Annotated in this window: 292 protein-coding genes and 3 tRNA genes (1 of these 295 only partly in view); 156 read left to right on the top strand and 139 right to left on the bottom strand. The window is 60.8% G+C overall.

Going from position 1 to position 329,102, the window contains the following annotated elements; genetic code table 11:
- Positions 1-131: 131 nt before the first annotated feature.
- The 32 genes from HYPGJ_RS08230 (at position 132) to HYPGJ_RS08075 (ending at position 32,991) form a co-directional block, all read left to right on the top strand.
- Positions 132-2,165: a phage portal protein gene (locus HYPGJ_RS08230; RefSeq protein WP_046846656.1), complete on the top strand. Its 2,034-nt coding sequence runs from the start codon at positions 132-134 to the stop codon at positions 2,163-2,165.
- Positions 2,166-2,168: 3 nt separating this feature from the next.
- The gene (locus tag HYPGJ_RS08225) at positions 2,169-2,588 is read left to right on the top strand and encodes a hypothetical protein (protein ID WP_046846655.1); all 420 of its coding nucleotides are present in this window, start codon (positions 2,169-2,171) and stop codon (positions 2,586-2,588) included.
- Positions 2,589-2,719: 131 nt separating this feature from the next.
- On the top strand, positions 2,720-3,166 hold the full coding sequence (locus HYPGJ_RS08220; protein ID WP_143440505.1) for a hypothetical protein: 447 nt from the start codon (positions 2,720-2,722) through the stop codon (positions 3,164-3,166).
- Between the two features lie 106 nt (positions 3,167-3,272).
- Positions 3,273-3,977, top strand: coding sequence for an HK97 family phage prohead protease (locus HYPGJ_RS08215; RefSeq protein ID WP_052750834.1), 705 nt, complete (start codon positions 3,273-3,275; stop codon positions 3,975-3,977).
- A gap of 140 nt (positions 3,978-4,117) precedes the next feature.
- Positions 4,118-5,359 carry a phage major capsid protein gene (locus tag HYPGJ_RS08210; protein ID WP_046846653.1) on the top strand — a complete coding sequence of 414 codons (1,242 nt, stop codon included), beginning with the start codon at positions 4,118-4,120 and terminating at the stop codon, positions 5,357-5,359.
- A 374-nt stretch (positions 5,360-5,733) separates the two neighbouring features.
- Positions 5,734-6,309: a head-tail connector protein gene (locus tag HYPGJ_RS08205; protein ID WP_046846652.1), complete on the top strand. Its 576-nt coding sequence runs from the start codon at positions 5,734-5,736 to the stop codon at positions 6,307-6,309.
- Positions 6,306-6,638, top strand: a complete 333-nt coding sequence (locus tag HYPGJ_RS08200) for a phage head closure protein (protein ID WP_046846651.1) — start codon at positions 6,306-6,308, stop codon at positions 6,636-6,638. The genes HYPGJ_RS08205 and HYPGJ_RS08200 overlap by 4 nt, the downstream gene beginning before the upstream one ends.
- 166 nt (positions 6,639-6,804) lie before the next feature.
- Positions 6,805-7,218, top strand: a complete 414-nt coding sequence (locus HYPGJ_RS08190) for a DUF3168 domain-containing protein (RefSeq protein WP_046846817.1) — start codon at positions 6,805-6,807, stop codon at positions 7,216-7,218.
- Between the two features lie 220 nt (positions 7,219-7,438).
- On the top strand, positions 7,439-7,852 hold the full coding sequence (locus HYPGJ_RS08185) for a phage major tail protein, TP901-1 family (RefSeq protein WP_046846649.1): 414 nt from the start codon (positions 7,439-7,441) through the stop codon (positions 7,850-7,852).
- 160 nt (positions 7,853-8,012) lie between these two features.
- Positions 8,013-8,393 carry a gene transfer agent family protein gene (locus HYPGJ_RS08180; protein ID WP_046846648.1) on the top strand — a complete coding sequence of 127 codons (381 nt, stop codon included), beginning with the start codon at positions 8,013-8,015 and terminating at the stop codon, positions 8,391-8,393.
- Positions 8,393-8,566: a phage tail assembly chaperone gene (locus HYPGJ_RS18745; protein ID WP_083984063.1), complete on the top strand. Its 174-nt coding sequence runs from the start codon at positions 8,393-8,395 to the stop codon at positions 8,564-8,566. The genes HYPGJ_RS08180 and HYPGJ_RS18745 overlap by 1 nt, the downstream gene beginning before the upstream one ends.
- A gap of 4 nt (positions 8,567-8,570) precedes the next feature.
- Positions 8,571-9,164: a phage tail tape measure protein gene (locus HYPGJ_RS08175; protein WP_046846647.1), complete on the top strand. Its 594-nt coding sequence runs from the start codon at positions 8,571-8,573 to the stop codon at positions 9,162-9,164.
- A gap of 12 nt (positions 9,165-9,176) precedes the next feature.
- The gene (locus HYPGJ_RS08170) at positions 9,177-9,815 is read left to right on the top strand and encodes a DUF2460 domain-containing protein (RefSeq protein ID WP_046846646.1); all 639 of its coding nucleotides are present in this window, start codon (positions 9,177-9,179) and stop codon (positions 9,813-9,815) included.
- Positions 9,812-10,672, top strand: coding sequence for a DUF2163 domain-containing protein (locus HYPGJ_RS08165; protein ID WP_046846645.1), 861 nt, complete (start codon positions 9,812-9,814; stop codon positions 10,670-10,672). The genes HYPGJ_RS08170 and HYPGJ_RS08165 overlap by 4 nt, the downstream gene beginning before the upstream one ends.
- Before the next feature lie 3 nt (positions 10,673-10,675).
- Entirely contained in the window at positions 10,676-11,125 is a 450-nt protein-coding gene (locus tag HYPGJ_RS08160) for an NlpC/P60 family protein (RefSeq protein ID WP_046846644.1), read from the top strand.
- 3 nt (positions 11,126-11,128) lie between these two features.
- Entirely contained in the window at positions 11,129-15,076 is a 3,948-nt protein-coding gene (locus HYPGJ_RS08155) for a glycoside hydrolase/phage tail family protein (protein ID WP_046846643.1), read from the top strand.
- A 387-nt stretch (positions 15,077-15,463) separates the two neighbouring features.
- Complete coding sequence (locus HYPGJ_RS08150; RefSeq protein WP_046846642.1) at positions 15,464-16,777, top strand: TIGR02594 family protein; 1,314 nt, start codon at positions 15,464-15,466, stop codon at positions 16,775-16,777.
- 94 nt (positions 16,778-16,871) lie between these two features.
- Complete coding sequence (locus tag HYPGJ_RS08145; protein ID WP_046846641.1) at positions 16,872-17,162, top strand: hypothetical protein; 291 nt, start codon at positions 16,872-16,874, stop codon at positions 17,160-17,162.
- 81 nt (positions 17,163-17,243) lie between these two features.
- The gene (locus HYPGJ_RS08140; RefSeq protein WP_013215155.1) at positions 17,244-17,915 is read left to right on the top strand and encodes a response regulator transcription factor; all 672 of its coding nucleotides are present in this window, start codon (positions 17,244-17,246) and stop codon (positions 17,913-17,915) included.
- Positions 17,905-19,287 (top strand): sensor histidine kinase, encoded by a 1,383-nt coding sequence (locus HYPGJ_RS08135; RefSeq protein WP_046846640.1) that lies wholly within the window; start codon positions 17,905-17,907, stop codon positions 19,285-19,287. Before HYPGJ_RS08140 ends, HYPGJ_RS08135 begins: the two co-directional genes overlap by 11 nt.
- Positions 19,288-19,487: 200 nt before the next feature.
- Positions 19,488-19,964 carry an RT0821/Lpp0805 family surface protein gene (locus HYPGJ_RS08130; protein WP_046846639.1) on the top strand — a complete coding sequence of 159 codons (477 nt, stop codon included), beginning with the start codon at positions 19,488-19,490 and terminating at the stop codon, positions 19,962-19,964.
- Positions 19,965-20,110: 146 nt separating this feature from the next.
- Positions 20,111-21,298: a c-type cytochrome biogenesis protein CcmI gene (gene ccmI, locus HYPGJ_RS08125; protein WP_046846638.1), complete on the top strand. Its 1,188-nt coding sequence runs from the start codon at positions 20,111-20,113 to the stop codon at positions 21,296-21,298.
- A 23-nt stretch (positions 21,299-21,321) separates the two neighbouring features.
- A complete protein-coding gene (gene ccmE / locus HYPGJ_RS08120) occupies positions 21,322-21,789 on the top strand; it encodes a cytochrome c maturation protein CcmE (RefSeq protein ID WP_046846637.1) in 468 nt (155 codons plus the stop codon).
- A 12-nt stretch (positions 21,790-21,801) separates the two neighbouring features.
- The gene (locus HYPGJ_RS08115) at positions 21,802-23,784 is read left to right on the top strand and encodes a heme lyase CcmF/NrfE family subunit (protein WP_046846636.1); all 1,983 of its coding nucleotides are present in this window, start codon (positions 21,802-21,804) and stop codon (positions 23,782-23,784) included.
- Positions 23,785-23,790: 6 nt separating this feature from the next.
- The gene (locus tag HYPGJ_RS08110) at positions 23,791-24,261 is read left to right on the top strand and encodes a cytochrome c-type biogenesis protein (RefSeq protein ID WP_046846635.1); all 471 of its coding nucleotides are present in this window, start codon (positions 23,791-23,793) and stop codon (positions 24,259-24,261) included.
- Positions 24,262-24,424: 163 nt separating this feature from the next.
- Positions 24,425-26,017 carry a Do family serine endopeptidase gene (locus HYPGJ_RS08105; protein WP_046846634.1) on the top strand — a complete coding sequence of 531 codons (1,593 nt, stop codon included), beginning with the start codon at positions 24,425-24,427 and terminating at the stop codon, positions 26,015-26,017.
- 118 nt (positions 26,018-26,135) lie between these two features.
- Positions 26,136-26,816 carry a response regulator transcription factor gene (locus tag HYPGJ_RS08100; RefSeq protein ID WP_046846633.1) on the top strand — a complete coding sequence of 227 codons (681 nt, stop codon included), beginning with the start codon at positions 26,136-26,138 and terminating at the stop codon, positions 26,814-26,816.
- Positions 26,800-28,263, top strand: coding sequence for an ATP-binding protein (locus tag HYPGJ_RS08095; RefSeq protein WP_046846632.1), 1,464 nt, complete (start codon positions 26,800-26,802; stop codon positions 28,261-28,263). The genes HYPGJ_RS08100 and HYPGJ_RS08095 overlap by 17 nt, the downstream gene beginning before the upstream one ends.
- 4 nt (positions 28,264-28,267) lie before the next feature.
- Positions 28,268-31,222 (top strand): bifunctional [glutamine synthetase] adenylyltransferase/[glutamine synthetase]-adenylyl-L-tyrosine phosphorylase, encoded by a 2,955-nt coding sequence (locus HYPGJ_RS08090; RefSeq protein ID WP_244466041.1) that lies wholly within the window; start codon positions 28,268-28,270, stop codon positions 31,220-31,222.
- Positions 31,223-31,345: 123 nt separating this feature from the next.
- Entirely contained in the window at positions 31,346-31,978 is a 633-nt protein-coding gene (locus HYPGJ_RS08085) for a sigma-70 family RNA polymerase sigma factor (protein ID WP_046846631.1), read from the top strand.
- A 21-nt stretch (positions 31,979-31,999) separates the two neighbouring features.
- Positions 32,000-32,476, top strand: a complete 477-nt coding sequence (locus HYPGJ_RS08080) for a hypothetical protein (RefSeq protein WP_046846630.1) — start codon at positions 32,000-32,002, stop codon at positions 32,474-32,476.
- On the top strand, positions 32,473-32,991 hold the full coding sequence (locus HYPGJ_RS08075; RefSeq protein ID WP_046846629.1) for a periplasmic heavy metal sensor: 519 nt from the start codon (positions 32,473-32,475) through the stop codon (positions 32,989-32,991). The genes HYPGJ_RS08080 and HYPGJ_RS08075 overlap by 4 nt, the downstream gene beginning before the upstream one ends.
- Positions 32,992-33,039: 48 nt before the next feature.
- Here HYPGJ_RS08075 and HYPGJ_RS08070 read toward each other — a convergent pair whose 3' ends face one another.
- From HYPGJ_RS08070 to HYPGJ_RS08030, 9 genes are all read right to left on the bottom strand, one after another.
- Positions 33,040-34,017 (bottom strand): HAMP domain-containing sensor histidine kinase, encoded by a 978-nt coding sequence (locus tag HYPGJ_RS08070; protein WP_244466040.1) that lies wholly within the window; start codon positions 34,015-34,017, stop codon positions 33,040-33,042.
- A gap of 233 nt (positions 34,018-34,250) precedes the next feature.
- Positions 34,251-36,908, bottom strand: coding sequence for an aminopeptidase N (gene pepN, locus HYPGJ_RS08065; RefSeq protein WP_046846628.1), 2,658 nt, complete (start codon positions 36,906-36,908; stop codon positions 34,251-34,253).
- 94 nt (positions 36,909-37,002) lie between these two features.
- Positions 37,003-38,181, bottom strand: coding sequence for a carboxynorspermidine decarboxylase (gene nspC / locus HYPGJ_RS08060; RefSeq protein ID WP_244466039.1), 1,179 nt, complete (start codon positions 38,179-38,181; stop codon positions 37,003-37,005).
- A gap of 21 nt (positions 38,182-38,202) precedes the next feature.
- The gene (locus HYPGJ_RS08055; protein ID WP_046846626.1) at positions 38,203-38,640 is read right to left on the bottom strand and encodes a hypothetical protein; all 438 of its coding nucleotides are present in this window, start codon (positions 38,638-38,640) and stop codon (positions 38,203-38,205) included.
- Positions 38,640-39,854 carry a saccharopine dehydrogenase family protein gene (locus HYPGJ_RS08050; protein ID WP_046846625.1) on the bottom strand — a complete coding sequence of 405 codons (1,215 nt, stop codon included), beginning with the start codon at positions 39,852-39,854 and terminating at the stop codon, positions 38,640-38,642. Before HYPGJ_RS08050 ends, HYPGJ_RS08055 begins: the two co-directional genes overlap by 1 nt.
- 174 nt (positions 39,855-40,028) lie before the next feature.
- Entirely contained in the window at positions 40,029-40,463 is a 435-nt protein-coding gene (locus HYPGJ_RS08045; RefSeq protein ID WP_244466038.1) for a cytochrome c, read from the bottom strand.
- 94 nt (positions 40,464-40,557) lie between these two features.
- Complete coding sequence (gene soxC, locus HYPGJ_RS08040) at positions 40,558-41,856, bottom strand: sulfite dehydrogenase (protein ID WP_046846623.1); 1,299 nt, start codon at positions 41,854-41,856, stop codon at positions 40,558-40,560.
- A gap of 18 nt (positions 41,857-41,874) precedes the next feature.
- Positions 41,875-42,690 carry a quinoprotein dehydrogenase-associated SoxYZ-like carrier gene (locus HYPGJ_RS08035; protein WP_046846622.1) on the bottom strand — a complete coding sequence of 272 codons (816 nt, stop codon included), beginning with the start codon at positions 42,688-42,690 and terminating at the stop codon, positions 41,875-41,877.
- Positions 42,691-42,879: 189 nt separating this feature from the next.
- The gene (locus tag HYPGJ_RS08030) at positions 42,880-43,527 is read right to left on the bottom strand and encodes a TetR/AcrR family transcriptional regulator (protein ID WP_052750833.1); all 648 of its coding nucleotides are present in this window, start codon (positions 43,525-43,527) and stop codon (positions 42,880-42,882) included.
- A 185-nt stretch (positions 43,528-43,712) separates the two neighbouring features.
- Between HYPGJ_RS08030 and HYPGJ_RS08025 the strand changes: the two genes are divergently transcribed.
- From HYPGJ_RS08025 to HYPGJ_RS08015, 3 genes are all read left to right on the top strand, one after another.
- Positions 43,713-44,948 carry an efflux RND transporter periplasmic adaptor subunit gene (locus HYPGJ_RS08025; RefSeq protein WP_244466037.1) on the top strand — a complete coding sequence of 412 codons (1,236 nt, stop codon included), beginning with the start codon at positions 43,713-43,715 and terminating at the stop codon, positions 44,946-44,948.
- A 13-nt stretch (positions 44,949-44,961) separates the two neighbouring features.
- The gene (locus HYPGJ_RS08020; RefSeq protein WP_046846620.1) at positions 44,962-48,126 is read left to right on the top strand and encodes a multidrug efflux RND transporter permease subunit; all 3,165 of its coding nucleotides are present in this window, start codon (positions 44,962-44,964) and stop codon (positions 48,124-48,126) included.
- 123 nt (positions 48,127-48,249) lie between these two features.
- A complete protein-coding gene (locus HYPGJ_RS08015; RefSeq protein WP_046846619.1) occupies positions 48,250-50,706 on the top strand; it encodes a tetratricopeptide repeat protein in 2,457 nt (818 codons plus the stop codon).
- Positions 50,707-50,709: 3 nt separating this feature from the next.
- Here the strand turns inward: HYPGJ_RS08015 and HYPGJ_RS08010 are convergent, their stop codons facing one another.
- The 3 genes from HYPGJ_RS08010 to HYPGJ_RS08000 form a co-directional block, all read right to left on the bottom strand.
- Positions 50,710-51,831: an extensin family protein gene (locus tag HYPGJ_RS08010; protein WP_244466050.1), complete on the bottom strand. Its 1,122-nt coding sequence runs from the start codon at positions 51,829-51,831 to the stop codon at positions 50,710-50,712.
- A gap of 194 nt (positions 51,832-52,025) precedes the next feature.
- Entirely contained in the window at positions 52,026-53,006 is a 981-nt protein-coding gene (locus tag HYPGJ_RS08005) for a helix-turn-helix domain-containing protein (RefSeq protein ID WP_046846618.1), read from the bottom strand.
- A gap of 163 nt (positions 53,007-53,169) precedes the next feature.
- Entirely contained in the window at positions 53,170-53,610 is a 441-nt protein-coding gene (locus tag HYPGJ_RS08000; RefSeq protein ID WP_046846617.1) for a MarR family transcriptional regulator, read from the bottom strand.
- Between the two features lie 454 nt (positions 53,611-54,064).
- Here HYPGJ_RS08000 and HYPGJ_RS07995 point away from each other — a divergent pair, with 454 nt between their 5' ends.
- Positions 54,065-55,996: a hypothetical protein gene (locus HYPGJ_RS07995; RefSeq protein ID WP_046846616.1), complete on the top strand. Its 1,932-nt coding sequence runs from the start codon at positions 54,065-54,067 to the stop codon at positions 55,994-55,996.
- Positions 55,997-56,030: 34 nt separating this feature from the next.
- Here HYPGJ_RS07995 and HYPGJ_RS07990 read toward each other — a convergent pair whose 3' ends face one another.
- The 4 genes from HYPGJ_RS07990 to HYPGJ_RS07970 form a co-directional block, all read right to left on the bottom strand.
- Complete coding sequence (locus tag HYPGJ_RS07990) at positions 56,031-56,333, bottom strand: hypothetical protein (RefSeq protein WP_046846812.1); 303 nt, start codon at positions 56,331-56,333, stop codon at positions 56,031-56,033.
- A 658-nt stretch (positions 56,334-56,991) separates the two neighbouring features.
- Positions 56,992-58,131, bottom strand: coding sequence for an NAD(P)/FAD-dependent oxidoreductase (locus tag HYPGJ_RS07980; RefSeq protein ID WP_046846614.1), 1,140 nt, complete (start codon positions 58,129-58,131; stop codon positions 56,992-56,994).
- 136 nt (positions 58,132-58,267) lie between these two features.
- Positions 58,268-58,342: transfer RNA gene (locus tag HYPGJ_RS07975), tRNA-Asn, on the bottom strand.
- A gap of 224 nt (positions 58,343-58,566) precedes the next feature.
- Positions 58,567-58,640 (bottom strand) — tRNA-Cys (locus HYPGJ_RS07970).
- Positions 58,641-58,884: 244 nt separating this feature from the next.
- Between HYPGJ_RS07970 and HYPGJ_RS07965 the strand changes: the two genes are divergently transcribed.
- The 5 genes from HYPGJ_RS07965 to HYPGJ_RS07945 all read left to right on the top strand — a co-directional run bounded on the left by HYPGJ_RS07965 (position 58,885) and on the right by HYPGJ_RS07945 (position 67,106).
- A complete protein-coding gene (locus HYPGJ_RS07965) occupies positions 58,885-59,541 on the top strand; it encodes a protein-L-isoaspartate O-methyltransferase (protein ID WP_046846613.1) in 657 nt (218 codons plus the stop codon).
- Between the two features lie 302 nt (positions 59,542-59,843).
- A complete protein-coding gene (locus HYPGJ_RS07960) occupies positions 59,844-61,319 on the top strand; it encodes a TolC family outer membrane protein (RefSeq protein ID WP_052750832.1) in 1,476 nt (491 codons plus the stop codon).
- 285 nt (positions 61,320-61,604) lie between these two features.
- Positions 61,605-63,101, top strand: coding sequence for a DUF2497 domain-containing protein (locus HYPGJ_RS07955; protein ID WP_046846612.1), 1,497 nt, complete (start codon positions 61,605-61,607; stop codon positions 63,099-63,101).
- Positions 63,102-63,517: 416 nt separating this feature from the next.
- Positions 63,518-64,099: a DUF2497 domain-containing protein gene (locus HYPGJ_RS07950; RefSeq protein ID WP_244466036.1), complete on the top strand. Its 582-nt coding sequence runs from the start codon at positions 63,518-63,520 to the stop codon at positions 64,097-64,099.
- A 121-nt stretch (positions 64,100-64,220) separates the two neighbouring features.
- A complete protein-coding gene (locus HYPGJ_RS07945) occupies positions 64,221-67,106 on the top strand; it encodes a valine--tRNA ligase (protein WP_046846610.1) in 2,886 nt (961 codons plus the stop codon).
- A gap of 4 nt (positions 67,107-67,110) precedes the next feature.
- On the opposite strand, the gene HYPGJ_RS07940 is transcribed toward HYPGJ_RS07945, so the two are convergent.
- Positions 67,111-67,812: a DUF2939 domain-containing protein gene (locus HYPGJ_RS07940; protein WP_046846609.1), complete on the bottom strand. Its 702-nt coding sequence runs from the start codon at positions 67,810-67,812 to the stop codon at positions 67,111-67,113.
- A gap of 1 nt (position 67,813) precedes the next feature.
- Entirely contained in the window at positions 67,814-68,950 is a 1,137-nt protein-coding gene (locus HYPGJ_RS07935) for a M48 family metallopeptidase (protein ID WP_046846608.1), read from the bottom strand.
- A gap of 418 nt (positions 68,951-69,368) precedes the next feature.
- Between HYPGJ_RS07935 and ilvD the strand changes: the two genes are divergently transcribed.
- Together ilvD and HYPGJ_RS07925 are read left to right on the top strand one after the other, a co-directional pair.
- Positions 69,369-71,093 (top strand): dihydroxy-acid dehydratase, encoded by a 1,725-nt coding sequence (gene ilvD / locus HYPGJ_RS07930; protein WP_046846607.1) that lies wholly within the window; start codon positions 69,369-69,371, stop codon positions 71,091-71,093.
- Positions 71,080-72,192 carry a sel1 repeat family protein gene (locus tag HYPGJ_RS07925; RefSeq protein ID WP_046846606.1) on the top strand — a complete coding sequence of 371 codons (1,113 nt, stop codon included), beginning with the start codon at positions 71,080-71,082 and terminating at the stop codon, positions 72,190-72,192. Before ilvD ends, HYPGJ_RS07925 begins: the two co-directional genes overlap by 14 nt.
- A 6-nt stretch (positions 72,193-72,198) precedes the next feature.
- Here the strand turns inward: HYPGJ_RS07925 and xth are convergent, their stop codons facing one another.
- Both xth and erpA read right to left on the bottom strand, forming a co-directional pair.
- Positions 72,199-72,981, bottom strand: coding sequence for an exodeoxyribonuclease III (gene xth, locus HYPGJ_RS07920; RefSeq protein ID WP_046846605.1), 783 nt, complete (start codon positions 72,979-72,981; stop codon positions 72,199-72,201).
- A gap of 48 nt (positions 72,982-73,029) precedes the next feature.
- Positions 73,030-73,353, bottom strand: a complete 324-nt coding sequence (gene erpA / locus HYPGJ_RS07915; protein ID WP_046846604.1) for an iron-sulfur cluster insertion protein ErpA — start codon at positions 73,351-73,353, stop codon at positions 73,030-73,032.
- Between the two features lie 116 nt (positions 73,354-73,469).
- On the opposite strand from erpA, the gene HYPGJ_RS07910 reads away from it, so the two are divergent.
- The 12 genes from HYPGJ_RS07910 (at position 73,470) to HYPGJ_RS07855 (ending at position 86,147) form a co-directional block, all read left to right on the top strand.
- Positions 73,470-74,699: a deoxyguanosinetriphosphate triphosphohydrolase gene (locus HYPGJ_RS07910; RefSeq protein WP_083984062.1), complete on the top strand. Its 1,230-nt coding sequence runs from the start codon at positions 73,470-73,472 to the stop codon at positions 74,697-74,699.
- 90 nt (positions 74,700-74,789) lie between these two features.
- Complete coding sequence (gene argS, locus HYPGJ_RS07905) at positions 74,790-76,550, top strand: arginine--tRNA ligase (protein ID WP_046846603.1); 1,761 nt, start codon at positions 74,790-74,792, stop codon at positions 76,548-76,550.
- Positions 76,551-76,610: 60 nt separating this feature from the next.
- On the top strand, positions 76,611-78,281 hold the full coding sequence (locus HYPGJ_RS07900) for an SPOR domain-containing protein (protein ID WP_046846602.1): 1,671 nt from the start codon (positions 76,611-76,613) through the stop codon (positions 78,279-78,281).
- A 206-nt stretch (positions 78,282-78,487) separates the two neighbouring features.
- The gene (locus tag HYPGJ_RS07895; RefSeq protein ID WP_046846601.1) at positions 78,488-79,339 is read left to right on the top strand and encodes a ScpA family protein; all 852 of its coding nucleotides are present in this window, start codon (positions 78,488-78,490) and stop codon (positions 79,337-79,339) included.
- A gap of 39 nt (positions 79,340-79,378) precedes the next feature.
- Complete coding sequence (scpB, locus tag HYPGJ_RS07890; RefSeq protein ID WP_046846600.1) at positions 79,379-80,230, top strand: SMC-Scp complex subunit ScpB; 852 nt, start codon at positions 79,379-79,381, stop codon at positions 80,228-80,230.
- Positions 80,231-80,398: 168 nt separating this feature from the next.
- On the top strand, positions 80,399-80,608 hold the full coding sequence (locus HYPGJ_RS07885; RefSeq protein ID WP_046846599.1) for a twin-arginine translocase TatA/TatE family subunit: 210 nt from the start codon (positions 80,399-80,401) through the stop codon (positions 80,606-80,608).
- A 48-nt stretch (positions 80,609-80,656) separates the two neighbouring features.
- Complete coding sequence (gene tatB, locus HYPGJ_RS07880) at positions 80,657-81,037, top strand: Sec-independent protein translocase protein TatB (RefSeq protein WP_046846598.1); 381 nt, start codon at positions 80,657-80,659, stop codon at positions 81,035-81,037.
- 3 nt (positions 81,038-81,040) lie between these two features.
- Positions 81,041-81,871 carry a twin-arginine translocase subunit TatC gene (gene tatC / locus HYPGJ_RS07875; protein WP_200185683.1) on the top strand — a complete coding sequence of 277 codons (831 nt, stop codon included), beginning with the start codon at positions 81,041-81,043 and terminating at the stop codon, positions 81,869-81,871.
- Between the two features lie 88 nt (positions 81,872-81,959).
- Positions 81,960-83,246 carry a serine--tRNA ligase gene (gene serS, locus HYPGJ_RS07870; protein WP_046846597.1) on the top strand — a complete coding sequence of 429 codons (1,287 nt, stop codon included), beginning with the start codon at positions 81,960-81,962 and terminating at the stop codon, positions 83,244-83,246.
- Positions 83,246-83,497, top strand: coding sequence for a hypothetical protein (locus HYPGJ_RS07865; RefSeq protein ID WP_046846596.1), 252 nt, complete (start codon positions 83,246-83,248; stop codon positions 83,495-83,497). Before serS ends, HYPGJ_RS07865 begins: the two co-directional genes overlap by 1 nt.
- A 1-nt stretch (position 83,498) precedes the next feature.
- Entirely contained in the window at positions 83,499-84,263 is a 765-nt protein-coding gene (gene surE, locus HYPGJ_RS07860) for a 5'/3'-nucleotidase SurE (RefSeq protein WP_046846595.1), read from the top strand.
- Between the two features lie 282 nt (positions 84,264-84,545).
- The gene (locus HYPGJ_RS07855; protein ID WP_046846594.1) at positions 84,546-86,147 is read left to right on the top strand and encodes a LysM peptidoglycan-binding domain-containing M23 family metallopeptidase; all 1,602 of its coding nucleotides are present in this window, start codon (positions 84,546-84,548) and stop codon (positions 86,145-86,147) included.
- A 165-nt stretch (positions 86,148-86,312) separates the two neighbouring features.
- On the opposite strand, the gene HYPGJ_RS07850 is transcribed toward HYPGJ_RS07855, so the two are convergent.
- The gene (locus HYPGJ_RS07850) at positions 86,313-87,176 is read right to left on the bottom strand and encodes an ATP-binding protein (RefSeq protein ID WP_046846593.1); all 864 of its coding nucleotides are present in this window, start codon (positions 87,174-87,176) and stop codon (positions 86,313-86,315) included.
- Between the two features lie 206 nt (positions 87,177-87,382).
- On the opposite strand from HYPGJ_RS07850, the gene yajC reads away from it, so the two are divergent.
- The 6 genes from yajC (at position 87,383) to HYPGJ_RS07820 (ending at position 94,199) form a co-directional block, all read left to right on the top strand.
- Positions 87,383-87,718, top strand: coding sequence for a preprotein translocase subunit YajC (yajC, locus tag HYPGJ_RS07845; protein ID WP_046846592.1), 336 nt, complete (start codon positions 87,383-87,385; stop codon positions 87,716-87,718).
- An 87-nt stretch (positions 87,719-87,805) separates the two neighbouring features.
- Positions 87,806-89,428, top strand: coding sequence for a protein translocase subunit SecD (gene secD / locus HYPGJ_RS07840; protein WP_046846591.1), 1,623 nt, complete (start codon positions 87,806-87,808; stop codon positions 89,426-89,428).
- A gap of 12 nt (positions 89,429-89,440) precedes the next feature.
- Positions 89,441-90,415 (top strand): protein translocase subunit SecF, encoded by a 975-nt coding sequence (gene secF, locus HYPGJ_RS07835; RefSeq protein WP_046846590.1) that lies wholly within the window; start codon positions 89,441-89,443, stop codon positions 90,413-90,415.
- A 27-nt stretch (positions 90,416-90,442) separates the two neighbouring features.
- Positions 90,443-90,817, top strand: a complete 375-nt coding sequence (locus HYPGJ_RS07830; protein WP_046846589.1) for an Mth938-like domain-containing protein — start codon at positions 90,443-90,445, stop codon at positions 90,815-90,817.
- A 22-nt stretch (positions 90,818-90,839) separates the two neighbouring features.
- Positions 90,840-91,670, top strand: coding sequence for a squalene/phytoene synthase family protein (locus tag HYPGJ_RS07825; protein WP_046846588.1), 831 nt, complete (start codon positions 90,840-90,842; stop codon positions 91,668-91,670).
- Between the two features lie 33 nt (positions 91,671-91,703).
- Positions 91,704-94,199 (top strand): hypothetical protein, encoded by a 2,496-nt coding sequence (locus HYPGJ_RS07820; protein WP_046846587.1) that lies wholly within the window; start codon positions 91,704-91,706, stop codon positions 94,197-94,199.
- Here the strand turns inward: HYPGJ_RS07820 and trmFO are convergent.
- Positions 94,196-95,629: a methylenetetrahydrofolate--tRNA-(uracil(54)-C(5))-methyltransferase (FADH(2)-oxidizing) TrmFO gene (gene trmFO, locus HYPGJ_RS07815; RefSeq protein ID WP_046846586.1), complete on the bottom strand. Its 1,434-nt coding sequence runs from the start codon at positions 95,627-95,629 to the stop codon at positions 94,196-94,198. The two genes, HYPGJ_RS07820 and trmFO, sit on opposite strands and share 4 nt — an antisense overlap.
- Before the next feature lie 152 nt (positions 95,630-95,781).
- Between trmFO and HYPGJ_RS07810 the strand changes: the two genes are divergently transcribed.
- On the top strand, positions 95,782-96,408 hold the full coding sequence (locus tag HYPGJ_RS07810; RefSeq protein WP_244466035.1) for a hypothetical protein: 627 nt from the start codon (positions 95,782-95,784) through the stop codon (positions 96,406-96,408).
- Positions 96,409-96,420: 12 nt separating this feature from the next.
- Here HYPGJ_RS07810 and HYPGJ_RS07805 read toward each other — a convergent pair whose 3' ends face one another.
- A complete protein-coding gene (locus tag HYPGJ_RS07805) occupies positions 96,421-97,791 on the bottom strand; it encodes an Nramp family divalent metal transporter (protein ID WP_046846584.1) in 1,371 nt (456 codons plus the stop codon).
- 348 nt (positions 97,792-98,139) lie between these two features.
- On the opposite strand from HYPGJ_RS07805, the gene HYPGJ_RS07800 reads away from it, so the two are divergent.
- From HYPGJ_RS07800 to HYPGJ_RS07785, 4 genes are all read left to right on the top strand, one after another.
- Positions 98,140-99,237 (top strand): DUF2157 domain-containing protein, encoded by a 1,098-nt coding sequence (locus tag HYPGJ_RS07800; RefSeq protein ID WP_046846583.1) that lies wholly within the window; start codon positions 98,140-98,142, stop codon positions 99,235-99,237.
- Entirely contained in the window at positions 99,234-99,818 is a 585-nt protein-coding gene (locus HYPGJ_RS07795) for a GDYXXLXY domain-containing protein (RefSeq protein WP_046846582.1), read from the top strand. The genes HYPGJ_RS07800 and HYPGJ_RS07795 overlap by 4 nt, the downstream gene beginning before the upstream one ends.
- A 63-nt stretch (positions 99,819-99,881) precedes the next feature.
- The gene (locus HYPGJ_RS07790) at positions 99,882-100,229 is read left to right on the top strand and encodes a RidA family protein (protein WP_013215309.1); all 348 of its coding nucleotides are present in this window, start codon (positions 99,882-99,884) and stop codon (positions 100,227-100,229) included.
- 189 nt (positions 100,230-100,418) lie between these two features.
- A complete protein-coding gene (locus HYPGJ_RS07785; RefSeq protein ID WP_046846581.1) occupies positions 100,419-100,769 on the top strand; it encodes a hypothetical protein in 351 nt (116 codons plus the stop codon).
- Positions 100,770-100,838: 69 nt separating this feature from the next.
- Here HYPGJ_RS07785 and HYPGJ_RS07780 read toward each other — a convergent pair whose 3' ends face one another.
- On the bottom strand, positions 100,839-101,720 hold the full coding sequence (locus tag HYPGJ_RS07780) for a DUF937 domain-containing protein (protein WP_046846808.1): 882 nt from the start codon (positions 101,718-101,720) through the stop codon (positions 100,839-100,841).
- A gap of 261 nt (positions 101,721-101,981) precedes the next feature.
- Here HYPGJ_RS07780 and HYPGJ_RS07775 point away from each other — a divergent pair, with 261 nt between their 5' ends.
- A complete protein-coding gene (locus tag HYPGJ_RS07775; RefSeq protein WP_083984061.1) occupies positions 101,982-102,419 on the top strand; it encodes a VrrB protein in 438 nt (145 codons plus the stop codon).
- A gap of 248 nt (positions 102,420-102,667) precedes the next feature.
- The gene (locus tag HYPGJ_RS07770; RefSeq protein ID WP_046846579.1) at positions 102,668-104,824 is read left to right on the top strand and encodes a sodium-translocating pyrophosphatase; all 2,157 of its coding nucleotides are present in this window, start codon (positions 102,668-102,670) and stop codon (positions 104,822-104,824) included.
- Between the two features lie 91 nt (positions 104,825-104,915).
- Here HYPGJ_RS07770 and HYPGJ_RS07765 read toward each other — a convergent pair whose 3' ends face one another.
- Positions 104,916-105,170 (bottom strand): hypothetical protein, encoded by a 255-nt coding sequence (locus HYPGJ_RS07765; RefSeq protein WP_083984060.1) that lies wholly within the window; start codon positions 105,168-105,170, stop codon positions 104,916-104,918.
- Positions 105,171-105,294: 124 nt separating this feature from the next.
- Positions 105,295-105,783 carry an outer membrane protein assembly factor BamE gene (bamE, locus tag HYPGJ_RS07760; RefSeq protein WP_046846578.1) on the bottom strand — a complete coding sequence of 163 codons (489 nt, stop codon included), beginning with the start codon at positions 105,781-105,783 and terminating at the stop codon, positions 105,295-105,297.
- Between bamE and HYPGJ_RS07755 the strand changes: the two genes are divergently transcribed.
- The 7 genes from HYPGJ_RS07755 to HYPGJ_RS07725 all read left to right on the top strand — a co-directional run bounded on the left by HYPGJ_RS07755 (position 105,772) and on the right by HYPGJ_RS07725 (position 111,051).
- The gene (locus HYPGJ_RS07755; protein ID WP_244466034.1) at positions 105,772-106,491 is read left to right on the top strand and encodes a ubiquinol-cytochrome C chaperone family protein; all 720 of its coding nucleotides are present in this window, start codon (positions 105,772-105,774) and stop codon (positions 106,489-106,491) included. The two genes, bamE and HYPGJ_RS07755, sit on opposite strands and share 12 nt — an antisense overlap.
- Entirely contained in the window at positions 106,488-107,009 is a 522-nt protein-coding gene (locus HYPGJ_RS07750; RefSeq protein WP_046846576.1) for a YceD family protein, read from the top strand. Before HYPGJ_RS07755 ends, HYPGJ_RS07750 begins: the two co-directional genes overlap by 4 nt.
- A gap of 152 nt (positions 107,010-107,161) precedes the next feature.
- Positions 107,162-108,250, top strand: a complete 1,089-nt coding sequence (plsX, locus tag HYPGJ_RS07745; protein ID WP_046846575.1) for a phosphate acyltransferase PlsX — start codon at positions 107,162-107,164, stop codon at positions 108,248-108,250.
- A 2-nt stretch (positions 108,251-108,252) separates the two neighbouring features.
- Entirely contained in the window at positions 108,253-109,233 is a 981-nt protein-coding gene (locus HYPGJ_RS07740) for a beta-ketoacyl-ACP synthase III (RefSeq protein WP_046846574.1), read from the top strand.
- 133 nt (positions 109,234-109,366) lie between these two features.
- Complete coding sequence (locus HYPGJ_RS07735) at positions 109,367-109,672, top strand: integration host factor subunit alpha (RefSeq protein ID WP_013215320.1); 306 nt, start codon at positions 109,367-109,369, stop codon at positions 109,670-109,672.
- A gap of 82 nt (positions 109,673-109,754) precedes the next feature.
- On the top strand, positions 109,755-110,303 hold the full coding sequence (locus HYPGJ_RS07730; RefSeq protein ID WP_046846573.1) for a MerR family transcriptional regulator: 549 nt from the start codon (positions 109,755-109,757) through the stop codon (positions 110,301-110,303).
- 37 nt (positions 110,304-110,340) lie between these two features.
- Positions 110,341-111,051 carry a 4'-phosphopantetheinyl transferase superfamily protein gene (locus HYPGJ_RS07725; protein WP_046846572.1) on the top strand — a complete coding sequence of 237 codons (711 nt, stop codon included), beginning with the start codon at positions 110,341-110,343 and terminating at the stop codon, positions 111,049-111,051.
- Between the two features lie 41 nt (positions 111,052-111,092).
- On the opposite strand, the gene HYPGJ_RS07720 is transcribed toward HYPGJ_RS07725, so the two are convergent.
- Together HYPGJ_RS07720 and HYPGJ_RS07715 are read right to left on the bottom strand one after the other, a co-directional pair.
- Positions 111,093-112,385, bottom strand: coding sequence for a hypothetical protein (locus tag HYPGJ_RS07720; protein ID WP_046846571.1), 1,293 nt, complete (start codon positions 112,383-112,385; stop codon positions 111,093-111,095).
- A gap of 12 nt (positions 112,386-112,397) precedes the next feature.
- Entirely contained in the window at positions 112,398-113,750 is a 1,353-nt protein-coding gene (locus tag HYPGJ_RS07715) for an amino acid permease (RefSeq protein WP_046846570.1), read from the bottom strand.
- A 363-nt stretch (positions 113,751-114,113) separates the two neighbouring features.
- Here HYPGJ_RS07715 and HYPGJ_RS07710 point away from each other — a divergent pair, with 363 nt between their 5' ends.
- Together HYPGJ_RS07710 and HYPGJ_RS07705 are read left to right on the top strand one after the other, a co-directional pair.
- Positions 114,114-115,085, top strand: coding sequence for an alpha/beta hydrolase (locus HYPGJ_RS07710; protein WP_244466033.1), 972 nt, complete (start codon positions 114,114-114,116; stop codon positions 115,083-115,085).
- Positions 115,086-115,246: 161 nt separating this feature from the next.
- A tRNA-Pro gene (locus HYPGJ_RS07705) sits at positions 115,247-115,324 on the top strand.
- A gap of 299 nt (positions 115,325-115,623) precedes the next feature.
- On the opposite strand, the gene gcvH is transcribed toward HYPGJ_RS07705, so the two are convergent.
- The 5 genes from gcvH to HYPGJ_RS07680 form a co-directional block, all read right to left on the bottom strand.
- Complete coding sequence (gene gcvH, locus HYPGJ_RS07700) at positions 115,624-116,025, bottom strand: glycine cleavage system protein GcvH (protein WP_046846568.1); 402 nt, start codon at positions 116,023-116,025, stop codon at positions 115,624-115,626.
- Entirely contained in the window at positions 116,006-117,415 is a 1,410-nt protein-coding gene (gene lpdA, locus HYPGJ_RS07695) for a dihydrolipoyl dehydrogenase (protein ID WP_052750831.1), read from the bottom strand. The genes gcvH and lpdA overlap by 20 nt, the downstream gene beginning before the upstream one ends.
- Before the next feature lie 2 nt (positions 117,416-117,417).
- A complete protein-coding gene (locus tag HYPGJ_RS07690; protein ID WP_046846567.1) occupies positions 117,418-117,957 on the bottom strand; it encodes an OsmC family protein in 540 nt (179 codons plus the stop codon).
- A 100-nt stretch (positions 117,958-118,057) separates the two neighbouring features.
- Positions 118,058-118,714 carry a response regulator gene (locus tag HYPGJ_RS07685; protein ID WP_046846566.1) on the bottom strand — a complete coding sequence of 219 codons (657 nt, stop codon included), beginning with the start codon at positions 118,712-118,714 and terminating at the stop codon, positions 118,058-118,060.
- Positions 118,704-119,972, bottom strand: a complete 1,269-nt coding sequence (locus HYPGJ_RS07680) for an ATP-binding protein (RefSeq protein ID WP_052750830.1) — start codon at positions 119,970-119,972, stop codon at positions 118,704-118,706. Before HYPGJ_RS07680 ends, HYPGJ_RS07685 begins: the two co-directional genes overlap by 11 nt.
- A 461-nt stretch (positions 119,973-120,433) precedes the next feature.
- Between HYPGJ_RS07680 and HYPGJ_RS07675 the strand changes: the two genes are divergently transcribed.
- Positions 120,434-121,672, top strand: a complete 1,239-nt coding sequence (locus HYPGJ_RS07675) for an MFS transporter (RefSeq protein ID WP_101536120.1) — start codon at positions 120,434-120,436, stop codon at positions 121,670-121,672.
- Positions 121,673-121,823: 151 nt separating this feature from the next.
- Here HYPGJ_RS07675 and HYPGJ_RS07670 read toward each other — a convergent pair whose 3' ends face one another.
- Positions 121,824-123,650, bottom strand: a complete 1,827-nt coding sequence (locus HYPGJ_RS07670) for a methanol/ethanol family PQQ-dependent dehydrogenase (protein WP_046846565.1) — start codon at positions 123,648-123,650, stop codon at positions 121,824-121,826.
- Between the two features lie 338 nt (positions 123,651-123,988).
- On the opposite strand from HYPGJ_RS07670, the gene HYPGJ_RS07665 reads away from it, so the two are divergent.
- The 4 genes from HYPGJ_RS07665 (at position 123,989) to HYPGJ_RS07650 (ending at position 126,345) form a co-directional block, all read left to right on the top strand.
- Complete coding sequence (locus HYPGJ_RS07665; RefSeq protein WP_046846564.1) at positions 123,989-124,309, top strand: hypothetical protein; 321 nt, start codon at positions 123,989-123,991, stop codon at positions 124,307-124,309.
- A 167-nt stretch (positions 124,310-124,476) separates the two neighbouring features.
- Positions 124,477-125,094, top strand: a complete 618-nt coding sequence (locus HYPGJ_RS07660; RefSeq protein WP_046846563.1) for a response regulator transcription factor — start codon at positions 124,477-124,479, stop codon at positions 125,092-125,094.
- 272 nt (positions 125,095-125,366) lie between these two features.
- Positions 125,367-125,774 carry a calcium-binding protein gene (locus tag HYPGJ_RS07655; RefSeq protein WP_046846562.1) on the top strand — a complete coding sequence of 136 codons (408 nt, stop codon included), beginning with the start codon at positions 125,367-125,369 and terminating at the stop codon, positions 125,772-125,774.
- A gap of 187 nt (positions 125,775-125,961) precedes the next feature.
- Complete coding sequence (locus tag HYPGJ_RS07650) at positions 125,962-126,345, top strand: hypothetical protein (RefSeq protein ID WP_046846561.1); 384 nt, start codon at positions 125,962-125,964, stop codon at positions 126,343-126,345.
- Positions 126,346-126,364: 19 nt separating this feature from the next.
- Here HYPGJ_RS07650 and HYPGJ_RS07645 read toward each other — a convergent pair whose 3' ends face one another.
- The 14 genes from HYPGJ_RS07645 to HYPGJ_RS07580 all read right to left on the bottom strand — a co-directional run bounded on the left by HYPGJ_RS07645 (position 126,365) and on the right by HYPGJ_RS07580 (position 138,893).
- On the bottom strand, positions 126,365-126,700 hold the full coding sequence (locus HYPGJ_RS07645) for a hypothetical protein (protein ID WP_046846560.1): 336 nt from the start codon (positions 126,698-126,700) through the stop codon (positions 126,365-126,367).
- A 21-nt stretch (positions 126,701-126,721) separates the two neighbouring features.
- Positions 126,722-127,696 (bottom strand): TraB/GumN family protein, encoded by a 975-nt coding sequence (locus HYPGJ_RS07640; protein WP_159108290.1) that lies wholly within the window; start codon positions 127,694-127,696, stop codon positions 126,722-126,724.
- Between the two features lie 31 nt (positions 127,697-127,727).
- Positions 127,728-128,684: a YncE family protein gene (locus HYPGJ_RS07635; RefSeq protein ID WP_046846558.1), complete on the bottom strand. Its 957-nt coding sequence runs from the start codon at positions 128,682-128,684 to the stop codon at positions 127,728-127,730.
- A complete protein-coding gene (locus tag HYPGJ_RS07630) occupies positions 128,681-129,223 on the bottom strand; it encodes an SRPBCC family protein (protein WP_046846557.1) in 543 nt (180 codons plus the stop codon). The genes HYPGJ_RS07635 and HYPGJ_RS07630 overlap by 4 nt, the downstream gene beginning before the upstream one ends.
- Positions 129,224-129,226: 3 nt before the next feature.
- Positions 129,227-130,231: a vWA domain-containing protein gene (locus tag HYPGJ_RS07625; RefSeq protein ID WP_046846556.1), complete on the bottom strand. Its 1,005-nt coding sequence runs from the start codon at positions 130,229-130,231 to the stop codon at positions 129,227-129,229.
- Positions 130,228-130,806: a hypothetical protein gene (locus tag HYPGJ_RS07620; protein ID WP_046846555.1), complete on the bottom strand. Its 579-nt coding sequence runs from the start codon at positions 130,804-130,806 to the stop codon at positions 130,228-130,230. The genes HYPGJ_RS07625 and HYPGJ_RS07620 overlap by 4 nt, the downstream gene beginning before the upstream one ends.
- Positions 130,796-131,800, bottom strand: a complete 1,005-nt coding sequence (locus tag HYPGJ_RS07615; RefSeq protein ID WP_046846554.1) for a vWA domain-containing protein — start codon at positions 131,798-131,800, stop codon at positions 130,796-130,798. Before HYPGJ_RS07615 ends, HYPGJ_RS07620 begins: the two co-directional genes overlap by 11 nt.
- Entirely contained in the window at positions 131,797-132,777 is a 981-nt protein-coding gene (locus HYPGJ_RS07610; RefSeq protein WP_046846553.1) for a hypothetical protein, read from the bottom strand. The genes HYPGJ_RS07615 and HYPGJ_RS07610 overlap by 4 nt, the downstream gene beginning before the upstream one ends.
- Complete coding sequence (locus HYPGJ_RS07605; protein ID WP_046846552.1) at positions 132,777-133,634, bottom strand: DUF58 domain-containing protein; 858 nt, start codon at positions 133,632-133,634, stop codon at positions 132,777-132,779. The genes HYPGJ_RS07610 and HYPGJ_RS07605 overlap by 1 nt, the downstream gene beginning before the upstream one ends.
- Positions 133,631-134,689: a MoxR family ATPase gene (locus tag HYPGJ_RS07600; protein WP_046846803.1), complete on the bottom strand. Its 1,059-nt coding sequence runs from the start codon at positions 134,687-134,689 to the stop codon at positions 133,631-133,633. Before HYPGJ_RS07600 ends, HYPGJ_RS07605 begins: the two co-directional genes overlap by 4 nt.
- A gap of 154 nt (positions 134,690-134,843) precedes the next feature.
- The gene (locus HYPGJ_RS07595) at positions 134,844-135,149 is read right to left on the bottom strand and encodes a methanol dehydrogenase [cytochrome c] subunit (protein ID WP_046846802.1); all 306 of its coding nucleotides are present in this window, start codon (positions 135,147-135,149) and stop codon (positions 134,844-134,846) included.
- 101 nt (positions 135,150-135,250) lie between these two features.
- A complete protein-coding gene (gene moxG / locus HYPGJ_RS07590) occupies positions 135,251-135,805 on the bottom strand; it encodes a cytochrome c(L), periplasmic (RefSeq protein WP_244466049.1) in 555 nt (184 codons plus the stop codon).
- A gap of 85 nt (positions 135,806-135,890) precedes the next feature.
- Positions 135,891-136,802: a methanol oxidation system protein MoxJ gene (gene moxJ, locus HYPGJ_RS07585; RefSeq protein WP_052750843.1), complete on the bottom strand. Its 912-nt coding sequence runs from the start codon at positions 136,800-136,802 to the stop codon at positions 135,891-135,893.
- Between the two features lie 231 nt (positions 136,803-137,033).
- Complete coding sequence (locus HYPGJ_RS07580; protein WP_348270897.1) at positions 137,034-138,893, bottom strand: methanol/ethanol family PQQ-dependent dehydrogenase; 1,860 nt, start codon at positions 138,891-138,893, stop codon at positions 137,034-137,036.
- A gap of 512 nt (positions 138,894-139,405) precedes the next feature.
- On the opposite strand from HYPGJ_RS07580, the gene HYPGJ_RS07575 reads away from it, so the two are divergent.
- The 4 genes from HYPGJ_RS07575 to HYPGJ_RS07560 all read left to right on the top strand — a co-directional run bounded on the left by HYPGJ_RS07575 (position 139,406) and on the right by HYPGJ_RS07560 (position 142,684).
- Complete coding sequence (locus tag HYPGJ_RS07575; RefSeq protein WP_046846799.1) at positions 139,406-139,804, top strand: hypothetical protein; 399 nt, start codon at positions 139,406-139,408, stop codon at positions 139,802-139,804.
- A gap of 4 nt (positions 139,805-139,808) precedes the next feature.
- Positions 139,809-141,281, top strand: coding sequence for an ATP-binding protein (locus tag HYPGJ_RS07570; RefSeq protein ID WP_046846550.1), 1,473 nt, complete (start codon positions 139,809-139,811; stop codon positions 141,279-141,281).
- Positions 141,278-141,928, top strand: coding sequence for a response regulator transcription factor (locus tag HYPGJ_RS07565; RefSeq protein ID WP_013215353.1), 651 nt, complete (start codon positions 141,278-141,280; stop codon positions 141,926-141,928). Before HYPGJ_RS07570 ends, HYPGJ_RS07565 begins: the two co-directional genes overlap by 4 nt.
- A 108-nt stretch (positions 141,929-142,036) precedes the next feature.
- Positions 142,037-142,684 (top strand): hypothetical protein, encoded by a 648-nt coding sequence (locus tag HYPGJ_RS07560; RefSeq protein ID WP_046846798.1) that lies wholly within the window; start codon positions 142,037-142,039, stop codon positions 142,682-142,684.
- A gap of 57 nt (positions 142,685-142,741) precedes the next feature.
- Here HYPGJ_RS07560 and HYPGJ_RS07555 read toward each other — a convergent pair whose 3' ends face one another.
- Positions 142,742-143,191 carry a DUF3617 family protein gene (locus HYPGJ_RS07555; RefSeq protein ID WP_046846549.1) on the bottom strand — a complete coding sequence of 150 codons (450 nt, stop codon included), beginning with the start codon at positions 143,189-143,191 and terminating at the stop codon, positions 142,742-142,744.
- A 246-nt stretch (positions 143,192-143,437) separates the two neighbouring features.
- Here HYPGJ_RS07555 and HYPGJ_RS07550 point away from each other — a divergent pair, with 246 nt between their 5' ends.
- The 5 genes from HYPGJ_RS07550 to HYPGJ_RS07530 all read left to right on the top strand — a co-directional run bounded on the left by HYPGJ_RS07550 (position 143,438) and on the right by HYPGJ_RS07530 (position 149,130).
- On the top strand, positions 143,438-143,740 hold the full coding sequence (locus HYPGJ_RS07550; RefSeq protein ID WP_046846548.1) for a hypothetical protein: 303 nt from the start codon (positions 143,438-143,440) through the stop codon (positions 143,738-143,740).
- 288 nt (positions 143,741-144,028) lie between these two features.
- Positions 144,029-144,949: an AraC family transcriptional regulator gene (locus HYPGJ_RS18400; protein WP_052750828.1), complete on the top strand. Its 921-nt coding sequence runs from the start codon at positions 144,029-144,031 to the stop codon at positions 144,947-144,949.
- Positions 144,950-145,286: 337 nt separating this feature from the next.
- Positions 145,287-147,764, top strand: a complete 2,478-nt coding sequence (locus HYPGJ_RS07540; RefSeq protein WP_159108289.1) for a TonB-dependent siderophore receptor — start codon at positions 145,287-145,289, stop codon at positions 147,762-147,764.
- Positions 147,765-147,775: 11 nt separating this feature from the next.
- Positions 147,776-148,924 (top strand): PepSY domain-containing protein, encoded by a 1,149-nt coding sequence (locus HYPGJ_RS07535; protein ID WP_046846547.1) that lies wholly within the window; start codon positions 147,776-147,778, stop codon positions 148,922-148,924.
- Positions 148,921-149,130 carry a hypothetical protein gene (locus HYPGJ_RS07530; RefSeq protein WP_046846546.1) on the top strand — a complete coding sequence of 70 codons (210 nt, stop codon included), beginning with the start codon at positions 148,921-148,923 and terminating at the stop codon, positions 149,128-149,130. Before HYPGJ_RS07535 ends, HYPGJ_RS07530 begins: the two co-directional genes overlap by 4 nt.
- Here HYPGJ_RS07530 and HYPGJ_RS07525 read toward each other — a convergent pair.
- Genes HYPGJ_RS07525 through HYPGJ_RS19190 form a run of 3 tightly spaced genes read right to left on the bottom strand, consistent with a single transcriptional unit; the run spans position 149,127 to position 152,237 of the window.
- Positions 149,127-149,876, bottom strand: a complete 750-nt coding sequence (locus HYPGJ_RS07525) for a class I SAM-dependent methyltransferase (RefSeq protein ID WP_046846545.1) — start codon at positions 149,874-149,876, stop codon at positions 149,127-149,129. The two genes, HYPGJ_RS07530 and HYPGJ_RS07525, sit on opposite strands and share 4 nt — an antisense overlap.
- Complete coding sequence (locus tag HYPGJ_RS07520; protein WP_052750826.1) at positions 149,860-151,167, bottom strand: NAD(P)-binding domain-containing protein; 1,308 nt, start codon at positions 151,165-151,167, stop codon at positions 149,860-149,862. The genes HYPGJ_RS07525 and HYPGJ_RS07520 overlap by 17 nt, the downstream gene beginning before the upstream one ends.
- Positions 151,164-152,237 carry a hypothetical protein gene (locus tag HYPGJ_RS19190; RefSeq protein ID WP_159108288.1) on the bottom strand — a complete coding sequence of 358 codons (1,074 nt, stop codon included), beginning with the start codon at positions 152,235-152,237 and terminating at the stop codon, positions 151,164-151,166. The genes HYPGJ_RS07520 and HYPGJ_RS19190 overlap by 4 nt, the downstream gene beginning before the upstream one ends.
- 341 nt (positions 152,238-152,578) lie before the next feature.
- Between HYPGJ_RS19190 and HYPGJ_RS19090 the strand changes: the two genes are divergently transcribed.
- From HYPGJ_RS19090 to HYPGJ_RS18395, 3 genes are all read left to right on the top strand, one after another.
- Complete coding sequence (locus HYPGJ_RS19090) at positions 152,579-152,818, top strand: hypothetical protein (protein WP_143440503.1); 240 nt, start codon at positions 152,579-152,581, stop codon at positions 152,816-152,818.
- Positions 152,819-153,104: 286 nt separating this feature from the next.
- Positions 153,105-153,791, top strand: a complete 687-nt coding sequence (locus HYPGJ_RS07510) for an alpha/beta hydrolase (protein ID WP_159108287.1) — start codon at positions 153,105-153,107, stop codon at positions 153,789-153,791.
- Positions 153,788-154,744: an alpha/beta fold hydrolase gene (locus HYPGJ_RS18395; RefSeq protein WP_052750825.1), complete on the top strand. Its 957-nt coding sequence runs from the start codon at positions 153,788-153,790 to the stop codon at positions 154,742-154,744. The genes HYPGJ_RS07510 and HYPGJ_RS18395 overlap by 4 nt, the downstream gene beginning before the upstream one ends.
- Positions 154,745-154,755: 11 nt before the next feature.
- Here HYPGJ_RS18395 and HYPGJ_RS07500 read toward each other — a convergent pair whose 3' ends face one another.
- The 4 genes from HYPGJ_RS07500 to HYPGJ_RS07485 form a co-directional block, all read right to left on the bottom strand.
- Positions 154,756-155,658 carry a cupin-like domain-containing protein gene (locus HYPGJ_RS07500; RefSeq protein ID WP_046846542.1) on the bottom strand — a complete coding sequence of 301 codons (903 nt, stop codon included), beginning with the start codon at positions 155,656-155,658 and terminating at the stop codon, positions 154,756-154,758.
- A gap of 147 nt (positions 155,659-155,805) precedes the next feature.
- Complete coding sequence (locus tag HYPGJ_RS07495) at positions 155,806-162,156, bottom strand: non-ribosomal peptide synthetase (RefSeq protein WP_159108286.1); 6,351 nt, start codon at positions 162,154-162,156, stop codon at positions 155,806-155,808.
- A 4-nt stretch (positions 162,157-162,160) separates the two neighbouring features.
- Positions 162,161-167,059, bottom strand: coding sequence for a type I polyketide synthase (locus tag HYPGJ_RS07490; protein ID WP_046846541.1), 4,899 nt, complete (start codon positions 167,057-167,059; stop codon positions 162,161-162,163).
- A gap of 2 nt (positions 167,060-167,061) precedes the next feature.
- A complete protein-coding gene (locus tag HYPGJ_RS07485; RefSeq protein WP_083984053.1) occupies positions 167,062-173,409 on the bottom strand; it encodes a non-ribosomal peptide synthetase in 6,348 nt (2,115 codons plus the stop codon).
- A 220-nt stretch (positions 173,410-173,629) separates the two neighbouring features.
- Here HYPGJ_RS07485 and HYPGJ_RS19085 point away from each other — a divergent pair, with 220 nt between their 5' ends.
- Together HYPGJ_RS19085 and HYPGJ_RS07470 are read left to right on the top strand one after the other, a co-directional pair.
- Positions 173,630-174,514, top strand: a complete 885-nt coding sequence (locus HYPGJ_RS19085; protein WP_143440502.1) for a hypothetical protein — start codon at positions 173,630-173,632, stop codon at positions 174,512-174,514.
- Entirely contained in the window at positions 174,511-175,260 is a 750-nt protein-coding gene (locus HYPGJ_RS07470) for a 4'-phosphopantetheinyl transferase superfamily protein (RefSeq protein WP_046846538.1), read from the top strand. Before HYPGJ_RS19085 ends, HYPGJ_RS07470 begins: the two co-directional genes overlap by 4 nt.
- Before the next feature lie 27 nt (positions 175,261-175,287).
- Here the strand turns inward: HYPGJ_RS07470 and HYPGJ_RS07465 are convergent, their stop codons facing one another.
- Positions 175,288-176,799: a lipopolysaccharide biosynthesis protein gene (locus HYPGJ_RS07465; protein ID WP_046846791.1), complete on the bottom strand. Its 1,512-nt coding sequence runs from the start codon at positions 176,797-176,799 to the stop codon at positions 175,288-175,290.
- A 511-nt stretch (positions 176,800-177,310) separates the two neighbouring features.
- Between HYPGJ_RS07465 and HYPGJ_RS07460 the strand changes: the two genes are divergently transcribed.
- The gene (locus HYPGJ_RS07460) at positions 177,311-178,321 is read left to right on the top strand and encodes a glycosyltransferase family A protein (protein WP_046846537.1); all 1,011 of its coding nucleotides are present in this window, start codon (positions 177,311-177,313) and stop codon (positions 178,319-178,321) included.
- A complete protein-coding gene (locus HYPGJ_RS07455) occupies positions 178,290-179,072 on the top strand; it encodes a WecB/TagA/CpsF family glycosyltransferase (RefSeq protein WP_046846536.1) in 783 nt (260 codons plus the stop codon). Before HYPGJ_RS07460 ends, HYPGJ_RS07455 begins: the two co-directional genes overlap by 32 nt.
- 29 nt (positions 179,073-179,101) lie before the next feature.
- On the opposite strand, the gene HYPGJ_RS07450 is transcribed toward HYPGJ_RS07455, so the two are convergent.
- Entirely contained in the window at positions 179,102-180,007 is a 906-nt protein-coding gene (locus tag HYPGJ_RS07450; protein ID WP_052750821.1) for a DUF6492 family protein, read from the bottom strand.
- A gap of 244 nt (positions 180,008-180,251) precedes the next feature.
- Here HYPGJ_RS07450 and HYPGJ_RS07445 point away from each other — a divergent pair, with 244 nt between their 5' ends.
- Positions 180,252-182,081 (top strand): hypothetical protein, encoded by a 1,830-nt coding sequence (locus HYPGJ_RS07445; RefSeq protein ID WP_143440501.1) that lies wholly within the window; start codon positions 180,252-180,254, stop codon positions 182,079-182,081.
- 54 nt (positions 182,082-182,135) lie between these two features.
- Here HYPGJ_RS07445 and HYPGJ_RS07440 read toward each other — a convergent pair whose 3' ends face one another.
- The 3 genes from HYPGJ_RS07440 to HYPGJ_RS07430 form a co-directional block, all read right to left on the bottom strand.
- Entirely contained in the window at positions 182,136-183,518 is a 1,383-nt protein-coding gene (locus HYPGJ_RS07440) for an O-antigen ligase family protein (RefSeq protein ID WP_052750820.1), read from the bottom strand.
- Between the two features lie 138 nt (positions 183,519-183,656).
- Complete coding sequence (locus HYPGJ_RS07435; protein ID WP_046846533.1) at positions 183,657-184,802, bottom strand: acyltransferase; 1,146 nt, start codon at positions 184,800-184,802, stop codon at positions 183,657-183,659.
- Positions 184,803-184,833: 31 nt separating this feature from the next.
- Complete coding sequence (locus tag HYPGJ_RS07430) at positions 184,834-186,078, bottom strand: glycosyltransferase family 4 protein (RefSeq protein ID WP_046846532.1); 1,245 nt, start codon at positions 186,076-186,078, stop codon at positions 184,834-184,836.
- 467 nt (positions 186,079-186,545) lie between these two features.
- Here HYPGJ_RS07430 and HYPGJ_RS07425 point away from each other — a divergent pair, with 467 nt between their 5' ends.
- The 3 genes from HYPGJ_RS07425 (at position 186,546) to asnB (ending at position 192,395) form a co-directional block, all read left to right on the top strand.
- Complete coding sequence (locus HYPGJ_RS07425; protein WP_159108285.1) at positions 186,546-188,570, top strand: AAA family ATPase; 2,025 nt, start codon at positions 186,546-186,548, stop codon at positions 188,568-188,570.
- A 362-nt stretch (positions 188,571-188,932) separates the two neighbouring features.
- Positions 188,933-190,162 carry a polysaccharide biosynthesis/export family protein gene (locus HYPGJ_RS07420; RefSeq protein WP_052750818.1) on the top strand — a complete coding sequence of 410 codons (1,230 nt, stop codon included), beginning with the start codon at positions 188,933-188,935 and terminating at the stop codon, positions 190,160-190,162.
- A 292-nt stretch (positions 190,163-190,454) separates the two neighbouring features.
- Positions 190,455-192,395 carry an asparagine synthase (glutamine-hydrolyzing) gene (gene asnB / locus HYPGJ_RS07415; protein WP_046846531.1) on the top strand — a complete coding sequence of 647 codons (1,941 nt, stop codon included), beginning with the start codon at positions 190,455-190,457 and terminating at the stop codon, positions 192,393-192,395.
- A 96-nt stretch (positions 192,396-192,491) separates the two neighbouring features.
- On the opposite strand, the gene HYPGJ_RS07410 is transcribed toward asnB, so the two are convergent.
- From HYPGJ_RS07410 to HYPGJ_RS07390, 5 genes are all read right to left on the bottom strand, one after another.
- Complete coding sequence (locus HYPGJ_RS07410; RefSeq protein WP_046846530.1) at positions 192,492-193,940, bottom strand: undecaprenyl-phosphate glucose phosphotransferase; 1,449 nt, start codon at positions 193,938-193,940, stop codon at positions 192,492-192,494.
- A 322-nt stretch (positions 193,941-194,262) separates the two neighbouring features.
- Entirely contained in the window at positions 194,263-195,078 is an 816-nt protein-coding gene (otsB, locus tag HYPGJ_RS07405) for a trehalose-phosphatase (protein WP_046846529.1), read from the bottom strand.
- Between the two features lie 11 nt (positions 195,079-195,089).
- On the bottom strand, positions 195,090-196,190 hold the full coding sequence (locus HYPGJ_RS07400) for a carbohydrate kinase family protein (protein ID WP_046846528.1): 1,101 nt from the start codon (positions 196,188-196,190) through the stop codon (positions 195,090-195,092).
- A complete protein-coding gene (locus HYPGJ_RS07395) occupies positions 196,187-196,993 on the bottom strand; it encodes an ROK family protein (protein WP_046846527.1) in 807 nt (268 codons plus the stop codon). Before HYPGJ_RS07395 ends, HYPGJ_RS07400 begins: the two co-directional genes overlap by 4 nt.
- Complete coding sequence (locus HYPGJ_RS07390) at positions 196,993-198,453, bottom strand: trehalose-6-phosphate synthase (protein ID WP_046846526.1); 1,461 nt, start codon at positions 198,451-198,453, stop codon at positions 196,993-196,995. The genes HYPGJ_RS07395 and HYPGJ_RS07390 overlap by 1 nt, the downstream gene beginning before the upstream one ends.
- Positions 198,454-198,783: 330 nt before the next feature.
- Here HYPGJ_RS07390 and HYPGJ_RS07385 point away from each other — a divergent pair, with 330 nt between their 5' ends.
- The gene (locus tag HYPGJ_RS07385; protein ID WP_200185701.1) at positions 198,784-199,848 is read left to right on the top strand and encodes an HWE histidine kinase domain-containing protein; all 1,065 of its coding nucleotides are present in this window, start codon (positions 198,784-198,786) and stop codon (positions 199,846-199,848) included.
- Here the strand turns inward: HYPGJ_RS07385 and HYPGJ_RS07380 are convergent, their stop codons facing one another.
- From HYPGJ_RS07380 to HYPGJ_RS07360, 5 genes are all read right to left on the bottom strand, one after another.
- Positions 199,849-201,729 carry a glycoside hydrolase family 15 protein gene (locus tag HYPGJ_RS07380; protein ID WP_046846524.1) on the bottom strand — a complete coding sequence of 627 codons (1,881 nt, stop codon included), beginning with the start codon at positions 201,727-201,729 and terminating at the stop codon, positions 199,849-199,851.
- Positions 201,730-201,854: 125 nt separating this feature from the next.
- A complete protein-coding gene (locus HYPGJ_RS07375; RefSeq protein WP_046846523.1) occupies positions 201,855-203,780 on the bottom strand; it encodes a response regulator in 1,926 nt (641 codons plus the stop codon).
- A 13-nt stretch (positions 203,781-203,793) separates the two neighbouring features.
- A complete protein-coding gene (locus HYPGJ_RS07370) occupies positions 203,794-209,487 on the bottom strand; it encodes a HAMP domain-containing protein (protein WP_046846522.1) in 5,694 nt (1,897 codons plus the stop codon).
- A 185-nt stretch (positions 209,488-209,672) separates the two neighbouring features.
- Complete coding sequence (locus HYPGJ_RS07365) at positions 209,673-210,230, bottom strand: sigma-70 family RNA polymerase sigma factor (protein WP_046846521.1); 558 nt, start codon at positions 210,228-210,230, stop codon at positions 209,673-209,675.
- Positions 210,227-210,430: a NepR family anti-sigma factor gene (locus tag HYPGJ_RS07360; protein ID WP_052750841.1), complete on the bottom strand. Its 204-nt coding sequence runs from the start codon at positions 210,428-210,430 to the stop codon at positions 210,227-210,229. Before HYPGJ_RS07360 ends, HYPGJ_RS07365 begins: the two co-directional genes overlap by 4 nt.
- Before the next feature lie 252 nt (positions 210,431-210,682).
- Between HYPGJ_RS07360 and HYPGJ_RS07355 the strand changes: the two genes are divergently transcribed.
- The gene (locus tag HYPGJ_RS07355; RefSeq protein WP_046846520.1) at positions 210,683-211,486 is read left to right on the top strand and encodes a response regulator; all 804 of its coding nucleotides are present in this window, start codon (positions 210,683-210,685) and stop codon (positions 211,484-211,486) included.
- Positions 211,487-211,521: 35 nt separating this feature from the next.
- On the opposite strand, the gene HYPGJ_RS07350 is transcribed toward HYPGJ_RS07355, so the two are convergent.
- Together HYPGJ_RS07350 and HYPGJ_RS07345 are read right to left on the bottom strand one after the other, a co-directional pair.
- The gene (locus HYPGJ_RS07350; RefSeq protein ID WP_046846519.1) at positions 211,522-213,717 is read right to left on the bottom strand and encodes an amylo-alpha-1,6-glucosidase; all 2,196 of its coding nucleotides are present in this window, start codon (positions 213,715-213,717) and stop codon (positions 211,522-211,524) included.
- 69 nt (positions 213,718-213,786) lie between these two features.
- Positions 213,787-214,881 carry a glycosyltransferase family 4 protein gene (locus HYPGJ_RS07345; RefSeq protein WP_046846786.1) on the bottom strand — a complete coding sequence of 365 codons (1,095 nt, stop codon included), beginning with the start codon at positions 214,879-214,881 and terminating at the stop codon, positions 213,787-213,789.
- Between the two features lie 350 nt (positions 214,882-215,231).
- Here HYPGJ_RS07345 and HYPGJ_RS07340 point away from each other — a divergent pair, with 350 nt between their 5' ends.
- Positions 215,232-216,248 carry a dienelactone hydrolase family protein gene (locus HYPGJ_RS07340; RefSeq protein WP_046846785.1) on the top strand — a complete coding sequence of 339 codons (1,017 nt, stop codon included), beginning with the start codon at positions 215,232-215,234 and terminating at the stop codon, positions 216,246-216,248.
- A gap of 21 nt (positions 216,249-216,269) precedes the next feature.
- Here HYPGJ_RS07340 and HYPGJ_RS07335 read toward each other — a convergent pair whose 3' ends face one another.
- The 3 genes from HYPGJ_RS07335 to HYPGJ_RS07325 form a co-directional block, all read right to left on the bottom strand.
- Entirely contained in the window at positions 216,270-216,587 is a 318-nt protein-coding gene (locus HYPGJ_RS07335; RefSeq protein WP_052750817.1) for a hypothetical protein, read from the bottom strand.
- A gap of 4 nt (positions 216,588-216,591) precedes the next feature.
- A complete protein-coding gene (locus HYPGJ_RS07330) occupies positions 216,592-217,128 on the bottom strand; it encodes a superoxide dismutase family protein (protein ID WP_046846518.1) in 537 nt (178 codons plus the stop codon).
- 252 nt (positions 217,129-217,380) lie between these two features.
- On the bottom strand, positions 217,381-218,031 hold the full coding sequence (locus HYPGJ_RS07325; protein ID WP_083984051.1) for a UdgX family uracil-DNA binding protein: 651 nt from the start codon (positions 218,029-218,031) through the stop codon (positions 217,381-217,383).
- 196 nt (positions 218,032-218,227) lie between these two features.
- Between HYPGJ_RS07325 and HYPGJ_RS07320 the strand changes: the two genes are divergently transcribed.
- Entirely contained in the window at positions 218,228-218,752 is a 525-nt protein-coding gene (locus HYPGJ_RS07320; protein ID WP_046846517.1) for an SRPBCC family protein, read from the top strand.
- Between the two features lie 79 nt (positions 218,753-218,831).
- On the opposite strand, the gene HYPGJ_RS07315 is transcribed toward HYPGJ_RS07320, so the two are convergent.
- The 6 genes from HYPGJ_RS07315 to HYPGJ_RS07290 form a co-directional block, all read right to left on the bottom strand.
- Positions 218,832-219,449, bottom strand: coding sequence for a response regulator transcription factor (locus tag HYPGJ_RS07315; protein WP_046846516.1), 618 nt, complete (start codon positions 219,447-219,449; stop codon positions 218,832-218,834).
- Entirely contained in the window at positions 219,446-220,810 is a 1,365-nt protein-coding gene (locus tag HYPGJ_RS07310; protein WP_046846515.1) for a histidine kinase, read from the bottom strand. The genes HYPGJ_RS07315 and HYPGJ_RS07310 overlap by 4 nt, the downstream gene beginning before the upstream one ends.
- Positions 220,811-220,994: 184 nt before the next feature.
- Positions 220,995-222,431 carry an O-antigen ligase family protein gene (locus HYPGJ_RS07305; RefSeq protein ID WP_046846514.1) on the bottom strand — a complete coding sequence of 479 codons (1,437 nt, stop codon included), beginning with the start codon at positions 222,429-222,431 and terminating at the stop codon, positions 220,995-220,997.
- 50 nt (positions 222,432-222,481) lie between these two features.
- On the bottom strand, positions 222,482-224,008 hold the full coding sequence (locus tag HYPGJ_RS07300; protein ID WP_046846513.1) for an undecaprenyl-phosphate glucose phosphotransferase: 1,527 nt from the start codon (positions 224,006-224,008) through the stop codon (positions 222,482-222,484).
- A gap of 73 nt (positions 224,009-224,081) precedes the next feature.
- Complete coding sequence (locus HYPGJ_RS07295) at positions 224,082-225,236, bottom strand: glycosyltransferase family 4 protein (protein ID WP_046846512.1); 1,155 nt, start codon at positions 225,234-225,236, stop codon at positions 224,082-224,084.
- A 54-nt stretch (positions 225,237-225,290) separates the two neighbouring features.
- Entirely contained in the window at positions 225,291-225,965 is a 675-nt protein-coding gene (locus tag HYPGJ_RS07290) for a polysaccharide biosynthesis/export family protein (RefSeq protein WP_046846782.1), read from the bottom strand.
- A 153-nt stretch (positions 225,966-226,118) separates the two neighbouring features.
- On the opposite strand from HYPGJ_RS07290, the gene HYPGJ_RS07285 reads away from it, so the two are divergent.
- The gene (locus HYPGJ_RS07285; RefSeq protein ID WP_244466047.1) at positions 226,119-228,374 is read left to right on the top strand and encodes an exopolysaccharide transport family protein; all 2,256 of its coding nucleotides are present in this window, start codon (positions 226,119-226,121) and stop codon (positions 228,372-228,374) included.
- Between the two features lie 30 nt (positions 228,375-228,404).
- Positions 228,405-229,529, top strand: a complete 1,125-nt coding sequence (locus tag HYPGJ_RS07280) for a polysaccharide deacetylase family protein (RefSeq protein WP_046846510.1) — start codon at positions 228,405-228,407, stop codon at positions 229,527-229,529.
- Here the strand turns inward: HYPGJ_RS07280 and HYPGJ_RS07275 are convergent.
- The gene (locus HYPGJ_RS07275; RefSeq protein ID WP_013215411.1) at positions 229,498-229,707 is read right to left on the bottom strand and encodes a DUF2842 domain-containing protein; all 210 of its coding nucleotides are present in this window, start codon (positions 229,705-229,707) and stop codon (positions 229,498-229,500) included. The genes HYPGJ_RS07280 and HYPGJ_RS07275 overlap by 32 nt on opposite strands.
- A gap of 117 nt (positions 229,708-229,824) precedes the next feature.
- Between HYPGJ_RS07275 and HYPGJ_RS07270 the strand changes: the two genes are divergently transcribed.
- The gene (locus tag HYPGJ_RS07270) at positions 229,825-230,910 is read left to right on the top strand and encodes a COX15/CtaA family protein (protein WP_046846509.1); all 1,086 of its coding nucleotides are present in this window, start codon (positions 229,825-229,827) and stop codon (positions 230,908-230,910) included.
- A gap of 44 nt (positions 230,911-230,954) precedes the next feature.
- Here HYPGJ_RS07270 and argC read toward each other — a convergent pair whose 3' ends face one another.
- From argC to rplM, 4 genes are all read right to left on the bottom strand, one after another.
- The gene (gene argC / locus HYPGJ_RS07265) at positions 230,955-231,905 is read right to left on the bottom strand and encodes an N-acetyl-gamma-glutamyl-phosphate reductase (RefSeq protein ID WP_046846508.1); all 951 of its coding nucleotides are present in this window, start codon (positions 231,903-231,905) and stop codon (positions 230,955-230,957) included.
- 1 nt (position 231,906) lies between these two features.
- Positions 231,907-232,662 carry a TerC family protein gene (locus HYPGJ_RS07260; RefSeq protein WP_046846507.1) on the bottom strand — a complete coding sequence of 252 codons (756 nt, stop codon included), beginning with the start codon at positions 232,660-232,662 and terminating at the stop codon, positions 231,907-231,909.
- A gap of 167 nt (positions 232,663-232,829) precedes the next feature.
- The gene (gene rpsI, locus HYPGJ_RS07255; RefSeq protein ID WP_046846506.1) at positions 232,830-233,309 is read right to left on the bottom strand and encodes a 30S ribosomal protein S9; all 480 of its coding nucleotides are present in this window, start codon (positions 233,307-233,309) and stop codon (positions 232,830-232,832) included.
- Positions 233,310-233,313: 4 nt separating this feature from the next.
- Positions 233,314-233,775 (bottom strand): 50S ribosomal protein L13, encoded by a 462-nt coding sequence (gene rplM / locus HYPGJ_RS07250; RefSeq protein WP_013215416.1) that lies wholly within the window; start codon positions 233,773-233,775, stop codon positions 233,314-233,316.
- Positions 233,776-234,061: 286 nt separating this feature from the next.
- Here rplM and HYPGJ_RS19080 point away from each other — a divergent pair, with 286 nt between their 5' ends.
- The gene (locus HYPGJ_RS19080; protein WP_143440499.1) at positions 234,062-234,355 is read left to right on the top strand and encodes a hypothetical protein; all 294 of its coding nucleotides are present in this window, start codon (positions 234,062-234,064) and stop codon (positions 234,353-234,355) included.
- Between the two features lie 118 nt (positions 234,356-234,473).
- Here HYPGJ_RS19080 and queD read toward each other — a convergent pair whose 3' ends face one another.
- On the bottom strand, positions 234,474-234,863 hold the full coding sequence (queD, locus tag HYPGJ_RS07245) for a 6-carboxytetrahydropterin synthase QueD (protein ID WP_052750840.1): 390 nt from the start codon (positions 234,861-234,863) through the stop codon (positions 234,474-234,476).
- Positions 234,864-235,251: 388 nt separating this feature from the next.
- On the opposite strand from queD, the gene HYPGJ_RS07240 reads away from it, so the two are divergent.
- The 7 genes from HYPGJ_RS07240 to cimA all read left to right on the top strand — a co-directional run bounded on the left by HYPGJ_RS07240 (position 235,252) and on the right by cimA (position 240,712).
- On the top strand, positions 235,252-235,842 hold the full coding sequence (locus tag HYPGJ_RS07240; RefSeq protein ID WP_046846505.1) for a hypothetical protein: 591 nt from the start codon (positions 235,252-235,254) through the stop codon (positions 235,840-235,842).
- A gap of 53 nt (positions 235,843-235,895) precedes the next feature.
- Positions 235,896-236,711 (top strand): enoyl-CoA hydratase, encoded by an 816-nt coding sequence (locus HYPGJ_RS07235; RefSeq protein WP_046846504.1) that lies wholly within the window; start codon positions 235,896-235,898, stop codon positions 236,709-236,711.
- Positions 236,704-237,147: a VOC family protein gene (locus HYPGJ_RS07230; protein ID WP_046846503.1), complete on the top strand. Its 444-nt coding sequence runs from the start codon at positions 236,704-236,706 to the stop codon at positions 237,145-237,147. Before HYPGJ_RS07235 ends, HYPGJ_RS07230 begins: the two co-directional genes overlap by 8 nt.
- Positions 237,144-237,581: a CoA-binding protein gene (locus tag HYPGJ_RS07225; RefSeq protein ID WP_046846502.1), complete on the top strand. Its 438-nt coding sequence runs from the start codon at positions 237,144-237,146 to the stop codon at positions 237,579-237,581. Before HYPGJ_RS07230 ends, HYPGJ_RS07225 begins: the two co-directional genes overlap by 4 nt.
- A 202-nt stretch (positions 237,582-237,783) precedes the next feature.
- Positions 237,784-238,425, top strand: a complete 642-nt coding sequence (locus HYPGJ_RS07220; RefSeq protein ID WP_013215422.1) for a GTP cyclohydrolase II — start codon at positions 237,784-237,786, stop codon at positions 238,423-238,425.
- Between the two features lie 155 nt (positions 238,426-238,580).
- Positions 238,581-239,096, top strand: coding sequence for a GNAT family N-acetyltransferase (locus HYPGJ_RS07215; protein ID WP_046846501.1), 516 nt, complete (start codon positions 238,581-238,583; stop codon positions 239,094-239,096).
- Entirely contained in the window at positions 239,093-240,712 is a 1,620-nt protein-coding gene (cimA, locus tag HYPGJ_RS07210; RefSeq protein ID WP_046846500.1) for a citramalate synthase, read from the top strand. Before HYPGJ_RS07215 ends, cimA begins: the two co-directional genes overlap by 4 nt.
- A gap of 21 nt (positions 240,713-240,733) precedes the next feature.
- Here cimA and HYPGJ_RS07205 read toward each other — a convergent pair whose 3' ends face one another.
- The 3 genes from HYPGJ_RS07205 to HYPGJ_RS07195 all read right to left on the bottom strand — a co-directional run bounded on the left by HYPGJ_RS07205 (position 240,734) and on the right by HYPGJ_RS07195 (position 241,878).
- On the bottom strand, positions 240,734-240,973 hold the full coding sequence (locus HYPGJ_RS07205; protein ID WP_013215425.1) for a hypothetical protein: 240 nt from the start codon (positions 240,971-240,973) through the stop codon (positions 240,734-240,736).
- An 85-nt stretch (positions 240,974-241,058) separates the two neighbouring features.
- Complete coding sequence (gene soxZ, locus HYPGJ_RS07200) at positions 241,059-241,382, bottom strand: thiosulfate oxidation carrier complex protein SoxZ (RefSeq protein ID WP_046846780.1); 324 nt, start codon at positions 241,380-241,382, stop codon at positions 241,059-241,061.
- A gap of 10 nt (positions 241,383-241,392) precedes the next feature.
- Positions 241,393-241,878 (bottom strand): thiosulfate oxidation carrier protein SoxY, encoded by a 486-nt coding sequence (locus HYPGJ_RS07195; RefSeq protein WP_046846499.1) that lies wholly within the window; start codon positions 241,876-241,878, stop codon positions 241,393-241,395.
- 157 nt (positions 241,879-242,035) lie between these two features.
- On the opposite strand from HYPGJ_RS07195, the gene HYPGJ_RS07190 reads away from it, so the two are divergent.
- The 5 genes from HYPGJ_RS07190 (at position 242,036) to HYPGJ_RS07170 (ending at position 250,875) form a co-directional block, all read left to right on the top strand.
- Positions 242,036-243,349: an NAD(P)/FAD-dependent oxidoreductase gene (locus tag HYPGJ_RS07190; protein WP_046846498.1), complete on the top strand. Its 1,314-nt coding sequence runs from the start codon at positions 242,036-242,038 to the stop codon at positions 243,347-243,349.
- Positions 243,350-243,604: 255 nt separating this feature from the next.
- Complete coding sequence (locus HYPGJ_RS07185) at positions 243,605-246,106, top strand: acyl-CoA dehydrogenase (protein ID WP_046846497.1); 2,502 nt, start codon at positions 243,605-243,607, stop codon at positions 246,104-246,106.
- Between the two features lie 8 nt (positions 246,107-246,114).
- Entirely contained in the window at positions 246,115-248,130 is a 2,016-nt protein-coding gene (locus HYPGJ_RS07180) for a 3-hydroxyacyl-CoA dehydrogenase NAD-binding domain-containing protein (protein WP_046846496.1), read from the top strand.
- Between the two features lie 53 nt (positions 248,131-248,183).
- Entirely contained in the window at positions 248,184-249,488 is a 1,305-nt protein-coding gene (locus HYPGJ_RS07175; RefSeq protein WP_046846779.1) for an acetyl-CoA C-acetyltransferase, read from the top strand.
- Between the two features lie 79 nt (positions 249,489-249,567).
- Positions 249,568-250,875, top strand: coding sequence for a cyclopropane-fatty-acyl-phospholipid synthase family protein (locus tag HYPGJ_RS07170; RefSeq protein ID WP_046846495.1), 1,308 nt, complete (start codon positions 249,568-249,570; stop codon positions 250,873-250,875).
- A 28-nt stretch (positions 250,876-250,903) separates the two neighbouring features.
- On the opposite strand, the gene HYPGJ_RS07165 is transcribed toward HYPGJ_RS07170, so the two are convergent.
- On the bottom strand, positions 250,904-252,685 hold the full coding sequence (locus tag HYPGJ_RS07165; protein WP_052750816.1) for a glucan ABC transporter ATP-binding protein/ permease: 1,782 nt from the start codon (positions 252,683-252,685) through the stop codon (positions 250,904-250,906).
- A 214-nt stretch (positions 252,686-252,899) separates the two neighbouring features.
- On the opposite strand from HYPGJ_RS07165, the gene HYPGJ_RS07160 reads away from it, so the two are divergent.
- Positions 252,900-253,505 (top strand): cytochrome b, encoded by a 606-nt coding sequence (locus HYPGJ_RS07160; RefSeq protein WP_046846494.1) that lies wholly within the window; start codon positions 252,900-252,902, stop codon positions 253,503-253,505.
- Positions 253,506-253,522: 17 nt separating this feature from the next.
- Here HYPGJ_RS07160 and HYPGJ_RS07155 read toward each other — a convergent pair whose 3' ends face one another.
- From HYPGJ_RS07155 to HYPGJ_RS07140, 4 genes are read right to left on the bottom strand one after another with little or no spacing between them, the layout of a single operon-like run.
- Positions 253,523-254,359 carry a class I SAM-dependent methyltransferase gene (locus HYPGJ_RS07155; RefSeq protein WP_046846493.1) on the bottom strand — a complete coding sequence of 279 codons (837 nt, stop codon included), beginning with the start codon at positions 254,357-254,359 and terminating at the stop codon, positions 253,523-253,525.
- Positions 254,356-255,402, bottom strand: coding sequence for a glycosyltransferase family 4 protein (locus tag HYPGJ_RS07150; RefSeq protein ID WP_046846492.1), 1,047 nt, complete (start codon positions 255,400-255,402; stop codon positions 254,356-254,358). The genes HYPGJ_RS07155 and HYPGJ_RS07150 overlap by 4 nt, the downstream gene beginning before the upstream one ends.
- The gene (locus tag HYPGJ_RS07145; RefSeq protein ID WP_046846491.1) at positions 255,395-255,799 is read right to left on the bottom strand and encodes a 6-carboxytetrahydropterin synthase; all 405 of its coding nucleotides are present in this window, start codon (positions 255,797-255,799) and stop codon (positions 255,395-255,397) included. The genes HYPGJ_RS07150 and HYPGJ_RS07145 overlap by 8 nt, the downstream gene beginning before the upstream one ends.
- 24 nt (positions 255,800-255,823) lie before the next feature.
- Positions 255,824-256,849 carry a zinc-binding alcohol dehydrogenase gene (locus HYPGJ_RS07140; protein ID WP_046846490.1) on the bottom strand — a complete coding sequence of 342 codons (1,026 nt, stop codon included), beginning with the start codon at positions 256,847-256,849 and terminating at the stop codon, positions 255,824-255,826.
- A 20-nt stretch (positions 256,850-256,869) separates the two neighbouring features.
- On the opposite strand from HYPGJ_RS07140, the gene mdoH reads away from it, so the two are divergent.
- Genes mdoH through HYPGJ_RS07125 form a run of 3 tightly spaced genes read left to right on the top strand, consistent with a single transcriptional unit; the run spans position 256,870 to position 260,474 of the window.
- Positions 256,870-258,681 (top strand): glucans biosynthesis glucosyltransferase MdoH, encoded by a 1,812-nt coding sequence (mdoH, locus tag HYPGJ_RS07135; RefSeq protein ID WP_083984049.1) that lies wholly within the window; start codon positions 256,870-256,872, stop codon positions 258,679-258,681.
- A 3-nt stretch (positions 258,682-258,684) separates the two neighbouring features.
- A complete protein-coding gene (locus HYPGJ_RS07130; protein ID WP_046846489.1) occupies positions 258,685-259,434 on the top strand; it encodes an FkbM family methyltransferase in 750 nt (249 codons plus the stop codon).
- 32 nt (positions 259,435-259,466) lie between these two features.
- Positions 259,467-260,474 carry a hypothetical protein gene (locus tag HYPGJ_RS07125; protein WP_046846488.1) on the top strand — a complete coding sequence of 336 codons (1,008 nt, stop codon included), beginning with the start codon at positions 259,467-259,469 and terminating at the stop codon, positions 260,472-260,474.
- Between the two features lie 28 nt (positions 260,475-260,502).
- Here the strand turns inward: HYPGJ_RS07125 and HYPGJ_RS07120 are convergent, their stop codons facing one another.
- Complete coding sequence (locus HYPGJ_RS07120) at positions 260,503-261,390, bottom strand: TIGR01459 family HAD-type hydrolase (protein ID WP_046846776.1); 888 nt, start codon at positions 261,388-261,390, stop codon at positions 260,503-260,505.
- A 359-nt stretch (positions 261,391-261,749) separates the two neighbouring features.
- On the opposite strand from HYPGJ_RS07120, the gene HYPGJ_RS07115 reads away from it, so the two are divergent.
- A complete protein-coding gene (locus HYPGJ_RS07115) occupies positions 261,750-262,127 on the top strand; it encodes a hypothetical protein (protein ID WP_046846487.1) in 378 nt (125 codons plus the stop codon).
- Between the two features lie 87 nt (positions 262,128-262,214).
- Here the strand turns inward: HYPGJ_RS07115 and HYPGJ_RS07110 are convergent, their stop codons facing one another.
- Positions 262,215-262,631 (bottom strand): dihydrofolate reductase, encoded by a 417-nt coding sequence (locus HYPGJ_RS07110; protein ID WP_046846486.1) that lies wholly within the window; start codon positions 262,629-262,631, stop codon positions 262,215-262,217.
- Positions 262,632-262,895: 264 nt separating this feature from the next.
- Between HYPGJ_RS07110 and HYPGJ_RS07105 the strand changes: the two genes are divergently transcribed.
- Positions 262,896-263,426 (top strand): c-type cytochrome, methanol metabolism-related, encoded by a 531-nt coding sequence (locus HYPGJ_RS07105; RefSeq protein ID WP_046846485.1) that lies wholly within the window; start codon positions 262,896-262,898, stop codon positions 263,424-263,426.
- 22 nt (positions 263,427-263,448) lie between these two features.
- Here the strand turns inward: HYPGJ_RS07105 and HYPGJ_RS07100 are convergent, their stop codons facing one another.
- From HYPGJ_RS07100 to HYPGJ_RS07075, 6 genes are all read right to left on the bottom strand, one after another.
- Positions 263,449-264,873 (bottom strand): coniferyl aldehyde dehydrogenase, encoded by a 1,425-nt coding sequence (locus tag HYPGJ_RS07100; protein ID WP_046846484.1) that lies wholly within the window; start codon positions 264,871-264,873, stop codon positions 263,449-263,451.
- 313 nt (positions 264,874-265,186) lie between these two features.
- Positions 265,187-266,425: a response regulator gene (locus HYPGJ_RS07095; protein WP_046846483.1), complete on the bottom strand. Its 1,239-nt coding sequence runs from the start codon at positions 266,423-266,425 to the stop codon at positions 265,187-265,189.
- Positions 266,406-268,979, bottom strand: a complete 2,574-nt coding sequence (locus HYPGJ_RS07090; RefSeq protein ID WP_244466031.1) for an ATP-binding protein — start codon at positions 268,977-268,979, stop codon at positions 266,406-266,408. The genes HYPGJ_RS07095 and HYPGJ_RS07090 overlap by 20 nt, the downstream gene beginning before the upstream one ends.
- 76 nt (positions 268,980-269,055) lie before the next feature.
- Positions 269,056-270,453, bottom strand: a complete 1,398-nt coding sequence (locus HYPGJ_RS07085) for a class I SAM-dependent methyltransferase (RefSeq protein WP_046846481.1) — start codon at positions 270,451-270,453, stop codon at positions 269,056-269,058.
- A 108-nt stretch (positions 270,454-270,561) separates the two neighbouring features.
- The gene (locus HYPGJ_RS07080) at positions 270,562-271,713 is read right to left on the bottom strand and encodes a response regulator (RefSeq protein WP_046846480.1); all 1,152 of its coding nucleotides are present in this window, start codon (positions 271,711-271,713) and stop codon (positions 270,562-270,564) included.
- A 209-nt stretch (positions 271,714-271,922) separates the two neighbouring features.
- Positions 271,923-273,323, bottom strand: coding sequence for a glutamine synthetase family protein (locus HYPGJ_RS07075; protein ID WP_046846479.1), 1,401 nt, complete (start codon positions 273,321-273,323; stop codon positions 271,923-271,925).
- Between the two features lie 477 nt (positions 273,324-273,800).
- Between HYPGJ_RS07075 and HYPGJ_RS07070 the strand changes: the two genes are divergently transcribed.
- From HYPGJ_RS07070 to HYPGJ_RS07050, 5 genes are all read left to right on the top strand, one after another.
- The gene (locus tag HYPGJ_RS07070) at positions 273,801-274,913 is read left to right on the top strand and encodes a polyamine ABC transporter substrate-binding protein (RefSeq protein ID WP_046846478.1); all 1,113 of its coding nucleotides are present in this window, start codon (positions 273,801-273,803) and stop codon (positions 274,911-274,913) included.
- A gap of 97 nt (positions 274,914-275,010) precedes the next feature.
- Positions 275,011-276,207 carry an ABC transporter ATP-binding protein gene (locus HYPGJ_RS07065; RefSeq protein ID WP_046846775.1) on the top strand — a complete coding sequence of 399 codons (1,197 nt, stop codon included), beginning with the start codon at positions 275,011-275,013 and terminating at the stop codon, positions 276,205-276,207.
- A gap of 9 nt (positions 276,208-276,216) precedes the next feature.
- Entirely contained in the window at positions 276,217-277,122 is a 906-nt protein-coding gene (locus tag HYPGJ_RS07060) for an ABC transporter permease subunit (protein ID WP_046846477.1), read from the top strand.
- A complete protein-coding gene (locus HYPGJ_RS07055) occupies positions 277,119-277,943 on the top strand; it encodes an ABC transporter permease subunit (RefSeq protein WP_046846476.1) in 825 nt (274 codons plus the stop codon). Before HYPGJ_RS07060 ends, HYPGJ_RS07055 begins: the two co-directional genes overlap by 4 nt.
- A gap of 55 nt (positions 277,944-277,998) precedes the next feature.
- Positions 277,999-279,285 carry an FAD-binding oxidoreductase gene (locus tag HYPGJ_RS07050; RefSeq protein ID WP_046846475.1) on the top strand — a complete coding sequence of 429 codons (1,287 nt, stop codon included), beginning with the start codon at positions 277,999-278,001 and terminating at the stop codon, positions 279,283-279,285.
- 92 nt (positions 279,286-279,377) lie between these two features.
- Here the strand turns inward: HYPGJ_RS07050 and HYPGJ_RS07045 are convergent, their stop codons facing one another.
- The 4 genes from HYPGJ_RS07045 to HYPGJ_RS07030 form a co-directional block, all read right to left on the bottom strand.
- Positions 279,378-280,019 (bottom strand): NrsF family protein, encoded by a 642-nt coding sequence (locus HYPGJ_RS07045; RefSeq protein ID WP_046846474.1) that lies wholly within the window; start codon positions 280,017-280,019, stop codon positions 279,378-279,380.
- Positions 280,016-280,573 (bottom strand): sigma-70 family RNA polymerase sigma factor, encoded by a 558-nt coding sequence (locus tag HYPGJ_RS07040; protein WP_083984048.1) that lies wholly within the window; start codon positions 280,571-280,573, stop codon positions 280,016-280,018. The genes HYPGJ_RS07045 and HYPGJ_RS07040 overlap by 4 nt, the downstream gene beginning before the upstream one ends.
- A 132-nt stretch (positions 280,574-280,705) precedes the next feature.
- A complete protein-coding gene (locus HYPGJ_RS07035) occupies positions 280,706-281,092 on the bottom strand; it encodes a DUF3307 domain-containing protein (protein ID WP_046846473.1) in 387 nt (128 codons plus the stop codon).
- 220 nt (positions 281,093-281,312) lie between these two features.
- Positions 281,313-283,445 (bottom strand): molybdopterin oxidoreductase family protein, encoded by a 2,133-nt coding sequence (locus HYPGJ_RS07030; RefSeq protein WP_046846472.1) that lies wholly within the window; start codon positions 283,443-283,445, stop codon positions 281,313-281,315.
- Positions 283,446-283,673: 228 nt separating this feature from the next.
- Between HYPGJ_RS07030 and HYPGJ_RS07025 the strand changes: the two genes are divergently transcribed.
- The gene (locus HYPGJ_RS07025; protein WP_070104059.1) at positions 283,674-284,045 is read left to right on the top strand and encodes a hypothetical protein; all 372 of its coding nucleotides are present in this window, start codon (positions 283,674-283,676) and stop codon (positions 284,043-284,045) included.
- A 71-nt stretch (positions 284,046-284,116) separates the two neighbouring features.
- Here the strand turns inward: HYPGJ_RS07025 and HYPGJ_RS07020 are convergent, their stop codons facing one another.
- The 3 genes from HYPGJ_RS07020 to epmA all read right to left on the bottom strand — a co-directional run bounded on the left by HYPGJ_RS07020 (position 284,117) and on the right by epmA (position 286,860).
- Positions 284,117-285,187: a lysine-2,3-aminomutase-like protein gene (locus tag HYPGJ_RS07020; RefSeq protein ID WP_046846471.1), complete on the bottom strand. Its 1,071-nt coding sequence runs from the start codon at positions 285,185-285,187 to the stop codon at positions 284,117-284,119.
- Positions 285,184-285,669: a GFA family protein gene (locus HYPGJ_RS07015; protein ID WP_046846470.1), complete on the bottom strand. Its 486-nt coding sequence runs from the start codon at positions 285,667-285,669 to the stop codon at positions 285,184-285,186. The genes HYPGJ_RS07020 and HYPGJ_RS07015 overlap by 4 nt, the downstream gene beginning before the upstream one ends.
- A gap of 141 nt (positions 285,670-285,810) precedes the next feature.
- Positions 285,811-286,860 carry an EF-P lysine aminoacylase EpmA gene (epmA, locus tag HYPGJ_RS07010; RefSeq protein ID WP_046846469.1) on the bottom strand — a complete coding sequence of 350 codons (1,050 nt, stop codon included), beginning with the start codon at positions 286,858-286,860 and terminating at the stop codon, positions 285,811-285,813.
- A gap of 154 nt (positions 286,861-287,014) precedes the next feature.
- Here epmA and efp point away from each other — a divergent pair, with 154 nt between their 5' ends.
- Positions 287,015-287,584 carry an elongation factor P gene (gene efp, locus HYPGJ_RS07005; protein ID WP_046846468.1) on the top strand — a complete coding sequence of 190 codons (570 nt, stop codon included), beginning with the start codon at positions 287,015-287,017 and terminating at the stop codon, positions 287,582-287,584.
- Positions 287,585-287,634: 50 nt separating this feature from the next.
- Here the strand turns inward: efp and glp are convergent, their stop codons facing one another.
- The 6 genes from glp to HYPGJ_RS06975 all read right to left on the bottom strand — a co-directional run bounded on the left by glp (position 287,635) and on the right by HYPGJ_RS06975 (position 292,449).
- Entirely contained in the window at positions 287,635-288,846 is a 1,212-nt protein-coding gene (gene glp / locus HYPGJ_RS07000) for a gephyrin-like molybdotransferase Glp (RefSeq protein ID WP_046846467.1), read from the bottom strand.
- A gap of 4 nt (positions 288,847-288,850) precedes the next feature.
- The gene (moaC, locus tag HYPGJ_RS06995; RefSeq protein ID WP_046846466.1) at positions 288,851-289,345 is read right to left on the bottom strand and encodes a cyclic pyranopterin monophosphate synthase MoaC; all 495 of its coding nucleotides are present in this window, start codon (positions 289,343-289,345) and stop codon (positions 288,851-288,853) included.
- Positions 289,342-290,145 (bottom strand): indole-3-glycerol phosphate synthase TrpC, encoded by an 804-nt coding sequence (gene trpC, locus HYPGJ_RS06990; RefSeq protein WP_046846465.1) that lies wholly within the window; start codon positions 290,143-290,145, stop codon positions 289,342-289,344. The genes moaC and trpC overlap by 4 nt, the downstream gene beginning before the upstream one ends.
- 3 nt (positions 290,146-290,148) lie before the next feature.
- Complete coding sequence (trpD, locus tag HYPGJ_RS06985) at positions 290,149-291,213, bottom strand: anthranilate phosphoribosyltransferase (RefSeq protein ID WP_046846464.1); 1,065 nt, start codon at positions 291,211-291,213, stop codon at positions 290,149-290,151.
- Positions 291,210-291,806, bottom strand: a complete 597-nt coding sequence (locus HYPGJ_RS06980) for an aminodeoxychorismate/anthranilate synthase component II (protein WP_046846463.1) — start codon at positions 291,804-291,806, stop codon at positions 291,210-291,212. The genes trpD and HYPGJ_RS06980 overlap by 4 nt, the downstream gene beginning before the upstream one ends.
- A gap of 124 nt (positions 291,807-291,930) precedes the next feature.
- Positions 291,931-292,449, bottom strand: coding sequence for a histidine phosphatase family protein (locus tag HYPGJ_RS06975; protein ID WP_046846462.1), 519 nt, complete (start codon positions 292,447-292,449; stop codon positions 291,931-291,933).
- Positions 292,450-292,560: 111 nt separating this feature from the next.
- On the opposite strand from HYPGJ_RS06975, the gene HYPGJ_RS06970 reads away from it, so the two are divergent.
- Positions 292,561-292,962, top strand: a complete 402-nt coding sequence (locus HYPGJ_RS06970) for a hypothetical protein (protein ID WP_046846461.1) — start codon at positions 292,561-292,563, stop codon at positions 292,960-292,962.
- Positions 292,963-292,987: 25 nt separating this feature from the next.
- Here HYPGJ_RS06970 and trpE read toward each other — a convergent pair whose 3' ends face one another.
- Both trpE and HYPGJ_RS06960 read right to left on the bottom strand, forming a co-directional pair.
- Positions 292,988-294,595, bottom strand: a complete 1,608-nt coding sequence (gene trpE / locus HYPGJ_RS06965; RefSeq protein WP_046846772.1) for an anthranilate synthase component I — start codon at positions 294,593-294,595, stop codon at positions 292,988-292,990.
- A gap of 14 nt (positions 294,596-294,609) precedes the next feature.
- Positions 294,610-296,496: a peptidylprolyl isomerase gene (locus HYPGJ_RS06960; protein ID WP_046846460.1), complete on the bottom strand. Its 1,887-nt coding sequence runs from the start codon at positions 296,494-296,496 to the stop codon at positions 294,610-294,612.
- A gap of 214 nt (positions 296,497-296,710) precedes the next feature.
- Here HYPGJ_RS06960 and tpiA point away from each other — a divergent pair, with 214 nt between their 5' ends.
- The 5 genes from tpiA (at position 296,711) to HYPGJ_RS06935 (ending at position 301,064) form a co-directional block, all read left to right on the top strand.
- A complete protein-coding gene (gene tpiA, locus HYPGJ_RS06955; RefSeq protein WP_046846459.1) occupies positions 296,711-297,487 on the top strand; it encodes a triose-phosphate isomerase in 777 nt (258 codons plus the stop codon).
- A complete protein-coding gene (locus HYPGJ_RS06950) occupies positions 297,487-298,134 on the top strand; it encodes a hypothetical protein (protein ID WP_046846771.1) in 648 nt (215 codons plus the stop codon). The genes tpiA and HYPGJ_RS06950 overlap by 1 nt, the downstream gene beginning before the upstream one ends.
- 109 nt (positions 298,135-298,243) lie before the next feature.
- Complete coding sequence (secG, locus tag HYPGJ_RS06945; protein ID WP_046846458.1) at positions 298,244-298,621, top strand: preprotein translocase subunit SecG; 378 nt, start codon at positions 298,244-298,246, stop codon at positions 298,619-298,621.
- 112 nt (positions 298,622-298,733) lie between these two features.
- On the top strand, positions 298,734-299,324 hold the full coding sequence (locus HYPGJ_RS06940; protein ID WP_046846457.1) for a hypothetical protein: 591 nt from the start codon (positions 298,734-298,736) through the stop codon (positions 299,322-299,324).
- A gap of 111 nt (positions 299,325-299,435) precedes the next feature.
- Complete coding sequence (locus HYPGJ_RS06935) at positions 299,436-301,064, top strand: CTP synthase (RefSeq protein ID WP_046846456.1); 1,629 nt, start codon at positions 299,436-299,438, stop codon at positions 301,062-301,064.
- Positions 301,065-301,177: 113 nt separating this feature from the next.
- On the opposite strand, the gene HYPGJ_RS06930 is transcribed toward HYPGJ_RS06935, so the two are convergent.
- Positions 301,178-301,435 (bottom strand): hypothetical protein, encoded by a 258-nt coding sequence (locus HYPGJ_RS06930; RefSeq protein WP_046846455.1) that lies wholly within the window; start codon positions 301,433-301,435, stop codon positions 301,178-301,180.
- Between the two features lie 331 nt (positions 301,436-301,766).
- On the opposite strand from HYPGJ_RS06930, the gene pqqA reads away from it, so the two are divergent.
- Complete coding sequence (pqqA, locus tag HYPGJ_RS06925) at positions 301,767-301,856, top strand: pyrroloquinoline quinone precursor peptide PqqA (RefSeq protein ID WP_015597947.1); 90 nt, start codon at positions 301,767-301,769, stop codon at positions 301,854-301,856.
- Positions 301,857-301,973: 117 nt separating this feature from the next.
- Positions 301,974-302,837: a 3-deoxy-8-phosphooctulonate synthase gene (gene kdsA / locus HYPGJ_RS06920; RefSeq protein ID WP_046846454.1), complete on the top strand. Its 864-nt coding sequence runs from the start codon at positions 301,974-301,976 to the stop codon at positions 302,835-302,837.
- Positions 302,838-303,008: 171 nt separating this feature from the next.
- Here kdsA and HYPGJ_RS06915 read toward each other — a convergent pair whose 3' ends face one another.
- From HYPGJ_RS06915 to HYPGJ_RS06890, 6 genes are all read right to left on the bottom strand, one after another.
- On the bottom strand, positions 303,009-303,251 hold the full coding sequence (locus tag HYPGJ_RS06915) for a hypothetical protein (RefSeq protein WP_046846453.1): 243 nt from the start codon (positions 303,249-303,251) through the stop codon (positions 303,009-303,011).
- 308 nt (positions 303,252-303,559) lie between these two features.
- Positions 303,560-304,240 (bottom strand): hypothetical protein, encoded by a 681-nt coding sequence (locus HYPGJ_RS06910; RefSeq protein ID WP_046846770.1) that lies wholly within the window; start codon positions 304,238-304,240, stop codon positions 303,560-303,562.
- An 11-nt stretch (positions 304,241-304,251) separates the two neighbouring features.
- Positions 304,252-305,262 carry an ABC transporter permease gene (locus HYPGJ_RS06905; RefSeq protein ID WP_046846452.1) on the bottom strand — a complete coding sequence of 337 codons (1,011 nt, stop codon included), beginning with the start codon at positions 305,260-305,262 and terminating at the stop codon, positions 304,252-304,254.
- On the bottom strand, positions 305,262-306,059 hold the full coding sequence (locus HYPGJ_RS06900; protein WP_046846451.1) for an ABC transporter ATP-binding protein: 798 nt from the start codon (positions 306,057-306,059) through the stop codon (positions 305,262-305,264). The genes HYPGJ_RS06905 and HYPGJ_RS06900 overlap by 1 nt, the downstream gene beginning before the upstream one ends.
- A 30-nt stretch (positions 306,060-306,089) precedes the next feature.
- Positions 306,090-307,073, bottom strand: coding sequence for a PQQ-dependent catabolism-associated beta-propeller protein (locus HYPGJ_RS06895; RefSeq protein WP_052750814.1), 984 nt, complete (start codon positions 307,071-307,073; stop codon positions 306,090-306,092).
- 68 nt (positions 307,074-307,141) lie between these two features.
- A complete protein-coding gene (locus HYPGJ_RS06890; RefSeq protein ID WP_046846450.1) occupies positions 307,142-308,398 on the bottom strand; it encodes an ABC transporter substrate-binding protein in 1,257 nt (418 codons plus the stop codon).
- A 363-nt stretch (positions 308,399-308,761) separates the two neighbouring features.
- On the opposite strand from HYPGJ_RS06890, the gene HYPGJ_RS06885 reads away from it, so the two are divergent.
- The 10 genes from HYPGJ_RS06885 to HYPGJ_RS06840 all read left to right on the top strand — a co-directional run bounded on the left by HYPGJ_RS06885 (position 308,762) and on the right by HYPGJ_RS06840 (position 315,761).
- A complete protein-coding gene (locus HYPGJ_RS06885) occupies positions 308,762-309,268 on the top strand; it encodes a DUF3280 domain-containing protein (RefSeq protein WP_046846449.1) in 507 nt (168 codons plus the stop codon).
- On the top strand, positions 309,265-310,245 hold the full coding sequence (locus tag HYPGJ_RS06880) for an ABC transporter substrate-binding protein (RefSeq protein ID WP_046846448.1): 981 nt from the start codon (positions 309,265-309,267) through the stop codon (positions 310,243-310,245). Before HYPGJ_RS06885 ends, HYPGJ_RS06880 begins: the two co-directional genes overlap by 4 nt.
- Positions 310,208-311,017: an ABC transporter permease gene (locus HYPGJ_RS06875; protein ID WP_046846447.1), complete on the top strand. Its 810-nt coding sequence runs from the start codon at positions 310,208-310,210 to the stop codon at positions 311,015-311,017. The genes HYPGJ_RS06880 and HYPGJ_RS06875 overlap by 38 nt, the downstream gene beginning before the upstream one ends.
- Positions 311,005-311,745 carry an ATP-binding cassette domain-containing protein gene (locus HYPGJ_RS06870; RefSeq protein ID WP_046846446.1) on the top strand — a complete coding sequence of 247 codons (741 nt, stop codon included), beginning with the start codon at positions 311,005-311,007 and terminating at the stop codon, positions 311,743-311,745. Before HYPGJ_RS06875 ends, HYPGJ_RS06870 begins: the two co-directional genes overlap by 13 nt.
- A 40-nt stretch (positions 311,746-311,785) precedes the next feature.
- The gene (locus HYPGJ_RS06865; RefSeq protein WP_046846445.1) at positions 311,786-312,523 is read left to right on the top strand and encodes a (5-formylfuran-3-yl)methyl phosphate synthase; all 738 of its coding nucleotides are present in this window, start codon (positions 311,786-311,788) and stop codon (positions 312,521-312,523) included.
- Positions 312,520-312,981: a dihydroneopterin aldolase gene (locus HYPGJ_RS06860; protein ID WP_013215494.1), complete on the top strand. Its 462-nt coding sequence runs from the start codon at positions 312,520-312,522 to the stop codon at positions 312,979-312,981. The genes HYPGJ_RS06865 and HYPGJ_RS06860 overlap by 4 nt, the downstream gene beginning before the upstream one ends.
- Positions 312,974-313,588: a uridylate kinase gene (locus HYPGJ_RS06855; RefSeq protein WP_046846444.1), complete on the top strand. Its 615-nt coding sequence runs from the start codon at positions 312,974-312,976 to the stop codon at positions 313,586-313,588. Before HYPGJ_RS06860 ends, HYPGJ_RS06855 begins: the two co-directional genes overlap by 8 nt.
- Positions 313,588-314,175: a DUF447 domain-containing protein gene (locus tag HYPGJ_RS06850; protein ID WP_046846443.1), complete on the top strand. Its 588-nt coding sequence runs from the start codon at positions 313,588-313,590 to the stop codon at positions 314,173-314,175. Before HYPGJ_RS06855 ends, HYPGJ_RS06850 begins: the two co-directional genes overlap by 1 nt.
- Positions 314,172-315,353 (top strand): SAM-dependent methyltransferase, encoded by a 1,182-nt coding sequence (locus tag HYPGJ_RS06845; protein WP_046846442.1) that lies wholly within the window; start codon positions 314,172-314,174, stop codon positions 315,351-315,353. Before HYPGJ_RS06850 ends, HYPGJ_RS06845 begins: the two co-directional genes overlap by 4 nt.
- A 126-nt stretch (positions 315,354-315,479) precedes the next feature.
- Complete coding sequence (locus HYPGJ_RS06840) at positions 315,480-315,761, top strand: PepSY domain-containing protein (protein WP_046846441.1); 282 nt, start codon at positions 315,480-315,482, stop codon at positions 315,759-315,761.
- A gap of 57 nt (positions 315,762-315,818) precedes the next feature.
- Here the strand turns inward: HYPGJ_RS06840 and HYPGJ_RS06835 are convergent, their stop codons facing one another.
- Positions 315,819-316,832, bottom strand: a complete 1,014-nt coding sequence (locus tag HYPGJ_RS06835) for a hydantoinase/oxoprolinase family protein (protein WP_046846440.1) — start codon at positions 316,830-316,832, stop codon at positions 315,819-315,821.
- Positions 316,833-316,890: 58 nt separating this feature from the next.
- Between HYPGJ_RS06835 and HYPGJ_RS06830 the strand changes: the two genes are divergently transcribed.
- Complete coding sequence (locus HYPGJ_RS06830; protein ID WP_046846439.1) at positions 316,891-317,598, top strand: HisA/HisF-related TIM barrel protein; 708 nt, start codon at positions 316,891-316,893, stop codon at positions 317,596-317,598.
- 181 nt (positions 317,599-317,779) lie between these two features.
- On the opposite strand, the gene fae is transcribed toward HYPGJ_RS06830, so the two are convergent.
- The 7 genes from fae to HYPGJ_RS06795 form a co-directional block, all read right to left on the bottom strand.
- Positions 317,780-318,292 (bottom strand): formaldehyde-activating enzyme, encoded by a 513-nt coding sequence (gene fae / locus HYPGJ_RS06825; RefSeq protein ID WP_013215501.1) that lies wholly within the window; start codon positions 318,290-318,292, stop codon positions 317,780-317,782.
- Positions 318,293-318,522: 230 nt separating this feature from the next.
- Positions 318,523-319,383: a triphosphoribosyl-dephospho-CoA synthase gene (locus tag HYPGJ_RS06820; RefSeq protein ID WP_046846438.1), complete on the bottom strand. Its 861-nt coding sequence runs from the start codon at positions 319,381-319,383 to the stop codon at positions 318,523-318,525.
- Positions 319,380-320,363 carry a RimK family alpha-L-glutamate ligase gene (locus HYPGJ_RS06815; protein ID WP_046846437.1) on the bottom strand — a complete coding sequence of 328 codons (984 nt, stop codon included), beginning with the start codon at positions 320,361-320,363 and terminating at the stop codon, positions 319,380-319,382. Before HYPGJ_RS06815 ends, HYPGJ_RS06820 begins: the two co-directional genes overlap by 4 nt.
- The gene (gene mch / locus HYPGJ_RS06810; protein WP_046846436.1) at positions 320,347-321,312 is read right to left on the bottom strand and encodes a methenyltetrahydromethanopterin cyclohydrolase; all 966 of its coding nucleotides are present in this window, start codon (positions 321,310-321,312) and stop codon (positions 320,347-320,349) included. The genes HYPGJ_RS06815 and mch overlap by 17 nt, the downstream gene beginning before the upstream one ends.
- 28 nt (positions 321,313-321,340) lie before the next feature.
- Entirely contained in the window at positions 321,341-322,465 is a 1,125-nt protein-coding gene (locus HYPGJ_RS06805) for an ATP-grasp domain-containing protein (RefSeq protein ID WP_046846435.1), read from the bottom strand.
- 4 nt (positions 322,466-322,469) lie between these two features.
- Positions 322,470-323,372: an NAD(P)-dependent methylenetetrahydromethanopterin dehydrogenase gene (locus HYPGJ_RS06800; RefSeq protein WP_046846768.1), complete on the bottom strand. Its 903-nt coding sequence runs from the start codon at positions 323,370-323,372 to the stop codon at positions 322,470-322,472.
- 28 nt (positions 323,373-323,400) lie between these two features.
- Positions 323,401-324,369, bottom strand: coding sequence for a beta-ribofuranosylaminobenzene 5'-phosphate synthase family protein (locus tag HYPGJ_RS06795; protein ID WP_046846767.1), 969 nt, complete (start codon positions 324,367-324,369; stop codon positions 323,401-323,403).
- A gap of 116 nt (positions 324,370-324,485) precedes the next feature.
- Between HYPGJ_RS06795 and HYPGJ_RS06790 the strand changes: the two genes are divergently transcribed.
- The gene (locus tag HYPGJ_RS06790; protein WP_013215508.1) at positions 324,486-324,863 is read left to right on the top strand and encodes a 4a-hydroxytetrahydrobiopterin dehydratase; all 378 of its coding nucleotides are present in this window, start codon (positions 324,486-324,488) and stop codon (positions 324,861-324,863) included.
- Between the two features lie 57 nt (positions 324,864-324,920).
- Positions 324,921-325,406, top strand: coding sequence for a 2-amino-4-hydroxy-6-hydroxymethyldihydropteridine diphosphokinase (gene folK / locus HYPGJ_RS06785; protein ID WP_348270894.1), 486 nt, complete (start codon positions 324,921-324,923; stop codon positions 325,404-325,406).
- A gap of 114 nt (positions 325,407-325,520) precedes the next feature.
- Here the strand turns inward: folK and HYPGJ_RS06780 are convergent, their stop codons facing one another.
- The 5 genes from HYPGJ_RS06780 to pqqB all read right to left on the bottom strand — a co-directional run.
- The gene (locus HYPGJ_RS06780; RefSeq protein WP_046846766.1) at positions 325,521-325,877 is read right to left on the bottom strand and encodes a cytochrome c family protein; all 357 of its coding nucleotides are present in this window, start codon (positions 325,875-325,877) and stop codon (positions 325,521-325,523) included.
- A 152-nt stretch (positions 325,878-326,029) separates the two neighbouring features.
- The gene (gene pqqE, locus HYPGJ_RS06775) at positions 326,030-327,190 is read right to left on the bottom strand and encodes a pyrroloquinoline quinone biosynthesis protein PqqE (protein ID WP_046846765.1); all 1,161 of its coding nucleotides are present in this window, start codon (positions 327,188-327,190) and stop codon (positions 326,030-326,032) included.
- Positions 327,191-327,219: 29 nt separating this feature from the next.
- Positions 327,220-327,522 (bottom strand): pyrroloquinoline quinone biosynthesis peptide chaperone PqqD, encoded by a 303-nt coding sequence (gene pqqD, locus HYPGJ_RS06770; RefSeq protein WP_046846433.1) that lies wholly within the window; start codon positions 327,520-327,522, stop codon positions 327,220-327,222.
- Between the two features lie 12 nt (positions 327,523-327,534).
- Complete coding sequence (pqqC, locus tag HYPGJ_RS06765) at positions 327,535-328,254, bottom strand: pyrroloquinoline-quinone synthase PqqC (protein WP_101536117.1); 720 nt, start codon at positions 328,252-328,254, stop codon at positions 327,535-327,537.
- A 53-nt stretch (positions 328,255-328,307) separates the two neighbouring features.
- On the bottom strand, positions 328,308-329,102 hold the 3' portion of the coding sequence (pqqB, locus tag HYPGJ_RS06760; RefSeq protein WP_046846764.1) for a pyrroloquinoline quinone biosynthesis protein PqqB. Its footprint extends 138 nt past the window's final position; the window shows 795 of its 933 coding nt (coding positions 139-933); its start codon lies off the right edge, out of view; its stop codon occupies positions 328,308-328,310.

The raw sequence follows: 329,102 nt of genomic DNA, 5'->3' as shown, positions 1-329,102 counted from the left end.
GGGGGAGCGGCGAACCCCGGTAGCCCCCCCCCCCCGACCCCTCCCCGCAAGGGGGAGGGGAAGCCGTTCGTGAGTTTTCGAAGCGAGTCCGACGACGACATCTGCGGATCGGAATTTCAAAAGGACAATGCATGTCGATTTTTTCGGAGGCGCTGACGCGCTGGCTGCCGATGCATCTGCGCGCGCCAGGCAACATGGGCGGTGCGACTGGCGCTTTCGGCCGGCTCCGCGAAGCGGCGTCGGAAGGTGGCACGAAAAGTTCAGATACGTTTCGAGGTGCGGCTGCGCCTTCCGGCCGGCTCCCCGGAGGGGAGTCGGAAGGCGCAAACATAAGAGAAGCAAAAGCCACCGCGACGGGTCCGCTCATTGCCTATCACAATCTCGGCGAGCCGGTGTGGGCGCCGCGCGACTACTCCGCCTTCGCACGCGAAGGCTTCATGCAGAATGCCATCGTCTATCGCTGCGTGCGCATGATAGCGGAGGCCGCCGCCTCGATCCCCTTGCTTCTCTACGAGGGCACGACGGAGATCGAGGATCATCCGCTGATCGGGCTGCTCCGGCGGCCGAGCCTCGATCACACCGGCACCGATTTCCTGGAAGCCTGGTACGGCTTCCTGCTGGTCTCGGGCAACGCCTACGTCGAAGCCGTTGCTCTCGATGGAGAGCTGCGCGAGCTGCACATCCTGCGCCCCGACCGCATGAAGGTGATCCCGGGCGTCGACGGCTGGCCAGAGGGTTACGAATACTCCGTCAGCGGACGGTCTGTGCGTTTCGCCGACGATGTTGTCGAGGGCGTGCGCCCGATCCTGCACTTGAAGCTCTTTCATCCCGTCAATGATCACTACGGCATGAGCCCGATCGAGGCGGCGGCAACCGCGATCGATATTCACAACACGGCAGCGGGCTGGAACAAGGCGCTGCTCGACAACTCCGCGCGGCCGTCCGGCGCTCTCGTTTATGCCGCGTCGAACGGTCAGATGACGGACGATCAGTTCACGCGCCTGAAAAGCGAGCTTGAAACGAACTTCCAGGGCGCGCGCGCCGCCGGACGTCCATTGCTGCTCGAAGGCGGTCTCGACTGGAAGCCGTTGTCGCTGTCGCCGAAGGACATGGACTTCATCGAGGCGAAGAACGCCGCCGCGCGCGAGATCGCGCTGGCGATCGGTGTGCCACCGATGCTGCTCGGCATTCCGGGCGACAATACGTACTCGAACTATCAGGAGGCACAGCGCGCCTTTTGGCGCCAAACGGTTCTGCCACTGGTGAACCGCACGGCTCGGGCGCTGGCGAACTGGCTGGCGCCTGGGTTTGAGAGACACTCGGCGTTCGGAGCCAGGGATGAGTCTTTGTTTGTGCCTCGCGACTCCGCTTCGCGGAGCCGACCGCGAGGCACGGGCTTGTTTCTAGAGTTGAGGCCAGATCTCGACCAGATCGAAGCGCTGGCCCCCGAACGCGACGCGCTGTGGAAACGTCTCGAAGCCGTATCGTTCCTCACTACCGACGAGAAACGGGCTGCGGCGGGATATGATGCGCAGGGCGGCAGCGCGGGCGGATTAAAGGACAACCCGTATCACGACGAGATTGGTCGCTTCACAAACGCAGACGGCGCCACAGCATCAAACGACGCCCAAACGCGTGTGGCACAGGCGCGTCGACCTTCGTCGACTGTCAGAATTGGCGGACAACAGGTTGAAGCGACGCCGGCTGAGATCATGCGTTTGTCGAACGCGACCAGTGCAGCGAACGCTTCAACGGCACGTGTACGAGAAATAGACCCGAACTGGCGCCCGTCGCCGCAGGTCTATGAAACGGTCGAAGGCGCAATATCAGCCCGCGAAGCCGAAGCGCGTCAGGCCGAGGCGCGGTTTCAGGAACTTCGCAGAGATGCGATACCTAATACAAGCGCTGGCTGGGGTGTAAATAGACTGACCAAAGAACTGTATGATCGAGGATTTCGATTGGTTGGGCCGACACGGGCACCCGGTTTGCAATACAGAAATCCTGAAACAGAAGAGCGCGTGCGTATTATGGAGAGCCCCTCTTACAGATACAGGACCGACTCAGATCAAAAACATAATAATGATTTCTATTACCGATATCGAGCAGGTCCGGGAAAAACTGAAGGCAGTCACATCACCATTCCCAATAAACCGCAGAAAGACTGAACTATGATCGACAGTGAAGAGATGAAAAAAAGAATACTCTCGGTTCTTGAGGAAGCTGGCAACGATGATGCCAATCCTTTGCTCAATACCGTAATAGATCCGACAGGCGATCCGCTAGAGCCGGAGATCTTTGAAATGTCTCTGCGCGAACTCTTTTCAGAGGGATTGATCGAGATGGGGATGGTGAGTATTCCGCGCGGTAGAGAAGCACTCACGAGCGAAGAAGGTTTGACCGAAATCGGGAAGTTATCCGCACACTATAAGTTCGATGCCCGCGAAGGCATTTGGTTGGATTCGAGATACGGCGGACCACCCTATAGTCAAATTCCGCAGCCTGAAGTGGTTCTGACGGATGCAGGAACAAAAAAAAGTTTTGAGATCGTGAACCAGTTTGGCAACGACTGGTGGCGACCAAAGCTCTAAGCCCTCGGCTCAGAATGCGACGCGCTGTGGAAACGCCACTCTTTTGATTGCGCCGAGCGACTCTCCTCCGTCGAGCCGGCCGCTCGGCGCGTAAAGAGCCGCGAGCTTCGTCACCACCGACGAGAAAATGAATGAATTTCAGTACCCGGATCAATCGCTTTCGCATCGCGATCCTTAGAATGATGTCAAGCGAACCGCTGCATCGAGATACGGGCAAGACTCTGAGCGAGGTGATCGCTCAGCATCCCATCGAACTCGCCTACGACGCACACGCCCTGATGCATATCGTTCCGGTGGGTCGGGTTTGTTTCGGCCTCAAAGGCGATGCTCTCACCGATTACGTTCGCCGCTCTGTCCGCGCGATGCTCGAATCTGGCGGCGTCCCTGTCACGCACGTTGCGGGCAATGGCTATGATTATACCTATGAGCCGAAATACGGATCGACGATCGACGAGATCACTGAGGGCGTCGTCAAGGAGTGGCTTGCGCTTCCCGATGATCCGCTTGTGCTCGCCGGTGAGGGTGCATGGTTCGCAAGGCCCGATCCCAAGTTTCCGAAATGGGTAAAGACGGACTAGCTCAACCAAATCGAAGCGCTGGCTCCCGAACGCGACGCGCTGGGAAAATCTAGGTCGCCAGTTAGGCGAAACTCATAACTTCAGTTCGCAAACCGACGGAGCGCACATGCACGCGACCGAACACTTTCTGCTGCCCGCTTCGCTGGCGAAACGCAGCCGCGCCTTGCCGTTCGAGGCGAAGTCGCTCGACGACGGCGTGTTCGAGGGCTACGCGAGCCTCTTCAATCGCGAGGATCTCGGGCACGACGTCATTGCGCCGGGTGCGTTTCGCGAAAGTCTCGCGAGCCGCGGTGCCGCGCGCATCAAGATGCTGTTTCAGCACGATCCTGCCGAGCCAATCGGCGTCTGGGATGAAATCCGCGAGGATACGCGCGGTCTCTACGTACGCGGACGATTGATGACTGCTGTCGCGAAAGCGCGGGAGGTCTTGGCGCTCATGCGCGCCGGTGCGCTCGACGGGCTGTCGATCGGTTTCAAGACGGTCAAGGCACGGCGCGATGCGGCGAGTGGCGTGCGGCGTCTGGAAAAGATCGATCTTTGGGAAATATCCGTCGTCACGTTTCCGATGCTGCCTGGCGCGCGCGTGCAAAGCGTAAAGACGCGGCCGTTTGCGACGGCGGCTCCGACGATGAGAGACTTCGAGCGTTGGCTTACGCGTGATGCTGGGCTGACGCGAACGGAAGCGCAGGCGGTTCTCCGCTCGGGCTTTCATGGACTGAAGGCCCTGCGGGATGCGCGCCGCTCAGTCGACGACGATGCCATGCTCGCTTCGCGGTTTCGCGAAGCCGCGCGGCTGATGCAGGTGACTTAACTCTCGCTCCCCGCATGTGGGGACGGCGGTCGGAAGAGGACAGCAACACGTGAACGTGCCGCTGCCCCTCACCCTGACCCTCTCCCCATTCAAGTGCAGCGAATGGGGAGAGGGGATTTCAAACTCACACAGGATATCACATGACCGATACGACTTCCCTCGAAACGAAGGGGGCGGGCGGGGAAACCGCGCGCGCCTTCGAAGAATTCCTCGAAGCCTTCGAAGCCTTCAAGGAATCCAACGATCAACGTCTCGCAGAGATCGAGCAGCGCGGCGCGTCCGATGCGCTCGTCGCCGAGAAGCTTGCGCGGATCGAGGAGACGCTCGACACGACGAAGCGCGTCGCCGACAACCTGGCGCTGAAGTCGGCACGTCCGCATCTGGCCGGAAGCCGCGCAACGCCGGCATCCGAACTTGCGCACAAAGCTGCGTTCGACGGCTACGTTCGCCGCGGCGACGCTTCACGCATCGCGCGGATTGAGGAGAAGGCGCTGTCGGCGGGTTCCGCGCCCGACGGTGGTTATCTCGTCCCGGCCGAAACGGAAGCTGCCGTCAATCGCGCGTTGAAAGCGATCTCGCCGATGCGCGCGATCTCCGGGCTGCGTCAGGTCTCGGGCTCTGTTTACAACCGGCCGTTCGCAACAACCGGCGTCGGCACTGGCTGGGTCGCGGAAACCGCCTCACGCACGCAAACTACGACGCCGACGCTTGCCAACCTGCAGTTCCCGACGATGGAGCTTTATGCGATGCCCGCCGCATCGCAGTCTCTGCTCGACGACACGATCGTCAACATCGACGAGTGGCTGGCGGAAGAAGTGCGCATCGCCTTCGCCGAGCAGGAAGGCACGGCTTTCGTCACGGGCGACGGCACGAACAAGCCGAAAGGCTTCCTCGCCTACGACACCGTCGCCAACGCATCGTGGGTGTGGGGCAAGCTCGGGTTTGTCGCGACGGGCGCAGCGGGGGCGTTCCCTGCGGTTGCTCCGGGCGACAAGCTGCTCGATCTCATCTACGCGACGAAGGCGCCGTATCGCGCCAACGGCACATTCGTCATGAGCCGTTCGACGGTTGCGGCGGTGCGCAAGCTGAAAGACGGCGACGGCAATTATCTCTGGCAGCCGGCGAACGCTCCTGGCGAATGGCCGTCGCTGATGGGCTATCCCGTCGCCGAAAGCGAGGACATGCCCGCCATCGATAGCAATTCGCTGTCGATCGCGTTCGGTGATTTCTCGCGCGGTTATCTGATCGTCGATCGCGCCGGCATTCGCGTGCTACGCGATCCCTACAGCGCCAAGCCGTACGTGCTCTTCTATACGACGAAGCGTGTCGGCGGCGGCGTGCAGGACTTCGACGCGATCAAGCTCCTGAAGTTCGCAGAGTAAGCGTCGCTCGTCATCCTCGGCCGAGCGCATGCGACGGCCGGAGATCCAGCGCAGGACATGTCGAAGACGCAATATCCTGCCTTCGGCGCTTCTCATGCTGGATCCCCGAACGTCCTCGCAGGCTCAGCCGTTCAAGGATGACGTCCATCCCAATTCCTCGCGGGTTCCCTCCCGCCTGCGCGGAATGTGTGCGGGGTCATCGCAAAACGGTGATCCCGCATTTTTGTTTGCACTCGGCGACGCGCGTTCCGCGATCCCCGCCTTCGCGGGGAGGCCGCCGAGTGCGTTTGCTGTTGCTCTGTTCGTGCAACAAGCCCGCCTGACGGCTGGCTCCGCGCAGCGGAGTCGTCAGGCGCAATCAACAAGGAAATGCAATGTCTCTCGTGATGACGAGCCCGCCGGCGGTTGAACCGGTGACGGTTGCTGACGCCAAGGCGCACATGCGCATCGATACCGATGCCGAAGACATCCTGATCGGCAGCCTCGTTCTGACGTCGCGGCTGCACATCGAGACGGCGCTGTCGCTGGCGCTCATCACGCAGTCATGGAAATTCACGCTCGATCGCTGGCCGAAGTCGCGCGAGATCGAGCTGCCACTGGCGCCGTTGCGCTCCGTCGGAGGCGTTCGCGTCATCGACGCGTCCGGGAATGCGACGACCGTTTCGGATCAGAGCTATCTCGTCGATCTCGCATCGCGGCCGCCGCGTCTCATCTGGAACAACAGCGTGCCGCCGCTGCCGGGAGGTGCCGTGAAGGGCATCGAGATCGATTTGACGGCGGGGTTTGGCGATAGCGCGGCGAGCGTTCCTGCGCCGCTGAAGCACGCCATTCTGATGCTGACCGCGCACTGGTACGAGCACCGCGATCCGCGTGAGATCGGGCAGGACGGTGCGCGCATTCCGGATGCCGTCAGCGACCTCATCACTCCGTTTCGGACGATCCGGTTATGAAAGCGCCAGTCAGAGCCGGTGATCTCCGGCATCGCATCGTCATCGAACGGCCGGAGCGGACGAGCGATGGCGCCGGGGGCTCGACGACGGAATGGACGTCCGTCACGGAAGTCTGGGCCGCGATCTGGTCGCGGAGCGCGGACGAAAATTTCACACTCGATCGCGTCGCGGGAACGGCGACGCACGACGTCTGGATTCGCCATCGCGCCGACGTCCGGCCCGAGATGCGCATCCGCCTCGGTGTTCGCATCTTCGACATTCTCGGTGTGATCGATGTCGAGGATCGGGGAGCGTGGTTGAAGTGTCCGGTAGAGGAGCGTGACTTATGAAAATGAGCGTCAGTATCGGTGGAATCGGGACGTCGGCGGCGCGCATGCGGGCCTTGGCGCTTGTGCGCGATCCGATCGCCAAGCGCGAGACGCAAGCTCAAGGCGAAAGGCGCGCAAGCTCCGGCAGTCAAAACGACGATCAGCATCAACACACGCGAGGCAAATGATGTCGAGTGCAGGCTTTGCGCTTCAGAAGGCGATCTTCGAGAAGCTCACGAGTGACGCGCCGACGCTAGCGGCGCTCGGCGGTCCGCGCGTTTACGATGACGCGCCGGCGCGCACGGAGTTTCCATTCGTGACGTTTGGGCAATCGTCCGAGCGCGATTGGTCCACGGGAAGCGATGAAGGTTACGAACATCTGGTGACGTTGCATGTCTGGTCGCGGGCGCGTGGCAGGCGCGAAGCAGAACAAGTGATCGCGGCTGCGCGGGCGGCATTGCACGATCAGGACCTGTCGCTTTCGGGGCATCGGCTGATCAATTTGCGACATGAGTTTTCGGAAGCTCGCCGCGACAGCGACGGCGAAACATTTCACGGCATCGCACGCTTTCGCGCCGTGACGGAAGTTGAGGCGGCGTAAGAAATATTGCGTCTTCGACAAGTCTTGCGCTGGATCCCCGAACGCACTCGCAAGCTCGTTGCGTTCGAGGATGACGGAAATTCGATCACCAAGCCCGTACCCGGCGAGCGGCTCGCGGAGCGCGAGTCTCGGCTTGGCACCTCAGTATCACCAAAGCCCGTGTCCGGTGTGCGGCTCGCGGAGCGGAGTCGCCGGACACAAAACAAAAGAGTCCCCCAACATGGCAGCACAAAAAGGCAAGGACCTTCTTCTGAAGGTCGATACAACCGGCGCAGGCGTTTACGTGACGGTCGCCGGGCTTCGCGCGCGCAGTCTTTCGATCAGCGCAGAGACGGTTGAAATCACCAACACCGAAAGCGCGGGGCAGTGGCGTGAGCTTCTGACCGGCGCGGGCGTGAAGTCGGCGCGGATTACCGGCTCGGGTGTGTTCAAGGACGGCGCGTCCGATGCGACGATCCGCGATTACGCATTCAACGGTACGATCCGCGACTGGCAGATCATCATTCCGGATTTCGGAACGATCCAGGGTGCGTTTCAGATCACGGCGCTGGAATTCAGCGGGCGTCACGATGCTGAAGTGACGTTCGACATTTCGCTCGAAAGCGCGGGCGCGCTGACGTTCGCGGCGGCGTAGCGTCCTCGTCATCCTCGAATGCAACGAGCTTGCTAGTGCGTTCGGGGATCCAGCACAAAACTTGTCGAAGATGCAGTATCGAGCCTTCGGCATTTTTTCGCTGGATCCCCGGCTTTCGGTGGCGCTCGGCCGAGCTGACGAATGAAATGGAAGAACGACCATGGCCAATAGACATCGCGGTGAGATCGAGGCGCGACTGGATGGTGCGGCCGTCAAGCTCGTGCTGACGCTCGGTGCGCTTGCGGAACTCGAAGACGCGTTCGGTCAGAGCGATATGCTCGCGCTCGCGGCGCGCTTTGAGACGGGTCGTCTCTCGGCGCGCGATTGTGTGCGTGTCATCGCGGCGGGGCTCAGAGGCGCGGGACACAGCGCGAGCGATGCCGATGTCGCGGCGATGAAGTGCGAGGGCGGCGCGGCAGGTTACGTCGACATCGTCGCGCGTCTGCTGACAGCGACGTTCGGCGGCGGAGACGCCGAGGTGCAAAGCAAAGCAGCGGAGGCGAGCGGGGAAGCGCGCGACCCTTTCGTTGGGACCTCGTGATGGAAACGGGACTGGGTATGCTCGGACTTGCACCTGCCGTCTTCTGGTCCCTGACGCCACGCGAACTGCAGGCCATCCTGCGCGGCAAATTCGGAGTTTCGAGCGAAGGTGCAGCGCCGACGCGCGTGCAGCTCGATGCCTTGATGCGGCAATACCCAGACAGGGAGGCATGAAACGATGCCGTTGACCGACGAGCAACAGCTCGAGACGTGGAACGTCAAAATTATCGCCGATACGAGCGAGCTTGAGACGAGCCTGGCGACGACGAGCCGCCTTGGACAGCAATTCTCAAGCCGGCTTGCGTCGGCGTTTGGCGATATTGCCATCAAAGGCAAGAACGTCGGCGATGTCTTCAAGTCGCTGGCGCTGAACATTTCCAATCTCGCATTGAAGGCGGCGTTACAGCCGCTGACGACAGGGCTTGCCTCGATGTTTCAGGGCGTGGTCAGCGGTGCGATGCCGTTTGCGAAAGGCGGCGTCATTCAGAATGGCACGCCGGTTCCGTTTGCGAGCGGCGGCGTCATCGCGAGCCCAATCACATTTCCGCTTGCAGGTGGCGCCTCGGGTCTCGCCGGAGAAAAAGGTCCGGAAGCGATCATGCCGCTGACGCGCGGCCCGGATGGACGTCTTGGCATCGCCTCATCGGGCGGCGGCGGTCAGAACATCACGATCAATATTTCAACGCCGGACGCGGCGAGCTTCAACCGCTCGCAGACGCAGATTGCGGCGATGATTGCACGCGCCGCCGCGAATGGTCAGCGCAACCTCTAGAGAAGTGATCTCATGTCGTTTCATGACGTCAGATTTCCGACGGCGATCTCGCGCAATGCGCAGGGCGGGCCGGAACGGCGCACGGATGTCGTCGTGCTAGGCTCCGGATATGAAGAGCGCAATAGCCGATGGGCCGACAGCCGTCGCAGCTATAATGCGGGCTACGGCGTCAAGTCGCTCGACGATCTGCATCAGATCATCGCGTTCTTCGAGGAGCGGCGCGGCCGGCTGCACGCGTTTCGCTGGCGCGATCCGATGGATTGGAAATCGTGCGCGCCGAATGGGAGTGTGTCGGCGCTCGATCAGGGGCTCGGCGACGGCGACGGAACGAAGACTGCGTTTCAGCTGTGCAAAACGTATGGAACTGCGTTTGCGCCCTGGGCACGCGATATCAAAAAGCCGGTTGCGAATATGGTGCGCATCGCCGTCGCTGGTGTCGAGCGTGTGAGCGGGACCGATTTCGCAGTCGATCCATCCACCGGCGTCGTGACGTTTCTCGCAGGACACATCCCGGGTGCGGGACAAAGCGTGACGGCGGGATTCGAATTCGATGTGCCTGTGCGTTTCGATACCGACAAGCTGGAAATCAATCTCTCCGGGTTCACGTCGGGCGCCATTCCGAACATTCCGATCGTGGAGGTGCGTCTATGAAAGCGCTTTCTCCGGAGTTCACTGCGCACCTCGCGTCGGGAGCGACTACGCTCTGCTGGTGCTGGCGCATCGCGCGCCGCGACGGCGTCGTGATGGGGTTCACCGATCACGACAAGACGTTGACGTTCGACGGCACGACCTATGAGGCAGCGAGCGGCTTCACCGCAAGCGACATCAAGGATGGCCTTGGCCTCGCCGTCGACAACCTGGAAGTCTCCGGTGCGCTGTCGTCGGCGACGTTGACGGACGCCGATCTCGCGGCGGGGCGCTATGACGATGCGCGCGTCGAAATCCATCGCGTCAACTGGAGCGACACGAGTCAGCGCGTGCTGATGCGGTCGGGCAGCATCGGCGAAGTCCGTCGCAGCGGGACGAGCTTTGCGGCGGAGCTGCGCGGTCTTGCTCATTACCTACAGCAGCCGAAGGGCCGGCTTTTGCAGCTGACGTGCGACGCCGATCTCGGGGACGCACGCTGCAAGGTCGATCTCTCGTCGCCCGTCTATCGCGGAACGGGAACTGTTGTTTCGGCGACATCAGCACGGCGCTTCACAGTGTCTGGGCTCGGGAGTTTCGCAAGCGGCTTTTTCGCGCGCGGGCTTTTGACGTTTACATCGGGCGCGTCGGACGGATTGAAGTTCGAAGTCAAATCGCATGCGAAGCTCGCAGGCGCCGACGCCATCGAATTGTGGACGGACGCCGAGGGCATCCCGGCTGTGAGCGATCACTTTAGCGTCACCGCCGGATGCGATAAGCGCGTCGAGACGTGCAAAGCGCGCTTTGCGAACGTGATCAATTTTCGTGGCTTTCCGTCGATGCCGGGCAACAAATTCCTGACGCAGGTCGGACGCCGGAGCTGATCGATGCAACCAAGAGCGACGCGCGCAGGCATCGTCGAAGCGGCGCGCCTGTGGATCGGCACCCCTTATCATCATCAGGCGAGCGTTCGTGGTGTCGGAACGGATTGCCTCGGCCTCGTGCGCGGTGTCTGGCGCGATGTCTATGGGTCGGATGCGGAAATGCCGCCCGCCTACAGTCGCGATTGGGCGGAAGCGGGCGGCGAGGAAACGATGCTTGCCGCCGCGTCGCGGCATCTCGAAAGAATTGAACCGTCGGAACTCGCGCCGGGCGATGTCGTCGTGTTTCGGCTGCGTGCAGGCGTCGTTGCGAAGCATGCGGCGATCGTCGCCAGCGCTTTGACGATGATCCACGCGATGGAAGGCGCGCCGGTCTGCGAGGTGTCGTTCTCGCACTGGTGGCGACGGCGCGTGGCCGGCGCGTTCCGGTTTCCAGATTTGAACGAAGGATGTTGAGATATGGCGACGCTTGCCCTGGCCGCTGTCGGAGCTGCGGTCGGCAGCAGCGTGCTTCCCGCTGGCGTGGGCTTCCTCGGCGTGGCGCTGTCCGGCGCGACGATTGGATCGCAGGTCGGCGCGTTCGCGGGAGCTTATGTCGATGCAGCCTTGTTCGGAGCTTCCGGACAGGGCCGCGCCGTCGAAGGCCCGCGCCTCAGCGATCTTCGCGTTACGGCGTCGACAGAGGGTTCGCCGCTGCCGCGCATTTATGGACGCGCGCGTGTCGGCGGCCAGATCATCTGGGCGAGCGATCTCGAAGAGGAGATCGTCAAGACGACAGAGTCGGCGGGCAGCGGCAAAGGCGGCACGGGCGGCGGGGCAACCCTGACGCAATATCGCTATTATGCGAATTTCGCGGTGGCGCTCGGTGAGGGCGTCGTGACGCGCATCGGGCGCATCTGGGCCGACGAGCAGGAACTCGATCTGTCACGCACATCATTTCGTTTGCACACCGGCACAGAGACGCAAGAGCCGGACAGTCTCATCGCTGCGCGTGACGGAACTGCGAACGCGCCAGCGTATCGCGGTGTCGCCTACATTGTCTTTGAGCGTTTGCCACTTGCGGAATTCGGCAATCGCGTGCCGCAGCTTTCGTTCGAAGTGTTCCGCAGCATTTCGAGCGCGGAGAAGGAAGTTCGCGGAGTCGTGATGATTCCGGGCTCCGGCGAGTTCGTCTACGCCACGGAGCCGGTGCACCAGACGTTCGACGACGGCATCTCGCAATCGGAAAACGTCCACCAGTTGATTGGTCCGACCGACTGGCAGGTTGCGGTCGATCAGCTCGAAGCATCGTTGCCCAACGCAAAGTCCGTGTCGCTGATCGTCAGCTGGTTCGGGACCGATTTGCGCGCTGGAAGCTGCACGGTCGAGCCCGGCGTCGAGACGCGGCATAAAAAGACATCGCCGCTGAACTGGTCTGTCGCGGGGCGAAACCGAAACAACGCACATCTGATCAGCTCGCGCGGCGGCAATGCAGCCTATGGCGGTACGCCCTCCGATCAAACCGTGATTGCGGCTATCGCTGATCTCAAGGCGCGCGGACTGAGCGTGACGCTTACTCCGTTTATTCTGATGGACGTTGCGGAGGGCAATACGCTCGCCAATCCTTACGGCGGCAGCAGTCAGCCCGTTTATCCCTGGCGTGGACGCATCACATGTCATCCGGCGCCTGGCGTTTCAGGCACGCCGGACAAGACCGCAACAGCTGCGAGTCAGATCGCGTCGTTTGTCGGGACGGCATCGCGCTCGGACTTCTCGGTGTCGGAGAGCACAGTTCATTACTCAGGACCGGACGAGTGGTCGTATCGGCGCATGGTTCTGCACCAAGCGTATCTCGCGAAAGCTGCGGGTGGCGTCGACGCGTTCGTCATCGGGACGGAGCTGCGCGGCCTGACGCACGTGCGCTCGAGCGCGAACGCTTATCCGTTCGTCAGCGCGCTGATCGCGCTCGCTGCCGACGTCAAGGCGATCCTCGGCGAAGCGACGAAGGTTCTTTATGCCGCCGACTGGTCGGAATACTTCGGGCATCAGCCGGGCGACGGAACGGGCGACGTCTATTTCCATCTCGATCCGTTGTGGGCGTCGACGAATATCGATGCGATCGGCGTCGACGTCTATTGGCCGCTCGCCGATTGGCGCGACGGACGCGATCATCTCGATGCCATCGCAGGCGCGACGTCAATTTATGATGGCGCGTACTTGCGATCGAATGTGGCGGGCGGAGAGGGCTTCGACTGGTATTATGCGTCGGCAGCCGACCGCGACGCGCAGGTTCGTACGCCGATCACCGATGGCGCGGGGAGGCCTTGGGTGTTCCGTTACAAGGACATCCGCTCCTGGTGGAGCAATGCGCACTACAATCGTCCGGGCGGCGTCGAAAGTGCGACGGCGACGGCGTGGGTGCCGCAGTCGAAGCCGTTCTGGTTCATGGAGGTCGGCTGTCCGGCCGTCGATAAGGGTGCGAACCAGCCGAACGTGTTCGTCGATCCGAAAAGCTCGGAGTCGACGCTGCCCTATTATTCGCGCGGCATTCGCGACGACTTCATGCAGACGCGTTTTCTCGAAGCCCTGCGCGACGCATTCGACTGGACCAAGAATGGTTATATTCCGGACCTCAATCCGGTGTCGGAACTCACCGGCGCGCGCATGGTCGATCTCAGCCGCATGCATGTCTATTGCTGGGACGCGCGGCCGTATCCTGCGTTTCCCTATGCGACGACGTATTGGGGCGACGGTGGAAACTGGATGCTCGGCCATTGGCTCAATGGACGGCTGGGCAGCGCGTCGCTCAGCGACCTCGTCGCGCAAATTATGAAGGACAATGACTTCGCGGATTTCGATGCGTCAGGTTTGACAGGAACGGTGCCGGGCTACGTGCTCGACGATACGATGTCGGTGCGCGATGCGTTGCAGCCGCTGAGCCTTGCGTATTTTTTCGACAGCATCGAAAGCGGAGGCAAAATCGTCTTTCGCCATCGCGGGCGCGCGTCGCCCGAGATGACGCTGACGGCGGACGGACTTGTCGAAGAGAGGGCGGGCGATCCCCTTTACGAAGTGACGCGCGCTCAGGAAACCGATCTGCCTGCGAGCGCGAAAGTGCGATACATTTCGAGCGCCGACGTTTATCAGCAAGCGGTCGCGGAGGCGCGACGGCTGACGGGCGCCAGCGGGCGTGTCGCCGAAGCGGATATGCCGATCGTTCTTGACGATGGCCTTGCGGGATCGCTCGTCGAGAGCTGGCTTTACGAGACGTGGGCGGCACGCGAACGCGCGTCGTTTAGTCTGCCGCCTTCGACGCTTGCGCTCGAACCGGGCGATGTCGTTTCCCTCGATATCGCCGGGCGCAATCGCTTGTTGCGCCTCACTGATGTCACGGAGCGCGGCGTTCGCGAGATCGCGGCGCTCAGCATCGACCCTGACGTATACGATCAGATCGACGTGCCATCGCGGACAGCGACCGAACCAGCGCCCGTGCAAGTTGGAGCGCCGGCCGTCATGCTGATGGATTTGCCGTCGTGGACAATGTCCGCCGATGCGCAGTCCGGGTTCGTGGCGGCGATGCAAAAGCCGTGGCCGGGCAGCGTCGCGCTTTACGTCTCGCCGCAGACGACCGCGTATCAGTTGCGCGCGCTCGCGAGTGCGCCGGCGACTTTGGGGGCGACGCTCGATCCGCTGTTCAGTGGTCCGGAAGGGCTAATCGACAATCGGGCACGGGTGCGTGTGCGATTGCCATACGGCACGCTCGCGTCGGCGGATCTGTTGGCGACGCTCGCAGGAGCCAACCTCGCGGCTGTGCGGAACGAGGCGGGCGATTGGGAGATCATCCAGTTTCTCGATGCAACGCTCGTTGATGCGCAGACTTATGAACTAAGCCGGTTGTTGCGCGGGCAGTTCGGCACCGAGGGTGCGATGAGCGATGTGCTCGCTGTGGGTGCGCCATTCGTTCTGCTCGATGGCGCCGTGAGCCGCGTTCCGCTGCAGGACAGCGATTTCAAGCTGGCGCTCAACTGGCGGTATGGTCCTGGTAATCGCGACATCGGAGACGCATCCTACGCGACGTCGTCGTTCGCGTATCAAGGACTTGGCCGACGGCCGTTGTCGCCTGCGCACATCAAGGGCGTGCGTGGGTCCGGCGATCTCAACATCTCGTGGATACGCCGTACGCGGACGGGTGGCGACAACTGGGAGCTTCCCGAGGTGCCGCTCGGAGAAGACGGCGAAACGTATGAGGTCGATATTCTCGACGGCGAGACGGTCAAGCGCACGATCTCCGTGGCGGTGGCGAATGCCGTCTACACAAGCGCCGAACAGATCGCCGACTTCGGCAGCTTGCAGCCGGCAGTTTCGGTGAGGGTCTATCAGACGAACATGCTGTTCGGTCGCGGGGCTCCGCGTGCGGCGGTGGTGTGACGTTGTCGCGACGTTATCGCGATTGATCGTAGAGATCCGCCTGGCTCTTCACCCCACCCCCGACCCCTCCCCGTCAAGGGGAGGGGAGAAGTGAAGCAATGTCGTTGCGTCTCAATCTGGCTCTCTCCCTGTCGAAGGAAGGGAGGCGTGAGGCACATTCGTTGCTCTGTTCATCTCCGCCCTTGCAAGGAGAAGAGTACACGCAATCTGCGCGCTTAATTCCCCTCCTCCTTGCGGGGAGGGGTTGGAGTGGCGGTGATGGATTGAGCGTGATGCAGAGGCGATGACGCAATATTCGCGGGGCTAGCACGATCGCGCTTCGCCCTGGTCTCCAACACGTTGAGCGTGCGCTCAAACTTTCCGGCAACATTGTCTCAGAGGCAAAACATGGATCAGCCGCCGTGGCTTCAAGCCGCGTGGGCCGAATTCGGCGTGCGCGAAATTCCAGGCAAGGAGGATGCGCCCGAAATCCTGCGCTATTTCCGGGATGCTGGTGATACGAACGTTGAAACGGAAGCGACGCCGTGGTGCGCCGCATTTCTCGGCGCCATGCTGAAGCGTGCCGGTTATGCGGGGACGGGATCGCTGCTCGCACGGTCGTATCTCGATTGGGGCGACCGGCTCGATGATGCGCGCTTCGGTGCGGTTGCTGTGCTGTCGCGCGGCGACGATCCGAACGCCGGTCACGTCGGATTCCTGCTCAGTGATACGAACGGCAAGCTCTATCTGCTCGGCGGCAATCAGGGCGATGCGGTGACGGTCGCGAGCTTCGACAAGGCGCGGCTTCTTGGGCTTCGATGGCCGAAAGAAAACGTCGAGTCCGCGAGCAAGGGCGACGACGCGATCTTTTCGAGAGCGCTCGCGCACGTGATCGAGATGGAGGGCGGATTTTCGAATGATCCCTATGATCCTGGAGGGCCGACCAATCGCGGGATCACGCTCGAGGTCTATGCGAAATTCAGGAAAGAAACCGTCGACGACGGAACGCGGGCGCGCCTGATCGCGGAGCTGAAGCGCATCCCCGACGCGACCGTCACCGCAATTTACCGGCAACGGTACTTTGATCCGGCGTCGTGTCCGGTTTTCACCGCGCCGCTGGCACTGATGCATTTCGATGCCGCGGTGAACCACGGTGTCGGCGCCGCGATCCGGATGCTGCAAGGCGTCGCCGGCGTCACGGTCGATGGTGAAATCGGTCCCGAGACGCTGGCGGCGATCGGCGCCAAAAGCCTCGCCGATCTGCTCGACGATTATGCCGAGACACGGCGCACACGCTACCGCGCGCTCCCGCATTTCTGGCGCTTCGGGCGCGGCTGGCTGAAGCGGGTCGACGCAACGCTGGCGCTGGCGCGCACGTGTGCGGCGGCCGATGCCACGAACCGGGGGCTGCTCGAGCCCCACCAAATCGGAAAAGGAGAAAGCAAGATGGGTGAAAAGTCCAAGACAGGAATTTCAAGCGGCGACGACAGCAAATGGTGGCTGAGCTCGAAGACGATGTGGGGTACGCTGATTACTGCGGCCGCGACCGTCATTCCGGTTCTCGGTCCGGCCGTCGGTATTGTTCTACCGGCGGATCTGATCACGAGCTTCGGCGATCAGGTGATGACCGCCGCCCAGGCGCTCGCGGGGCTCTTCGGGACGGCGTTGGCCATTTACGGACGCCTCAAGGCCGACACGCCGCTCGCCCTGCGGAAAAATTAACGGTACGGGCCGTCACGTCGTCGCGGTTCATGACGTTCATGGACCGTTCAACGAGATACCTTTAAATGCGGTCGAACGTCGGGAAGACATGCGTATGACCGGATTTATGGGTGCAGTGGCGGTGACGGCTGCGGCGGCGATGGCGCTGCCCGGCGGCGTGCGCGCGGAAGACTGCCTGACCGACTGGGGCATGGCCGGGCAGATCGTCCGACGGGAAAATCTCATAACCGTCCAGGAAGTCTCGCAGTCGCTCGCCGCCGACGGGATCGGCGAACTGGTAAAAACCACGCTGTGCCGCTCCCCCGACGGATATTTCTATCGCATTGTCGTCCGCGGACCGACGGGACAACTCCGAACCACCATCATCACTGCGAAAGTCCGGTGAAGAGTAGCGGTTGCCGGGGTAGCGAATTTGCTCCAACACCCCTACAACTTGCGGATTCGGGATTGAGGGGAGTGGATCAGCGTGCGCGCGCTCGTCGTTGAGGATGATAAGGATCTCAATCGCCAGCTGGCGGCGGCGCTCGCGGATGCGGGATTTGCCGTCGATACCGCGGCCGATGGGGAAGAAGGCTACTTTCTCGGCGATACCGAACCCTACGATGTCGTGATTTTGGATATCGGCCTGCCGAAGATCGACGGCATTTCAATTCTCGAACAATGGCGCCGCAGCGACCGCAAAATGCCGGTCATCCTGCTGACCGCCCGCGATCGCTGGAGCGACAAGGTCACCGGCATGGATGCGGGGGCCGACGACTACCTCGCCAAGCCCTTCCATATGGAAGAACTGCTCGCGCGCGTCCGGGCGCAGATCCGGCGCGCCTCGGGCCACGTCAAATCCGAAATCGAATGCGGGCCGATCCGTCTCGATACCAAGTCGGCGCGGGTGACGTGCGATGGTCTTCCCGTCAAGTTGACGTCGCACGAATTCCGCCTTCTCGCTTATCTGATGCATCACAACGGCCGCGTCGTCTCGCGGACGGAACTGGTCGAGCATCTTTACGACCAGGACTTCGACCGGGATTCGAACACCATCGAGGTCTTCATCGGCCGCTTGCGAAAAAAAATCCCGGGCGACGTCATTCAGACCGTCCGTGGTCTCGGCTATCGCATGAGCCAAGGACCCGATGAGGCTTAACTCGCTCGCGTTGCGGCTGTTCGCGACCTCGGCGGCCTGGACGCTGCTGGCGCTGCCTCTTGCGGGTTACATCATCTATTCGCTGTATCGCGATGACGTGCAGCTGAGCTTCGACGCGCAGCTGAGGAAACTGCTGACGCAGATCACCGTCGACAGCATGGGCACGAGCGGCGATGTTCCCGTCATTCCTCCGAACCTTTACGAGCCGCTGTTCGAGGTGACGCAGTCCGGCTGGTACTGGCAGATCCGTCCGATCGACGGCGCGCCAGGGCGGACGCTGGTTTCTCCCTCGCTCGCGACCGCCGTGCTTCCCTCTCCCTATGAGCGCAGATTCCCGACCGACACGTCCGGCACGCGCTGGATGAATGTTCCGGGGCCGACGAACTCCACTATCCGCATTCTCGAATTCATCGATTCTCCGGGGCATGACCCTGAGAATACGAAATACTCGATCATTGTCGCGGGCCCTCTCGATTGGTTCGAAGCGACGGTGAAGAAATTCCGCACCCGTCTGACGAGCGCGCTGGCGCTGGTCGGCATCGGGCTTCTGGCGGCGACGGTGTTTCAGGTTCGCTTCGGGCTTTTGCCGTTGCGCCGTATCGAGCGTGGCCTGGCGAGCATCCGGTCCGGCGAGGTTGAACGTCTCGAGGGTCAGCTTCCGGCCGAGATCGAACCGCTGCAGACCGAACTCAACGCGCTCATCGATTCCAATCAGGACATCATTGAACGTGCCCGCACTCAGGTCGGCAATCTGGCACACGCGCTGAAGACGCCGCTTGCGGTGATCACAAACGAGGCGCGCGATGATCGCTCGAAGCTTGGCGATAAAGTCGCCGAGCAGGCGCAATTGATGCGCGATCAGATCAGCCATTATCTCGACCGGGCACGGATGGCTGCGCGGGCAGGCGCCATCGGCCGTGTTACGCCGGTCGACGCCACGGTCGAGCCGCTGGTGCGCGCGATCGAACGTATTCACGGCGAAAAAGGCATCGCGATTTCCTTCTCCGTGCAGCCCGGCGCGCAGTTCCAGGGTGAGAAGCAGGATCTCGAGGAGATGCTCGGCAATCTGCTCGATAATGCCTGCAAGTGGGGCAAAGCCCACGCCTATCTGGCGGCGACCGTCGATGCTCCGGCGAGTGCGCCTCGGCGGAAGCGGCTCAGAATCACGATCGAGGATGACGGACCCGGTCTTTCGGCCGAACAACGCGCCAAGATCGGCAAGCGCGGCCTGCGCCTCGATGAGACCAAGCCCGGCTCGGGACTCGGACTGTCGATCGTCAGCGATCTTGCCACTTCATACCGGGGGAGCCTGGCGTTGGACGCCTCCGAGCATGGGGGCCTCAAAGCCGTTCTCGAGCTTCCGGCGGCCTAAAAGGCAGTTGTTCCGCTATTTGTGCTCGGTTTGTGTGTTGCCGGGCGGCATCATCGACAAGTGTCGTTTGTTCGCCCGAATTGTGGTGGATTTCTGCCTTGTCGCGCGCACAATATCGGTCTAGCCAACATAAGGGACACGCGCCGGATCGGGTCGCCCCATCGGGCATGGCGCGAGGGAAAACGGGAACGAGGTTCGCCATGCGCGTCGTGCGCTTTTCGATTCCGCTGATGGCGGTCGCCATGCTGGCCGGGTGCAGCAATGGCCAGGGCGGCATAGATAATCAGAATACGGGGCTCGTTCTCGGCAGCGTCGCCGGGGGGCTCGTCGGCAATCAGTTCGGCAAGGGTAGCGGTAACGTCGCCGCGACCGTTGCTGGCGCCGTCGTCGGCGGTATCGTCGGCAGCCAGATCGGCAAGAATCTCGACGAACGCGACCGGCGTCTTGCCGAGGAAGCGGAATTTGATGCGCTCGAGCGCGGACAGTCTGGCGTTTCGCGCCAGTGGCGTGATCCCGACACCGGCCATTACGGCGAGGTCGTTCCGAGCCGTCCGTACAAGCGCGGTGTCGCCGACTGCCGCGACTACACGCATACCGTTTATGTCGACGGACGGCCGCAACAGATGCGCGGCACGGCCTGCCGGAGTCAGGATGGGACGTGGCAGGGCGTTGGCTGATGACGCCGCGTGCGCTGCAGAAGTGCGCTGTGGCCACCATCGGGGTTAAGTCAAATCCGCGACAGAAGCGCTGAAACGGGCAGTGCTGGCTTGCCTGCCCGCCGCCGCGATCCTATTCCGTTTCTAAAGTCGAGGAACGCGCGGCGATGGTTTTCTGGATCCTAGTGGCCTGTCTTGTGGCGGTGGTGACTCTTGTCATCACGCGACCGCTGCTCAGAGCTTCGCCGAAAACGGTCGAGGACCCGGACGCCGTCACGGCTGCCGCCGATATTGCGGTCTACAAGGATCAGCTCAAGGAAGTCGCAGCCGATGAGGCAAGCGGCACTCTCGCATCGGAAGAAGCGGAAAGTGCCCGTTCCGAAATCGCGCGGCGCCTGCTTCGCTCGACCGCTGATAAGGACCGGGCGGATACGACTGAGCTTCCGAAGCGGGCGAGCTTTGCGGCCTACGCGTCGATCCTGACGTCAATTGCGCTGCCGATCGTCAGCCTCGGGCTTTATCTCGCCTACGGAGCGCCGGGAATGCCGGGCGATCCGCTGAGCACGCGTCTTGCGCAACGAGAGAACTCCAACAATCCGAACGATCTCGTCGCCAAGGTCGAGGAGCGGCTTCGCGCGCACCCCGAGGACGGTACGGGCTGGGGCGTGATCGCGCCGGTCTATTACGCGATGGGTCGCTATGCCGACGCGGCGAACGCCTACGCCAACGCAATCCGCATCGTCGGCGAATCCCCGGACCGGCTGCAAGGTTTCGCGAACGCGAGAATTCGGCTCGAGAACGGCGTCATTCCGGAAGACGCGCGCAAGACGCTCGAACGTCTGCTGGTGATTGCTCCTGAGAGAAAAGAACCTCGTATCTGGCTGGCGCTCGCAAAGGAGCAGGACGGCAAGCTGGCGGAAGCTGCCGCCGACTATCGCAAGCTGATCGAGGAGGCGCCGACGGATGCGCCCTGGCGGCAAATGCTTGAAGCGCGTCTCGCCAATCTGACGCCCGCGGACGGCAAGCCGCCTTCGGTGCTCGTGCTGCCGAAGAAAGACGCGGGCGACACGTCGCTGCCGCGGCCTCCGGAGGGATCGCCGTCGGCGATCATGTCGATGACACCAGAGCAGCGCCAAGCCTTCATCACGCAAATGGTCGATGGGCTGGCGGCGCGCCTCAAAACCGACGGTACGGACGCGACAGGATGGCTGAAGCTCATTCGCGCCTATCAGGTTCTCGGTCGACAGGACGATGCGGTGAAGGCTCTGTCGGATGCGCGAGCCAATCTCAAAAACGACCAGGTCGGTTTGGCGCGCGTCGATGATCTTGCGCGCGAACTCGGGCTCGGAGGCTGAAGCCCGATGGAAGCGGATATCGAATGACACGGAAACAAAAGCGCGGCGTTCTGATCGGTGGCGGCGTCGCGACGCTCGCGGTCGCGCTGATCCTCGTGCTGTTTGCGCTGAAGGATAGCGTCGTCTTCTTTCATACGCCGAGTGACATCGCCGAAAAAGGCGTACCCAGCGGCCAGCGTATCAGGCTCGGCGGTCTCGTTGAGAACGGTTCGGTCGTGCGCGAGGGAACGACGATCAAATTCAAGGTGACAGACACCTTGAAGGAAATTCCCGTGACATTCACCGGCGTTCTGCCCGATCTGTTCCGGGAAGGACAAGGCGTCGTCGCTGAGGGCGTGCTCGATGGCCACGGTGACTTCAAGGCCGACAGCGTGCTCGCCAAGCACGACGAGAATTACATGCCGCGAGACGTTGCGAAGGCCCTGGAAGAAAGGGGCGTGAAACTTGGTTCCGGCGCGCATCCCTCGGGTGCCAAAACCGAGACGCCTTAAGGAGGCCATGCCATGATCATCGAATTCGGACACTTCGCATTGATCTTGGCGCTGCTCGTCGCCGTGGTCCAGGTCGTTCTGCCGATGGCCGGCGCGTCTCTCAAGGACGAGCGCATGATGCGCGTCGCCGAGCCTGCTGCCGTTTCGCAGTTCATTCTGCTTGCGATCGCGTTCGTCGCATTGATGCACGCTTATGTGACGTCGGACTTCTCGGTCGCGAACGTCGCGGAGAACTCGCATTCGACGAAGCCACTGCTCTACAAGTTGGCTGGCGTCTGGGGCAATCACGAAGGCTCGATGCTGTTGTGGGTGCTGATCCTGGCCCTGTTCGGCGCTGCCGTCGCGCTGTTCGGCACGAACCTTCCGCCGAGTTTGCGCGCACGCGTTCTTTCTGTGCAGGCATCGATCGCCGTTGCGTTTCTGCTGTTCTCGATCCTGACGTCGAACCCGTTTCTGCGTCTCGTTCCGGCGCCATCCGACGGGCGCGGATTGAATCCGATCCTGCAAGACCCCGCGTTGGCGTTTCATCCGCCGTTTCTCTACACCGGCTACGTCGGCTTCTCGATCGCGTTTTCGTTTGCCATTGCCGCGCTGATCGAAGGACGCATCGACGCCGCCTGGGCGCGCTGGGTCAGGCCGTGGACGCTCGCCGCGTGGATGTTTCTGACGATCGGCATTTCGATGGGGTCGTGGTGGGCGTACTACGAACTCGGTTGGGGCGGCTGGTGGTTCTGGGACCCGGTCGAGAACGCGTCCTTCATGCCCTGGCTCGCCGGAACCGCGCTGCTGCATTCCGCGCTCGTGATGGAAAAGCGTGAAGCACTGAAAGTATGGACGGTGCTGCTCGCGATCCTGACGTTCTCGCTGTCGCTGATGGGGACGTTCATCGTGCGCTCCGGCGTGCTGACGTCGGTGCATTCGTTCGCGGTCGATCCGGCGCGCGGCGTGTTCATCCTCGCCATCCTGATTTTCTTCACCGGCGGAGGGCTCGCCTTGTTTGCGCTGCGTGCGAGCGAGATGCAGACCGGCGGCGTCTTCCAGCCGATCAGTCGCGAGGGTAGCCTCGTTCTGAACAACCTGCTCCTTGTCACCGCGACCGCGACTGTTCTCGTCGGCACGCTTTACCCGATGGCGCTCGAAGGTCTGACGGGTGAGAAAATCTCGGTCGGTCCGCCGTTCTTCAATTCGACGTTCGGGCCGCTGATGATCCCGCTGCTGCTGGCGCTTCCGTTCGGTCCGATGCTTGCGTGGAAGCGCGGCGATCTCGCAGGCGTCATGCAGCGTCTGGCTTTCGCCGTGCTGGCCGCGATCGTCGTTATTGTCGCCACCTATGCAGTGGGCCATCGTGGCCCGTGGCTGGCGCCGTTCGGCATCGGTCTCGGCGTTTATGTGATGATGGGAGCGCTCGCGGAATGGGCGAGCCGCATCAAGCTTGCTCAGGCTCCGGTTTCGGAAAGTTTCCGACGCGCTCGTAACCTCCCGCGCTCCGCCTACGGAACGCTGCTTGCGCATTTCGGCGTCGGCATGCTTGTCGTCGGCATTATCGCGACGAGCGCCTATCGCGAAGAACACATCCTCGTCATGAAGCCCGGCCAGACACTCTCAGTGGCGGGCTATGACGTGACGTTCGCAGGCTTTGAAAGCGGACGTGGGCCGAACTATCGCGAAGACTTCGCCGACTTCGATGTCACGCGCAGCGGCACATCGATCGGACGTTTGCGTCCGTCGAAGCGGCTCTACGATGCGCCGCCGCAGCCGACGACGGAAGCCGGCATCCACGCGTCCTGGCGCGGCGACCTCTATCTCGTCATCGGCGATTCACAGCCGGATGGAGGCTATGCGGTGCGCGCGTACTTCAATCCGCTGGTACGCTTCATCTGGCTCGGCACGCTGATTATGTTCCTCGGCGGCGGCATTTCGCTTTCCGACCGGCGGCTGCGGATCGGCGTTCCGGCGGGTCGCGGACGGCGAGCGATCGCCGTTCCTGCGGAGTAACGCGCGATGCGGCGGCTATTTGCGATTGCGATTTTTGTGATGGCGATAATCGCCAACGCTGCGGGCGTGCTGGCCGTTCAGCCCGGTGAAATGCTCTCCGATCCCGCATTGGAAAAGCGTGCGCGAACGATTTCGTCCGAGTTGCGCTGCCTTGTCTGCCAGAATGAATCGATCGATGACAGCGATGCTCCGCTCGCAGCGGATTTGCGTCGTCTCGTGCGCGAACGCCTCGTAGCTCACGACAGCGATGCGCAAGTCATCGATTACGTCGTCGCTCGCTACGGCGAATTCGTGCTGTTGCGGCCGCGCTTTCAGTTATCGACGCTGCTGCTCTGGTTGACGCCCATTCTGGTGTTCATCGCGGGGCTGACGTTGGCGGCGCGGGCCGCGGCGAGACCGAAGGCTGCTCCAAGTGCCGCGCTTTCGGAAGACGAGAAAGCCAAGCTCTCGAAAATCCTTTCCGGCGATCAGAGCTAGCGCGCGCGATCCTTTCGCGCTGTCGACGCTCGCAGCGGGCGGCGTCTTCGCCCGGATGCAGATTACGAACTGTTAACGTGACTGACATCCTGCGGTAATCCCGGCTCCATTACCTGTCATCGGCAAGCCTACAAGGGCCGATTTCAGTTTGGAGATCCAAGGGATGATGTTCCCCAATCGCGCGCCAAAGATTGCTACCTCTCGTATTACGAAAATTGCTCCGTCTTTCGTGGCGCTCGCCGCCGTCGCGACGGCGGGATTTGGCTATTTCATTCCGTCCTACACGGTCCGGGCCGACACCAATGCCGCCCAAACGATCGAAACGCCGATGGGCCGCGCTCCGCTTTCCTTCGCGGATCTCGTCGAGCGCGTGAAGCCGGCGGTCGTGTCGGTGTCGGTCGTCAATGACGGCGGCGCCTCGAAATTGGCCGAGAACAAGAAGAACGATAAATTCGACAAGCGAGGCGGCGGCAACTTCAACATGCCAGACCTTCCTCCAGATCATCCGCTGCACGATTTCTTCAAGAATCTGCCGAAGGATTTCGGTCAGCAGGAAGAGCGTCCGAAGATCGTTCAAGGCCAGGGGTCGGGATTCGTCATCTCGCCCGACGGCTATGTTGTTACGAATAATCACGTGATCGATGGCGCGACGAAGATTGTCATTACCTTCGATAACGATGACACGAAGTATGAAGCGAAGCTCGTCGGAGCCGATCAGCGGACCGACGTTGCGCTGCTCAAAATCGACAGCACAAAGACGTTTCCGGCTGTGAAGTTCTCGACCAAGGCGCCGCGCGTCGGCGATTGGGCACTGGCGGTCGGCAATCCCTTCGGTCTTGGCGGTACGGTGACGGCCGGTATCGTGTCAGCACTGGCGCGCGATATCGGATCGGGACCGTATGACTACATGCAGATCGACGCTGCCGTGAACCGCGGCAACTCGGGCGGTCCGACCTTCAACCTCGATGGCGACGTGATCGGCGTCAATACGGCGATCTTCTCTCCGTCGGGCGGCAACGTCGGCATCGCGTTCGACATTCCTGCCAAGACGGTGTCTGAGGTCGTGACGCAGCTCAAGGCGACCGGAACGGTCAAGCGCGGCTGGCTCGGCGTCAAGATTCAGAATGTCGACGAAGATACGGCTGCGAGCCTTGGCTTGAACGAGGCGCACGGCGCGCTGGTCAGCGAAGTCACTGCGAACGGCCCGGCCGCGGCTGCCGGTATCAAGACGCAGGACGCGATCCTGCAGGTCAACGATGCCAAGGTCGCCGATAGCCGTGATCTGGCACGCAAGATCGCGGAGCTGTCTCCGGACTCGCCCGTCAACATCAAGGTCTGGCGCAACAACGCCGAGAAGGTGATCAACGTCAAACTCGGACTCTTCCCGAAGAACGCTGAAGCTTTGATGGGTGGCGACAACGACCAGAACGACAACAACAGCAACAAGGAAGACAGCAAGCCTTCGCAGACGGAACTGAGCCAGCTTGGCGTGACGCTGATGCCGGCGCGCTCCGGTTCGAACCAGGAGGGTGTTGTCATCGCCGAGGTCGATCCGTCATCGGACGCCGCCGAGAAGGGGCTCAAGGCCGGTGATGTGATCCTCGAGGTCTCCGGCGAAACCGTTAAGACGCCTGACGACGTGTCGGCCGGGGTGAAGAAAGCCCAGGGCCTGCAGCGCAAAGCCGTGCTTCTGCACATCAAATCGTCAGATCAGAAACGGTTTGTGGCCGTTCAGCTGTCCACCAAGAAGGGCTGAGGTTAACGCCATGGCAAGCTCGGGCAGCCCCGTCAACCACACGACGGGGCTGCCTCGACGTTTGGACGCCGGCCAGCTAAACAGTAGTTCGATAGACGGCCAGGATCAGAAAAACGCCATGCGCGTGCTCGTAATCGAAGACGACAGGGAAACGGCGCAGTTCCTTCAGAAGTCTTTGAAAGAGAATGGGCACACAGCCGATCTCGCCGGCGACGGCGAAGCCGGGCTGGCGCTTGCGACGGACGGCGCTTACGACGTGCTGATCGTCGATCGCATGCTGCCGCTTCTCGACGGGCTTTCGGTCATCAAGTCTCTGCGCGCCGAGGGCAACCGCACGCCGGTTCTCATTCTTTCAGCGCTTGGCGAAGTCGACGATCGCGTCAAAGGTCTGCGCGCTGGCGGCGATGATTATCTAACGAAGCCCTACGCCTATTCCGAATTGCTGGCGCGCGTTGAGGCGCTTGGACGGCGCACGGCGCCGGAAGAGCAGCAGACGCGCATTTCCGTCGGCGATCTTGTGCTCGATAGGCTGTCCCATCGCGTGACGCGTAGCGGCGAGCACATTCTTCTGCAGCCGCGCGAATATCGCCTGCTCGAATATCTGATGCAGCACGCGGGGCAGGTCGTGACGCGCACGATGCTGCTCGAGCATGTCTGGGACTATCACTTCGATCCGCAAACGAACGTCATCGACGTGCATGTCTCGCGGCTGCGCGCCAAGATCGACAAGAATTTCGACAAGCCGCTGCTGCACACGGTTCGGGGCGCAGGATATACGATCCGTGACGGCCCTGCTTGAACGCGTCGCGAAGGCGGCATCGACAACGGCATTCGGATTGAGCGCGGCGGCGGTGGCCTTCTTTCTTCTCGCCGCGGCCTTCGTCGTCGGATTCCTGTTCTGGCAGACCAATAATCTTCTGACCAATCAAGTCCTCGGCGTGCTGACGGCCGAAGCCCGGATCATGGCGTCGGAGATGAAAGCCGGTGGCCGACCGAAGCTTGCCGAGACGGTCAGCGCGATGTCACGACTGCAGGGCGCCGGGCTTTATTATCTCTCCGACGAGAACGGCGTGAAGATCGCGGGCAACCTGAACCGCATACCGCCAGAACTGGTCGAAAACGCACGCGGCGGCGTGTTCAATTATCAGCCGGCAGCTGAAACGGGCAATGCGCACGCGCATCTCGCTGTCGCCATTCCGGTCGAACTTGGCCCTGAAGTCCGCCTGATTGTCGGGCGCGATATCGAAGATCAGCGCGCCTTCGCGGATTCGATCCGCGTGGCGTTTCTGCTCGGTTTCGGCATTCTGTCGGTTGCGGGTCTGATCGGCGGATTGGCCGTCAGCCGTCTCATTCTCAACCGCATGGACGCGATTACGGCGACAAGCCGGTCGATCATCGACGGCGATCTCACGCGTCGTATTCCGACGAGCGGCGGAAACGGCGAACTCGATAAGCTGGCCGGAAACCTCAACGAGATGCTCGACCGCATCGAAGGCTTGATGAGCGGGCTGCGTGAAGTTTCCGACAACATCGCGCACGATCTCAAGACGCCGATCAATCGTCTTCGCAACTCGGCAGAGGCGGCGTTGCGCGATCCGCGTGGTGCGGAAGCTTACCGCGAAGGGCTGGAACGCACGATCGAGAAATCGGACGAGCTGATTAAAACGTTCAACGCGCTGCTTCTGATCGCGCGCCTGGAGGCGGGGCCGCTCGAGGACAGCGTCGAGACGTTCGATCTCGGGCGCTTCGTCGAGGACGTGACGGAACTCTACATGCCGGCGGCCGAGGAGGCGGGCTTCGCGTTATCGATCGAAGCCGAGAAGGACGTCTGCGTTCGCGCCAACCGTCAGCTGATCGGGCAGGCGGTGGCCAATCTGATCGACAATGCGATCAAATATTCGCGTGCCGGCGAACCGGGCAGCGCCATCACAGTTCGCGCCTACCGGCAGAACGGCCGGCCGGCGTTTTCGGTTGGGGATCATGGTCCCGGCATCGCGGCTGAGGACCGGGAACGGGCGCTCAAGCGGTTCGTGCGTCTCGAGGCCAGCCGCACGCAGCCGGGAACGGGTCTCGGCCTCAGCCTCGTCGCGGCGGTGGCGCGGTTGCATCATGGAGAAGTTCGGCTCGAGGACAACCATCCTGGCCTCAAGGTCGTGGTGCTGTTGTCCGGGAAATGCTTGACGTCAGTTTTGCCCGGCGGCGTCAGCACGCCTAGTGACGTGGCGGCCGGTGTTGCGGCACAATAAGCGCATGGATCAGCCCATCGAATCGAGCCTCGCCTCCCGCATCGTCGAAGCCCCGGTTTCCGCGCCTGATGGGCGGGGAGCGGAACGTCTGAGCTCGCTCGTGACGGAGGCGGAGGCCAATGCGCCCGCGCTCGCCGCGGTGCTTCGCGATCCGAAGGTCGCTGACTTGCTGCGCGGTACGTTCGATGGCTCGCTATTTTTGACGATGCTGGCGACGTTCGATCTGGAACGGCTCGGCCGCGTGCTGACACAGGCGCCTGAGGATCACTTCGCGGCGATGACGCGAGACCTCGCTCAGACCATGAGCGCGGTGCCAGACATGGCGGCAGCAAAAAAGGTTCTGCGGAAATACAAAACCGAAGTCGCGGTGCTGACGGCGCTTGCCGATCTCGGCGGCGTCTGGCCGGTGATGACGGTCACGCGTGTTTTGTCGGAATGCGCCGACGCAGCCGTCGCGGCCGCGGTTCGTTTCCTGTTTCGCAAGGCGACCGAGCAAGGCGTGTGGCAGCCGCCCGATGCTACCGCCCCCGAGCAGGGGTCCGGTTACTTCGTCCTCGCGATGGGCAAGCTCGGAGCCTTCGAACTCAACTATTCGAGCGATATCGATCTGATCGTTTTCTTCGACCGCGAGAAATCGCGTCTTGCAGGCTCCGGCGACCTGCAATCGTTTTTCGTTCGCCTGACGCGCGACCTCGTCGTGTTGCTCGATGAGCGGACGCCGGACGGCTACGTGTTTCGCACCGACCTTCGCCTGCGGCCCGATGCTGGGGCAACGCAGGTTGCGCTTTCGACGGCGGCCGCGCACGGTTATTACGAGACGGTTGGCCAGAACTGGGAACGCGCCGCGATGATCAAGGCGCGGCCGATAGGCGGCGACATCGACGCGGGCAACGATTTCCTCAGTGAGTTGTCGCCGTTCATCTGGCGCAAATATCTCGACTTCGCATCGATCTCCGACATCCATGCCATGAAGCGTCAGATTCATGCGTATCGCGAGATCGGTGGGATCACTGTTCCGGGGCAAAATCTGAAGCTTGGACGCGGCGGCATCCGCGAGATCGAATTCTTTGTCCAGACGCAGCAATTGATCGCGGGTGGTCGGCAACCGGATTTGCGCGTACGTGCGACGCTCGACGCGCTTGCGGCACTCGAGGAGCGGCGATGGGTGAAGGCGGGCTGCCGAGCCGAACTCGACGAAGCTTACCGCTATCTGCGCCGTCTCGAACATCGCGTGCAGATGGTTGCCGACGAGCAGACTCACGAGTTACCCGCGAACCCCGCGACGCTTGAGGCGTTCGCGCATTTCGCGGGGTATTCCGGCACGAACGAGCTGGCGACCGAGCTGACGGCAAATCTCGAAACGGTGGAACGGCACTATTCCGAACTGTTCGAGGATGCTCCGGCCTTGACCGGAGAAAGCTCGAACATGGTCTTCAGCGGTGCCGAAGACGACCCGCAGACGGCTGCTGAATTGAAGCGCCTTGGCTATTCGCAGCCTGCCCAAGTCCTCGCCATCGTTCGCGGATGGCATCACGGCCGGACCCCGTCGGTCAGGTCGCCGCGTGCCCGCGAGCGTCTGACGGAGGTCCAGCCGCTGCTGATCGCGGCTCTCGCCGATACGGTCGATCCCGATGCCGCGATCGCGAGCTTCGATCGTTTCCTGTCGGAATTGCCGGGCGGCGTGCAGTTCTTTTCGCTGCTCAAGGCGCAGCCGGGTTTGATCCGGCTTTTCGCGGACATCATGGGATCGGCGCCGCGTCTCGCGCATATCCTGTCGAAGCGGCGGCGTCTGCTCGATGCCGTGCTCGATCCGCATGTCCTCGGTAGCCGCCTGGATGAGGACGCGATCGACGAACTGCTGATCCGGTCGTTCGCGACGGCACGCGAGACAAGCACCGGCGATCCGATGCAGGAGGTGCTCGACACCGCACGTATCATCGGCAGCGAACAGAAGTTTCTTATCGGCGTCAGGGCGCTGACGGGAAGCATTTCGGCGGCGGGAGCAGGGCTCGCGTATGCCATCGTTGCGGAACGTCTGATCGCCGGGCTGCTGCGCGAAGTCAGCCGCCAGATGGAGGTCGAATACGGACGTGTGCCCGGCGGCTCCGCGGTCGTGATCGCGATGGGCAAGCTTGGCGGGCGCGAGATGACGGCGTCGTCCGATGTCGATCTCATTCTCGTTTACGATTTCGAGCGTGGCGCGGAACAGTCCGACGGGCCGCGTCCGCTCGCGCCGCAGCATTACTACACGCGACTGACGCAACGGCTGATCACGGCGCTCACCGCGCACACGGCGGAGGGTGCGCTCTATGACGTCGACATGCGTCTCCGGCCGTCGGGCCAGAAGGGTCCCGTCGCGACGCAGCTTTCGAGCTTTGCGAGCTATCAGGCGAATGAGGCGTGGACCTGGGAACACATGGCGCTGACGCGGGCGCGCGTGATCGCCGGTTCGCCGGAATTGTCAGCACGCGTTGAAACGGAAATCCGCAATGTCCTGACGGCGCCGCGCGATCGGGTGCGCATTGCGGGCGATATCCGCGACATGCGGAGCCGGATCGAAGCTGAAAAAGCGACAAGCGACATCTGGGACTTGAAACAGGTGCGCGGCGGGCTCGTCGATCTGGAGTTCATCGTCCAGCATCTGCAACTTGTGTTCGCCGCCAAGCATCCGCGCATTCTCGATCAGACGACGCTGGTGGCGCTGGATGTGGCGGCCTCCGAAGGTTTGATCCCGGTCGAGGAGCATCGCCGGCTGTCGGCGGCCGGGCAGCTTTTACACGATTTGACGCAAATTCTGCGCCTCACGCTCGAGGGGCCGTTTCATCCTGCTTCGGCTCCGAAAGGCTTGAAATCCCTGCTTGTACGGGCCGGCGAGGCCCAGTCTTTCGACGACTTGGAACGTAAGCTGAAAGACGCTCTCGCAGAGATCCGCGGTGCTTTCGACCGTCTGATCGTCTGACCGCCGCGGCAGCGACGGATCGTGCCGCCTATGGCGTTCCTATCATCGAATGATGCAAACTGGCGCCGAACCTTAACCTTGTGCGCCGAGCGGCAGTCGAAAGCCAGGTAGGCAGCGAAAAGCATGTCGAGGGGATACGTGGCGGCGATCAAGACCGACGGCAGCCCAGCCCGTCCGCGACCTGCGGGCGAAACCCGAAACGACGAGGCTGTCCTTGTCGCCGGGGCCGGTCAGGGCGACAGCCAAGCGTTCGGTGTGCTGATGGAAAGGCACCTCGGAACGATGGTGTCGGTGGCACGGCGGATGCTTCGCGACGATGCCGAAGCCGAAGATGTTGCGCAGGAGGCGTTCTTGCGGCTTTGGCGTTCGGGCGCGACGTTGGAGATCGGGCCGGCAGGAATTAGGCCGTGGCTGCGCCGTGTCGTTTCGAATTTGTGCCTCGACCGCGTTCGCGGGCAGGGGCGCGTGAAGGTGGTGGATGAATTGCCGGAGGTGCCGGAGCCGGCCAAGCAATTGGCCGCTCTCGAAAGTCAGGACGTTCAGCATCGCGTCGGCGACGCCATGCAGAAGCTTCCCGAGCGGCAACGTCTGGCGCTGACGCTCTTTCACTTCGAAGGGCTCAGCCAGATCGAGATTGGAAATATCCTCGGCGTTTCGGATGAGGCGGTGGAGTCGCTGCTGAGCCGGGCACGCAGGCAATTGAAGGCGGATTTGAAATCGGATTGGGAATCGCTGCGCAATGACAGCGAGCCCTGATATGCGGGAGACGGTGAGACAATGACACGGAACCTGAAGCCTGCAGGGCTTGATGGACTGGAGGCGGCGCTCGACACGTACGGCGCTGATCGCACGCGTTGGCCTGCGCCTCTCCGGCACGAATTGTCGGCCCTGATCGCCGACAGCAGCGAGGCACGAAAGATGCTTCGCGATGCGGAGCTTTTCGACACGCTCCTGGATCGCGCGCCGCAGTATGATGCCTCGCGTCTCGACGGTCTCAAGGAGCGGATTGCTTCGGCTGCGGCGCATCAGCCGCGCCTTGTCGTCACCCAGCCTCAGGCGTCGACGCCGCGGCCGGTTCCGCACCATCGTCAGGGTTGGGCCGTGACGGCGCTGGCGGCGTCACTTGTTCTTGGAGTTCTGGCGGGACAGTCGAGCGTCGTCAGTTCCCTTCTTGGGACGAATTCAGCGTACGCGTCACGTCAGGTCGCCCAAACCGATGATGCAGAGTTCTTGCTCGACGAGGATATGCTGTGACGGTCGACGGAAATCCGAGTGCTTCCAGACGTTCGCGTCTGCTCTATCCCGCGCTGATTGTCTCGCTGGCGCTGAATCTGCTTTTCATTGGTGGAATGGCTGCGGCGGCCTGGCATTTCAACAAGCGTCACGCGCGCGGCGAATTCGGCCTGCTGGCTTTTGCGCGGCAGTTGCCGCCGGAGCACCAGGACGCTTTCCGTAAGCAGGTTCTGGAAGCTCGCGCCTCACTCAAGGACGAGCGCGAAGCGGTTCGCAGCGCCTGGCTTGATGTCAATGCCATGCTGACCAGCGAGCCCTTCGACAAGGAAAAGCTGAAGACTGCGTTGGCGAAGCTCAGGGAGACTGAAGGTCAATTCAGAGCCGGCCTAAACAACTCGTTCGCAGAGATTGCCGAGAGCGTCACGCCCGAAGAACGCAAGCTCCTGCAGGCATGGCGCGATAAGCGCAAGCCCAACTTTCTCAGGCGCGGCGATATCGAACCTCACAAGGCCGATGGCGACATAAAATCTGACTGAAACCGCACACTTAAAAGCGGCCGCCGTCTCGAAGAGCTTGCCTGCGGTTCAGGCGCGTCCCGAGAACAGGTCATTCTGGGTCGCTGCAATGAATTGCACGGACCAAGAGCGAACACCTTCAGGTGTGTTGCTGATCCGAAGCTCGGCATTCGAGAGCTCGCACAGCGTCCGTGCGAGGATCATGGGGAAGTCGTCGTCGATTGCGGCGCTGGTGCATTCCTGACCAGACAATTTGATTGAGAGTTCGGCGGTGTCGTTCGAGGTTCGCACATCGATGCGGACGACCGCGCCCGAGCAGGCATTGCGCGACGCTTGAGCCAAAAGGTTAATTAGCATCTGCCGAACAGCCTGAGCGTCGCCGATGACAGCGAGGTCGGCATCGACATCACAATCGATCGTGATGGCGCGAGCTTCGAGATCGCAGGCGGCAAACGCGCAGGCCTCATCGACGATGAATTTGAGCTGGCAGGACTGCGGCGTTCCCTTGCGAGAGGGGGCCGTCAGCAGGGCCGTAATGGCTAGGGCGTCTTCCGCCGATTTCAACAGTACGCGGCCGCTGGCATGGATGTCGCGAGCATAGTCGCCGTAGGCGCTCGATCCGAGGGGGCCGAAGACTTCCTTCGACATCAGTTCGGAAAAGCCGAGAACCGCATTCAAGGGGGTGCGAAGTTCGTGGCTCATGTGAGCGGTCAGTTTCGCCCAGGCAGCGCGGTCGAGGCCTGCATTTGACTGAGGCTCGGCAAGGAGTTCGGTGAATCGGGCAGCTTCGGGTTTGTGGGCGGCTTTGATCTGGCCCGTCGAGGCGTCCGACGTCTCTCCGGAGCACAGGATGAGTGCACCCGCCAGCCCCGCGCCAGCTACGAGCAGTATTGTTCCCAGCGATTGCGAATCAATGTTCAGGACAGCAATGCCGATCGCCGTCAGCAGAGCGGATACCATCAGCAGCGGGGTGCGCCGGATATCGCGGCGGCTTGCCTGTAGCAGGGCCCGGGGCAGCGCGTGCGCGCGCGTCCGGTCTGCGGTCAAGCTGGCAAAGTTCCCCCGTTGAGGAACGGACCAAGTCCGCGCCATCTTCCAATTCCCCTGCCGAATTTTGTAAGTGCCCCAATCCTGGCCGGAACCGAATCGGTCCCGCGTGCCATTGATTCGACAATCACCGATTTGCGACTCACCTGTCGAGGGAGAAAAAATCGGCAGAGAATCAAATCTCGAAAGCGTGGCATTGAGCAAAATCATGACGCCATGTTTGGCGTCGCGAGTTAGTCCTCAAGCATGCGGGAGACGATCTCGCGGCAGTCACGCGAGAGGTGCGTGGCGTCTGCAACTCGCTTCAAGGCGGCTTTTGCCCGGTTTTTGCGTTTCGGCTCGAGCGAGCGGTAGCTTCGGAATGCCCCGAGCATGCGCGATGCGACCTGCGGATTGAGGGCGTCGATCGCTAAAACTTTCTCGGCGAGGAAATCGTATCCCGCGCCGTCGGCCCTGTTGAATTGCAACGGATTGCCCATCGCGAATGCGCCAATCAATGCTCTGACCTTGTTCGGGGTCGTGATCTTGAAGAGGGGATGCGCGCAAAGGGCTTTGACGTCATCCAGTGTTTCGGCGCGGGGCGACTGCGCCTGCGCTGAGAACCACGTGTCGATCACGAGATGATCGTCTTTCCAGCGCTCGAAGAAGTGCTGAATGACGCTCTCGCGCGCCGGCGCGTCCACCCCGGCGATGAGGACCAGAGCGTGCGCCGCGTCCGTCATGTTCGAGGATTTGCGATAGTGCGTTTCGAGGCGAGCGTAATCTTCGTCCGTTCCGCGCATCGTCATCAGCGACAGTGCTGCGTTCCTCAGTGCACGCCGTCCAGCACTTTTGGCGTCGGGTGAAAATTTTCGACCGTTCGAGGTGCGGGCATAAACGTCGTCCAGCGTGTCGGCGAGCTTTTCGGCAACCGCGCCGCTGAAGGCGCGATGCGCTTCGAAGATCGCGGCGTGATCGACGCGGGCGGCCTTCTCGCGCGATACGTCGGAAACGGAGGGGAGTTTCAGAAGCTCGGCCTTGTAGGCGTCGTCGAGGTCAGGATTGCGAAGTGCGTGCTCCAGCGCTGCGGCGAACTTTGCTGCCTTGGAGGCGACAAGCGGCTTTGGCCGTTTTGCGTCGAGCAAGGTCAGGATGCTCCGCGAGGCGTACTTGTTGCTCGCCTGCCAGCGATTGAAGAGGTCGCTGTCGTGATGCATCGTGAAGGCGAGATCGTCGTCCGAGAGCGCGATCGTGACATTGACCGGCGCCGAGAAATTCCTGAGCAGCGAAGGAACGGGGCGCGAGGTGACGTTGCCAAAACGAAACTTTGTCGTGCGGTCGGTGACGGCGAGAACGCCTGGACGGATTTCCTCACCCTCTTCGACGGTGAAATCCATTTCGTTGCCGTTTTCGCCGAGGAGGGCGATTGCCAGCGGCACGAACTGCGGCTGCTTCTTGGCCTTGCCGTGTGAGGGCTTCAGCGTCTGATGCACAGTGAGCTCGGCGGCTTTCTTGCGGCGGTCGAACGTCAGATCGCAGACAAGTTCGGGCGTGCCGCTTTGCGTGTACCAGCGCATGAATTGTGAAAAGTCGAGATCGCTCACGTCGGCGAAGCACGCGACGAAATCTTCGATGGTGACGGCCTGTCCGTCGTGGCGCTCGAAATAGAGATCCATCCCGGCGCGGAATTTTTCGCGCCCGAGGATCGTCTCGATCATGCGCACGACTTCGGCGCCTTTTTCGTAGACGGTCGCCGTATAGAAATTGTTGATCTCGATGTAGGTGTCCGGTCGCACGGGATGCGAGAGCGGGCCTTGATCCTCAGGGAATTGCAGGGCGCGCAGTTGGCGAACGTCGGTGATGCGCTGAACTGTGCGGCTGCGGCTTTCGGCGGAAAATTCCTGATCGCGATAGACGGTCAGACCTTCCTTGAGACAGAGCTGGAACCAGTCGCGGCACGTGATGCGGTTGCCGGTCCAGTTGTGAAAATACTCGTGCGCGACGACGCTTTCGATCGATTCGTAAGTCGTGTCCGTTGCCGTTTCCGCGGACGCGAGGATCAGGCGGTCGTTGAAGATGTTGAGGCCTTTGTTCTCCATCGCGCCCATGTTGAAATCGGACACGGCGACGATGTTGAAGACGTCGAGATCGTATTCGCGGCCGAAGCGGGTTTCGTCCCACCGCATCGAGCGCTTGAGAGAATCCATCGCCCAATGCGCGCGCGCTTCCTTGCCATGCTCAACGTAGATGCCGAGATCGACCTTGCGGCCCGACTTGGTCGTAAAGGTCGAATCCAGCAGCGCGAGATCGCCGCCGACGATTGCGAACAGGTAAGACGGCTTCGGATGCGGATCGTGCCAAACGGCGTAGTGACGCTTGCGGCCAGGCAGCGTGCCACGCGCGACCGGATTGCCGTTGGCGAGCAGAATTGGCGCGGTTGCGATGTCAGCTTCGAGGCGCACGGTGTAGCGCGCGAGAACATCCGGCCGGTCGAGGAAATAGGTGATGCGGCGGAAGCCCTGCGCTTCGCATTGCGAGCAATAGACGCCGCGCGACAGATAGATTCCCTGGAGCGCCGTGTTTTTCTCGGGATTTACGATCGTCGTCACTTCAAGCGTAAACGGCTCTTTTGGCGGCGACGCGATCGTCAGGCCGGTGTCGTCGATCGCGTAGGCGGGGCGACGCAGCTTCTTGCCGTTGAGCGAAATGCTTTCGAGATGCAGCAATTCGCCGTCGAGTCTCAGCGGCGCTTTAGCGGCGTTTTTCGACTGCGGATTGCGGCGGATCGACAGTTTCGAGACGACGCGCGTTTTTGTCGGATCGAGCGCGATGTCGAGGTTGACGGTATCGATCAGGTATTCGGGCGCGCGGTAATCAGCGAGAAGAACTGGCTTAGGATGTTCTGATTTCATGTGCGCCCCGGCGCCGGCAATTGCTTCGGATTGGGTTCGCCGGACGATCAAGGCGACAATAACTAATCGTCCGGCGAATGGCTATCCCGCGAACTCAGCCGAGGCGGCGACGGAATTCATCGTAGCCGAATGCGCGGAGTACGGTGCACGTGTTATCTTCGTTCAAGACCGCGAGGTCCGGCAAAGGCACGCCGTTGAACGTGTTATTCTTGACGAAGGAATATTGCATCATGTCGGTGAAGACGAGCCGGTCGCCCGGCTTCAGCGGCCGGTCGAAGGAATATTCGCCGATGATGTCTCCGGTCATGCAGGTTTTGCCGCCGAGAATATAGGAGTGCGGTTTTTCGCCGGGTGCACCGGCGCCGACGATCGAGGGTGTGTAGGGGACTTCGAGCACGTCCGGCATATGCGTTGACGCCGAAGCGTCGAGGATCGCGATGTCTTTCTCGTTGTGATGAAGATCGAGGACGGTCGCGACCAGATAGCCCGCATCGACGACGTGACCCGCGCCGGGCTCAAGAATGACCTCGACATTGAACTCGCGCCGGAATGCCTTGATCGCCGCGATCAGTTTCTGGATGTCGTATCCCGGCTTGTTGATGAAATGGCCGCCGCCGAAGTTCACCGCATCGACACGGCGGATATAGTCCGGAAATGCGCGTGCGACGTGTTCGATGAGGCCGACCGATCCGGCGTCGCCGGATTCGCAGAGCGAATGCGCGTGAAGGATACCGACGTGCTCCCAGTGTACGCGGTCGAGCATCTCGTGCGTCGCGCCGAAGCGCGAGTAGGGTGCGCACGGATCGTAAAGCGCGCCGCCGAGCGTGGCGTTGGAGTAGCCGGGATTGATGCGGAGGCCGACGCTGACGTTCGGATGCGCTTTCAAAGTCGCGAGATTTTTTTCGATCTGCTCCGGCGAGTTGAAATAGATGTGCTGCGCCAGCTTTGTCAGACGTTCGACTTCGCCCGGTGCATAGGCCGGCGAATAGACGTGCACTTCCTTGCCGAATTCCTCGTGGCCGAGGCGGGCTTCGTACTCGCCGCTGGCCGTCGTGCCGTCGAGCACTTCGCGCATCACGGGGAAGGCTGCGGGGAGCGCGAAGGCCTTCGTCGCGAGCAAAATCTTGCAACCGGCTTCGCGCTTGATCTCAGCCGCGCGCGCGAGGTTGCGCTTGAGCGCCGCCATGTCGAGCACGTACGACGGCGTTGCGATGCTCTGCACCCAATCCGACGACTGCACCAGAAGCTCTGAGGTCTCTGCCAATCCTGCCACCAATTCGAGTTCGAACTCGCGCTAATTCGTAACGCGAACGGGGCCGGCGGTCGTGCCGGGCCATTTGTAGACGAACGTCAGATACGCGAGCGCCAGATAGATCGCGCCAAACGCCAATGCACCGAGCCCTGCCGACGCTTCGTAAAGGCTCAAGCCGTATAGCCAGGGCGGTCGGACATCTCCGAAATTGTCGATGTCCGTCGCCCGCGCCGCCAACTTCGCCCAGGCGTGATCGGTGCCGATCAGGAGACCGTTCAAGCCTGCCGTCACGGCGCCCATGAAGGCCAAGCCGCACGACAGCAGCGCGAACGCGAGAAGCCGAAGGAACAGCGGCGCTTCGCGCAGAAACAGCCAGAGCCCGGCGATGTAAGCCGAAATCATTCCGAAGCTAACGGACACGACCGAGATGACGAGCCCGGTCACGTCGTTGCGAACGCTGAGAATGTCGGCTTCGCTCATCAGGTCTCGACGGCAAAGAGCTTCTTCTGATCGTGTTTCTCGATCTCTTCCACGTGCCACGGCAGGCCCTGCTTGCCAAGCTCTTCCAGGAACGGCACGGGCGGCAACTGCTCGACGTTGAACACGCCTTTACCCTTCCATTCCTTGCGGAACATCATGATGGCGCCGACGACGGGCGGCACGCCGGTGGTGTAGGACACGGCCTGCGCGCCGACTTCCTTGTTGGTCTCGGCGTGGTCGCAGACGTTCCAGATCATGTAGCGCTTTTTCTTGCCCTTCTTTTCGCCTTTCAGCACGACACCGATCGACGTTTTGCCGGTGTAGTTCTCGGCAAGCGACGACGGCTCCGGCAGGAGCGATTTCAGGAATTCCATCGGAATGACGGGGTTGCCCTTGTACATGACGGGATCGATGCGCGTCATGCCGACGTTCTCGAGCACTTCGAGGTGCTTGATGTAGTTGTCGGAGAACGTCATCCAGAAGCGGATCTGCTCCAGGCCCTTGATGTTCTCGACGAGGCTTTCCTCTTCCTCGTGATAGATCAGGTAAGACTTGACCGGCCCGACTTCCGGATAGTCGATCATTGTCGAAATCGACAGCGGGTCGATCTCGATCCATTCGCCGTTCTTCCAGTATTTGCCGCGCTGGGTCACTTCGCGGAGATTGATCTCCGGATTGAAATTGGTCGCGAAGGCCTTGCCGTGGCTGCCGGCGTTGCAGTCGATGATGTCGATGGTGTGAATCTCGTCGAAGAGCTTTTCCTGCGCATAGGCGCAGAAGATGTTCGTGACGCCGGGATCGAAACCGCAGCCGAGAACGGCCATCAGGCCCTTGGCCTTGAACTTATCGTGGTAAGGCCACTGATATTTGTACGTGAATTTCGCCTCTTCGCGCGGCTCGTAGTTCGCCGTGTCCATGTAGTTGACGCCGGCTTCGAGGCAGGCGTCCATGATCGGCAGATCCTGGTAGGGAAGCGCCATGTTGATCACGAGGTCGGGCTTGACCTTGTTGAGAAGCTCCACCGTCTCCGCGACGTTGTCGGCATCGACCTGCGAGATATCGATCGGCGAGACGCACTCGGCCTTGACCTTCTTGCAGCTTTCGATGCGGCGCGAGGCAAGATGGATCTTCTTGAAAACGTCGCGGTTCATCGCGCATTTTTTCGCAACGACCGAACCCGCCGCGCCAGCCCCGATGATGAGTACGTTGTCCACTCGCCCGCTCCTGTTTTGATCCGCCGCCTGGGCGGCATCGCTGGGGGCCGGAAATAGGGCACGTCGGCGGGTATTTCAATACTAATTCAAAGACGTTAGCCGATTGGGCGAGAGCTGCGGGAGCGTTCCGGCGCGGCGGGCGCCGATTATGACAGTGCAAATGCTTTCGGCGGCTCACTTCTTGGCGTCGATGGGGACGAAACCATTGCGGTTCGGCATCTCAACCTTCGGTAAAGAGAGTGCGTCCATTTCATCGCTTTCTGAGATGATCTTATTGGCCGCGAGAAGATAAGCCGTCAGCGCATACAGTTCATCGGACGACAGAGAGCCCGGGGCCGAAGGCGGCATAGCGCGCCGGACAAAATCGAAGATCGTCGTTGCGTAGGGCCAGTACGATCCGATGGCCTTGTTCGGGTGACCGGCGGTCGGCGGCGTCGGGCCGCTGACGAGGTCTTCCGCCGTTGCGCCTTGACCTTGGTCGCCGTGACAGCTTGCACATTTCTGTAGGTAGAGAACTCGGCCCTCTTTCGCCGTGCCGTGGCCGGGAGGCAAACCGCGGCCGTCCGGAAAGACCGTGATGTCCCATTTGGCAACGTCAGCCTTCGACATCGGCGTTCCGAGTTGTGGCGCTTGCGCGCGACTTTGAGCCTGCGCGTCAGTCGCTATGACCACGCATGCAAGACACATGAAGAGCTTTGTGAGGCTAGGCGTAGACATGGCTGACTGCCCCGTCCTCGTCGACGGCCCAGCTTACGATGGCATTGTAGTGGAAATAGCCGTTGCGCCCGCGTTCCTTGATAAGAACGTCGCGTTCGGGCTGCACGTAGCCGGTTTCATCGGTTGCCCTGCTCTTGAGAATTGCGGGCTGCCCGCTCCAATGCCAAGGCATGCGGAAGCGCGTGAAGCAGCGTGTCATCACCGGCTCATCGAGAAGGGCTTCCGCCCATGACTTACCGGCGTCCGCCGAGACTTCGACTTTGACGATCTTGCCACGTCCGCTCCATGCGAGGCCGCGAATCTGATAGACGTCCGGACCTTCCAGGGTTTGGCCGTGCGACGGCGATGTGATCAGCGATTTCGCGTCCATCACGAATGTGAACATTCGCGCGATGCCTGAGGGAAGCAACTCGGTGTACTTCGCTGTTTCGTTGCGTGTCATGGAGGGCTGGTCGGTGACGTGTAATCGCCGAAGCCATTTGACATTCGTGATGCCCTCCCAGCCCGGCACGATCAGACGGACAGGATAGCCATTTTCTGGCCGCAGACGCTCGCCGTTTTGATAGAGCCCGACGATGGCATCATCCATGAGTTTCGATAGCGGCAGGCTGACGTTTAAAAGATTGGCATCGGCGCCCTCTGCGATGACCCAGGATGCGCCTTCATCGACGCCCGCTTCGTCAAGGAGAATGGACAGCGGTACGCCCGTCCATTCCGAGCACGAGACGAGACCATGAAACGATCCGACGGGGCGCTGTATCGGTTCCTCATGCCAGCCGGCGTTGCTGTTGCCGCCGCATTCGATGAACAAAAACTGCGACCGCATCGGATAACGGAGAAGGTTTTCGATCGTGAACATAAGTTCCCGACGGACGCGGCCGTGGATCACGAGGCGGTGCTGCTTCGGGTCGATATCAGGCACGCCGTTATGGTGGCGCTCGAAATGCAATCCGCTCGGCGTGACGATGCCTTCGAGATCTTCGAGAGGCGTCCAAGAGACGCCATCGCCAGCGGGTTCGCGATTGCCTCCGATGTTGCGCACGACGTATTTTTCGTATTTCGACGGCGTGCCGTAGCTGGTGAACGGGCCACCTGTTCGGTGTAGCCAAGCCGGATCGGCCAAGTCCTCAGCATGCGCCGGTTTCGCGGCGTCTCCTCGCGCGGGTTCGGCGGTCGCCGCCGCGGCGACCGCAAAGAGTGCGCCGCGCTTAAGCAAAAGGCGGCGGTCTAAAAGACCACCGCCTGCAATTGGTGTCAGATCACTGTCTGAAAATTTACCGGTCATGGACCGTGGGCGCGACAGTTACGATTGGCTCGGTGTGGACTTGCCGTTGAAGGCCATGCCCTCGGAATCTTCCGCGTGCACGCTCATCACGTCGGTCGGATTGCCCTGATACGAAAACCGGAAGTGCGGATTCTCGCTGATCGAAATTCCGCCCGTCATCGTGAAGACGAGTTTGTCGCCGGTGCGAACCTCGATCTTGTCGACAAAATGCGCCGGCGTGTAGAGGCCCGTCACCTGATCCATTTGCAATCCGGAATTGTTGGGATGCCGGATCATGACCTCGGCTTCCTGGACGGCTGCCGCTTCAGGATCTTTGAAGGCCGTTCGGATCTTCATCTTGCCCATCGATTTCGCGGCTTCCTCGGCATCTTTCGAAGCCGGCGCCGAGCAGCCGCCCGAGGCCTTCACAAAGCTCGATGTCATGTAGAGCTTGCCGTCGGCCGTCTCGGCGATGGCGCGCACATCGGAATATTGATCGATACGGACGCGTGTCGCGAGAACCCGTTCGCCGGTCCCGGCTGCATCGCCGTAGTTGAATGTTGCGACGATGGGCGAAGGATTCTTGTCGATGACCAACGTCAGCGATTTGACGTCCTTCGCGAACTCGGCAGGGAGGCGGATGGTGATCGGCACCGTCGAGGCGTCTTCGGCGCGATAAGGCGTCTCGAGCTTCACTTTTCCGGCGCCGTCCAGGAGATCGCGGCTGCCGAAGGTGGCGCTTTTAATTCCGTCCCAAATGGCTGTGTCGTCGGCAGCGCGCGAGTTCGGCGCTGCAAACGCCAGCGCCATGCCAAGCAGTGCCAATGTTGCCGACCGGATCGCTATGCTGCGCATGCTACCTCTTTGTCCAGGATAGAGATCGCCAAGCAAACGGTCCTTGGCGTTTGCCAAATCTTCCCAATTCTACACCAGCATGTTGTGCAAGTCATCCGCTACGCAAGATGCGCGCGGCCTCACTGCAATATATAGGTGGTTGCTATACTCGTTCAAAATCAACGGGTTGTGGAATTGCGGCAGGTTTTCTCACGCAATCGTCGGGCTTCGGCGAACTTTTGAGGCCGAAAGGCGAGGCGCTGCCGCCAACAAATTGCGCAGCATCCGGACGAGGCGCGAGGCTGGACCTTTCTTGCCGCACTGAATGTTGATGCGTGCGCCCTCGAACAGTAGAAACACTTCGTCGGCGAGAAGCTCGGGTTCGCGGTAGCGCGCCGACTTGAACAACTTCACCAGATTGGCGCGCTTACGGCTCTTGTAAGCCTCGATTACGGCCCGTGCGGGATGCTCGGCGTCGAGCTCGACGGCCGCATTGGCGATGGCGCAGCCGCGTTCGAGCTTATTGGTCAGGACATCCTCGACGTAATCGACCCAGGCATCAAGGCACTTTTCCGGGTTCCCGGAGTTCTCGGAAATAATGCGCTCCCAGACTTCGTCGCCTTCGTCTGCGAGCCGTTTGATATAGGCGACGATCAAATCGTCCTTTGATTTGAAATGCCTATAGAGCGTCATTTTATTGGTAAGAGCGGTCTCGGCGATGGCATCGACCCCAACGGGGTGGAGGCCGTACCGGTAAAAAAGGTCGCGCGCCGCAACCATGATCCGCTCTCGGGGCGGCAGTTCCGCGAGCTCCGGAGAGCCGTCCATGCGCAATCTGTTGATCTGCAGTGTGTTCATGGCCCCTTGACGAGGATGTTACCGGTCGGTACCTACGCGTTACCGATCGGTAACAAGTATCACGACTCGCAGTTCCTTGTCATTTGCTTCTTTGGCAACGCAGCCCTTGGCCTGCGAGAGTTCACTCCATGCGGCGATAGGTATGGGGCGCCGTCAACGAAAAAAACGCATCTGGCGCTCCGGCAATGATGCAGCCACCGGCAAAGTTAGACAGACGGAGATTCAAGCTGTTTACGAGATCCGCCATCATCGCAACGTCGACGCTGCTGGTCGCCTTCGGTCTGTCCGGATGTGGCGAGGAGAAGTCGAATGCGCAGACGGCCGCCGCTCCCCCCGCGCCCGTCGTGACAGTTGCCAAGCCCGTGAAAAAGCTCGTTTCGGATTACGACGAGTATGTCGGCCGTTTCATTGCTGTCGATTTCGTCGAGGTTCGTGCGCGTGTCTCAGGCTATCTCGATAAAATTCATTTCACCGACGGCCAGATGGTGAAAGCGGGCGATCCGCTGTTCACGATCGATCGCCGCCCATTCCAGGCTGCGCTCGATCAGTCGAAAGCCGCGGTTTCGCAGGCGCAGGCGAACCTTGCCTTCGCGCAAGCCGATTTAAAGCGCGGCGAAAGTCTCGTGCGCGGCACGACGATCACGCAACAGACCTTGGATCAACGCGTGCAAACGATGCGCGTCGCGGAAGCCAACGTGACGGCGCAGGAGGCGGCAACGCGCCAGGCGCAGCTCGATCTCGATTTCACCGAGCTTGCCGCTCCGATTTCGGGGCGCATCGGCGATCGCCGCGTTTCGACGGGCAATCTCGTCAGCGGAGGCTCCGCGGGTACGACGACGCTTCTTGCGACGATCGTTTCCGTCGATCCGATCCGGTTCGAATTCACGATGGATGAGCAGTCCTATCTCCGTTACTTGCGCGCGGCGTCGGGAGCGCAGGCGAACTCCATTGATCGCGGCATGACCCTGCCCGTGTCGCTGAAGCTCATCGACGAGCAGGATTTCAAGCACAACGGCAAGATTGATTTCGTGGACAACGTCATCGACCGAGCGTCGGGGACAATCCGTGGGCGCGCCGTGTTCGCGAACGCCGATGGCAAGCTGACGCCCGGAATGTTCGGCCGCATCCGGCTTTCGGCATCTCCGCCGGCCGAGGCTCTGCTCGTGCCTGATACCGCGATCGGCACCGAACAGGTACGCAAGTATGTTCTCGCTGTCGGCAAGGACGATGTCGCGACGCCGAAGTACGTGACGCTCGGTCCGGTCGTCGATGGCCTCAGGGTCATCACCGCAGGCCTTGCGGCGGATGACACCGTCATCGTCAATGGCCTGATGCGTGTGCGTCCGGGCGTCAAGGTCGCTCCTCAACAGGCGACAGCCGAAGCAGCGACGGCGAAGGACCAGTCGGTCCGCACCAACTGAACAGGCAGACCGAATGCGCATCTCGCATTTCTTCATCGACCGGCCGATCTTTGCGGCCGTCGTCTCGATCGTGATCATGATCCTCGGCGCGGTTTCCGTGACGCGGCTGCCGATCGCGCAGTATCCCGATATCGCGCCGCCCGTCGTGAACGTCACCGGCCAGTATCCGGGTGCCAGCGCCGAGGTGGTGGCCGCGACGGTCGCGACGCCGCTCGAACAGCAGATCAACGGCGTCGAGCGCATGCTGTTCATTTCGTCGAACTCGACGAACGACGGACGCTTCTCGATCTCCATCACGTTCGATATTGGCACCAACCTCGATATTGCGCAGGTTCAGGTTCAGAACCGCGTGGCGATCGCGCAGCCGCGCCTTCCGGCCGACGTCCGCAACATCGGCGTCACGGTGGCGAAGGCATCGCCGGACCTGATGATGGTCGTGCATCTGCTATCGCCGGATAATTCGCGCGACACGCTGTTCATTTCGAACTACGCCAACGTCAATCTCGTCGACACCCTGAGCCGTATTCAAGGCATTGGTTCGATCACGGTGTTCGGCGGCCGCGACTACTCGATGCGCGTGTGGCTCGATCCGGACCGCCTGCAATCTCTGGCGATGACGGCCGGCGACGTCGTGACGGCGTTGCAAGGGCAGAACGTGCAGGTTGCGGCAGGCATCCTCAATCAGCCGCCGATGAAAGATCCGGGCGCGTTTCAAATCACGGTCCAGACGCTTGGTCGTCTCGCCGATCCGAAACAGTTCGGCGAGATCATCGTCAAGCGAAGTGGGGATGCGGTCGTCAGGCTGAAGGATGTCGCGCGAACCGAGCTTGCCGGTCTCGACTACGGCGTGAACTCCTACCTTGATAAAACCGCTGCCGTCGGCCTCGGCATCTTCCAGCTGCCGGGTTCGAACGCCATCGATACGGCGCAGAAGATCAAGGATACGATGGAGGAAATTTCGAAGAATTTCCCGCCGGGTATCAAGTACGACATCATCTACAATCCGACCGATTACATTCAGCAGTCGGTCAACGCGGTCGTTGAAACGATTCTGGAGGCGATCGTTCTGGTCGTCCTTGTCGTCGTTCTTTTCCTGCAGACATGGCGTGCCGCGATCATTCCGATTGTCGCCATTCCCGTGTCGCTCGTCGGCACGTTCTTCATCATGGCGATGTTCGGCTTCTCGCTGAACAACCTGTCCCTGTTCGGTCTGGTGCTCGCAATCGGCATCGTGGTCGACGACGCGATCGTCGTGGTCGAGAACGTCGAGCGTAATATCGCGAACGGATTGAGTCCGCGCGAGGCGTCCTATCGCACGATGGAGGAGGTCGGCACCGCCCTGATCGCCATCGCGCTCGTGCTGACGGCGGTGTTCGTGCCGTCGGCGTTCATCACGGGTATTTCAGGCCAGTTCTATCGTCAGTTCGCGCTGACGATCGCAGGCGCGACGGTCATCTCGCTGATCGTTTCACTGACGCTGTCGCCAGCGCTGTGCGCGCTGTTGCTGAAACCTCATACCGAGACGCATCGCTCCAGTCTGATCATGTGGCCGGTGCATGCGTTCTTCCGATTGTTCAACTGGAGCTTCGACAAGCTTTCGTCGGGCTATAGCTGGTTCGTCGGCAAGATCGTCCGCTTCGCGGTCATCATGCTGGTCGTATATGTCGGCTTGATCGCATTCGGATTGAACGAGTTCCGCAAAACGCCGATCGGGTTCATTCCAGACCAGGACGGCGGTTATCTGATCACTGTCGTGCAATTGCCACCGGCGGCAGCTCTTGATCGGACGGACGCCGTCAACAGGCGCATCGTCGATCTTGCGCTGACGGTGCCGGGCGTCGCCCATGCTGTCAGCATCGTCGGCTTCTCCGGCGCCACGCGTGTCAACGCTTCGAACGCCGGCGCCGTGTTCATCGTGCTGAAGCCATTCGAAGAACGCTCGCGCGATCCGGCGCAGTCAGCAAAGGGCATTCAAAGCGCGCTGCTGGCAAAGTTCTCGGCGATCCAGGAAGGCATGGTTCTCGTCGTCTCGCCGCCGCCGGTTCGCGGTCTCGGCAGTGCGGGCGGTTTCCGCATGATGGTCGAAAACCGTTCCGGCGCATCGTCCAGCGTGCTGCAGGATGCGGTCAACGCGATGATGGGTAAAGCGGCGCAGACGCCGGGCGTGATGCAGGTGTTCTCGCTCTTCGAAACGGCGACGCCGCAGCTTTATCTCGACATCGACCGCGTCAAGGCAGAAATGCTCGGGATCAATATTCCCGACGTGTTTGCGGCGCTGCAGTCGTATCTCGGCTCGATCTACGTCAATGACTTCAACATCATCGGCCGGACGTACCGCGTGACCGCACAGGCGGACAGCGCCTTTCGTCTGACGAGCAAGGATGCGCTTAACATCAGGGTCAGGAACGCCAACGGCGATGCCGTTCCGCTCGGTTCGTTCACGACCATCAGCGATGTCTCCGGCCCGTCACGCGTTCCGCGATACAACCTGTATCCGGCAGCCGAACTCGATGGTTCGGCGGCGCCCGGATTTTCCCAGGGGCAAGCGATCGACATCATGCAGAAGCTTGCGGCCGAAACGCTGCCTCCTGGCTTCAGCTATGAATGGACGGATCTGGCGTTCCAGCAAATTCGCGCCGGCAACACGGCGGTGTTTGCATTCGCGCTGGGTGTTGCATTCGTCTTCCTGGTTCTTGCGGCGCAGTTCGAAAGCCTGACGCTGCCGCTCGCCGTCATTCTGATCGTTCCGATGAGTCTCATCGCGTCTATCACGGGTGTCATCCTGCGCGGCATGGACAACAACATCCTGACGCAGGTCGGCTTCATCGTGCTCATAGGCCTCGCCGCGAAGAATGCGATTCTGATCGTCGAATTCGCGGAGCAACTCGAGGCGCAAGGACGAGACCGGTTCGCGGCCGCAACCGAAGCCGCGCGCCTCAGAATGCGGCCGATTCTCATGACGTCGCTGGCGTTCATTCTCGGCGTCGTGCCGCTGGTTTGGGCGGTCGGTGCGGGTGCCGAGCTTCGTCAGGCGCTCGGAACGGCGGTGTTCTCGGGCATGATCGGCGTCACGGTGTTCGGTTTGATCTTTACGCCCGTGTTCTACGTGGTCTGCCGCTGGCTCGCGGGTCTCGGCCGGCGCCGGCGGGCCGAGCCTGAACTGCACCCCGCAGAATAGTGAAGTCTCCGGCGGTGCGTTCGCCGGAGTTTGTTCACCGCCTTAGGCTCGCAAGCTCCGTGCACGCTGGCGGAGTCATGTCTGGTCCTCGATTGTGCCGAAACGGCTATCATCGAGTGAGCCATGAATCGCAAAGAGCGACGGCGTGCGCAGGCGACGGTCGGCGTAGCGCCTCATCAGATCGATCCCGCGATCGCCGCAGATTATCGCGAGGCGGTGAACTATCTGCAGGCGGGCGAATGGCTAAAATCGGAAACGGCGCACCGGCGCGTTTTGGCGAAAGCGCCGGGCCATCCGCCGACGCTGCATCACCTCGGTCTGATTGCATTCAAGTGCAACGACGGCGCGCGTGCGGTCGACTATATTCGCCAAAGCCTCGCGTCCGATCCGAATTATCATCAGGCGTGGCTGAACCTCGCGATCATTCTTGCCGATCTCAAACGCTCGCAGGAGGCCATAGAAGCCTGCAAGCAGTGCGTCGGCCTGCAGCCTGAAAATTCGGCCGCCTTCGAAGTTCTCGGCAACCTGCTGCGAGTCGCCGAGAGCAACGCGGAGGCGATCGACGCCTATCTGACGTCGCTTCGCTTGAAGCCGGAGCAGCCGCGCGTGCTGGCGCGACTGGCTGAAATGATGCTGCAAAGCGGCAAGTGTTCAGAGGCTTTGACGTATTGCCGGCGGGCGCTCGTGATCGATCCTTCGCTCGACGAGTTGCGGCGGCTGGAGCAGCGGATACTCGCGGCTTCAGGGTCGATCAGCGAAATCGAAGCGGCGCTTTCGGAGCAGACAAAAAGTCCTGAAGAGGTCGCCCAAACCTTAAACGAGCTCGGCGACTATCTGCGGACGCAATGGCGATACGAGGAAGCCATCGACGTCTACAGCCGCGCCGCGCTCACGGACGCGAATTCGGCGGATGCGCTGCTCAACATGGCGCTCGCCTTCACGAGCCTCGGGCGCAAGGAGGAAGCGCTTGCGAGCTATCAGGCGGGCCTCGCGATCGATCCCGATCGTGCCGAAGCTTACGCCAGCGTCGGCAATCTGCTTCGCGGCATGGGTATGGCGGACGGCGCGATCCAAGCCTACGAAAAGGCGATCGAACTCAATTCGACGCTCGCACTCGCGCATTACAATCTTGCGGTGACGCTCAAGGAGCGCGAGCGCCACGACGAGGCACTTGCTGCATTTTCCAGATCCGTCGAGCATGCGCCGGACTCGGTCGCGAACCGCTTCGAGCGGATGAATCTGCGCCGCGTTCTGTGCGACTGGGAGGGGCTCGATCGCGAGGAAGCGGATTGCCTCGATCAGTTCCGGCAGCGCAAGGAACTCGTCGCCCCGTTCCAGTTGATCTCGATTCCATCGACGCGCGCCGATCAGTTGCAAGCGGGACGAAAAAACGCCGCGACGCTGTCAGCTCCGGTCGCGCTGCGCTTCACGCAGCATCGCAACGGCCTCGGAACCGGGCAGCGCATTCGCGTCGGGTTTCTGTCGGCCGACTTTTTCAATCATGCGACGGCGATGCTGCTGGTCGAGGTTCTGGAGAACATCGACCGCAGTCGCTTCGAGCTTTTCGGATACTGCTTCAGTCCGGACGATGGCAGCGACCTGCGCCGTCGCGTCGTGGCCGCGTTCGATCACTATGTGCCGATCGGCAATATGACCGATCGCAATGCGGCGCGCGCAATCCACGACGACGGCATCGATATCCTCGTCGATCTCAAAGGCTATACGCGCGATGGTCGGCCGGAAATTCTCAGCTATCGGCCAGCCCCCATTCAGGTGAACTATCTCGGCTATCCGGGCTCGATGGGCATGGACGGCATCGACTACATCGTGGCCGATCCGATCGTCGCGCCGATGGCGCATCAGGGAGATTATTCCGAGCGCATCGTTCATTTGCCGGATTGCTATCAGCCGAACGATCGCAAGCGAACGATTTCAGAGATGCCCGTGACGCGGGCCGATGCCGGTTTGCCCAGCGACGCCTTTGTCTTCTGTTCGTTCAACAACAGCTACAAGCTGAACGCGGCGATGTTCGACGTCTGGATGTCGCTATTGCGGAACGTTGACGGCTCCGTGCTTTGGCTTCTCGTCCCGACCGTCACATGCCGTGAAAATCTTCGGCGCGAGGCGGCTCAGCGCGGTGTCGATCCGGACCGGCTGGTGTTCGCAAGCCGCAAGCCGATTGCGGAGCATCTCGCGCGGCATCGTCTCGCGGATCTCTTTCTCGACGCGCTTCCCTGCAACGCGCACACGACCGCGAGCGACGCACTTTGGGCCGGCCTGCCGGTTATTACCGCGATGGGCGAGACGTTCTCCGGGCGCGTTGCAGCGAGCCTGCTGACGGCGGTGGGATTGCCGGAGCTCGTCACGAAAAACCTCGAGGACTATGCCGAGCTTGCACTCGCATTGGCGCGAGATAAATCCAAGCTCGCTGCTCTCAGTGCGAAACTTGCAAGGCAGCGGGAAGCCGCGCCGTTGTTCGACAGCATGCGCTACACGAAGAACTTCGAGCGGGCGCTTTCCATGATGTGCGACATCGCACGCGCCGGCGAGCCACCGCGCGCGTTCGCCGTTGCAGGCTGACGGCTAATGGCAGATCGAACGGTACTTCCGTTCTTTCATGTCGAGATGGAAGTGATCGTGGTGCGCGGCGTTGGCGTCGGGGCCTAGAACGGTTCCGAATATCTCGCACGCTTCGTTGTGGGCCACGTGCAGGAATTCGGACGTCGGGTCTTTTTCCGGCTTTTTGGTTTCGTCCGGTTTGGTCTTCGACTTCTCAGTTTCGTCGGTTGCGCCAACCTTCGATGATGCAATCCGAACCGCGACGACGGTCACCGTTTTCGCGCGCCCACCGTGAGCGCCTGCTGGCTTCTTGGCGTCCGCGACCGTTTCCTCCTTCGGCGCGGCCCAAGATTTCGAAATCCGGATGACTTTTCCGTTCTCGAGCACAAAGCCCGAGATATCGATCGCGTTCATATACGCGTGCTCGCTGATGGGTGCGCGTGCCAGCCCATAGCGATTGCGACATGAATACGAACCAGCCAGAACGCGTGCGATGGGCGAGCCGAAGCTTTTCTTGGCAGCGGGCTGCAGCTTATCGGTAATCCACGTGTTGAGCGCTGCGATCATCGGACAGCGGAGCGTCGCCGGTGGTTGGAACTTTACCTTGCTCGCGCCAAGGCTCTGAAGCTCACGCGGCGCCGGCGCTCCGCAGGCGCCTTCATGCGCAGGCGGAAGCGGCTCGGTGACGATCGTCGTCTTATCGAGCAATCGCTCACACTCGGATTTGGCGTCCGCGATTTCGGTTTCGGTCCACTCGGGAACTTTTTGGAGAGCGGGTGGAAGGGGAGCGGCGACTTTGGGATCCGTTGCCGGGGAGGATGGCGCCGCCGGATCCGCTGCCGCTTCCTTTGCTCCGGAGGCAGCACCGGCGTTGGGTTCGTGGGCATCCGGGGCGAGCGGATGCGTCCGAACGATTTCGATCGAGGGCACGGTCGGGCCGCGCTCGGTCAGGTAGGCATGCAACACGGCGAGCAGAACCAGCCCAATGAAAACGGCGCGCGACAGGTTGATCGAAGCGCGAACGAAAAAGCGCACCGCTCTGGCGATCGCCAGAGTCCGCAGGGCCTCGGCGCGCGCCTGCAGCACCTTTGCGCGCGCTTGCAGCGCCCGTGCGCGGATCAGAACTTCGTGCCGGGCGCTCACCATAAGCTCCAACAAAAATCTGGCGGGCATCGCGCCAGCATCGCATATCCTGGTTACGTTTCGATTAGGGCGAGAGGTGGCCGCTCAAGCGATTTCGCCAGCGCGGAGCATATGATGCGGGTGCTGATGAAACGACGACGGGCGGCCGCTGGTTCCGGTGCGGGAGTGGTCCGGCGTATGTGCAAGATAAAGAGTTGTTAAACTCTTGCGCCTGGTTTCTGCGCCTGCGCTCGGTAAGTCCTGGGAGTGAGACCCGTCGTGCTTTTGAAAAGCCGGCCGAAATGCGAGACGTCTCCGAATCCCCACGAGTAAGCAATGTCGCTGATTTGTCGATGCGCCTGAGCCGGGTCGGCTAGCGCATCCTGGCATTTTTCAAGTCTGCGGGTGAACAGCAGACGTTGCAGAGATGTTTCCTCGGCTTCGAGCAGCTGGTTGGCGTAGCGCACCGAAATGCCCGCATCGGCGGCGAGTTCCTCGCACGTCACGTTCGGGTTGGTGAGATTGGCGTCGACGACGGCCTTGAGCCGTAGAAGCGAGATCAGTCGTCCAGACGAGCGCGCGGTCGAGCCGCCGTCGCCTTCGGCGAGCGCCAAGGCGACGAGATCTGTCAGCTGATACGAAATCTGTTTCTGGGCCGTGTCACTGAGCAGCGCCAACTGCACCGGAAGCAACTGGATGAAGTTTGAGACCAGAGCGCCGGCGCCGCTCGCCCCGTCGATGCGCCGTGTGGTGAGTTGTCCGATGCGGCCGAGGCGGGCTTCGCAATTGCGCCGTTCGATTTCGAGCATGAATTTTTTGCACCCTGTCGAACACTCGAAGGTGCTGGCGGCGGCGTTATCGACGAGGGTCAGATCGCCCGCCTTCAGAACCACGTCGCGGCCGTTCTGGCTGATCCTCGTGGATCCGGAAATCTGCGCACAGATGAAGACGGAGTTCTTCGACTGCGCTAGCTGGCGGGAGGTGCGCCAGGTGCTCAGACCGTTGTTGCTGGCGATTGTGAGAAACGCTCCGGCGAACGGCAAGGCCGTGATCTCGCCCTCGAACGTGGAGAGATCACGCGGCCTGCATTCAAACGGAACCATGGCCTTGCAGGCCGCCTCATGCCAGTAGTCGAAGCGGTCTCGCGGGTGGACGGAGGCGGTCGATACGAGGGCCGTCTCAGAGGCGCGGCGCTTCACGATATCACCGGGAGATTGGATGCAATGTGGGCGGGCTCGACATAGGATCACCGTGCGGATAATGCGCGGAATGATAATTTCTATGCTGAGCCGGTCAAATGCAAACTCGGGATATCTGTTGGTATTTTATGTCTTAAAGCGCACATTAAGACCCGGAGTATAATCAGGTCGTTTGCGATCCGAGAATGCTTTTAAGAGTCGATACGAATTGAGCTGCTTCCGCCGAAGAAACTCCAGACAGCAGTTTTTTCTCGATGCGCAAGTATAGGCGATCAGCACCGGCAACGGCTTTAATGCCGCGTTTCGTCAACCTCACGCAATACGCGCGGCCGTCGACCGGCGAGCGGCGGCGTTCCAAAAGCCCCTTGCGGATCAGCCTGCTGACGATGCCGGCAACCGTCGAACGGTCGATGCCGGTGATGGCGACGAGATCGGTCTGACTAAGGTCATCCTCGCGCGAAATCGCGGTCATGATCGCCAACTGCCTGAGCGTCAGGTCGCTGTCGCCTGTTTCGTCAGAGTAAAGTTGGGTCGCGCACTGATCGACGCGACGGAGCAGATGCAAAATTGATCGCTGAAAGTGTGCCGAATTGTTTTGACTCATGTCTCGTCTCCCAGCCCTGGTGGGCATTCATCAGTATGCAAACACTTGTCGAGAAAGCACGAGCCGGCGCGCCAAGTCTCGATTACCGGGGCTATGAAAATAGAACCAAGCGGAGATGGCTTGTTCTGCATCGACGCGAAGTTTGCGCGATCGCTGTGGGGCTAACATGCGGCGCAGGTCCAGCCTGCGGCAACTCAGACAATTTCGTGGGTTCGCATGGTTGGCTGGGATTTGAGCTCCTCGTAGCGTAAGGCCGCGGTTTTAGGGCCACATCCGGCGACCATTCGAGCCCTCAGTCGGTCGTCTGTAATGCCAGGACCGGCTTAGTTGCGGCATCATCTCGCCACCGCCCGGCATCATGATACGCCGCAGGGGATAAGGCCGGTTCGCGCCGCTCATTCAACTAGAAGGTTGGCGATCGCGGGGTGAGAACGGTGCGCGCAACGAGGGGATTATGGCGACCATCATTACAGTGCACGGTACGTTTGCGAAGCCGACGGAGGCGAATGCCGATGGCGGCCCGCAGCTGGACCTCCAATGGTGGGAATCGCACAGCACGTTTGAGAAGGATCTCAATCAACTCGTAGAGGGACGCGACGGCAAGCTCGACGTGAAGCCGTTCGTCTGGTCAGGGGATAACAGCGAGGTCGAGCGCCGCGAGGCTGGTGCGAAGCTCGCGAGGATGATGCAGGATCTCGAGGTACGCAGCGAGCCGTACTGCGTCATCGGCCATAGCCACGGCGGCTCGGTTGTTTCCGCGGCTTTGTTGGAATGCGCGGCGCGCAAGCGATCGCTCCCCAACATGAAACGCTGGATCACCGTCGGCACGCCCTTCATCAACCTGCGGAAAGAACTGTGGCTGCTGACGCGCCTGAGCCTCGTTCGCAAGGTTATATTCGTCGCGTCTATGATGCTCCTGCTGATGCTGCTCATTTATCAAGCGGCAACGATCCTGACCGGCGATCGCCTGTTGTTCGGTAGCCTGTTTCCGCGCGTTCAGTATTGGACGATCGCATTCATGAGCATCCCCGCATTCCTGATTTATTTTCTTTTCAAATATCTCGACGTTCGCTCCATGCTCGATCATCGCCGCCGGGTGACGAAGCGGGCGCGGAACAGTTTCGGTGATCGGTGGCGGGCTTTGGCGCACCCGGAGGATGAAGCCATCCAGGGTCTGGCATTGCTGCCGGATGCACGGCTATCGTTTTTCGACCGATCGTTCGCCGTTTCGACGATCACGCTGACGTCCGTCATCGCGCTGCCGCTGATCTATCTCGCGGTCCTGTTCTCGCCTCCGACGATCGTTGGGCTATCGAACTGGCTCTACACGCATGTTTACGAGGTGAACCTCACGCCCGAGGCCGAAGCGGATATGAAGGCGCTTCGCGAAGAGATGCGCGCCATTCGCCGAAACCGCGAGACCGAAGCGGCCACTCCGGCTTCTGCGGCGGCGCCGAGCGAGCGAACGCAGCAGGAGCGGTCCGCGCTTTGGAAGCAGTTCCGCGAAAAGCGGGCCGCGCTAGAAGCCAAGTATCCCAATTTCTCCGAGATCGAGCGCGCCATGCGGTTTCGCCAGCGCTTTCTCGAGACCAAGGACGGGCAGCCGTGCGAAGGCGGCATCATCTGCGGTGGCGGCCACGACTTGACCTACAACAGCGGACTCCTGCTGCATCTCGTGACGGATGAGCTTTCGTGGTTCCTAGGGGCGAACAACGCGCGCCGCATGAGCAGTCAACGATGGATCTGGTCGCTGGCGGTCCCCATGGTCGTGACGCCGCTGATCTTCGGCATCATCGCGCTCGTGCTGATGGCGACGATCCAAGCGCTGGCGTCGGTGATCAGCGGGGTGTCGAGCAAATTCCTGAACAGCATCACGAACGCGGAGGTGAAGCGCGCCGGGTTCGGCAACGACACCGAAGGCGAGGTCGTGTCGGGCGCTGCCGACCGTCCAGCGTGGCTCGATCGGTCTCAACCGCGTCTGCCCGCTCCTGTCGCCGATCTCGTAACCGACTACAGCAACATGGCCGCAAGCCTTTCGATCGCGAAATTCCGGCAGGCGATAGGTCAGATCCGGTTCGCCGTTCCGCCGCATAGCGCAGACACAGCGATCAGCACGTATTTCACCTGGAAGGAACTGGTGCACGCCTCGTATTTCGATGTGCCGGAATTCCGCAAGCTCGTGGCGCAGGCCGTCAGCCGCGCCGATGGATTTGCTCCGAGCGAACGCTTCCTGGCGGATCCGGATTTCGCGCGCACCGAGCAATGGCTGACGGCAATCGAGCAGTCGCCCGGAACGACAGAAGTGCCAAGTGACAAGGAACCGACAGCCAAGGACGCCAAGGCCGTCGCGGCGGTGGTGACTTCGACGGTGAAAGCAGCGCCGTGATTGCACCGCAGCCGGCCGGGGAGGGGGGCGCTCTCTACTTCGGCTGCGTGCTCTTGGGATCGGATTGAACGGATGGCTGCACAGTCGGATTCGGGAGCGCTGGCGACATCCTGTCGGGTGTCACGCCGTCGCCTGCGGAGCCGCCGATATCGCGATGATGGGCATTGCCGCGGTCGATCGGAACGACGGGCTTCTGCGAGTAAGCTTTCTTGGCTTTCTGTTCGAGCCTGAGACTTTCAGGGACATCGTCGGCAGCCGCCGGAAACGAAAGACCGGCGGTTGAGAGAGTGAGAACTGTAAGGATCAGGCTTGCCGAATTGCCAGAGTGTGATGCCATCGTCGCCTCCGAGTGAACCTTCGGCGCGCCGCCCAAAGCGTTCACATGGTGAGATTCAGTAATTGGCCGGCGTTCGTCAGCAAGCAAACAACGTTCTCAATATTAATAATGGCTGATCAACGCTTATCGCACTTTCCGGATTGATTCAGTTAAATGCTTTTTGCGTGCTTTGTGAAAGCAACCATAGCATTTCTGCGGATTGTCTGAACACCGCAATTCGTCGATCAATTCGAGATTGAGCCGGTCTGAGAAATATGCCGTTTTGAAGGTCGACGGTAATCTTGGTCCAGAGAGGTTGGATCGCTGGCGGACCGGGATGCTTAACGTCTCTCTTCGCGCTATGGGAGACAACCGACCAGCAAACAAAAAGCTGTTCAGTTGAAAAAACACGGTTGCGCACCAAGGAACCTCGAATTGCTCGAAGAGTTGCGCTTCGGTTAGCAGAGGATATTTCCAATGAAAAAAGCAATCATGTCTCTCATCGCATTGAGCTTCGCATTCGGAATCCCGCTGTCAATGATGTCTGCATCTCCGGCTAGCGCATGCTGGTGGAAAGACCGGCGCGGCGAGCCGTAGGATCGCAGCGTTTCCTCAGGGACCCTCGGATTCCGATCCGAGGGTCTTTTCGCAAACATCAGAATTCCAATCGATTTTTGCTTTAATTCGCGTCGAGCAGCGCCTTGCAATATTTTGCAATGGCGAGGCTGGACGTCAGGCCGGGGCTTTCGATGCCGTAAAGCGCGACGAGACGCGGGATGCCGTGCTCCGCTGACGCGTGTATTGCAAAATCCATCCCATCTGCGCTTCCGCTCGCGATCTTTGGGCGAATGCCGGTATAGCCGGGGCTGAGTGCAGCGTCGGGAAGTCCGGGCCAATAGCGGCGGATGGAGCGTTCAAAATCCGCTTGCCGCGTGCCGTGCCGATCGTCGAACCGATAATCGATGCTTTCGATCCAATCCACATCCGGCCCGAAGCGCACGTTACCTTCAAGGTCGAGCGTGAGATGCGTGCCGAGCCCGCCCTCGACCGGTACGGGATAAATCAAATGCTGAAATTCTGATTTGCCGCGATAAGTGAAATAGTGGCCTCGGGCGAATTGGAGTGCCGGCGGGAGATATCGCATTTCGCGTGGCAACACGGGGCCGAGTTTGGCCATTCCAAGACCAGCCGCCGCAATCAGGTTTCGAACCGTAATTTTCGCTGGCGCTCCGCTGCTCACCATATCGATTTCGAAAAGTCCGTCCGCACGGCGAATGACATTCTGAACGTCCGTTTGCAGGACGATAGCGCCGCCGAGGTTTTCGATGTCGTTTGCAAGGGCCTGCATCAGGCCGTGGCTGTCGACGATCCCGGTCGAAGGCGACAACAGAGCTTTGACGCTGCTGATCGCGGGTTCGAGTTTCTGCACGTCGCTCGCGCCGCCCAGCCACTGGAGATCATCGACGCCGCTGGCTTTCGCGCGCTGCGCGATTACGTCGAGAGCTGCGGTTTCCGCTTCCGACGTCGCAACAACGAGTTTCCCGACGCGCCGGGCAGCGACGCCGTGTTCACTGGCGTAAGCGTAGAGCAGGCTCTTGCCTTCAACGCACAGCCGCGCCTTCAGCGATCCCGGCGGGTAATAGATCCCGGCGTGAATCACTTCGCTCGATCGCGAACTGGTTTCCTGTCCGATGGCGGCGTGGCGTTCCAGCACGTAGGTCTGCTGTCCCGCGTTCGCGCATTCTGCTGCGATTGCGAGCCCGATCACGCCTGCGCCGATGACAACTGTTTCGATGTCGGGGGTGGCGGATGTGCCCATGCACGGACCAGAGCGAAAAACGACGGCGTCGTGCAGCCATCTTAAGCCATCAGACGCCGATTATTGAGCGAAACTGCGCGAGGTCATGCGCAAACTCAGCCTGATGCGAATTTGGGAATGTTCCGGCATTGCATCATGGCTCCGCGGGTAGGATTCGAACCTACGACCATCCGATTAACAGTCGGACGCTCTACCACTGAGCTACCGCGGAATGCCGTGCAAAATGCCGGAGAGCGCTCCGCATAGCAGAACGTTTCGTCTCTGGCGAGGCCCTTTATTCTCTTTCTTCACGCGCCCGGGCAGAAGCGCACGACGTGATCGCATTTCAGTGCCGATGCGGCAACTGCGACCACCCGTCCCAGCAGTGATTCCGGCGCGCAATTGCACCGGATTTCCGCACGGGTGGGTCTGGGCAGGATGTGTTTTTTGGAAGATTGGAGGCCACGCCCGGAATTGAACCGGGGTACGCGGATTTGCAGTCCGCTGCGTCACCACTCCGCCACGTGGCCTCAACGCTCAGTCAGCGGCGAGCCGCCTTCGTCGTTTTGCGGAAATCAAGTCGATTTACCGAAGCGAACGGCCGTCTAACATAGAGCGGCGACACCTTACAAGTCGTAACGGCATTTGCCTATCCATGCGACGGCTTTCCAGTCGCGCCGCGCGCTTTGCTCGCGTATAGAACAGGTCTCGAATTCGCGGCCTTCGTTTCGGCGTCAGCCGGGTAACAACAGGCTCTCTTAGCTGGGGACGGCAATGGCAGACATCGCTTTACAACGCAAAAACATGGTTGAGAGCCAAATTCGCCCGAGCGACGTGACGGATCGGCGCGTGACGGCCGCGATGAGCGCGATTCCCCGCGAGGCGTTCGTGCCCTCGAGCCTGGCGAAACTTGCCTATAGCGATGAAGCGCTCCACGTGGGGCCTGATGCTGTGATGTTGCCGCCGACCGTTCTCGCGAGGCTCGTGCAACTCGCCGATATCGATCCCGCCGACTCGGTCCTCGTTATCGGCGGATATGCCGGATACGCGGCGGCAATCGTCGCGCAGATTGCGAAATCCGTCGTCGCGTTGCTGCCAGATAGAGAGACTGCAACGTCTGTCACGGATGCTTGCCGCAGCGTTTCCGTCGACAACGTCACGGCGGTCGCCGGCGCACTGTCGGAAGGGTGGAAAGCTCAGTCACCCTATGACGTCATTATCGTCGAGGGCGGCGTCGAAGCAATTCCCGATGCAGTCAAAGCACAGCTGTCAGACGGCGGCCGTCTCGTTGCGATCGAAGTCGAGCGCGGGCTCGGCCATGCGTTTCTGCTGCAGAAGACGGGCGAATTTTTCGTTCGCCGCGACGCGTTTCAGACGGCTGCGCCGCTGCTGACGGGCTTTGAATCCGCGAAGCCTGCTTTCGTTTTCTAAATCCGGTCTGCTCTCATTCGCTGACGTGTTGAACGCGACGGTTCCATCGCCGCGCCGGCGTTTTTGCGTCCTGCTTTCTAAACTCGAAGTTCGCGCGGAGAGTGTGTTTCGCGCCACGCTCGGCACGAAAATATTAATAAATGCTAGACGGATAGACGTGGCGACCCAAGTTATCCGGTACGTTGTTGCGCGAACGCTTCGCCTTAGTGAAAGCCACTCGAAGCGAATCGGGTAAATGACGTTTCTGCATTTCTGATGGGGAGCGTTCGCTAGTTCGGGGCCGCGAACGCCAGAATGGGTTCATGCAATTGTCGATGATAGCGCAAGCTCAACCGTCACGACTGCGCGCGCGGCTTAGGTCACGCTGCGCGATCTCGGCTCTGCTGGCTCTGGCCGGGGTTTTCGCGATCCCAACATCGGGATCGGCCGAGACGCTCGTCGATGCTCTCTCAGCCGCATATCAATACAGCCCGACGCTCGATGCGGAACGCGCCCGGCAGAGAGCGCGCGACGAAGACATTGCGCGTGCGAATTCCGGCTATCGTCCCGATATCAATCTTTCCGCCAGCGTCGGCCGCCAGGGAACGTGGGCCAAGTCTCCGCTAGGCAATACCAACAACGTGTCGTCTCCGCGCGGTTACGGCGTTGATCTGGTTCAACCCGTCTTTACGGGCTTTCAAGTCACCAATGCCGTGAATGCGGCGGAGGCGACGGACCGGGCCGGGCGTGAAACGCTGCGCAATACGGAACAGCAGGTTCTGCTGGATGCCGTCACGGCCTACGGCGACGTCGTGCGCGATCAGGCGATCGTCAAGCTCAACGAGAACAACTTGAAGTTCCTCGACGCCGAACTGAAGGCGACGCAGGATCGCTTCAACGTCGGCGAAGTGACGAAGACCGACGTTGCGCAGGCTCAGGCCCGGCGTGCAGCGGGGCAGTCGGATCTCGATCAGGCGCGCGCAAACCTGAAGTCCAGTCGCGCCATCTTCGAGCAGGTCGTCGGACATCCGCCGTCGAATTTGATTGAACCCAATCCGAATACGAAGCTCGTTCCTCGCAGCGTCACCGACGCCATCGCGATCGGGACCAAAGAAAATCCACAGGTCGTCCAGGCGCTCTACTCGGAGCAGGCTGGCCGGTTCAGCGTCGATCAGATTCGCGGCGAACTGCTTCCGCAGGCGCAGCTTGAAGCCAACTGGACGGACAGCTTCGACAGTTCGGAACTCATCGACCGGGGCAGCACGGCCTCCGTCGTCGGCCGTGTCAACGTTCCGATCTATCCGGCGGGCGGCGAAGTTTACGCGCGGCTACGGCAGGCCAAGCATACGCACATTTCGCTTTTGCAGCAGATCGAGGAAGCACGCTCGCTGACGCAGTCGCAGGTCGTTCAAGCGTGGGCGCAGCTGCAAGGCTTTAAAGCCCAGTCGGAATCCGATCGCGCGTCCATCACGGCGAACACGACGGCTCTCGAAGGCGTCAAAGAAGAAGAGCGCGTCGGGCAGCGGACATTGCTCGACGTTTTGAACGCGCAACAGGAACTGTTGCAGTCCCAGGTCAATCTCGAGACGACGAAGCGCAACATTCTCGTGGCGTCGTATACGCTGGTGTCATCCATCGGCCGTCTCAGCGTGTCCGAGGTCGGCGCTGCGACCGAAGTTTATCACCCCGAAGTGCACTACGAAGAAGTGCGCCGGAAATGGTGGGGCATCGACATCACGCATGACGATGGCCGTCGTGAGCACATCGACGTCGGCGAGGACGGCAAGCCACTGAAGTAGGCTTGCGCGATCGCGGACCCTCCATGCTCGTCGGCTGGCGGCCTCTGGGCAGCGCAATTTGGCTCGTTTTGGGACGTTTCGCAGCGATTGTGTGCGGTCGCTGCCTTGAGAGTGCCGCGCTCCGGGGATAACTAATACCGGGATCGTTGCCGGGCGCTGCGCAACCTGCCACCATATTTGTCATCGGAGCAGATTATCCGATCGGTATGAGGGCCGGAACTTCGCTAAATCCGTGAAAGTTCACGGTCTCTCAGCCTGGCGTCGCCGTCGCGAGAAGGTACGAGTATGTCGAGATTTGAGCCCAACGTCGAACCGAGCATGGAGGAGATCCTTGCTTCGATCCGCAAGATCATCGCGGAAGACACGTCGGGTTCGAGGACCGTGCCGCCTCCGGCGCCATCGCGCGCACCACAATCGCCTGTCCGTCCCAACGCAGGCGTGAGGCCCGCGGCGCCGCAACAGCGCGGGTTCATGTCGCGCGAAGCTTTCATGAAATCTTCGTCTCCGGCGGATGAGCCGGGCGAACAGCGCTTTTTCACGCCAGTAACGCCGCCGCAAGATCCGGTCACGCCTGAATCCGCTTCGAAGTCGGCGAGCGGGGGCAGCGCTGCGAAAGCGGCGCCTGCACCAGTTCCGGCAGCCGTGAAGGTCGAACCTAAATCCGTTGAGCCGCAGGCTGCCGTCGCGATCAAATCTTCTGAGCCCGAGAAGACGCAAGCTCCGTCGATCAAGCCGGAGACGGAAAAGCCTGCCGACGCATCGATTGCGGCAGAGGTCCAGGCGATCGTCGAGGCCGAGCACAAATCGGCGACGGTCGAAACTTCATCGGAAGCACAGCTGATCGATGCGCAACTCGTCGAGCTCCTCGGCGAGGATCTCAAAGCGTTGCGCGAGGCTGACGAACGTCAGGATTGGAAGAATACGCCGACGCTCGACGCTGCCGCGAGGGTGGCGCCTGGTCCGGCAGTCGCGCCGCCAAAGCCCGCGGAGCCTGCAACCAAAGTCAATGGTGCGGCAGCGAGCATCGTTTCGCCGCCAGCTGCTGCACGTGTCGAGACGCCGGAAACGCCTGCCGTCGCCGATCCTTTCGCGTTCGATCTCGGTCCATCGCCCTTCCTGCCGCGTGCGCTGAACGAGAAACCGGCAGAGCAGCAAATTTCGATTGATCCGCCGCAGGCGCCTCTGCGCGCTAGCGTGCCGCAGCAACCTGACTCCCGGCCATCGCCCGCTGCACAAGGTTGGCCGAAAGCCAATGGCTCGCCCGTTGTGCAGGAAACGGCGCGTCCAGCGGCAGCACCGACACCCACATCGGCGCCGAGAATGGCGGAGCCTCAGCCAGCGCCCGCTGCTGCACGTCCGCAGACCTTCGCCGTGCCGAGCGTTTCGGCGACGCTTGGGCCGCATCGTACGCTCGAGCCGCTGTCAGACTCGTTCAAGCCTGCCGCTCCGGCGCACAGCAAGCCTGCAGAGCCGGACGCGGATCCGTTTCCGTTCCGCGCTCTTCCAAGAAGCGTTGAGACGCCAGCCGAACCGGCACGCCCGCCGCTCGACAACAGACTGCAGCCGGCGCATGTGCCGCCGCTGTCGGCCCTGCCGCCGCTCGACGTCGAAGCCGAGCCGGTCATCGGCGGCGATCGTACGATGGAAGACGCGGTCGCAGACCTTTTGCGCCCGCTGCTCAAGACGTGGCTTGCCGAAAATATGCCAAAGATCGTGGAGCGCGCACTTCGTCGTGAAATGACCGAGCGACTGTTGCCAGGGCACAAGAACAGCCGCGACTAACGATCTGAATTTCAATGCAGAGCATGAGCAAAAGCGGAGGTATCTCCGCTTTTTTTGTATCTGCAGCAAATTTTCCTTGATCGTGACTTCCGCCACACGGTTGCCGCGAGTGGGCCTTAGCAATTTGTCTCAGGCGGGCGACGCCAAGTCACCAGTTGGTGATGCGGTCCGCTCGTGACGTCACTGGGGGGCTGAGCTGCGATCGGAGTGCGCGGCGCTTTCTTTCCAGACAGGACGAACCGGAGGGGCAACGGGGTGCCGACGCGGTTCTGCGAATTCGTATTCGTACGCAGAGAGGAAGCGTCATGAACATGATGAATGGAGCAAGAAACGACGTCGAAGACATACTTGCATCGATCCGCACGAGTATCGCCGATCGATCGCCAGGGTTCGACGCAGACAGGCGGGAGGCGCGCGTGACGACACTAAGAGGTCGCGGAAATATTGCCGACGAGGCATTGGAATTCGAGTTGCCGGCTATTTTCAAGGCTCCGGCGCAACCTCAGGCCGAGCGGCCGAATTTGCTGGGTCGCCTCAGTGAAGCTCTCGGCACGAACGCGCAGCATGCGCAGGAAAGCGAGTGGGGCCGCCGCACTGCGCGGACTGTCATCCCCTTCGAGCCGATCCACGGGCGCATGATCGAGCCGCCGCCGCCGGTCGCGCTCGACACCGTCAAAGAACCGGCACAGGCCGCCACCCAGTCCGCACCGCAGAACGAAGACGTCAAGCGCATCATGCCGTCGTTTTTTGACACGCGTATGAGCCGCATGACGTTCACGGCGCCTACGCCGCAGCCTGAACCGGAGCCCGCTCCTCAGCCAGCGCAGAGGGCCTACGTGCCCGAACCGCCCCGGCTTCCCGATGGCGGCAATTTCGCCAACGGCGGCGTCGAGGATGCGGCAGCGCAGCTTCTGCGGCCGATCCTGCGTCAGTGGCTGACCGAGAATATGCCTAAAATTGTCGAAAAGGCGCTGCGGGACGAAACCGGCAAGCGCTGATTGCAACGCGCCGGAATCCGGCACCTGCATGCGTCGAAGAGGGTGGCAAGGTTGACAGCGTACGAATGTCAGCCTTACCACCGGTGTCGAACAACCGCGGTTGGAAACGACACCCTCTCAGATGCTTGAAAAAACGTTCCGCCCGGCCGAAATCGAGCCGCGCATCAATTCCGAATGGGACAAGTCCGAAGCGTTCAAGGCCGGTCGCGCCGTTACAGGCGGAAAGAACGCGTCCTACTCCATCGTCATCCCGCCGCCGAATGTCACCGGCTCGCTCCATATGGGGCACGCGCTCAACAATACGCTGCAGGACATCCTCGTGCGTTTCGAGCGCATGCGGGGCCGCGATGTGCTCTGGCAGCCCGGCACCGATCATGCCGGCATCGCGACGCAGATGGTCGTCGAGCGTCAGCTTGCAGCCGATAAGCAGCCGTCGCGGCGGGAGCTTGGACGCGAAGAATTCCTGAAGCGCGTCTGGGCGTGGAAAGAGGAATCCGGCGGCACCATCATCAATCAGCTGAAACGCCTCGGCGCGTCATGCGACTGGTCGCGCGAACGCTTCACGATGGACGAGGGGCTGTCGAAGGCGGTCGTGAAGGTCTTCGTGCAGCTCTACAACGAGGGACTGATCTACAAGGACAAGCGTCTCGTCAATTGGGACCCGAAGTTTCAGACCGCGATCTCGGATCTGGAAGTCGTGCAGGTCGAGGCGCGCGGAAAATTCTCGTGGTCGAAGGACGGTGGCGAGCCGTTCGATGCGGCGGCGCTCGGCAAGGTGCTCGCGAAAGATCCGAGCGGGCACATGTATCATTTCCGCTATCCGCTCGCATCGAAGGTCGCTGGCTACGACAAGGATTACATCGTCGTCGCGACGACGCGGCCGGAGACGATGCTCGGCGATACGGGCGTTGCGGTGCATCCCGACGACGAGCGTTACGCGGCGCTGATCAAGGCTGGCGCGACAGTGAAGATGCCGCTTGTCGGGCGCGAGATTCCGATCGTTGCGGATGAATACTCCGATCCCGAGAAGGGAACGGGTGCGGTGAAGATCACGCCTGCGCACGACTTCAACGACTTCGATGTCGGCAAGCGGCACAATCTCGCGCAGATCAACGTGCTCGATGCGTATGGCAAGCTGGTCGACGACGTGCCGGAGGCCTATCGCGGGCTCGATCGCTTCGAGGCGCGGCTGCGCGTCGTCGCCGATATCGATGCGCTGGGCCTGCTCGAAAAGATCGAGCCGACGACGCACACGGTCCCGCACGGCGATCGATCGAATGTCGTCGTCGAACCGTGGCTGACGGATCAGTGGTACGTCAACGCCGCCGAGCTTGCGAAGCCCGCGATGGCGGCGGTCGAGAATGGCAAGACGGTTTTCGTTCCGAAGAACTGGGAGAAGACCTACTTCGAGTGGATGCGGAACATCCAGCCTTGGTGCATCTCGCGTCAGCTGTGGTGGGGCCACCAGATCCCGGCGTGGTATGGGCCGGACGGCAAGTACTTCGTTGCGGCGACGGAAGACGAAGCTCAGGCGCTGGCGCAGGCGTATTACGCGTCTTCTCCCTCTCCCCGCGGGCGGGGAGAGGGTTGGGGTGAGGGGCAGCCTTCATCGTCAGAACAAGCAGCCGCCCCTCACCCTAGCCCTCTCCCCGTTGAAGGAACGGGGAGAGGGGAGCGCATCGCCTTGAAGCGCGACGAGGACGTGCTCGACACCTGGTTCTCATCGGCTTTGTGGCCGTTCTCGACGCTGGGCTGGCCGGACGAGACGCCGGAGCTTGGCCGCTATTATCCGACGAGCGTGCTCGTCACCGGCTTCGACATCATCTTCTTCTGGGTCGCCCGCATGATGATGATGGGCCTGCACTTCATGGACGAAGTGCCGTTCAAGGACGTCTACATCCATGCCCTCGTGCGCGACGAGAAGGGGCAGAAGATGTCGAAGTCGAAGGGCAACGTCATGGACCCGCTCGTCCTGATTGACGAGTTCGGAGCCGACGCGCTGCGCTTCACGCTCGCGGCGATGGCGGCGCAGGGGCGCGACATCAAGCTCGCGAAATCGCGTGTTGAAGGCTATCGCAATTTCGCGACCAAGCTCTGGAACGCCTCGCGCTTCGCGGAAATGAACGAGTGCGTGCGCCAGCGCAATTTCGATCCGAAGTCGGCGACGCAGATATTCAACAAATGGATCATCGGCGAGGCCGAACTGACCGCGAAGGCCGTTACCGAAGCGCTCGAAGGTTATAAATTCAACGAAGCGGCCGCTGCGATCTATGAATTCGTGTGGGGCGAGTTCTGCGATTGGTATCTCGAGCTGATCAAGCCGCTGCTTGCGGGCGATGACGAGGACGCGAAATCCGAGACGCGCGCCGTGACGGCGTGGACGCTCGATCAGATCCTCAAGATGCTGCATCCGTTCATGCCGTTCATCACGGAAGAGCTTTGGGCGCACATGGTCGAGCACGGCGTCAAGCGTGACGATCTTCTGGTGCTCAGCGAGTGGCCGAACCTTGACGGTCTTGTCGAGCGCGACGCCGTCGATGAGGTGAACTGGGTCGTGTCGCTGATTTCGGAAGTGCGCTCGGTGCGTACCGAAATGAGCGTTCCGGCCGGAGCGAAAGTGCCGCTCGTCATCGTCGGCGCCAGCGACGCCATGCGCGAGCGCGTCCATCGCAACGACGAAACGCTGAAGCGGCTGGCGCGTCTCGACGGTATCGACTTCGCCGATATCGCGCCCAAAGGCGCAGCGCTGATCGTTGCAGGCGAGACGACGGCGGCATTGCCGCTCGCAGGCATCATCGACATGGCTGCTGAGAAGCGGCGTCTTGCGAAGGAGATCGACAAGGCGGACGGCGACCTCAAGAAGATGGATGCGAAGCTTTCTAACCCGCAGTTCATGGAGCGGGCGAAGGAAGAAGCCATTGAGGAAGCGAAAGAACGCAAGGCCGAGCTCGAAGCCGAGATCAAGCGGTTCTCGGCGGCGCTAAAACGGCTGGAGGATGTCGGCTGACCTATTAAAGCGCGCCGGCGAAGTTTTGCATCGTGGTCGACGCCGGTTTCAGAAATTCGACGCGCAGTTCTGCGAGCTTCCAGCCGACGCGCGTCAGTTCCAGCTTGCCGAGATAGATCCGCGTTTCGTCGTTCTTGTCCGCCATGTCGATTTCGAAGGTCGTGAAGCCGGTAAACTCGGCGCGCTTCACGCGTGCCCAGGCGCGCGAAACCCGCTCAAGGATCGGGAGCGCGTTCGTGCCGTCATCGCCTGAGACGTAATCGCGATACGTCTTCTGCACCGTGAAGAGCTGCGGCAGGCCTTCGGGCGTTACGTAGGAGTCCACGAGGCTGTCGATGGCGCCCCGGCCCCAATAGGCTTTCGCTCGCTGCCAGAGGCTCGGATTGGTGGGCTCGGTCTGCTCGGCATTCGGCAAGTCGAGCGCGATGCGCGCGATCGAGGGCTTCAGCGTTTCGCGCACGCTCGGCCATTCGATCGCGGTCGTCAGATACGCGGAATTGCCGTTGCGCACGGCTTCGCGAATGTTCCACGCCGTGAGGAACGGCGCGCCGATGTAGCCAACGGCGGCGAGGGCAAACATCCCGACGGCAATCCAGAGCGGCTTTTTCATCGTGGACGGTGGCAACCCTGTGCGGTTCAACTGGCAATCCGCGAATTTACATCCAAATCCGACGATCTTCGGGCCGAGCACAACCGTTGGCCGCATATCAACCGTTATTGTCGGGCTTCGGAGGTTCGATCGTCGTTTTGCAGATCGACTGCAACTCTTGCCAAGACTGTGCATCGAGCGCGGGCGTTGCGGGATAGTCGGGCTGCTGGCGGACGAGCTTCGCGCGCTCGGCGGCTGGAGGATGCGTCCGCAGCCAGTTGAGCGATCCACCGTTCGAGCCGGAGTTGTCCGCCTCCATTTTGGTGACGCGCATGAAAAAATTTCCGAGCCCTTTCGGAGCGATGCCTGCGCCTTTCAGCAGATGCAGAGCGTCGAGATCGGCTTCGCGCTCGGCGCCACGCGAATAGCCGAGCTGCGCCAGCATCAGACCCGCGTTGGCGAGACCGCCGCCGCCGAGCATAATTTCAACGGCCGCCGCGAGACCGACGCTGCGAATGATACCGGTTTCGGGGTGCATTTCGATGCCGTGGCCCATTTCGTGGGCCAGGACGCCCGCGACCTCGTCAGGGCTTTCGGCTTTGTCGATCAAGCCTTTGGTCAGAACGATTTGCCCGCCGGGTACGGCGAATGCGTTCATCAGCGGCCAGTCGTAGACGCGGACGTTGAAGGAGACGCCTTCTGGCGCGGCCTTGGAGAGCCGCTCGGACAATTTCGCAAGCGCCGCGACGCCATTTGCGTCGGCGCATTGCTTGTGGCCTTGCGTCATCGACTCGCGCGCCGAGTCGCCGAGGCGTTGACGCCAGTTATCGGGCAGCGCCGTCGCAAATGATCTGAGCGGACTCCATCCGGCGGCGAAGCTCGCAGCGACCGCCAAGGCGACGAGGGCGGCGACGAGCAGCCCCCATTTCCAATTGCGCCAGCGCGCCGCGCGGGCAGTCAAATGTGGAGCGTGCGATGCCAGATCAGCGGCGAATCGGCCTCCTTGCACGAACAGCGATGCGCCGGGAGCGTCCGGGGACGACAGCAGCACGTCGATCGCATTGGCGCGGACCGGCTCCAGCGTTCGCAGTCTGTCGTAACGCCAAACCTGCGACGGATGGCCGGGTCCGAGATCGATCTCGACGCCGCTGAGCCCGAGCGTCGCCACGCCATCCACAGGGGAGGTCGCCCGCCCGCCAATGAAGCGGCAATAGTACCGGACGGGATCGATATGGGTCGTGTCGGTCAGGGACATGGAGAATTCCGGCATTGAACATGGTCGTGAAAGGCGCGCCGCACCGGCCGTCATCTAAGCATGCGAAAGCCGGAAATGAATGTCTCCGGAGGGACAAAGTCGGGCCGCGGTGATGTCGTACTCGTCGCCTATCCAATCGGTACGCTGACGATGAGGAAGACCCGAACGGCTTCCTGTGCGAGTGAGGCGAAAGACGTCCCTTTACCATGAACGGGGACATGCCACCCAAATGTTGCTTAACAGCAACTCGTTTGCGGTGCAGCGCCACTTTCGAGCCACAAAGCGCGCGCAGGTGCAGAAGCGAGGCCGACGCTTTGGAATAATTCTCATGCAGGTGAGAGCGATTCCTATTCGAGCGTGACGGCCGGCATCCCTGGAACGGAACTCGAGGCAAGTCAGGGGGCCGAAGAGGAAAGTAATGGACGCCAAGACGTTCGATAAGTCGAAGTTGCCCAGCCGCCATGTCACGGAAGGCCCGTCGCGCGCGCCGCATCGCTCCTACTATTACGCGATGGGACTGGAAGAGGCCGACATCAAGCGTCCGTTCGTCGGCGTCGTCTCCTGCTGGAATGAAGCTGCGCCCTGCAACATTTCGCTGATGCGCCAGGCGCAGTCGGCCAAAGCGGGCGTCACGGAAGCTGGCGGTACGCCGCGCGAGTTCTGCACGATCACCGTCACCGATGGCATCGCAATGGGCCATCAGGGCATGAAGTCGAGCCTCGTGTCGCGCGAGGTCATCGCCGATTCGATCGAGCTCACGATGCGCGGGCATTGCTATGATGCGCTCGTCGGCATCGCGGGCTGCGACAAGAGCTTGCCCGGCATCATGATGTCGATGCTGAGGCTCAACGTTCCGAGCGTCTTCATGTACGGCGGCTCGATCCTGCCGGGAAAATTCAAAGGCCGCGACGTCACCGTCGTCGACGTGTTCGAAGGCGTCGGCATGCATTCGGCGGGCAAAATGTCGGCTGCGGAATTGCATGAACTGGAATGCGTCGCGTGTCCGTCGGCGGGCTCGTGCGGTGGACAGTTCACGGCGAACACGATGGCGTGTGTGTCCGAGGCGATCGGGCTTGCGCTGCCAGGATCGGCTGGCGCGCCGGCACCCTATGAAAGCCGCGACGCGTACGCGACCGAAAGCGGGAAGGCCGTCATGCGCCTGATCGCCGATGGCATTCGTCCGCGCGATATCTGCACGAAAAAAGCGTTCGAGAATGCCGCTGTCGTTATCGCCGCGACGGGCGGCTCGACCAATGGCGCGCTGCATCTTCCGGCGATGGCGCACGAGGTCGGGATCGATTTCGATCTTTTCGATGTCGCCGAGATTTTCCGCAGGACGCCGTACATCGCCGACCTGAAGCCCGGTGGTCAGTACGTTGCGAAAGACGTCTACGATATCGGCGGCGTGCCGCAGATCCTGAAAGCGCTGCTCGAAGGCGGCGTTTTGCACGGCGACTGTCTAACTGTGACTGGAAAGACGCTCGCGCAGAATCTCGAAAGCGTGAAATTCAACCGCGATCAGAAAGTCGTATTTCCGGTCTCCAATCCGATCTCGCCAACGGGCGGCGTGGTTGGGCTCAAGGGCTCGCTCGCACCCGATGGCGCGATCGTGAAGGTTGCCGGGCTGAAGACACATCAGTTCCGCGGACCCGCACGCTGCTTCGATTGCGAGGAAGATGCGTTCCAGGCCGTCGAAGACCGCAACTACAAGGACGGCGAGGTGATCGTCATCCGTTACGAGGGGCCGAAGGGCGGCCCGGGCATGCGCGAGATGTTGTCGACGACCGCGGCGCTTTACGGCCAGGGCTCCGGAGACAAGGTCGCGCTGATCACCGACGGACGTTTCTCGGGCGCGACGCGTGGGCTTTGCATCGGCCACGTCGGTCCTGAAGCAGCGGTCGGCGGACCGATCGGACTTCTGAAGGATGGCGACATTATCGTCATCGATACCGAACTCGGCACGCTCGATGTCGAGGTGAGTTCAGAGGAGTTGGAACGGCGGCGCAAGACGTGGAAGGCGCCGGCGAACATGTATCAGTCAGGGGCACTGAGAAAATTTGCAGACCAAGTGGGACCGGCCAGGTATGGCGCCGTAACCCATGCGGGAGGAAAGGCGGAAGTGCACTGCTATGCGGATATCTAAGCTTTCCATTGCGGGTAGTGTTGCAATTTTTTGCACGATGGTCGGTTCGGCGTTTGCAGCCGGCGTGACGTTTCGATCGCCTGACGATGCGATGAAGCAGGGCATCTCGGCGTTCAATGGCGGATATTACGAGCTGGCGCTTCCGGCGTTCGAAGCATTGGAAGCGTCAAAGCCGCAGATCGCGCGCTATTACGAGGCGCGCATCTACGGCGACAACGAAGGCGCTTATACCGATCACGGCAAGGCCTACAAAATTTATGCGCAGCTCGCCGAAGAGCTGAAGGACGTCGATCCCGACGACGAGGAACTCGCGCCGATCGCTGCGAAGGCGTTGACGGCGGTGTCGATGTATCTTCGCGACGGAATTACCGACCAAGGTATCCGTCCGGACGTTGCCGCCGCCGACCAGGCGCTGCAGCGCGCGGCCCTGACATTCAACGATGAAGATGCGCAGTTCGAACTTGCGAAGGTTTTCCTTCGCGGCGAAGGGCCGGAGATGGCCGGCTCCGAAGATCCGTCGAGCAAGATCGAGAATGGCCGTCACTGGCTGTCGCGGCTGTCCCGCTCCGGGCATCCTGGCGCGCAAGCCTTTCTTGCCGACCTCCTCTGGCGCGGCAAGTTCGTGCAGAAGGATCAGGCGGCTGCGCTCAATCTGATCGACGTCGCGGTTTCGAATGCGTCGCCGACGGAGCGTGTCTGGATCGAGGACATCTATCAGAAGATTTTCTGCAACGCGGGCGAAGGCGTTCGTTTGCAGGCGACGGGTAGGGTCGCCGACTGGCACAAGCGTTACGGGCGCAGTCCGCAAGTTCGCGACAATCGGGACGGCCTTGACAGCTTGCCAGCAGAGCCCGTCCGGACATGTGCAAACGGTGAACTCGTACATCCCATGATGGCGACGGATGCTCCGCCTGCGGTTTCAGCGCAGCTGCCAGCGGCAAGCCCGGCAGTCCGGCCGAGCCATCAGGTCACGATCGGAATCGGGATCAGCGCGCCTGGTTTTGCGCCAGCTTCAGGCGTCGGCGGGCCGCCTGTTTCGACAGGATCGTCGGGCGGGTTCGCTCCGGCCGGCGCTTCGTCGCCAGGCGGCGACCGCTAGGCTCGGCTAACCCGCGAGCTTGACCCAAACGGGCACGTGATCGGACGGCTTTTCCTGCGCGCGTGTCGCGCGATCGATGCCTGACGCCACGAGCAGATCGGCGGCCTGGCTCGAGAGTAGGATGTGGTCGATGCGGATGCCGTCGTCCTTCTGGAAGGCGCCGGCCTGATAGTCCCAGAACGTGTAGACTCCGGGACCCGGATGGCAGGCGCGCGTTGCGTCCGTGAAGCCTTCGTTCACCAACGTGCGCCATGCGGCGCGGCTTTCCGGCTGGAACAGCGCGTCGTTGACCCACGCCGCCGGACGCTTGGCGTCGACGGGTTCCGGAATGACGTTGAAGTCGCCTGCGAGGACGAGCGGCATTTCATCATGCAGCAGTTGCTTTGCCCGGAGCCGCATGCGCGCCATCCAGGCCAGCTTGTAGGAGAACTTCTCGGTTCCGATCGGATTGCCGTTCGGCAGATAAAGCGAGACCACGCGGACCATGCGATCGCCGAGCGGAACGGACGCCTCGATCCAGCGCGCGTGCTGATCGGCATCATCGCCCGGAAGGCCGCGCACCACGTCTTCGAGCGGCGACTTCGAGAGAATGGCGACGCCGTTGAAACCCTTCTGGCCGTTGGTCGCGACGTTGTAGCCGATGTCCTGAAACGCCGACGTCGGAAACCCATCGTCGACGGATTTGATCTCCTGGAAGCAGATGACGTCCGGAGACTGCTGGCGCAGGTACGTCAGCGCCGACTCGAGGCGGGCCTTGACGCCGTTGATATTCCACGTGGCGAGGATCATGGCTCACCATGTGCCATCGCACCGCGCATAAATCAATTTGAGATCGGTTCAGACGGAGAAGCTGGTACCGCAGCCGCAGGATGCGGTCGCAACCGGGTTCTTGATCTTGAAGGCGGCACCGATCAGATCGTCGACGAAATCGATCTCGGCGCCTTCCATATACTGCAGCGAGACCGGATCGATGACAACGACAGCGCCAGCCCGTTCGATGACGAAATCGTCGGCGGCGCGCGTGTTGGTCAGATCGAATTTGTACTGGAACCCGGAGCAGCCGCCACCCTCGACGGAAACACGCAGAACGGGCGATCCCGGTTCGCTGCCTGCGATCTCGGAAATTCGTGTTGCGGCTTGTTCGGTTACGGTGACGGTCATCGGTTTCTGGGCTTTTTCCTGATCTGCACCACGAAACTGGGGAGCCTGGCTGGCGCCCCCGGCTCCAAATAGATAGGAAGGCGCGTGAACATATCAAATATCAAGTGCGGCCGCCGATGCCAACCAGGTTAAAGCCCGGTGCCGACCTCGCAGATTACGGCCAGAATCTGCGACCAGGTGAGCGCGCACCGGCCAATTATGCCGCTAGCGCCGTGCCGTCGCGCGGGCGGCTCGCGGCCGAGCCGGACTGTACAACCCGCAGTCCGTTTCAGCGTGACCGCGATCGCGTGCTGCATTCCTCGGCGTTCCGGCGGCTGGCGTACAAAACGCAGGTCTTCCTGCCGCACGAGGGTGATCATTACCGCACGCGCCTGACGCATACGCTGGAAGTGGCGCAGATCGCACGAACGATGGCGCGGCAGCTGAGGCTTGACGAGGATCTCGCGGAGACGATCGCGCTGGCGCACGATCTTGGACACTCGCCGTTCGGTCATGCGGGCGAACGTGCGCTCGACACCGCCATGACGGATTTCGGCGGCTTCGATCACAACGCGCAGTCGGTTCGCGTCGTCACCAAGCTCGAGCGCAAGTACCTGGCCTTCGACGGGCTCAATCTGACCTGGGAGACGCTCGAAGGGCTGGTGAAGCACAACGGGCCGGTCAAGGGTTCGCGGTCGGCGGTCGCGAAAGTCGTGCGCCAGTTCGACGATTGGCGGCCTCTCGATCTCGACAAGTGGGCGTCGGCGGAAGCGCAGGTCGCGAGCCTTGCCGATGACATCGCGTACCTCTCGCACGACGTCGACGACGGATTACGTGCCGGGTTGATCTCGCTCGGCGCTTTGGCCGAGACGCCGCTTGCCGGTGGCATGGCGCGGGAAGTCATGTCGCTCGGAAAGACGGTCGAGACCAGTCGGGTGATCTACGAAATCACGCGCCGGATGATCACGGTGATGGTCGGTGATGTGATCGACGAAAGCCGCCGCAGACTTGCAGCACTCGCGCCGTCGTCGGCGGACGATATCCGCCATGCGGGCAAGGCGACAGTGGCGTTCTCCGAGGAGATGTTCGCAGACCTCTCTCAACTCCGGAAGTTTCTGTTCAAGTCCGTCTACCACCATCGCAAGGTGCTCGACGTGATGGAACGCGCCGAGCAGATCGTGCGCGATCTGTTTGCCCGCTATAACGCCGATCCCGCGGCGCTCCCGGAGGACTGGCGCGACGCCGCGTTAAGCCTCGATGCCAACGGCCGGGCGCGGCTGGCGTGCGACTTCCTTGCTGGGCAGACGGACCGTTACGCCATCGCCGAATACCGCCGATTGTTTGACGCCACGGCGGAACTGCGATAGGCGCGAGCTTTAATTGGTGCTGGCGACATTCCTTCGTCGTGCCGGCCACCAGCGCTCCGTGGTTTCCGCGGCGTTTTCTCAAGGACTCTTATGAACGTTTTTTCCGAAGTTGAAGCACGGGTCAGAGCTGCGCTCGAGGCGCTGAAGACCGAAGGCGTTCTGCCGTCCGACCTCGCGCTGCCGGAGTTCGATGCCGAGCCGCCGCGCGATGCGAGTCACGGCGACATCGCGGTCAACGCCGCCCTCGTCCTCGCCAAGGCGGCGAAGAAGAAGCCGCGCGATATCGCCGACGCATTGAAAGCGAAGCTCGAAGCGCACGGCGACATCCAGAAGATCGAGGTCGCGGGACCGGGCTTTCTCAACATCACGTTCAAGCCGGAAGTCTGGCACGGTCTCGTGCGTGACATTCTCAGCGAAGGCGGCCGATACGGGGCGGGCTCATCGCGCGGCGACGGCAAGCTCAACGTCGAATACGTGTCGGCCAATCCGACAGGTCCGATGCACGTCGGTCATTGCCGTGGCGCGGTGTTCGGCGATGCGCTCGCCAATCTGCTCGTGTTCGCAGGCTACGATGTCACGCGCGAATATTACATCAACGATGCGGGCGGGCAGGTGAACGTGCTCGCGCGTTCGGCGTTCCTCCGCTACCGCGAGGCGCTGGGCGAAGACATCGGCGCGATCCCTGAAGGGCTCTATCCCGGCGACTATCTGAAGCCGGTCGGCGAAGCGCTTGCCAAAGAGCACGGGCCGTCGCTCATCAACATGCCGGAAGAGCGCTGGCTGCCGATCGTCCGTTCCGTCGCGATCGACAAGATGATGGCGATGATCAAGGACGATCTCGCCGCACTCAACATCCGGCACGATGTCTTCTTCTCGGAAGCCTCGCTGCAGGCGGACGGCAAGGATCAGATCAAGGCGGCGATCGCGGAGCTCGAAAAGAAGGGGCTCATCTACGAAGGCAAGCTCGAAAAGCCGAAGGGGCACGATGACGACGAGTGGGAAGACCGCGTTCAGACTCTCTTCAAATCGACGGACTTCGGGGACGACGAAGATCGCGCTTTGAAGAAGTCGGACGGCAGCTACACGTATTTCGCGGGCGACGTCGCCTATCACTACGACAAGTTGAGCCGCGGCTTCCGTCACCTGATCAACGTCTTCGGAGCCGATCACGTCGGCTACATACCGCGCATCAAGGCGGTCGTCGCCGCACTTTCCGATAAGACGGCTGACCTCGATGTGAAGGTCGTGCAACTCGTCAGGCTCTTCAAAGCGGGTGAGCCCTATAAGATGTCGAAGCGCGCCGGGACATTCGTTACGTTGCGCGACGTCGTGGATGAAGTCGGCCGCGATCCGGTCCGCTACATGATGCTTTACCGGAAGAACCAGGAAACGCTCGATTTCGATTTCGCGAAGGTGACCGAGCAGTCGAAGGACAATCCTGTCTTCTACGTGCAATACGCGCATGCGAGATCGGCAAGCGTACTGCGAAACGCCGTCGAACAGATCACGGGGCTCGATGTATCCGTCGACGCGTTGCGGCGCGCCGACCTGTCGCTGCTGACCGACGCTGGTGAAATCGATCTCATCAAGCGGTTGGCGAGCTTCCCGCGATTGATCGAGGGTGCGTCGTCGGCGCACGAGCCGCATCGGATCGCGTTCTATCTCTACGATCTTGCGAGTGCGCTACATTCGCAGTGGACGCGCGGCAACGATTCGCCACATTTGAGATTTATCCAATCAAATGACGGGGTTGCGACTTCCGCGCGTCTCGCGCTGATTGCCGCCACAAAGACGGTGATAAAATCGGGACTGGATGTCCTTGGCGTCGAGGCGCCCGATGCGATGCGCTAAAGTCTCGAATCGACGATTTGGTGCAGCACGACTCTGCGCCCGATATTGAGGGGTTTCGCGATGTCCTCGCAGAATTCGTTCCAGCGGCCGGCCGGGGGAAGGCCAGCTGCAAATCCTGCCGATCAGGACCGTCTGCGCCAGCCTTCCTGGGTCAATCCTCAAGCTCAATCCGGTTATCCACAGCAGCAGGGCAGCGCGTGGCCGCCGCAGCAGCAGCCGTCGCCACATGATGCCTATGGTCAGCATTCGGGCTTCGGTCAGCCGCAAGCGCCACAGCAGACCGCCGATTACGGCCAGTGGGGCGCGTTGCAGCCGGGCTATCAGAGCGGGCAGAGCCATCAGCCAAGCCCCGCCGCAGCTGATCCGTATGCGCCGCAATTCGAGCCCTACGTCGCCCCCGGCAGCACGCCCTACGGACAGAGCGGTTACGATCAGCAGCCGAACGCGCCGCAATGGCCGGGCCGGGCAGGCGGGGCTTCCGATCCCCGCGGCTTCGACGCGGGGGGCTACGGCAACGCCGGGTACGCGCCGTCGCAAGGCGGTCATGGGGCGGGCTTTGCCGATCCATATCGCCAGGACCATGAGCTGAGCGCCGCCGACTGGGCGGGTCAGCCGAGCGAATTCGATCACGATGCGTATGCGCAGCAGGGCCACGGCAACAACCTCGGCTTTGCGACGGCCGAAGGCGGCGAACTCGATCAGGCCTATGGCGAAGACGACGGCGAGTACGAGGATGAGCCCGCGCCGCGCAGCCGGCGGCCGATGATGGTCATGATGGCGCTGGCGGGCGCAATTCTTATCGGCGGTGGCATGGCGTACGGCTACAAAAAGCTCGGGTCGTCTGGGCCGCAGGGTGAGCCGCCGATCATCAAGAGCGAAGATTTTCCGTCCAAGACCAAGCCTGCGGATGCAGGGGGCAAAACCTTCCCCTATTCGGATACCAAGATTATGGGCAGGCTTGGCGACGGTACATCGTCCGAGCCGGCCGATGCAGCACCGGATCAGTCGCCACCGCCGTCCGATACCGCGCAGTCAGCGCCTGCCGATGAGTCCGCTGCAGGCGGCCCGCGCAAGGTTTCGACGCTGGTCGTCGGGCGGGACGGATCGATTCAATCGCCGCCGCCCGAGGAGCCTGTGCAGCAGGGGGCGTCCGTGCCCGGCACGGCCCTCGTCGACGTCTTTGGGCAGAACGGACACGGCGCGCCGGATCATATCCGCGACGAACCGCAAGCCCGTCCCGCGACGCCGGTCAGCGGCGACGACACGCCGGCTCCGATGAAAAAGGTCGCTGTGACGCCGGTCAAAATCAACGGCGCCTCGGCTTCCAAATCGCCGACCGGCAGCATCGACGGTTCGGCGACACCGGCGCCGCCTAAAAAGCTGAAAAAGGTCGCCAAGGCCGAAACGGCCACCACCTCGGATGCCTATTCCGAAACAGCTGCCCCGGTGACTTCGTCCGGAGGAGGCACGGGATTTGTCGCGGTGCTCGCGTCCGTGCCGCATTCGGCGTCGAGCCGCATCGATGCCTTGAAGCGCTTCGCCGACATGCAGCAGAAGTATTCGACGGCGCTGGCCGGGAAGACGCCTGACATCGCGACGGCCAATCTCGGCGCCAAGGGCAACTTCGATCGTCTGGTCGTCGGGCCGCCCGGTTCGCGGCAGGAAGCCAGCAATGTTTGCGCGCAACTGAAAGCGCAAGGCTATTCGAGCTGCTGGGTCACGTCGTACTGAGCCGCCGGATCGGCCGACTGAAGCTCCGGGCTTTGGCTGAGCCGCGCGTGTGTTCCGCGGCGAGGCGCGCGGGCCATAGTCGGCGCTGCAACCTTTGTCAGGTATGAGCGTACGCCGGTGCAAGGGCTTGCCCCTGTCTGAATCAGTGTAATGTCGGCCGGCAGGTCCCTGACAGGGCGCCGCATCGGGACCAAATCCAGACGCAGATGATCGAATCGATAGGACAAGCCGAGACGGGCGCTGAGGCCGCTGGTTCGCAAGACTGGGAGAGCCCAGGCTTGGACAGCATGCCGGCCGCTGGCGAGGCATTTCTCGTCGATATCGAGGGCTTCGAAGGGCCGCTCGATCTTCTGCTGGCGCTTGCGCGAACGCAGAAGGTCGACCTCGCCAAAATTTCCATTCTGGCGCTGGTCGAGCAGTATCTCGCATTCATCGCTGAAGCGCAGCAGCTGAAGCTCGAGATCGCGGCCGATTATCTCGTCATGGCGGCTTGGCTTGCGTTTCTGAAATCGCGCCTGCTGCTGCCCAAGAACAAGGAAGATCCCCATACGACGTCGGCGGAGGAGATGGCGCAGCGCCTCTCGTTCCGGCTGATGCGGCTCAACGCGATGCGCGATCAGGCGGCGACGCTGCTGACCCGGCATCGGCTGGAGCGTGACGTGTTCGCGCGCGGGCGGCCGGAGCGCATCCAGGTCACGCGCGACACGACCTATACCGCAACGATCTACGATCTTTTGAAGGCTTACTCCGAGCAGCGAAAGCGGACGATCAAGGTCGTTCACGTCGTCAAGGCGCGGCGCGTCTGGTCGATCAAGGAAGCACGGTTCAGGCTTGAACGCCTCGTTGGCGCGACCGCCGGGGACTGGGCGCAGCTGGACATGTTCCTGGACCAGTTTCTCCCGCGCAACGAGGAGGAGCGCACGGCGCTGGCAAGCTCCTTCGGCGCGACGCTCGAAATGGCGCGAGAAGGGTTAATCGAGCTTCGGCAGGACGAGCCGTTCGCCCCGATTTATATGCGCAAACGTGAAGCAGGGGCGGAGTGGGAAAAGATCGGCTAGCGCTGCCGGAAACGCCGTTATAAGGGGGCTAGAAAATCCATGGTTCCGCCGAGACTGAGTGTCGTGTCGGACAATAGCCGCGGGATTGATGTGATGTCGGCAAACGATGATGCCGATAATGCGCATGAACGAACCGTCCCTGACGCGCTGAGCGATCCGGAGGCCGCCGTCGATCGCCTTTCGAAAGCCGCCCGGCGTGAAAAACTTCGCCGTCTGGAAGCGCTGCTCTTTGCGTCCACCGAACCGGTCGACGCAAAATCGCTGATGCGCTGTCTCGATGCTGGCGACGACGTCAACGCGCTGCTCAAGGAATTGCAGGACGACTACAAGGATCGCGGTGTAGCGCTGGTTCGCGTCGCCGGGCGCTGGCAGTTTCGGACAGCGGACGATCTGTCCTATCTGCTCGAGCGGCAGCAGAAAGAAGAGCGCAAGCTGTCGAAGGCAGCGCTCGAAACGCTGGCGATCATCGCCTATCACCAGCCGGTGACGCGCGCCGAGATCGAGGAAATCCGCGGGGTTTCGACGTCGCCCGGCACGCTCGACGTGCTGATGGAGACGGCATGGATTCGCCCGCGCGGCCGCCGTCGCGCGCCCGGGCGTCCGCTGACCTATGGCACGACGGAGACGTTCCTCGTGCATTTCGGGCTCGACACGATCAAGGATCTGCCGGGCCTCGCCGATCTCAAGGCCGCCGGGCTGCTGGACGCCAATCTGCCTCCGAACTTCACGATGCCGGCGCCGACCGATGTCGCAACGCTAATGCCGGATGAATTGCCCCTCTCCGACGACGGAGACGAGGACGCCGAGGAAGAGCAGGCGTCGCTGCCGCTCGATGAGGACGGCGGGGAGGATGAGGATCGCGCCGAGCCGCCGGACAGCGAGGCCGGCTAGGCGCAATTTGGCGCAACCGCCGCGCTCGTCCGCTATAACCTTGTAAACATAGGGGCTACACACTTAAGTGATGTCATCGTAAGACATTGGCCAGACTTTAGGCTATAGTTGGCACTGTCCGCGAGAAAGTGCTTAACTGCGAGCGGCAACCGCCGCCGAGAGGTTACAATGGGTTTTAGTGCACAACACCTGCTGCTGTTCCTGGTCATCGCTTTGCTGCTGTTCGGTCGCGGCAAGATTTCGGAGCTGATGGGCGATGTCGCAAAGGGCATCAAAAGCTTCAAGAAGGGTATGGCCGAAGACGATGAGCCTGCGCGCCCCGCGCCGCGCACGATCGAGAACGAGGCATCCAATCCCGATCGAACGAAGGTCAGCTAAAAGAGCTTCGTGCGGCGCGTTCACGGCTGATGCCGACAAGGTCATCTCATGTTTGACATCAGCTGGAGCGAGCTTCTGATCCTCGGCGTTGTGACGCTGGTTTTTGTCGGCCCGAAAGAACTGCCGACATTGATGCGCACGCTCGGCAAGTACGCAGGCGTCGTTCGCCGCCACGCGAACGAGTTCAAGTTGCAGTTCGACGCCGCGATGCGCGAAGCCGAACTCGAAGCGGTGCGCGAAGAAGTCAACAAAATGCAGGCCTCGATCAATAGCGAGGTGATGCGCGCGACGGAGCACGTCGACGATGCGAGCAAGCTCGCCCGCGTCGAGGCGCCGTCGACGACAAACACGATGGCGCCGGAAACGTCATCCGATACATCGGCGACGCTGGCGCCGCCGATGCCGGCTCCGCCGCGCGGGGAGACCTGAGCGATGCTGGAACGCTTGCCGCCCTCGACGCCGCCGGGTGATGAGCCGTCGCGCGACGGACAGGATGAGATCGATGCCAGCAAGGCGCCGCTGCTCGATCATCTGATCGAACTCAGGCAACGGTTGATCTGGGCGCTGGCCGCATTCGTCGTGATGTTCTTCGGCTGCTTCGCGGTCGCGGGCCATATCTACAACGTGCTTGTCTGGCCGTACATGTGGGCGTCGGGCGATGATCACGTAAAGCTCATCGCGACGCACTTCCTCGAACAGATCATGACGCAAGTGAAGCTCGCCATGTTCGGCGCGGCGTTCCTCGCGTTTCCCGTCATCGCGACGCAGATCTACAAGTTTGTGGCGCCGGGGCTTTATCGCAACGAGCGCCGGGCATTTTTGCCGTACCTGATCGCGACGCCCGTTCTGTTCGTCATCGGCGCGATGGTCGTCTATTTCATCGCGATGCCGGTGCTGATCCGTTTTTCGATCGGATTGACGCAACACAGCGGCGCGGGTGTTCCGACCATCGAGCTGTTGCCGAAGGTTTCGGAATATCTGTCGTTGATCATGACGCTGATCTTCGGCTTCGGCATCGTGTTCCAGCTGCCCGTCATTCTGACACTGCTGGCGCGGACCGGATTCATCACCTCGGCGACGCTGAAAAACGGACGGCGCTATGCGATCGTCGCCATCTTCGCGGCGGCAGCGCTGCTGACGCCGCCGGATGCGCTCAGCATGGTGATCATGGCGCTGCCGACGGTTGCATTGTACGAGCTTTCGATCCTGGCGGTGCGCTTCGTCGAGAAGAAGCATGCCGATCCCGGCGATCCGACGGAGTGATAATCATCGCTCCGGCGCGGCGGCTGGACCGCTTCGCTGGCATCGTATACGACGGCCTTTGACACAGACATCGTGACGAGGCCCGACCGTGTTCGACATCAAGTGGATCAGAGACAACGCTGACGCCTTCGACGCGAGCTTGCAGCGGCGCGGGCTGGCGCCGCAGGCCGCGGCATTGGTGGCGCTCGACGACAAGCGCCGCGCGACGCTGACGGCGCTGCAGGACGCGCAGTCGCGGCGGAATGCGGCCTCGAAAGAGATTGGCAAGGCCAAGGGTGCGAAGGACGAGGCGACGGCAGCGCGGTTGATGGCCGAGGTCGCGGACCTCAAGGACACGATTGCGAAAGGCGAGGACGACGAGCGCAAGCTCGACGCTGAGATCAAAGCTGCTCTCGATGTCATTCCGAACCTGCCGCGTGCGGATGTTCCGGACGGGGCTGACGAAACCGGCAACGTCGAAGTGCGCAGGGTCGGGACGCCCGTGCGGCTCGATTTCGCGCCGAAACAGCATTTCGAGATCGGCGAAGCGCTGGGCTTGATGGACTTCGAGGCGGCGCAGAAGATTTCCGGTGCGCGGTTCGTGGTTCTGAAGGGCGCGCTCGCTCGCCTCGAACGCGCGCTCGCGAGTTTCATGCTCGATCTGCACACGAGCGAATTCGGCTACACGGAAGTCAATCCGCCGATCCTGGTCAAGGATCAGGCCGCGTATGGCACGGCGCAATTGCCGAAGTTCGCGGAAGATCTGTTCAAGACGACGAACGATTTCTGGCTACTTCCGACGGCGGAAATTTCGCTGACGAACCTCGTGCGCGAACAGATCATCGATGAAGCGCAACTGCCGATGCGCGTGACGGCGTGGACGCCATGCTTCCGTTCGGAAGCGGGGGCTGCGGGCAAGGATACGCGCGGCATGATCCGCCAGCACCAATTTTCGAAGGTCGAACTCGTCTCGATCACCACGCCTGACGCGGCGCTCGATGAACACGAGCGCATGACGGCCTGCGCGGAGGAAGTTCTGAAGCGTCTCGGTCTGCCGTTCCGCACGATCGTGCTCTGCACCGGCGACATGGGATTTGCCTCGCAGAAAACCTACGATATCGAGGTCTGGCTTCCGGGACAGAATGCCTATCGCGAAATTTCGTCATGCTCCGTGTGCGGTGATTTCCAGGCGCGGCGCATGGATGCGCGCTTTCGTCCGAAAGACGGCGGTAAGCCGGTCTATGTGCATACGCTGAACGGATCGGGTCTCGCTGTCGGGCGCACGCTGATCGCCGTGCTCGAGAATTATCAACAGGCGGACGGCACCGTCATAATTCCCGATGCGCTGAAGCCGTACATGGGTGGCCTGACAAAGATAACCGCAGCGAAGACCTGATGAGCGAACTCGCAACCTTCGACGTCGTCGTGATCGCGCCAGATTTCGAAGACGAGGAGGTGCGGGGCAAGCGCGGCTATCTCATCGGCGAGGTGACGCCGACGGGGTTGGCTGTTTTCGTCTATGATCTTGAGCGCGTCTGGTGCCTGCATCCGAACGACGTGCGAAAAACGGGCGAGCGGGACATCGAAGCGGAGAGTTATCGCGGACCCGTGATCCGCGTGAACAGTCGAGGCGAGATCGTCGGTTAGCATGCGCATTCTGATCACCAACGATGACGGCATCCACGCCAAGGGGCTCGAAATCCTGAAGGCGATCGCCCTCGGCATTTCGCCGGATGTGTGGACGATCGCGCCAGAGACGAACCAGTCTGGAACCGCGCATTCGATGACGCTGCATACGCCGCTGCGTTTGCGCACCATCGACGAGCGGACGCATGCCGTCACCGGAACGCCGACCGATTGCGTGATCATGGCGGTTCGCCACATCCTCAAGGATCAACCGCCTGAGCTTATTCTGTCCGGCGTCAATCACGGTTCGAACCTCGCTGAGGATGTGACGTATTCGGGAACGGTCGCTGCTGCGATGGAAGGCGCGCTACTCGGCATTCATTCGATTGCGCTGTCGCAGATGATGGGGTTCGAGGACGGCGAGCGTCGCGCCATCTGGGATACGTCGCTCGCGCACGCGCCACAGGTCATCAAGAAGCTGCTTGCGCAAACGTGGAATCCGAATGTGCTGATGAACGTCAACTTTCCGGACACGGCGCCGGAAAACGTCACGGGCATTGCGGTGACCTCACAAGGCGTTCGCGATCAGGCGCTGCTGAATATCGACAGCCGTTCCGATCCGTGGGGGACGCCGTATTTTTGGTTCGGTTTCGAACGGCGCTTGTCGACGCTGGTAGCGGGAACCGATCTTGCTGCGATCGCTGAAAATAAAATTTCGATCACGCCGTTGAGTGTCGATCTGACCGACCGCGACGCGGCCGAGGTTCTTGCCGCGCGGCTCGGCTAGCGCCGCTCGATACAACTCGCATCCGAAAAGTCGCCGGAAAGCCGAAATCTATTCGCGAATAAAGCGCAATTCTCACCTAATGGAATAACCATAGGGCGTCGTTTCATGCGGCGCTTTTCGCTGATCGACTTCCACTATTCATTCCATGCTGAACGTGCGAGGGGCTCGCAAATCAGCATGAACGCATCGCTACTTCTGGATTTGGGGCAAATCTGGCTGGAAGCGTTTACCGCTCGTTAACCTGTTAAAGGTTAATGGATGGTGCGAGTAGAGGTGCGTACCATGATTAATTGTTTTGGCGTTAGCCACGGCGGGCGTTTCAGCCTCAAGTCCGCAGCGGCCGTATCGACCGTCATTGCCGGTCTCGCAATCGGGGGCTGCAGCGCAGACGTGACGCGCTTCGACAGTGCGTCTTTCAATCTTAACGATCCTCCCGACGCTCGTCCCATCCCATCGCAGTCGATCAGAACGAGTTCGCTCAGCGACAGCACCGCGGTCGGGCAACCGCCACGCGGGCCTTATGGAGCAGGGGCGTCGTCGGTTCAGGTCGCGGCGTTGCCAGACGCTGGTCCGAGCTATCAGCCTGCTCCGTCCTATTCGCCGCCGGCGTACAATCCGCCTCCGGCCTATTCGGCTCCGGCGAAATCCTATGAGCCGAAGCCGTTCGGGCGAGCGCGTTCTGACTCCACGCCGAGCGCGCGACCCGCGATGCAGGCGGCGCTCAGCGGCAATGAAATCATCGTGCAGCCGGGGGACACGCTCTATTCGATCTCGCGCGCGCATCATGTCTCGCTCGCCGAGCTGATGTCGGCCAACTCGCTGAGCAATCCGAATGTCCATCCGGGGCAGAAGCTCATTCTGCCGGGTGCTAGCGGAGCGCGTGCGTCGCGTAGCAGCGTTGCCGCTGCGAAGGCGGTTGAATCGGCGCGTCCGGCACCGGCTCCGCTGGCTGAGCCGCCGCACGACGTCGCCGCCAACTATAATTCGACGTACACGGTGAAGGCGGGCGAGTCGCTCTACGGCATTGCACGCGCGCACAACGTGAAGTTCGCGGAACTGCAGCAGGTCAACGGTATCACCGATCCGCGTCGCGTGAAGCCGGGTGTCGTGCTGAAGGTGCCGGGCCGATCAGGCGCTGACGTGCCTGCGTCGCAGCCGGCTCCCGCTGCTCCGGCAAGCGTCGCCGACAATGCTCCGGCGGCGATCGTTCCGCCGCTGGCCGCGACCGAGAAAGGGTCGGATGTTCCTGCCTACGGGCAGTCGCTTTCGACACGTCCGACGATCATCAACAGCGAACGTCGCGTCGCAGCTCTGACCGATGCGGGCAAGGCAACCGATGCGGCTCCGACAGCAGCCGCCGCTCCGGCGCCTTCGATTGCGTCGTCAGAACCTCCGGCCAGCGCGCCGCCTGCTGCTGAGGTAGCTCCGGCGAAGGCCGAGGCGCCGAAGGTCGAGCAGAAGGTTGCACTGGCGGCTCCGGCTGCAGCATCGGCCGTTGCCGACAGCGTCAAGCTGCGATGGCCGACGACGGGCCGCGTCATTGCCGGATTCGGTGGACGTCCCGACGGCACGCACAACGACGGCATCAATCTCGCCGTGCCGCTCGGAACAGAAGTTCATGCTGCCGAGTCGGGCGTCGTCGCGTACTCCGGCAACGAACTCAAAGGCTACGGCAATCTTGTGCTGCTTCGTCACGACAACGGTTGGGTGACGGCCTACGCCCACAACGACGAGTTGCTCGTGAAGCGCGGCGACAAGGTGAAACGCGGTCAGGTCATTTCCAAAGCGGGCAAGACAGGGTCCGTCGATCAGCCGCAGGTGCATTTCGAACTACGTCAAGGATCGAGGCCGGTGGATCCGACACCCTATCTCGAGAAACTCTGACGTTACGATCTAGCGTGGGGACTAAGCGCTGGCACTGAGGGAAACGAGGAGGCCGGATCATCTGATCCGGCTTCTTTTTTATTGGCACTTGGCGACTCCGCTTCGCGCAGCCGGCCGCCAAGTGCATTGGATGGGGGCTCGGCCGCCGAGCGCGGAGCCGTAAAATCAGATTTTGTCGGTTGGGGTTTGGAGACGGCCGGCGAGGTCCTGGACGTATTGCCAGGCAACGCGGCCAGAGCGTGCGCCGCGCGTCGTCGACCATTCGAGCGCGTCGCGCTCGAGTTCCTTGTCGTCGATCTTCAGTTTGAAATGCGTGACGTAGGTTTTGACCATCGTCAGATAGTCATCCTGGCTGGCGTTATGAAAACCGAGCCAGAGGCCGAAGCGGTCCGACAGCGAAACCTTTTCCTCCGTCGCTTCGCCGGGATTGATCGCCGTTGCGCGCTCATTGTCGATCATGTCGCGAGGCATCAGATGCCGGCGGTTCGACGTCGCGTAGAAAAGCACATTCTTCGGCCGGCCCTCGATGCCGCCCTCGAGAACGGCCTTCAAGGATTTGTAACTCGTATCGTCGTGGTCGAACGAAAGGTCGTCGCAGAAGACGATGAAGCGAAAAGGCGCGGCTTTGAGAAACGACAGGCACCGTGGCAGCGAGTCGATGTCCTCACGCTGAATCTCGATCAGTTTGAGTTTGCCGTAGCGGCCCAACGCGTCGGCGTGTGCGGCTTTGACGAGGCTCGATTTGCCCATGCCCCGCGCGCCCCAGAGCAGCGCGTTGTTGGCGGATAGCCCGGCGGCGAACCGGCGGGTGTTGTCGAGCAGGATGCCAGCCGTGTGATCGATCCCCTTGAGAAGGGCGAGCGGCACGCGGTTGACCTCCGGAACCGGCTCGAAGCGGCCGGGCTCGGCGTGCCAGACAAACGCGTCGGCCGCTTCGAAATCGGGAGTTTCTGCGGCTGGCGGCCCGAGACGTTCCAACGCAACGGCGATCCGTTCAAGCAGTGGCCTTATTGCGTCAGTGTCGCTCATCTCAAATCCAGCAGTTATCTATTGGAAACAGCTTGTTTAATCGCTACATCCGCAGATGCCAACGCCAAACGATGGCGCCGCTCTGTGGTTGCAAATAGGATAGCGAACACTATAGTCCGCCCGAATTTGATTGAGCGCTCCCCTGAGCCCGACGGGCCCGGGGCAGGGGTGTTTTTCCAATCTCATCCAGAGGAATCTACCAGCAGATGTTTACGACACCCGCGTACGCTCAAGCCGCTGCAAGCCCCATGGAGCCCTTCGGTGGTCTTCTGATCCCGATGATCCTGATGCTTGGCATCTTTTACTTTTTCCTGATCCGTCCGCAGTCGCAACGAGCCAAGGAACTGCGCGAGCGCGTGAATGCCGTCCGCCGGGGCGACACGGTCGTCACGTCGGGTGGAATGCTCGGCAAGGTGCTGAAAGTCTCCGACTCGAGCGACGAAATCGAGGTTGAGCTCGCTGAAAACCTCCGGGTGCGGGTCGTGAAGGGTACGCTGCTCGAAGTGCGCTCCAAGGGCGAACCTGTCAAAGACGCAACGTGATTTAAGCACCGATTGCGTGTGACTATAGCGTGCGGTCTTCGCACCAAGTTGCCTTGCCCGCATTTTTGAAGATTTGAGATCCTTGCCATGCTGCACTTCACTCGCTGGAAAATCATAGCCACTCTGCTGACCTGCCTTGCCGGTCTGCTCGTGGCGCTGCCGAATTTCTTCTCGAAGGAAACCGTGCAGTCATGGCCGTCCTTCATGCCAAAACAGCAGTTGACGCTCGGTCTCGACCTGCAGGGCGGCGCGCATCTTCTGCTCGCCATGGACCAGGACGAAATCAAAAAGGACTGGATCAACAACCTGCGCGATGAAGCTCGCAAGGAGCTTCGTGACGCGAAGATCGGCTTCACGGGCATCGGCACTCAGGGCTTGACGCAGCTCGTCGTCAAACTTGCGAAGCCGGAGGAACAAGCAGCCGCGCTCAAGGCTCTCAACAAGGTCAGGCAGCCGATCGGCAATGCTCTGCTCGGAGCGGGTGCTTACGACGTTGAGGTGTCGTCGGGAACAGAGCCGGGAACGATCGTCATCAAGGAAAGCGATCAGGGCCTTCGGCAGCGCGTCGCGAATGCGGCGTCGGCATCGATCGAAACGATCAACCGGCGCGTCAACAATCTCGGAACCTCGGAATCGACGATCGTGCGTCAAGGCGCCGACCGCATCCTCATTCAGTTTCCGGGTCTGAAAGACACCACCGATCTCAAGAAGCTCATCGGCGAAACGGCAAAGCTCACCTTCCATGAGGTGCACCCGTCCATGTCCGGCGAGGAAGCCAAAATGACGAAGGTGCCGACGGGCTTCAAGATCTATCCGGGCGACAAGGGCGAGGGCAGCGGCGAGTATCTGCTGCGCGAGCAGCCCGTCGTGCAGGGCGCCGACCTCGCCGATGCGCAGCCGGGCTTCGACAGCCGCAACGGCGAGCCGGTCATCAACTTCCGCTTCAACCAGATCGGCGCACGCAAGTTCGCCAACTTCACCAAAGATCACGTCGGTCGTCCGTTCGCGATCGTTCTCGACGACAAGGTGCTGTCCGCGCCGGTCATTCGCGAGCCCATCCTTGGCGGCTCGGGCCAGATCTCGGGCAGCTTCACGGTCGAAGGCACGAATACGCTCGCCGTTCAGTTGCGCTCCGGTTCGCTGCCGACGAAACTTACGATCGTCGAAGAACGGACAGTCGGTCCCTCGCTTGGTGCAGACTCGATCTCGGCCGGTAAGCTTGCCGGCGTCGTCGGCGGCATCGCGGTCGTTATCCTGACGATCCTCTACTACGGCACGTTCGGCATTTTTGCCTGCGTCGGTCTACTTGTTCACTTGATCCTTACAGTGGCGTTGATGACGATGATCGGAGCGGTGCTGACGCTGCCGGGTATTGCCGGTCTGGTGCTCGGCGTCGCCATGGCCGTCGACGCCAACGTTCTCATCTACGAACGTATTCGCGAAGAATTGCGGCTCGGAAAAATGCCGGTTTCGGCGATCGATGCCGGGTTCCAACGCGCGTACGTGACGATTCTCGACAGTCAGCTGACGACGCTCGCTTGCGCGATCATCATGTTCTGGCTCGGCTCGGGCCCGATCCGCGGTTTCGCCGTGACGCTGACGATCGGCATTCTGACCTCGATTTTCGCATCCGTGACCGTCGTCCGGCTGCTGATCTCGTACTGGCTCAAGGCCCAGCCCAAGGGCCGTGCGATCTACGTTCCCGTCTAGGAGACCTGCGCAGTGCTTATGAGATTGATACCGGTCTTCAAGGGATTCGACTTCTTCCCCCATGACCTGAACTTGCCGTTCATGAAGTTCAAAGGGCCGGCGCTGGCGCTCTCCATCATCGCGATGCTCGTGTCGATCGGGCTGATCGGCGTCAAGGGCCTGAACTATGGCGTCGACTTCAAAGGCGGTTCGCTGATCGAGCTCAAGACGAAGAGCGGCAACGCCGACATCAGCGCATTGCGCGAGAAGCTGAACGGCATCGGCGTCGGCAACGTCCAGATTCAGGAATTCGGCAGTCCCGACGACGTGCTCGTTCGTCTCGAGGAGCAGCCCGGCGGAGAAGCGGCGCAGCAGGCGGCCTTGAAGAAAGTCGTCGATGCCACGTCGGATACCTACGTCGAGCGCCGTGTCGAGGTCGTTGGGCCAGCGGTGTCGAGCGAACTGCGCATGACGGGTTTCATCGCCGTCGCAGCCGGTATTCTGGCGATCGTCGCCTACGTTTGGTTTCGGTTCGAATGGCAATTTGCACTTGGCGCCGTGCTGGCGCTATCGCACGACGTCATCGTGACGGTGGGTATTTTTGCGCTGTTTCAGTTCGAATTCGACCTGTCGACGGTGGCGGCACTGCTTACTATTCTCGGCTATTCCGTGAACGATACCGTCGTCGTGTCGGACCGCATCCGCGAGAACCTGCGCAAGTTCAAGAAAATGGAGCTGAACCAGCTCCTGAACCTGTCGATCAACGAAACGCTGTCTCGCACCATCCTGACCGGCATGACCGCACTTGCTGTGCTTATTTCGCTCTATGTCTTCGGCGGCGAGGTGATCCGAAACTTCAATCTCGCGATGCTGCTGGGCGTCGTGATCGGCACCTACTCCTCGATTTTCATCGCGGCGCCGCTACTCGGCTACCTCGGTGTCAAGCGGGACTGGAGCGACATGGCAGCGAAAGCCGTCGCTGCGTCGAAAACAAAAGCCAAGGCCTGAGGCCGCGACGGGAGCGGTACTGCTCCGATGGAAACAGGTCCACGATATCCGTATGAGACCGCCGTTACCGCTTATGGTAACGGCGGCTTTCGTTTTGCGGACATGAGCCATCGCGGTTCGATCTTGTGCCTGCCGAACGGCATTTTCGCCTGGAACGCGACGGCAGCGGCCGAATTTCGTGTCGCCGATTTTGACTTCGTCCTGAGTTCGCTGGAGCCGCCGATTACGGTCCTGCTCGGCACCGGTGTCGAACAGGTGTGGCCGGCGGCGGAAATTTACGAGGCGTTCGCGAAAGCCAATATCGGGCTCGAACCGATGTCGACGGGCGCCGCCGCTCGGACCTACAACATTCTGGTCGCGGAAAAGCGGCGCATCGCGGCGGCGTTGCTGGCGGTGCCCTAACTCTGAGGTTCAGGAGCTGCCTGTGCGCGAGCCCCGAGAAGCGACCGTCAACGCCGATGCCGTCCGCGCGAGCGCGCGCCTCAACGCCCCGGATCGCTATTACGCGGCGCTGTTTGCTCCGGCGAGCGTCCGGGATGATCTGATTGCGCTGGCGGCGTTCGACGGCGAAATCGCGCGCATCGGTCAGATCGTCAGTGATGCGGCGCTCGGCGAAATCCGCGTGGCGTGGTGGCGCGATGCGCTGCTCGGCAGCGGCGACACGTCCAATCTTTCCGGCAATCCCATTCTCGATCAGTTCGCCGACGTCATGCGGCGCCACGATCTTTCGCTCCCGGCGCTCGATGCCTATTTGGAAGCGCATATGGCGGCGCTTTTCGCCGATCCGCCCGCTGACGATGCGGCGTTGGACGAAGGCTTTCGCGTCATCGATGGAACGCCGCTCGCGTTCGCGCTGCAGATCCTGCACGGCCCGGCCGACGACGCAGGCCCTTTGATCAACGCGGCCAGTCGTGCCAGCGGACTGACGCGCGTCGCTCGCACGTTGCCGAATGCCCTTGCGGCTGGGCGGACACCGCTTCCGGAGGCGCGCATTCCAGTCCCGCCGGACACCGATTGGCGGCCGCAAATCGCATGGCTGGCCCGCGAAGCGCGGTCATCCCTGGCGTTAGTTCAAAGCGATCTCAAGGACAAAACCCGGGCTTTTACGACGGCGCTTTTGCCCCTTGCCCTCATCGAGCCCTATTTTCGCGCTTTGCAGAAGCCTGGATACGATCCGAGCCGTGACATCGTGGATATCGCACCGCTCGCTCGTTTGTGGCGCATTGCACGCGCGCATTGGACCGGAACGCTCTGAGGCGTTCGACTGACGACCAAGCGAAGGGGGCAGATGATTTCTCGCCGGCAAACAGCACCGCGCCGCGTCGTGGTCACGTCGCTTTTGTTTATCGCCCTCGTAGGCTTTGCCGCTGTCGCGGCTCCTCGGCGTGCGGAGGCGACGGCCTCGATTGCCTGGCGCGTCGAAAACCCGTTTCGCTTTTTCACCGATCCGCGCGACACGGAAGTTCACCGGCAGGTTTATCGCGCGCTCGGACCTGACCAGCGTGCGACGCCTGTGCTCTCCGGAGAGCGAGCGCTGCAAAGCACCGATGCCGACGGCTGGGCATCGTCGATGTACCGCAAGACATGCTGGAACAATAATCGCTTCAAGTGCGACACCTACGAAGACTACATCAATCCGACGAGCCATGCGGTCGTCTTTCGCGTCGAAGGCATTGAAGACGCTAAGATGTTGTCGTGCACATGGCTGACCGCACCGCGCGGATCGGAAAAGCCACGCGGTGACGCGCTCACGCAATCTTGCAGCGAACCGGCGCGCTTCGTCGTTCCCTATCCGAAAGGCGCGGTCGTCACGCTCGAGATCGGCGGGCTCGAGGTGGCGAAAGCCGATGTCCGCGTGCGCGATATTCTGGTCGCGGGGATGGGCGATAGTTTTGCGTCCGGCGAAGGCAATCCCGATCTTGCCGTCAGGTTCTCACGCGAGCGCGCGGCCGATTATTCGACCGTCGGCTTTTATAGCGGTTTGACGGGGTATCCGGCGCGTGTCGGCCCCTGGCGCGATCTCGGCGATAAGCAGTTCATCAAGGCGAACGCGCGCTGGCTCGATCAGGCGTGTCATCGCTCGCTCTATTCCGAGCAATTGCGGACCGCGTTGCAATTATCTCTCGAAGACCCGCATCGCGCGGTGACGTTCGTCGGCGTGTCGTGCGCGGGCGCGGAAGTCACCGACGGCTTATTCCTGCGCTACAAAGGCAACGAGTGGGTGCCGGACCCGCCGAGGTATTCGCAGATTTCTGCGCTTGCGGAAGCTCAGTGCGGCGCGAACGCGACGCAACAGGCCGACGTGCCGGAGGCCTATCACATCAACGGGCAGGTGCCGGAGCTTAAGGATCTTATTCTCCGCAAGTGCCCGCAGGAATCGGCGCGCAAGATCGATCTTGCGCTGGTGTCGATCGGCGGCAACGATATTGGCTTCTCGCGTTTGCTGGCGAATGCGGTGCTGTCCAATCAATCGATCCTGCGCGAGCTTGGCGGCTGGCTTGGCGAGGTGCACGGCGAGGCCGAAGCGTCGGCGCAGCTCAAACATCTCGGCGCGCGTTACAAAGCTCTCAATCGTGCGCTGCACAACATTCTCTATCTGCCATGGGATCAAAGCGATCGTATTCTGCTCGTCGCATATCCGGGCATGGCGCTCGCAGGCGACGGCAGCGAGACCTGCGGAAGCGGCAATGCGGGCATGGAATCCGTTCCGGATTTTCAACTCGATGCAGTGAAGCTGAGGTTGGGAACGTGGTTCGCGGATAAGCTGCATCGCCAGATGCGCGACAGCGCTTACGAGTTCGGATGGACGTTCGTCGAGACGCACCGGCGTGCGTTCATAGGCCGTGGCATCTGCGCGGGACTGAGCGTTTCGGGCGTCAGTCAGGTCGACGATCTTCGCCTGCCGCGCAAGATCGACGGCGTGTGGACGCCTTACAATCCCGGCGACTACCTTCCGTATGCCTCTCGTCAACGCTGGTTTCGGACCCCGAACGACGCGTTCATGACGGCGAACTTTCATGTCGCCGCCGGCATGCTGACAAAAGTTTTGAAGATCGAGCCATTCGCGCCGTTCCAGTTGCTGCTCGCGACGACATATTCTGGCGCGTTCCATCCGACCGCGGAAGGTCAGGCGGCGATTGCCGACGCGGTCGTCGCAAAAGCGCGCGCGGTGCTCGCGAAGTACGGCGAAGGGCCGGACGCCGATGCGTCTTATCTTTCATCGATCAAGCCCGACGAGGCGCTGCCGGCTGCGGTCGACGAGCCGGGGCGCGAAATTCCGGACGTCAAGGCGGTGATCACGACGCCCGCGGCGGGTGCTCCGGCATTTGTCGTCGAACCGGAAACCAAAGGGGTGAAAGCTGTCGTTTCGGGACCTGACGACGTGCAGGTTGGCGTCATGCCTCAGACAGCACAGCCGCAGCCGGGCGTGCTGCCACCTGTGACGGGAGCCGCCACGACCGCGCCTTTGCCGGCGGCCGGAGCTGCAGGCGGTGCCAACGTCGTTGGCAGCGAGCCCCTTGCGCCGCCGGTTGGTGTTGCCGCGCCGAACAACACGACACAGCCGGAAACGGGATTGGACGAGGCGAAAGAATTGCTCGCGCCGCCAAAGATCGACGTGCCGTTACCGGTTGCGGGATCGGAAGCTCCGGCACCGGATACGAAGGCTCCGGCGACAGATGCGGCCACCGCGCCCGCACCGACGGCAAGCGGTGATGCGTCGACAGGCGCGTTGCCCGAAACGGCGATCCGTCCGTTCGCACCCGCCTCCGGATCGCCGAACTAGACGGACTGATCGGCGCTTTGCGTGGCGGTTTCGTCGAGCCAGCGCGTGAGGTCGGCGATTGCGCGGCGTGACATCGCGCGCTTTTTCTCGCGACCACGTTCCGGGCCTTTGAGGCGCGCGCCGTTCTGATCGTGCGTCGGCGCCTGCGCGAGATCGGGCAGTAGTCCGTAATTGATATTCATCGGCTGGAACGAGCGCGCCGACGACCGCTCATCGTCGTCGCTGACGAGATGCCCGCCGGTGATGTGGTCGAGTAGCGCACCGAGGGCCGTTGTCGCCGGTGGCGCATCCGTTTCACGGCCAAGCGCCTGCGCAGCGGCGAAACGACCGGCAAGCAAACCCATCGCGGCGCTTTCGACGTAGCCTTCGACGCCGGTGATCTGGCCTGCGAAACGCAAACGCGGGTTTACCTTCAGGCGCAGCGAGCGGTCGAGCAGCTTGGGCGAATTGAGATACGTGTTGCGATGCAGGCCGCCGAGGCGTGCGAACTCGGCGTTCTGCAATCCGGGGATCGTGCGGAATACGCGCACTTGCTCGGCGTGTTTCAGCTTCGTCTGGAAGCCGACCATGTTCCAAAGCGTTGCGAGTGCGTTGTCCTGGCGAAGCTGCACGACGGCATAGGGCCAGCGACCGGTGCGCGGATCGTCGAGGCCGACGGGCTTCATCGGCCCATAGCGTAGCGTGTCGCGTCCGCGCTCGGCCATCACTTCGACCGGCAGGCAGCCGTCGAAGTAGGGTGTCGAGGCTTCCCAGTCCTTGAAGGACGTCTTTTCGCCCGCGAGCAGAGCGTCGATGAAGGCTTCGTACTCAGGCTTCGTCATCGGGCAATTGAGATAGTCCGCTCCGGTGCCTCCGGGTCCCGCCTTGTCGTAGCGCGATTGGAACCATGCGATCGACGTGTCGATGCTGTCGCGATGAATGACCGGCGCGATGGCGTCGAAAAAGGCGAGCGAGTCTTCGCCCGTCAGTGTTGCGATCGCTGAGCTGAGCGCGGGTGAGGTCAACGGACCTGTCGCGATGATGACGCTCGCCCAATCGTCTGGAGGCAGTCCGTCGATTTCGCCACGCACGATCGTCACGAGCGGGTTTTCGGAAAGGCGTGCGGTGACTTCGGCGGAGAAGGCGTCGCGGTCAACGGCGAGGGCGCCGCCTGCCGGTAGTTTGTGCTTGTCGCCCGCGGCCAAGATCAGCGACTCGGCGCGGCGCATTTCCTCGTGCAGCAGACCGACGGCATTGTTCTCCCAATCGTCCGAACGGAACGAGTTCGAGCAGACAAGCTCAGCGAAGCCATCCGTCTTGTGCGCGTCGGTTCCGCGTTCTGGCCGCATCTCGTGCAGCACAACAGGAACGCCCGCGCGCGCGATCTGGTGCGCGGCTTCCGATCCGGCGAGGCCGGCGCCGACGACGTGAATGGCAACGGGGTTGGTCATATGCACAGGACTTCCACAGCTTACGAATCGCTCCGCTGCGTGGCGGTTTGAGGCGAATCGTTCGAATGCTAAGCGAGATCGGAAAGGGGTGGCCAAGCGCTCCCCTACCGGTACTTAAGCGGGGCGGCATGGGCTTGCAACGGGTTCTCTGTATGGTGTCGCTCGCAGCAGCGCTCGGCGCGTGCACGCACGAGCGAAACGGGCCGGTCAGCGATCATTACGCGGATTTCCAGGTCGACGCGCCGAACAAGAATACGGTGTCGGTCTGCCACGCCTATACCTGCAAGATGCGGACGAAGTTCAGATTTACCGACGCCGACATCGACGAACTCCGGGCGATCTTCAAGAAGGTCAAAAAGAGTGACACGGCCGCCGAAGAGCGTCGCGCCGTTGCCTATGCGGTCGGCTGGATGGAAACGCGCGTCGGCAAGGTGATCGGCACGGACAAGGATCGTCCGGGCATGGACTTCGAAGCCTCAGGAGATCCGACGCAGACGGACTGCGTCGATGAGTCGACCAACACGACGAGCTACATGCTCGTCATGCAGAACAACGGTCTGCTGAAGTATCATACCGTCGGAACGCCGTTCTCGAAGGACCAGCTTTGGAAGGGCGTCGCGGGCTGGACGCATTGGACGGCGGTGTTGAAGGAAACGTCGAACAGCCAGCGCTGGGCCGTCGACAGCTGGATCTATGCGAACGGCGAAAACCCGGCCGTCGTCGAGGTCGACAAGTGGTACATCAAGGATCTCGACAGTCTGCCGGTTGCTGCGAAGTAAAACCGGACGAACTCAGGCGCCTGCCACGAAGTCATAGACCAGCTTGGCGTTGAGCGCGATGATCAGCACCGCGATCAGCACGGCGATTGCCGTTAGCCAGCGCGGAGAGACGAGCGCTCCCATTTTCGTCCGGCTCGCCGTGAACTGAACCAGCGGAACGATCGCGAAGGGAAGCTGCAGGCTGAGGACCACCTGAGACAGGATCAGGAGCTTGCCGGTTTCGGCTTCGCCGTAAAGCAACGTCACGCCTGCTGCCGGAACCAACGCCACCATGCGCGTCACGAGGCGGCGCACCCACGGCGCCATCCGGATTTGCAGGAAGCCTTCCATCACGGCTTGACCCGCCAGCGTCGCCGTTACCGTGGAATTCAAGCCGCAGCAAAGAAGTGCGACGCCGAAGAGCGTCGGCGCGATGGCCGAGCCGAGCAGCGGATGCAGGAGCGATTGCGCTTGTCCGAGTTCGGCAACGTCGGTCTGGCCTGTCTTGTAGAATGTCGCGGCTGCGAGGATGAGGATCGAGGCGTTGATGATAAGTGCGAGCGAAAGCGCGATCGTGGAATCCCACGTCGCGAACTTCAGCGCCTCGCGCTTTTCTTCCGTCGTATCGCCATAGGCGCGCGTCTGCACGATGGCTGAGTGCAGGTAGAGATTGTGCGGCATGACCGTCGCGCCGAGAATGCCGAGCGCCAGGTAAAGCATGTCAGGATTGCGGATGATGTCGGTCGTCGGCGCGAAGCCGCGGATGACGGCGCCCCATTCCGGGTCGGCGAGCGCGATCTGAACGGCGAAGCAGATCGTGATGACGCCGAGCATCGTCACGATGAAGGCTTCGAGATAGCGGAAGCCGAGACGCTGCAACAGCAGCACGACGAACACGTCGAGTGCGGTGATCAGCACGCCGATTTCAAGCGGCAGTCCGAAGAGCAGGTTGAGACCGATCGCGGTGCCGATGACTTCGGCGACGTCCGTCGCGATGATCGCGGTTTCCGCGAACAGCCAGAGCGGTAATGACGTCCAGCGCGGATAGCCGTCACGGCACGCCTGGGCGAGGTCGCGGCCTGAACCGATCGCGAGGCGCGCGCAAAGCGCCTGCAGGATGATGGCCATGATGTTGGACAGCAGCGCAACGAACAGCAGCGTGTATCCGAATTTCGATCCACCCGCGATCGATGTCGCCCAGTTGCCCGGGTCCATGTACCCGACGGCGACCATGTAGCCGGGGCCGAGAAATGCAGCGAAACGGCGCCAGGGCGTTCCTTTGCGGGCGACGGCGACCGTGCCGTGGACGTCGGCGAGCGAACGGTCGGCAAGCTCTCTGCGCCAGTCGGCGTTCCACGATGCCGGCGTTTTTGGCGCCGCCGAAGCTTCAGATTTCACGTCCATCGTGGAGGAAGTCCATTTCGCAAATGACAATCATTTGCAACTGAGATTGCCGGAACCGTCGTCGTCCGTCAAGCGGACGCGACAATGCAGCAGAGGAGAAGGGGACATTTTGGCGTGGCCGCGCCGCGCCGTGCGAGCTAGCGGAATTTGGAGGTATCGGCCGTCAGCGTCAGGAATTCGCCGGAAGTCCGTGCCAGGACGGACTGGCCAAATCGCATTTGTCATGGCTTCATTTATGAAGGCTTCATCGCTTCTCGCCTTGACTGTTCAGGGTCGCCCTCGGGATCGATCGCCATGCTTGCGCTCGGGTGACGGGCTAAATGATGTGTACGCTGGATAAGGTTCGACATGTGGGCTCCTTATAAGAAGCGCCTGGAACGTGATCTCGACCGTTGGCAAGCCAATGGTTGGGTGACGCGCGACGGTCACGCGGCAATCCTCTCCGACATTGCAAGCCGTGGCCCGACGGTCAGCCTGGCATCGGCGCTCGCCATCCTCGCCAGCGTCCTGTTCGGATTTGCGGCGATATCGTTCGTGGCGGCGAACTGGGAAGAGGTGCCGCGTCTCGGTCGGCTCGCCTTGCTGTTGGCATCGATCTGGGCAGGCTACGGCATGGCCGGGTGGCTGGCATCGCGCGGACACGCGGCGCTTGCCGACGCAGCGATCCTGTTCGCATTGGGGATGTTCGGCGCGAGCATCATGCTGATCAGCCAGATGTATCACGTCGACGGTAATCCGACGGACGCGGTTTTGATGTGGTGGCTTGCAGCTTTGTTTGCAGGCGTCCTGTTGCGCTCCAATCCGGCCTTGGCTTTGGCGATGATCCTCGTCTGTGTCTGGTCAGGCATGAAAGTCTCGCAGAGCAACGCGGTGCATTGGCCGTTCCTCATCGGCTGGGCGGCTGTCACGGCGGCATTTCTCTGGCAGCGCTGGTTCCCCGGTCTGCACCTTTCGGCGCTGGCGTTGACGATTTTCATCATTTCGCTCGGATATCTGCTCGGACATGGGCACGAGCACATGGCTGTCGCCATCATCGGATTGCTCGCCGCGGCGGCGGCGATCGGTGTCGAAAAGGCCTTGCCGCATTTTGATCACGTCGCGGCGCCGGTCCTTGCGTATGCCATGGTCATCGCGTTCGCGGGACTCTATGCGCTGCAGTTTTTCGAACGCACGTCGCTTGGCACGCTCATCGCCTTGGCAGCGCTGACATTGGTGCTGTTGCTTGGCGCGATCAGCTACGGACTGGCGACGGGAAATCGCGGCGTGCTCTGGCTCGGCTACATCGGATTTTCGCTCGAGGTGCTCTCGGTCTACGGGAAAACCGTCGGCACCATTCTCAACACCTCGCTGTTTTTCCTCGTGGCGGCGTTGCTCGTCGCGGCGCTGGCTTACATGGCGCTCAAGATCGCGCAGCGCGGGCCTAGCCGAACGGAGGCTGCGGCATGAATAGTGCGTCTCGCTATTTCTGGCCGTTGCTGATCTTCGTTGCGCTCGTGCAGACGGCGGCGCTGTTCAAGATCGTCTATGACAAGGATAGCCTGCTCAAGTCGGGCCGGGAGATCACGTTGCCGGTCAAGCCCGTCGATCCGCGGGATATCTTCCGCGGCGATTACGTGACGCTCGGCTACGACATTTCGAGCTTGAACGCGTCGCAGGTGCCGGCCGGAAGTTTCGATAAATTCGCCATTGGTGCGCCGGCGTATGTAACGGTTGCCCCGGACCCGGCAGGCGGCTGGGCCGTCTCGTCCGTCTCGCCTGAGTTCCCGAAGAACGTGTCGCCGGCCGATGTCGTCTTGAAGGCCCGTGTCGATCGCATGTGGCGCGGGCAGTCGGGGTCGGATGGCGTTCTCAGCCTGCGGTATGGCATCGAGACTTACTTTGTGCCGGAGGGAACCGGCCGGGTGCTCGAAAGCAAGGTCCGGGAGCATAAGATCGATGCCATTCTGGCCGTTGGCGCGGACGGAAGCGCGGCGCTGAAAGGCCTCGTTGTCGATGGTGAGCGGCACGTCGACCCGCCCTTGCTTTAGCACTTCTGGCACGCCGCTCCGGCTGCTATGAGCCCCTGAAATTCGATATCAGGGAGAACGAACGTGACAGTCCAACGCTACGAATCTTCAGCGGTTTATTCCAAGGTGACCGAGGCGAACGGCTTCGTCTTCACGGCGGGTGTCATCCCGACCGACCTGTCGCGTGACGTGGAAGGTCAGACCGCTGAAGTTCTGACGGAGATCGACCGGCTTCTGGCGCTCGCAGGCACGGACAAGTCGAAAATCGTCCAGGCAACGGTCTGGCTCAACGACATTCGCAATCGCGACGGCATGAACAAAGCCTGGGGCGCATGGCTCGGCGGCAAGGACGCACCGGCGCGCGCTTGCGTCGAAGCCAAGGTCATCGACCCGCGCATGCTGGTCGAGATCTCGGTCGTCGCCGTCAAATAAAGCGAGCATCCGAACGTCTGATTGCTTTTCAGCCGCCGGGTCGAAAAACCCGGCGGTCGTCTGTGCCCCGATTGCCGCGTCGGAATATTTTTCTCGACTGGATTTGACGAGAACCCTTCGAGCCGACTCTTGAATCTGCAAGAAGTCGCCCCGGGGTTTCTCATAGTCATTTTCGGGGGGTTCGGACAAATGACCAAGACGGGATGTTTTAAACGCGGACTGATCGCCGCTGCGCTGGTTTCTCTTTCCGCGCCGGTGATGGCGCAAGAGGTGGCCGACATTCACGAACAGCGGCGCGAACGGGGCGTCGTCTGCTTCACGGATCACTATCACTACGGGTCGAGTTCGGGCCTTTCGAGCAAGAAGGCCGCGCAAGCCGCCGCGATCAAGTCCTGGGCTGATTTCGTCAATTTTGAATACGGCGGCGCATGGACGAGCTGGGCGCGTTCCGGCAGCAAGAGCATCAAGTGCGATCACGGAGGTCCCGGCGGTGCGTGGAGCTGCGACGTGAACGCGCGTCCTTGCCGCGGCGGACGTTGAGCGCCTACGTCTCCGACTGAAATAGCCTAGGAAGAGCCGGTGCTTTTTGCGCGCGGCTCTTCATTGTTTTTATCGCCCGGTGAAAATGCGCGACAGGAACCGGCGCGCCAGCGATGCGAGCCAGCGGATGAGGAAAAGCTGGATCATCGTTCCGATGACGCCGCGGTTCGATCCGAGAACTTTGCCGAATATCGAGCGGATGATGTCCTCGAGCGATCCGCCGCCGCCGGGAACCTGTTGGCCGCCGCGCCGGATGATGTCGGGCAGCCTCTGGTAGGGATCGTCGTTGTCGTCGGGCTGCGGATAGGAGCGGCCCGATCGGCGGCCGAGACCCGGAATGTTGTCCCCCGGTATAGGCAGCGGCTGTCCGGCATCGATCGGAGCACCCGATGGCCGCCCGGGCGATGATTGCCCAGTACCCGACGACCAGTCGCTTGCCGAACCCGATTGAGGCGGCGCGTCTCCGGGCAGGCCGAGCGGGCTGCCGCCAAATCCTGAAAGCCCGGGAATGCCGCTGACGGCTTTCTGGAGCGCGGGCTGCGATTGTCGTTGCAACTCCGCAACCAGCAAGTTCGCGACGGCAGGCAGCAACTTTTCGACCGTTCCTGTATCGAGGTTAGAACTCGATGCCGTGCGCGCCGCGATTTTGCGGCTGACATGTTTGCTCCCGATGAGCACGTCGAGGATGTGGTTGCCGTTTTCGACAGCGTCGGGCGAGGCGAGCGTCTGCGGTTCGGACAAGGCAGTCCCGGCGGCCGGGTTCGTCACCAGCGCTGCAACGTCTGCGACGCCGGCCCTGTTAAGCATGCGCCGTTGGATGCGCGCCTGCAGTTCGTCGGTCAGTGTGTGAACCGCCTGATCGGCCTTGTCGTCATCAACGCCAAAAGTCTTCGCAACTTGTTCGATAAGACGCTGGCCATCTGCACTGTCCAAGGTCGCGGCAATTGTCATTGAAACCTCCCGCTTGCCGATCGCATGCAAGCGATGCCTAGCATGCGCACTCGTCTCTGACAGCTATGGTCTATCGCGTGATAAGTCCGGCTGCTCTTTCGACCTTCTGCATTCATTAGAGGTTCATACATTCAGGCATTTACTTTGCCGCAATAAGAGGCGGCAATCCGCATCAGCGTCGTGCAACTACGCCTGCATCTGAACGTTAGCGTTCCGTGAGTTGAGCGTCCGTAAGACCGGATGCCTATAGTGGAGATTGTCATGCGCAAACTCGTTTTATCGATGTCCGTTCTTTGCGGACTTCTCTTCGTGGGGACGATGCCTGTTCCCGCGCGCGCGGCGGCCGGTCTGACTCCGTCGCACATCGGTGAATCTTCAAACGTCGCTACGAAGACCGGTTGGCGCCATCGTGGCTGGGGTCATCGCGGCTGGGGTCATCGACATTGGGGCCATCGCCGGTGGGGCTATCGCCGCGGCTGGCGGTTTGGCTTCGGCTGGCCCTATTACGGATACGGCTTCTATTCGCCCCGCTATTATTATTATGGCGACGGATACTATCCTTATCGCGGCTACGGTTGGCGGCACCGCCACTGGCGCCATTATGGCTGGCGCGGCCATCGCGGATGGCGCCATCATCGCGGATGGGGACATCGCGGCTGGGGTCACCATCGCGGATGGGGCGGGCGCCATCGGCGCTAAAGCCTGAGAGTTTCCTCAGGATCACGTTTTAATTAGACGACTTCGAGCGGTTCGCACGGGAATTCCGGTGCGGACCGCTTTTTTCGTGCGAAATGGCTAGAGTGCCCGAGTTGCAACGCAGCAGCACTTTTGGCATGGTCCGCGCGACTTTCAGCAGGCGAGTCTGCCTGGGGAGCGAAGGTGGGTCCGCCATCCCGGCAAGGCCCGCTAGCACAAGCAAAAAGAAGCGGGGCTAAAAGGACCACTCCATGATCAACATACTTTGGGGGATCATCGCCTGCGGCGCGCTGGCGATCCTTTATGCGTTCATAACCTCGAACGCTGTGATGAGTGCAGATCAGGGCAACGCGCGGATGCAGGAAATTGCGTCTGCCGTCCGCGAGGGCGCCCAGGCTTATCTCAGCCGCCAGTATCGCACGATCGCGATCGTCGGCGTCATCATCTTCATTCTCGCGTGGCTGCTTCTCGGACCGCTGCAGGCGTTCGGCTTCCTGATCGGCGCGGTGCTGTCGGGGCTCGCAGGCTTCATCGGCATGAACGTGTCGGTGCGCGCGAACCTCAGGACCGCTCAGGCGGCGACCGTTTCGCTCGCGAAAGGCCTCGACATCGCATTCAAGTCGGGCGCCATCACGGGCATGCTGGTCGCGGGTTTGGCGCTTCTCGGCGTCGCCGGTTATTACATGTTCCTGACGGTGGGCCTCGGCAAAGAAGCCGGCAGCCGTGACGTCGTCGACGCGCTCGTCGCGCTGGGCTTCGGCGCATCGCTGATCTCGATCTTCGCGCGTCTCGGCGGCGGCATCTTCACGAAGGGCGCCGACGTTGGCGGCGACCTCGTCGGCAAGGTCGAAGCCGGCATTCCGGAAGACGATCCGCGCAACCCGGCGACGATTGCCGATAACGTTGGTGACAACGTCGGCGACTGTGCGGGCATGGCGGCCGACTTGTTCGAAACCTACGCCGTGACGGTCGTTGCGACGATGGTGTTGGCGGCGATCTTCTTTGCCGGTCAGCCGAACCTTAGTGTGCTGATGCTCTATCCGCTGGCGATTTGTGCAGCGTGCATCGTGACCTCGATCGTCGGCACGTACTTCGTGCGCCTCGGCGCCAACGGCTCGATCATGGGCGCGCTTTATCGCGGCGTCATTGCCTCGGGCGTCCTCTCGATCGCCGGCCTTTGGGCTGCGACGCAGTACGTTCTCGGCGGTTTCGGCGATGTCGGTACGGCTGCGGGGCAGTCGATCACCGGCTGGAACCTGTTCCTTTGCGGTCTCGTCGGTCTGGCGCTGACCGGTCTGATCGTCTGGATCACCGAGTACTACACGGGTATCGGCTATCGTCCGGTGAAATCGATCAGCCAGGCGTCGGTGACGGGACACGGCACCAACGTCATTCAGGGTCTTGCGGTATCGCTTGAAGCCTGCGCACTGCCGACGCTCGCCATCGTCGCCGGCATCATCACGACGTACCAGCTCGGCGGCCTGTTCGGCACGGCGATCGCGACGACGACGATGCTCGGCCTCGCCGGCATGATCGTGGCGCTCGACGCGTTCGGTCCGGTGACCGACAACGCTGGCGGCATCGCCGAAATGGCCGGCCTTCCGAAGGAAGTCCGCCGTTCGACGGACGCGCTCGACGCCGTCGGCAACACCACCAAGGCGGTGACGAAGGGCTACGCGATCGGTTCGGCCGGTCTCGGCGCGCTCGTTCTCTTCGCGGCGTACAACTACGACCTGCATCACTTCATCGAGGAAGCGAACAAGACCGGAGCGACGGGGTATCAGTTCTTCAAGGACGTTCAGGTGAACTTCGGCCTTGAGAACCCCTACGTCGTTGCGGGTCTGCTGCTCGGCGGCCTTATCCCGTTCCTGTTCGGCGGCCTCGCAATGACGGCCGTCGGACGCGCGGGCGGCGCCATCGTGCTCGAGGTTCGCCGTCAGTTCAAAGCCAAGCCCGGCATCATGAAGGGAACCGAAAAGCCCGACTATGCTGCCGCGGTCGACCTGCTGACGCGCGCCGCGATCAAGGAAATGATCATTCCGTCGCTGCTGCCGGTTCTGTCGCCGATCGTTCTGTTCGTCGTCGTCAACGCCATCGCCGGTAAGGGCGCGGCATTCTCGGCCGTCGGCGCGATGCTGCTCGGCGTCATCGTCACCGGCATCTTCGTCGCCATCTCGATGACCTCGGGCGGCGGCGCATGGGACAACGCCAAGAAGAGCTTTGAAGACGGTTTCGTCGACGTTGACGGCGTCAAGCACGTCAAGGGCTCGGAAGCGCACAAGGCGTCGGTCACGGGCGACACCGTCGGCGATCCCTACAAGGATACGGCTGGTCCGGCGGTCAACCCGGCGATCAAGATCACCAACATCGTTGCGCTGCTGTTGCTCGCTGTGCTCGCGCACTGGTAAGCGACACTCACGCTTTAAACGAAAAGGCTCCGGTTCGTCCGGAGCCTTTTTTTGTTTGGTCGAGCGTCTGGGGCGGAGACGTGTGCTGCGCTTAGCCGACGAGGTTCGGATCCTCGCTGTCGTGCTCATGTCCAATGGCGGTGAGCAGCCGCTTATCGAGGCGATCGGGCCGCAGGATCACCTTCTGGAAGTGAACGTCCTTGACGGCCGTGCGCGGTACGACGAATTCGCCGGCATTTTCGATATAGATGACGATGGATGTGTCGTTGACTTCCCGGACGGCACCGATGCCTTCCTGGCCGTCGCCGAGGAACGCCATAAAGCCTTCTTCGATATTTTCGGTCATCACGCTACCTGCTCATTGAAGCGAGCGAAGCATAGACCGGGATGGCGAAAATTTCGCCCGCCAATTTCGAGGCAACATCCAGCGCGCGCAGCAACCAATTCAGGCGGACGCTGCGCCGAACGCGTTAACCTCCGAATGCGCTGCCGGCGCCGAAGAGCTGCTGCTTTCCGAGGTTGCGGAAGAGCTGGTTCAGGACAGTTTCGTCGCGGCCGCCAGGGGCCGGGGTCTTGCGGCTCACGAAGTCGAAGACTTTGCCGTCCTTCAGGCCGTAGTTGGCGACGTGATCGACCGTGCCGCCTTTGGTGAAATACACGGCAACCACCTGACGGCTTTGCTCAGTCGGCAGGAAGAACGATTGCTGCGTGTCGGTGCTGGAGATGTAATAGAACGCGCGGCCGTCGCCGATGACGGCGGTCGTTGCGGGCGTTCCAAGCGCGGCGCGCACCTGGTCCTGGCTCATGCCGGCCTGGACGGCCTGAAGGTCCGTGTCCTTGAACACCTGACCATGCTTGGTGACCGTTCCGCCGCAGCCTGCGAGCGCCAGAAGAGAGGTAAGGGCGAGCAGACGGCAACCTGCCGCCACTAAACCCGTGGTCTTGTCATGCTGTCGCATTCGACCCTTCATCCCCTCAGAATCGCTTCGCTCTCCGACGCGCTGTGTTTAGAGTGCGCATCAGAAGCGGGCAACGCGAGCCATACGCGCTGCCGCGCACGATCCCCAGACATTTCCCTCGGCTCCCAGGCGGATCAAGGAACCTTACAAGCTATGTTGCACTGGTTCAGGCGACGCGCGGAAGTTCAACGCACAGCAGAAAAGCTTTATGGCAGTGTCGTGGCCGCTGCCCGGAACCCGGGGTTTTATCGGGGTATGGGCGTTCCCGACACACCGGAGGGGCGGTTCGAACTGGTTGCACTGCACCTGTTTCTGATGCTCGAGGGGCTCAAGGGGCAGAACGCCGCCGATCCGGAACTGGCGCAGCGCACAATCGAGGCGTTCGTGACCGACATGGACGACTGCATGCGCGAAATGGGCGTCGGCGACATGGTTGTCGGAAAAAAGGTGAAGCGCGCCGCAGCGGCGTTCTACGAGCGCGCCTCGATCTATCGCGCGGCCCTTGCAGGGCAAGGGTCGGAACTCGAAGCCGGTATTGTGCAGTATGTTTTTGAGGGCGATGGCGCGGCTCGCGATGGGGCGGCCCGGCTCGGACACTACGCGCGTGCCGCGGCAGAGCTTTCGTCGAAAACGCCCTTCGACAAGCTGGTTGCCGACGGAAGCTTTGCGCGGCTGCTGAAGGCCAACGGCGCGGAGGAGGTGTCGTGAGCGAACAACTGAGCGACTGGACCCACAACGTCACAGATATTCCGGCGGGCGGGCTTGATCGCGAACGCGACGCCAGCGAGAGCGAACGCGCGGCCATTGCGGAAGCGCTCAAGCTGATGAAGCTCGATCGTCTGACGACGCGCTATCGCATCAAGCTTCAGGGTGACGGAAGCTACCGCCTGGCGGGTAAGGTCATTGCCGCCGTGGAGCAGGCCTGCGTCGTGACGCTCAATCCCGTGGCCGACGACATCGACGCGGCATTCGACGTCGAATTTCGGCACGAGGTCGATGATCCAGATGAAGACGAGGAGGCGAGCGTACTCGCAGGCCCGGACGTCGAAATTCTCGAACGCGGTGTTATTCCGGTCGGCCGGATCGTTTTCGAGACGGTTTCTGCCTCGCTCGACCCTTATCCACGGAGCGAGGGCGCCGAGTTCGATTGGCAGGACCCGCGTCAGGCCGATCCAAAAGAAACAAGCCCGTTCGCGGCTCTGTCGCAGTTGAAAGACAAAAAATAGCCCGCCTGCGGCAACCGTGCATGAGGCGCGATTTCGCCTTGTTCGCGGGCTTCAAAAGATTATGGTCTCGACGAATTTCGGGGTTAGAACAGGTTTAAGATCGAGTCCGGCGGAATGTTGCGCCGAACGCGGGTCTTGGCCGGTCGGCGAGCATGGCGAGCCAGAAGACAATCGCAATCGACGCAATGGGCGGCGACCACGGACCTGAGGTCCTGGTTCCTGGAGCCGCGCTTTCGCTCGAGCGGCAACCGGCGCTGGGTTTCATTTTTTTCGGCGATAAGGCGCGCATCGATCAGACGCTGGCGCAGCATCCGGCGCTCGCGGCGCGCTCGCGCGTCGTTCATACCGATCACGTCATCTCGATGGATGAGAAGCCGAGCCAAGCACTCCGGCGCGGCAAGGGTTCGAGCATGTGGCTCAGCCTCGAGGCGGTGAAGTCTGGCGAAGCCGACGCTGCCGTCTCGGCTGGAAACACCGGCGCGCTGATGGCAATCTCGAAGCTCGTTCTCCGGCCCATCGCTGGTATCGAGCGTCCGGCGATCGCCGCGCTGTGGCCGACGATCAAATCGGAAAGCATCGTCCTCGATGTCGGCGCCAACATCGGAGCGACGGCGGATCAGCTCACCGTCTATGCGCTGATGGGCGCGGCGATGGCGCGTGCCGTATTTCACGTCGAGCGACCCTCGGTCGGGCTGATGAATGTCGGAACCGAGGAGATGAAGGGCAACGAGGACGTGAAGGCGGCGCACGCGCTGCTCAAGTCCGTCGATGCGCTGCCGCTGGACTACAAGGGTTTCGTCGAAGGCGATCAGATCGGGCAGGGCGCGGTCGATGTCGTCGTCGTCGAAGGCTTTGCCGGCAACATCGCGCTCAAGACCGCGGAAGGCACGGCACGCCAGATCGGCACGTATCTTAAGGCGGCGATGACCAGTTCGTTGATGAGCAAGCTCGGAGCGCTTTTCGCGCAGGGCGGCTTCCGCGTCCTGAAGCAGAAAATGGACCCCCGACGGGTTAACGGCGGCACGTTTCTGGGCCTTAACGGTATCGCGGTTAAAAGCCATGGCGGGACCGACGCCTTCGGATTCGCGAGCGCCGTTGATCTTGCGTACGAAATGGCGGATTCGGGTTTGATCGCGCGGCTGACGGCTGATATCGACGGTTTTCATCATCGGTTGTCGGCGGCCAGTGGCGGCGGTGTTCCGCCCGAGCGTTCCGCCGGCAGCGCGCTCGGAAAGGTCTAGGCGTGGTTGCTGTTCTTCGTTCGGTCATTCGCGGCGTCGGCGCGCATTTGCCCAAGCGTATCGTCTCGAACGAAGATCTGTCGAAGATCGTCGACACGAGCGACGCGTGGATCCGAGAGCGATCGGGCATCGTCAATCGGCACATTGCGGACGAGACTGAAAAGACGTCTGACCTTGGCGCAGCGGCGGCGAAGCAGGCGCTGGTGCGTGCCGGTATCGATCCGATCGACATCGATCTGATCGTCTGCGCGACGGCGACGCCTGACCGTACGTTTCCGGCGACAGCGGTTCGCATCCAGTCGATGCTCGGTGTCACGAAAGGCGCAGCGTTCGACGTGCAGGCCGTCTGCTCTGGGTTCGTCTACGGGCTTACGATCGCGGACAACTTCCTCAAGACGGGGCAATCGAAACGGGCGCTCGTCATCGGCGCGGAGACGTTTTCGCGTATTCTCGACTGGTCGGACCGTTCGACGTGCGTGCTGTTCGGCGACGGCGCCGGTGCGGTCGTTCTCGAAGCTCAGCCGCAGCATGGTACGCGGAACGATCGCGGTATCCTCGCTACGCGGCTGCGATCGGACGGCCGTTACGAAGACCTGCTCTACGTGGATGGCGGCGCCGGTTCGACGAAAACGGTCGGGCATCTGCGGATGAACGGGCGCGAGGTTTTCCGGCACGCCATTCAGAAGATCTCCGGCGTGATTGAGGAAACCCTGGTCGAGACCGGGTACGCGGCGGACGAGATCGATCTCTTCATTCCGCATCAGGCGAACAAGCGCATTCTCGACGGCATTGCGAAAAAGCTCGGCGTCGCGCCCGAGAAGATCGTCATGACGCTGCACAAGCATGGCAACACCTCGGCGGCGTCAATTCCGCTCGCTCTCAATGAGGCGTTCGAGGCTCATCGCGTCAAGGAAGGCAGCCTCATTTTGATGGAGGCCATGGGCGGTGGCTTCACCTGGGGCGCGGTTCTGGCGCGCTGGTAGCGGCGGTTGCGGTGCCTCTCAGGAAAAATTTCCCGTCCGCAACTTTTTACCTGCTTCTTCAACGCATTACGTTGACCCCGCGACCAACTGCCGCTACCATGATCGGTCTCGGCGTTGATGGGAGAATAAAAAAATGGTCGGCAAGACATTGACGAGGGCGGACCTCGCTGAAGCGGTGGTCTCAAAAGTCGGGTTGCCGCGTAACGAAAGCCAGGACCTGGTGGAGCGCGTGCTCGAGGAAATCTCGGGCAGTCTTGCGGACGGCGACCCCGTCAAGCTCTCGTCGTTCGGCTCGTTCGGCATCCGGCAGAAGGGTGAGCGCGTCGGGCGCAATCCGAAGACCGGCGAAGAAGTCCCGATCACACCGCGCAGGGTTCTGGTGTTTCGGCCTTCCAACATCATGAAGGACCGCATCAACAAAGGCCACGTGAAGGGCTAGCACCGCTTCGGCGTGAACGCGGGTCATGTAGGGCGGGCAACGCTCTCCGACGGATTCTGGAAATTGGAAAGGCAGTTGAGCGATGAACAAATCGGCGGAAGCGTTTCGCACGATCGGAGAAGTCGCTGACGAGCTTGAAATCCCAAAGCACGTGCTGCGCTTTTGGGAAGGCCGTTTTCCGCAAATCAGGCCGATGAAGCGCGGCGGCGGCCGTCGCTATTATCGCCCGGAGGACATGGAGCTTCTGCGCGGCATCCGCACGTTGCTGCACGCCGAGGGCTATACCATTCGCGGCGTCCAGAAGATTTTGCGCGAGCATGGCGTCGATCAGGTGAAGGCGGCCGCGCGCCGTTCCGTCCCAACACAAAGCGCCGCGGACGGGGCATCTCCGCCGCCGACACGCAAGCGCGGGCGCAAACCGATCGTCGCGCCTGCGGCGCGCGTTTCTGCTCCAACGGCTGCATCCGCCGCGCCGGAACTGAAATCTGCGAGCTGCACCATGAACGTGCACGTTCTTGCGGCGGTCCGTGAGCTCCAGATTGCGCGTGCGATCCTGCTCGGACAGCCTGTTCCGCAATCGTCGGCGAGCCGCGCCGAGGATGCGAAGAAGGTCCGCGCGAGTCGGACCTGAGCATGACTGCCGTGCTCAGCCGAGGTGAGCGGCCTGCATGAGCTTGCGCGATCTTGACGTCGTTTTTGTCGATCTCGATGCATCGCGAGCGCTTCTCGAACATGAAGAAGCGAGCACGCCTCGGCTTTCGTCGTCCGATCGCCTTCGCGTTGATCGGCTTTCAGGCGATCCCGTAAGGCAGGCTCGCTGGCGTGCGTCTCGGATTGCAACGCGCATCGTGCTCGAACGTTGGGCCGGTCGGGGCGTGCGCGGTGCGGAGTTCGAAATCGCTACGGGCGGACGTCCGTCTCTCGGGTATGGCCTGCCGCATTTCAACGTCTCGCATGCGGCGGGCGTCGCTCTCATCGCGGTTTGCCGGTCGTTATCGGTCGGTGTCGACATTGAATGTCCGCGCACTCTTTCGATGTCTTCGGAGCGGCGGCGGCGCATCGTAACCGCGGCGGCTGATCTCGCCGCCATCGGAGCGCTCAATCCTGAAAGCGATGTTGACGTGCTGAGGGCATGGGTGCGCCTGGAAGCGATTGCCAAGGCGCGCGGGTCTGGGATCGGTGTTCTGTTGACGGAAGAAGGCGTGATTGGTGGCGCTGAGCGATCTGCGGGCGAAACTGAAAAGCCGTCGCTGGCTTCGGCGGCGCTCGATGTGGGGCCGCCATATATCGCGGCCATCGCGGCGGACACGCTTCCTTCCGCGATCAGCGTTCGATGCTTTCCTGAGCGCGCGGAAGCCTTAGAAGACTTCCTGCACTAGCAAGGGCGAAACGTCGTTGCGCGGTCTCGCACGCGCAACGATCAGGGCTTGTATCCGAAGATCGTATAGGGGTTATAGACGCGCGCCTGTTCCTTGTTGCGGGCGGAATAGCGGACGCGCCGCCGCGGCGGTGTATCGGCCTTGGATTCCCGGATCGCGGGTTTCGCTTCGACGCGGCTTTTGCGCTGAGCGGGCTCGGCGACGGGCTTCTCGGGCGGCAGCACCATCGCGGTGACGGTGCTGTCCTTGACGGCATGCAGCAGGTTCGACTCCATCGGACGCCAGCGATAGCCGAGCCCGAAATCGATCGGTGTCGCGCGACCCTTTCCGAACACGTCATTCAACTGCGCCTGGCGTTGACCGGCGAACAGCGGGATCGGACCGACGTAGCGGCCGTAGGGCTGCAGACGCCACCCCTGCGCGAAGAAGCGGATCGGGATGCCGGAGTCATCCTCCAGGATTGCATCGCTGTGCTTCAGCAAATAATCGCGCACGGTCGAAAACTTGTCTTCGTGCATCAGATACGACGCGCTTTTGATGAAGCTGTCGCCGTGGCTGAACGTGTCGCAGAACTTCATGAAGCCGCTGGCTTCGATGCCGCCGTTCGAAAGGTCGGTGCTGAAGTAATACAGCGTGCGTTTCTTGCCGGTGTTGTCGGAGAAGATGATCTTGGCGGCCTTGGCGGTCGCGTTGGCAATCTTCTCGTCCTCCGGGTGGAGCGTGCCGTCGGCCTGAAGGTCGAACAGCGAGACGTCGTAGATCGTCTTTCCCGAGCGCGCCAGGAACGTCATCAGTACCGGCAGCGTGCCCGTCAACCGGCCGTGACTGAAATCGACGCGCATCGATTTGGTTCGGAAGAAGCTGTAGCTCAACACCGAATTGAGCGAGCCGCGCAGCTCGCGCAAAGCGCCGGGAAGCTCCGCATGCGAGAACTTGCCGAGATCGGGAACGGGACCCGGCGGTTCAAGTCCGGCCATGATGTAGGTGTCGGCCGACGGGAAGAACGCGTCGGCATACAGGAAGTCGGGACCGCTGAAGAAGTAGAACAAGACCGGCTGAGGGTTGGTCAGGTTCTTCGAGACGAACGAGCGGATCTTGCTCAGCTGCCGCTTTTCGAGGCCGCTCCAGGAGTCGTCGAAGCTCTTGGCGTGCTGCTTCCAGAAAGCGTCTCCGGTATATTTCGCGATCGGCGAAAGCGCGGATGGCGGCATGCCCGCGAGGAACCGCGCGGTGTCGTCGGGACTCGTGCTTGCAGCGAACGAAACATTCGCCGTCGACGTCAGTGCAACGATGCAAGCGCCGATGATGGAAGCGAGAAACCGCATTCTTGCCATGAGGTGATCCAATTAGATCCGAGCCGTAAGCGGGCGTGACTGGGACAGTGCGTAAACTCCCAGGCCCGCCAACATGATGGCGAAACCGGCGAGAGACTGTAACGGCCGCTCGGCGATAAGGTGATACATCATAAAACCTGTGACACCGAGGAAGATGAACGGCGTCAAAGGGTAGCCCCAGGTTCGATAAGGCCGCGTCAAGCCGGGCTCTTTCGCTCTCAGCACAATGACGCCGAGCACGGCGAGGAACGAGCACAGCGTCAGACTGAACTGAATGACGTCGAGCACGGCCTCGAAGCTCTGCGTCATGAGCAAGATGGTAACGATCGCAACCTGCACTAGCAGGGCAGTCGTCGGAACGCCGTCGCGCGATGTCTGCGATAGCGGAGCGAGCAGCGGATGATCGATGCCCATCGTCATCGTCACGCGCGGTCCGATCCAGGTCATGGCGCTGATCGAGGAAATCAGCCCGATGCAGATGAGCGCGCCGACGATGCGGCCGCCGACGTCGCCGAAGATGTGCTTGCCCGCGATCAGGCCGATGTCGAGCTGACCGGCCATTGCTTCGATCGGGGTCGTGTAGAGGAACACCGCATTCAGGGCGACGTACAACGCGACGACAATGAGTGTCGCAGCGATGATGGCGCGCGGAAGGCTGGTGGCCGGATCGCGAATTTCTCCGGCGATATAGGTCGCGGCGTTCCAGCCGGAATAGGCGTACATGACAAACACGAGGCTGACCGCGAACGGCGCGCTGGTCATGTAGCTCATGTCGCTCGCCGAAGGCGCGAATGAGATCGGCTGCGGCTCGCCGAACGCCAATCCGGCGATGATCAGTCCCACGATCAGGGCGGCTTTGATCAGGGTTGAGATGTTCTGAAAGTTCGCCGAGTGCTTGACGCCGCTCAGGTGCACGAACGTGATCAGCCACGCGACGGCGAGGCCGAGAAGCAGCGGTGACGTGCCCGGGACAACACCCTTGAAATAGACGCCGAATGCCATTGCGGCGAGCGCGATGGGTGCGGAAAACCCGACCGTCGCGGAAATCCAGCCGGCGAGGAAACCGATGGCAGGATGATAGATCCGGGTGAGGAAATTGTATTCGCCGCCGGAGCGCGGGAACGCAGCCGAAAGCTCGGCATAAGACAGGGCGCCGCAAAGCGCCGCGGCGCCGCCGACGATCCACAGCATCAGCACCGAGAATGCCGACGGAATGTCCTTGACCTGAAAACCGAGGCTCGTGAACACGCCGATGCCGATCATATCGGCGACGGCGAGAGCAACGGCAGTCATGGTCGAAACGGTTCGGATATTGAGAGCGGGTGCCTTGGAAGACGGTGCGCTCGTGCTGGCGGAGCTGGTCATCAGTAAGGCTTTGCCCTAGCAAATTCGGCGACAGTATTGAGTCGCACTAATTCCAACAACGGGCGGCGAGACATGTTCAATTCGCGTTGCCAAAATACACCTGACGCGCCGTTGCAGGCATATTTCCGAGTTCTTGCCCGCAGGCAACTGGAGTTCATGCGTCCTCTTAACTCACGATATGGACAATTTTGGACTTTAACGTCGTGAAAACAGTGTCGGCCGCCAACTGACTATTGTCGGCCAAGGTAAATGGGATTCTAATCTTGGCGCGGCGTACACAGGGACGCGTATGTCGGCAAAATCGCATTTGAAAGCATGAACCACGGGCGACGGGGCTTCCTCGCGGCGGCATTTGGCACGGGGGTGGCGTTAACCGTTGGCAGCGCAGGCGCATTTGCCGCTCGCAAGACCAACGGCCATCGCCAGATCACGCCCTCAAAAACGCAGGTGCGGTCGCGCAGCGCGCCGCTGGCGACGGCGCGAACGGCGCTGGTTCCGTTCGATACGGCGCCGTTTCCCTATCATGGCACGATGCCTGGATCGAACGCGCCGTTTCTGAACGTCACGGAAGGCAGCCGCAAAGGCCACCGCACCGGCAGCGGGCGTGTCTACTGGGAAGATGAGACGTACAACGATAATCGCGTTCTGCTTCACATCCCGAAGGGTTTCGACATCCGCCGTCCGGCGCTGATGATGGTCTTCTTTCACGGCCACGGCGCGACGTTGGAACGTGATGTGCTCGATCGCCAGAAGGTTCCGGCTCAGATTTCCGCCTCGAACGCCAATGTCGTGCTCGTTGCGCCTCAGCTTGCGATCGACGCGCGGGATTCGAGCGCCGGAAAATTCTGGCAACCGGGCGCGTTCGGTCGTTTTGTCGGAGAAGCCGGACAGCAGTTGGCGCGTCTTTTCGGCGAAAAGCGTGCGCTCCGGACCTTCGCCAGCATGCCGATCGTGCTCGTTGCGTATAGCGGCGGATACGTCGCGGCGGCGTCTGCGATCGAGCAGGGCGGCTTGAAGAAGCGCGTTCGCGGCGTGGTGCTGCTCGACTCTCTTTATGGCGATCTCGACAAGTTCGCGCATTGGATCGAGGCTGATCCGTCGGCATTTTTCGTCAGCGTCTATCTCGGATCGACGCGGAACCAGAATGCGCAGCTCGAGGGCATTCTCGCCGCGCACGATGTCGACGTCAGTCCCGAACTCAGCACGCGGCTTGCGACCGGAGGGGTGACGGTCGCCCCTGGTGGGGCGGGGCGTCACCGCGATCTCGTTACCCATGCCTGGGTGGATTATCCAATTATCGACATTCTGAAGCGGCTGCCCGAATACCGGCGTTAAGCTGGTTCGAGCGCGGCAAGACTGAAGGCGTCGACTTGCGCCGGTCCACGCGTGGCAACGCGCCTTGACGGGCGGGAAGCGTTCCTTTACCCAACGCGGACGACCGCGCCGGTGGCCGTGGGCCCGAAGCGGGCTTCCTGACATCGCCGGAACGTCTGGGACGGAGCGTAGCGCAGCCTGGTTAGCGCACCAGTCTGGGGGACTGGGGGTCGGAGGTTCAAATCCTCTCGCTCCGACCAATATTTTCAGAGACTTAACAGTCATCAGCGGCTTGTGACGAGTCCTATAGGATAGGCGCGTAAAGCGCGTTCTGTGGTCCGCCATTCAAGAACATCAAAGCTGATTGTTTTTTTGCGCCACGCAGATTGGGCGCCGGGTGGTGTTTGCGAACTCGACGAGCGCACGTGTGTGTGGTGGGGCATCCAACGATCGAAAGAATGAGCGCGACACAGCGAATTTTCTCCGCTTTGCCGCCATTCTACAGAAGCGCCCGCGTGCGATGAGGCGCGCGGACGGGTCGATCAGCAATCGCGAGCGGTCACCTGGCTTTTGCGCCGAGCATCTGCATGTAGGCGTCAGCGGTTAGAAGTGGTGAAAGATCCGCGTTTTCATCGACACGGATCCGGACAAGCCAACCGGCGCCGTAACAGTCGTCGTTCAACAGGTTGGCCTGTCCTTTGAGACTGCCGTTGACGTCCACAACGACGCCAGACACGGGAGCCAAAAGTTCCGACACGACTTTGAACGACTCGACCGTTCCGAACGGAATGTCCGCCTCGATGCTCGTTCCGGTCTGAGGAAGATCAACGTACATGATCTTGCCAAGCTGTTTCTGTGCAAAGTCCGATAAGCCGACATGGGCTTCGCCGGGTTCGCTGCAGCGTCTCACCCAAAGGTGACAGGGATGGAAGCCAATCTCATCAGATAAGCTGGAGGGCATTTGCGCTCCTTTGGCGGTTCATGGGCTTGTGGGTTGCCTGCCCGATGGCGTCCTCGACAGCTTCAAGGATGCCTTCGGAGATCGTCGGATGCGCGTGGACGGTGCGAAACAGTTCGTTCGCCTTACCGTTACGCTGGATCACCAGCGCGCCCTCATGCACGATCTCCGAAGCATGCGGACCGATGACGTGAAGGCCTATCAGCTCTCCAGAGTGCTTATCGACGACCACCTTTGCCATGCCCGAGATCTCGTCCAAGGCATGAGCCCGTCCGAGGCCGCGCAAATCGAACTTTCCAATTTCGACAGAGAGACCGTCGCCGACGGCTCCGTGCTCCGTCCTGCCGACCCAACCGATTTCCGGGTTCGTGAATACGGCGACAGGAATTGCCCCGTCATCCAGCAAGGAAAACTCGCGGCGTAGCATGTGATCGATGGCGAGCTTGGCCTGCGCCGATGCCGCGTGGGCCAAGCCGGATCGGCCGTTCACGTCGCCCGCGGCGTAGATGTGCGGCACGTTCGTGCGCAGCACGTCATCGACGCAGATTTCGCGCCACTCGTTGGTTCGAATGCCCGCTGCCTCTAGCCCAATGCCGGCAGTATTGGCGCATCGTCCCACAGCCACGAGCGCCCGCTCGGCAGCGCCTACGATTTTATCGTCAGCATATGCGCTGACGCCTTCTGACGTATGTGTAAGCGATTGGATACGGCAGTTCAGCTGAACCTTGATGCCCCGCTTGCGCATCTCCCGTTGCAGCACAGACGAGATGTCCTTGTCGGCATGTGACATCAGACGTGGTCCGCTCGCCAGCACCGTGACATCCACGCCAAGACTGTCGAGAACGAAGGCAAACTCGCAGGCGATGATGCCGGAACCCACGATCAACATCGAGCGCGGCAGGTTTTCCCAGGCGAGCAGATCGTCGGACGTGCCGATCGTTGCGCCATCGATATTGAACTGGGGATCAGCCTGCGGAGTCGAGCCGGTGCAGATCAGAATATGGTCGGCGCGCAGGACCTGATCATTGACGCGAACGCAATGCGCATCGACAAACTCGCCATATCCGCGAAGCAGCGTCACCTCGCGGTCTTCCATCAATCGTTCAATGCCCTGTCCGAGCATCTCGATGATCGATGCCGAACGGCGATTGATCGCGGCCCAATCCCCCGCGACGGAACCCGAGAATTGCAGGCCGAAAGACTCGGCCCGTTTAATCTTTTCGAGAAGACCGCAGCTCTCCACCAAAACTTTCGTCGGAACACATCCTTGGTTGAGGCATGTTCCTCCGAGCGGTTTGGGATCGACCAGAGTGACGCGCGCACCATGCGCTGCGGCGTGGGAAGCGGCGACGTAACCTGCCGGCCCGCCGCCAAGAACAATGATATGGCTCATGCTTAGGCGGTTGCCTCGAGCGCCATCGCCTGGCCGTTGATAACGACGTTACCGGCGACCTCGACGGGAGTCTGAAGCGTGTTGAGCACGGGGCAATGCGCCTCGACGATCTGTGCGAGCTTCTGCAGATCTTCCCGGCTCGCGCTGCTCCGGATTTCCGTTTCGAACATGATCTTCTGGAATCCAGCCGGAACGCCTTCGTCCATGCCGAACAGTCCGCGAAGATCGAGGTATCCGCGCAAATTGCATTTGACGCTTTCAAGTTCGATCCCCAGCACCGACGCGTAAGCCCGGTACACGATCTCCTGGCACGTTCCGAGCGCGACGAGGACGAGTTCGACTGGGTTCGGACCACGATCGCTGCCACCGAGGTCGGCGGGCTCGTCAATGCTCATTGCAGGAAAATCGCGGACTGTACCGGTGCAGTGCATGCCCTCGCCGAGTTGCGTCGAGGCGCGAAAAACGACCTTCGCGGCGGCCGGGTTCTGCTTGACGTTGTCGATCGCTGCGAGAAGCGTTTGCTTGATGTTGTCCTGCGACATGAGCGTTTCTCCCGTGTTTGATATTGTTATGCGCGCAGGCTACGCGCCGGGAGAAGCGCTCCACAATTGGGTGCATCACTGCAATTCTTAGGGATTTTCCCTAACCGGCCGTCGAGGGGGATCGAGCGCTTTTCTGATCCGGAAAAGGCTTCGGCCCTACAAGCACGTTGAGCTTTTGCACCAGATCTACAACGCAATGCGCCGACATCTTGCCCATGACGTTAGCGCGATGAGCCTCAACGGTTTTGCAACTCAGCTCCAACTCGGCAGCTATTAGCTTGTTGGACATTCCACCGAATATGAGCCACGCCACCTCTCGTTCGCGGCACGTCAGCCTGTTGAAGTTCGCATCGACCTCCGAGCGCGAGATTTCGGCTTTATACAGTCCGCGTGCGCGCGCCATTGCCTCTTCAGTTCTGTCGAGCAGCGCCTGATTGTTGAATGGCTTTTGCAGAAAATCGATTGCGCCGTGCCGCATCGCTGTTACCGCCATCGGCACGTCACCGTGACCCGTGACGACAATGGTCGAAAGCGGGGGCTGCCTGCGTTCGAGTTCAAGCAGAAGCTGCAGACCGCTCATGCCCGGCATTCGCACATCGAGGATGAGACATCCCACGCGATCTCCGTAGCCAACGATGAAGTCGTTGGCCGATTGGAATCCGCAGACGCGATAGCCTACCGAGGTGAGAAGGTATTCGAGAGATTCTCGAGCCGCCCGGTCATCATCGACAACAAAGACCCACTCGCTAGTCCGCATTTTCCACTCTCTTCCGAGCGGGAAGCTCGATGATAAACGTTAAGCCGGGGTTCGGCGCATTCGTCTTGACGAGTAGTTGCCCGCCGTGCGCTTCGATAATCGATTTCGATATCGGCAGCCCCATTCCCATTCCCTTCGGCTTTGTGGTGAAAAATGCTTCGAACATTTTTTCAGTATCGATTGCAGGTGCGATGGGACCGCAATCATTGAACGAGACGCGCACCAATCCTGGCTGAGAATATTCCGACGATATTGTCACGGTCCGACCGCGGCCGTTTTCGTCCGTGGCCATGGCCTCAATGGCGTTGCGCACGATGTTGAGTATGACCTGCTCTATCTGGATGGCTTCGCCCATGACCGGTGGGATGGACACCACGCCGCGCGTGCAGAGCTTAACTCCGTGCGCTTGAGCCTCCGGCGCAACAATCCGGATAGCGTCCGAAAGGACTGTGCTGATATCGAGCTGGCGAAACGTGACGTTGCCTTTGGAAAGGAAGCGGCGGACACTCGCGATGATGTCGCCAGCTCTCTCAGCTTGGCTGCACACGTGCTCCATAGCTCTTTTGAGCTCGGCGGACTTGGACCCATTTTCGAGCCGGTAGAGGCAGCCTCGCGAATAGTTGGCAATGGCGGCTAACGGCTGATTGAGTTCGTGTGCGAGCGCTGTCGCCATCTGCCCCATGGAATTGAGGCGCGAAGCGACCGACAGTTCGCGATAGTGCAGGCGCATCTCATCTTCGTAGCGCTTGAGTTCGCTGATATCGCGCGTGATGCCAAGCAGCGCTGTCACTGCGCCATCCTGATCGCGAAGTGGCGCAGCGTGCGTTTCGAGCCAACGCAGAGCCCCCTTCAAGGACAGAATTTTGAACTCCAGCTTGACGCTTTCGCCATTGAATACGCGTTTCGTCATCGCCTCGTAGGCTTCATGGTATTCGGCCGCGACGACGCGGTAGACCGACGTTCCGACGATGTCGTCTGCGTTGTCCGCGTCGACCAGAGAGAGGCCGGCCGGATTCATCTCCAGAATGACGCCGTCGAGAGATTGGATTTTCACGCATTCGGGTTCGGTGGCGATGATCTGGCAAAGCCGTTGCTCTCGATCGGCGAGCCGTTCTTCTGCGGCCAAGCGATTGAACGTTTCCGTTTGGAGCCCGAAACGGGCGCGCCTCAAAGAGGCATACATGCGCGCACTGTAGGCCGATATTGCCACCAGCATCGCGACAAGAGACAGAAGCCCATACTCTATAGGCTGCAGCATTGGACAATGTCCCTCGAGCAAGGTCGATGATTGCCTGGGGCGCTCATAAAATATCGAGCGAATAGTCTATGGGCAGCCCAACGTCGAGGCCATCCACGCCGAGGCTGTCAGTTCATATATTTTGTTTTTAGATAGGTGCATTCGCGTTGTCTATTGATGGCTATCGAGGCCGCGTCCCGATGGACTCCTGGCTTGATTGCAAGGTTGTTCGAGACCATCGTAACGACGATGTTGGAGTTCTCGAAGTCCGCAGGCGCCTGCTTGCCGCTCGCTATCAGAATTGTTTTCAAGCGACTTGCGGCCACCAACCGATGAAGTTCGCTTCTTTGCGTGTTTGATGATTCGGGTCTGCTGATGCCGATCGCGTTTGCTTCGCGTTATCCGTGTCGTTCGAACACCAGACGCTGGCAGTCGAAATAATCAGACGTCATCCGATGATCCCTGCAGATCGAGTTCAGACGATGTCCACCGTTAGCCTGGGCCTGAAACAGAATTGGCGGCAATTCTCCCTGCTGGTTTTGATCAATGCCTTTGTTGGCGGCATGGTCGGCATCGAGCGGACCGTCGTGCCGTTGATCGGTGCCGAGGATTTCCGTATCGAGTCCGCGACGCTCATCACCTCATTCATCGTCAGCTTTGGTCTGGTCAAAGCGTTCGCCAATCTTGTATCCGGCCAGCTGGCTGACCGTTGGGGTCGTAAGCATGTCCTGGTGACCGGTTGGCTGATCGGGCTGCCCGTTCCGTTCATGATTATCGGTGCGCCGAACTGGGAATGGATTATCGCGGCGAACGTTCTGCTCGGATTAAGCCAGGGCTTCGCCTGGTCGATGACCGTTATCATGAAGATCGACCTTGTCGGCCCTAAAAGCCGCGGGCTCGCAGTCGGACTGAACGAGTTCGCTGGCTATTTTGCCGTTGGCGCGACGGCTTTTCTGACGGGCTATCTCGCGAGCCAATACGGACTGCGACCCGTACCGATTTATCTCGGCGTTTTTTACGCCGTTGCAGGCACCTTACTTTCGATTCTGATCGTTCGTGACACGCGCCATCACGTCGAGCTTGAGGCGAAAGGTGCCGCTAAAGATGCGTCTCCACTTTCCTTCCGAGACGTATTTCTGCTGACATCGTTCAAGGATCGCAATCTGTTCGCGGCCAGCCAGGCAGGACTCGTCAACAACCTCAACGACGGAATGAGTTGGGGCATCTTCCCGTTATTCTTTGCCGGGCTCGGACTTGGCGTGGAGCGGATCGGCATCATCAAGGCGATCTATCCGATGGTCTGGGGTATCACCCAGGTCGTGACCGGCCCATTGAGCGACCGATGGGGCAGAAAGGGATTGATCGTCGGAGGGATGTGGGTTCAAGCGGGCGGGCTAATTTTGACGGCCGTCAGCAGCGCGTTCAGCGGCTGGATGATCGCAAGTGTTCTTCTCGGGCTCGGCACCGCGATGGTCTATCCGAGCTTGATCGCCGCCGTCTCCGACGCGGCGCATCCTTCCTGGCGTGCGCGATCTCTCAGCGTCTATCGATTTTGGCGTGATCTCGGTTACGCAATCGGCGCGCTCTCGGCTGGCCTCATCGCAGATCGCTTTGGGTTTGCTTCCGCCATCTACACTATAGGCGCTCTGACATTCGTATCAGGTTGTGTCGTTGCCGCTGTGATGACCGACGATAAACGACGAATGGCTAAGCGGCCTTAAACACGCGAGCCTGCGATAGCGCTGATCGTGTTTTTCTCGTCGCTGCGTGGAGCCGGATGTGTTCTCTCCTCTGCCGCAAATGAAAATGGCCGGCATGAGCGTGATCATGCCGGCCAAGTACTCGGAGCCTGAGACTTCTATGGAGGAAGCGCTATGGCAACGAGAAGACGGTGAGCGAACCGCCCAGGTTGGTGTACTGCCTGAGGCCAGCGTAGCCGCCGACAGCGCCGAGGCCGTCGTTCGGATTCGTCAAGCCAGCAGCAAGACCGATACCGGCCCAGCCACCAACGCCTGAGAACACGGCGACGTACTGTTTGCCGCCATGCGTGTACGTCATCGCATTGCCGATGATGCCCGACGGCGTCTTGAACTTGAACAGCTCCTTGCCATCCTTCTGATCGACGGCTTTGAAGTAGCCCTCGAGCGTGCCGTAGAAGGCAATGCCACCAGCTGTCGTCAACGCGCCTGACCAGACCGAGAACTGCTCCGGCTTCGACCAGACGATCTTGCCCTTCACGCCATCCCAGGCAATGAAGTTACCCATGCCGCCGTGGCTGTCGGGCGCCGGATACATCGACAAGGTTGCGCCGACGTAGGGCTGACCAGCCGTATACGAAACCTTGAAGGGTTCGTAGTCCATGCACACGTGGTTCGTCGGGACATAGAACAAGCCGGTCAGCTTCGAGAACGAAGCCGGCTGCTGGTCCTTGGAGCCGAGAGCCGCAGGGCAGATGCCCTTGTGGTTCACGTCGGTGCCCTTGCCATCCGCGAACGTGGAGTACTTGGCGACGCGGATCGGACGTCCATAGTTCTTGCTGGACTTGTCCATGTCGACGCCGGTGGCCCAGTTCACTTTCGGATCGAACTTTTCGGCGACGAGAAGTTCGCCCGTCGCGCGATCCCAGGTGTAGCCGAAGCCGTTACGGTCAAAGTGCGTGACCGTCTTGCGCTTCGTGCCGCCGAAGTCGAGTTCGGCCAGGATCGGCTCGTTGACGCCGTCATAGTCCCACTCGTCGAACGGCGTCATCTGGTACGCCCACTTGGCGATACCGGTGTCGGCATCGCGAGCAAACATCGTCATCGAGTAGAGCTGATCGATCGGCTTGCCGTCCGGTCCCGCGCGCTGAGCAGGGTTCCAGGTCGAGGGGTTGCCGGTGCCGTAGTACATGAGGTTCAAGTCCGGATCGAAGGCCATGTAGCCCCAGGTCGAACCGCCGCCGATCTTCCACTGATCGCCATTCCAGGTCTTCAAGGACGAGTCCTTGCCGACCGGCTTGCCGAGCACCATGGTCTTCTCGGGGTCGACGAGCACATCGGAGTCGGGACCCATGGAATAAGCACGCCATACGCGCTTGCCACTGTTGATGTCGTAAGCGGTCATCGAACAGCGGACGCCGAATTCGGCGCCGGAGATGCCAACCACAATTTTGTCTTTGATGACCATCGGCGCTTGCGTGCCGGTCTCGCCTCTCTTCGGGTCGCCGTTGACGACCTTCCAGAGTTCCTTGCCGGTCTTCGCGTCGAGAGCGACGAGCGAAGTGTCAGCCTGGTGCAGGAAGATCTTGCCGTCGGCATAAGCGAGGCCGCGGTTGACCGTATCGCAGCACATCACCGGAATAACAGCGGGATCCTGCTTCGGCTCGTACTTCCAGATGATCTTCTGTTCGTCGGCGAGGTTCAGAGCGAACACGATGTTCGGGAACGCCGAATGAAGCCACATGGTGTCGCCGATAACCAGCGGGCCGCCTTCATGGCCGCGCAGGACGCCGGTCGAAAACGTCCAAGCCACTTTGAGCTGGCCGACGTTTTCGGTCGTGATCTGGTCGAGTGTCGAGTAACGCGTACCGGCATAGTCGCCGGACTGGATTGCCCAGTTGTTCGGATCGCTGGTCAACTTGACCACGGATTCGTTGGCCCAACTCGGCCCTGAAAACGCGGCCGTCGCCAGTAATCCCAGTGTAAATGCACTTTTGCGCATTGCGCTTCCTCCAAAGATTGCCACGCGTAAAGTGTTCAGAGCGCCGCTTACCTCAGCATTCAATTCGGCGGGATTTATTCCCGTCTTGGTCCCGAATGCCGGAGGCTTCACCACTTTCCACGGGTGAAAAAGTGGCAATTCTCATGAACACGTCCACTAACTCACTCATGGGTGAGTTTGGCAATACAGCTGGCGGTAATTGCGGCCGCATTTATTGGAAAATATGCAAATAGGAAAATATCTAATTATATGCGGGAATATTTTCCGATTATGTATCGGTATTTTCCTGATTGATTTTGGTCTAATATATTATCGCGTGAGGAATTCGAAGGAATTGCATGCGGCCCGCTCCTCTCAAGATTGCTGTCGCATCGACGTTGCTGTTGGTGCCGATGCTGATTGCTAATGCATCGACTGGGATGGCCAACACACAGGCTCCGCGATGGGAGGTGGGAAGCATCTGCCAGACGGCGAAATCCGTGACGGCGTGTACGCGGAGAGAGGCGTTGAGCCGGGCGACTGTGCTTGATCGATGGCTTGCGACGCCAGATGGAGACCGGCAGTTCTGCCTCGAGGAACTGAAGACGAAAGACGTCGAAAGCTACTGGAGTTTGCTCGACTGTCTGGGGAACCGCGCGATCGCGAACGACGCAAGTTAGTCCATATTTATGTGCGCGTGATTATCTCGTCTTTGTTGGCGCAATCGGTCAACTCCCGTTGCGAGCTTCAGTGTCGGGAAAAATTCTCAGAATAATCAGCGTTGATATTCGAAGATGCGCCGCTAGAACATGCTTGAATTCCGGAAGTTAATCTCAATGGACACCGTGTGAAGCTACTCGTCGTCGAGGACCATCCGATCGTCATCTCAGGATGCAGGGCTCTATTCACTGAGGATGCGGGCGTCACGATGATCGAGGCGCGCACGGCTGCGGCGGCGCGTCTGGCCTTGAAGGATGACGCGCCGGATGTTTCGGTCATCGATATCAATTTGCCCGATGGGTCTGGCCTCGAGCTCACGCGCGAGTTCATTGCTCACGATCCAGAAGCCAAGATTGTCGTCTTCTCTATGAGCGACACGCCGATGCTCGCTATTCAGGCGGTCGAGTGCGGCGCCAAGAGTTATGTCAGCAAAAACGGAAGTCCCAGCGATTTGAAGGACGCTGTTTTCGCCGTGGCGCGCGGCGAAATCTGGATCTCGGATGATCTTATCCAGGAGATGGCGCTGCTGCGCGCGAAAGCCTTCGGAGCGACGACGTTCCTGAGCGAGCGCGAGCATCAGGTCCTGAGAATGTTGGCGCGCGGCCGCAGCATGGCGGAAATCGCCAACGATATCTCAGTGTCATACAAAACCGTTGCGGCCGACTGCGCCATGCTGAGAACGAAGCTCGGCGCGCGAACCTCGTCCGAGCTAATCCGCATCGCCGTCGAGTTGAAACTCGTTTAAGAAGACTCTTATCGGCCGTAAGATCAGATACAACTCTGTGCGGCTTCGCTAGCCTAGATGCAACAGCATCCGGCGTCCAGGCGACGCTGCGGACAATTTCCCTCATGTCAATGGGATAATTTCCCGATTACATCGGGAAATTATCACCTTACTTCGGGAATTCATCCTCATATACCGTGCAATTCGCCTATCGCGCCGGGAATTAATTCTGGCACGGCAGGACGAGAGGCACGGATTGCGGCTGCGCAATCGATAGATCGGAGTTCACACGGATGAAGCTCAAATTGTTAGGCTTGGCCGCTTTGCTGCTGGTTCCGGGATTGGCCACGTCGGCTCATCTCGATAAGGCGATGGCGGCATCGGCATCGTTGACGGCGCTCGATCCGGACAACGACGGCACCGTGGATCTTCAGGAAGCCAAAGCAGCGGCCGCCAAGCTGTTCACGAAGCTTGATCCCGATAACGACGGCACGCTCGATGCAAAAGAGCTGTCGGGCCGTGTGGACGAAGCGGAGCTGAAGGCGGCTGACCCGGACAACGACGGCACGCTGGATCAGAAAGAATACGAAGCCATTGTCGAAGCGCGCTTCAAGGCGGCCAATCCGGACGACGACGGCACGCTCGACGAAAAAGAGCTTTCGACCGATGCCGGGAAAGCATTCCTGCTTCTCGTGGAATAATTTCTCATTACTGCGCTGCCGGGTGGCTTGGCGGATACAACAGCCACGCGTTCGTCTGGTTGCCCGGCAGTGCAGTGATTGATGTTTGCCGAATCTCTCTGCAGCTTTTCAAGAAACGCAGACATCGACGGCGAGGAACTCTCAGGAAGCAGCTCGAATTGATCCCAACCCACTTCGGAGGTTATCCGTGCAACGGTCAGCATCTCCTCTTTTTCTGGGTACTGCTCTGGCGGTCATCGCCGGTTGGTCAATATCAGCTTTCTCCGACGCTCCGACACGCGTGAAGGGCTATTTCTGCGGCGCCAAAAGCGAGCAGGTCGCCTACATGCAGCGCCTTGCTGCCGGCGACAGCGAAGAAATCGCAGCCAACACCGTGAACAAATCTGCGGGCAAGCAGACCTGCGCGTATTTTCTTCCCGCCGACGCGATCCCGGTCAAAGATCAGGTCGTCATGAGCGGGGGTCTGGTGTTCAAGGTGCAAAGCTTCGTCTTCCTGCCCGAAAAGGTCGAGCGCTGGACCGGGACGTATTTCGGTTCGATGCACTCGAAATCGAAGTACGGCGACATCTGACGATTGTTTCGCCGCGCCATCACAAGTCTTGTTTCGGACCGTGTTGAGGCAGAACGCCCTCCGGCAGACACGGCTTGCCGATGGCGATGCACTTGAACGTGTTTCGCGGCCCAGCGTGACAATTGACGGCCTTATCCTTGGAGCTCTCCCAGAACTCATAGCCGCGGCCGAGTGCGCCCGCGCGTGACGACCACCAGACGGTCGCGGCTTTTTTGGCCTCATCCTCCGTTGCGGCGGATGCTTCGCCGCTTTCGACTTGTGAGCCGCAGAACCGGCCCTCTGCTGCTGCGGGCATGCTTGCGGCAAGCGTCGCGCACATGAGAACTGCATATCTTACGTCGATGATCTTCAGCATGGGTCGCTCCTGATTGGGTTGTCATTCAATCGCCGTCACGGCGAAGCCGCGCTCGCGCAGCAAAGCGACGAGCCCGCGGGGGCCGAGGTGATGCATCGCGCCAACGGCGATGAAGAGGCTGCCTTGATCGAGCAGCGGCAATGCGCGCTCGAGCATCCGCTCGTTGCGTTTGCTGACAAGCTCCTCGCGCAACGATGCGAGCGTCGCATCGTCCAGACCGGCGTTCGGCGCCAGTTCCCGGGTGAGAGTCCAAGCCGCGTCCATGCGCCGGAAGCGATACAACTCCGACATCGTCTGCGTGACGTCATCGACACGAGGATGAAGCTCGATGCTCGCCTTCAACCAAGTCGCCTGCAAATCGGATGGGATAGATGCGAGCGAACTATATTGCTCGAACGTCGTCTCCAGGCCGACGATGCGCGTGCCGAACGCCTGCGCTCTTTCGATGACGAGCGTATCGATCGGCTTCATGCCGAGGTCCTGTAGCTGTCGCTGACAACGCGAGTCGGCCAGGAACATCGTGACGGCCCAAGGCTTCAAGCCCAACGCCAGCTGCGGCGGATAACCGGCGTCGGCAAGAACTTTTTCGACGACCGCCATTTCATCGTCGGCGAGAATGCGTTGCAGTTCGCGATCGCGCGAAACCATCAACGGCTGCGCTTGCGCCATCGCGTTGGTCAGTGAGGACCGCGACGTCTCGGCGGCTTCAACGGCGACGACCTTCGAGGAGTCGATCGCAGCAAGGGTGGCTTGCGACAGACTCTGCAGGTTCTTATCGATGACATGAACCGTTCCGAACAAGAACGATGCCGGTGCCCCGCCTTTGTCGATCCGCCAAAGAACGGCTTCGCTGTTGGCAACGCGGCTTGCGTCATTGAGAATCTTTTCGAGCTTGCCTCTATCGCGATGGTCGATTTCGTACAGCACGCTCGTCGGCACGCATGGCGTCTCGTCGGCGCCTTTCGATGTCGCTGAGAAGCCAACGTTCGTTGCCATCGCCAACATCAGAATCCACCCGCAGCGGTGTCTAGCGCGGCGAAAAGGCGAGTACGACGCGCGGTCCGTCTGGCGTCTTGATGCGCTTGATCTCCGTGTTGGTTGCGAGATCGATGACCGAAACGGTCGCAGAAAACCAGTTTGCGACATAGGCTTTATTCCCATCCTGGATGGCTGCCAGTCCTTCGGGGTAGCGTCCGACTTTGATTTCGGCGCGTAGTTGCCGCGTGCTTGCGTCGAAAACGGAAACGCTTCCGCTTGCCTGGTTCGCGACGAGAAGCTGCGAACCGCTTTTGGTGACGGCGAGGCCATAAGGCATTTTGCGCGTCTCGGATGAGGAGACGACGGCAAGCGAGGATGTGTCGATGATCGAAAGCGTCGCCGACTGTGCGTTGGCGACGATCAACTTTGTCTGGTCCGACGTCAGCGTCAGCGCAAACGGAGCATGGCCAACGCCGATTTCCTTGATCACATCCTGCTTGCGCATGTCGATGACGGAAATGGAATCGGCTTCGCGGTTCGCAACGAAGAGGCGTGAGCCGTCCTCGGAAATCACCAGATGTGCCGGCGATCGGCCCGTCGGAATGGACTTCGAAATTGCCCCTGACAGCGGATCAACGACGGCGATGCGATCCTTGCTCCAGTCTCCGACGTAGAGCTTGCCGCTGTGATCGATGCCGATGCCGAACGGCTGACCGCCGATATCCAACGTGCGAACCACGTCGTGTGTCTTCAAATCGGCGACGACGATCTTGCCGGTTTCGGGCTGGGTGACGAATGCGTCGCCGGACATCGCATCGATTGCGAATGACGCGGGTTTCCCCGAGAGTTCGATGCGAGCGGAAATCTCATCGACCTGAGTATCGATGACGGCAAGGACGCCTGCATCTTGGCAGAGGACGTACACCGCCTGCTGCGCTTCGGCAGAGTTTGCCGAAGCCGCAGCCAGTGTCAGCGCCAGCACTAGGCCAACGACGCGGGCGATCACTTGCCCTTGCCTTCCGCCTTCGCTTTGATCGCGGCGAGGCCCGCCTGGAAAAAGTCGGTTGTCGCCTTGGTTGCGGCTTCGTCGTTTTTGTCCTCGGGTGGTTCATTCGTCGTGTCGGCACGATAGAAACGCGACGTCCACTCGACCTCGCTGCCGCCGTCCGCAGGACGGACCGAGATCTGATCCGAATAGAAGCTCACCGGAAACGCGTCGACGTTCTCCTTCAGAAGGCGATATTCGATCGACATCTCTTTCTCGTTGTAGGAGTCGAGACTTTCGACGAGGTCGCCACCGCTCTTGAGCGTCAGCGTGCGCGTCGCGCCTTCCTTGTTGCCGCCTTCTGCGGTGACTTTCGCGAGACCAGGGTGCCAATCGCCGATTGCGGCGAATTCCTTGATTACGTCCCACACGGCTGCGGGCGGAGCCGCGACGGAGATCTTTTCGTCGGCCTTCTGTGGTGTCGGTCCGTGCGCACTGGCGGCGCTGAGGCTTGCCGCAAGGACGAAAAGCGAAGCAACGAGAGGTGGAACGAAATTCATGCGTTAAGCTCCAGATTTTGAGGAAAGCAGGCGCGCCAGACGGGCACGATTTGTTAGCCGGGGATCGCCGATGAGCGAGAGCGCGTAGAGAAGGATCAGCGAGAGAAGCGCGAGGGAGGCCGGGATGTACGCCATATTCATCGATGTCGGCACAACGCGCTTTTTTGCCGAAGCCATCAGTTCATTCGCGAGGCCGCCGGATTTCTGAAGCTCGACGTATGTCAGCCCGGTTTTATCGGCGAGATCCGTCAGGTGCGCGGTTTTTACCGACGAAAGATGTTCCTCGCCGGATTCTGGCGGCGCGCCGAACGGAGCATTGCGGGGATTGTAGCCTTCGCGCGTTTCGGCTCCGGGCGGCGCGGCGCCGATGCGGTTGTCTTGCGGAACGTCACTCGGTCCATAAACGCCTGATTGGCGGCCTTCATCGTCGAACTTCGGGATAGGGACTTTCTCCGTGCCACCGACCCCGACGACCAGCCCTTTGACATCGCCGATCTTGCCTTCGAACGGCGGCGTGCCCGTGAACGGCAGTGGCGGCGCTTCCTGTCCATCCGTTAGAAAAATGATATCGGCTTTGAGGCTCGAGGCGATGTCGATCGCGGAATAGAGCCCCTTCGCGATATAGCTATCGCCCTGCCAGGCCATGCGCCAGTCGAGTTCCGACAGTGCGTCTTCCAGACCGTCATAGTTGTTGCAGATCTCGACGGGATTGAAGAGCAGGAACGAAATGCGCTCGGTGAAAACACCGAGGCCCAAACGCGATTGGCAGGGCACGCTTTGAACGAGATCGACCAGCGCGTTACGGGCCGCTTGCAGTCGCGACGCGGAACCCGGTGGGCTCCCCATGTCGCGCGTGTTCATGCTGCCGGTGATGTCGACGACTGCGACCGCATCGACCACGTTCTGGTTGCGGACGACCTGAAATCCGACGAGCGCCGCGATCGTCAACGCCAGTCCTGCGATCAGGAGAAACATGCGGCGATCCCAGGGTATACCGAATGCCGTCATGGCAAGCCTTTCGGAACACCCGGCAGGTCGGTCCACACCTTCTTAGGCGTTGCCTGCTCATCGTCCGGAAGATTTTCCGCCTGCGGGAGATCGCGAACGATGCGCATCGCGATGTCGAGGTTGAATTTCGTGTTCCAGTCGTTCGGATCGAGTTTGAGTGCCAGTCGGTATTCGGATTTCGCGACGTTGATCAAAGCCGCGGCATGATCGAGGTCGCCTTTGCGCACAAACTCCGAACCTCGGCGTGTGCGCTCGTTGGCGATGTTATAAAGCGCGCGGGCACGCACGTGCGGATCGATGTTCGCTTCGCTGCTGCTGAGTAACGCTTGCGCATCCTCGATGCGATCGTGCGTGATCAGCTGATTGACGCGCGCGAGAATGAGTTCCGACGGCGAGTGTTTCGGATCAACGGAGGTGTCCTTATTTGCGGTAAGCGCGGAGATCGTACTGTTTGCGCTTCGTGTCTGCCAAAGCTGCACGGACGTTGCAGCCGTAAAAAGCAGTGCCAGCATGGCGATCATCCAAAGGATCGGTCCGCGCCAGGGCGATAAGAATTTTACCAAGCTAAGCGGCATGAGCGTCCCCCCGCTTCGGCGTTACCGATCGTTCGAAAAATTTCGCGGCGAGCAGCACACCCATGCCAAGTGCAGCGAGGCTGTAGGCCCATCGCGAAAGATCGTATTGAGGAACGCGTTCGCTGTAGACGATGGGCGTCTGCTCGAGTTTGCCGATCTCGGTAATTGCGGCTTTCACGGCTTCAGGGCTTTCAGCCTCGAAGGCGCGATAGGGAACATGCAGCCCCTGCAGGAACATGTTCAGATGGCGTTCGGGCAGAACCTGCGGGATGTCGTCGACGCCGGGCGGCGGCGGCTCAAAAATTCCGTTGGTGCCTTGCGTGCGAAGATAGAGCCAGTAGAGATGGACCGGTTGGCGCGCGAATTCAGCGCGTAGCGATTCCTGAACGCGCCGCGCGATCACGGCGGCTCCATCCGATACGAGTACGATCGCGCGCGACGCCTGTGAAACGTCTTCCTGCGTCATGTCGAGCGCCATCGCAAGGCCGCGGCCGACGTCGGTGAAGGCGAGTCCAGGCCGGTCGATGGCGTCGATCGCTCCGAGAATGAGATTTTTGTGATCGGTGATCGGCAGCACATGAATGGGCGATGTCGAGAACGCGGCGACTCCAAAGCGGTCATGGGCACGCTCGGTCACGAAGTCTTTGAGCAAGCGTTTTGCGGCTGCGGATTTCGATTCTTGCCCGCCGCTCGGCGGTCGTCCCGCGAACGTGTCGTCCATGCTCGAGGAGCGATCGATCAGCAGAACGATATGCGCGCCTTGGCCAAAGCGATCGATCGTCCGTTCGCGAAGCGAAAGCCCTGCGATGCCGAGAATGAGTCCGAGCATCGCCAGCGCACCGGCCAGACGGAGCGCGAGCGCAATGACTTGCGACGTCCGGTCGGCCTCAAAGCCGCTGAGCGACGGGTAGCCTTCCTGGCGTTGCGCGCTGAGCAAAAGCGGCAGGATCGCCAGCGGCAACAAATAGAGCGCCATGGGATTGGTGAAGATCATGCGGCTGCCTTCTCTTCACGTGCAAGATCGGCAGCCAGCTTTCGAACGTCTTCGATGGGAAACTTGCTTTCCGCGGATTGCTTGTTTCCGGAAAAGAAGAAGATGCGCGAGCTTTCGAAGAACTTATGCAACGACTCCTTGAGCGTTGAAAAGCGCTGGCGCTGGCTGAGGAAGGTCGAAAGATCCTCGGCGAACAAGCGCCGGCCATAGGATTCGTCGAACGCGCGATGCAGCGCGATCAATGAATCTCTGTAGCGACTATCGCTTCCTTCTGCGGTTCGCAGCTCTCGAATCCGGCGATCGGCCATTGTGAACGGCCGTCCCTGCCGTTTCGCGAATGGGCCTTTGGCGTAGTGCCAGAGCAGCAGAAGCGCCGAGATTGCCAGGGCAGCAAGTCCAAGTCCGAGGAGCGTCGTCTGTCGCGATGTGCTGATGGCGTGAGCCTTGGCATCGGGCGCCATGATGTCGGCAAGCTCAACCGATTTCCCCGACATGAAATCGCTGACGGCATACTCCCTGAGTGGTGACATGACGATTTGAAACGCGGGGATCGAGGCGACATCTTGGGATGAGGGAATTTCCGTACCCGGTGCGGTGTCCGAAGTTTGCGCGGCAGGAACTGTTCCTGGATTCCGGAATTTGAGCGGATACGCCGGAATTTTGACTTTGACGGCTTCGATCGGCGCATAGAACGTCTGATACTTCAGCGTGATGTCGTGGATCTTGCGCCCTTGTGTTTCGCGGACCTTGTGATCGACGTTGATCAGCTCGAGCCAATAGGTGAGTGGCCCCGGTCGCGGAAGTCCGGCCGTCAGAAGCTCGGTATCACCTGTCGTTACAACCTCGATCCGGCGCTCGAACGTATCGCCGATGAAATAACCGAATGCGCGGGGCTCATAAATATTCACCGCCTCGACGGCCGCTTTGCACGGCGCGACGCCGATGATTAGAAATGCAAGGATCAGCCAGGCGCGCATCAAACGCTTCCGTATAGAAGAAATGACGTGAGCCGCATCCAGTCGATGCGATCGCGGATCGTGAACATTTCGCGCGCTGTCGTATCGAAGACTTGGCGCGTGCGCGCGCGTTGCTCTTGGCGGGCGGCTTGCCAGCGTGCTTTGAGTGACGGCCGCATGGCGACCAGCCTTCGTGAACCTGTTTCCAGGTCGCGAAGATTGAGAAGGCCCCAGTCGGGCAGCTCATCCAGCTGCATGCTGTCGTCGATTTCGACCGGCACGACATCGTGGAAGGCGAGCGCTTCTCCGGCGCGGCGCGCATCTTCTGTCGACCACAGGAAATCCGAAACGAGAAACACGAGTCTTCGAGTTCCGGAGACCGCCGTCGCGGCTTCCAGCACACCGGAGACGCCAGGTTTTTCCGGAGTGAACGCTCGCAGTTTCTCGATGGCTTGCGAGTGGGCAGCGCGCGAGAGCGTTCTCTGCAGGCGCAAATCGTCTCGCAATGTGCTGTCGAACGGAAGGAGCGAGAACGTATCGCCGGCGCGCTCGGCGCAAACGGCGAGCGCTTGCGCCAGGTCTGCCGCGAGCGAAATCTTATTGCAGCGGCCCTCGAATGCCATCGATGTCGAAACGTCGACAAGCACGGCGACATCGATCGCGCTCGGCTGCTCGAAGCGGCGCACGAGAAGGCGTTCGAAGGGATCGTTCAGTGAAGCGCGGATTGCGATTCGCCTCGGATCGGGAAGAGAGAGCAGGGGTACAATATCGCGGAAGCGTCCGCCTCCGCCGTACAAATGACTCCGATGCGCGCCGGCGCGAATGCCGCTCGTTCGCCACGGAATGCTGTAGGCGACATCTCGGAGCTCGTCACTCACGGCGCGGGCACCTTCGCAAAGACGTCGCTGATCAATGCGCGGACGAGTTCTTCGCGCCGCAGCTCATAAACAGGTGCAAGGAAGATGCGGTGCGCCATGCATTCGTAGAAGATGTCACGAATATCTTCCGGAACGACCATGTCGCGGCCGGTCAACCATGCTGACACGCGTGCGGCGCGGATCAGGTAGCTCATGCCGCGAGGGCTCGCGCCGCCCGCGACCAGCTTGCCGACGTCGACGCCCGCAACGTTCAGGCCGGCGCTTGCGGGATTGCGAACCGCATTCCAGAGATCGAGCGTATAGCGTTCGAGCGCGGGGCTGACGGTGATGCTGGACTGAATGACTTTTGCCAGCGCATTGAGCTGCCGATAATCGACGACGCCTTCCTTCAAATTCCCGATCAGCGCGTCGACGTCGTGGAAGCGAGTTTCGAACAGAAGTTGACGGCGTGACTTTTCATCTGGCGGCGTGGCGATGGCAACTTCCATCAGGAAGCGATCGCGCGCGGCTGCGGGAAGCTCGAAGGTCTCTTCGCGTTCGATGCGGTTTCGGTCGGCGAACACCAGAAGATGCGGGAACGAATGTTCGGTGTTGAAAGCCGTAATGCTGCGTTCGGCCATCAAGCGCAGGAGCAGGGAGTGGACTTGCGGACGAGCGCGGTTGATTTCGTTGAAGAAGAAGACCGAAAGATCGCTGCCGTGACGAAGTACCGGGCCGGGCTCGACGCGCGGTTTTCCTTCTTCGTTCAGAAACGTGTAGTAGATCATGTCCGAAGGCATGAGATCGATCGTGCCTTCGACGCGTTCGTAAGCGCCGCCAAGCGTCCGGGCGACGGCTCTGAGCAAGGTGGTTTTGCCGACGCCGACGTCGCCTTCGAGCAGGACGTGGCCGCGCGCGAAGATGGCGATGACCATGAGGCGTATTGCGCGGTCTTGTCCGACCACCGCTTTTGCAACCTCGCTTTCAAGCTCGAGCGCGTGTTGACGCCAGTCCGCGAGGTCCATGCTTTTCAAGGCGGTTTGTTCCTGTTCCAAGCCCGCGATCGCGCCATTCATCGCAGAAATTTCCATGCAGTATGTGTCGGCGAACGCATCCGTTCGTCGCCGAATAAAAAAATGGGGTGCTGCATCTGCAGCACCCCAATGACCTCGGAAGAGGAAGTCTTGTCTTAGCGTGGCAAGATCCCGAGGGTCTTTATGGGGTGCGCGTCTACTGAATCTTCTTTACGTCGTAGACCCACTTGCCCGTTTTCTTGAAGTGCTCTGCGCGCTTCGCGTTGCGTGCTTCTTCGCCCTTGCGAGACTCAACCTGCTTGTTGAGTTCCTTGGGGTCGTGCTTCGGGTCGTATTTCGAACCCGCGATTTTCTCCGGGAAGCCCGGCTTCGGTTCCCAGCAGTTGCCGGGAGCTTTGCAGTGGGTGCCATCGTATGCCAGCGCAGCCGGTGCGGTCGCACCAACGAGACCGGCGGCCATGATCACTGCACCTGCCAAGATCGGGAGTGAACTCTTCTTCATCGGCTTTCCTCCATCTTCTACTTTGCTCAGGCGGCTTCGCCGCCCTTGTTGTTCCGTACCCAGCATGGATCCGCCCGTTTTCAATCGGGACGGCGGCCAGACTAGTTTCCGGAAATCTTGCACTGCGCCTTTTCGGCAGCGGCTTTGCCAGTGGCTTCCCAGGCTTTGATGTCGAAGGGCTTGAAGTTCTTCTTCTGCTCGTCGTTCAGCCATTCCGCATCCGCGACATCGTCTTTTTGGATGTGACGAATCCAGGCGATGAGCTTCAGCATGTTGTCGAGTTCGAGATCCTGGCCGTGCGGACCCATCATGCCGTTGGCACCACCGAAGATCGTTTCGAAGATGCCTTTGTCGGTTTGATTTTTCGGGTACGTCCAATAGGAGTCGTTGAGCCCCGGTCCGACTTTGCCTTCGCCGATGTGACCGTGGCAGCCCGAGCAGGACTCGAGATAGATTTCCTCGCCTTTCGGCAGGCAGCCCGCGACTTCAACGTAGGGGTCGACGCCCGTCTGCATGAACTGCTTGACCGCAGGCGTGTCGCGCCCTTCTTTCGGAGCCTGACCTTCCACGTCGAGCGTTTCGCCGGTCACCGTATTCCGGAAAACTTCCTGTGCGCCGGCGTTTGTACCGAGCCCTGCCAACGCACAGAAAGTCAGGCCCGCTGCCGCCACTGTGAATTTCAACCTTGATTTCAGTCCCACTTGTCCACTTTCCTCGATATTACCGGCGCTTGCCGGACGTTTATTTATTGGATGCCGGCTGAACGAGAGGGATCCCCTCGTCCTTCAGAACATCTTCGATTTTCGATTGCACCTTGGGCAGCGCTTCATCGATTGCTGAGAGCAATGCTTTGTCGTCCTTGCGAACGGCAAACGATTGGTCGAAATGGAATGGAACCTTCATGCCGTCCGAGCGCACGTTGTTGTCGGGGATGACAATCAGCTTCAGCGCATCGTTTGCCTTCACGTAGCGCGCGACTTCCGGAGCAAACGCCACCGCGAGCCCAGCGGTCTCGTTCGCGACCTCACCGACCATGCGATCGGGCGGAATGCGCGTGTAGGCGTTTCTGCGATCTTTGAAGTTCGTCAGCGACGATGCGTAGTTGATGTTGTCGTTATACAGATCTTCTTTTTCCATCATGACCGACGCAGGCGTGCTCGGCACGAAGCCGATCTTGCCGGCCTTCGCCAGATCCGGGCTATCCCAGTTCTCGATCTTCAATGGCGAGTCTTTGCGCACGATGAAAACGTAAGGCGCGCGATAATAGGGTTTCGACGTCAGGACGCGTTCGTCACCGGCATCGGTTCCGACGACCAGGTCACAGAGCTTTTTGTCGAGCTGATCGCGAACTGCGTAGATCGCTGGTTTCGCCGACCACACGAATTCCGCCTTGCGGCCGATTCCCTCGGCGATGATCTTCGCGATTTTATTTTCGAAGCCGTTTTCGTCCTTCGTGGAATACGGCGCTTCGTTTGCAGCTGCGCATACGCGAAGGACGGAGCCGTCGACGGCTGTTTTCGTCGTCGCGTCTTGAGCAAAGGACGGAGTGATCGACATCCAAGCGAGGACGGAAAGTCCGGCGGCGGCGAGCAACGGTCTGGAAACCTTGCCGATGGTGCTATGGCTTCGATCCGTACGGATACTAAGCGGCATGCGCAAAAAGACCTTTCGAATGCTGGTCAGAGTCATCTGACGGCTTGTGATTTTGAGATCCGAAGTCGCCAGTCTCCGGGGCAATCGCGTTGCAAGGAACTCGCGGGACGGCTCGCCATGTAGTGAAGCGGAAATGGCTGCCGCCGCGCGGCCCAGCATCCTCGCAGACGCTAAGCTTGTGAGAGAGGATCGCGGCACCGCTCGATGCCGAGCCGCGATCCATGGCTTTCATCAGCCCTTCTCGTACTCGCCGACGTTGACGTCGTCGTAGGGGTTCTTGCCATCAAGCGAGAACACCTCGAGGCTGCCGCCCATCTGCGTGTAGTTCTGCAGGTTCTTGAATGCGCCAACCGCGCCCAGACCTGCGGTCGGGTCCTGAAGGTCGAACACCAGACCAACGCCCGGCCAACCGCCAACGCCCGACATCACAGCGATGTACTGGACGCCCTTGTGCTCGTACGTCATCGGGTAACCGATCACGCCCGACGGAAGCTTATGCTTCCAGACCAGCTGTCCGGTATCCGAGTTGCGAGCCTTGAGGAAGCCATCGAGCGTTCCGTAGAACACCAGATTGCCTGCGGTCGCGAGCGTGCCGCCCCAGACCGAGAAGCGCTCCATGTGCTGCCACTTGTACTCGTTGGTGATCGCGTTGTAGGCCTTGATCTGACCAAGACCGAGGTAGTTCTGACGATCGCCTTTCGGGCCCGGGTACATCCACAGCGTCGCGCCGACGAAGAACTGGCCGGCACGGTAGGGAAGCATGAATGGCTCCCAGTCCATGCAGATGTGGTTGATGCCCATGAAGAACAGCTGCTTCTGGGGATCGTAGGAGTCGTGACCCTGGTTGTGGTACCCCATGGCCGACGGGCAGATGTCCGTGCCCTTGTGGTCCATACGGGTGCCGTATTCCGGATCGCGAACCGGGAGACCGGTCTTGAGGTCAACCGTCTTGAACACGTTGACGGTATCGTCAAGCTTGTCGGCCGAGATCAGGTCACCGTTTTCACGATCGAGCGTGTAGACGATGCCGTTACGATCGGGATGCGTCAGAAGCTTGCGCTTCTTGCCGGTCTTGTCGGTCTGCTCGGAAAGCATGATGACGTTGACGCCAGCGAAATCCCACTCGTCGTGCGGGGTCTTCTGGTAGCCGAACTTCATCTTGCCGGTGTCGGCGTCGCGAGCCGTGATCGTCATGGTCCACTTGTTGTCGCCAGGACGCATCGTCTCGTTCCACGGAGCCGGGTTGCCGGACCCGTAATAGATCAGGTTGGCAGCCGGATCGTAGGCGTACCAGCCCCAGTTCGTGCCGCCGCCGATCTTCCACGCGTCGCCTTCCCAGGTCGCGGTGCCGAGGCCCTTTTGACCATAGTGCGGGTTGGCGCTGTTGAAGTCGTCAGCAAGACCGATTTCGGCATCGGGACCGGTCGCGTAGTAACGCCAAGCCTGCTCGCCCGTGCGGACGTTGTAGGCTGTCACGTGGCCACGAACGCCGAGTTCGGCGCCTGACGAACCGACGATCGCGAGATCGTGAACGACATAGGGCGCCTGCGTGAGCGTCTGACCGACCTTGATGTCGCCGTTCTCAACCTTCCAGAACTCTTCGCCCGTCTTGGCGTTCAACGCGACGAGATGGCCGTCGAGCTGCGTCTTGATGATCAGCGAAGGTGTCTTGTCATCACCCGGCCAGTAAGCCAAACCGCGGTTCACGAGGTCGCAGCAAGCAACCGAGCGTGCAGCCGGATCCTGCTTCGGGCTGTGCTGCCACAGGATGTGGCCGGGATCGTTGAGATCGAGTGCGAAGGTCTTGTTCGGGAACGAGCTGTGAACGTACATCACGTCGCCGATGACGAGCGGTGCGCCTTCGTGTCCATGCAGCTCGCCGGTCGAGAACGACCAGGCGTGCTTCAGCTGCTTGACGTTGTCGACGTTGATCTGCGTGCTCGTGCTGTAGTTGTTCGAATCGTAGTTTTTGCCCGGCATTACCCAGTTTTCATTGCTGTTCGACAGCTCGATGAGCTTGTCGTTCGCAAGCGCGCTGGTGGCCGCGCCCATCTGCACGGCGGCAGCTAACGCCATGCAGGACGCCGACATCAGCATCGATGTGCTAGCAAGTCTTTTCATGCCAATTTATCCTCGCGTTTCCAATCCCAGCTATTGTTCTGGACGACGAGCGCGTGGCGACAGACGGGAACCCGACGCCACAACATCCGTCCTTTAGTCCGAGGGAAATCTGGGTAATTCCTCCGCCCATCTCTCCGCTCTTCGTAGGCGTACCGCGCGCTCGGATTACTGGTTCTCCGATGACTTCGCGTTCAGCACGGGCGGAACCGTAACAACGTAACTAGCGGGGGTCTTCAGTGTGATCGGCAAATAGCGCCGGGAAGAATCGGCAAAGAACGCTGCAGACGTTGTCCTGGAAGTCTGGCGTTCTCTCTGGCATAGGTCGGGCACAAACGCAGATTGCATCGTGCGGTCTGCGCATCTCACAACTCGCGAGAGCAATGAAATTTCGAACATTCTGGCTGATGGGCGCGTGCGCCCTGCTTTTTGCGGGATGTGATGATAGCAACTCAATAAATCAGCATACGGATCAACGCTCAGGGTTGACGCAATCGCAAGCACAGCCGGGCTGGCTTGATGCGACCTCAGACATTGATCCAGCCGGATGGCTGATCTCGCGCGAGGCGAGCCGGGGCAAGACCGTCAAGGCGGAGGAGGCCGACATCATCAAGGCGTCGATCGCGAACGCAGCCAAGATATTCAAAGAAGATCCGCGCATGATCGCGAACAGGGCCGTTCAGCTCGAGGTGATGCTCGATCCGACCGATGACCGCGAGACAGCGGTCTGGTTGGTCGAGGTGCTGGCGGACGTCGTGCGCGAGCCGGGTAGGGTCGAGGGATTTGGCGCAATCGGCCAACAATACTTCAATTTGCGCAAAGCGGGATTAAACGAGCGTGATGCGCTCGATGATCTCTCGCGGCGCTACAGATCGCGCGGCTAGTTTGATGCTGGACGCTTTGTTTCGGAAAGTTTCGGGGTTTGCCTGGTTCGGACGTTCGATCCGTCACCAGGTTTTGCTTGCAATCTCGTTGATGCTTCTGCTCGCCACCATCGCTGCCGGCACGATTGCTGTCGTCAATGGCCGTAACGCGGTCAACGTCGAGATCAAGGCGTCGATAGATTTCGCAGAGGGCCTGTTGCGCGAGCTGGTTCGGCGCATTGCTGCGGAAAACCAGCTTTCGAACCTCGATTACCTCGTGTCGCGCGAAGTCGACCATATGCGCCATGCGCGCATCTATGTTCAGGACGGAGGCACGCCACCAAAGCTTTTGCGCTCGTCCTCCTCAGACGATGATGGTCCGTCGCCGTTAAGCGAAACGCCCGATTGGTTTGAGAGCCTGATGATGCCGGCGGGCGGCGAGGATCATACACGCGTCATCCGCGTGCCGAATGGCGACCGTCAGATCATTCTCAAAGGCGATCCGGATGATGAAATCGCCGAGAAGTGGCAGCAGCTCTCATCGCTCGCGATCGTTGCTTCGATCTCGATGCTGTTACTCGTCGGAGCTTTCTATTTCGTGCTCGGATGGATACTGACGCCGTTGCAAGCGCTGGCGCGTGGCCTCGTAGCTTTGGAAGCCGGCGAGAACGCGCGGCGTCTCGAAATTCCGCGTGTCGTCGAGATCGCCGACATTTCGCGCAAGTTCAACTCGCTCGCGGCATCGCTCGATCAGACGCGGGCGGAAAATGGCGAGCTATACAAGCAAATCCAATCCGTTCAGGAAGATGAACGGCGCGAAATCGCGCGCGAGCTTCACGACGAAGCAGGCCCCTGCTTGTTCGGCATCACGGCGAGCGCCGAGTCGATCAACAGAATATCGGCAAAGCTCGATGACGAGTCGGCGCGCAGAATCACGACGCGAACGGACGAAATCCTGTCGATCGCCGATCGTCTGAAAGCCATGAATCGTGCGCTGCTCAAAAGATTGCATCCGGTTTCTATCGGCAAGGTGCCGCTACCAGCGTTGATCAAGGATCTCATCAACGATTTCGATCGTCGCCACACGGACGTCCGCATCATTTCGGAGATCGGTCCGTTTGCTCGTGCTTACGCTGAGAAAATCGAGCTGACCGTTTACCGGGCGACGCAAGAGGCTCTGACGAACGCCGTCCGGCACGCGCAGGCCGACAACATTCTCATCGAACTGCGGGAAGAAACGTCTCGCCGCGGAACGAGGGAGCAGGAGCCCGGCATCCTGATCTGCTTGCGGGTGAGCGATGACGGCGTCGGTTTCAAACCTGGCGCCGCTGCCGGTTTTGGTCTCTCGGCCATGCGCGAACGTGTGCTTTCCGCGGGCGGCACGCTTGCCGTCGAAGCGCGAGATCCCCGCGGCACGTCGATCTCTATCAAAATTCCAGCGCAGCCGAGCGACGCCAGCCGCCTGCAGGTACGCGAAGCTTCACGGATGACATCATGACAAAAATTCTTGTGATCGACGACCATCCTGTTGTGCTGCAGGGATGCCGCCGCGTCCTCGAGGATGCCGGCATCGAAAACATCACGCTGGCATCGAACCTGATCGATGGCTTCCGTGCCTATCGGAACGACAAGCCCGACGTCATCATTATCGATCTTGCGATCAAGAAGGGCGTTCTCGTCGGTCTCACATTCATCCGGCGATTGCGTGTGCATGACAAGCATACGCCTATCCTGGTGCTGACGATGCATGAAGATCCGATGATCGCCAGCCAGTCGCTGCGCCTCGGTGCAAACGGCTATATTTTAAAGGACACATCGTCCGTCGATATCGTGAAGGCGCTGCAGGCCGTGCGCCAGGGCAGGCCGTTTCTCAGCCACACGGTCGCATCGGCGATCGCACTGATGGAAACCAAGGGCCGTAGCAATCCGCTGAGCGGCATGACGTTACGCGAGCTCCAAACCTTGGAGCTGATCGCGCAGGGCAAGCAATATGCGGCGATCGCCGAGGAACTGCACGTCAGCTACAAGACCATCGCCAACACATGCTCGCAGATCAAGGCGAAGCTCGGTGTGAAATCCCTTCCGGAGCTCATGCGCATCGCCATCGATCATCTGCCGGAAATGGCAGGACAGCGGACGAAGTGACGGCCGCTGTCGTTGCCGGGAACTATTTCCATCGAAGTATGCCGTGACTTGGAAATCGGTTTCGCGCGATCCATGTGCATCCTTCAGATCCAACCGGTGCGGAGCCCCATGCGTATCATTTTCGCTATCTTTCTGACTTGCCTGTCCGGTTCGGCGTTTGCGGATGTCAGCTGCAAGGACCAAGTCGATGCAGCGTTCGCCAAGCTTCGCGAGGCAGGCAAATTCCGGCTGGAAACGACGATCAAGAACAAGGATGGCACCCTGAAGATGCAGGCGGACTATGTGCTGCCGGATCGCATGCACCAGACGGTGACGCTGGGCGGCGAGGGTGCTGCGATGGAAATGATCGTCGTCGGCAAAAAAGCCTGGTCGAACCAGGGCGGTGGTTGGGCGGAGTTGCCGGAGGCGTTTGCCCAAACGGTGGCCAACCAGATCAAGGATACGGTTGCCGACTCTCCGAAAGTTTCGACCGAGTACAAATGCGTCGGCGATAAGGAGTTCGAGGGCAAAACCTATGCGCTTTATCAGGGCGTTCTGGCGATGCCGTTGCCTGCCGATGCCAAGTCCAAAGGTCCACGCGTTACAGCGCTTAGCGCGCCCAATCTGCAAAACGTCTACGTCGACAAGGTGACAGGGCTGCCAGCGCGCAACATCGTGACGCCGGTCACTGAGCCCGAAAGCCGCGTGTTCGACGGCACTTTCACGATCGTCAAGGATCTGAGCATCGAGCCGCCGAAAGTGGTTCTGCCCAACTAACATCGGCTCGCTACAGCACGGCGCACTCCGGCGTTTGCAAGCGCCGGAGGCGTCAGTTCAGGGTTTGGTCGCGGCGGATTTGTCCGCTTCGCAGGTCTCGCCGAGATATTTTCCATCGACGATCACGCCAAGGTGCGAAACGCCAGCCTGCGGCGGATCGAATGTTATTTTTGTAACGGCTCGATACCAAGTATTGAAATCGCCGGTCAGCAATGTGCTGATCTTTTGCCGGCTATTTCCCGCCGAGCACGTGACATTTACGAATGTTTCATTCGCGATTGTCTTGACGTCGACAGGACCGCAATTTTTTGAATTATCGCCGAGAACGACATTATCGGTCGCGGCGATACACGACCTGATGGTTGTCATTCCAATCGAATCCGAAACCGATGTGAGCTGCCATTGTCCCGATTTTCTTGCCGGAACGTCGGCTGCCAACGTATGTCCGGACGTGCTGAGCAACGCCGCGCCGCATATGTAAATCGTGGAAACTATACGATAGGTCATGGCGCGCTTTCCTGCTTCTGTTCGTAATCGAACACATCAGGCTTGATTAGATAAAATCGTCAAATCATTTATCCGTAATGCGTTGAAGCGCGGAGAAAGTTCGGCGTATTGCCAATTCTCCAGCATCATATTGCTAAACGTGCCATTGCGAAAAATACGAAACAAGGCGCCGCTAGTGGTGTTGCCGCGGGATGGGCTTCGCGCTCGACCGAACGGGACGCAATAAATAATATAGGGAGAAGACGCATGACGAGAGCCATATTCGCGACTGCTGCAATTCTTCTGTTTTCCGGCGCGGCTTATGCTGACGATTGGGCCAGTAAGTTCAAGCAGCTCGACACGGACGGCAACGGGTCGATCAGCCGAACCGAGTGGGAAGCCAACGTTGCGACCCTGAAGCTCGATCCGGCACCGACGTTCACCGCGATGGATCAGGACGTGAATAACAGCGTCGATGCTGACGAATGGGCCGAAGCCGAGAAGATGGCCAAAGCATTTCCCGTAGCCTGCAAGTCGTCGAAGGAATCTTGGTGCCCGAAGCAGTACTGATCTGCTCCTGATGAAGTCCGAAACCCGGTTGCCTCCGGGTTTCGGTCCTAGTGCGCGAGGTTTGTCAGCTCTGTAGATTAGAAGTTTTTTAAAATTAGCCTGAGGCGATCAAAGACCGTCAACGATTGCCTCAGCTTATCAAGCCGTTGTCATAACGGCGTTCTTTTCTCGTCCCGCTAAGTATACTATTTTTGTATTATTTAGCGGAGCTACGATCTCGTGCGCGAATACCAGACTCACGACGGAGACATCTCAGTCTCGGAGATGGCCAGATTGACTGCGAAGTGCATGTCAGTCTCGCGCATAACTGCGAACTCGATCGATGCAGGACAGGTAGACGCGTCTGCGGTGACCGGCCAGGTCGTTCTCAGCATGGTTCAGCCCGGCCTGATTGCTGCCGCTCATCGCTTGAGGGTCAATTACGATAGCAAGGTCGAGTACGAGATCGAGTCCGCGCTAGGGTGCGGAATTCTGATTTCCGGAGATCCTCCCGTCTTCGATATCGAAGGGCATGGACAAGTTCGCCATGAGCTCGGGCGCGCCGTCATCGCGGGCAACGGCAAGCCCGTAAAGGCCTTCACCCACTACAAGGCAAACCAGCACAATGTGATGTCCGGCTTCTATCTGAAGCGGGACTTCTTCGACCGCTTCGGGCCGGATGTGACCGACGATGGTCTGGCGGCGTTGCGCGGGTTGTTGAACGTGGACTATCAGGCCGTCGTTCTTCCCAAGTCCCGCCGGATGGTCGAGATCGCGAAGCGCAGTCTCGCCCATCCCTATTGCGGCGAACTTGCTGAACTCTTTCTCGAGACCAACACGCTCGCCTTCGTCCTCGAAGCGGCATCGATGCTCAAAGAGGCGAACAGGATCGCGAATACGCTCGGCCGAAAAAACTATGATCGAGTGGTGCAGGCGCGTGAGATCATAGATGCCAACCTCGCATCGCCGCCGAAGTCGCTCGATCTCGCCATGCAGGTTGGGCTCAACCTGACGACCTTGCAGGCGCACTTCAAAACTGCGTACGGGACATCCATCTTCGGCTACATCCGCCGCGAACGTCTGGAGTTGTCGCGCGCGATGCTAAGGGACACGGACCTACCTGTCGCAAAAGTCGGCTATCAGGTCGGCTTTTCGAGCCCCGCGGCGTTCACAGCGGCCTATCGCCGTCACTTCGGCGAGCCGCCCACGCGCAAGTTTCCCCGCCGATGAGGCGTTGCATTCCGCGATAGTATTTCGTTGAGCGAGAATAGCCGCCTGTCTGGCGGAGCATTCGCCATCCCAGCTAAAAGATTACTAATTTAGTAAGGATTTGCGGAGGGCACCGAAGGACTACGAGATCGGTGATGAGCGGGCATTGCGGAGAGGTCTCAGGAAACCTGCTTCGCGCCCGATTCTGACGCATCCGGAATTCGGACTGATCGCATGCCGTGCGCGGTCGGGCGTAACGCTTGCGCGTGGAAGGGCACTCGGGCGCGCTCGTGATCAATGCACTTTGTACGGTTCGGAAAATTTCTCCGGGGGGAGAAAGAGTATGTTGGAGGGGAAATTGACTCGTTCGGTAATTGCTTCCGAGGTTGGTACGCGGCGCTCGGTGCGAGCCGGTCATGTCTGGACGCTTGCATTCTTGTTCATGATGACGACGGCGGCCGGTCTGCACCCTGCTGTCGCGCAGGAGCCCGGGACGCCGGCACCGCCAGCTGCCGCGCAATCATCCCCGGAGCAAGCTGCGCCAGCGGCCAATGAGGACGCGACGAGTCCCGGCTCGGCAGCGTTGCCCGAAGTCGTGGTAACAACGGCGCCCAAGTCGAAGACGGTGTCGAAGGCCAAGAAGACGACGAAGCGTGCGGGCACCGCTCAGGCAAGTGCGCCGCAGCCTGCGCCACCCCCTGTCGAAATTACTGAGCAGATCGGCAGTGCGGCTGGAACCGCGACCGAAACGGCGACGGGGCCTGTCGATGGCATCGTCGCGACCAGAACCGCGACCGGCATCAAGACCGACACGCCTTTGATCGAGGTGCCGCGCACGGTCAACGTGGTGACGAAAGATCAGATCGAGCAGCAGAGTGCGCAGACAATCGGTCAGGCGCTCCGCTATACGCCCGGCATCATGCTCGACAAATATACGGCCAGCGGCCTCTTCGACGTGTTCGTCGTTCGCGGGTTCGAAGCGCCGATCTATCTCGACGGCCTGATCTTGCCGAACGAACAGACCCTGACGTTCGCGAAGCCGTTCGTCGATCCGTACATGCTCGAGCGCATCGAAGTGCTCAAGGGTCCGGCCTCGGCGCTCTATGGGCAGGCGCCTCCCGGGGGCTTGATCGACATGGTCAGCAAGCGTCCGACGGAGGAGGCGCAGAACGAGGTCTTCTTCACGTTCGGCAATCACGATTGGGTGCAGGGTGGGTTCGACTTCAGCGGTCCCGTCGACAAGAACGGCAAGCTCTCATATCGCCTCGTCGGAATGGGCAATACCACCGATCTGCAGATGGATTTTACCGATCGGCAGCGCTTCTTCATCGCGCCGAGCCTGACCTATCGGCCCGATACCAGCACCACCCTCACGCTACTTGGAAGCTTCGCAACGACCAACGGGTACGGTCCGCAGCAATATGTGCCGCTGGAGCTGACGAAAAAATCAGCGCCATTCGGGCGTATTCCATACAGCCGTTATCTCGGCGATCCCGACAACGACCATTCGCGTCTCGACGAATATTGGTTCGGCTACGCCTTCGAGCATCGTTTCGACAGCGCCTTGACGTTCCGTCAGAACGTTCGCTTCAGCAGCGTCGATGCGGAGGTGACAGCCGTTCGGACGGAAGGTTTGGCAAGAGATATTAGCGGGCAGATCATCGATTACCGCACTGTCAATCGCACGAACAATTACGTCGCCGGGTATACGAACGACATCGTTCTCGATAACCAGCTCGAGGCGCGCTTCTTCACGGGTGCGCTCGCGCATAAGGCGCTGGTCGGTCTTGATTACCAGTACGGTCAGGGCGCTTCGGACTATCGGTTCGGATCTGCGCCGCCGATCGATGCCTACAACCCAAATTACAATCTGCCTGTTCCGCCTGTGAGTGCGCTGCTGCGTTATCTCGACACGCGCAACCAGCATGATCAGATCGGGGTGTATGCTCAGGATCAGATCAAGCTCGATGGCTGGAATTTCACGTTCGGCGGACGCCACGATTGGGCGCATACCGAGACGAACGGCACGCAATTCAACTTCAACACGTTCGCATATGATCCAGTGAATGTGGCGATCGACGATCAGGCGTGGACCGGTTTTGCGGGTCTGTCGTACGTCTTTGCCAACGGCTTTGCACCCTATGTCAGCTATTCGACATCGTTCATGCCAGCCAGCGGTCTGACGCTGAAAGATGGTTACGGCAATGTACTGAAGCCGACGACGGGCGAAGGCGTCGAGGCGGGCGTCAAATATCAGCCGCTGGGAACGCAAACGATGCTGTCGGCGGCGGTATTCGATCTGAAGCAGCAGAACGTCGCCACGCCAAACGCTTCGAATCCGCCGATCACGATCCAAGCGGGTGAAGTCGAAGTCGCTGGTGTGGAACTCGAGGCTAGGTCGAAGGTCACGGAGAACCTCGATATCATCGCCGCGTACAGTCACTATTTCAAAGCTGAGATCACGGCCGATGCCAATCCGGCGAACATAGGCAACGTCTTTCCGAGCGTTGCGCGCGACAACGCTTCGCTCTGGGCGAAATACACATGGCATGAAGGCCGGATCGCGGGCTTCGGACTTGGCGGCGGCGTTCGATATACCGGCCCGCAGTATGCCGACTCGCGCAACGTCTGGAAGGTGCCGGGCTATACCCTGTTCGATCTCGCAGCGAGCTACGACCTCGGCTATCTGTCGCCGAAATACGAAGGCGCATCGCTGCAACTGAATGTCGCCAATCTGTTCAACACGTACTACGTTGCAACGTGCGTCACGAGCGACGCTTATTGCGGACTTGGCGCGGAGCGCACCATTCTCGCGACGTTGCGCTACAAATGGTGAGCTGAGTTCGGATGACGAATAGTTCTTTGCGCAAATGGGCGTGGGTGCACAAATGGTCGAGCCTCGTCTCGACCATTTTCCTGCTCATGCTTTGCATCACCGGGCTGCCGCTGATCTTCCATCACGAGATCGACGATCTGCTGCACGACTCGGCACATCCGGCCGAGGTCGCGCCGGGCACGCAGCCGGTCAGTCTCGACCAGGTTCTGCAAAACGTGCACGAGCGCTATCCTGGCAAGGTCGTTCAGTTTCTGTCGTGGGATGATGAAAATCCCGGCGTCCTGTTTTTGTCGATCAATGACAGCGTCAGTGCTGATCCGATGACAAACCAGTTCGCGCGTTTTGACGCGAACACGGGCAGCTTTCTGGACGAGCCGGATTTCAATGGCCGGTTCACGATGATCATGTACCGGCTGCATACGGATATGTATGCGGGCCTGTCCGGAAAGCTCTTTCTCGGATTGATGGGCCTCTTCTTTGTTGCGGCGATCGTCTCGGGAATCGTGATCTACGGCCCGTTCATGCGAAAGCTGAAATTTGGCGCGATACGTGTCAGCCGCACGCGCCCTGTTCGCTGGCTCGACTGGCATAATTTTCTCGGGATCGTCGTTATCGCCTGGACGCTCGTCGTCGGCGCGACTGGAGTTGTGAACACTTGGGCCGATCTCGTTGTGAAGGTGTGGCAGTTCACGCAGCTCTCCGAAATGCTCGGGCCGGGCAGGGACCGTCCGGTTCCGACGAAGCTCGCATCCGTGGAAGACGCCATGCAGCTGGCGCGAAGCAAGTTGCCCGATATGGAGCCGCAAACCGTCGCCTTTCCCGGCACGATTTTCGCTGGCCCTGCGCACTACGTCATCTTTTTCAAAGGCAACACGCCGTTGACGTCGCGCTTGCTGAAGCCGGTCGTCATCGATGGAGAAACCGGCGCTTTTACGGATATGCAGGACATGCCGTGGTTCGTGACCACGCTGCTGATTTCGAAGCCGCTGCATTTCGGCGACTACGGCGGGATGACGTTGAAGGTGATCTGGGCGATCCTCGACGTGATCACGATCATCATTCTCATCACGGGGCTCTATCTCTGGATTGCCCGCAGGCGCTTGCCTGCTGAGCAACCGCCGGAGCTGGCGTTGCCATCGGTTGAGCGGTCGCACGCATGAGCCCGCCGATGCTGAGAAAGCCGATCTGGCAGAGAACCTACATTCTTCCGACGGTTGTCGCGGTGGTGAGCGGCGTGGGCTTGATCTTCGCACTGCTGGGCGACGGCATCTGGGATGCGTTGTCCTGGTTAGCGGTCGGTCTGCCGGTCGCGATTGCGGCGTGGGTTTGGTGGCAAGCAACGTCTGTCCGCGGTAAGGCGCGTTAGCCGTTTGCGAGGACAATAAAGTGGAATGGGGCGTATGAGTCCCAAAAGCGCGGCGTCAATCCTTCGGCGCGTCTGGTGATGACGTGCGAGCCGGTGAAAATATCGGCGGCGGCTCGTATCGTATCGGGGAAGCTGCCGATCAGGATGATGGTCACGGCACGCTCTTGATCGGCCGCTTCGGTTACGCGGCGGGCGACCTCGGGCCATAGATCCATCGCGAACGGGTTGTTGAAGAAGAGAAGCAGGTTCCCATCGGGAAAGGTGCACTTCGTGGCGCATTCATTGAGAATGGCGCACGGCGATCGCTCTGGAACAGGGCTTTTATAGCGCGCCACGTTTTCGCGAGCGACGTCGCATGCGAAGCTCGCAAAGTCGACCCCAATGCAGGATTTGAATCCAAGTTCGGAGGCGAGCATGACGGTGCGGCCCTTGCCGCAGCCGATATCCATGTAGCTGTAGTCGTTGCGCTGCGCTGGGAAATATCGCGAGAGATAGGAAAAGACGCTCGGCGGGGTCGATACGATGTCGTAGCCGGACCCAGCGTGATTTCCGACGACCGCGACACGGGAGGCGTTGATGGCCACGCGTCCGCCCGTGTCAACGCCGTGCTGCTGGTCCCATTTGTGAGTGAGATGTTCCGCTACGCGATCGGCTAACCGGCGTTTGAGCGTTCTCGCGGCTGCGATGGCGTCGAATGCGGCGGATCGCGTTTTCGAACCGCGCTGCAATTCAGGTGAGCCGTTCATCGATCTTCACATCCATTGGATCTGCGCGTTGTTGGCGAACCCTGTCGTCAAGACGCGGGATGGAGGCTTGTTCTTGTAACGGTTGAACTGATCTGCGTTTTGGAACGCGGCGGGCGAGATGCCGGGAGAGCGATTTTGCTGTGAAGCCGGCGCCCGCCACGAAGCGTGTGATCGGCCCGAAGCTCATTTCGGACATGGGGCCGATGAAATAGAGACCGCCAACGGACGACTCAAAGTTGATGGACAACTTGGGGGCCTGCTCGATCAGCGTCATTGTTCTCAGAATATCGCCGGACAGGAAGGAGAGGCGGCTCACGTCTTTTTCGTAACCCGTGCCCCATATGATGGCGTCAAAATCCTGTTCGCGCTCGGGCTGATCTTGTTGGCGAATTGTGAGGCTGAGGCCGTGCTCAAGAGTGCGCGCGCCGGTGATCGAACTCGCGACGTGCATCGGAACGACGCCGACGACGCGATCCTTGATCCACCAGGGTGCAGACGGGGGAACGAACGCGCGCAGCAATCTGAGACGCCGAGCTTCGGACAGCAAGTACGGCAGTTGCGGGAAATGCCCGATCAGAAATGGCACCTTGCCGTTTCCGATGGGCGATGACGGCTGCAGGATGCGTTCGCGAAGACTGCGATAGCGCGGCGTCCGATCGTAAATCAGAACATTCGGCTCGCGGATGAATACTTCGGGGAATCCGCCCGCTTCGTGGACCAGTGCGCCCGCTTCGATGGCGGAAGCGCCGCCGCCGACAATCGCGACACGTTTGCCTCGATATTCGGAATAATCGGAGAGATGGAACGTATGCTTCGAAATTTCTTGAGGCAGTTTGTGAAAGTCGGCCGGGATTGCGTCCAGATAGGACAATCCGGTTGCGACGATCACATGCGGCGCGGAGAGTTCGGAGCCGTCATCGAGCGTGATGTGAAAGCCGCGATCCATCTGGGCAATGGCGGTTACTTTCGTTGCCTCGACGTTCGGCACGAAATGCGACTGGATCCAGAGCCCATAGTTGGCGAACGACTCCATCGAGCATGGCTCGTAGTCCTCTAGTCCGCGCTCTCTGCACCATCGGGAAAATGCTACGGGCGTCTTCGGCACCGAAATGTTGGTGCTCGATGCCGGGGATTTGAGATTGATGCCCGTGGGCAAGTCGCGCCAGAAGCCCATCGGGATGCCGAAGATGCGAAAATTCACGCCGCGAGCACGCAGATGCGCAGCGAGGGAAAGCCCGTAGGGGCCGGCTCCGATGATCACGACATCCGGGTTGGGCGCCGAAATGCTCATTTCGTTAGGCAGTCTCTGAAGAACGCTCGTGGGCGACGAAGAATAGAGAAGATTTGCTGCGTGGAATCGATGGCGTAGGGAATGAGATCGTTTTGATCGAACGCGGCTTCTACGATGTTTTTCGAGGACTGCCGCCATGCAGTCCAGCGTCCGGATTCCTCGGGCGACATCGATCCCAAGCCACGACGAAAGCGCGTGATGAGCTGAAATTGGAAGCTGTTGCAAAACGCATAGTTCTGGCCTTTCTCGCGCTTCTCGAAGGCGGCGATCAAGTCATCGACTTTTTCGTCCTGCCCGGTCGCCGCGGCGTAAACCAATCCGGGAATGTCGAGGCCCCGCGCAATTTCCAGGCCAACCTGATTATAGAAGCGGGCGTTGAAATCGATCAGCAGCTTTTTATCGCCAGCCTGAATGAACTCGCATTCAAAAGCACCATAATAGCCAATCCGTTCGCATAGCTCCATGACTTTGCCGGCGAGCGCGGTATCGACGGGGGCTTCCTCGAAGCAAAGGCCGATCCCGAGATTGTGCGGGCGCTGCATCGACTTGACGGCCGCAAGTACGGCGGTTTTCGTTCCGGAGCGGTCGCGAAATCCGGATAGGCTGTAAACGCTGTTGACGGCTTCGGGGTAGAAAGCCTGAAACATCGGAAACATGATTTCCGGATGCGATTTCGCGAAGCTCGGATCGCCCGGTCCGACTGCTGCCATGCGGTCGAACTGCTGCATCAGTGCATCCGGACCGGGCTTTAGAACGGTGCCTTTCACCAAGTTGCGCGCGGCGAGTTGGCATCGCGGCTTGATGATCAGGCGTTCCGAGATCGCGTTGGCGATTTCCTGCGCATTGGCGCGCGAGGTGGGAAGCCAAGTCGGCGGTGTGTCGATGCCGGTAGCCTGAGCGTGGCGCAGCAGCTGACCCTTGTCGAGCACGCACATCATGGTCTCGAGGTCAGGCTGATATAATAAAAAGAGCTTCTCCAGATCCTGACGGCATTTTGCGAGTGCGTAAGAAACGGCGTCGCTCGTCGCATAGAGGACGCTACCGGCGAATGGCTTGCCGGCATCGAGCAACCACCGTGCAAATCGCGTGGTCTCCTCGAACGGAGGCGATCGCAAATGAGAGATGCAATAGCGAGAATAAGATCCGGCCGAGAGCGGGGAAGGATCGATCGATATTACTGGGATGCCGGCGCGGCCGAGAGAGCGGATCGCTGCCAATGTGCCGTAGTAACCTGCGTTGCAGAGCAGGATGCTCGGTTGCGCTCGTTCAGCGCCCTTATGATCGCCAAAATCCACTAATGCACTGTTTGAAATAAAAAACTGCCCCGCGCCCCAATCTGGAGCACCGTCTTTTATTCACACCCCGCTACTGTCGCGAGTCAAAAGTTATTACTTAATCGCGAATACTTAATATGGCCTATGACAAGCCCGTCCTGCTTGCCGAAGTTTTTGAGCAACTTGGGGCGCTGGCGCTCGATTGCTGGCGGGGGACGCACGGCGCGATCCTGCCTTGTCACTGCGATCGGGGAAGCGTGCGGAAACCGACAATTCGAGGCGTGTTCCGCGCGCGTTTTATGGTGTCAGTATTTCCGGGTCATCCGGCGCCAAAACCTTTTCTCGGCGGTAGAAAAGGATTTCTAGAGACAATTTAGGTTTACATGGATTTTCGGATCGCGACGGCCAAGGTTGACTTGAAACGCGATAGCGTAAAGGCTCATATTTCTTGAGTATGCGAGCGTGTGAAAATAGAGACTTTGGTCGATACAACGCAAAACCGGCTGGTTTACATCGGGTTTGCACGTCACGTTTTCGCATCGCAACGGAAACTCGCCAGCTGGCGGTTGTTCGGTGGTGCTCGGACGCGCCGGTAGAAAGTTTTGGGGTGATGGCTACTCGCTGGGAGAAAATGAACGCCGGACAGTCGAGGGAATGCACGGCATGACGGCATTTCATTTCGGAAGTCGTCGCCGCCGCCTTTTTGGATACTATGAACCGGCACTGGACGAGACTGGCAAAGCGCGTAGCGTTTTGCTCTGCTACCCATTGGGGAACGAGCAGGTCTTCGCCTATCGAACCATGCGGCAGCTAGCGGCACGCTTGGCATCGGGCGGCCATCACGTCTTGCGATTTGATTACTTCGCGACCGGAGACTCTTATGGTGAATCCGGCGAAGGCGATCTCGCAGGTTGGTGCGAGGATATCGAAACGGCCATCGACGAGATCAAGGAGATCAGCGGGGCCGCTACGGTGAACCTCGCGGGGCTGAGGCTTGGCGCAAATCTTGCGGCTCGCGTTGCCGTCAACCGCCGGAAAGACATTAACAAACTCATTCTTTGGGAGCCGCTCGAGGCTGGTGAGATTGCGTCGGCTGGAATTCCGGCTGCATCGAGCGAGCCAACTTCAAAACTCGCCGAGGATTTCGGGAAGGAAGCCATCGCCGGCAAAGCGCAATCGCTGCCGGCCAAAACGATGGTGCTGCTCACGGAGCAATCTCGCGCGCCGTTGGATTTCGGCGCCTTAACCGTCCAGAACGTACCCGACATGTCCGCTTGGGACGAGGAACGTTTGAATTCAGGATCCATCCCGGTCGAAGCGGTTCAACGCATAGTAGATTGGTTACAATGACACGAGGATTTAGCGAACTTGCCGTGCAGTTCGGCCCCTCGGCATCGCTGGTGGGAATTCTATCGCGGCCTCTCCCCGAGTTCGAGGTGCGGCGCACGGCCGTCGTGATCCTCAATACGGGCATCGCGCATCGGATCGGGCATCATCGCATGTACGTGACGATGGCGCGCGATCTGGCGAAGCTCGGACATCTGGTTTTCCGGTTTGATTTTTCCGGCATCGGCGACAGCGCGGGTCGAGATGACAGCCTCAGTCCGACAGATGCGCACCAGGCGGACTTGGCGGATGCACTCGACTGGCTGACCGAGAATTGCGATGTCCAAGATGTCGTGTTGATCGGTCTGTGCGCGGGCGCGGAGATTGCGCTGAGGTACGGTTATAAAGATCAGCGCGTGCTCGGCATGGTGCTGCTCGATCCGACCGTTCCTCCGACGCCTCGTTTCTACGCGCAATATATTGCGCGGCGGTTGGTCAGCCTGCGCAGCTGGTTGTCATTCGCGAGCGGGCGTGGCCGCATCTGGCAAGAGCTGAGCACACGCGCGAAACGGGCGGTTGGTGCGGAGGCGCGGCCGGCACCCGGCACGATGGATGACAAGGTTCGTAATGAGCTCGAGCACCTTTATGGGCAGGCGCTCGACCGCGACTTGAAGCTTCTGATCGTTCTCACGGCCGGAACGCTGGATGGCCGCCAGAACTATCGCGAGCAGCTTTTCGATGCCTTGCCGAATGTTCCGCTGCGCGGGCGAGCGCAGGTCGAATACTACAAGGACGCAGATCACACGTTTACGTCGCCGGTTGCGCGGGAGCGGCTGCAAGACCTTGTTTATGGGTGGGTCGGCGGATTTCAGGATTCCGATCGCGCCGCGGGGCCGGCCGACGATTCAATCGAGAATTCCGAAGAGCGGTCCAGGATGACGGTGTCGCCGACGCGCGAGAGTGCCGCCGGCGACTGAAGGTAACTCGCCTATATGGGCGGGAGCATGGACAGCCAGTTGCCCACGAACATGAGATAGCCGTTCAAAGCCCACGGAAGAAATTTCCGGCCTGGCATATTGTAACGGCAGAAATCGCGCCGGAAATTGCTCCAGTTCGCGGCATTGGCCCCGTTGATCGAAACGGTGATCGAGGGCGAAAGAATGCGCGCGGTATGCCACCAGCCGGACGGCATGAAAAGCGTTTCGCCGGGATGAAGCTTGAAGCGGATGCCCTTGGCGTTGCGGAATTCCGGAAAGCGCGCGGGATCATATTTGTCGACGTCGTTGACGTCCGAAAGGTTCGGCTGACCGTTGCCGCCGTTTCGTACATATAAATATTTGCCCTGATCGGGCGCGAAGCCGATGTATTCCTTCACGCCCTGAATCTGCATCAGGAAGGCATGCGTGTGCAGGCCGTCGTAGTGCATGACGGGAAATTTTGCGCCTTGCCCGCCGATGTAGAGTTCCTTGTAAGTCAGATACGGAGCGCGCACCGTTATCAGCGGATGGTCGAGCCAGTTCGGCTCCGTGCACGCAGGCATCGGCTCGATATCGTCCTGCAGCTCTTTCGGCAAATTCTTGACTGGATAGTTGTGCAGGTACGGTGCGGGTGACTGAGGCGAGGACGTGCGAACTTCGGCGATGAGTTCCGCCATCGACAGGCGGCGACCTTCAATTTCGAGGGGCATATCGCCATACTGGTTCTGGAAATAGTCGAACGTCCATTTGTCTCGCGCGGCCCAGTGGTCCAAACCGCCGGTGATGATGACGGGCTTCAGCGGCAGGACGTAATCGCGCTGATAGCGCTCGGGGCTGAGCTCAGACCATTCCATGCGGTCGATCTTGTCGGAGAACATGGGAGTGTCTGAAATATCTTCGACAGGAAAATCCATTCCCACCACCTGTAAACGGAGTTCAGATATGTGAATTTGAAGCGCGACGTGTGCGGACGTTCGTAAAGCATGACGTCATTTTTCGGGACACTATTCTCCTGCCAGAGAATTGGCAATTTTTAGCTTGTTTGCATTAATTCCGGCGCCTCAAGTGCTTCCGTCACGCTGTTGCGATCGAGCGACCGCGGCTTCCGCCTGGGCCGCTATCTGGCGCAGAGACTGGAAGAACAGGCTCCGGGGGTCCATGCGCCAGCCGATTTTCTTCTGCAGCGCGACTGCCACTTTGATCGCCAGCAGCGAATGACCGCCAAGATTGAAGAAGTTCTCTCCGGCGTTGATCTTCTCGATCCGCAATTCATCGCGCCAGATGCTCGCGAGCAGCTTCTCCATTTCGGTGGAGGGCGGTTCGCTGACGACCGTATCGCTTCTTGCCGACCGGAACGTATTCGGCAAAGCACGGCGATCGACCTTGCCGTTCGCGGTCAGGGGAAGCGCCTGCAGGGTGATGAAGAAAGACGGGATCATGTAATCCGGCAGCACGCTGCGCAGATACCGGCGGATCTCGCTCGCCGTCAGATCATCGCCTTTGACGCCGACGAAATAGGCGACGAGCTTCTTGTCGCCGGGGACGTCTTCGCGCGCGACGACGACAGCGTCGGCGACGCCGGGGCATGATTTGAGCGCGGCTTCGATTTCGCCAAGCTCGATGCGGAAGCCACGGACCTTCACCTGATTGTCGATGCGTCCGAGATGCTGCAAACGCCCGTCAGGCAGCCAGCGGCCGAGATCGCCCGTGCGATAGAGCCTTGCACCGGGATGATCGGTGAAGTGATCGCGCACGAAGCGTTCGGCGGTCATTTCCGGCCGGTTCCGATAGCCGAGTGCAACACCATCGCCACCGATCCAGATTTCACCGGGAACGCCAGCAGAGACGGCTTGGCCTGCGCGGTCGACGATATACATTTGCGTATTGGAGATCGGGCGGCCGATGGAGAGAAGGTCGTCGCCGGGCTCGATCTTTTCAACGCTCGACCAGATCGTCGTTTCGGTCGGACCATAAAGATTCCAGAGTTCCTTGACCCGCGGCAGCAGCACTTTGGCAAGGTCGGCCGTCAGTGCTTCGCCGCCGCTGAACGCGCGCAGACGATCGTTGCCCTGCCATTCCTCGTCGATCAGCATGCGCCACGTGGCGGGCGTTGCCTGCAACGTCGTGACCTTGCTGGCGGCCAGCAATTCCAAAAGCTTGGCGCCATCGACGGCCGTTTCGCGCGGCACGAGTTCGATCCGCGCGCCTACGAGCAAGGGAAGGTACAGTTCGAGCGCCGCGATATCGAACGAGATTGTGGTGATCGCGGCAAAGACGTCGCTATCCGATAAGCCCGGTTTTAGGCGCATTGCGGAGAGCAAATTCACGAGTGCGCGGTGATGAACCACGACGCCTTTCGGCCGTCCGGTCGAACCTGACGTGTAGATGAGGTAGGCGGGATCGTCGGGCGCCGGCGCGACTGCGAGGTTGTCGCGCGAGACTCCATCCAGAGACAGATGGTCAAGATCGAGGATGCTGACGCCATCCAGCTTGTCGAGCGCTGCCGCTGCTTCGCCGGCGGTCAGCAACACCGCCGCGCCGCTATCCTGCACCATGTAGGTCAAGCGCTCGGCCGGGAAGCCCGGATCGAGTGGAAGATACGCCGCGCCGGATTTTTGAATCGCGAGCAGCGAAACCAACAGCTCGAGTGAACGGTCGAGGCACACTCCGACGACCATGCCGCTTTTGGCGCCGTGCTGCAGCAACACGTTGGCGAGCTGGTTCGCTCTGGCGTTCAGTTCATTATAGGTCAGATCCTCGCCGCTGAAAGAAACCGCGATCGCGTCGGGATTTTTCTGAACTTGATCCTCGAACAGCCGAGTGAAGGGCGTTTCGGAAGGATAGCTCGCAGACGTGAGGTTCCAGCTGCGGATCTTGTCCGTCTCTTCCGCTGCCAGCAGCGGAATGTCGTCGATGCAGACGTCGAGGTCCGTCAGCAAGCTGTCGAGAACGCGCTGATACTGCCCGACAAAACGGGCGATCGTGCTCTCGTCGAACAGCTCGCTGTCGTATTCGGCCTTCAGCGAGTTCGACAGGATGCTGTCGATGGTCAGGCCGATCTCGAATTGTGCGGCTTCGAGATCGATCGCATGGTCCTTGCAATCCAGGCCGTCCAACTGAATGCGGCGCGTCGCGGGCGCATTCAACAGATTGAACATGACCTGCGCGAGCGGCGGACGGCTGTTGTCCCGGGCGCCGGGCAATTCTTTCGCCAATTGCTCGAAGGGTGCATCCTGATGCGCGTAGGCATCGAGCGCCACGGCTTCGATGCGTCGTAGAACTTCGCGCAGAGTCGGTCGGCCCTCGAGATCGATCCGGAGAACCAGCGTATTGATGAAGGTTCCGACAAGCGTTTCCGTGGCGGTATGTGTGCGGTTGGCGATCGGCACGGCAATCGTAAAGTCGGATTGGCCCGTCACGCGATGCAGGAGCACGGCATAGGCGGCGAGCAGCGTCATGAACAGCGTGTAGCCTTCGCGGCGGCCGAGTTGCTCGAGCTGGTCGCGCAGATTTTCAGAGAACGGCTGTTCGTAGATTTTTCCTTGGTAGCCGAAGATGTCGGGACGCGGCTTATCCGTTGGAAGCTCGATAGGTTCGATGCCGTCAAGCTTCTTACGCCAGTAAGCGAGCTGCGGTTCGGCGTTCGTATCGAGCCAGTTTCGCTGCCATTGCGCGTAGTCGCTATAGGTCGTTGTCTGCGGCTTGAGGCCGGCAGGTCGTCCCGCGCGGATGTTGTTGTAGGCGGTTGCGAGTTCGCCAGAAAGCAGCCCCAACGACCAGTTGTCGATCGCGATATGGTGGGCCGTCAGCAGCAGCAGGTGACTTTCGTTGCCAAGCCGGAACAGGACGGAGCGCAGCATGACGTCGCGTGCGAGATCGAAATATCTCCCAGCGTGGTCGGTGGCTTGGCGGAGCGCTTCCTTCAAGGCATCCCGGCCGAGGTGGCTCAAATCGATGATTTCGAGCGGCTGTTTGCTCCACGGGTGCACCACCTGCAACGGGCGCGAGCCGTCGAGATGATAGGTCGTCCGCAGCGTTTCGTGGCGCGTGCGCATGGCGTCGATGGCCTGCTCAATCGCCTCGATGTCGAGCGGTCCGCTCAGTTCCAGAGCGACCGGAATGTTATAAGCTTTGCTCTCGGGAGCCAGCTCATGCGTGAGCCACATGCGCTCTTGCGCGACTGACATCGGCGCGGGCTTGTTCGAGTTCCGGGGCGTGATCGCGGGCAACGGCTGAAGCCCTTTCTGTTCGCGCACGACGTCGTCGATGCGGGATGCGAGTGCCTGCACGGTGCGATGCTGAAACAGCTGGGCGACGGGAAGCTCGATCGCGAATGCGTCGCGAATGCGAGAGGCAACCTGCGTCGCGAGCAAGGAGTGTCCGCCGAGTCTGAAGAAGTCGGCAGTGCAGTCGATCGCCTCGCGCCGCAGAACCTTTTGCCAGATGGCGGCGACCGTTGCTTCGGTCTCGGTGGCGGCGGACGTAATTGCGTTCTCAGAGATTGTAGTAGTCGCCTCGGGCGCAGGCAGAGCCTTGCGGTCGAGCTTGCCGTTGGCGTTCAGTGGAAGTTCGTTGAGAACGATAATGTGAGCCGGCACCATGTAAGCAGGCAGGCGTGCCGATAGAGATGCAAACAGTCTGTCGACAAGAGTGGCGTCGGTGCCGCTCGCGACGACGTAGCCGACAAGCCGCTTGTCGCCGGGCACGTCTTCGCGCGCGACGACGACGGTGTCGGTGACGCCAGCGCATGCCTTGAGGGCCGCTTCGATTTCGCCAAGCTCAATTCGGAAGCCGCGAACCTTGACCTGATTGTCGATGCGGCCGAGGTATTCGATATTGCCGTCTGCGCGGAACCGCGCGAGGTCGCCGGTCCGATAGAGACGTGCCCCGGCGTCATGCCGGAACGGATCGACCGTAAAACGTTCAGCGGTCATCTGCGGTTGATGGAGATAGCCACGCGCGACGCCCGCGCCGCCGACATAAATCTCGCCGGGGATACCGAGGGGAACGGGGTTGGCGAAGCGGTCAAGAATGTACGCGCGGCCGTTTGCGATCGGGCGGCCGATCGTTGCCGGTTCGCCGGGTTGACGTAGCGTATACGTCGAATACGTCGTGTCTTCGGTGGGCCCGTACAGATCATAGACGCGCTTCACGGTGCCGGTCGCATAGAGGCTGTCCACCAGGCTCGTCGGCAGGGGTTCGCCTGCGAGATTGACGGTCTCGACGCTCGCGGGAATGCCGCCGATCCGCACCAACTCGGCGCCGGCCGACGGGACGGTGTTCAACAAGGTGACTTCATTGCGTGCTGGCAATTGTGCCAACGCCAATGCGTTCTCCGCGAGGATGATGCGGCCGCCACTCGCCAGAGGAAAGAAGATCTCGAAGATCGACAAGTCGAAGCAGACAGACGTAGCGGCCAAGACGCCGGTGATCTGGCGCTGGTCGTAAATGCTGCGCGCCCACGCGATCAGCGCGGCGGCGTTGCGATGCTCGACGGCGACGCCCTTAGGCTTTCCGGTCGATCCGGATGTGTAGAGGACGTAAGCGAGATCGTTCGCTTGCACGTCGACGTTTAATCTGGCGTCATTCTGAGCGGCGATGGCCGCAGCGTCGGTGTCGATAAGAACGCGAACTTTGTCGTAGGCGGGGAACAGGCGATCGAGCGAAGACACCGTAATGAGGATGTTGGCCTTAGCTTCGCTCAGCATGACGCCGATGCGATCGGCAGGATATGCCGGGTCGAGCGGCACGTAGCATGCGCCGGTCTTCATGACTGCGAGCAGCGTCGCAATCAGATCGGCGTTGCGTGGCAGGCAGACGCCGATGATTTCGCCGGGCTTGGCTCCCTGGCTCTGCAAGTAATGCGCGAGCTTGTTGGCGCGCTGATCGAGGTCGCGATAGGTCAGGCGAACGTCGTCGGCAATGATTGCTTCGGCGTCCGGCGTGAGGTCAACCTGCTGCTCGAACAGGCGATGGACGACTTGGGTCGACGGCAATGGCACGTCGGCTCCGGTACCGACATCGAAAATGCGCCGGCGCTCGTCGTCGCCCAAGATGTCGAGGGCCGCGAGCGACGTTTCGGGATCGCGCGTCAGGGCGCTGAGCAGCGTGTGGAAATGCTCGAGCCAACGGCGAACGGTGTCGGCCTCGAGAATATCGCTGTTATATTCGCATTCGACTGTGAGTTCAGTGCCGTTGTCGACGACGTTGACGTTGAGATCGAATGTCACGAAACGTTTCGGCGTTTCTAAGCGATCGAGCGTCAGATCGCCGAATTCGAACGGCGCGCCGATCCGGTCGATGTTGAAGACGACGGAAACCAGCGTCGGCCGGCTGGGGTCGCGCTCGATGTTCAGCTTCGGCAGCAGGCTGCTGAACGTGACGTCCGGATGTTGTTGTCCGGCGAGGAACGTTCCACGCACGGATTTCAGGAAGTCGCCGAACGTCGCGGCCGGATCGACGTGACAACGTAGCGGCATCGTCGCGACGCAATGGGCGACGAGGTGACTGTTGTCGAGTTCCGACTGTCCGGCGAGCGGGATGCCGAGCACGATGTCGTCCTGCCCCGACAGACGGAACATCAGCACTTCGAAGGCCGCGAGGAGCGTATGAAACAGCGTCGCGCCGCGGCCGGCGCCAACGGTCTTGATGCGCTTGTAGAGATCGGCGTCGACGCGGATGTCCTGGCGCGCACCGCTGCGAGATCTGAGAGCCGGGCGTTGGTGATCGTTCGGCAAGTCGAGGTTCGGCAGTTCTCCCGTGAGCTGTGCGAGCCAATACTCTTCGTCGGCGGTATCGGTGCTCTTATCGACGAGGTCTTGGACGTAAGTCTCGTAGCTCATCGGATCGGTGAGCTGCGGCTCCAGTCCGAAGCAATCGGCCTCGTAGCTTTTGGCGAGGTCGGAGAAAAGAACGGACGACGACCATCCGTCGCAAACGATGTGATGCACGGTCACGACGAGGCGATGAACGTCTGCGGAAAAGCGGAGCACTTTTGCCCGCAGCAGTGGATCGGTCGCGAGATTGAACGCTTCGGTCGCTTCGCGATCGATGATGCGCTCGAACGCAGCTTGCTGCTGCGCTGGGTCAATCGCGCTCAGATCCTCGAAAATTATGGTAACGGCGCGAGACGGGAGTATGCGCTGTTTATCTCCGGATTTGTCGAAGCTCGTCCGTAGAGCGGCGTGGCGCGCAATGACCTGGTCGAGCGCGCTTTGCATCGATGCCAGCGAGAGCGGACCGCGAAGATGCAGGACGAAGCACTGATTGTAAGCGCAGCTGGCATCGTCTCCCATCTGCGATTCAACCCACACTTCCCGCTGCTGCGGCGTAACGGGAAGTGTGGACTGCGGCTCACGATTGGCGGAAACGGACTCAACCGGCACAACATGGAACTCCTTGCGCTCACGCATTGCGTCAGCCTCGAACTTTCTGGGGCGAAGCATTTGCAGCGTACGGCAAATCCGAACCGGCGTGGGGGCGCGGGTCCTGGGCCGGCTCCTTGCTGCCGATCGTCGGGATGTCTCCGAGGCCCGGCAGGAAGCCAGCTTTCTGCATGTCTTCGATCGAACGCCGGAATGCATTCGCGATTACGTCGAGATCGGCGTCGGTATGCGCCAGTGTCAAAAAGCCCGGACGTTCCCACGCGTGGACGCCGTGGTGGCGCATGTAGGCAAAGAGCAGCGACGCGAGCGGCGCATCGGGCGGAAGCTCAAACACAAACCAGGATGCAAAGTGCTGGAGGCTGATCGGCGCGTGCAGCTCTTTCGCGATGGCGCTGAGGCGTTTGACGAACTGCGTGGTGCGCAGATTCAATGCGCGCTGCAACTCAGGACCGTCGTTGCGGATGCGCTGTAGAACGGCGCGCGCTGCGGCGAGAGCGAGCGGATGGCGGACGAACGTTCCGGCAAAGAACGTGACGCCGACTTCCGGCACCGAGTCGTCTCCGAAATGCCATTCGCCGCCGTCGAGCGCATCAAGAAAGCGCGCGTCCCCTGCGATGATTCCGATCGGCAGGCCGCCACCGACGACTTTGCCGTATGTCGCCATATCCGCCTTTACGCCGAATACGGATTGCATGCCTTTGGGGTGCACGCGGAAGCCGGTCACGACCTCATCGAACACCAGCGCGGTGCCCGATTTAGCAGTGATCTCGCGAACCTCGTGCAGGAATTGGCGCGGCTGAAGGTTCGGCCTGCGGCTCTGAATGGGCTCAACGAGAACAGCGGCGAGTTCGTCGGCGCGCGCTCTTAAAATTTCGAGAGCCGAGTCCTGTCCGTATTCGAGCACGATGATGTTGTCAGTCATCGCTTCGGGAATGCCCGGTGCGATCGGCTGGGCGCCCGCAACTCCATTGCGCGTACGGGGCCGCGCGAGCACTTCGTCGAAGATGCCGTGATACGCGCCCGCGAACATCGCGATCTTGTCGCGCCCGGTGACCGTGCGTGCGGTTCGGATTGCAGCCGTGACGGCCTCAGAGCCGGTGTTGCAGAACGCGGCGCGCTCCATACCGACGGCTTCGCAGAAGAGCTGCGCGACCTCGCCTGCAATCGGAGACTGCGGGCCGATCTCGATGCCTGCATCGAGCTGGGCTTTGATGGCCGTGCGAATGAATTCCGGATTGTGGCCGAAGAATATGGAGCCAAACCCATTGACGAGGTCGACGTATTCGTTGCCATCGACGTCCCACAGGCGAGCGCCTTGCGAGCGCTCAGTCGCGATCGGATAGACAAGCTCTTTCCACTGCGGGCGGAAGCCGGCATTCGAACGCGGGTCGGAGAGCTGCTTGCGATTTTTCTCGGCAAGCTGCTTCGACTTTTCGGTGCGGCGGCAATAGAGTTCGATGAAGGAGTCGAGGTTGTGCTGGCGCTCGGCGCTGAGCGTGCTCTTGCCGGTCGTCGGCGGGCGATACGGTCCGAACGCTTGCGTCGGCTGTCGCGTCTCGGCGGACTGCGCAGCGGCGGGAGCGGGTGCCGGAGCTGGTGCCACAGGGGCTGGTGTTGTGGTGACGATCGATGCAGCGGACGCAGCATGTTGAACTGGTGCCGCAGCGGGTGGGGCGCCGAATTCCTGCAGTGCGAGGCGTTGCAGAAGATCGAACTGCCCCGCCATGATCTGAGCGTTCTGGCTGAGCAGGTGAAGAAGTGTCGAGCGATCCGTAGCCGGGAGCGTTTGTCCAATGAATTGCGGAGCCGCAGAATGGAAGACAGGCGTAGACGCAATCTGCATTGCTGGAGGTGGTGGCGTTGCCGCAGCGGGTGCCGCGGATGCGACCGGCTGCGGCGCGATCCGCCCGGCGAGCGAAGCGATGGTGGCGCTGTCGTTCAGAAGCTCGCGGAAATGTATTTTGAGCCCGAATTTCTTATTCAACGCGCCAGCCGCTTGAGTGAGCGCAAGGGAGTCGAGACCGAGTTCGACGAGCGAGACGTTCGGGTCAAGGCTGTCAGGCTCCAGTCCCGACAGATCCGCGAACAACTGGCGAAGGCTCGCGATTTGCGGCCCTGAACTCGACATGGGATTGCTCCACTCAGAAAGGGATGTTGCGGATTGGTTGACCGGTTGCACGTTTGCCGGAGCTTGCGCGATGACCGGCGCGCATGCGGGCTGAAGTGAAATGGGGGTGGGAACCGGCCGTGGATCGTGCACGGGGGCGTCGATCCAGAATCTGGTTTGTTCGAATGCGTATGTCGGCAGTGAGATGCGCCTGCCACCGCGGCCTGCGTTGAATGCGGTCCAATCGACACCGCTGCCCGCGCACCAAAGATCGCCGAGCGTCTGAAGTGTGTGATCCAGTTTGTCTTCAGTTTCGCGATCGGCAGACAGCGAAGTGACGACCGGCGCACCCGACGCGCGCGGACCTTGCTGACGCGCCAATGACGCGAGCGTGCGGCCTGGTCCGACTTCAAGCAGCACCTGCGCGCTATCGTACAAGTGTCGGATGCCTTCGGAGAAGCGGACCGGCTGGCGCATCTGGCGCGCCCAGTAAGCCGGATCGATCCCGTCTTCGTCCGAGATCGGTGCGCCGGTGAGGCAGGAGATCCAGGCTTGCGTTGGCGTTTTCGGTTTTGCTTCGCGGACGAGTTGCTGGAAAGGCTCGACGATTGAATCCATCACAGCTGAATGGAACGCGTGCGATGTTTCGAGCGCGCGATATGCGATGGCGTTCGCGGACAACTCGCGTTCGAACTGGCTGATGGCGTCGTGCGTGCCGCTGACGACGACGGTTCCCGGAGCGTTGTAGGCAGCGACGGAAACGCCTTCTGCGATCAGCGTCGCGATCCGCGCGGGCTGAACTTTCACGGCAAGCATCGCGCCCGTCGGAAGGGCCTGCATGAGCGCGGCGCGTTTTGCGACCAGCCGCAATGCAGCGTCGCGATCGAACGTGCCAGCAATGGTCGCCGCCACGTATTCGCCGAGGCTGTGGCCAATCAAAGCCGTCGGCTTGACACCCCACGACATCCACAAGCGAGCAAGCGCATGCTCGATCACGAACAGAGCCGGTTGCGTGAAACGCGTCTGCTTCAGATCGGCTGCAGCAGCGTCGGCGTTGCTCGGTGCGGGATAGATGAGGTCTCTCAGATCCCGGCCCAAGATCGGGGCAAGCACGTCGCAGGATTCGTCGACCTCGCGACGGAATAGCGGCTCCTGATCGTAGAGGCTACGCGCCATGTTGATGTGCTGAGCGCCCTGTCCGGGGAACAGGAAAGCGACGCCACCGAAATTTCGCGCGGTCCGCGGCGCGTGCTGAGCGTCGGCGGATGCAGCGGATAGGACTTTGCGCGCGTCATCGGAATCGCGGCAGACGAATGCCTGGCGATGGTCGAAGGGGCGACGGCCGGTCTGCAGCGTGACGGCGACATCAGCCAAGTCGAGACCGGTTTCCGTTTCGAGGTGGGCTGCGAGGCGTCGGCGTTGCTCGTCAAGTCCTGCGGCCGTGCGATGCGAAAGCACGAGAAGCTGGCTGGAACGCGCCGTTCCGCTCGCCGGGTTCGCAGGCGCTTCTTCGAGCACGACATGAGCATTCGTGCCGCCGACACCGAACGAACTCACACCGGCGCGGAGAGGGCGGCCGTCGAATTCCCAGGGACGCACTGTCGTGTTCACGAAGAATGGAGAGTTTTCGAGATCGAGCTTGGGATTGGGCGTCTTGAAATTCAATGTGGGCGGCAGAACGCGATGGTGCATCGCCAATGCCGTCTTGATAAGACCGGCCACGCCCGCCGCGGCGTCGAGATGTCCGATGTTGGTTTTCAGCGAACCGATGGGGCAACTACCTTTGCGAACGTCGCCGCCGGCCCGGAACGCCTGCGTCAGGCCCGCGATTTCGATCGGATCGCCGAGGCTCGTGCCGGTGCCGTGCGCTTCGATGTAGGAAATCGTTTCCGGGTCGATGCCCGCGAGCGCCTGCGCCGTCGCGATGACTTGCGTGTGACCTTCGACGCTCGGCGCCGTGAAGCTGACTTTGGCGCTGCCGTCGTTGTTCAACGCCGCGCCTTTGATGACGGCATAGATGCGGTCGTTGGCTTCCAGGGCGTCGGAGAGGCGGCGCAGTGCCACAAGGCCGAGGCCGTTGCTGAAAACGGTGCCGCTTGCGTTAGCATCGAAGGCACGGCAATGGCCGTCGGAAGATGTGATCGCGCCTTCCTGCGAGAGATAGCCACGCTTTTGCGGCAACGCGACCGTGACGCCGCCCGCGAGAGCCATATCGCATTGCCACGTCTGCAAGCTCTGCACGGCGGTCGCGACGGCGACGAGGGACGTGGAGCAGGCGGTGACGATGTTGAGCGCCGGGCCTTTGAGGTCGAGCTTATAGGCGACGCGTGTGGTGAGATAATCCTTCTCGTTGCCCATCATCGTGGTGAGCCAGCCCACGAGATCGGTCACGTCCTTACGGTCGATGAGATTGCGCAGGAAGTAGGTGTTGTTGCTGGAGCCTGCGAAGAGCCCGATCGATCCGGCGAAGGCGCGCGGATCGTAGCCAGCGTCTTCGAGGACTTCCCACGACGCTTCGAGGAACAGGCGTTGTTGCGGATCGAGAACTTCCGCCTCGCGCGGCGTAATGCCGAAGAAGCCCGCGTCGAATTTGTCGACATCGGCAAGGATTCCGCGTGCCGGGACATAAGCCGGGTCCAAACGCGCCGCCATCTCATCAGGATCGGCGGGTTCGAGTTCGTTGGGGCTGAAGTGGCTGATCGTTTCGCGGCCTGCGATCAGGTTCTGCCAAAGCTCGCGAGGCGAGCGCGCGCCCGGAAAACGGCCTGCCAGTCCGATGATGGCAATCCCGTCGTTTGAATCATAATTCTGCGCATAGGACATCGTCAGCCCAGCTTCGTTCTAGAACGCTGTTTTGCGAGGGCAGCGCGCTGCTTCATGGCGCGGTCTGCGGCCTCACCTGCCGGCTGGGAAGCAAATGCAGTGCCATCTCCGCCATCAAGGCTGATAGCCAGCGCCCGGATGGTTGGATGAGCCAGAAGCTTGACGATCTGCACGCGCACGCCGAAGGCTTCTTCTATGAGCTTATGCATGCGCAACAATAAGAGAGATTGGCCGCCGGCGTCGAAGAAATTATCGTCAATGCCGACGTCGGAGCGGCCGAGGAGCTTGCTCCAGATTTCCGCGAGGCGCCGCTCTGTCGAAGTATTGGCGGCTGCGGATGAGGACGTCCTGCCCCTTTGCACAATGGCTGCGCGAGCTGCGGCGGCCTTTCCGCGCCTCTCCGCCGGCAGCCGTCCCATGACATCGGCGAGCGTGGTTTCGGGTCCGCTCGCCGCGAGTGCGGCGAACACGACGGGCAAATCCTTCGCGATGGCGTTAACCGTTTCGCGATCGAGGCGGGTGTTATGCGAGATGAGCCGAAGGATCAGCTCGTCGCCCGGGCTCGCGGCAATCGTCAGAGCATAATTTGTCGCTTCCGGTGTCTGGACGGGGAGCAACTTGGCGTCGCGGCCGAGCTGGCCGATGGCCGCATCGACCTGGTAGTTTTGGAACACGATCAAGCTGTCGAACAGGCGGTTGTTCCAAGATACGTCACTGACGCCCTGAATGGCGTCGAGCGGCGTATACTGATGTTGATTAAGGTCGAGCTGCTGTTTCTGCAGTCGGCCGAGCCAGGCGTGCAGAGCCGTGTCGGCAGGCAATGCAACCCGAACCGGCACGTTCGTGACGCAGGGGCCGATCAGCGTTTCGATGCCCTCGATATGATCCGGACGCCCGGAGAGCGTCGCGCCGAAGACGACATCGCGCGCGTCCGCATAGTGCGAGAGCAGCAGGGCCCAAGCAGCCTGCACAAGGGTGCTCGGCGTGCTTTCCGTCGCGAGCGCCAGAGCGCGCAAGTCCTTGGTCAAGTCGTGCGATACGCGAACGATGATTTCATCGGGCTGCGAAGCTGGCGCGCCCGGCGGTTGCGCCGATGGGCTGGAAAGCGCCAAAGGTGTCGGCTGCGAAATGCCTGCGAGCGCGTTGCGCCAGTAGTCATGCGAACCGGCGGGGTCTTGCTGCGATGTCCATTTCACATATTGGACGAATCCGACCGGGCTTTGCAGCGCCGCAGGCCGCTGGTCCTGCAATGCCGCATAGATCTCCGTGATTTCGCGGAAGAGAAGCGGCCAGGACCAGCCATCGATATAGAGATGGTGCGTGGTCCAAACGAGCTGCCATTCGGTGTCGGCGGTGCGCAGCAATGCGATGCGCATCAGCGGCGGGCGAGCGTGGTCGAACGGCGTTTGTGCGTCTTTTGACAGTGTTTGCTGAAGTGCGTTCTGGCGATCGGCGGAACTGAGGTGACGCCAGTCTTCTTCGCGCCAGGGAAGCGTCGCCTCGGGCAGCACGACCTGGATCGGTTCGCCGTTGGGCAAAGTCGCGAATGCCGACCGCAGGATCGGATGTCGCGCAATGGCTTGTCCGAAGGCCTGACGCAGCAATGCAGGCTCAAGGCCGCCTTCGATCCGGAATTGCCACTGCTCGAGCCCGACCGAAGAACCGGCCTGCTCCATGACATGGAAGAGGCGCTGCATCGGAGTCAGCGGATAGGCATCGCCGAAGCCCGGATAGTTGCCCCAGAGTTCGTCGACTTGATCTTGTGTCAGGCTCAGAAGGGGAAAGTCCGACGGCGTGCGTCCGGCGTTCTGCGGCTCGCGGCAATGGCGAATGATGGCCTTGAGTTGCGCTATGAAATCGGACGCCAACTGCTCGACGGTTGCGCGCGCGATCTGGCTTTCGCCGAAGATCCATTCAACGTTTAGTTTTCCGGACCGGATTTGCGCCAAGACTTCCAGCGCATGCGTGCGTTTGTTCTGAGACGCATGCCAGGGGCCTGCGGATTCAGGAGCGAAGGCGAACAGTGAGGAGTCGCGCGTCACCTGATCGAACTGCCCAAGGTAATTGAACAGAATCTGCGGGCGCTGGGCGCTCGCGAGCTTCTCGCGCACGGTCGCGTCTTCAGCGCTGTAGCGCAGCAGACCATACGAGAGGCCGCGATCTGGGATGGCCCGCGTCTGCTCCTTGATCGCCTTCAGTGTCGGCCCGACCGAGGCATCGGCATTCAGGTCCAGACGCAACGGAAAGAGCGACGTGAACCAGCCGATGCTGCGCGACAGGTCGAGGCCCGCGCCGATGTCCTCGCGGCCGTGGCCCTCCATTTCGATCAGGAACGACGTGCCGCCACTGGTCTGCCGGAGCGCCGAGGCGAGAGCGGTCAGCAGAGCGTCGTTGATCTGTGTTCGGTACGCAGTCGGAACGTCTTGCAGGAGGGCTGTTGTCTCTGCGGGATCAAGCTCGACGGTCAACGAGGTGGCTTCGGCTTCGAGGCTTGCGCCATGCGAGACGACGGGCAATGCCGCGGTGGGCGCGTCCAGCATGCGCAGCCAAGTTGGTGCGGTCGCAGTGACCTGTGGATCGCGCGCATAGGCGGCGAGGCGAGCGGCGTGGGCCTGGAATGAGCTGCTATGGGGAGGGAGGTTTACAGGCCGCCCTTGCGCGAGTGCGCTGTACGCTGCTTCGAGATCTTCCAACAAAATGCGCCAGGAAACGCCGTCGATAGCAAGGTGATGTGCCACGAGCATCAGGCGGCCGGGCTGGTTCTTGCCTAGGACGAAATGCGCGGCGCGTATCAGCGGGCCTTGCGCGATGTCGAGTTTAGCCTGCTCGGTGGCGGAGATGCTTTCGATGTGCGCGCGCTGCGCTTCAACGTCGATGGCCGACAGGTCGTGGCTGATGACGTCGACCTGCGGTGCGCCGTCAGCGAGCCGCGCCGACCAGCTTGCTCCGTCGTTAGCAAAACGCAGACGGAATGCATCGTGATGATCGCAGACCGCGGCTAGCGCTCGCGCGAGGAGAGCGTGATCGAGATCATGCGGCACCTCGAAGACGAATGCCTGGTTCCAGTAATCGGGGGTCGTGAAATTCTGTTCGAAGAACCAGTTTTGGATCGGGGTCAATGAAACGGTGCCCGTGGGCCGTGCCGCAGGCGCGATGTCGCGATGCTCGCGGCTGTCGATGCAGCGGGCCAACGCGGCGACGGTCGGATGCTCGAACAGATCGCGGGTCGTAAAGTTTGTGATGCCAGCCTGACGGCATTTCGCGACGACCTGGATGCTGAGAATTGAATCGCCGCCGAGTGCGAAGAAGTTATCGTCCGCGCCGACGCGTTCGATGCGAAGAACGGCAGCCCAGGCATCTGCGATCTTGCGCTCGGTTTCGGATCGCGGTTCGACGAAGCTCCGCTGATTGTTGTTCTGGCTCTGATCGTCTGCCTGAGGCGCAGGGAGTTTGCCGCGGTCGAGCTTACCGTTGGCGTTGAGCGGCAGCACCGGCACTTTGATGAAGTGCGCCGGGATCATGTACGGAGGCAACGTTTCAGTGAGCGCGTTGCGCAGCGCGAGCGCGTCGAGCGGGCTCGAATCCTTGCCGATGATGTAGGCGGCCAATCTCTTGTCGCCGGGCGTATCTTCGCGCGCGATGACGGCAGCGTCCGCAACGCCGGGGCATTGCTTCAGCCCGGCTTCGATTTCTCCGAGCTCGATGCGGAAGCCGCGTATTTTGACCTGCAAGTCGATGCGCCCGAGGAATTCCAGGTCACCGTCTGGAAGTCTGCGTGCGAGATCGCCGGACCTATAGAGTTTCGTTGCGTGCAACGGATCGAACGGGTCGGTCACGAAGCGCTGGGCGGTCAGTTCGGGGCGGTTGAGATATCCGTCCGCGACGCCCGGGCCGCCGACCCAGATTTCTCCGGGCACGCCGACGGGCACCGGTTGGCCGCGTTCGTCCAGCAGGAGAATGTAAAGATCGGGAATGGGTTCGCCGATGACGCTGCCGGTGCCGGCGTCGATGTCCGCGCGCGTTATGATGCGATAGGTGACATGCACGGTCGTCTCGGTGATGCCGTACATGTTGATCAGGCGCGGCTTCTGATCTCCGTAGCGCTCGACCCACGGTTTGAGCGATTGCAGTTCGAGCGCTTCGCCCGCGAAGATGATTTCGCGCAGCGCAAACTTTGCCGGTGCGTCGGTGAGGTCAGCCTGTATGAGCTGGCGGAATGCGGACGGCGTCTGGCAGAGGATTGTCACCTGCTCTTTCACGAGCAGGTCGCGATAAGCGACGGGATCGCGGCTCACCCAATACGGCACGACGACAATGCTGCCGCCGTGGAGCAGCGCGCCCCACAGTTCCCAGACCGAGACATCGAATGCGTAGGAATGGAAGAGCGTCCAGCGGTCTTTTTCGTTGAAGCCGTACCAGTGGGTCGTCGCACTGAAGAGCCGCGCGACGTTGGCGTGCGTTACAAGCACGCCTTTGGGTTTGCCCGTCGAGCCTGACGTATAGATGACGTATGCGAGATCGTCGGGAGTCGATACGCTCTCGGGATCGGTTTCGGGAAAACCGTTTCCTGCGGTGGCAATGTCGAGGCATTCGGCGTCGAGCTGCAAGGAGTCCGAGACCGTGCTGCTTGCGAGCACGAGGCGGGCATTCGCATCCTCGACGATGAAGGCGAGCCGATCCTTCGGATAATCCGGATCGATCGGCACATAGGCGGCGCCGGCCTTTATGATCGCAAGAATTCCGATCGCGATGTCGGCGTTGCGTTCGACGGCGAGACCGACGAAATCGTTTCGCTTTACCCCCTTCTGCCGGAGCGCGTGCGCGAGCTGATTGGCTTTGGCGTTGAGTTCGCGATAGCTCAACGTCAGATCGCCCGCGACCACGGCTTCCGCATCGGGGGTCAGCCGGACGCGAGCTTCGAACAGGCTTTGCAGGATCGAGACGGCATAGCCGGAACGGCTCACCGGGTCGTTGGCCAAAAGCGCTGCTCGCTCGCCGGCGGGCAGCATCTGCAATCCGTTCAAGTTCGTGGCGTGATCCTGGCCGGCAAGTCTATCTGCGATGCCGGTCAGGAGTTCTTCGAGATAGCGAAGCACGCGCTGCGCGACGTCGTCTTCGAAGCGGTCGCGTGCGTACTCGATGCGCAGCAGAAGGCGCTCCCCGCCGTAGGCGATGAGCGCGAGCGGGAAATTCGTCTGGCCGACGTATTGGAACGAGCGCTGTTGCCAGGCGCCGCCAAGTGCCTTCAACTGCGCATCGAGCGGCATGTGTTCGTAAACGACGAGAGTTTCGAACAGCGGGCGGCCGCGTTCGATGTCGCTCCAGCCTTGAACCCTGACAAGCGGAGTGTGTTCATGCGCCCGCGTGGCAATGCTCTGATCGCGGATCGCGCGCAGCCAGTCTCCGAGGTCTGCGGCGCCATTGACGTTGACGCGCACGGGAAGCGTGTTGATCAGAATGCCGACGATGTCATTAGCGCCTGGAACGCCCGACTTCCGGCAAGCGCGCGTTGCGCCGAAAACAACATCGCGTTCGTTGCTCAGGCGGCTGAGTAAAATCGCCCACGCGCCCTGGAGGAGCGTGTTCATCGTCACGTTTGCGGCAGACGCGGCTTGCCTCAGATTCTTCGTTGCTTCGGGAGACAAACGGCTTTCGACATTGCCGAATGCTTCGCCGCTATCGTTCCGTGGGGCGGTGCCGCCTCGCTCGACCCAGATTTTCAGCGGGGCGCTAAATCCGGCAAGAAGGTCTTTCCAGTACCGTTCGGCGCCCTGATCTTTCTGATCTTTCCGGTCTTTCAGCCATTCGACGTGCTGGCGAAATTCAGGCAGAGCCGCCAGCGCCACTTCTGAAGCTTGCCGCGTATCGGCGACGTCGAAAACATCGCGCAATACGATCGGGAATGAGCGCCCGTCGAGAATGATGTGATGAAACGTCCAAACCATCATGAGTTCGGACGCCGTCCGGATGAACGTCAGCCGCATGAGCGGTGCCTGGCTGAGATCGAAGCCTTGCCGGCGATCGTCAGCGAGGAAGCGTTCCAAACGGTTATTCAATTCCTCAGGAGCAGAGGCGCGCCAATCGAAATGCGAAACCGGCAATTCGGGCGATTTATGAACCCGCTGCATCGGCTCGGGACAATCGAGCCATCGGAATGACGTGCGCAAAACGGGATGGCGTCGTAACGCAAATCGCCAGCCTTCGATAAGGCTTTCAACATCGGTGTCTTTGTCGAGTCTGGCGACAATCTGCTCGATATCGATGCCGCTATCCGGGCGGGTTATCGCATGCAGCAGCATGCCCGCCTGAATGGGGGAAATGCCATAGGCGTCACTGGACTGTTGTAACATTTCGCAATCGCTTGCCGCAAAACGCAAATTTGGCGGCAGCCTCCCTCGTAAACTTGGAGTACTTTAATACGCCTATTTAGGATACGTATTGCTCACTAGTGATTTTAGTAAAAATTTGTGATGTTTCTACGGCCGTGGGCTGATTATCTGTATCAGGTGTAAACGAATGCCGAAACTAAGGGTTGGGGACTTGGTTGTTGTCCGCTCAGCGGATGAAATCTTGCGTACGCTCGATGACAATGGCGCGCTGGATGGCCTTCCTTTTATGCCGGAAATGGTGAGTTGGTGCGGTCAGGCTTTTCGCGTTCAGCGGCAGGTTCATAAAACCTGTGTCGATGGCCATGCGCTGCGGGTTTTTCCGTCGAACGACGTCGTGGTTCTGAGTGGTCCGCGCTGCGATGGCAGCGGGCACGACGGATGTAAACATGGATGCAGAATATATTGGAAGGAGAGTTGGCTTCGGCCAGCCGGCGAGAAAGAGCAAGTCGCGGCCGATCCTAAACTCGATGAATTGCGTGCTCGCCTGAAGATAAAGACGGATGAAACTCATTATTTCTGCCAATCAACGGAATTGTACAAATCGACCCGCGAAGCGACGATCAAAGGAAACTTCAAAAGACTGCGCATCGCGGCGAGTGAGATATTGAGCGGCGATCTTCGCGCGTTTCAGGCTGCGCGCCTGTTCGCGACCTTCTATTGGCAAAAACTGCTGCGGTTTTCAGGCTGTGACGATCGCCTGCGGGGCAATCAGAAGCCAACACCCAAACAATCGTTGAATCTTCAACCCGGCGAAATCGTGCGGGTGAAATCGCAGGCTGAGATCGTCGGCACGCTCGATTACAAAATGTCGAACCGGGGGCTCTCGCTTTGCCACGAGATGATGAGATGCTGTGGACGCGAAGCTGGCGTTAGGGCTCGTGTCGACAGAATGATCAATGAACAAACGGGCGTGATGCGGGAAATCTCAGACACCGTCACGCTCAGCAGTATGATAGGCTGCGGCGGGCTCGGAGAAGAGTGTCTGTGCTACGACGAGCCCGGGGATTGCCCTCGCGGCGAACTGATGTATTGGCGGGAAATCTGGCTTGAACGCGTGAACAAGTGATCGAGAGCATTCGGCATCCGGCTGCGCGCCTCGCGATCGAGGCTGATGATCTCGACGTGTTTGCGGTGAACCTCGATGCGCCGGAGGACGTGCGCGCGAGGTTATGGTCGCATCTTTCGTCGGAAGAACGCCAGAACGCCGAAACGTTTGTCTTTCCCGAGCACCAGCAGCGCTATGTCGTGGGCCGCGGCATGTTGCGAGAGCTACTTGCACCGCGGCTCGGCATTCCGCCGGGTGGAATTGAATTCATTGGGAACGCGTATGGGAAACCAAGGCTTGCCGACGTTCATCGCGCGCCGGAGTTGAATTTCAACGTCTCTCATTCTGGCTCTCTGGCTCTCTATGCCTTCTGCCGCGATCGCGACGTTGGTGTCGATGTCGAGTTGATGCGCGAGATCGAAGACGCGGATGATTTGGCGGAACGCTTCTTTTCGCCAGCCGAGGCGGCAGCGTTGGCGGCATTGCCAGTAGATCAGAAATCGCTGGCGTTTCTCGCTTGCTGGACGCGAAAAGAGGCTTTCATCAAGGCCATTGGGCTTGGGCTCAGCTGTCCGCTTGATGCGTTCGACGTCAGCCTGGAACCCGATGCGCCGGCGCGCCTTCTGCGGATCGATCCCAGCATTGACAGCGTTTCAAGCTGGTCGATGCAAGGCTTTCGCCCACGTGACGGTTACATCGCGGCGGTGGCACATCGCCCGCGCGAGCGGGTCCGGCAGGATCGTCTTGCGGCGTCAAGCGCGGACTAGGGCGCGTACTGAATTCAGTCGCTGCGCTCAGGAATTTCGCGACAGCCGCATGCTGTAATCGCTGATGACAGACAGCGCGAGCGTCAGCGGTTTCGTTACGCGGAAGAGGACAACCGCGATCAGGAAGTAGATGGCGGCGCACAGCAATCCTGAGAGTACGAGCCTTACGATCTCGTTGAAATCGTGGAAGACGTAATGTCGGGCCAGTAGTCCCAACGCGATGGCGGCCAATCCGGCGACGATTTGCGGCGCGACGGCTTTGACGACGTCCGTCGTCGTAATTCCGACCGGGCGGCCCGCGTAGGCCAGTCCCGGAATAAAGAGCAGATAGACGATAATCGTGCCTGTGATCGCGGTGCCGATGACGCCGAAGGGAAGCCCGGCGAACACTGCCGCGATTTGGCAAACGGAACTGAAGAGGCCCCATTTCATCCAGCGTTCGGAGCGTCCCGTCGAGACGTGCAGCCATCCGAGAGTTCGTTCGAACGTTTGCGCGATGCCGCGCACGGCGAAGATGCAAAGGATCGTACCGGCGGGCGCCCACCGTTCGCCGAGAAGGATGACGATGAAGTCGGTGCCGGTGACGGCAAGCAACGCGAAAATCAACGCCGTCACGAAGCTGAGCGTCGATAGCGCGGTCGTCCAGGACTGGCGGAATTCGTGTAGACTGTTGCGGAGCTTGCTCAAGCTCGAGACAGCGATCGGATGCAGGGGATCGGCGAGCAGGCCGAGGACGTTGCCGTAGAACAGCAGCGCGTTTTGATAGTATCCGAGTGCGGAGGCACCATAGAAATAGCCGAGGGCAATTCGGTCGGCGGATTTCGCAAGATTGTCCGTCACGATAAAGCCGGTGACGCCCATTCCGAACCGGAGCGATTTTTTGACTTCCGGCGAATAGCGCGGCCGCATCGGCAACCAGCGGCAGCTGACCCATACGCCGATTGCCGTGACGCATATGGCGCAGACGGTTTTTGTGAGCAGCGCCCAGTAGCCCCAGCCCGTGAGTGCCATCGCGATGCTCAGCACGCTACTGATGACGTTGGCGCAAATATCGATGGCTGCGAGACTTCTGAACTGCATCGCTCTGCGCAGCAGCGCGGAATGCTGGATCGTCAAGCCCGAGGCGATGAACGTGATCGACGTGAAAATGGCGATGCCGGTGAGTTCCGGCTCGCGGTAGAAGGTGGCCAGCGGTCCGCTCAGAGCAATGAGAATGCAGGCCAGCAGCACGCCCATCGTCAGGTTGATCCAGAACAGCGAGCTGATTTCGGCTCGCGAAATGCTCGTCTTCTGGCTCGATGACTCTGACGTTCCAAGGTCGATCAGCATCGGGCCGAAGCTGGTCAGCGAAAATATGATCGCGGCAAGTCCGAAATCGTGCGGGGTGAGGAGGCGCGCCAGGATGATGATCGAAACGACCTGAGACATGAGGCCGACGCCGCGCGCTGCCACGACGATGATGCCGCTGTGAAGCGACGCACGGCCGAGCCCCGCGTTGGGCACGTTTTCCTGGAAGTACTTATCTGTTCGATTGCTCAAAATAATCTTCGCCACTTGCTGGACTGGGCCGTCAAAGTCATGCGCCGCGCCACTGTTCGCATGGGTGGCGATATCTGATTTCAAATAATTTTTGCTTGCCGTAGCATTGTGACATCCGCTTCGCGCCTGCAACGCTCATTGATAAGGGATGCTTAACCGATGCGGCTTCGGGCCATATCGAGGCCAGAGATTGACGATGTGTTGTTCGCTGTTCCGAGTTGACGGTTCGATAAGCTGCGTCAAACGGACTTCATACCTGCAGCGAAAAGGTCGTTCTTACTTGCAACTCGTAATATGGTGGTGACGTCTTGATGCGATCATCGTTTGGAAATTCGTAGAATGGCCCGGACGCATTGAAATGATGCTGCGTCCAACCGAGACTGCTGACGTTTACGATAACGGTCAACTCCTCTTTCCGTGGGATCACGCGCTGATATTGAACGGGAATCCGTTTTGTCCGTCTCGCGGTTGATCGAACGGAATCCAATTTTTAGGGCATGTGTTTGTCGCCATGACTGCTTCGCGCCGGTACCTTCTGGTTTCACCCTGCCGTGACGAGGCGGCGTATCTGCGTCGCACGCTCGACAGTGTCGCGGCGCAAACGGTGCCGCCGGCGCTTTGGATCGTCGTCGACGACGGCTCGACGGATGAAACGCCGGCGATCCTCGCGGAATATGCCCAACGTCTGCCGTACTTGCGCATCGTTCGCCGTGGCGATCGCGGGCGCCGCCGGGTTGGACCGGGCGTCATCGATGCGTTCTATGCCGGCCTGGATACGGTGCAGATCGAAGACTTCGACTACCTCTGCAAGCTCGATATGGATCTCGACTTGCCGGCTCGATATTTCGAACTTCTCATGAAGCGGATGGAGAGCAATCCGCGCATCGGAACGACTTCTGGAAAGCCTTGGTACACGGACCCGCAGAGCGGCGCGCTCGTACCGGAAATCTGCGGCGATGAAATGTCGGTCGGTATGACCAAGTTCTATCGCACCGCTTGCTTCAAGGAAATCGGCGGCTTCGTCCGGCAAGTGATGTGGGACGGTATCGATTGCCATCGGGCGCGCATGCTCGGCTGGATCGCGGAGAGCGTCGATACGGAGGATATTCGTTTCATTCATCTCCGGCCGATGGGATCGAGCGAGAACGGCATCTGGACCGGACGGCTTCGGCACGGTTTTGGTCAGTATTTCATGGGTACGTCGCCGCTCTATTACATGGCGGTCGCGGTTTACAGGCTGCCGGTTTATCCGCGCCTGACGGGCAGCGTTGCGATGCTGTGGGGCTATCTCAGAAGCTGGCTCAAAGGCCTGCCGCGTTACGATGATACGGAATTTCGTCGTTTTCTGCGCACCTACCAGCATAACTGTCTGCGCAAGGGCAAGCGGGCGGCAACGGCCGAACTCAATGACGAGCAGGCGCACATCTGGAATGCAAGTCATCCGGTGAGCGTCGCGGCCGTTTCCGGCCCGGCGTTGTCGAAAGCAAATCATGGCGGGTTCGCAGATGGCAGCGTTCGGTAGAGTGCGGTTTCTCAGCATCGATTTCGACGCGGCCAGCACCGAGAGTGCGGCCGATGACATTCTCGCCGCCGGCAAGCTTCCGTTCCGATATGTCGTGACGCCGAACGTGCATCACGTGGTCAAGCTCCACGAGACGGGTGGCGATGGATTTGTCCGGTACGCCGACGCGTGGAAAGTTTATTGCGATAGCCGCGTCCTGAGCCAGTTGGCTCGTGCGTGCGGGTTGAATTTGCCGGTCGTTACCGGCAGCGACCTGACGGCGGTGCTTGTTCAGCGTGCGTCCGATCTCAATCTCAAAGTCGCGATCGTTGGGCCGAGCGCTGAAGATTGCGCCATTCTTGCCCGGCGCTATCCGGGTCTTGATATTTCTTCGTACACGCCGCCGATGGGTTTTATTAACTCGGAAGCCGAGATCAAGAAATGCATTGATTTTGTCGTGAGCCATCCGGCCGCTCTGACGTTTCTCGCGGTCGGGATGCCACAGCAGGAAATTCTGGCGCAGCGCATCGCCGAGCAGGGAGAGGCGCGTGGCGTTGGCCTGTGCATCGGAGCTTCGATTGATTTCCTGACTTTAAAGCAGCAGCGCGCGCCGCTGTGGGTTCAGCGTTTTGGCCTCGAATGGATGCATCGTCTTCTCTCTGATCCGAAGCGTCTGGCGCGGCGCTATCTGATCGAATGCCCGAGAATCTTTCCGCTGATCATCGCGCATGTTCGCGATACGAGATCGCGGGGCCGATCGCCGGCAGCTTAACGCCGCCGCGTCTTACAGAAGCGATTGTTTCAAGCGTCTTTCGCCGGTGCCGTCACGGCGGACTTCTGCGCGTGCGCCGATCGCAAGGCTGCGAAGGCAGCTTCGCGGACTTCCTTCGACGTCCGCGATTTGGACTGAATGAATGCGGCGATGTCGGTTGGGCGAACATCGCGGACGAGTGCTGCGATGGTGTCCAGGTTCAGCGGCGTGCTTGCCCAGCAAGGCAGGCACAACGCATCATCCGAGGCGAATGAGTTTGCCGGCGGTCCGCATACGTTGTCGGCGAAGACGCCGTAAAGAACGCATTCTGAGAAATCGAGGCGGCCAGCAAGCGCCGTATACCAGGGCTTTCCGGTCACGCTCTCGATCCGCTCAAACATCTGTCGGGCGACGATAGGATTCCACGCCAACGGCGATGAGATGTAGTCGGGAAACGGCGGCTCTTCAGGCGGCAGGCCGAGCAGAGTGTGTGCCACGCGATGCCAAATAATCTGCCGCGGCAGGCGCTCGTCGATCTGGTCCAGCTTGCGGAAGAAGCGTACGGCGCCGTCGCGCACGAATGTGTCGGCGTCGAAGGGGCGGATGAATTCGACGTCCGAGTCCGCCGTCACGACGGCGTCGCAATCGGAATTGGCGACGGCGGCCAGTTTGACGATCTGTTGCTGGATCCAACCGCGCACGGGAGGATATGGCTTGCTGAGATTGACCGTGATGTTGCTGAAAGGAACGTGGACGAAATTTGATGGCAGGAATTCTGCGTCGCAGCGTATACGTGTGCGCGGACCAGCGAGCCGGCTGAATAATTTGAGATCGGATTGCGGAACGATGATGTGGTGTTCGACCGTCGCAGGTGAATTTTCCAGCACTGAACGGTTCAGGGCTGCGCACAGCTCATAATCAGGCGAGAAACTTTTCGTGATCACGGCAATGCGCATAATGCCTCCCAATAATCCGCACATTTCGCATGCTAACAGGCCCGAGCAACGAATATTTTATGATAGTCTTAACTACCTATCGGGCCGTGCAGTTCATGCCAAAATATCAATCTGCCCCACTATGTTAATGATAGTGAATTGCGTTGTATTCGTGCGGTTTCTCGCCTTCTTTCGCGCTCTGTTGTGCGTTGGACATCGTTCGTCTCCCGCCATCGCGAGCATGCTCTTAGCGAGCGCGATCGTGATGGGGAATACCTTTAATGTCGCTGCCCAAAATATCAGCTCCGGCACGTCGAAAGACCTGCAGTCGAGGGTCAGCGAAAGCGAGGCTGCGGACATAATTCCGGCGGATCGGAGGACGACTTGGACTCCGGGTCTCAACGCCGTCGGCGGTATTCCCATTCGGACGGTCGTTTACCGGACGCTCGCACCTCGAGGCGGAACAGGCGACGACACGGCAGCGATCCAGCATGCTCTCGACACTTGTCCGGCCGGGCAGGTAGTGAAGCTTAGCCCCGGGACGTTCCGGATTGAGGGGCAGGGGCTGCGTTTCAGGTCGCCGGACTGCACGTTGCGAGGTTCGGGCACCGGCGCGCTCGGCACCGGGGAGGGCGGAACCCGCCTCATCAAAGCCGACCGCGACAGCAATGTGAATTTTGCCGTGCTTTACGTCGGCAATAGCGCCTCGCATTTCTCGTCGTCCATCAATCTCGCGGCGGATGCGGTCAAGGGCACCAACTCGGTCGTGCTGGCGAGCGCTCCGAGGGTCGTCGCGGGCGAGATTGTCTTGATCGACGAGGTGACGGATGACGATCCGCGGGTGTGGTGGGGTCCGGAACACGATTCACCTGGCGGAGGATCGCGGCGGTGGTTTTCCCGTCAGGACCGGTCCTTGACGCAAATGATGGAGGTGACGGCTGTCGACGGAAACACGGTTACGTTCTCGACGCCGTTCCACATCACGTTCAAGGCCGCGTACGCCGCGCAGATGTCACGCTATCAGGAGCCCGTTCTGCATCGCGTGGGCGTCGAGGATCTTTACGTTTACGGCGGCATGGGCGGCGACGGTCACGGCAATATTTCGGTCAACCTATGCGCCTATTGCTGGGTCAAAGGCGTTGAATCGCACTGGTCCGTCGGCTCGTCGATCGGCTTTTACGGCACGTTTCGCAGCGTGCTCAGGGATTCCTACGTTCATGAAACGCCAGATCCCAATCCCGGCGGCGCGGGATATCTCGTGGCGCTCAATTCCGGCGCATCCGACAATCTCATCGAGAACAACGTCATGTGGAGCGGCAATAAGGATATTGTCGTGCGGGCCACGGGCGGCGGCAACGTCATTGCGTACAACTACATGGATGACGCGTACGGCGGCGGATATCCGAACATGCCGGAAGCCGGTTTGAACGCGGGTCATTACACGACGCCGCATATGGAATTGCTCGAAGGCAATTACAGCCACAATTACAAAGGCGACAGCTTCTGGGGCAATTCGATTTACATCACCGTGTTTCGTAATCATCTTTCCGGGCTTCGCGCGGCGCGGCCGCCGCTGAACGCGTACAAGGTGAATGATTATCCCTACATGGATTTTGGCGCGCGCGCCGCCGTCGATATCCAAGCCCATAGCGACAACACGAATTTGGTCGGTAACGTGCTGGGTTTCAGCGGGCAGCAGCTCTTGAGCTATCGAAGCCCGAGCTATTCCGATTCCCAAAAATCCTGGTCCTACGAAGAACTCTCCGGTTTCACGGATGGGATTGTCAACATGTGGCGCATCGGCTCGCAGCAGGCAGGCGGATGGACTTGGGAACCGAAGACTTATGAAACGCAGCTTCGGGATGGCAATTGGGATTGGGTGACGCGATCGCAGCGGTGGCATGGCATTGGCGGCGCCGTAGGGTCCGGCACGCCGAGGCCGATCCCCAACTCGCTTTACCTGACGGCAAAGCCGGATTTTTTTGGGTCCAATCCGTGGCCGTGGGTCGATCCCGCAACGGGCGCTGTTACTGCGCTTCCGGCCAAGGCCTGCCTCGAGCAAGGCAAAATGCCGACGTGCATGATGGGCAAATGATAGGCCGCCAGCCGATCAGCTACCAGCAGGCGTCGCTATTTGGCGATGTCGATCTCAGGACGCTTGCGTATCCGGTTCGGGCTGGTAGGCCGCCGTAACGAGCGGCCCCTTCGCAGTTTGCCGGCGCGCACGCGGGCGTACGTTTTGCCGGTAATCCGGCACGTATCGCGCTGTGACGGCGGTCGCAAGCAGGAATGTCATCCAGAGCGTATCCTGTCCGTGCATCCACACGGTCTCGAGGAAGTTCTGCAGGATGACGAAGAAGGCAAGCGCCAACAATAAGAGCGCGAGCCGTGCGTTTCGTTTCGCGACATGACCGATTGCGTGCAGCGTCGTCATGATGAAGGCCACGAGCAGCAGCAGGCCCGGATAGCCGAGATCGAGCTGCGTATCCAGATAGCCGTTGTGGCCAGAAGGCATGCCCCTGATCCAGCCGGGCGCTTCGGTGAGGCTCGGCCCATCGGAACCGACCAGCCAAAACGACTGGTAGCCCCAGCCGAGAATTGGCCGTTTGGAAATTTCGTAGTTCACGAAATCCCAGATGAACATACGGCCGGAAAGATCGTAGTTGCCGTAGACGTACCACGATATGCGATTGATGATGTTTCCCATCACCGCTGCCAGGACGGCGTATGTGATCGGGATCGGCAGGATCGTGATGGCGGGTGATGTTCCAAGCCTGCGGCCGATGAACAACGTCGCCCCGGCCATGATGGGGGCGATTATGGCCATGCCGAGTGAGCCTTTCGATTTGCTCACGATCATGAGGAAAACGGCTGCAGCGATGATGACGAGTGCCAGCGCGCGCCGCCAGCCCCGAAACAGCAGTTCGTAAAGCGACAGCAAAAAGGCGATGGCCGCGCATTGGCCGAGTTCACCCTTGAACGAAAAATATCCGGGGTAGCCGATGACCTCGATGCCGTGCCAGCCTTGAACGGAGATCGGAGACTGCATGAAGACAATCGGGATGTTCAGGACGACGGCCGCCGCGAAGCAGAAATAAACGCCGCGCATCACATCTGTGCCGGGACGCGCAATCAACGTCGGAAGGACGATACAGCTTACGATCATCGCCTGAAGCACGAAGCGCGTGAGCGTGAACTCCGGCTTGAACGCCCAAAGGATGCTCAAGCCCGCGAAGCCAAGGTAGGCGAATAGACAAATGATGTTCGCCGGCAGGCGTCTCAGACGCGAGAAATTGCGCGCGACCAGAAACAGTGTGATGAGAGTCAGGAGCGGCCAGACGATCTTGTTCTCCGGGCGCGGCGTCATGAGTATTTCGACCGCTGCTGCCGGTGCAACGCTGATTTCGGAGGACGTTGTGAGCGAGAAATTTAGTAAAGGCGCGAGGATCAAGATGTAGGCAAACGCTGCCATCGGCACGAGCATGCACACGTCAAATGCGGGCGGTGGGAGCTTCTCGGACGTAGCGCGCATTGGGCGCCTTGCGACTCTTGACATAGACGAACTCGATCGAACCCGATGCGGTTGGCTCCTCATTCCCAGGTACTCCGTCCGCCTGCCGCCGTACACCATGCGGTCAAATCTTGATTACTGAGCTTAATGCGCGGTTGCTCAGAAGTATCTTTTGAGATCGAGAAATCTTTTTTCGAAGAGATGATAGCTCGGCACCGCGATGAGCAGAGACAAGCCGACACCGATCAGCATGCGAGCCGCCATCGCCAGCCAAAGGCTTCCGCTCCAGGCTGTGAGCTGGTCGTTAAGATGCGTCTCCATGAAATACCACGTTAAAATGCCATGGTAGACGTAGAGACCGTAGCTGTACTTGCCAAAAAAGCCGAGATACGGCCCCTGCAGGATGTACGACACAGCGTTGGACGCGGGTTTGAGCGCCAGCAAAATCAGCGCGCCGAAGAATAGGGCGATGAACGTGCCGCGAACTTGATGGAGAACGTCTTCGGCCAATCCGGTGAACGAGGCGAACGCCATCACAGCAAAGAGCGCCGCGCCCGAAGCAAGTACGGCGTAATTCGAATTCGCCATCCAGCGCGGCCACACGCCCGGTTCGCGCAGCCGAAGCGCAATGAAAGCGCCGACGCAGAGGGCGTCGATGCGGCAGGGCGTCAGGACCGAGATCGACGTTTCGTTAATATCGGCAAGGGCCAATGCGATACGCAAGGCGAGGGCGAATACGATCACACCAATGCATATCTTTTTCAGCGTCGGGGCTGGGAAATAGAACACGACCAGCGGCCAGACGAGATAAAAATGTTCCTCGATCGCAAGCGACCAGAAATGCGCGACGTAATTGAGCGAGTCCCAGGTGCCGGTCCAGGCGATGAAGAAATTGGATGTATAGGTCCAAAGCCAGATCTGATGTGAGCGTGCGGTTTCAAGCAGCGGTGACGGCTTGACCAAAAGCGGCAGTATCAGGAACAGGGCGATCAGGACGGCGTAATAGAGCGGAAAAATTCTCAGCGTGCGTCGCGCATAGAAGTTGCGGAAGTACCTCGGTTTGTTTTTGGACCCGAGCAGAATGCCGGTGATCAGGAAGCCCGAGAGCACGAAGAACAGGTCGACTCCCATCCAGCCGTGGACGGCGGCCTTCACGAAAAACTTCTGCAATGGCGTTTCCGCGACCGCGCCGCCAATGAAGTGGACGGTCATCACCAGAAGAATGGCCAAGCCGCGAATGCCGTCCAGCCCAGGCAGATGGCCACGCAGGTATTGGTCTGCCGCCGAGGCGGGAAGGGTGGTCATCCGGTTGTGCCGCCGTAGGAATGAGTCAGCATCAGGCGCGTGCTTCAAGGATTTGATGATAAAATTTCTCGAGGGAGTCCGCGGCTCCGCCCCAAGAGTATTTCTCGACCGCGAGTTGCCGGGCCGCGTGTCCGATCGCGGACGCCCGATCCGGATTTTTCAGCAACTGAATGACGGCATCGGCGAACGCTTGCGGCTCGTCGGCGATGAGAAGATCGCGGCCAGGTTCGGCCTTGATGCCTTCGGCGCCCAAGGTGGTCGAGACGATCGCTTTTCCCAACGCCATGCCTTCGACGATTTTGAGCCGGGTTCCGCCGCCGAGGCGCAGCGGCACGACCAGCGCTGCGGCTGATGCGAGGTGCGGGCGAAGATCCGGCACAAATCCGGTCAATTCGATACGCGGACCGGCCAGTTCCTTGACCGAAGGATGCGGATTGCTGCCGATGATCTTGAACTTGGCGTCGGGGCAAGCCTCGGCGATGCGAGGCCAGATATCGCGTACAAAATGGATCACGCCGTCGATGTTCGGGACATAGGACATGTGGCCGAAGAAGACGATCGTCTTTCCGTCGGACGGCGGGTCGGAAGGCCGGGGCTGATAGAAGTCGACGTCGGCTGCGTTCGGAATGACGGTCGTGCGGATGCCGGGCACTTGCTGGTGCAGGCGGTCCTCATCGTCGGTGCTGCAAAGATAGACGCCGTCGGCGCCGCCGTAGGTTGCCAGCTCTTCCCGGCGCAGCTTGCGCCAGTTCACACCGGCATAGAAACGGCGCAGCAGACTGCTGCCGGACCGGGCATACTGACGGATCAGCTCGTAGTCGATGTTGTGTGAATCGACCACGACCGCAGGCAGCTTTTCTCCAGGCGGGGCCTGTCGGAAGTTGCAACGTCCCAGAAATGAAAACTCTAAATTTACAATGTCGAACCGATTGGATTGCAAAACCCGATCGAGTGCCTGTTGCATCGCCGGCACCGTGACTTGCTGGCGTTCGAAGCTTTGCGGCGAGGCCAGCGAGCGCAATTGGAGCAAACGTTTGCTCATGCCGTCTTTGCCGTTGGGATTGGGGATCAGAACGACTTCTCGACAATACGCCTGCATGGCTGCGCGGCATTCGTCGGCGTCGAATTCGGCGTCGGCGAGCGACACCGCTGTCAGGTCATGACGGCGGCTCAATTGCGTCATCAGGCCGTTAATGCGGGCTTGGGCGCCGAAACGCGGCGGGCTCGCGGGCATGTGGGACACGTAAAGGATGTTCAGGCGTCGGGGGGCGATCATTCGGACCGTCAGATTCCAGCAGTCGGTGGCGGCATTGGTGGATGGGGTCCAGCTTCAACAGGTTGCCCACGTCGCGATCTTACGGCCGCGACTATCGAGCGAATAATCCATGAGGGGGCAGGTGGGCGACATGTATTCAAAATTATCCATTAATCCCGAGTACTTCGATCATACCCTTCTGCGTGTCGTCATAAGCATGGCATGCATTCTGCACCTAATCGGCTGGGTGCCGTCTTGATATCCAAAATGGTGCTCGGCCGACGACGGACTACGGCTGCCCGCCAGAGGTCTTACGCCGGCCAAGGTGCCATGTTATTGTGAAAGCAATAACAATTAGCGACAGTAGAAATTCCGAGAATTGCAGTATTTCCTAAGAGTGGGTGCGGAATAAAATGGTTGCCATGTCTGAAAATTTTGCAATTCCAGCGGATGATGTTTATCAGTCTACTAACAAAAACAAACTGGGAATGGCCGATATTCCCTGGGTTTTGCGGCGGGGATGGGTATTTCCGGCGCTCGGTGCTTTGCTCGGCCTGACGCTCGCTGGCGCATTTCTTATGACCGTCCCCGCGGTCTACAAGAGCAGCGCTCGAATTCTGATGGACCGCAGCGTTAATCGGTACCTGCAAACCAACAAGATTTCTGAATCTCCCGTGCTCGATGACGCCGACATCGCGGGACAGATCTATGTGCTATCGTCGGACAGTGTCGTCGTTCCGGTGGTCCGAGAACTCAAATTGGATCAAGATCCGGAATTCGTCGGCCGTCCGGGAGAGCCCGGCAAATTCGGTATCAAGCAATTCATCAAGACCGTACGCAATTCGGTTCTTAGCCTGCAGGCTGAGTTTGCGGGATTGGAAGGGTCGCAAATCGATTTGCGTCTCGGCGCCGGAAAGCCGGCCCTGCAACTCGATCCCAGCGTCATCAAGGAACGAACTGCGGTCGACATGCTCCTGCAGCAGTTGAGCGTCTACCGCGAGGATGCGCCGAACGTCATCAATATCGGGTTCTCGTCGCAGGACCCGGTGAAGGCTGCGAATATCGCCAACGCAATCGCGGACAAATACATCTCGACGATCGAAAATCGCAAGCGCAGCTCGAGCAAGATGATCAGTCAGCTGCTCGAGGAGCGGCTGCTGGAACTGAAGCGGCAGAGCGATGATGCCGACCGCGCACTGCAAGATTTCATTTCGGCGCACAACCTCGTTGGAATTACGGTCGGCCGCGTCGTGCAGACTCCGCAGGATGATACCGCGGCGCCGTCGCTGATGCCGTCCTCGACGCCCAACGATCTGATCCTGAAACTGCGCTCGCAGTATGTGGATCTTGAGACGAAGGCCAACGAGCTAGAGCGCCAGCTCGGGCCCTCGCATCTGGCGGTCGTCAAGCTCCGCAACCAGATGGCGGAGATCAAGCGCGCGATGAAGAATGAAGATCAGCGCAACGGTTTGACCGACGCCGATCAGGCCAAGCTTCGCGATCTCGAAAGCTCGGCGGCGACCTTGCACAACCTCTACAACGCGGCGCTACGCAAATCGAACGAGGTCAACCAGATCCAGCCGGACATGGAAGAAGCGCACATCATCTCGCGCGCTTCGCCGCCGCTGTCGAAGAGCTACAAGAAGCCGATGCTGCTGCTTGGCGGCGGCTTGATGTTCGGGCTGCTTTCCGGAGCGGCGCTGGCCCTTGGACGCGAATGGCTCGCGTCAGTGTTCCGCACGCCATCGCAAGTGCGTCAGGCGACGGGTCTCTATTGCGCGGTTCTGCCGAAGGTGGAGCCTGCGCCGGGCCGGAAGGGTATCGAGGATTACGTTCTCGACGCACCGTACACGCGCTTTACCGAAAGCATACGAAACGTGCAGGCGCTGCTGAAATCGGATCAGCGCCGAGCCGGGACCAAAGTCGTCGGCGTGATATCGGCCACGTCCAATGAAGGCAAGACGACGGTGGTGTCGAACTTGGCGACGCTGATGAACTCGCTGCCGCGCGCTCGCACTCTTATCATCGACGGTGATCTGCATCGGCGTACGGTTACGGAACAGCTTACGCCGGGCGTGACCGAGGGGCTGCTGGAAGCGCTCGTCGACCCGTCGCGTCTCAAGGAACTCGTGGTCAAGCGCGAGCGGTCGCGCGTCGACGTTCTTCCTTGTGCAAGGTCCGAGCGGACGCCGCACGCGGCAGAGCTGCTCGGCTCGGTCGAAATGGAAAAGCTGCTGGACGTTGCGCGAGAGTCCTACGACTTCATTATCGTCGAAGTGCCGCCGATCATGTCGGTCGTTGATGTCAAGACGGTGGAGAGATTTATCGACAGCTTCATCTTCGTCATCGAGTGGGGAGAAACGAAGCGCGAGCTTGTCGAGGAAGCTTTCGACGAGGTCGACAACGTCCGCGACCGGATCCTCTGTGTGCTGCTCAACAAGGCCGATCCCGCCGCGCTCAAGATGATCGAGGCCTACAAGGGATCGCGAATCGGCAATTACTATGTGGGTTAAACGATGCGCGAATTGATTCGCGCATTCCGATTCGGATTTACTAGTTTGCTATACGTCGCACACCGAAAGTGGGGTTAGCCACCACTTTCGGTGTTTTTCGGCAACGGACTTCTGAATTGATTTCCGCGCCTTGTTTAATTTAGAAATCCGGGCTCTCCGCTTCGAGTCGAATCACCTATAGGCGAAGTAGGCGCGATCTACGCGCAGCATGCTTTGCCAGGGTGGGGACTTTGGGGGAACTGGTTCCTAAGCGAGTCTTTTCAGACTCCCAATACATAAGCCGTGCGCCGACTCGTGGACGTCGCGCACGCTTCGGCGCTGGTGCCGTGCTCACAGCGCTTTCGCTGGCGGGCTGTTCGCACATGCCCATCAACGGGCCTCAATCTCGCGACATCGACCGGAGTGCCACTGCATCCATCTCCACGCCGCGCGACGCGGTCGTGTATGACTACGCGCTTCTCGATATCAATCCGCTCATTCTGCAAATTCTTGAATCGAATGCGTCCGATTCATTCTATCGGACCTTCGGGGCGCACCGCGGCGGTATTCCGATTGTCAGAATTGGCGTCGGTGACGTGCTGCAAACGTCGATATTCGAGTCGTCTTCGGGCGGATTGTTCGTCGCGGGAGATGCAACTAATCGAAGTGGCAGCTACGTTACGTTGCCGGTGCAGACGGTCAGCGGCAAGGGTACGATTTCGATCCCCTACGCCGGCGCCGTTCGCGCAGCCGGCCGGACAGCCGTCGAAATTCAGCAGGATATCGAGACGAAGCTCGCTAAACGCGCGATCGAGCCTCAAGTCATCGTCAACGTCGTCGAGCAGAACGCAGACTCGGTTACGGTCATCGGCGATGCTGGCGGCAACAAGTTGAAGCTCACCGGTTCGGGTGAGCGCATTCTCGACGTTATTTCGAAAGCTGGCGGTGGTGCTGCCGGTGGCAAGTTTGCAGGTTACGAGTTGCTGGTAACCTTGCAGCGGAAGGGCCGTACGGCGACCGTTCCGTTCACGACCCTCATCAATGAGCCGGCGGAGAACCTCTTCGTGGCGCCGGGCGATGTCGTCTACGTCAAGCGGCAGCCGAAGTCGTTCGTCGCCTTCGGCGCGCTGGCTTCGACTGGTGCTTCGGGAACCGTCTCGGAAGGCGAGACTTCCGCGGTCAGCGCACTGTTCGCTTTCGGTCAGGAGCGGCTATCGCTCAACGAGGCGATCGCAAAGGCTGGCGGTTTGTCCGATGGGCGTTCGAATCCCGCGCAGGTCTTCATTTTCCGTCCGGAAAGCCGCGAGACACTCGAGCGGATGGGCGTCAATCTGAAGAACTTTGCTCCGGATCAGCGCGTCATTCCCACGGTTTACCGCGCCAATTATCGCGATCCGTCGTGCTTCTTCTTCGCCCAGAGATTCCAGATGCGGGATAAGGACGTGATCTACGCATCGAACTCGGATGCGACAGAGGTCCTGAAAGTTCTCGGCTATGTCAACGCTTGGATGACGACGGCGGGTAACGCCTTCATCCAGGGCCGTGCAATCGGTGATATCGCGAGTGGCGCTCATGTCCTTTCGAACGCGTCGACTGTTGTGGTTGCACCTTAAGCGCGGTCGTTCGGAATAGATTTTCGAAATCCGGTGAGGCGGGGTCTGATTACAGAGCCCGCCTCATTCATTTTGGCTTGAGAGGCTCTGTTGGGTTAATCCCTGCGAGTGGAGCGCTTTTCTTCCCGCTGGCGGTCAGGCGCATGGTGTTTGCCGTATTCCGAATTGGACGCCGTCGCGCATTGCCTCCAAGGCGCCCGCTCCCGTATCTAGCTAACGTGCTCAGCCGCCGTGGAGTTCGTTGGTCCGGACGGCCTGGCGTTGCGCCTCGACAACCGGAGGGTTTTGGCTGGTGTGTGGTATCGCTGGGATTATCGGACGGCTGGATGACGCAAATCGCGCTGCGCTGAGCCGCATGAGCGGTGCGCTCGCGCACCGTGGTCCAGATGCCGAAGGAACATGGGCCTCGGAGCCTGACGCGCGCAACTGGGGTGCTCTGCTCGCGCATCGCCGGCTCTCCATTCTCGATCTCTCGCCTGCGGGCGTGCAGCCGATGACCGATCCTGTCACCGGTGACGTCGTTGTCTTCAACGGCGAGATCTATAACTTCGGCGAGCTTCGCGCCCGCCTCGAGGCAGAAGGCCAAACGTTTCAGTCGTCGGGCGATACTGCGGTCATGCTGCGCGCGCTCGGTCTTCACGGACCCAAGGCAGTCAGCTGGCTGCGCGGCATGTTCGCGTTTGCATGTTGGGATCCGAGGACCCGCCGCCTGGTGCTGGCGAGGGATCCGCTCGGCATCAAGCCGCTCTATCTCGCGCGGCCGACGCATGCGAATGCCCATTGGTCGCTCGCTTTCGCATCCGAATTGCGCGCGCTGCTGGCGTCGGGATTGCTGGAAAATCCTCGTCTCGATCCGAGCGGCGTCGCGAGCGTCGTTGCGAACGGGTTCGTGAGCGGCCCCGGTACGATCGTCAAAGATGTCGAACTCGCGTGGCCAGGAGAGCTTCTGGAATTCGACACAGCGGGCGGAAATCCCCGTCGCGAACGCTTCTGGAATATTCCGCGCGGTGCCGGGCAGCCGACGATCAGTGAGCCCGAGCTGGCGCACGTCATGGAGGAGGGGCTAAAGCTTCACCTCGCGAGCGATGTGCCGTTGGCGGTCTTCCTATCTGGCGGCGTCGACTCTTCCGCCATGGCCAATTTAGCGCGCCGCGCCGCTCAGTCTTCCGTCCACACTTTCACATTGGCGTTCGAGGATCAGGAACTGAACGAGGGGCCGATCGCGCGACGCATCAGCGAAGCGATCGGAACCGATCACCACGAGGTCGTCCTGACCGAAGCGGACTTCGCAGCGTCTCTCGACGCAGCGCTGGATAGCCTCGATCAGCCGACGTTCGATGGCCTCAACGCTTACACGATGTCACGCGCGATCCGTTCCGCCGGATACAAAGTTGCGATTTCCGGCACGGGCGGCGATGAACTGTTCGGCGGGTATCGCTCGTTCCGGGAACTGCCATTGCTGCAGAAGCTGTTGCGATCCGCCGCGTTCGTTCCGCGCAGCTGGCAAGCGGGTGGCGCGAGATTGCTGACACAGCGGCTGGGGCGATCCGCAAGCGGATTTCCGGGGCAGACGCGCTGGTCGAAGCTTCCCGATATGCTTCGCCGGGGCGGCGATTTGATCGGGCTCTATCAGCTCGCCTATGCGCTGTTCCTTCCCGAGCTTCAACGCGATCTGCTCGCCGCCGATTTTGCCGAGCCGTTGAGCGACGGTCTGCATCCCGCGATGCGGCAGCGTCTCGATGGCGAAACTCAGGGCTGCTCGCCGTTGACGGCAATCAGCATCATGGAGCAGCGGATTTTCCTCGGCGAACGTCTACTGCGGGACAACGATGCCGCGAGCATGGCGTGCTCGCTGGAACAGCGTGTTCCGCTTGTCGATCAAGTCCTCCTCGAAAACGTCAGCCGCTTGCCAGAAGCGGTGCGTTTCGAGCCGCTCGGACGAAAGGCCATTCTGAGACGCATCGGGCTCCGTGGTCTCGATCCGGCACTGTTTGACCGGCCGAAAAGCGGTTTCGTCATGCCCTTCGATCGCTGGATCCGGCGCGGTTTGAAAAAGGCGATGGATGAGACGCTGCGGGATCCAGGCGCCGTGGCGGCGGCGGGGCTCAATCCGGCGACCGTTGAGCGGTTATGGCAGGCGTTTCTCGATGGCTCGCCGGGCATCTACTGGTCGCGCGTGTGGGCGATCTACGCCCTCGTGCAATGGTGCCATCGCAACCGCGTGTTTCGCTAGCGGTACTCGGGGCCAGCAAGGTTTGGCGCGCCGTCATTTCGACACGCGCGCCAAAGCACTCCAAATATCAAAGTCCGGATCAGTTCGCGCGCCGGTTTAGTACGCGCCGCGCGTGAGCACCAACATCGTGCGCACCATGATCTCGAGATCGAGCCAGATCGACCAGTTGTCGATGTAATAGAGATCGTATTGCAGGCGGTTGAGAATGTCTTTTTCGGTTCTCGTCTCGCCGCGGTGCCCATTGACCTGCGCCCAGCCCGTCAAACCGGGAAGCACGCGACGGCGCTGTGCGAAATGATCCAATTGCTGCTCGAACAGCACGTCGTGCGCCAGCGCATGCGGCCTCGGCCCGACGACGGACATCTCGCCTTTCAGGACGTTGATCAGCTGCGGTAGCTCATCAAGGCTCGTGCGGCGCAGGAACCATCCAATGCGCGTCACTCGCGCGTCGTTGCGCTGGGCCTGCTGAACTTTCTCGCCGTCTTCGGCAACGGTCATGGTTCTGAACTTGAAGATCCTGAAGACCGCGTTGTTCTGGCCGTACCGGCGCTGACGGAAGAAGACCGGTCCCGGGCTGTCGAGCTTGATCGCCAGTGCGATGAGCGCGAGCAACGGCGCCAAAAGCGCGAGCGCAATTCCAGCGACGACAAAATCGATCATCGACTTCAGCAACCGGTTGCGCTCGGAGAGCGGGACAAGATTGACGATACTCGTTCTGAGCTTGCCGAACGTGCGTCCACCCTGAACCGTGACCGGGAAGGGATTGAGATCCGTGCACAGCAGCAGATCGGTCGAGAACGACGCGAGTTCGCGAATGCTCTCATGAATGCCGGCGCCTTCGGATGCGGGAAGGCAAATGATGACCGAGTCGAACTTGCCGCGAGTGATGGCGCTTTTCAGATCGACGAGGTTGCGGACGGCGGCCAGTGCGGATTGATCCGCTTCAGCCGGTTCGCTGATGTAGAAGCTTTCGATTGCGAGCGAATGATCGGCCTTCTGCGCCTCGCTCTTGATGGCGTTGACGTACTCTGGCGATCCGTAAAGCGCCACGCGCTGGAAGAGGCGGCCATTCGCGATCTGCTCGCGCACGCGCGCCATCGCGCTAATTCTGACTGCGATCAGGATGACGCCGCTCAGAGCGAACCACGTCAGGAACCAGCCGCGCGAATACCAGTCCGCGAATTTCAGCACGAAGAGAATGCCGAGAAGCACAAGGAACGACGTTCCGAGCGCGCCCCACAGTTTGCCGTAGGAAACCGTCGGGTCCTTGATCGCTGCGACGTCGTAAAGACCAGCTTGCTTCAGGAAGAGATACTGGATGAGTGCGAGCAAGCCCGCTGGCACGAGATATGGCCACTCAGGTTGTTCGACGTGCAGAAACAGATTGAGATAAAGCCACTTTGCAGCATAAGCGGCCAAGATCACGCCTGTCGCCTCTGCGATGGCGATCAAGGTGATGCAGGTATCAAATCTCGAGAAAAGATTTTGCCACGTGGCCGCGCGCCGAAAGCTGCCGAACTCGGCATTTGCACTGCTGTCAGTCATCTACGCACACAACTTTGATCAAGCCGACACTGGAAATGCTCTTTTCAGCGAAGGCGTCCCGCAATGATACAATCTATTGTCTTTGCAAAAAATTTTTCGTTTTTATTCAACCCATTCTTAATGGGCGTTAAGCTTTTTGCAAGCATTAGCACAAACCGCGCTAGTGCGACAAAGCCAGAAGCAAAAGACGGGCCAAGCAACTCGAAACGTATCTGTACAAGTTTTGCGGTAGCTTCTTGCGAGGCGCGCCACTTCAGATTGCGCAATGAGTGGTGTGTTAATTTTGTTGATGCGCAATTTTTGGTTGTTGCGGATCCGCCGATTAAGCGACTGTTCGCAGGCTGGCGAGCCAAGCGAGAACATCGGCCGGGCCAGTAAACGCGGCTTCCTTTTGGGAGAAGTGTTCGCCGGCGACCTTGAGGCCGTATCCACCCAATTCTTCCGCAGCGTGGAACGCGCCGATGTCGGCGATGTCGTCGCCGATCATCACCGGAATGCGGTTCGTAAATTCGGGCAGACCGGCGAGGGTGCGCAGGGCTCGTCCTTTGGAAAAGCCGACTGGTAGAATTTCGACGACTTTCCGGCCCTCCCAGATCGAGAACTGGCCGGGGTATTTTGGGACGAGGGCTTCGAGCGTGATCAAGAGCGAGTCCCGTAGTTCAGGCGCCAGTCGATAGTGCATCGCGATCCCGGTGCCCTTGTTCTCGGTCACGATGCCCGGCATCGAATCCGCAACCGACCGGATGTCGTTCAGCAGGTCCAAATTGAACGACGGTGTCAGAGGTTTGACCTCTCCCGTCACGGTTGTTCGCATTTCGGCACCGTGAACTCCGGCAGCGATGAACTTCAACGGCTTCAGCAGCGAGTCCGCTTCGGCGATCGGGCGGCCCGTCACGATGGCGACGGCACCGGCAAGGCGTGTCGCGACGACGCCGAGCAATTCCGCGAGCCCGGGTGGAATGCGAACTGTCGTCGGCGTCAGCGCCATGTCGAGCAGCGTGCCGTCGATGTCGAGGAAAAGCCCGATCGGCGTTTGCCTGTGCAGGAGTTCTTCGACGCGATCGCGTGTGGAAGGAGTGCTGCTCAGGTGCGAAGCCTGGATCGCGGGCGAGGGCTTTTCCTTTTTCAAACTGTGCATCTCGTCCTTTCCTAGATCGACCAGCTATGAAGCGACGGCGCAGTCGCTGCGGCGCTTTCGATTTCGGCTTCCAGTGCCTGCAAGGTCAAAAGACCCGATTGCGTGTCGACGAACTTGACGACGCTCGCGGCGTTGAGGGCTGCAGCGCTCAATGCGCGCGCCACGTCGTTCGTCTGAGTTGAATAGCAGGCGAATGTGGCCGAGAACGCATCGCCTGCGCCGGTGGTGGCCGCCGCGACGACGTGCGGAGCTTCGCGAAAATAGAGATCGCTGCCCGTCGCGAGAAATGCGCCGTTCGCGCCGTCAGTCAGTACGACAGTTCCGACGCCAACCTTGATGAGCCCGCCCAAAAACTTGCCAAGGCTCATTTCGTAGCCGCCGTTGCGCAAGCCGCGCTTGGCGAGAACGGGCGTCGCCGCTCCGTCATGGACTGCGAGAGGGGCTCCGCCGTCGCCAAATGATTGCAGAAGCCGGGGCATCAACGCCTGGGCTTCCGAGCGATTGATCGACAGGATGTCGATTTGATCGAGGCTTTCCCAGAAATCGTCGTACCGCGCCGTCAACTGGCGCACGCCGGGGTTTACGGCGAGCTTGGCGCCTGCCGACTTCGCGCGATCGACGATCAACGGATAGCAGTCGGCGGATTGATTGCTGAGGTTGGCGACATAAACGAGATCACGGTGCTCGAATGCGGCTGCCGGGATGTCGGCTGCTTCGAGTTTCGTATTCGCGCCGCGATACGTGAAGACGGCGGCATTGCGTTCGTGCGATGAAACGATGACGGAGGCGCCGGTCGGGGCGGTATCGTCAGTCACGATCCAGCGCAGATCGACACCTTCCTCCGTCAGCCGGTCGAGGACCGTGCGCGCTTTCGAATCCTCGCCAAGCTTGACGATCGTCGATGTCGAGTTTCCGAGCCGTGCGATAGCGACTGCCGCGTTGATCGCACCACCGCCCGTGCTCGTCGAAATCTGATCGGCTTCTGTCTTGATGCCTTCCTCGAGCAATAGATATGAGCTTTCGGCATTGAGCATTTTCATTTGCTCGATTCGGTCGCTCGCGATCGTGACGATGGTGTCGACCATTGCGCCGCCGATGGTGAGGACATTCATGTGCGTTCCCGCGCTTGCGCCATCGCCGGTTGGCGGGGCGCGAACCAGCGGTCCATATCTGCGTGCCAGAGGCGCGCTCCGCCCGCGACGCCCGATGACGGCTGAACGATGGTCGCCCATTGCGGAAGTGCAAACGTGATGCGCCGCGAGTTTCCGCCTCCGAGATAAATGCGATCAGCGTTCGTCAAGGCGTGTACGGCTTGGAGGGCACGCTCCGCACGCGCGTTCCACGCGTCGAGGCCGAGTTCAAGATAGGCGGCGTGGCCGACGTATTGATCGTAGTTCTGATCGTCGCGAGCGTAGTGCTGGCCAAGCTCCAAGCCGCAGAAGATCGTCCCATCGCTGAAAAGTGCGCAGCCCATGCCGGTGCCGAACGTCAGAACGCATTCTCGGCCCGGTCCTTTCGCGACGCCGAGGCCATAGACGATGGCATCGTTTAATATCCGGACCGGCGCGCCGAACGTATCGTGCAGCGTCTGCTCAAGGTCGAAGTTCTTCCAGTGAGCGGTGCCGAGGTTGGGCGCCGTTGAAATGCATTCGCGATGGACGACGCCCGGGAAGCCGACCGAGATCAATCCGAAATCCGGCAGCGGCGCAGCGATGCGGATTATGAGCGCGATGATCGTATCCGGCGTCGCGGGATGCGGTGTTGGCGTTGTCACGAACTCGGAAACGAGCGCTCCGGATTGATCGATTACAGCCGCCTTGATCAGCGTACCACCGATATCGACCGACAAGATATTGGGATTGCCGCCTCGGGCGTCCTGGCGAAGGACATGCTTTTTGTCGCCAATTTCGGGCATCAGCCACCTGCGTGCGCGGTCACCGATTTCTTGGTGATTGCGGTTTTCGGTACTTTGTCGAGGCGCTTCATGGCGGCCCTGACGCGCTGTGACGGTTGTCCTCGCCCGGTTCGCCGCTTTCCGGCTTTGACGAGTGCGTTGAAGAACGTCGAACCCCACGCATCCGAGTCCGATGTCCAGACGACGCTCGCAAGCTTTTCATGGCGGGCAACGCGCTCGTCAATCGGCATTTCGAGAGCGCGGCGGAGGCCCTGCACCATGTCGTTGCGGTCATAAGGGTTGACGAGCACGCCGTCGCTCAACTGTTCCGCAGCGCCAGCGAACTTCGACAGCACGAGCACGCCGGGATCTTCGGGATCTTGCGAGGCGACATACTCCTTCGAAACAAGGTTCATGCCGTCCATCAGCGGCGTTACCCAGCACACGCGTGAGGAACGATACACATCGCGCAACTCGCGTCGCGGAATCGGTCGATGGATGTAATTGATCGGCACCCAATCGAGTTCGCCGAAACGGCCGTTGATCGCGCCCGACAACGATTCAAGCTCTGAACGGATGTCGGCGTAGGCTTCCACGCTTTCGCGCGTCGGCGGCGCAAATTGCGACAGCACGATGCGGCGGCGATGCTCGGGGAATTCCTCCAGGAACTGGCCGAAGGCGCGGAATTTCTGCGGCAGGCCCTTCGTGTAGTCGAGCCGGTCGATCCCGATGATGCGGTTCATCTCTGGATTTTCACTATCGCGCTCGATCGTCGACGTCGCGAAGTCGTTTGTATCGATGCCGACTGGAAAGCATCCGATATCGAGTTCGGAATCGCAGGCACGAATTCGGCCTGACGGTAGCAGGCTGCCGAAAACGCTCTGCTGAAAGAAGTCGATCAGATTGCGAACGTCGCGGTGGGTCTGGAGCCCGATAAGGTCATAGGCGCTGAGCGCGCGCGCGATTTCGCGATGCTCGGGGATCGCGATCAAAGCCTGGGCGGGACCGACCGGAATATGCAGAAAGAATCCGATGGGGTTCTCGATCCCATGCTTGCGCAACTCAAGCGCCAACGGGAACAGGTGGTAGTCGTGAATCCAGATTACGTCGTCCGGTTCGATGAGGGGTGCGAGATGCGCAGCGAACTTCTTGTTCACCGTGACGTAGCGCGAATAATATCCCGCTTCGAACTGCGCGAGATCTAGACGGTTGTGAAAGACGGGCCACAGAACTGAATTGGAATAGCCGAGATAGAAATCGTTGTAATCGGCGGCGGTCAGAGGGATCGTAACCGTGGTGTGATTGCCTTCGCGAGACACGATCGTATCGGGATTTTCATTGTCCTCGACTTGACCATTCCAACCGAACCAGAATCCGCTGTGTCGCGCGAGCGCGTCGTAAATCGCGACACTTACGCCACCAGCCTGCGACGCTGCGCCGAAATCGATGACGCGATTAGAGACCATGACAAGCCGTGACAACGCCTTTTCCTTCCGTGCCGTCGTACTGGTTTACTGATTTAACCCCTGCCGATGCGCGGGATACCAAGGTGCTAAACGTGCGACATCGTTAAGAGTTCCCCTTTGGAAGGCGGAATTCGCTGCTCTGCACAAAATCTATTTTGCTCAGTTTGAACCCTCTGGCGACGACTCGTAATTAACTAACGATCTCAACCGCTAATAGTCGCTTGGTTCGTTTCGCACGACACGCAAGCATGGTAATCTGTCGGCATCAGATGCGGGGCACCACAGTCAGCTGGTGGATCACTTACAACGTCTAATTCAAGAGGAGGCGAGCCGTTCGTGAAGCGGATGGTTCTACTCGTCGATAGTATTGTCGAGCGCGTGTTGCCGAGAATTCGGCGCAGGCCAGCGGTCGCTTATCCGATCGCGGTGGCGATTTTCGTCGCCGCCGCTCTGTTGCGTGTCTTACTGTCGAATTGGCTGCCGATAAGTCTGCCGTTTTTGACTTTTTTTATCGCTGTCCTGCTGGCGACGTTGATCGCAGGAAGCGGACCGGGTCTGCTTGTTGTTGCAGCTTCACTGGCCTTTGCATGGCGGTTCTACTTTTTCGATTCACATCAGTATTCTCAGTTCGAGACGGCACTCGCTCTTTCGGCCTTTGCTTTGATGGCGGGGTTGATCGTAGCGGTCGTGCATCTGCTCAATAGGAAGGTCGAAAGTCTTCTTTATGAGCGCGACCGCAACGAGGGGCTTCTGCAGGACAGCGCGCTTGGCGAGCTGCATCTGGAGCAGCTGAATGTCGAACTACGTCACCGGTTGAAAAATACGTTCGCTGTCATCGCCGGCCTCGTCAGCCAGTCGGCGCGGTACAGTTCGGATGTTCAGAGCTTCGCCAAGTCGCTATCGGGCCGGCTTGCGGCGATGGGTACGGCGATGGATCTCGTCGCGACGCGGAGCTTTCTTGGCGCTTCATTGAACGAATTGATCGTCGATACGCTGAAGCCGCTCGTTCCGCCCGGTGCGGCCCGGATGTCTATCCAGGGCGCGGATGGCATTGTCCCGGGCGAGGTCGCGAATGCGCTGGCACTTACGCTGCACGAGCTTGGGACGAATGCGATCAAATATGGTGCGTGGTCGGGCGACAAGGGGCACGTTCGCGTGTCCTGGACGTTCGACAAGCTGAATGACGATGACGCGCAATTCGAGCTTGTCTGGGAAGAAAGCGGCGGTCCGGCCGTATCTCAACCCGAACGTCGCGGGCTCGGTTCGCTGCTGATCGACAGCGGGTTTCCGAGCGCTAAAGTCGAGCGAGAATTTTCGCCTGATGGTGTCGTTTGCAGGATGAAGGCCGTCGTCAAGCAGACGACGACAGGACGGACACGCGGGCGACGTGCGGTGCCTTCCAAGTCGTGATCAGGCCCGGCGCTGCAGCGTCTCCGCTTGCGGCGTCGTTGACTCGGCACTCTCCAATTGCGCGTGTGGAGGCGGCGCCCAGGCATCATCCCAACGGCGTGACAGGTTCATCGCGGAATTGATCAACCCAGCCATCGAGTAGGTTTGCGGGACATTGCCCCATAGCTGACCCGTCGTAGGATGCAAATCCTCGCTCAGCATTCCGAACGCATTGCGATGGCTGAGAAGCTCGCCGAACAGATCGCGGGCATCCTCTGTCCGGCCGATCGACGAGAGCGCATCGATGTACCAGAACTGGCAGGCTAGGAACGCAGACTCCGGCAGGCCGAAGTCGTCTTCCGCCGCATAACGCAGCATCAGTCCATTGCGCATCAGCTCGCGGCCGATCGTTTCGCAGGTCTTGACGAAGCGCGGATCGTTCGGTGCAACGAGCCCTAGTTCGGCAAGAAGAAGGACGCTCGCATCGAGTTCATTGTTGTCGAACGCACCGGTGAACGCGCCGCGCTTTTCGCTCCAGGCGCGGGTTAGGATTTCGGAGCGAATTTTATCGGCCGATTGTTTCCAATAGACTGCGCGTTCGTGCAGTCCGAGGAGTCCGGCAATTCTGGCCAGGCGATCGCAGGCGACCCAGCACATCGTCGCCGAATGCGTGTGAATGCGTTCGCGTCCGCGATATTCCCAAATTCCTGCGTCGGGCTGGAGATAGAGACGCCGCGCCTGTTGGCCGAGATGTTCAAGCTCGCGGAAGAGGCTTGCGTCGCCCATGCGCGGCAGACGCTGATCGATGAACATCTGCGCCGCGCCGAGAATGACACTGCCGTAAGCATCATGCTGCAGCTGTTTCGACGCGAGATTTCCGACGCGGACAGGCCCCATGCCGAGAAAGCCTTGCAATCCTGGCGCGACGCGTTCCTCGATCGTGTCGTTATGGACAATGCCATACAGCGGCTTCAGTGGGCTTTCGGCGTCGGCGATGATGGTGGTGATATAGCCGAGGTAGTTCTCCATCGATTGCGTCGCGCCTAAGCGGTTCAGCGCACGGATCACGAAATACGCGTCGCGCAGCCAGCAGAAGCGGTAATCCCACGTGCGCGGCGTATTTGGTGCTTCGGGGATCGACGTCGTAAGCGCCGCGGTGATCGCGCCGGTTTCCTCGAACGTGCAGAGCTTCAGTGAGATTGCGGCGCGGATGACGTCGGGCTGCCATTCATAGGCGATGGCGAGGCCGCGGACCCATTGCACCCAGTAGTCGCGCGTCTGGTCAAGAAATTCTCGCGATATTGCGTCGACTGAGCTTTCAATCGGCTCGTCGCTGCCGAGAACGAGCGTGATGGGATGTGTCAGCGCAAACGGCGTCTCATGCACGATGTAGGATACGGCGAGGTCGGTGGTGACGCGTATCGCAGTCGATCCCGGGCTGCTGTAGCGAACGTGATTGGAGCCTTGTGAAGCCGATGCTGCGGACTCGCCGTAGCCAAACGTCGGGCGAATGCGGCAGACGATGCGCGGGAGGCCGTTCAAAGGCTCGATGCGGCGGACGAGTTGCGTCGGATGGAACGAGCGACCGAAACGGACAAAGCGCGGCGCGAAATCCGTGATCTTGACGCGCGCTCCGTTGCTCGCAACGAGTATGGTTTCGAGAATGCAGGTGTTGCGAACGTAGCTCGACGTCGCCGAGATTTGGCCTTCGAGCTGGATATCGCAGAAGCCCTTCTCCTCGTTGCCCGAGAGAAGCCGGCAGAATATCGGATCTCCGTCCAGCCGTGGAAAGCACCACCAGACGATGCGCCCGCCGGGTTCAATGAGTGCTGCGATGCGACCGTTGCCGATGGCCGCCACGTCGAGCGATGATCGGTATGTTGATGCGGATTTTAAAGTCATCCTATCCCCCCGGGGGAAGCAAATCTCTGCTTGTCGAATCTAACGCGTGAGACGGGTCATTCGTTGCGATATTCAGTACAGAGAGCGATGTTGATCGCCGTCCTTTTGCACTGATTGCGTTTGCGTCATGCTACCTGATTTGCATCGTCGCGCGTGTGCTCGACACGTTCGGCGGACTGACGCTGAAGCTTCGCGACGAGATCCTTCACATCGGCCAGACTGTAGGGCTTTGTCAGATGCGGATAGTTACGCAGAGGCGGCGGCATGAAAATCAGGTCGTTGTAGCCCGTTGTGAAGGCAAACGGCACATTGCGGCGATCCAGAATTTCGGCAACCGGCGCGCTATTGTCGGCGCCCAGGTTAATATCGATCAGCGCGATGTCGAACTCGGACTCGGCGGCCGTGCGCAGAGCTTCGGAGAGCTGCGCGATCGGCCCAATGACGGTGTGGCCATCTTCCTCAAGATCGAGTTTCAATTGCATCGCGATCAACGCTTCGTCCTCGATCAGAAGGATTTTGCAGCCCAAAGCGGCGGGCTGTGTAACCGTGGTGGCTGGAACCGCACGCGATTTGATCGAGACATGCCGCTGACTTACCATTTGCGTGCGCGCCGAGAGATCGCCCTCGAAGCTGAACTCGAATCCCTCGGTAGATAAATCCATGTTCGCTTGTCCGCCGCATTCGGACGAGGCGCTGCGAATGACGGTCAGGCCAAAGCCCTTTCTGATCGGCTTGGCGCAGGGCGGGCCGCCACGTTCTTTCCATGCGAACTTGATCTTTTCTCCGTCGGGCGTCGCAACGCGCGACCAGTCGACGGAAACCTTCCCTCCAGATGTCGAGAGTGCGCCGTGCTTCACGGCGTTGGTCGCAAGCTCATGCAGGACGAGCGCCATCGATTGCGCGAACTTCGATGTCAGGCGCACGCGCTCGCCCTCGATCACGATGTCATTGTCGGTCCGCGATCTGAAGGGCTCCAGGGCGCCGGCAACCAGCTTGTGCAGATCGACGCCGGTCCAGCTGCTCTGGCGCAGGAGGTCGTGGGCCGCTGACATTGCGTGAATGCGGCCATCTAGAGCCGATGCGAAGGTATCGATCGACGTCGCGTTCGAACTCGAGAGACGGGCGATCGCGGCGACGTTAGCAAGGATGTTTTTCACGCGGTGATCAAGCTCGGCCATCAGCAACTGCTGGTGACTGTCGGCGGATTTGCGTTCGGTGATGTCGAGCAGAGTTCCGATAACGCGCGGCGCACCAGTGCCAGCGGTCTGGAATGCTCGGGCGCGCGTGAGAACCCAGGTATCGCCGCGCGCGCTGATAACGCGGAATTCCAGCTCGGCGGTCGTCTCGGCAAAGTTCGCCGCCCGGAAATAGCTGCGCACGGCTTCGCGATCATCGGAATGCACGAGATCGATGAAATCATCGAAACGCTGGTGTTCCGGCACCGACACGTGAAGAACATCCGCGATATTTTGCGACCACTGCAAATCCTGCTCGGCCTGGTCGTATTCGAACGTGCCGAGGCGCGCCGCTTCGCTGGCGAGACGCAGCCGCTCCTCGCTCTGCTGGAGCATCGCGTGAGATTGTACGAGCTGCTCGGTGCGCTGCTTCACGCGCTCTTCGAGATCGGCATTGAGGATGTCGAGTTGCCGGCTCTTGCGATGCAATTCGACAAAGATTTGCACCTTGGCCTTGAGAATCTCAGGCACGACCGGAACCGGCACGTAATCGACGGCGCCGGTGCGATAGCCTTTCAAAAGATCGTCGGTTTCGAGCCGAACGGCGGAAATGAAGATGACCGCGGTCTTTTCGTGACGCGGATGGTTGCGGATCATTTCCGCAAGCTCGAAACCGTCAAGGTCGGGCATGCAGACGTCCATCAGAATGACGGCGATGTCGGTTTTGAGCAGCACCGTCAGAGCTTCTTCGGATGTCGTCGCCTTGATGAGATTTGCGTTCACGCCATCCAGGATGGCCTCGTAAGCGAGGAGCTTGCCCGGCTGATCATCGACAAGCAGGATGTTGACTGTTTCATCAAGAATTGTTGAAGCCACGCTCGTCCCCCGTTCACCGATGTAGCCACATGCGCAACGCCGACAACAGTTGCTCCGTATCAACAGGCTTTGCGAGATAGTCGGAGGCGCCGGCTTCAAGGCATTTTTCGCGATCGCCTTTCATCGCCTTCGCTGTCAATGCGATAATGGGCAACCGCTGATGCTTGTCGCTGCCGCGAATGCGCTGCATCGTCTGATAGCCGTCCATCTCCGGCATCATGATATCCATCAGCACGATAGATACATCCGTCGAATTCAGCGTTTCTATGGCCTCGCGCCCCGTCGTCGCCGTCAGAACGTCCATTCCGCGCCGTTCCAGCAGGCTGCTCAGCGCAAAAATATTCCGCGCGTCGTCGTCGACCAGCAGAACCTTGCGGCCTACGAGATAATCGTCGGTTCCATGCAGGCGCGACAGCAATTCGCGCTTCTCTGCCGGAAGTTCGGCGATCACGCGGTGCAAAAACAGGGCCGTTTCATCGAGGAGGCGTTCGGGAGATTCTACGCCTTTGACGACGACGGTGCGGGCCAGCTGTCGGATCTTGTAATCTTCCTCACTCGATAATTCACGGCCCGTGAACACCACAACGGGAATGTCGCGCATGGCGGGAGAACCGCACATCTGCTCGAGGATTTCGAAGCCTGACATGTCGGGGAGCTTCAGATCGAGAACGACGCAATCGATCGGGTTTTCCTTGAGCTGCTTCAGGGCATCGGCGCCGTCGGCGGCGGAGAATATTTCGACATCGTCGTTTTTCAGGAGTTCCGCGATACTCATGCGCTCGGCGGAATCATCATCGACGATGAGAAGGCGTTTGCGAGGTGTTTTAGCAAACTCGGCGATGCGTCTCAGCGCGGATTTCAACGCGTCGGCCTCAAGCGGCTTTGTCAGGTATGAGAACGCGCCGCGCGCGAGGCCGTGGTGGCGATCGTCGTCCAGCGTTACGACCTGCACCGGAATATGGCGCGTCAGCGGATTGTGTTTCAACTGACTGAGAACCGACCAGCCGAGGACGTCGGGCAAATGGATATCGAGTGAAATCGCGGTCGGATTGTAGTCTGTCGCAATAGACAGTGCGTCGACGCCGCGGTAGCAGACGATGGCTTTGAATCCGGTTTCGCGTGCGGCGTCGATGAGAATTTTAGCATAGCGCGGATCATCTTCGACGATCAGCAGAACCTGATCTCCTGCAACGATCTCGTCGCGATCGTCTTGAATCCGCTCAGGCAGCGACGGCTGGACTGGAGCACGCGTCGCGGAAATCTGCTCCGGCTTCGCCCGTGTTTCGAGGGAGGGCGCGGCATAGCGCAATGGGATGTAAAGCGTGAATGTGCTGCCCTTTCCGGGTTCGCTGCGAAGCTGAATCTCACCTCCAAGCAGGTGCGCCAGTTCGCGGCTGATCGCGAGGCCGAGGCCGGTGCCGCCGTACTTACGGCTCGTGCTCGCGTCGGCCTGCTGAAACGCTTCGAAGATGATCTTCTGCTTGTCTAGGGGGATGCCGATGCCCGAGTCGTCGACTTCGAATGCGACGACCGTCTGGGCCTCCGCGAGCGTTGGATGATCCGGCCCCCATTTGATCGCCGCTGGTCTGACGGACAAGCGCACGTAGCCTTCACGTGTGAACTTGAAGGCGTTCGACAGCAGGTTTTTCAGCACTTGTTGCAGACGCTTGGAGTCGGTGAAGAGCGTTCGCCCGAGATCGGCATCGAAGCTCATCTCGAATGCGAGATCGCGGCGCTCGGCCTCGTGCCGGAAGGGACGCGCGATTGCTTCGAGGACGGCATTGAAGCTGACATCTTCGGCGTTGACTGAAACGGTGCCGGACTCGATCTTCGAGAGATCGAGGATGTCGCTGATCAGGTTGAGAAGGTCCGTTCCTGCGCCGTGAATGGTGCGCGCGAACTCGACCTGGCGCTCTGAAAGATTGCGGTCGGGGTTGTCGCTCAGCTGCTGGCCGAGGATCAGGATGCTGTTCAGAGGCGTCCGAAGCTCATGCGACATGTTCGCGAGGAATTCGGATTTATAACGCGACGTCAGTGCAAGCTCGGCGGCCTTTTCTTCGACGGCGCGACGTGCCTGATCGATTTCCTCGTTCTTGCGCTCGACTTCGACGTTGCGTTCGGCAAGCTGCTGCGCTTTTTGCGCCAGCTCTTCGTTGGTTTTCTGTAGCGCCTTCTGTTGTTCCTGAAGCTCGCCGGCGAGTTCTTGCGATTGCGTCAGCAGCTCCTCGGTCTGCATCGTGGCCTCGATACTGTTCAAGACGATGCCGATGCCCATCGTGAGTTGTTCGAGGAACGTCAGATGAGCAGGCTCGAAATCGTGCAGGGAGCTTAGCGAAATGACGGCCTTGATCCGGTCTTCGAACGTGATCGGTAGAACGATGACGCTGCGCGGGATGGCTTTGAAAACTACGGTATCGATCGGAACCGACGTTTCCGGAATTTTGCTCAGCAACCGGCGTTGTTTCTCGAGCGCGCATTGTCCGATAAGGCCCGATCCGAATTCCAGGCGTTCCGGATATCCGGCGCCCATGTCGTCGGCAAAACGTGCAAGCAGCTTCAGCTGGTTTTCCGTCGTCGCATCGAACTGATAGATGACGCCCTGGTGCGCATTGACCAGCGGCACAAGCTCGGAGAGCAGTTTTTTGCCGACCGTTACGAGATCGCGCTGGCCCTGCAACATGCTGGTGAAACGTGCGAGGTTCGTTTTCAGCCAGTCTTCTTCCGTATTGCGCTCCGTTGTCAGGCGGAGGTTGCCGATCATCGTATTGATGTAGTCCTTGAGTTCGGCGACCTCGCCGCGCGCTTCGACCTGAATCGAGCGCGTCAGGTCGCCTTTCGTCACGGCCGTGGTGACCTCGGCGATGGCGCGCACCTGATTGGTGAGGTTGTCGGCGAGCAGGTTGACGTTGCCTGTCAGGTCTTTCCAAGTACCGGCGGCGCCGGGCACGTTGGCCTGTCCGCCGAGGCGGCCCTCGACACCAACCTCGCGCGCCACGGTCGTCACCTGATCCGCGAAAATCGCGAGCGTTTCGGTCATCGCGTTGATTGTGTCGGCGAGCGCTGCAACTTCGCCTTTCGATTTGACAGTGAGCTTGGGTTTGAGATCACCCTCGGCGACCGCGGTCACGACCTTGACGATGCCGCGAACCTGTTCGGTCAAATTGGCGGCCATCACGTTGACGGTATCGGTCAAATCCTTCCACGTGCCGCCCGCGCCCGGCACGGTCGCTTGACCGCCGAGCTTGCCTTCGGTTCCGACCTCGCGGGCGACGCGGGTCACTTCGGACGCAAATCCGTTCAGCTGATCGACCATCGTGTTGATGGTGTTTTTCAGCTCGAGAATTTCGCCTTTGACGTCGACGGTGATTTTGCGCGAGAGGTCGCCGCGTGCGACGGCGGTCGTGACTTCCGCGATGTTGCGGACCTGCGTCGTGAGGTTTGCAGCGAGCAGGTTGACGTTATCCGTCAGGTCTTTCCATGTTCCGCCGACGCCGGGCACGACAGCCTGTCCGCCGAGGCGGCCTTCGGTGCCGACTTCGCGGGCGACGCGTGTAACTTCCGCTGCAAACGAGCGCAGCTGCTCGACCATCGTGTTCAGCGTTTCTTTCAATTGCAGAATCTCGCCGCGCACGTCGACGGTGATCTTTTTCGAAAGGTCACCGGATGCGATGGCGGTTGCAACTTCGGCGATGTTACGCACCTGCGCGGTCAGATTGCCGGCCATGAAGTTGACGTTGTCGGTCAGGTCTTTCCACGTGCCGGCGACACCGGAGACCTGCGCTTGTCCGCCGAGACGGCCTTCGGTGCCGACCTCGCGGGCGACGCGCGTCACCTCAGATGCGAATCCGTTCAGCTGATCGACCATCGTGTTGATGGTGTTTTTCAGCTCGAGAATTTCGCCTTTGACGTCGACCGTGATCTTGCGCGAGAGATCCCCGCGCGCGACAGCCGTCGTCACCTCGGCGATATTGCGGACCTGCGCCGTCAGGTTCGACGCCATCGAGTTGACGTTGTCGGTCAGGTCTTTCCATGTTCCGGCGACGCCCGGCACCTGCGCCTGGCCGCCGAGCTTGCCGTCGGTTCCGACTTCGCGCGCGACGCGCGTCACTTCACCGGCGAATGCGTTCAGCTGGTCGACCATCGTATTGATGGTTTCTTTCAGTTCAAGCACCTCGCCGCGCACGTCGACGTCGATTTTCTTTGAAAGGTCGCCGGATGCAATTGCGGTCGACACCTCGGCAATGTTGCGGACCTGTGTCGTCAAGTTCGACGCCATCGAGTTGACGCTGTCGGTCAGATCTTTCCATGTTCCGGCGACGCCGCGCACGTCGGCCTGACCGCCGAGCTTGCCCTCGGTGCCGACTTCGCGCGCGACGCGGGTCACTTCGGAGGCAAAGCCGTTCAGCTGATCGACCATCGTGTTGATGGTTTCTTTGAGCTGAAGAATTTCGCCGGAGACGTTGACGGTAATCTTTTTCGACAGGTCGCCGCGCGCGATGGCGGTTGCGACGTCGGCGATGTTGCGAACCTGTCCGGTCAGGTTGCCGGCCATCGAGTTGACGTTATCGGTCAAATCCTTCCACGTACCGGCGACGCCTGGCACGGTCGCCTGGCCTCCGAGACGGCCTTCGGTTCCGACCTCGCGCGCAACGCGCGTCACTTCGGATGCAAATCCGTTCAGCTGGTCGACCATCGTGTTGATGGTGTTTTTCAGCTCGAGAATTTCGCCTTTGACGTCGACGGTGATCTTGCGTGAGAGGTCGCCGCGCGCGACGGCGGTCGTGACTTCGGCGATGTTTCGAACCTGCGTCGTAAGATTTGCGGCGAGCAGGTTGACGTTATCCGTCAGGTCTTTCCATGTCCCGCCGACGCCGGGCACGACGGCCTGTCCTCCAAGGCGGCCTTCGGTGCCGACTTCGCGCGCGACGCGTGTCACCTCGGCTGCGAAGGAGCGCAGCTGTTCGACCATCGTGTTGATGGCTTCTTTGAGCTGCAAGATTTCGCCGCGCACGTCGACGGTGATCTTTTTGGAGAGGTCGCCATTTGCGACGGCGATCGTGACTTCGGCGATGTTGCGGACCTGAGCCGTCAGGTTCGACGCCATCGAGTTCACGCTGTCCGTCAAATCCTTCCAGACGCCGGTCACCTCGCGGATTTGTGCCTGGCCGCCGAGCTTGCCGTCCGTGCCGACTTCGCGCGCGACGCGCGTAACTTCGGACGTGAATATCGAGAGCTGCTTGATCATCGTGTTGACGATCGTTGCAGAGCGGAGGAATTCGCCTTTCAAGGGACGGCCGTCGACATCGAGCCGCATCGGTTGCAGTAGATCGCCCTGTGCGACGGCGGCAATCGTCCGGGTGACTTCGGCTGTCGGACGCAAGAGGTCATCAATCAACGAATTGACCGAGTCCTCCATTTCGCCCCAAGCGCCATGGGCCAGGCCGAGCTTGACGCGCTGGTCGGTCAATCCTTCTTTGCCAACCACCTGTCCGACGCGATCGAGCTGGCCGGCCATGCGCTGGTTGGTCGCTACGATATCGTTGAAGACGTCTGCGATTTTTCCGGGCAGGCCGTCCCAGTCGGCGCGGAGCCGCACGCTGAAGTCCCCGCCGCGCACGGCCTGCAAGGCGTGGAGCAATTCGACGAGCACCGCATTCGTTCCGCCTACGATGTGCTCGGCTCCGACCGTGCCGACCTGTTCCGACATCCTTATTTTCCCCTCAGAACCTCAGCCTAAACGTGTCCCAACGCGCAACGGACGGCTTTGGTTCCGCGCGATTTCAGAAACGCTCAATCATGGTATATGTGCGTGACGGTCGGCGCATAGACCGCTCAGAAGGCGGCGATAGCTGGGCCAGATCGATTTTGTGATAAGTACGTCTCGCGGCTTGTTCAGCCTCCGGAACTCTTGGCCGGTGTTGTCGTGCTCTCGCTGCCGTGCTGTTCCGCGACGTCGCCGCCGGTCGTTTGCCCCGATGTCTCGTCGACCAACCGGCTTCGCGCGCGATTGACCCGGCTTTTCATCGTGCCGACGGCGCAACCGCACACGCGTGCAGCGTCTTCGTACGAAAAACCTTCGGCGGTTATCAGTAGCAGAGCTTCGCGATGATCGGGCGACAATCGCATCAGGGCGCGCCGCATATCTTCAAATTCGAGCTGTGTGAGCTGCGTCGGTGGAACGCTGGCGTTAAGTGCGGCGTGATCCTGATCCAACTCTTCACGCTGGGATTTTCTATAGTGCGTAAAGTACGTATTGCGTAAAATTGTGAACAACCAAGCCTTGAGATTGGAGTCCGGGACGAACGACTCTTTGTGCGCCCAGGCTTTGAGCAGCGTTTCCTGGACAAGGTCGTTCGAAAGTTGCCCGTCGCCACAGAGCGAGTGCGCGAATGCCCGTAGATTGGGCATTGCCGCAATCAGAGCGTCTCCAAATCTTGGAGATTCCGTCACTCCGATTCCTCCTTGGCTTCGAGCTGGCGGATCAGGTTGAGCAGTTCGTCCGGAACTGGTTCGCGCACCATCGAGGCGTACATGGAGCGCATGCGTTCGCCGATCAGCTGCGTGGCAACGCCCGGTAGGCGCGTCACGGCATCCCGGTTCTCGGGCTCGGCGGGAGGTTCTGGCTCATAAACGTGATCTGTTTTTCGCATCCGCGTGTCTGGCGCATTGGTGTGTTGTTGCATCATCAGAGACCTGGCATCGTTGAATTTTATTGGCCTCGCTGCAGACAAAGTTTGTTCCCATATTCCGAGGCGCTGCAGATTGGCGAACTCCAGCCTTCAGAATTCGTTCCCCGCTGGAACTAACGAAAGCCACGGGAGTTTAGGTACCGGTGCAGCTTGGCTGCAGGGTCCGCCGGTTGATGTGGCTCCCTGCAATGTCGGCTCGGGAGGTGCAGTGCCATGTCGATTGCCCAGACAATTCGTCCTCATTTGCCGTATCTGCGGCGGTTCGCGCGGTCGCTGACGGGTGCGCAGGAAACAGGCGACGCTTACGTGGCGACGTTGTTGGAAAGTCTCGTTTCAACACCGTCGGATTTTCCGACTGAGGTGCCACCGCGCGTCGCGCTCTATCATCTGTTTTTGAGAGTATGGAATTCAGTTCGCCTTGCCACACCAAATGCGGATGACGTTCAAGCGACCGTCGCCGTCGCGCAGCGGCGGATCAACTCGATCAGCTCGTTGCCCCGGCAGGCGTTTCTTCTCGTTGCGGTGGAAGGTTTCACGGCTGCGGAAGCCGCTACAATCCTGGAAGTCGGAGAAAAAGACATCGAGAGTTTGCTCGACGTTGCCGGCCAGGAAATTGCGCATCAGGTCGCGACGAATGTCCTGATCATCGAGGACGAGCTTTTGATCGCTATGGATCTCGAGACGATCGTCACGAGCCTCGGTCATTCGGTGCAGGATGTTGCGACAACGAAATCGGAAGCGCTCGCAGCCGTCAAACGTCAGAAGCCGGGCCTTATTCTTGCTGACGTCAAACTCGCGGACGGCAGCAGCGGTCTCGACGCGGTGAAGGAAATCGTGGCCGAAGGGGATGTTCCCATCATCTTCATTACCGCTTACCCGGAAAAAGTTTTGACCGGCGCGCGGCCCGAACCGACGTTTCTGATCTCGAAGCCATTCCAGCGGGAAACCGTGATGGCGATCATTAGTCAGGCGCTTTTTTTCGATACGAAGGCGCATCTGCGTCCCGCAGCGGCGTAATCTTGTCCCGTAATTCTTGATCGCTTTTCGTGGCGCTAGGCCATGATGACTTTGGCGCCGCCTCGAGATTCGGTGACGTCGGCGATCACGCTCCGGTATTTTTTCTTGAGGACGAAGTCTGCGGACCCGCCGCCGGCACGCAGGCGGCGGATCGTGATCGCTCCGATGCTCGCGGGAAGGCGCGGAGACTTGAGCGTAATCGTGCGCGACGCGGCATCGATCCGCAGCCCGAGCAGAGAACTCAAAATGTGGAGCATGGAACCGCTTGCCCAGGCTTGCGGGGCGCAGGCGACGGGATAAAGGATCGGCGATCGTCCTGCGCGGCGGCGGAAGCCGCAGAAAAGCTCCGGAAGCCGCTGCTGATCCATGCGCAGCGCCGCGTCCAGCAGCCCGTCAAAGACGGGCTGAATCAGATCGCATAATCCGTATTGTGCGAAGCCTGCGGCGATGATCGCGTTGTCGTGCGGCCAAATCGATCCGTTGTGATAAGACATCGGATTGTATCGGATCTCGGATGCCGAGATTGTGCGAATTCCCCAGCCTGAGAAGAAATTCGGTGAGAGAACCTGCTCGGCGATGCGCGCCGCTCGCTCCGGATCGGCGATGCCGGTGAAGAGTAGGTGTGCGGTGTTGCTCGATCTCACCGCGACTTGTCTTTTCGCGCCATCGAGCGCCAGTGCGTAGCAGCCAATATCCTCGCACCAGAAGTCGCGCTCGAACTTCACGCGCAACGCTTCGGCTTGTTGGAGCAGGCTTTCCGCGCGCGCAACGTCGCCGAGTTCGTTGGCCATGCGCGCGGCCCACACCTTTGCCGCATAAACGTAGGCCTGAACTTCGACGAGCGCGATCGGGCCCTTGGCCAAGCTCCCGTCTCGATGGAAGACCGCGTCCTGGCTGTCTTTCCAACCTTGATTAGAAAGACCGCTATCGGTTTCACGCGCATATTCGACGAAGCCGTCGCCGTCAGGGTCGCCGGGACCGTCGATCCATTCGAGCGCACGTCGAACGGCCGGCCAGATTTCGACAAGAAAATCGCGATCGTCGGTTGCTTGTAGGTATGCGCCAGCGACGAGAACGAAAAGCGGTGTCGAGTCGACGCTGCCGTAGTACCGGCCGAAGGGAATTTCGCGGAGCGCGGCCATTTCGCCCTCGCGCATTTCGTGCAGGATTTTTCCCGGTTGAGCGTCGGCATCGGCGTCGTGAGTTTGCGCCTGAAATCTTGCAAGGCGGCGGAGAACGCCGCGTGCCATGCCGGGATCGAGCCACAGAACCTGCAGCGCCGTAATCAGAGCATCGCGTCCGAAGGTCGTCGAATACCAGGGCGTTCCGGCATAGGGATAGGGCCCGTCCTCCGTCGAGGTCGTCAGCAGCCGGAGGTCCGACGTCGCCCGCTTTATGACGGCGTCGAGTTCGGAATTGGAAACGGAAACCGACGTCGTTTCGTGCTCGGCCCGGCGGAGAGTTCGGTGAGCATCGCGTAGGCCTTTGACGTAAGAGCAGGGCTTGGCCGCATGACGCGATTCAGCGACCGCAGCGAAGTAAAGTTTCGCCGACTGTTTGGGCGCTAAATGCAGATAATAAAGTGCAGCTGTCTCGCCGAGAGAGACTGGTTCGGGATCGAGATGCACGGTCGTTCGCCGTACAACATCGTCCAAACCTTTGTACGCGTAGATCACCGATTGCGGCGATTGGATTTGGCGGTTGACGGTGCCGCGCTTCTCGCGACGCATGCCGCGAACTTCGAAAATGTCGGAAAAATCGCAGTCGAAAACCAGCGAGACGGCAAGCTTCACATCTTCGCTGCTGTGATTGGTGAAGTGTAAGCGCTGTCGTATCGCATTATCGCGCACGTAGCTTGTGCGGTAAATGTGGATCGCATCTTTACGCAACACGAGCGCGCCTTCGGCGTAGACGTCGGGATTGGTGAGGTCCGCGCAGAGTTGAAGGTCGGTTGCATCCGATGCCGAGCCGAGGAGGAGAGGTGCGTTGTGAGCGACGAGCAATTCGAGGCGGGAGAGGTAGCGCGTGTCGTTATGGAAGAAGCCGTTGCCGCGATCGCCGAACGCGCCGATGTCGCCGTGCGTGTCGATGACGGCGAATGCATCGTCGTGTTTCAGAATCTCGTGCGCGCGACCGGACCCGTTCGAAGACGAGATGAGGAAATCTTCTTCTTCGGGCTCGTGATCCTCGTGCTTGTGTGCGTCCGCCTCACGACTGTGCGCGGATCCCATTGCAGTCCTCCCCTGCGGGCGGCCACCCGTTGCCCCGCCCTGATTTCCCATTCTCGATAGCGCGTTGCGTTAGTTTACGGCATTGCCCATTGCAGATGCGACCATCTCTTCGGAATGCACCTTTGGAATGTGTCCGTGAGACGTATAGGCGCGAGCATAGAGCGCTCCGTAGTTTATGGCCATGCGTTCGACGGTGAAGCGGTTTTCAAAGGCTTCACGGATGCGCCGGCGATCGAGGCTCAGCAGGCGCGGGATCGTCGCGATTGCGCTTTCGATATCATCGACGACAAAACCGGTAACGCCGTCGTCGATGACTTCCGGCGCTGCGCCGTGCCTAAATGCGAGCACGGGCGTCCCACACGCCATCGCCTCGATCATCACAAGTCCGAACGGCTCCGGCCAATTGATGGGAAACAGAAGAGCTGACGCTTCGCCAAGGAACTCGGATTTCTCGGCATCCGCAATCTCGCCGATGAATTCGACGCCGTTGCCGTTGAGGAGAGGTTTGATCTTCGCCTCGAAGTAATCGATATCGGCGGCGTCGACTTTTGCTGCGATCTTCAGCGGAAATCCGACTGCGCGCGCAATCTCGATAGCGCGGTCGAGGCGTTTTTCGGGAGAGATGCGTCCGAGAAAGGCCAGATATCCGCCGCGTGGCGAGAACGTCGGCCGATGCAAATTTTCCGGCAAGCCATGATAGACGGTGCCAAGAAAGTTCGCGAACGGGATCGGCTCGCGCTGTGAATCCGAAATCGAAACCAAGCCCATATCGGGGAAAGCGCGATAGAGTTGCTGCAGGTCGGGCAAATCCTGGCGTCCGTGCAGCGTCGTCACAGTCGAGCGGGCGATGCCGCGGAAGAGCGGACAATGAAACTGGTCGATGTGGAAATGCAGCACGTCAAAAGAGGAGGCCATGCGGCGCACGCGGTCCAGCATGATCATGTAATATGGGATCGGGTCGCGCACAGCTGGATTGAGGCGGAGCGCCTTCTCGCAACACGGAATAAGGTTTGCCGAAGTGATGGAATCGCCGCTGGCGAAAAGGGTCACGTCATGGCCTTGCGCGACGAGCTCCTCTGTCAGGTAAGACACAATACGCTCGGTGCCGCCGTAAAATCGAGGTGGAACGCTTTCGATCAGCGGCCCGATTTGTGCAATTTTCATAGATGGAAAACCCTTTGCCGACCTGACAAAGCTAACTTCGCGAACACCAGTTCGTTCCGCATGTTCAGCGGGAAAGCTCTGAGCGCGTTTCGCGAATGCCGGCGCGATCAGTTCGAGCGCAGCATCCGTGAACATCGAGGGATGCAAAGGTCTGCACGTCCTGTTGTGTGCTGGCGACGACGCAAAATCGGGCAACTTCGTGTCTGCAGGTGCGATAACTCGGCACCAAGCCTTGTAAAAACGTCTGAAGACGCTGGCAAAACCGCGCTCGGAATTGCTGCTTGACGACGGTGTGCCTACAAGTTCCAATGCGCGCTGCGCAAAGCGCGGACACGGGGAACACTGACAGAATGAATTGTGCGCGGGGGAATGCTCCGGGCCTGGCGACAGGTTTGGCGTTGCTGTGGGTCGGTCTGCTTGCGTTGGCATTCGCGCCAACGGCTGCGGTTGCGTCTGAGCCGATGTTCGGCGCGTTCGGTCCCGAGGGCGCGCGCATGCGCGAGCAGCTTTGGGTTTTGCCGAGTGGCGATGCGAATTTTCCGATGCGCGCGACGGTGTTTCGTCCGGCGAGCGATCCGTCCGGCGAAGACAAGCAGCGGCCGCTGGTTGTGATCAATCACGGTACGGATGAAGCGACGCGGCTCTCGGTGTCGATGCCGGTTTACTATTATCTCTCACGCTGGTTCGTGGATCGCGGTTACGTGGTGGTGCTGCCGCAACGGCGCGGTCACGGCGCGACGGGCGGTCCGTTGGCGGAGGCGATCGGCAACTGCGCGCATCCCGATCACTACGCATCTGGCAATGTCGCGGCGGATGACATCCAAGCGGCGGTGAAGTTCATGACTGAGCAGCCGTTCGTTGCGCACGATGGCGCGATCGTCGTCGGTGTCTCGACCGGAGGATGGGCGTCGCTGGCGCTTTCGGCGCGCAATCTGCCGCAAGTCCAAGCCATCGTGAATTTCGCTGGAGGCCGCGGTGGTCACGCGTATGGAGAGCTGAACGCAATCTGCGGCAGGGACGCTTTGCTCTCGGCGGCGCGCATGTATGCAACGCATGCGCAAGAGCCGACAATCTGGTTCTATGCGAAGAACGACAGCTACTTTGGTCCCAAGTTCGCAGAAGATCTCGCGCAGACGTGGAGCAGCGCTGGCGGCAGCGTCGAAGAGCACATTCTGCAACCTTACGGCAACGACGGCCATTCCATTGCCGACGATCGGCAGGGCTGGGACATCTGGGGGCCGAGCCTCGACAGTTTTCTGCAGCGCGTTCGCGACGCAGCTCCAAAGAGCGTCGAGATGGCGGACGACCACGGCTCGCGATCGCCCGTGATGATTGAAACGTCCACCATTACGCCGCGCGCGAAGTAAGTCCGCGCGATCGCCCGAACCTTACTTGGGTTGGATTTGCTGGTCGCCGCCGGGTTCTCCGGGTGGGACGATCACGGGCATGCGGTCACCGGTTCCAGGAGGCGGATCCTTGTGGATCTTGGGATCGACGCCGCTGGGCGGCACCAGCACGCCATCGTTTTTATTCAGCTTCTCGCTCAGCGGCTCATCGGTTTTAACTGGTGGTTTTTGCTCAGGCGCGGGGCTGTGCGCGTCCGGTGCGTTCGGCGGCGACGTCTGCGCCGAACTCAACGACGCCGTCGTGAGCATTGCGGCACCCGCGAGCGTGGCAGTCAATACAAAGTGGATTGGATTGCGCATATGCTTAGCTCTTTGGAACGACGCCGCAGGCAATGCGCCCTTTGCCGCCGCCGTTCTCAGGATGATCGGTGTAATTGTCGCCGCCTTCGTGGACCATAAGTGCGCGCCCGCTTACGTCTGCGAGCGTCAGATGTGGAGCCGAGACGACGACGTTGACGCCCTTGTCTGTCGCGGTGAGGAACGGCAAATCGCCCTTGTGTCCCTGACCGGTCGGGCCCTTGTGGCTCTTCGAAGATGTCGGATCATAGTGTGGACCCGCCGCGAGGCCTGCCTGCAGCTTTCCGTCCTTGGTCTGGGCCGCGCAATCGCCGGTGGCGTGCACATGGAAGCCGTGCTCGCCCGGCGTGACGCCTGTCAGATCGACCTTGAATTGAAGTCCGCCGCCGGACTTCTCGGAGATCACAACCGTACCGATCTTGCCGCCGACGCCGTCGGGAGTGATCTTGTTGATATCGACGCTGACGTCGGCGGCATAAGCCGACGCCGACAGTCCGATACCAAAACAGCATCCGGAAACAATATGTAATGCACGGCGTTTCATTGTGGCTCCAATCTCGCGGCAATCGTCCTCCACAATTGAACCAATAAAACAGCGGTGAGTTCCTTCGGGATTTTAGGCAGTTGCTTCCTGCCGTCTTTTTTGACCTGCGATTGAAACCCTCTTGCTTCTCCTCAGTATCGCTTCGACCACAGCTCGCACTCCCCCCCTCAGTGCGACTGCCCCCAACGCTGTGGTGGAAGAAGGAGCGCCCCGGTTTCTCAGAGATCGGGGCCGCTCCGCTTAGCCTTGCCACTATGGAGCGGCCAACTCGGAGGCGTTGCGCAGGTCGCGCACGAAGGCCGCGTAGGCAATCTCGCGCGATTGGTCGTCGGCCTGGCGGAGAAGCGAAGAAGGGTGGACGGTGATGTAGCCACGGAACTCACCGAATTGTGCCGGTCCGCGTGCTCGGCCGATCGTGACCGGTGCGCCGGCGAGCGCCATTGCAGCCGTCGCGCCAAGCGCGACGACGAGATGTGGGTGGACGAATTCGAGTTCTTTCATCAGCCACCAGCGATAGTGTTTGACCTCGCCCACCGTCGGCTTCTGATGCAGCCGCCGCTTGCCACGCTGCTCGTACTTGAAATGTTTGACCGCGTTGGTGACATAGGTTTCGCTCCGCTCGATCCCGGCGGCGTTCAAAGCCTTATCCAGCAGCCGGCCCGCAGGTCCCACGAACGGATGGCCCTGCAAGTCTTCCTGGTCGCCGGGCTGTTCGCCCACCAGAGCGAGGGGGGCACCAATCGGCCCTTCACCTAGGACAGCTTTGATGCCGCCGTGAACAAACGGCTTGGCGGCCGAGATCATTCTATTCAGATCGGCGAGTGTTTCCGGGGCTTCACGGCCTTCCAAATCGAAAGCGGGAAAACTTCCGTGCCGATGTTTGCTGGTGATTGAGTGAGCCATGCCACTCCAACGCGTGGAGAGCGATATCGGTCGCAATTCGAAGTCATTTACGTTTCAGGCGGAATCCGCCCCCCGAAATCGCAGTGTAGGCAACGCAGTTTGCAAGTTTTTCTTGTCACGGAGTAACGCGCTTGTGAAGCTGCGGCCCGGCGCTTTTCCCGTAAGAGCGTCCGGATAGAAAAATGGGAGTGGACCAATGAAGTTTTTCCAAGGGATCGCGGTGGCGGGCGTGGTGGCGCTTGCGGGTGTGTTCGCGGGCTCGGCTGCGAACGCGGCAAGCATCGCGGTCGGCAAGAAGCTCGAACTCAAAGTCGATGCGAAGAAGATGGACGAAGAGCGGACGCGGCTTTGGACAAAGTTCGGCGGTTGGTGCGCCCTGAAGGACTGGCATCCAGCCGTCGCCAATTGCGAGGAAAGCACCGAAGGCGATGCGAAGATCCGCGTTCTGACGCTGAAGGACGGCGGCAAGATCAAAGAGAAGCTTCTCGACGAAAAGCCGAACTTCTATCGCTACGAGATTCTGGAAAGCCCGTTGCCGGTCAAGAATTATCAGGCACAGTTTGCGCTGACGCCGGACGATGACGACGAAGACGAGATCAACTTCGCGTGGTCGGCGACATTCGACGCCGACGGCAAGACGAACAAAGAAGCGCACGACATCATCGAGGGTATTTTCACGGCAGGCCTCGACAATATCAAAGCAACGGCCGGCGCGAAGTAACGAACTGAATCGCAGTGCATTCCGGCGTCCGGCTCCCTTCTGAGTTCCGAAGAGGGAAGCCGGCGCCGGTTTTTTTATGTCAAGTTTTCAGCGTCTCGATCGCGAGGCGGATGAGGTCGGCGGTGCGGTCGACGCCGAGCTTCACCTTCATCTGTGTGCAGATGTTGGCGACGGTCTTATAGGCGATACCGAGGCTTTCCGAGATGGCCGTCATGCTCTTGCCCTGGCCGAGCATGCGCAGAATTTCGACTTCGCGGATCGATAGGGATTGCAGCGGGTCGTCGGTCGAAATCTGGCTGACGGCGATGCGCGAGGCGAGGTCTCGATCGATGTACTGTTCGCCGCCGCGCACCTTTTTGATTGCAGCAATGAGTTCCTCGACGGGAGCGCTTTTGCTGACGTACCCCCTCGCGCCGCCCCGCAATGCGCGGACGGCATAAATCGGCTCATGATGCATGCTGAAGACGACGACGCGTGCGCCGCTGTCGATCGATTGAACGCGCCGAAGTAATTCCAATCCACCCGCACCTTCGAGGTTGAGGTCGAGCACTACGATATCAGGCCGCTCGCGCGCATAGATGGCGAGGCCTTCCTCGATTTCGGCGGCTTCGAGAACCTGCGCATCGAAGTGCGCAACGAACAGCCGCTTCAGGCCTTCGCGCACAACGCCATGATCGTCGACGATAAGGATTTTCATGCTGCACTCGTGGCTTGTTTGTTGTCGCTTGTTTTTGCGCGGCGTTCCGCGGGGAGCGGGATTCTGGCGATCAGCATGACGCCCTTTTCCTCCTTTGAGGTTGTGATTTCCAATGTGCCATCGAGCGCCGCAACGCGTTCTCGCATGCCAACGAGACCGAAGCCGCGCTTGGTGCTGGCGGCGATGCCCGCGCCGTCGTCTGAGACGACAATCCGTAGCGCTGCTTCGGGAGTGCGGTTCGCGCTAAGGCCGATTTTCGACGGTTTGCCGTGCCGAATGGCGTTGCTCGTGCCTTCCTGCATAATTCGAAACGCCGCTTCTTCGATGTGCGCGGGAAAGCGCGCGTCCTCGATGTCGGTCTCAAAAACGATCGCGGGCCGGCGCGTTCGCCAGAACGCCACGAGATGCTCGATGGCGTGGGTCAAGCCCTGGTCGATCAGCATCGCGGGGCGCAGACGGCTGAGGATGCCGCGCAGGTGCACCTGCATATGCTGGACCGATTGTCGGATTGCGCCTGCCCGGCTGTTCACGTCATCGGTGGCATTGCGGGCGAGCATCAGCGGAATGGACTGCGCGTCGACGTCAACCGCGAAGAGAAACGGTCCGATTTCATCGTGCAGGTCGCGCGCGATTTCGGAGCGCTCTTCTTCCTGCACGGTCGACAGCTGTTCGTTGAGGCGCTGGTTCTGTTCTTCGGCCGTGCGCAGCTGATCGGCCATGCGATTGAAGGCCCGATAGATCAGATTGAGATCTTCCGGTCCTTGTTCGGCAACGTGTGCGGAATAATCGCCTTCTCCCACACGCTTCAGTGCGGCGGACAGATCGTCGAGCGGCTTGAGTGCGCGCCCGAGGCTCGCATAAATCAAAGCCAGCACCAGGCCGCAGAAGCCGGAGATGATGATAAACTTCAGCTGCAGGTCTTCCCACACTTCGCCGACCTCGTTGTGCGGATCGGCTTCGAGCGTGATGCTTCCGAGATTTTTGAGCGTGTCTGGAAGCGTGAAGGTTTGCGTGTGTATTTTGCCTTCGAGCAGCTCGTAGAGCCAGGCGGGAGGCGGGTCCACGGGAGCCTTGAGGCGCGACGCCGACTTCAGCGCGCCGTTGGGACCGACGAGGCGAGCGACGAGATGGCGGTCCCCATCGAACGCGCGGACGATGCGGGTGAGTTGCGCCTCCGGATCGCTGCTCTCTTGGATCGTGCTGAGAGCGTCCATGACAGCGCTGCTGCCGACGGCGATGGCCGACGACATTTCGAGTTCAATTTTGCGCAGTCCGGCCCAGTACGTCAGCGCGCCGCCGACGAGAAGGCAAGCCCCCAAGACGAGTGCGACGAGAACGAGGAGGCGGCGTCTCAAAGGCATCGTTCAATGCTCCGCCAGGTAGTGTAACAATGTAACTTCTTGGAGCAGCGGTTTCATTGCGTCAAGGTTTGTGACCGGGCGTGCTGGCGAAAGGCAGAGAACTATGTCCGATATGGACATGCACACGCGTCCGGCGAGGCCAGACGCGCGTTCAGGAGGCTTCGAAGCGTCGCCGGATCGGCGCTTATGCTGGTGCAATAATCCGACCGCGCCCGCGGCGCCATCCGGGAATTTTTCCCGCCAATTTTCTATCCCGGCGAACCGGAGCCGTGCTTTCCGTCGTCCTGATGATGCGAGGCTGACGGCGCGATTGCGGAATGAGCAGCAGCTTTTGCAGCAGAAGCGGACGGCGTTGCTTGAGGCGGCGTGCAGGACGTGTGGTGCGCGGAGCGGCGGCGATCATGCCCCAGACCAATGCCAGCAGCAGATAGAAATGCCGCCAGTGATCGCTGTCGATCAGCACGCCTTCGCAGATGTTTCCGGCAAGTGCCGCGAACGCGACGAGAAACAGCGGCGACGTCGCCGACGTCTTGAAGGCGTGGCGCATTCCGACGATCAGTGTTCCCGCGCACGCGATCAAATAGAGAAGTCCGCCGATCCAGCCGGAATTCAGGAACATGCTGAGGTAGACGTTGTGCACTTCCTCGTGGTGATAGAAGCGCGTGAAATTCGCCGAGCCGATGCCGAGCGGATTATCGAGGATCAGGCCGATGGCCTTCGCTTGTCCGCCGAAGCGCCCGTCGGGACCGACATCGTAAGATTGCGTCAGTGCTGCGCGCTGTTCGAGAAGATCGGAGATGGCGTCCGACTGCAGCGCGGCGATCAAGATCATTCCCAAAGCCGCGATGCCGACCAGCACGAGCGCCGCGAGCTTCACGCGCTCGCGGTTGCTATGCGCGGTAATCATGTAAACGTAGCCGTAGATCGCAAGTCCGATCGCAGCGGCCGCCCAGGCACCTCGCGAGAAGCTGAACAGGATACCGACGGCGAGCAGACCGGCGGCGAGCAACGGCAGTACGCCACGCCGCAACGGCGCGTTGAGCCAGAGGTGCAAGCACATCAAGAGAGGCGCGACGAGGAAAGGTCCGAACACGTTCGGGTCCTTGAACGGGCCTGACGCGCGGCCGTAGCGCGTGAACAGATCGAACGCGCCCGGGAAAAGATTGAGATAGCCCGCGACGCCGCACAGTGCCGCGATAATGCCGGTCAGAACATAGGCGTTGAGGATGAGGCGCGTATGCTTCTCGGGCTCTTTTGCGATGAACGCCGCGAACAGGAAGCAAGCCGCGACGAGGTAGAGCGAAACCGTCATGTGCGACACGGCGATGCCGGTGTCGCGCGCCATCGCCGCGCTGATCTCGCCGCTCGCCGTGATCGCGAGGAGCACGGCGAAGCCTGCCCAAAGCATCGGCCGCGCGTCGACCAGGCCAACGACCGGAAGCAGGAGCATCAAGCCTATCGTCAGCGCGTCGACCGGCGCGGGCTCGGTGAACACAATCGAGCTTGCGACGATCGTCAGCCAGACGAGGGCCAGAGCGATCCGATGCGCGGCGCTTTTGCGATGACCGCCTCGCAGATCGGAAAATTCGAAGGCCGGAGCCGAGGCGGTCATCGTGGACATCTGAACGGCAATTCCATTTCGTCGGGAGCGATGAACGTGAGCGCAGAATCTCAGTACGCGCGGTCCGTATTGAGCAACGCGAACGGCGTTTTCAGCAGAATGTAGAGATCGAGAAACACGCTCCAGTTCTCGATGTAGTAGAGATCGTGCTCGATACGCTTCGTGATCTGCTCTTCGGTGTCGGTTTCGCCGCGCCAGCCGTTGATCTGCGCCCAACCGGTGATGCCGGGCTTCACCTTGTGGCGCGCGAAATATCCATCGACCACTTCGTCATAGAGATGGCCGGCGGCCTTCGCCTGGAGTGCATGCGGGCGCGGACCGACGAGAGACAGGTTGCCTTTGACGACGTTGATCAGCTGCGGCAGCTCATCGAGGCTCGACTTGCGCAGGAAGGCGCCGACGCGGGTGACGCGCGGATCGTTCTTCGTCACGAGCTTGGACGCCGTGGCATCGCAGGCATCGACGTACATCGAGCGGAACTTGTAGACCTCGATCAGCTCGTTGTTGAAGCCATAGCGCTTCTGGCGGAAGAAGACGGGGCCGCGGCTGTCGAGTTTCACGGCCAGCGCGACGAGCAGCATCAGCGGCGCGAGCGCGATCAGCGCGAGTGTGCCGATGACTTTGTCGAACAGCCATTTCGAGACGTAGTCCCAATCAGCGATGGGCTTGTCGAAGAGATCGATCATGGCAACGGATCCTACGTGCGAGTACGTCCGTGGCGAGAAGCGCAGGTCGGTGGCGCGCGCCGGCATCTTCACGTCGGCGGGAAGAACCGAGAGGCGGCCGGCGACGCTCGAGAGGCGGTCTTCGGCAGCGAGCGGCAACGACACGACGACGAGGTCGAGCTGCTTGGTGCGGCTCATGGTGATGAGGTCGTTCAGCCCGCCGACGCGCGGGTAGCCTGCGATCTGATGCGGAGCGCGGGCATCTTTGCGGTCATCGTAGATACCGGCGATGCGGACGATCGAATGACTGTCGGCTTCGAGGTCCTGGATGAAATTTTCGGTGAGGGGGCCTGCGCCGTAAATCGCAACGCGCTGATAGAGGCGGCCCGAGTTCGCGGCATTGCGGACGTACGATCCCGCGACGATGCGGCCGATCATGATGGCAGCGGCGCCTGCGACGAACCAGACGGCGAGCCAGACGCGAGAAATTTCCTCGCCGATCTTCAAGAAGAAGATCGCGGCGATCAAGGTCGCGAATGCGGTCGTCCAGCCGAGCATCGCGGCGGGCAGAGATTTGATCGACGCCGAAAGCGCGCGAAGGCTGTAGAGATCGAGCAGGCCGAACACGAGGATCGTTGCGGTACCAACAAGTGTCGTCGCGAAGAGGTAGGCCGGGTCGCCGACGACGGTCGTCTCTTTCACGTAGAGATGTGCGATCGCGAGCCCAAGGATGGTCGACATCAGAAGTTCGGCGCAGCGAATGCTGCCGCTGACCAGGACCGGCGAGAGCGTGCGTGCATGGTCAGCCCTGTCGGCCAGCTTGCCGCGCATGAACGCCAGCGGGCGTGTGACGACTCCGGAGTCATCAATCTGATCGGCCGGCGAATTCTTCAACTGGAGGGTCAATGGCATGGCTGCTGCGCGTCCCGTTTGGATAACGTGATCGCAGTGCAAGCAGGCTTCATGCCACGCGGGTTAAGCGGCGTTAACCGCGTCGGTCGTGGAGGGCGGGAACCGAGTAGGCGGCGGGCGCGGCCTTCGGAGACGGCGCGGCGTAGAAATCCAGAACGGCGTCGGTCATAGCCGCGACCGTGAATTTCTGCGCAACGGCGCTTTTAAGCCTCGCGGCGCGGGCTTTTGCGACGTCCGGTGCATCGAGGGCTGCGGTCAGAGCCTGCGCCAATTCCTGGACATTGCCAGGCGCGATCAGGCCCGTATCGGTTCCGGCGACGATCTCCGGAATGCCGCCGACGTTGGTTGCGATCAGCGGCAGTTCGGCGGCGGCAGCCTCCAGCACGACATAAGGGAAGCTCTCGGCTCGCGATGGAACAACCATGATGCGGCCGAGCGCGAAAGCGTCCCGAATTGGCAAGGCCCCCGTAAAACGGACGCGGCCGTCAAGCCCGAGCGATGAAGTCAGGGTTCGGAATTTCGCTTCATCGGGACCCGAGCCGACGATCGTTGCGGTGATGCCGCGCTCGTCCAATTCCGCGAGGGCTTCGAGCAGAACGTCCACGCCTTTGAGATCGCGTAATTCGCCGACGAACAGGATGTCGGTTGCGTTGCTGGCGGGCGTTGCCGCCACGAAATCAGATGGCTGAAGCCCGTTCGGGATGATGCGTTGTGGTGCGCCGTCCGCGCTGATGCGGGCGCGATAGGTTCGTGCGGCGTAGGCGCTCTCGAAGATCAGTCCCGTCGTGACTTTCTCGAGTCCACGCTCGACCAGCATCAAGACGCGCTGCTCCGGTCCGGCCTTCAAATTCAAGCTGCCGCCATGCGGCGTATAGAACGTCTTTATGGATCGGCCGCGGATCGAAACGGCGGCCAACCGTGCGTAGGCGCCGCCCTTGGCGCCGTGGCCATGCAACACATCGAGATCGAGTTTCGCAGCGTGGCGGCGAACGTCTCGCACGGCGGCAAGATCGCCGAGACCTGGCTGGCGACGCATCGGAATGCGCGCGATGCCGAGTGTCAGTTTTGGCTCAATGGCCGCGAACTTCGACGATGTCAGCCTGTCTTCGGCGTTGCTGTCGGCGAGAATGCCGACGTCGTGTCCGCGTTTGGACTGCTCTTCAGCCAGATCGAGGACGTGGCGGAACAGCCCGCCGACGGGAGCGCGAAGACAGTGGAGGATACGCATTCCGGACCTGTCGGATTTGCCGGCCGGGTGGGCCGAGGAAAGGTCCGATGCTTCTCAGAAATATCTCTCAAACACGTAAACGGTGTCGCCGGGCCGGATCGGCGCGATGCCGGGGGCTTCGATTTCCTGAACGAGGCCGTCGATCTTGCGCGTGATGCGGAAGCTGCGGTCGCTGGCCCGTTCGGTGTAGCCGCCGCCAATCGCGACGGCGGTTTCGACCGTCATGCCCGAGACGTAGGGATATTGGCCGGCGTTGCGGACTTCGCCGAAGATGAAGAAGGGCCGGTTCTGCTGGATGTCGACCGAGACCTGCGGGTCCTTCACGTATTCGGAGCCGAGGCGAGAACGGATGATGCCTTGCAGCTGTGTCGTCGTTTTGCCGCGCGCCGAGATCGTGCCGATCAGGGGCACTGAAATTTTGCCGTCGGGATCGACGATATAAAGGCGTGAGAGGCTCGGCTGGCCATAGACGAAGACGCGAATGCGGTCGCCGGAATCGAGCCGGTATGGGCTGTCTTGCCCGGCGACGGCTTCCGACATCACTGCGGGAATGACGATGGCCGGGCCCCAGTCGCGGGGGCTCGCCGATGCGGTGGTCACGGGCACGGGGTAGCCGTCGACAGCGGGGCCATCGATCTCGGCTTGGATCATAGGACCGAAGCCGGAAGCGCAGCCGCCAAGCATCAGCGACATAGCCGCCGCAGCGAACAAAAGGTGGCGAAGCGACATTGGCGCGAATTCCCGCATGCGAATTGACGCCCGGAGGTTATGTGCGCGGCAGTTAAAAAAGCCTAACGGCACGTCTTTTTTTGATCCGCTTAAGGAGATGCTAACCGCGCCGGGGGATTACTTTACCGTTGGAAACCCTTTGATTTGAGCAAAGTGATGCAGTCACGCGTGCACGCCTCGCCGGACGACATCGACCTCGGGTCGGTGTTTGGCGCCTTCAAACGAAGCCTGCGGTGGCTCATCCCGTTGGCCTTGATGTTCGGCGGCCTGACGTATGGCGTGCTGTCGCTGATCGCGCCGCGGTATCAGAGCGAAGCGGAACTGGCGATTATCGCGAAGGGTGCCGACGGCACGTTCTCCGACCGCAACGCGTCCGGTGGCCCGGACCTCATCACGACGCGCATGGACAAGGAAGCGATCAACACGCATGTCCGCGCGATGCAGTCGCAGGAATTGCTCGAGAAGATTGCGAAGGATCTGAAGCTAGAAGATCGTCCCGAGTTCAACAATGCGCTGGGCCCGGTCGACATGCTCGATGCGATGATGCGGGCGGTGGGTCTCGGCGGTCCGCGCAAGGGCGAGACGACGCGCGACCGGGTGCTCGATGCGCTGCGCGCGCGGCTCGAAGTCTACTCTGCCAAGGAAAGCCGCTTTATCGGCGTGCGCGTGACGTCGAATGATCCGGAACTGGCGGCGAAAATCGCCAACGCTCTTGCCGAAAACTATCGCACGTCGCTCGCCGCGCACGGCGTCACGGAGGTCGACGATCTCCAGTCCGTGCTGCAAGGCAAGGTGCAGAAGTTGACGACGGAAGTCGCGGACGCTGAAACGGCCGTCGATCGCTATCGCGGCAAGATCGACGGGTTCCGTGGCGGCGCGCAGAATACTGGCCTCAACGAACAGCAGATGTCCGAGCTGACGGCCGAGCTGACGAAAGCCAAAGCGGCGCGCGGCGAAGCGGATGTTCGGGCAAAATCGGCGCGCGAGATGATCGCGCTCGGATCGGCCGATCAACTGGCGGACGTGCAGAAGTCGCCGCTCATTCAGAATCTCGTGCAGCAGCGTGTGCGCATCGAGCGGCAGATTTCGGAGCTTTCCGCGACCTTGCTGCCGGGCCACCCGCGCATGCGCCAGCTCAACGCCGATCTCGCCGGGCTCAAAGTTCAGATCGGCAAGGAAATCGCCAAGATCGTCGATAGTCTCGAAAAGGAAGCGGCGGTGGCGAAGGGGCGCGAGGACAGCATCGCGCAGAGCCTCGCCGATATCAAAGCTCGGGTCGTGACCAACGCCCCGGAAGAGGCGCAGCTGCGGCAGCTCGAAGCGACGGCCAAGGCCAAGCGGACGGAACTCGACAACATTCAGGCGCAGCTTGAATCGAACCGCAAGAAACTGGATACGCGTGCGCAGCCAGTCGCGGCGCAGATCATCTCCAACGCGCAGCCGGAAAGCGTTCCAGTGTTCCCGCGCAAGGGTGCGCTGTCGGCGCTCATAGCGCTTGCATCCTTGATGCTTGGCACGGCGTGGGTCGTAACGAAGGCTCTGTTCCAAGGTGCGCGTAGCGGTTCGCAGGCGGCGCTTTCCCGCGGGCGGACGAAGCCTCTCAGCCTGCAGCGGGAGCCGGATTTCCCGCCTTATCGCGAACCGCTGCTGCGTGAGATGGACGATGATGAGATCAGCGCGCCGCAGTATGCGCCGCCGCCTCCACCGCCCTCGCATGAGCCGCAACGGCAAGCGCCAGTTATCGCGACGAGCGCGTCTGATATCGGAGCGCTGGTGTTGCGCCTGATGCAGAAGCGGCCGCAGAGCGGCGGGCATCGCACGATCCTGACCGGCGAGAACGAAAACATCGACGCGTCGAAGGAAGCGCTCGGGCTCGTGAAGGCGTTGGCGCAGAGTGGCGAGCAGGTCATTCTCGTCGATTGGAATCCGGACGGCCAGGATCTGGCATCGTCCATCGGCCTCAATCCCGGCGCGGGCATCAACGATCTGCTGCGGGGCGAAACGAACTTCGGCGAGATCATCCAGCGTCTGCCGGGTTCCGATGCGCACGCGATCGCCAGCGGCACTGCTCTCGAGCATCCGGCTGCCCCCGTCGATCCCGATCACCTCAACCTGGTGCTCGATGCGCTCGACGAGGCGTACGACTTCATCGTCGTTACGGGACGCCACGATGCGGCGCGCGAGCTTTTCGAAACGATCGAAGGCCGTTTCGATACCGGCATCGTCGTGAGCGAGCCGCGTGCGCAGGCGTCCGCGGTTCAGGACCCTGCCGACACGTTCCTCGGGTTCGAAGTCGCCGATATAGATATCGTTCGTTTCGAGCGCCGTGTCGCGGCTTCTTCGCCGGTGCAACAGCGTATCGCGCGCGCGACGGCCGGGCGGACCGCGGAAGCTCCGCATCCGAACTGATCCAGCGTTGTCAACACCAAGGTCTGTTTGATGTCCAGGCGTACGACCAAGGCTTTGCAAGCGGCGCTGTCGGCGCTCCATTATAGCGGCGCCGATCGGCTCGCGGCACCGCTCACGCGCGGCGATGGCGTGATCTTCATGCTGCATCAGGTGATGCCCGGCGCGCGGCGCGGGTTCGATCCGAACGGCATCCTCAAGGTGACGCCGGAATTTCTCGATGGTGTCATTCGTCAGGTGCGCGACAGCGGGTTCGAGATCATCGCACTCGATGATGTCAAAGCCCGCTTGCATCGCGGGAATTCTCGACGCAAGCCGTTCGCGGTCTTTACGCTGGACGACGGCTACAAGGACAATCGCGACTTCGCGTATCCGGTGTTCAAGCGCCGCAACGCGCCGTTCACGATCTATGTGCCGACGGCCTATGCCGACGGGCATGGCGAGCTGTGGTGGCTGGCGTTCGAGGAAGCCTTGCGGCGCCTCCCGCATGTCGACGTCGATTGCGACGGTGTCGTGCGAAGCTATTCGCTTGCGACGGATGCCGAAAAGGGCCGAGCCTTCCACGAACTCTATTGGTGGCTGCGCAAAATTCCTGAAGAGCGTGCGCGCGCCGTGGTGCGCGATCTGGCAAGCAAAGCCGGATTCGAAGTGTCCGCGCTCTGCCGCGATCTGATCATGACCTGGGACGAAATCCGCGCTCTCGCTCAAGACCCTCTGGTTACGATCGCCGCGCATACGACCAATCATTTCGCGCTGGCCAAGCTCCGTCCCGAGGACGCGCGCCGGGAGATCGCCGAGAGCGTCGCGCGTGTCGCGCAGGAGCTCGGCAAGCCCGTCCGGCATTTCAGCTACCCTTACGGCGATGAGGGAAGCGCCGGGGAGCGCGAGTTCGAGATTGCGCGCGATCTCGGCATCGAGACCGCAGTGACGACGCGGAAGGGACTTATCCGAGCGGCGCATGCGGATGCGATGACGGCGCTGCCACGCCTCTCGCTCAACGGCGATTATCAGGATGCGCGTTACGTGAAGGTGCTGCTTTCAGGCTTGCCGTTTGCGCTCCGCGACGGCGTGAAAGCGCTGGTGCGGCAGGTGAAAGGCGGCGCCCGCAACGACCCTGCGCGCGGGGTCAATTATCCGGCTTCTGCATCCACGAGATGAGAAGTCCGGCCGGCAGAACCCAGAGCAGGCCGGCGACCACATAATAGATCAGTTCCGCCAATTTGCTCGCATTCTGTACCTGGAGCACAATGGCGACGCCAACAGCCAGCACGGCATAAACCGCGATCAGCAGAATTAGGGCGATCGTGCCGAGAAGTTTGCGCTGGCGCTGGGTCATGCTGGCTCAGTTAAACGGTCGGATTTCGGCTGGCAACCGCGCCGCAAAGGCGCATTGTTCCGGGCGGGGGAGTGCGTAACACACGACCGCGACATTCGTTTAGGGATATTTGCCGCAATGACGTTGCTCCGCGCCGCAGATGATCGGCAAAGCACACTCTCAGCTCGACATTCTGACGGGAACCGCGCCGTCGCGATCTGGCTCTGGGCCGTCGCGGCGCTCGTCATCGCGATGGTCGTGGTCGGCGGTGCGACGCGTCTGACCGAGAGCGGCCTTTCGATCACGGAATGGCAGCCGCTGCTCGGCGCCATTCCGCCGTTGAGCCACGCCGATTGGCTCGCGGCCTTCGAGAAATACAAGCAGATCCCGCAATACCACATCATGAACCACGGCATGTCGCTCGCCGAGTTCCAGTCGATCTACTGGTGGGAATGGAGCCATCGCTTTCTGGGACGGATCATTGGCGTCGCCTTCGCGGTGCCGCTGATCTTCTTCTGGCTGACCGGGCGTCTGAAGCGTGGGAGCGGTGCGAAGTTTCTCGGCGTGCTGGCGCTTGGCGGCGTGCAGGGCGTCATCGGCTGGTACATGGTGAAATCCGGTCTCGTCGAACGCGTCGACGTCAGCCAGTACCGGCTGGCGCTGCATCTCACGACGGCGTTCGCTATTCTTGGGCTTCTGGTTTGGCTGGCGCTTGAAGAATGGCCCGATGCGGCACGGCGCGCGGCGGGTTCCGTCACGCCGCTGATCCGGCGCATGGGTGCGATTATCGTTGCAGCGGTGATTTTGCAGGTCGTGCTCGGAGCGTTCGTTGCGGGCCTCAAAGCCGGATTCATCTACAACACCTGGCCGACGATGAACGGTCAGTGGTTTCCGAGCGACTATTGGACGACGCCTGCGTATCTGACGTTTTTCGAAAGTCATGCCGCGTCGCAATTCAATCACCGCATGATGGCGTACATCGTCGTGCTGATCGTGCTGACGGAACTCTGGCTGGTGATGCGGTCGCCGGTCGACAGCCGCACGCGGGCGACCGCCGTTCTGCTCGTGCTGGCGGTGTTCGCGCAGGTTGCGCTCGGAATCATGACGCTTCTGGCGCATGTGCCGCTCGAACTCGGAGTCGTGCACCAATTCGGCGGCGCGATCGTATTCGTGCTGGCGGTCGTGCATTTGCATGCAATCCGACGGGCGGTAGTTAGGGAATAGGGACGTTCCCCTCGCCCTTGCGGGGAGGGGAAAGTGTGACGCCGTTAGGCGAGGCCGAGCATCAGTTTGATGTTCTGGACGGCGGCGCCGGCGGCGCCTTTGCCGAGGTTGTCGAGGCGGGCGACGAGCACGGCCTGCTTCAACTCCGGCTTTCCGAAAACGAAGAGCTCCAGCTTGTCCGTGTCGTTCAGCGCTTCCGTTTCAAGACGCGCAATCTTGCCCGCGGATCCGGTGACGACGCTCACAAGCTCCGCCGACTTATAATACTCGGCCAGAACCGCTTCGATATCCGCGAGGCTTGGATTTCCGCTCAGCGTATCGAGGTGGAGCGGCACGGAAACCAGCATGCCTTTGTGATAGTTGCCGACGCTCGGAACGAAAATCGGCCGGCGCGTCAGACCCGTGTATTTCTGCAATTCGGGCACGTGCTTGTGCTCGAGACCGAGACCGTAAAGCTCGAACGACGGCGCGTTTCCGGCCTCGTAAGCTTCGATCATGCTGCGTCCGCCGCCCGAGTATCCCGAGACGGCGTTGATCGTGATCGGATAGTCCGCGGGAATGAGCCCGGCATCGACCAGCGGCCGCAGCAGGGCGATGGCGCCGGTCGGGTAGCAGCCGGGATTGGCGACGCGCGTTGCATGGCGAATGGCGTCGGCCTGTGCCGGCGACAGCTCGGCGAAGCCATACACCCATCCCGGGGCTACGCGATGCGCCGTCGAGGCGTCGACGATTTTCGGCGCGTCCTTGCCGAGCGTGTCGGCCAGCGCCACGGCTTCTTTTGCAGCGTCGTCCGGCAGGCACAGCACGGCGAGGTCGACGCCGCGCATCATGTCGGCGCGCGCCGCCTTGTCCTTCCGCTTGTCGGGATCGATGCTTTTAACGGTGATGGCGTCGATGCCGGCAAGCCGCTCGCGGATTTCGAGGCCGGTGGTGCCAGCCTCGCCGTCGATGAAGACCGTCGCAGTCTTCGCTTTCTGAGCAACACTTGCCGTCATCTCAACCGCCAAATCCGAGCCTGTGCTTGATGCCCTGCCATATCGTTTCCGAGCAGCCGACGCCATACTGGGCGCAGACGATGCGGTGGCTGTCGCGGTAGATCATGTCGAGCGCGACGTAGAGAATGATAAGCAGACCGAACCAGGCGATCCAGGGATAGCGCGCCAAAAGCTTGGCGATATAGGTCGACGCTACGGCCATCAGGAGGATCGCAATCGCGAGGCCAATAACGAGAACGAGTGTGGATTCGCCCGCAGCGCCAGCGACCGCAAGCACGTTATCGAGCGACATCGAAAGATCAGCGAGGATAATCGTCCAGAGCGCCGCCCAGAACGTCGTTTCGTTCGGATGAGATTCGTTTGAAGCGAGGCTTTTCTCGACTTCGTCGATAGAGTGCGCGTCGGCCTCGACGATCTGTTTGTACATCTTCCAGGCAACGAACAGAAGCAAGATGCCGCCTGCTAAGGTCAGGCCGATCACCTGCAGCATCTGCTGGGCAATGCTCGAGAAGATGATCCGCAGGACGACGGCGCCGGCGATGCCCCAGAAGATGACCTTGGCCCGCATCGATGGCTGGACGCGGGCGGCAGCCATGCCGACGACGATGGCGTTGTCGCCCGCGAGCGTCAGGTCGATCATCAGGATGTTGAACAGCGGAACGCTGTGGGTGCGCCACCACTCAGGTGACAGCAGATAGCCGATGTCCAAGACGAGCGTAGATATCAGCTCGTGAAGGCCGTTCAGCAGCCAATCCATATTGTTCTCCGAGTAACCGGCTGCGTGTCGCTAAGGCCGTAGGGCAGGACTAGGCCGGTATTTGGCATCGCGCCCCCGCGTCGACAACCCTTTCGCGGCCACAAGCACAAACAAAAACAGTCCGCCGAAGGGGGCGGACTGTTCGGTGTCTGGCGATTGTTCCAGGCTTAGCGCTTCGAGAACTGGAACGACTTGCGGGCCTTGACCCGGCCGTACTTCTTACGCTCGACGGTGCGGCTGTCGCGCGTCAGGAAGCCCTGCTTCTTCAGTACGCCGCGCAGTTCCGGTTCGTAATACGTCAGAGCCTTCGAGATGCCGTGACGGACGGCGCCGGCCTGACCCGAAAGTCCGCCGCCTGCGACCGAAATACGAATGTCATACTGCGTCGCACGGTTGGCGATGTTCAGCGGCTGCTGCAGCAGCATCTGGAGCACCGGGCGGGCGAAGTAGGCTTTGAAGTCTTTCTTGTTGACCGTGATCACGCCTTTGCCCGGCTTCAGCCAGACGCGGGCGACGGCGTCCTTGCGCTTGCCGGTCGCGTAGGCGCGGCCAAGCTTATCGAGCTTCTGCGTGCGGACGGGCGCTGCCTCGGGCGTTGCGCCCTTGACGGCCGCGAGATCGGCGAGGGTCTTGGTTTCGGTGGTCATTGTCTTAGACCCTCACATTCTTACGGTTGAGTTTCGCAACATCGAGCTTCTCAGGGTTCTGCGCGGTGTGCGGATGCTCGCTGCCTTTGTAGACGCGCAGATTGCGCATGATCTGACGATGCAGCGGGCCGCGCGCGAGCATGCGTTCGACGGCCTTCTCGACGATGCGCTCGGGGTGCTTGCTGTCCAGGATCTGGCGCGGCGTGCGCTCCTTGATCCCGCCCGGGTAGCCGGTGTGCTTGTAGTAGACTTTGTCTTCGCGCTTGGCGCCGGTGAAGACGACTTTCTCGGCATTGATGACGACGATGTTGTCGCCGCAATCGACGTGCGGGGTGTAGATCGCTTTGTGCTTGCCTTTAAGGCGCGTCGCGATGAGAGCGGCGAGGCGGCCGACGACAAGCCCTTCGGCGTCGATCAGCACCCACTTTTTCTCCACCGTGGCCGGCTTGGCGACATAGGTAGACATTGGACTTCAGGCTCCTTGGCGGAATGAATGGCAGGAGACAGCGGCGCGCGCCGTCAGCCTTCGCCTATCCGGAAAGCGCGGTTGATACTGAATTCGGTGTGAGATGGCAAGTTGAATTTCTAATGCTTTAAAAATATCAATGTTTTCATAATATTAGCTCTTGCGGTAATATAGCACCACATCGTGGTATTATGTTACCGCTTGGATTGGGGATAGAAACCGCAAATTTGTTGATTTTTATAACGATAAGATTCACGGTTTGTGCTCGTGGATGGAGGTGATTTGCATGACCATTACGATCAAGGTCGCTGCTGGTGTTTATCCAGCAGAAAAGCGCAAAATGGACCGTCTGAATTTAGGATTTTACTGCAATAAATGCGATGAGTTCTTTGCGATTGCTGTTGCTCCTAAGGGGGCCGACGCAAAAATCCGTCAAACCATCATCGACTTGGATCCAGGAGCGTTGTTCAAGTGTCCGACGTGCGATGAGGTCCAAGAGCGGCAATCGAGCGAGGTAGCTCGAATTCGCCTGACTCCTGGAAAAACACGTAGGCCACCTCCGCCAAAAGACGCGCATTAGCGTTTTCACGGTGGATCCTATTATCCGTCTGGATGAAAGCACCTGTACTTGTGCGGCTGTTCTTCGCGAATGAATTTTATAGGCGGGCGACGGCGGTTATTGTGGCGAGTATTCTGGATTAGGACACTTCCACCAGATATCTCGGTGTTTCCCAGACACGGATCATGGGTTTGGTGCCGGCTTTGGCGGCGATGCGGCTGCGGAGCCAGAGTGCGAGGATTTCGCTCGTCGGATTTTCGAGGCCGGGGATGTCGTTCAAGCAGCGATGGTCGAGTTCGTCGATGATCGGCTGCACGATGCCGTCGAGTTCGGCGTAGTCGAGGACGAAGCCGCGTTCGTCCAGGCCCCCGGTCACGGAGACATCGACGCGATAGTTATGGCCGTGGAGGCGGCGGCATTTGTGCCCGTCGTGGACCTTGGGCAGGAAATGGGCGGCTTCAAACGTATAGGTCGCGGTGATCCGGATCGTCTGCCCGTCCGTGGCGGTTGCGTCGTAGGGTACGGTCACGTCCCAGTCTCCTTTGCCGGCGTGCGAGGCATCGCCGTGTCGCGAAAATCGTCGGTCCAAGGCTCGGCTTTGCGGCTGGCTGCCCTGGGGGTATCCGGGGTCGGGTGACGATCCCCGGATTGTCGCGTAGCAGAGCGGCATTTGCTCCGTCGCATCACGTCGCGCCTCAATTTTTTGAGGCGTTGCGCCTGGCCTGGCTGCTGAACTTATAACGGAGCAGGGAGGGCCGTGGCGCGACCCGGCCGTCACGTGCCGTAGGTTGGCTTGGATTACAATTTCTTATGGCGATTTCATCGGGCGGCCTATCGCTTTTCTTAATCTTGTCTTAGTCGGGGTTGCATGGTCCCGCCGGAATTGGTCGGGGTGCGTTTCAAAGCGGAGAAAGCCGATGCTGGTCTCGATGGCCAAAATGACGGGTCGTGTTGGAGTGGTTCTGTTCGGCCTCTGGGCTGGACTCGCGGTTGCCACCGCGCAGGAAACTCCGGCCCCGCCGGCCGCGGCAACGCAGGATGGAGCCGCACCGAACGCGGACGCCGCTCCCCAGGACAACGTCAAGCAGATCAAGCTGACGGAAGACCAAGTGAAGCGCTTCATCGCCGCGCAGACGGATCTGGCCGCAATCGCCTCGAAGATCCAGGCCGCTGGGGATTCCCCCGATCCGGCGCTGCAGGCGGAACTCGAAGGCATCGCGAAGAAGCACGGATTTGGAAATTTTTCTGAGCTCGACGACGTCGCGGCGAACATCTCGATCGTGATGGCCGGACTCGATTCCGCGACCGGCAACTTCGTCGATCCCGTCGAAGCGTTGAAGAAAGAGCGCGACGACGTGCAGAAGGATTCGAGCATCCCCGAAGCCGACAAAAAACAGCTGCTGGACGAGCTGACGGAAGCCATCGGGACGACGCCGAACCTCGAATACAAGGAAAACATCGAGATCGTGAAGGCGCACAAGGCCGAGATCGAGAAGGCGCTGCAGTAAGCGGCGCTCCGGTCGCGCTTGCGAGGTGCGGCGTCAGGCGATAACAATCCGCTATGCAAGATAGTGTGCCTGATGCTGCCCCGCTTTTGCTCGTCGAAGAGGCGGAACCGGGCGTCGCCCTTCTGACACTCAACCGGCCGCACGCGCGAAATGCGCTGTCGCGCGAGCTGATCGCGGCCGTCCATCGCGAGATCGAGCGCCTGGGCAACGATCCGAAGATCGCCGCGATCGTGCTGGCGGCCAACGGCAAGGTGTTTTCCTCGGGTCACGATCTAAAAGAGCTGACCGCGCATCGCTCCGACGCGGACGGCGGGCTGGCGTTCTTCCGCGATACGATGCAGGCGTGCTCCGCCATGATGCTGGCGATCGTCGCGTGCCCGAAGCCGGTCATCGCGGCTGTCGAAGGCCGCGCCACGGCCGCCGGGTGTCAATTGGTTGCCACGTGCGATCTGGCCGTCGCGTCGGAAGCCGCCGATTTCGCGACTCCGGGCGTCAACATCGGTCTTTTCTGTTCGACGCCGATGGTCGCGCTCTCGCGTAACGTCCCGCGCAAACGAGCAATGGAAATGCTGCTGCTCGGGGAAGCACTCTCGGCTGCCGATGCGGTGAGCTATGGCCTCGTAAACCGGGTGACGCCTGCCGGAGACGTGCGCTCGGAAGCCATCGGGATGGCGCGTGCGATCGCTGCGAAATCGAAGGCGACGGTCGCAATCGGTAAGGCGGCCTTCTATCGGCAAGCCGATATGCCGCTCGGCGATGCCTACGCCTTTGCCAGCGAAGTCATGGTCGAGAACATGATGAAGCTCGATGCCGCCGAAGGGATCTGCGCCTTCATCGAAAAGCGCGCGCCCGATTGGAAGGATGCCTGACTTGGAACCGCGGGTCACATTCATCACCCTCGGTGTTCGAGATATCAGCCGCTCGCGCAAATTCTATGAGGCGCTGGGGTTCAAGGCTTCGTCGGCGAGTCAGCCGAGCGTGACGTTTTTTGATGCGGGCGGCATCGTTCTCGCCCTCTTCGGCCGCGACGCGCTTGCTGAAGATGCTTCGGTTCCGGCGGATGGATCGGGATTTTCCGGCTTTGCATTAGCGCACAACGTCAATTCGGAAGGTGACGTCGATCGAACGCTTCGTGAGGCCGTCGCAGTGGGCGCGAACCTCTTGAAGCCCGGTCAGAAAGTATTCTGGGGCGGGTACTCCGGATATTTCTCCGATCCCGATGGTCACCTCTGGGAGGTGGCATACAACCCTTTCATGCCGCTCGACGGGGATGGTCGTCCAACGCTTCCCGAGCGCGCGGCATGAGTATCGACGGGCTGAGCGATGCCGACATCCGCGCCATTCTTGCGCGCGTGAAAACATTTGCGGTCGTCGGCGCGAGCGCAAACCCCGAGCGTCCGAGCAACGGCGTGATGAGTTTTCTTATTCGTGAGGGATACGCGGTCGCGCCGGTCAATCCCGGCGTCGCAGGCAAGACCATTCACGGGCAAGAGGTTTATGCGCGCCTCGCCGACGTTCCGCCGCCGGTCGATGTCATCGATATTTTCCGCGCGCCGAGCGAAGTGCTGCAGGTCGTGCAGGACGCGATCGCGGTCAAGGACAGGCTCGGTGCGACGGTCATCTGGATGCAGCTCGGCGTGATCAACGAGGCGGCGGCCGCCGAAGCGCGTGCGGCAGGTTTCACCGTCGTCATGGATCGCTGTCCGAAGATCGAGCTCTCTCGGCTTGCGCGAAGTTAAGCCTGGACCCGTATTTTTGCGGGTTTGCCTGCGGCATCCTGACGATATGCTTTCATTCGATGCCGTCGCCATTTATGCTTTTCAACCCATGTCTGGCAGCAGCGGTGGTTTCCCGGTAAACGGGATGACCCGGCGGTCAGGCTTTGCTTTCCCTCGGGCAATGGAGCATATGCTCGGGGAGAAACCCCGGAGCGATTTAACGATGAAGTCGGGTGCCTTGACGTCCGTAAAACTGCCAGCAGACTGGTCGGTGGAGACTATCCTTCCGATCGAATTTCAAGGGCGCGAAATCACGCTCGAGGCCCATGCCTATCAGGGCGAAACGGACGCGGAGCAGATGGTCGTTCTCGTCCATCGCGATCCGGACGTTGCGAATGGTTCGGCTGCGATCCCGGTCGTGCGCATTCACTCCGGCTGCGTGACGGGCGACATTTTCCATTCGCTCCGTTGCGACTGCTATCAGCAACTCCAGGCCGCGTTGAAAGCCATTACCGAGGTTCCGCTCGGCGTCATCGTGTACGCGCCGTATCACGAGGGTCGCGGTATCGGCCTGTTCAAAAAGATCCAGGCCTACGCCCTGCAGGATCAGGGTCTCGATACGGTCGAGGCCAACATCGAGGTCGGAGCGCCGATCGACAGTCGCGATTACAGCCTTGCGGCGCGGGTGCTGCAGGATCTCGGAATGCCCGAGATCAAGCTGCTGTCGAACAATCCGGCGAAGGAACAGGCGCTGAAAGCGCACGGCATTCGCGTTGCAGAGCGCCTGCCGCTGGTCATCAAGCCGAACAAGTTCAACAAGCGCTATCTGGAAACGAAGCGCGCCCGCATGGCGCATAAGCTTTAAGCGCTCGTGCGGCAGCCACCTTCGGACGATTTTGCGCGTCTCCCTGAGCTTGCGGAGGGGTTGCGTCGCGAGCCTCATGGCGATAGGCCGGGTGCCGCAATCAATGAGAAAGTTCCAGGCCGGAGCGTCCGGCCGCCTGCGCGATTGATTATTCTATGTCCAATGAGTTTCCGCTTCGTCCGTTCCTGCCCGCCGATACGATGGCTTTGCGCGATCTCTTCGCCCAAAGCATCGAAGAGTTGACGGCCGACGACTACGACGAGGACCAGCGCCTTGCGTGGGCGGCGAGTGCCGCGGATGCGGATGCGTTCCGCGCGCGGCTCGGCGGGACGCTGACGCTCATCGTTCAGGTCGAAGGCGAGTACCTCGGCTTTGGGTCCCTTAAGGACAATAAAACGATTGATATGCTTTATGTGCATCCGGACTTCGCGGGCGAAGGCGTCGGAAGTGCGATCGCAGATGCTCTCGAAAAGATCGCCGGAGCACGCGGCGCCGAAGCCGTAACGGTCGACGCCAGCGATACGGCGATGCCGTTCTTCGAAGGCCGGGGCTATGCGGCGGTGCAGCGCAACTCGGTGCCGCGCGATGATCAATGGCTTTCGAACACGACCATGATAAAGCCGCTCAAAGACGCGAAAGCGAAAGCAGAGACTTCGGCCAAACCGTCATGAGCAAAGAGCGCCTCTATCTTTTCGACACGACACTGCGCGACGGTGCGCAGACGACGGGCGTCGATTTTTCGCTCGAGGATAAGCGGCGTTTGATGCGCGTGCTCGATGACCTCGGGGTCGATTACATCGAGGGCGGCTACCCCGGCGCGAACGCGACCGATACCGAGCTTTTTACGTCGCGGCCGGACCTGAAATCGGCGCGCTTTACGGCATTCGGAATGACCAAGCGGGCCGGTCGTTCTGTGTCGAACGATCCGGGATTGCAGGCGATCCTGCAATCGGCGGCCGACAGCATCTGTCTCGTCGCGAAGTCGTCCGACTATCAGGTGCGCGTTGCGCTCGGGATATCGAAGGAAGAAAATCTCGACTCCGTCAAGCAGTCGGTCCGCGCCGTCGTCGAGACGCAGCGCGAGGCGATGATCGACTGCGAGCATTTTTTCGACGGCTACAAAAGCAACCGCGAGTACGCGCTTGCCGTCGCGAGAACCGCCTTTGACGCGGGCGCGCGCTGGGTCGTTCTCTGCGACACGAATGGGGGAACGCTGCCCCACGAAATCGAGCGCATCGTCAGTGACGTCGCGAAGCACGTGCCGGGCGCGAACCTCGGCATTCATACGCACAACGATACGGAGAACGCCGTCGCCAACACGCTGATGGCGGTGCGCGCCGGATGCCGACAGATCCAGGGAACGCTCAACGGTCTCGGCGAGCGCTGCGGCAACGCTAATCTGACCTCGATCATTCCGACGCTGCTGCTGAAGAGCGAGTTCGCCGATGCCTTCGCGACCAGCGTCACGCCCGAGAAGCTTCGGACACTGACGCACGCTAGCCGCGTGCTCGATGAAGTTCTGAACGAGGCGCCGGACCGGCATGCGCCTTACGTCGGCGAAAGCGCGTTCGCGACGAAGGCCGGAATTCATGCATCGGCGTTGATCAAGGCGCCCGAAACGTACGAGCACGTGCCGCCTGAAAGCGTCGGCAACGAACGGCGCATCCTGGTGTCGAAGCAGGGCGGGCGGTCGTCGCTCACGGCCGCGCTCGAGCGCTTTGGATTGCCGTCCGACAAGGAAGATGCGCGCGTGCAGGCGCTGCTCGATGAGATCAAGGCGCGCGAGGACCAGGGCTATTCCTACGAGGCTGCGGAAGCTTCGTTCGAACTGCTGGCGCGGCGTTCGCTGGCCAGCGTGCCGCGGTTCTTTTCCGTCGACTCATTCCGCGTGACCGTCGAACGCAACCGGGCTCTGAACGGCAGCGGCACGCATGCTCAGGCGGTCGTCACGGTGTCGATCGCGGGCGAACGCGATCCGCTGGTTTCCGTCGGCGAGGGCAATGGTCCGGTCAACGCCCTCGACAAGGCGTTGCGCAGCGATCTAGGCCGCTACCAGAAGCACATCGATCACGTCGAACTCGTCGACTACAAGGTTCGCATCCTGACGCAAACGCAGAGTGGCGGCACGGATGCGGTGACGCGCGTGCTCGTCGAAAGCCACGACACTGAAACTGGTGAGCGCTGGACGACGGTCGGCGTGTCCACGAACATCATCGATGCGAGCTTCGAGGCGCTTCTGGACAGCATCAATTATAAGCTGCTGAAAGACGACGCGCGCGCCGCCTGATGTCGCCGTCGGCGCTCCTTTCTACATCCAGCTTCTGCCGTCTTCTGCCTGGCATCCCTTCGGAGGCAGCGCGTTGGCGAACGTCGCGTGCAGCTTATCGCAGCCCCATTTTCGGATCGGCGCGGGCATCATGCTGTTCAACTCGATGCCGCTTTCGTCGTAGGGAGTCGTCTTGTTCGTCACGTATGAATACCAGTGCTGCCCGAAGAAGATCGCTCCGGCGACTATAACGATCAGAATCGTGCGAACGGCTCTGCGCATGCGAGGTCCTTCTGTGAGTTTACGCGGGTTCTTGCGCGAGCATTGTTCTTTTGCTGACAAGATCGGGCAGGATTTAACGCCTCGCTTATGTGAGCGCTAGCGGCGCGGTCGCCACCGTCGTGACGCCATGATCGTCGGTCCATGAAAACTCGAACGTGCCCGGTCCCGGCACGCGCATCTGGAAGGCGACGAAGGGATTGGCGGAAATGCCGGTGCCGAATTCAGCGCGAAACACTTCCTGTCCGGCGTATTTTGCGACGAACAGGTTGATGATGTCGCGCGGGATCAGCTTGCCGTACTTGTCGTGACGGTTGCCGGTTTCCATGATGTGCGTGATCAGCGATTTCACCTCAATGATTTCGCCGATCTTGGCGCTCTCGGGGAGTTTGATGCGCGGGTTTGCGGCCATGATTTTGCTCTCAATCTCCACAGCCACCGATGGTGACCCCAACCTTCGTCGTCGACAGCAGCATTTCGCCGCTCGATAGCTCGGCGAGCACGATGACGTCCTGCGTTTTTGCCAGACGCATCCGGCTTTGGACGCGTGCAACCGCGTTCACCGGCGACAAATAAAATGTCGCGACAAGTGCCACGGGGTTGGCGGTCGAAACTATATGAATGGTCTTGACGTAATCCGCATCCGTCATGGGGCTCGCGACCGTCATCGTGATGGGTACGAAATTGCCGTTGTCGGCAAGCTCGGGAAGGTCGACGGTGATCTTTTCTGAGACCGGTGTTACGCCGTGCGTGAGCTTCGCGAAGGTTTCTTCGAATTGCCGGCTGCGCTCGAGAGCCGTTTCGCCATGCGCAGCTTTTGTAATCAGCGGGAGAAGTCCGGCAGCGGCCGTCGCCGACAGCAGAAATTGCCGGCGATCGAATTGCGTTATTCTGGCTTGGTCTCGCATTGCTGCCGCTTTTTGAAGAAACGTCTGGTTACCGATATATAAGATGCCTGCCTTCTGAAATTCCAGTTACATGCGATTGCCTTCCTGCCTAAATCGCGGTGAAAATTCTGCCGGTTAATCCGCACTCGCGCGACGAAATCGAGAAAGAGGTTGCAAGATGACCAAGGTGACGCGTCGCGAATTTTCGCTGATGGCGGCGGGCGCGGTTGCGGCAAGCTCCGGACTGTCGCGACCGGCCTTGGCGGCCGGGCCTGCGAAGATCGTGATTATCGGAGGCGGGCCGGGCGGCGCGGCGGTTGCCAACCGGCTCAGGACCGCAGCTCCCGACCTCGCCATCACCCTCGTCGAGCCCAAGGAAAAATACACCACGTGTTTTTACTCGAACCTCTATATCGGAGGTTTCCGTTCGTTCCGTTCGATCACCTTTGACTACGAGGGCGTCCGGAAGCGTGGCATCACCGTCGTCACCGACGCGGCGACGGCCATCGATACGACGGCGAAAACGGTGACGCTGGCGCGTGGCGCCTCACCGCTCAGCTACGACAGGCTGGTGGTTGCGCCGGGCATCGATATCAAATTCGACAGCATCGAAGGCTATTCGCCCGAGGCTGCGAAAATCATGCCGCACGCATGGCAGGGCGGCGAGCAGACGTGGATCCTGAAGGAAAAGCTGTTGGCGCTGCCCGATGGCGGCCTGGTGGTGATGTCGTCGCCGCCCAATCCTTACCGCTGCCCGCCGGGGCCTTATGAGCGCGCCTGCATGATCGCGCATTTCCTCAAGACGACGAAGCCGAAGTCGAAGATCATCCTGTTCGATGCGAAGCGGTATTATTCCAAGCAGGCCGTGTTCGAGCAGGCGTTCATGGAATTCTACAAGGATATCGTCGAGATCAACCTGACGAACGAGATCGACGACTATTCGGTCGTCAAGGTCAACCCGCAGACGGGCGAAGTGACGACCAAGTCGGGCCAAACGGAGCGCGCCGTTGTCGCCAATATCATTCCGGCGCAGAAGGCGGGCTCCATCGCCGCGAGCGCCGGGTTGACGGAAGGGGACTGGTGCCCGATCAATCCGCAGAACTTTTCGTCGACCAAGGCCCGGGACGTCTACGTGATCGGCGATGCGGCGATCGCGGCGGACATGCCGAAATCGGCGTATTCCGCTGTGAGCCAGGCCGGCGTCGTCGCTGCCGATATCATCGCAGATCTTGCGGGCAAGCCGCGGACGGTCGGGCGATACCGCAATACGTGCTGGTCGATGGTCGCGCCGGGCGACAGCGCCAAGATCGGCGGTGATTACTCCCCTGGTGAAAAAAACGGCAAGCCATTCCTAAAGGGCGAGAATGAGTTCATTTCGCAGCCTGACGACAGTCCGGCGGTGCGGCTTGAAACCAACCAGGAAAGCCAGGACTGGTATCAGACGGTCGTTGCCGATCTCTTCGGAGAAACTCCGCAAATGGCGGGTCCGTAGTATTACGGCGCCGTAACGTTGAGGTGCCGTGGCATCGGGGCTTCGTAAAATTTAGGCTGGGGATCGATGCCGGAAGTTTTGCCAAAATCGGGCGCGATGCCGGATTAGCCGCTGTCGCACAAATGTGTTTAAATACAACTTGGTGCGGCCGGGGCAGGCCGCATCGTTAAGCTGGCGTACACGTCAGCTTACGATACTCGCGTATCCGTCGGAGCCGCTTCGAAGTGCGCCGCGGTTCCAAGTGGAGACCTCGAAATGGCGGCCGTTGTTCTGTTGATTTTGGCCCTCGGCGGATTTCTCCTGCTCGGAATGATCCGTGCACCGCTTTGGGGCTGGGCGGCGGCTGTCGGACTTCTAACGCTTCTGGCCACCTACAATTGCACGAGCGCGCTGGCGTGGCTCGCATGGCTTCCATTCGTGGGGCTCGCGCTGCTGTCGATCCCGGCTCTGCGCCGCCGCTTCATCGTCGCGCCAATCTTTGCGACGGTACGAAAAATTCTACCAAAGGTCTCCGACACCGAGGCGCAGGCGCTTGAGGCCGGAACGGTCGGGTTCGATGCGGAATTGTTTTCCGGCACGCCAGACTGGAGCAAGCTGCAATCCATTCCTCCGATCGAGCTTTCGGCGGAAGAGCGCGCGTTCCTCGATGGCCCGACGGAAGAGCTGTGCCGGATGATCAGCGACTGGCAGGTTCGCCATTCGTTGCGTGAGATCCCGGAGGAGATCTGGAGCTTCGTTAAACACCACGGCTTCCTCGGAATGCTGATTTCGAAGGAGCATGGCGGCCTCGGTTTTTCGGCTCAGGCGCAGTCGCTCATTCTCGGCAAGATCGCGTCGCGGTCGCCCGATGTCGTGACGATCGTCATGGTGCCGAACTCGCTCGGGCCGGGCGAACTCATCGAGAAATACGGCACCGACGAACAGAAGCATTATTATCTGCCGCGTCTCGCGAAGGGCGAGGAAGTTCCGTGCTTCTCGCTGACAGGTCCGACGTCGGGTTCGGATGCCGCCACGATGCGCGACATCGGCCATGTCACGCGCGGCACGCATGAAGGTAAGGAAACGCTCGGCATCCGTTTGTCCTGGGAAAAGCGCTACATCACGCTCGGGCCGAACGCGACGCTCGTCGGCCTCGCGTTCCGTCTGTTCGACAAGGACAACCTGCTCGGCAAAGGCGAGGACGTCGGTATTACGCTGGCGCTCATTCCGGCCGATCATCCGGGCGTCAACATCGGGCGGCGGCATCTGCCGTCGGGTGCTGCGTTCCCGAACGGGCCGAACTGGGGCAACGACGTTTTCATCCCGATCGACTGGGTCATCGGCGGGCAGGCGATGGTTGGCAACGGCTGGCGCATGCTGATGGAATGCCTGTCGGCGGGCCGTGCGATTTCGCTGCCGTCCTCGGCGACGGCGGGCGCAAAAATGATGCTGCGTGTTACGTCGGCCTATGGGCGGATCAGAAAGCAGTTCGGCTTGCCGGTGTCGCGCATGGAAGGCGTCGAGGAGCCGCTGGTCCGCATCATCGAGACGGCCTATGTCAACGAAGCGGCCCGCGCGATGACCGCCGCGATGGTTTCTCGCGGAGAGAAACCGTCGGTGATCTCGGCGCTTATGAAATATCAGACGACGGAGAAGATGCGCCGCGCGGTCAACGACGCGATGGACATTCATGGCGGTCGCGGCATCTGCGATGGGCCGTCGAACTATCTCCAGTCAGCATATCAGATGGTTCCGGTCGGTATTACCGTCGAGGGCGCCAACATTCTGACGCGCACGCTGATCACGTTTGCTCAGGGCGCGCTACGCTCGCATCCGTTTCTCTACAAGGAAGTGCAGGCGGCGCAGGATGCCGACAAGCGGCGCGGGCTCGATGCCTTCGAGACGGCCTTCAACGGCCACATCGCATTCTCGCTGTCGAATGCGACCGGAGCGTTCGTCCATAACATCACCGGCGGCGCGCTGGTTTCGTCGCCTGACGATGCGCTCGGCATGTCGCACTGGTATCGCCAGCTTGCACGTGCCAGCCGTTCGTATGCGTTCGTGGCCGATTTGACCGTGGCCTTGCTTGGCGGCGGTCTGAAGATCAAGCAGAAGATAACCGGGCGCATGGCGGATGCGCTGGCCGAGCTTTACATGCTGTCGGCGACACTGAAGCGGTATCAGGACGACGGCCGTCCGGCAGGCGACGAGCTCGTCGTCGAGCTTGCAGCGCAGAACGGCTTGTGGCGCTTTCAGGAGGCGCTCGGTGGCGTCATCGACAATTTCCCCGTTCGCTGGGCGCGGCCGCTGATGCGCATCGTGGTGTTTCCGCTCGGGCGGCGCTTCAAGCCGGCGTCCGATGTGCTTGGTCATCAGGTTGCGCGGCATGTCCTGCAGCCCGGCGAGGTTCGCGACCGGCTGACGCGCCACATCTTCGTTTCGCGCGACGTCAACGATCCGACGGGCATCCTCGAGGTGACGCTTGAGAAGGTCATCGCAGCCGAGCCGATCGAAAAGAAGCTCGAGAAAGCCATTCGCGACGGGCTCGTTCGGCGCTATCACGGCATCGACTGGTTCGCCGAAGCAGCCGACAAGGGCGTCATCACGGCAGCGGAAGCCGAGCAACTTCGCGAGGTCGAGCAACTCGTCGCGCGCGTCATCGCGGTCGATCATTTCGATCCTGCCGAGGTGAAGCCGAATTACGCAACCCTCGGCCATAATATTCGCGGGTCTGAAAAAGTGGCCTCGGAAAAAGCTATCGCCGGTTTCGGAGTTTGAGGTGTGCCATGAGTGAAGCGACGGCGGACATGAAGGCAGCGCACTTGAAGGATTGGCGCTTCTCAATCGACGGCGAAAACATCGCGTGGGCGGTGTTCGACCGGGAAGGCGAAAGCGCGAATTCGCTCGGCCGCCGGCCGATCGAGGAACTCGACGCCATCATCGAACGCGTCGAAGCGGAAGCGCGGGCGAAGACCGTTCGCGGCCTCGTCATCATCTCGGGGAAGGAGCGCGGCTTCGTCGTCGGCGCCGACATCCGCGAGTTCGAGACGTTTCAGAACGAGCAGGATGTCGTCAACGCGCTGAAGCCGGTCAACGCACTTCTGGATCGCATCGAGAAGCTGCCGGTTCCGGTGGTCGCGGCCATCCACGGCGTCTGCGTCGGCGGCGGGCTGGAGCTGATCCTCGCCTGCCATTACCGGATCGCGACGCGCGATGACTCGACGCGCATCGGCTTTCCTGAGGTCAAGCTCGGCATTTTCCCTGGCTTCAACGGTACTGCGCGTTCGATCAAGCAGGCGGGTCCGATGGCGGCCATGCAGGCAATGCTGACCGGCGGCATGATCCGCGCGACGGTTGCGAAGGCGCAAGGCTTCATCGATCAGCTCGTCGGCAGTCCGGGCGAACTGCATTGGGCTGCGCGGAAAGCTGTGCTGCAGAACCGGCGTTCGCAGTCGGCGGGTCTCGCCAAGATGCTGCTCACCAAATGGCCGGCGCGCGGTTTCCTTGCGGGCAAGATGCGTCAGGAGACCGCCAAAAAGGTTCGCGAAGATCACTATCCCGCGCCCTTCCGTCTGATCGATCTCTTCGAGAAAGAGGGCGGCGATCTCAATCAGATGAAAAAGGCCGAGACGACGGCGTTCGCGCCGTTGATGGTTTCGGAGACGTCGCGCAATCTACGCCGTGTGTTCCGCCTGACGGAGCTGTTGAAGGCGCAAGCGCCGAAGGGCTTCAAATGGCGGCCGACCCGCGTTCACGTCATCGGCGCGGGCACGATGGGTGCCGATATCGCAGGCGTTTGCGTTGCCGCCGGCATGGAAGTGACGCTGCAGGACATTTCGCCGGAGCAGCTTGAAAAGGGCATTAAGGCGCAAGGCAAGCTGTTCGCGCGCAAGTTCAAGACGAAGGCGACGCGCGATGCCGCCAAGACGCGTCTGATCGCCGACCCCGAAGGCAAGGGTGTTGCGCGGGCCGACGTCATCATCGAGGCGATCGTCGAGCGGCTCGACATCAAGCAGAAGCTGTTCGCGGACCTCGAAACAAAGATCAAGCCCGGTGCGGTGCTGGCGACGAACACGTCGTCGTTGAAGCTCGAAGATATTTCCGCGCCGCTGAAGGATCCTGGCCGTCTGATCGGCCTGCACTTCTTCTCACCTGTGCCGCAGATGCCGCTCGTCGAAGTCGTGCGCGGCTCGAAAACGCGCGACGAGGAAGTGAAGAAGGGCGCGACGTTCGTCACGGCTATCGACAAGTTCCCGCTGATCACGAAGGACGTTCCGGGCTTCATGGTCAACAAGGTTCTGACGCCTTACATGTTCGCGGCGATGAAGCGTCTCGAAGAGGGCGAGGACAAGGAGAAGATCGACGAAGCCGTTCGCGCCTTCGGGATGCCGATGGGGCCGATCGAGCTTGCCGACAACGTCGGTCTCGATATCTGCGCACACGTCGCGAAAATCCTCGGTCAGTCGAGCGAGGGCTCGCGGCTTGACCGTCTCGTCGCCTCCGGCCGGCTCGGCAAGAAGACGGGCGAAGGTTTCTATGTCTGGAAAGACGGCAAGCCGGTGAAGTCGGACGCCAAGTTCTCGAAGACCGAACTCGACAAGCTTGGGCGCGAGTTGATCGAGCCGATGATCGCGGAAGCGCAGAAGACGCTCGACGAGGGTGTCGTCGAGAGCGCCGATCTCGTCGATGCGGGCATGATTTTCGGGACGGGCTTTGCGCCGTTCCGCGGCGGGCCGTTGCACTACAAGAAAACGCATCCCGAGACGGAGCCTGCGATCACGTCGCGCGCCGCTGCGGAGTAAGATTATTCTCTCTCCACGTTCTTACGGGCAGAGGGGAAACATTGGAGATCGATATGACACGAGAGCTTCGGCGCGTTGCGGTGATCGGCGGTGTCCGTATCCCGTTCTGCCGGTCCAACACGCTTTATGCCGATCTCTCGAATCTCGAGATGATGGCAGCGGCGCTGAACGGTGTCGTCGACCGGTTCGGGCTCAAAGGCCAGCACATCGACGAAGTCGTTGGCGGCGCGGTCGTCACGCATTCGCGCGATTTCAATCTGGCGCGCGAAGCTGTGCTCTCATCGAAGCTTGCGCCATCGACGCCGGGTGTCACGCTGATCCAAGCGTGTGGAACGTCGTTGCAATCGGCGCTGATGTCGGCGGGCAAGATCGCAACCGGCGAGATCGAAAGCGCGATTGCGGTCGGATCGGACACGACGTCCGATGCGCCGATCGTTTTCTCGAAGAAGTTTTCAAAGCGCCTCGTGCAGGTTGGTCAGAGCAAGACAGCGCTCGACAAGATTCGGGTCTTCAAGGGGCTGTCGCCGTCCGAGCTTGCGCCGCAGCCGCCGGCAGTTTCCGAGCCGCGCACGGGCCTCTCGATGGGGCAGCATTGCGAGCTGATGGCACAGGAATGGAAAATCCCGCGCGCCGCGCAGGACGAGCTTGCCTTCGAGAGTCACAAGAAAGGCGCGGCCGCCTACGACGAAGGCTACATGGACGATTTGATCGTGCCGTGCGCGGGCGTTTATCGCGACAACAACCTTCGTCCCGACATTTCGCTCGATAAGCTTGCGTCGCTGAAGCCTGCGTTCGAGAAATCGGAACGCGGAACTTTGACAGCAGGCAACTCGACGCCGATGACCGATGGCGCGTCGGCTGTGCTTCTTGCCTCTGAAGAGTGGGCGAAAGCGCACAATCTGCCGGTGCTCGCCTATCTCACGTACGGACAGCACATCGCCAACAATTTCGTCGGCGGCGACGGTCTGCTGATGGCGCCGACGATCGCGGTGTCGAAGCTGCTCGACCGTGCCGGGCTGACGCTGCAGGACTTCGATTTCTATGAAATTCACGAAGCCTTCGCGGCCCAGGTTCTCTGTACGCTGAAAGCCTGGGAAGACGCCGATTACTGCAAGAGGGTCCTCGGCAAGGACGCACCGCTCGGTTCGATCGATCGCGCCAAGCTCAATGTCAAAGGCTCTTCTCTGGCGTTCGGTCATCCGTTCGCCGCAACCGGTGCGCGCATCGTCGCCAATCTCGCGAAACTGTTGTCGATAAATGGCGGTCGCGGCCTGATTTCGATCTGCACAGCCGGCGGCATGGGCGTCGCCGCGATTCTGGAAGCGCCGAAATCCATCGAAGCCAGCGTTGCGGCCTGAATAACGCAATCGCAACGCGAGACGCGCGATCCTGAATGAGCTATGCACCTCGCAATAGGTGAAGCTGAGGGGCGTGCGCATGGCAGGTGGTACAGGTCAGGACAGGCAACTCGAAGCGGCGCGCGCGCTGGTGCGCGACGTTGCCGATCGCTTCGATCTCAACGCCTGGGCGCGTCTTTGGGACGGTTCGCGTCTGCCGCTCGGCAAAGCTCCGACCTCGAATTTCGAAATCTCGATCAGTGATCCGGGCGTGATCGGCACGCTGGTTCGCAGTCCGCGTCTCGATACGATCATTCGCCAGTACATTGAGAAGGGGATCGACTTCTCGGGCGGCACGCTGGTCGATTTCGGACGTGATCTGCAGAAGAACGACAAGGCGCCGAAAGTCAAAGGTCGCGATATCGCCAAAGTCGGACGCAATCTGCTGCCGTTTGTCTTTGCGAAGAAGGATGCGCGCGATGCGCACGGCTTCAGCGGTGACGAGTCCGGCGTCAATCGCAAGATTGCCGACAACAAGGACTACATTCAATTCCACTACGATCTATCGAACGACTTCTACGCGCTCTTTCTCGATCCCGAGATGGTCTATTCGTGCGCCTATTACACGGACTGGTCGAACGGTGTCGAACAGGCGCAGCGCGACAAGCTCGAGATGATCTGCCGTAAGCTGCGGCTGAAGCCCGGCGACCGGATGCTCGATATTGGAGCCGGATGGGGCGGTCTTCTCTGCCACGCTGCGCAAGCTTACGGCGTGACCGCGCATGGCATCACGCTCTCCGAGGAACAACTCTCGTTCGCGCGTGAGAAAGCGAATAAGCTCGGCCTCGCTGATCGCGTCACGTTCGAGCTTGCCGACTATCAGAACATCAGCGGCACCTACGACAAGATCGCGTCGATCGGCATGTACGAGCATATAGGGCTCAAGAACATTCCGGGCTACATGAGCAAGGTGCGCTCGCTTCTGAGCGAAGACGGGCTGTTCCTCAATCACGCCATTTCGCATCGTGCGCCGAAGAACGCCAAGAAATGGCTGACGCGGCCGGAGAAGAAAGCGATCGCGAAATACATTTTTCCGGGCGGCGAGCTGGACGACATCGGGCACACGATCAACGCGATGGAACGCGCAGGTTTCGAAGTGCACGACGTCGAAGCGTGGCGGATGCATTACGCGCGCACGTGTCAGCTCTGGTGCGAGCGCCTGACGGCGCGCAAGGATGAAGCGATCGGCTTTGTCGGCGAAGAGAAATACCGGATCTGGGTCGCGTATCTCGCGGGCGTCAGTCTCGCGTTCTCGCGCGGGTCGCTCAGGCTTTATCAGACACTGGCGTCGAAGACGGCGAAGCGTCCGCCGCCGCTGCCGCCGACACGCGCGGATTTGTATCGCTGAGCGCGCGGTCGCGCGGCGTAGAATTCGTTTAGCGTTTGCCGTTTGCGTCGGGCGGGGTTTCGGTGGTTTTCGGCACCGTGAAACCGCCTTCCGCGACGAGACGCGCGAACAGCCCCGTCCCCTGCGCCAGGTCGTCGAAGCGTCCGCGCTCGACGATTTCGCCGTGATCGAGGACGAAGATTTCATCGGCATCGGCAACGGTCGACAGGCGGTGCGCGATCACGAACGTCGTGCGTCCCGTTCTGAGTGTGTCGAGGGCGCGTTTGATCTTGGCTTCGGTTTCGGAATCGAGCGCGCTCGTCGCTTCGTCGAGGATCAGGATCGGTGCGTCTTTCAGAATCGCGCGCGCGATGGCGATGCGCTGGCGTTCGCCGCCTGAGAGCGATAGTCCACGCTCGCCGATCATGAAGCCGTAGCCACCCGGCTTGCGCATGATGAAATCGTGCGCTTCGGCGAGTTTGCTGGCGCGTTCGACCTCGGCGTCGGTTGCGTCCGGTTTGCCGATGCGGATGTTCTCACCGATCGTGCGATTGAAAAGCCCGGCGTCCTGGAAGACGACGGAGATCGCTTGGCGCAGCGACTGTATCGTGACGTCGGCGATGTTCTGGCCGTCGATGGTGATGCGGCCCGACGATGGCGTCTGGAAACGCTGGAGCAGGGCGATCGTCGTCGACTTGCCGGAGCCGGTCGGACCGACGAGGGCGACCGTCTCGCCGGCGTTGGCGGCAAACGTCACATCCGATATGCCCTGCGGGCTGCCGCCATAGCGGAAGTTCACGTGCTCGAAGGCGACGGCGCCTGCGACGTTCTCCAAGGGCTTGGCGCCGGGCTTGTCCTCGTTGTTGGCCTTTTCGTCCATCAGCTCGAACAGCAAGGTGAGGGTCGGCGCCTGCTGATGAACCTTCACGACGAAGGCTGAAAGCTGATCGAGGCGACTGATCAGCAGCGTTGCGAAGGCAACGAAGCTCACGATCTGGCCGACCGTCAGCTCGCCGCGTCCGACGAGAACGGCGCCCGCGACGAAGATCACGACCATCGTCAGCGTCGCCGCCGAACGCTGCATGACCGTCAGGATGCCCCACCAGGTGACGACCGGAAATTGTGCTGTCAGCAGCTCACGCGACAGGCCGCGCAAAGCCTCCGCTTCGGCCTGCAGTCGGGCGTAGCTCTGCACCACCATGACGTTGCCGATCACGTCGACGACGCGGCCTGAGAGTGCCGTCTCATGCTCTTCGACGGCGGCCTGCCCGTAGGTCGTCTTGCGCATCACGAGGACGTTCATCAGCGTATAGGCGGCAGCCAGCGCAACAAGGATCGTTGCCATGCGCGCGTCCATGCTGATCGCGGTCGGAACGAGCAGGATGATGCCGAACAGTGCTGTGAAATGTTCGCGCATGGCTCCGAGCCAGAGCCAGAAGAGGGCCGTCGTTCCGGCGAGAATGGTTCGGATCGTTGCGCCACTGCCGCGCGTCGCGTGCACGCTCTGCGGCAGGGCCATCGCCTTTTCGAAGACGGTGGCGAGATGCGCGTTCTTCTGGCGATGGGCGAGGCGATCGGAATTGATGCTGACGATCACGCCGGCGATGACGCCGAACAGGCCGAGGACGGCCCACAGGCCGATATAGCCGAATGCGCTTTCGCCCTTGCTGAGTGCGTCGACGACGCGTCCGAACAGAATAGGCTCGGCAAGCTGGATGGCTGCGATGAATATGCTCGCGAGTGCCAAGCCGATCGCGAGATACTTTTCGGACTCGAGCAGCTTCAGGGCGCGGATGTAGATTTGGAAGAGGTTCAGCGGCTTCGACGTCATGCCTGCTTCTCCGGAGCGCCGCAGCCGAGACGGACCGAAGGACTTTCCGAAGCCCCCATGTGCATGCCTGATTGAATTGCCGTTGACCCTGGCCGCTCTATAGCATTCCACGGAGAATAAGCATCAGGGAAAAGGGGCGAATGGCGATCGCCTTGACGGGCGTGCGCGTCTGCTCAATGCTAGGTTCAGGCAGCGTCTGGGAGGCTCGAAAGTCATGGCCCAGGATCCGAAGTATGAGCTTCCGACGTACACGCCGACGGCGCGCGGCCTGCATTGGCTGATCGCGCTTCTGATCCTCATCCAGTTTCCGATCGCCTTCTACATGACCTACCGCGGCTACGAAATGCCGGCGGTGAACGACAAAGGCGAAGCCGTTAAAGGCGTGTTCGACGGCGTCACCGGTTTCTTTTATAGCTGGCACAAGGTGATCGGGCTCACGATCTTTTTCCTGGTTCTGATCCGGCTCGCCTATCGTCTGACGCGCGGCGCGCCGCGGCCGGATCCGTCGGTGCCCAAGCCGCTGACCGGCATCAGCCATCTCGTGCACTGGTTGATTTATGCGTTGCTGATTGCCGTTCCCATCATCGGGTATCGCGGAATTTCCTATGGCCGCTACCTCGATGTTTTCGGCTTTTCTTTGCCGGCGGTAACCGAGAAGAACGAGGATCTCTCGAAAGAGGTTTTCGAATGGCACGAGAGGGCGGCGATCGTGCTGCTTCTGCTCGTGTCGCTGCATATCGCGGCCGCGATCTATCACCGGTTTTTCCGCAAGGATCGCGTCGTTGAGCGGATGTTGCCGAAACGATCTCTCGATGCCTGATTGAGGTCTTGCAACGGTCAGGACGCCGGTGCGGCGAACGTATCGGTATGGCCGACGACGACGCCCGTTCGCGGAACGTTGATCCAATTGACGATGGTTTTGGCATCGACGCCGCCGATCTCTGAAACGGCGACGGCGTGGCCGCGTACGAGTTCTTCGATCAGCATACGATCGCTGCGTTCCAGACGCCAATCGCTGTCGCCTTCGATCACTGAATAGTCGTTGAGACGGAACTGATCCGCGAGATGCGCAGGCGCCATCGGTCCAGCGGCGAGGCCGAGACCTTTGTCGCGCAACTGATGGCGGTGAAAGGCGGACGCCATCTGGTTGTCGGCGGGCCGGTGCGGGGACCAGCGCCGCTGACCGTTGTAGGTGAGCGTTGCGTAGAACGCGATCCGATGTTCAGCCACTGTCTTTGCTAGGGCGCGGATATAGTCTGGCGATGTGAGATCGAAGAATGCGGAAGCCGTGACAAGGTGCAACGGCTGTTCGAGGAGGTGCGCCGTCTCGGATGCCAAGTCGGCAACGACGAATGTGACGTCGATCTCCCGGCCATCCTTGCGCAAGTGGAGGCCGTCGTCTGAGAATTGCGCTGCATCAGCCCAGGCGGCGAGCCGCGCCTTGGCGACCTCCTGCAAACCCGCGTCATGATCGACGAGTTTCCAGCTTTGGCGGTGGGGCAGGAGAGGTGCGGTGGCGCGAAGGTTCGAACCGGTGCCCGATCCGAGATCGAGAACGCTGACGTCGTCGCGCAGGGCGAAGCGGGCGCTGACGGCGTTGGCGACGTCGCTCGATCGTGCGCGCAGGTCGGCGGGCTCGCGCAGGTCGAGCCATTCGGGGGCGAATTCGCTCACGGCCGAAGGCCCAGGATGACGGCGGCGATGCGCCGTGCCGTCTCGTGCCAGGTCGGTAACGTGCGTCCGGCTTCCCATGCCGCGTCCGCCAGACGATCACGCAGTTTTTTGTCGGTGAGGGCTCGCTCGATCGCGATGGTCAGAGCGGGGGCGTTGTCAGCTTCGACATGAAGGGCGGACGACTCGCCCGCCGTCTCGGCAGCCGCGCCACCGGCCGCGATGACCATCGGCAATCCACGCGCCATCGCCTCCGCGAGCACCATGCCGTAGCCCTCGAACAGCGAGGCCGAGACGAAAAGATCGGCGCTTTCGTAGTAGCGGTCGAGCGTCGCCGGGACGACTTTACCCGCGAGCGTCACGCGGTCTTCGAGACCGTTCGACGAGATTGCGTTTTGCACCATCGCAACGGCGTCGGGATGGCGATCGAGCGCGCCTGCGATTGTTAATCGCCAGTCGATGTGCTTCAGCGGCGCCAGCGCCTCGACGAGCACGTGATAGCCTTTGCGCGGCAGTACGGCTCCAACGGCGAGGATCTGAAGCGGCGCGCCGGTTCCCGTGGCGCGTTGAGCCGGATCGGTTCCGGGTTCGGCGATCGTGATCTTCTCCTGCGAGATTCCCATCGTGTCGACGAGGATACGTTTCGTGACGCGGCTCGTGACGACGATGTGGCTCGCGTGCTGAAGCGCGATTTCTTCACTCGCTTTGATTTCGACTTTGCGGCTGTGGGGCAGGCCGGTTTCGAGGAACAGCGGATGATGAACGAGCGCGACGACGCGGCCCGAAAGCGCTTGGAGGACGTCGTCCGTAAAAGCTCCGAAGGCCAAGCCATCGACCATGAGCACTTCGTCACGCGGCTTGGCTTTCAGCAGGCGGGCCGTTTCGGCGAGATCGGTCGCGCTCGGATTGGGGAACGTATCGGCCAGCGGGAGAACCGACACGCGAACGCCGAAGTCGGGCAGCAATTCGATCACGCGCCGATCATAGGCGTAGCCGCCGGTCGTACTTTTCAGATCGCCGGGTATCGCGAAGACGACATCAGCCACTGATCGGCCCCTCGTAGCTGGCTCGTGCAAGATCCGTTTCAGAGAGCGTCACACGGATGCGCGAAAGCCGTTGTCCTTCGGTCCCGAATTTCCCTGACGTAGCAGCTTCGGCCATACGGTCGAAGACATACTTGCAGAGGAACTCAGTCGTCGTCAGATGGCCTTTGAATTGAGGTAAAGCGTCAAGATTTTGATAACCGAGAGGCTTCAGCGTTTCGTTGAGGACGCGAAGGGCCGCCCCGATATCGACAACGACGTTCTCGGCCGTCAGCTTCTCGCGGAAGAACGCGACGTCGACGACATAGGTTGCGCCGTGCAAATTCTGAGCGGGTCCGAAAAACGGATCCGGCAGGGAGTGGGCGATCATGATGCGATCACGGACTTCAACGGAGAACATCGGCACGGCTCATTTCATTTTGAGTCAATAGGAGACGACGGGCGGTAGTCCCGGCGATGACCAGATATCGGAGAGCGATTTCGGCAATTCGGTGAAGGCGACGGTGTCCGCGACCAGGACGTCGAGCGCCGGATCGTCAAGCAGGGCCATCGCGCGCTCGAGCCGGTCGCGATGTTTGATGTGGCCGCGATGGCTTGGGGCGACGTGGCCGACCTGCGAGGATATGATCTGCAGGCGGCGGGAATGGAAGGCCGCGCCGAGATTGATCGTGACCGGCCGCGTTCCGTACCAACTCATCTCGATGACCTTGCCTTCGAAGATGCAGGCGCCGATCGCGGCATTGAGTCCGGCTTCCGTGGCGCTGGTGTGGAACACGATGCGATTGTCGGGCGGAAGATCGTTCGGTGTCGCGAACGCTAGGCCGAGAGCCTTGGCGTAGCTCGCGCGCGCCGGATCGATGTCGACAAGTGTCACGGCGGTCCCTGCGATGCGGCGTGCCAGATAGGCCACCAGCAATCCGACAACGCCTGCGCCGATCACGGCGATGCGGTCACCGGGCGCCGTCCCCGCGTCCCAGTGGGCATTGAGCGCGGTTTCCATGTTTGCGGCGAGTACGGCGCGGCGTGAGGGGATGGCATCAGGGATCGCGACAAGGCTCTCTTCGGCGGCCTGGAAATAATCCTGATGCGGATGCAACGCAAAGACGCGGCGTCCTAGCATGGTGTCTGAACCGGCCGTTACAATACCAGCCGCCGAATAACCGTATTTGACCGGAAAAGAGAAACTTCCCGCCTGCAGCGGCGCGCGCATGCGAGACCATTCGCTTTGCGGCACCTCGCCCTTGGCGACGAGCCGCTCGGTGCCGCGACTGATCGCGGAAAATTCGGTGGCGACGCGTGCTTCTCCGGGAGCGGGCGGGGCCAAACGCTCAGTTCGGAGTTCAGCCTGATCCGGTTTGGTGTACCAAAGCGCGCGTGCGACGACGATCTGGCCCTGGCTGCGACGCATCCGGGGCGGATCGAGATCGGGTGTGCTGCGCTGGTCGTTCATTGTGAGAGACTGAACCCGTCATGACGATCGATTGCGATCGCAAAGTCCTACCCGAGGCCGTCTCCCGGCCAGTGGCGCTGGAGCCATGCCTTACGACACCAGCGGGCTTCGAGGCAATCGCGACGCTCACGCGGCGGCGCCGGATCATGCTCGTTCTCAACGTCGCGACGTGGGCGATGGTTATGCTCTGGGCGTGCGCGGTCCTCTCAAGCGGAGGGTGGACGTGGGTCGATGGTGCGGTTCTCATCTGCCTCGGGCTCGCGGCCCCTTGGCCGGTTCTGGGCTTCTGGAACGCCGCCATTGGGCTCTGGCAGCTCGGCGGCCGGCGCGATCCCGAGATCGTTCCGCCGCTCGAACGCGACACGCATGTGCCCATCACGGTTAAGACTGCCGTAGTGATGACCTTACGCAACGAAGACCCGGCGCGCGCGCTGAGGCGGCTCAAGATCGTTAAGGATAGTCTCGACCGTACGGGCGAAGGCGCTCAGTTTTCCTATTTCGTGCTGAGCGATACGGATCGCCCCGAGATCGCGAGACGTGAAGAAGATGCGATCGCGCTCTGGCGGGCGAACGATGCAGATCGCGAACGGATCGTGTATCGCCGCCGGGATCACAATCTCGGATTCAAAGCGGGCAACGTCCGTGACTTCGCGACGACGGCGGGGCGCGACTTCGAGCTGATGCTGCCGCTCGATGCCGACAGCCTGATGACCGGCGCGGCGATCCTCGACCTCGTGCGGATCATGCAGCGGCATCCGAAGCTCGGCATACTGCAAAGTCTCGTCGTCGGCACGCCGACCGCTTCGGCGTTCGCGCGCATTTTTCAGTTCGGCATGCGGCTTGGCATGCGGACCTATACGATGGGGCAAGCTTGGTGGGTCGGCGACTGCGGGCCGTTCTGGGGCCACAACGCCGTCGTTCGTATCGTGCCGTTCGTCGAGCATTGCAGGCTGCCGATGCTCGGTGGCAGGCCGCCGTTCGGTGGTCAAATCCTGTCGCATGATCAGGTTGAAGCGGCGCTGATGCGCAAGGGCGGGTTTGAAGTCCGCGTGCTGCCCGTCGAAATCGGGTCGTATGAAGACAATCCACCGAATGCCGCCGCATTCGCGGAGCGCGACACGCGCTGGTGCCACGGCAATTTGCAATACCTGAAGCTCATCGGTCTCAAGGGCCTCGAGCCCGTCAGCCGCTATCAGCTCGCCTGGGCGGTGCTGATGTTTATCGGCGTTCCAGCCTGGATCGTGCTTTTCGGATTACTGCCATTCGTTGCGGCCGATGCGGAGACCGTTCCGGATTTTCCCGTTGGCTCCGCGGTCGCGTTGTCTTTGACGCTGTTGGCGATGAACCTCGCGCCAAAGCTTTCGGCAGCGTTGAACGTGATGCTGACGCCCGGTGAGGTTGGGCGGTTCGGCGGCGGGGCGCGATTTGTTCTCGGGGCAGGACTTGAGCTTTTGTTCTCGGTGTTCCTGTCGGCGGCAACGTCGCTTCGGACGATGCTGTTCATGATCGGGCTTCTGTTCGGTCGATCGAATGGATGGACGACCCAGTTGCGAGATAGCGGCGAGCTTCCGTGGGCTGAGGCGGCGTCGCGCTTTTGGCCACATGCTCTGTTCGGGCTCATTCTGAGTTTCGCCTTCGCGATTTTTGCGCCGCATGTGCTGTTCTGGAGTTTGCCGCTGGCTTTCTGCTTCCTCGCTGCGATCCCATTTGCCGTTCTGACGGCCAGTCCTGCCGTGGGAGACTTCCTGCGCCGGCATGGCATTGCGGCGATTCCGGAGGATATTACGCCGCCGCCGGAAATTCGCGCGCTGCAGTCGACAGATGGGGCGTGAGCGATGGTCTCGCGTGCCCTACAAGGCGTGTTTCGCTCGCTCCGAATTTACCAGGGGCCGGATGCGCCGCGCGCTGCGATGGACGCGCTCTATCGCCAATTTATCGAGCCGGGCGATCTCGTGTTCGATGTCGGTGCGCATGTCGGCGACCGCGTCTCGTCTTTTCGGCGTCTCGGCGCGCGTGTCATCGCCATCGAGCCGCAATCGCTGCTGGTCGATGTCCTGACGCACATTCATGGCCGGGACGCGAATGTGATCATCGTGCCGCGCGCGCTGGGTGCCCGGAGCGGGCGACAGGCGTTTCATCTCAATACGGACAATCCGACGGTATCGACGATTTCGGACGCGTTTTTGCAGCGTGCCGAGGATGCTCCGGGCTGGGAAGGGCAGCATTGGGACGACGACGTCGATGTCGATGTGGTGACACTCGATGCGCTGCTCGCGCGCTTCGGCGTTCCCGTCTTCATCAAGATCGACGTCGAAGGCTACGAGGATGCGGTGCTTCGCGGCCTATCGCGTCCGGTGAAAGCTTTGTCATTCGAATTTACGACGATCATGCGAGATACGGCGATCGCGTGCATCGAACGATTGGCGCTGCTCGGCGATTATCGCTACAACTTTGCGCTCGGAGAAACCCAGCGTCTCAGTTTTGAAAATTGGCTTTCGGATGCCGACATGGCGAAGCATCTTTTCAATTTACCGCATGAGGCAAATTCGGGCGACGTCTATGCAAGGCTCGCCTCAGACGTTTAAGACGGTGACACCCTTCCAACCGGAGTACCTAAATGCCGTTGCGCTTACGTTCCCTTCTTCTCTCGTTTCTGCTCGCCGTGCCGCTTCTGACGGCGGCGCAGTCTGCATCTCTCGACGGTCTCGGGGTCGATGTGAAAAACGAGAGCGAACCGGTGCTCTGCGCGGAGAAGGACAACGTCGCCATTTCGTTCGCGAACGAAAACGTCAGCGCGTTCCGCATCGAGGCCGCGCATCCGGTCTATCTGTCTTCCGCCATGCGCAACAATATCGAGCCTGATTGGACGGCGTGCGACATGGCTTCGGACCCGAATTTCAAACCGGCGAGCGAGCCGAGGAAAGTCACGCTGTACGAAGATCCTTCGGTGTGGGTCATCGGATATACGTTCCCGACGTTCTGGCGTCCGGCGACCGCCAAGGTGCGCATCGGCGACCGCGTCGAGGACAACATCCACATGCTGCAGTTCTGGATTCGCGGGACCGACAGCGCGGAAGAAGTTCTCGTGCTCTATCCGCAAGACGGATACTGGCGTCCGCGTCCCATGACGCCCGACAACATCCGCATGACCGCTTATGGCTCCTCGTTCCTGATCGGACCGATCCAACACGATGTCCGTCCGCTGGTGAACATCGAAGACGTGACGATCGATCCCAAGAAGCGATCCTTTCAATTGAAGTTCGTGAAAGGCGGATCGGCGACGCTCAAGATCGCAAACGTCGATATGAACCGCATCGCGCTCGATGTTTCGTTCGATAAGGGAATTTCCGGCGGGCCGTTCGCCATGCTGCGTTCGATGTACGTCACGGAATTCAACAACGATACGGCGCGTATTGCGGTTCGCGAGCACGGCGCGAAAGGCTGGCGCGAAGACAACATCATGAAATTCGATCATGCCCGCGCGAGCGACATCTGGATCGGTCGTCTGACGCCGTCGCAGCACAACACGACGTCACCCGATCTGGTATTCAACAGCTTCTCGGAAGATCAGACGCCGAAGCGGCCGAAGAACGAAGCTCCGCCGCCGCCGGAAGCAACGCCGTAAATAACGGACATAAGGCCGAGCCTGTCGTCTACCAGACGAGCTCGGCCATCGCGCCGATCGCGGGCGGCGAGCCCGGCACGAACAGCTCTTGCAGCCGCTTCGGCGACAAGCTGATCTCATCCATCGTCTCGTGACGATGGATGCCTGACGCGATGAAGAGAGCGTCGCAGCCGAAGTTCTCGGCGCCCTTCATGTCGGTGCGCAAAGAGTCACCGATGACGAGGATTTTCTCGCGCGCCACGTTGCGATCGCGCAGCGCTTCGGCCTTGGCGTGCGCCGTCTCGTAAGCATTGAGATGCGGCTTGCCCGCCCAGAATACCGGGCCGCCCATTTGCGCGTAGAGATCGGCAATGGCGCCGGCGCAATAGAGCAGCGTGCCGCCGACATCGACGACAAAGTCGGGATTGGCGCAAACGAACGGTAGGTTGTGCTGCAATGCCTGCTGCAAGAGCGGACGATAGTCGTCGGGAACTTCGCTGCGATCGAAATTCAATCCCGAGCAGATGATCGCTTCGGCTTCCGCGAGAGGCACGGACCGCGCGGTCAATGCCTGGAACAGGGCGGCGTCGCGATCCTGCGGTCCGATGCAATAGAGGCGCTCAAAGCGCCGCTCGTTGACGTGCGCGAGCGCGATGTCGCCCGAGGACACGATGTCGTCCCATGCCGACGTTGGTACGTTGCGCGTTTCCAATGTTTCGGCGACGCGCTGCTTCGGAACCGGCGCGTTCGAAACGAGAATGACCGTCCCGCCGTTGCCGCGAAATTTCGTGAGCGCGGAGCATGCGCCTTCGAAGGCAGTCAATCCGTTATGAACGACGCCCCAGATGTCACAGAAAATCACGTCGTATCGCGCCAGGAGCGGCGCGGCGTTGGCGAGTGTCGGGGGCGGTGCGACGGTGTTTGCTTGCGACGGCAATAGAGCCTCATTGGCCAGGTCGACTGGCCTCGTCATCGGGTGGTTAAGGGAAAACTGAAGATCAAGCGATCCGCAGCGCGATGGCTGAGGCATTAGCCTCGGTAAGAGGCATTATCAAGCTCGTTTCCCTTTGATTGGAAATGCCGGCGTTGCAGGCATTCTCAATAGCCCGTCAACGCGCCGTTATTTGTGCCCCGTAGGCTCACCGCCGCGATCATCTATTGAAAATTCTGAGACTAACCCGGCTGCGTCAAAAGCTGTGCGGCTGGTCCGGAATTCGCGCTGCCGTGGCGTCGCCGATCTTTATTTTGCCACTAGAATCACGAGTTTTCGTAAGGGGTTCTAGGAGCGAGAAATAAATGACTCGAATACATCAAAATGTTGATGAGATGCTCGTCCGGCTGACGGAAGAAGCACAGGGCGAGATGGAATTGATCCGGGCCCTTGGCGATGCGATCCGTCGCGTCGATGAGCAATTGCTCCGGGAAGTGCGCAACGTGACGATCCAGCACGAAATGCGCCGTGAGGCGATCGTTGGCGAATTGCAGACGCTTGCGACGCGGCTTTGCGCTTTGCCTGCACGGAACGCTGCGCGTGCGACTGTTGCGGCGATCGATCAGCAGCGGCCCTACGAGCATCCCGAGGTCGAGAACACCGCCGGCGGCGCTGACTGGCGCGAGGCGGCGCAGAATATCAATGATGATTTTGAGTTTACGTTTCAGGAGCCGCGGCACTGAGTTCAGCGCCGCGAAGATCTCACCGGTTCGTCATATTCATGAGGGGCGGCGCTTGGCGTCGTCCCCTTTTTTATTGCGCAGACTATGTCAGCGCTGCTGGTGCTCGCCGCACGTCAGCCAGAGCGGATTGAACCAGCGATCGGCGGGGCCGTCATAGGGCAGGCGCGTTACGTCCCAATGGCTGACGTAGCGTGCATAGATGTCCCACACCGGAGGACCGCCGCCGATGAAGACGACGCGGCCGGAATAGTGTTTCAGCGTCTGCTCGGGGTCCATGTGCGAGCGCAGAACTTCAATCGTCCGATCCGCGAATGCAAACTTCGGTACGCTTGCGATGGTTTTAGGGCCTGCAAGGAGAACGTGGCCGCGGGTGATGTCGAAGAAGCGCGCCACGTCGGCGACATACTCCGGTGACGGATTACCCTCCCACGGCAGAACCCCGTCGAGCCCGAGTTGTCCCGATTGGCCGATTGCGCAAATGACCCTGACCACTGTCTGTTCCACGAACTCATCCTTCGATCGAATGGCGTCTATCGCAGCGTTCCTGGACGTTCGCCGGATCGGCTTCTTTTTTGCTGACGTTACAGGAAAGTAAATAGGTAATTCGGAACCAACGTGTCTCAATTTACTTGTGAAGCTGTGACCGGCGCATGCTGCTGGCCGTCTCCCGCTACGTTCGAAAGCCCTCGAATTCGTCTCTCGCACTGTCTCTCAAATTTCCGGCTTCCAGCGCCTGCTCGTCCGTGTTGGTTTCAAGGAGTGATCGGGATGACATCTCATAAGACAGCCCGGCGTGCCGGGGCTCTGCTTGGCGTTCTGCTGGCCTTTACATCGAGCGTCGCCAATGCGGCCATCCCTGCGTCGTCCAAGGCGGTCAAAGACGAGGGTGGGAAGTACTTCGACGCCAAAGGTGACCCGACTTACAAGATTTCTCCGGATGGCAAGGTCGACTGGTATACGTTCTCGGGCTTCCGGCGCTACAACGGGACGTGCGACGTCTGCCACGGGCCGGACGGCGCGGGTTCGAGCTTCGGTCCGGATCTGACGGATGCGCTGAAATCGCTCAGCTACTCGGATTTTCTAGGCATCGTTTCCGGCGGCAAGCAGGACGTCAACACAGCTCAGACGTTGGTCATGCCGGCGTTTGGCACAAACAAAAACGTCATGTGTTATCTCGACGACATTTACATCTATCTGCGCGCCCGTTCGGATGGCGCGCTCGGTCGCGGCAGGCCCCAGTCGCATGAAGACAAATCGAAAGAGGCGACCGATTTCGAAAACAGCTGCATGGGGCCATAAGGGAGACACGGGCCGGGACCGTTCACCAGAGCAGATAGCGGATGGCCATGTCCGTCAGGCGGTTGAATGGCGGACGGAGCAGGCCGCCGAAATTCCAGCGCGACTGAACGAAGATGCCCTTGGCGTGGCTGAAGGATTTGAAGCCTTCCGGCCCGTGATAAGCGCCCATACCGCTGCTGCCAATGCCGCCGAACGGAAGCGCGTTCTGGACGTAATGCATCAGCGTGTCGTTGACCGTCACGTTACCTGAGGTTGTGCGTGTCAGTACGCTGCGGCGCGTCTCTCCGTCGCCGCCGAAGTAATAGAGCGCCAGCGGCCGCGGCCGGTCATTGATGAAAGAGATCGCGGTTTCGATATCGCGATACGTCACGATGGGCAGCAGCGGTCCGAAGATTTCTTCGCGCATCACGGCCATGTCGTCCGTTACGCCGAGGATTGCGACCGGAGCAAGCTTGCGGCTTTGGGCACCGGCGCCGGAGGCCGATGCGACGTCGACGATGCGCGCGCCTTTCTTTTTCGCGTCGGTGATGAGATCGCGCAGCCGTTCGAGATGGCGCATGCTGATCACCGACGTGTAGGTGTCGCTACCGATGCCGTTGGGATAGAGCTTAGCGATGGCTTCGCGATAGGCGCTGAGAAATGCCTCGGCGTGCTCGTCCTTCACGAGAACGTAGTCTGGCGCGATGCAGGTTTGTCCGGCGTTTGCGAGTTTGCCATAGGCGATGCGCGTCGCAGCCGTTTCCAAATCCGCATCCGGGCCGAGAACGACCGGCGATTTTCCGCCGAGTTCAAGCGTGACGGGGACGAGATTTTCCGCGGCCTTTTTCATTACGAACTTGCCGACGGCCGTGCTGCCCGTGAACGCGAGGTGATCGAAGGGAAGGCTTGCGAACGTCGCGCCGACATCGGCGCCACCGGTGACGACAGCGACGCGATCTTCTCCGTAAAGCTCGTCCAGCATTCGCTTCAGAAACGTCGACGTCGCGGGTGCAAGCTCGGACGGTTTCAGCATCACGCGATTGCCGGCTGCAAGGGCTGTCGCGAGAGGGATCAACGCCAGTGAGAGCGGATAATTCCAGGGCGAGATAATTCCAACGACACCGAGCGGCTGTTGCACGACATAGGCGCGGGCGCCGGCGAAATGGATCGCCACGCGGCGACGTTCGGGACGCATCCAGGCTTTGAGATTGCGTCTCAGGTAATTGATAGTCTGGACGATGGGCACCAATTCCATGATGCGCGTTTCATAGGCGGACCGGTTGCCGAAGTCGGCATTCAATGCGGCTTCGATTTCGCTGCTCCGCGCGAGCACGACGGTTTTGAGTTTCTTGAGGTCGGCTTTGCGTTGCGCAAGCGAGGGCGCGCCATCGCGATCGAACGCAGCCCGTTGTCTCGACAAAATCCGGCTCAGCAGGAATTCGTCTTTAACGAGGACTTGGGCTGTCATCAAAAACCTGTCTCCCAAAGCAGGTTAGGTGGGCGGGAAACGCGCCGGGCGATAAGCCATCGTTGGCAGGATCGGTTCCCTCGTGCGCGTGCGCGGCTCGCCCCGCTTTAACCATGCTGATGGTCACAAGCAAGCTGCGGTCAGGCAACAGATTTGTTTGCAGGATTGGCGAAATGACGGCGCTGCGGAAGCAGGCGACGGCGCACGGCTAATGCTCTCAATTTGCATACGCGTGCGGCCGTGACGCACACGTCACGCGAAAGAGTGTCTGGAATTTTCGACGAGCAGGAGAGGCGCTGGTGCGATTATCGTCTCAAGCCGCGATATCGAGGGACCCTAAGACCCACTTCTCATAATCGCTGCTCAGATCCTCGATCCATTCGGACGGGAAAACCGCTGGTTCGCTGTGCTGCGCTGGTTTGGCCGGCAGGATGACATGAATCTGCTTGTAGCCGTTTTGCATCGGGGGCGAGCTGATGCTGCCGCCGAGATGTCCAATGGCGAGCGCTGCCTTCAGGAGGTCGCTCGCATGCTTGGGCGTCACCTGCATGGCGGGCGTAAAGAGCACGGAATCCTGCAGCGCCTTGCCGGGTTCGCAGTTGCGCGTTTCGAGATGGATGGTCGCCTCGCCCTTATCGTTGTGGCTGAGGTTGACCTGCAGAATGCTTCCTGGGGCGGCCCAGCGGCTCGCCGGTTCCATCAACCGCTGCAGGATGGACTGCACGACAAAGGGACTTGTCCCGACGACGATGGATGCCACGTCGCTGAGAATGCGGACGTGGTTTTCGCCGTGCTCTTCGTTGATGCTATCGGCGCAGGCGTTGGCGATGGCGACGATGTCTGCCGTTGCGCCCGCGTCGTTGTTCGCGAACAGCGCGCGGTCCATGAGATCTTCGGTCAGGTTGATGGCGCGCTGCGTCTCATCGACGGGAATGCGCCAATGGTCCTGGACTCTGAGCTGTGACCATTGCTTGCGGACGATCGAGCGCCAGCACGGCTCGGCCAATGCGTCCTTGAGGTAATGGTACATCGTCAGCGGCGCGTTGTTGTAGGGCAGCGTGCCCGCCATGACCGCCAGTCCGTTCATGCGGTCGCGCAGAAGCGTGCGGTGCAGAGCGCTCAGCTTGTCGCGCAGAAGCATGTCGTATTCGTTCTTCAGCAGGAAGAACGTGATCGCTTGATCGATTTCCGCTTCGAGGACGCGCAGGTCCCAGGGCTTCGAAATGTAGCGAAGGATCTCGCCCTTGTTGACCGCGTCGATGGCGCTGTCGAGATCGGCATAGGCCGTCGTCAACATGCGGATGATATCCGGGCGTTCGCTCCGGATGCGGTTGAGCAGGCTGACGCCGCTGCGGCCCGGCATGCGCTGGTCGGTGATCACAAGTCCGATGTTGTGATTGCCGGAAAGAACGAGCGCTTCGGCTTCATCGGCGCTCGTTGCGGTCAAGACGTCGTATTTGGTTCCGAATGCCTTCTTGAAATACTTAACTGCCTGCGGCTCGTCATCGACGATCAATATTTCGACAGGTTGATCAATACGAAACGAGTCCATGAGGGACCTGGTCTTCTTTCTCTGACGAAAGCGGCAGATTGAATCGGAACTCGGTCCAGTCTCCTAGGGAACTCTTAACACTCAATGAACCACCGTGATTCGCGATGATCCGATGGCTGACGGCCAGCCCGAGCCCCATGCCCTCGCCAACGTCCTTCGTCGAGAAGAACGGGTCGAAGATCTGGCTCTGAATCTTGGGATCGATGCCGGTGCCATTGTCGCGAACTGAGACGAACAGTTCTTTTCCTTGAACCCAGGAGCTGATGCGGATCTCGGGTTGGCGCTTCTCTTCCACGGTGCGGACGGCGGCGACCGCGTTGGCGATGAGGTTAACCAGGACCTGCGTGATCGTCGATTGGGAGCCGAACACCATGCCGTTCTCGCTGATGTCTCGCGTTATGTTTATGCCTTTCTGAACGTGTGCCGTGAAACGGAGCGCGTGGTCGATTGCGGACTCGATCGGGAAGGGGCGCGGATGCTCCGGCTTTTGCGGCGCCGTGAAACCGCGGAGGTCGGTCACCACCCGATGGATGCGGTCGTAGCCGGCCTGGATGTCCTTCATCGTATCGGCTGTATCCGGGTCGCCCTGGATCGTCGGATCGCGGGCGGCGAGCTGCAGCGCGGTCCCCATGAAGTTCAGCGGATTGCCGATCTCGTGCAGCAAGCCGGCGGCCATGGTGCCGAGGGCGCTGAGGCGGGCGTTCTGGACGAGGGCCGCTTCGGTCTCGCGCAGCTGTTGCAGGCTGTCCTTCAATTCGACGTTGGTGCGCTGGAGGTCGCGTTCCAGCTGGGCGGCGCGGATGAAGTTGGCGATGCGCGAGCGAACTTCGATGCCGCTGAACGGCTTGATGAGGAAGTCGTCGGCGCCGTTCTTCAAGGCGACGATCTTGGCCTCCTCGTCGGCGCGCGCGGTTAGGACGATGATCTTTATGGCGCGCGTTTCGGTGCGTTCCTTCAAGGAACGACAGACTTCGAGGCCGCTGACGCCGGGCAGCATGACGTCGAGGAGGATGAGGTCAGGGTGGGCCGCGCGGGCCTTCTCGAGGGCGCTGATTCCGTCTTCCGCCTCGATGACGCGGTAGGTTTCCCTCAGCATCGTCACGAGATAGCGGCGCATGTCCGGTTCATCGTCGACGACGAGGAGGAGCGGCAACTCGGTCCGTGTATCGGGTGTCGCCGTGGCGGGGATCGGCGCGTCGCGCTGTGCCGGTTTCGCCGGTTCCTCGCCTGCGAGTGCGCGTGCCGACGCCTTGCGGTCGAATGCGCGCAACGGATCGTTGACGAGGCGGTCGGGAGTGGCTTCGGGCCGGCCGGCAAGTTGTTGGCTTTCGGGTGCGGCCTGCGGGAAACGTAGGACGAATGTCGTACCGCGGCCGGAGTCGCTCGATACCGCCACGTCGCCGCCATGCCGGGTGATCAGCTCGCGCACCAAAGCTAGGCCGAGACCCAGGCCCTGGTGTCGCCGCGTTGCGGAGCCGTCGACCTGATAGAACCGGTCGAAGATGTGCGGCAGCTGCTCGGGCGGGATGCCGATGCCGGTGTCGGCGATGCGAACCGTCACCATGTCGCCTTCGTGTGCGGCAGCGACGTCGATGCGTCCTTCGGGCGGAGTAAACTTGATCGCGTTGGCGATGACGTTGCCGATGATCTTTTCGAGCGCATCGGGATCGGCGTCGATCCGAAGGTCGCCTTGCGGCTCCGAAAGGGTCAGCTCGATGCCCTTCATCGCCGCGAGATGCTTCATCGATGCGGTAGTGTGGCTCAAGAAATGCGCCATATCGATCTGCTTCTTGACGAGCGAGGCGCGACCTTCCTCAAGCCGGATCAGACCGAGAATATCGTTGACGAGACGCAGGAGGCGGAGGGCGTTGTTTTCAATGACTTCGAGCAGCTCGGCAGCAGGGGCGCCCAACGACGCGACATCGTTTTTGAGCTTTTCAACCGGCGCGAGGATAAGCGTCAGCGGCGTGCGCAGCTCATGGCTGACGTTTGCGAAGAATTGAGATTTCAGGCGGTCGAGAGCCGACAGCTCCTGATGCTGCGCCTCGAGTTTGTATTTGAGCTGAAACTCGTTAAAGCGGCGACGATAGTTGAAGTGGACCGCCGTCACGGAAATGATGCACGTGAGCACAAGAAAATAGAGGTTATTGAGCAGCGATTTGACGGTGTTCTCGTGCTCAGGCTGAACCGAACAGCCGATGATGTAGATGATGAGCGTCGCGATACAGAGAAGCGTGGCCTCAAACGGCTGCATCGGCGCCAGGACGCCGACGGCAAAAAGAATGAGAAACAGGCCCGTGTAATATGTCGATGCGGCGCCGTCGGTCATCGCGATGATAAGCGCGATCGAGGCAACGGCAATCAATAGTCCGGCCATTGTGAGATAGCGCACGTACTGTGCTGTCTTATCCCAGAAGTGCAAGGCATAGATGACCGCGATCAGAGCCGCGGCCACCAGTCGAATGGCTACGAGCGATAGCAGCTGGTCGGGATAGGAAATGTAGTCGAGCGTGGTGCCCGCCGGAATCAACACGATGCCCAAAATACAGGCCACCTTCGACTGCCTGAGCCGAAGTTCGTGTTCCTCCGCTTCAAAGGCCTGCCGAAGTCTTAGTGTCTCTTCCATAAGCCTAAGCTATTGGCTTAACGATCTCCAAAAAGACGTTAATGCCGGTATCGTCCGTATAAATTTTTGCCGCATTCGGGTCGGGCGCCAGGCGCAACATATCTGACTCGTCCCGCATCACCAGATGCCATTCCATAATATGCTCCATCAAACCTTTCACAGGGTTTGACGAATGAACATTTGTGACGATCACACGACCGCCCGGTTCGCACCACTCGTAGAAAAGCTTGACGAGCTTGGCGCAGACGCGATCCGAAAGGTAGTCGAACAGGCCCGCGCAGTAGACGATGTCATACGTCGGTGAGTTCGCCGGCATTTCGATGGCTTGCCGCAGAAGGTCCTGCACCGATTTGAGGATGTACGTGATCTTCGGGGCTTCGGCCCGTCCCGCGGTGATCGCCTCGATCTGCCGCTTGGCGTAGGCCAGCGTCTCGGCGTTGAAGTCGAGCAGATCGAACGAGAAACGGTGCGCCGATTTGTTTTTCGAAATGAAAAGCTGGAGTTCCTGTACCGGGCCGCAGCCGACATTCAGAATACGCGGGCACTTGTTGCCTTTGGCGGCCTCGTCGGCAGCCTGCTCGAGCATTTTTTCGAGAAGGAAGATGCGATTGCGATGGGCCTGCGGCGGGCCGCCGTTCAAGAGCCACTCATTGACGATCTGGGCATAGGTCGTCTTTCCGCCCCGCTCCTTGCGGAACATCATGTTGACCATCTCGTAGTCGCCGGCATAGCCGAGCGGCTTGGAATAGACGCGGTTGAAGAAGGGCGAGGCCATCATCAACGGCAGCAGATCGCGCTGCGCCAGCTGCTTGTGGTTTTCGACCTCGTCGGCTTCCAGCTGCCGGCAGGCTTCCTCAAGCTCCATGAACAGCGCCGTCAGGCGCGGCATCACGGGGCCTTTGATCTCCTCGAATTTCGCGGCGTCGAGCGGTGTCGGAGACGTCGCCTGCTCGCCTTCGGCGGCGAGATCGACCTGATCGAGCCAAAAGCTCAGATCGCTCAAAAATGATCTGAGGTCGGCGACCTTGAGCTGATAATTGGGGTCGAGCTTATTGAGGCGTTCCCATTCGTCGACGAAACGAGCGACTTCCGATCTCAACAGGGTCGGTTCTGAATCGAAGGTATCGAGAGCCGTCCAATTGTCGACCAGGGTGGCCGAGACGACCACGAGAATGCTCGTCGTTACGACGCCGGTGACGACGGCATCGCCTTGATACACGAGGTTCTTGCCGCGGCGGACGCACAGGTCGCGCAACACTTCGCTCGTCTGAATCGGTGAGAAAGGATTGTAAATCTCGAAGACGATATTTCGTCGGGAAAGCTTGCTGAGTGTCCCCCTTACGATCGTCCCCTGACTGCTCTTAAAGGAGACCGTGCGGTCGATATCTCTCTCGATACGCAATGTCCGCTCCCATTCCCTGTCGATGTGACCCTGCGGTCGAGCTTAGCACATCGTCCAGTTTTGGGGCGTCAGATTAATATCCCGTTTAGATCGTTTTTTAATGTTTTGTTAATGGCTTGCTCGTGGTGCTTCATCGAGCACGCGCGGAAGGCATATCGACGCAGTTTGCGTGCCATTTCTGTTGTCGCTGGAAAACAACAGCTCGCCACCGAATGCCCAGAGTGCGCTTCTGCTGATGCGTTCGCTGTGGGGGCTGACAACGCCATGTTTTGCGACCGCGGCTGAGGTGATCCTCACCTCGTTGCGATCGCGCCCGCGGACGAACTCGATCCGAATGCCGGAGCGGCCGTCGTGCAGGCTTTCGGTCGCGCTCTGAAGCAGGGACGACAAAACGAACGCCACCACTTGCTTGGGCATGCGGTATTGGAAATCGTGGCGGGCATCGAGTTCGATGATTTTGCGGTTCGAACGCCTGCCGATGTTCTCAAGCGTCTCGGCGGCCGTTTCCGCCATCGAATAGGTCTTCATATTGACCAGGTCGGAGAGGCTTTCGCTGAGCGCGGTGATCGGCTCGGAGAGAGCTTTGCAATATGCGATATCGCGATGCATCTGGTCGGCCGCAGCGGCGAGCTTGCCGTCGCGATATCGCGCGGGCCAATTGGAATTCTGCGACATCCCATGCAGCGAGGTGGGAATAGGCTGCATTCCCGTGAGCGCCGAGATGCTGGTCGCGGCGGATTCGAGCGATTTAAGCGGTCGCGAGAGTTCTCGCGAAAGAACGGCCAACAATTCGACGCTCGCATTGTGAGCATCAGTGCTTTGATCGTTGCCGAGGGAGGGTACGGCTGCCTCACTGATGAAGGCTTCGCCGTGCAGGGCGTCCTTCATTGCGGCGCATAATTCGTCCAGGTCCCAGGGTTTCGGAACGAAGCGGTGGATGGCGGCCCCGTTGATGGCCTGTTCGAGATCGATGTTGGCGTAGGCGCTGGTCAGGATGCGGACCGTCGAGGGCCACGATTTGCGGACGTCGCTCAGGAACGCGACGCCGCTGTCGCGCGGCATGCGCTCGTCGCTGACGACGACGGAAATGTCGTCACCCTTTGTTTCGAGGATCTTCAGCGCGGCTTCCGGCGAGTCCGCCGTCACGACGTTCGCGTATTTGCCGACCGAGGCTTTGAAGTACTTGAGGGAGAGGGGTTCATCGTCGACGAACAGGATCGTTCCGGCGCGGACCGCCTCGTTTGCATGCTTGACGTTCATCGGAATAGCCTTCCGGCGTGTTAGATGCGCGAGCCAAGTTCACTCTCGACCGGTTAAATCGGAGTCTATGCAATAGGGAACAATGCGTCATTGCGGCGGGATTTGTCGGTAATCTGCCGTAAGATTAAATAAAGCTATCACGCTGATCCGCGATGGAGCAGCCGCGCACCCGCAGCTGTCGGCTGGCACCTTAAGCCGGGCGTTGGGATTTAGACGCTCAGGAGCAGGTGTTCGCGTTCCCACGGGCTGATGACACGCATGAATTCCTCGAACTCGCTGCGCTTCAGCGCCAGATAAACGTGCGAGAAGCGCTTGCCCAGAACCTCGTGAAGCTCGTTGCTTTCCTCGAAGGCCGTCAGGGATTCCAGCAGACCGCGTGGCAACTGGCGATCGTTGCGATAGGCGTTGCCGACGACGGCCGCACGCGGCTCGATCGCGTTTTTCATGCCGAGATAGCCGCATGCGAGGCTCGCAGCGAGCGCGAGATAGGGGTTCGAGTCGGCGCCTGCGAGCCGGTTTTCGACGCGGCGTGCGGTGTCGGGGGAAATCGGAATGCGCAATCCGGCGGACCGGTTGTCGTAACCCCATTCGACATTGATCGGGGCCGCACCATTCGGCACGAGGCGACGATAAGAATTCACGTACGGTGCGAACAGGCACATCGCATCCGGCAGGTAGGTCTGCTGGCCGCCGATGAAGTTAAAAAAGAGCTTGCTCGGTTCGCCGTTGCCGAGCGTGAAAATGTTCTTGCCGGTCTTGATGTCCACGATGCTCTGGTGAACGTGCATCGCGCTTCCCGGCTCGTTGGCCAGCGGCTTCGCCATGAACGTCGCGTAGCAGTTGTGCGTGAAGGCGGCTTCGCGGATCGTGCGCTTGAATAGAAAGACCTGGTCGGCAAGATCGACCGGGTCGCCGTGCAGCAGGTTGATCTCGAGCTGCGCCGCGCCGCCTTCCTGAATGATCGTGTCGATCTTCAGATACTGGCGCTCGGCGAATTCATAGATGTCGTCGACGATCTTGTCGTATTCGTCGACCGCGCCAAGGCTGTAGGCTTGGCGGCCCGCGCCGGGTCTGCCGGATCGTCCGGTCGGCGGTTCGAGCGGATAGTCGGGATCGGGGTTCGTCTTCGTGAGATAGAATTCCAGCTCCGGCGCGACGACCGGACGCCAGCCTTCTTTCTCGTAAAGCTCGACGATGTGTTTCAGCACATTGCGCGGCGCGATTTCGACCGGACCGCCGCTCTGCCAGAGCGCGTCGTGGATGACCTGAGCCGTCGGACTCGACGCCCACGGTGCGGGACGGATCGTCGAAAGATCCGGCACCATCATCAGATCGCTTTCGGCGTAAAGCTGCTGGCCGTCTTCCTCGAAGCCGACGTAGTCGCCCGTGATCGTCTGATGAAAGATCGAGATCGGCAGATGCACCGCGTCGAGCTTGACGAATTTCTCCGCTGGCATCGTCTTGCCGCGCGCGACGCCCGCAATGTCGGGAACCGCGCAATCGATTTCTTCGATGCGATGCTGGCGCAGCCAATGGCGCAGAGTCTCGGGCGTCGAGCCGACGCCGAACTCGCCGTCCTCGCTGGGTGTCCCTCCAAGTGGGGCAGTCATGATGGCACCTGGGTGTTTCGATTGGAACGGTGTCGAACGAAGCGGCGTCAATTACGGGCGTCGTCCGAGCCGCCAGGGTACGGATCGCAGAGGAGCATCTCCACGGATCATCGTCCTGTCGACCTTAAGACTAGGACAGCCGGCAGGCTTAACGGAGCCCCTGCCGTCCATTTTCTATAGTCATCATAAACGTGCCGGAAGCTCAAGGCCGGGTGCTATGCAGCGCGTCGACAAAATATGACAGTCTTCCTTCCCGATGCGCTTGACACTTCGAGCGACCTATGTCGCGCGCACTGTGACTTCAGATTAGGCAAAGGCATGTGCATTTTGCTGCGCGGAGGTTGTTGTGCTTCGCATTTTTCCTGCGCAGAATAGTCGGCGTTTAGCATAGGCCGTGCGACGCGCCACCGCCATTCCGCTCGCGGAATGGCCAAGCGGCGGGTCGGCTAGGGCAGACCTGTCCGTGGAGAAAGACCGATGTTGACGTTCGGGAAAGCGGCTCGGCGTGCCGCATGTGTCGCTTTATCTTTCGCAGCCTTGTTCGCCGGAGCGGCCACTCAGGCAGCGGACAAGGAAGTCAGAATCTTCAATTGGTCGGATTACATCGATCCGCAGATTCTTACCGATTTCACCAAGGAAACCGGCATTAAAGTCGTCTATGACGTTTATGACAGCAATGAAGTCCTGGAGACGAAGCTGCTCGCAGGCGGCAGTGGGTACGACGTCGTCGTTCCGACCGGTCCGTTTCTTTCGCGTCAGATCACAGCGGGTGTTTTCCAGAAGCTCGATAAATCCAAGCTGCCCAATCTCGCCAATATGTGGCCGGAGATCATGAAGCAGCTCGCCATTTATGATCCGGGCAACGACTACGCGATCAACTACATGTGGGGCACCACCGGCATCGGCTACAATATCGGCAAGGTCAAGGAGCGCATGGCGGATGCGCCCGTCGATTCCTGGGACCTCGTGTTCAATCCGGAGATCATCGCGAAGTTCAAGGATTGCGGCGTGATGATGCTCGATGCGCCCGACGATATTCTACCGGCGGCGCTCAACTATCTGGGTCTCGATCCCAACAGCAGCAAGCCGGAAGACCTCGAGAAGGCCGGAGCGCTGATGGAAAAGGTGCGCCCGTTCGTTCAGAAATTCCATTCGTCCGAGTACATCAATGCGCTCGCGAACGGCGATATCTGCATCGCGGTCGGATATTCGGGTGATATCCTGCAGGCACGCACGCGTGCGCAGGAAGCCAAGAACGGCCAGGAGATCGGCTATTCGCTGCCGAAGCAGGGCGCGCAGATGTGGTTTGACGAAATGGCCATTCCTGCCGATGCAAAGCATCCGGAAGAAGCGCTCATTTTCCTGAACTACATGATGCGGCCGGAGGTGATCGCGAAGGCGTCGAACTATGTGTCGTACGCGAACGGAAATCTCGCCTCGCAGAAGCTGATCGACGAAACGATCACATCGGACAAATCGATCTACCCCGATCCCGATATGATGAAGCGGCTGTTCGTCAAGACGGCTTACGATCCGAAGACGCAACGCGTCGTGACGAGAACCTGGACGAAAGTCGTCACAGGACAGTAGGCAAATGACACGCAGGGCTCGATCGATGATCGGGCCCTTTTGATTGCGCCGGTTTTCCGCGGCGCGCCGAAACAATCTCAATTCAAAGGAATTCGTCATGACGGTTGGGACGGTCGGAGACGCCAAGCAGGCAGGCGCCGGTCCGCAGCGCGCCGGTCCGCGCACGGCCGCGCCGCAATCCGGGTTTGCGCCGTGGAAGGACCCCAGCAAGTCACCCATCGTCCGCTTCGAGAACGTCACCAAAAAATTCGACGATTTCGTCGCCGTCAATAATGTGACGCTCGATATCTACGAGCGCGAATTCTTTGCGCTGCTCGGGCCGTCCGGCTGCGGCAAGAGCACGTTGCTGCGGATGCTCGCGGGTTTCGAAAGGCCGACAGACGGGCGCACGATCGTTGCCGGTCAGGACATCACGAACCTGCCGCCTTACGAGCGACCGGTGAACATGATGTTCCAATCGTACGCGCTGTTTCCGCATATGACGGTCGAGGGGAATATCGGCTTCGGCCTCCGTCAAGAAGGCATGGCGAAAGACAAGATCGCCGAACGTGTTGACGAAGCGATGGCGATGCTGGAATTGCGTCCCTTTGCCAAGCGCAAGCCGAACCAGCTTTCAGGCGGCCAGCAGCAGCGCGTCGCGCTCGCCCGTGCCATCGCGAAGAAGCCCCGCATCGTGCTGCTCGACGAGCCGTTGGGCGCGCTCGACAAGAAGCTTCGCCAACAGGCGCAGTTCGAACTGATGCGCATTCAGGAAACGACGGGCACGACCTTCATCATCGTGACGCACGATCAGGAAGAAGCGATGACGGTCGCAAGCCGCATCGCCGTCATGGACAAGGGCGAGTTGGTGCAGGTCGCGACGCCGGGCGATATCTACGAAAATCCGAAGACGCGCTACATCGCGGGCTTCATCGGCGACGTGAACGTGTTCGAAGGCAAGGTTTCGGCCGTCTCCGAAGGCTGCGTCGAAATCGATGCCAACGACGGATACAAATTCAAGACGCGCAGCGCCGAGTCCGTCACGGTCGGGCAGCAAGTGTGGCTGGCGCTCCGGCCGGAAAAAATCCGCATCGCGCATGACAAGCCTGCGAGTCCGCTCAACGCCATTCCGGGCAAGGTGGAGGACATCGGCTATCTTGGGTCGATCTCCCATTATCATGTGCGCACCGCACCCGGCGAACGCGTGACCGCTCTGCGGGCCAATGCGGCGCACGCCGTCGAGCGCACGATCAATTGGGAAGAAGATGTGTGGCTCGACTGGCCTGTCGACGCCGGCGTGGTTTTGACGCGGTAGGAGTTTTAGATGGCAAGCGCGAACTCCTCCGGCCTCAAACGATGGTACGTGATTGGGGCGCCGTATTTCTGGCTGTTCCTGTTTTTCCTCGTTCCGTTTTTCATTGTCTTCAAGCTGTCGCTGTCGGATTCGGCCATCGCCATTCCACCGTACACGCCGACGTTCAACTGGAACGACGGTATCAGCGGCTTCCTGTCGAAGCTCGATTTCGAGAACTACAAGTTCATCTTCAGCGACCCGCTGTACGTCAACGCGTATTGGTCGAGCCTCAAGATCGCGACCATTGCGACGCTGTTGACGCTGCTGGTGGCGTATCCGATCGCCTACGGAATGGCGCGAGCGCCGAAGGCTTGGCAGCCAACGCTGATGATGCTCGTCATCCTGCCGTTCTGGACGTCATTCCTGATCCGTATCTATGCCTGGATCGGAATTCTGAAGAAGGAGGGGCTGCTTAACCTGTTCCTGATGCACTTCGGCATTATCAGCGAGCCGCTCAGCATTCTGAACACGACGACGGCCGTCTACATCGGCATCGTCTATTCGTACCTGCCGTTCATGATCTTGCCGCTCTACGCGAGCCTTGAGAAAATCAGCCCGACGCTGCTCGAAGCCGCGGAAGATCTCGGCTCGCGCCCGTGGAAAGCGTTCTGGCAGGTGACCTTCCCGTTGTCGCTGCCTGGCGTGCTCGCGGGCAGTCTGCTGGTCTTCATTCCGGCAGTCGGCGAGTTCGTCATTCCCGATCTCCTCGGCGGGTCGGAAACGCTGATGATCGGGCGCACGCTCTGGAACGAGTTCTTCAACAACCGTGACTGGCCGCTGTCGTCGGCGGTTGCCGTGGTGCTGTTGCTGGTGCTGATCTTGCCGATTGTCTTCTTCCAGAGGCAGCAACAGAACGAGCGGGAGGCGGGCCGATGAAAAACCGGTTCTCTTGGTTCAACGCGACGTCGCTGACTCTGGGCTTCGCGTTCCTCTACATCCCGATCCTGCTGCTCGTCATCTACAGCTTCAACGAGTCGAAGCTGGTTACGGTGTGGGGCGGCTGGTCGACCAAGTGGTATGCGTCGCTGCTCGACAACACGGCGCTGAAGGAAGCGGCGTGGGTCACCCTCCGCGTTGCATTCATCTCGGCGACGATCGCGACCGTGCTCGGCACGCTTGCGGCCATCACTCTGGTGCGCATGGGGCGCTTCCCCGGACGGACGCTGTTTTCGGGCATGATCTTCGCGCCGCTGGTCATGCCGGAAGTGATCACCGGCCTGTCTCTGCTTCTGCTGTTCGTCGCGCTCAACATCGATCGTGGGTTCTGGACCATCACGCTGGCTCACATCACGTTTACGATGTGCTATGCGGCTGTCGTGGTGCAGGCGCGTCTGCAGGATTTCGACAAGTCCGTCGAGGAAGCGGCGATGGATCTCGGCGCGACGCCGGTCAATACGTTCTTCCAGGTGACGCTTCCGATCATCGCGCCGTCGGTGATTTCGGCGTGGCTGCTGTCGTTTACGCTGTCGCTCGACGATCTCGTGGTCGCCAGCTTCACGACGGGGCCGGGCGCCACGACGCTGCCGATGAAAATCTACAGTCAGGTGCGGCTCGGCGTGACGCCGGAAATCAACGCGATCTCGACGATCCTGATCGGCATTGTGACGGTTGGCGTGCTCGCCGCCGCCTATTTCACGAAACGGCAGTCGGAGCGTCAGGAGCGCGAGCGGCGTATCGCTTTCGGTGCGTCGGACTGATGGCGTGTCATAATCGGCCGGCGCGATTTGTGCTCGCGCGCGAAGCAGGGTAATCGTGCTGGCCGTGACGGCTCAGGATCATATCAACTCCTATTACGCGGCGACCGCGAACGACCGGACACGTTATCCGGCGCTCGAAGGCACACTCAAGGCCGACGTGTGCGTGGTCGGCGGTGGCTTTTCCGGTGTCGCGACGGCGCTGACGATGGCCGAGCGCGGGCGTTCCGTCGTGCTGCTCGAAGCCAATCGCATTGGCTGGGGTGCGTCGGGGCGCAACGGCGGCCAGATGATCGGCGGCATCAGCGGCGAAGCGACGATCGAGCGTCAACTCGGCAAGGCGGGTGCCAAGCTCGTCCGTGACATCCGCTATCGCGGGCATGAGATCATCGAAGAGCGCATCGCGAAATACGGCATCGCCTGCGATCTGAAGCACGGTTGGATGGAGGTCGCGGCGCGACCGCGGCACATGCCGGGTCTGCGCGCGCATTACGAAGAGCGCGTGAAGGAGGGCGAGGGCGATCATCTCGAACTTGTCGAGTCTGTCGATCTTCCGCGCGTGCTCGGCACGTCCATTTATCACGGCGGCTTCATCGATCGCCGCAGCGGGCACGTGCACGGGCTCAATCTTTGCCTTGGGGAAGCGCGCGCCGCGGCGGTTCTCGGCGTCAAGATTTTCGAAGACAGTTCAGTGGTGGCGCTTGAAGGCGGTGCGAAGCCGTACGTCAGAACCGAGCGCGGGCGCGTCGAGGCCGGAACGGTTGTCATCGGCGGCGAAATCTTCGATCGGTTTGGTCAGGAGCGGCTTCGCGGTCTGATGCTGCCGACTGGAAGCTACATCATCGCGACGGAGCCGCTGAGCGAGGCGATGGTCGCCGAGATCAATCCGCAGGATCTCGCCGTCTGCGACAGCAATGTCGTGCTCGATTATTATCGCTTGTCGGCGGATCGGCGGATGCTGTTCGGCGGGCGATGCAACTATTCAAACCGCGATCCGAAGGACATCGGCGCCTCGATGCGGCCGCGCATGATCGAGATTTTTCCGCAGCTGAAGGACGCGAAGATCGACTTCGCATGGGGCGGGCGGATCGCGATCGTCATGAACCGGGTGCCGGTGATCGAGCGCCTGGAGCCGAACCTTTATGTTCTGCAGGGCTATTCCGGGCACGGCGTGAACGCAACTCACATCGCAGCGGAGATCGTGTCGGACGCGATTTGCGGCGCGACGGAAAGGTTCGATCTCTTCGATCGCATCCGGCATACGCGACTGCCGCTCAGCGACGTGTTCGGCAATCAGATGCTGGCGCTCGGCATGCTCTATTACCGCGTGCGCGATCTGCTTTAGCGCGGCATCCATAAATTGCGTTGGGAAACGCCGAGCTCTTACGTGCCCCCGACCGCTCTGCGTCAGGGAGGAGAGATGCGGATCGTATCCGGCTACCAGCGCAGGAAGCGCGCGCCGATCACGGCGCCAAGGGCCGCCATCAGCGCGAAGCCGAAGGGATACCAGGCCATGACGAACAATGGGCTGTCGTCGGTGCAGTGGCTGGCATAGAGCGTTGCCGCGATCCCTGCCGATAGAACGCCGCCGACTGCGCCTGCAATCGCAGGGTTCGCCGGAGCCCCGCACTTCAAGGCATAAAGGATCGCCGCGAAGGGCGCCAAAGACAGCAGCGGGATCGTGACCATGCAATAGAACGAGTTGTGGCCGATCATCCGCGCGTGCCAGGCGTCGGCCGGCACCGAGATCATTTCGAGTGCAATTCCGCCGATCAGCAACACGGGGCCAAGCGCCAGCCACCACAGTCGCTTGTCGAGCTTGAAATCGGGGCGCGACAAGCCGCGAACGAGCAGGAAGGCGGGGATAGCGAGGCTCAGCGTCACGACGAACTTGAAGAGGAAGCGGATCGACGTCGATGCCGCTTGCGAGAAATCGGTGCGCATCCCGAGGGTCGCGAGGAAGGCGGCGAGCGACAGCAGGGCCCCAATGCCGACAGCGACCGCGAGCGTGCGCGCAATCGGCTGCTCGACGCTTTTGGCATCGGCCGCCAGGGCTTTGATGAGGTCGTCGGTCTTCATCGGCTCTTCTCTTGGTAGGTATCGGCCAACGCCTTCAGGCTACGATGCAGGGCGACCCGGACGGCCACCTCGGTCATCCCCAAGCGGTCGGCAACGTCACGCGCGGAATGCCCGTCGATGCTGATCGACTGGACGATGTCGCGGTTGCGATCCGACAGCCCATTCAGGATGCGCGCAACATCCTGGGCGTCGATCGAGGCCTGTTGATCGTCGCCTTCGATGTCGAATTGCGTCAGGTCGATCGGGACCTCCGGGCGCCGGCCGCGACGACGCAGATCGTCGATCATCTTGTTGCGCGCGATTGCGAGCACCCAGGGACCCAATGGCATAGCCGCGTCCCAGGTGTGTCGCTTCAAGTGGATCGCCAGCAAAGTGTCCTGCACCACGTCCTCGACATCGTCGCGCGCCACGCCGACGCCGGCAAAGCCGCGCCGCACGGCGCCTCTCAAAAGCCGCGCAAGATCTTCGAGCAACGTGCGGTATGCGGGTTCATTGCCCGCTATTGCGGCGCGCATCAGCGCCGACCACTCCGCGTCTCGTGCCTTTCGGTCCAAGGTTGCGCCTTTAGGATGTTTCGCCAGAGAACGCCGAAACGTTACGGCGGCGGCGTTTTTTGCGGTCGGCAGGTTTGGTTCGCTGCATATGGCAGAGAGATAGCGGGAATCGCAAGGTGGCCGTTTGCTCGTTCAGGTTGACGGGAGCCAGATCCAGAGCAGGGTGACGTAGGTCAGGCCATGAAGAAACTGGTCGAAGCCGAGGGCGCACCAATATTGCCGGTCGGCGAACTTCCAGCCGTAGTGGTGGACGATCTGCTCCTTGGCCCAATCGATATGATAATGAACGAGAAATTCGCCGGCGAGCAGCGCGACCGCGAGACCCGCGCTGCCACCCGGAAACAGGATGAAGACCGGCGCCGTCAGCAGGATATGGATGAGGGCGTGGAGCAGCCCGCCCGGCGCGCCGTAAATCCCTTTCTGGCGATAGATCATCTGCGTCTGCAGAAAGAAATCCGCGACGGCGTGTTTGGCCAGCAGATACGTCATGGCGGCAAGAGCCGCGTGCGCGGGGGACATGGACATCCAGTGCTGAAGCGGCCTCGCTCCGGCATCCTTTTATGAAATGCTCGGCTGCGGCAGAAGAGCGGGCGGCGTCTTTTTTGCCAAGGCGTTGGTTAGCGCAGGTGTCCTGGGGACGTCTGTTACCTGGGGAACAGGCAGCTTAAAAACATAAAGCCGTCCCGGGCGAACATTCGTCGCCCGGAACGGCTTCTGTTTGTGCTCGTCGTCGTGCCGGTCAGTTGACGCGCTGCACCTCGACGAGATTGTCGGAGAACGTCGGGGCACGGCCAAGTCCGCACCAGGCGTCGGATGAAATACAGTTTACCGAGCCGTCGGATCGGTTGAGCGAACGCCAGTATCCGAGCGTCGCCACGACGACGCCGGTGGGCACGTCGTCCGTCACGTGTGCCAGACCTTCGAAATCGCCGCGATCATTATAGACACGGACGGGATCGCCTTCACGGATCGATCGACGCGTCGCGTCATCGGGCGAGATCAGCACGAACTGATCGCCTTGGGCTTTGATCTTGTGCGGTTCGTTGGCGTAGCAGGAATTCAGGAACGCGTGGCTCTTCGGTGAGATGATATTCAGCGAATAGAGCTTGGCGCGTTCTGGATTGGTCTCGGGCCGTTCGCGTGCCGGGATGTAACCTGGCAATGGATCGACCGGCTCGCCCGACTGCTCGCCGTCGTACATCGCGCGGAACGGACCGGCGACGAAGTTCTTGGCGTCGTGCAGCAGGAACTCGACCTTGCCGGACGGTGTCGGGAAGTGCCCCTCGGCGTGCGGTGTGCGCGTGTCGGCGTTTCCGACGTCGATCTTATAGAAGCCGTGCTTCTTGAAATACTCCATGTCGATGCCGCCCATCTTGGGGTCGGACCAATTGATGTATTCCGCGCACAGCTCGCTGTCGGTCATTTTGAAGACGGGATCGTCGAAGCCCATTTCCTTGGCGAGCAGACGCCAGACTTCGCTCGTCGGTTTGCATTCGCCGGGAGGTTCGACGGCTTTCTGATTGTAGGTCATATAGAAATGGCCCCAAGACCACATCATGTCTTCGGCTTCGCCTGCCATCGCGGCGGGCAGGACGATGTCGGCGTATTTCGCCGTGTCGGTCAGGAAATGCTCGGCAACGACGGTGAACAGGTCCTCGCGCTGCAGACCCTGGACGATCTTGTTCGTCTCGGGTGCCTGCGAGACCGGGTTGGTGCAGAACACGAACAGGCTTTTGATCGGCGGATCGAGCGGCATCTCGCCGGTCAGAGCCGCACCGAGCTTCAGGTTGTTGACGACGCGCGTGCCGGGCTTGATCCAGTCGGGGCGTGCGGCCTTGGCCCAATCGATCGGGAAATCCCAGAGCGGCATTTGCAGAAGTCCGCCGCCGACATGGCGCCAGGAGCCGACGAGCGCTGGTAGGCAGCAGGCGGCGCGAATGGCTTGTCCGCCGCCGACGCTTCTTTCGAGTGCAACGCCGAGACGAATGACGGACGGTTGCGCCGTTGCGAACTCACGGGCGAATTTGGCGATGTCGGCCGCTTTGACGCCGGTGACTTTCTCGACATATTCCGGCGTGAATTCCGCGGCGCGTTCCTTAAGCTCCGGATAGCCGTATGTGTACTTGTCGACGTAATCCTGATCGACGAGCCCTTGCTCGATGATCGAATTGATGAAGCCCATTGCCAGCGCGCCGTCGGTGCCGGGGCGGGGGCAGATGTGCCAATCGCCAGCCTTCGCCGTGCGCGAGCGATAAGAGTCGATGACGACGACTTTTGCGCCGCGCTTTTGTGCTTCGAGCACGAAGGGCCAATGATGCAGGTTGGTCGAGATCGAGTTGCACGCCCAGATCACGATATATTTCGCATGGACGAAGCTTTCGGGATCGACCGCGCCGGTGGGTCCGACGGTCAGCAGCCATGCGGTTGACGAGCCGGAGGCGCAGAACGTCTTCTCGTTGACCGTCGATCCGAGCTTGTTGAAAAACGGGTCGCCGGAATTGATGCCCTGCACGAGACCCATGTTGCCCAAATAACTGTAGGGCATGATCGCCTGGCTGCCATACTCGGCGATGATCGCGCGCCAGCGCTTGCCGATCTCGGAAATCGCCTCGTCCCAGGTGATGCGTTCGAACTGCTTAGAGCCTTTCGGCCCAGACCGCCGCATGGGGTACATCAAGCGGTCGGGGTTGGCGTGATGGTCGTGGAAGTCCTTGAGTTTGACGCACAGGCCACCGCGCGTCATCGGGTGCTCTTTATTCCCGCGCACGTAAGACAAGCGGCCCTCGACGACTTCGTAGATCATCGAGCATGTGTCGGGGCAATCATGCGGACACGCCCCGAAAAAGGTGTCACGCTTCAGCTGTTCGTTCATTGTTCCTCCCGCATTTTTGTCGTTGTTCCGTAGGTAATCCTACGCGTTGATTTGCGTCAATTTGGCATTAGACGGTGCCAGTCCCAAGCAAAATCGTTGCTCCGATCGGCATTTCCGCCGCTATAGCGGACGCCCGAATTTGCTGATTTTTCAGGGATAATCTATGCATTGATCATATGAGATCAGCCGGTTGGACCGGCTGATCTGCGTGCGTGGAGCGAATGATCCGTGAGCAAAGCCCTTTATCCTGACCGGCGCGTTCTGTGGATGCCGTTCGGGGACTGGCAGCCGCCATCAACGTCGGCTGTGCATTGCTGCGCTGCAATGGTGAAGGCCCTCGAGTTCGATTGCGATCAGCACATCGATCCGTTCGAATGTGCGGACTCTCTCATCGTCTACAACGAGGCGATGGATGAATACGGGCTCATCATCCATGACGGGAGTGCGTCGTATCTCCTGATCGACCACTGTCCGTGGTGTGGAACGCGACTGCCGGAGAGCGCGCGCGACAGGTGGTTCGATGAAGTCGACGCGCTCAATCTTGCGGACGATGTTGAGCCGCCCGCGAAGTACTTTTCTGGCGAATGGCGGCGGAGCTAGAGCAGTGAGTGGTGATTGGGCCGCTTGGCTTCGGTTCCGCTTGTAGGGGAAGAGATAGAGGCAGCGCGCCGTCAGGGGATGTCGGGTGCGGAGCAGCAGTCGTCGTAGACGTGTTCCTGATCGTGCGCGTCGCGAAGGCGTGTTCTGCCGGAGGGCTCGACGCTCGCATAGGATTCCAGCGGCACCTTGCCGTGCGCGCCGGGGAGATCGAGCACATACGTCGGCAGCGCGAGCCCCGAAAGCCGCTTGCGCAATTCGCGCATCAGCTTCTGGCCTTTCGCGATCGTGGTGCGGAAGTGCGCTGTCCCGGGCGCGAGGTCGCCATGATGCAAGTAGTAGGGTTTGACGCGCAGTTCGACGAGAGCGCGCATTAGGTTTTCGAGCGTGTCGGCATCATCGTTGACGCCCTTGAGTAGCACGGTCTGGCTGACGAGCGGAATGCCGGCATCGACGAGCTTTGCAACGGCCGTGCGCGCCGACCCCGTCAATTCGCGCGCGTGATTGGTATGAAGACCGACGAACACGGTCTTGTGCGTGGCTTTCAATGCGGCGATCAACTCATCCGTTACGCGATCGGGATCGACGACCGGCACACGCGTATGCCAGCGCAGGATTTTCACATGCGGAATGGCCGAAAGCATCTCCGTCACCTCGCGAATGCGGCGCGGTGACAGAATGAGCGGATCGCCACCGGTCAGGATGACCTCCCAAACGGCGGGGGTCGCACGGATGTAGGCGACGGCCGCGGTAAGATCATCAGCCGAAAGGGTTTCGCCGTTGGCAGGGCCGACCATTTCGCGGCGGAAGCAGAAGCGGCAATAGACCGGGCAGACGCTGGCGATCTTCAATAACACGCGATCCGGGTAACGATGGACGACGCCGGGCGCTGGGCTCTTGATGCGATCGCCGATCGGGTCGTCGCGTTCGGCGGGGCGGGTTTCAAGCTCGCGCGCATCGGGCACGAATTGCCGTGCGATGGGATCGGCCGTGTCGTTGGGATCGATAAGATCGGCGACGGCGGGCGTGACGGAGATGGCGTACCGCGCGCCGACTTTGTTCAAGGCGTCGCGCGCGGAATCTGGCGCAAGCTCGGCCGCGATCAGGTCGTCGACCGATGTCAATTTTCGTGGGGTGCGTGTCATCGCTTGGGATGCTGCTCCGGCCACTGCGCCGTGTCGTGATCGGGATGCTGATATGACACCACGTCGTGCAAGAACGGTGCGGCATTCGCATCGGCCAGGGTGTGATGGGAAGGCAGCGCGCCGATCGTGTCGACGTATGGCAGCTTGCCCTCGATCCCCCATTGCCGTTTCGGCGCGATATCCGCCGGGTTGTCGAACGCGCCGACCGCGAGTGCGATGCCGTCGGGAGCTTCATAGGTCAGCGGTGTGCCGCATTCGGCGCAGAAGCCGCGCTCGGCGAAATTCGACGAGCGGAATTTTTTCGGCGTGCCGCGCGTCCAGGTGAGCTTGGCGTCGCGGATCGAGACGAGCGGAGCGTAGAAATTGCCGAATGCCTTCTGACACATCCGGCAATGGCAAACCGAGGCGTCGTCCAGGCTTCCTTCGACGCGAAAGCGAACGGCGCCGCACTGGCAGCCGCCGGAATGTGTTTCGTTCGGCATGGCCTGTCTCCATCTTCCCTTTCGCCTGTTCCTGAAGAGGAAGAGGGTTGGAGTGAGGGGGTGCGATCACCCAGCAAGCCGCTGCCCCTCACCCTAACCCTCTCCCCGTAAGGACGGGGAGAGGGGAGCGATTGTTGCGCTCTATGTGCCGCTATCGGGCAGCGGCGTCCAGATGACCTGTTCGATGCGCTCAGCGCCGGATGCGAGCATCACAAGCCGGTCGAAGCCGAGAGCGCACCCGGACGCGGGCGGCATCGCCGCGAGCGCGCTCAGAAAATCTTCATCGATCGGGTATCGTTCCCCGTAGATGCGAGCCTTGTCGGCCATCCATGTTTCGAAGCGGCGGCGTTGTTCGTCGGCATCGGTCAGCTCGCCGAAGCCGTTCGCCAGCTCGACGCCGCACACGTAGAGCTCGAAGCGTTCGGCGACGGCGGGATCGAGTGCCGAAGGGCGGGCGAGCGCAGCCTCGTTGATCGGGTATTCGCACAGGATCTCGGGCCGATGGACTCCGAGCCCCGGCTCGATCTTTTCGACGAGAACCTTGCTGAAGATGTCCGACCACGTATCGTCGTTGGCGACACGAATGCCTTGGGCTTGCGCGTGCGCGGCGAGCCTATCACGATCGACCGACGTCGCGGTCATCGTTTCGTGCAGCGGAATGTCCGCGAATTGCACGAAAGCCTGATAAAGCGTCGTCCAGTCGTAGCCTTTGGTCAAATCGCACGGCTTGCCGCGATACGACCATTGCATCCGCTCGCAGGCGCGGGCGGCGGTATAGAGGATCGATGCGCAGTCGCTCCAGAGCGTGTCGTAGGGCTCGCCCGCGCGGTACCATTCGAGCATGGTGAATTCGGATGCGTGCAGCTTGCCGTGCTCGCGGTTGCGGAAGACCGGGGCGAACGCGAAGATCTTCGTCTCGCCGGCGGCCAGCAGCTTCTTCATCGCGAATTCGGGCGAGGTATGGAGATAGAGGTCGCGGCGCCTCAGATCCGTGCCGACGAGTTCGGTCCGGAAGGCATGCAGATGGGTTTCGTTGCCCGGAGAAACCTGCAGGCAGCCGGGTTCGACCTCAATGAAGCCTTGCGAGGTGAACCAATCTCTTAACGCTGCCTTGATGCGCCCGCGCGCCACAAGAAAGGGCCGGCGATCCGAATGCCGGCCGGGATTCCACCAGGGAGACGCTTGCGACATGGCTGAAAAATGGGCTTTCGCGGTGCCGTTGCCGCACTTGGCGGCCGAAAGGTAAGCAGGTAAGAGGACGCGACAGATTCCCCGAAGGGTTGCCGCCGACCGGCCGCCAATGCGGCGGACGCGGCTATTTTGAATTTGAGAACGGAGACGTTAGGTGGTCAAGGTTATCGCAAGCTCGGTCCGTAAAGGCAATGTGCTCGATCTCGACGGAAAGCTTGCCGTCGTCATGCACGCGGAAAACATCCACCCCGGCAAAGGCACGCCCGTCACCCATCTCGAAATGCGCCGCATCGCCGATGGCGTGAAGGTGACCGAGCGCTACCGCACGACCGATCAGGTCGAGCGCGCCTACCTCGATGAAAAAGACTTCAATTATCTTTACGAAGACGACATGGGGTACAATTTCATGCACCCCGAGACCTTCGATCAGATCACGATCTCGCGGGATGTCGTCGGTGATCAGGGACAGTGGCTGCAGGAAGGCATGACCTGCCTCGTGGCGCTGCATGAAGGCAACCCGATCTCGATCGAGCTTCCGGCGCGTGTCACGCTCGAAATCATCGAAGCCGACCCGGTCGTAAAAGGGCAGACGGCGTCGTCGTCGTACAAGCCCGCGAAGCTTTCGAACGGCGCCCGCGTGATGGTGCCGCCGCACATCGGCACGGGCACGCGCGTCGTCGTGATGACGGCCGATGGGTCGTATGTCGAGCGCGCGAAGGACTGATCGGGTTTAGCTCCGATCTTGCGCCGCGCTGGTAACGTGCGGCGCGATGCTCAGATGTCGAGCTTCAACACTTTTACGGGCGTTCCCGCAGGTTGCGCGGGGGCGTCGATAGGGACCACGATCAGGCAGTCGGCGCGCTGCAGGGCCGTGATCATTCCGCTGTCCTGATTTTTGAACGGAACGGCGCGCGGCGGCGCGGTCGTAAGATCGAGCCGGGCGCGCATGTAATGCTCGCGCGGGCCGTTGGCGGGAAGCGCATCGCCGAGCACGGCGTCGATGGCTTCGAGCGGAACATCGCGGCCGAGCAAGCGCCCGAGCAGCGGAACGAGAAACACGCGCGAGCAAATCAGCGAGGCAACTGGATTGCCCGGCAATCCGAGGCAGTGCTGCTGATTTTTCCCTGCGGTTCGTGATCCGAAGAACAGCGGCTTTCCTGGGCGCATCGCGATCTTGTAGAACGCGAGCTTGGCTCCAGCTTTTTCCAACGCCGGGCGAACGAGATCGTAATCGCCGACCGACGCGCCGCCGATCGTCACCAGAATATCGGCGCCATCGGCACGCCGGATGGCATCGTCCAGAGATTCCAGAGTATCGCGTGCAATCCCGAGGAGGCGTGCTTCGCCGCCTGCCGCTTCGACGACGGCTGCGAGGCCGAAGGCGTTCGACGCGGAAATCTGTCCCGGTCCGAGCGGTGTTCCCGGCTCGACGAGTTCGTCGCCGGTCGCGAGCAATGCGACGATGGGTTTGCGCACGACGGGCAGCGTGCCGTGTCCTGCGGCGGCGGCGAGAAGAATATCGCGCGCGGTCAGGCGCTGGCCTTTTTCAAAAAGCGCGCGGCCTTTGGTGAAGTCCTGGCCTTTCGGGCGGACATTATCTTCGCGATCGGCGGCTTCGCGAAAGGTGATGGCCGCGCCGTCGGCCGCGACGTTTTCCTGAATGACGACAGAGTCCGCGCCGCTCGGCAGTGCCGCACCGGTGAAGATGCGTACAGTCTGACCTTCTGCGACGGTGCCGGAGAATGGCTGGCCGGCTCCGGCTTCGCCGATCAATTTGAGCGTAACCGGAACCTTCGAGACATCCTCGGCGCGGACGGCATATCCGTCCATCGCGGATGCGTCGAACGGCGGATTGTCGACGCGGGCTTCGATCGAACGTGCGAGCGTGCGGCCAAGCGCGTGACGAAGCGAGACGTCTTCCGTTTCGAGAGTGTCTGCAGTTTCCAGAATGTGCTTCAGCGCTTCGGTGACGGGAAGCAGCGCCATGACGTCAACGTCCTTTGGGTCGTGCGGGAGCTTTGAAGGTTCCCGATTTTCCGCCTGTCTTTTCGACGAGGCGAATGTCCTCGATGGTCATCGTTTTGTCGGCCGCTTTCAGCATGTCGTAAAGCGTCAGACATGCGACGGATACGCCCGTCAGAGCTTCCATTTCGACGCCCGTCGGGCCTGAGACCTTGACTTCGGATAAGACGTGAATGCCGGGAGGCGATTTCGATATCTCGAATTCGATCGTCGCCTTGGTGATCGCGAGCGGATGGCAGAGCGGGATCAGCTCGTGCGTTTTCTTCGCGGCCATTATGCCGGCGATGCGCGCGGCGCCGATCACGTCGCCTTTTTTCGCTTCGCCCGCTTCGACGAGGGCGAGCGTTTCCGGCTGCATGCGGATGAAACCCTCGGCGACGGCACGGCGGTCGGTCGCGGCTTTATCGGACACGTCGACCATGCGGGCTTGGCCCTTGGCGTCGATGTGGGAGAGCTTGCTCATCGCGAAGACACGCCGCCGAGCAAGGTTTTCGTCGCGGCCGTCACGTCGGCCTGGCGCATAAGGCTTTCGCCGACGAGATAGGTGTGGACGTGCGCCTTCGCGAGGCGCGCGATATCGGCCGGTGTGAAGATGCCGCTTTCGCCAACGACGATGCGGTCCTTGGGAATTTTCGGCGCGAGACGTTCCGTCGTTTCGAGATTGACCTCGAACGTCTTGAGGTTGCGATTGTTGATGCCGATCAGGCGGCAATCGAGTTTCAGCGCGCGGTCGAGTTCTTCCGCGTCGTGCACCTCGGCGATGGCGTCCATCTCCCAATCCTTGGCCGCGGCCGCGAGATCGCGGGCCGTTGCGTCATCGACTTCGGCGAGGATGATCAGGATGCAATCGGCGCCCCAGGCGCGCGCCTCCGCGACCTGATAGGTGTCGATCATGAAGTCCTTGCGCAGCACCGGCAGATGCGTCGCCGCGCGCGCAGCAGTGAGAAAATCCGGTGCGCCCTGGAACGAGGGCGTGTCGGTCAATACGGAAAGGCACGCCGCGCCGCCCGATTCATAGGCCTTCGCGAGCGTCGGCGGATCGAAGTCTGCGCGGATCAAACCTTTCGACGGCGATGCCTTTTTGATTTCGGCGATCAGCGCAGGTTTGTTGGCTTTGAGCTTTGCTTCGATCGCGCCTGCGAACGGCCGTACGCGCGGCGCGGATCGCGCGTATTCGGAAATGACGCGCAGCGGCTTCAGGGTTTTGGCGCGGGCCACTTCTTCGCGTTTGTAGGCGGTGATTTTGTCGAGGATATCGGCCATCGGTCACACCGTGTCGTTGGTAACGGCGACGAGACGGTCCAGCGCCTGCGCCGCGCGGCCGCTGTCGATGGATGCGGCAGCTTTCGCGATGCCATCCGGCAAACCGTCGGCCTTTCCGGCGACGATCAAAGCGGCGGCAGTGTTCAGCAGAACGATGTCGCGATAGGGGCCTGGTTCGCCCTGCAGAAGCGTGCGGATCGCCGCTGCGTTCGTTGCCGCGTCGCCGCCTTTGAGTGCCGCGATATCGCTGCGGGGAAGGCCCGCGTCTTCCGGCGTCAGGTCGAAAGCAAAGATATCGCCGTTCTTGAGTTCGGCGACGTGCGTCACGCCGGTCGTCGTCAACTCGTCCATGCCGTCGGCACCGTGCACGATCCAGGCATGTTCAGAGCCCAGCTTGCGAAGCACTTCCGCGAGCGGCTGAACGAGCTTCTTGTCGTAGACGCCGAGGATCTGACGCTTGACCTCGGCCGGATTGCACAGAGGTCCGAGCAAATTCAGGATCGTGCGCAGACCGAGATCGGCGCGCACCGGAGCCCATGTCTTCATCGCCGGATGATAAAGCGGCGCCCACAGGAAGCCGACGCCCGCATCGGCGATCGCGCGCGAGACGATGACTGGCGGCACGTCGAGCTTGACGCCGAGCGCTGACAGAACATCGGACGCGCCGGAAAGCGAGGTCACCGCGCGGTTGCCGTGCTTGGCGACGATCGCACCAGCGCCTGCTGCAACGAGGGCAGCGGCGGTCGATACGTTATACGTTCCGCGGCTGTCGCCCCCGGTGCCGACGATATCGATCGATCCGGGCGGCGCATCGACCGTCGTCATGCGGCTGCGCATGAACTTTGCTGCGCCGGTGATTTCTTCCCGTGTTTCTCCGCGCAGGCGCAGCCCCATGAGGAACGCGCCCATCGCGACCGGCGGGGCAATGCCGGACATCAAGAGATCGAAAGCGTCCCGAATGCCGTCTTCGCCCAGCGTCTCGCCGTCGGCGATGCGGTTCATCAGGCGTTTCAGTTCGCGAGCCGGGTTCGCGACGATCGAGGTGTCGGGCACTGTGCTCACTGTCATGCCGCCTTACGGCTTTTCGGCGTGAAACCCGCCAGCGCGAGGAAGTTTGCGAGCAGCGCGTGGCCCTGTTGCGAAGCGATGCTTTCCGGATGGAACTGCACGCCGTGGACGGGATGCGTCTTGTGCTGCAATCCCATGATGATGCCGTCGTCGGTTTCGGCGGTCACCTCGAGGCAATCCGGCAGCGTTGCGCGTTCGACGATCAGCGAATGATAGCGGGTGATGTCGAATTGTTTCGGCAGGCCCTTGAAGATGCCCTTGCCGGTGTTGGTGATCGTCGAAAGCTTGCCGTGCATCGGCACCGGCGCGCGGACGACTTTTCCGCCATAAGCCTGTCCGATGGCCTGATGACCAAGGCAGACGCCGAGCAGCGGAATTTTCGAACCTGCCTTTTTGATGAGGTCGAGGCAAACGCCCGCTTCGTTCGGCGTGCACGGTCCGGGAGAAAGGACGATCGCCTGCGGCTTCTTTTCGAGGACCTCGTCGGCCGAGACCTTGTCGTTCCGGATCACGACGCTTTCAGCGCCAAGCTCGCCTAGATAGTGAACGAGATTGTACGTGAAGCTGTCGTAGTTATCGATCAGAATCAGCATGTTGGCCTTTGTGCGCAGGATGGCTTCAGACGCCCCGCAGCGGGATTTCGAACCTATCTAGCAGACACCCGGCGGGGGGCGACACAAGAATATGGTCGTCCTAAACCCGCGCTTCAAATGCGCGTCAGGCGCGATCGCGCGGGGTGATGAACTGTTCGAGGTATCCGGACGCGGGGCCGACATCGCGCCAGGCCGTTTGCGGGAATGTCAGGATCGCCAGAGAGGCGGTCGGAAATTTGTCTTCGAGACGCGATATCGATTTGGCGTCGCCGCGTCCGGCCAGCTGGAGGGCAAGCTCGTGCAGGCCGGGGTTGTGGCCGACCATCAGGACCGTTTTGGCGGGCGCAGGGACGCGGCGCAGGCGATCGAGAAGGGTTTCTGCGTTCGTTAGATACAACTGATCCTCGAACACAACATCGTCGCGTGGCTCGCTCAATTTGGGATCGATGAGGTGCAGTGTCTCGCGCGTACGTTTGGCCGGAGAACAGAGAATGATCTCGGGTGCGAACGGAAATTCGCGGAGCGCTTCGCCCATGACGGGCGCGGCGGACCGGCCGCGTGCGTTGAGCGGCCTGTCGAAATCATCAAGGTCGCTGGCGTCCCAGCTCGATTTTGCATGACGAAGGAGTGCGAGAGAAAGCATTCTGATCCGGAGCTGGCGTTACGGCAGTTTGGACAAGTCTACAGTACGCCGCTGGTGCCGTTAAGCGGGTTGGTCAAAGTTCGCACTGCCGCGATGAAAGGCTGGTGACAGATGGACTACGTGCTCGCGCCTTTCCTTTGGCTCATCGGAGTTTTGGTTAGCATCGTCCTCTGGATCGTCACGCAGGTCCTATGGATATTGCTGTGGTTGATCCTTCCTCTCCTCGTCATCGCGTTCGTGGCCCTGCGGATCGCTGAGCGCGTACTTGGGCAGGAGAAGGTGCGCGGGTGGGTGCACGCAAGAACGCAAAAATACGGGTCGCAGGCCTCGAAGCGCGCGCAGAGATGGATTTTTGCGTTGGGCGTCGTGCCGGTCCGCGTGCTGTTCTGGTTCGTGCTTTATGCGATCTGGCACAGCATCGTCAGTCTCGTCTGGCGGCCGCACTGGTCGCCGTGGCAGCGCGCGTGGGGCAGGCGCTGGCGAAAAGAGGCGCAGTTGCAGCCGAAGACTTGATCTGAGCGCAGTTGCGTTCGGAACGTCAGCCGAACGCACCGCCGTTGCCGCTGCCGGTTCCGATCTGGCCGGACGTCACGGTGCCCTTCGATGCGAAACGCACCGCTTCCTCGGCGGCTCTGACGACGGCTTTCGCCTTATTGATGCATTCCTGCTGTTCGTTCTCCGGAATGCTGTCGTGCACGATGCCGGCGCCGGACTGCACGTGAATCATGCCGTCCTTCACGATGGCCGTTCTGAGCACGATGCAGGTGTCCATCTCGCCACCAGCGGAGAAGTATCCGACGCATCCCGCGTACGGGCCGCGCTTGGCCTTCTCGAGTTCGGCGATGATTTCCATGGCGCGGACTTTCGGCGCACCCGATACGGTGCCAGCGGGGAAGCCGCCCATCAAAGCGTCGATCGCATCGTGATTGGTTTCGTCGAGTGTGCCGATCACGTTCGAGACGATGTGCATGACGTGGCTGTAGCGCTCGATGACGAACTGGTCGGTGACCGTGACGGTGCCCGGCGTCGCGACGCGGCCGACGTCGTTGCGGCCGAGGTCGAGCAGCATCAGATGCTCGGAGCGTTCCTTCGGATCGGCGAGGAGCGCCGCGGCGAGAGCCTTGTCCTCGGCTTCGTTGGCTCCGCGACGCGCGGTGCCCGCGATCGGGCGGATGGTTACCTCGCCATCGCGCACGCGGACGAGGATTTCGGGCGAGGAGCCGACGAGTTGGAACGAACCGAAGTCGAGGTGGAAGAGAAACGGCGACGGGTTCAATCGCCTGAGGGCGCGGTAAAGCGCAAATGACGGCAACGCAAACGGCGCGGAGAAGCGTTGCGAGAGCACGACCTGGAAGATGTCCCCGGCCTTGATGTACTCCTTCGCTTTCGCGACCATCGCCATGTATTCGGGCGCGCTCGTGTTCGATTGCGGCTCGTGAAGGGTCGCGGGCGCAGCGGCTGCCGACGATCCGTGCTGCAGCGGCACGTCGAGGCTTTCGATTGTCGCGGTCAGACGCGCGATCGCGGCGGCGTAGGCTTCGTCGGCCGAGACTCCGGCAGCGGGACGCGCAGGCGTCACCAGCGTCATCTCATCCTTCACGTTGTCGAAGATGAGCATCAACGTCGGGCGAATGAGGATCGCGTCGGGCACACCCAAGGCATCGGGCGTCATCTCGGGCAGCTGCTCGATCAGGCGAACAGTGTCGTAGCCCATGTAGCCGAAGATCCCGGCAGCCATCGGCGGCAGGGTTTCAGGCAGCGCGATCGCGCTTTCGGCGAGCAGGCGGCGCAGCGACGGCAGCGGCGGTTGATCATCCGGAGTGAACCGGGCCGGATCGGTCATCGGCGTCCGGTTGATGCTCGCCGTGTCGCCGTTGGCGGTCCAGACGAGGTCAGGCGAAAAGCCGATGACGGAGTAGCGCCCGCGCGCCGAGCCGCCCTCGATCGACTCGAGCAGGAAGCTCATCGGGCGGCGGTCGCAAAGTTTCAGGTAGGCTGAAACCGGCGTTTCGAGATCGGCGACGAGGCGCGTCCAGACGACCTGCGCCGTGCCGTTTTCGTAGGCCTTCGCAAAGTCGCTGCGGCTAGGAAATACCTCGGTACCGGCTCCGGCTCCTGCGTCGTTGGCCGACGGCTCTGACGGCAATGTGGTCACCTGATCTACTCTTGCGTGACGCCGACGGCCGAATTCAGCTCGGCCTGATTGACCGAGGCTCCGAAGCGCTTCTTCAAGGCTTCGGTGTATTCGGTGAGCGATTGATTGGCCAACTCGTCTTCGAGGCGGCGGGTCAACTCGTCGGTTTCCGTCAATGTCAGCGCGGCGGCGGGCGTGATTTCTGCGACGCGGAACACGATTTCGGTCGTGTTGTCGCTCGATGGGCCGTGACCGGCTTTGCCTTTTGCAAGTGCGAACGCCTGCGCCACCATCGATTGGCTGATGCTTGGCGGGATCGTCTTGCGCGTAATCGGTTCCGTTTTTTCGACCTTGCCTTTGGCCTCGGCTTCGATGGAGGCAATGGGCTCGCCGGCGTTGACCTTGTCGGTCAGCTTCTTGGCAAGCTCGTCGAGCAGACGGTGATGCTCGGAGGACATGTAGTCCTGCTTCACCGCGTCTTTGACTTCGTCGTACGCCTTCTGCTTCGGTGCGTCCGTCGAAAGCACGTTCACCCATGCGTAGCCGTCGTTCGTGAGATCGATGGCCGAGTCGTCGCTGGTGTCGGGTGCGAAGGCGCGTGCGGTGATTTTGCGAATGTCGGCCGTCTCTAGGACAGGCTTGCCGTCGGGCCCAAGTCCGGTGACGTCGGTTGCCGGGATTTCCTTGTAGGTGAGCTGCAGCTGATCCGCGACCTCTTTCAGCGTTTTGCCGGCGAGACGCGCATCCTCGACGTCGTCGCGTTTGCTCTGCAGATTGCCGTGAACTTTATCGTTCGCGAGCTTGTCGCGCACCTGTTCCTTGACGTCGGCGAGCGTTTTCGTTGTGCCCGGCTCGATCTGAGTGACGCGAACGATAACGGTCGCGAAACGCCCATCGATGACGTCCGAGTACTTGTCTTTCTCGAGTGCAAAGGCAACGTCGGCGACTTTCGGATCGATCAAGGCTTTCTTGGTGATAAGGCCGAGATCGACATCGGTATCCTTGGCGCCTGCCTCTTTCGCGACTTCGGCTAAAGACTTCGTGCCGTCGCGTAGCGCTTTCAGCGCCGTTTCGGCCGTCGCGCGGTCCTTGAATGCGATCTGCTGGACGCGGCGCTGCTCGGGCGTGTTGAAGCTGTCCTTGTCGGCGTCATAGGCCTGGGCGATTTCGTCGTCGGTGATGGTGATGTTCTTCTTGAGATCGTCGGGCGTCAGCATCAGCACCTGCACCTTGCGGTATTCCGGTGTCATGTACTTCGCCTTGTCGTCCTCATAGCGCTTCTTGAGCGTTGCTTCGTCAGGCTCGGCGACGGTGACGGCCGCGGGATCGATTTTCACCCACTCGAGAACGCGCTTCTCCTGATTGTAAGCGTGGATCTCTTCAAGAAGCGGCTTCGGGACCGTCTGGCCTTTGATCAGGGCGCTGACGATCGCACCGCGCAGTTCGTCCTTGCGGCGAAGGTTGAGGAAGCCCTGCTCGCTCATGCCGATCTGCTGCAGCAGGCCTTCAAAACCCTGTTTGTTGAACTTGCCGTCGGTCTGGAAGTTCGGATCGGCCTGAATGCCTTCGGCGAGAGTCTTGTCGGAAATCGCGAGCCCAAGCTGATCGGCGTGCGCCTCGATGGCTGCGCCGGCGATCATCTGAGCCAGCACCTGGCGATCGAGACCGAATGCGTGGCCCTGTTCGGCGCTCAGCCGCTGATTCGACTGGCGCGAAATGCGGTCCAGCTCGTTCTGGTAGGAGCGGCGAAATTCTTCTGCGGAAATTTCGGTGTGGCCGACCTTGGCGACGAAGCCGCGTCCCCAGCCTTGGAAGACGTCCGCCACGCCCCAGATTGCGAAGCTTACGCAAAGAAGTCCGAACAGAAGCTTGGCGACCGGTGTCTGGGCGCCGCGTCTCATTGCGTCGAGCATGGGTATAGAAATTCCCGTTGATGGAAGCGTGACGCTGCCGCGCGGGAGGGCGTAGGGTCAAACGGCTTCGTGGCGGACAGCCCCACGTGACGGGGCGGATCAACATGATATGAAGCGCAGGCTGTCGCAGATTGCAAGGGTGCAGGGTGCCCGAACGCCAATCCGGACAAAGCTGCGAAGAAAACGGCGGGTCCAACATTAAAAAAGGGACACTATGGCAGGGCAAGGACACTCTATTCGGCCGCTCGTTGCCGGCAATTGGAAGATGAACGGTCTGAGAGGGAGCCTCGCCGAAGCCGTGGCCGTTCGGGACGCGCTCGCTGGTCCGTTCGCCTCGATCGTTGCCGACGTCATGATCGCTCCGCCGGCAACGCTCATCGCGCCGCTTGCCGAGATTTCCGCGGGATCTCGTCTGGCGGTCGCGGCGCAAGATTGTCATGCGAAAGCTTCAGGGGCGCATACCGGCGACGTCGCAGCGGAGATGCTCAAGGACGCGGGTGCGACGGCTGTCATCCTCGGCCATTCGGAGCGTCGCGCCGATCACGGCGAGACAAATGCCGAAGTCAAAGCGAAAGCCGCTGCCGCGCATCGCGCGGGCCTGGTTGCGATCGTCTGTATCGGTGAGACGCAGGGCGAGCGGGCTGCCGGGGCGACGCTGAAAGTCGTGTCGCGGCAACTCAAGAATTCGCTGCCCGACGGCGCGACGGCCGCGAATACCGTCATTGCGTACGAACCCGTGTGGGCGATCGGCACTGGGCTGACGCCGACGCCGGCCGACGTCGAACAGGTCCATGCCGCCATCCGGCGCGATCTTTCGGAAGTGGCTGGTGCCGAAGGGGCGAACATCCGCATTCTTTACGGCGGCTCCGTCAAACCGGATAATGCTGCGGAGCTGATGGCGATTCCCAATGTCAACGGCGCGCTCGTCGGCGGGGCGAGTTTGAAAGCCAGTGATTTTCTGGCCATACTTCGGGCTTATGAGGGCCGATGATGCTTTCCGGACGCTTCTGTTGGATGGTCTTCGCCGCTGTTCTCGTTCCGGTTTCCGCGCACGCGACGAAGCCGAAGCTCGATAGCGACACCTGCGTGCAATTGCGCGCGGAGGAGAAGAAATTCCGCCAGTCGGGCATCCTCAACGACATGAGCAAGGGGCCGGAATGGGCGAAGGCTAACCTATCGGCGGCGCGCTTGCGCGAGGTGCAGCACTACATCGAACTCGACGAGCAGGTTCAGTTCGGCTGCCGGGACGCGCGGCTTTCGGTCGATGCCTTGAAAGCGAGTGCGGCCGCCGAACGTATCGAGATCAACTCGGATGCAGATCCGACGATCCCGATCGTCAAGGACCCGGTCAAGCCGGGCGCGGTGCCCGCAGCCGCAGCCAAAAAGCCGCCTGCGGAAAAAAACACCCGCAAAAAGCCCAAGACCGGCGATCCGAAGTCGGGCAGTCTCGAATCGCCTGGGAAGGCGGCTTCAGCGCGCGCGGCGGTATCTCCGTCCGTGCCGCCTTCCGCCGCAGACGGGACGGCGTCAACAAGCGCCTCGACGGCGCCATCTCCGAGCGTTTCCGGGTCCGAAAGCTCCAATCAGCTGATGTTCGGGTTCGGCGAGACTATGGTGATGCCGCATTCGGGCCCATGATTTTAACCGGTCTGGGGCTGGCCGGAACCGGCGCGCTGGTGTATAGCGGCCCGTCGCGGGCGAAACCTGCTCTATTCGACAACGCTAAATTGCTGGATTCGAGACCACTATGGCCACCGTTCTGCTCGTCATTCATCTCATGATTTCCACGGCCCTGGTCGGTGTGGTCTTGCTGCAGAAATCCGAGGGCGGGGCGCTGGGCATCGGCGGTAGCGCTGGTGGCGGCGGCGGATTTCTCACCGGGCGCGGCACGGCGAACCTGCTGACGCGCACGACGGCGGCGCTCGCAGCCGCATTTTTCGTCACCAGCATCTCGTTGACGTTGCTGGCGCGGCATTCCGTGAACGCCGGCTCGGTATTCGATTCGACGCGTCCGGCGGGCGCGCCCGTGACCGCTCCTGCGACGCCTGGCGAAAGCGCTCCGGGCCGTGGCGGCATTCTGGACAAGCTGCAGCCGTCGGGCCCGGCGGTTCCGCAGAACCAGTAAGCGCGACCTGCAAAAGCTTTGTTCATAGCGGCTTTCGTTTCCCGAAGGCCGATGGACCTCTGACGCGTTCCCTGCAAGTATCGCTACGGGCGACGGGTGGGGGACGTGGGTCATGGCAGCGCGCGGTTTGAGCGTTTTGCAGGCGGATGGCGGCTACAGCGCTGTTTCGCGAGGAAAGCGGGCAGTTGCGATCTTAGCGGCGGCCGTTGCCGTCGCAGCGATCGGTGGCTGCAGCGCAAATCTGGTCGACGGCTCGACCGCATCGACCGCCACCTATCAGCCCGCCAGTCTGTTTTCACCGAACGGTTACAGCGTTTCCGCCAACGCCGACGGCAGCTTGCATGTTACGGCCGCCGGGTCTCCGGGCACGCCTGCGTCGCGGCTTGAAAAGATCGCGCTGGCGCGTGCGGCGGAATATGGCGACGAGCAGCGCGCGAAGACCTTCAAAGCGTCGGCACCGCAAACCGGCATCACTTGCGGCAAGACGAAAATCGCTACCAAGGAAGGACAGCTCAACATCCGGCCTCTGGATTACCGGGCTGTCGCGGTCGACGTGACCTACGATCCCAAGGAACAGGGCGCCGACGTCCGCCCGACCCGGCAAACGGCCTCGGCGCTCAAGGCCGAGCTTCAATCCGATTCCGTGCCGCCCGAAGCGCAGGCCGCGGCTGCCCAGGAAGTCGCGCAGCACTGCGGCAGGTAGCTGCAACGTAGCCAAATTCGGCAACGATCCGGGATTGCGACCTTTTCGGTTGGTGACGATGCAAAAAAGCCGCTTCCGAATCCGGGTCGGGCTGTGCGAGAACCAAGGCCCATGCAACGGTATATCTTCATCACCGGCGGCGTGGTCTCCTCCCTTGGAAAAGGTCTCGCTTCCGCCGCCCTCGGCGCGCTTCTTCAAGCGCGCGGCTATTCGGTCCGGCTCAAGAAGCTTGATCCCTACTTGAATGTCGATCCGGGCACGATGAGCCCGTATCAGCATGGGGAGGTTTTCGTCACCGATGACGGTGCCGAGACGGACCTCGACCTCGGCCATTATGAGCGGTTCACGGGCGTTCCGGCCAAAAAGTCGGATAACGTCACGACGGGGCGCATCTATCAGGACATTCTCGCCAAGGAGCGGCGGGGCGATTTTCTCGGCGGCACCGTGCAGGTCATTCCGCACGTCACCGACGCGATCAAAAGCTTCGTGCTCTCGGGCAACGAGGACGTTGATTTCGTGCTTGTCGAAATCGGCGGCACGGTCGGCGACATCGAGGGCCTGCCGTTCTTCGAAGCGATCCGCCAGCTCGGCAATGAGCTTCCGCGCGGCGCGTCGGTGTTCATCCACCTGACGCTGATGCCCTACATTCCGTCCGCGGGCGAATTGAAGACCAAGCCGACGCAGCATTCGGTCAAGGAGCTGCGCTCGATCGGCATCCAGCCCGACATTCTGCTCTGCCGTTCCGATCGTGATATTCCGGTCGGCGAGCGCAAGAAGATCGCGCTGTTCTGCAACGTCCGGCCCGAGGCCGTCATTCAGGCGCTCGACGTCGCGTCGATCTATGACGTGCCGCTGGCATATCACCGCGAAGGGCTCGACCGCGAGGTGCTCGCGGCGTTCGGCATCACAGGTGCTCCGAAACCCGATCTCATGCGGTGGGAGACGATTTCGCGCGGCATCGCGCAGCCCGAGGGCGAGGTCACGATCGCCATCGTCGGCAAGTACACCGGGCTCAAGGACGCTTATAAGTCGCTCAACGAGGCGCTCGTTCACGGCGGCATTGCCAATCGGGTCAAGGTCAACCTCGAGTGGATCGAAAGCGAGATCTTCGAGCGTGAAGATCCGGCGCCTTATCTCGAAGGCCTCAACGGTATTCTCGTGCCGGGCGGGTTCGGCGAACGTGGGTCGGAGGGCAAGGTGCTGGCGGCGAAATTCGCGCGCGAGCGTGGCGTTCCCTACTTCGGCATCTGTTTCGGAATGCAGATGGCGTGCCTCGAAGCGGCGCGAAATCTGGCGAACATCCACGACGCCAGCTCGACGGAGTTCGGTGAAACGAACCAACCCGTCGTCGCAATGATGACGGAATGGATGCGCGGCAACGAACTCGAGGAGCGCCGCCAGGGCGGAGAGCTCGGTGGCACGATGCGCCTTGGCGCTTATGCGGCGGAACTCCAACCGGGCAGTCATATCGCCAAAGTCTACGGATCGACGACGATCTCCGAGCGTCACCGCCACCGCTATGAAGTCAACATGCGCTATCGCGAAGCGCTGGAGCGTGCTGGCTTACGGTTTGCCGGTCTATCGCCGGACGGGCTGCTGCCTGAAACGGTCGAGTATCCGGATCATCCGTGGTTCATCGGCGTGCAGTATCACCCGGAGCTCAAGTCGCGGCCGTTCGATCCGCATCCGCTGTTCGCGAGCTTCATCGCGGCGGCCGTAGAGCAGAGCCGCTTGGTCTAGACCTTCGAGGTCGCCGATAGCGCTCTGCGATCGTTCAAATGAACTCCACAAACGAAAAATCCCGGCTGCGAAGCCGGGATTTTGTCTTTGATCTCCTGAGCCGGGCGTCGACGTTATGGCGTCGTCGGGGCGGGTTCTGCCGGAGCAGCGGCCGGTGCGCTGGTTTCTGCCGGCGTCGTAACGGTTTTGACGTCGAGGCGCAGCGCGCCCGAGTAGAGCAGGCCGCCGAACACGACGGCGAACACAAGCGCCGTTACCACCGCGTTCAAGAAGCGGTTGGAGAAAGAGATCAGATTGCCGATCAGATCGAGAACGAACACGATCACGGCGCCTATCAGAACAGGCTCAATCCAAGGATATTGTTCAAGCATGCTAGTCCCCAAGTCCCTTTTGTTTATGCCGCCTCCCGAGTCGCGGCTTGCAAGCGTTTCTATAGCATAGCGCGGGGAATTTGGCCTATGGCGTTGCACAATAGGGCGGCAGGCGATCGCTGCTCGCCGGGAGTGACGCGAAGCGTGGGCTGATAGTGGGGTGCGTCACCCTCTTCATCGCTTTCGCGGATGAAATGCTATAACAGTTCGCGATTTCGTGATCACGAAAAGTTTGAACGCCGTTAGTGAAAAGAGATTGGTGTTTTATAGGTTAGCTCACTAAGTACATTCGCAACAGGAACAACCTGTCGAATACCGAGGAGGACACACCATGAAAGTCTGGACGAAACCGGCAGTTCGCGAGCAGGAAGTTGGTCTCGAAGTCACGAGCTATCTCCCGGCTGAGATCGATCTGATCTAACGAATTCGAACCACACGGTTCCTAAAGCGGCGGCCCACTGGGCCGCCGTTTTTGTTTGTGCGGGATGACGCGCGCACAGGGCTCGCGGCGCCGCGTCCGGGTCGCTATAAACCTCCCATGACTCATCATGAAACGCTGAAGCCGGCGGCGCAGGTTCGCGCAGGCAACGTGCTCTTCGCCAACGATGCGCCAATTTCGGTGCTCGCCGGGCCTTGCCAAATGGAAAGCCGGGCGCATGCCCTGGAGACGGCGGCGGCGCTGGCCGAGGCTGCAAAGAATCTCGGGATCGGCCTCGTCTACAAATCGTCGTTCGACAAGGCGAACCGGACTTCGCTTTCGGGGCGTCGCGGCATCGGCTTGGATGCGGCGCTTCCGATATTCGCCGAGATCCGCGAGCGTTTCGGATTGCCGGTCGTGACCGACGTGCACGAGACGGAGCAATGCGCGCGCGTTGCGGAAGTCGTCGATGTTCTCCAGATCCCTGCGTTTCTATGCCGGCAGACGGACCTGCTGATCGCCGCCGCCACGACGGGCCGCGTCATCAAGATCAAGAAGGGTCAGTTTCTTGCGCCGTGGGACATGAAGAACGTCGTCGCGAAAGTCACGGGCTCGGGTAATCCAAACGTGCTGGTCACCGAACGTGGCTCGAGCTTCGGCTACAACACGCTCGTCGTCGACATGCGGGCGTTGCCGCAAATGGCTGAGACGGGCGCGCCGGTTATTTTCGATGCGACGCATGCGGTGCAGCAGCCGGGCGGGCAGGGGACATCGTCGGGTGGCGACAGGCGGTTCGTGCCCGTGCTGGCGCGTGCGGCGGTCGCGGCGGGCGTCGCGGGTCTTTTCATCGAGACGCATCCGGATCCGGATCACGCGCCGTCCGATGGACCAAACATGGTGCCGCTAAAGGATTTCGCAGCGCTCATCTCTGAGCTTCAGGCGATCGATCGTGTCGTGAAGAAAAAGAGCGCGAGCCAGGCTTGAGGTCTCGCGCTTGTTTTGTGCCTGAGCGATCGTCTGCACAGGCGATTTAGGTCGTGGCGTGGTTCGTCAGACATTCGCAGCGCTACGAATGCTTTCGGTAATTTTCCCCGCACCAGCTGGAGGTCGTCGCGACCGGCGTGAAGCCGCGACGGCTGGCGCGAGACTTTGGCTTCAGATTTTCGCAGACCAGAACTTGATCGCCAGCCGGTCGACTTGAGACTTGCTGGTGAGGGCATCGAATTGCGCACCGTTCGCGACGACGATGCCGGCGGTGCAGGCATGACCTGAACAGGCGAGCAGCGGCGCGGACTTTCCAACGTTGATGGCAGCAATCGCCATCGACGTCATCAACAGGCTCATTGTCGAGAAGCAGGAAACGTAGGCAAGGGCACGCGAAACAATTTCGTATTGCATCTGTCAACCTCACAAAACGCGAAACAGGGAAGACGACACATCGCTTGCAGTTTCGATCTGGGGGCCGGGAGAGGCGCGGATCGAATGCATTCAAGGTATGTCAACCTTGGTTAAGGGCGCGTTAAGGCTAACGAGGCGTGAAGATTTTTTTCGCGATGGGAGCGTGGATCGAACGCGAGCGCGTCGGCTGTTTGCGGATAGCCACGTCGCGTGGATGGCCGCCTGTGCGGCCATCCACGGCATTGACGGGGAACGCGCGATCAGGCGTGTCGTGCGAAGCAGGAGCTGCGGGATGTGCCGAGGAAGCGCTAGCTCTTCATCTCGGCGCGAATGGCGCGGGCGATCTCGCCTGCACGCTCATCGATCAACTGCGGGATTTCGCAAGCGATCGGAATGTTGGCCTGCTTTTCCTGGAAGGTGCGGATTTCCCACTTGTACTTTTCCGCCGCGTCCGACTCGCGACCGGCAACACCGACGTCAGCTCCCGGATCTTCCGCAGCGGCCTGCTCTTCCGGCTGAATTTCTAACGCTTCCTTCTCGATCGCTTTTGAGCGCTCAACCTGACGCTTATGGAATTTTTCGATGCCGTTCATGACGGTCTTCCGGTCTTCGTTCGTGCGCGTCAGCACGGCGGAGAACAGTTCGGTCAGCTTGGCATCGCGCTGATCTTCGGAAAGTCCCGCCGCGTATTTCTTGATCGCGGTGTCGACTTCATCGATTTTCACCCGGCGCGAAATAAGGAACTGCGAGAGCTTTCGGATCGCGTCGTCCTTGTGCCAGCTCGTCGTATCGGTGATTTCGGGGCCGTCCCAGATCATCGCGGCGGTAAGTTGCGGCACCTTGCGATAGATGCACGGCCACTCGTCTTTTTTGACTTCGGGTTTGGCATCCTCTGCAAACGACGGAGCGGAGATCAGGGCGACGGTCGCCATCGCGGCCAGGCCCGACAACGACCATCCGGCCAATCTCGAAATGAAGTTCGTGATCATATCGCACCTCATCATGCTGGACCGCCCGGTCCGCCCCGGCGAGCAATCAAGCCCTTCGAGGGATTGTAGGCAAACACCGCCGCGCCGAGGAAAATCACCGTGCAGGCGACGACGACGGCAAGCGAAATCGTGTCGATCTGTCCGTACAGCGCGAAGCGGACCAGTTCAACCGCGTAGGTGAAAGGATTGAGGCGGCAGATTTCGTAAAGAAGCGGGCTTGCCTCGCGAATGCGCCAAAGAGGGTAAAGAGCGGACGATGCGAAGAACATCGGGAAGATGACGAAGTTCATCACGCCCGCGAAGTTTTCGAGCTGCTTGATGACTGATGAAATGAACAGCGCCAGGGCGCCGAGCATCAGTCCTCCGAGCACGATCGCAGGGATGACGGCGATGTAGCCGAGGGCGGGCTGAAGGAAGTCCGGAACCGAAAACAGCGTGTAGACGATCGGGTCGCCCATCGCCGGGATCACGTTGCCAGCCCAGCTTGGCGGATCGAAGAAGGTGAAGAGCTTCACTTCCGTAATCGGCGGCGGCTGGATGCCCCACCAATAGGCGACGAACAGGAAGGCAAACGCTTGCAGCAAGGCGACCGATACGCCGCCGAGGAGCTTCGACAGCAGCAAGAACGAACGCGGGAACGGACTGACGAGCAGGGTTCGCATCGTGCCCGTTTCGCGGTCGTAGACCATCGACAGCGACGACTGCATCGCGTTGAAAAGCAGGATCATCGCGATCAAGCCCGGCGCGATGAATTCCTCATAGAGAACGTAAGTTTCATAGGGCGGGATGATCGATACGCCGAGTGTCTGGCGAAACCCGGCTGCGAAAATGAAGAGCCAGATCAGCGGGCGCACGAGCGCCGAGAGGAAGCGTTCGCGCTGGTGCAGGTAACGCAGGATTTCGCGCCAGACGATGCCCTTGAAGCAGGCGACATAGCCGCTGATGCCGAGGCGGCGGCGCGCGGCGAAGTTCGTCTCTGCGAGGCTTTCGGATGCCGCTGTCGAAAAGGCGGGCGTTGCCATCAAGCGGCCTCCTCGATCGGAGCCTTAGTCCCGGTGATGGCGCGAAACGCCTCGCGCACGCTGCTGGTGCCGGTTTGCGAGAGAAGCTGCGGAACACCGCCGCTGAAAAGAACGACGCCTTTGTGCAGAACGATGACCTGATCCGTGCGCAGGACTTCGTCCATGAGGTGCGTCGCCCATAGTACGCCAAGGTGTTCCCTGGCCACGAGATCGCGGACGATTTTGATCACGCCCTCGCGCGAGCCAAGATCGAGGCCGACGGTCGGCTCGTCGAGCAGGAGCAAGTCCGGCCGATGCATCATCGAGCGGGCGATCTCGACGCGGCGGAGCTGGCCGCCCGAGAGTGCGCGGACCTTCTCATTGCCGCGATCGGCGAGGCCGACGAGTTCGAGGGCGAGGCGCGCGCGGTCCGTGGCCTCGCGATTGGAAAAGCCGTGCAGCGCGGCGTGATATTTCAGGTTCTGCGTCAGCGTCAGATCGATGTCGAGCGTGCGGCTTTGAAAGACGACGCCCAAGCGCTGCAAGGCCTGCGAAGGCTTGCGGCGCACGTCGAAGCCGCAGATTTCGATCTCGCCGGTGACGTTGTCGTAGAGGCGCGTGATGAGCGAGAACAGCGTCGATTTTCCGGCGCCGTTCAGTCCCAGAAGCATGACGAACGCGCCGGGCTCCACGGTCAGCGAGACGTTGTCGAGGACCTTCTTGTCGCCGAAGCTATGGCTGACGCCGTTGACGACGAGCGCCGGCGTCCGGCTGGTGTCAGTCGAAGCCGGTTTCGTTTCTGCCGTTGTCGTCGTCATCTGTTCTCGCAATCCGTATGTAAGTCGCGATCAATCGGGTGATACGACGACGCCCCAGGGGTAGCGGCCGACCTTGATCGACTTGATCGCCTTCTGGTTGGCAACGTCGATCACCGTCACATCGTTCGAAGCGCCGTTTGTGGTGAGCAGCTGTTTCCCGTCGGGCGTGAAATACATCTGCCAGACGCGTTGGCCTACCAGAATGTATTTCAAAACTTTGAGAGTGGCAGTGTCGACGACGGCCACGCGGTTAGCCGGGCCGAGCGCGACGAACGCTATTTTGTCGTCCTTGGTGATGCGCACGCCGACCGGCTGGATGGCTTCCTTCGTGATGCCGGGAATTTCGAACGTGACTTTGCCGATGATCTTGCGGTCGGCCGGGTTGATGACCGTGACGGTGCCGCCGACCTCTGAGGACACCCAGAGCTGCGTTTGGGAATGATTGAACATCGCGACGCGCGGGCGGCTATCGACGAGAACGTTGTCGAACGTCTCGTGCTTCGTCGTGTCGATGAAGTGGGCCATGTTCGTCGTTTCCGACGTGTTGACCAGCACTTTGCCGTCGGGGCTCATGCCCATGCCTTCCGGCTCGACGCCGACGGGGATCTCGGTGATGACCTGCGAGGTGTGAATATCGACGACGGTGACGAGATTGTCGTCCTCGTTGGCAATGTAGAGGCGATTGCCGTCGGGATGCAGGGTCAGAAGTTCCGGATCGGGGCCTGATGGCAGCGACTTGACGTATTCGAGCGTCTTGGCGTCGTAGACTTTCACGTCATTGTCGTCGCTCGTGCAGATGATGATCCATTTGCCGTCATTCGACATCACGATGCCGCGCGGGCGCTGGCCGACCTTAACCGTCTTGATGACTTCGAGCTTGTCGGTGTCGATGACGCTGACGCTATTGTCTTTTTCATTCGTGACGTAGGCGGTGTAGGCGTCTGCAGTGCTCGTGCCTGAGGCTATGGCGGCCGCCGACAGGAACGCCGTAAAAATCGCTGAAGATCGCGACATCGCTAGTCTCCGAAGATCACATGAGGGATTGGGCTGCCGTTGCTTACCGGGTTCTGCGGACATCGGCATCATTGCGTGTAGGCTTTGCACTTGGTTTCCGGCTTATCGTATCCGAGCGTGTCCAGGACGCTCGTCTGATGCAGGAAGCCGGCTTGCGGCGAGACGCTGACGGGTAGTTTCGGCGTACCGATAATGAGCGGCTCGCGCAGTTGACCGTTCCAGGTTCGGAAGCTGGTGGCAACGCCCTTGAACGCGGCAACCTCGAAGTCCGGCGACTTGATGAAGGCGCGCAGCGTGTCGAAATCACCGGCGTGCTTGCGAGTTGCGGCTTCGCCGATCGCACGTGTCGCGACCCATGCGTCGTAGTCGATGTTGCGCATCAGGCGGCTGTTCAGCTTGCGGAAGCGATGCTGGAATTGCGTGCCGCCCCAGAACTCGAGCGCCGGATGCCAACTCGCCGCCGTCAATCCGGCAGAGCCAGCGATGGGCCGCGGCACCCAGGTCCGGAAGGGAAAATAATCTGCGAAGAGATGCTTTTCGTCGGCGATAATGATGACGTCGTGATCCTTGGCGTTCTGCAGGAATGTCGGGATCTGTTGCTGAACCTGCTCATAGCCGCCGTCGGCGCGGCGGCTGCCAGTGTCCTGCTTGAACTCGAGTTCCTGGACGATCTTGCCGCCGAACTTCTTGGCTGAGCGCCGGTAGGCGTCAGCCAGGAGCTTGTCTTCCGGCGTTGGCCCGTAAACGAGCAGCCAATTGCGCCATTGCTTCCAGACGAGATATTGCGCGAGCGCGTCGGTCAGCATCGATCGCGTCGGTGCGATGTGAAGGACGTTGGCGCGGCAATCCTCTTCGCGAAGGCGGTCGTCAGGATTGCCGACGTTGAAGATCAGGGCATTCTTGCCCTTCAACGCATCGGCAAACTTCAACAGAGCGTCGGGTTCCATGTCGGCGATGATGAAGTTGTCGCCGGCGTCGATTTTTTCCGTCGCGCCTTTGATCAGATCGTCGACGCTGCCGTTCAGCACGTCGAGCTTGTAGGCCTGGTTGAGGAAGCGGCCTGTGGTATTGTTGTCGGCGATCGCAAGCTTGGCTCCCGCGACGCCGTCGTCGGCGGCCGGGAGATCGAGCATCGAAAGCGGCAGTTCCTCGTCCGTACGATCCTGCTTGGCGTATAGGATGGAGATCGTGACCTTTTTCTTCTCGGAAGCATTGGTGTTGGCGGGTTGCGATTGCGCGGCTGGCTCGGCGGCCGATGGGGCCGGTTGCGGCGCGGCGTCCTGAGCAAAGGCGGTGGAGGTGAGCGCCGCGCATCCGACGAACATGCTGGAGATAGCGGCTGTCCACGGACGCGACCGTTGAGCAGAGCAGACTGGGCGCAAGGGCAATGATCCAACTCCAGTATAGCTTTTGGACAAGCAATCGCGAACCGCACGGCCGACCGGACCGGGTGGTTTCAGGTGTTACTGTATTACTTTAAAAGGGGGTGTCTCACCGGCTTGTCAAGGCAGAGCCGTTTGGCTCGCGCGTTTGTGACCGGGCGTTTTTGCCAAAGTCCGAAGGAACCTCTTGCAATATCACTGAGGTAACGAGCACGTAAGAGATGGCGCGCTTCGGCCGAGCGCAATTGTTCACTCATTGGGCTAGCTTTCGTCGCCGGCTCGCAATCGAAATGGACCGAAACGCCCATGATTCAACGGATTTTGTTTGCTCTCGCCGTCGTGTTTCTGGCGACCCCGGCGATGGCTGCCACCAAGGCTGCGGTGTTCCCGTTTGATTTCCACGATGCGCAGCAGGACGGCGAAATGTTCCCGCAGAATGATCCCGAAGATTTGCGGCGTCTACAACTCGTGGCCGACGAGCTGAAATCGTTGATGCAGAAGGATGAGCGTTTCGACGTCGTCGATCTGTCATCGAAGGCAACGGAAATCGAAGCCGCGTCGCCGTTCTATAAGTGTGACGGCTGCGAAGTGCCGATTGCCAAGGACGCGGGCGCCGATATCGCGGTGACGGGCTACGTCGACAAGCTTTCGAGCGCCTCGCTCAATTTACAGATCATCGTGCGCGACGTGGCGACGGGGCAGCCGACGAAAACCATGTCGGCGGCAATCAGTGGCAACACCGACGATATGTGGCTGCGCGGTGTGCGATATCTTTGGAAGAACCGTTTCAACGCCGAGGCCGAACAGAAATGATCGATCTCACTCGCCGGCAAGCTCTTGGTGCTGGACTTGCGCTGTCCGCGACTTCGATGTTTCCGCGTCTGGCTCGAGCATCGGTGCCCGTGCGGCTGACATCGGTCAAGTTCGGCTCGGTGAGCTGGCTCATCGATACCTTGCGCGCAGAAGGCATCGACAAGAAACACGGGCTCGATCTCGAGGTCGTCGAAGTCGCGAACAATGCGGCGGCGCCGATTGCACTCCTTTCCGGCAGCGCCGACGTGATCGTCAGCGATTGGACCTGGGCGTTGCGGCAGCGCGCCAAGGGTGACGATCTGAAATTCGCTCCTTATTCCGCCGCGCTCGGCAGCCTGATGGTGCCCAAGGACAGTCCGATCAAGTCCTTCGGCGATCTCGTCGGGAAGAAGATCGGCGTCGCGGGGACGGGCATCGACAAGAGCTGGATTTTACTTCGCGCCTATTCGCGCAAAGTGATCGGCAAGGATATCGCAAACGTCGCGGAACCGGTTTTCGGCGCAGCGCCGCTCGTCACCGCCGAGTTCAAGGGCGGACGGTTGGATGCTGTCCTGAACTTCTGGACGTATGCGGCGCGTCTGCGTGCCGATGGCGCGCGAGAAGTTCTTTCGATGGCGGATGTCGTCAAAGGCTTGGGCATCAGTCCGACGCCCGCACTTGTCGGGTTCATTTGGTCTGAAAAGGCGGTGGCGCAAAAGAGCGTGCCCGTTGACGTTCTTTTGAACGCGGTTGCCGATGCGAATGAGGTACTGGCAAAGTCGGACGCCGCATGGGAGCGACTGCGGCCGTTGATCAAACCAGCCTCGGACGCCGAGCTCGTTGCGATTCGCGACTACTACAGGTCCGGAATTACCGGAGCATGGGGACCGGAAGAGACGGCGGCAGCGGAAAAGCTGACCAACCTTCTCATCGAACTTGGAGATGCGGAACTCGTAGGCGATGGCACCCGTTTCGACCAGCACCTCTTCCATACCTAGGCCGGCGCGCGCCCTCGGCTTCAATTCGACAATCGAGCGCTTTGCCTGGATGGCGGGATCGCTGCTGGTTCTCGGTCTTTTCTGGCATGTGCTCGCGGTCGTCCTTCAGAACAGATATCTGCCGACGCCGGTCGCCGTTTTCGACATCATGCTTCGGGAAGCTGAGAGCGGCGAGCTTTGGAAGCATACGTCGGCGACGCTTGCGCGTGTCGCGATCGCCTTCATCTTCTCGATGTTCATCGGAACGGCGATCGGGCTCGCGCTCGGCAAATACAAAACCGCGGACAAGTTTTTCGATGCGTGGCTGACGCTGTTTCTGAACCTGCCGGCGCTCGTAACGATTACGCTCTGCTACATCTGGTTCGGGCTGACGGACGTCGCGGCCATCGTCGCGGTCGCGCTGAACAAGATCCCGAACGTCGCCGTCAACATGCGGGAAGGCGCGCGCAGCCTTTCGAAAGACCTCGCCGAGATGGCGACGATGTACAAGTTCGGAAGCTGGAAGACGCTCCGGCACGTGACGCTGCCGCAGCTGGCGCCGTTCTTTGCCGCCGCCGCGCGGTCGGGCTTGTCGCTCGTTTGGAAGATCGTGCTGGTCGTCGAAGCCTTCGGACGTTCGAATGGCGTTGGCTATCGGCTGGCGATCGCGTTTCAGGAATTCGACGTCGGCACGATCCTGGCCTATGCGCTGGCGTTCATTCTGATTGTGCAGATCATCGAGTTTACGATTTTGCAGCCGCTGCAGGCACGGGTGAGCGCATGGCGGCGATGAACGGACAAGATGCAAGCGGCGCAATCCGCGTCGCGGTCAAGCGCAAGATTTTTCCGGCGGTCGGTGATCGCGAAGCGCAACTCGTTCTGCAGGATATCGCGTTCGAGGTTGCGCCGCGTTCGTTTCTGGTCATCACGGGACCGTCGGGCTGCGGGAAGTCGACGCTGCTCAACATCATTGCAGGTCTCGACAGGGACTACGAAGGCGCGATCGATCTCGGGCCTGCGAAAGACGGTGTGACATTCATCTTTCAGACGCCGCGGCTGCTGCCTTGGCGGACGCTTTACGAGAACATCGCGCTGGCGCTTCCGGACGGCGATCCTCGGCACGCTGAGATCCCCGCGATGCTGGACCGCGTCGGGCTGCGCGAGGCGCAGAACGCCTATCCCGAGATGCTGTCGCTCGGCATGCAGCGGCGCGCGGCGCTGGCGCGGGGGTTCATTCTCGAGCCCAAGATCCTGCTGATGGATGAGCCGTTCGTGTCGCTCGACGATCCGACGGCAGCGAGCCTCAGGGAACTGTTAATGGATCTCTGGCGGCGGCACCCGACGACCGTCATTTTCGTCACCCATGACCGCTCCGAGGCAATACAACTCGGGACGCGCATCTTGCGCCTCGCGCCGGGACAGGCGAGTGTCGCCCAGGATGTGGCCGTGACCCTGACGGATGCTCAGCGCCATGACCGGGCTGCGGTGCTCCAGGAGCAGAGCCGCATCTTCGCCATCTGATCTCCCTCGGATCTGCGATTTCATACTCTCGGACGATCGAATGATTGATATTTTGAAAGGGCGGCGTCCCGCCTTTCTGGCGAGCGTGACGAGCGCCGCTGAGGCGAGCCTGGTGCTTGCCGGTGGCGCCGACGTGATCGATTGCAAGGACCCATCGGCGGGCGCGTTGGGCGCGCTTCCCGAAGCCGTGGTTCGCGAGATCGTGGCTGGCGTCGCGGGCGGGCTGCCGGTTAGTGCGACTGTTGGCGATCTTCCGGCTCAGCCGAGCGTTCTCGTGGACGCCGCTGAGCGCATGGCCGCGACCGGCGTCGAGATCGTGAAAGTCGGATTTTTCGGCGATGAGGATGCGCGACCGGCGATCTCGGCTCTTGGGAAAGCGAAGCTCGGGCGCGCTCGGCTTGTCGCGGTATTGATGGCCGATCAGGCTCCGGACTTCGATCTCATTCCGCATCTCGCTGCGAACAATTTTGCAGGAGTAATGCTCGACACCGCGAACAAGGCGGCCGGGCGTTTGCCGACGGTGTTGCCCGCCAATGAGCTTTCAAAGTTCGTTCTGCTGGCGCGGAAATCGGGATTGATGTCGGGCCTTGCCGGGTCGCTCAGGCTGGAGGACATCGCGCCGCTCGCAAGCCTCGGTTCGGATGTGCTGGGCTTCCGTGGCGCACTGTGCGAAACGGGCCGTTCGAGCAAGCTCGATCCGGCGCGCGTCACCGCTGTCCGGCTTGAAATCAACCGTGTACAAACGATCGAAACGGCACGGGAGAAGTCCGTAGCATGACGGAAAAGAAAAAAGCGGCCAAGCCCGCGCGCGATGACAAGGCGGCAAAGCTCAAGCGTGCGGCCGCCAAAACGCGGCAGATCGGCGACAGTATTTTCGTGCGCGATTTCATCGTCGATTGCAATGTGGGCGTCTACGCCGAGGAGCAGGGCGTCACGCAGCGCGTGCGCTTCACCGTCGACGCGCGATTGGCGCGCGACGTATTCACGGTCGATGACAACATGGCCGACGTGCCGTCTTATGCCGACATCATCGACTTCATCGTGGCGTTGGCGCGTGCGGGGCACATCAATCTTGTCGAAACGTTCGCCGAGCGCATCGCCGAGCACGTTCTTTCCGACAAACGCATCATCGCGGTGCGCGTGATGCTCGAAAAGCTGGAGCGCGGTCCGCTGCGTGGCGTCGAGATCATCCGCCCCGCGACACGGGACGCGGCGCGCGAGTTTGGCCGTGGCTGAGAACTCGGCGGACACTGTCTCGCCGCTTGTCGTGAAAGTGGGTGGAAGTCTCGCTGAAACGGGCCGCATGCCCGCCGCGCTCTCCTTGATCGCAGCGGCGCGTGTTCCTGTTGTCGTTGTCCCGGGCGGCGGTCCGTTTGCCGACAGCATTCGTGCGTTGCAGCCGACGATGAAATTCGGCGAAGCGCTGGCGCATCGATTGGCGATGCTGGCGATGCATCAGATGGCCGAGCTGATCGTCGTGCAGAATGATCGTTTCACCGTTGTGCAATCGCTGTCTGAGATTTCCGATGCGGTGCGCGATGGCAAAGTGCCCGTCTGGGCGCCGCTGCGCATGATTGCTGGCGATGCCGCCGTTCCGGCTGGATGGTCGGCGACATCGGATACGCTCGCCGCCCGGCTTGCGGAGCTTCTGGGCGCGCCTCTCGTGCTTCTCAAATCCGTCGATGTTGAAGAGGTTGCCAGCCTCGACGACTTGGCCGCGCGCGGCGTGGTCGATCCAGTGATGCCGTCGATCGTTGCGCGCGGCAGTCTTTCGTGGTCCATTTTCGGGCCTTCGGACGACGCGCGGTTCTGCGCGCTTCTCGCAGGCGAAGGAGAGCGCTGATGCCGCGCATCGTCGAGACGATCATCACGACAACCGATGCATCGGGCGAAGCGTACATCGCGCCGCTTGGGCTGATCGAGGACGGGGCGCATTGGATCATCGCGCCGTTCAAGCCGTCGCGGACGCTCGAGAATTTGAGAGCCCATCCCTTCGCGGTTGCGAGTCATACCGATGACGTGCGCGTTTTCGCCGGTGGTGTGACAGGGCGGAAGCTCTGGCCGCTCACAGCAGCGACGACGATCAAGGGGCATCGTCTTGCCGACTGCGTGTCGCATTGGGAATTGAAGGTCGAGCGCTTTATCGAAGACGAGCAACGGCCGCGCTTTGCGTGCGCCGTCGTGCATCAAGAGACGCATAAGGTCTGGGAAGGATTCAATCGCGCGCAGGCCGCTGTATTGGAACTGGCGGTACTGACGACGCGGCTCAACATGCTGCCGCCCGAGAAAGTCGAGAACGAGCTCAAGTATCTCGAAATCGCGATCGCGAAGACCGCCGGTCCGCGCGAGGAAGAGGCCTGGGAATGGCTGATGGAAAAAATCAATGCCTGGCGGCAGGCGCGTTTCGATAAGTCACCCGAACCCCGATGACGCGCAAAGATCCCCAGAAAGCCGAGTTCATTGCGGCGCTTGCCGCAGCGCTCGAAGGCAAGACGTTCATCAAGCTAACGCTCGGAAAATTTCGCGGCGAGGGCGAGGCGAGCAAAGCCGTCGCGACGCTCGTTGCCTTGAAGGACGTGCCGCATCTGAAGGTCGTCACGAGTTTCGCGCGCAAGGACGACACCAAGACGTTCTCGATCAACGACGGCATCAATGCCGTCAAGGCGCTCATCGGGGAAACATACCTCAGCGCGACGTTGTTCTCGGCGGAACGCGATATGACGCTGACGTACAGCAAAAAGCGCGAACCGCATCTGACGTCCGGCAAGCCGACGTTGAAGCCGACCAAACCCGCCGCGCATGATCGGAGCAAGTCGTATCTCGTTCCGCCGGATCGGCCGTACCTCGAGGCTCTGCAGGTTTCGGACGCGGAAGGGCGCGTCAAGCCGACGATGCAGGGCAAGTATCGTCAGATCTGCCGGTTCATCGAAATCTTCGATGGGCTTTTGAAGGAAGGCAAACAGGATGGCGCGCAGACGCCGTTATCGATCCTCGATATCGGATCGGGGAAAGGCTACCTGACGTTCGCGCTTTACGATCACCTGACGACGGCGCTTGGACAAGATTGCCGGATGACCGGCATTGAGGTGCGCGGCGATCTCGTCAAGCTGTGCAACGAGCTTGCGCGCGCGTTGAAGTTTTCGTGTCTTTCGTTCGATGCGGTCGAGGCGCAGCAGAAGCGGGCCGCCGCCGATGTCGTCATTGCGCTTCATGCCTGCGATACGGCGACCGACGACGCCTTGGCGCTCGGTATCGGCGCGGAGGCGAAAATGATCCTCGTGGCGCCGTGCTGTCAGCACGAACTCGCGCCGCAGATCAACGATGCGCATGCAGGACTTGCGGGCATCATCAAATATCCGCTGCTGAAGCAGCGTCAGGCCGATCTCGTCACCGACGCTGCGCGCGCGCTTTTGCTCGAAGCGTCAGGATACAAGGTCAAGGTGATCGAGTTTGTCTCGACCGAGCACACCGCAAAAAATATTCTCATTGCCGCGACCAAATCGGCGAGCGTCAATCGCGATCGCGCCAAGCGCCAGTATCAGGAGCTGAAGCGCGCCACGGGGTTCGTTACGCAGCACTTGGTGGCGCAACTTAAGGGTGTCGAATGATCGCAAGTGTACCGATGGGATATTGTCTCACGCCGCGCTTGGGATCATGACTCGGGAACCATGCTGCGCTGCAACGGTTGTCAGTATGCCCTCCCGACCAGAATTTCCAGAAGAAGGTAGAGTTTGATGATTGAAGTCTCTCGCTTTGCGCGCCGGGCATTCGCAGTCGCTGCCATGGCGTTCGCGATGTCGGCCCCCGTTCTCGCGGGCCACGACGTGGTGCGGGACGATCCGGGTGTCGTTTCCGAACGCCTGCATCGCATGGGATTCATTTCCTGGCGCTACGTCAAATGGGATCACGGCTACTGGAAGATCGAAGATGCGCGCCGTGAAAACGGTCATCATTATGATCTGAAGCTGGAAGCCGGCACGTTCGACATCGTGCATTTGAAGCGCGATCGCGACTAAGCGAATCTCGCGCGACTTCATCAGCGGCCGCGGCATTCATTGCTGCGGCCGTTCTTTTCAGCCGGTCTTGCTTTGCAGCAATGCGACGGAAACGGCGGGCGCGCACCGCGTCGCCCAGATGCGACGATCCTCAGGCGCATCGATCAACGTACCGAAATCGGTGACTGGCAAATTCAGCCGTGACGCGATTTGCGCGACAACCGGCGCGCCGATACCCGCAGAGATGACCGCGTTCGTCATGAGGCCTGGACGCGAGAGAACCTGCAGCACGCCGTCGTGGATCGACCGCAGCTGGCGCTCGGCGATATATGCGGCGGACGCGCGCCACGTCGCCAGATGGCGCATGTCGGCATCGCGACCGAAGCCCCGCGAGAACCGCGCAAGACTTTCCGGCACTGATTTGCCGCGCTCATCGGTGGTCGCGTGCAGGTCGACGTCGTCTGCGAGTTCGCCGAGGATGCGCCGCACGTCAGCCATCGTCGCGAAGGTGTCGCGCGCCAGGCCTTGCCACTGTCCCGCGAGCGGCGCACGCGTCGCGACGGAGGGAACCGGCGTTCGCGTCAAGCCGGTGTAAACAAGCTCGCCGGTTTGCAGACGCTCGGCATCGCTCAAGCCCTGCGGGCGCTCGCAAGCGACGATGTCCGTCGTCGTCGAACCGAAATCGATAAGCAATGCGTGCGGCTGCCGCTCGGCGATGAGCCGCGCGGTCGCGAGAAAGTTTGCGGATGCGACGGAGAGCGGATCGCCGCGCGCCGCCTGCACGTCGCTGAAGCCTTTGAGCCCGGTGAAGATCCGGAGTTCACCGGAAATGCGTTGGCGCAGTTGCTCCAGCAGAGTGACGACGCCGTCTTCGCGGCTCGCGAAAATTTCGGTCAGCTCGGCCGTCATCGTGACGGCGTGGATCGTCGCATCGCTGACAATCGGAGCTGCGCTTGCGAGCGCGGCATCGAGTTGATCGAGGCCCTGCCATAGCGGGCATGCGATCTGCCGGACTGCGGCGAGACGGCCGTTTTCGATACGCGCCACTTTCAAGTGTGCGCCACCGACATCATAACCGGCGACAATCGTCATATCGTCTTCACCTCGCCATTCGACCCCGTGATACACTCAATCGGCGAGGAGGCAAGCAGTGGACATCATTCCGGTTATCGACGTGTCGCGAGGCAAGGTCGTACGTGCGATCCAGGGAAAACGCGCGGCATATCTTCCGATCGAAACACCTTTGGCGGCGACGTCCGAGCCCGGCGACGTCGCGCGCGGCTTGAGGTCGCTCTATCCGTTCCGCAGGGCCTATGTCGCCGATCTCGATGGCATCGAAGGGCGCGGGCGGAACACGCATCTCGTTCCGGAACTCAGCCAGGCCTTGCCGAATACCGAGCTTTGGATCGATGCGGGAACGGGATCGCGAAGCGCGGCGCGTGCTGTTCTCGCGGCGCCGGTCGCGACATTGGTCGTCGGCTCAGAAAGCCTCGAGAGCGTCCGCGCGTGGCACGAGATTTCGGCGGAGGCGCCGGGGCGCACCGTGCTGTCGCTCGATTTTCGCGGCGACGAGTTCATGGGACCAGAGGCGCTGTTGGCCGATGCCGCGCTCTGGCCGACGCGCGTGATCGTCATGACGCTCGATCGGATTGCGAGCGAGGGCGGACCGAATATCGCGCTTCTCGAAACGATCGCGGCGCGTGCGGGCGGACGGCGCGTCTATGCGGCGGGCGGCATTCGTCATCTCGAAGATCTGGCGCGCATCGGCAAGGCCGGCGCCGCCGGAGCGCTCGTCGCGTCGATCCTGCATGCGCAAAAAATTTCGGCCGGCGATCTCAAAGAGATCGCCGGCCGGTAGAACTTCGAATTAAGCGGCAGCCGCTCCAGCGAACCTTTAACCGCGGTATGATGCGGCTTCGGTTCTTATCTTAACCGCTGTAACGGCCTGAGAGCAGTCTACCCAATCGCTGCAGCAGACCCCCCTTCATGGGAGGGGCAGAGTTATTATTGTTTTCGACCTGCTGAGGACGGTTTCCGCTTCAAGTCTTCGCACCGAACGGATGCTGAACCGAGTTGCGCTGAGCGGTCGCTTCAGCAGCGGTCGGCTTGCCAGCGACGGCGCGTGCGATCGACTCTTTCACGGCGCGATAGTTGTAGTCCTGGATCTTCGCGTCGTCGGCTGCTTCCCAGTGGATGAAGACGCCAACGGCGATGTAGAGATCGTCGGCTTCAGCGGCCGGGATCACGCCCTCGGCGACCGAGTCCTGAACGGCCTTGGCGACGCCGTACTGTGCCGGTCCGAACATCTGAACGGCCTGACGCGCGTCCTTGATGGTGACCTTGTTGTAAAGGATCGTGTTCGGCTTGCAGGGGAGGTTCGGCGCGATAACGGCGAGAAGCGTCGTGAAGCCGTCCTTGTTGTTGGTCAGCGCGTTGCAGAATGCCGTTTCGGCTGCCGAGCCGCGCGGCCCGATGATGAGATCGATGTGAGCAACTTCGTTGCCGTCGCCGACGAGCGACTCGCCGACCATCACTTTGTTGATTTTGGCCATAAGGGGGGTTCCTCCCACGAATGAAACGATACGAGCTCCAACTCTCCCCCGTCAGATGCCGGGACTTTGCTGAACTGCTCGGGCGATGAATATCCATGAACGTCGGTGCCCAGGTGTCATGAGTACCAGCGCCAGCCGCAATGGATAGGCCCGTAAAGCTTACGGACACGGGCCTGTATTAGCCTCAGGTTATATACCGAGACAAGTCCTTTAGTAGGAGTTTGCGACGTTCACGCAGGTTTCTGGCCGATTAGCCCTGCGACGAAGAGCGTGGCCACCACAAAATCCGCGGTCGTGCCCGGATTGCGGCCCTTTGTTTTCATTTTTGCGTCGAATTCTATTAAAGGCGCCATCGATTTCGCAGACGCAACAGGAGACCAATACGCTTTCAATGCGCGCGCTTCTTCGCGGATTTCCTCCGCAGCGGCTGCTCCATATTTGCGAGATATATGAGTGTCCGGAAATTCCGCAAGCAACGACATATGCAACGTCGTGACCGCAAGATCGGAATCGGTCGCAAGTCGCCGGGCGTCCTGAAAAACAGGTAACGCAAAATCGAAAATGTCGGAGTAGGCGGTGACGTACGCATTGGCGATGCGATCGCGTTCGGCTGCGAGATACATCGCCTTGATTAATGTCAATCGATCGGGCTTATCGCGAACGTCGCCCTCGTCGACTTGTCCGAGCCCGGCAGGATTGGCGATGCGGATCGCCGCGAACGCGTCGGTCGCGTCCTGCTCGTCGAGCGCGGCCAGTATCATATCGAGGCGGCGGCGCAGGCCGATGGCGAATGTCGTTGCGCTTGCTGCTTTGGCGAGCGGCGCGCAGAGAAGCACGATGCCGAGGTTGGTGTTGAGGCCGGTCGCGGCGACGCTCGCTTCGGTCGCGCGCAATATGCGTTTTCCGACGCTCAGGGATGGATCGGCGATTGGTCCGGCGGCAGCTTCGGCGGCGCGTTCGAAATGCGCGACGTCCATGCCGTGCCCGGCCGAGTGTCGATGGACGTTGCCTGGCTTCAGGGCGTCGAGTTCGGCGCGGCAGGCTGCGAGGAACGCGGAGGAAATTTGCTCTGGATTTAAAGCCGTCGTCATGATGCGGCGGCGAGCGAAACCGGCGCGCCAAGGCCGAGCGCCGCGCGATGGGCAATGACGGTTTTCAGGAAGTCTTCGGCGATGGCCCACGCGATGTTGACGTCGGCGACGCTCTGCAATCCGCGCCAGGCGGGATTGGAATTGACTTCGAGAACCTGCAGTTCGCCGTCGGTAGTGCGGATCAGATCGATGCCGGCGTAATCGGCATCGACGGCGCGCATGGCCGCCATCGAGATTGCGGCCATTTCCTCGTCGGGAAGATGCGCGCGCGCCTTGCCGCCCTGATGGATGTTCGTCACCCAGTTCGTGCCGCGCCGGGTCATTGCCGCGATGATGCGATGACGGCTGGCGAGCACGCGCCAGTCTTCGAAGATGCCGTCCTTCGGCGCGATGTAGTCCTGCATGTAGTACATCTGATCGACGGCTTCGGGCGCCGGCAATTCGCTCTGCGAGGAGATCATGCCGATGCCTTTGCCCTGGCTGCCGAACAACGGCTTCATGACCAGCGGGCGATCGAGGCCTTCGGTATATTCGAGCGCATGAGGAAGCGTTTCGCAGACGCGCGTTCTGGGCGTCGCGACGCCGTGCTTGTGCAGCAGAAATGTCGTCTGGGATTTGTCGACGCAACGTTCGATGGCACGGGCGTCATTCCAGACGCGGACGCCGCTTTCGCGGAGCGCGTGCAAAAGTCCCAAGCGGAAGGTGATCTGCTCCAGCGTTCCGGCGGAAATCGAGCGAACGAAAACGCCGTCTGGCAAGCGGCCTTTGAAGCCCGGAATATCGATGCCGCTTTCGAGTCCGGTGTCGAACGCGCAATGGGGAAGCGAGGAAACGGTGACGCGCGCGCCCATGGTTTCGAGCGAGCGCACGATGCGGCGCGCGTGCCATTCGCCCCGCCCTTCCTCAATCAGAAGGGCGAGGTGAAGACCATCGCCGGGACCTCCCGAAGGATCAGTCTTTATCTCAGCGGAAGCTCGCATCGACGATCTCCGGCGCCAGCTTGCCCGCGTGGAAAGAGTTACCGGTTTCGACGTTCGAGACGATGACCTGGGCCGGCGAGAACAGCATCGGATCGATCTTGTAGAAGTCACCGTTGACGTCTGCGAAGATCTCGGCGAACGGCTTGCCGTAGGCGCTGCAGGTGTTCGACGGAAGATTGTCGGTGAGGCGCTTGGCGTCGCTGTCCGGGCCTTTGACGAAGAGATGAATGCGGCCACCGTAGATGATGGCGTCGTTCGTGCGGCCCATCGCCTTGACGAAATCGGGGAAGGGCGGAGCGATCGGCGTGGTGCCGGTGCCGTCGAGAATGTTCTCGAGCGGGAAGTGCAGAGCATGTGCCTTGTGGATCGCAACTTCGAGCACGCGCGCGGCGATCTGCACGGTGCCTGCGAGGCTCCATGTCGTTGCGTAGAGGATCGACAGGCCCTTCGGGTCGATGCCGCAGTGCTTCGAGATATTTTCAATGACGGCAGGAGGCGGAGCCTTATCGCCTTCGATGACGAGCGCCGTCTGCGGATTGCTGTCGACGTATCCGAGTTCTTTGTAGAGTTCCTCGACGCGCGAAAGAGCGCGTGCCGGACCGGAGCCGAGTGCGAAGAAGCCCGACGCTTCATCCGTGATCGTCCAGCCTGCGTACTGGCTTCCGAGGCAGGCGATGACCGGATGATTGGAACTGACGACGACGCCAAGCGGCCAATTCGTCAGACCGGAGGATTGCGTGAAGGCGACGGTGCCGAGTCCGCCCATGCAGACTTCGCCGAGGCGGCGGCCGGCTTCCAAACCTCCGACGACGTTGGCGCCGAGATCGATGATGCGTTCGCCGTGGCTTCCGGTTGAAACGGAAATGCGGAGCGCGTCGGCGTCGGCGACCATCGCGTCTACGAGCTTGGCGGCGCGCGCGGACACGCTCGGTTGTTTAGCATGTTGCATTATCGGGATGCTCCGGTCGGCGTAAGAATTAGGAGTGTTCGTATATCAGGTCTTCGAGTTCAGCCAAGCGCGCCCTGGCGAGCGCTTCTGCCGCATCCGCCGTTGCCGCTTCGGCGAAAACGCTGGCAAGCGGCGCGCCTTTAGGGATGTACGTTCCGGGCGGGCCGCGATCGGCGCTCCACACCGGCCACTGTGTTGCTCGAAGCGTTAACGCGCCGCGATCGGCGTGAAGGATCGCCATCGCCCGGGCAGATGTCGGGGCGACCGGCGTGGCACCGGTTTCAGCGACGCCTAGACATGCCGCGACGTGCGCGCGAAACAGCGAGCCTTTATCGTCGTCGAGCACATCGAGGGATGCACCGGGCCGGGGATTGACTTCGAGCAGGTGCGGCGTCCCATCCGAAACGATGAAGTCGAACGATGCCATGCCGACGATGCGGAACGCCGACGCGACGTCGCGCGCAGCGCTTTCGAGTTTGTCGCGAAGCTCGGGAGCGACATCCGGCATCGAGACTGCGCCGCCGAAGCGGAATGCTTGTTCCGGCGACGGCGCGATCCACTGGCGCGATAGAGCGAGACGCGCGCGTTCCGTTCCAAAGACGCCGCCGACCGACAGGCGATCGCCGGAAATCTGCTTCTGGAAATAACGACGGCGGCGTTCGGAGGTCGTCGCGTCGCAAATGCGGATGTGACGTCCGCCGCTACCGCCAATGCGTTTCGTCAGCCAGCCTTCGGGATATGTCGGCGGATTTGAATGCGTCTCGGGGTGCGCGATGCCCAACGCGTCGAGTTTTGCGAAAAAGACGGCTGGGTCTTTGCAGGCTTTGTAGGTGGCGGCGTCGTTGCCGAGCAAAGGATAGCGGCTGGCGAGTGCCGTGATGAGGCGCGGCTTATCTTCAAAGCCCGAGCCGAGAATGAGGCCGACCGGCTTGGTTTCGGAGGACGCGGCCAGTGCGTCGAGGGCTTGGATCAGCGGCTTGGTTCGAAAGCCTGTCGCCATCGCGCCGTCGATGAGATGCACGGCGGCGGCGGCGTTGCGTGTGTCGAGATCGCCGAATGCGTCGGCGAGCAGAGGCCGGTAGCCAGCGCGTCGGGCGGACTGTGCGAGAGCCCGCCCGGAAAACGCCGCGATGAGGACCGGTTCGTCGGTCACATTCTTAGATGCCGACGAGTTCTTTGGCTTTCGCGTAGGCGTGGCGGAAGTCGAGCGCCAGCGGCTTGTCGGAAGTGAGCATCTCTTTGAAGAGGCCGGACTCGCACTTGTACTTGATGTCGCCAATCGCGAGCGGGCCGACGCCGAGTGCATCGCAGCCCGGAAGCTTGTCGCCGTTCATGAACAGCTCCATGCCTTCGACGCCCGCAGGCGGCACGGCGTTGACGTCGGCGATGACCTTCAGATGCTTCGCGAGCTTCTTGTGTTCGCCGGAGACGACCTGCACGCCGGCAGCAGCAGCAGCGAAGATGACATCGGCGTTGGCGATGATGTCGGCTTTCTGCTCCGGCGTTTCACCGGCGACGGCTTCGAGATCGACGCCGAAGCGTTCTTTCGAAACCTTGGCGCTCTTGATGACGCGATCAACGCCACGGTGCGCGACGAGACGGACATCCGCGCCTTCGAGGGCGGAGATGATCGAGGATGCGAATCCAACGACGCCGGTTGCGCCGAACACAGCGACTTTCACGCCCTTCCAGCCGGTGTTGAACTTTTCCTTCAGAACCTTTTCAACGCAGGCGACCATCGCGGCAGCAGTCGTGAACGAGCCGGCCGGATCGGCGAAGACCGAGCATTCGAACGGCGGCACCATCGCCTTCTTCGCAGCTTCGATCATGTCGAGCGCCAGGATCGCGTCCTTGCCGCCCATGAAGAAGCCGGTGCGCACGCCGTAGTTCGGGGGACGCGAGAAGATGGCGTCCTGGATGAGGCCAGCGACTTCGTTCAGCTCAACGTTAATGTAGGGGACGATGACCTTGTAGCCGGCATCCGCGGCCATGTTCACGTCGAAGGGGCTCATGTGCTTCTGCGGCGCGAGCATGTGCAGGATAGGGGTTGCCTCGCTCATGGGTCTTTCAAGCTCCGTTTCTTTGGCTTTAGCTGGCTTCGATGCTGGCGCCGGTGTTTCGGCCTTGCGCAACGAGAATGCTGAGACCGTCGCCTTTAGCCTCTTCGACTAAAGAATCATAGAGGCGTTGTGCTGCATCGGGGCTGTCGACAAATGCGAACCCCGTGGGCCCCCAAGAACTCTGTCCGATGCCCCGTGCGCCGAGGTCGCGCATGCGATGGGCAAGCCGTCCAACGGCGGGGCTCGTCCAGACGCTGCCGCCCTGCTTGCTCGCGAAATAACCGCCGACGATCTCTTGTATTTCCGTCAGCGCAGAGCCGAACGCGGCGAGGTCAGTTTCCTTCAATCCCGGAATAAGTTTCATCAGTACCAGGTGGCAGATGTGCGCTGCCGAGCTTTGCGGAAATTCGGGCAGGTCGGCGAAAGCTGTCGTCTCGGCTTCGCCTGAAACGCCGGCGCTGTCCCTTTCAAAGATCAACATGACGCGCCAGGCGTCAGGGAAGTCGCAGCGCACCGTCAGGGGAGGGGGACGGTCGTCGGCGCCCTTGCCGCCGTCGACGATGAAGCCGCCAGACGCAAACGCTGCGAGGCCGATGCCGGATCGGGCGCCGCGCTCGCCGAGTTGCGCGAGATCGTCGGGAGTGAGCGTCCGGCCTTCCATCCGCGCGATCGCTGCGCCGATCGAGAGTGCGAGCTGCGTGCCGGAGCCCAAGCCTGCATGGGCGGGAATGGCTTTTTGCACGTCGACGGAATATCCCGCGCCTTTCGTGTCGCCTGCGAATTTTTTAACGAGCGCCAGTGCGCGTGCGCTTTCGAACCCGTGGGCCTCGTGCCGTGCGGAACGTTTCAGCGTCAGTTCCGTCTCCGGGTGATCAACGGCCAGTCCGATGCTGCCGAAGCGCCGGCCGATGGCGCCGTTCAAGTCGAGGAAACCAAGGTGCAGCCGAGCCGGAGCCCTGACGCGGATCGTTGCCGAAGACGCGGATGAGAGACTCACGAAGCGGAATTCCTTTCCTTGGCGTTGTCCAAGCAGCTGCATCGGGTTTGCGTTGGCGGGGGAAGGAGCGCTAGGCTCCTAGTCGAGTTGTCCGACAAAAGGAGATTAAGGGCAAGATGAGTGCGGAACGTGAAAAAGCGATGTCTGAAGCCGACGTTAAGGCCTGGTTGGAGGCCAATCTACCGGCGTGGAAGCTTGAGGACGGCTGGATCCGGCGCACCTACAAGACGGCAAGCTGGAAGGGTACGCTGATGGTCGTTAACACGGTCGGGCATCTGGCCGAAGCGGCGTGGCATCATCCGGATATCACCGCGTCTTATGCCTGGGTTGAAGTGCGTTTGGTGACGCATTCGGCAAAGGGCATCACGTCGAAGGATCTCGAACTGGCAAAGAAGATCGAGGACGTGGTGCATTGGCAGCCGGGCAAGGAAGGCAAGGGTCTCGAAGGCACGCCGCATAACGATCAGCGGTTCGCATATATCAAGTACGACTGAGCCGCACGCCAGATGCCGCAAAGTCATTCGCGCCCAGCGACGGAAGTTCCACGCAGCTTGCCGTTCGACGCTGTGCTGGGGCTCGGTTCGAACATCGGCGACAGGGTCGGCAACATCGAAGACGCGATCGCGCGTTTGACGGCGGACGGCGTCGTCAAGCTCGTTGCACGTTCGCGATATTATCGGACCGCGCCGTGGGGCGTGACGGACCAGGATTGGTTCGTCAATGCCTGCATTGCGGTTCAAGCTGACGTCTCAGCGCGAGAGCTGCTGGCGCGATGCCAGGCGGTCGAAAACGGCATGGCGCGCGTTCGCACGCAGCGCTGGGGCCCGCGCAATATCGACGTCGATATCCTAACCTTCCGCGACCAGAAAATCGTTGAGCCTGATCTTGTCGTTCCGCATCCGCGGATCGCCGAGCGAGCGTTCGTGCTCGTGCCGCTCAAGGACGTCGCTCCGGACGTCAGGATCGATGGCGCGTCGATCGACGAGATGTTGTCGCGCCTTGACTCCAGCGACGTGCAACCGCTCGCCGGGCCGTGACGATCGAACGGCAGTATCTTTCCTGCTTAGAAATTATTGTTCTCTGCGTGAACGCAAAACAAAAGCGCCGCAGAACCCCTCTGCGGCGCTTCTGTCGATCGAGCAGGTCGAAGCCTACTTCAGCGTCTTGAGATATTCGATCAGGTTGGCGCGGTCGCCTTCGTCCTTGATCCCTGCGAAAATCATTTTCGTGCCAGGAACGTCTTTCGCCGGTCCCTGCAGCCACTTGTCGAGCGCGGCTTCATCCCAGGTGATGCCGGAATTTTTCAGAGCATCCGAATACTTGTAGTCTTCGAGCGAGCCAGCCTTGCGGCCGAGAAGATTGCCAAGGTGCGGACCGACGGCATTCTTGTCCACCTGGTGGCAGGCTTTGCACTTGTTGAAGACTGTTTTGCCCGCGTCCGCGTCAGCAGCAACGGCTGCGACTGGTACTGCGGTGATCATGGCGGCCGCCAAAATCCACTTGCGCATCTTGAGTTTCCTTCCCGTTTCGCCTTTAGGCAACGACAACGCTGCAACTCATAACTTAGTGCGGCAAGAATGGCATTTTTTTTCTGAATGGCAGCCGAACAGAATTGACGCACGGAAATGATTAATTGTTTGCAGTGCCAAAAACTTGGCCGCTACTCATCCGATGTCGTCTTTGCTGGCCCCATGCGGCGGTAGACGAAAGGCGGTGGCGCGGCTTCGGCGCTCTCCTGCTCGGCGGCCGACACGAAAGCGGCGTGATACGGGGAGAACTTGCACGCGGGATCGGTGTTGTCGGCGTCGCCTGTGAAGGCCATCGCCTGGCAGCGGCAGCCGCCAAAGTCGATTTCGGCGCGGGGGCAGCTGCGGCAGGGCTCTTTCATCCAGCTCGTACCACGATACTTCTGGAAGGCCTGTCCGTTGAGCCAGATGTCGGCCAAGCGCCGATCCTTGACGTTATCGAAAATCAGTCCGGGAATCGTTTCGGAGGCGTGGCAGGGAAGGACCTTGCCCTGCGGGGTGACGTTCATGACCCCGCGGCCCCATCCGCCCATGCACGGCTTGGGTGTTTTTGCGTAGTAGTCGGGAACGACGAAGTCGAAGACGAGAATGCCCTTCAGGCGTTCCTTGGCCTCCTCGACGATCTCGGCGCTCTTGATGACTTGCGCGCGCGTCGGCATCAGGCTCGCCCGGTTCTTCAATGCCCAGGCGTAATACTGAATGTTCGCAACCTCGATACGCCCGGCGCCCATCTCGACGGCGAAGTCGATGATGTTCGGCAGGTTCTCGATATTGAAGCGATGGATCGGCGCATTGATGGTGAGCGGCATGCCGAGCTTGCGCACCCACTTTCCGACTTCGCGCTTTTTCGCGAGGCCGCCTTTATAGGCCGACATGCGCTCGGCGTTGGCGTCGTCGACGTCCTGGATCGACAGCTGAACGTGGTCGAGGCCCAGGTCCTGAAGCTTTTTCAGGCGATCTTCGGTCAGCGTCACGCCCGCCGTGATGAGGTTCGTGTAGAGGCCAGCCTTCGCCGCCACATCGACGATATCCTCGAGATCCTTGCGAAGCGTCGGCTCGCCACCCGAGAGGTGGATCTGCAGAATGCCGAGTTCGGCTGCCTGACGCATGACGTCCTGCCACTCGGCCGTCGTCAATTCCGTGTTGACGCGGTCAAGCTCCAGCGGGTTCGAGCAGTAAGGACACTGAAGCGGGCAGCGATGCGTCAGTTCCGCGAGCAGACCAACAGGGGCGCGTGCGCACACTTCCGCCACTGGGTCTGGCGAAAACTGCTCCAACGGTGCGATTTCGTTCATGACATCGGCTCCGTTCTGTTTCACGCGTCCTAGGCTTTGACCACGCCCTTGTCCGAGAGTTCCTGCAACATGGATATGGTGTCGGCGAGGATCTCTTGCAGCGGTGCATTGTACTCTTTTGCGAGTGCGGTGGCGATTTCCTCAACACTCGTCGCGCCATCACAGCGCTTCAAAATCTCGACAGCTATGGGGTCGGGCTCGAACACGCGTTCGGGAGCAAGCACGTGCCAACGACCGCGGCCGGCGTCGTGGCGCAGCTTGATGTGCGTCGGCAGTCCCGGCTTGGAAGCCGGGACGACCATCGTTCTCGTACGCGGTGCTTCTGCGTTCATACGTAAGCCTCGTTAATTCTCCGGCCGGAAGGCTCCCGGAGGAATGTGTCCGTCGACGTAAGCGTGGTAGAGCGCGTCGAGCTGCACCCAGAGAACATTGCATTTGAAGCGGACCGCGTCGATGCAGGCTTGCTGTTCGTCGCGCGTGCGGGCGTTCTTGAGGATGTAGTTCAGTGCAAAATCGGCGTCGCGCGGAGCCTGCGTCAGGCGGCGTTTGAAATACGCCATCACCTTGTCGTCGATGAAGTTGTAGTTCTCGAGCATGCCGGAGATGCGTTCTTTGTGAATCTTCGGCGCGAACAGCTCGGTCAGCGAGGAGGCAACGGCGATCGTCAGCGGCTGCTCGCGCACGAACGTGACGTAAGCCTCGACGGCGAAGATGGTCGCCGGAAGCGCGCCACGCCGCGAGATGACGTACTCGCGATCGAGTCCGAGGCCGTCCGTCAGCACGAGCCAGCGCTCGATGCCGCCTTCCTCATCAGGAAGCAGACCATCATGGTCGAGAATGCGATGCGTCCACTCGCGGCGAAGCTCGCGATCGTAAACCCGGCTGATGAGTGCTGCGTCCTTGCGCGGAACGGCGGACTGATAGCAGAAGCGATTAAGCGCCCAGGCCTGCACCTGTCCCTTGTTCAGCTTGCCGCCGTGAAGCATGTGATGGAAGGGATGCAGGTCGTGATAGCGCTCGGGACCGACCGCGCGAATGGCTGCTTCGAATTCGGCGACCGGCATCGGCGGCTCGTCTCCGCGAAGCTCTGCTGTTTTCTTTCCAATGCTGACCGGATTCATAAGCGGACCTCCATTCCATCAAAACCAACCTCCCACCCGGCTGTTTCAACAGCTTTTCGAGCTTCCGAATTTTCATCCAGGATCGGGTTTGAGTTGTTGATGTGAACGTAAATTTTTCGGCGAACGTTGAGATGGCTCAAAGCCGCGATAGAGCCTTCGTGACCGGAGACCGAAATATGGCCCATTCGCTTGCCGGTCTTGTTCAACAATCCTTGAGCGATCATTTCGCCGTCTTCGTAAAGCGTGCCGTCGAAGAAAATGACATCGGCTCCGCGGATGCGATCGGCGAGCGCCGCATCGACTTCGGCGCAGCCGGGAATGTAGAAAAACGACTTGCCGGTTTTACGATCCGTCACTTTCAAGCCGATCGTGTCGCCGTCGCGGCTGCCGTAATTTGCGTTGGCGCCGCCTTTCTCCAAAAAGAGCGCAACCTTGCCTGGGACTGGGAAGGCTTCGACCGTCAGTCCGAGATCGACGCCGGCGCCATGCAGTTCGGTCGGCCTGTCGAAGGGGAGTTCCAAGCGCGGCACGATCTCGGGGTTGCAGACGTTGAAAACCGAATTTGCCTTCAACGTCGCGAGGACGAGATCGGAACCGTAGATCGAAAACGGCTGGCCTTCGCGGAGGCCGATCAGTCCGATGATGTGGTCAACGTCGGCGTTGGTGACGACGACGGCCTTGATCGGCGAATTGCGTTTTGCGCCCGTCGATTCAGGGTGCAACTCAGGCGTCTCGTTGATCTGCTGGCGAATGTCGGGCGAGGCGTTGAGCAACACCCAGTTCTTGCCGTC

The organism is Hyphomicrobium sp. GJ21 (genome assembly GCF_001006785.1).
GTDB lineage: Bacteria > Pseudomonadota > Alphaproteobacteria > Rhizobiales > Hyphomicrobiaceae > Hyphomicrobium_B.
This window is presented reverse-complemented; position numbering and strand designations above follow the sequence as displayed.

What these genes read in the sequence shown, in the direction of transcription:
- HYPGJ_RS07275 (WP_013215411.1), bottom strand. Translation starts at nt 229,707, where the DNA reads ATGACCCAGCGCCAGCGCAAACTTCTCGGCACGATCGCCCTAATTCTG.
- HYPGJ_RS07180 (WP_046846496.1), top strand. Translation starts at nt 246,115, where the DNA reads ATGAGTGAAGCGACGGCGGACATGAAGGCAGCGCACTTGAAGGATTGG.
- HYPGJ_RS06960 (WP_046846460.1), bottom strand. Translation starts at nt 296,496, where the DNA reads ATGCTCGACGCAATGAGACGCGGCGCCCAGACACCGGTCGCCAAGCTT.
- HYPGJ_RS08170 (WP_046846646.1), top strand. Translation starts at nt 9,177, where the DNA reads ATGTCGTTTCATGACGTCAGATTTCCGACGGCGATCTCGCGCAATGCG.
- HYPGJ_RS07020 (WP_046846471.1), bottom strand. Translation starts at nt 285,187, where the DNA reads ATGACACGCACCCCACGAAAATTGACATCGGTCGACGACCTGATCGCG.
- HYPGJ_RS07785 (WP_046846581.1), top strand. Translation starts at nt 100,419, where the DNA reads ATGACCAAGACGGGATGTTTTAAACGCGGACTGATCGCCGCTGCGCTG.
- HYPGJ_RS07430 (WP_046846532.1), bottom strand. Translation starts at nt 186,078, where the DNA reads ATGATCGCCCCCCGACGCCTGAACATCCTTTACGTGTCCCACATGCCC.
- HYPGJ_RS07270 (WP_046846509.1), top strand. Translation starts at nt 229,825, where the DNA reads ATGACGTTGCTCCGCGCCGCAGATGATCGGCAAAGCACACTCTCAGCT.
- HYPGJ_RS07290 (WP_046846782.1), bottom strand. Translation starts at nt 225,965, where the DNA reads ATGTCGCTTCGCCACCTTTTGTTCGCTGCGGCGGCTATGTCGCTGATG.
- HYPGJ_RS07100 (WP_046846484.1), bottom strand. Translation starts at nt 264,873, where the DNA reads ATGACAGCCCAAGTCCTCGTTAAAGACGAATTCCTGCTGAGCCGGATT.
- HYPGJ_RS07895 (WP_046846601.1), top strand. Translation starts at nt 78,488, where the DNA reads ATGATCGAATCGATAGGACAAGCCGAGACGGGCGCTGAGGCCGCTGGT.
- HYPGJ_RS07550 (WP_046846548.1), top strand. Translation starts at nt 143,438, where the DNA reads ATGACGAGAGCCATATTCGCGACTGCTGCAATTCTTCTGTTTTCCGGC.
- pqqE (WP_046846765.1), bottom strand. Translation starts at nt 327,190, where the DNA reads ATGAACGAAATCGCACCGTTGGAGCAGTTTTCGCCAGACCCAGTGGCG.
- HYPGJ_RS07615 (WP_046846554.1), bottom strand. Translation starts at nt 131,800, where the DNA reads ATGATCTTCACCAATCCCATGGCGCTCTATTTGTTGCCGCTGGCGATC.
- HYPGJ_RS06935 (WP_046846456.1), top strand. Translation starts at nt 299,436, where the DNA reads ATGCAACGGTATATCTTCATCACCGGCGGCGTGGTCTCCTCCCTTGGA.
- HYPGJ_RS07235 (WP_046846504.1), top strand. Translation starts at nt 235,896, where the DNA reads ATGCAAGATAGTGTGCCTGATGCTGCCCCGCTTTTGCTCGTCGAAGAG.
- HYPGJ_RS07185 (WP_046846497.1), top strand. Translation starts at nt 243,605, where the DNA reads ATGGCGGCCGTTGTTCTGTTGATTTTGGCCCTCGGCGGATTTCTCCTG.
- HYPGJ_RS07445 (WP_143440501.1), top strand. Translation starts at nt 180,252, where the DNA reads ATGGGGAATACCTTTAATGTCGCTGCCCAAAATATCAGCTCCGGCACG.
- HYPGJ_RS07530 (WP_046846546.1), top strand. Translation starts at nt 148,921, where the DNA reads ATGAGCCCGCCGATGCTGAGAAAGCCGATCTGGCAGAGAACCTACATT.
- HYPGJ_RS07560 (WP_046846798.1), top strand. Translation starts at nt 142,037, where the DNA reads ATGCGTATCATTTTCGCTATCTTTCTGACTTGCCTGTCCGGTTCGGCG.
- trpD (WP_046846464.1), bottom strand. Translation starts at nt 291,213, where the DNA reads ATGACAGTGAGCACAGTGCCCGACACCTCGATCGTCGCGAACCCGGCT.
- HYPGJ_RS06900 (WP_046846451.1), bottom strand. Translation starts at nt 306,059, where the DNA reads ATGACGACGACAACGGCAGAAACGAAACCGGCTTCGACTGACACCAGC.
- HYPGJ_RS08105 (WP_046846634.1), top strand. Translation starts at nt 24,425, where the DNA reads ATGATGTTCCCCAATCGCGCGCCAAAGATTGCTACCTCTCGTATTACG.
- HYPGJ_RS08225 (WP_046846655.1), top strand. Translation starts at nt 2,169, where the DNA reads ATGATCGACAGTGAAGAGATGAAAAAAAGAATACTCTCGGTTCTTGAG.
- HYPGJ_RS07060 (WP_046846477.1), top strand. Translation starts at nt 276,217, where the DNA reads ATGGCAAGCGCGAACTCCTCCGGCCTCAAACGATGGTACGTGATTGGG.
- HYPGJ_RS06915 (WP_046846453.1), bottom strand. Translation starts at nt 303,251, where the DNA reads ATGCAATACGAAATTGTTTCGCGTGCCCTTGCCTACGTTTCCTGCTTC.
- HYPGJ_RS18400 (WP_052750828.1), top strand. Translation starts at nt 144,029, where the DNA reads ATGTCAGTCTCGCGCATAACTGCGAACTCGATCGATGCAGGACAGGTA.
- HYPGJ_RS07340 (WP_046846785.1), top strand. Translation starts at nt 215,232, where the DNA reads ATGAATTGTGCGCGGGGGAATGCTCCGGGCCTGGCGACAGGTTTGGCG.
- HYPGJ_RS07490 (WP_046846541.1), bottom strand. Translation starts at nt 167,059, where the DNA reads ATGTCCTATGCGCAGAATTATGATTCAAACGACGGGATTGCCATCATC.
- HYPGJ_RS07720 (WP_046846571.1), bottom strand. Translation starts at nt 112,385, where the DNA reads ATGGCAAGAATGCGGTTTCTCGCTTCCATCATCGGCGCTTGCATCGTT.
- ccmE (WP_046846637.1), top strand. Translation starts at nt 21,322, where the DNA reads ATGACACGGAAACAAAAGCGCGGCGTTCTGATCGGTGGCGGCGTCGCG.
- HYPGJ_RS07980 (WP_046846614.1), bottom strand. Translation starts at nt 58,131, where the DNA reads ATGGGCACATCCGCCACCCCCGACATCGAAACAGTTGTCATCGGCGCA.
- HYPGJ_RS07460 (WP_046846537.1), top strand. Translation starts at nt 177,311, where the DNA reads ATGACTGCTTCGCGCCGGTACCTTCTGGTTTCACCCTGCCGTGACGAG.
- HYPGJ_RS06905 (WP_046846452.1), bottom strand. Translation starts at nt 305,262, where the DNA reads ATGGCAACGCCCGCCTTTTCGACAGCGGCATCCGAAAGCCTCGCAGAG.
- HYPGJ_RS07305 (WP_046846514.1), bottom strand. Translation starts at nt 222,431, where the DNA reads ATGTCCACGATGACCGCCTCGGCTCCGGCCTTCGAATTTTCCGATCTG.
- HYPGJ_RS07140 (WP_046846490.1), bottom strand. Translation starts at nt 256,849, where the DNA reads ATGAACGACCAGCGCAGCACACCCGATCTCGATCCGCCCCGGATGCGT.
- HYPGJ_RS06890 (WP_046846450.1), bottom strand. Translation starts at nt 308,398, where the DNA reads ATGTTCGTCGGATGCGCGGCGCTCACCTCCACCGCCTTTGCTCAGGAC.
- bamE (WP_046846578.1), bottom strand. Translation starts at nt 105,783, where the DNA reads ATGCGACAGCATGACAAGACCACGGGTTTAGTGGCGGCAGGTTGCCGT.
- pqqC (WP_101536117.1), bottom strand. Translation starts at nt 328,254, where the DNA reads ATGCCGGTCGCCGAATTCGAAGCAGCCATTCGCGCGGTCGGTCCCGAG.
- HYPGJ_RS07715 (WP_046846570.1), bottom strand. Translation starts at nt 113,750, where the DNA reads ATGACCAGCTCCGCCAGCACGAGCGCACCGTCTTCCAAGGCACCCGCT.
- HYPGJ_RS07655 (WP_046846562.1), top strand. Translation starts at nt 125,367, where the DNA reads ATGAAGCTCAAATTGTTAGGCTTGGCCGCTTTGCTGCTGGTTCCGGGA.
- HYPGJ_RS08150 (WP_046846642.1), top strand. Translation starts at nt 15,464, where the DNA reads ATGGATCAGCCGCCGTGGCTTCAAGCCGCGTGGGCCGAATTCGGCGTG.
- HYPGJ_RS07420 (WP_052750818.1), top strand. Translation starts at nt 188,933, where the DNA reads ATGCCCATCAACGGGCCTCAATCTCGCGACATCGACCGGAGTGCCACT.
- HYPGJ_RS07600 (WP_046846803.1), bottom strand. Translation starts at nt 134,689, where the DNA reads ATGAATGGCGCGATCGCGGGCTTGGAACAGGAACAAACCGCCTTGAAA.
- HYPGJ_RS07725 (WP_046846572.1), top strand. Translation starts at nt 110,341, where the DNA reads ATGAGCTTGCGCGATCTTGACGTCGTTTTTGTCGATCTCGATGCATCG.
- HYPGJ_RS07990 (WP_046846812.1), bottom strand. Translation starts at nt 56,333, where the DNA reads ATGGCATCACACTCTGGCAATTCGGCAAGCCTGATCCTTACAGTTCTC.
- HYPGJ_RS07795 (WP_046846582.1), top strand. Translation starts at nt 99,234, where the DNA reads ATGAATAGTGCGTCTCGCTATTTCTGGCCGTTGCTGATCTTCGTTGCG.
- HYPGJ_RS07035 (WP_046846473.1), bottom strand. Translation starts at nt 281,092, where the DNA reads ATGTCCCCCGCGCACGCGGCTCTTGCCGCCATGACGTATCTGCTGGCC.
- HYPGJ_RS07400 (WP_046846528.1), bottom strand. Translation starts at nt 196,190, where the DNA reads ATGAATGTCCTCACCATCGGCGGCGCAATGGTCGACACCATCGTCACG.
- HYPGJ_RS08035 (WP_046846622.1), bottom strand. Translation starts at nt 42,690, where the DNA reads ATGCGCAGCATAGCGATCCGGTCGGCAACATTGGCACTGCTTGGCATG.
- HYPGJ_RS07500 (WP_046846542.1), bottom strand. Translation starts at nt 155,658, where the DNA reads ATGGATTTTCCTGTCGAAGATATTTCAGACACTCCCATGTTCTCCGAC.
- HYPGJ_RS08145 (WP_046846641.1), top strand. Translation starts at nt 16,872, where the DNA reads ATGACCGGATTTATGGGTGCAGTGGCGGTGACGGCTGCGGCGGCGATG.
- secG (WP_046846458.1), top strand. Translation starts at nt 298,244, where the DNA reads ATGGCCACCGTTCTGCTCGTCATTCATCTCATGATTTCCACGGCCCTG.
- HYPGJ_RS06895 (WP_052750814.1), bottom strand. Translation starts at nt 307,073, where the DNA reads ATGTCGCGATCTTCAGCGATTTTTACGGCGTTCCTGTCGGCGGCCGCC.
- HYPGJ_RS08030 (WP_052750833.1), bottom strand. Translation starts at nt 43,527, where the DNA reads ATGAACACACTGCAGATCAACAGATTGCGCATGGACGGCTCTCCGGAG.
- HYPGJ_RS07240 (WP_046846505.1), top strand. Translation starts at nt 235,252, where the DNA reads ATGCTGGTCTCGATGGCCAAAATGACGGGTCGTGTTGGAGTGGTTCTG.
- HYPGJ_RS08010 (WP_244466050.1), bottom strand. Translation starts at nt 51,831, where the DNA reads ATGGTGAGCGCCCGGCACGAAGTTCTGATCCGCGCACGGGCGCTGCAA.
- HYPGJ_RS06870 (WP_046846446.1), top strand. Translation starts at nt 311,005, where the DNA reads ATGGCGGCGATGAACGGACAAGATGCAAGCGGCGCAATCCGCGTCGCG.
- HYPGJ_RS07935 (WP_046846608.1), bottom strand. Translation starts at nt 68,950, where the DNA reads ATGTCCCTGACCGACACGACCCATATCGATCCCGTCCGGTACTATTGC.
- HYPGJ_RS07675 (WP_101536120.1), top strand. Translation starts at nt 120,434, where the DNA reads ATGTCCACCGTTAGCCTGGGCCTGAAACAGAATTGGCGGCAATTCTCC.
- HYPGJ_RS07230 (WP_046846503.1), top strand. Translation starts at nt 236,704, where the DNA reads ATGCCTGACTTGGAACCGCGGGTCACATTCATCACCCTCGGTGTTCGA.
- HYPGJ_RS07045 (WP_046846474.1), bottom strand. Translation starts at nt 280,019, where the DNA reads ATGAAGACCGACGACCTCATCAAAGCCCTGGCGGCCGATGCCAAAAGC.
- HYPGJ_RS08135 (WP_046846640.1), top strand. Translation starts at nt 17,905, where the DNA reads ATGAGGCTTAACTCGCTCGCGTTGCGGCTGTTCGCGACCTCGGCGGCC.
- HYPGJ_RS19080 (WP_143440499.1), top strand. Translation starts at nt 234,062, where the DNA reads ATGACCATTACGATCAAGGTCGCTGCTGGTGTTTATCCAGCAGAAAAG.
- HYPGJ_RS07570 (WP_046846550.1), top strand. Translation starts at nt 139,809, where the DNA reads ATGCTGGACGCTTTGTTTCGGAAAGTTTCGGGGTTTGCCTGGTTCGGA.
- HYPGJ_RS06980 (WP_046846463.1), bottom strand. Translation starts at nt 291,806, where the DNA reads ATGCTGATTCTGATCGATAACTACGACAGCTTCACGTACAATCTCGTT.
- HYPGJ_RS07095 (WP_046846483.1), bottom strand. Translation starts at nt 266,425, where the DNA reads ATGGACTCGTTTCGTATTGATCAACCTGTCGAAATATTGATCGTCGAT.
- HYPGJ_RS07645 (WP_046846560.1), bottom strand. Translation starts at nt 126,700, where the DNA reads ATGCTGAAGATCATCGACGTAAGATATGCAGTTCTCATGTGCGCGACG.
- mdoH (WP_083984049.1), top strand. Translation starts at nt 256,870, where the DNA reads ATGACGATCGATTGCGATCGCAAAGTCCTACCCGAGGCCGTCTCCCGG.
- HYPGJ_RS07455 (WP_046846536.1), top strand. Translation starts at nt 178,290, where the DNA reads ATGGCGGGTTCGCAGATGGCAGCGTTCGGTAGAGTGCGGTTTCTCAGC.
- HYPGJ_RS19090 (WP_143440503.1), top strand. Translation starts at nt 152,579, where the DNA reads ATGGCCTATGACAAGCCCGTCCTGCTTGCCGAAGTTTTTGAGCAACTT.
- HYPGJ_RS07175 (WP_046846779.1), top strand. Translation starts at nt 248,184, where the DNA reads ATGACACGAGAGCTTCGGCGCGTTGCGGTGATCGGCGGTGTCCGTATC.
- HYPGJ_RS07555 (WP_046846549.1), bottom strand. Translation starts at nt 143,191, where the DNA reads ATGACCTATCGTATAGTTTCCACGATTTACATATGCGGCGCGGCGTTG.
- HYPGJ_RS07780 (WP_046846808.1), bottom strand. Translation starts at nt 101,720, where the DNA reads ATGACAATTGCCGCGACCTTGGACAGTGCAGATGGCCAGCGTCTTATC.
- HYPGJ_RS07850 (WP_046846593.1), bottom strand. Translation starts at nt 87,176, where the DNA reads ATGAGCGACACTGACGCAATAAGGCCACTGCTTGAACGGATCGCCGTT.
- HYPGJ_RS07520 (WP_052750826.1), bottom strand. Translation starts at nt 151,167, where the DNA reads ATGAGCATTTCGGCGCCCAACCCGGATGTCGTGATCATCGGAGCCGGC.
- HYPGJ_RS07425 (WP_159108285.1), top strand. Translation starts at nt 186,546, where the DNA reads ATGGCCGATATTCCCTGGGTTTTGCGGCGGGGATGGGTATTTCCGGCG.
- HYPGJ_RS08160 (WP_046846644.1), top strand. Translation starts at nt 10,676, where the DNA reads ATGCAACCAAGAGCGACGCGCGCAGGCATCGTCGAAGCGGCGCGCCTG.
- HYPGJ_RS07225 (WP_046846502.1), top strand. Translation starts at nt 237,144, where the DNA reads ATGAGTATCGACGGGCTGAGCGATGCCGACATCCGCGCCATTCTTGCG.
- HYPGJ_RS07900 (WP_046846602.1), top strand. Translation starts at nt 76,611, where the DNA reads ATGTCCTCGCAGAATTCGTTCCAGCGGCCGGCCGGGGGAAGGCCAGCT.
- HYPGJ_RS07610 (WP_046846553.1), bottom strand. Translation starts at nt 132,777, where the DNA reads ATGCGCGCCTGGCTGATCCTTGCATTTCTAATCATCGGCGTCGCGCCG.
- HYPGJ_RS07440 (WP_052750820.1), bottom strand. Translation starts at nt 183,518, where the DNA reads ATGCGCGCTACGTCCGAGAAGCTCCCACCGCCCGCATTTGACGTGTGC.
- HYPGJ_RS07165 (WP_052750816.1), bottom strand. Translation starts at nt 252,685, where the DNA reads ATGACGTCGAAGCCGCTGAACCTCTTCCAAATCTACATCCGCGCCCTG.
- HYPGJ_RS07370 (WP_046846522.1), bottom strand. Translation starts at nt 209,487, where the DNA reads ATGTCGGAACAGGTCGGCACGGTCGGAGCCGAGCACATCGTAGGCGGA.
- argC (WP_046846508.1), bottom strand. Translation starts at nt 231,905, where the DNA reads ATGACGGCAAGTGTTGCTCAGAAAGCGAAGACTGCGACGGTCTTCATC.
- kdsA (WP_046846454.1), top strand. Translation starts at nt 301,974, where the DNA reads ATGACTCATCATGAAACGCTGAAGCCGGCGGCGCAGGTTCGCGCAGGC.
- HYPGJ_RS07945 (WP_046846610.1), top strand. Translation starts at nt 64,221, where the DNA reads ATGCTTGAAAAAACGTTCCGCCCGGCCGAAATCGAGCCGCGCATCAAT.
- HYPGJ_RS08015 (WP_046846619.1), top strand. Translation starts at nt 48,250, where the DNA reads ATGAATCGCAAAGAGCGACGGCGTGCGCAGGCGACGGTCGGCGTAGCG.
- HYPGJ_RS06845 (WP_046846442.1), top strand. Translation starts at nt 314,172, where the DNA reads ATGACGCGCAAAGATCCCCAGAAAGCCGAGTTCATTGCGGCGCTTGCC.
- lpdA (WP_052750831.1), bottom strand. Translation starts at nt 117,415, where the DNA reads ATGAGCCATATCATTGTTCTTGGCGGCGGGCCGGCAGGTTACGTCGCC.
- HYPGJ_RS07260 (WP_046846507.1), bottom strand. Translation starts at nt 232,662, where the DNA reads ATGGATTGGCTGCTGAACGGCCTTCACGAGCTGATATCTACGCTCGTC.
- HYPGJ_RS08230 (WP_046846656.1), top strand. Translation starts at nt 132, where the DNA reads ATGTCGATTTTTTCGGAGGCGCTGACGCGCTGGCTGCCGATGCATCTG.
- HYPGJ_RS07080 (WP_046846480.1), bottom strand. Translation starts at nt 271,713, where the DNA reads ATGAACGTCAAGCATGCAAACGAGGCGGTCCGCGCCGGAACGATCCTG.
- HYPGJ_RS07665 (WP_046846564.1), top strand. Translation starts at nt 123,989, where the DNA reads ATGCGGCCCGCTCCTCTCAAGATTGCTGTCGCATCGACGTTGCTGTTG.
- rpsI (WP_046846506.1), bottom strand. Translation starts at nt 233,309, where the DNA reads ATGACCACCGAAACCAAGACCCTCGCCGATCTCGCGGCCGTCAAGGGC.
- HYPGJ_RS06800 (WP_046846768.1), bottom strand. Translation starts at nt 323,372, where the DNA reads ATGAGCGAGGCAACCCCTATCCTGCACATGCTCGCGCCGCAGAAGCAC.
- scpB (WP_046846600.1), top strand. Translation starts at nt 79,379, where the DNA reads ATGGTTCCGCCGAGACTGAGTGTCGTGTCGGACAATAGCCGCGGGATT.
- HYPGJ_RS08055 (WP_046846626.1), bottom strand. Translation starts at nt 38,640, where the DNA reads ATGAGCGAAGCCGACATTCTCAGCGTTCGCAACGACGTGACCGGGCTC.
- HYPGJ_RS08085 (WP_046846631.1), top strand. Translation starts at nt 31,346, where the DNA reads ATGTCGAGGGGATACGTGGCGGCGATCAAGACCGACGGCAGCCCAGCC.
- secD (WP_046846591.1), top strand. Translation starts at nt 87,806, where the DNA reads ATGCTGCACTTCACTCGCTGGAAAATCATAGCCACTCTGCTGACCTGC.
- gcvH (WP_046846568.1), bottom strand. Translation starts at nt 116,025, where the DNA reads ATGCCCTCCAGCTTATCTGATGAGATTGGCTTCCATCCCTGTCACCTT.
- HYPGJ_RS07620 (WP_046846555.1), bottom strand. Translation starts at nt 130,806, where the DNA reads ATGCCGCTTAGCTTGGTAAAATTCTTATCGCCCTGGCGCGGACCGATC.
- pqqA (WP_015597947.1), top strand. Translation starts at nt 301,767, where the DNA reads ATGAAAGTCTGGACGAAACCGGCAGTTCGCGAGCAGGAAGTTGGTCTC.
- HYPGJ_RS07105 (WP_046846485.1), top strand. Translation starts at nt 262,896, where the DNA reads ATGACATCTCATAAGACAGCCCGGCGTGCCGGGGCTCTGCTTGGCGTT.
- HYPGJ_RS06840 (WP_046846441.1), top strand. Translation starts at nt 315,480, where the DNA reads ATGATTGAAGTCTCTCGCTTTGCGCGCCGGGCATTCGCAGTCGCTGCC.
- HYPGJ_RS07145 (WP_046846491.1), bottom strand. Translation starts at nt 255,799, where the DNA reads ATGTTCTCCGTTGAAGTCCGTGATCGCATCATGATCGCCCACTCCCTG.
- HYPGJ_RS06780 (WP_046846766.1), bottom strand. Translation starts at nt 325,877, where the DNA reads ATGCGCAAGTGGATTTTGGCGGCCGCCATGATCACCGCAGTACCAGTC.
- xth (WP_046846605.1), bottom strand. Translation starts at nt 72,981, where the DNA reads ATGATCCTCGCCACGTGGAATATCAACGGCGTCAAGGCCCGCCTCGAG.
- HYPGJ_RS07315 (WP_046846516.1), bottom strand. Translation starts at nt 219,449, where the DNA reads ATGAAAATCCTTATCGTCGACGATCATGGCGTTGTGCGCGAAGGCCTG.
- HYPGJ_RS07765 (WP_083984060.1), bottom strand. Translation starts at nt 105,170, where the DNA reads ATGACCGAAAATATCGAAGAAGGCTTTATGGCGTTCCTCGGCGACGGC.
- HYPGJ_RS07690 (WP_046846567.1), bottom strand. Translation starts at nt 117,957, where the DNA reads ATGTCGCAGGACAACATCAAGCAAACGCTTCTCGCAGCGATCGACAAC.
- HYPGJ_RS07350 (WP_046846519.1), bottom strand. Translation starts at nt 213,717, where the DNA reads ATGGGATCCGCGCACAGTCGTGAGGCGGACGCACACAAGCACGAGGAT.
- HYPGJ_RS07805 (WP_046846584.1), bottom strand. Translation starts at nt 97,791, where the DNA reads ATGGACGTGAAATCTGAAGCTTCGGCGGCGCCAAAAACGCCGGCATCG.
- HYPGJ_RS07065 (WP_046846775.1), top strand. Translation starts at nt 275,011, where the DNA reads ATGACGGTTGGGACGGTCGGAGACGCCAAGCAGGCAGGCGCCGGTCCG.
- HYPGJ_RS07535 (WP_046846547.1), top strand. Translation starts at nt 147,776, where the DNA reads ATGACGAATAGTTCTTTGCGCAAATGGGCGTGGGTGCACAAATGGTCG.
- HYPGJ_RS08045 (WP_244466038.1), bottom strand. Translation starts at nt 40,463, where the DNA reads ATGTCGAAGGCTGACGTTGCCAAATGGGACATCACGGTCTTTCCGGAC.
- HYPGJ_RS07325 (WP_083984051.1), bottom strand. Translation starts at nt 218,031, where the DNA reads ATGGCTCACTCAATCACCAGCAAACATCGGCACGGAAGTTTTCCCGCT.
- HYPGJ_RS07190 (WP_046846498.1), top strand. Translation starts at nt 242,036, where the DNA reads ATGACCAAGGTGACGCGTCGCGAATTTTCGCTGATGGCGGCGGGCGCG.
- HYPGJ_RS06820 (WP_046846438.1), bottom strand. Translation starts at nt 319,383, where the DNA reads ATGACGACGGCTTTAAATCCAGAGCAAATTTCCTCCGCGTTCCTCGCA.
- HYPGJ_RS07510 (WP_159108287.1), top strand. Translation starts at nt 153,105, where the DNA reads ATGACGGCATTTCATTTCGGAAGTCGTCGCCGCCGCCTTTTTGGATAC.
- HYPGJ_RS07295 (WP_046846512.1), bottom strand. Translation starts at nt 225,236, where the DNA reads ATGCGTATCCTCCACTGTCTTCGCGCTCCCGTCGGCGGGCTGTTCCGC.
- HYPGJ_RS08000 (WP_046846617.1), bottom strand. Translation starts at nt 53,610, where the DNA reads ATGAGTCAAAACAATTCGGCACACTTTCAGCGATCAATTTTGCATCTG.
- HYPGJ_RS07885 (WP_046846599.1), top strand. Translation starts at nt 80,399, where the DNA reads ATGGGTTTTAGTGCACAACACCTGCTGCTGTTCCTGGTCATCGCTTTG.
- HYPGJ_RS07625 (WP_046846556.1), bottom strand. Translation starts at nt 130,231, where the DNA reads ATGACGGCATTCGGTATACCCTGGGATCGCCGCATGTTTCTCCTGATC.
- HYPGJ_RS08155 (WP_046846643.1), top strand. Translation starts at nt 11,129, where the DNA reads ATGGCGACGCTTGCCCTGGCCGCTGTCGGAGCTGCGGTCGGCAGCAGC.
- HYPGJ_RS07965 (WP_046846613.1), top strand. Translation starts at nt 58,885, where the DNA reads ATGGCAGACATCGCTTTACAACGCAAAAACATGGTTGAGAGCCAAATT.
- HYPGJ_RS07215 (WP_046846501.1), top strand. Translation starts at nt 238,581, where the DNA reads ATGTCCAATGAGTTTCCGCTTCGTCCGTTCCTGCCCGCCGATACGATG.
- HYPGJ_RS08165 (WP_046846645.1), top strand. Translation starts at nt 9,812, where the DNA reads ATGAAAGCGCTTTCTCCGGAGTTCACTGCGCACCTCGCGTCGGGAGCG.
- HYPGJ_RS07485 (WP_083984053.1), bottom strand. Translation starts at nt 173,409, where the DNA reads ATGTTACAACAGTCCAGTGACGCCTATGGCATTTCCCCCATTCAGGCG.
- HYPGJ_RS07800 (WP_046846583.1), top strand. Translation starts at nt 98,140, where the DNA reads ATGTGGGCTCCTTATAAGAAGCGCCTGGAACGTGATCTCGACCGTTGG.
- HYPGJ_RS08080 (WP_046846630.1), top strand. Translation starts at nt 32,000, where the DNA reads ATGACACGGAACCTGAAGCCTGCAGGGCTTGATGGACTGGAGGCGGCG.
- HYPGJ_RS07565 (WP_013215353.1), top strand. Translation starts at nt 141,278, where the DNA reads ATGACAAAAATTCTTGTGATCGACGACCATCCTGTTGTGCTGCAGGGA.
- epmA (WP_046846469.1), bottom strand. Translation starts at nt 286,860, where the DNA reads ATGTCGCAAGCGTCTCCCTGGTGGAATCCCGGCCGGCATTCGGATCGC.
- HYPGJ_RS08130 (WP_046846639.1), top strand. Translation starts at nt 19,488, where the DNA reads ATGCGCGTCGTGCGCTTTTCGATTCCGCTGATGGCGGTCGCCATGCTG.
- HYPGJ_RS07640 (WP_159108290.1), bottom strand. Translation starts at nt 127,696, where the DNA reads ATGGCAACGAACGTTGGCTTCTCAGCGACATCGAAAGGCGCCGACGAG.
- HYPGJ_RS07395 (WP_046846527.1), bottom strand. Translation starts at nt 196,993, where the DNA reads ATGCCCGAAATTGGCGACAAAAAGCATGTCCTTCGCCAGGACGCCCGA.
- HYPGJ_RS07360 (WP_052750841.1), bottom strand. Translation starts at nt 210,430, where the DNA reads ATGCGAAAAACAGATCACGTTTATGAGCCAGAACCTCCCGCCGAGCCC.
- HYPGJ_RS08025 (WP_244466037.1), top strand. Translation starts at nt 43,713, where the DNA reads ATGATGCAGCCACCGGCAAAGTTAGACAGACGGAGATTCAAGCTGTTT.
- tatC (WP_200185683.1), top strand. Translation starts at nt 81,041, where the DNA reads ATGCTGGAACGCTTGCCGCCCTCGACGCCGCCGGGTGATGAGCCGTCG.
- HYPGJ_RS07495 (WP_159108286.1), bottom strand. Translation starts at nt 162,156, where the DNA reads ATGCGTGAGCGCAAGGAGTTCCATGTTGTGCCGGTTGAGTCCGTTTCC.
- HYPGJ_RS07125 (WP_046846488.1), top strand. Translation starts at nt 259,467, where the DNA reads ATGCCGTTGCGCTTACGTTCCCTTCTTCTCTCGTTTCTGCTCGCCGTG.
- HYPGJ_RS06850 (WP_046846443.1), top strand. Translation starts at nt 313,588, where the DNA reads ATGCCGCGCATCGTCGAGACGATCATCACGACAACCGATGCATCGGGC.
- HYPGJ_RS06910 (WP_046846770.1), bottom strand. Translation starts at nt 304,240, where the DNA reads ATGATCACGAACTTCATTTCGAGATTGGCCGGATGGTCGTTGTCGGGC.
- HYPGJ_RS07410 (WP_046846530.1), bottom strand. Translation starts at nt 193,940, where the DNA reads ATGACTGACAGCAGTGCAAATGCCGAGTTCGGCAGCTTTCGGCGCGCG.
- HYPGJ_RS08020 (WP_046846620.1), top strand. Translation starts at nt 44,962, where the DNA reads ATGCGCATCTCGCATTTCTTCATCGACCGGCCGATCTTTGCGGCCGTC.
- HYPGJ_RS07345 (WP_046846786.1), bottom strand. Translation starts at nt 214,881, where the DNA reads ATGAAAATTGCACAAATCGGGCCGCTGATCGAAAGCGTTCCACCTCGA.
- HYPGJ_RS07830 (WP_046846589.1), top strand. Translation starts at nt 90,443, where the DNA reads ATGGAAACAGGTCCACGATATCCGTATGAGACCGCCGTTACCGCTTAT.
- HYPGJ_RS07310 (WP_046846515.1), bottom strand. Translation starts at nt 220,810, where the DNA reads ATGCCTTTGAGACGCCGCCTCCTCGTTCTCGTCGCACTCGTCTTGGGG.
- ccmI (WP_046846638.1), top strand. Translation starts at nt 20,111, where the DNA reads ATGGTTTTCTGGATCCTAGTGGCCTGTCTTGTGGCGGTGGTGACTCTT.
- HYPGJ_RS06875 (WP_046846447.1), top strand. Translation starts at nt 310,208, where the DNA reads ATGGCACCCGTTTCGACCAGCACCTCTTCCATACCTAGGCCGGCGCGC.
- HYPGJ_RS07685 (WP_046846566.1), bottom strand. Translation starts at nt 118,714, where the DNA reads ATGCGGACTAGCGAGTGGGTCTTTGTTGTCGATGATGACCGGGCGGCT.
- HYPGJ_RS06790 (WP_013215508.1), top strand. Translation starts at nt 324,486, where the DNA reads ATGAGTGCGGAACGTGAAAAAGCGATGTCTGAAGCCGACGTTAAGGCC.
- HYPGJ_RS07205 (WP_013215425.1), bottom strand. Translation starts at nt 240,973, where the DNA reads ATGCGCAGAGCCGTTCGCACGATTCTGATCGTTATAGTCGCCGGAGCG.
- HYPGJ_RS07775 (WP_083984061.1), top strand. Translation starts at nt 101,982, where the DNA reads ATGCGCAAACTCGTTTTATCGATGTCCGTTCTTTGCGGACTTCTCTTC.
- HYPGJ_RS07380 (WP_046846524.1), bottom strand. Translation starts at nt 201,729, where the DNA reads ATGACTTTAAAATCCGCATCAACATACCGATCATCGCTCGACGTGGCG.
- HYPGJ_RS06885 (WP_046846449.1), top strand. Translation starts at nt 308,762, where the DNA reads ATGATTCAACGGATTTTGTTTGCTCTCGCCGTCGTGTTTCTGGCGACC.
- ilvD (WP_046846607.1), top strand. Translation starts at nt 69,369, where the DNA reads ATGGACGCCAAGACGTTCGATAAGTCGAAGTTGCCCAGCCGCCATGTC.
- HYPGJ_RS07810 (WP_244466035.1), top strand. Translation starts at nt 95,782, where the DNA reads ATGGTGTCGCTCGCAGCAGCGCTCGGCGCGTGCACGCACGAGCGAAAC.
- HYPGJ_RS08100 (WP_046846633.1), top strand. Translation starts at nt 26,136, where the DNA reads ATGCGCGTGCTCGTAATCGAAGACGACAGGGAAACGGCGCAGTTCCTT.
- otsB (WP_046846529.1), bottom strand. Translation starts at nt 195,078, where the DNA reads ATGCACAGTTTGAAAAAGGAAAAGCCCTCGCCCGCGATCCAGGCTTCG.
- HYPGJ_RS07680 (WP_052750830.1), bottom strand. Translation starts at nt 119,972, where the DNA reads ATGCTGCAGCCTATAGAGTATGGGCTTCTGTCTCTTGTCGCGATGCTG.
- HYPGJ_RS07220 (WP_013215422.1), top strand. Translation starts at nt 237,784, where the DNA reads ATGAAGTCGGGTGCCTTGACGTCCGTAAAACTGCCAGCAGACTGGTCG.
- fae (WP_013215501.1), bottom strand. Translation starts at nt 318,292, where the DNA reads ATGGCCAAAATCAACAAAGTGATGGTCGGCGAGTCGCTCGTCGGCGAC.
- HYPGJ_RS07160 (WP_046846494.1), top strand. Translation starts at nt 252,900, where the DNA reads ATGGCCCAGGATCCGAAGTATGAGCTTCCGACGTACACGCCGACGGCG.
- HYPGJ_RS06865 (WP_046846445.1), top strand. Translation starts at nt 311,786, where the DNA reads ATGATTGATATTTTGAAAGGGCGGCGTCCCGCCTTTCTGGCGAGCGTG.
- pepN (WP_046846628.1), bottom strand. Translation starts at nt 36,908, where the DNA reads ATGAAATCAGAACATCCTAAGCCAGTTCTTCTCGCTGATTACCGCGCG.
- HYPGJ_RS07770 (WP_046846579.1), top strand. Translation starts at nt 102,668, where the DNA reads ATGATCAACATACTTTGGGGGATCATCGCCTGCGGCGCGCTGGCGATC.
- soxZ (WP_046846780.1), bottom strand. Translation starts at nt 241,382, where the DNA reads ATGGCCGCAAACCCGCGCATCAAACTCCCCGAGAGCGCCAAGATCGGC.
- HYPGJ_RS07735 (WP_013215320.1), top strand. Translation starts at nt 109,367, where the DNA reads ATGGTCGGCAAGACATTGACGAGGGCGGACCTCGCTGAAGCGGTGGTC.
- HYPGJ_RS06940 (WP_046846457.1), top strand. Translation starts at nt 298,734, where the DNA reads ATGGCAGCGCGCGGTTTGAGCGTTTTGCAGGCGGATGGCGGCTACAGC.
- HYPGJ_RS07385 (WP_200185701.1), top strand. Translation starts at nt 198,784, where the DNA reads ATGGTTCTACTCGTCGATAGTATTGTCGAGCGCGTGTTGCCGAGAATT.
- HYPGJ_RS07630 (WP_046846557.1), bottom strand. Translation starts at nt 129,223, where the DNA reads ATGAATTTCGTTCCACCTCTCGTTGCTTCGCTTTTCGTCCTTGCGGCA.
- yajC (WP_046846592.1), top strand. Translation starts at nt 87,383, where the DNA reads ATGTTTACGACACCCGCGTACGCTCAAGCCGCTGCAAGCCCCATGGAG.
- HYPGJ_RS08215 (WP_052750834.1), top strand. Translation starts at nt 3,273, where the DNA reads ATGCACGCGACCGAACACTTTCTGCTGCCCGCTTCGCTGGCGAAACGC.
- trmFO (WP_046846586.1), bottom strand. Translation starts at nt 95,629, where the DNA reads ATGACCAACCCCGTTGCCATTCACGTCGTCGGCGCCGGCCTCGCCGGA.
- HYPGJ_RS07865 (WP_046846596.1), top strand. Translation starts at nt 83,246, where the DNA reads ATGAGCGAACTCGCAACCTTCGACGTCGTCGTGATCGCGCCAGATTTC.
- glp (WP_046846467.1), bottom strand. Translation starts at nt 288,846, where the DNA reads ATGGCGCTGCTTCCCGTCACCGAAGCGCTGAAGCACATTCTGGAAACT.
- plsX (WP_046846575.1), top strand. Translation starts at nt 107,162, where the DNA reads ATGGCGAGCCAGAAGACAATCGCAATCGACGCAATGGGCGGCGACCAC.
- HYPGJ_RS07435 (WP_046846533.1), bottom strand. Translation starts at nt 184,802, where the DNA reads ATGACCACCCTTCCCGCCTCGGCGGCAGACCAATACCTGCGTGGCCAT.
- HYPGJ_RS07280 (WP_046846510.1), top strand. Translation starts at nt 228,405, where the DNA reads ATGTCCAGGCGTACGACCAAGGCTTTGCAAGCGGCGCTGTCGGCGCTC.
- moaC (WP_046846466.1), bottom strand. Translation starts at nt 289,345, where the DNA reads ATGAGCAAGCTCTCCCACATCGACGCCAAGGGCCAAGCCCGCATGGTC.
- HYPGJ_RS08110 (WP_046846635.1), top strand. Translation starts at nt 23,791, where the DNA reads ATGCGGCGGCTATTTGCGATTGCGATTTTTGTGATGGCGATAATCGCC.
- pqqD (WP_046846433.1), bottom strand. Translation starts at nt 327,522, where the DNA reads ATGAACGCAGAAGCACCGCGTACGAGAACGATGGTCGTCCCGGCTTCC.
- HYPGJ_RS08220 (WP_143440505.1), top strand. Translation starts at nt 2,720, where the DNA reads ATGAATTTCAGTACCCGGATCAATCGCTTTCGCATCGCGATCCTTAGA.
- HYPGJ_RS07300 (WP_046846513.1), bottom strand. Translation starts at nt 224,008, where the DNA reads ATGCCATTGACCCTCCAGTTGAAGAATTCGCCGGCCGATCAGATTGAT.
- HYPGJ_RS07580 (WP_348270897.1), bottom strand. Translation starts at nt 138,893, where the DNA reads ATGTCGGCGTCCTGCATGGCGTTAGCTGCCGCCGTGCAGATGGGCGCG.
- HYPGJ_RS07670 (WP_046846565.1), bottom strand. Translation starts at nt 123,650, where the DNA reads ATGCGCAAAAGTGCATTTACACTGGGATTACTGGCGACGGCCGCGTTT.
- HYPGJ_RS07195 (WP_046846499.1), bottom strand. Translation starts at nt 241,878, where the DNA reads ATGCGAGACCAAGCCAGAATAACGCAATTCGATCGCCGGCAATTTCTG.
- mch (WP_046846436.1), bottom strand. Translation starts at nt 321,312, where the DNA reads ATGCAACATGCTAAACAACCGAGCGTGTCCGCGCGCGCCGCCAAGCTC.
- HYPGJ_RS07910 (WP_083984062.1), top strand. Translation starts at nt 73,470, where the DNA reads ATGCCAACCAGGTTAAAGCCCGGTGCCGACCTCGCAGATTACGGCCAG.
- HYPGJ_RS07755 (WP_244466034.1), top strand. Translation starts at nt 105,772, where the DNA reads ATGCTGTCGCATTCGACCCTTCATCCCCTCAGAATCGCTTCGCTCTCC.
- erpA (WP_046846604.1), bottom strand. Translation starts at nt 73,353, where the DNA reads ATGACCGTCACCGTAACCGAACAAGCCGCAACACGAATTTCCGAGATC.
- HYPGJ_RS08190 (WP_046846817.1), top strand. Translation starts at nt 6,805, where the DNA reads ATGTCGAGTGCAGGCTTTGCGCTTCAGAAGGCGATCTTCGAGAAGCTC.
- tatB (WP_046846598.1), top strand. Translation starts at nt 80,657, where the DNA reads ATGTTTGACATCAGCTGGAGCGAGCTTCTGATCCTCGGCGTTGTGACG.
- HYPGJ_RS07130 (WP_046846489.1), top strand. Translation starts at nt 258,685, where the DNA reads ATGGTCTCGCGTGCCCTACAAGGCGTGTTTCGCTCGCTCCGAATTTAC.
- HYPGJ_RS07015 (WP_046846470.1), bottom strand. Translation starts at nt 285,669, where the DNA reads ATGCCGAACGAAACACATTCCGGCGGCTGCCAGTGCGGCGCCGTTCGC.
- HYPGJ_RS07115 (WP_046846487.1), top strand. Translation starts at nt 261,750, where the DNA reads ATGACTCGAATACATCAAAATGTTGATGAGATGCTCGTCCGGCTGACG.
- HYPGJ_RS07820 (WP_046846587.1), top strand. Translation starts at nt 91,704, where the DNA reads ATGATTTCTCGCCGGCAAACAGCACCGCGCCGCGTCGTGGTCACGTCG.
- HYPGJ_RS07170 (WP_046846495.1), top strand. Translation starts at nt 249,568, where the DNA reads ATGGCAGGTGGTACAGGTCAGGACAGGCAACTCGAAGCGGCGCGCGCG.
- cimA (WP_046846500.1), top strand. Translation starts at nt 239,093, where the DNA reads ATGAGCAAAGAGCGCCTCTATCTTTTCGACACGACACTGCGCGACGGT.
- HYPGJ_RS08175 (WP_046846647.1), top strand. Translation starts at nt 8,571, where the DNA reads ATGCCGTTGACCGACGAGCAACAGCTCGAGACGTGGAACGTCAAAATT.
- HYPGJ_RS06930 (WP_046846455.1), bottom strand. Translation starts at nt 301,435, where the DNA reads ATGCTTGAACAATATCCTTGGATTGAGCCTGTTCTGATAGGCGCCGTG.
- HYPGJ_RS08185 (WP_046846649.1), top strand. Translation starts at nt 7,439, where the DNA reads ATGGCAGCACAAAAAGGCAAGGACCTTCTTCTGAAGGTCGATACAACC.
- HYPGJ_RS07925 (WP_046846606.1), top strand. Translation starts at nt 71,080, where the DNA reads ATGCGGATATCTAAGCTTTCCATTGCGGGTAGTGTTGCAATTTTTTGC.
- HYPGJ_RS07940 (WP_046846609.1), bottom strand. Translation starts at nt 67,812, where the DNA reads ATGCGGCCAACGGTTGTGCTCGGCCCGAAGATCGTCGGATTTGGATGT.
- HYPGJ_RS06970 (WP_046846461.1), top strand. Translation starts at nt 292,561, where the DNA reads ATGGACTACGTGCTCGCGCCTTTCCTTTGGCTCATCGGAGTTTTGGTT.
- HYPGJ_RS18745 (WP_083984063.1), top strand. Translation starts at nt 8,393, where the DNA reads ATGGAAACGGGACTGGGTATGCTCGGACTTGCACCTGCCGTCTTCTGG.
- HYPGJ_RS08090 (WP_244466041.1), top strand. Translation starts at nt 28,268, where the DNA reads ATGGATCAGCCCATCGAATCGAGCCTCGCCTCCCGCATCGTCGAAGCC.
- HYPGJ_RS06975 (WP_046846462.1), bottom strand. Translation starts at nt 292,449, where the DNA reads ATGCTTTCTCTCGCACTCCTTCGTCATGCAAAATCGAGCTGGGACGCC.
- HYPGJ_RS07450 (WP_052750821.1), bottom strand. Translation starts at nt 180,007, where the DNA reads ATGCGCATTGCCGTGATCACGAAAAGTTTCTCGCCTGATTATGAGCTG.
- HYPGJ_RS08200 (WP_046846651.1), top strand. Translation starts at nt 6,306, where the DNA reads ATGAAAGCGCCAGTCAGAGCCGGTGATCTCCGGCATCGCATCGTCATC.
- HYPGJ_RS07855 (WP_046846594.1), top strand. Translation starts at nt 84,546, where the DNA reads ATGATTAATTGTTTTGGCGTTAGCCACGGCGGGCGTTTCAGCCTCAAG.
- argS (WP_046846603.1), top strand. Translation starts at nt 74,790, where the DNA reads ATGAACGTTTTTTCCGAAGTTGAAGCACGGGTCAGAGCTGCGCTCGAG.
- HYPGJ_RS07320 (WP_046846517.1), top strand. Translation starts at nt 218,228, where the DNA reads ATGAAGTTTTTCCAAGGGATCGCGGTGGCGGGCGTGGTGGCGCTTGCG.
- HYPGJ_RS06880 (WP_046846448.1), top strand. Translation starts at nt 309,265, where the DNA reads ATGATCGATCTCACTCGCCGGCAAGCTCTTGGTGCTGGACTTGCGCTG.
- HYPGJ_RS07730 (WP_046846573.1), top strand. Translation starts at nt 109,755, where the DNA reads ATGAACAAATCGGCGGAAGCGTTTCGCACGATCGGAGAAGTCGCTGAC.
- HYPGJ_RS08180 (WP_046846648.1), top strand. Translation starts at nt 8,013, where the DNA reads ATGGCCAATAGACATCGCGGTGAGATCGAGGCGCGACTGGATGGTGCG.
- HYPGJ_RS07075 (WP_046846479.1), bottom strand. Translation starts at nt 273,323, where the DNA reads ATGACTGCCCCACTTGGAGGGACACCCAGCGAGGACGGCGAGTTCGGC.
- HYPGJ_RS06860 (WP_013215494.1), top strand. Translation starts at nt 312,520, where the DNA reads ATGACGGAAAAGAAAAAAGCGGCCAAGCCCGCGCGCGATGACAAGGCG.
- HYPGJ_RS07955 (WP_046846612.1), top strand. Translation starts at nt 61,605, where the DNA reads ATGTCGAGATTTGAGCCCAACGTCGAACCGAGCATGGAGGAGATCCTT.
- HYPGJ_RS07055 (WP_046846476.1), top strand. Translation starts at nt 277,119, where the DNA reads ATGAAAAACCGGTTCTCTTGGTTCAACGCGACGTCGCTGACTCTGGGC.
- HYPGJ_RS18395 (WP_052750825.1), top strand. Translation starts at nt 153,788, where the DNA reads ATGACACGAGGATTTAGCGAACTTGCCGTGCAGTTCGGCCCCTCGGCA.
- HYPGJ_RS07355 (WP_046846520.1), top strand. Translation starts at nt 210,683, where the DNA reads ATGTCGATTGCCCAGACAATTCGTCCTCATTTGCCGTATCTGCGGCGG.
- HYPGJ_RS07595 (WP_046846802.1), bottom strand. Translation starts at nt 135,149, where the DNA reads ATGAAGAAGAGTTCACTCCCGATCTTGGCAGGTGCAGTGATCATGGCC.
- HYPGJ_RS06815 (WP_046846437.1), bottom strand. Translation starts at nt 320,363, where the DNA reads ATGCGAGCTTCCGCTGAGATAAAGACTGATCCTTCGGGAGGTCCCGGC.
- HYPGJ_RS08205 (WP_046846652.1), top strand. Translation starts at nt 5,734, where the DNA reads ATGTCTCTCGTGATGACGAGCCCGCCGGCGGTTGAACCGGTGACGGTT.
- trpC (WP_046846465.1), bottom strand. Translation starts at nt 290,145, where the DNA reads ATGGCCGATATCCTCGACAAAATCACCGCCTACAAACGCGAAGAAGTG.
- HYPGJ_RS07995 (WP_046846616.1), top strand. Translation starts at nt 54,065, where the DNA reads ATGGCGACCATCATTACAGTGCACGGTACGTTTGCGAAGCCGACGGAG.
- tpiA (WP_046846459.1), top strand. Translation starts at nt 296,711, where the DNA reads ATGGCAGGGCAAGGACACTCTATTCGGCCGCTCGTTGCCGGCAATTGG.
- HYPGJ_RS07330 (WP_046846518.1), bottom strand. Translation starts at nt 217,128, where the DNA reads ATGAAACGCCGTGCATTACATATTGTTTCCGGATGCTGTTTTGGTATC.
- HYPGJ_RS06835 (WP_046846440.1), bottom strand. Translation starts at nt 316,832, where the DNA reads ATGACGATTGTCGCCGGTTATGATGTCGGTGGCGCACACTTGAAAGTG.
- HYPGJ_RS07960 (WP_052750832.1), top strand. Translation starts at nt 59,844, where the DNA reads ATGCAATTGTCGATGATAGCGCAAGCTCAACCGTCACGACTGCGCGCG.
- HYPGJ_RS08115 (WP_046846636.1), top strand. Translation starts at nt 21,802, where the DNA reads ATGATCATCGAATTCGGACACTTCGCATTGATCTTGGCGCTGCTCGTC.
- HYPGJ_RS08210 (WP_046846653.1), top strand. Translation starts at nt 4,118, where the DNA reads ATGACCGATACGACTTCCCTCGAAACGAAGGGGGCGGGCGGGGAAACC.
- surE (WP_046846595.1), top strand. Translation starts at nt 83,499, where the DNA reads ATGCGCATTCTGATCACCAACGATGACGGCATCCACGCCAAGGGGCTC.
- soxC (WP_046846623.1), bottom strand. Translation starts at nt 41,856, where the DNA reads ATGACCGGTAAATTTTCAGACAGTGATCTGACACCAATTGCAGGCGGT.
- HYPGJ_RS06950 (WP_046846771.1), top strand. Translation starts at nt 297,487, where the DNA reads ATGCTTTCCGGACGCTTCTGTTGGATGGTCTTCGCCGCTGTTCTCGTT.
- moxJ (WP_052750843.1), bottom strand. Translation starts at nt 136,802, where the DNA reads ATGCCGCTTAGTATCCGTACGGATCGAAGCCATAGCACCATCGGCAAG.
- HYPGJ_RS07070 (WP_046846478.1), top strand. Translation starts at nt 273,801, where the DNA reads ATGTTGACGTTCGGGAAAGCGGCTCGGCGTGCCGCATGTGTCGCTTTA.
- HYPGJ_RS07335 (WP_052750817.1), bottom strand. Translation starts at nt 216,587, where the DNA reads ATGCGCAATCCAATCCACTTTGTATTGACTGCCACGCTCGCGGGTGCC.
- HYPGJ_RS07030 (WP_046846472.1), bottom strand. Translation starts at nt 283,445, where the DNA reads ATGAACGAACAGCTGAAGCGTGACACCTTTTTCGGGGCGTGTCCGCAT.
- rplM (WP_013215416.1), bottom strand. Translation starts at nt 233,775, where the DNA reads ATGTCTACCTATGTCGCCAAGCCGGCCACGGTGGAGAAAAAGTGGGTG.
- HYPGJ_RS07525 (WP_046846545.1), bottom strand. Translation starts at nt 149,876, where the DNA reads ATGAACGGCTCACCTGAATTGCAGCGCGGTTCGAAAACGCGATCCGCC.